This window comes from Chryseobacterium sp. PET-29 (assembly GCF_025736815.1).
Taxonomy (GTDB): domain Bacteria; phylum Bacteroidota; class Bacteroidia; order Flavobacteriales; family Weeksellaceae; genus Chryseobacterium; species Chryseobacterium nepalense.
In genome coordinates this window covers 3113582-3574954 of sequence record NZ_CP107053.1, presented here as the reverse complement: position 1 = coordinate 3574954, position 461373 = coordinate 3113582, and the positions used below count along the sequence as shown (strand labels likewise).

At 37.0% G+C, this 461373-nt stretch carries 423 protein-coding genes, 7 tRNA genes, 3 rRNA genes, 2 pseudogenes and 2 riboswitches (2 of these 437 only partly in view); of the genes and pseudogenes, 229 read left to right on the top strand and 206 right to left on the bottom strand.

Annotation, left to right across the window (positions count from 1 at the left end; translation table 11 throughout):
* Together ODE14_RS16210 and ODE14_RS16205 are read left to right on the top strand one after the other, a co-directional pair.
* A protein-coding gene (locus tag ODE14_RS16210) for a glycosyltransferase family 2 protein (protein ID WP_263602166.1) crosses the window boundary here: on the top strand, positions 1-990 show its 3' portion. It extends 51 nt beyond the left edge of the window; the window shows 990 of its 1041 coding nt (coding positions 52-1041); its start codon lies beyond the left edge, outside the window; it ends in the stop codon at positions 988-990.
* A gap of 26 nt (positions 991-1016) precedes the next feature.
* Positions 1017-1967, top strand: coding sequence for a hypothetical protein (locus ODE14_RS16205; RefSeq protein WP_263602165.1), 951 nt, complete (start codon positions 1017-1019; stop codon positions 1965-1967).
* Between the two features lie 8 nt (positions 1968-1975).
* Here the strand turns inward: ODE14_RS16205 and ODE14_RS16200 are convergent, their stop codons facing one another.
* On the bottom strand, positions 1976-4039 hold the full coding sequence (locus ODE14_RS16200) for a glycosyltransferase (protein WP_263602164.1): 2064 nt from the start codon (positions 4037-4039) through the stop codon (positions 1976-1978).
* A 55-nt stretch (positions 4040-4094) separates the two neighbouring features.
* On the opposite strand from ODE14_RS16200, the gene ODE14_RS16195 reads away from it, so the two are divergent.
* Positions 4095-4979: a hypothetical protein gene (locus tag ODE14_RS16195; protein WP_263602163.1), complete on the top strand. Its 885-nt coding sequence runs from the start codon at positions 4095-4097 to the stop codon at positions 4977-4979.
* Between the two features lie 46 nt (positions 4980-5025).
* On the opposite strand, the gene ODE14_RS16190 is transcribed toward ODE14_RS16195, so the two are convergent.
* Positions 5026-5370 (bottom strand): phosphomannose isomerase type II C-terminal cupin domain, encoded by a 345-nt coding sequence (locus ODE14_RS16190; RefSeq protein WP_248388643.1) that lies wholly within the window; start codon positions 5368-5370, stop codon positions 5026-5028.
* A gap of 122 nt (positions 5371-5492) precedes the next feature.
* Between ODE14_RS16190 and gltX the strand changes: the two genes are divergently transcribed.
* Positions 5493-7007 (top strand): glutamate--tRNA ligase, encoded by a 1515-nt coding sequence (gltX, locus tag ODE14_RS16185; RefSeq protein ID WP_263602162.1) that lies wholly within the window; start codon positions 5493-5495, stop codon positions 7005-7007.
* Positions 7008-7055: 48 nt separating this feature from the next.
* Positions 7056-8012, top strand: coding sequence for an acetyl-CoA carboxylase carboxyltransferase subunit alpha (locus tag ODE14_RS16180; RefSeq protein ID WP_248388647.1), 957 nt, complete (start codon positions 7056-7058; stop codon positions 8010-8012).
* 53 nt (positions 8013-8065) lie between these two features.
* On the opposite strand, the gene ODE14_RS16175 is transcribed toward ODE14_RS16180, so the two are convergent.
* On the bottom strand, positions 8066-8773 hold the full coding sequence (locus ODE14_RS16175; protein WP_263602161.1) for a DUF6759 domain-containing protein: 708 nt from the start codon (positions 8771-8773) through the stop codon (positions 8066-8068).
* 145 nt (positions 8774-8918) lie between these two features.
* Here ODE14_RS16175 and tsf point away from each other — a divergent pair, with 145 nt between their 5' ends.
* The 11 genes from tsf (at position 8919) to ODE14_RS16120 (ending at position 30066) form a co-directional block, all read left to right on the top strand.
* On the top strand, positions 8919-9743 hold the full coding sequence (gene tsf, locus ODE14_RS16170) for a translation elongation factor Ts (RefSeq protein WP_263602160.1): 825 nt from the start codon (positions 8919-8921) through the stop codon (positions 9741-9743).
* Positions 9744-9935: 192 nt separating this feature from the next.
* On the top strand, positions 9936-13304 hold the full coding sequence (locus ODE14_RS16165) for a T9SS type B sorting domain-containing protein (RefSeq protein ID WP_263602159.1): 3369 nt from the start codon (positions 9936-9938) through the stop codon (positions 13302-13304).
* A 75-nt stretch (positions 13305-13379) separates the two neighbouring features.
* Positions 13380-16520: a gliding motility-associated C-terminal domain-containing protein gene (locus ODE14_RS16160; RefSeq protein WP_263602158.1), complete on the top strand. Its 3141-nt coding sequence runs from the start codon at positions 13380-13382 to the stop codon at positions 16518-16520.
* A gap of 283 nt (positions 16521-16803) precedes the next feature.
* The gene (locus ODE14_RS16155; RefSeq protein ID WP_263602157.1) at positions 16804-19614 is read left to right on the top strand and encodes a T9SS type B sorting domain-containing protein; all 2811 of its coding nucleotides are present in this window, start codon (positions 16804-16806) and stop codon (positions 19612-19614) included.
* A gap of 171 nt (positions 19615-19785) precedes the next feature.
* On the top strand, positions 19786-22596 hold the full coding sequence (locus tag ODE14_RS16150; RefSeq protein ID WP_248388660.1) for a T9SS type B sorting domain-containing protein: 2811 nt from the start codon (positions 19786-19788) through the stop codon (positions 22594-22596).
* A 164-nt stretch (positions 22597-22760) separates the two neighbouring features.
* Complete coding sequence (locus ODE14_RS16145; protein WP_263602156.1) at positions 22761-26165, top strand: T9SS type B sorting domain-containing protein; 3405 nt, start codon at positions 22761-22763, stop codon at positions 26163-26165.
* A 163-nt stretch (positions 26166-26328) separates the two neighbouring features.
* Positions 26329-27117, top strand: coding sequence for a hypothetical protein (locus ODE14_RS16140; protein WP_248388664.1), 789 nt, complete (start codon positions 26329-26331; stop codon positions 27115-27117).
* Between the two features lie 158 nt (positions 27118-27275).
* Entirely contained in the window at positions 27276-28061 is a 786-nt protein-coding gene (locus ODE14_RS16135) for a DUF6759 domain-containing protein (protein WP_248388665.1), read from the top strand.
* 65 nt (positions 28062-28126) lie between these two features.
* On the top strand, positions 28127-28804 hold the full coding sequence (trmB, locus tag ODE14_RS16130; RefSeq protein ID WP_263602155.1) for a tRNA (guanosine(46)-N7)-methyltransferase TrmB: 678 nt from the start codon (positions 28127-28129) through the stop codon (positions 28802-28804).
* 137 nt (positions 28805-28941) lie between these two features.
* Positions 28942-29580 (top strand): DUF6759 domain-containing protein, encoded by a 639-nt coding sequence (locus ODE14_RS16125; protein ID WP_263602154.1) that lies wholly within the window; start codon positions 28942-28944, stop codon positions 29578-29580.
* A 33-nt stretch (positions 29581-29613) separates the two neighbouring features.
* On the top strand, positions 29614-30066 hold the full coding sequence (locus ODE14_RS16120) for a DUF6759 domain-containing protein (protein ID WP_263602153.1): 453 nt from the start codon (positions 29614-29616) through the stop codon (positions 30064-30066).
* A 79-nt stretch (positions 30067-30145) separates the two neighbouring features.
* Here the strand turns inward: ODE14_RS16120 and rpsB are convergent, their stop codons facing one another.
* From rpsB to rplM, 3 genes are all read right to left on the bottom strand, one after another.
* Entirely contained in the window at positions 30146-30907 is a 762-nt protein-coding gene (rpsB, locus tag ODE14_RS16115) for a 30S ribosomal protein S2 (protein WP_029295347.1), read from the bottom strand.
* 208 nt (positions 30908-31115) lie between these two features.
* On the bottom strand, positions 31116-31502 hold the full coding sequence (gene rpsI, locus ODE14_RS16110; protein ID WP_072883409.1) for a 30S ribosomal protein S9: 387 nt from the start codon (positions 31500-31502) through the stop codon (positions 31116-31118).
* Between the two features lie 5 nt (positions 31503-31507).
* Positions 31508-31963: a 50S ribosomal protein L13 gene (gene rplM, locus ODE14_RS16105; protein WP_027381190.1), complete on the bottom strand. Its 456-nt coding sequence runs from the start codon at positions 31961-31963 to the stop codon at positions 31508-31510.
* 214 nt (positions 31964-32177) lie between these two features.
* Between rplM and ODE14_RS16100 the strand changes: the two genes are divergently transcribed.
* A complete protein-coding gene (locus ODE14_RS16100; RefSeq protein ID WP_263602152.1) occupies positions 32178-33431 on the top strand; it encodes a PKD domain-containing protein in 1254 nt (417 codons plus the stop codon).
* 163 nt (positions 33432-33594) lie between these two features.
* Positions 33595-34695, top strand: a complete 1101-nt coding sequence (locus ODE14_RS16095; RefSeq protein WP_263602151.1) for a DUF3667 domain-containing protein — start codon at positions 33595-33597, stop codon at positions 34693-34695.
* Here the strand turns inward: ODE14_RS16095 and ODE14_RS16090 are convergent.
* Complete coding sequence (locus ODE14_RS16090; RefSeq protein WP_263602150.1) at positions 34692-35024, bottom strand: hypothetical protein; 333 nt, start codon at positions 35022-35024, stop codon at positions 34692-34694. The genes ODE14_RS16095 and ODE14_RS16090 overlap by 4 nt on opposite strands.
* Before the next feature lie 203 nt (positions 35025-35227).
* On the opposite strand from ODE14_RS16090, the gene ODE14_RS16085 reads away from it, so the two are divergent.
* The 4 genes from ODE14_RS16085 to ruvC all read left to right on the top strand — a co-directional run bounded on the left by ODE14_RS16085 (position 35228) and on the right by ruvC (position 40817).
* The gene (locus ODE14_RS16085) at positions 35228-38575 is read left to right on the top strand and encodes a methylmalonyl-CoA mutase family protein (RefSeq protein WP_263602149.1); all 3348 of its coding nucleotides are present in this window, start codon (positions 35228-35230) and stop codon (positions 38573-38575) included.
* Between the two features lie 364 nt (positions 38576-38939).
* A complete protein-coding gene (locus ODE14_RS16080; protein WP_263602148.1) occupies positions 38940-39650 on the top strand; it encodes a diphthine--ammonia ligase in 711 nt (236 codons plus the stop codon).
* Between the two features lie 29 nt (positions 39651-39679).
* Positions 39680-40207 (top strand): 2'-5' RNA ligase family protein, encoded by a 528-nt coding sequence (locus ODE14_RS16075; RefSeq protein ID WP_263602147.1) that lies wholly within the window; start codon positions 39680-39682, stop codon positions 40205-40207.
* Between the two features lie 55 nt (positions 40208-40262).
* The gene (ruvC, locus tag ODE14_RS16070; RefSeq protein WP_248388681.1) at positions 40263-40817 is read left to right on the top strand and encodes a crossover junction endodeoxyribonuclease RuvC; all 555 of its coding nucleotides are present in this window, start codon (positions 40263-40265) and stop codon (positions 40815-40817) included.
* A gap of 39 nt (positions 40818-40856) precedes the next feature.
* Here the strand turns inward: ruvC and ODE14_RS16065 are convergent, their stop codons facing one another.
* Positions 40857-41267: a hypothetical protein gene (locus tag ODE14_RS16065; RefSeq protein ID WP_263602146.1), complete on the bottom strand. Its 411-nt coding sequence runs from the start codon at positions 41265-41267 to the stop codon at positions 40857-40859.
* Between the two features lie 167 nt (positions 41268-41434).
* Between ODE14_RS16065 and ODE14_RS16060 the strand changes: the two genes are divergently transcribed.
* Together ODE14_RS16060 and ODE14_RS16055 are read left to right on the top strand one after the other, a co-directional pair.
* Positions 41435-42505, top strand: a complete 1071-nt coding sequence (locus ODE14_RS16060; protein ID WP_248388686.1) for a DUF4407 domain-containing protein — start codon at positions 41435-41437, stop codon at positions 42503-42505.
* Positions 42506-42594: 89 nt separating this feature from the next.
* Entirely contained in the window at positions 42595-42792 is a 198-nt protein-coding gene (locus ODE14_RS16055) for a KTSC domain-containing protein (RefSeq protein WP_263602145.1), read from the top strand.
* Between the two features lie 50 nt (positions 42793-42842).
* Here ODE14_RS16055 and ODE14_RS16050 read toward each other — a convergent pair whose 3' ends face one another.
* The 8 genes from ODE14_RS16050 to ODE14_RS16015 form a co-directional block, all read right to left on the bottom strand.
* Positions 42843-44717: a zinc-dependent metalloprotease gene (locus ODE14_RS16050; RefSeq protein ID WP_263602144.1), complete on the bottom strand. Its 1875-nt coding sequence runs from the start codon at positions 44715-44717 to the stop codon at positions 42843-42845.
* A 289-nt stretch (positions 44718-45006) separates the two neighbouring features.
* Positions 45007-46467, bottom strand: a complete 1461-nt coding sequence (gene guaB / locus ODE14_RS16045; protein WP_169232006.1) for an IMP dehydrogenase — start codon at positions 46465-46467, stop codon at positions 45007-45009.
* A gap of 160 nt (positions 46468-46627) precedes the next feature.
* Entirely contained in the window at positions 46628-47128 is a 501-nt protein-coding gene (locus ODE14_RS16040) for a DUF4252 domain-containing protein (protein WP_263602143.1), read from the bottom strand.
* A gap of 13 nt (positions 47129-47141) precedes the next feature.
* On the bottom strand, positions 47142-48404 hold the full coding sequence (locus ODE14_RS16035; RefSeq protein ID WP_263602142.1) for a DUF4252 domain-containing protein: 1263 nt from the start codon (positions 48402-48404) through the stop codon (positions 47142-47144).
* Positions 48405-48468: 64 nt separating this feature from the next.
* Positions 48469-49146: a hypothetical protein gene (locus ODE14_RS16030; protein WP_263602141.1), complete on the bottom strand. Its 678-nt coding sequence runs from the start codon at positions 49144-49146 to the stop codon at positions 48469-48471.
* Positions 49121-49630 carry an RNA polymerase sigma factor gene (locus ODE14_RS16025; RefSeq protein ID WP_248388698.1) on the bottom strand — a complete coding sequence of 170 codons (510 nt, stop codon included), beginning with the start codon at positions 49628-49630 and terminating at the stop codon, positions 49121-49123. Before ODE14_RS16025 ends, ODE14_RS16030 begins: the two co-directional genes overlap by 26 nt.
* 99 nt (positions 49631-49729) lie before the next feature.
* A complete protein-coding gene (locus ODE14_RS16020; protein ID WP_263602140.1) occupies positions 49730-50890 on the bottom strand; it encodes a GlmU family protein in 1161 nt (386 codons plus the stop codon).
* A gap of 156 nt (positions 50891-51046) precedes the next feature.
* Positions 51047-51298 carry a type B 50S ribosomal protein L31 gene (locus tag ODE14_RS16015; protein ID WP_002976190.1) on the bottom strand — a complete coding sequence of 84 codons (252 nt, stop codon included), beginning with the start codon at positions 51296-51298 and terminating at the stop codon, positions 51047-51049.
* Positions 51299-51525: 227 nt separating this feature from the next.
* Between ODE14_RS16015 and ODE14_RS16010 the strand changes: the two genes are divergently transcribed.
* From ODE14_RS16010 to ODE14_RS15980, 7 genes are all read left to right on the top strand, one after another.
* Positions 51526-52935 (top strand): hypothetical protein, encoded by a 1410-nt coding sequence (locus ODE14_RS16010; protein WP_263602139.1) that lies wholly within the window; start codon positions 51526-51528, stop codon positions 52933-52935.
* Between the two features lie 10 nt (positions 52936-52945).
* Positions 52946-53137 (top strand): hypothetical protein, encoded by a 192-nt coding sequence (locus ODE14_RS16005; protein WP_263602138.1) that lies wholly within the window; start codon positions 52946-52948, stop codon positions 53135-53137.
* Entirely contained in the window at positions 53138-53464 is a 327-nt protein-coding gene (locus tag ODE14_RS16000) for a nucleotide pyrophosphohydrolase (protein WP_248388707.1), read from the top strand. It begins immediately after the preceding gene.
* An 85-nt stretch (positions 53465-53549) separates the two neighbouring features.
* Positions 53550-54779, top strand: coding sequence for a 3-phosphoshikimate 1-carboxyvinyltransferase (locus tag ODE14_RS15995; RefSeq protein WP_263602137.1), 1230 nt, complete (start codon positions 53550-53552; stop codon positions 54777-54779).
* Complete coding sequence (locus ODE14_RS15990) at positions 54776-55573, top strand: SDR family oxidoreductase (RefSeq protein WP_263602136.1); 798 nt, start codon at positions 54776-54778, stop codon at positions 55571-55573. Before ODE14_RS15995 ends, ODE14_RS15990 begins: the two co-directional genes overlap by 4 nt.
* A gap of 10 nt (positions 55574-55583) precedes the next feature.
* Entirely contained in the window at positions 55584-57290 is a 1707-nt protein-coding gene (locus tag ODE14_RS15985) for a hypothetical protein (protein WP_263602135.1), read from the top strand.
* Between the two features lie 72 nt (positions 57291-57362).
* Positions 57363-59714, top strand: coding sequence for a phosphocholine-specific phospholipase C (locus ODE14_RS15980; protein ID WP_263602134.1), 2352 nt, complete (start codon positions 57363-57365; stop codon positions 59712-59714).
* 448 nt (positions 59715-60162) lie between these two features.
* Here ODE14_RS15980 and rrf read toward each other — a convergent pair.
* From rrf to ODE14_RS15890, 18 genes are all read right to left on the bottom strand, one after another.
* Positions 60163-60270, bottom strand: a 5S ribosomal RNA gene (rrf, locus tag ODE14_RS15975).
* A gap of 197 nt (positions 60271-60467) precedes the next feature.
* A 23S ribosomal RNA gene (locus ODE14_RS15970) occupies positions 60468-63232 on the bottom strand.
* Positions 63233-63390: 158 nt separating this feature from the next.
* Positions 63391-63464: transfer RNA gene (locus ODE14_RS15965), tRNA-Ala, on the bottom strand.
* Between the two features lie 81 nt (positions 63465-63545).
* Positions 63546-63619: transfer RNA gene (locus ODE14_RS15960), tRNA-Ile, on the bottom strand.
* A gap of 301 nt (positions 63620-63920) precedes the next feature.
* A 16S ribosomal RNA gene (locus ODE14_RS15955) occupies positions 63921-65437 on the bottom strand.
* Together the 16S, 23S and 5S rRNA genes with 2 tRNA genes alongside form the textbook arrangement of a ribosomal RNA operon.
* Before the next feature lie 1055 nt (positions 65438-66492).
* Positions 66493-67176: a hypothetical protein gene (locus ODE14_RS15950; RefSeq protein WP_263602133.1), complete on the bottom strand. Its 684-nt coding sequence runs from the start codon at positions 67174-67176 to the stop codon at positions 66493-66495.
* Positions 67177-67179: 3 nt separating this feature from the next.
* Positions 67180-68046, bottom strand: a complete 867-nt coding sequence (rfbD, locus tag ODE14_RS15945) for a dTDP-4-dehydrorhamnose reductase (protein WP_263602132.1) — start codon at positions 68044-68046, stop codon at positions 67180-67182.
* Entirely contained in the window at positions 68046-68531 is a 486-nt protein-coding gene (locus tag ODE14_RS15940) for an acyl-CoA thioesterase (RefSeq protein WP_248388723.1), read from the bottom strand. Before ODE14_RS15940 ends, rfbD begins: the two co-directional genes overlap by 1 nt.
* Before the next feature lie 69 nt (positions 68532-68600).
* A complete protein-coding gene (locus tag ODE14_RS15935; protein WP_072884267.1) occupies positions 68601-69104 on the bottom strand; it encodes an OmpH family outer membrane protein in 504 nt (167 codons plus the stop codon).
* 61 nt (positions 69105-69165) lie between these two features.
* Positions 69166-69711, bottom strand: coding sequence for an OmpH family outer membrane protein (locus tag ODE14_RS15930; RefSeq protein WP_072884471.1), 546 nt, complete (start codon positions 69709-69711; stop codon positions 69166-69168).
* An 8-nt stretch (positions 69712-69719) separates the two neighbouring features.
* Positions 69720-72257, bottom strand: coding sequence for an outer membrane protein assembly factor BamA (bamA, locus tag ODE14_RS15925; protein ID WP_248388725.1), 2538 nt, complete (start codon positions 72255-72257; stop codon positions 69720-69722).
* A 27-nt stretch (positions 72258-72284) separates the two neighbouring features.
* Complete coding sequence (locus ODE14_RS15920) at positions 72285-73034, bottom strand: isoprenyl transferase (RefSeq protein ID WP_248388727.1); 750 nt, start codon at positions 73032-73034, stop codon at positions 72285-72287.
* Position 73035: 1 nt separating this feature from the next.
* A complete protein-coding gene (locus ODE14_RS15915) occupies positions 73036-73929 on the bottom strand; it encodes a DUF6089 family protein (protein ID WP_248388729.1) in 894 nt (297 codons plus the stop codon).
* A gap of 213 nt (positions 73930-74142) precedes the next feature.
* Positions 74143-76638, bottom strand: a complete 2496-nt coding sequence (locus ODE14_RS15910) for an exopolysaccharide transport family protein (protein WP_263602131.1) — start codon at positions 76636-76638, stop codon at positions 74143-74145.
* Between the two features lie 4 nt (positions 76639-76642).
* Positions 76643-77512 (bottom strand): polysaccharide biosynthesis/export family protein, encoded by an 870-nt coding sequence (locus tag ODE14_RS15905; RefSeq protein ID WP_263602130.1) that lies wholly within the window; start codon positions 77510-77512, stop codon positions 76643-76645.
* Between the two features lie 26 nt (positions 77513-77538).
* Complete coding sequence (locus ODE14_RS15900; protein WP_263602129.1) at positions 77539-78666, bottom strand: glycosyltransferase family 4 protein; 1128 nt, start codon at positions 78664-78666, stop codon at positions 77539-77541.
* 91 nt (positions 78667-78757) lie between these two features.
* Positions 78758-79759: a glycosyltransferase family 2 protein gene (locus ODE14_RS15895; RefSeq protein WP_263602128.1), complete on the bottom strand. Its 1002-nt coding sequence runs from the start codon at positions 79757-79759 to the stop codon at positions 78758-78760.
* Positions 79760-79762: 3 nt separating this feature from the next.
* On the bottom strand, positions 79763-80833 hold the full coding sequence (locus ODE14_RS15890) for a formimidoylglutamase (RefSeq protein ID WP_248388739.1): 1071 nt from the start codon (positions 80831-80833) through the stop codon (positions 79763-79765).
* 157 nt (positions 80834-80990) lie between these two features.
* Here ODE14_RS15890 and ODE14_RS15885 point away from each other — a divergent pair, with 157 nt between their 5' ends.
* Positions 80991-81581, top strand: coding sequence for a hypothetical protein (locus tag ODE14_RS15885; protein ID WP_263602127.1), 591 nt, complete (start codon positions 80991-80993; stop codon positions 81579-81581).
* Between the two features lie 38 nt (positions 81582-81619).
* Here the strand turns inward: ODE14_RS15885 and ODE14_RS15880 are convergent, their stop codons facing one another.
* Positions 81620-82705, bottom strand: a complete 1086-nt coding sequence (locus ODE14_RS15880) for a glycoside hydrolase family protein (protein WP_263602126.1) — start codon at positions 82703-82705, stop codon at positions 81620-81622.
* Positions 82706-82854: 149 nt separating this feature from the next.
* Here ODE14_RS15880 and ODE14_RS15875 point away from each other — a divergent pair, with 149 nt between their 5' ends.
* Entirely contained in the window at positions 82855-83814 is a 960-nt protein-coding gene (locus ODE14_RS15875; protein ID WP_263602125.1) for a hypothetical protein, read from the top strand.
* A 69-nt stretch (positions 83815-83883) separates the two neighbouring features.
* On the opposite strand, the gene topA is transcribed toward ODE14_RS15875, so the two are convergent.
* The 5 genes from topA to ODE14_RS15850 form a co-directional block, all read right to left on the bottom strand.
* Positions 83884-86457, bottom strand: a complete 2574-nt coding sequence (gene topA / locus ODE14_RS15870) for a type I DNA topoisomerase (RefSeq protein ID WP_263602124.1) — start codon at positions 86455-86457, stop codon at positions 83884-83886.
* A 50-nt stretch (positions 86458-86507) separates the two neighbouring features.
* Entirely contained in the window at positions 86508-87656 is a 1149-nt protein-coding gene (locus ODE14_RS15865; RefSeq protein ID WP_263602123.1) for a hypothetical protein, read from the bottom strand.
* A 106-nt stretch (positions 87657-87762) separates the two neighbouring features.
* On the bottom strand, positions 87763-92457 hold the full coding sequence (locus ODE14_RS15860; RefSeq protein ID WP_263602122.1) for a T9SS type A sorting domain-containing protein: 4695 nt from the start codon (positions 92455-92457) through the stop codon (positions 87763-87765).
* Positions 92458-92537: 80 nt separating this feature from the next.
* Positions 92538-93677, bottom strand: coding sequence for an EpsG family protein (locus ODE14_RS15855; RefSeq protein ID WP_263602121.1), 1140 nt, complete (start codon positions 93675-93677; stop codon positions 92538-92540).
* Complete coding sequence (locus ODE14_RS15850) at positions 93674-94678, bottom strand: hypothetical protein (RefSeq protein WP_263602120.1); 1005 nt, start codon at positions 94676-94678, stop codon at positions 93674-93676. Before ODE14_RS15850 ends, ODE14_RS15855 begins: the two co-directional genes overlap by 4 nt.
* 174 nt (positions 94679-94852) lie before the next feature.
* Between ODE14_RS15850 and ODE14_RS15845 the strand changes: the two genes are divergently transcribed.
* The 23 genes from ODE14_RS15845 (at position 94853) to ODE14_RS15735 (ending at position 115497) form a co-directional block, all read left to right on the top strand.
* Complete coding sequence (locus ODE14_RS15845) at positions 94853-98503, top strand: MMPL family transporter (RefSeq protein WP_263602119.1); 3651 nt, start codon at positions 94853-94855, stop codon at positions 98501-98503.
* A gap of 43 nt (positions 98504-98546) precedes the next feature.
* On the top strand, positions 98547-99461 hold the full coding sequence (locus ODE14_RS15840) for a dialkylrecorsinol condensing enzyme DarA (RefSeq protein WP_263602118.1): 915 nt from the start codon (positions 98547-98549) through the stop codon (positions 99459-99461).
* 1 nt (position 99462) lies between these two features.
* On the top strand, positions 99463-100602 hold the full coding sequence (locus ODE14_RS15835; RefSeq protein WP_248388759.1) for a beta-ketoacyl-ACP synthase III: 1140 nt from the start codon (positions 99463-99465) through the stop codon (positions 100600-100602).
* On the top strand, positions 100603-101034 hold the full coding sequence (locus ODE14_RS15830; RefSeq protein WP_263602117.1) for a hypothetical protein: 432 nt from the start codon (positions 100603-100605) through the stop codon (positions 101032-101034).
* Positions 101035-101124: 90 nt separating this feature from the next.
* The gene (locus tag ODE14_RS15825; RefSeq protein ID WP_263602116.1) at positions 101125-101568 is read left to right on the top strand and encodes an ABC transporter permease; all 444 of its coding nucleotides are present in this window, start codon (positions 101125-101127) and stop codon (positions 101566-101568) included.
* Positions 101569-101573: 5 nt separating this feature from the next.
* Positions 101574-101978, top strand: coding sequence for a hypothetical protein (locus ODE14_RS15820; protein ID WP_248388766.1), 405 nt, complete (start codon positions 101574-101576; stop codon positions 101976-101978).
* A gap of 33 nt (positions 101979-102011) precedes the next feature.
* Complete coding sequence (locus ODE14_RS15815) at positions 102012-103007, top strand: BtrH N-terminal domain-containing protein (protein ID WP_263602115.1); 996 nt, start codon at positions 102012-102014, stop codon at positions 103005-103007.
* A gap of 1 nt (position 103008) precedes the next feature.
* Entirely contained in the window at positions 103009-103764 is a 756-nt protein-coding gene (locus ODE14_RS15810; protein ID WP_248388770.1) for an ABC transporter ATP-binding protein, read from the top strand.
* Positions 103751-105016, top strand: a complete 1266-nt coding sequence (locus tag ODE14_RS15805; protein WP_248388772.1) for an ABC transporter permease — start codon at positions 103751-103753, stop codon at positions 105014-105016. The genes ODE14_RS15810 and ODE14_RS15805 overlap by 14 nt, the downstream gene beginning before the upstream one ends.
* Positions 105006-105434: an acyl-CoA thioesterase gene (locus ODE14_RS15800; protein ID WP_248388775.1), complete on the top strand. Its 429-nt coding sequence runs from the start codon at positions 105006-105008 to the stop codon at positions 105432-105434. The genes ODE14_RS15805 and ODE14_RS15800 overlap by 11 nt, the downstream gene beginning before the upstream one ends.
* Entirely contained in the window at positions 105431-106594 is a 1164-nt protein-coding gene (locus tag ODE14_RS15795; RefSeq protein ID WP_263602114.1) for a beta-ketoacyl synthase N-terminal-like domain-containing protein, read from the top strand. The genes ODE14_RS15800 and ODE14_RS15795 overlap by 4 nt, the downstream gene beginning before the upstream one ends.
* Positions 106595-106627: 33 nt before the next feature.
* A complete protein-coding gene (locus ODE14_RS15790; protein ID WP_248388779.1) occupies positions 106628-106876 on the top strand; it encodes an addiction module family protein in 249 nt (82 codons plus the stop codon).
* Between the two features lie 300 nt (positions 106877-107176).
* Positions 107177-107716 (top strand): 3-oxoacyl-ACP synthase, encoded by a 540-nt coding sequence (locus ODE14_RS15785; RefSeq protein ID WP_263602113.1) that lies wholly within the window; start codon positions 107177-107179, stop codon positions 107714-107716.
* A gap of 93 nt (positions 107717-107809) precedes the next feature.
* Positions 107810-108067 (top strand): phosphopantetheine-binding protein, encoded by a 258-nt coding sequence (locus tag ODE14_RS15780; protein ID WP_066437770.1) that lies wholly within the window; start codon positions 107810-107812, stop codon positions 108065-108067.
* Positions 108068-108146: 79 nt separating this feature from the next.
* Entirely contained in the window at positions 108147-109346 is a 1200-nt protein-coding gene (locus tag ODE14_RS15775) for a beta-ketoacyl-[acyl-carrier-protein] synthase family protein (protein ID WP_263602112.1), read from the top strand.
* Positions 109343-110404: a beta-ketoacyl synthase N-terminal-like domain-containing protein gene (locus tag ODE14_RS15770; RefSeq protein ID WP_263602111.1), complete on the top strand. Its 1062-nt coding sequence runs from the start codon at positions 109343-109345 to the stop codon at positions 110402-110404. The genes ODE14_RS15775 and ODE14_RS15770 overlap by 4 nt, the downstream gene beginning before the upstream one ends.
* Positions 110405-110584: 180 nt before the next feature.
* A complete protein-coding gene (locus ODE14_RS15765) occupies positions 110585-111346 on the top strand; it encodes a polysaccharide deacetylase family protein (protein ID WP_263602110.1) in 762 nt (253 codons plus the stop codon).
* A gap of 141 nt (positions 111347-111487) precedes the next feature.
* Entirely contained in the window at positions 111488-112114 is a 627-nt protein-coding gene (locus ODE14_RS15760) for a LolA family protein (protein WP_263602109.1), read from the top strand.
* A gap of 13 nt (positions 112115-112127) precedes the next feature.
* Positions 112128-112715 (top strand): hypothetical protein, encoded by a 588-nt coding sequence (locus tag ODE14_RS15755; RefSeq protein ID WP_263602108.1) that lies wholly within the window; start codon positions 112128-112130, stop codon positions 112713-112715.
* 6 nt (positions 112716-112721) lie between these two features.
* Positions 112722-113333, top strand: a complete 612-nt coding sequence (locus ODE14_RS15750) for an outer membrane beta-barrel protein (RefSeq protein WP_248388795.1) — start codon at positions 112722-112724, stop codon at positions 113331-113333.
* Positions 113334-113466: 133 nt separating this feature from the next.
* Entirely contained in the window at positions 113467-113847 is a 381-nt protein-coding gene (locus tag ODE14_RS15745; protein ID WP_248388797.1) for a 3-hydroxyacyl-ACP dehydratase, read from the top strand.
* Entirely contained in the window at positions 113844-114320 is a 477-nt protein-coding gene (locus ODE14_RS15740) for a hypothetical protein (RefSeq protein WP_248388799.1), read from the top strand. The genes ODE14_RS15745 and ODE14_RS15740 overlap by 4 nt, the downstream gene beginning before the upstream one ends.
* Before the next feature lie 4 nt (positions 114321-114324).
* Entirely contained in the window at positions 114325-115497 is a 1173-nt protein-coding gene (locus ODE14_RS15735) for a DUF2062 domain-containing protein (protein WP_263602107.1), read from the top strand.
* 52 nt (positions 115498-115549) lie between these two features.
* Here ODE14_RS15735 and ODE14_RS15730 read toward each other — a convergent pair whose 3' ends face one another.
* The 9 genes from ODE14_RS15730 to ODE14_RS15690 all read right to left on the bottom strand — a co-directional run bounded on the left by ODE14_RS15730 (position 115550) and on the right by ODE14_RS15690 (position 127302).
* Positions 115550-117562, bottom strand: coding sequence for an FG-GAP-like repeat-containing protein (locus ODE14_RS15730; RefSeq protein WP_263602106.1), 2013 nt, complete (start codon positions 117560-117562; stop codon positions 115550-115552).
* A gap of 18 nt (positions 117563-117580) precedes the next feature.
* Positions 117581-118675 (bottom strand): hypothetical protein, encoded by a 1095-nt coding sequence (locus ODE14_RS15725; protein WP_263602105.1) that lies wholly within the window; start codon positions 118673-118675, stop codon positions 117581-117583.
* Between the two features lie 227 nt (positions 118676-118902).
* Complete coding sequence (locus ODE14_RS15720) at positions 118903-120558, bottom strand: C45 family autoproteolytic acyltransferase/hydolase (protein ID WP_263603849.1); 1656 nt, start codon at positions 120556-120558, stop codon at positions 118903-118905.
* 76 nt (positions 120559-120634) lie between these two features.
* On the bottom strand, positions 120635-122185 hold the full coding sequence (locus ODE14_RS15715) for a phytoene desaturase family protein (RefSeq protein ID WP_263602104.1): 1551 nt from the start codon (positions 122183-122185) through the stop codon (positions 120635-120637).
* 197 nt (positions 122186-122382) lie between these two features.
* Entirely contained in the window at positions 122383-123267 is an 885-nt protein-coding gene (locus ODE14_RS15710; protein ID WP_263602103.1) for a lipid A biosynthesis acyltransferase, read from the bottom strand.
* A 102-nt stretch (positions 123268-123369) separates the two neighbouring features.
* Positions 123370-123624: an acyl carrier protein gene (locus ODE14_RS15705; RefSeq protein ID WP_248388806.1), complete on the bottom strand. Its 255-nt coding sequence runs from the start codon at positions 123622-123624 to the stop codon at positions 123370-123372.
* Positions 123625-123628: 4 nt separating this feature from the next.
* On the bottom strand, positions 123629-124849 hold the full coding sequence (locus tag ODE14_RS15700) for a beta-ketoacyl-[acyl-carrier-protein] synthase family protein (protein WP_263602102.1): 1221 nt from the start codon (positions 124847-124849) through the stop codon (positions 123629-123631).
* Positions 124850-124984: 135 nt separating this feature from the next.
* Positions 124985-125716, bottom strand: coding sequence for a 3-oxoacyl-ACP reductase FabG (fabG, locus tag ODE14_RS15695; RefSeq protein WP_248388810.1), 732 nt, complete (start codon positions 125714-125716; stop codon positions 124985-124987).
* 65 nt (positions 125717-125781) lie between these two features.
* Positions 125782-127302 (bottom strand): HAL/PAL/TAL family ammonia-lyase, encoded by a 1521-nt coding sequence (locus tag ODE14_RS15690; RefSeq protein WP_263602101.1) that lies wholly within the window; start codon positions 127300-127302, stop codon positions 125782-125784.
* Positions 127303-127398: 96 nt separating this feature from the next.
* Between ODE14_RS15690 and ODE14_RS15685 the strand changes: the two genes are divergently transcribed.
* Positions 127399-128643, top strand: coding sequence for an NAD(P)/FAD-dependent oxidoreductase (locus tag ODE14_RS15685; RefSeq protein WP_263602100.1), 1245 nt, complete (start codon positions 127399-127401; stop codon positions 128641-128643).
* Positions 128644-128673: 30 nt separating this feature from the next.
* Here ODE14_RS15685 and ODE14_RS15680 read toward each other — a convergent pair whose 3' ends face one another.
* Positions 128674-129966, bottom strand: a complete 1293-nt coding sequence (locus tag ODE14_RS15680) for a phenylacetate--CoA ligase family protein (RefSeq protein ID WP_263602099.1) — start codon at positions 129964-129966, stop codon at positions 128674-128676.
* A 519-nt stretch (positions 129967-130485) separates the two neighbouring features.
* Here ODE14_RS15680 and ileS point away from each other — a divergent pair.
* The 7 genes from ileS to trpS all read left to right on the top strand — a co-directional run bounded on the left by ileS (position 130486) and on the right by trpS (position 137420).
* Positions 130486-133941, top strand: a complete 3456-nt coding sequence (ileS, locus tag ODE14_RS15675; RefSeq protein WP_263602098.1) for an isoleucine--tRNA ligase — start codon at positions 130486-130488, stop codon at positions 133939-133941.
* Between the two features lie 59 nt (positions 133942-134000).
* On the top strand, positions 134001-134381 hold the full coding sequence (locus ODE14_RS15670) for a TraR/DksA family transcriptional regulator (RefSeq protein ID WP_027378898.1): 381 nt from the start codon (positions 134001-134003) through the stop codon (positions 134379-134381).
* 81 nt (positions 134382-134462) lie between these two features.
* Positions 134463-134708 carry a DUF6576 domain-containing protein gene (locus ODE14_RS15665; RefSeq protein ID WP_263602097.1) on the top strand — a complete coding sequence of 82 codons (246 nt, stop codon included), beginning with the start codon at positions 134463-134465 and terminating at the stop codon, positions 134706-134708.
* A 14-nt stretch (positions 134709-134722) separates the two neighbouring features.
* Positions 134723-134914, top strand: coding sequence for a DUF2683 family protein (locus ODE14_RS15660; RefSeq protein WP_072884312.1), 192 nt, complete (start codon positions 134723-134725; stop codon positions 134912-134914).
* Positions 134914-135552 (top strand): lipoprotein signal peptidase, encoded by a 639-nt coding sequence (locus tag ODE14_RS15655; protein ID WP_248388822.1) that lies wholly within the window; start codon positions 134914-134916, stop codon positions 135550-135552. Before ODE14_RS15660 ends, ODE14_RS15655 begins: the two co-directional genes overlap by 1 nt.
* Before the next feature lie 15 nt (positions 135553-135567).
* Entirely contained in the window at positions 135568-136212 is a 645-nt protein-coding gene (locus ODE14_RS15650) for a vancomycin high temperature exclusion protein (protein ID WP_263602096.1), read from the top strand.
* A 239-nt stretch (positions 136213-136451) separates the two neighbouring features.
* Positions 136452-137420, top strand: a complete 969-nt coding sequence (gene trpS, locus ODE14_RS15645; protein WP_263602095.1) for a tryptophan--tRNA ligase — start codon at positions 136452-136454, stop codon at positions 137418-137420.
* Positions 137421-137498: 78 nt separating this feature from the next.
* On the opposite strand, the gene ODE14_RS15640 is transcribed toward trpS, so the two are convergent.
* The 5 genes from ODE14_RS15640 to ODE14_RS15620 all read right to left on the bottom strand — a co-directional run bounded on the left by ODE14_RS15640 (position 137499) and on the right by ODE14_RS15620 (position 142223).
* On the bottom strand, positions 137499-138194 hold the full coding sequence (locus tag ODE14_RS15640) for a YjjG family noncanonical pyrimidine nucleotidase (protein WP_263602094.1): 696 nt from the start codon (positions 138192-138194) through the stop codon (positions 137499-137501).
* Between the two features lie 201 nt (positions 138195-138395).
* The gene (locus ODE14_RS15635; protein ID WP_248388830.1) at positions 138396-138986 is read right to left on the bottom strand and encodes an RNA polymerase sigma factor; all 591 of its coding nucleotides are present in this window, start codon (positions 138984-138986) and stop codon (positions 138396-138398) included.
* A 195-nt stretch (positions 138987-139181) separates the two neighbouring features.
* Positions 139182-139673, bottom strand: a complete 492-nt coding sequence (locus ODE14_RS15630) for a hypothetical protein (RefSeq protein ID WP_263602093.1) — start codon at positions 139671-139673, stop codon at positions 139182-139184.
* An 85-nt stretch (positions 139674-139758) separates the two neighbouring features.
* On the bottom strand, positions 139759-141039 hold the full coding sequence (gene metK / locus ODE14_RS15625) for a methionine adenosyltransferase (RefSeq protein WP_248388834.1): 1281 nt from the start codon (positions 141037-141039) through the stop codon (positions 139759-139761).
* 233 nt (positions 141040-141272) lie between these two features.
* Positions 141273-142223: a LysR substrate-binding domain-containing protein gene (locus ODE14_RS15620; protein ID WP_263602092.1), complete on the bottom strand. Its 951-nt coding sequence runs from the start codon at positions 142221-142223 to the stop codon at positions 141273-141275.
* A gap of 131 nt (positions 142224-142354) precedes the next feature.
* Between ODE14_RS15620 and ODE14_RS15615 the strand changes: the two genes are divergently transcribed.
* From ODE14_RS15615 to ODE14_RS15595, 5 genes are all read left to right on the top strand, one after another.
* Entirely contained in the window at positions 142355-143842 is a 1488-nt protein-coding gene (locus ODE14_RS15615) for a catalase (protein WP_248388838.1), read from the top strand.
* 111 nt (positions 143843-143953) lie between these two features.
* On the top strand, positions 143954-144721 hold the full coding sequence (locus ODE14_RS15610) for an enoyl-CoA hydratase/isomerase family protein (RefSeq protein WP_263602091.1): 768 nt from the start codon (positions 143954-143956) through the stop codon (positions 144719-144721).
* Positions 144722-144765: 44 nt separating this feature from the next.
* Positions 144766-145188: a deoxycytidylate deaminase gene (locus ODE14_RS15605; RefSeq protein WP_248388842.1), complete on the top strand. Its 423-nt coding sequence runs from the start codon at positions 144766-144768 to the stop codon at positions 145186-145188.
* A 6-nt stretch (positions 145189-145194) separates the two neighbouring features.
* On the top strand, positions 145195-146109 hold the full coding sequence (gene xerD / locus ODE14_RS15600; RefSeq protein WP_248388844.1) for a site-specific tyrosine recombinase XerD: 915 nt from the start codon (positions 145195-145197) through the stop codon (positions 146107-146109).
* Entirely contained in the window at positions 146106-146621 is a 516-nt protein-coding gene (locus tag ODE14_RS15595; RefSeq protein WP_263602090.1) for an NUDIX hydrolase, read from the top strand. Before xerD ends, ODE14_RS15595 begins: the two co-directional genes overlap by 4 nt.
* Before the next feature lie 67 nt (positions 146622-146688).
* On the opposite strand, the gene ODE14_RS15590 is transcribed toward ODE14_RS15595, so the two are convergent.
* The 4 genes from ODE14_RS15590 to ODE14_RS15575 form a co-directional block, all read right to left on the bottom strand.
* A complete protein-coding gene (locus ODE14_RS15590) occupies positions 146689-147147 on the bottom strand; it encodes a heme-binding domain-containing protein (protein WP_263602089.1) in 459 nt (152 codons plus the stop codon).
* Between the two features lie 2 nt (positions 147148-147149).
* Positions 147150-148916 (bottom strand): Ig-like domain-containing domain, encoded by a 1767-nt coding sequence (locus ODE14_RS15585; protein WP_248388850.1) that lies wholly within the window; start codon positions 148914-148916, stop codon positions 147150-147152.
* Positions 148917-148941: 25 nt separating this feature from the next.
* Complete coding sequence (locus tag ODE14_RS15580; RefSeq protein WP_263603848.1) at positions 148942-150204, bottom strand: serine hydrolase domain-containing protein; 1263 nt, start codon at positions 150202-150204, stop codon at positions 148942-148944.
* Positions 150205-150321: 117 nt separating this feature from the next.
* Positions 150322-151272 carry a 2-hydroxyacid dehydrogenase gene (locus tag ODE14_RS15575; RefSeq protein ID WP_248388854.1) on the bottom strand — a complete coding sequence of 317 codons (951 nt, stop codon included), beginning with the start codon at positions 151270-151272 and terminating at the stop codon, positions 150322-150324.
* A 141-nt stretch (positions 151273-151413) separates the two neighbouring features.
* On the opposite strand from ODE14_RS15575, the gene ODE14_RS15570 reads away from it, so the two are divergent.
* Positions 151414-151785 carry a hypothetical protein gene (locus tag ODE14_RS15570; RefSeq protein ID WP_263602088.1) on the top strand — a complete coding sequence of 124 codons (372 nt, stop codon included), beginning with the start codon at positions 151414-151416 and terminating at the stop codon, positions 151783-151785.
* 139 nt (positions 151786-151924) lie between these two features.
* Here the strand turns inward: ODE14_RS15570 and ODE14_RS15565 are convergent, their stop codons facing one another.
* From ODE14_RS15565 to ODE14_RS15550, 4 genes are all read right to left on the bottom strand, one after another.
* The gene (locus ODE14_RS15565) at positions 151925-152449 is read right to left on the bottom strand and encodes an acyl-CoA thioesterase (protein WP_169231884.1); all 525 of its coding nucleotides are present in this window, start codon (positions 152447-152449) and stop codon (positions 151925-151927) included.
* The gene (locus tag ODE14_RS15560) at positions 152437-153213 is read right to left on the bottom strand and encodes a hypothetical protein (protein ID WP_263602087.1); all 777 of its coding nucleotides are present in this window, start codon (positions 153211-153213) and stop codon (positions 152437-152439) included. The genes ODE14_RS15565 and ODE14_RS15560 overlap by 13 nt, the downstream gene beginning before the upstream one ends.
* A gap of 481 nt (positions 153214-153694) precedes the next feature.
* Positions 153695-155800, bottom strand: a complete 2106-nt coding sequence (locus tag ODE14_RS15555; protein WP_263602086.1) for a TonB-dependent receptor — start codon at positions 155798-155800, stop codon at positions 153695-153697.
* Between the two features lie 109 nt (positions 155801-155909).
* A riboswitch (TPP riboswitch) is annotated at positions 155910-156001 on the bottom strand.
* Between the two features lie 101 nt (positions 156002-156102).
* Positions 156103-156900 (bottom strand): WG repeat-containing protein, encoded by a 798-nt coding sequence (locus ODE14_RS15550; RefSeq protein ID WP_263602085.1) that lies wholly within the window; start codon positions 156898-156900, stop codon positions 156103-156105.
* 102 nt (positions 156901-157002) lie between these two features.
* On the opposite strand from ODE14_RS15550, the gene ODE14_RS15545 reads away from it, so the two are divergent.
* On the top strand, positions 157003-159270 hold the full coding sequence (locus ODE14_RS15545; RefSeq protein WP_248388864.1) for an aconitate hydratase: 2268 nt from the start codon (positions 157003-157005) through the stop codon (positions 159268-159270).
* Positions 159271-159322: 52 nt separating this feature from the next.
* Here ODE14_RS15545 and ODE14_RS15540 read toward each other — a convergent pair whose 3' ends face one another.
* A complete protein-coding gene (locus ODE14_RS15540; protein WP_263602084.1) occupies positions 159323-160006 on the bottom strand; it encodes a LytR/AlgR family response regulator transcription factor in 684 nt (227 codons plus the stop codon).
* Entirely contained in the window at positions 159993-161009 is a 1017-nt protein-coding gene (locus tag ODE14_RS15535) for a sensor histidine kinase (RefSeq protein ID WP_263602083.1), read from the bottom strand. The genes ODE14_RS15540 and ODE14_RS15535 overlap by 14 nt, the downstream gene beginning before the upstream one ends.
* A 183-nt stretch (positions 161010-161192) precedes the next feature.
* On the opposite strand from ODE14_RS15535, the gene ODE14_RS15530 reads away from it, so the two are divergent.
* From ODE14_RS15530 to ODE14_RS15520, 3 genes are read left to right on the top strand one after another with little or no spacing between them, the layout of a single operon-like run.
* Entirely contained in the window at positions 161193-162032 is an 840-nt protein-coding gene (locus ODE14_RS15530; protein WP_263602082.1) for a DUF5694 domain-containing protein, read from the top strand.
* A 47-nt stretch (positions 162033-162079) separates the two neighbouring features.
* Positions 162080-162895, top strand: a complete 816-nt coding sequence (locus tag ODE14_RS15525) for a DUF5694 domain-containing protein (protein WP_263602081.1) — start codon at positions 162080-162082, stop codon at positions 162893-162895.
* A 58-nt stretch (positions 162896-162953) separates the two neighbouring features.
* Positions 162954-165188 (top strand): outer membrane beta-barrel family protein, encoded by a 2235-nt coding sequence (locus tag ODE14_RS15520; protein WP_263602080.1) that lies wholly within the window; start codon positions 162954-162956, stop codon positions 165186-165188.
* Between the two features lie 157 nt (positions 165189-165345).
* Here ODE14_RS15520 and ODE14_RS15515 read toward each other — a convergent pair whose 3' ends face one another.
* The 13 genes from ODE14_RS15515 to ODE14_RS15455 all read right to left on the bottom strand — a co-directional run bounded on the left by ODE14_RS15515 (position 165346) and on the right by ODE14_RS15455 (position 176192).
* Entirely contained in the window at positions 165346-166056 is a 711-nt protein-coding gene (locus ODE14_RS15515; RefSeq protein WP_263602079.1) for a HesA/MoeB/ThiF family protein, read from the bottom strand.
* Positions 166057-166175: 119 nt separating this feature from the next.
* Entirely contained in the window at positions 166176-167294 is a 1119-nt protein-coding gene (gene thiH, locus ODE14_RS15510; RefSeq protein ID WP_263602078.1) for a 2-iminoacetate synthase ThiH, read from the bottom strand.
* A gap of 12 nt (positions 167295-167306) precedes the next feature.
* Entirely contained in the window at positions 167307-168083 is a 777-nt protein-coding gene (locus ODE14_RS15505; protein WP_263602077.1) for a thiazole synthase, read from the bottom strand.
* The gene (locus tag ODE14_RS15500; protein WP_263602076.1) at positions 168080-168694 is read right to left on the bottom strand and encodes a thiamine phosphate synthase; all 615 of its coding nucleotides are present in this window, start codon (positions 168692-168694) and stop codon (positions 168080-168082) included. The genes ODE14_RS15505 and ODE14_RS15500 overlap by 4 nt, the downstream gene beginning before the upstream one ends.
* A 93-nt stretch (positions 168695-168787) precedes the next feature.
* Positions 168788-169531, bottom strand: coding sequence for a hydroxymethylpyrimidine/phosphomethylpyrimidine kinase (locus tag ODE14_RS15495; protein WP_263602075.1), 744 nt, complete (start codon positions 169529-169531; stop codon positions 168788-168790).
* Positions 169507-170091, bottom strand: a complete 585-nt coding sequence (locus ODE14_RS15490; RefSeq protein ID WP_263602074.1) for a thiamine phosphate synthase — start codon at positions 170089-170091, stop codon at positions 169507-169509. Before ODE14_RS15490 ends, ODE14_RS15495 begins: the two co-directional genes overlap by 25 nt.
* Positions 170088-171899: a phosphomethylpyrimidine synthase ThiC gene (thiC, locus tag ODE14_RS15485; protein ID WP_263602073.1), complete on the bottom strand. Its 1812-nt coding sequence runs from the start codon at positions 171897-171899 to the stop codon at positions 170088-170090. The genes ODE14_RS15490 and thiC overlap by 4 nt, the downstream gene beginning before the upstream one ends.
* 18 nt (positions 171900-171917) lie before the next feature.
* Positions 171918-172124 (bottom strand): sulfur carrier protein ThiS, encoded by a 207-nt coding sequence (gene thiS, locus ODE14_RS15480; RefSeq protein WP_248388891.1) that lies wholly within the window; start codon positions 172122-172124, stop codon positions 171918-171920.
* A 56-nt stretch (positions 172125-172180) separates the two neighbouring features.
* Positions 172181-172279, bottom strand: a riboswitch (TPP riboswitch).
* Positions 172280-172901: 622 nt separating this feature from the next.
* Positions 172902-173489, bottom strand: coding sequence for a glycoside hydrolase family 19 protein (locus ODE14_RS15475; protein ID WP_263602072.1), 588 nt, complete (start codon positions 173487-173489; stop codon positions 172902-172904).
* 107 nt (positions 173490-173596) lie between these two features.
* Positions 173597-174274, bottom strand: coding sequence for an RluA family pseudouridine synthase (locus tag ODE14_RS15470; protein WP_263602071.1), 678 nt, complete (start codon positions 174272-174274; stop codon positions 173597-173599).
* Between the two features lie 3 nt (positions 174275-174277).
* Positions 174278-174601 (bottom strand): hypothetical protein, encoded by a 324-nt coding sequence (locus tag ODE14_RS15465; protein WP_248388897.1) that lies wholly within the window; start codon positions 174599-174601, stop codon positions 174278-174280.
* Positions 174602-174603: 2 nt separating this feature from the next.
* Positions 174604-175419, bottom strand: a complete 816-nt coding sequence (panB, locus tag ODE14_RS15460) for a 3-methyl-2-oxobutanoate hydroxymethyltransferase (protein ID WP_248388899.1) — start codon at positions 175417-175419, stop codon at positions 174604-174606.
* A 59-nt stretch (positions 175420-175478) separates the two neighbouring features.
* Entirely contained in the window at positions 175479-176192 is a 714-nt protein-coding gene (locus ODE14_RS15455; protein ID WP_248388901.1) for a Crp/Fnr family transcriptional regulator, read from the bottom strand.
* Between the two features lie 89 nt (positions 176193-176281).
* Between ODE14_RS15455 and ODE14_RS15450 the strand changes: the two genes are divergently transcribed.
* The 9 genes from ODE14_RS15450 (at position 176282) to ODE14_RS15410 (ending at position 186369) form a co-directional block, all read left to right on the top strand.
* A complete protein-coding gene (locus tag ODE14_RS15450) occupies positions 176282-178660 on the top strand; it encodes a heavy metal translocating P-type ATPase (protein ID WP_263602070.1) in 2379 nt (792 codons plus the stop codon).
* A gap of 109 nt (positions 178661-178769) precedes the next feature.
* Entirely contained in the window at positions 178770-178994 is a 225-nt protein-coding gene (gene ccoS / locus ODE14_RS15445; RefSeq protein ID WP_248388905.1) for a cbb3-type cytochrome oxidase assembly protein CcoS, read from the top strand.
* A 5-nt stretch (positions 178995-178999) separates the two neighbouring features.
* Positions 179000-181258, top strand: coding sequence for a cytochrome-c oxidase, cbb3-type subunit I (gene ccoN, locus ODE14_RS15440; protein WP_248388907.1), 2259 nt, complete (start codon positions 179000-179002; stop codon positions 181256-181258).
* A gap of 21 nt (positions 181259-181279) precedes the next feature.
* Positions 181280-181483 (top strand): cbb3-type cytochrome oxidase subunit 3, encoded by a 204-nt coding sequence (locus ODE14_RS15435; RefSeq protein WP_248388909.1) that lies wholly within the window; start codon positions 181280-181282, stop codon positions 181481-181483.
* Between the two features lie 9 nt (positions 181484-181492).
* Complete coding sequence (locus ODE14_RS15430; protein ID WP_248388911.1) at positions 181493-182374, top strand: cbb3-type cytochrome c oxidase N-terminal domain-containing protein; 882 nt, start codon at positions 181493-181495, stop codon at positions 182372-182374.
* A 98-nt stretch (positions 182375-182472) separates the two neighbouring features.
* The gene (gene ccoG / locus ODE14_RS15425) at positions 182473-183927 is read left to right on the top strand and encodes a cytochrome c oxidase accessory protein CcoG (RefSeq protein ID WP_263602069.1); all 1455 of its coding nucleotides are present in this window, start codon (positions 182473-182475) and stop codon (positions 183925-183927) included.
* Between the two features lie 64 nt (positions 183928-183991).
* Positions 183992-184444, top strand: coding sequence for a FixH family protein (locus ODE14_RS15420; RefSeq protein WP_263602068.1), 453 nt, complete (start codon positions 183992-183994; stop codon positions 184442-184444).
* The gene (locus tag ODE14_RS15415; protein WP_248388917.1) at positions 184435-185202 is read left to right on the top strand and encodes a sulfite exporter TauE/SafE family protein; all 768 of its coding nucleotides are present in this window, start codon (positions 184435-184437) and stop codon (positions 185200-185202) included. Before ODE14_RS15420 ends, ODE14_RS15415 begins: the two co-directional genes overlap by 10 nt.
* 234 nt (positions 185203-185436) lie before the next feature.
* Positions 185437-186369, top strand: coding sequence for a T9SS type A sorting domain-containing protein (locus ODE14_RS15410; protein WP_263602067.1), 933 nt, complete (start codon positions 185437-185439; stop codon positions 186367-186369).
* A 62-nt stretch (positions 186370-186431) separates the two neighbouring features.
* On the opposite strand, the gene serS is transcribed toward ODE14_RS15410, so the two are convergent.
* The 10 genes from serS to ODE14_RS15360 form a co-directional block, all read right to left on the bottom strand.
* Entirely contained in the window at positions 186432-187712 is a 1281-nt protein-coding gene (gene serS, locus ODE14_RS15405; RefSeq protein WP_263602066.1) for a serine--tRNA ligase, read from the bottom strand.
* Between the two features lie 67 nt (positions 187713-187779).
* Positions 187780-188283 carry a hypothetical protein gene (locus ODE14_RS15400; protein WP_263602065.1) on the bottom strand — a complete coding sequence of 168 codons (504 nt, stop codon included), beginning with the start codon at positions 188281-188283 and terminating at the stop codon, positions 187780-187782.
* Positions 188284-188411: 128 nt separating this feature from the next.
* Positions 188412-189665, bottom strand: a complete 1254-nt coding sequence (locus tag ODE14_RS15395) for a lipopolysaccharide biosynthesis protein (protein ID WP_263602064.1) — start codon at positions 189663-189665, stop codon at positions 188412-188414.
* A gap of 1 nt (position 189666) precedes the next feature.
* A complete protein-coding gene (locus ODE14_RS15390; RefSeq protein ID WP_263602063.1) occupies positions 189667-190803 on the bottom strand; it encodes a glycosyltransferase in 1137 nt (378 codons plus the stop codon).
* Between the two features lie 103 nt (positions 190804-190906).
* Positions 190907-191395, bottom strand: a complete 489-nt coding sequence (locus ODE14_RS15385; RefSeq protein ID WP_263602062.1) for a hypothetical protein — start codon at positions 191393-191395, stop codon at positions 190907-190909.
* Positions 191396-191420: 25 nt separating this feature from the next.
* Entirely contained in the window at positions 191421-192560 is a 1140-nt protein-coding gene (locus ODE14_RS15380) for a hypothetical protein (RefSeq protein WP_263602061.1), read from the bottom strand.
* Positions 192561-192591: 31 nt separating this feature from the next.
* Positions 192592-193377 (bottom strand): (Fe-S)-binding protein, encoded by a 786-nt coding sequence (locus ODE14_RS15375; RefSeq protein WP_248388933.1) that lies wholly within the window; start codon positions 193375-193377, stop codon positions 192592-192594.
* 86 nt (positions 193378-193463) lie between these two features.
* Positions 193464-194801, bottom strand: a complete 1338-nt coding sequence (locus ODE14_RS15370) for a 4Fe-4S dicluster domain-containing protein (RefSeq protein ID WP_263602060.1) — start codon at positions 194799-194801, stop codon at positions 193464-193466.
* 11 nt (positions 194802-194812) lie between these two features.
* Positions 194813-195763 carry an MlaD family protein gene (locus ODE14_RS15365; protein ID WP_248388937.1) on the bottom strand — a complete coding sequence of 317 codons (951 nt, stop codon included), beginning with the start codon at positions 195761-195763 and terminating at the stop codon, positions 194813-194815.
* A gap of 122 nt (positions 195764-195885) precedes the next feature.
* Positions 195886-198033, bottom strand: coding sequence for a peptidylprolyl isomerase (locus ODE14_RS15360; protein WP_263602059.1), 2148 nt, complete (start codon positions 198031-198033; stop codon positions 195886-195888).
* Between the two features lie 260 nt (positions 198034-198293).
* Between ODE14_RS15360 and lon the strand changes: the two genes are divergently transcribed.
* The 3 genes from lon to ODE14_RS15345 all read left to right on the top strand — a co-directional run bounded on the left by lon (position 198294) and on the right by ODE14_RS15345 (position 202435).
* Complete coding sequence (lon, locus tag ODE14_RS15355) at positions 198294-200699, top strand: endopeptidase La (protein WP_248388942.1); 2406 nt, start codon at positions 198294-198296, stop codon at positions 200697-200699.
* Positions 200700-200859: 160 nt separating this feature from the next.
* Positions 200860-201972, top strand: a complete 1113-nt coding sequence (locus ODE14_RS15350; RefSeq protein ID WP_263602058.1) for an AI-2E family transporter — start codon at positions 200860-200862, stop codon at positions 201970-201972.
* Positions 201973-202057: 85 nt separating this feature from the next.
* Positions 202058-202435, top strand: a complete 378-nt coding sequence (locus tag ODE14_RS15345; protein WP_263602057.1) for a DoxX family protein — start codon at positions 202058-202060, stop codon at positions 202433-202435.
* Positions 202436-202547: 112 nt separating this feature from the next.
* On the opposite strand, the gene ODE14_RS15340 is transcribed toward ODE14_RS15345, so the two are convergent.
* Positions 202548-203906, bottom strand: a complete 1359-nt coding sequence (locus ODE14_RS15340; protein WP_263602056.1) for an acyl-CoA dehydrogenase family protein — start codon at positions 203904-203906, stop codon at positions 202548-202550.
* Between the two features lie 208 nt (positions 203907-204114).
* On the opposite strand from ODE14_RS15340, the gene ODE14_RS15335 reads away from it, so the two are divergent.
* Positions 204115-205023 (top strand): DUF4349 domain-containing protein, encoded by a 909-nt coding sequence (locus ODE14_RS15335; RefSeq protein WP_263602055.1) that lies wholly within the window; start codon positions 204115-204117, stop codon positions 205021-205023.
* An 81-nt stretch (positions 205024-205104) separates the two neighbouring features.
* Here the strand turns inward: ODE14_RS15335 and ODE14_RS15330 are convergent, their stop codons facing one another.
* On the bottom strand, positions 205105-206535 hold the full coding sequence (locus ODE14_RS15330) for a glycoside hydrolase family 125 protein (RefSeq protein WP_263602054.1): 1431 nt from the start codon (positions 206533-206535) through the stop codon (positions 205105-205107).
* A 175-nt stretch (positions 206536-206710) separates the two neighbouring features.
* Between ODE14_RS15330 and pgi the strand changes: the two genes are divergently transcribed.
* The 9 genes from pgi to ODE14_RS15285 all read left to right on the top strand — a co-directional run bounded on the left by pgi (position 206711) and on the right by ODE14_RS15285 (position 214114).
* Positions 206711-208351 (top strand): glucose-6-phosphate isomerase, encoded by a 1641-nt coding sequence (gene pgi / locus ODE14_RS15325; protein ID WP_263602053.1) that lies wholly within the window; start codon positions 206711-206713, stop codon positions 208349-208351.
* 42 nt (positions 208352-208393) lie between these two features.
* Positions 208394-208612, top strand: a complete 219-nt coding sequence (locus ODE14_RS15320; protein WP_263602052.1) for a DUF2683 family protein — start codon at positions 208394-208396, stop codon at positions 208610-208612.
* Positions 208602-208892 carry a type II toxin-antitoxin system RelE/ParE family toxin gene (locus ODE14_RS15315; RefSeq protein WP_263602051.1) on the top strand — a complete coding sequence of 97 codons (291 nt, stop codon included), beginning with the start codon at positions 208602-208604 and terminating at the stop codon, positions 208890-208892. The genes ODE14_RS15320 and ODE14_RS15315 overlap by 11 nt, the downstream gene beginning before the upstream one ends.
* A gap of 32 nt (positions 208893-208924) precedes the next feature.
* Positions 208925-209809, top strand: coding sequence for a bifunctional 5,10-methylenetetrahydrofolate dehydrogenase/5,10-methenyltetrahydrofolate cyclohydrolase (locus ODE14_RS15310; RefSeq protein ID WP_089856500.1), 885 nt, complete (start codon positions 208925-208927; stop codon positions 209807-209809).
* Positions 209810-209816: 7 nt separating this feature from the next.
* Positions 209817-210446, top strand: a complete 630-nt coding sequence (locus ODE14_RS15305; RefSeq protein ID WP_248388957.1) for a 7-carboxy-7-deazaguanine synthase QueE — start codon at positions 209817-209819, stop codon at positions 210444-210446.
* Between the two features lie 40 nt (positions 210447-210486).
* Positions 210487-211857, top strand: coding sequence for an exopolysaccharide biosynthesis polyprenyl glycosylphosphotransferase (locus tag ODE14_RS15300; protein WP_263602050.1), 1371 nt, complete (start codon positions 210487-210489; stop codon positions 211855-211857).
* Between the two features lie 93 nt (positions 211858-211950).
* Positions 211951-212703 (top strand): MlaE family ABC transporter permease, encoded by a 753-nt coding sequence (locus ODE14_RS15295; protein WP_248388959.1) that lies wholly within the window; start codon positions 211951-211953, stop codon positions 212701-212703.
* Positions 212704-213519: an ABC transporter ATP-binding protein gene (locus tag ODE14_RS15290; protein WP_248388960.1), complete on the top strand. Its 816-nt coding sequence runs from the start codon at positions 212704-212706 to the stop codon at positions 213517-213519. It abuts the gene before it with no gap.
* The gene (locus ODE14_RS15285) at positions 213503-214114 is read left to right on the top strand and encodes a porin family protein (protein WP_263602049.1); all 612 of its coding nucleotides are present in this window, start codon (positions 213503-213505) and stop codon (positions 214112-214114) included. The genes ODE14_RS15290 and ODE14_RS15285 overlap by 17 nt, the downstream gene beginning before the upstream one ends.
* A 36-nt stretch (positions 214115-214150) precedes the next feature.
* Here ODE14_RS15285 and ODE14_RS15280 read toward each other — a convergent pair whose 3' ends face one another.
* Positions 214151-214465: a hypothetical protein gene (locus ODE14_RS15280; RefSeq protein WP_072884382.1), complete on the bottom strand. Its 315-nt coding sequence runs from the start codon at positions 214463-214465 to the stop codon at positions 214151-214153.
* Between the two features lie 93 nt (positions 214466-214558).
* Complete coding sequence (locus ODE14_RS15275; RefSeq protein ID WP_248388962.1) at positions 214559-215365, bottom strand: M48 family metallopeptidase; 807 nt, start codon at positions 215363-215365, stop codon at positions 214559-214561.
* 107 nt (positions 215366-215472) lie between these two features.
* On the opposite strand from ODE14_RS15275, the gene ODE14_RS15270 reads away from it, so the two are divergent.
* Complete coding sequence (locus tag ODE14_RS15270; RefSeq protein WP_263602048.1) at positions 215473-216021, top strand: DUF4251 domain-containing protein; 549 nt, start codon at positions 215473-215475, stop codon at positions 216019-216021.
* Here ODE14_RS15270 and meaB read toward each other — a convergent pair.
* A complete protein-coding gene (gene meaB, locus ODE14_RS15265; RefSeq protein ID WP_263602047.1) occupies positions 216018-217007 on the bottom strand; it encodes a methylmalonyl Co-A mutase-associated GTPase MeaB in 990 nt (329 codons plus the stop codon). The two genes, ODE14_RS15270 and meaB, sit on opposite strands and share 4 nt — an antisense overlap.
* 387 nt (positions 217008-217394) lie before the next feature.
* Between meaB and ODE14_RS15260 the strand changes: the two genes are divergently transcribed.
* Positions 217395-217685, top strand: coding sequence for a c-type cytochrome (locus ODE14_RS15260; protein WP_263602046.1), 291 nt, complete (start codon positions 217395-217397; stop codon positions 217683-217685).
* Positions 217686-217704: 19 nt separating this feature from the next.
* Positions 217705-217992: a cytochrome C gene (locus ODE14_RS15255; protein ID WP_248388969.1), complete on the top strand. Its 288-nt coding sequence runs from the start codon at positions 217705-217707 to the stop codon at positions 217990-217992.
* Positions 217993-218037: 45 nt separating this feature from the next.
* Here the strand turns inward: ODE14_RS15255 and ODE14_RS15250 are convergent, their stop codons facing one another.
* The 3 genes from ODE14_RS15250 to ODE14_RS15240 all read right to left on the bottom strand — a co-directional run bounded on the left by ODE14_RS15250 (position 218038) and on the right by ODE14_RS15240 (position 220712).
* On the bottom strand, positions 218038-218547 hold the full coding sequence (locus ODE14_RS15250; protein WP_248388971.1) for a tetratricopeptide repeat protein: 510 nt from the start codon (positions 218545-218547) through the stop codon (positions 218038-218040).
* Complete coding sequence (gene prfH / locus ODE14_RS15245; protein WP_263602045.1) at positions 218534-219232, bottom strand: peptide chain release factor H; 699 nt, start codon at positions 219230-219232, stop codon at positions 218534-218536. The genes ODE14_RS15250 and prfH overlap by 14 nt, the downstream gene beginning before the upstream one ends.
* 88 nt (positions 219233-219320) lie before the next feature.
* Entirely contained in the window at positions 219321-220712 is a 1392-nt protein-coding gene (locus ODE14_RS15240; RefSeq protein WP_263602044.1) for an RtcB family protein, read from the bottom strand.
* A 673-nt stretch (positions 220713-221385) separates the two neighbouring features.
* Here ODE14_RS15240 and ODE14_RS15235 point away from each other — a divergent pair.
* Both ODE14_RS15235 and ODE14_RS15230 read left to right on the top strand, forming a co-directional pair.
* Positions 221386-222339 (top strand): fasciclin domain-containing protein, encoded by a 954-nt coding sequence (locus ODE14_RS15235; protein ID WP_263602043.1) that lies wholly within the window; start codon positions 221386-221388, stop codon positions 222337-222339.
* Between the two features lie 212 nt (positions 222340-222551).
* Entirely contained in the window at positions 222552-223505 is a 954-nt protein-coding gene (locus ODE14_RS15230; RefSeq protein WP_263602042.1) for a fasciclin domain-containing protein, read from the top strand.
* Positions 223506-223571: 66 nt separating this feature from the next.
* Here the strand turns inward: ODE14_RS15230 and ODE14_RS15225 are convergent, their stop codons facing one another.
* The 7 genes from ODE14_RS15225 to ODE14_RS15195 all read right to left on the bottom strand — a co-directional run bounded on the left by ODE14_RS15225 (position 223572) and on the right by ODE14_RS15195 (position 235518).
* A complete protein-coding gene (locus tag ODE14_RS15225) occupies positions 223572-224072 on the bottom strand; it encodes a hypothetical protein (RefSeq protein WP_263602041.1) in 501 nt (166 codons plus the stop codon).
* Between the two features lie 60 nt (positions 224073-224132).
* A complete protein-coding gene (gene scpA / locus ODE14_RS15220; RefSeq protein ID WP_263602040.1) occupies positions 224133-226250 on the bottom strand; it encodes a methylmalonyl-CoA mutase in 2118 nt (705 codons plus the stop codon).
* Between the two features lie 430 nt (positions 226251-226680).
* Positions 226681-228792 (bottom strand): prolyl oligopeptidase family serine peptidase, encoded by a 2112-nt coding sequence (locus tag ODE14_RS15215; protein WP_263602039.1) that lies wholly within the window; start codon positions 228790-228792, stop codon positions 226681-226683.
* Between the two features lie 124 nt (positions 228793-228916).
* Positions 228917-230002, bottom strand: a complete 1086-nt coding sequence (gene prfA, locus ODE14_RS15210; protein WP_089858019.1) for a peptide chain release factor 1 — start codon at positions 230000-230002, stop codon at positions 228917-228919.
* 137 nt (positions 230003-230139) lie between these two features.
* On the bottom strand, positions 230140-232980 hold the full coding sequence (locus tag ODE14_RS15205) for an alpha-amylase family glycosyl hydrolase (protein ID WP_263602038.1): 2841 nt from the start codon (positions 232978-232980) through the stop codon (positions 230140-230142).
* 442 nt (positions 232981-233422) lie between these two features.
* Entirely contained in the window at positions 233423-233719 is a 297-nt protein-coding gene (locus tag ODE14_RS15200) for a hypothetical protein (protein ID WP_177175296.1), read from the bottom strand.
* Between the two features lie 191 nt (positions 233720-233910).
* Entirely contained in the window at positions 233911-235518 is a 1608-nt protein-coding gene (locus ODE14_RS15195) for a fumarate hydratase (protein ID WP_263602037.1), read from the bottom strand.
* Between the two features lie 196 nt (positions 235519-235714).
* Between ODE14_RS15195 and fumC the strand changes: the two genes are divergently transcribed.
* Entirely contained in the window at positions 235715-237109 is a 1395-nt protein-coding gene (gene fumC, locus ODE14_RS15190; RefSeq protein WP_263602036.1) for a class II fumarate hydratase, read from the top strand.
* Between the two features lie 82 nt (positions 237110-237191).
* On the opposite strand, the gene ODE14_RS15185 is transcribed toward fumC, so the two are convergent.
* Genes ODE14_RS15185 through ODE14_RS15175 form a run of 3 tightly spaced genes read right to left on the bottom strand, consistent with a single transcriptional unit; the run spans position 237192 to position 239422 of the window.
* A complete protein-coding gene (locus tag ODE14_RS15185; RefSeq protein ID WP_263602035.1) occupies positions 237192-238229 on the bottom strand; it encodes a PorT family protein in 1038 nt (345 codons plus the stop codon).
* Between the two features lie 28 nt (positions 238230-238257).
* Positions 238258-238875 (bottom strand): hypothetical protein, encoded by a 618-nt coding sequence (locus ODE14_RS15180; RefSeq protein ID WP_263602034.1) that lies wholly within the window; start codon positions 238873-238875, stop codon positions 238258-238260.
* Positions 238862-239422, bottom strand: a complete 561-nt coding sequence (locus ODE14_RS15175) for an RNA polymerase sigma factor (protein ID WP_263602033.1) — start codon at positions 239420-239422, stop codon at positions 238862-238864. The genes ODE14_RS15180 and ODE14_RS15175 overlap by 14 nt, the downstream gene beginning before the upstream one ends.
* 177 nt (positions 239423-239599) lie before the next feature.
* On the opposite strand from ODE14_RS15175, the gene ODE14_RS15170 reads away from it, so the two are divergent.
* Entirely contained in the window at positions 239600-239791 is a 192-nt protein-coding gene (locus ODE14_RS15170) for a bacteriocin-like protein (RefSeq protein WP_248388999.1), read from the top strand.
* 75 nt (positions 239792-239866) lie between these two features.
* Here ODE14_RS15170 and ODE14_RS15165 read toward each other — a convergent pair whose 3' ends face one another.
* The 5 genes from ODE14_RS15165 to ODE14_RS15145 form a co-directional block, all read right to left on the bottom strand.
* The gene (locus ODE14_RS15165; RefSeq protein ID WP_263602032.1) at positions 239867-241087 is read right to left on the bottom strand and encodes an aminotransferase class V-fold PLP-dependent enzyme; all 1221 of its coding nucleotides are present in this window, start codon (positions 241085-241087) and stop codon (positions 239867-239869) included.
* Between the two features lie 159 nt (positions 241088-241246).
* Entirely contained in the window at positions 241247-241894 is a 648-nt protein-coding gene (locus ODE14_RS15160; protein WP_090000564.1) for a 50S ribosomal protein L25/general stress protein Ctc, read from the bottom strand.
* 55 nt (positions 241895-241949) lie between these two features.
* Entirely contained in the window at positions 241950-242888 is a 939-nt protein-coding gene (locus ODE14_RS15155) for a ribose-phosphate pyrophosphokinase (protein WP_248389003.1), read from the bottom strand.
* A gap of 85 nt (positions 242889-242973) precedes the next feature.
* Positions 242974-244539: a G-D-S-L family lipolytic protein gene (locus tag ODE14_RS15150; protein WP_263602031.1), complete on the bottom strand. Its 1566-nt coding sequence runs from the start codon at positions 244537-244539 to the stop codon at positions 242974-242976.
* Between the two features lie 9 nt (positions 244540-244548).
* The gene (locus ODE14_RS15145) at positions 244549-245784 is read right to left on the bottom strand and encodes an OmpP1/FadL family transporter (protein ID WP_248389006.1); all 1236 of its coding nucleotides are present in this window, start codon (positions 245782-245784) and stop codon (positions 244549-244551) included.
* A 274-nt stretch (positions 245785-246058) separates the two neighbouring features.
* On the opposite strand from ODE14_RS15145, the gene ODE14_RS15140 reads away from it, so the two are divergent.
* The 6 genes from ODE14_RS15140 (at position 246059) to ODE14_RS15115 (ending at position 254713) form a co-directional block, all read left to right on the top strand.
* The gene (locus tag ODE14_RS15140; protein ID WP_248389007.1) at positions 246059-247465 is read left to right on the top strand and encodes a stage 0 sporulation family protein; all 1407 of its coding nucleotides are present in this window, start codon (positions 246059-246061) and stop codon (positions 247463-247465) included.
* Positions 247458-247922: a gliding motility lipoprotein GldH gene (locus tag ODE14_RS15135; RefSeq protein ID WP_248389008.1), complete on the top strand. Its 465-nt coding sequence runs from the start codon at positions 247458-247460 to the stop codon at positions 247920-247922. The genes ODE14_RS15140 and ODE14_RS15135 overlap by 8 nt, the downstream gene beginning before the upstream one ends.
* A gap of 6 nt (positions 247923-247928) precedes the next feature.
* A complete protein-coding gene (locus ODE14_RS15130) occupies positions 247929-250307 on the top strand; it encodes a penicillin-binding protein 1A (protein WP_263602030.1) in 2379 nt (792 codons plus the stop codon).
* A gap of 75 nt (positions 250308-250382) precedes the next feature.
* Entirely contained in the window at positions 250383-251924 is a 1542-nt protein-coding gene (locus ODE14_RS15125; RefSeq protein WP_263602029.1) for a protein adenylyltransferase SelO, read from the top strand.
* A gap of 86 nt (positions 251925-252010) precedes the next feature.
* Positions 252011-253363 (top strand): T9SS type A sorting domain-containing protein, encoded by a 1353-nt coding sequence (locus ODE14_RS15120; protein ID WP_263602028.1) that lies wholly within the window; start codon positions 252011-252013, stop codon positions 253361-253363.
* A gap of 75 nt (positions 253364-253438) precedes the next feature.
* Positions 253439-254713 (top strand): DUF6080 domain-containing protein, encoded by a 1275-nt coding sequence (locus ODE14_RS15115; protein WP_263602027.1) that lies wholly within the window; start codon positions 253439-253441, stop codon positions 254711-254713.
* A 96-nt stretch (positions 254714-254809) separates the two neighbouring features.
* Here ODE14_RS15115 and ODE14_RS15110 read toward each other — a convergent pair whose 3' ends face one another.
* Positions 254810-255349, bottom strand: coding sequence for an SPOR domain-containing protein (locus ODE14_RS15110; RefSeq protein WP_263602026.1), 540 nt, complete (start codon positions 255347-255349; stop codon positions 254810-254812).
* Between the two features lie 184 nt (positions 255350-255533).
* Here ODE14_RS15110 and ODE14_RS15105 point away from each other — a divergent pair, with 184 nt between their 5' ends.
* From ODE14_RS15105 to ODE14_RS15045, 13 genes are all read left to right on the top strand, one after another.
* On the top strand, positions 255534-256901 hold the full coding sequence (locus ODE14_RS15105) for a c-type cytochrome (protein WP_263602025.1): 1368 nt from the start codon (positions 255534-255536) through the stop codon (positions 256899-256901).
* Between the two features lie 22 nt (positions 256902-256923).
* Positions 256924-259983 (top strand): TAT-variant-translocated molybdopterin oxidoreductase, encoded by a 3060-nt coding sequence (locus ODE14_RS15100; RefSeq protein WP_263602024.1) that lies wholly within the window; start codon positions 256924-256926, stop codon positions 259981-259983.
* Between the two features lie 25 nt (positions 259984-260008).
* A complete protein-coding gene (gene nrfD, locus ODE14_RS15095; RefSeq protein WP_090000552.1) occupies positions 260009-261406 on the top strand; it encodes an NrfD/PsrC family molybdoenzyme membrane anchor subunit in 1398 nt (465 codons plus the stop codon).
* Entirely contained in the window at positions 261393-261914 is a 522-nt protein-coding gene (locus tag ODE14_RS15090; protein ID WP_066435200.1) for a DUF3341 domain-containing protein, read from the top strand. The genes nrfD and ODE14_RS15090 overlap by 14 nt, the downstream gene beginning before the upstream one ends.
* Positions 261907-262644: a c-type cytochrome gene (locus ODE14_RS15085; RefSeq protein ID WP_248389020.1), complete on the top strand. Its 738-nt coding sequence runs from the start codon at positions 261907-261909 to the stop codon at positions 262642-262644. The genes ODE14_RS15090 and ODE14_RS15085 overlap by 8 nt, the downstream gene beginning before the upstream one ends.
* Before the next feature lie 8 nt (positions 262645-262652).
* Positions 262653-263984: a quinol:cytochrome C oxidoreductase gene (locus ODE14_RS15080; RefSeq protein WP_248389022.1), complete on the top strand. Its 1332-nt coding sequence runs from the start codon at positions 262653-262655 to the stop codon at positions 263982-263984.
* Positions 263985-264129: 145 nt separating this feature from the next.
* The gene (locus ODE14_RS15075) at positions 264130-265143 is read left to right on the top strand and encodes a hypothetical protein (protein WP_263602023.1); all 1014 of its coding nucleotides are present in this window, start codon (positions 264130-264132) and stop codon (positions 265141-265143) included.
* A gap of 50 nt (positions 265144-265193) precedes the next feature.
* Positions 265194-266387, top strand: a complete 1194-nt coding sequence (locus ODE14_RS15070; RefSeq protein ID WP_263602022.1) for a hypothetical protein — start codon at positions 265194-265196, stop codon at positions 266385-266387.
* A gap of 2 nt (positions 266388-266389) precedes the next feature.
* Positions 266390-266926 (top strand): adenine phosphoribosyltransferase, encoded by a 537-nt coding sequence (locus ODE14_RS15065; RefSeq protein WP_248389028.1) that lies wholly within the window; start codon positions 266390-266392, stop codon positions 266924-266926.
* Positions 266927-267153: 227 nt separating this feature from the next.
* Positions 267154-267861: a tetratricopeptide repeat protein gene (locus ODE14_RS15060; RefSeq protein WP_248389030.1), complete on the top strand. Its 708-nt coding sequence runs from the start codon at positions 267154-267156 to the stop codon at positions 267859-267861.
* Positions 267862-267864: 3 nt separating this feature from the next.
* Positions 267865-268383, top strand: coding sequence for a 6,7-dimethyl-8-ribityllumazine synthase (ribH, locus tag ODE14_RS15055; RefSeq protein ID WP_263602021.1), 519 nt, complete (start codon positions 267865-267867; stop codon positions 268381-268383).
* Between the two features lie 222 nt (positions 268384-268605).
* Complete coding sequence (locus ODE14_RS15050) at positions 268606-270690, top strand: LTA synthase family protein (protein ID WP_263602020.1); 2085 nt, start codon at positions 268606-268608, stop codon at positions 270688-270690.
* A 76-nt stretch (positions 270691-270766) separates the two neighbouring features.
* On the top strand, positions 270767-271618 hold the full coding sequence (locus tag ODE14_RS15045; RefSeq protein WP_263602019.1) for a neutral zinc metallopeptidase: 852 nt from the start codon (positions 270767-270769) through the stop codon (positions 271616-271618).
* A 53-nt stretch (positions 271619-271671) separates the two neighbouring features.
* On the opposite strand, the gene ODE14_RS15040 is transcribed toward ODE14_RS15045, so the two are convergent.
* Positions 271672-272508, bottom strand: coding sequence for a GLPGLI family protein (locus tag ODE14_RS15040; protein WP_248389036.1), 837 nt, complete (start codon positions 272506-272508; stop codon positions 271672-271674).
* Between the two features lie 144 nt (positions 272509-272652).
* On the opposite strand from ODE14_RS15040, the gene ODE14_RS15035 reads away from it, so the two are divergent.
* The 4 genes from ODE14_RS15035 to sufD all read left to right on the top strand — a co-directional run bounded on the left by ODE14_RS15035 (position 272653) and on the right by sufD (position 276898).
* Positions 272653-272982 (top strand): HesB/IscA family protein, encoded by a 330-nt coding sequence (locus ODE14_RS15035; protein WP_169231783.1) that lies wholly within the window; start codon positions 272653-272655, stop codon positions 272980-272982.
* Between the two features lie 84 nt (positions 272983-273066).
* Positions 273067-274515 (top strand): Fe-S cluster assembly protein SufB, encoded by a 1449-nt coding sequence (gene sufB / locus ODE14_RS15030; RefSeq protein ID WP_263602018.1) that lies wholly within the window; start codon positions 273067-273069, stop codon positions 274513-274515.
* 239 nt (positions 274516-274754) lie between these two features.
* Positions 274755-275498 carry a Fe-S cluster assembly ATPase SufC gene (sufC, locus tag ODE14_RS15025; RefSeq protein WP_248389038.1) on the top strand — a complete coding sequence of 248 codons (744 nt, stop codon included), beginning with the start codon at positions 274755-274757 and terminating at the stop codon, positions 275496-275498.
* A gap of 92 nt (positions 275499-275590) precedes the next feature.
* A complete protein-coding gene (sufD, locus tag ODE14_RS15020; RefSeq protein ID WP_263603847.1) occupies positions 275591-276898 on the top strand; it encodes a Fe-S cluster assembly protein SufD in 1308 nt (435 codons plus the stop codon).
* Between the two features lie 139 nt (positions 276899-277037).
* Here sufD and ODE14_RS15015 read toward each other — a convergent pair whose 3' ends face one another.
* Positions 277038-277964 (bottom strand): DUF3078 domain-containing protein, encoded by a 927-nt coding sequence (locus ODE14_RS15015; protein WP_263602017.1) that lies wholly within the window; start codon positions 277962-277964, stop codon positions 277038-277040.
* Positions 277965-278209: 245 nt separating this feature from the next.
* Here ODE14_RS15015 and ODE14_RS15010 point away from each other — a divergent pair, with 245 nt between their 5' ends.
* The 4 genes from ODE14_RS15010 to ODE14_RS14995 all read left to right on the top strand — a co-directional run bounded on the left by ODE14_RS15010 (position 278210) and on the right by ODE14_RS14995 (position 282233).
* A complete protein-coding gene (locus ODE14_RS15010) occupies positions 278210-278980 on the top strand; it encodes a rhomboid family intramembrane serine protease (protein WP_248389040.1) in 771 nt (256 codons plus the stop codon).
* Positions 278981-279047: 67 nt separating this feature from the next.
* Positions 279048-280157 (top strand): DNA-processing protein DprA, encoded by a 1110-nt coding sequence (gene dprA / locus ODE14_RS15005; protein WP_263602016.1) that lies wholly within the window; start codon positions 279048-279050, stop codon positions 280155-280157.
* A 190-nt stretch (positions 280158-280347) separates the two neighbouring features.
* Entirely contained in the window at positions 280348-281706 is a 1359-nt protein-coding gene (gene gdhA, locus ODE14_RS15000; protein WP_248389044.1) for an NADP-specific glutamate dehydrogenase, read from the top strand.
* A gap of 161 nt (positions 281707-281867) precedes the next feature.
* A complete protein-coding gene (locus ODE14_RS14995; RefSeq protein WP_248389046.1) occupies positions 281868-282233 on the top strand; it encodes an iron chaperone in 366 nt (121 codons plus the stop codon).
* A 29-nt stretch (positions 282234-282262) separates the two neighbouring features.
* Here ODE14_RS14995 and ODE14_RS14990 read toward each other — a convergent pair whose 3' ends face one another.
* The 4 genes from ODE14_RS14990 to ODE14_RS14975 all read right to left on the bottom strand — a co-directional run bounded on the left by ODE14_RS14990 (position 282263) and on the right by ODE14_RS14975 (position 284644).
* Positions 282263-282529, bottom strand: coding sequence for a hypothetical protein (locus tag ODE14_RS14990; RefSeq protein WP_263602015.1), 267 nt, complete (start codon positions 282527-282529; stop codon positions 282263-282265).
* A gap of 182 nt (positions 282530-282711) precedes the next feature.
* A complete protein-coding gene (locus tag ODE14_RS14985; RefSeq protein ID WP_263602014.1) occupies positions 282712-283059 on the bottom strand; it encodes a hypothetical protein in 348 nt (115 codons plus the stop codon).
* 125 nt (positions 283060-283184) lie between these two features.
* Positions 283185-283673: a YkgJ family cysteine cluster protein gene (locus tag ODE14_RS14980; protein ID WP_248389052.1), complete on the bottom strand. Its 489-nt coding sequence runs from the start codon at positions 283671-283673 to the stop codon at positions 283185-283187.
* A complete protein-coding gene (locus tag ODE14_RS14975) occupies positions 283670-284644 on the bottom strand; it encodes an ion channel (RefSeq protein WP_263602013.1) in 975 nt (324 codons plus the stop codon). The genes ODE14_RS14980 and ODE14_RS14975 overlap by 4 nt, the downstream gene beginning before the upstream one ends.
* Before the next feature lie 152 nt (positions 284645-284796).
* Between ODE14_RS14975 and ODE14_RS14970 the strand changes: the two genes are divergently transcribed.
* Positions 284797-285177 carry a group III truncated hemoglobin gene (locus tag ODE14_RS14970; RefSeq protein ID WP_263602012.1) on the top strand — a complete coding sequence of 127 codons (381 nt, stop codon included), beginning with the start codon at positions 284797-284799 and terminating at the stop codon, positions 285175-285177.
* 12 nt (positions 285178-285189) lie between these two features.
* On the opposite strand, the gene ODE14_RS14965 is transcribed toward ODE14_RS14970, so the two are convergent.
* The 14 genes from ODE14_RS14965 to ODE14_RS14900 form a co-directional block, all read right to left on the bottom strand.
* A complete protein-coding gene (locus ODE14_RS14965) occupies positions 285190-286260 on the bottom strand; it encodes a calcium:proton antiporter (RefSeq protein WP_263602011.1) in 1071 nt (356 codons plus the stop codon).
* A gap of 63 nt (positions 286261-286323) precedes the next feature.
* The gene (locus tag ODE14_RS14960) at positions 286324-286662 is read right to left on the bottom strand and encodes a DUF6122 family protein (protein WP_263602010.1); all 339 of its coding nucleotides are present in this window, start codon (positions 286660-286662) and stop codon (positions 286324-286326) included.
* Between the two features lie 8 nt (positions 286663-286670).
* On the bottom strand, positions 286671-287912 hold the full coding sequence (locus ODE14_RS14955) for a hypothetical protein (RefSeq protein ID WP_263602009.1): 1242 nt from the start codon (positions 287910-287912) through the stop codon (positions 286671-286673).
* Positions 287912-289972 carry a hypothetical protein gene (locus ODE14_RS14950; protein ID WP_263602008.1) on the bottom strand — a complete coding sequence of 687 codons (2061 nt, stop codon included), beginning with the start codon at positions 289970-289972 and terminating at the stop codon, positions 287912-287914. The genes ODE14_RS14955 and ODE14_RS14950 overlap by 1 nt, the downstream gene beginning before the upstream one ends.
* Positions 289973-289987: 15 nt before the next feature.
* Positions 289988-290656, bottom strand: coding sequence for a hypothetical protein (locus tag ODE14_RS14945; protein ID WP_263602007.1), 669 nt, complete (start codon positions 290654-290656; stop codon positions 289988-289990).
* A gap of 16 nt (positions 290657-290672) precedes the next feature.
* The gene (locus tag ODE14_RS14940) at positions 290673-291389 is read right to left on the bottom strand and encodes a DNA alkylation repair protein (protein ID WP_263602006.1); all 717 of its coding nucleotides are present in this window, start codon (positions 291387-291389) and stop codon (positions 290673-290675) included.
* Positions 291390-291391: 2 nt separating this feature from the next.
* Positions 291392-292039, bottom strand: a complete 648-nt coding sequence (locus tag ODE14_RS14935; protein WP_263602005.1) for a DUF4919 domain-containing protein — start codon at positions 292037-292039, stop codon at positions 291392-291394.
* A 37-nt stretch (positions 292040-292076) separates the two neighbouring features.
* Entirely contained in the window at positions 292077-293342 is a 1266-nt protein-coding gene (locus tag ODE14_RS14930; protein ID WP_263602004.1) for a cation:proton antiporter, read from the bottom strand.
* Between the two features lie 29 nt (positions 293343-293371).
* Positions 293372-294004 carry a DUF4919 domain-containing protein gene (locus ODE14_RS14925; RefSeq protein ID WP_263602003.1) on the bottom strand — a complete coding sequence of 211 codons (633 nt, stop codon included), beginning with the start codon at positions 294002-294004 and terminating at the stop codon, positions 293372-293374.
* The gene (gene hflX / locus ODE14_RS14920; RefSeq protein WP_248389069.1) at positions 294004-295230 is read right to left on the bottom strand and encodes a GTPase HflX; all 1227 of its coding nucleotides are present in this window, start codon (positions 295228-295230) and stop codon (positions 294004-294006) included. Before hflX ends, ODE14_RS14925 begins: the two co-directional genes overlap by 1 nt.
* Positions 295231-295545: 315 nt before the next feature.
* Positions 295546-297048, bottom strand: coding sequence for a hypothetical protein (locus ODE14_RS14915; RefSeq protein ID WP_263602002.1), 1503 nt, complete (start codon positions 297046-297048; stop codon positions 295546-295548).
* 28 nt (positions 297049-297076) lie between these two features.
* A complete protein-coding gene (locus tag ODE14_RS14910) occupies positions 297077-297712 on the bottom strand; it encodes a hypothetical protein (protein ID WP_263602001.1) in 636 nt (211 codons plus the stop codon).
* 387 nt (positions 297713-298099) lie between these two features.
* Positions 298100-299848 (bottom strand): metallophosphoesterase family protein, encoded by a 1749-nt coding sequence (locus tag ODE14_RS14905; protein ID WP_263602000.1) that lies wholly within the window; start codon positions 299846-299848, stop codon positions 298100-298102.
* A gap of 113 nt (positions 299849-299961) precedes the next feature.
* On the bottom strand, positions 299962-300789 hold the full coding sequence (locus ODE14_RS14900) for a hypothetical protein (protein WP_263601999.1): 828 nt from the start codon (positions 300787-300789) through the stop codon (positions 299962-299964).
* 393 nt (positions 300790-301182) lie between these two features.
* On the opposite strand from ODE14_RS14900, the gene ODE14_RS14895 reads away from it, so the two are divergent.
* The 12 genes from ODE14_RS14895 (at position 301183) to ODE14_RS14840 (ending at position 309812) form a co-directional block, all read left to right on the top strand.
* Positions 301183-301422 carry a hypothetical protein gene (locus ODE14_RS14895; RefSeq protein ID WP_263601998.1) on the top strand — a complete coding sequence of 80 codons (240 nt, stop codon included), beginning with the start codon at positions 301183-301185 and terminating at the stop codon, positions 301420-301422.
* Between the two features lie 78 nt (positions 301423-301500).
* Complete coding sequence (locus ODE14_RS14890) at positions 301501-303153, top strand: ATP-binding protein (RefSeq protein WP_263601997.1); 1653 nt, start codon at positions 301501-301503, stop codon at positions 303151-303153.
* Between the two features lie 3 nt (positions 303154-303156).
* Positions 303157-303819, top strand: a complete 663-nt coding sequence (locus ODE14_RS14885) for a DNA-binding response regulator (RefSeq protein WP_263601996.1) — start codon at positions 303157-303159, stop codon at positions 303817-303819.
* Positions 303820-303950: 131 nt separating this feature from the next.
* On the top strand, positions 303951-304283 hold the full coding sequence (locus tag ODE14_RS14880) for a YegP family protein (RefSeq protein ID WP_263601995.1): 333 nt from the start codon (positions 303951-303953) through the stop codon (positions 304281-304283).
* A gap of 10 nt (positions 304284-304293) precedes the next feature.
* Positions 304294-305364 (top strand): type I restriction endonuclease, encoded by a 1071-nt coding sequence (locus ODE14_RS14875; RefSeq protein ID WP_263601994.1) that lies wholly within the window; start codon positions 304294-304296, stop codon positions 305362-305364.
* A gap of 7 nt (positions 305365-305371) precedes the next feature.
* The gene (locus tag ODE14_RS14870) at positions 305372-305902 is read left to right on the top strand and encodes an SH3 domain-containing protein (RefSeq protein WP_263601993.1); all 531 of its coding nucleotides are present in this window, start codon (positions 305372-305374) and stop codon (positions 305900-305902) included.
* A 1-nt stretch (position 305903) separates the two neighbouring features.
* On the top strand, positions 305904-306530 hold the full coding sequence (locus ODE14_RS14865; RefSeq protein ID WP_263601992.1) for a PH domain-containing protein: 627 nt from the start codon (positions 305904-305906) through the stop codon (positions 306528-306530).
* 2 nt (positions 306531-306532) lie between these two features.
* Positions 306533-306748 (top strand): TM2 domain-containing protein, encoded by a 216-nt coding sequence (locus ODE14_RS14860; protein WP_263601991.1) that lies wholly within the window; start codon positions 306533-306535, stop codon positions 306746-306748.
* Positions 306749-306753: 5 nt separating this feature from the next.
* Positions 306754-307185, top strand: a complete 432-nt coding sequence (locus ODE14_RS14855) for a DUF6804 family protein (RefSeq protein WP_263601990.1) — start codon at positions 306754-306756, stop codon at positions 307183-307185.
* 25 nt (positions 307186-307210) lie between these two features.
* Positions 307211-307561, top strand: a complete 351-nt coding sequence (locus ODE14_RS14850) for a hypothetical protein (RefSeq protein ID WP_263601989.1) — start codon at positions 307211-307213, stop codon at positions 307559-307561.
* A gap of 6 nt (positions 307562-307567) precedes the next feature.
* On the top strand, positions 307568-308908 hold the full coding sequence (locus ODE14_RS14845; RefSeq protein ID WP_263601988.1) for a transmembrane and coiled-coil domain protein: 1341 nt from the start codon (positions 307568-307570) through the stop codon (positions 308906-308908).
* Between the two features lie 10 nt (positions 308909-308918).
* On the top strand, positions 308919-309812 hold the full coding sequence (locus ODE14_RS14840; protein WP_263601987.1) for a hypothetical protein: 894 nt from the start codon (positions 308919-308921) through the stop codon (positions 309810-309812).
* A 353-nt stretch (positions 309813-310165) separates the two neighbouring features.
* On the opposite strand, the gene ODE14_RS14835 is transcribed toward ODE14_RS14840, so the two are convergent.
* Positions 310166-310621, bottom strand: a complete 456-nt coding sequence (locus ODE14_RS14835) for an META domain-containing protein (protein ID WP_263601986.1) — start codon at positions 310619-310621, stop codon at positions 310166-310168.
* Between the two features lie 87 nt (positions 310622-310708).
* Between ODE14_RS14835 and ODE14_RS14830 the strand changes: the two genes are divergently transcribed.
* Together ODE14_RS14830 and ODE14_RS14825 are read left to right on the top strand one after the other, a co-directional pair.
* Positions 310709-312910, top strand: a complete 2202-nt coding sequence (locus ODE14_RS14830; protein WP_263601985.1) for a S46 family peptidase — start codon at positions 310709-310711, stop codon at positions 312908-312910.
* Positions 312911-313000: 90 nt separating this feature from the next.
* The gene (locus tag ODE14_RS14825) at positions 313001-313477 is read left to right on the top strand and encodes a YdeI/OmpD-associated family protein (protein WP_263601984.1); all 477 of its coding nucleotides are present in this window, start codon (positions 313001-313003) and stop codon (positions 313475-313477) included.
* Positions 313478-313517: 40 nt separating this feature from the next.
* Here ODE14_RS14825 and gwsS read toward each other — a convergent pair whose 3' ends face one another.
* The 11 genes from gwsS to ODE14_RS14770 all read right to left on the bottom strand — a co-directional run bounded on the left by gwsS (position 313518) and on the right by ODE14_RS14770 (position 322725).
* A complete protein-coding gene (gene gwsS / locus ODE14_RS14820; protein ID WP_263601983.1) occupies positions 313518-314621 on the bottom strand; it encodes a grasp-with-spasm system SPASM domain peptide maturase in 1104 nt (367 codons plus the stop codon).
* Positions 314608-314793 (bottom strand): hypothetical protein, encoded by a 186-nt coding sequence (locus ODE14_RS14815; protein ID WP_263601982.1) that lies wholly within the window; start codon positions 314791-314793, stop codon positions 314608-314610. Before ODE14_RS14815 ends, gwsS begins: the two co-directional genes overlap by 14 nt.
* Entirely contained in the window at positions 314777-315706 is a 930-nt protein-coding gene (locus ODE14_RS14810; RefSeq protein ID WP_263601981.1) for a hypothetical protein, read from the bottom strand. Before ODE14_RS14810 ends, ODE14_RS14815 begins: the two co-directional genes overlap by 17 nt.
* Entirely contained in the window at positions 315703-316749 is a 1047-nt protein-coding gene (locus ODE14_RS14805; protein WP_263601980.1) for a hypothetical protein, read from the bottom strand. The genes ODE14_RS14810 and ODE14_RS14805 overlap by 4 nt, the downstream gene beginning before the upstream one ends.
* 71 nt (positions 316750-316820) lie before the next feature.
* Positions 316821-316985: a hypothetical protein gene (locus ODE14_RS14800; protein ID WP_263601979.1), complete on the bottom strand. Its 165-nt coding sequence runs from the start codon at positions 316983-316985 to the stop codon at positions 316821-316823.
* A 51-nt stretch (positions 316986-317036) separates the two neighbouring features.
* Positions 317037-317216 carry a hypothetical protein gene (locus tag ODE14_RS14795; RefSeq protein ID WP_263601978.1) on the bottom strand — a complete coding sequence of 60 codons (180 nt, stop codon included), beginning with the start codon at positions 317214-317216 and terminating at the stop codon, positions 317037-317039.
* Between the two features lie 253 nt (positions 317217-317469).
* Positions 317470-319014, bottom strand: a complete 1545-nt coding sequence (locus ODE14_RS14790; RefSeq protein ID WP_263601977.1) for a YifB family Mg chelatase-like AAA ATPase — start codon at positions 319012-319014, stop codon at positions 317470-317472.
* A gap of 125 nt (positions 319015-319139) precedes the next feature.
* A complete protein-coding gene (locus ODE14_RS14785) occupies positions 319140-320111 on the bottom strand; it encodes a T9SS type A sorting domain-containing protein (protein ID WP_263601976.1) in 972 nt (323 codons plus the stop codon).
* 28 nt (positions 320112-320139) lie between these two features.
* Complete coding sequence (locus ODE14_RS14780; RefSeq protein ID WP_263601975.1) at positions 320140-321492, bottom strand: PorT family protein; 1353 nt, start codon at positions 321490-321492, stop codon at positions 320140-320142.
* Positions 321485-322051: an RNA polymerase sigma factor gene (locus tag ODE14_RS14775; RefSeq protein WP_263601974.1), complete on the bottom strand. Its 567-nt coding sequence runs from the start codon at positions 322049-322051 to the stop codon at positions 321485-321487. Before ODE14_RS14775 ends, ODE14_RS14780 begins: the two co-directional genes overlap by 8 nt.
* A gap of 98 nt (positions 322052-322149) precedes the next feature.
* Positions 322150-322725: a DUF4840 domain-containing protein gene (locus ODE14_RS14770; RefSeq protein WP_248389116.1), complete on the bottom strand. Its 576-nt coding sequence runs from the start codon at positions 322723-322725 to the stop codon at positions 322150-322152.
* A 219-nt stretch (positions 322726-322944) separates the two neighbouring features.
* Here ODE14_RS14770 and ODE14_RS14765 point away from each other — a divergent pair, with 219 nt between their 5' ends.
* The 5 genes from ODE14_RS14765 (at position 322945) to ODE14_RS14745 (ending at position 326207) form a co-directional block, all read left to right on the top strand.
* A complete protein-coding gene (locus ODE14_RS14765; RefSeq protein ID WP_263601973.1) occupies positions 322945-323292 on the top strand; it encodes a tRNA-binding protein in 348 nt (115 codons plus the stop codon).
* 12 nt (positions 323293-323304) lie between these two features.
* On the top strand, positions 323305-324009 hold the full coding sequence (locus ODE14_RS14760; protein ID WP_263601972.1) for a ribonuclease H-like domain-containing protein: 705 nt from the start codon (positions 323305-323307) through the stop codon (positions 324007-324009).
* A 3-nt stretch (positions 324010-324012) separates the two neighbouring features.
* On the top strand, positions 324013-324339 hold the full coding sequence (locus ODE14_RS14755; RefSeq protein WP_029296148.1) for an SUF system Fe-S cluster assembly protein: 327 nt from the start codon (positions 324013-324015) through the stop codon (positions 324337-324339).
* A gap of 165 nt (positions 324340-324504) precedes the next feature.
* Positions 324505-324894: a hypothetical protein gene (locus ODE14_RS14750; RefSeq protein WP_248389122.1), complete on the top strand. Its 390-nt coding sequence runs from the start codon at positions 324505-324507 to the stop codon at positions 324892-324894.
* A gap of 11 nt (positions 324895-324905) precedes the next feature.
* Positions 324906-326207 (top strand): C2 family cysteine protease, encoded by a 1302-nt coding sequence (locus ODE14_RS14745; RefSeq protein ID WP_263601971.1) that lies wholly within the window; start codon positions 324906-324908, stop codon positions 326205-326207.
* Positions 326208-326263: 56 nt separating this feature from the next.
* Here the strand turns inward: ODE14_RS14745 and ODE14_RS14740 are convergent, their stop codons facing one another.
* Both ODE14_RS14740 and ODE14_RS14735 read right to left on the bottom strand, forming a co-directional pair.
* On the bottom strand, positions 326264-327100 hold the full coding sequence (locus tag ODE14_RS14740) for a sulfurtransferase (protein ID WP_263601970.1): 837 nt from the start codon (positions 327098-327100) through the stop codon (positions 326264-326266).
* A 146-nt stretch (positions 327101-327246) separates the two neighbouring features.
* Entirely contained in the window at positions 327247-328095 is an 849-nt protein-coding gene (locus tag ODE14_RS14735) for a hydroxymethylglutaryl-CoA lyase (protein ID WP_263601969.1), read from the bottom strand.
* Between the two features lie 188 nt (positions 328096-328283).
* Between ODE14_RS14735 and pepT the strand changes: the two genes are divergently transcribed.
* Positions 328284-329531, top strand: coding sequence for a peptidase T (gene pepT / locus ODE14_RS14730; protein ID WP_263601968.1), 1248 nt, complete (start codon positions 328284-328286; stop codon positions 329529-329531).
* Positions 329532-329795: 264 nt separating this feature from the next.
* Here pepT and thiL read toward each other — a convergent pair whose 3' ends face one another.
* Both thiL and ODE14_RS14720 read right to left on the bottom strand, forming a co-directional pair.
* Positions 329796-330851, bottom strand: coding sequence for a thiamine-phosphate kinase (gene thiL / locus ODE14_RS14725; protein ID WP_263601967.1), 1056 nt, complete (start codon positions 330849-330851; stop codon positions 329796-329798).
* Between the two features lie 61 nt (positions 330852-330912).
* Positions 330913-331407, bottom strand: a complete 495-nt coding sequence (locus tag ODE14_RS14720) for an acyl-CoA thioesterase (RefSeq protein WP_263601966.1) — start codon at positions 331405-331407, stop codon at positions 330913-330915.
* A gap of 294 nt (positions 331408-331701) precedes the next feature.
* Here ODE14_RS14720 and ODE14_RS14715 point away from each other — a divergent pair, with 294 nt between their 5' ends.
* Genes ODE14_RS14715 through ODE14_RS14700 form a run of 4 tightly spaced genes read left to right on the top strand, consistent with a single transcriptional unit; the run spans position 331702 to position 334918 of the window.
* The gene (locus ODE14_RS14715; RefSeq protein WP_263601965.1) at positions 331702-332904 is read left to right on the top strand and encodes an NAD(P)/FAD-dependent oxidoreductase; all 1203 of its coding nucleotides are present in this window, start codon (positions 331702-331704) and stop codon (positions 332902-332904) included.
* Between the two features lie 10 nt (positions 332905-332914).
* A complete protein-coding gene (locus tag ODE14_RS14710) occupies positions 332915-333322 on the top strand; it encodes an energy transducer TonB (protein ID WP_248389137.1) in 408 nt (135 codons plus the stop codon).
* Between the two features lie 6 nt (positions 333323-333328).
* Positions 333329-333967, top strand: coding sequence for a DUF2306 domain-containing protein (locus tag ODE14_RS14705; RefSeq protein ID WP_263601964.1), 639 nt, complete (start codon positions 333329-333331; stop codon positions 333965-333967).
* Between the two features lie 33 nt (positions 333968-334000).
* Positions 334001-334918, top strand: a complete 918-nt coding sequence (locus tag ODE14_RS14700; protein WP_263601963.1) for a YARHG domain-containing protein — start codon at positions 334001-334003, stop codon at positions 334916-334918.
* Between the two features lie 6 nt (positions 334919-334924).
* On the opposite strand, the gene ODE14_RS14695 is transcribed toward ODE14_RS14700, so the two are convergent.
* Positions 334925-335299 carry a DUF2809 domain-containing protein gene (locus ODE14_RS14695; protein WP_263601962.1) on the bottom strand — a complete coding sequence of 125 codons (375 nt, stop codon included), beginning with the start codon at positions 335297-335299 and terminating at the stop codon, positions 334925-334927.
* A 258-nt stretch (positions 335300-335557) separates the two neighbouring features.
* Here ODE14_RS14695 and ODE14_RS14690 point away from each other — a divergent pair, with 258 nt between their 5' ends.
* The 3 genes from ODE14_RS14690 to ODE14_RS14680 are packed head-to-tail and all read left to right on the top strand — an operon-like array spanning position 335558 to position 336953.
* Positions 335558-335986 carry an energy transducer TonB gene (locus ODE14_RS14690; protein ID WP_248389144.1) on the top strand — a complete coding sequence of 143 codons (429 nt, stop codon included), beginning with the start codon at positions 335558-335560 and terminating at the stop codon, positions 335984-335986.
* Between the two features lie 38 nt (positions 335987-336024).
* On the top strand, positions 336025-336471 hold the full coding sequence (locus ODE14_RS14685) for an energy transducer TonB (protein ID WP_263601961.1): 447 nt from the start codon (positions 336025-336027) through the stop codon (positions 336469-336471).
* Positions 336472-336524: 53 nt separating this feature from the next.
* Complete coding sequence (locus ODE14_RS14680; RefSeq protein ID WP_263601960.1) at positions 336525-336953, top strand: energy transducer TonB; 429 nt, start codon at positions 336525-336527, stop codon at positions 336951-336953.
* A 5-nt stretch (positions 336954-336958) separates the two neighbouring features.
* Here the strand turns inward: ODE14_RS14680 and mutS are convergent, their stop codons facing one another.
* From mutS to ODE14_RS14665, 3 genes are all read right to left on the bottom strand, one after another.
* The gene (gene mutS, locus ODE14_RS14675) at positions 336959-339547 is read right to left on the bottom strand and encodes a DNA mismatch repair protein MutS (RefSeq protein ID WP_263601959.1); all 2589 of its coding nucleotides are present in this window, start codon (positions 339545-339547) and stop codon (positions 336959-336961) included.
* Positions 339548-339701: 154 nt separating this feature from the next.
* Positions 339702-340571 (bottom strand): cupin-like domain-containing protein, encoded by an 870-nt coding sequence (locus ODE14_RS14670; protein WP_263601958.1) that lies wholly within the window; start codon positions 340569-340571, stop codon positions 339702-339704.
* A 92-nt stretch (positions 340572-340663) separates the two neighbouring features.
* Positions 340664-340828, bottom strand: coding sequence for a hypothetical protein (locus tag ODE14_RS14665; RefSeq protein ID WP_263601957.1), 165 nt, complete (start codon positions 340826-340828; stop codon positions 340664-340666).
* Positions 340829-340915: 87 nt separating this feature from the next.
* Here ODE14_RS14665 and ODE14_RS14660 point away from each other — a divergent pair, with 87 nt between their 5' ends.
* The 9 genes from ODE14_RS14660 to ODE14_RS14620 all read left to right on the top strand — a co-directional run bounded on the left by ODE14_RS14660 (position 340916) and on the right by ODE14_RS14620 (position 348800).
* Entirely contained in the window at positions 340916-341836 is a 921-nt protein-coding gene (locus ODE14_RS14660) for a bestrophin family protein (protein ID WP_263601956.1), read from the top strand.
* Positions 341837-341873: 37 nt separating this feature from the next.
* Positions 341874-342404 carry an RNA methyltransferase gene (locus tag ODE14_RS14655; protein WP_263601955.1) on the top strand — a complete coding sequence of 177 codons (531 nt, stop codon included), beginning with the start codon at positions 341874-341876 and terminating at the stop codon, positions 342402-342404.
* 185 nt (positions 342405-342589) lie between these two features.
* Entirely contained in the window at positions 342590-343240 is a 651-nt protein-coding gene (locus tag ODE14_RS14650) for a CBS domain-containing protein (protein WP_248389152.1), read from the top strand.
* A 7-nt stretch (positions 343241-343247) separates the two neighbouring features.
* A complete protein-coding gene (locus ODE14_RS14645) occupies positions 343248-344114 on the top strand; it encodes an NAD kinase (RefSeq protein ID WP_248389154.1) in 867 nt (288 codons plus the stop codon).
* 70 nt (positions 344115-344184) lie between these two features.
* Positions 344185-345255 carry a class II fructose-bisphosphate aldolase gene (fbaA, locus tag ODE14_RS14640; RefSeq protein ID WP_263601954.1) on the top strand — a complete coding sequence of 357 codons (1071 nt, stop codon included), beginning with the start codon at positions 344185-344187 and terminating at the stop codon, positions 345253-345255.
* Positions 345256-345344: 89 nt separating this feature from the next.
* Positions 345345-346199, top strand: a complete 855-nt coding sequence (accD, locus tag ODE14_RS14635) for an acetyl-CoA carboxylase, carboxyltransferase subunit beta (protein ID WP_072885032.1) — start codon at positions 345345-345347, stop codon at positions 346197-346199.
* Between the two features lie 53 nt (positions 346200-346252).
* Positions 346253-346765: a DUF6973 domain-containing protein gene (locus ODE14_RS14630; protein ID WP_263601953.1), complete on the top strand. Its 513-nt coding sequence runs from the start codon at positions 346253-346255 to the stop codon at positions 346763-346765.
* A 157-nt stretch (positions 346766-346922) separates the two neighbouring features.
* Positions 346923-348326: a nucleoside recognition domain-containing protein gene (locus ODE14_RS14625; protein WP_263601952.1), complete on the top strand. Its 1404-nt coding sequence runs from the start codon at positions 346923-346925 to the stop codon at positions 348324-348326.
* A gap of 81 nt (positions 348327-348407) precedes the next feature.
* Positions 348408-348800 carry a hypothetical protein gene (locus tag ODE14_RS14620; protein ID WP_263601951.1) on the top strand — a complete coding sequence of 131 codons (393 nt, stop codon included), beginning with the start codon at positions 348408-348410 and terminating at the stop codon, positions 348798-348800.
* Positions 348801-348814: 14 nt separating this feature from the next.
* On the opposite strand, the gene ODE14_RS14615 is transcribed toward ODE14_RS14620, so the two are convergent.
* From ODE14_RS14615 to ODE14_RS14600, 4 genes are all read right to left on the bottom strand, one after another.
* Positions 348815-349696, bottom strand: coding sequence for a ferric siderophore ABC transporter substrate-binding protein (locus ODE14_RS14615; RefSeq protein WP_263601950.1), 882 nt, complete (start codon positions 349694-349696; stop codon positions 348815-348817).
* Between the two features lie 34 nt (positions 349697-349730).
* Positions 349731-350129 carry an ExbD/TolR family protein gene (locus ODE14_RS14610; RefSeq protein ID WP_263601949.1) on the bottom strand — a complete coding sequence of 133 codons (399 nt, stop codon included), beginning with the start codon at positions 350127-350129 and terminating at the stop codon, positions 349731-349733.
* A gap of 59 nt (positions 350130-350188) precedes the next feature.
* On the bottom strand, positions 350189-350893 hold the full coding sequence (locus ODE14_RS14605) for a MotA/TolQ/ExbB proton channel family protein (protein ID WP_248389167.1): 705 nt from the start codon (positions 350891-350893) through the stop codon (positions 350189-350191).
* A 178-nt stretch (positions 350894-351071) separates the two neighbouring features.
* Positions 351072-351533, bottom strand: a complete 462-nt coding sequence (locus tag ODE14_RS14600) for a hypothetical protein (protein WP_263601948.1) — start codon at positions 351531-351533, stop codon at positions 351072-351074.
* A 292-nt stretch (positions 351534-351825) separates the two neighbouring features.
* Between ODE14_RS14600 and ODE14_RS14595 the strand changes: the two genes are divergently transcribed.
* The 3 genes from ODE14_RS14595 to ODE14_RS14585 all read left to right on the top strand — a co-directional run bounded on the left by ODE14_RS14595 (position 351826) and on the right by ODE14_RS14585 (position 354609).
* Positions 351826-353622: a DUF885 domain-containing protein gene (locus tag ODE14_RS14595; RefSeq protein WP_263601947.1), complete on the top strand. Its 1797-nt coding sequence runs from the start codon at positions 351826-351828 to the stop codon at positions 353620-353622.
* A gap of 83 nt (positions 353623-353705) precedes the next feature.
* Complete coding sequence (locus ODE14_RS14590; protein ID WP_263601946.1) at positions 353706-354095, top strand: DUF1398 domain-containing protein; 390 nt, start codon at positions 353706-353708, stop codon at positions 354093-354095.
* Positions 354096-354162: 67 nt separating this feature from the next.
* Entirely contained in the window at positions 354163-354609 is a 447-nt protein-coding gene (locus tag ODE14_RS14585) for a DinB family protein (RefSeq protein WP_263601945.1), read from the top strand.
* 73 nt (positions 354610-354682) lie between these two features.
* Here ODE14_RS14585 and ODE14_RS14580 read toward each other — a convergent pair whose 3' ends face one another.
* Positions 354683-355303 (bottom strand): endonuclease III domain-containing protein, encoded by a 621-nt coding sequence (locus ODE14_RS14580; protein WP_248389172.1) that lies wholly within the window; start codon positions 355301-355303, stop codon positions 354683-354685.
* A 32-nt stretch (positions 355304-355335) separates the two neighbouring features.
* Between ODE14_RS14580 and bcp the strand changes: the two genes are divergently transcribed.
* Positions 355336-355785, top strand: coding sequence for a thioredoxin-dependent thiol peroxidase (bcp, locus tag ODE14_RS14575; RefSeq protein ID WP_263601944.1), 450 nt, complete (start codon positions 355336-355338; stop codon positions 355783-355785).
* Between the two features lie 123 nt (positions 355786-355908).
* On the opposite strand, the gene ODE14_RS14570 is transcribed toward bcp, so the two are convergent.
* From ODE14_RS14570 to ODE14_RS14550, 5 genes are read right to left on the bottom strand one after another with little or no spacing between them, the layout of a single operon-like run.
* Entirely contained in the window at positions 355909-356451 is a 543-nt protein-coding gene (locus ODE14_RS14570; RefSeq protein WP_263601943.1) for a GNAT family N-acetyltransferase, read from the bottom strand.
* Positions 356411-357085 carry a hypothetical protein gene (locus ODE14_RS14565; protein WP_263601942.1) on the bottom strand — a complete coding sequence of 225 codons (675 nt, stop codon included), beginning with the start codon at positions 357083-357085 and terminating at the stop codon, positions 356411-356413. The genes ODE14_RS14570 and ODE14_RS14565 overlap by 41 nt, the downstream gene beginning before the upstream one ends.
* A gap of 31 nt (positions 357086-357116) precedes the next feature.
* Positions 357117-358199: a mannose-1-phosphate guanylyltransferase gene (locus tag ODE14_RS14560; RefSeq protein WP_248389178.1), complete on the bottom strand. Its 1083-nt coding sequence runs from the start codon at positions 358197-358199 to the stop codon at positions 357117-357119.
* Positions 358200-358201: 2 nt separating this feature from the next.
* Positions 358202-358792, bottom strand: a complete 591-nt coding sequence (locus ODE14_RS14555; RefSeq protein WP_263601941.1) for a SprT-like domain-containing protein — start codon at positions 358790-358792, stop codon at positions 358202-358204.
* A gap of 1 nt (position 358793) precedes the next feature.
* Positions 358794-360140: a TolC family protein gene (locus ODE14_RS14550; RefSeq protein ID WP_263601940.1), complete on the bottom strand. Its 1347-nt coding sequence runs from the start codon at positions 360138-360140 to the stop codon at positions 358794-358796.
* Positions 360141-360239: 99 nt separating this feature from the next.
* Here ODE14_RS14550 and ODE14_RS14545 point away from each other — a divergent pair, with 99 nt between their 5' ends.
* The 3 genes from ODE14_RS14545 (at position 360240) to ODE14_RS14535 (ending at position 361711) form a co-directional block, all read left to right on the top strand.
* Entirely contained in the window at positions 360240-361484 is a 1245-nt protein-coding gene (locus ODE14_RS14545; RefSeq protein WP_263601939.1) for a bifunctional folylpolyglutamate synthase/dihydrofolate synthase, read from the top strand.
* A 44-nt stretch (positions 361485-361528) separates the two neighbouring features.
* Positions 361529-361603 (top strand) — tRNA-Val (locus tag ODE14_RS14540).
* A 33-nt stretch (positions 361604-361636) separates the two neighbouring features.
* A tRNA-Val gene (locus tag ODE14_RS14535) sits at positions 361637-361711 on the top strand.
* Between the two features lie 94 nt (positions 361712-361805).
* Here the strand turns inward: ODE14_RS14535 and ODE14_RS14530 are convergent.
* The 5 genes from ODE14_RS14530 to ODE14_RS14510 all read right to left on the bottom strand — a co-directional run bounded on the left by ODE14_RS14530 (position 361806) and on the right by ODE14_RS14510 (position 364979).
* A complete protein-coding gene (locus ODE14_RS14530) occupies positions 361806-361970 on the bottom strand; it encodes a hypothetical protein (RefSeq protein ID WP_248389194.1) in 165 nt (54 codons plus the stop codon).
* A gap of 70 nt (positions 361971-362040) precedes the next feature.
* A complete protein-coding gene (locus ODE14_RS14525; RefSeq protein WP_263601938.1) occupies positions 362041-363006 on the bottom strand; it encodes a glycosyltransferase family 9 protein in 966 nt (321 codons plus the stop codon).
* A gap of 2 nt (positions 363007-363008) precedes the next feature.
* Entirely contained in the window at positions 363009-363428 is a 420-nt protein-coding gene (locus ODE14_RS14520; protein WP_248389198.1) for a SufE family protein, read from the bottom strand.
* Between the two features lie 226 nt (positions 363429-363654).
* Complete coding sequence (locus ODE14_RS14515) at positions 363655-364755, bottom strand: glycosyltransferase (RefSeq protein WP_263601937.1); 1101 nt, start codon at positions 364753-364755, stop codon at positions 363655-363657.
* Entirely contained in the window at positions 364752-364979 is a 228-nt protein-coding gene (locus ODE14_RS14510) for a uroporphyrinogen decarboxylase (RefSeq protein ID WP_248389202.1), read from the bottom strand. The genes ODE14_RS14515 and ODE14_RS14510 overlap by 4 nt, the downstream gene beginning before the upstream one ends.
* Positions 364980-365131: 152 nt before the next feature.
* Here ODE14_RS14510 and ODE14_RS14505 point away from each other — a divergent pair, with 152 nt between their 5' ends.
* Positions 365132-367666: an ATP-dependent Clp protease ATP-binding subunit gene (locus tag ODE14_RS14505; RefSeq protein WP_248389203.1), complete on the top strand. Its 2535-nt coding sequence runs from the start codon at positions 365132-365134 to the stop codon at positions 367664-367666.
* Positions 367667-368186: 520 nt separating this feature from the next.
* Here the strand turns inward: ODE14_RS14505 and ODE14_RS14500 are convergent.
* A complete protein-coding gene (locus ODE14_RS14500; RefSeq protein ID WP_263601936.1) occupies positions 368187-368714 on the bottom strand; it encodes a hypothetical protein in 528 nt (175 codons plus the stop codon).
* Between the two features lie 115 nt (positions 368715-368829).
* Between ODE14_RS14500 and mnmA the strand changes: the two genes are divergently transcribed.
* Positions 368830-370017 carry a tRNA 2-thiouridine(34) synthase MnmA gene (gene mnmA / locus ODE14_RS14495; RefSeq protein WP_263601935.1) on the top strand — a complete coding sequence of 396 codons (1188 nt, stop codon included), beginning with the start codon at positions 368830-368832 and terminating at the stop codon, positions 370015-370017.
* Between the two features lie 69 nt (positions 370018-370086).
* Positions 370087-370281 carry a hypothetical protein gene (locus ODE14_RS14490; RefSeq protein WP_248389206.1) on the top strand — a complete coding sequence of 65 codons (195 nt, stop codon included), beginning with the start codon at positions 370087-370089 and terminating at the stop codon, positions 370279-370281.
* Between the two features lie 425 nt (positions 370282-370706).
* Here ODE14_RS14490 and ODE14_RS14485 read toward each other — a convergent pair whose 3' ends face one another.
* On the bottom strand, positions 370707-371471 hold the full coding sequence (locus ODE14_RS14485; protein WP_263601934.1) for a glycine-rich domain-containing protein: 765 nt from the start codon (positions 371469-371471) through the stop codon (positions 370707-370709).
* A gap of 111 nt (positions 371472-371582) precedes the next feature.
* On the opposite strand from ODE14_RS14485, the gene ODE14_RS14480 reads away from it, so the two are divergent.
* The gene (locus ODE14_RS14480; RefSeq protein ID WP_263601933.1) at positions 371583-372479 is read left to right on the top strand and encodes a hypothetical protein; all 897 of its coding nucleotides are present in this window, start codon (positions 371583-371585) and stop codon (positions 372477-372479) included.
* Positions 372480-372569: 90 nt separating this feature from the next.
* Here ODE14_RS14480 and ODE14_RS14475 read toward each other — a convergent pair whose 3' ends face one another.
* The 9 genes from ODE14_RS14475 to ODE14_RS14435 all read right to left on the bottom strand — a co-directional run bounded on the left by ODE14_RS14475 (position 372570) and on the right by ODE14_RS14435 (position 380539).
* Complete coding sequence (locus ODE14_RS14475; RefSeq protein WP_263601932.1) at positions 372570-373313, bottom strand: LytR/AlgR family response regulator transcription factor; 744 nt, start codon at positions 373311-373313, stop codon at positions 372570-372572.
* Positions 373314-373426: 113 nt separating this feature from the next.
* Positions 373427-374191 carry a GLPGLI family protein gene (locus tag ODE14_RS14470; RefSeq protein WP_263601931.1) on the bottom strand — a complete coding sequence of 255 codons (765 nt, stop codon included), beginning with the start codon at positions 374189-374191 and terminating at the stop codon, positions 373427-373429.
* A 66-nt stretch (positions 374192-374257) separates the two neighbouring features.
* Entirely contained in the window at positions 374258-374467 is a 210-nt protein-coding gene (locus ODE14_RS14465) for a hypothetical protein (protein ID WP_263601930.1), read from the bottom strand.
* 111 nt (positions 374468-374578) lie between these two features.
* Positions 374579-374872 (bottom strand): 2TM domain-containing protein, encoded by a 294-nt coding sequence (locus tag ODE14_RS14460; RefSeq protein ID WP_248389212.1) that lies wholly within the window; start codon positions 374870-374872, stop codon positions 374579-374581.
* A 388-nt stretch (positions 374873-375260) separates the two neighbouring features.
* The gene (locus ODE14_RS14455; protein ID WP_263601929.1) at positions 375261-375830 is read right to left on the bottom strand and encodes a methyltransferase family protein; all 570 of its coding nucleotides are present in this window, start codon (positions 375828-375830) and stop codon (positions 375261-375263) included.
* Between the two features lie 2 nt (positions 375831-375832).
* Positions 375833-376156, bottom strand: coding sequence for a 2TM domain-containing protein (locus ODE14_RS14450; RefSeq protein ID WP_263601928.1), 324 nt, complete (start codon positions 376154-376156; stop codon positions 375833-375835).
* A gap of 5 nt (positions 376157-376161) precedes the next feature.
* The gene (locus tag ODE14_RS14445) at positions 376162-377484 is read right to left on the bottom strand and encodes a 2TM domain-containing protein (RefSeq protein ID WP_263601927.1); all 1323 of its coding nucleotides are present in this window, start codon (positions 377482-377484) and stop codon (positions 376162-376164) included.
* Between the two features lie 115 nt (positions 377485-377599).
* Entirely contained in the window at positions 377600-378250 is a 651-nt protein-coding gene (locus ODE14_RS14440) for a hypothetical protein (RefSeq protein ID WP_263601926.1), read from the bottom strand.
* 48 nt (positions 378251-378298) lie between these two features.
* Complete coding sequence (locus ODE14_RS14435) at positions 378299-380539, bottom strand: TonB-dependent receptor (protein ID WP_263601925.1); 2241 nt, start codon at positions 380537-380539, stop codon at positions 378299-378301.
* Between the two features lie 225 nt (positions 380540-380764).
* Between ODE14_RS14435 and ODE14_RS14430 the strand changes: the two genes are divergently transcribed.
* Positions 380765-381268, top strand: coding sequence for a superoxide dismutase family protein (locus ODE14_RS14430; protein ID WP_248389224.1), 504 nt, complete (start codon positions 380765-380767; stop codon positions 381266-381268).
* A 92-nt stretch (positions 381269-381360) separates the two neighbouring features.
* On the opposite strand, the gene ODE14_RS14425 is transcribed toward ODE14_RS14430, so the two are convergent.
* Positions 381361-383490, bottom strand: a complete 2130-nt coding sequence (locus tag ODE14_RS14425) for a carboxy terminal-processing peptidase (protein ID WP_263601924.1) — start codon at positions 383488-383490, stop codon at positions 381361-381363.
* 146 nt (positions 383491-383636) lie between these two features.
* Between ODE14_RS14425 and surE the strand changes: the two genes are divergently transcribed.
* Positions 383637-384407, top strand: coding sequence for a 5'/3'-nucleotidase SurE (gene surE, locus ODE14_RS14420; RefSeq protein WP_263601923.1), 771 nt, complete (start codon positions 383637-383639; stop codon positions 384405-384407).
* 315 nt (positions 384408-384722) lie between these two features.
* On the opposite strand, the gene ODE14_RS14415 is transcribed toward surE, so the two are convergent.
* From ODE14_RS14415 to ODE14_RS14405, 3 genes are read right to left on the bottom strand one after another with little or no spacing between them, the layout of a single operon-like run.
* On the bottom strand, positions 384723-386126 hold the full coding sequence (locus tag ODE14_RS14415) for a radical SAM protein (protein ID WP_263601922.1): 1404 nt from the start codon (positions 386124-386126) through the stop codon (positions 384723-384725).
* A gap of 9 nt (positions 386127-386135) precedes the next feature.
* Positions 386136-386369: a hypothetical protein gene (locus ODE14_RS14410; protein ID WP_248389232.1), complete on the bottom strand. Its 234-nt coding sequence runs from the start codon at positions 386367-386369 to the stop codon at positions 386136-386138.
* A 9-nt stretch (positions 386370-386378) separates the two neighbouring features.
* A complete protein-coding gene (locus tag ODE14_RS14405; protein ID WP_248389234.1) occupies positions 386379-387125 on the bottom strand; it encodes a prolipoprotein diacylglyceryl transferase in 747 nt (248 codons plus the stop codon).
* Between the two features lie 399 nt (positions 387126-387524).
* Here ODE14_RS14405 and ODE14_RS14400 point away from each other — a divergent pair, with 399 nt between their 5' ends.
* Complete coding sequence (locus ODE14_RS14400; protein ID WP_248389238.1) at positions 387525-388565, top strand: GMP reductase; 1041 nt, start codon at positions 387525-387527, stop codon at positions 388563-388565.
* A gap of 3 nt (positions 388566-388568) precedes the next feature.
* Complete coding sequence (locus ODE14_RS14395; protein ID WP_263601921.1) at positions 388569-389303, top strand: DUF1835 domain-containing protein; 735 nt, start codon at positions 388569-388571, stop codon at positions 389301-389303.
* Between the two features lie 3 nt (positions 389304-389306).
* Here ODE14_RS14395 and ODE14_RS14390 read toward each other — a convergent pair whose 3' ends face one another.
* The 5 genes from ODE14_RS14390 to ODE14_RS14370 all read right to left on the bottom strand — a co-directional run bounded on the left by ODE14_RS14390 (position 389307) and on the right by ODE14_RS14370 (position 395192).
* Entirely contained in the window at positions 389307-390626 is a 1320-nt protein-coding gene (locus tag ODE14_RS14390; RefSeq protein WP_263601920.1) for a DUF6056 family protein, read from the bottom strand.
* Positions 390627-390630: 4 nt separating this feature from the next.
* Positions 390631-391374 (bottom strand): 3-oxoacyl-[acyl-carrier-protein] reductase, encoded by a 744-nt coding sequence (fabG, locus tag ODE14_RS14385; RefSeq protein WP_248389241.1) that lies wholly within the window; start codon positions 391372-391374, stop codon positions 390631-390633.
* A gap of 171 nt (positions 391375-391545) precedes the next feature.
* The gene (locus ODE14_RS14380; protein ID WP_263601919.1) at positions 391546-393021 is read right to left on the bottom strand and encodes a WG repeat-containing protein; all 1476 of its coding nucleotides are present in this window, start codon (positions 393019-393021) and stop codon (positions 391546-391548) included.
* Positions 393022-393696 carry a 16S rRNA (cytidine(1402)-2'-O)-methyltransferase gene (gene rsmI, locus ODE14_RS14375; RefSeq protein ID WP_263601918.1) on the bottom strand — a complete coding sequence of 225 codons (675 nt, stop codon included), beginning with the start codon at positions 393694-393696 and terminating at the stop codon, positions 393022-393024. It abuts the gene before it with no gap.
* A gap of 8 nt (positions 393697-393704) precedes the next feature.
* The gene (locus ODE14_RS14370; protein ID WP_263601917.1) at positions 393705-395192 is read right to left on the bottom strand and encodes a hypothetical protein; all 1488 of its coding nucleotides are present in this window, start codon (positions 395190-395192) and stop codon (positions 393705-393707) included.
* A gap of 62 nt (positions 395193-395254) precedes the next feature.
* On the opposite strand from ODE14_RS14370, the gene ODE14_RS14365 reads away from it, so the two are divergent.
* The 6 genes from ODE14_RS14365 (at position 395255) to ODE14_RS14340 (ending at position 404003) form a co-directional block, all read left to right on the top strand.
* Complete coding sequence (locus tag ODE14_RS14365) at positions 395255-395848, top strand: thymidine kinase (RefSeq protein WP_248389244.1); 594 nt, start codon at positions 395255-395257, stop codon at positions 395846-395848.
* A gap of 92 nt (positions 395849-395940) precedes the next feature.
* Positions 395941-398388, top strand: a complete 2448-nt coding sequence (locus ODE14_RS14360; RefSeq protein ID WP_263601916.1) for a bifunctional UDP-N-acetylmuramoyl-tripeptide:D-alanyl-D-alanine ligase/alanine racemase — start codon at positions 395941-395943, stop codon at positions 398386-398388.
* 3 nt (positions 398389-398391) lie between these two features.
* Positions 398392-400551, top strand: coding sequence for a patatin-like phospholipase family protein (locus tag ODE14_RS14355; RefSeq protein ID WP_263601915.1), 2160 nt, complete (start codon positions 398392-398394; stop codon positions 400549-400551).
* Positions 400552-400555: 4 nt separating this feature from the next.
* Entirely contained in the window at positions 400556-400966 is a 411-nt protein-coding gene (ybeY, locus tag ODE14_RS14350; RefSeq protein ID WP_263601914.1) for an rRNA maturation RNase YbeY, read from the top strand.
* Positions 400967-401204: 238 nt separating this feature from the next.
* Positions 401205-403067 (top strand): tRNA uridine-5-carboxymethylaminomethyl(34) synthesis enzyme MnmG, encoded by a 1863-nt coding sequence (mnmG, locus tag ODE14_RS14345; protein ID WP_263601913.1) that lies wholly within the window; start codon positions 401205-401207, stop codon positions 403065-403067.
* A gap of 114 nt (positions 403068-403181) precedes the next feature.
* A complete protein-coding gene (locus ODE14_RS14340) occupies positions 403182-404003 on the top strand; it encodes a class I SAM-dependent methyltransferase (protein ID WP_263601912.1) in 822 nt (273 codons plus the stop codon).
* Positions 404004-404222: 219 nt separating this feature from the next.
* Here ODE14_RS14340 and ODE14_RS14335 read toward each other — a convergent pair whose 3' ends face one another.
* Positions 404223-405413, bottom strand: a complete 1191-nt coding sequence (locus tag ODE14_RS14335) for a phosphoglycerate kinase (RefSeq protein WP_263601911.1) — start codon at positions 405411-405413, stop codon at positions 404223-404225.
* 639 nt (positions 405414-406052) lie between these two features.
* Between ODE14_RS14335 and rpiB the strand changes: the two genes are divergently transcribed.
* The 8 genes from rpiB to tsaB all read left to right on the top strand — a co-directional run bounded on the left by rpiB (position 406053) and on the right by tsaB (position 413250).
* The gene (rpiB, locus tag ODE14_RS14330) at positions 406053-406487 is read left to right on the top strand and encodes a ribose 5-phosphate isomerase B (protein ID WP_263601910.1); all 435 of its coding nucleotides are present in this window, start codon (positions 406053-406055) and stop codon (positions 406485-406487) included.
* Between the two features lie 362 nt (positions 406488-406849).
* Positions 406850-409003: a ribonuclease R gene (gene rnr / locus ODE14_RS14325; RefSeq protein ID WP_263601909.1), complete on the top strand. Its 2154-nt coding sequence runs from the start codon at positions 406850-406852 to the stop codon at positions 409001-409003.
* Between the two features lie 208 nt (positions 409004-409211).
* Positions 409212-409898 (top strand): LysE family translocator, encoded by a 687-nt coding sequence (locus ODE14_RS14320; protein WP_248389262.1) that lies wholly within the window; start codon positions 409212-409214, stop codon positions 409896-409898.
* Positions 409895-410830, top strand: a complete 936-nt coding sequence (locus ODE14_RS14315; protein ID WP_263601908.1) for a S66 peptidase family protein — start codon at positions 409895-409897, stop codon at positions 410828-410830. The genes ODE14_RS14320 and ODE14_RS14315 overlap by 4 nt, the downstream gene beginning before the upstream one ends.
* A gap of 72 nt (positions 410831-410902) precedes the next feature.
* Entirely contained in the window at positions 410903-411274 is a 372-nt protein-coding gene (locus tag ODE14_RS14310) for a YraN family protein (RefSeq protein ID WP_248389266.1), read from the top strand.
* 72 nt (positions 411275-411346) lie between these two features.
* Positions 411347-412096 carry an SDR family NAD(P)-dependent oxidoreductase gene (locus ODE14_RS14305; RefSeq protein WP_248389268.1) on the top strand — a complete coding sequence of 250 codons (750 nt, stop codon included), beginning with the start codon at positions 411347-411349 and terminating at the stop codon, positions 412094-412096.
* 235 nt (positions 412097-412331) lie between these two features.
* Positions 412332-412532: a hypothetical protein gene (locus tag ODE14_RS14300; RefSeq protein WP_263601907.1), complete on the top strand. Its 201-nt coding sequence runs from the start codon at positions 412332-412334 to the stop codon at positions 412530-412532.
* A gap of 34 nt (positions 412533-412566) precedes the next feature.
* Positions 412567-413250 carry a tRNA (adenosine(37)-N6)-threonylcarbamoyltransferase complex dimerization subunit type 1 TsaB gene (tsaB, locus tag ODE14_RS14295; protein ID WP_263601906.1) on the top strand — a complete coding sequence of 228 codons (684 nt, stop codon included), beginning with the start codon at positions 412567-412569 and terminating at the stop codon, positions 413248-413250.
* Between the two features lie 13 nt (positions 413251-413263).
* Here the strand turns inward: tsaB and ODE14_RS14290 are convergent, their stop codons facing one another.
* The 4 genes from ODE14_RS14290 to ODE14_RS14275 form a co-directional block, all read right to left on the bottom strand.
* Positions 413264-415873 (bottom strand): tetratricopeptide repeat protein, encoded by a 2610-nt coding sequence (locus ODE14_RS14290; RefSeq protein ID WP_263601905.1) that lies wholly within the window; start codon positions 415871-415873, stop codon positions 413264-413266.
* Between the two features lie 87 nt (positions 415874-415960).
* The gene (locus ODE14_RS14285; protein WP_263601904.1) at positions 415961-416515 is read right to left on the bottom strand and encodes a Maf family protein; all 555 of its coding nucleotides are present in this window, start codon (positions 416513-416515) and stop codon (positions 415961-415963) included.
* A 10-nt stretch (positions 416516-416525) separates the two neighbouring features.
* Entirely contained in the window at positions 416526-417044 is a 519-nt protein-coding gene (locus ODE14_RS14280; RefSeq protein WP_248389278.1) for a KdsC family phosphatase, read from the bottom strand.
* Entirely contained in the window at positions 417034-417783 is a 750-nt protein-coding gene (locus ODE14_RS14275) for a Rossmann-like and DUF2520 domain-containing protein (RefSeq protein ID WP_263601903.1), read from the bottom strand. The genes ODE14_RS14280 and ODE14_RS14275 overlap by 11 nt, the downstream gene beginning before the upstream one ends.
* Positions 417784-418116: 333 nt before the next feature.
* On the opposite strand from ODE14_RS14275, the gene ODE14_RS14270 reads away from it, so the two are divergent.
* From ODE14_RS14270 to lepA, 4 genes are all read left to right on the top strand, one after another.
* Positions 418117-418668 (top strand): RNA polymerase sigma factor, encoded by a 552-nt coding sequence (locus tag ODE14_RS14270; protein WP_248389282.1) that lies wholly within the window; start codon positions 418117-418119, stop codon positions 418666-418668.
* Between the two features lie 18 nt (positions 418669-418686).
* Positions 418687-419313, top strand: a complete 627-nt coding sequence (locus ODE14_RS14265; RefSeq protein ID WP_263601902.1) for a hypothetical protein — start codon at positions 418687-418689, stop codon at positions 419311-419313.
* Between the two features lie 8 nt (positions 419314-419321).
* Entirely contained in the window at positions 419322-419819 is a 498-nt protein-coding gene (locus ODE14_RS14260) for a hypothetical protein (protein ID WP_248389289.1), read from the top strand.
* A 464-nt stretch (positions 419820-420283) separates the two neighbouring features.
* Positions 420284-422080 (top strand): translation elongation factor 4, encoded by a 1797-nt coding sequence (gene lepA / locus ODE14_RS14255; RefSeq protein WP_169231635.1) that lies wholly within the window; start codon positions 420284-420286, stop codon positions 422078-422080.
* 41 nt (positions 422081-422121) lie between these two features.
* Here the strand turns inward: lepA and ODE14_RS14250 are convergent, their stop codons facing one another.
* Together ODE14_RS14250 and ODE14_RS14245 are read right to left on the bottom strand one after the other, a co-directional pair.
* A complete protein-coding gene (locus tag ODE14_RS14250; RefSeq protein WP_248389291.1) occupies positions 422122-422331 on the bottom strand; it encodes a hypothetical protein in 210 nt (69 codons plus the stop codon).
* A 139-nt stretch (positions 422332-422470) separates the two neighbouring features.
* Positions 422471-423112 (bottom strand): DUF1579 domain-containing protein, encoded by a 642-nt coding sequence (locus ODE14_RS14245; protein ID WP_248389293.1) that lies wholly within the window; start codon positions 423110-423112, stop codon positions 422471-422473.
* Positions 423113-423234: 122 nt separating this feature from the next.
* On the opposite strand from ODE14_RS14245, the gene ODE14_RS14240 reads away from it, so the two are divergent.
* The 3 genes from ODE14_RS14240 (at position 423235) to ODE14_RS14230 (ending at position 426089) form a co-directional block, all read left to right on the top strand.
* A complete protein-coding gene (locus ODE14_RS14240; RefSeq protein WP_248389295.1) occupies positions 423235-423930 on the top strand; it encodes an NUDIX hydrolase in 696 nt (231 codons plus the stop codon).
* Between the two features lie 125 nt (positions 423931-424055).
* Positions 424056-424466 carry a BrxA/BrxB family bacilliredoxin gene (locus ODE14_RS14235; RefSeq protein WP_248389297.1) on the top strand — a complete coding sequence of 137 codons (411 nt, stop codon included), beginning with the start codon at positions 424056-424058 and terminating at the stop codon, positions 424464-424466.
* A 105-nt stretch (positions 424467-424571) separates the two neighbouring features.
* Positions 424572-426089, top strand: coding sequence for a GH3 auxin-responsive promoter family protein (locus ODE14_RS14230; protein WP_263601901.1), 1518 nt, complete (start codon positions 424572-424574; stop codon positions 426087-426089).
* Between the two features lie 63 nt (positions 426090-426152).
* Here ODE14_RS14230 and ODE14_RS14225 read toward each other — a convergent pair whose 3' ends face one another.
* The 7 genes from ODE14_RS14225 to ODE14_RS14195 form a co-directional block, all read right to left on the bottom strand.
* A complete protein-coding gene (locus ODE14_RS14225) occupies positions 426153-426560 on the bottom strand; it encodes a hypothetical protein (protein WP_263601900.1) in 408 nt (135 codons plus the stop codon).
* Between the two features lie 34 nt (positions 426561-426594).
* Positions 426595-426933, bottom strand: coding sequence for a hypothetical protein (locus ODE14_RS14220; protein WP_263601899.1), 339 nt, complete (start codon positions 426931-426933; stop codon positions 426595-426597).
* 111 nt (positions 426934-427044) lie between these two features.
* Complete coding sequence (locus ODE14_RS14215) at positions 427045-428040, bottom strand: endonuclease/exonuclease/phosphatase family protein (protein WP_263601898.1); 996 nt, start codon at positions 428038-428040, stop codon at positions 427045-427047.
* Positions 428041-428046: 6 nt separating this feature from the next.
* Positions 428047-428775 (bottom strand): rhomboid family intramembrane serine protease, encoded by a 729-nt coding sequence (locus ODE14_RS14210; protein ID WP_263601897.1) that lies wholly within the window; start codon positions 428773-428775, stop codon positions 428047-428049.
* Positions 428776-428778: 3 nt separating this feature from the next.
* On the bottom strand, positions 428779-430566 hold the full coding sequence (gene mutL / locus ODE14_RS14205) for a DNA mismatch repair endonuclease MutL (RefSeq protein WP_263601896.1): 1788 nt from the start codon (positions 430564-430566) through the stop codon (positions 428779-428781).
* Positions 430567-430826: 260 nt separating this feature from the next.
* Positions 430827-431666, bottom strand: coding sequence for a YoaK family protein (locus ODE14_RS14200; RefSeq protein WP_263601895.1), 840 nt, complete (start codon positions 431664-431666; stop codon positions 430827-430829).
* A 23-nt stretch (positions 431667-431689) separates the two neighbouring features.
* A complete protein-coding gene (locus ODE14_RS14195) occupies positions 431690-432184 on the bottom strand; it encodes a hypothetical protein (protein WP_248389309.1) in 495 nt (164 codons plus the stop codon).
* 202 nt (positions 432185-432386) lie between these two features.
* Here ODE14_RS14195 and ODE14_RS14190 point away from each other — a divergent pair, with 202 nt between their 5' ends.
* From ODE14_RS14190 to ODE14_RS14170, 5 genes are all read left to right on the top strand, one after another.
* On the top strand, positions 432387-433295 hold the full coding sequence (locus tag ODE14_RS14190; RefSeq protein WP_248389311.1) for a GLPGLI family protein: 909 nt from the start codon (positions 432387-432389) through the stop codon (positions 433293-433295).
* A gap of 138 nt (positions 433296-433433) precedes the next feature.
* Positions 433434-433679, top strand: a complete 246-nt coding sequence (locus ODE14_RS14185; protein WP_066438285.1) for a FeoA family protein — start codon at positions 433434-433436, stop codon at positions 433677-433679.
* A complete protein-coding gene (gene feoB, locus ODE14_RS14180) occupies positions 433679-435712 on the top strand; it encodes a ferrous iron transport protein B (protein WP_263601894.1) in 2034 nt (677 codons plus the stop codon). The genes ODE14_RS14185 and feoB overlap by 1 nt, the downstream gene beginning before the upstream one ends.
* A gap of 234 nt (positions 435713-435946) precedes the next feature.
* The gene (glmM, locus tag ODE14_RS14175) at positions 435947-437329 is read left to right on the top strand and encodes a phosphoglucosamine mutase (RefSeq protein WP_263601893.1); all 1383 of its coding nucleotides are present in this window, start codon (positions 435947-435949) and stop codon (positions 437327-437329) included.
* Between the two features lie 123 nt (positions 437330-437452).
* A complete protein-coding gene (locus ODE14_RS14170; protein WP_248389319.1) occupies positions 437453-438841 on the top strand; it encodes a tetratricopeptide repeat protein in 1389 nt (462 codons plus the stop codon).
* A gap of 46 nt (positions 438842-438887) precedes the next feature.
* Here the strand turns inward: ODE14_RS14170 and ODE14_RS14165 are convergent, their stop codons facing one another.
* The 3 genes from ODE14_RS14165 to ODE14_RS14155 all read right to left on the bottom strand — a co-directional run bounded on the left by ODE14_RS14165 (position 438888) and on the right by ODE14_RS14155 (position 440859).
* Positions 438888-439778: a DMT family transporter gene (locus ODE14_RS14165; protein ID WP_248389321.1), complete on the bottom strand. Its 891-nt coding sequence runs from the start codon at positions 439776-439778 to the stop codon at positions 438888-438890.
* Positions 439768-440418: a leucyl/phenylalanyl-tRNA--protein transferase gene (gene aat / locus ODE14_RS14160; protein WP_263601892.1), complete on the bottom strand. Its 651-nt coding sequence runs from the start codon at positions 440416-440418 to the stop codon at positions 439768-439770. The genes ODE14_RS14165 and aat overlap by 11 nt, the downstream gene beginning before the upstream one ends.
* 63 nt (positions 440419-440481) lie before the next feature.
* On the bottom strand, positions 440482-440859 hold the full coding sequence (locus ODE14_RS14155; RefSeq protein ID WP_066438267.1) for a DUF3127 domain-containing protein: 378 nt from the start codon (positions 440857-440859) through the stop codon (positions 440482-440484).
* A gap of 179 nt (positions 440860-441038) precedes the next feature.
* Between ODE14_RS14155 and ODE14_RS14150 the strand changes: the two genes are divergently transcribed.
* The 3 genes from ODE14_RS14150 (at position 441039) to ODE14_RS14140 (ending at position 441291) form a co-directional block, all read left to right on the top strand.
* Positions 441039-441120, top strand: a tRNA-Leu gene (locus tag ODE14_RS14150).
* A 6-nt stretch (positions 441121-441126) separates the two neighbouring features.
* Positions 441127-441202 (top strand) — tRNA-Gly (locus tag ODE14_RS14145).
* Positions 441203-441207: 5 nt separating this feature from the next.
* Positions 441208-441291, top strand: a tRNA-Leu gene (locus tag ODE14_RS14140).
* A gap of 122 nt (positions 441292-441413) precedes the next feature.
* On the opposite strand, the gene ODE14_RS14135 is transcribed toward ODE14_RS14140, so the two are convergent.
* Positions 441414-442718, bottom strand: coding sequence for an HlyD family secretion protein (locus tag ODE14_RS14135; protein WP_263601891.1), 1305 nt, complete (start codon positions 442716-442718; stop codon positions 441414-441416).
* Positions 442719-442771: 53 nt separating this feature from the next.
* Positions 442772-443896 (bottom strand): annotated as a pseudogene (locus ODE14_RS14130) (peptidase domain-containing ABC transporter); the annotation flags it as partial.
* On the opposite strand from ODE14_RS14130, the gene ODE14_RS14125 reads away from it, so the two are divergent.
* The 18 genes and pseudogenes from ODE14_RS14125 to ODE14_RS14040 form a co-directional block, all read left to right on the top strand.
* Positions 443867-444841: a hypothetical protein gene (locus ODE14_RS14125; RefSeq protein WP_263601890.1), complete on the top strand. Its 975-nt coding sequence runs from the start codon at positions 443867-443869 to the stop codon at positions 444839-444841. The pseudogene ODE14_RS14130 and the gene ODE14_RS14125 sit on opposite strands and share 30 nt — an antisense overlap.
* 54 nt (positions 444842-444895) lie before the next feature.
* Positions 444896-445408 (top strand): type VI secretion system transmembrane protein TssO, encoded by a 513-nt coding sequence (locus ODE14_RS14120; protein ID WP_263601889.1) that lies wholly within the window; start codon positions 444896-444898, stop codon positions 445406-445408.
* Between the two features lie 30 nt (positions 445409-445438).
* Positions 445439-445984 (top strand): hypothetical protein, encoded by a 546-nt coding sequence (locus ODE14_RS14115; RefSeq protein ID WP_263601888.1) that lies wholly within the window; start codon positions 445439-445441, stop codon positions 445982-445984.
* 24 nt (positions 445985-446008) lie between these two features.
* On the top strand, positions 446009-446707 hold the full coding sequence (locus ODE14_RS14110) for a hypothetical protein (protein WP_263601887.1): 699 nt from the start codon (positions 446009-446011) through the stop codon (positions 446705-446707).
* Positions 446708-446721: 14 nt separating this feature from the next.
* Positions 446722-447150 (top strand): GPW/gp25 family protein, encoded by a 429-nt coding sequence (locus ODE14_RS14105; protein ID WP_263601886.1) that lies wholly within the window; start codon positions 446722-446724, stop codon positions 447148-447150.
* 17 nt (positions 447151-447167) lie between these two features.
* On the top strand, positions 447168-448985 hold the full coding sequence (locus ODE14_RS14100; RefSeq protein WP_263601885.1) for a hypothetical protein: 1818 nt from the start codon (positions 447168-447170) through the stop codon (positions 448983-448985).
* 62 nt (positions 448986-449047) lie between these two features.
* Positions 449048-449497 (top strand): hypothetical protein, encoded by a 450-nt coding sequence (locus tag ODE14_RS14095; RefSeq protein ID WP_263601884.1) that lies wholly within the window; start codon positions 449048-449050, stop codon positions 449495-449497.
* Positions 449498-449545: 48 nt separating this feature from the next.
* A complete protein-coding gene (locus ODE14_RS14090; RefSeq protein ID WP_263603846.1) occupies positions 449546-450886 on the top strand; it encodes a DUF5458 family protein in 1341 nt (446 codons plus the stop codon).
* Between the two features lie 412 nt (positions 450887-451298).
* On the top strand, positions 451299-451685 hold the full coding sequence (gene tssD, locus ODE14_RS14085) for a type VI secretion system tube protein TssD (protein WP_263601883.1): 387 nt from the start codon (positions 451299-451301) through the stop codon (positions 451683-451685).
* 181 nt (positions 451686-451866) lie between these two features.
* Positions 451867-452253, top strand: coding sequence for a type VI secretion system tube protein TssD (gene tssD, locus ODE14_RS14080; RefSeq protein WP_248389375.1), 387 nt, complete (start codon positions 451867-451869; stop codon positions 452251-452253).
* An 84-nt stretch (positions 452254-452337) separates the two neighbouring features.
* Positions 452338-452727, top strand: coding sequence for a type VI secretion system tube protein TssD (gene tssD / locus ODE14_RS14075; protein WP_263601882.1), 390 nt, complete (start codon positions 452338-452340; stop codon positions 452725-452727).
* 50 nt (positions 452728-452777) lie between these two features.
* On the top strand, positions 452778-454673 hold the full coding sequence (locus ODE14_RS14070; protein ID WP_263601881.1) for a type VI secretion system Vgr family protein: 1896 nt from the start codon (positions 452778-452780) through the stop codon (positions 454671-454673).
* An 11-nt stretch (positions 454674-454684) separates the two neighbouring features.
* Positions 454685-456016, top strand: coding sequence for a hypothetical protein (locus ODE14_RS14065; protein WP_263601880.1), 1332 nt, complete (start codon positions 454685-454687; stop codon positions 456014-456016).
* A gap of 444 nt (positions 456017-456460) precedes the next feature.
* A pseudogene (locus ODE14_RS14060) lies at positions 456461-456541 on the top strand (phage baseplate assembly protein V); the annotation flags it as partial.
* Positions 456542-456597: 56 nt separating this feature from the next.
* The gene (locus tag ODE14_RS14055) at positions 456598-457632 is read left to right on the top strand and encodes a LysM peptidoglycan-binding domain-containing protein (protein ID WP_263601879.1); all 1035 of its coding nucleotides are present in this window, start codon (positions 456598-456600) and stop codon (positions 457630-457632) included.
* Positions 457633-457670: 38 nt separating this feature from the next.
* Entirely contained in the window at positions 457671-458474 is an 804-nt protein-coding gene (locus ODE14_RS14050) for a DUF4280 and LysM peptidoglycan-binding domain-containing protein (protein ID WP_263601878.1), read from the top strand.
* A 12-nt stretch (positions 458475-458486) separates the two neighbouring features.
* A complete protein-coding gene (locus ODE14_RS14045; protein WP_263601877.1) occupies positions 458487-460775 on the top strand; it encodes a peptidoglycan-binding domain-containing protein in 2289 nt (762 codons plus the stop codon).
* A gap of 79 nt (positions 460776-460854) precedes the next feature.
* Positions 460855-461373, top strand: the 5' portion of a protein-coding gene (locus tag ODE14_RS14040; protein WP_263601876.1) for a hypothetical protein. It continues 300 nt past the right edge of the window; 519 of the gene's 819 nt are visible here — the first part of the coding sequence; it begins with the start codon at positions 460855-460857; its stop codon lies off the right edge, out of view.

Below are 461373 nucleotides of genomic sequence, written 5' to 3'. Positions count from 1 at the left end.
ATGCATGAAGTACTTTTAAGCATTCAGAATCAGACTTATAAAAACATTCAGTGCATTCTGATCAATGACGGAAGCACGGACAATACGCTGGAAATTATTAAAAATTTTCCTGATGAAAGATTTGAAATATATGATCAGCAGAATAAAGGGCTTTCTGATACAAGGAATTTCGGGCTGGAAAAAGCTAAAGGGGATTTTATTTTTTTCTGTGACAGTGACGATCTCCTTCCTCCAAAAGCTATCGAAACCCTCGTTTCGGTTTATACCGGTAAAGAAGATATTATCGTTGGAAAAACAGCAACCTATTCATGGGACAGAAAAGAAAACATCTCATCGTTGCCCCATCCATCCGAAAAGCAATTGATTGCCAATGAGCACTCTGAAGTTCTTATCAAAAATATGACCGAAGGTTTAAGCCCTATCGCACAGAACAAGCTATACAGAAAATCATTTATCCGGGAAAATCATCTGAAGTTTTTGAGCGGGATCTATCATGAAGATGAATTGTGGTTTTTCGAAACCATGTTCAGGGCAAAAAACATAACATTCATTCCTGAAATCACTTATCTGTATACCGTTGACAATGCGCAGTCGATCACCAAAAAGAAAAGCGATAAAAACCTCCTGGGCTATCTGAGTGTTATTAAGACCATTTATAATAATTACTATATTAAATATCCGAATAATAATATCAGTGCCTATTATATTGCTTATCTGAAAAAAATAATTATCGGAAACTTTAAAAATGATTCCAACTATTCCGATGCTGCAGTGCGGGAAATGGAAAAGACATTTAAGGAAGTAAATCCCGAGTTCAATGATGCAATTAACCTGAAAAACATTGAGAAATTTTATTTTAAATATCTGAATACAATCAGTTTAAAAGATCCTGACACGATAAAAAAAGAATATTTCAACAGTCCGGTCAACAGCCTTAGAAAACATTTCAGAATCATCATGTTCCGTCTTTTCAATTCAAATTTAAAATGATAAAAAAGGAAAAATTTCTTTTGATAATGCCTGATTATTCAGATTTTCCACAGCTTTTTGTTGATAATCTTAAAAAAGCAGGCTTTGAACCTTTTCTTATTACAGATAAGGTTTCGGAATTTAAATACAGAGGATTCGAAAGTATTAAAAACTTTTTTATCAAAAATATTTTCAGGGATAAGAGCTATAAGCAAAACCTCATCAATCGTCATTTTAAGGAAGAACTGGGTCACCAGCTTTCCGCAATAGAAGGAAAACTGGATTATATTCTGGTGATACGTCCTGATAATTTTCCGGTTTCATTCATAAAAAAACTGAAAGAAAGAACGTCGAAACTGATCGCCTACCAGTGGGACGGGATTGAAAAGTTTCCTGAAGTAAAAAAATATTTCAATTTATTTGATACTTTCTTCTGTTTTGAAGAAGTAAGAAACCAGCACAATATCAAGCAGATCACTAATTTTTACTTTGATCATCTTCCTCCGTTTTACAAACCATACAATACTGAAAATCCCAATCTTTATTTCGTTGGACTGTATTGGAAAAGCAGGGAAGAAAAAATCGACAGATTTATTGATGAGGTTTCCGGTTCTAACGTACATCTTTCAATATTCATTCAGTATTTTAAAGAACCTGAACGTAAAAACAGCAAAATCACTTACATTAAAGACAGGATCACTTTTGAGAAAAACCTGGAGCATGTGAAAAATTCAGACATTCTCCTGGATTTTGTTGATCCTTTACATAACGGGCTTTCCATAAGGTTTTTCGAAGGGCTTTATTATCAAAAAAAGGTAATTACCGATAATGTTATGGTAAAAAACTACGACTTTTATCATCCTGATAATATCTTTATCGTTGAAAACAACAATTATAAAAACATCGAGCTGTTTTTGAAAAAACCTTATCATAAACTCCCTGAGGAAATTGTGGAAAAGTATGGCTTTAGCAATTGGATCCGGGAAATTATAAAATAATCACAGCTTTATTTGAATCCTAAATATTCGAACATACTTTTAATATTTTGCTCCTGCTGTTTTACAGAAAATTTTTCGAGAGGCTGGGTGCTGTTTTGGTGAAGCGCATTCCAGAGTTTTTCATTGTGGTAAAGTTCCAGGATTTTATCTGCAAAATGTTCTGCATTATTTCCCGATACCAAAGCGGTCACTCCATCCACAAGACCCATTCCTTCTGCACCGATCTCCGTTGTTACTACGGGCAGGGAAAATTCCAGAGCCTGGCCTATTTTACCTTTAACACCAGCTCCGTACCTCAGCGGTGCTACAAAAATTCTTGAGTTTTCAAACCAGTAATCAACACTTTTCTGATATCCCAGAATACAGAAGCGGTCTGAATTATATTGTTGTTTTATTTCCTCAGGAAAATCCGGTCCGAGTATATTAATTTTAATTGAAGCATCTTTAGCCCAAACTAAAGGCATTATGTTTTCATATAAGAATTTTACGGCATCCATATTAGGCATATGGTAAAAACCGCCTATAAATAAAAGGCCTTCTCTTTGAGAATATGCTACTTCCTGAGTCTTCACCGGCTCATGAATATTACTTACAGTAAATATTTTCTCATTCTGAATACCCTGGCCGGAAACAATTCTCTTTTCCTCATCACTGATGGAAACGACAACATCTGCTGTCTTCATGGCAGCATATTCAGTTTCCCGAAAGAATTTCATTTCTTTTTTACGGTCTTTTGTGATGGCGATATATTCATTTTCCCTCTCCATTCTCAGATAATGAAGGTCTACCATATCATAAATTATTTTCTGTCCGGCAAGTTTTTCCTGAATCATTTTATACCAAAAGTCAAAACCCGTCGGTCTGAAGATCCATACAATATCTACAAATTGAAGCGCTTCCTGCACCTGATCTTTAACTTTTACTATTCTATCCTGTGCATTGACAAAATCTTTACAGACTTCAACACCGATGCCTCTGAAAAAATTCACATATACATCATCTTCGTCGTTAAGCTGTTTTACCGCTAAAATTATTCTGTGTTGATTTTTCTGAAGAATTTTTATGATTTCCAAAAATCTCCTGGAACCGGAATCTTTATCCGGCTTCGGAATAAGTTCTTCAAGAATCAGAACGTTTGGCTTTTTATAAAAAGCATTGAGATTATTGGTATTTCCTTTATCAAGAAATCTTGTATTGGTAAAATATTGATTCCATCTGCTCATAAAGATTTCCCTGTTCTTCTGAAGCAGCAGTTCTTTACCATTGTCTTTGCCTGTGTAAGATATATTTTCAAAATGAATAATTTCGGAACCCGGCTGATAATAAATATCCAGACCCTGCTCATACTTCAAACGCTGGCAAAGATCGGTTTCTTCATAATAAGCAGGCAGAAAAGCCTCATCCAGAAGATTAAGATTTCCGCTACCGTCTACTCTTTTAAACAATAAACTGCATCCGGAACAATAATCTACCTTTCTTAAAAAATTATATTTTGGAGTATCAATCGCCTCACATCTTCCCAGGTTTACAATTTCTGTATTTTCAAAAATAAGACAGCCTGCTTCCTGCAGCGTATTATCCGCGAAAATCATTTTAGAACCTACGGCTCCAACGTTATCTTTATTACTGAAAACATTCAGAAGGCTGGACAAATAATTTTCCTGAACTTCAACGTCGTTGTTCAGCAGGTAGACATATTCTCCTTTTGCCGCATGAATGCCCTTATTAACATTTCTGAGGAAACCAAGGTTTTCCGGGTTATCAATAACGGTTATTCCGTTAATCTTTTTTAAATATTCTAAAGTATGATCTGTACTTTTATCATTGATGATGATAATTTCCTTTTGAATATCACGGTCAAACTGATCGATGGTGTAAAGGCAGTTTAAGGTGTATCTTATCTGGTTGTAAACGGGGATAATAATGGAAACTTCAGGATTTTCGCATTTGGTAAAATTAAAAACATAGTTCTCAAAAAAATCTAAATCATAATGATTAATCTTAAGTTTTCTCTTATTCTTAATAAAATTACGATCCTTGATTTTATTTTTAAAAAATCTTTTAATTCCCATTTTTAATTTATTATTTTGTCCCGCCTTTTCCGGCTAACGAAAATAAGCATTTATTATGAGAGACAAAAAAAACATTATCAAAGCAGGCTATCTCCTATCTTATGATTACTCTTATATTTTTACTTCTGTAAAACAAATTTATGATCACGTAGACCGTATTGTTATCAGCTATGACGAAAACAATAAAACATGGGCAGGCAATGATATATATATTCCGGAAAGCTTTTTTTCAGAAATAAAAAGTCTCGATACGCAGCATAAAATCATATTGTACAAAGATAAATTCTACATTGAAGGTACTGCTCCGATGGATCTCGAAACAAGGCAAAGAAATATGATGGCCGAAAAAATGGGTAATGGCGGATGGCATATGCAAATTGACGGTGATGAATATGCTTATGACTTTAAAAAGCTCTCTCAATTTTTAAGAAAACACCAATATCTTTTAGCACATCCGGAAAAAAATCCTATCAATTTTCAGGTAGATTGGGTAACCTTATTCCGGCATGATGAAAGTGGTTTTTATATTATTGAACCATTTGAAGAAAAATGCTTTCTTATCACCAACTATCCAAAATACAATTATGCCAGAAGAACCAATACCGGACGAACATTGTCACTCGAATATCGTCTCATTCATCAGTCATGGGCAAGAGATGAAAATGAAATCCTTGAAAAAATAATGAACTGGGGACACAAAAATGATTTTGACACTATGAAATTTTTTGAATTCTGGAAAAGCATCCGTTCCGAAAACCATACTGAATTCATTGATTTCCATCCGCTTTCTCCTTCAGACTGGCATCAGCTTTCCTTTTTTCCTGCAGAAAATATTGATGATTTTATAAAAGCATTTGAAAAGAAGTTTCCGCAACCGGAACTTAAGCTTAACCTTTCAGCTACCAAGAAAATGAAACTTTGGCTGAAAAGTCTGTTTTAAAAAAGGCTGTCACAATTCCGGACAGCCGTTTTTTATTTACTAAAGATTAATTTCTGTCATATTCATCCTCAATCCTCACAATATCATCTTCCCCGAAATAAGTCCCGGTCTGCACTTCAATAAATACAACAGGCTTATCGGACAGATTCATCATTCTGTGCTTTGCACCAAGAGGGATGAAAATACTTTCTCCATATTTTAAACTGATCTCTTTATCATCCAGAACCACCGTAGCATCACCTTCGATAATGGTCCACTGCTCCTGTCTTTTATGATGGTACTGGTAAGAAAGCTTCTGCCCCGGATTCACTTCAATTCTTTTCAGTTTGTAATTCGGTTCATCTGCCAATACATAATATTTTCCCCAAGGTCTCTCCCCTATTTCTAACATAATTTAAGGCTTTTTTTATTATACAAAAGTAAATATTCGGATCAAAAAAGCAAGCAAACCATCTATTAAACATTCTTAAAACCGTATATTTTTAAGTAAATTTGCATAAAATTAAATTGAAAATGGAGAAAGTAAGAGTACGTTTTGCTCCAAGTCCTACGGGACCATTACATTTGGGGGGCGTAAGAACCGCATTATATGATTATCTTTTTGCTAAAAACCAGGGTGGTGAATTTGTATTGAGAATTGAAGATACCGACACCGCCAGATATGTTGAAGGTGCAGAAGAATATATCGAAGAAGCTTTGGAATGGTGCGGGATTATAGCCGATGAAAGCCCTAAAAAAGGAGGAAAATTTGCTCCGTACCGACAGTCTGAAAGAAGAGATATTTATGACCGGTATACGGAACAGATCCTGAAAACGGATTATGCCTATATCGCTTTCGACACTGCGGAAGAACTGGATGCCATCCGTGCAGAATACGAAACCAGAGGTGATGTCTTCTCTTATGACAACAGAACAAGAAACCAACTAAGAAACAGCCTGGCTCTTTCTGAAGAAGAAGTAAAGAGGCTGCTCGACGAAAATACACCGTATGTGGTAAGATTCAAAATGCCGGTAGACAGAACGCTGAACCTTGAAGACATTATCCGTGGAAAGTTCTCTGTTAATACCAATACTTTAGATGATAAAGTTCTGGTAAAAAATGACGGAATGCCAACCTATCATTTTGCCAACATCATCGATGACCACGAAATGGAAATTTCCCATGTGATTCGTGGTGAAGAATGGCTGCCATCTTTAGGTCTGCATACTTTATTATATGAAGCAATGGGTTGGGAAGCTCCACAGTTCGCACATCTTTCTTTGATATTAAAACCTGAAGGCAAGGGTAAACTGAGTAAAAGAGACGGCGATAAATTCGGATTTCCTGTATTTCCGTTAAATTTTACGGATCCTGTTACAGGGCATATTTCTAAAGGATACCGGGAAAGCGGATATCTTCCGGAAGCATTTATCAATATGGTAGCTCTTTTAGGATGGTCGCCTGCAGATGATAAAGAAATTTTATCCCTGGACGAAATGGCAAAAGAATTTGATTTAAATAAAGTTCATAAAGCCGGTGCGAGATTCAGCAAAGAAAAAGCAGAATGGTTCAACCATCAGTATATCCAGCAAAAATCTGATCAGGAATTGCTTGAAATTTTAAAAAAATCAGGTTTTAGCACAACGCTTTCAGATGAAAAATTACTTAAAATAATTTCCTTAATGAAAGAAAGGTTAACGTTTGTAGAAGATCTTACCCTTGATAACGAAAAAGGAAAATTTTTCTTTGAAGCACCTGTTTCTTATGATGAAAAAGCCTCAAAAAAAGCATGGAATGATCAAACTTCTGCTATTTTAGGGGAATTGGCTTCTCATTTGGAAAGCACGGAATTTAATGCTGAAAACCTGAAGCAGGCCATGCATGATTTCGCGGAAAACAAAGGTCTGGGAATGGGTAAAGTGATGATGCCTCTGCGTCTGTCTTTAGTAGGAGAACTAAAAGGTCCGGACGTTCCGGATATCATGGAACTTCTTGGAAAAGAGGAAACTATCTCCAGAATAAACAATGCAATTAATAATTTTAAATAGATTCATATAATTTTTCATAAATTTGAAAGATTTAATTTACTTCAAGAAATGGAATATTTAAGTTTCGAACTTCCTATAAAAGAGCTAATGGATCAACTTCAGACCTGTTCTTTAGTAGGAGAAGAAAGTGGTGTTGATGTAAAATTAGCATGTAGCCAAATCGAGGATAAGATTTTAGAAAAGAAAAAAGAAATCTACAGTAATCTTACGCCTTGGCAGAGAGTACAACTGTCCCGTCACCCGGATCGTCCTTACGCATTAGATTATATCAACGGAATGGCGGATAAAGGCAGCTTCCTTGAACTTCACGGAGACAGAAATTTCGCTGATGACCCGGCAATGGTAGGTGGCTTACTTACACTGGACGGACAGAAAGTGATGGTAATCGGTACTCAGAAAGGAAGAACTACAAAAGAAAGACAACACAGAAGGTTCGGAATGCCGAATCCTGAAGGATACAGAAAAGCGCTTCGACTGATGAAACTTGCTGAAAAGTTTCAGATTCCGGTGGTAACTTTGGTAGACACACCGGGAGCTTATCCCGGACTGGAAGCTGAAGAAAGAGGCCAGGGTGAAGCCATTGCAAGAAACATTTTTGAAATGGTTCAGCTTAAAACGCCGATCTTTACTTATATCATCGGCGAAGGTGCCAGTGGCGGAGCACTAGGAATTGGTGTAGGAAATAAAGTATACATGCTGGAAAACACCTGGTATACGGTAATTGCACCGGAAAGCTGTTCATCCATCCTTTGGAGAAACTGGGATCACAAGGAAGATGCAGCCAATGCTTTGAATCTTACCCCGAAAGATGCTTTAAGAGAAAAATTCATTGACGGTATTATTGAAGAACCTCTTGGAGGAGCACATTATGATCCGGCAGGCACTTTCCAGAATCTGAAGACTTCGATTTTACAGAACATCAAAGCCTTCTCAAAATTCACAGGACAGGAACTTGAAACCCAAAGACAGGATAAATTCATTGCCATGGGGCAATTTAAAGGATAACATAAAAAAGCCGGCTAAGAAATTTCTTAACCGGCTTTTTTTATGATATGCTTTTAATCTTCTCTGAGGTTCAACTCGATTTCAATATCTTTATTGATCTTTTTTAAGGATGAGTACTTTGCATCGCAAACCATTGTTGTAAGAATGTATTCTCCTTTTTCAACCAGCAGAAAATTCTGTCCGTTTGCGGGAACATCAAGATTATAATATTTTTTTCCGTTGATTTTTACGATAAGATTGCACTTCGATCTATTTTTGATATTGATGTATGCTTCTTTATCCATGGGATCATTATTAAACATATGGGTAAGCATTGCTGCCGTTTTTTTGTGCTGCTCACTTGCTCCCGATTTTTTACTGGTAGCTCCCGTAACACTGGCGTAATTCACAGTTCTTTCAGGCGTTGCCGCACCCGTATTAGCAGCTATGGCTTTCCCTTTGTTAAGATTATTGTTATCAATCACCATCTGTTTGATCTTATCTTCACTTAACGTTTTTATCGTTGGCTTAGCCTCCGGAGAATTATTTGCCATGACGATCTGCATAAGTTTTCTTTTGAAATAATCCGTTTTGGCGTGTCCGGGATTCTGCTTAAGGAATCCTGCAACAACTCTGGCTTCAGCAGTACTTTCTGCATCACTTTCAGTATAAATGATAACCGTTTCCTTTTCAACAATGGCTTTTGATTTTGCCTTTTTCTTTTTCTGTGAAAAACCAAGGGTAAATATGCATAAAAATATGAGGAGAAATATTTTTTTCATTAAAGAGACATTTAAAAATTTATTAAATAATATAAATAACGCAAAAAGTCATTTTTTAGTTTATCATTAAAATCATTATCTTTGCGCAGCTTTAAAAGTAAGCTAAAAATTAATACGAATCTTAAATAAAAAAAAAATAGATATTATGTCTTATACACCAGCTGCTGCAGACGTAGCAAAATTGAGAAACCAAACAGGTGCAGGTATGATGGACTGCAAAAAAGCTTTAGTAGAAGCTGAAGGAGATTTCGAAAAAGCAGTAGATATCCTTAGAAAAAAAGGACAGAAAGTAGCTGCAAACAGAGCAGACAGAGAATCTACTGAAGGGGCAGTGATCGCAAGAGTAAACGAAGACAACACGCTAGGTGCTGTTATTTCTTTAAACTGCGAAACTGACTTCGTTGGTAAAAACGAAGCTTTTATTGAACTGGCTTACGAACTTGCTGAAATGGCGATCTTTGCTGCTACAAAAGAAGAACTTTTGGCTACAGATTTCCACGGAATTACTGTTGCTGAAAAATTAGTTGAGCAGACAGGTGTAATCGGTGAAAAAATCGAAATCGGTGCATTCGAAAGAATTGAAGGGCCTTTCTTAGGAGCTTACATCCACGCTGGAAACAAAATCGCTGCTATCACTTCTCTTTCTGCTAATGTAGAAGGAGCTTCCGAAGCTGCTAAAGCTGTTTCTATGCAGGTAGCTGCTATGAACCCAATCGCTCTTGACGAAACTTCTGTTTCTCAGGCAACTATCGATAAGGAATTGGAAATCGAAAGAGAACTTCTTATTAAAGAAGGGAAACCGGAAAACATTATCGAAAACATCCTTAAAGGTAAAATGCAGAGATTTTACAAAGACAACACATTGGTACACCAGGCTTTCATTAAAGATGGAAGCATCACTGTTGCTGATTATGTAAAATCTGTAAATGCAGATCTTAAAGTATCAGGATTTGTAAGAGTAAGCTTATAATTCTATCCAGATTTAGAACATATAATCCCGGTGCTGGTCACCGGGATTTTTTATTTCCCAAATTATAAGATCTTTTGATACATTAAAAATATATTAAATATTCAGCAATCTTGCATTTTATACATCACACCCGTTAAATTTATATAAATAATTGATTTTTAATACTTACATTTGCATCCCTTATTGACAAAAATGAAAAAACTTCTACTAACTATTTGTACTTTTTTTTGTTTATTATGCAATGCGCAGCTTGATACGGACCACTGGTTTGCTCCTATGGCATCAAAAGTCGGAAACAGCGCACTGCAAGGTTACCTATATCTTTCTACAAACGAGACAACTCCCTTTAATGTTCAGATTTTCAATGACAATACATTATATACAACAGTACAGGTAAGCAAAGGTAACCCTGTGGAAGTAACAATTCCGGATTCTTTTCTCATCACCACTGATCAGCAGGATCTTTTCATCCCTAACTCTATGGGAATGTATGTGAAAGGACCTAAAAAGTTTTTTGCGAATTACAGATTTTCTCTTCAGAATCACGCAGAAATTATCACATCCAAAGGATTGGCTGGACTGGGAACTACTTTTTATGCAGGGATGGCTCCGAATAACAGTGATTCTCCGAATATAAGCGTGCCCATCATCAGTTCGACAATAGGTATTACAGCCACCGAAGACAATACAGCAGTAATCGTTTCCGGATATAATCCAAACGTTATTTTTTCCGATGGTTCTTCCACCCCCACAAAGACTTTCACGCTAAATAAGGGACAATCCTATATTATGGATGTACGTGCCGCAGACAGCCCGTTTAATCTTGACGGACTGATTGGTGCCAAAATAGTAGCCACAAAACCAATTTCCGTGACGAATGGAAATTTTAACGGAATGCATTATCCCGCGAACGGCCTTACCAATAATGACATCCTGATGGACCAGGCAGTGCCGGTAGACAGGCTTGGAAAAGATTTCGTAGTAGTAAAAGGCAACGGCTCCGGAAACTCACCAATGGAGTCAGCAATGGTAATTGCCACAGAAAACAACACCCAAATTACGGTTAATGGAGTCAATTTAGGGATCACTCTAAATGAAGGACAATATTATATGATCCCGAGCAGCAATTACATCAATCAGGGAAACGGAATATATAATATGGGAATTTCCACCAGTAAAAATGCTTATGTATATCAATTTTTGGCAGGAGTTTCCGGCGGAAACGAGTTTCCTACCGGAGGAATGAATTTTATTCCGCCTTTAAGCTGTTTCCTTCCCAATAAAATTGATGAGATCGGTTTTATTAATAAAATCGGAAACCAGGCATACAGCACAAGGCTCAACATCATTACCCAAACCGGCGCCAATGTCACTTTAAACGGAAACGCCATCAATGCGATATACGGTCCTGTTCCTGTGAACGGCAACCCAAATTGGGAAACCTATTCTATTCCAAGCGTTTCAGGAACCATTACGGTAAACTCCACTAAATCTGTTACAGCAGGAATTGCTGCCGGTAGTGGCGCCGTAGGATACGGTGGTTATTTTGCCGGATTTTCATCAGTGCCCGTTATTTCAAAAACCGGCGACTGCTACCTGGGAATTCTTTTGCAGGTGGACAACACCTATGATGCTTATCAATGGTACCTCAACGGAAATCCTATTCCGGGTGCAACCTCATATTCTATTAACCCTGAATTATACGGAGCAGGAACATACACCTGCCTCGTTACTAAAAATAACTGTGAGTCAAAATTAACTACCGGCTACAATTACACGCTGTGTCCACCCATTACGACAACAACCTATAATATCGGTTCATGCAATACCAAAGTTATTTCTCCTGCTTTTACAACATCGGCTCAGACGATAGTGCCTGCCAATACAAGTATTATTCTGGCACCAACTTCAGGAACAGCAACCGTAAATCCTGTAACAGGGCAAATCACCTATATACCTAATCCAGGTCTTACGGCAGACACCACAGATAGCTTTATTTACTATGCTGAAGGCAGCGGAAATCCTGCTGATTTTGAATATTTTAAAATTATTATCAATATAGATGTTTTACAAACGTCAAACGGATCATTAACATCGTGTACCGATTCAAACGGAAACGGAATATTTGATCTTACCTCAGTAAACGTTACTCCGGATTCCGGAACTACAGTTCAGTATTTTACCAATGCAGCATTAACCGGCACCCCGATAGCTAATCCTGCAAATTATAACAGCCCCGCAGGAACAGTTTATGCCAACGTTACCTCTCAGTACGGATGCACAAAGACTGCACAAATCACGTTAACAACTAATCCTTCACCTTCTGTAAATACTGGAAATTTCAATGCAACACTATGTGATGATAATTTTGACGGAATTGTGAATGTAAATTTTACAACAGTTACCTCCGCAATTGTAACCAATCCTGCTGTCGTTAACGTAAGATATTATCTTCAGCAGACAGATGCCAATGCAGGAAATACCAATAACCTGCCAGCCAACTGGAGTTATACTGCCAATACAACAGTATATGTTCGTGTAGATGCAGTTACAGGAAACTGCCCGCCTGCTTTCGGACAGATAAATTTTAAAATAGGCAACAGAATTACATTACTGGCTACTTCAGCAAACACAGACATCTGTGATAATGACATTAATGGCTCCGAAAGTGTAAATTTAAATGATTATAAAAACCTGTTTACCAATAATGCAGGTGTAACCCTAACATTCCACACTACGTTAGCCAATGCACAGGCCGGAACTAATTCTATATCTCCAGCACAGGTTATTACCGCATCTTCAACTATCTTTTATATAAGATTTACGAGCGCAACAGAGTGCCCAATCACAGGTGTTTTAACAATACTTTTAAAAGCTCCGAAAAAATCTGATGTTCTGAAAGATCAAATTGTCTGTGATGGAGAAAAAGTTATCTTAGATGCGGGTCCCGGCTTTACCTCTTACAAATGGAGTACAGGTGCAACAACACAAACCGTAAATGTGGGCACGGGAAGCTACTATGTAGATCTCGAATTCAACGGGTGTATATACCGTCAGACGGTAAATGTGACCACTTCAGCCTCTCCAACAATTACTAAAATTGAAGTATCAGGTTACAATGCAACAGTTTCCGTTTCCGGCGGAACACCTCCCTATCAATATTCTTTAAACGGAATTGATTATCAGACTTCTAATATATTTACAGGCTTATCAAGAGGCTTACACACCGCTTATGTTCTGGGTGCAGACCAATGCTCTCCCGTGATAAAAGAGTTTTTAGTTTTAAACCTGATCAATGCAATTACCCCAAATGGAGACGGGATTAATGATGTTATGAATTATTCAGATCTTAAAATTAAACAAAATGTTTCCATAGAAGTTGTAGACCGCTATGGAGCTCCTGTCTACAAGTCTTCTGATAAAAATTATATCTGGGATGGAAAGGTGAACGGGAGACCATTGTCTACGGGAACTTATTGGTACGTGCTGAAATGGACGGAGCCTGACACGAAATTACCGGTTTCCTATTCCGGATGGCTTTTAATTAAAAATCGTGAATAAAAACAACTTTTTAATGTTTTTTTAACAATATATTGAATAATAGTTTATTTTTGTAGAAATCATAATCCATACCATATGAAAAGATTTCTATTATCTTTCGTATTAATGCTTTTTGCAGTTAATACTTTTTTTGCACAGAGAGATACGGAACATTGGTTTGCACCGATGAAAAACAAAACAGGTTTAACCGGTGGTGCAAACAGCCAATCCATTTATTTCTCTACCGATTCCACGGTTCCTTTTGATGTGGATATTTACAATAACAACACCGTAATTGCTACCGTGAATATTGTTAAAGGAAGTCCTGTAATATACAATCTTCCTATAACCGCCGGAAACTCGAATATCGTTACATCACTCCAGGCTGATGCCTTCACACCGATCACTAAGGGCATTTACACAAAAGGCTCCAAACCTTATTATGCCAATTTTAGAATTTCGGTTCCAAGTCACGGCGAAGTTATAACCTCTAAAGGAAAAGCCGGAATCGGTAAAAAGTTTTATGCAGCAGCTGCACCGATCACGGATATCAGCGGAGGAGGTATTTACAACTTCACGACGGGAATCCTTGCAACAGAAAACAATACGGTTGTTACCGTTTCAGGATATTCTCCAAGTGTTGTATTTTCAAACGGCACTACGGGAGCTACCACTCCATCTATGTCTTTTACCCTTAATAAAGGACAATCTTATATTATCGAAGGAGTAGGAAACCAGTCCGGAAATGCCACCGGATTCATTGGGGCAAAAATTGAAGCCGACAAGCCTGTATCCGTAACCAATGGTAACTTTAACGGCCAGTTTGCATGGGGAGCTGTAGGGGGAAGTTCGGATATCATTATGGACCAATCCGTTCCGGTAGAACGATTAGGAAATGAATTTGTTTTGGTAAAGGGAAATGGTAACGTTTCCGCCCAGATGGAAGACGCCCTGATCATTGCTACTGAAAACAACACAGAAGTACGCATCAACGGCGGCCCGGTAGTAGCAACCCTTAATGAGGGACAATTTTACAGAGTAAACGGTCCCAATGCCGGAGCTCCCGCCAATAACGTTAATTATATCAATCAGGGTAACGAACATTATAACATGTACATTAAAACTTCTAAAAATGTATATGTTTACCAGCTTCTTGCAGGTTTAGCAACCAGTATTGCAACTTTAGGATATAATTATATTCCGCCTTTGAACTGCTTCTTACCGCGAAAGATTGATGAGATTGCTTTAATCAATGACCTGAATGGCGTTTCAAATGATATTAAATTAAATATACTTACAGAAGCTGGAGCTACTGTTACCTATACCGTCGGAGCAGGAGCTCCGGTTACACCAACTGCAGCACAGGGTCCATATCCTGTGCAGGGAACTTCAGCATGGGTATCCTACTCCATTGCAGGACTATCCGGTAATATTACGGTAAACTCTACAAAAGCAGTAACAGCAGGTATTGCAGGAGGAAGCGGAGTTGTTGGATATGGAGGATATTTTGCAGGATTTTCATCTGTTCCGGTAATTGCCAAACAAACCGGAGACTGTGTTCCGGGAATTGTTCTTGAAGTTGATGATAGTTTTGAGACCTATCAGTGGTTTTTAAATGATGTCGCAATTCCGGGTGCTACGCAAAATGTATATACTCCGACTCAGGCAGGAAATTATACGGTAAAAGTGACAATGGGAACTTGTCCTCCTGTAACCACTCCTATCTACAAGGTGTTCTCATGTGTAACCAATACGACAACCAGCCTCAATGTATGTGCTACTAAAGTAATTACACCTGCATTTTCATTCAACACAACACAGACTCCTGTGGCAAGCACTGTAACTATTCTTACTTATCCTGCACATGGAACAGCAACACTGAACCCTTCAACAGGGCAAATCACCTACATTCCGAATCCAGGCTATTTAGGTGCGGACACTATTGTTTATCAGTTCTGCGGTAACGCTACGGAGTTTATTGATTGTGAACATGTAACTTTAAATCTAAATGTTGTTCCTTTCATTTTAACCGATACCACCATTAAAGCATGCCAATATAACGGAAAAGGATTCTTTGATCTGACAACAGCTATTGTAACATTATACAATCCTGTCACCAAGAAATTCTACCCTACGCTGGCAGATCTTAATGCAGGAACCAACCTGATCACTAATCCAACCAATTATTTTTCGGCGGAAGGATTTGTATACGTACAGGTAACTACTAATGAAGGTTGTGTTGGAAATGCCAAAATAACACTAGCATTCTTCCCTTCGCCTGTAGTAACAGAAGCAACTTTAAGTGAGTGTTTCCTTGAAACTGATGAAGGTAAGGCAAAATTTGATCTTACTATTGCCAGCGTAACAACAGAAAGTCCGGTTACGAAAAAGTATTATCCTACATTTGTGGATGCAAGTAACGGAACCAACGAAATCCTGAACGCAGACACTTATATCTCCGGAAACGGGACTGCCTATGTGAGAGTTTACAATAGTAATCAGTGTTATTCTATTGCTAAGGTTAATCTGAAAGTTATTCCTCCGAAAAGATCTGCGATTCTTACTGATAAAATCATCTGTATCGACGGAAGAACCAATCTTGACGCCGGACCGGGATATGCTTCTTATGAATGGAATACCGGAGCAACCACACAGGTACTGGAAGGTGTTTCCGTAGGTGAATACTGGGTAATCCTTGAAGATAACGGATGCTTTGTAAAACAGATGGTATACGTGAAAAAAGCAGATACTCCGGTTATTAGTGAAATTGAAATATCAAATAATACGGTAACTGTTCATGTAACAGGAGGTAAAGGGCCTTATCAATATGCTGTAGATTCGCCAACCAACTGGCAGGATTCCAATGTATTCACCGGGCTTACAAGAGGACAGCACGTGTTCTATGTAAAAGATGCATACAACTGTACACCGGTTTCTGTTGAGATAACCGTACCAAACCTTATTAATGCAATTACCCCTAACGGCGATAATAAAAATGACTTTATCGATTATAGCGAACTTTCTTACAAAGACAATCTTTCATTTGTTGTTTACGACAGATATGGAAATAAGATATTCACAGGAGATAAATTCAATAATTACAAATGGGACGGGAAGCATTATGATAAAAAATTGATAACCGGAACATACTGGTATCATATTAATTGGAATGAACCTAATAAAGAAAAAACTCCAGTTAAATATACAGGTTGGATATTAGTGAAAAATATAGACTGATAAATACCAAATACATATATTTTGGCTGTCCTTGAGACAGCCTTTTTTATTTAAAATAACTGCTAATTAACACTGAACGACCTCATTTATTTCTAAAAAAATCTCGCAATATACAAAAATATTAATGACTTTGATGTAGTACTATTTATTATCAATCAAACGAAATAACGAATTTAACAATTATATGAATATTGTGGTATTAATTATATAGTTTTTTTCTATTTTTTATAAGGATTATATTAAAATAATGTTTTATTTTTGCATTAGTCTTAATTTACTTGTTATGAAAAAAAATTTATTTGCCTTTTTATTATTGCTCTTTGGCATTAATATTACCTTTGCTCAAAAAGATACTGAGCATTGGTTTGCACCGTATTTTGATAAAACAGGCTCGAGCTATAAACATGCATTATATTTCTCTACAGACTCCGTAGTTCCATTCGAAGTAAAGATTTATAGTCATAATGACATTATCGGCACAGTAACGATCAGCAAAGGGTCGCCACAGGTATTCAATTTACATTTTAGTAAAATAAGAGTCGTAGGAACATCCAATGCCGGAGTTCCTATTAATGTGGGACTTTACACAAAAGGCGACAAACCCTATTTTGTATCATTAAGAGTCGCTATAATTTCACATGGCGAAATCATTACCTCTAAGGGCAAGGCAGGGATTGGCACTAAATTCTATGCAGCAGCCGCTCCTCTTACAGCAACCGGTACCTTATATAATTTTACAACAGGGATCATGGCTACAGAGAACAACACGGTTGTTACCGTATCCGGGTACGATCCTAACGTACAATTTACAAACATCCCTACTCCCACACCCTCTACACTCACTGTTACATTAAATAAAGGACAATCTTATATTCTTACCGGGAATACCGATGTGCCCGCTAATAAAGAAGGATTTATCGGAGCGAAGATAGAATCAACCAAACCAGTATGTGTAACAAATGGAAATGCGAATGGTTTCTATGCCACGGGAACCGTCGACGGCTCTGATCTTATTATGGATCAATCCGTTCCTACAGAACGCCTCGGCAATGAATTTGCCATGGTAAAAAGTATTTCTACCAGCACTGCAAACATGGAAGGAGGAATTATAATTGGCACCGAAAATGGCACCGATATCTATCTGAATGATTCTACGACACCTGTTGCTACCATTAATGAAGGAGACTATTACAGGATTCTTGCCAATCAATATAAAAATCAGGGAGGAGGACATTTTAATCTGTATGTAAGAACGACAAAGAATGTGTATCTGTATCAGTTGGTGGGAGCAGGAGCAGCTAATAATACCGGCGGATATAATTATATACCACCGTTGAACTGTTTTCTTCCAAGAAAAATTGATGAAATTGGAAATATCAATCAGATGCCATATATTACATCTGCCATCAATCTGAAACTTAATATTTTGACAGAAGCAGGAGCTGCTGTTACTGTAAACGGTGTGACACCTACTGCCGCACAGGGACCTTATCCCCTTACCGGAAATTCTCAATGGGTCACCTACGCCATTCCAGGAATTACAGGAAACGTAACCGTTACCTCAACAAAAGCCGTAACTGCAGGAGTAAACGGGGGATATAGTACCGCAGGATATGGAGGATATTTTGCAGGCTTCTCTTCTATTCCGTTAATTACAAAAAAAACGGGAGACTGTATTCCCGGACTAATACTGGAAGTTGCGGACAGCTATGACACCTATCAGTGGTACCGAAACGGAGTTCCTGTTTCGGGAGCCAATTCCTACAGCTATACACCTACAGTTTCCGGAAACTATACCGTAAAAGTTACGATGGGCTCTTGTACTCCGGCAATAACACCGGTATATAAGGCGTATAAGTGCTTACAGCAAACAACAAAAAGCATGATCCTGTGTGAGGCCTTCCACACCATTATCCCTGAATTTACCAATTCTACACAGACTTATGTTCCCAATACGGTAATCATTATAACACCGCCTGTAAACGGAACGGCAGTGATTAATCCTAACGGAGCAATTATTTATACACCAAACCCAGGATTTTTAGGAAACGACACCATTGTTTATAAATTCTGCGGAAATGATCCGGAATTTCCAGATTGTGAACAGGTAACTCTGAACTTAACAGTTTCAGCAAGTCCAACGGCAAACGATGTTATTTTAAGATCATGTTCATTAATCTCCAATCCTTCGACGGCTTCATTCAACCTGGCGACGGCTCCTGTAACTTCAAGCCAGGGAGTTACAAAAAAATATTACCCATCTATTACCGATGCACAGAACGGAACGAATGAAATTCTTAATCCCGCTGCATACATTGCTCCAAACGGAGTTGTCTTTGTAAAAGTAAGTATAACGAGCTTATGTTTCAGAATTGCGAAAATAACGCTGGTTGTACTTCCTCCTGCGCATTCTGATATTCTGAAAGACAAAATTATTTGCATGGAAAAGACTACAACACTCGACGCAGGACCAGGATTTGACGGGTATCAATGGAGCACCGGAGCGACAACGCAATCGATCAATAATGTGACAGTCGGTACGTATTGGGTAGACCTGAAGACCGGAGAATGCGTCACAAGACAAAACGTAAAAGTATACCCGTCCGAACAGCCGGTTATCTCAAATATCGAAGTATCAACTAATACCGTCACCATACACGCCATCGGAGGAACGGAACCATACCAATACTCAACCGACAACATCAACTGGCAGGATTCTAATGTATTCACAAATATACCGAGGGGAGGTCTTGTTTTTTATGTAAAAGACGATTACGGATGCACGCCTATTTCCACAGAAGTTACCATTCCGAATTTAGTGAATGTCATCACGCCTAACGGAGATGGGATAAATGATATTCTTGATTATTCGGCACTGGCTTACAAACCGGATTTTAAATTCAGTATTTTTGACCGTTACGGAAGTAAGATCCATGAAGGAAATAAAACAAACAGCTACAAATGGGACGGAACCATGGTAGGCCGAAAAGTACCTACTGGAAGTTATTGGTTTGACATCAGCTGGAATGAACCTAATAAAGAAAAAACTCCGATAAAATATACAGGTTGGATACTTGTAAAAAACATTGATTAATATAAATGATTATAATTAAAAAAGGGACCGTCTTAAGACAGTCCTTTTTTATTTAAATACCAGCTGCTTTTTATTATAGCTTATAAAATTCATTTTGAAAGTGTTTTTCAATATAATATAATCAATTTTTAAAATATTCTGTTATTTTTGCAATAATCCTAATTCCTATCTATGAAAAGATTTCTATTATCTTTCGTATTAATGTTTTTTGGCATTAATACAATTTTTGCGCAAAGAGACACAGACCATTGGTTTGCCCCTTATTTTGATGTATCAAGTTCCACCTATAACCACGGGTTATATTTGTCAACAGATTCCACGACTCCATTTGAAGTTAAAATTTACAATAACAATGCTGTTATCGGGACTGTTACCATCAGTAAAGGTGCACCTCAGGTTTTTAATCTCAATACCAATACCATAAGAACCACCAGTATTTCTGCTGCAGGCGTTCCTAATAATATGGGAGTATATACAAAGGGAGACCGTCCGTATTTTGTTTCCCTGAGGGCTGCAGTAAGTTCGCATGGAGAAATCATTACCTCTAAAGGGAAGGCCGGAATCGGAACAAAATTTTATGCTGCCGCCACTCCTATTACAACTACCGGCTCGCAGTATAATTTTACCACAGGGATCATGGCAACAGAAGACAACACAACCGTTACCATATCCGGATATGATCCGAATGTACAGTTTGCCAACATTCCGACGCCTACACCACTTACACTCACCGTTACATTAAATAAAGGGCAGTCTTATATTCTTACCGGAAACGGCGGCGTAGTAGCCAACAGAGAAGGATTTATCGGAGCAAAAATAGAAGCAACAAAACCTATTTCCGTAACAAACGGAAATTCGAATGGCTTCTATGCAACAGGCAGCAATGATGGCTCCGATCTTATTATGGACCAGTCTGTTCCAACAGATCGTCTCGGCAATGAATTTGCGATGGTAAAAAGTATTTCTACCAGCCCAAACAATATGGAAGGCGGGATTATAATCGGTACCGAAAATGATACAGATATCTATTTGAATGATTCCACAACACCTGTTGCCACGATTGATGAAGGAGAATATTACAGGATTCTTGCCAATCAATATAAAGATCAGGGAGGAGGCCATTCTAACCTGTATGTAAGAACAACAAAAAATGTATACCTGTATCAGTTGGTGGGAGCAGGTTCTGCCAATAATACCGGAGGATATAATTATATTCCGCCGTTAAACTGTTTCCTGCCAAGAAAAATTGATGAAATCGGAAATATCAATCTGATGCCGGGTATTACTTCTGCCATCAATTTAAAACTTAATATTTTAACAGAAGCAGGAGCTGCCGTAACAGTGAATGGTGTAACTCCTACTGCCGCGCAGGGACCTTATTCCCTTACTGGAAACTCTCAATGGGTTACCTACGCCATTACCGGGATTACAGGAAACGTAACCGTTACCTCAACAAAAGCAGTAACTGCAGGAGTAAATGGAGGATACAGCACAGCAGGATATGGGGGCTATTTTGCAGGCTTCTCTTCCATTCCTTTAATTGCAAAACAAACGGGAGACTGTATTCCAGGGCTTGTACTTGAAGTTGATGACAGCTACGAAACATACCAGTGGTTTTTAAACGGAAACCCTATTCCAGGCGCTAACTCTAACAGCTATACACCAACAGTCGCCGGAAATTATACTGTAAGAATTACGGTAGGATCTTGTGCGCCTGCTACTACACCGATATATAAAGTATTTACCTGCCTTCAGGAAACTAATAAAAGCATTACTGTTTGTGAAGGATTCCAGGCTATTATTCCTGAATTCACAAGCTCGGCACAGACATATGTCGCCAGCACGGTAACGATTGTAACACCTCCGGCAAACGGAACAGCTGTTATTGATCCGAACGGAGTGATTATCTATACTCCGAATTTCGGATTTGCAGGTACAGATACCATTGTTTATAAATTCTGTGGCAATGATCCCGAATTTACAGACTGCGAGCAAGTTACTTTAACTTTAACGGTTTCTGAAAGTCCGACGGTAAACGATGCTACTTTAAGATCGTGCTTTATAGAATCAAATCCTGCAACAGCCTTATTCAACCTTACAACCGCTCCCGTAACAGGAACTACCGGGGTTGTAAAACAATACTATCCATCCCCTACCGATGCACAGAACGGAACCAATGAAATCCTCAATCCTGATAACTATATTGCGCCAAACGGTGTTGTTTTCATAAAAGTCAGCAATGTTAACGGATGTTTCAGAATCGCGAAAGTCACCTTGGTTGTACTTCCGCCTGTCTACTCAGCTGTACTTGAAGATAAAATCATTTGTATGGAAGATACGACAACATTAGATGCAGGAGCAGGCTTTGACGGATATCAATGGAGCAACGGAGCGACAACACAGTCAATCAATAATATGACAGTAGGTACCTATTGGGTAGATCTGAAGACCGGAGACTGCGTAACAAGACAACAGGTAAAAATATATCCTTCTGAACAGCCGGTTATTTCGAATATTGAAATTTCAAATAATACTGTTACTGTAAACACAATTGGTGGAACGGCACCTTACAGCTATTCATCAGACAATATCAACTGGCAGGATTCTAATGTATTTACAAATGTTCCGCGAGGTAATACCGTATTTTATGTAAAGGATGATTATGGCTGTGATCCCATTACAGTGGAAGTTACCGTTCCGAATTTAATTAACGTCATCACGCCTAACGGAGACGGGATAAATGATATTCTTGATTATTCGGCACTGGCTTACAAACCGAATTTTAAGTTTAATATTTTTGACCGTTACGGAAGTAAAATCCATGAAGGAAATAAAGCAAACAGCTATCAATGGGATGGTGCAATCGGAGGAAAAAAAGTATCAACAGGCAATTATTGGTTTGATATAAGCTGGAATGAACCTAATAGCAAGAATACGCCAATCAAGTATTCCGGATGGATTATGGTAAAAAACAGAGAATAGATATTTATCAATTACAATTCAATAAGAGACTGTCTTTCGAGATGGTCTCTTTTGTTTAATATATATGTATAACTAAAAAAACATGATCCTGAGCAGTTTATTTTGCTATTTTAAATAAAACAATTATATTTTATTATTAAATTTGTAATAAAAGCAACAACTTAATGAAAAAAGTTTTATCTATTTTATTTATATTTTATTTCTTAAGCTCTTTGTTTGGTCAATTGGACAGAGAGCACTGGTTTGCCCCTATGGTAGATAGAACTGCAAATCCTAATCCTTTCCAAAGGCTTTATCTTTCCACTAACCGCACCACACCTTTCCCCGTAAATATATATAATAACAATACAATAATTGCCACTGTAACAATCAGCAAAGGGAATCCCCAGAAAATTGACATTCCGAGGGATATGATTATTACGACACAACAGACCGACCTTTTTACAACAACTACAAAAGGTCTGTATGTAAAAGCAGAATTTCCTTTTTATGCCAATTTCAGATTTTCAGTCTATAACCATGCCGAAATTATAACCTCCAAGGGAATCCCTTCTACCGGAAAACTTTTTTATGCAGCGAATGCCCCGATTACGGTAAGTAACAATATCCTGAATTTCATGGCAAGCGTTCTGGCAACGGAAGATAATACAACCGTTACGGTTTCGGGGTATAAACCCGGCGTACAGTTTTCTAATGGTACAACCGGCGCCACCAATCCTGCAATAACTTTCACCCTAAATAAAGGGCAATCCTATATCATCGACGGAATAGGAAATATTCCCGGAAATTCTGACGGCTTTATTGGAGCTAAAATTGTTTCAAACAAACCGGTAAATGTTACAAATGGTAACTTCAACGGGCAGTATGCCGGAAATTTTGACACCAGCTCTGATATCCTTATGGATCAGGCTGTCCCCGTCGAAAGGCTCGGAAACGAATTTGCCTTGGTAAAGGGTAACGGAAGCCTTACTTCGAATATGGAAGGGGCTCTTGTAATTGCAACTGAAAATAATACTGAAGTACGCGTTAATGATGAAACAGCGCCAATTGCTACATTGAATACCGGACAGTATTTCATGATTCCCGGCTCAAAATATCAGCTGCAGGGGAACGGGCACTATAATCTGTACATCAGGACTTCGAAGAATGCCTATATCTACCAGGTTCTTGCAGGTGCAAGCAATGCAGGGAATGAAGTTGCAACAGGGGGATTCAACTTTATTCCCGCGCTCAACTGCTACTTACCTAAACAAATCAACGAGCTTGGTCTTATTGATGAAAACTTTGTGTTTTCAAATGGAAATCCAGCCGGAATTCTGAATGTTCCCACAAAGCTGAATCTTATCACGGAACGCGGTGCCGTAGTTACTGTAAATGGTGCTACGCCGCCTGCTACAACAGGCCCTTTTAATATGACGGGAACCAATAACTGGGTTACGTACGGAATTCCCAACACCACAGGAACTATAACAATTGTATCTTCCAAAGCGATTACGGCAGGAATTACCGCCGGGAGTGATGCCGTAGGGTACGGTGGTTTCTTTGCAGGATTCCCTACACAGCCGGTTATCCTAAAAACAGGAGGAGACTGTGCGCCCGGTATTGTTCTTACGGTGGACCCTGTTATTTATGATACGTACCAATGGTATAACAACGGAAATATAATCCCCGGCGCTACTGGCCCGTCAATATCTCCCACCCAATCGGGATACTATACCTGCTCCGTTACAATGGGAAGCTGTGCTCCGCTGATAACAGAACAATTCAAGGTATTAAACTGTACAAAACTTTCATCAGCAGCCTATGATCTTTGTACTTCCAAAACAATTACTCCCGCCTTTACAAGTTCATCCCAAGCACCTGTTGCTTCCACCGTATCTATCCTTACCGCACCAACGCTGGGAACAGCAACCGTAAACCCGACGACCGGAGTCATAACCTACACGGCAACAAATCCCGGAACCGCAGCAACAGATACTTTTACCTATACTTTCTGCGGAAATGACCCGGTATTCACCGACTGTGAAACCGTAACCGTTACAATGAATATTCAGTCCGTAATTGTAAATAATGCTACGATCACTGCCTGTAATAATGGCTCGGGACAGGGAATATTTAATTTAACATCTGCCAATGTCACCAGCAATTCGCCGGTAACAATTACATACTATCCATCACTGACGGATGCCCAAAATGAAACACCGGCAGCTCAGATAACAGCACCAACCAATTATACTGCTGCAAACGGAACCGTTATATATGCTGTAGTAAAAAATAATCTCGGATGTAAAAACATTGCGCAGATTACCCTTAATCTATATACTTATGCCACCATCATTAACAATTATACAGGAACATTCTGTGATGACAATCTTGATGGTGCGGTTGAGGTTATTTTATCCAACATCACTCCTATTGTTTTATCAAATCCTACCTATTTCCCATTAGTAAGATATTATGCAAATATAACAGATGCCAATATCGGAAATAATAATACCCTCCCGAATAACTGGTCTTACACAGCTCCAACAACGATTTACATAAGAGTAGACTCACCAGACGGATGCGCACCCGTAGTAAAACCCCTTAATTTTATTATCGGACCTAAAATCCCGTTGACAAATGCAACTCTATTGGAAACTATATGTGATGATAATCTGGATGGTTCCAAATTAATTGATTTATTGCCTTACATTAGCCAATTTACCCCAGATCCTGCAGTAACGCCTACTTTTTTTGCAACACAATTGAATGCACAGAATAATACTTCGCCGCTTGCAAATCCGGTTAATATTACCGGGGTACAAACCATCTATATACGTTTTGAAAAACCTGGGATATGTCCTAACATAGTCTCAATTACTATTAATCTAAAAACACCGAAGCATTCCGATATTTTAGTGAGTAAAGAGATTTGTCCGCAAACAAAAACCATCTTGGATGCCGGACCGGGCTTTACCAGTTATGTATGGAGTACCGGCGCTACAACACCTTCTATCAGCAATGTAGGACCGGGTAATTATTGGGTGGATCTTACTTTTGACGGCTGTACTTACAGACAGAATGTAACCGTAACAGAATCTGTTCTTCCGGTAATCGGCAGCATTGAGATAAATGGAAGCACCGTCACCATCGGTGTGAGCGGAGGAACTCCCCCTTATGAATATTCCTTAGACGGAATAAACTGGCAGAGCTCTAATGTTTTTACCAATGTACCGCGTGGAAATCAGATTGTCCATGTTCGTGATTCCAACCGATGCGATGACGTGATAAAATCCTTTGTCATGATTAATCTTATCAATACCATTACGCCAAACCTGGATGGTTATAATGACTCTATTGATTATTCAGCATTAATGGATAAAGAAAACATTGTATTCAGAATATTCGACCGGTATGGTGCTGAAATTTTCAGGGGAGACAAATCCAACAGATTCATTTGGGATGGCAAAATTCAGGGCGGAAGACCTATAAACACAGCAACTTACTGGTATCTGTTAAGCTGGACCGAATCTAAAGGCGCAACCACGGTAAAATACACAAGCTGGCTATTGGTCAAAAATTATTAATTTTAGAAGTAATAAAGAATACTTTTATTTGATTTTAGCTAAATAAGAATTATTTATAACATTTATTAACAGTTTCACATTAAAGTTTAATATAATTTTAACCAGTTTCACTACTAAAATAGGTATAAATTGATACAATTCTGCGTAATTTTGCTTCAGTTATATGAAGAATTTATTTACCTTATTGCTGTTGGTTTTTCTGGTAAAAATTAACGCCCAGTCGTTTTCAGGCGAAGTTTTTCTTAGAGACAACTCCGTTCTATATCTCAACCAGGTATATGTAACCAACCTTACTACTCAGAAAACCGTCCTCAGTAATTATAACGGGGATTTCATCATTTCAGCAAATGCAGGAGATGTTATTCGTTTTACATCCATTGTTACGGAAAGAAAAGACATCAGATTAACACCTCAAATGATTGCCCAGAAAAACCTGATCGAGTTACGAATTGCTTACTATGACATTCAGGAAGTGGTAATCAACAGATTCAAACCAACCGGTAATCTCAGATATGATGTAAATGCTTTAAGAAAAGAGGACAAAGCGCTTGCTATAAAGAAAGTAATCGGACTTCCGGAACCTAAAGGAGACGGTACGCCTCCACAGCTTCCGGTTGCCGGGCTGAGAGATGGCGGACTTACCTTCAGCCTGGAAAGTATATACGATATCCTTTCCGGAGAGCGAAAGAAAAAGCAACGCTATCTGGCATATGAAAGAATGAATAATTCTGTAACACAAATTAAAAATTACCTTGGGAAAGATTATTTTGTAAAGTTCAAGATTCCTGAAAATCTGATTGATAATTTCCTTCAGTTCGTCTATACTTCAGAAAATATCGAACCGTATATTATGGCCGGAAATTTTGAGGCTATAAAAATCCCTATTGAAAAATACCTGCCAATTTACCAGCGAAGACTCAGAAATTCGCATCTCCAGGAAATTGTAAAATAACATACAACATTCTAATGCATATTGTGATTCAGTATGCATTTTTTTGTGTTAGCCAGATTATTTTCTAATTTTATCACCTGTAAGTGCTATATATAAAATACAATTTTTTACGTTATATGGACTGACACTATATCAAATAATAATTTTAATATTAATGAATGAAAAAGATTTTTTTAATTTTCGCCGCTATTTTTTTTGTGAATTTTTCTGCTCAGAAGAAAGGAAAAGATTACAGTGAAATTTTAAAGAGCAAAAATATTTATGAAATCAATGCTTTTCTGCGAGATGCCCATCCTGATGATCCCAGAAGATCAGTACTCAAGCCGCGGGTCATGGAAATGATGAAAGATTACATTAAGAATGCAAAACCCGGAGATACTAAAGTAAAGCAAATGCAGGACTGGCTGGCAATGCTGAAAAGACGGCCTTCTACCAAAATATCTTTTGAAGAGATGAATGCCAATATAAAGAAAAAACAGATTGCAAAATACCAGAAAGAATTGCAGGTAGGCCAGGCTGCGGTTGTATATACTCCTAGCAATCCTCAAAATGTTTATATTGCGCCTTCCGTTACTTCTGCACCATCTGCCGCTGCAATCCCCGATACAGAAGCTTCGGAATTTAATATGCTGATGGGAGAAAATCCCGTGGAACATAAAAATAAAACCGTGAAAATCCTAAATTCACTTTTTGATAATGATCCTAATGCTAAAGAATGCATTGTTATGATTGAAAATAAATCCGACTGTAATATCATTGTAAGAATGGAAGGAGTAGGTATTACCAAATACAGGCTTCCGGTTCCTGCTCATGGAGACAATTCCATTGTTGTACAGAAAGGAGATTATCTTTTTACAAGTATCGTCTGCGGAGCGCAGTATGCATCACAAAAAACCATACAGAAGCCTTTAATGGTGGCTCTTGGAAGTTCTGCCAAGAAATAATTTCATGGGATTTAAAGAAAGCTTTTATAAATTTTGCTATTTTTGCAGGATTTTATAAATATTTCATGGGTAAGAATAAATTAGCAAGATTCGCGGAAAACAAAATATTACCGAATGTCGTTCAGCCGACAAGAGAAGAAGCGCTGAACGGCTTTAACCTTAAAGGAAAGTGGAGAACAGAATTTTTCAAGAATGAAAATCCCATTGTTCTTGAATTAGGCTGTGGTAAAGGAGAATATACCGTAGGACTGGCAAAAGCATTTCCTGAAAAAAACTTCATCGGTATTGATGTGAAAGGAGCAAGATTCTGGTTTGGTGCTAAAGAAGCATACGAAAACGGCATGCAGAATGTTGCATTTCTGAGAACTCAGATTGAACTTGTAGATTATTTTTTCGCTGAAAATGAAGTAGATGAAATATGGATTACGTTCCCGGATCCACAGATTAAATACAAGCGTACCAAGCACAGGCTTACCCACCCGGATTTTTTAAACAGATATAAAAAGTTCCTGAAGCCCGGTGGCATTATCCATTTAAAAACAGACTCCGAATTTCTTCACGGCTACACACTCGGCTTTTTGCAGGGGGCAGGATATGAAATCATTACGGCTCATCATGATATTTATGGAGCTCCCGAGTATGATCCTGGCACTCTACACCTTAGAGACATCAGAACCTATTATGAAGAGCTTTTTTCTGCTAAAGGAAAAACCATTACATATATTAAATTTAAAATTAATTAAAAGCAAAAGGATGATGAAAAGAATGACATACAAAACAATCGAAATCTAAAACTATAGCTGAATTTTTTTACGGTCTGCTTTAAGGATATATATTTTATATCCTTATATTTACTTGTATTTAAAACACAAAAACTGTTATGAAAAAAAATATTATTTACATTTTGCTATGTATCCTGCTATCCTGTAAGAGTACCCGTATCGCAAAACCTTCACAAAATATTTTAGAAAGTAACGATATCAAAGAAATTGAAAATTATCTGGCCATAACACATCCGGACGATCCTAAGAGAAGTGTTCTGAAACCCAAACTTATTGCACTGAAAAACGCTGAATGGACTAAAGGGAAAAAGGACGCCAAACCCATGGAAGCAAGGCCTGTTATCAGCGAAATACCGAGTGCTGCACTCAAGAATCCTAATTCTGAAGAAGCTGAAGAGTTTAAACGCCTTATTTCCGCCACTTCAAAAGAACATAAAGAAAAGACGGTAAAGCTGCTTGATGCAATGTTCAATGAAGACGTTAACAGCAAAGAAGTGATTCTGTTGTTTAAAAATCTATCAGATTGTAATCTAGTTCTGAAAATTCAGGGAAAAGATTTTTATAACTTGGCTGTTCCCGCAAAAGGTGAAAATTTTATTGTAATCAACAAAGGATTTTATACATTAAAAGGAAATGTGTGTGACGTAGTCTATTTCTCTCAAAAAGACCTGAACAAGAGTATATTTTTAACCATCAGTAACCCTGAACCTGCCGGAGGAAATAATAAAAAAAAGTAAAAGATTACCTTTGTACTTACAAACCTTATTTTTATGAAGAAGTACGTTTCAGTTTCAGCAGCAGTCATTTTACTGGTGAACAGTTGTGGAAGTAGCGGAAATACAAATTATCCAGTAAGAAAACCTGTTTTAAAGCCATCCGTTACCGGAAGCAGCACAACTTCTGCGGCACAGGTCGAACGAGAATATCAGGCTCTGATTAAAACATACAAATCTGAAACCTCGGAAGTACTCAATTATTTACTTAATGATTCCTCCAATGATTCCAGAACAGCTATTACCGTAGAAAATAACTCCCGCTGCAATATGGTTCTTACGATAAGCGGAAACAATTACTTTAAAAAAGTTCCTATAGCTGCAAATAAAATTGGAGCCGTAATGGTTCCTAAAAATCAGAATTACAATCTTTCAGGGATGATCTGTGATGCCGTTTACCAGAAAACAAAATTTATAACAGGCCCTTATGAAGTGAAGCTTTCAAACTAATAATGAAAACGTTAAGACTGAAAATAAAAACCGCTGAATTCTTTGAATTCAGCGGTTTTGTATGGTAAGAAAATCTTAATTATTCTCCGTCAAAGTCAGCATCTTTATCAGCAGATACCACTTCTCCTTCTTCTTTAGATTTTTCTTTATCAGCTTTTCTCTGAGACTGACCTTCTTTAATAGCTTCAGAAACTACGCTAAGGATCATGTCGATAGATTTAGAAGCATCATCGTTTCCTGGGATTACGAAGTCTACTTTTCTAGGATCAGAGTTGGTATCAACGATACCGAAAACTGGAATACCTAATTTTTTAGCTTCAGTTACAGCGATATGCTCTCTCAAGATATCAACTACAAATACAGCAGATGGAAGTCTCACCATGTCAGCGATAGAACCTAAGTTCTTCTCAAGGTTAGCTCTTTGTCTGTCTACCTGTAATCTTTCTTTTTTAGATAAAGTTTCGAACGTACCATCTTTTTTCATTTTGTCGATGGAGTTCATTTTTTTAACAGCCTTTCTGATCGTAACGAAGTTCGTTAACATACCTCCCGGCCATCTTTCTGTAATATAAGGCATATTAAGTTCAGAAGCGTGTTTTGCAACAACCTCTTTCGCTTGCTTTTTAGTAGCTACGAAAAGAACTTTTTTACCTGCAGAAGTTAATTTTTCCAAAGCGCTACATGCTTCATCCAATTTAACTGCTGTTTTATGTAAGTCTACAATGTGAATACCATTTTTCTCCATAAAAATGTATGGAGCCATATTTGGGTTCCACTTTCTGGTCATGTGACCAAAGTGTACGCCAGCCTCTAGAAGGTCTTTTACATTTGCTTTTGCCATGTTTTCTGTTTTTGTTAGTTTACTTTCCGTCTTTTAAACAATCAACAACTTCTTTAGATGGGAGAAGCGTTTGGATGCTAAACGTAACGGGCAAAGTTGCTGTTGGCTTATTGCTTGTGGCAACTGGCTTCCCAGCTTTGGGTTAAAAAATAATTTTTTAAAAATTTTTCTAAAGCTATCCGCCATAAGCCAATAGCCATACGCTTTTTTAACGTTTTGAGAATTGGAATCTCTTTCTTGCTTTTTTCTGACCTGGCTTCTTTCTTTCCACCATTCTTGCGTCTCTTGTAAGTAAACCAGCTGGTTTCAAAGCTAATCTGAACTCAGCATTGATTTCGCATAAAGCTCTTGAAATACCTAATCTGATAGCCTCTGCCTGTCCTGTATTTCCACCACCGAATACGTTTACGGTAACGTCGTACTGACCAACAGTTTCAGAAAGGATAAATGGTTGGTTTAATTTGTAAACCATTACATCTGTAGAGAAGTATTCTTTAGCATCTTTACCATTTACCGTAATGTTACCAGTTCCTGGCTTTACGTAAACTCTTGCTACAGAAGTTTTTCTTCTTCCGATTTTGTGAACTGTAGACATATTAATTATTTAAATTCGTTAACATTAATTGTTTTAGGCTGTTGAGCTTCATGCTTGTGCTCAGTTCCTTCATATAAGTAAAGGTTCTTAAGAATTGCAGCTCCAAGTCTGTTTTTAGGTAACATCCCTTTTACTGATTTTTCCAATACTTTTAAAGAATCTTTCTTTTGAAGTTCAGCCGCAGTCATAGACTTCTGTCCACCAGGATAACCTGTATGCCAGATATAAGTCTTGTCGTTCCACTTGTTTCCGGAAAGAGTTACTTTCCCAGCGTTCAAAACAATTACGTTATCACCACAATCTACGTGAGGTGTATAATTTGTTTTGTGCTTACCTCTCAAAATCTTTGCAACCGTAGAAGCTAGTCTTCCCAACGGCTGTCCTTCAGCGTCTACCACAACCCATTCTTTATTAGCAGTAGCTTTATTCGCTGAAACAGTTTTGTAACTTAATGTATTCACACGTTTTAGTTAAAGATTAAACATAATTTCCCCTAAAAGGGTGTGCAAAGGTACAAATTATTTTTTTATCCAAAAAACATATAACCAAATTACTTAACATTTAACCATAAATTATAGGCTTTTAATGAATTAGATTGTTAACTGTGGAAATTCTTAAAGTTATTTTTTTTTGAAATTAAATGAAACTTAATATATTTACAGAACAAATGATTACATGATGAAAAAATTATTATGCCTTTTTCTGTTTATTACTATACCCTATTGTGCCCAAATAAATAAAAATGTTTTTTTTATCGGCAACAGTTACACCGCCCAAAATAATTTACCCCAGCTCATTAGTGAAATTGCAGGAAGCACTGGTGATCATCTTAATTACCAAAGCTATACTCCGGGTGGATCTACTTTACAGGATCACGCCAATAACAATGCTGTTTTAAATACGATAAACCAGGGAAATTGGGACTACGTGGTATTACAGGAACAAAGTCAGATACCTGCATTTTCCACTTCATTTGTCCAGACAGAATTTTTCCCGTTTGCTACTCAGCTTGCCAATAATATAAAGAGCAGAAATGCCTGTGGCAATCCCATCTTCTATATGACATGGGGACGAAAAAACGGAGATACACCAAACTGTACCGCAATCCCTTACCTTTGCACTTACGAAGGCATGGATGATAAGATTTACGAGCGCTACATGCAGGCTGCGCTGGAAACCGAGAGCCTCGTATCACCGGTAGGCCGCGTTTGGAGATATATCCGCACGCAACATCCTACGCTAGAATTATATGAAGCCGACGGGTCTCATCCCAATTATCTCGGTTCTATGATTGCTGCGTACACTTTTTATACAACAATATTTAAAAAAGATCCTACTTTATCAACTTATGACGGTAATCTGTTGCAAACAGAGGCAAATATTGTAAGAAATGCTGTAAAGACTATTGTTTTTGACCATATGGATACCTGGTATATTAATCTCCATGATACAAACTCAAGGTTCGATTACCAGTTATTAAATTCAAATACAGTACAGTTTAATAACCAATCCGGCAACGCTACCATGTTTCAATGGGATTTTGGAGACGGCAACACTTCCAATATGGAAAACCCTTCCCATACATATGGAAATACCGGTGATTACAATGTAAAACTTACTACCGACGCATGTGGAAGACTGACTACAAAAACAGAAAAAATCAGCATTACTACGCTGGCCACCTTAGAAACTCAAAAATCCGTTCTTAAAATTTATCCTAATCCTGTAAAAGACATCCTGGTCATTAAAACATTTAAAAAAATATCGAGCCTGGAAATTAAAGATGCCAGTGGAAGAAAAATGAGCTGCAAAATATTATCAACCGGTGATGAATATAAAATTTTTGTACAGAATTTAAGCCAGGGAAACTATATTATTACTTATCAAGATGATGATCGGCTGTCGTCAGAAAAGTTCATCAAAGAATAATGATTATAATTTTTATTGAGATATAAAACAGAACACAACCGAATAAACTCCTTATTTATTTGATTTGTATTTATTAAATTTTATTTAAACATTTGCTTTAAAACTTATCAATATAAAAATAATATTACCGAAATATTTATATTTGCGATAAACATAATAAACTATGAGCCACGGAAAAATCCGGGAAGATAAAACCTGCCTGAACTGCGGACACATTGTTGAGGAAAGATTCTGCCCTCACTGCGGACAGGAAAATACGGAGACAAAACAACCGTTTCATTATCTTTTCACCCATTTTATTGAAGATTTTACGCATTACGACGGGCAGTTCTGGAAAACAATTAAGTACCTGCTGTTTCGTCCCGGAAAACTTACCAAAGAATATCTTGCCGGAAAAAGACAGGCCTATGTTGCCCCTGTAAAACTGTATATTTTTGTAAGTTTTATTACTTTTTTTGTGCCATCGCTATTTTCTTCTTCAGGTGAGCAACAGGAAGAAAAAAATGTATACAATATAAATACAATTCAAAGGCAAAAAGCAAATAAGGAAAGAATTGCAAAAATACTGGACAGCGTCAACAAAGAAAATAAAAACATGTTGATCCCACAGGGAGCAATTAATGATCTTAAAGTAACAGAAGTCAACGGAAATAATATTGAAACAGATGCTTTAGGAGAAACTAAAGACGGCAAATTAAGTATTTTGGGTGCTGCAAATATGAAGCAGTTTGATTCGTTATACGCAAAAGACACCAATAACCGATCTGTTTTTGATTTCATGAGGCCTTTTGCAAAAAAAGTCTTTCATTTACAGGAACAGGGACTTAATAAAGAACAGATTTTTGATAAGTTTAGTGAAACAGTTGTGCATACATTACCTAAAGCGCTATTTATTTATCTTCCTGTTTTTGCTTTTTTCCTATGGCTTTTCCATAATAAAAAGAAATGGTGGTTTTTTGATAATGGAATTTTTACACTTCATTATTTCTCCTTCTTACTGCTGGGCATCCTTATCCTCATTTCTTTATCTGAACTCTTATCCTTACTTCCGGATTATACCATTTTTAATGTGATTAGTTTTCTTGTATACACCATTACTATCGTTTATATGCTGATCTATTTTTTCATAGCCCATCACAGAGTTTACGAAAATTCCAGAAGTATAAGCGTGGTCAAAGGAATGTCTTTATTTATCATCAATTTCTTTGCGCTGCTGTGCATGCTCCTTATACTTGTATATACAAGCTTCCGAATGATGCATTAATCACGAAGCGTTTTATTGGCCCTAAAACTGGCAATCAGGTAATATGCCACAAAAACCGTAGAGAATTTCAATATGGAAGGAATCGCCAGCTCAAGATTAAAAATTAAAGTTCCAACAAGAACTAAAATTCCCATAGCTACAAAAGACAGTCCTAATTTTTGGGCTAAAGTAAAATCCGGTGTATCTAAATAATAAGCAATTCCCCATGCGAAACCAAAAGCAACAGCATAGTAAATATCAAGTCCGATGTTTTCCGAGCTGTAAAAAAAATAATTAATTAAAAAACTTAAAACCGTTCCTAATAAAAAATAAAGCAATGCCTTTTTCATACTATATATAATAATATGCAAAAGTAGAGAAATTAATCTGAGTTTCTAAAAACCCGCCTCCACAGACTAACAAATGTTTGGTATAAGGAAGTAAAAAAAACAGCACCATAACCTAAATATTTAAAAATCAAAATATTACCGTCAAACAAAAGGTTGTTATTTTATTATTATATTTGGAAATTCAGAAATTTTCTAGATTTTTTATGGAAACCCAAAAATATACTCCTAAAAACAAAATAAGAATTGTAACGGCTGCTTCATTATTTGACGGCCACGATGCTGCAATTAATATCATGCGCCGTGTCATTCAGGGAACAGGATGCGAAGTCATTCACCTTGGACATGACAAATCTGCAGAGGAAGTCGTAAATACGGCTATTCAGGAAGATGCCAATGCCATTGCGCTAACGTCTTATCAGGGCGGACACAACGAATATTTTAAATATATCTACGATCTTTTAAGAGAAAAAAACTCACCGCAGATTAAAATTTTCGGCGGCGGCGGCGGTGTTATCCTGCCTGAGGAAATTAAAGATTTAATGGATTACGGAATCGACAGGATTTATTCTCCGGATGACGGCCGCGAGCTTGGACTTCAGGGAATGATTGATGATCTGGTACAAAAATCCGACTTTGCCACCGGAAAAGAGGTTGATGTTCATGATTTAGATTCAATTCAATTTGAAAATCCTACGAGCATTGCAAAGGTGATCTCTGCCGTTGAAAACTTTTCAGAGGAAAAACCCGATCTTGTAAAAGCCATCGACGAGAAGTCAAAAGATCTCCACATTCCGATCATCGGGATTACAGGAACCGGTGGCGCCGGAAAATCTTCGTTAACAGATGAGTTAGTAAGACGTTTCTTACGTTCCAATACCGATAAAAAAATAGCGATTATCTCCATTGACCCTTCCAAAAAGAAAACCGGCGGGGCACTTTTGGGTGACAGAATCCGTATGAACGCGATCAACGATCCGAGAGTCTATATGCGTTCAATGGCAACGAGGGAAAACAATGTTTCCGTTTCCCCGTTTATCCAATCTGCCTTGAATGTATTAAAGCTGGCTCATCCAGATGTAATTATTCTCGAAACATCAGGAATCGGGCAATCCGGTTCGGAAGTATCTGATTTTGCAGATGTTTCCATGTATGTAATGACTCCTGAATATGGAGCGTCAACCCAGTTGGAAAAAATAGACATGCTTGATTATGCAGATCTGGTTGCTTTAAACAAATCCGATAAAAGAGGTGCTTTAGATGCGCTTCAGGCGGTTAGAAAACAATTTCAGAGAAACCATTTGCTTTGGGAACAGCCTTTGGATGAAATGCCGGTTTACGCAACAAAAGCGTCTCAGTTCAATGATCACGGAACGACAGAATTATACAACAGATTAGTTTCTAAAGTAAATGACAAATTTGCTGATTTAAACTTGCAGGGCTTTGTTGAACAGGAAATTACAGATGAAGTAACGATTATTCCTCCAAAAAGAGTTCGTTATCTATCTGAAATCGTTGAAAACAACAGGCAATACGACGCCAATGTTGAAAAACAGGCTGAACTAGCAAGAAAAATGTATCATATTGAAGGTGTTAAAAATTTCCTTTCAAATGAAACTTTAGACACTGAATATCAGAAAGCTGAAAAAGAGCTCCAACAGGAAAATATCGATTTCCTGAAAACCTGGGATGATACGAAAAAAGCTTTCCATGCAGAGTTTTATTCATATTATGTAAGAGGAAAAGAAATTAAAGTTGAAACCTCAACAGAATCTTTATCCCATTTAAGAATTCCGAAAATTGCTTTACCAAAGTACAACGACTGGGGTGATCTGATCAAATGGAAAGGCCAGGAAAATCTACCGGGAAGCTTTCCTTATACTGCGGGAATTTATCCTTTCAAAAGAACAGGAGAAGATCCCACGAGAATGTTCGCAGGAGAAGGAGGTCCTGAAAGAACCAACAGAAGATTCCATTATGTTTCTGCAGAAATGCCTGCAAAACGTTTGTCTACAGCTTTCGACTCGGTAACGCTTTATGGGCAAGATCCAGCTTTACCGCCGGACATTTACGGAAAAATCGGAAATGCGGGAGTTTCTATTGCGACTTTGGATGATGCCAAAAAACTATACTCAGGTTTTGATCTGGTGAATGCATTGACATCAGTTTCAATGACAATCAACGGACCGGCTCCGATGCTGTTGGCTTTCTTTATGAATGCAGCCATCGATCAGAATGTAGAAAAATATATTATTGAAAATAAGCTTGAGGCTAAGGTTGAGGAAGTTTTAAAAGCAAAATTTGACGATAAAGGTTTGGCAAGACCAAAATACAACGGAGAACTGCCACCTTCCAATAATGGCTTAGGACTGAAATTATTAGGAATCACCGGTGATGAAGTCATTCCTGCTGAAATTTATGCTGAAATTAAGGCTAAAACCATTGCAACTGTTCGTGGAACCGTTCAGGCAGATATCTTAAAAGAAGACCAGGCTCAGAATACGTGTATTTTCTCTACAGAGTTTGCATTGAGATTAATGGGTGACGTTCAGGAATACTTCATTAAAGAAAAAGTAAGAAACTTCTATTCGGTTTCCATTTCAGGGTATCACATTGCAGAAGCGGGAGCAAATCCGGTTTCTCAGCTGGCATTTACTTTGGCAAACGGTTTCACCTATGTGGAATATTATCTGTCGAGAGGAATGGATATCAACGATTTTGCACCGAACTTATCATTCTTCTTCTCCAACGGGATCGATCCTGAATATTCAGTAATCGGACGTGTCGCCAGAAGAATCTGGGCAAAAGCAATGAAATTAAAATATGGTGCCGACGAAAGAAGCCAAATGCTGAAATACCACATTCAGACTTCGGGACGTTCGCTGCACGCTCAGGAAATTGATTTTAACGATATCAGAACTACTTTACAGGCGTTGTATGCAATTTATGATAACTGTAATTCACTGCACACGAATGCTTATGATGAAGCAATTACTACTCCGACTGAGCAATCGGTAAGAAGAGCAATGGCGATTCAGCTGATTATCAACAAAGAATTAGGTTTAGCTAAAAATGAAAATCCGCTTCAGGGTTCATTTATTATTGAAGAATTAACGGATTTGGTGGAAGAAGCTGTTTATGCAGAATTTGACAGAATCACGGAAAGAGGAGGTGTTCTTGGCGCAATGGAAACCATGTATCAGCGTTCAAAAATCCAGGAGGAATCAATGCATTATGAGTGGCTGAAACATACCGGAGAATATCCGATTATCGGAGTAAATACGTTCTTAGGTAAAGACGGTTCGCCAACGGTGCGTCCGGGAGAAGTTATTCGTTCAACGGAGGAAGAAAAGCAGTTCCAGATCGAAATGCTTCATAATTTCCAAAAGTCTAATGACGAAAAGTCCGAAGAAGCCTTAAAAACTTTACAACACGCAGCAATCAATCAGCAAAATTTATTTGAAGTAATGATGGATGCCGTGAAGTACTGTTCTTTGGGACAAATTACCAATGCTTTGTTTGAAGTGGGCGGGAAGTACCGAAGAAATATGTAGTCCGTAGCCGGACAGGCAATTTTGACAACTAAACTTATTAATAATTATAAATTAAAACCTCAAGGAAATTCTTTGAGGTTTTGTATTTTTGAATTTCTTTATTTTTAACATCCTTAAAAAATTTTATGAAAAGGTTTTTCTCAATCACAATAATAATTTCTGCTTTAATATTTTTAAAAAGCTGTAACTCATATCCGATGGACAACACGCATAAAAGTAATATGACTAAAAATACTGAAGAATTACAGAAAAGGCAAGAAGCCGAAAAAAGTAAAATCGAACCTAACGAACTAAATAATTTCGGAAGACCAGATAATAAATAAAATTATTATTGATAGTCTTAATCCTGAAGTTCATATCAGCAATGAAACCCAAAGCCATCTTCAACTGGAGCAGCGGAAAAGATTCTGCTTTGGCTCTGTATAAGATTTTAAAAGAAGACCAATATGAAATCTCTTCTTTACTGACAAGCATTAATAAAGAATTCCAGAGAATCTCCATGCATGGTGTTCCTGTTTCTCTATTGGAAAAGCAGTCTGAAAGTTTGGGATTTCCGTTGATTAAAATGGAACTTCCGAAAGAGCCGACCATGGAAGAATACCGTGAAATGATGGCAAAAACCATGAACGAAATTAAATCCGTTGGTGTTACCCATTCGATTTTCGGAGATATTTTTCTGGAAGACCTAAAAAAATACCGGGAAGAACAATTGTCGGAAATCGGAATGAAAGCTGTTTTCCCGTTATGGAAAGAGAATACTGCGAACCTCATCCATGAATTCCTTGATTTAGGCTTTAAAACCATTGTAACCTGTGTCAATGAAATGTATCTTGATAAAAGTTTTGCTGGAAGAATCATTGATAAAGATTTCATAAAGGATTTACCTGAAAATGTAGATCCTTGTGGTGAAAACGGAGAATTCCACACCTTTACTTTTGATGGCCCGATTTTTAAAAATCCTATTTCATTTGATATCGGAGAAACAATAAAGAAAGGCTATCCAAAACCAAAAACTGATGAAAACACTCATAGCGGCGAATATGTTTTCTGGTTCTGCGACCTGATTTCAAAATAGTACTTTTTAAATATTATGCCTTTAGTTTAATGACAAAAAAGCTTTACTTTATTGCAATATTTCCACCTCAACAAATTATCGATGAGGTACAAATTTTCAAAAGAGATCTGGCCCTCCATTATGAAAACTCAAAAGCATTAAAAAACGAGGCCCATATTACCCTTTGCCCTCCTTTTTCAAGAGAAGCAGATTGGGAAGAAGATATCTTTAGGGCATTCTATGATATTGACACGCATATTGCTCCTTTCGAAATCTTGCTTAATGGTTTCGGAAGTTTTGCAAATCCTAAAAATCCGGTGATATACATACAACCGGAAGACAGTGAGCCATTACGGATACTCTACCAAAGAGTAAAATCAAAATTTAATTTTAATAATTATTCTTTCAATCCTCATATGACGGTAGCCTATAGAGATCTGACATGGGAAAATTATCTCAAGGCCTGGGAAGTTTACAACAAAAAAGCATATAAAACTAATTTCTTAGTTGATAAAATAATTTTACTTCGACATGATCAACAGTGGGTTCCGATAGCAGAAAAAAAGCTGATATTCTGACAGGATGTTTGATGATTTACAAGATAACATCATATAAAATCATATCTTTGAACCGATGATTGCAGAGAAAATAATTTTAGGAATTGACCCGGGAACTACCGTAATGGGTTTTGGTATTATTTCCGTAAAAAAAGGTAAAATGGAAATGATATCCATTCATGAATTGCTGCTCAAGAAATATCCCAACCACGAAACCAAACTAAAATATATTTTTGATAAAACATTGGCGCTTATTGATGAATTTCATCCGGATGAAGTCGCACTTGAAGCACCTTTTTACGGAAAAAATGTACAGAGTATGCTGAAATTGGGCCGCGCGCAGGGGGTTGCCATGGCAGCAAGCCTTCACCGGAATATTCCCATTACAGAATATTCACCGAAAAAAATAAAAATGGCGATCACAGGAAACGGAAATGCGAGTAAAGAGCAGGTTGCAGGAATGCTAAAAAGTTTACTGAATTTAAAAGAATTTCCCACAAAATATCTTGACGCTTCAGATGGCCTGGCCGTAGCCGTTTGCCATCATTTCAATTCCGGGACTATAACCGATACAAAATCTTACACCGGCTGGGAAAGTTTTCTTAAACAAAATCCCGATCGTTTAAAATAAAATTATCCCACAGCTCTTATCAATCTGTGGGATATTTTTTTATTTTGATTTGTATTCTGCAGGGGTAATTTTAAAATCTGCCGTCAGCTTTCCGTTTTTATCGTAATAAGTATATACCATGGTCACATCATTATCACGAAATTGCTTAATGTCCGGGGAAGCTTTTACAACGCGCAAAGCTCCTTCTTTAGCACTTGTTTTAAACATTTCGATCTGTTCCGGTGTTACACTTTCTTTTACATCATCCAGCAATGTATAATTATATCTGAAAATTTTTCCCGGTTGGGCAGAAACACTGTCAAGACGTACACCATCTGCTAAATTTTGCGGGGTTGTCTTGTTGATATTTTCTGCAACTTCTTTCAGGTCATCGTCAATGGCTTTTTCTTTACTGCATGAAGTAAAGACCATTGCAAGGCATACTGCTGAAAGATTGATTACATTTTTCATAATAGTTGTTTTGTGATTGATATCTAAAGATAAGAATTTTTTATGAATAAATTTAATCCACTGATTTGCAATAAAATAAACAACGAAACCGTTATACTTGGTAAAACATAATACTATCTTTTACATTGGTATAGTTTTTAGTAGTACATTTGTATAAATTTTCTGTTATGAAAAATAACCAACAAACTATAAATCAGGCGAATCATAAAATAAATTGGTTCCAGAAGTTTCTGATGGTCTGCTCCGGAGGAAACATTCATATTTTAAGAAAAACCCCCAGCGAATGGAACAAATTTGCCGGAATCGGCGGAATCGTTTTATTTACCGCTGTTTTCGCGACACTTTCTGCAGGATATGCCATGTATACTGTATTTGATAATATCTGGGCTTCTATTGGGTTCGGTGTTTTGTGGGGATTAATGATTTTCAATCTGGACCGGTACATTGTTTCTTCGATTAAAAAAACCGGAACCTGGTGGAATCAGGTTTTAATGGCTGTTCCGAGATTAATCTTAGCAACATTTCTGGGAATTATCATTTCAAAACCCCTGGAACTTAAAATTTTTGAAAAAGAAGTCAATAAACAGCTGAACACCATCATTCAAAGAAATAAAAAACAGCTTCAGGGCGAGATGAACGGTAGAATTCTTCAGCAAAGCGGACCTTTTGAAACTGAAAAAAAACAGATTACCGAAAAAATTGCCAGTTATCAAAAATCCTATGATTCTGCTTCTGTAGAACTGGAAAAAGAAATCCTCGGAAAACAGTCCGGGTTAACCAGCGGTAAAGAAGGGTTCGGGCCAAATGCCAAACGTAAACAGGAACTTAAGGAACAAAGACGCCAGGATCTGGAAAATTACCAGAAACAGGTTGCTCCCCGACTGGAATATCTTGATAAGGAAATCTCCAAAGTCTACACCAATCTTGAAACGGAAAGAAAATCTACAGAAACTTTTGAAGACAAATTCAATGGTTTTGCGGCAAGGCTTCAGGCTTTGGATGAATTGGGAAAAAATTCGGCCGTCATCGGACTCGCAGCCGCCTTTATCATGGGACTTTTTATCTGCCTTGAAATTTCCCCGGTTTTGGTTAAATTAATATCTCATGTTGGACCTTACGATTATCTATTGGAAAAAACTGAAAATGATTTCCGGCTTTATTCAAAAGAGAAAATTGAAAAAGGAAATGCATTAACGGATTTCAGAATTGATGATTTTAAAGACAAATTAAACCAATAAAAATATAACAATCATTGCCTTTCGGGTTCCGGGAGGCTTTTTTTGACCTTAACCGTTTCCAAAGGAACATTTTTTGTTCGGTATTTAGCATGCCTTCTTCAGTAATCAACAAATACCACTATTTTCCGGAGACTGAGGTTTTGAGAATAATCTACCAGTCCGGTGCCGTATATGATTACATTGATGTTCCCGCAGAAATTTTTGAACGATTTAAAACAGTACAGTCGAAAGGAAGGTTTTTAAATTACTTGATTAAGCCAAAATTTAAATATAAAAAAGTAAAATAAAATGCCTCTGCATTCAGCAGAGGCAATATATATGTTCTAATCAAACATAATTATTTAACAATCAGTTTAGAAGTCTTTGTATCCATTCCATTAGAAACCTGAACCACATATACTCCTTTTTCAAGATTGTGTTTTATCCTGTAAGTATCATTACTTTCTTTCATTAAAGATGGTGTTGCCACCAGTCTTCCTGACATATCAGAAATGGTAACTTTAAGATTTTTATCATTTTTAACTCTAACGAAAACATCACCTCCTTGTGTAATTGGATTAGGATAGATTACCCAATCATTACCTTCCGTTTTCACGTCATTTGTTGCTAAAGTATTAAGTAATCTAACTGTATAATCTTCAGCCTGTCCCCAGACTAATTGACCACATGGCGTAATATTCGAATTCTGGTAATCTACTATAACTCTCATTCTCAACGGAGTGTTTAGGACTGCTGTAGCCGGGGGAGTAAATGTTGTATTAGAAATACCAATAAGAGTAACCGGATCGGCAGAAATATTATCTTGCGAAGCTACCAATTCCGAAGCTTCAAAAGTACCATTATTGTTGTAATCAATCCATGTGCGCATTGAGTTCCCGGAATCAGTCACATTCACCTGAAGGTTTTGAAGCTGACCCACTTGCAAATCCGTAGATGTTGCTTTAAGACAACTTGAGGAAGTATAATCTTCGTAATAATTAGGAGCATATGTCCAAACGCCGGAAGAACCATTATTGATCGTTCCAAGCTTTACTAATGTCGGCCCTATCAGATAATTGTTTGTCGCTGCATTGGTTAAACCACTTGGCGAACAAGCTGCAACAGGAATTCCTATGGAAGATGCCGATGCAGGAACAGTTGCCCCGAGTGAAGTACTTAGCGCCACCCGAAATGCAAAAAAGTAAAGCGCGGATCTGTCGTGCTGTCCATCAGTAAATTTGAATGCCGTAGGATTTGTATAGTTCATCATATTATATTGAACACCTTGGTAATTGGTTCCTGTACAGTAATTCATATCACTATTTGTTGGAGCCGGAAAGTCATTTAATAAACTTCTTGACCATTCTGTGTCACAGATTCCGTCATCATCTACAGTACAGTCGTTAGAAGCCTGACTAGGACAAAAACTTGTAGAGGTCGTTCCTGCCGGCGGATTGGAATTTGCGCTTCCAAAAGTATGCAGTAGCCCCATACTGTGACCGAATTCATGAGCCAGTGTAATATCATCCTGTAAGGTGACTACAAATGATTTCATAAAAGATTCAAATGAGGAGTCAGGGTTTGTTGGTAGACCAGCCCAACCCATAATTCCATATTGCCCACCTCCATCAACTTTATTAATAATATAAATATTAAAATATGAAGATTCCGGCCAGTGGGGTGCAATTGCTTTAACCTGCGCTGTAGTAACACCCGTATTAGTAGCCTTTCTTACGCCATTTGTATCGTATCCGGTAATAGTGCCGCCATTGTATCGTATGATCCCGGTAGTTGCATTACAGCTAGGATCTCTTTTTGCCAGCACCAGTTTTATAGGCATTACAGCTGCATTGCCAAAATCAGCGGGAACTCCCTGTGACCACTGGTAGGTTCCTGCGTACATTTGGTTACAGTTATCCAGCCAAGCCTGGATCTGGGCATCCGTTTTGTTATAAGCAGAACCCAGAGCAGAACCGGTAGGAACGATTACATGAACAACTACAGGAATTTCATAAACTCCATTCACCGTTTTGAAAGCAGCCCCCTGCTTGCCTGATTTTTTTTGCTGACTGATGATCTGGTTGCGAATTTTACCGCGAATTATATCCCCAATTTCCTTATTTTCTTTGCTAAACTGCTTTTGAGTATCGTCAAAACCACATACCCATTGTCTTTGTTGAGCATATAAACTAACACTAAACCAACATAAGCCTAATAAAATTAATTTTTTCATCGCATATTATTTTCGTTGTAAATTTAATATTTTATTACGAATAAATAAATAAAAATGATTAAATTACTTACAATCATACAATAAAAACGAAATTAATTAACAAATATTAAATAATTATTTTTTTTCTCTCATATTGTATTTATTCTTGAAAATTCACTGTAAAAAGAAAGTTTTACCTAAAATAATTTATTAGTCATTTCATTGATTAAATTTTAATTTAACCTCATCACATAAAAAAACGAAAGCCATACACAGTTGCATGGCTTTCTAATATAATTTAAAATTATTTTTAAAGTGAATAATTCGGAGCTTCCTGAGTAATAATTACATCATGAGGATGCGATTCTTTCAATCCGCTTCCTGTGATCATTACCATTTTGGTTTCTGTTTGTAGTGCTTCAATATCTTTTGCACCGCAATATCCCATTCCTGCTCTTAAGCCTCCTGTTAACTGGAAAATAACGTCTTCCAGCTTCCCTTTGCTTGGAACTCTTCCTTCGATTCCTTCCGGAACGAATTTTTTAGCTTCACTCTGGAAATATCTTTCCTTTCCGCCTCTCTTCATAGCCGAAAGACTTCCCATTCCCTGATACGTTTTGAATTTTCTTCCCTGGAAGATAATTTCTTCACCCGGTGCTTCATCTGTTCCTGCCAGAAGGGATCCCAGCATTACAGCTCCTGCCCCGCTTGCGATTGCTTTTACGATATCTCCGGAAAGTTTGATTCCCCCATCCGCAATAACGGCAACATTCTTAGTCTTCGCGTATTCGTAAACGTTGTAAATAGCGGATAACTGAGGAACTCCGACACCTGCAACTACTCTCGTTGTACAGATAGAACCAGGACCTACTCCTACTTTAAGAACATTTGCTCCAGCTTTGATCAAATCCTCGGCTGCTTCAGCCGTTACAATATTTCCGCCAACGATATCAAGGTCCGGATACGCCTTTCTGATTTCCGAAATTTTATCCAGAACACCCTTAGAATGTCCGTGTGCAGAATCAATACCAATGATATCAACACCTGCTTTCACCAATGCTTCAATTCTTTCCAGCGTATCTTCTCCTACACCTACACCTGCTCCAACGATTAACCTGCCGTTCTGATCTTTATTCGCATTCGGATATTCGAGTTGATTATCAATATCTTTAATGGTGATTAAACCAACCAGTTTATTTTCAGCATCAACGATCGGAAGCTTTTCTACCCTGTTTTTAAGAAGGATTTCTTTAGCTTTTTCAAGATTGGTATTTTTATCGGAGGTGATCAGATTATTTTTTGTCATAATCTCCTCTACTTTCATATCAAGATTTTCCTGATATTTTACATCTCTGTTGGTGATAATTCCTATTAATGTGTTTTCGGCATCTACCACCGGAAGCCCGGAGATTTTATATTTCGCCATTGTATCTTTAGCCTGAGCCAACGTATGGTCTTTTGAAAGCGTAACAGGATCGGAAATCATTCCGTTTTCGGAACGTTTTACACGGTTTACCTGAGCGGCCTGTTCCGCAATCGTCATATTTTTATGAATAAAACCCAAACCGCCCACTCTTGCCAATGCAATTGCCAATTCAGCTTCGGTTACTGTATCCATTGCAGCAGAAACGATTGGAACATTCAGCGTAATTTTGTCGGTAAGTCTTGATTTTAATGAAACCTGATTAGGTAAAACTTCAGAATAAGAAGGGACTAGAAGCACGTCATCGAAAGTGATGGCTGTCTCTACAATTTTGTTATGAATAGACATCTTTACTTTCTTGCAAAATTAAGGTATTTTGATGAAATACGAAAATCGATTTTAATAGTTTAAATAAAACTTAATAATCAATAACTTAAATTAAAAAAACCATCTCCGATAAGAAATGGTTTGTACAAATGAAATTTAATATATGATTGAATATGAATGTCTACTTATCTTTTGCAGAAGCAATAAGTCTTGAAATATCATCTGCTGTAAAGTTTCCTTTAATATCAACAAAAACAAGTTCTTTATCTGAATTTACAGTGATCATCATATTTTTAATTGCGTCACCTTTTTGTTTCACCCGAATGTTGACATTGTCGCCATTATGTTTTATCATAGCCCATTCTTCATAATTATTATTATTCAGATAATTTGCGAAATCTCTCAGCATATTACGGTCTCCGTTTTCAACAGTTAATACTTTTATTTTCGAAACCTTTTTTACGAGCCTGATAAGATCTTCATCTTCTCCGTCTTCTCTTAATGCTTTTTTGATATAAGGCTTAGCCAAAAACAGCGGAACATTGATGCTTACAAATTTAGCTCCTTTGAATTCCTTTCCCGAATCTGAAAAATACGCAATATTCGGTTTTTCTGAAACGACACAGGACTGCATTACAAACATGACGGAAATAATCAGAAAAATGGTTTTAAATATTTTCATGGCTGGTATTTTTTTAGTTGATTTGTTTTAAGCTTCCTCCGGATGTTTTGCTGATATTGGCATCTACTCTTGGATTTCCTTTATATTTAATACTTCCTCCCGAAGATGCCGTTGCTTTTAAACGCTCCGCTACATTACCGGTAACAACGCCTCCCGATGTTGCTTCAGCCTCAAGTTCATTGAACTGAAATTTCTCCGAATTGCAAACCGCACCACTACTTACGTCTATTGAACCCGCATTTACTCTTCCGTTAAGATTGGCAACCGCTCCGCTGGATGCTTTAACAGCAATTTGTTTTGTATTGATGGTAGAATTGATAACAGCTCCGGAACTCAGCTCCATTTTTGTATTATCCGAATTAAAATCACCATTGATTACAGATCCTGATGAAAGATCAACTGAAACGGTCTTTTCATTTATTGTATTGATAGCATTGAATATTGCTCCCGAAGAAGTTTTAATATTATCTATCCTGGGCGAAGAAACATTTACGCTGATATTTTTGAATTTCAGATTCTTTTGTCCTTTGTTATCTACATACACTTTCAGGACACCGTTATCAACTTTTGTTACAATATACTGAAGCTTATCAGCATCTGCTATGACCTTTACAGAGGTAGGATTTTCCTGTTTAAAATTAACAATCACGCCCGTACTCACCTGCACGCCTGAGAAATCTCCCACATTTCTGGATTCTCCGTTCAGATAAGACGTTGTATTTTGGGAAACAAAACTGTTTTTGGTATTCGTTACGGGGTTTGTTTTGGTTTCGGTAGAATTGATGATTTTATTGATATCATCCATTGAAAGCCTTCCGTCCAGTTTTATGAGGATGCTTTCTTCACCTCCGCTGTCAATACTCAACAGCAGATCATCAAGAATTCCATTTTTCTCTTCAGCAGACAGAAATTTTATTTTTGCTCCGTTGCTGTTCATGGTCATGATCTCACTATAATTGAGATTGCTTAAATAAGATTTGATATCCCTGTTAATCTGCGACAGTTTTTGTCCGTTCACAGAACCTGCATTCTCAGGTTTTTCAGCTATGAAAACCTTCAATCCATTTATTTTTGATAATAAAGGTTTGATCTGATCGAGTTCGGCATCGCCCAAATTCAGATTGCTGAGCATTCCGAACATCGGTTTTGCGATTTTTATGGAAGTTACACCTTCCACTTCCTGATATTTATCAAAAAGCTGGTCCAGCTTATCCTGCCCGTACACATTAAAGAACTGTGAGAAGGCGAATGCGAATATGATGAATATTTTTTTCATGAGTCAATTTTATTTTTTTTGATTATTAGTGCCTGATCAGGAGCATAATCTTTTTAAGGGTTAATTAATAATCGTCGTCTACGACTGTTGGTTTTGCTAATTTTTCACTGACGTTATTTGCAAATATTTGGAATGAATACTTAGTCACATTAATGGCTTCTTCTACATTTTCAATTCTTTTACCGTTTACAATAACGTAAGAATCTTTATAGCCTGTAGAATCTTTTGCCGCTTTACGATAAGAGGAATTATCAACATACCTTGGCTTTCTTTCTTTTTTAAGCCTGCCTCTTTTCGGCAATATTTCATCTAAATAATCTTTTTCTGCTAAGGTATTTCCCTGAAATACCGAATCTTGTTTGATCCCGGCAACAGAATCCGATACATGGTTTACAGCAACCTGTGCCTGCTGCTCATTATTTTCTTCGATGAAATTATTTTTCTCTCTTTTAATCTGATTTTCAACCATCAGCGCCTGGTCTTGTACACTCTGATGAGTATTATAATTAAAAATAAATCCTATACTCAGCAACACTACAGTACTTGCTGCCATCCAGAACCATTTCGGAAAAGCCGGTTTATTTTTATTGTTGATCGGAATAACAGGAGCTTCACTATTGTCTTTTGCATGTTCTTTACCTTCTGCCTGTTTCAGGAAATCCTCAAAGTCCCACTCCATTTTTTCTTCCTTTAAATTTCGGAAGACTTCATCGTATTTATCTTGAAATTTGTCTTTGCTCATAGCTCATCAATTGTGAAATTTGTTCTTTTACTTTTTGTCTTGCTCTCATAAGATTTACTCTTACTGCGTTTTCTTCCATTTCCAGCATTTCTGCGATTTCCGAGACTTCATACTCTTCAACATCTTTCAAATGGATAACCATCTTTTGTTTTTCCGGAAGCTGATTAATGAAACCAATGATATGTTCCTTCAGATTATTCACTTCCATACTGTAAAGCTCCGATCTGTGAAGTTGCATATCTGCAAATCCGGTTTTTACATCGTGGTGCTTTAGCCTGTTCAGACATTCGTTTCGGACTGCCTTTAATGCATACGATTTTAAATTCCCGAACTGTTCCAGCTCATCTTTTTTCTGCCAGAATCTGATCATCAGATCCTGCACCACGTCTTCCGCCTCATCACTACTCATGACGAATCTCTTCGCAAAGCGATACATCTCATTTTTGAGAATGAATACCGTACTTCTAAAAGTTTCTTGGGTCATAAGTTTTGTTTCTATAGATAAGACAGTCAGATTTTACATTTTATTACATCTAAAAGAAAAAAACTTCAAAAAAATTTGAAGTTTCCTTTATTCATCATATTAATAATGATCAAAAATATGTTTTAAAATAGCCTTATCCTCATCTTTTAAGGCCACTTTTCTTCTTGCCATGGCACGTTCTGCAACTTCATAGGCTTTATCCAATTTAAATTTTTCATCATCTTTAAATCCGCCCCAAGAAAAATTTTCAACAAGGTTAGGCGGGAAGCCTTCTTTAAAAATATTGGATGCCACACCCACAACCGTTCCTGTATTGAGCTGTGTATTGATGGCAGTTTTAGAATGATCTCCCATAATCAGACCGGCAAACTGAAGCCCTGTATCTTCAAAAGCCTTTCTTCTGTAATTCCATAATCTTACATTTCCGTAATTATTCTTCATATTGGAAGAATTGGAATCTGCCCCGAAATTACACCATTCCCCGATTACCGAATTTCCGATAAAACCATCATGCCCTTTATTGGAATACCCGAAAATAATAATATTGCTGACCTCACCTCCCACTTTGGAATACGGACCGATGGTTGTAGCTCCGTAGATTTTTGCTCCTAAATTAAATTTGGATTCCTCACACAGTGCAATCGGCCCACGCAGATGACAACCTTCCATTACTTCAGCATTCTTTCCTATATAAATCTTTCCTGTTTTCGTATTAAGAGTTGAGAATTCAATCTGTGCCCCCTCTTCAATGAAAAGATCATTTTTATCTCCTAAAAATCCGTTGGTAGAAGAAAGTTCCTGCGAGGCTTTTCCTCGGGTTAATAATTCGAAATCAAAATCTATCGCTTTCTGATTATAGGTAAAAAGATCCGATGGCTTTTTAAAGAACACAAGTTCTTCTTTAATATCCGTCATTTTCTCAATCTGGTTGAGAGAGAAGCCGTCCATATTAATTTTAGCCGCAATTAATTCATCCTCATACACCAAAGCTTCTCCCTGTTTAAGGTCTTTGATTTGCTGGATGACATTTTCAGTCGGCAGGAAGTTCGTTACCAGAAAAAGACTTTCCTTCTTTTCAGGTTCAGGAAATTTTTTCTGTAAATAAGATTCCGTAAAAAAGGAGATCTCAGTGTTTTCTAAAATTTTCTGCCATCTTTCGGAAAACTTGAGAATTCCGCACCGCATTTCGGCAATGGGACGGGTAAAAGTAAGCGGAAGAAAATCTTCCCAGTATTGCGCATCTGAAAATACTAATTGCATTTTGATAGAAGTTAGGGGTTAGAACCTAGAAGTTAGGGTCGGAAGTTCTTAGATTTTATTATCTAAACTAACCGCCTAATTCTAGTTCCAACAAAATTACAATAAAAAAAGTCTCCCGAAAATCGAAAGACTTTAAAATATTGTAATGTCAAAAAATTACTTAGCGAATTTTTTGTATTTGTTCATGAACTTATCAACTCTACCTGCAGTGTCAACCAATTTCACTTTACCAGTGTAGAAAGGGTGAGAAGTTGAAGAGATTTCCATTTTGATCAAAGGATACTCTTGTCCTTCGTACTCGATCGTGTCTTTTGTTTCTGCTGTAGACTTGCAAAGAAATACTTCGTCGTTACTCATATCTTTGAAAACAACAAGTCTATAATTTTCTGGGTGGATTCCGTTTTTCATGTGTAAATTTCTTTTTTTGTTAATGTCACATGTAACCTTGCGGTTTCATAATACAATGTTAAAAATTAAAGTTTGCTTTCGAAATAGTAATGGATATTTCTCTGCTAATTTTAGGTTGCAAAAGTACAATATTTTTTTGAATTTGCAAATAAGCTGTCAATATTTTTTTCTTCATAAGAAATTTAAAGTATTTTCGTTACATTTGAAATTTATTAAACTTAATTTCGATGAAAATCAAATTACTACTGGCTTTTTCTTTCTGGATGCTTGTGATGACTGTATCTTGTAATAAAGATGATATCAGTTTTGATGCTCCTTCACAAAAGTTGAGCTTTTCAAAAGACACGGTTTTTTGTGATACCGTTTATCATCAGGTTCGTTCGGAAACATATGCCGTAAAGGTTTATAATAATGAAGATAAAGACATCCTGATCCCGAGAATACATCTGGAAAAAGGTGCATCATCTTTATATAAAATCAATGTAGACGGAAAACCGGGATATGATTTTAAAGATGTTGCCCTGAGAAAGAAAGACAGCCTTTATATTTTCGTGGAAATTGCTCCGGAAGCAACAGGTCCTGAAGCGATTGCGGAAGACAAAATTCTTTTTGAAAGTCCTGCGGGACAGCAAAATGTTGTGCTTTTCTCCGTAGTTCAGGATGCAGAATTTTTTATCAAAAGTTCATCCAACCCCAATATCTTAACGTCTGATGCTACTTGGACCAATAATAAAGCTAAAATAATTTATGGTGACCTTACAGTTGATCAGAATGTAATCCTGAATATTCAGCCGGGAACCAAAGTTTATTTCCATAAAAACAGCGGAATGAAAGTGCTCCAGGGTGCGACACTCAATATTAACGGGACACTTACCAACAATGTCACACTTCGCGGCGACAGAAATGACCCTGCCTATGATACCATTCCTAAAAACTGGAATTCAGTTAAAATGGAGCCCGGATCTACGTTAAACATGAATTATACAAGGCTTTTCGGAGGAACAAAAGGGTTGGAAATGAAGCAGGCCAATGCTACCATCAGCAATTCATTCATCCATACTTTCCAGGAATATGGAATTTATTCCATCGGATCAACAATTACGGCAAGAAACCTGGTAATGAACAACTGCGGAGAATCTGCAATAGGAATCTTCAGGGGCGGAACCTACAATTTAACACATTGTACCATTGTCAATTATTCTGATCTTCTGCAGTCTTATAACAGAAACGGAATATTTGCTACCAATGAATGGAAAAATGAATCGAACCAGACGGAGCAGGGTGCACTGATCCTGAATGTAAGAAACAGTATCGTGTACTCAGACCGGGACAATTCAGTATTTTTTGAGCAGACTCCCGGACAGCTGTTTAATTTTACTTTTGAAAACTGTCTGCTGAAATATTCCAGTCAGTCGGAAGCAGGGTTCCTGGATACTGCGCCAAGTGTTATTCAGCTGGTGAAAAACCAGGATCCGTTGTTTGTCAATTATTTTGCAGCCCAGATGAATTTAAGAGTTAAGCAGAACTCTCCGGCAATCGGGAAAGGAAGTACAACCGTTGCAGCAACAGTTCCTACGGATATTGCCGGATCCTCAAGAACCTCAAATCCTACTTTAGGCGCTTATCAATATCAATAAATTAAGATAAATGGATTTCAATATTGTAAAAACAGGAGCTTTCATTACATTAATTATTGTTTATGTTACGGTAAGAAAACTTTTTAAAAAGTTTGCCGACTTTACGGAATACATAGGCAATCCTTCCCAGTATGAAGAAGAAAACGAAACCTTAAGAACGAAAATCGTAGCTTTAGAAGAAAAGATTAATATTAAAAATTAAATGGAAATTACCAATCTGCAGCAACAAGTTGATGAATGGATCAAAACCATTGGTGTCCGTTATTTCAATGAACTTACCAATATGGCTATGTTGACAGAAGAAGTTGGCGAAGTGGCAAGAATTATCGCAAGAAGATATGGCGAACAAAGTGAAAAGGAGAGCGACAAAAGTAAAGATCTTGGCGAAGAACTGGCTGATGTGTTATTTGTAACATTATGTTTAGCCAATCAAACGGGTGTCAATCTGCAGGAAGCATTCGATAAAAAAATGAAAGTAAAAACGGAGCGGGATAAAGATAGACATCAGAATAACGGGAAATTAAAATAATGCAGGAAGACGGATGATAGAAGAAGGAAGTTTAATACAGTAAATGACTTTCTGCTTCCGGCCTCCAACTTCCCTACTGAAAATAATGAAGAAGCTAAAAAAATCAGAATTAAAAGAAAATCAGACTATACAAATCAGCGGTTCGAAAAGTATTTCGAATCGTTTGTTGATTTTAGAAAGTCTGTTTAAAAATATACAAATTGGAAACCTTTCAAATTCTCAAGACACCAGTCTTTTAAAAAAGGCCTTATCGGAAAATACAGACGTGGTAGACATTCATCACGCGGGAACAGCGATGCGTTTTCTTACCTCGTATTATTCTATCCAAAATGGGAAAATAACGATTTTGACAGGTTCCCAAAGGATGAAAGAAAGACCGATCAAAAATCTGGTGACGGCTCTAAAAAGTCTTGGCGTAGAAATCGAATATATGGAAAATGAGGGATTTCCGCCTTTGAAGATTAAAGGAAGAAAAATCACTCAGCCAAAAGTTGATGTTCCGGCAAATATCTCAAGCCAGTTCATCACTTCCCTATTGTTGATTGCAGGAAAACTTGAAAACGGTTTGGAAATAAACCTGGTTGGCGAAGTCACCTCGAGGTCTTATATTGAGATGACTTTGAATATTTTAACCCGATTCGGAATTAAAAACAGCTTCATCGGAAACACAATCAAAGTTGAGCCTTTCATCAATCATCAATCATCAATCATCAATTATGAAGTAGAAAGCGACTGGAGTTCCGCCTCATATTTCTATTCTTTTGCAGCTTTGGGAAGAAAGACCATTCATCTGAAAAGCTTTTATAAAGAATCCACCCAGGGAGATTCTGCCATTGCAAAGATTTATGAGAAGTTTTTCGGAATCAAAACGATTTTCAGCGATGCAGATCATACCATCACGCTAAAACCGGATTCCGGCTTTATTCTTCCTGAAAAGATTGTCTTAGATATGAACAACTGCCCGGATATTGCGCAAACCCTTTGTGTTACAGCAGCAGCTTTAAAAATCCCTTTCGAAATTTCAGGACTTGGAACATTAAGAGTAAAAGAAACCGACAGGCTTTTAGCACTGCATAATGAATTAAAAAAATTGGGCACGGAAACTGAATTTACAGATCTTTCGATTAAATCAATCAGCTTTAATGAGCCTGAAGATAACATTTCCATTAAGACTTATCAGGATCACAGGATGGCAATGGCTTTTGCTCCTTTCTGTCTTATTCAGGAATTAGAGATTGAAGACGAAGATGTAGTAGAAAAGTCTTATCCGAAGTTTTGGGAAGATTTACAAATTATTTTAACTGAAAACTCATGAATACAAAAACAATCATCATTACCGGAACCTCTTCAGGAATAGGATTCGTGCTGGCAGAATATTTCGGGAAGAAAGGTCATAAAGTGTACGGATTAAGCCGAAAGCATACCGAAAGCAGTTATTTTACATCTATTCCAACAGATGTTACAGATAATAATGCAGTACAAGATGCCATTGCCGAAGTATTGAAAACAGAAAACAGAATTGATGTTCTGATCAACAATGCCGGAATGGGAATGGTGGGTGCTGTGGAAGATTCTTCAAAAGAAGATATTTTAAAATTATTTAATCTCAATTTGGTGGGGGCTGTTCAGATGATGAGTGCCGTACTGCCGAAGATGAGGGAAAATAAATTCGGACAGATCATCAATGTTTCCAGTATCGGAAGCGAAATGGGATTGCCTTTCCGCGGGTTTTACTCTGCGTCAAAATCTGCTCTGGATAAAGTGACAGAAGCTATGCGTTATGAAGTGTATCCGTGGAATATCCATGTCTGCTCGTTGCATCTTGGGGATATTAAAACGAATATTGCTGAAAATCGGGTACGTACCAAAGTTTCGGAACCTTATAAGAGTGTTTTCGATAAAGTATATGCTTTGATGAACAGCCATGTAGGAGACGGAACAGAACCTCTGGAAGTCGCGGAGTATGTAGATTTGCTTTTACAGAAAAACAAATGGAAAGCTCACTATTACTTTGGAAAATTCGGGCAGAAAATAGGAGTTCCTTTAAAGTGGATTCTTCCTCAGGGAATTTATGAAAATTTAATGAAGAAATACAATAAACTGTCCTAAAAACAGTTAAATGATTGGATGCATTGTTATTCTGAATGGAATACAATGCAGTGAAGGGTTTTGTTTTTTATTAAGGTTCCTCATTCCGTTCCATTACATTCAGAATGACAAATTGAAATTAATTTTAAAAATATTTTTTATCCTTTTTTGCGTTTTTATTCAGGCGCAGAAGAAGCCTTATTTTCTTATTGATTCGGAAACAAAAGTAAAAAAAAAGGTGAAAGATTCTGCTTCTGCCGTGAAATTTCTAGATTCATTGGCTCAGAATAACTATTTTTTCACCCAGCTGAAAGAAGTCAGAAAAATGGGAGATACAACGGAAATTGTTTTTCATAAAGGGAAAAACTTCAATGAAACGTATGTGAAGCTCTCAGATTCTATTTCGGATAAAATAAAAGTTCAGAAAGATTTTTTCACTAAAAATTTAGATTCAACCAAAAAAAGCATCAACAAAAAGTATATTGATGACGGCTTTGCCTTCAGCAGGATAAAATCGAAATATAAAGGTCAGAAAAACGGATATCCGGTTGTAGAGCTTGACATCAATAAAAATGATAAAAGAACCATCGACGGTTTTGTAGTGAAAGGCTACACCAGTGTTCCGAAAAGGTTTATTAAAAATCTTGAAAAAGAATTTAAAGGCAAAACCTATGATGATAAAAATCTTCTGGCCATTAATAAATCTTTTCAGAGCCATCAGTTTGTCAGCCTTGAACGTCCTCCGCAGACTATGTTTACAAAAGATTCCACAAGTATTTACCTTTTCATGGAGAAGAAAAAAACCAACAGCTTCGACGGGGTAATAGGTTTCGGGAATGATAAAACAGATAAATTCACACTGAACGGAACCCTGAATGTAAATTTCAGGAACATATTCAACAGCTTTGAAACCATCAATCTTTATTGGCAGCGGAATCCGGATAAAGGGCAGACATTTGATCTCCAGACGGATGTTCCCTATCTCTTCAAATCGAATGTCGGATTGAATATGAAGGTCAATATTTTCCGTCAGGATTCTACTTTTGCCAATGTAAAAGCGCTTCCAGCGTTCTATTATCATCTGAATTCAAGAAACAAGATCGGTCTCCGGGGAACTTTTGAAAGCTCGAGTATTATTGATACGCTGTATGTTCAGGGGAAAGATTACAACAAAAAAGGAATCGGGATCTGGTTTGAAATGATAGAACCTACGGATATTGATCTTTTCCTTTACAAAACGAGAATTAATGCCGGATACGATTATCTGACGACGAGATATACCAAAGATGATATCACGTCTCCGCAAAATCAGTTTTACTTTTTCGGAGAACATAATTACCATATTAACGGGAACCATTTCCTCAACATCAAGGGCGAAGGCGCGATGATGGACTCCAGGATCGACTTTTCCGCCAACGAATTGTACCGTTTCGGAGGATGGAATTCCATGCGGGGATTCAATGAAAATTCCCTGGCCGCCGATTTTTATTATTACGGAAGTTTGGAGTACCGGTATCTCATCGGAAGCCAGGCCTTTTTTGATGTATTCGGGCAGTACGGACAGCTCAACAACAAATCCCTCAATGTGAAGCCCAAACTCTATAGTGTCGGGCTTGGATTCAATTTCTTCATTCCGATCGGGTTGATGAGTTTCCAGCTTTCCAACGGTAACGAATTCGGAAATCCTTTTAAGTTTAATGATATTAAGATCCACTGGGGGATTTTGAGCAGATTTTAATTTACTCATTAGAATTATTATTAAATTAAAACGAAACCTGTTAACTTGCGGTTTCTTTCTATTACGATCCATATGAAAAGAAGAGAATTTTTGGAAAAGTCTGGAATCTTGCTGGCCGGGCTGGGAACTTCAAGTGTTCTACATCCTGCCATTCTGAAGGCTTTGATGATAGAGCCAGCGGCACAGTCTACTTTTTATGATGCGGAACATATTGTCATTCTCATGCAGGAAAACCGTTCTTTTGATCACGCATTCGGTGCTTTAAAAGGTGTAAGAGGATTTTCTGATCGCAGAGCTTTCATAAAACAAGACGGCCATTCCGTATTTTTTCAGAAAAATAATTACGGAAAGTATGCAGCACCTTCCCGCCTGGATCTAAAGAATACCAAATCCACATGGATGAGCTCTCTTCCTCACTCCTGGAATAATCAGCAACATGCGCTTAACAAAGGAAAATACGATCGCTGGCTTCAGGCCAAAGCATCTGATAATAAAAACTATAAAGACATTCCCTTGACTTTGGGATACTATAACCGGGAGGACCTCCCTTTTTACTATCAGCTGGCGGACGCTTTCACAATCTTTGACCAGTATTTTTGCTCATCACTAACAGGAACTACCCCAAACAGGCTTTTCCATTGGTCGGGAACCTTACGTGAACAAAAAAACGGAAAAGTAAAGGCTAATGTTTATAATGAAAATATTGACTATGATAAAAACCATCAGGCCAAATGGAAAAGTTTTCCTGAAATACTGGAAGAGCAGAATATTTCCTGGAGAATTTATCAGAATGAAATCAGTCTTCCGAAAGGAATGTCCGGTGAGCAGGAAGCCTGGCTGAGTAATTTTACGGATAATCCTATCGAATGGTTTTCAACTTTTAATGTAAAATTTTCGAAGGGTTATTATGAGCATATTCCCAATATTATTGCCTATTTGAAAAAGGAAATTGAAAAACATCCCGATCAGAAAGACAGTTTGGAAAAAAGGATTGCCGAACTGGAGGAAGATAAAATAAAATACCACCCGGATCAATATTCAAGCCTCTCACAGAAGGAAAGGAATCTTCACGAAAAAGCATTCACCACCAACATAAATGATCCTGATTATTGGCATCTGGAAATAGGACATGATGAAAATGGCGAAAGACTTGTAATACCGAAAGGAGACGTTTTACATCAGTTTAGGAAAGATGTTGAAAATAATAAACTTCCACTGGTATCATGGCTCATTGCGCCTGAACGCTTTTCAGATCATCCTGGATCTCCTTGGTACGGCGCGTGGTATATTTCTGAAGTGATGAATATCCTTACAAGTGATCCTGAAATCTGGAAAAAGACAATTTTCATTATCAACTACGATGAAAATGATGGCTATTTTGATCATGTTCTGCCTTTTGCACCGCCTTTAAATCCCAGTCAGCCTGTAGACCTGAATGGAACAGAGGGTGTTGAATATGTAAGCAAAAAGCAGGAGTATATGGCTTCCCCTTTAATGAAAGATTACGAAAAAGTAGAAGGAACAGTTGGTCTCGGTTACAGGGTCCCTATGATCATCGCATCACCATGGACAAAAGGAGGATACGTAAATTCTGAAGTGTCGGATCATACTTCTGTGCTGATGTTTTTAGAAAACTTCATCCGAAAAAAATATAAAAAAGATGTTACTGTAAACAATATCAGCGATTGGAGGAGAGCCATATGCGGAGATCTTACATCAGCGTTTAATGCTGCCAATATTAAAATTCCTGAGATGAATTATCTGGATCAGAAGGAATACACTAAAACCATCAACTCCGCTAAAAATAAACCTGTTCCTGATTTGAAATGGTACCATGAGAATGAGCTTGAAGACAAAATTCTTAACATTCAGGAACGTGGAATCAAACCGTCTAATGCTCTTCCATATAATTATCTTGTCAATCTCGAGAATGGGAAAATTATCATGAAAAATCTAACCGACAGGGCTGTTCCGATTATTATTTATGACAGGACAAGATTTGAAGAAGATGATTTTTACTTTTCCTACACACTTTATGCTAAACAGGAATTATCTCATGTTACTTCTACCGAGACTTACGGCTACGAAGTTTTTGGACCTAATGGCTTTTACAGGAACTTTAAAGGGGATCAATTCCCCGATTTGGAAATTACCCTGGTCAATGATCCATCAAAGAATCAGGTTGAAATTATGATTAAGAAAAATAAAAAAGAAAGCATCAGCCCGTATATCACTATGGAAAATCTTTACGAAAAAAGAAAAACCAAAATTCCATTAATGAAAATACAAGAAAAAATAATTGTGAATCTAGATAAAACAAAAGGTTGGTACGATTTGCAAATAATTTCGGATCATAACAGTTGGTATTTTGCGGGCCGTCTGGAAAATGGTAAAACTTCTATTTCAGATCCGCACTGGAGCTGATGACAGAAATATCTTTTTCAGGAGCTATCTCTCGCTATCCGCTCTTACTCCTCGCTCCAGAGCTTTCCGGGCTTAAAGCCCTTCTTTCCATCCCGCTGTGGGGTAGCCGCTGCTATCGAGGCTAGGGCAGTTGCCTATCTTATATGAGTAATGAGTAATGAGCAATGAGTAATGAGTAATTGGTAATGAGTAATAAAGTCTGATAAAATTCATGACTGGTATTTTAAGTACGGCTTAAACCTTGATACCTGAATCTTAACTTAAACCTTAACAAGTCCTAAACTTTAAACTTTAAACTTTAAATTCTAAACGCTAAACATTAAACCCTGAACATCCACATCTTAATACTCACTTCTCACTTCTTACATTTTACTTCTTACTTCTCACTCTTTCCTTAGGATATAAAAACAAAAAAACCTCACACATTGCTGTATGAGGTTTGTAAAAAAACTGGCGGCGACCTACTCTCCCGCTTTCGCAGTACCATCGGCGCTGGTGGGCTTAACTTCTGTGTTCGGAATGGGAACAGGTGAGCCCCACCGCTAAAACCACCCTAAAGGTTGTATATAGGTGTAAGGTTTTTTTAGTTTAATGTTCAAAGTTTTTAACCTTGAATCTTAAACATTGAACCTTGAACCGTTTTTATCGGTAAATTTCATCACAAAGGCAAAACCAGTATTGCACTTATAAATACTTAAGCTAAGTTATGATAAGCATGATTGCTCATTACCTATTACTCATTACTTATGAATAGGCTATAAATCTACGGGTAATTAGTACTACTCGGCTATGCTGTTACCAACTTTACACCTGTAGCCTATCAACGTGGTCATCTCCCACGACCCTTAAAAGATGTCTCATCTTGAGGCGAGTTTCACACTTATATGCTTTCAGTGTTTATCTCTTCCAAACATAGCTACTCAGCGGTGCACCTGGCGGTACAACTGATACACCAGAGGTTTGTTCAATTCGGTCCTCTCGTACTAGAATCAAGCCCTCTCAAACATCTAACGCCCGCAATAGATAGAGACCGAACTGTCTCACGACGTTCTGAACCCAGCTCGCGTGCCACTTTAATGGGCGAACAGCCCAACCCTTGGGACCTTCTCCAGCCCCAGGATGTGACGAGCCGACATCGAGGTGCCGAACCTCCCCGTCGATGTGAGCTCTTGGGGGAGACTAGCCTGTTATCCCCGGAGTACCTTTTATCCTATGAGCGATGGCCCTTCCATACGGAACCACCGGATCACTATGTCCTGCTTTCGCACCTGATCGACTTGTTGGTCTCACAGTCAAGCACCCTTATGCCATTACACTCTACGCACGGTTACCAAGCGTGCTGAGGGTACCTTTGAAAGCCTCCGTTACTCTTTTGGAGGCGACCACCCCAGTCAAACTACCCACCACGCAATGTCCTTCTTTAAAGAAGTTAGGCTCCAAGTAAGTAAAGGGTGGTATTTCAACGTTGGCTCCACAAACACTAGCGTGCCTGCTTCAAAGCCTCCCACCTATCCTACACATTACTTACTCAAAGTCAATACGAAGTTATAGTAAAGGTTCACAGGGTCTTTTCGTCCCATTGCGGGTAATCGGCATCTTCACCGATACTACAATTTCACCGAGCTCGTGGCTGAGACAGTGCCCAGATCGTTACACCATTCGTGCAGGTCGGAACTTACCCGACAAGGAATTTCGCTACCTTAGGACCGTTATAGTTACGGCCGCCGTTTACTGGGGCTTCAGTCAAACGCTTCGCTTACGCTAACGCCCTTCCTTAACCTTCCAGCACCGGGCAGGTGTCAGACCCTATACAGCATCTTTCGATTTAGCAGAGTCCTGTGTTTTTGATAAACAGTCGCCTGGGCCTCTTCACTGCGGCCACCATTGCTGATGGCGTCTCTTCTTCCGAAGTTACGAGACTATTTTGCCTAGTTCCTTAGCCACGACTCACTCGAGCACCTTAGGATTCTCTCCTCGACCACCTGTGTCGGTTTTGGTACGGGTTGCTTCACTTCGGCTTTTCTTGGATCCGATTACACTACAGCAGCTTCGCCCGAAGGCTAGGCCTTGACACTTCCGTCCGTCTTTAGTAGCTACATCGAACCGTCCCCTTTTTAGTGTGAGCAAGTATGGGAATATTAACCCATTGTCCATCCACTACCCCTTTCGGGTTCGCGTTAGGTCCCGACTAACCCTCAGCTGATTAGCATGGCTGAGGAAACCTTAGTCTTTCGGTGAGGGGGTTTCTCGCCCCCTTTATCGTTACTTATGCCTACATTTTCTTTTCTGTCCGCTCCACAATACCTCACGATACTGCTTCGGCGCAAACAGAATGCTCTCCTACCAGATATAATAAATTATAAATCCATAGCTTCGGTAATATGTTTATGCCCGATTATTATCCATGCCGGACCGCTCGACTAGTGAGCTGTTACGCACTCTTTAAATGAATGGCTGCTTCCAAGCCAACATCCTAGCTGTCAATGCAGTCCAACCGCGTTGCTTCAACTTAACATATATTTGGGGACCTTAGCTGTTGGTCTGGGTTCTTTCCCTCTCGGACATGGACCTTAGCACCCATGCCCTCACTGCCGTAGAACATTTATTAGCATTCGGAGTTTGTCAGGAATTGGTAGGCGATGAAACCCCCGCATCCAATCAGTAGCTCTACCTCTAATAAACTTATATACGACAGTCGCACCTAAATGCATTTCGGAGAGTACGAGCTATCTCCCAGTTTGATTGGCCTTTCACCCCTACCCACAGGTCATCCGAAGACTTTTCAACGTCAACCGGTTCGGTCCTCCACTTTGTGTTACCAAAGCTTCAACCTGCCCATGGGTAGATCACAAGGTTTCGCGTCTAATCCTACTAACTATGCGCCCTATTCAGACTCGCTTTCGCTCCGGCTCCGGACCTTAAGTCCTTAACCTCGCTAGTAAAATTAACTCGTAGGCTCATTATGCAAAAGGCACGCCGTCACAGAATTAATCTGCTCCGACCGCTTGTAGGCGTACGGTTTCAGGTTCTATTTCACCCTTCTATTCGAAGTGCTTTTCACCTTTCCTTCACAGTACTTGTTCACTATCGGTCTTTCAGGAGTATTTAGCCTTGGAGGATGGTCCCCCCATATTCAGACAGGATTTCACGTGTCCCGCCCTACTCATTTATCATCTTAATATACCTTTCGAATACCGGGCTATCACCGTCTATGGCCGCACTTTCCAGTACGTTCTTCTAAATATATAAAGACTTTTGGGCTAATCCGCTTTCGCTCGCCACTACTTACGGAATCTCTTCGATTTCTTTTCCTCCGGGTACTTAGATGTTTCAGTTCTCCGGGTTTGCTCTCTAAATAAATTTAGAGTAATACATCTTCAATGTATTGGGTTGCCCCATTCGGACATCTCGGGATCAATTCGTGTGTGCCAATCCCCCGAGCTTTTCGCATGACTTACCACGTCCTTCTTCGCCTCTGAAAGCCTAGGCATCCGCCATACGCCCTTAACGATTTCTTTCCTATTTTTAGGTTACTCAAGCACTTATAAGTGCTCGGTTTTCTCTTTGTGATGTCTTTACCGTTAATGTCAATGATCTTAATGTCTTCTTTTCCGACTGATGAACAGATGTTGTTTTTGGCTCCATCCGTAACTTTTAAATCAATCTTCCAAAACTGTGGAGAATAAGGGAGTCGAACCCTTGACCTCCTGCGTGCAAGGCAGGCGCTCTAGCCAGCTGAGCTAATTCCCCTCTAGGTGTTCCGGGTTTTATGTTTTTTGTTCCGGGTTTTAAACCCTGAACTTTAAACTCTAAACCTTAAACTTTAATTAGTAGTCTCGGGCAGGCTCGAACTGCCGACCTCTACATTATCAGTGTAGCGCTCTAACCAGCTGAGCTACGAGACTCTGTTATGAGTAATAAGTGATCAGTAATAAGTAATATTTTCATACTGCATTACCTTCATTCATTTCTCAATCTCTTTCCCGTTACTAATTTCTAGTGGGTTTGTATTTTTAATATATTTATAAGTAATAAGTAATCGGTAATGAGTAATTTTTATATTCCCTGATTTTACACTTGGATCTTTTTACTTTTAACTTTTTACCTTCCTTATAAATCAACCAATAAAAAAACTAAAGCTTTACTTTGAAGTAAGTACATGTACCTTGCGGTACTAATTTTGTTTATCGTCTTTAAGACGCTCTAAAATGAGATGTTCCAGCCGCACCTTCCGGTACGGCTACCTTGTTACGACTTAGCCCTAGTTACCTGTTTTACCCTAGGCAGCTCCTTTTACGGTCACCGACTTCAGGTACCCCAGACTTCCATGGCTTGACGGGCGGTGTGTACAAGGCCCGGGAACGTATTCACCGCGCCATGGCTGATGCGCGATTACTAGCGATTCCAGCTTCATAGAGTCGAGTTGCAGACTCCAATCCGAACTGAGACCGGCTTTCGAGATTTGCATCACATCGCTGTGTAGCTGCCCTCTGTACCGGCCATTGTATTACGTGTGTGGCCCAAGGCGTAAGGGCCGTGATGATTTGACGTCATCCCCACCTTCCTCTCTACTTGCGTAGGCAGTCTTACTAGAGTCCTCAACTTAATGGTAGCAACTAGTAACAGGGGTTGCGCTCGTTGCAGGACTTAACCTAACACCTCACGGCACGAGCTGACGACAACCATGCGACACCTTGAAAATTGCCCGAAGGAAGGTCTATTTCTAAACCGATCAATTCCCATTTAAGCCTTGGTAAGGTTCCTCGCGTATCATCGAATTAAACCACATAATCCACCGCTTGTGCGGGCCCCCGTCAATTCCTTTGAGTTTCAAACTTGCGTTCGTACTCCCCAGGTGGCTAACTTATCACTTTCGCTTAGTCTCTGAATCCGAAAACCCAAAAACGAGTTAGCATCGTTTACAGCGTGGACTACCAGGGTATCTAATCCTGTTCGCTCCCCACGCTTTCGTCCATCAGCGTCAGTTAAGACATAGTGACCTGCCTTCGCAATTGGTGTTCTAAGTAATATCTATGCATTTCACCGCTACACTACTTATTCCAGCCACTTCTACCTTACTCAAGACCTGCAGTATCAATGGCAGTTTCACAGTTAAGCTGTGAGATTTCACCACTGACTTACAGATCCGCCTACGGACCCTTTAAACCCAATAAATCCGGATAACGCTTGCACCCTCCGTATTACCGCGGCTGCTGGCACGGAGTTAGCCGGTGCTTATTCGTACAGTACCTTCAGCTATTTACACGTAAATAGGTTTATCCCTGCACAAAAGAAGTTTACAACCCATAGGGCCGTCGTCCTTCACGCGGGATGGCTGGATCAGGCGCTAACCCATTGTCCAATATTCCTCACTGCTGCCTCCCGTAGGAGTCTGGTCCGTGTCTCAGTACCAGTGTGGGGGATCACCCTCTCAGGCCCCCTAAAGATCATCGACTTGGTGAGCCGTTACCTCACCAACTATCTAATCTTGCGCGTGCCCATCTTTATCCACCTCAGTTTTCAATATAAAGTGATGCCACTCTATATATTATGGGGTATTAATCTTCCTTTCGAAAGGCTATCCCCCTGATAAAGGCAGGTTGCACACGTGTTCCGCACCCGTACGCCGCTCTCAAGTCTCCGAAGAAACTCTACCGCTCAGCTTGCATGTGTTAGGCCTCCCGCTAGCGTTCATCCTGAGCCAGGATCAAACTCTCCATTGTATGTTTGTCTTGACTCACTCAAAGTTTTTTAACGCTTTAGTTTTTCCTTACTTGGTTGTTATATTGTATGTCAATGATCTTCATTTCTTTCGCTTCCTACAAACTACTTCTTCTGTCAGTTTTCGTTTCGTATTTGCGAGTGCAAAAGTAAAAAATATTTCTGAATTGACCAAATGTTTTTGAAGAAAATTTTAAAGTTTTTTTAGTAACCTTAAGCCTCCTTAAACAATCCCTCAACTCAACTCCTGCTCCCCGTTTTACCGGACTGCAAAGATACAAATCTTTTTTATTCCTACAAGATTTTTTTTAATTAAATTTTGTAAAAGTTTTTTTTCGTATCCCCTTTTCAGAGCTTCTATTTTTTAAACCCCGAAAGGCCTCTCCTGCGCTACCTACTTCCTTCCGTTTTCAGTGGGGCAAAGATAACAACACTTTACCCTATATTCCAAATCTATTTAACATAAAATTTAAGTTTACGCAATTTTTATCCTTAACTCTCTGGTTGTATGCATGAATAATTTTCAGGTGAGAAGGAAGTTGTGGTTATGAGTTATGAATTATGAGTTGTGGGTAATAGGCAAGGGGTGACAGGATGTCTTGTAAGGTCGTTACGGAGATCTGAATCATGAAGCCTTGAAATTGAAAGGATGAATGTAAATCCTAAACCTTAGACGAAGAAATTTAAACTCCGCATTCTCTACTTATTTCTTCCTTCTTCTCACTTCTCACTTCTTACATCTTACTTCCATCCCACCCTAGCCCGGATCGAGCGGCCTGTCTGAGCTCTTTCCTGTTGTATTGGTAGCGGCGGCAAAGCCGCCGCTACCAATACAACAGGAAAAGCGAGTAGCGAGAGCCGGATTAAGCTCCTGAAATAAAGGGAGGTTGGAGCGTGTGAAAGTGTGAAATTGTGTTTGTGTGAGAGCGTGTGTGAGTATGTTTTAAGCAAGCTTGTGAATGAATGAGGTATTTATCTAAATTCGGCAAGCTCGTCTGAAACGTAGGAAACAGTTTTTAATTCAAGAAGATTATTGAAAATAAAAAAAGCAAAGTTTTCACTCTGCTTTTTGTTTATTATAAATAAGACTAAGAAATTCGGCATAAGATTTTTCGAGTCCTATAATATCACCACTTTTTAAATTCAGGCCTCCGACTCCTGTTTCATCTGATTTTATTTTTGTTGCTGAAATCTGAAAAAACTGATTGATACTATTTTCTTTAGGCTGGAATTTTACGGCTGAGCCCAGAAGTTTTTTTGTTGAGATGGTATAAACTTCCCCCGGCGTGGTGTGGAATATTATATATGATCTTGGATGAATGTTATAATCAACTTTATTTACAGCAATCTTCTGATCTCTTTCCGAAGAGGCAAATACATATAAAAGTCCTGTCTGATTCAGTAATTTATCTTTCGGAAGATAATATAAAGCCAATCTGTAATTGGCAGGATTAACGCTTTGCCATGAGCCGTCAACATTTTCAAAAGGTTTTAAAGCGAAAGTATTGGCTCCGATTTCTTTTGCTTTTTTATAAATCAATGAAAAAATTTCGGCATCATTTTTCGAAAATCCCTGAACTTCGATTTCTCCGAGATATTCCGCATCTTTTTTTTCTTCATCAATTTTATATAAAAACCTATCTGTATTATCGTGCGTTTTTTCAACTTTTGTTAAAAACACATTTTGCGCAAAGAACAACTGAGCTGCAAGAACAAAGGTGGCAAACAGTATTTTTTTCATTCTTTATAGATTATTATGCAGAATATCCAGACATTCTTCGAGACTATTCTCCCAATGTTTGGGTTCAATTTTATAAACTTCTTCTATTTTATCGAGACACATGGTACTTCTTTTCGGTCTTTTAGCCGGAGTAGGATATTGTTCGGTGCTTAATGCATTGAGCTTAACTGATGATTTTGAAAGCTCAGCTATTTTCTGTGCAAATTCAAACCAGGTTGTCTCCGGATAGTTTGAAAAATGAAAAATCCCATAACTTTTTTGGGGTGTTTCAATAATATTCATAATAGCTTCAGCAAGATCGTTGGCATTAGTCGGCTGTCCGAACTGATCTGCCACAATTCCTAATTCTTCTTTTTGCGAAAAGAGGTGAAGCATGGTTTTTACGAAATTCTTATTGAATTCTGAATAGAGCCATGATGTTCTAAGAATTATTGTTTTAGGGTTTGCTTCTAAAGCCAGTTCTTCTCCTTTTAATTTTGATTCTCCGTAAACGCCTATAGGATTGGTAAAGTCGTCTTCTGAATAACAAAGATTTGTTTCTCCGTCAAAAACATAATCTGTAGATACATGAATAAATACAGTATTGTATTCTTTGCAGGCGTGTGCAAGATAAGCAACACCTTGTGCATTTACGGCAAAAGCTTTTTCCTTTTCCTTTTCAGCAAGGTCTACCGCTGTAAAAGCTGATGCATTGATACAGAACTCCGGTTTGTTATCGTAAAAAAAAGAATTCACCTGATCTTCGTCTGTGATATCCAATATCTGAGAATCTGTAAAAACAAACTCATAATCCAGCTCAAAATCAGGAGCGATTTTTCTGATACAATTTCCTAACTGTCCGTTTCCTCCTACTACCAATATTTTTTTCATTATGAATTTTTTGCGTTCTGTGATCTTAAAAATTTAACTCTTGACTGAAACTCTTTCTGCTCTAAATCTACATAAAATTTATTGAACGTTTCCTTAATCTCTTCTGGATGTACTTCAGATTTTCTTGTTTTAACATTAAAATAAATTACGGTAACCCATAATACTGCATGAATGGTTTTCTCGTCCAGGCTTTTCATAAGAATTTCAACCTTTGCCGTTCTGTCCTGAACTTCTATGGTTTTACTGCTGATGATCACTGAAGTATTATACCGTACTTCTTTAATGTAAGCAATTTCGTTCTGAATGGCAATCCAGGTACAGCCTGTAAGCTTGGTATATTCTTCATAGGTAAAACCATAGAATGTTTCCACATGATCTTCCCTGGCATTGAACATATAGTCCAGATATTTAACGTTATTTAAATGACCAATCGGATCACAATCACTAAACCTCACCTTTACCGTGGTTGATACTTCTTTTTCCATGCTGCAAAAATAGAAAAACCACCCCGATGAGAGATGGTTTTTTATAAATGTTTTTGAATATCTGATAAATTATTGAACGCCTAATTCTTTCTTTACGGCAGCCGTAGCGTCCGGACCTCCTTTGAATACAAAGGCAGAAGAGTTTGCATCCATGATATAATCGTATCCGTTTGCTTTAGCAACTTTGGAAACGGCATCATTCAGTTTTTTCTCGATTGGTTCATAAGCAGCATCCTGTTTTGCAACAAAATCTTTTTGAGCTTTATCGTTCATATCCTGAATTTCTTGTTGCATTTTTGCCAATTCAGCCTCTCTTGCTTTGTTTTCTTCAGCTGTTTTCTTAGGAGCTTCCTCAGAATATTGCTTTAACTTAGCCTGTCCTGCATCCGCCTTTTTCTTGATTTCAGCTTGTTTTGTATCTAAGAAGGCTTTAAGATCAGTATCTGCTTTTTTCTTTTCAGGCATTGCATTAAGAATACCTATAACGTCTAAAGTTGCAATTTTTTGAGCTTTTGCCATACCTACCGATACAACCATCATTACCGCTGCAAATAATACACTTAATTTTTTCATAATTGGTAAATAAATAATTTAATTTGTTTTTAGATCTGTAAATTTAATAAAAGTTAAACTTTTATTTTCGGGTTTTAGTTTTTTCTTTTTTATCGGTATCTTTTAATAAAATATCAAGTACTTTATCTGAGTAATCGAATCTTTTTTGCAGGAACAGTACATTATTACTTGTTTTATCAATCACTATTCCTATTCCGTTTTTCTCGGCCATTGTCTTGATTGCGCCCCAGATCTGATCCTGAAACGGCTGAACAAGATTAGTCCTTAGCTTTTTAATCTCTCCCGTAGCTCCAAAGCGTAAACTTGTAGTGGTTTTGATATTTTTTTCCAAATCCATTACTTCTTTTTCTCTCAACTTCAGCTGATCTCCAATTAAAAGTACTTTCTCACTTTCAAAAGCAGATCTCTTACGTTCGTATTCCGACTGCAGGTTCTGAAGTTCGGACTGCCATGTATCAATCTGGGCGTTAAGTCTTGCTTCCGCTTCCTTATACTGAGGCATTTTATTCAGAATATACTCTGTATCAACAACACCCACTTTCTGTGCATTGCTTAAACTGAAAAGCAAAAATAAGAAGAATGAGAAAACAATTCTAAAATTTTTCATATGATGAATTATAAAGATTGGTTCATCAGGAAGTGGGTCTTCCATCCGGAAGGATCTGTTCCTGAAACTGTTTTATCGAATCCATAAGCGAAGTCGAACCCAATCAAGCCGAATGCTCCCATATAAACTCTTACCCCTACCCCAACTGATCTTTTCAACTGGAATGGATTATAGCTTCCCCATGAATTCCAAACGTTACCTCCTTCTGCGAACGTGAGTGCATAAATTTTTGCAGTCTGGTTCAATGAAATCGGATATCTTAATTCTAACGTAAATCTGTTATAAATAGTACCTCCACCTGTAGGGGTAATATCTTCAGAAGTTCCTCCGTAGGTAGAAGCATTTTCATATCCTCTTAACGGAATTAATTCTCTACCATCAAAACGGCCTCCGAAAAGTCCTGTGCCTCCTACATAGAATCTTTCAAACGGCGGTGCACCAAGTTCTTTGTTATAACCGTCCATGAAGCCCATTTCAGCAGAAGATCTTAAGACCAGTTTCCCGGCAATTTCGTTATATACATCTGCTTTAAACTTCACTTTATAGAACTCCATCCATTTATATTTCTCTGTAGGACTAAGTGTAGAATAGTCTTTGTTACTGAACAATGAATATGGCGGTGTGAATTTCACCGAGAGGTCTAAATTAGACCCTACCGTAGGGAAAATGGGGTCAATACCGGCAGAGTTTCTACTTAGCCCGAGATTGATACTAAAGTTGTTCGCCGTACCATAATACTCTGTAGTTCCTCCGAAATCGAAAGGATAGTTCTTAAAATCGTATTTCTGAAACTGAATTCCTGTGTATAATGAGAAATAATCATCCGGCCACTTCAACAATCGGTTTAATCCAACTGAAGCGGAGAAAATATTCAGCTTCTGAGATGATCCGTAAACATCCGAGTATTTAACTCTTGAGTTATTGAGACTCACAGATAATGCAGTTGGCCTTGTTCCGAATAACCAAGGTTCTGTAAACCCGATACTGTAATTCTGGAAATATTGCCCTGCCTGTGCCTGAAGTGACAATGTTTGTCCGTCACCCTGTGGTACAGGTTTAAAATCTTTAAACTTGAGGAAGTTCTTCAAAGAGAAGTTGTTGAATGTCAACCCTAAAGTACCGATAAAGCTGTTACCACCGTAACCTGCCTGAAGCTGAACCTGGGAAGAACCTTTTTCAACAAGTTTCCAATTGATATCCACGGTGTTATCCTGTTGATTTGGCTGAATATCCTGACCTACCTGCTGCGGATCAAAAAACTGCATTCCGGCAAGATCAAAATATGTTCTTTTGATATCACTTTTAGCAAAAAGATTTCCCGGCTTGGTTCTTAAAGCTCTTAAGATCACATGATCATGGGTCGTTGTATTTCCTTCCCAGGTTACTCTGTTCCAAGTAGCTTTTTCCCCTTCGTTGATACGAATTTCAAGATTGATCTTATCTCCGTTTACCGATTTTTCAACAGGCATAACATTTGAGAAAAGGTAACCGTTGTTCATGTAGACCGACTTAATATCAGAATCATCTTCTTTACCTCCGTCTTCACCAACTTTTTTGTTGAATCCTACTGCATCGTAAATATCACCTTTTTTATATCCCAAGAGTCTCTGTAAATAATCCGTAGAATAAACGGTATTTCCGGTAAATGTAATATCGCCGATATAATACTGTTTCCCTTCGTTAAGCTTTACATTGATCTCGTAATTATTTCTTTTGTTTCTCCAAACAGAATCTGAAAGAACTTTCGCATCTCTGTAACCCAATGAATTGTAGTAACTGATGAGATTTTGCTTGTCTTCCTGATATTTTTCTTCAATGAATTTTGAAGATTTCAGAATACCTCCGATTCCGAATCTTTTCTGCTTGGTTTCTTTAAATGCTTTTTTTCTAAGTTTTCTATCAGAAACCGCTGTATTTCCTTCAAACTCGATATGATCGATTTTGATTCTTTTACCTTTATCTACATTGATTGTCCAGTCAACAAGATTAGGATCTCCCGCATTTACTTTGTCCTGAATGGTAATTTTTGCATCAGCGTATCCTTTTTTGATAAAATCTTTAGGAATATTAGTTTTAAGACTTGAAACCAAATTTTGGGTAATTTTGGTTCCCGGCTTCAGATTGTTGTCTTTAGCCATCTTTTCATTTTTGGATTTCCCGATACCTTTTCCTGTAAACTTCACCTCGCCCAGATCTTTAAGATCCTGAAGATAAAATTTAAGGATAATAGTTTCTCCTTCAATGCTCTGAACGTATACTTCAACTTCGGAAAAGGATTGTGTATCCCAAAGTTTTTTTACCGCGTTACTGATTTTCTGTCCCGGAATGTCTACCGTCTCACCTTTCGATAATCCTGTAAATCTAAGGATCTGAGCCGGTGTATATTTTTTAACCCCATCTACAACGATGTCTTTCAATGTGTATGTTCCTGTCTGGTTTCCTGCCTGTACAGAAGTATTTACCTGTGTGCTGTCCTGTGGCGTTACCTGTCCATAGAAATGTGCAGAAGCAACAAACATAATGATGGGTAATAGTCTAAACTTCATTTTATCGTAGTCTTTCTTTTCTTAATTTTACTGGATTTTTATTTGTTCCCCGGTCTTTCCGAACCTTCTTTCTTTGTTTTGATAATCAACAATACACTGAAAGAAAATATCTTTGGTAAAGTCCGGCCACAGAACATCTAAAAACTGCAGTTCTGCATAGGCGATCTGCCAAAGGAGGAAATTACTGATTCTGATTTCGCCACTGGTCCTTATCAGGAGATCAACAGGTGGAAAATCTTTGGTGTAGAGATAGCTTTCAAATAATTTTTCATCAATATCCGCCGCATGTATCTTTCCTTCTTTTACATCTTCACTTATGTTTTTTACGGCATTCAGTATTTCATTTTGTGAGCCATAGCTTATGGCGAGTACCAAATTACCTTTTGTGTTTTCTTTTGTAAGTTCCACCACACGGTTCAGCTGATCTTTTACGAGTGGAGGAAGCTTTTCTAAATTACCAATCACATGCATTCTTAAGCCTTTGCTGAAAATCTCCTCTGCTTCGAGCAATAAAGTCTCTACAAGTAAATTCATCAATGTATTTACTTCTTCTGCAGGGCGGTTCCAGTTTTCCGAAGAAAAGGTATAAAGCGTTAAGTACGGAATATGTATTTCATTACATGCATTAATGGCATTTCTTACTGCATTAATGGCATTTCTGTGGCCAAATGTTCTTTCTTCGCCACGGGATTTTGCCCATCTTCCATTACCATCCATGATAACCGCAACATGCTTTGGTAAATTATCAGGATCTATTTTATCTTTTATCAACGACATATTAATCACAATAACACGGAGGTCTTCCGAACGAATAAGTCAAACCTAAACTTACCGTATTCATCCAGTCTTTAGATTTTGTATCTCCAACATTTCTACCTCCCGTAAAAGCAGCTTCCCTCTCTTTAGACACCACATAATAGGCATCTGTCTGAAGAAGAGAACCTCCTGTAACAGGGCTTAAGATATCTCCGTTATAAGTAGAGATTACATCTTTAGTGAGGATTTTGCTGTAATCAAGCTGATCCGTCAGAGTATATCTGAATGTTGCTTCAGCAAAAATGGCCCAGTTATAATTAAATTTATATTTCAAACCTACTCCAAAAGGAATATGCATGGTAGTTTTTGTTCCCGTAGAGTACTGAGCTGTAGTGGTAAAATCAAGCTCATTAATTGGAGCCTGCGCAACACCATCAGCATCTCTCCTGAAATCGTTGATGAGTGTAGCTTTAGGCGCATCAAACATTAACGCTCCCACCCCACCGAAAATATACGGGCTTACCATACCTTTCTGTTCGTTATTTACTGGGAAGAAATTATATTCGAAAACAAGACTTGCCTCATACACATTGTTTTTCCCGAAAGAGTTTCTGTTTTGTCTGTACTCTTCTTTTGCAACTTTATCATTAAACTGAATCTGGTTGTATCCAAGATCTAATCTTACCGTTTGATGAGGATTAAAATTAAATCTATATAAAATCCCTCCATAAAACGGAACTCCCCAATCCGATGCTTTACTTAAATCCAATGGCTTTTGTAAAATATAATTCGTTCTCCCTATATCCCCAACTAGGTTACTCATACCTAGACGAACTCCCAGTTCGTTTCTTTGTGCTTTAACACTTACCACAGTTCCTAGGGCGGCAAGGAAGCTAAACAATAATTTTCTATTCATAAAAGAATATGGATTTATGGTTATTTTAAAATTTAATTTTTGCAAATATAAAACATTTTTATATTAATGATAATCTTAATGTTTAGTTAAAAATAAACAAAAAAACATAATTTGTTATAAAGTAAACGATAAAGTCGATAAATTATTCTTTTTTTATCAGATACTAAATTTCTGCTTCATGATAAACCCTCATTAAATGAGGGCTTAAAAGTATTATTTTTTATTGAATATTTCCCGTACTTTATTTCTAATTCTTATTAACAATGGTTCTTTGTAATTTTTATCTTCGTCAAAATAGCCATAACCATAGCCGTAGCCATAACCATAGCCGTAACCATAGCCATATCCCTGCTTCGTATTGTAGTCATTGTAAACGAGCCCGAGATTTCCTGTTTCTCCATTATGATACTTTTCAGTAATCATTTTGAGCATATATTTTTCGGTGTATTCGTGACGGACTACATAGATATTGGTATCAGAATATTTCATCAGTTCGTAAGAGTCTGCAACGAGACCCACCGGCGGTGAATCAATAATAATAAAGTCATAAAGATTTTTCAGGTCCTGAATAAATCGGATATTGCTTTCACCCATAAGCAATTCGGAAGGATTTGGAGGGATTGGTCCTGATGTAGCCACATCAAGATTGGGGATTTTTGTTTTATTAATGATCTGGCTCATTTCCACCTCCCCGGTAAGATAATTTGAAATCCCATATTTGTTATCAATTCTGAAATCCCCGAAAATTTTTGGTTTTCTGAGGTCCATTCCCAGAAGAATTGTTTTTTTATCGCTCAGCCCTAATACGGAAGCCAGATTGATGGAAACATATGTTTTCCCCTCACCACCGATGGATGATGTTACCAGAATTACTTTACTTCCGCGATCGCTTCCTGCTAAAAATCTCATATTGGCTCTGATGCCTCTGAATGCCTCTGAAACTGAAGATTTCGGCTGATCCAGAACGGTAAGCATTGTTTCATTGGTATTGTTACCGATAACACCGAGAAGGGGAATTCTTGTGGCATTAAGTAATTCTTTAATATTTCTGATTCTATTGTCGAGCAATTCTCCTATTAAGATAAACAGCATCGGAAGTATCAGAAGTCCGCCTATAATTCCTGCTTTAACGACTTTTATATTCGGTGCTATCGGCGCCTGCCCTATATTTTTGGCCGGGTCTATCACACTGATATCGGACTGATTGCCTACTATCTTTAACTGGGTTTCGTTTTGTCTGCTCAGGAGACTGTTATAGGTTGCCTCAATCATGTTATACCCTCTTTCCGCATCCAGATATTTTCTTTCCTTTTCGGGATAAGTGGTAAGATCTGAATTGGCTTGCATTACTTCTCGGTTTATTTTAGCTATTTCTTCAAGATAATCTGAGTAATAATTACCCAAAACCCCATTTGAATTAGCTCTGGCGTCATTTATGAGTTTATTGATCTCAATCATTGGCTCGGAATTCGGCTTATAAATGCGGGCCATTTCGCGTCTTTTAAGGTATAAATCTTTAAGCTCAGAAATTGTTGCAGAAAAAACACCATCCTGAAATCCTGCCGCAGTTGTACTGATCATTTTCTCCAGGTTTTGGGAAGCAAGGGAATTTTTCATATGACGCAATGAACTTATTTTACTTTCAAGATCTGCTTTTTTAGACTCTAGTTCCTTAATCTTATTAAGAGATTTTTCATCTCTGTCTTTAATATCATAAAGCTTTTCGGTTGTCTTCATATAATTGAGGACATAGGCGCTTGAATCCAGTTTTTTTCTTACATTATCAAGATTTTCCTGTAAATAAGCGTTGGTATTTTTATCAACAATCAGCTTATCGGCCTGTCTTTTTTTCTGAAGCTCGCTTACGGATTTATTAAGAAAATTTACGGTTCCATTAAGGTTATACCCTCTTTTTGTAATAATCATAATGGTCCCGATTTCCTTATCAAAATCAACTCCGATGGTAGAAACAATATCCTGTACTGCATTATTTACCGTACTTAGCTTAACAATGATATTCTGCAGGTCAATTTTCTGTATAATGGGATTTTTCACCAGCCTGAATCTCAGATTGGGAGCTGTGAACCATTCTCCGATTTCAATGGTCCTGTTATCAGGTCTGTCATACGGATCAACTGTAGTAAATCCTTCCGTTTCATAACTGTACAAATTCCGGGAATGTCCGTCTTCCGGCAGAACAACCTCAAATTTATTATTACTTTTGGGAACCAAAGTTATAGGGTAATCCATCTGCTGAAGATGTTTTTTATCCACCTCGAGCAGGATAGGCACATCGTCTTTGTCCAGATAGGTTGATTTGATAATACCTTTAGTAGAATAGTTTACATAAAGTTCCAATTCCTTTACCAGAAATTCATTGTGCGTTCTCGACAGCAGCATTTTTTTCAGATAAATACCATCCTGATTCCCTCCCTGCCCCCAAATAAAATTTATAGACTGGCTAGGAGTAAAGTAGCTGGATGTGTTATTTGATATACTTAATGATAGATTGGAAGCATAGATATTTTGCGCATAATATTTACTGTATACCCATGCCATACAGTACCCTATAAAGAGCATCAGTATAAACCAATACCAGTTTTTAATAATCCTGTTAAAAAAATGGGCAATGTCAAACAATCCGAATGAACCATATTTTCCTTCCTGAGAATCATCTTTCTCAATTTTTGTCTCTTTTTCCGGGATCATAATATTAAAGATTTTTAAGAAGAAGATAGATGGACAATGCCGTTGTGAAAACCGAAACTCCTGTTGTTAAGGTCTGGATAGGATCTTTCCCGAGGCCATTCAGGCTTTTCGCTCTTGTGTTAAGGTATATTTCGTCTCCGTTCTGAACATAATAATAGGGTGAATTCATAATATCTTCCCGGGTAAGATCAATTCTTGCAATCTTAATTCCTTCCGGAAGTTTTCGGTGGATAACGATATTCTTTTTATCGACATTTCTATTGAGTCCACCGTTCATTGCCAATGCTTCTGTAATATTAAGTGTATTTTTATGCGCTACTTTTTCACCGGTAAGACCTGTTGTTTCAATATCTCCCAGTATATAGTAGGTAATCCCGTCGGTATTCAGTCTTACTTCAGATTTTCCTTCCTGAAAGTTTTCATTAACTTTTGCCTGAATTTCGTCGGCTACATCTTCAATAGTTCTTCCTTCAGCTTTAATATAACCGATACCAAAGACGTTAATATCACCTTTTGAATCTACTTTTAATCCATTAAAATAAAAAACAGAATTACCTCCGCTGGCTCTCGAATTTCCCTGATTGAATCCTGAACCCACCCCTGAAGCTGATGACCCCTGTACTCCAACGGCTCCGGAAGTATTGAATGAGGAATAAAACTGGGCAGCATCACCTTTCGGAGTTGTAACAATATTAAGATTTAATATGTCATTTCTGGTAATTCTGTAAATGGGAATATTGTAGGGAATAAGCCCTTCCTCGTTAATAACCAGGCTTTCGTTCGGCTGCATATACCGGACATCCCTTGTCGTAATGCAGGAGACCATCAGGAAAGGCAGCATTATTAAAAATAAATACTTGTAATTCTTCATCATATTTTTGAAATTATTGTGAAACAGATCTAATTTCTAGTGTTTTTAATATTTCTCAGCGCATAAATGAAGTGAGGGATATATGCGCCCAAAAAACCTAAAAATATTATAATAAATAGCAAAAGATTAACATTGGTATGTCTCAGACAGTATGCTAAACCAACTACAAAAAGATAGTACAAAATGATATAACCGGACGATTTTCTGTGCGTAAGATTAAGCTTTAAAAGCCTGTGATGAATATGATTTTTATCCGCATCGAAAGGAGACTTTTTGTTAATTAATCTGATAATGATTACATTCAACGTATCTATAATAGGCAGAATCAGGATAGCCACCGCAACTACCGGAGCAGACTGGAGATGGTACCTTGGAACATCGGGAAGCTTTTTATCAATAAAAATATCAATAAAGGAGATTGAAGTAAATGCCAGCAGAAACCCCAGCAGCATTGATCCCGTATCTCCCATAAAAATTTTGCCGGTTCTGCAATTGGATAAATTATAGTATAGAAAAGCCAGCACAGAGCCGATAATGATAACCGATAAAACGACCAACGGATAATTGTATGAACCTAATCTGTAATAGCTGATTCCGAAAAGCGCACTGCAGACCAAAGAATATCCTCCTGCAAGACCGTCAATTCCATCAATAAGATTAAAGGCATTAATAAGAATAATAAAGGTAACGATACTGAAGATCACACTTACAAAATAATTGATTTCATAAATCCCGAAAATTCCGAAGAGATTTCTTATCCTGATATCCGAACCAATCACAACAAGAGATGAAACAATAACCTGTGCAACAAGTTTCTTGTAAGCCCTCATAATGACAATATCGTCCATTACGCCTACATAAAGCAGGATAACCAATGAGGCAAAGAGAAATTTATAAAGATCAAAAAGTTCATAGGCAAAAATAGGCGCACAGATTCCGATGGAATAAAATATGGCAACCCCTCCCAGATTTGCAATTTTTCGTAAATGAGAACTTCTAATTCCCGGCTCATCCATCAGATTCTTTTTTCTGGAAATCTTGATAATGGTAGGAATTGAAAAAAATGTGATTAAAAAAGAGAATAAAAAACCAAGTCCTATTTTAATGTAAAATATGGGAAGACCCGATTGAGCTAAAAATAATTCAAAATTTTTCATTTTTTTTCATTTAAAAGCACTGTTCTACTCTGTTGAGAATATCCGGAAAAGTTGTGTAAGCTTCCCCGAAACAGCACTTACATCTGTGTTTTTATATAAATTTTCTTATCAGTTTTTTCTGCCCTGCAAAAAATAAAAGATAAAATATGTTTTTTTTCAATGACAAAGATAATAGATAATTCTTACCAAAACGATTAAATTGCAATAAATTTTTAAGTTTTATATCCCTTTTATTCATAAAAAATTCAAGCTTTTCACACATTTTATAAAAAACCTCATCATTTTTTACAAAAGCAAGATATGCTATAAACGAATACACCCCTTCAAAAATCTGAAAGTTCTTAAGCTCGTTTACTTTATCCGAATATTTTGTTGTTTTAAAATACTCTTCCACCTCCTCTACTGCCCTTAAAATATCAAGCCCTTTTTCGGTGTGGGTTTTACTGATGGAATCGGTTCTTTCAAGATAATGGTAATGGAAATTTTGGGTCTGGGCTACCGTTGTACAATCCAGTAAAAGCTGGGGAATAAGCTGAATATCTTCAAAATGAACATTTTCTTTAAATCTTTTTTCATTAAAAAGACTTTTTTTAAACAGCTTATTGCAGGCAAAATAGCTGATATCGGAAAAAACGGAAAAATTATTTTCAAGATCAATTTTCTCCGGCATCTCAGGAATCTGAATCAGTTTTTGCCGGATGTTGCCGTGTTCATCTACTTTCAGGACATTGCAGATCACCATTTCTGCGCAATGCTTTTCGGCAAGCACGGTCATCTCTTCAAACATTACAGGGCTTACATAATCATCACTATCTACAAAGCCGATATAATCTCCGGTTGCTCTGTCGATTCCGAAGTTCCGGGCATCACTGAGGCCTCCGTTTTCTTTTTGAAAAGCTTTTATCCTGTCCGGATATCTTTGTGCATAATTCCGGATAATATCTTCAGAACAATCTGTACTTCCGTCATTTACTACCAGAATTTCCAGATTCTGATAACTCTGGGAAATTAAAGAATCAAGACATTTGGAAAGATATTTTTCAACATTGTAAACCGGAACAATAACAGAAACTTTTGAGGGAACATGTTTCATATATTAAATTTTCGTCAGTCGTGTGTTTAGCCAGCCTTTTTTAGCTTCATCAAAATCTTTACGGGAGCAGGGAACGCAGTTTTCTATATTTTCATCATCCCCGAAATACCAGAGATTGCTGAACGTATCCCGTTTGAAAGTATACTGGCGGTCATCAATCAGGACATAAAATATTTCATAATGCCTTTCTTTGGGATGAGATCTCTGAATATTGATCCCTTCAATGAGGTACCAGATCATTTGCGCAAGAAGCTGGTGGTTTAGTTGATTTTCCGAGTAAATATTATAATTAAAAATTCCCACGGATTTCAAATTTTCACTGAGCCCGATTTCTTTCATATACGCGCAGACCTCCCTTCTGTTTAGGCCGTTTACCTGAGGGTTCATGGAAAAAGGCTCACTGAAGCTTTCAATGGCATCACAATTTACGGTTACCAGGTCCGCTTTCCTGAAAAACGGCTCTGTTTTCTCGGTAGAATTCATCATTTCGGCAAGGCGGATGATGTCAAATTCCACTTCTTTGATGAGTCTCACAGAATCAATTTCGTTCAGATGTTTCTGATAGCCGAGATGATGATAATTGTTAATCGAAAAATTCTTTGCCCCGAAAATCTTGCTGAGGAACGTATATTCGTTAATCATTTCTCCCTGCTGAAGGGAAATAATATTGCTTATCTGGGTATAATTGATATTCTTTGTATGAAAATTAAGCGCTGAAAAAAGGGAAAACGAAAAATCATTGGAACCTCCGATAATTACCGGAATAGCCCTTTTATAATGACATGCCGAAAGGACTTCCTGTAAGATATAATGGGAATCCTGAACCGATTTTCCGGAAACAAGATCACCGAGATCTACCACCGGAATTTCAAAATCAAGCTGTGAAAGTTTGTAAAACTCTCTTCGGATCCCGGTAAAATCCTGTACTTCTGCCTCTCCCCCGGCACCCCTGTAATCCGAAACAAAAAGAAGGACAATGCTGTCTTCTTTGATATCCTTCGTAATTCTGTGGCCGATCTGCCAGCTTTCTGTTTTGAAATTTCTTGGCGAAATAATAAAATCTTCAAAATTCATGATCCCTTTTCAATATATATTGAGATCAAAAATATTAAAATAAAATTATTCCCCAAGCATAAAAACAACAGCAGTTGTTTAAGTTTCTAGTAAAACTGAATTTAGGTTATTAATACCAATTTATCTTTTATATTTGAATGCAAATTTTTCAAGCAACATGACATTTAGAATTAAGATTATTCTCATTTTTTTATTCTCTACCATTCATATATTTTCTCAAAACAGAAGAGCAGATAAGGAAATTGACAAATTGAATTGTAAAAAAAACAACACCCTAAATCCTGATGAGCTACTGAAAATATTTCCTTACGGTATTTCAGAAAAGGTAATTCTTGTTTCTTACCAAAACCATATCCCCGGGATAATAGGAGAAGAACTTCAAAAACAGCTGGACAAATTTGCAGGCCAGAAAATTGATTCTGCTGAGCTGAGTCAGTTTAAAGAAATTAAAATTTTAGAAACTTTGGAAATCGTTAAACTTGCTGATATTATTTATAATTACGGATACAAAAGTAAACCTACAATTTATGAGGCAACAAAATGTTATTTCCCACAAAACGCAATATTATTTATCGATAAAGAAGGAAAACTTTTCAGTTTTATAGAATTATGTTTTGGCTGCAGCCGATTTCGAACAAATATTGACAAAATAAATTTAGGTGATGAATGTTCCCAAAAATACGATATGATAAAAGAATTCTTTAAAGATAACAATATCTTATACGGAACCGTTGAAAATGCACTTTAATTCATGGTTCAGCTTTGTCTAAATTATCCAAGTAAAAATTACTTATTTTTTAAAATCTCAAAAACAAAAGTGGTAGAAGTCTCAAAATCTCCTCCTTGGGTAGCTCCAAACAAAAACCGCGGCGTTTCTCCGTCTTTATCCAGCAAAAGCATCGGTCTTTCCAGCCTGCCGAATCTTTTCAGGTGCGCCGGAGGATTGGCTTCTTTAGTATAATACTGCATATTCATGTAGGCCACCTCCGGTTTTGTCCAGCTGACTCCATCTTTTGTGGTAAGGTGCAGCCCAAATTCATGATTAAAAAAGCCCATGTCTCTGGCGATCATGTGAAATTTCCCATTTTGTTTCCAGACAAAAGCATCTTCAAGCTGAGCATTATTGGGTAATGATGAAAAATCAATCACAGGATTTTCTGAAATTTTCCTGTAGGGACCGAGCGGAGAATCGGCCTTTGCCAGACCGTATTTCCTGTTTCCCCTGACCGGGCCTTTCTGGGTTTCATACTCATGTGTGTTCCAGGATTTGTAGAAGAGCCAGTATTTTCCGTCGTTTCCTTTTACGAAAGCAGGATTCGTAGTACAGTGATCGTCCCAGGAACCTTCATTTCCGGGAAGCAGCAGCGGCTGGTCAGGCCTTGTCCACGGTCCGTCAATACTGTTTGAAGTCGCAAGCCCGATTCTTTTGGTATTGGTTTTTCCATTAGAATTTCCCATGAAAAATAACAAATATTGATTCCCTACTTTCTTAATTAAAGGATTATGACAGGTCGTTGCATCCCAAAAACCTTCCCCTCGCGGGGCCAGAATTACCTGTTTATGTTCGAATGTATCAAATGGAGAATTGGCTTCGGCGCGACAAATCTCAGATCCGTTGAGCCAGCCGCCCATTCCCTTTTCCTTTTTCCATCGGGAATAGAAGAGATGAACTTTTCCGTCTTCCCCCCAGATTGGCGAACTGCACCAAATGTAGTAGCCTTCCAAAGCGAGTGATCTTCCAATAGGTTTCAACCTGAAATAAGGCTTTTCTTTTGAGGACAGTAAGCCTGTAAAAGATGATCCCAACAATACGGCAGCCATTCCCAACGCTGAGGTCTGAAGAAATTCTTTGCGGGTGAAAGGTTTTTCCATTGCATTTATTTGAAAGCTAATTTAGATGAAACGGCTTTAAGTAGTGTCCTGCAGTTTCGGGTTGTAAAATTTACCGATGATCAATATAAAGTCTAACCATAATTGTTATATTTGATTGATTAATAACATGAATAAACTTTGTGATCAAGGTGACCAAACTACTCATTTTTACAATTATATTTCTAGCAGGAACAATAAAAACATTTGCAACAACTTGGGATGAGCCGTGGACAGACAAAGTAATCAAAGAATCAGATTACTTTGTTTTCGCTGATATCATTTCCTATGATAAAGAAAAGGGGATCAAGATTAAAATAATAAAACAGCTTGGCGGAGAAAAATTACCACTAGAAATTGAAATAACAAACTTTTATTTACTAGATATAACAAGTAGATCAGGAGGTCATGCACCAGAGTTTCCAAATTTTGAAGATATTAAACAAAGTTATTTTTTTATCAAAAAGAACTCACAAGATAAATTTTGTATTTCAACACCTACATCTGGTTTTGATTATGTTGAAGATGAGAATGTTCATGCAACTTATCGACATTCGTATCATCAAGCATCCATTCCAATTGATATTTATGAAATGACGATGACGGCAATTTTCAATAATTATCATCATTTGGACTACAACAGAGTACAAATAACCAATTTTATTAATCAAAATTTATCTAAAAAACCAGCAGGATTTGGTGACAATGAGATTAAAACATTTTTCCTTCAACACGTTGCAATGGAAACCATATTTCATCTGAAAATAGATGGATATTACAATCTGCTTCTACCATTTTTTAATGACAACACAAACTTTCATCATAGAGTTTCTGCATGTAGAGCTTTAGTTGCAAGTAATAACCAAAAAACTATAAAAACTTTAGTAAATAAAATTGCTGCCAACAAAGATGACGATTTTACAACAGTAATTTGTATATGGACTTTAAAAGAACTAAAGCCAAAAGAGATTAAAAAAGATTTACAAAAATTAATTTCAAAAGCTTCAACTAAAAAGAATGGATTTGGTGGCAATATTATGGATTCTCGAGTAGGAACAGATTTCCCAACAGTAAAAAGGGCTTTGGAGGAATTAATAAAGACGTTAGAATAATTCTATATTAAAAAGCAATCCCCTTTTAATAACTCAAAAGGGGATTAATATTTAAGTATAAAAACTATTTTATTTCTTCGCTGCCGGTTTTTTAGCTGCAGGCTTTTTTGCTGTTGCCGTTGTCTTTTTAGCAGCTGTCTTTTTCGCTGCCGGCTTTTTCTTCTCAGCAAAAGCTTTCGGATCCTGATCGGTGATCCATTTTTTAACCTCATCTAAAGAAATTTCCTTCAGCTCTTCAGCATCATATTTGGTATCATCTGCTTTTTTCGGAATCTTGAACATCCCTTTTCCGAATTTAATGAAAGGACCCCATCTTCCGTTTTCAATGGAAATCTTTTCTTTTTCCCATTGCTGAATGTACCGGTTGGCTTCTTTTTCCAGTTTAGCATCAATCAATTCGTTGATATCACTTTGGGAAAGATTTTCAAAATCATACCGCTTCGGAACATTCACGAAAATATCTTTATACTTGATAAACGGCCCGAATCTTCCGGAACCTTTCGTTACAGGCTCACCTTTGTATGTTGCAATCGGTGCGTCTGCGATTTTCTTTTCATTGATAATTTCTTCCGCACGCTTCTGGTCTACCGAAAGCGGATCTTCCCCTTTAGGAATGCTGATATAGGTTTCGCCCCATTTCACATACGCCCCGAATCTTCCGACTCCTACGGAAACCGGCTGCCCGTCTACTTCGCTGAGATCAAACGGAAGCTTAAATAATTCCAGAGCTTCTTCAAGGGTAATGGTGGCGATGTTCTGCCCTGCCATTAATGATGCGAAGATTGGTTTTTCTTCGTCCTCCGTTTCACCGATCTGGATCATCGCCCCGAATCTTCCGATTCTGGCATGAACATTTTTGCCGGTCTTCGGATCAATGCCAAGAAGCCTGTCGCCCGTAGCACGGTCTGCATTTTCTTCCACATCTTCGATTCTCGGATGGAATTTCGAGTAGAAATCCGTCATCATCTGCTTCCATTTCTGGTCGCCACTGGCAATTTCATCGAAACTTTCTTCTACCCTGGCCGTAAAACCGTAGTCGAGAATTTCTTTAAAATTGTCGGTCAGGAAGTCATTTACTACCTCACCGATGTCGGTAGGAACAAATTTATTTTTATCCCCTCCGAATTTTTCTTCAAGGACTTCTTTCTTTATTTTATCTTTTACCAAAGATATTTTTACCACTTCACGAATTTGTGGCTCGATTTCCCGTTTGTCCACATATTCACGATTCTGAATGGTCTGAATGGTTGGCGCATACGTGGAAGGACGTCCAATTCCCAGTTCTTCCAGCTTTCTTACCAGTCCTGCTTCGGTATATCTTGCGCTTGGCCTGGTAAATTTTTCGGTAGCGGTAATTTTCTTATACTCCAATACTTCACCGATATTTACTTTCGGAAGCAGTTTTTCGTTGTTTTCCTCATCATCTTCTTCAGTTTTCACAATGCCGTATGCTTTTAAGAAACCATCGAAAATAATCACTTCACCCTGTGCTTCAAAGTTCTGTGGTAATTTGGCATTCCCGATTTCAATAACGGTTTTCTCAATTTTAGCATTCGCCATCTGCGAAGCCAGTGTTCTTCGGTAAATCAACTGGTATAATCTGTTCAGCTGAACATCACTTACCGTTTTCACCCCGAAATCCGTAGGACGGATCGCCTCGTGAGCTTCCTGAGCGGATGATGATTTTGTGGTATAATTTCGTGGTGAAGAATATGCTGCTCCGTATTCTGAAGTAATCTGTTTTTTTGCTCCTTCAATTGCTTCCTGGGAAAGGTTTACGGAGTCGGTTCTCATATATGTAATAAAACCTTCTTCGTATAATCTCTGTGCAAGACGCATGGTAGTGGTTACATTATATCCTAATCGCGAAGAGGCTTCCTGCTGCAGTGTGGAAGTAGTAAAAGGCGCTGAAGCAGACCTTGTTCCGGGCTTTGTTTCCACATTTAAAACCTTAAACTCTGTAGTTCTTGCAAGTTCTATGAATTTTTCGGCATCCTGTTCTTTATCGAAATCCTTTTTCAGTTTTGCCGCAATCTCCTGATCGGCTGCATTAAGGAAAATCCCGTCCAGCTTGAAGCTTGCTTTCGGAACAAACTCACGGATTTCTTTTTCTCTTTCCACAATTAACCTTACGGCTACGGACTGCACTCTTCCTGCAGATAATCCGGGTTTTACTTTTTTCCAGAGTACGGGAGACATTTCAAAACCTACGATTCTGTCTAATACCCTTCGTGCCTGTTGAGCATTAACAAGGTTCTGATCAATATCTCTTGGGTTTTCGATTGCTTTTAGAATGGCATTTTTAGTAATCTCATGAAAAACGATTCTTTTTCTGTTTTCCGGTTTCAGCTTCAGCTCGTCGGCCAGATGCCATGCAATGGCCTCTCCTTCGCGGTCCTCATCGGATGCGAGCCAAACCATATCGGCTTTTTTCACGGCAGCTTTCAGATCGGTCACCAGTTTCTTTTTGTCTGCAGAAACTTCGTAATCCGGGCTGAAGGTTGACAAATCGATTCCCATTCCTTTTTTAGGAAGATCACGGATATGCCCAAAGCTGGATTTCACTTCAAAATCCTTCCCCAAATACTTCTGAATCGTTTTTGCTTTTGCCGGTGATTCGACGATTACTAAATTTTTCGACATTCTAAAAATTTTTGCAAAAGTAAAGTTTTTTTATTAGATAGGTTTTGGAATTACATTTTATTTAATAATTCCAGCGGTGCTATGAACACTCTATACAATATCCCTTCAAAAGTAAAGCCTTTTCCGGACATCTCAACCCTGTAGATCAGAGAGAAAATAATAATGAATAAAACAGTATAGAATTTTCTGTTAATAATAATTGGCTCAAATACGTATGCAGAATGTCCTGTCCTTAATAATAAAGCAAAAAGAACAATGATCATCATCATATGAATGTACATCCATCTTCCCCAGTCAATAGCCAGATAAAAAAGCGGAAGCGAAAATAAAAAAGCTATAATTAATAAAATAGATATTACCTTTCTGTCTTTTAGAAACTTTAAATAATAATAAATATGAAAAATACTAAAGCCTAAACTTATAAAATACAAAATGTATTCATTGATGTGCTCTTTAATATAATCTCTTTCATTAATATTCCAATAAAATATACCATAAATGGGATGAACTCCTCTTGCTGAGAGAATTTCCAGCGATTTTCCTTCATTAATATTTTTTCCGAAAAAGAATAAAAGAAGACATGGGATTCCGACGCAAAGAAAATATTTGACATACCTTTTAATCTGTAATCTTCCGGTTTTGAGATATAATGCAATAGCAAAATAAGGTATATAAAATAATACGGCTTCATGCAAAAGACTGGTTATGACAAGTGCACCGCATACAATATATTCCTTATATTTTGAAAGTTTACCCCGATCTAATACATACACAAACCAAGTAAATATCAGAAAGAGAATAAACTCTTTTTTTCCTACGTAAGTAACTGTATTGAGAAGTCCTACAAAACCTATGGATGATAACAAGAGAGATAAGTACAACAGGTCTGTAACTTTATAACGGATGAGTTTTGTGTAAAGCAAAAAAAAGCCAGAAATAATAGTAAACTGAAAAAAATACACAAGATAATTAAGCCGTAAACCCGTTATATCCTGCAATAAGAAAAAGAAACTTCCTGATAAACCTCTTCTTTTAAAACCTCCATCCTGATAATTAATGAGCCAGTCGGCAAGGATATATCCATCGTCTTTAAAATTGTAATAACAGGTAAACACAAGGCTATAAATTGCAGTAACTGCAATTAAAAAATAGATACATATTTTTATATTGAAGAATGCCAGGAATTTATTCGGTATCATAGTGTGTTTTTAAGTAATTAATCTATCATTTGTAACGAAATAATCTGATCTGGTTCAAAATTAAAAACCGGAAGATTCCTTCCGGTTAAATTATGAAATAAATTAACTATTCTTTAATAATTTTTATTACGTTTTCCGAGTTATTAATTCTAATTAAATATACTCCCGTTGTTAAAGAAGATAAGTCTGTTTTTTCATCTTCAAATTTCCCCGACTTAATAAGCTGGCCGGACATATTATAAATCTGATAATAATAATCTTTCTGATTATCTGATTTAATATATAAGAAATTTTTAACAGGGTTTGGAAATATTTGAGTTTTAGTATCTGAAACTTTTTCTTTGACAGCTGCTTTTGTTAAGATACCTGCCTGTTTACCCGAAACTATGCTATTAACAGAAAGTCTCGGAATAGGACCTTGCTCATTTCCATTATTGTCATATTTTATTTTTACACATCTGCAACTTGCTCCGAAATATGGATCATTTTTGTCATTGTAAGGAGTGAAATAATTTTTTTCAGGAATATTATTATTTATCTGAAATAAATATCCGATCTGTCTTCCTCTATAATTAGAATTCAGTGCTGCACTCCAGAAAAGACTATATGTACTATTAATAGAATTATAATTTGGAGTATCATTGGTTTCTACATTTCTGATTGCTCTAGTTCCGGTGAAAACAGGATAATTTCCTATTTGATAAATATTATTATAAAAATTAAATCCTGCATTCACACTGTTTGCCACTCTGATTCTGGTTCCTAAATAGTTATTTATTGTCTGATTAGTATCAACCCCTATTCCTAAACCTTTTTTATACCACGGTGAAACCCCATACCCTCCACTTGGTTCAGAATTTGTGTAATCCGGAATTCTCCAACCATCAGGACAGGGATCAAACGGAGATTTTTTTCCACCTCTGCCCCAACGGTCCGCAGCCAAATTAGGATCTGGCGACAACCAGTCTGAGCCGTTAGTATATCTTCCCGTACCGCTTGGAGCAGGATCATAAGAAGAAAGTGTACTGGGGATCATAAATTCCAGCGGGTTTTTAACGGCATAAGCAAGAATTTTAGCTATTTTATCACCGGGTTTATCTGTAGAAAGTACATTAGCAGCATTACTATAAGAATTATAAGCTTTTGTATAGTCAGAATAAAATGTTGTTTCATTCAGTTCATTATATGTTATTGTGCCATCAGCATTCACACTTCCTTTATAATACTTAACAGCATTATTATAATACGTAGGAAATTGAGAATTTGCCTGGTAAGCTGGCCGATAGGTAGGAAAAGGATCTTTTCTTCCCCACTGATAATGCAGACCACCAGACAGAATAATTTGTTCTGCCGCTCCAACCTGTGCTTCGGGGTTAAGGTTATCACCTGTTATTGTAGGAAATGTCTCTATTGCACCTAAATTCCTGTCCATAATTTCCGTTGACAATACTGCACTTCCATTTACATAATTAATGTAGTTTGGTGCTGCTGTTGTAGAAAGATCTGTTGTATAGGAGACGGAACTAATAGGAGTATTTGTCACCCAAATATGCCAACTCCAATATACCGGATTATTGATACTTCCGTTATGCAACGTAATAACCGCATTACCACTTTGATTGGGAGCAATTTTAATTTTAATATTAGTATTTGATATTGCTGATAATGAACCCGGACTTGAATTATTAATTGAGATATTACTGATCAAAGAAGGATTTGTAGACCATAGTACGTTTGTTCTCAAATTATTAAAATTCAAAGGATTTAAAACATCTGTATTATTTAGCAATTGGCTTTGTACAGAAAAAGCTTTACTCACAGGAATCTGAATAGTGGACTCTTCACTACTTTTAACAATAGTATACGTATTTGGATTATTCAGTCCTTCTAAGTACTCAGGAGTATCTTTAAAAAATTCTGTTGGAAAATCATATTTATTAACTTTAAATAAAGGATCCTTTATACATCTGCATCCATTGGCCGCTGATGTTTCTACTTTTCCCAAAGGATAATATTGAAATCTTCCTTTTATTGATGGAAGAGAAGCATCCGGAATATCGGGCTGGTCTTTGTCCGGAATCAGACGCAAACCTCTTGCAAGTACAGCAGGAACAGCTGCACTAAATCTTGCCATAGTAGCGGTCCACAAATACGTTTCATGCTGATCCGTATATTGTCCTTCGTGATAATTTAGATAACCTTTAACAAGAACCCCTGTACCGGGGAAAATTCCCATATTATTCCCACCGACATTACTAAAGTCCATTCCTACATTAGGATATACTTTTATCCCTTTCAAATAGCCAGGAGCGTTATTGTCATTAGGTTTAATGATGTGATATTTGTTGGCTTCAAAAGCATCAATACCCATATTACTTCTAATTCCAAAAGGGCTAAAGTCTACTCTTATATCATCGACATAATTACCATTACCAAGATTTGCTACTAACACAGATGGTATTCTCCACCCATTAGGACAAGGATCAAACACAGATTTATCTTTATAAGAATTAGCTCCATTGTCGGTATTATAGTTGGTTTTTACTATCCCTTTTGAGTTATCGGACCACAGATTTAGCTCTGTCATTCTGGGAGCTGAAAGTCCGGATGTCCCAAACCAGTTTACAGGAAGATCTGGATTATTATTATACAATGCTAACCCAGAATTGTCATCTTTATTTATATAGATAATACTTAATGGATTTTTAACGGACAGGCGAATATTATTCGTAACCTGAGCATTTGAAAGAGGTATATATTTTATAAGATCATCAATTTTTTTCGCATTATTTTGCCAGTTTTTAGCTTGCCTGTGTCTGATTCGTCCTACAGTTCCGGAAACTTCGTAAGCATCATTACCTTTAGTTATCAGCGGAGGAATTGGATCTTTTCTTCCCCATTGGTAAAGGAGCCCACCATTCCTAATCCAATCATCTCCAGTGAGAGAGCTTCCTATAGCACCAAGATTTCTATCCATCCATCCCCAATCAGAATCAGGAATTAATTCTACTGTACCATCACTTTTCTGTCTTTTAAGACCTTCAAAACTTTTATAAGAAGATCCGTTAGTAGGATCATCAGTGACCCATACATGCCATGACCAGAAAATTTCACCGTTGATCTTGTAAGCAATTACAGCATTTCCTTCTTTAGTCTTGTTAATAGGAACCTTTATTTTGGCATTCTCTCCGGAACCAATAATTTCAAGACTATAATTGTTTCCTGATTTAATCAAACCATGATTATCTTCCCAATACACTTCAGCCGTGGCTGTTCCTGCCGGAATAGGACTTCCTCCGATAATATTATTATTACTCCACATGGCATACGCCTTTTTAACGGGAATATACAATCCATTATTCTCCTGATTAGGAACAAAAATATAGCTGTTAGGAGCTTTAGTCCAGTCCGCAACAGAATAGTCTGAAACAGCTCCGTCATTCACCTTAAAACAAGCTTGAGCACATTCGGAAGTGTCATCATAAGCTGAAGTGAAGCCAAAAACACCTGAATATTTGATGAATTTTGAGATTTCTTTCTCTATATCCTGCATAGATCTTTTGCTTATATATGATGTAGAAATATCATTACGTAGTGCCCCTACTCCATATAAGGTCATTTCGGAAGTATTGGAAACAATTAGGCTTTCTGAACCCGGTCCCCTGCGAACACCTAAACCATTGGTATACCCGAAATAAGGAGCTCCATAATTACTTGTACTATCCGGTGTTAGATTTATGTAGGTCCCATCACTTTTGTAAATTCTCAACCCGGTTGAAATACTCGACACAATAACAACAGGCTGCTGATCAGGAATAAACTCAGCCAGATTTTTCCAGGTTCTATTATACATATTGAAATATCTGCTCTCTATAAAAGCAGGATTTTTCCAATTAAAATATCCCGGGCCATTAATCTCTTCAGGCCATTGGCTAAACTTAATAAAAAGCCCGTTAGCTGAGAATTTGCCTGCAAACATATAAACAGGATCATCATAACTATACAGATAAGGAATCGGATGTGTTGAACTTTCATTATAAATGAATTCGGGAGTAGATGCCAGTACATCCGTAGCTGTACCATTATTCAAAAGCTTTACTGCTTTACTGCCATTTACTTCGTTTATCAGGTCCGAAGGATAAGTTGTAGAAAATACTACATCATCCTTCTTATTATTCATCAAAACATTACTTAATTTATTCCAAAAATGGGCTGATGTAACCCTGTCTTTTACACCCAGAACCTTACCTGCATTATCCAAGATCAATGTTCCGTCTTTTTTGGGAGTCAAAAGCATTGTATATTCATTTTCATCAAGATCACATCCGGTTAATATGTAATCACTAAACTTATAATGACTAATACTTTTCTCCCATGCAATACTATTAAAATTGCTTAGGTTTGTATCGGAACTTAATTCTACCTTCACATTGTAAGAACTCTGAGATGAAGCAGGAAGTTCAAAACGTGCCGTAAGATTTTCATTATACTGATTGTAGGAATATAGTATCTTACACCATCCGGTGATCCAATTACCTTGTGAATCCTGATATTTGATTGATAATTTAACATGATCACTTGTAAAAGGTTTTGTAAGTTTTCCGGTCATTACGACCAGTCCTTTTTCATTTACATTCTGATTAATAATAATAAGAGGATCCAGATCGTAATTAAATAGAACTTTTGTAGCAGAGGGAGTCGAAGAATCAAAGTTTTCATAAAATAGAAATACCGGATTGTTCCGTGAAAAGGAATAAATAAAGATTAAACTGCATATTGCAGCCAAAATTTTTTTCTTCATAATAAGTGTTTAAGTACTAAAGATTATTACTTGATAGTAAATTGATATTTAAAAAAATTGTTATTGTTATTCATATTACATTACGGAAGAAGATAATTCTGATAAAGATCAATAGTAAAACGTCCTGCTTTTATATTGTTAAAAGCTGAAAAAACGATAAAATTAAAAACTACCAGTGCAATTATAAATGTATAAATCAAGCCTTTCGTTCTGGCGGATACTACATACATTGAATTAGGAATAATGATATAGGCAAAACCGATAAACGCACCTGCGAGTCTTGAGGAAAATATAGGGTTATTCCTGAAAATAAAATAAAAACATATTCCCAACACCACATAAATACTATGATATTCGTAATAAGGGAATCTGGCTTTCATCTTATCATCAAAAACAAACAGAAAGAATGTAAGGATAGCCATCATAATTTCCGGTATACCAACCGCACCGTTAATTCTTTCAACAGATTCATCCAGATAACCGTTAAAGCCTATGGAGAGTGTATTGTCTGCTGCAACATTGTTCAAAAACCCTCCAAAAGATCTGTAAATTTCGAAAGGAGATAAAAACACAGAGACAATAATGAGAAAAAGCATCACATATTTATTTAATGGAATTTTTACCAGCCAGTACATTGGAAGGAAAATATAGCAAACATTATGAATACCACCAGCTAAGTAAATACAAAGTAAGTAGGCCCAGAATTTCCGTTCCTTTATGTATCTTATTCCGAAATAAACAATGAATGACCCTAAATTTTGTCTGATCTGGCCGCTTTCTCCAATAAAAAAGCCGGGAATAAACATTAAAAGCATAAAGGTAAATGGATAGAAAGTATTATCATCCACATATTCTACCTTAAAAAAAACAGCCAGAATCGCAATAACCAGAGTAACCATGTAAAACGGAGCACCAAATATATTGAGCAATATTTTATTGATGAGTACATACAGCCATTCCAATTCTACAGGTTGCGGACCTTCCCTTCCGATAGCACTCATCAAAATTGAAATATAATCTTTGACATCAGAATAAATATAAATTCCTTTATAACTTCCGTAATCAGGCCCCACATTATTTCGGAGACCTGCTATCATAATAAGATAAACACCCAAAATCCACAGCCATTTTTTTTCAACCTTACCATTAAATACTTCCAAACAACTGAAAATAAGCATATAAATCATCGCAATGATAAAATATGGATGCAGCAAGCTCATGGTTTGATTATTTGTATTTTAAATTGATAGGAAACAAAAATGAGCCCCGTAAGAATGATAGGAACAAACAGCCTGACTTCCCAAAAAAGTCCCACTACAGTAATCATAAGAAGATACGGAAGAGAAAAGAATATATATTTCTTTACCAGAGATTTTCCTTCCTCATTGCATAATTGATAGCAGAAATAAACACTTATAACCGCAAACATCAAACCGCTCATGTTAAACAGACTGGTAAAGTTCTGGAACAAATAGATTCCCTCCACCAAAGACACTTCCTGATTAATAATCATCCGCAGAGCGATGTAAGGAATTGCAAAAGCTACAGCCAATATGAATATTTCGTTCATAAAAGAAAAATCTTTTTTCTTCAGCTTTTCAAAATTCACAAAAACGGCAGCAAAAAAAGAAATAATAAGACACGCAGTTTCCCTTACAAATGTTGAAACTGCTATAACAATGATTAACAGAACAAAATCTGCCCGTCTTTTTTTCTGTAAATATTTAAAGGTGAGAATACATCCCGACAGGTAAAAGAAAATGGCAATCGAATCGCAATTGGTAGGGACATACTGCGTAATTACGAGAAAGAAAACAGCCAGCAGATGAAGCACTCTTCTGACAATGAGCGGGGTAGGCATCCCGGAAGTGCTGACTCCAAAAATTGAATTTAAAATGACAGAAGACAGCAGAAAAAAGAAACTGTTAATAAGAAATGTACTGTGATAAAATAATGTTCCCTGTTTCAAAAGAAAATTCTTCATAAATGGAACGTATGTATTAACAGTAGAAGTAAGAAGTTCTGTGCCATGTACACTCAGATAGTTAGGAATTACTCTGTAAGCATATACTGAAGAGAACATAAATGCCGGTGCTTTTTCCATTGTTTTAAGCCGTGCATAAGAAGATTCAAATCCATAGTAGGACATGAAATACAGCAGGAACGGAAGAATTATTACGAATAAAAATCCGTTTATTTTTTCATCATTTGTTGTAAACATAATAAATTCTAAGCGATGCTTAGTTTTTTTTATATTATTAATAGGAACTTCTGCAAATGTATATTTTTTTTCATTACGATTAAATATTTTATTGATTTTCAGATAAACTTATTATGAAAACACTTTGAACTAATCCTGAAAAATTTAAATTTGCAAACTTGATTTTACCATGTGATGCATCGTTTTTTCATCTTTTTATATTATCTCATTTCTAAAAATAAGCTTCTGTCTGTATTATTTGCAGTAGGAATTGCTGTGATATGCGGTTTCTTTGCTTCAAAAATCAATTTTGAGGAAGATATTAACCAGATTATTCCTAAAAATGAAAAATCAGATCTTACCGCAAAAGTTCTTCAGCAGCTTAACTTTTCAGATAAAATTATTGTTATTATTGAAAACCGGTCCGGAGAGGATAATTTCCAGCTTTCCGAAACGGCAGATGCTTTTCTTCAGAAAACAGAACCTTTACAAAAGTACATCAGCTCTGTTCAGGGAAAAGTAAATGACAGTGAAATATCCGAAACCTTTGATTTTATCAACCAAAATCTTCCTTTATTCTTAGATGAAAACGATTACACGGAAATTGAGAGAAAGCTCAATAAAGACAGTATTGCAAAACAGGTAGAAAACAACTATATCTCCCTGGTTTCTCCCACAAGCCTGTTGACGAAGGAATTTATCAAGAAAGATCCGCTTGGCATTACTTTTTTAGGGATAAAAAAACTCAATGCTTTAAACATCAGCAAGGATTTTAAACTTGAAAACAGCTATATCGTTACCAAAGACGGAAAAAATCTTTTGCTTTTTATCGATCCTAAAAATAAAAGCAACGATACCAAAAACAATGAAGCATTCATTGATCATTTAAATGAAATAAAAGATAACCTGAATAAGCAGTTCAAAGGGAAAACGGAAATCAGCTATTTCGGCTCTCCGGTAATTGCGGTTGCCAATGCTCAGCAGATCAAAAAAGACATCCAGAACACGGTACTGATTTCCCTGACTATTTTATTGGTGGTACTGATCTATTATTTCCGGAATTTCTTTACCCCGTTTATTGTATTTCTCCCGACGGTTTTTTCGGTATTGCTGGCTTTACTGATCCTGTATTTTATAAAAGATAAAATTTCCGCTATTTCATTAAGTGTAGGTGCCATTCTGATCGGGATTACGATTGATTATGCCCTCCATATTCTTACCCATTACAAGCACAACAATAATATTGAAGAACTTTATAAAGAAATCACACAGCCCATCATATTAAGCAGTGCCACCACGGCAATTTCGTTTCTCTGCCTGGTTTTGGTACGTTCTGAGGCGTTGAAAGATCTGGGACTTTTTGCCGCCATTACGGTTATGCTATCCTCTGTTATGGCATTAATTATTGTTCCCCAGCTCTACCATCCCAAAAAACAAAAAGACGCAAATACCAATTTTATTGATAGAATCGGGTCTTATCCTTATGAGAAAAATAAACCTCTGATTATCGGCTGTTCGGTGATCATCATGGCCTGCCTGTTTGGATTCCGGCATGTAGGATTTAACGAAGATATCGGAGATTTAAATTATATTCCTAAAGATTTAAAAATAACGGAAGCTAAACTCCAAAAGCTTTCCGACATTACTTCAAAATCCATTTACACGATTTCTTATGGCAATTCTGCAGAAGAAGCACTCTCCAAAAATTCGGAGCTGGGCCGGTTTCTTGAAAAGGAAAAGCAGGAGGGAAAAATATTAAGCTATAATTCTTTGGGAAAAGTTGTGCTTTCCGAAAAAGATCAGCAGAAAAAAATTGAAGACTGGAAAAAATTCTGGACCTCTGATAAAAAAATACGCACCGTTTCCGTGCTCATTCAAAATGGGAATCAATATGGTTTTAATGAAGCTGCATTCAATCAGTTTAATGATAATTTAAATAAAGATTACACTCCGTTAAGCCTTAAAGAGTATGAACAGATAAAAGCACTGCAAGTCTCTGAATTCCTGAGTGAAGAAAACGGATTTTATACTGTATCGAATGTCGTAAAAGTAGATGAAAGCAAAAGAAACGCTTTTATTAAAGATGTTGAAAAAAAACATGACGTTCTTGCCATCGACCGGCAGCAGATGAATGAAAACTTTCTGGGACTGCTGAAACGCGATTTTAACACCCTGATCAATTATTCCCTTTTAGCCATTGTTTTAACGATCATTGTGTTTTTCAGAAATTTTGAACTCACGCTTCTCACCATGTTCCCGATTGTCCTTACCGGTATAGTCACGGCAGGGATGTTATATTTTCTCGGGTTAGAACTTAATATTTTCAGTACGGTGGTCTGTACATTGGTTTTCGGTGTAGGAGATGATTTCAGCATCTTCCTGACCCAAGCTATGCAAAAAGAGCATACGACCGGTAAAAATGAACTTCCTACATACAGAACCTCAATCATTCTGGCGGTTTTCACCACTATTTTGTCTATCGGTTCACTGATCTTCGCCAAACATCCTGCCCTTCATTCATTAGCTCTGGTGGCTTTAATAGGAATGTTTTCGGTAATTGTTATTACGTCAACCTTATATCCTTTCTGGTTCAGATTACTTATTACCAACAGGGCAAAAAAAGGACTCTCTCCTATTACATTAAGGCTTTTTATACATTCGGTACTGTCTTTCCTTTATTACGGATTGGGAGGATTGTTTTTCTCATTGTTTATCAGTCCGTTTACAAAGAATTCCAAGGGCGGAACTTTAAACTTTTTTAAATTTATTTCTGCGAAATTTTTAACTTCTGTCTTGTTTACCAATCCATGGGTAAAGAAAAAGATCATTAAAGCTACGGATGAAGATTTCAGCAAACCGGCCATCATTATTGCCAACCATACCTCATTCCTTGATATACTCGCAGTTGCAATGACTACACATAAGTTTGTTTTCCTTGTTAATGACTGGGTATATCAATCACCTGTTTTCGGAAAAATGGTGAGGGCATTAGGATGCTATCCTGTTTCCCAAGGTATAGAAAACGGTATTGATAAGTTAAAAGATAAAGTAGATCAGGGATATTCTCTGGCTGTATTCCCGGAAGCAGAACGTTCCTACACAAACGACATTAAAAGATTTCATAAAGGTGCATTTTATCTTGCTGAGCAATTCGGATTGGATATTGTACCGGTTTATATTCACGGAAATTCCGAGGTATTGCCGAAAGGAGATTTTATCATTTACGACGGATCCATTATCGTAAAAATTGGCGAAAGGATAAAAAAGGAAGATGAAAGCTTCGGGAAGAATTATTCTGAACGTACCAAAAAGATTAACGCTTACTTCAGAAAAGAATTTGCCATTCTGCGAAATGAACTCGAAGATGAGAATTATTTTAAGAAAAAACTGTTTTTAAGCTTTTTATATAAAGACAATGAAGTGGTGAGCGCCGTTAAAAAAGATTTTGAAAACAATAAATCAATCTACTTTGAACTCGGCAAGCATATTCCGAAGAACGCGAATATCCTTCACATCGCAGACGATTTCGGGCAGAAAGACATTCTGCTTACGCTTCAGCAGGCAGAAAGAAAAATATTCAGTTTCATAAAAGATGTTGAAAAAAGACAGATTGCCCAACAGAACTATCTGGTCAAAAGAAGAAAAATCAGCTACATCAATGATTTTGAAGAAATCACAAAAAACATTGACATCCTGTTGATTTCAGATGAAAACTTCAGCATCAATGCATTGGAAAAACTTCCTGAAACCATTATCTTTTGTAATGCAAAAAATAATATATTAGATAATGCTGAATATTCATTAAAATTCAGTTATGGATCATTAAAAATATTTACTTCACAATAATAAATATGAAAAGCATATTTTTGTAAACGGATAAAAAGAATTAATGAAAAAGAATATACTTGTTATATATTATACTCAGTCCGGCCAGCTGGAAGATATTGTAAAAAATATGGCTCAGCCATTTGAAGAGAAAAACCTTGAATATGAGGTAACCTACTATAATATACAACTGAAAAAAGATTTTCCTTTTCCGTGGTCAGGTGATGTATTTTTCAATACTTTTCCTGAATCTTATCTGCAGATACCCAGTGAAATTCTGCCGCCACCGGAAGAAGTTCTGAATAAAAAATTTGACCTGGTTATTTTCGGATACCAGGTCTGGTATTTAACCCCGTCCATTCCCATTATTTCTTTTCTGAAAAGTGGCTTTGCCGAAAACATTCTTAAAGATACTCCGGTTATTACTGTTTCAGGAACAAGAAATATGTGGATGTTTTCTCAGGAAAAGCTTAAAGTATACCTGAAACAAATGCAGGCTAAGCTTGTAGGAAATATTGCGTTGGTAGACAGACACGATAATTACACCAGTGTCCTTACCATCCTTCGCTGGATGACTACCGGAAAAAAGGAAAAATCCGGTATGCTTCCTGCAGCAGGAGTTTCAGATGAAGAGATTAACGGAGCCGGAAAATACGGCAGAATTATTGAAAAACATTTTTCCGCCAATACACTGGGAGCACTTCAGCCGGATCTTGTAAAAAACGGAGCCGTAGAAATCCGTGCCTTCCTGGTGAGAGTAGAAAAAGTAGGCAATAAAATTTTCAAAGTATGGTCCGGCCTCATCATGAGGAAAAAAGAAAAGCGACCTTTGCTGATCAAATTCTTTAAGGTATATTTGATGGCCGCAATATGGATTGTATCACCCATAGTTCTGGTATTACATTTGCTTACAACACCTATCTTTTGGTTTAAAAGAAAAAAACAAAGAGAATATTTACAAGGAATTAATATAAAATAGAATGAACGACGTATTTATTACAAAAGCTTCAACATACTTGCCGAATGAACCGGTTTCTAACGATGAAATGGAAACGTATCTTGGCTATATAAATGACAAACCGTCAAAAGCAAGAGCTTTAATTCTAAGAAACAACAAAATTACAACAAGGTATTACGCTTTAGACAAAGAAGGAAAACCTACCCACACCAATGCTCAGATTACCGCAAAAGCCGTAGAAGGTCTTTTCGATGAAAATTTTGGTAAACAGGATATCGAGTTGCTTTCTTGCGGAACCACTTCTGCAGATCAGATCCAGCCTTCTCATGCATCCATGGTTCACGGAGAGCTTAATCTCAATAAATCAATCGAGATTAACACCTCAACAGGCCTTTGTAATTCTGGGATGAATGCCTTTAATTACGGTTTTCTTTCCGTAAAAGCAGGGGTTAAGGAAAATGCCGTTTGTGTAGGCTCGGAAAGATTTTCAGCATGGATGACTGCCGATAAATTCAATCATGAAGCAGAAAATTTAAAACTGCTTGAAGAAAGACCTATTATTGCATTCAAAAGAGAATTTTTAAGATGGATGCTTTCCGACGGTGCAGGTGCGCTGCTTCTTGAAAATAAACCAAGACCCAACCAAACTTCCCTGAAAGTAGAATTCATTGATTTTTATTCTTACGCCCACGAGATTGAAGCATGTATGTATGCCGGATGCGAAAAACAGGAAGACGGAAGCCTGAAATCTTGGGCAGATTATTCTTCGGACGAATGGCTGAAACAATCCATCTTTGCTCTTAAGCAGGATACAAAAATTTTAGACCAGTATATTTTGGTGAAAGGTGCCGAAAGTTTAAGATCATCTTTCGATAAGCACAATCTTGACCCAAATACAATAGACCACGTACTGGCGCACATTTCGTCAGGATACTTTAAAGAAGGATTGAAAGAAGAATTTGCCAATGTAGGATTGGATTTTCCTTGGGAAAAATGGTTCTATAACCTTTCCGAAGTAGGAAATATTGGTGCCGGTTCTATTTTCATCGCTCTTGAAGAATTAATGAATTCAGGAAAATTGAAAAAAGGAGAAAAAGTACTTCTTTGCGTGCCGGAAAGTGGAAGATTTGCCTACTCTTGTGCCCTCTTAACTGTTTGCTAAATGGAAAACCGATTGCCTACATCCGATCAGAATTTTGTTGAAAGCCTGATTCCTCAGCGGTTTCCTTTTGTAATGGTAAACAGCATCGCAGAATATTCGGAAAGTCATATTGTTTCAGGATTTATTCCGACGGAAGAAAACATTTTTATTCAGAACGGAATTTTCCAGGCTTCAGGATTGCTGGAACATCAGGCACAAAGTGTAGCGCTTCATACCGGCTATAAATTCTATCTTTCGGGAAAAGAAGCGCCTACCGGATATATTGGCGCCGTTAAATCGTTTGAGGTAAACAAGCTTCCGGAAACGGGAGATGAGTTAGTATCCGAAGTTTTCATTATTAATGAAATGATGGGTGTAACTTTAGTAGATGTCATCACAAAAGTCAATGATGAGGTTGTTGCAAAATCTCAGATGAAGACTGTAGTCATGTAATATTTGAATTAAAAATTTCGTGATCTTGGCTAAGTAAAATCGAAAATTTGTGGTAGTCAAACGACTCGCGAACTTAAAATATATCATTTAATGGAAATCAAGGAAGAAAACATCATCAACATCCACAATTTTCTCCCGCATCGCGACCCGATGCTGATGGCAGACTACATCATGGAACTGACTAAAGAAAAAGTGGTAACTTCCTTTGAGATTCAGCAAAACAATATTTTTGTACACAATAACGAATTTGCTGAGGCCGGCCTTATTGAAAATCTTGCACAAACCTGTTCTTCAATTCTGGGACAAAGTTTTTTTGAGAATCCTGACACAGATACCAAAGTGATTGGCTTTATTACCTCCATCAAAAAAATAGAAGTGCATGCACTCCCAAAAGTAGGTGATACAATTATTTCCAGAGCCTCGCTCATTTCACAATTCGGGAATATATGCAATATCTTTTGCGAAACTTTTCATAATGACCAGCTTTTGATCAGAGCTGAAATCAATTTGTTTATTCAAGAAGTAAAAAGCTAAAGCCCATGAAAAAGCAAGACCTTCCGCAAGACGAAAGCAATCTTAAATCCGCAAACATGACTGAAGTTCTGTATGTTACGGATGAAAATGACAATTATACCACCGCCAACAGCATTGGCTGGGATGCCAAAAAAGCGGCGCTGGAAGAATCCATGGAACTCATCCATGAAAGAATTGAAGAAGCAAAGCAAAACGTAGCCAATAATATCGTAAGTCCTATTGTCTATTTCATGGAGCTCAATAAAATGGATCTTCAGGTGCTGGCAGCCTACGTAGGAATGTGGCAGTGGCGGGTAAAAAGACACGGAAAACCAAAAATATTTAAAACACTAAGCGACTCTGTACTGAAAAAATATGCTGATACATTCGGTATTACGGTAGACGAACTGAAAAATTTCAACGGAAAGTAAATTATCGTTGAAAAGTAATAAACCAAGCTAAGAATGAAAATTAATTTTGAACACCATCAGACTGCGCATTGCGAAAACGGTGTTGCTTCCAATTTATTATTAAACAAAGGGTTAAAACTAAGCGAGCCCATGATCTTCGGAATCGGTTCCGGATTATTTTTTGTTTACCTCCCTTTTTTAAAAGTAAATTTTGCGCCCGGTTTCAGCTACCGTCCGATGCCGGGAGCCATTTTCAGCAAAGCCGCAAAAAGACTGGGAATTAAAATTAAAAGGCTTAAATTTTCTAATCCGCAGGAAGCTCAGAAAGCCCTTGAAAAAAACCTTGAAAATAATATTCCTACCGGCCTTCAGGTAGGTGTTTTCAACCTTACCTATTTTCCGGAAGAGTATAAATTCCATTTCAATGCGCACAATCTTGTAGTGTACGGAAAAGAAGACGGGAAATTTCTTATCAGTGATCCCGTAATGGATTATGTAACCACCCTCAGCGAAGCCGAGCTGGAAAAGGTGAGATATGCCAAAGGAGCACTTCCTCCGAAAGGACACATGTACTACCCTACTTATATTCCGGAAAAGATCCATCTTGAAGAAGCGATTAAAAAAGGAATTAAAGATACCTGCAAAAATATGCTTGCTCCTGTTCCTATTGTCGGGGTAAAAGCGATAAGATGGGTCGCCAGAAGCATTCCGAAATGGGCTGAAAAAAAAGGTACAAAGACTACCAATCATTATTTGGGTCAGCTGATCCGCATGCAGGAGGAAATAGGAACCGGAGGAGGAGGCTTCAGGTTCATTTACGGAGCTTTCTTACAGGAAGCGGCTGTTATTCTCAAAAATGATGAATTAAAAGAACTGTCGAAAGAAATCACCATGATTGGTGACCTCTGGAGAGATTTTGCAGTGGATATTGCCCGGGTTTACAAAAACAGGAATTCAAAAAGCGATATCTATAACAACCTTTCAAAATCAATGCTTCACATTGCAGATCTGGAAGAAGCTTTCTATAAAAAATTAAGAAAAGCAATATAACGTGGAACATTTTATTGAAATAAAAAATCTTTACAAAAAATATAAGAATGCAGAAGACTTTTCTGTAAATGATATTTCGCTGAATATTGCCAAAAACGAGATCTACGGAATTCTCGGGCCCAACGGAGCCGGTAAAACCACGCTTATTTCCATACTTTCCGGATTGATTAAACCCACATCGGGACAATTTACCATTGACGGGCTTTCCCCCCAGAAAAACGGTTTTAAATTAAGGCAGATTATTGGTATTGTTCCTCAGGAATACGCTTTGTATCCAACTCTGACGGCAAGAGAAAACTTAATGTTCTTCGGAAGCTTGTATGGTTTAAGCCATAAAAATTTAAAAACTTCCATTGATGAATCTCTGGAAATCATGGGACTGTCAAAATTTGCCGATAAAAAAGTGGAACAATTTTCCGGAGGAATGAAACGCCGCTGCAACCTCATCGCAGGAACCCTTCACAACCCGAAAGTTTTATTTCTGGATGAACCGACCGTAGGCGTAGACGTACAGTCTAAAAAAGCAATTATTGATCATCTTTTAGATCTGAATAAAAAAGGAACCTGTATTATTTATACTTCACATCACCTTTCTGAAGCGGAAGAATTCTGTACCAAAATTGCCATTATCGATCACGGAAAAATCCACGCAGTTGGGACTCCCGAAGAACTGGTAAACAAAGTAGGCAACGCAGAAAACTTAGAAGATGTTTTTATTTCATTAACCGGAAAAGAATTACGAGATGTTGTTGTATAAACTGTGGCGAAGCTTTATTAAAGAAATCCTTCTCCTTAAAAGAGATATCGGAGGGATCGTCATCATTTTCGTGATGCCGTTACTGCTGATTATTACCATTACTCTAATTCAGGATTCGACCTTTAAAAATATGGAAGGTTCAAAAATCCCGATTATATTTATTGATAATGACCAATCTGAAATTTCAGAAAGCATAAAGAAGCAGCTTGAAAACAGTAAAACATTTGAGCTGCTGACCGATTTTAATGAAAAATCTGCTGAGACAGCCGTATTTGGGGGAGATTATCAGATGGCTATTGTTATCCCTAAAAATTTAACGAAAGACATCAACTCCAATATTGATTCTAAGGTTCAGTCTATTGTTAGCTCATTTGGATTAGAAACCGATTCTACGGCGATAAAACAGAATACTTCAAAAGCAAAAGATATCCGCCTTTATTTCGATCCCGCAACCAATATCAGCTTCAAAAACAATGTGATGAATGCCGTGAATAAAATGGTTTTTGAGATCGAAAACAAAAAGATTTATAAAGCGTTTCAGGATCAGCTGGGAACTACGGAAGATCTAAAAAATAACAGCCTGATTGCCTTTAAGGAGATCACTCCGAAAAAAGGAAATATGGATGTATTGCCGAATTCCGTTCAGCATAATGTTCCGGCCTGGGCTTTGTTTGCGATATTTTTCATTGTCGTTCCGCTTTCTATTAATTTAGTTAAAGAAAAAAGCCAGGGAACAAGCGTGAGGGCAAGAATCAGTCCGACACCGTATTTCATTCATATTTTAGGAAAAACATTTACATATCTTATTATCTGTGTTATTCAGTTTTTGCTGATGGTTGCGGTAGGAATTTATCTTTTCCCGTATATGGATCTTCCGCAGTTTGATGTGACCGGAAAGATGTTTCCGTTAATTATCGTTACCATTTTCGCCGGATTAGCGGCTATTGGATTTGGGGTTTTGCTGGGAACTGTTGCAGATACGCAGGAACAGTCAGCTCCGTTCGGGGCAACTTCAGTTGTGGTGCTGGCAGCAATCGGCGGAATTTGGGTTCCGGTTTTCCTGATGCCGGAATTTATGCAGACCATCGCCAAATTTTCGCCGATGAACTGGGGCTTAAATGCGTATTATGATATCATTTTAAGAAACAGCGGAATCGGTGGTATTGCAAAAGAAATCATATTTTTATTTTTATTTTATATCGCTATGGTTGCTATTTCATTATTTTACGAAAGAAAACAAAATGCAGTCTAAAGAAACTATATTAAGCTGTACCGAGGAAGTCCGTGTCCGCTTCAACGAAACAGATCCGCTTGGAATTGTTTGGCATGGGCATTATATTGTGTATTTTGAAGATGGAAGAGAAGCTTTCGGGAGACAACATGGTTTAACGTATCTCGATATTCAGAAGGCTGGTTATGTAACGCCAATCGTTAAAAGTACCTGCGAACATTTTCTCCCACTGAAATACGGGGAAACGTTCAAGATTGTAACGACTTTCGTTAATGCGGTATCAGCGAAATTAATATATCAATACGAGCTTTTTAACGAAAATAATCAATTGGTTTGTTCCGGAGAAACCATTCAGGTTTTCCTGGATTCCGATAATAATTTATGTTTGTACAATCCTGAGTTTTTTCAGAGCTGGAAAGATAAAATGGGATTACCATGAAAGAAATTTATATCACCGATTACAATTGTGTCACGCCATTAGGTTTTGATGTTTTTTCCAACTGGGATGCTCTTCTGGAAGGAAAATCCGGTGTCTCTCTGCATAAAATCGTAGAGAATCACGAACCTTTTTACGCTTCCAAAATTAATTCTGAAAAACTGGAAGAGGAATTTACAACAAATTTCAAATCCGTACAGAACAACAATTTTACAAGGCTGGAAAAAATGTTTTTGTTAAGCTTACAACCTTTGGTTGAAAGACATCAGATTACAGAAGAAACAGCTTTTATCTTATCAACTACCAAAGGAAACATCAGTTTATTAAAAAATAAAAATACTTTACCGGAAGGCGTTTTCCTTTCGGATTTAGCTCAAAAAATTGCCGATTTTTTCGGATTTAAAACCAAGCCAATTGTAGTTTCCAATGCTTGTGTTTCCGGAGTAATGGCACTCGCTGTTGCAAAAAACATGATCTTGTCCGGAAAATATAACGATGCTTTTGTTATTGCCGGAGACGAAATTTCAGAATTTGTCATCTCTGGCTTCAATTCTTTTCAGGCTATCGGAAGCGGGATATGCAAACCCTATGATAAAACCCGCGACGGCATCAATCTTGGTGAGGCAGCAGCAGCAGTTTACATAACAGGCTATCGTTTTGACGAAGGAAAAACCCTACAAAACGAAAAATTTAGTTTTAAAATTTTAGGAGATTCTGCTATTAATGATGCCAATCACATTTCCGGACCCTCCAGAACCGGTGATGGCTTATATACAAGCATTAAAAATGCGATGACGGAAGCACAGGTTACAGCAGAGCAAATTAATTTTATTTCCGCTCACGGAACTGCCACCATCTATAATGATGAGATGGAAGCTATCGCTTTCAACCGTGCGGAGTTACAAAATATTCCTTTGCATAGTTTAAAAGCGTATTATGGGCATTGCTTAGGTGCTTCCGGGCTACTGGAAACTATTATTTCGATGGAAAGTGCCTTACATAAAACATTGCTTCCATCTAAAAATTTTGAAGACCTCGGAACTTCCCAATCTTTGAATATTATTAAAGAAAATCAACCTGCAGAAATCAGATATATTCTGAAAACGGCTTCAGGTTTTGGCGGTTGTAATGCGGCGGTTGTTTTGGAAAAGTGTAAAGAATAATTTCGTAATTTTGATAGACTTAAAGGTTGAAAAATGGGCTCTACAATAGAAATCAGAAAAAGAATTCACGAATTCATCGACATTGCGGATGAAAGAATTTTAAGAATCATCAACAGCATTATTGATGCAGAAGAAGATTCAGAACTAAAATCTTCAGAATATCCACAAGTTCCGGATCATATTTATGACCGAATTGAAGAAGAGCGTGGAAAATATTTAAGTGGTGAACTTAAAACTTCTTCGTGGGAAGAAGTAAAAGAAAGACTGATGAAAAATTTATGATTTATCAAATTTCTTTATCTCCAAATGCCGAAGCTGATCTTCAAGAAGCTGCATTGTGGTACGAAAGTAAGCAGATTGGGCTTGGAATACAATTTAAAAAAAAGTTGAATCTTATTTTTTCAAAATTCAAAATAACCCATTGCACTTTCCTTTAAAAAAAGGAAACTTACGTGAGGCTTATATTCAAAAGTTTCCTTACGTCATCATTTATCAAATTATAGAAAATAAAATTATTGTTTTTGCTGTTTTCAACACCCATCAAAACCCAACAAAAAAGCCTTAAAATTCTAAAACGCATTCATGAAGAAAACAGATATTTGCACCATAAATAATTCAAAAATTACTTTCAACAACGAGGTTATTTTTGAAACTCAAACTGAAAATTTCTCAGATTTTTCCAAAGAAGCCTATAAAACTTTAGAAGTCAATTATGCGAAATTTCATAAGATGGATAATCTGAGTAAACTCGCATTTCTTGCCTCTGAAATAATTCTAAAAGAGGGAGATCACAGCAGAACCGCATTGGTTTTTGCTAACAGATCTTCAAGCCTTGATACCGACTTTAAATATCAGGAAAGCATCAATTTTCAGGAAAATTATTTCCCGAGCCCCGCGGTTTTTGTATATACATTACCCAATATTTGCGTAGGAGAAATCAGCATCAAGCATAAAATGCAGACCGAAAACGCCTTTTTTGTACTGAATGAATTTGATGAGCAATTTTTAAATAATTACTCGGAACAGATTTTGCAGTCAGGAAAAGCCGACAAGGTATTGTGCGGTTGGGTAGAGTTATATCACGAAAGTTATAATGCTTTTGTATATTTGCTCACGAACTAATGTAACAATATAACAGTATAACAATGTAACAATGACATTCAGTATAATCAATTGGTAAACTGATACATTGATACATTGGTAAATTTTAAAATTATGGAAAACTTAAGAGAAGAATTAAAACACAAAATCATTGAAGTTCTTAATTTAGAAGACGTTGCAGTAGAAGAAATTAAAGATACGGATCCGTTATTCGGTGGCGGTCTGGGTCTGGATTCTATTGATGCGTTGGAGCTGATTGTTCTTTTGGATAAAGAATATGGAATAAAATTGGCCGATCCTAAAAAAGGAAAGGAAATTTTTACATCCATTGACACTATGGCAAAATACATCGAGGAAAACAGAACAAAATAAATTAATATATCAATGTACCAATGTAACAGTCTAGCAATTGGTAAACTGTTACATTGATACATTGTTACATTTTGTAAAAATGAGTCAAAAAATTGCTATAACAGGAATGGGCATTATTTCTTCTATTGGAAACAATGTGGAGGAAAATCTGCAATCCTTGATGTCCGGAAAGCACGGAATTTCAGATATTGAACTCTTTGAAACACGCCATGCCGGAAGCATCAAAACAGGTGAAATCAAGCTTTCAAACGCAGAGCTTATAGAAAAGCTTCATCTTAAAGATGTAAAAAATGCTACCAGAACAGCCCTGTTAGGAATGATTGCCGCAAAAGAAGCGGTAGAAAATGCAGCAATTACAGACGTCAATGGATATAAAACAGGTCTCATTTCATCAACCAGCGTTGGCGGAATGGATATGACCGAAAAATATTTCTATTCCTATGAAGATCTTCCTGAACAGCAAAAATATATTGACTCTCATGATGCCGGAAATTCATCTTTGTTAATTGCGGACTATCTGGGTTTGAAAGGTATGGTCTCAACCATCAGTACAGCATGTTCGTCAGCAGCCAATGCGATTATGATGGGAGCCAAACTGATTAAGAACGGAGTGTTGGATCGTGTGATTGTCGGCGGGACAGATGCCCTTTCAAAATTTACTTTGAATGGCTTTAACACACTGATGATTCTTACAGATTCTTATAATACTCCTTTTGATCATGACAGAAAAGGTCTGAATCTTGGAGAAGCGGCCGCTTTTATAATTTTGGAATCCGAAGACGTGGTGAAAAAGGAACATAAAAAAGTGCTTGGTTATCTTTCGGGATATGGAAATGCCAATGATGCGCATCACCAGACTGCTTCTTCCGAAAACGGTCAGGGTGCCTATTTAGCGATGGAAAAAGCACTCAAAATTTCGGGGTTAGATAAAGAACAAATCGATTATATTAACGTTCACGGAACGGCAACTCCAAATAATGATTTATCAGAAGGTATTGCAATGATCAGAATTTTCGGAGAAAATAAAGTCCCGGATTTCAGTTCCACCAAAGCTTTCACGGGCCATACTCTGGCTGCAGCAGCAGGAATTGAAGCGGTTTATTCTTTGTTGGCCATTCAGAATAATATTATTTTCCCGAATCTGAATTTTAAAACTAAAATGGCAGAATTTGACCTGACTCCGGTTACTGAACTCAGAGAAAAAAACATCAACCACGTTCTCTCCAACTCGTTTGGTTTTGGCGGAAATTGTTCAACCTTAATTTTCTCAAAGTCATGAATCCGGTTTACATCAACAGTGCCGCCTGCATTTCTGTTCAGGACACTTTAAATGAAAATTTCTTAGAAAATTTAAAGCCGGAATATTCTACTCTGGTCTTAAAAGCCATCGAACCTGCCTACAAAGAATTCATTCCTCCGGCTATGATCAGAAGAATGTCTAAAACAGTAAAAATGAGTTCTGTTGCTTCGCATTATGCATTAAAAGAGGCCGGTATTGAAAATCCGGATGCGATCATTGTGGGAACCGGCATAGGATGTTCTCAGGATTCCGAGAAATTTTTGAAAAATGTGCTGGATAATAATGAAGAGTTTTTGACTCCCACTTATTTCATCCAGTCTACTCATAATACGGTGGCAGGACAGATCGCTTTAGGTCTTCAATGCCATGCATATAATTTCACGTATGTAAATACATCTTCGTCTCTGGAATTTTCTTTTTTGGATGCAAAACTACAGATTATCGACGGTGACGCGGAAAATGTACTCGTTGGTTCAACGGATGAACAGACCGAAAGAACAATGGAATTGTACAAATTAAACAAAACCATTAAAAAAGAAGAAGATTTACCTGTAGATTACCTGAACTCAGAAACGCACGGCGTTGTTTGGGGAGAAGGAGCAAGTTTTTTTGTCTTGGGAAAAGAAAAAGCAGTAAATTGTTATGCTCAACTGAAAGATATTCAGATTGTTAATATATTAGAATTAGGAGAAACTCAAGACTTTATTAAAGAATTTTTAAATAAAAATAATTTAGCAAACACTAATATTGACGCAGTAATTTTGGGTTTCAGCGGAGATTCAAAGTCTGATGTGTATTACAATAAAGTAACGGAACTATTTACAGGTTCTTCATTGCTGTATTACAAACATTTAAGCGGCGAATTCAATACGGCCAGTGGATTTTCTACCTTTATCGCTTGTCATATCCTTAAGAACCAGGAGATTCCCGAAGTGATGATGATTAATGATCTGAAAAAAGGTGAGATTAGGAACATTCTGCTTTATAATCATTTGGGAGGAAATGATCACAGCTTGGTTTTGTTGGGAAAAGTTTAGTTTGTTGAATTAATAAAATTAAAACCTACCAGGTTTTTGAAACCTGTTAAGTTTGGAAATATAAAGTTTGAAAAGGTTTCGTTCGCAAGAGCATTTCATTCCGTTTTGCTCCATTCACAATGACAACACGAATATATAAATCATGGATATTTTAAACCCTAAATTTATAAACAATAAAAGATGAAACATTATCCGTTTATCCTGTTCTATATTTTCTGCAATGTTTTTATTTATGCATTTCAGGGAACGTTTTGGGTATATCTGTTTTGTTTTCTGATGTTTTTTGCGGTTATTATCTGGGGATCTTTTGATGTCGGGCTGAATTATTTCGTAAGCAGTTTTAATCATAAAAGAACAAAAATCAGGGAAGTTGCATTGACTTTCGACGACGGGCCTACAGAATATACACCTCAATTTCTGGATCTGCTCAAGGAAAACAATATAAAAGCAACCTTCTTCTGCATCGGGAAACAGATTGAAAAATATCCCGAAACCTTCCAAAGAATTATTGCAGAAGGTCATACCGTTGGAAATCATACTTTTTCACATGCTGACAATACCGGTTTTTTATCAACTTCAAAAATGATCGAAGAGATCGAAAAATGTGACGAAATGATGTTGAAAACCGGCAATTTAAAAACCAGTTTATACCGTCCTCCGTTTGGTGTAACCAACCCGAACATTGCCAGAGCAATCAGAAAAACCCATAAGAAAAGCATTGGCTGGAATGTACGGTCATTAGATACGGTAATTCAGGATGAGAACAAAATTTCCCATAACATTACCAAAAAATTAAAAAAAGGAAGCATTATTCTTCTTCACGATACCTCAGAAAAAACGTATAAAGTTTTGGCAGATTTATTGGTATTTTTGAAGGATAAGAAATATTCAACTTTTACAATTGATAATATTTTAACCGCAAAAGAGACAAAAGATTTTTAACACCAGAGTACGCTTAAATGAAAAGAATAACACATAAGTTTTGAAAATTTTTGATTTTCATCTTTTGCAGACTTTAATTGTAATGTTAAATGGAAATAATAATCTTTTGTGCCTTCTGTGGTTACATTAAAACGTTAAAAAATGATTAAAAATATAGCTTTAGGAGCATTTCTATTGATTTCAGGTGTTTTTTTTTCACAGAATACGGCAATGTCCGGGGCTGAAGCCAAAGCATTTGTAGCGAAAGTTTCTTCGGAAACGAAAGGGATAAAAACGCTGCAGGCCGATTTTACGCAGACCAAGAAAATGGATTTCCTGGATAAAAATATCGTTACCTATGGAAGAATGTCCCTCAAAACTCCGAATATGCTTGCCTGGAAATACACAAAACCCTATCAGTACAGCATTGTTTTTAAGGATAATAAGATATTTATTAATGATCAGGGTAAGAAATCTTCTGTGGATGCCAAAAGCAAAACTTTCGAAAAAATCAATAAATTAATCGTAGGAAGTTCAAACGGACAGATGTTCAATGATCCAGAATTCTCAGTAAGTTATATGAAAAGTGCCAATTTCAACATTGCAAAATTTACCCCGAAATCTGCTCAGCTGCTGAAATATATTAAGCAAATTGAATTATATTTCCCTAAAAATGAATCAACGGTTTCTCAGGTCAATATGACGGAAGCTTCCGGAGACACTACCAATATTATTTTCAAAAATACAAAAGTCAATGCGCCGGTTGCTGCTTCGGAATTTAGCTTATAGCCTGATTTTCATTTTGTTTACAGCGTGTAAAACCTATACGCTTAATGATGCGAAACCTGTTACGTCTGTTAAAAAGGCTGTTGAAAATCTCTATTTTTCATCTACGGAAGATTATGTGTATAAATGCCAGATGGATATTTATAAAAACCATGTAAGCGGCATTCTGATCATAAAAAAAATTAGTGAAAACACTCATCGTGTTGTGTTAACCTCGGATTTTGGAAATAAATTGATTGACTTTGAAATTTCGAAGGAAGATTTTAAACTCAATTATGTGCTTCCCGATATGGATAAAAAAATCGTCATTAATTTTCTGAAGAACGATTTCAGGGAGCTTTTAAAACAAAATTATCCTGTTTCACAAAGTTTTGAAAACAAAACCGATTATATTTATCTTTCAAAAGCAGATAAGAAAGCATATTATCTATTCTTTGGCAAGGAGAACCGAATGCTGAAACAAATTGTTTATACGAAAAACAACAGGGAAAAGATCGATTTTACTTTTGACGCAAAAAAACATATCTTCGTGGATAGTTTGAATCTCCGCCATAAAGATTTCAAAATCAATATAAAATTATTCCAGATTACCGAAAACCAATGACCTTACATGAGAAAAATTTTATTTACCTGTCTGATTCTGATCTTCGGATTTTCATCAGCTCAGGTGACTTTCAGTACGGGCATAAGGACAGGCGTAAATTTCGCTACCCTTACTAAAAGAAACAATGAAAGCTTTTACATCCACGAAGACGACAAACCCGAAAAGGTGATCAATACAAACCTGAAAACAGTTACAGATTTTTATATCGGATTACAGGGAAACATTAGATTTACGGAGCGCTACGCTTTACAGCCTGAATTTAATTACTCAAGACAGGGTACAAATTTGCAATACACTTCAGAAAACGGAATTCTTCCGCGCAAAAGGCTTCACTATGATTTTGTAGGGTTGCAATTTACAAATAAAGTATATATAAAAAACTTTAATGTTTTTGCCGGCCCGTTTCTGGATCTTGCTGTCGGTAATAATAATGCCGGACTTGATCTTGGCTTCGCGGGAGGCTTGGGTTATGATCTTTCCAAAAATCTGGGCTTTGAAGTACGGATCAAAAAGGGATTTATATCCATGCTGGATCACGAAAATTCTTCTTTTCTTTTTGCCAATTCAAATACTGTTTTTCAGATTGGAGCTTATTATACGTTTCGCTTTAAAAAGTAAGTTTAAAAATCTGTTGGTAAAACAATTTCCTTTTCGTTTCAAAAAGATATATCTTCGCGAATAGTTTGAATTTTCTAAATAAAGATTTAAATTCAATATAAAATTATTCCAAATAACTGAAACAGAATAAATAATGCAGACAATTCTTACCGATTTTTACCAATTAGAATCCTACGAAAAAACAGAGAACGGAAGTTATATCGCCCATATTTTACTTAATAAAGATCATGAAATCTTTAAGGGCCATTTCCCGGGAAATCCCGTTACTCCAGGAGTTTGTATGATGCAGATTGTAAAAGAACTTTCTGAAGAATTAGCAGGACAAAAATTATTTCTGAAATCCGCTTCCAATGTAAAATTTATGGCGATCATTAATCCTTTTGAAACCCCTGAACTGAAATTACAGCTGGATATTAATGAATCTGAAGAAGAAGTTAAAGTAAAAAATACCACTTCTTTTGGCGAGACTATTGCATTAAAAATGTCAGTTAACTATAAAAAACTGGCAAAATGAAATTAATTTTTTCGTTCGTAACTGCAGTTATGCTTTTCTTTCAATCGGGAATTGAATCTTTGCGGGAAAGTTATGCTAAAGCAAATGCATCCAATGCGAATACCGAAGCATTTATCAATACTGCTGAAAAAAGCTCCGGGTCTGACGCCGTCATCCAGGGTTATAAAGCGGCAGCTAAAATAATGGAAGCCAAAATTACGAAGCACAACCGGAAAGCATTGGTAAAATCCGGTGCTACCAGTCTTGAAACTATTATCAAAAGCAATCCCAATAATATCGAACTTCGGGTCATCAGGATGAGTGTTCAGGAAAATATTCCGAAAATTGTGGGGTACAGAGGAAGCCTTAAAGATGATAAAGCTTTCATTCTGAATAATTACAGCAAGCAAAATTCAACATTAAAAAACTATATTAAAAAATTTGCGGCACAATCTAAAACAATGACGGAGGCCGAAAAAGCAAGTTTTAAATAAAACCATGACCCTCACTGAAGTCCAGAAAGCAATTTCCGAAAAGAATATCTGTGTTTTAGTTCCTACCTATAACAATGAAAAAACGCTGAGGAGAGTTATCGTCGGTATTTTACATTACACGAATAACATTATCATTGTTAATGACGGTTCTACAGATTCCACACCATTTATTTTACAGGATTATCCCGAAATCAGGATTATTCATCTGCCTGAAAATAAAGGAAAAGGGAATGCTTTGAAAACAGGTTTCAGAGTGGCGGAAAAGATAGGATACAGCTATGCGATTACTATTGATTCTGACGGACAACATTACCCGGATGACATTCCGGTTTTTGTAGAAGCTTTGCTAAAGGAAAGTCAGGATGTACTTCTGATAGGTAACAGAAATATGGCTCAGGACGGAATACCTAAAAAAAGCAGCTTCGGAAATCGTTTTTCTAATTTCTGGTTCTGGTTTGAAACAGGGATTAAGCTGGAAGATACACAATCGGGGTTCCGGTTGTATCCGCTGCATAAAATTCCCAGAAAATATTTTACCCCTAAATTTGAATTTGAAATTGAAATTATTGTACGGACAGCCTGGAGGCATGTTCCTGTAAAAAATGTTCCTGTAAAAGTATTATACGATCCTGCAGAAAGAGTGTCCCATTTCAGGCCTTTTAAAGATTTCACCCGAATCAGCATCCTTAATACGATTTTGGTAGCCATTACGCTGGTTTACATTATTCCTAGAAATTTCATTAATAATTTCAAAAAAAAAAGTTTTAAGAGATTTATAAAAGAAGATGTTCTGGAAAGCGATGGAAGTAACCGAACCAAAGCTTTTTCCGTTGCACTCGGTGTATTGATAGGTTTTTCTCCTTTTTGGGGCTTTCATACCCTGCTTACCATATCTTTGGCCGTACTTTTTAAACTGAATAAAGTCTTGGCTTTTGTGGCTTCAAATGTAAGTATACCGCCTTTTATCCCTTTTATTATTGCAGCTTCATTGTTTCTGGGTTCGCCATTTGTTGGGGGAAACAGCAATATTTTCAGCCAGGAGCTGAATTTTGATCTTGTGAAAAATAATCTGCTGCAGTATCTGATCGGCAGCGCGATATTATCGGTTTCCATGTCCGTCATTTCCGGGATTGCTGTTTTTCTCTTCCTGAATAAAGTAGATCCGGAAAACACTTAGTATTATTAAAACAAAACTGCAAAGCCTTTTGACCTTGCAGTTGTATTTCGTGTTATTTTATTGTTACTTTTTGTGAATAATTCTTACCCGATTTATCGGTTACCTGAAGCAGGTATGTTCCCGGTTTTAAATCTTTTACGGAAATCTGATCCCTTTCTACTTTAGTCTGCAGAACCATTCTCCCGCTCATCTCATATATTTTAGCATGTTCAGGAACAAAACCGGACTTGGTTTTAAACTGAATATTATCGTGTGCAGGATTAGGATATACCGTGAAAATTTCTTCTGCGGTCTGAATCTCTTTTGTACCTAAGAATGAACCTTCAATTACATTTAATGTTGTATTCGGGGTAACATTATTAATTGTATCTACCAATCCCGAAGGCCAGCGCACAATCACTTTTGTAATGGCAGTAGCCTGCCCGATCCCGAAATGAACATTCAGCGTGCTCATGTTCCCGAAACCTGTGCCACTTTGCACATCTCTGATCTGTTTACCCCAGGACCCGTAAATTTCTACTCTTGCGCCAATTCCGTTTCTATTGCTCTGAGTTCCTTTCAGGGTTACTTTAAGCCATTTATTGGTATTTCCGGCATTCATCATGATCGTGTTTCCGTTCTGAATATCCAGAAATCCGTCATTATTTAAATCTCCGATAGGACGGTCAAAGCTGCTGAGATTATAAGGGTTTGGATTTGGGGTAAATGTAAAATCACCATTTCCGAACATGATGTTATTTCCTGCTCCCAATACATCCAGGAATCCGTCGTTATCAAAATCATGAGCTACATATTCTCTGCTCAGTGCACTGTTGGTATCATATCCCGATCCTGCAGACTTATCAGTAAATGTTCCGTCTCCGTTGTTTTTCATTACCTTACTCAGTCCATTTGCCGTGGAATTAATTCCTACCACTGCATCCATCCATCCGTCATTATTAAAATCTCCCCACGCGGAAGACCATGTCTGAACGGGGTTTGCCATGTTGGCTGTTGCCGCCACATTGGTGAAAGTAGCATTGCCGTTATTTCGGTGAAGTTCATCGATGTTTCCTCCGGGCCCGGAACCTCCTCCGCTGCATTTTGCAATAAAGAGATCCATATCTCCGTCATTATCATAATCAATCCAGATAGAACCGTAGTTTCCTCCGGAAGGGAAATCTCCCAGTCCGCCCTGGCTATGATTCATATCCGTGCCGTCATTAATATAGTATCTGTTCGGAGCATTATCGTCACATACAAAAGCATCCAATTTCCCATCGTTGTTAATATCGATAAAATTTGTTCTCTGAACTAAGAATGATTGCTGTTTTCTGTCTGACGTATAAGCCGTTCCGGTGGCATTTGCCTTTAAAAAAGCAATTCCGCTTCCCGAACCATAAATCAGATCGTTAAATCCATTATTATCATAATCTCCGGCGGCTATACTCCATGAAGGTGTTATAACTGTGGTGGGAACGGTATACGTTACATTATTGAATGTTCCGCCCGGCTGCTGATAGGAAATGACAATCTGTGTAGCACTTACTACAGAAACAATATCATCAAGATAATCTCCGTTCATATCTACAATACAGTTATTAAAACTTCCTGCAACAGAAACAGTCTGAGGATTAAACACCAGGCGATCCGGCTGAACTATTACCTCGGATAATGTAACATTAAAGCCCAAGGAAGAATATTTATTATCAAAGACGATATAATATGTGGTTCCGGCAACTGCATTAAAGGTAACCTGGGAAAACTGTCCAATGTAATCATCATTGGCCGTAATACAATTAAGTGCGGTACAATTTCCTGAAAACACCATTAAACGGGTATCAGCGTTTTGCCCAGCAGACGAAGTGGTAATTTTAATCGTTTTATTTGCTGTAGCCGTATATTTATACCACAAGCCTTTTGTTCCGGCTGCACCTAAGGTACAAGCCGTTAAAGGAGGATCTCCCGTGACATCCGGCACGGTAACTGTTCCTAGATTTAGGGAAACTGCTGTTGCGCAGGTGAGCTGTGCAGACGCCCATGTACTGTTCAATAATAAAATAAGTAAGGGGAATATTTTTTTCATGGATAGAAGTTTTTATTATTAAGGACAAGTTTGATTTAAAGAAGAGATCCATTGATTCAGGAGTTGTACACCTTCATCATGAACGATAGTTCTTCCTAGCAGCGGCATCCTGTTATTTTCATTGACAGAATTCAATCTGAAATGCATTACCGATTTGGCAGGATTTCCTGGCGTAATAATTTTTTCCAGCGATGAGCCGAGAGGTTCATCAGCCATTACACAAACCCCCATCTTTGTTAAGTTGGCCGTCTGGGTGAAGCTTAAACGTATTGCTCTGTAATCACATCTTGCATTTTCCTGGTGACAATGGGCACAGTTGATATCAAGATAAGAACGCAGCCGGATATCCAGAGGTTTGCTTGTATCTTTATAATTCACTGTCGAGACAATATTGGATGGAAAACTTTGGAGATAGCCTTCATCAACAAACTTTTGAAGCTGGTTTTTAATACCATTAGGATAATTGTAAGTCCCATTTAAATTCTGTGGCTTCATCCCAATCGGAATTGGTTTATTGTCTAATTTGTGACACGCCAGGCATTCCGTTTCCGAAGGGATTCTGTAATCCGTAGTGATGATATCACCATTATCTTTTTTAAAAGTAATGTTTTTAGAACTTCCGCTTGCAAAGTTGGCTCCGGTAACCAGCTCGGCTTCAGTCTGAGCGTCATTCCAGAGATATTCTGCAAAAATCCAGCCTGTGGATTTTTTAATCATTAAGCGTGTTTCAAGAATTTTTGTTGTATTTCCGGGCTGTACGGTATTGTAGTAAAAATTTTTGATCAGTACGGTGCCCACAGGAAAATTCAGTATTTTATCATCCGCATCATAGTTTGCCTTTACATTACCCGGCATCCAGATGAATCTCTTTTTCAAAGCATAATCTGTAAAAAGCGAACTGGCGGGTTCATAAGGAATAACTTTGGTGTTAGGCTGCAGATTTTTCAGTTCCCCCGTAAAAAACATATAAGTTGAGAGTTTTGCGTACGGAACTGCGTCAATATTAAAATTAACAAAAGAACTTTCCGTTTCTACACTTTCAATTTTTTCGTCGTTTTTACAGGAAAAAAGGCCTAAAAAGCAAAATAAATACAGTAAGTAGATTTTTCTCATTCATTAACGATTTAACGAAAACGAATTTAATCATTTAAATCATACGAAATAAAATTATTAACAATAAAAACAATAATATTCTTAAAAACAGATAATTTATACTATACTTACAGCTATTTCTTTTGTTAAAATTTAATAAAAACAAATCATATCAAGAATCAGACTCAGAAATTTATTATTTAAAATATTCATCATAAAAACAATATTTTTTAAACAAAGAAAAATGTCTATTTACATCTTTTGAGTGCTTTCTTAAAATAATGTTCAATATGCTTTCTGTCCTCAAGAGTTGTGATTTCTTTGGTCAGTGCTTTTTCAAATTCTGTTTTTGCTTTGCTGTATTCTTTTTGCTTGTAATAATATTTTCCAGACTGATAATAAACCACCCAGAAATCCGGATTTAGTGATTGGTAATATGGCAGGAAATCTTCCGTTAACAATACATCTCCTTCAATTGCTTTCTGAACTTCTTCGTTCATCATTTTGTATTGTTTATAATCTTCAAATTCCCGGGAATCTATAAAAGGATCTTTTGCAATATTCAATTCAGACCTTGCGAAATCACCATTTTTCAATTTTTGATCCGAAAATAATTCATTAAGATCATAACATACAAATTCTCCCAGCTGATAAGGATTTGCCGAAACCCAAACCAACTTTTTCTGGGGCGAAAAAATCACAGCATGATGCGCCAGAAGCTGATTAATTGCCTTTTCGTTTCCGTAACCTATTTTTTTTCCTTTCAGTCCGGACTTGTCACGTAAGATTGCAGCCATTTTTTCAGGGGTAATCTTTTTATTTTTTTCTAAAAGTTCCTGCAGCTTTTCGTAGCGGTATTCGGAATGACTTTCTGCGATATGCTTCTGATTCCTTTTATCATTTTTATAAGCATCCGACTGAAAATGATTGGTGCAAAAAACCCGACTTGTATTCTCTACTTTATATACCCCGAAATTATCCGGAGAAACTTCGATGATTACAGCATTTTTATCATAAGCACTTCCAACCAGAATAGATTCCGAGACAAAAACTTTTCTCTTCCTTGCAATGGCTATGGCTTCATCAATATTTTTAGCATACTGAAGAATTTCTCTCGTTACCAGAGAAATCGGCGTTTTTGCTGTTAACGGAATTTTAGATTTTCCGGCATTGATGGTTACCGTAATTCCTTCTTTATTCATCCCGGAAACTACCCCTATCATACCCGGCCAACTTACAGATAAGTAAGGAATCCCATTTTCCGGCTCTACAATTTCAATAACTTTATTTTCCGCAAAATCATCACCCACATAAAAATCGAAATTTCTTCCGATCAGCAAATCTCCGTCTTCGGTATTTTCATTCCAGACGGCGAGAGAAGTACATCCAACCATCATAAGATCCTGCATGGCATGACCGATATCGTGAGCCCCGTGCAGATAAAGATTTCGCTGGTATTTAGGGGCGATAAAATCATATTCATCGGAAGAATACCGGGATAAACCATAGAGCTCTGCCTGAAAATCCTCCCGAACATTCAGATACATTTTCCGGTTATACCATTTCAAAAACCCACGCAAGAGACTTTGTTTAAATTTCGACGGAACAAAACCTTCTACTTTTGAAAAGAAAATCTTTTCCTGATTTTGCATGAGGCTCTTTGTAAGCGCTCCATTATTATACCCCAGCTGCAAAGGGTTTCCTGTAATATAAAGCTCCCAGATCTGCTGCTTGTTCTTCGTTAAATAATTTTTTTTAAAGCTGAAAGTGGAATCATTGACTCTTTTAACTTCCGGAATTTCAATAGAATACTGTTGGATATCAGGAATATGATTGATGGATTTTTGTATACCGCAAGATATTAGGATAAAAATAAGGCTGAGACTGAGAAATGATAAAACGATGCATCTTGAATAAAAATTTGTTTTTAATTTGGATGTTTTAATTCGTCTTTCTCCATTTGGAATGACTAATCGTAAATTAATGTTGTATTTCTTCTCCACTTTTACCTTCGTTAATAAATTGTTTTAATCTTTTATCAATCAATTCTTTACCAACAATTTCCGCACAGGTATTGAATGCCCCTATAGTACAACCTAAGATTCCGTGCATATTCACAGATTGCCCTGTGAGAAAAAGATTGTCGATTTTTGTTCTTGGCGAAACCATTGTTTTTAGAGGATTTTCCGAGTTTTTGCGATAACCGTACATATTTCCGTTGAAGCTGCCGATATAATCGCGGTAAGATAATGGTGAAGAGGTGTAGATTTTTTTTATATATTTTCTTAGATCAGGGATTTTCTTTTCTAAGGCATCAATCATTTTTTCTGCTTTATCAAGCTTGAATCTTTCATAGCCCGCTCCTCTTTCATGCTCATCTGCAACGGTATTGAATGTATTCTTCCACTCTTCTACTTCTTCAAAATCCATGTAGGAAATTGCCGTAAGACTTTCTGCAAAACCAGGATTATGTTTTGATTCCGTTGAAGAAAGCATGTAAGTTTCCGGCCAGGATTCTTTCTGATAACGGTATGCATTCCAGACCATTTCTTCATTAGAATAATGGTATATATTATAATTAAAATCAGGAATTGTGTGGGGTTTAAGTACAAGGTACACACTGAAGCATGAAGACACAGGTTTCCAGCTCATGATCCTGTTTAAAAAAGATTTTTTTAGCCTTTCTTCTCCAATTATATGAATTAAAGAGCGTATTTCTATATTTGAAATAAATTTTTTGGCAAAGTATTCTCTTCCCTGTTCCGTTTTTACACCGGCTATTTCATTATTTTCATTAAAAATAAACGCTGAAACCTCAGTATGTTTATGAACTTCAGCACCATGCTCACGAAGCTTGCGAATGAGCAACTTTGAAATCTGGCTGCCTCCATTTACACATTTGTAAGCGCTCTGAATATAGGAATTAACCGTAAGTGCATGAACATAAAACGGAATATGCTCAGAATCACCTGCATATAAAAAGTTCGAACCTAATAAAACGGACTGCAGCTTTTTATCAGAGGTTAAAGATTCAATAAATCTTTTGGTATTTAAGTGGAGAATTTCTTCGTTATACCGATTTTCCCCAACAAGATTGTATCTTGGAAACTGACTGCATATCCGCCGGACTTCCTCGCAATAGTTTTCTATGTTTTCTTTTTCTTCAGGAAAATATTTTGATAACTGTTTAACAAAATTTTCGCTGCCCTGTGCATGGGGATATTCTGTCTGATCGTCTCCGAAAGTTATTTTATCATATCCGTTTTCATCCATTTTCCTGAGCTCAAGAGCATCCATTATTCCCAGATAGGAAAAAAACTGATGCAGGTTCTGCCCTTCCGAGAGACCTCCTAAATAGTGAACTCCTGTATCGAAAATGAGTTTATCACGGGAAAAAGTCTGTAAATTACCTCCGTACTGATTATTCTTTTCCAGTATACAAACCTTCAGGCCTTCTTTCGCCAGAATAAGTGCCGAAACAAGGCCGCCCAATCCGCTGCCGATTACGAGTATGTCGTATGTTTTTTTCAAGGAGGAAAGTGTCTTTATGATTTGAATTTTAAACACAAAGCCTGCAAAGATTTTTCTTGATCACTTGCTGTTTTTAAATTCGCAAAGGCGTTAAACACTCAGCAAGACAAAAATGAACTTAGAACTTTATTTTAAATTTCTCAATCATTTAATGTTTGAGTTAAATATTAGTTTTTTCTGGAGTAAAAGTAGGAAAATTAATCAATATCGTCCCAAAAATCAAAATAATTGAACCATTGAAGCGGATATTTCCTGATCATGGATTCCAGGTTTTCGGTATAAGAATTGAGAAGTCCCTGTGCATCGCGCTTTTTTACATTCTCAGCAACTCTGGCGTACAAATGATAATGAAGATTTTTTTCTTTCATTACATAAACATACACCACGGGAACGCCAAGCCTTGAGGCAATAAGAAAAGGACCTGCAGGAAATTTTGCTGTTTTCCCAAGCAATTCGCCTTCTAAAAATTTTGACCCTTCGAAATAGCGGTCGCCGGTAAAGCAAATAAGTTCGTTTTTGGATAGCGCTTCATTAATCTCGAAAATATGAGACATATCTTCTTTTACATAAATGAATTTTACGGTACTTTTTTTAACCGATACACTTTCAAGATATTCTTTAATAACCGTAACCTCCTGATCTGTAGTCACCAGATTGATCTGACAATCAAAATCAATATCTGCAAAGAAATATTCTGCAATTTCAAAATTGCCGATATGGGCACTGATGAGAACACCGCCTTTCTTTTCGGCTAAAAGATTTCTCAGATTTTCAATTCCGTCGAATTCATAAGTATATTTTCCCCGTAATCCGGCTGAAATAGCCGTTTTGTCGATAAGAACCTTTCCGAAAGTAAAATAGTTTTTAAATAATGAAATTTTTGTTTTCCAGTATCCGTAATTCAGTCTTTTTCCGAAATAATACCTGTAATATCTGTTGCCGTTTTTTTCGAATAAAAAATAGTAGAAGGCAACAAAATAAAGCACAATATATGAACTTCTGATCCCGATATTTCTAATACACCAGACAAAAATTCTGTATCCCAGAATCGTCCCCTTAGATTTACCTTTCCACTTGTTCATAGTCGTCATTGAACCATGTACCAATGTAAAAATGTAACAGTGTAACAATTATTTAATCAAATATTGGTCAACTGTTATATTGATATATTGCTACATTATAAATTATTTATTTTTTTCTGCGATTTTGTTTTCGATAGTAGAATAGAAATCGTCAAAAGTCACGATGTTTTTAAAATCAGCTTCGCCCAATTTCACTCCGAAATTAGATTCTATTACGACCACCAGATCAATATAATCCAGGCTGTCTAGGCCTAATGTCTTTTTAAAGTTTGCATCATTGCTGATTTCATCGCCGTCTACTTCAAATTCATTGACTAAAAAGTCGTTGGCGGTCGCAACAATTTTTTCCCTTTCCATGTTTTTAATTAAATTTTTTAACAATTAATGCGGAATTGGTTCCCCCAAATCCGAAAGAATTCGACAAAAATACGTCAATTTTTTGACTTTTTGTTTCGGCAATCAAATTTATCCTTTTTGCTTCATCATCAGGATTTTCCAGATTGATATTCGGGGCAATGAAATCGTTCTGCATCATAAGAATGGAATAAATAACTTCGCTTGCACCTGCCATCCAGCATTCATGACCGGTCATGGATTTTGTTGAACTTACCGGAACTTCACCCCCGAAAATTTCATAAATTGCTTTGGCTTCATTAGCATCACCAATTGGTGTGGATGTTGCGTGAGCATTAATATAATCAATATCTTCCACCTGTAAACCAGACTGTTGCAAAGCCCTATTCATTGCTAAAGCAGGCCCGTCAACATTCGGCGTTGAAATATGTCCTCCGTTTGAAGAGAATCCATAACCCACAATTTCCGCAATGATATTCGCTCCTCTTTTTTGCGCAGACTCCAGGCTTTCAACAATTAAAGTAGCAGCTCCGCCACTGGGAATCAAGCCATCTCTTGCAGAATCAAAAGGCCTTGATGCTTTTGTAGGCTCATCTTCTCTCACTGAAAAAACACCCAATCCATCAAAACTCGCCATGGAATATTTGTTGGTTTCCTGCGCTCCTCCGCAAACAATCATATCCTGGAAGCCGTTTTTAATCATCATATAAGCCAGTCCGAGAGAATGGGAACCGCTTGCACATGCAGCACTGATCGTAAGGTTAATCCCTCTTAATTTAAAAATCGTGGAAAGATTCATGGTAACGGTGGAGTTCATCGACTTGAAAATAGCTCCAGAACCCATTAAAGTTGTATCTTTTTTCTCTCTTGCAATGTCGATAGATTCTACCACTGCCTGAGAAACACTGTCGTTTCCGTATAAAATCCCGACTTCATTATTGTCTAAAAAATCCTGGTCTACACCAGCCTGTTTTAAGGCATCTAAAGTTGCTGCATACGCATATTCGCTTTCCTCGCCCATGCTTACACGTTGCCTGCGGCTGAGAAGATTTTTAAGATCCGGTTTCGGAACAACGCCGGTTAATCCGGATCTGAAACCAAACTCCTTTCTTTCATCTACTAAAAAAATTCCGGATTTTCCCTGAAATAAAGATTCTTTCACCTCTTCCAAAGAAGTTCCGATGCAGGAATAAATCCCCATTCCGGTAATGACAACCCTATTTTCCATGTTAAAAAATGTAACAGTTTATCAATTTAACAGTGTAACAATTTCAAATTCGCAACCATAATACTTTCTGTCATTCTGAACGAAGTGAAGAATCTCATTATTGGTACATTGTTAAATTATTACATTGCTAAATTATTATGAGTAGATTCCTCCGTTGATGTTTATAACTTCACCTGTAATGTATGATGCTTTTTTAGACGCCAAAAATGCTACCAAATCTGCGACTTCTTCTGCTTCCCCGAATCTATTTGCAGGAATCATGCCTTTTAATTCATCTTCGTTAAACTCCTGGGTCATATCTGTTTTAATGAATCCCGGCGCAACCGCATTTACCGTAATATTTCTTTTTGCCACTTCCTGAGCCAGAGCTTTTGTAGCTCCTACCAAAGCTCCTTTTGCAGCAGAATAATTGGTTTGTCCCGCTGTTCCTTTCACTCCGGAAACAGAAACCATATTGATGATTCTTCCGTATTTATTACGTAATAATTTTTGAATAAAGAAATTCGTAACATTAAAGAACCCGTTTAAACTGGTGTTAATCACTGAGTTCCAGTCTTCACTCGGCATCCACATGAATAATCCGTCCCTTGTAATTCCGGCGTTATTTACAATCACTTCCACCACAGCACTGGAGTTCGCATCCTGCCATTCTGTTAAAACCACCTTTGTTTCCTCAGCATTTCCTACATCGAATTTCAGAATTTCCCCTGTTGCCCCCAATTCTTCAACTTTAGCCAAGGTTTCCCTTGCTGCCGTTTCGTTTGAAGTATAGTTAATCAAAATATGATAATTCTTTTCTTCTGCCAGTTTTATACAGATGGCCCTTCCGATTCCCCTTGAGCCTCCTGTGATGATTGCACATTTCATGTGTTTGCTTATATTAGTTTAATTTCTTTAAGTATACTTCTATGACAATTTATTTTGGATAAAAATTACATAGTTTTTAAATATTTTTTTACCTGTTCCAAATATGGATACATCACCATATCATCGGAGAATGCAGGAATAATTTTTCTTATATCATCATACAGTTCTTTAGTGGCAGATGAAATTTTATCCTGAAAACCAAGATATTCAATGGCCTGAACAATTGTAATTGCCTCAATAGTCAATACTTCAAATGCATTTTCAATCACTTTTCTGCAGATAACCGCAGCGTTGGTTCCCATGCTCACAATATCCTGATTATCATTATTATTCGGTATACTGTGAATATACATCGGGTTAGACAGCATCTGGCTTTCCGCCGTGGTTGAAGTTGCCGTAAACTGAACTCCCTGCATCCCGAAATTAAATCCTAATTTGCCCAAATTAACAAACGGAGGCAAGATTTCATTGATTTTAGAATTTAAAAGGTAATTTAATTGCCTTTCTGCAAGCATTGTTAGTTTGGCCACTACAATTTTCAGCTTATCCATTTCCAGGGAAACATAATCTCCGTGAAAATTTCCGCCGTGGTAAACATGCTGGTCTTCAACATTGATGATCGGATTATCATTAGCTGAATTAATCTCGTTTTCCAATACTTTTTCAGTGTATTCCAGAGTATCCAAAACAGGTCCTAAAATCTGCGGAACACATCGTAAAGAGTAATATTCCTGAACTTTTTCTTTGAAAACTTTTTCCTGTTCTTCAAAATGAGTGTATAAATGATCTGCTCTTTTCCTGATCAATTTGCTGTCAGACAAATGAGCCCGCATTTTTTCTGCAATTTTCTGCTGACCGGCATGAAGCTTTGTTCCGTTTAATACTTCCGATAAGTGATCATCATACGCCTGAACAATTTCATTAATCGCACAGGATAATTTAATAGAAATATCAGTTAACTGATTCGCTTTATGCGCATTAACAGCACCAATGCCGGACATCACGGAAGTTCCGTTCATTAATGCGAGTCCTTCACGGATTTCTACCTGAATCGGTTTCAAACCTTCAGATTGAAAAACTTCTTTTGTAGATTTTCTTTCACCTTTATGGAAGACTTCCCCTTCACCAATCAGCACTAAGGCTAAGTGTGCCAATTGTACGAGATCGCCGCTTGCACCTACTCCTCCGTGTTCAAAAATCAACGGTGTAACATCTCTGTTTATTAATTCTTTAAGCAAAATAACAACAGATTCATGAACCCCGGATTTCCCAAGAGATAATGTATTCAGTCTGGCCAGCATACAGGCTTTTGCTTCGTCCGCCGGAAGCGGATTTCCTATTCCTGAAGAATGGCTTCTGATGAGATTGTATTGAAGCTGATGTGTATCTTCATCACTGATCTTAAATTGTGCCATCGGTCCGAAACCCGTATTCACACCATATATCACTTTATTTTTTGAAAACTCCTTTAAAAACTGAAAACTTTCATTCACTCTGGTAAGAAGTGCTTTATCCAGTTCTATATTTTTATTCTCAACAATGATTTTCTTAAAGTCGCTCAGTTCTAAAAAGTTGTTTATTTTCATTTATTGATAGAATAATATGATAATTTTGTAGTTATTAATTAATTGTCATTAATTTGCGGCAAAGATAGAAGTTATTATTAAAATAAAAAATCAAAGATGAGCAAAGAATTTGTTGACGTTCTTGTAATCGGAGCCGGGCCTTCCGGATGCGTATCTTCTTCATATTTAAAGAAGAACAACGTCAACGTTAAAGTTGTTGAAAAGACAAAATTTCCAAGACTGGTAGTAGGAGAAAGCCTGATTCCACGGGTAATGGATCATTTTGAAGAGGCCGGATTATTTCCCGCGCTTGACAAAATGGGTTTTGAAAAGAAACTCGGCGCCCGGTTTCTGAGAGGAAAAGAAGTATGTATTTTTGATTTTAGCAATAAGTTCGGAGAAGGCTGGGACTGGACATGGCAGGTTCCGAGGGCAGATTTCGACAATGTTTTAGCTCAGGAAGTTATTAATAAAGGGATTGATCTGGAATTTGAAACGGAAGTGACCGGGATTGAATTCAACGGAACAGATTCTGTGACCACAGTAAAAAATAAAAATGGAGAAACAAAAGAAATCCACGCCAAATTTGTCATCGACTCCAGCGGTTACGGAAGAGTCCTTCCAAGACTTCTGGATTTGGAAAAACCTTCAAAACTTTCACCTCACTCCGCTATTTTTTCCCATGTAAAAGACATCAACAGAGAAGCAGGAACAGAAGGCACTTTAATTTCTTTTGATATTATCGAAACGGAAGTCTGGCTTTGGGTAATTCCTTTTTCCAACGGAAATACCAGCGTAGGAATTGTGGGTCCTACCGAATACATCGACCGACTTTCTAAAAACGGAGATACCACAGAAGCTCTGAGAAAAGCGATTTCTCTTTCAGATTATTATGTAAAACGTTTCGGAGATGTGGATTTTCTCTTTGAGCCAAAACATTTAAAAGACTATTCCTGCTCGGTAAAAAAACTGTATGGTGATGGTTTTGCATTAACGGGAAATGCTTCGGAATTTCTTGATCCGGTTTTCTCTTCAGGAATGGCTTTTGCCACAGAAAGCGGAATGACCGCCGCAAAATTAGCTTTAAGACAACTCAACGGCGAAAAAGTTGACTGGCAAAAGGAATTTGCAGACTATATTCTTTATGGTGTTGATGTTTTTACCACGTACGTAAAAGAATGGTACACCGGAAATCTTCAGGAATTGTTTTTCCACCAGCCGGAAAACCCCGATGTGAAAAGAAAAATCTGTGCAGTTCTTGCAGGTTATGTATGGGACAAAAAAAATACTTTTGTCCGAATACATGATACAGCGATCAAGAATCTCGCAGAATTCATTAAAAAAGAAAAGCAACAAGCATAAAAAACGGCCTGAGATTTCAGGCCGTTTTATTTATCTTAAATCGATAAACGTAATTGGCTTTCTGCTGTTCGGATTAAAAACTGTTTTAGATAAAATATCAAATTCAACAAGCTCAATTTTCGGACTTACTCTTAGTTTCGCCCGGAAATGATCTCTTACTTCACTTACAAAGCTTTCGGAATCACTGTCTGTGCTTATTTTAATGATAATTTCATCCAACCCGATTTCATTCGACTGAATAACAATCTGGTAACACAGAATACCATTGAAATCATTCAGAATATCATTCATCGCGGGCGGATACAATGTAGTGCCCTTATATTTGATCATCTGCTGCTTCCTGCCGATCACCGGACCGAGTCTCATTGTATTTCTTCCGCATTTACAAGGTTCATCATGCGCTTTTACAATATCTCCCGTTTTGAATCTTAATAACGGAATCGCTTCAACACCTAAAGTTGTAATGGTTAATTCCCCGCTTTCACCTTCTTTTACCGGATTCCCATCGTCGTCAAGAATCTCGGTAATGATTAGTTCCGGATGATGATGTCCGCCGATTTGTTCTTCACACTCCGTAAAAGCGGTGCTCATTTCTGTGGAAGCGTAGGTTGAGAATAATTTAATATCCCATTTTTCTTTAATTTTCCGGGATAAAATATTATCTGTAAAATCCTGATTTTTGATACTTTCTCCGATACAAACCGCACCGTAAACACTGGAGTTTTTATAATCAATTCCATGCTTTTCGGCATAATCGATCATTTTTAATAAAAATGAAGGAACAGTAATTAAATATTTCGGCCTGTATCTGAAAATAGAATCCCACTGAAGCTCAGGAATTCCCGGTCCCATTCTTACCACGCTCGCGCCCATTTTTCTGAGTCCTAAAAAATAAGCAAGCCCGGCCATGAATCTTTTATCAATGGTTGTAATCATCTGGACAACATCTCCTTTTTGAATTCCGGCACAGGCAAAAGAAATCGCTTCGTTATAAGCCAGTCTCTCAAGGTCGTTATCTGACAATCCGAAGGTTACAGGATCACCCAGTGTTCCTGAAGTTGTGCTGTAATCCACAATTTTATCTACAGTTATACAGAAAAAATCATCATTATGCTGCTGAATATCGTTTTTTGTAGTGGTGGGAATTTTCCGCAGGTCTTCCAAAGTCCGAATATCAGAAATGTTGATATTGTTTTCCCTGAATACTTTTTGATAAAAAGTTGATTTTTTTTCAAGATAAACCAAAAGCTCCTGAAGTTTTTGCTCCTGAAATTTTTTGATTTCCCTAATGTCTGATCTTTCGATGGATGGATAGAAGTCCAATAGATTTATTTTTAAAGGACAAATTTATTTAATTAATATTAATTTTCTCATGAAGATTTTATTGCTCATGGATTTCACGGATGATTGGACTTGTTAATTTGTTTTTTTTAAACGCAAAGACTAATTGTTTATTCCGTTAATCTTAGTAAGTAAAGGCAAATAAATTTGCTGCGCGAAGCTAATAAATAGATACCCTTCATCAATCAGCCCGCTGATGCATTCTTTATCCACTTAAGAATATACAGGTTTAAAATAAATCTTTGTTTGGTAATAAAAACCATGCAGATTTTGCAGGTGGTGCAGATTTTTTATTTGAGGAAAGTTTTTTTGAAACAACTTTTAGCAACAGGATAAATTCACTTATTCACGCTTGATCTTTCACCTTTCCTTATTCCTCTGCTTTACTTTTCTGAAACAGAACATTTTTCACTGTAAATATCAAAATAAAACATATATTATAAACCGGTAAATTTTAGTAAATTTGCCAACTTAATTAATCAACGATATTGATCTATTACAATGAGCCAATTTAAAGAATACAAAAACCTCAACCTTATTGACGTAGCCGAGAATGTAGCGGAATTCTGGAAACAGAATAAAACTTTCAATAAGAGTGTTGAGATTCGTGAGGGGCAACCTGAGTTTGTTTTTTATGAAGGTCCGCCTTCTGCAAACGGCATGCCCGGAATTCACCATGTTATGGCCAGAGCATTAAAGGATATTTTCTGTCGTTACCAGACCCAGAACGGAAAACAGGTTTTCCGTAAAGCGGGATGGGATACACACGGACTTCCGGTAGAGCTTGGTGTGGAAAAAGAATTAGGAATCACTAAAGAAGATATTGGCACTAAGATTTCAATTGAAGATTACAACAAAGCGTGTCGTGAAGCGGTAATGCGTTACACAGACGTTTGGAACAACCTTACCGAGAAAATCGGTTACTGGGTAGATCTTGATGATCCGTATATCACGTACAAATCAAAGTACATGGAGACGGTTTGGTGGCTATTGAAGCAATTGTACGATAAAGGATTATTGTACAAAGGCTACACCATTCAGCCGTATTCTCCGAAAGCGGGAACCGGACTTTCTTCCCACGAAGTAAATCAGCCGGGAGCTTACCGTGATGTTTCAGATACAACGGTGGTGGCACAGTTTAAAACATTACCTGAAACATTGCCTTCATTTTTACAAGGTTTTGGAGATGTGCATTTCTTAGCCTGGACGACAACTCCGTGGACGTTGCCTTCCAATACTGCGTTGACAGTAGGACCGAAAATCGATTATGTTTTGGTTAAAACTTTCAATCAATATACTTTTGAACCGGTAAATGTAGTTTTGGCTAAAGCTTTGGTTGGAAAACAGTTTGCAAAAAAATACAGTGAAGGTACAGAAGAAGATTTCGCAAATTACACTGCAGAAAGTAAAATTATTCCTTATCAGATTTTAGCCGAATTTAAAGGGGCTGATTTAGTTGGAATTAAATATGAGCAACTTTTAGATTACGCTAAACCTCACCAAAATCCGGAAAATGCTTTTAGGGTAATTTCAGGAAACTTTGTAACGACGGAAGACGGAACAGGTATCGTTCACACCGCGCCAACGTTTGGTGCTGATGATGCGAAAGTGGCTAAAGAAGCGACCCCTGAAGTTCCGCCAATGCTTGTTTTGGATAAAAACGGAAATCCTGTTCCGCTGGTGGATTTACAGGGAAGATTTTTACCGCAGGTAAACGACGAAATTTACGGTTTTGCGAATGAATATGTAAAAGGAGAATACCTGAGCGAAGCAGAAAAAGATGCGGAATTCAAAATTCAGAAGGAAAACCTCAAGTCCATTATTTCAGATTTGAAGACCTATCTTTCTGTAGATGAAAGAATTGCTTTAAAATTAAGAAAAGAAAACAAGGCTTTTAAAGTAGAAAAATATGTTCACTCGTATCCGCACAGCTGGAGAACAGATGAACCATTGTTATATTACCCACTGGATTCATGGTTTGTAAAAATGACTGCCGTGAAAGACAGACTGGTAGATTTAAACAAAGAAATCAACTGGAAGCCGAAATCAACGGGAGAAGGACGTTTCGCCAACTGGCTGGAAAATGTAAACGACTGGAATCTTTCCCGCTCAAGATATTGGGGAATTCCGTTGCCGATCTGGAGAACAGCTGATCTGAAGGAGGAGAAAATCATCGGATCTGTAGAAGAATTGTATAATGAAATTGAAAAATCAATTGAAGCAGGATTGATGAAAGAAAATCCGTTCAAAGGTTTTATCATCGGAAATATGTCCGAATCCAATTACGAACTTGTTGATCTTCACAAAAATGTGGTTGATAAGGTAATCCTCGTTTCAGATTCAGGACAAGCCATGAAACGCGAAAGCGATCTGATTGACGTTTGGTTCGATTCGGGAGCGATGCCGTACGCGCAGCTGCATTATCCTTTTGAAAATAAAGAATTAATTGATACCAATAAAGCTTTTCCGGCAGATTTCATTGCGGAAGGTGTTGACCAGACACGTGGTTGGTTCTACACGCTCCATGCGATCGGAACGGCAGTTTTTGATTCGGTAGCCTATAAAAACGTAATGAGTAACGGGCTTGTTTTGGATAAAAACGGTCAGAAAATGTCAAAACGCTTAGGCAACGCCGTAGATCCTTTTGAAACACTTGCGGTTTACGGTCCGGATGCTACCCGCTGGTACATGATCTCAAACGCCAATCCGTGGGAAAACCTGAAATTTGATATCGAAGGGATTGATGAAGTGAGAAGAAAGTTCTTCGGGACATTATACAACACCTATTCATTCTTTGCTTTATATGCAAATGTTGACGGGTTTAATTATTCTGAAAAAGAAGTTGAAAACAGACCTGAAATCGACCGATGGATTTTATCGGAATTGAATCTGCTCATCAAAGAAGTAAAAGCTTTCTACGAAGATTATGAACCTACAAGAGTGGCGAGGGCCATCAGTACGTTTGTAAATGATAACTTATCCAACTGGTACGTAAGATTGTGCAGAAGACGTTTCTGGAAGGGAGATTATTCTGAAGATAAAATCTCGGCTTACCAGACTTTATATACCTGTCTTGAAACAGTTGCCAAATTATCTGCGCCTATCGCACCGTTCTTTATGGATCAATTGTATCAGGATTTAAATAGAGTAACCGGAAAAGAAAGTGCAGAATCGATTCACTTAACAGACTTCCCGGTTGCGGACGAAAGTCTTATTGACCAGGATCTGGTTGAAAAAACCCATTTGGCACAAAACATTACAAGTATGGTTTTCTCTTTGAGAAAGAAAGAAAATGTAAAAGTTCGCCAGCCATTGCAAAAAGTATTAATTCCTGTTTTAGATTCTAAAACTGAGGAGCAGATTTCAGCGGTTTCAGAACTGATCAAACAGGAGGTAAATGTTAAGGAAATTCAGTTGATCAACGCGGAAGAAGCATCTCATCTTATTATAAAACAGATCAAACCGAACTTCAAAGCGTTGGGGCCTAAGTTAGGAAAAGACATGAAAGCAGTTGGAGGTGAGATTGCCAATTTCAATGCAGAACTGATTTCACAACTTGAAAAAGATGGAAAATTAGATATTCAGGGTTATGAAATTACATTGGAGGATGTAGAGATTTCCACAAAAGATATCCCGGGATGGACGGTAACTTCCGATGGGAAAACAACTGTGGCATTAGATTTGACGTTGACAGAAGAATTAAAATCTGAAGGGATCGCAAGAGAATTCATCAACAGGATTCAGAACCTGCGAAAAGATAAAGATTTCGATTTGACGGACAGAATTTTGATCTCTCTGGAAGACAACTCGCCTTTCATTGATGACATCAGGAAAAATGAAGAATATATTTCTTCCGAAGTCTTGTCAAATAAAATAGAAATTGTATCTTCACTTTCAAATTTTAACGAAATCGAAATAGATGAAGTTAATTTTAAGATAAATGTTGAAAAAATTTAACATATAGTTATTGTTTTTCAAATTCCATTTCATAATTTTATTAAAAAAGAGAAAGAACCATGTCAGACGAAAGAGTAAGATACAGTGATGCTGATTTACAAGAATTTAAAGCAATCATTAAGGAGAAAATAGAAAAAGCAGAAAATGATCTTAAATTGATCAGAGAAAGTTTCATTAACGACCAGAATAACGGTACGGATGATACCTCACCAACCTTTAAAGCCTTTGAAGAAGGTGCTGAAACTTTAAGTAAAGAACAGAACTCTATTTTAGCCGGAAGACAGGAAAAATTCGTTCGTGATCTTAAAAATGCTCTGATAAGAATTGAAAACAAAACTTACGGCGTTTGCAGGGTAACCGGAAAATTAATTCCTAAAGAAAGGCTTCTGGCTGTTCCTCATGCAACGCTAAGCATCGAAGCGAAAAATATGCAGAAATAACCGGAAGGTTAATATCATAAATTTGGGTTTATATTGTATTTTTGACAAATACTTTATAAACCTAATTTTTAGTATATATCCATGAGTGATTTATTCATTTTAATCATTATCATCGTTGTAATCCTGGCGTTTATTTACAGAGACCGGATCAGGAATCGGTTTTTTCCTGCAAAGCAAAAAAATTTAACGATCGATGACCGGTTTAATGCTGATAAACGCGAAAGGGAAAAAGAAATAGACAGGCTTTTAAGTAAAATGGGCAAAAACGGCATCAATGATCTTTCACCCAAAGAAAGAAAAAGGCTTGATGAGCTGTCCAAAAAATAATTTAAATTAAAAAAGTGGAATCCATTATTGTACATCCGAAAAATGCAATGGAACTCAGTGCGCTGAAAAGCGTCCTAAAAGACATGAACATTAAGTTCGAAAAATTCCATACCAAGAACATGCATCACAATCAGAAGACGATTAAAAAAATCGTTGATAAGAAGAACGAGAAAACAGGAAAACCTACAAAACCTAAAGGATTATAATGAAAAAGATCGTATTGGTAACCTTTCTTATCTTATTGATTGATCAGGCCTCAAAAATTTATGTAAAAACCCATTTTAACCTGGATGACAGTGTTTCCGTTCTGCCGGGGTTTAAGCTCACTTTTGTAGAAAACCCGGGGATGGCGTACGGCCTTCATTTCGGTGGCGTTATCGGAAAATATTTCCTTGTTTTGGTAAGGATTGTCCTGATTGGAGGAATGATTTATTTATTTAAAAAATGGTTACAGCGCGGCGAATCCAATTATCTTCTGATTCCGATGGCCATGATCTTTGCCGGAGCAATCGGTAACCTGATAGACGGCATGTTTTACGGACTGATTTTTGACAGCGGTACCGTATATGATGCAAGTATTGACCGATGGATCGGCTATGGCGGAATCTCAAAATTCTCCTCTTTCGGTGAAGGGTACTCTACCTTTATGAGAGGCTGTGTGGTGGATATGCTTCATTTCCCACTGGTAGACTGGAACGTTCCTGAAAGCTGGCCCCTGATCGGAGGAAAACATATAGAATTTTTTAAATATATCTTTAATGTAGCAGATTCTGCAATTACCGTGGGCGCAGCATTATTATTAATTTTCAGAAAAAAAGCCTTCCCGAACGGTTTGGAATTTTAAAGAATTTTTACACCGATGAAAAAATTGATTAAAAACTCACTTAAATTTTTCCTGCTTCTGTTCGTGGCGGGAATTATTTTTATGGCCTGGGCCAATTACAGCATTAAGGCAAGCAGTGACCCCTATATTTCTTATAAGACTAAAGATCTTCCAGCAGCAAAAACCGCTCTGCTTCTGGGTACAAGCAAAAGCTTAAATAACGGTTTTCCGAATGCTTATTTCTACAACCGCATTTATGCCGCGGTGGAATTGTATAAAACCGGAAAAATACGATACATTATCGTAAGCGGCGACAACAGTACGAAAGATTATAACGAACCTGAAGATATGCAGCTCGCTTTAATGGAGCACGGAATTCCTCAAGACAGAATTTTTCTTGATTTTGCAGGCTTCAGAACATTGGATTCAGTAATTAGAGCAAAAGAAATTTTTGGTCAGAATAAAATTATCATTGTCTCCCAGAAATTCCATAATGAAAGAGCCGTGTTTCTGGCCAGGCAAAACGGAATGGAAGCTTTCGGTTACAATGCATTAGATGTAAATCAATATGCCGGTTTTAAAACCAATATGAGAGAATATCTTGCTAAAGCAAAAGCGTATTGGGATCTAATTTTCGATGTTGAACCTAAGTTTGGTGGTGATAAAGTTTTGATTCCTTAATTTTTCCAGCGTGTATTTTTTTACGGAAAGTTTACATTAAAAGATAAATTCAAGTAGGTAAAGAATGAATCAACAAGTTGATTTGATGAAGCTTCCCGCAGCAAATATATGTGCCTTTGCTCTCTGATATTAAAAGTACAATCTTAAATCTTTGCGTTTAACAGAGCTTAAACTAACCTATATTTTAGAGAATTAATTTAAATTTGCAATTCATTAATTTTAAATATAAATTTTAAACAATGTCAAGAATTCTTACCGGCATTCAAGCCACCGGAACACCGCACCTGGGAAACCTGTTGGGTGCTATTATTCCTGCGATTGAACTATCGAAACAGGAAGGAAACGAATCTTTTTTATTCATCGCCAATCTTCATTCTTTAACCCAGATTAAAGATGCGGAAGTGCTAAAACAAAATACCTACGAAATTGCTGCGGCTTGGCTTGCTTGTGGGCTGGATACTGAAAAAACCTATTTTTACAGACAGAGTGACATCCCTGAAACCTGTGAACTTTCTTGGCATTTATCATGTTTTTTTCCGTATCAAAGACTAACGTTAGCACATTCCTTCAAAGATAAGGCAGACAGACTGCAGGACGTTAATGCAGGTTTATTCACCTATCCTATCCTGATGGCTGCAGACATTTTATTGTATGATGCCGAAATCGTTCCGGTTGGAAAAGATCAGCTGCAGCATTTGGAAATTGCAAGAGATGTTGCTTCAAGATTTAATAATCAAATGGGTGAAGTTTTTGTACTCCCGCAATCTGAGCTTCAGGAAAACACCAAGTATGTTCCCGGTATTGATGGTCATAAAATGTCTAAATCCAGAGGGAACATCATCAATATCTTCTTACCTGAAAAAGAACTGAAAAAACAGGTCATGAGTATTGAAACCGACTCCAAATCACTGGAAGAACCGAAAGATCCTGAAACCGATAAAGTGTTTGCAATATATCAGCTGATTGCAACTCCCGAACAGACTGAAGAATTGAAAGCGAAATATCTGGCCGGAAACTTCGGTTACGGTCATGCTAAAAAAGAACTTCTGGATCTCATCCTGACAAGATTCAAAAAGGAAAGAGAACTTTTCTCTTACTATATGAATAATCTTGAAGAACTGGAAGCAAAGCTTCAGGAAGGAGCCTCTAAAACGAGAGTAATTGCTACGGAAACCATTACAAGAGTGAGAAAAAGTTTAGGGCTTTAATGTTTTAAACCTTATGATAAAGTTTCAGCGGCACCAAAGGTCTGCCGAAACTTTTTAAACAAAATTGTTATAAAAAAGTTATAGAAACTCTTTAATCTGCAGTAAATGCTGTATTACCTTCAATCCTTCTTCCTGCCTGTTTTCCTTTAAAACATTAAAGAAAATCACATCCATTCCGAAATTTTGTGCTCCGACAACATCTGCGATCCAGTCGTCGCCGATCAGAATACTTTCCTCTTTTGATGCTTCCGAAAGCTTTAGAGAATATTCAAAAATCTCCGGTCTTGGCTTTCTTACGCCCACAGTATCTGCACTGGTGATTGTTTGAAAATATTGATCAATTCCGGATAAAATACATTTTCTTTCTGTAACTTCTTTAAAACCATTAGAAATAATATGTAAAGTGTAATTTTTAGCTTTAAGATAATCTAAAATATACGTGGCGCCTTCCACCAATTCATTGTGATTAAGGATTTTATCTAAAAAATGTTCTTCAAAATACATGGACAGCTGTTCATCGTCAACATTAAAATGTCTGAATGTATCATAAAAACGATGCTTCCTTAAATATTCTTTATCGATAATTCCGTCGCGAATATCTTCCCAAAGTTTCTCATTGATTTCATGATAAACGGAATGAAACTCTTCAAAGTCAATTCCGTAATTTAGGGCAATTTCCTCTTTTTCAAAAAGCTGTTTAATGGTAAGGTAAGCATTTCTGCGGTGATCCCACAACGTATTGTCGAGATCAAAAAAAATGTGCTGAATTTTCATACAGCACAAAATTAATTTTAATTTTTGGAAATCGGATAATTCTTGCTCTTGGTTTTTACAACCTCAAGATTCTTCGAAAAATTGAGTAAAAACTCAATTGTTTGCTTTTTTGGTTTCAAAGTTTTCACTTTTAAGGAATCATTTTTTCTCATAGGCGGTTAAATGTTTTTCCTTAAAACGAGAATTTTCCGAAATTATTATCTATCGTGTCAAGATAATATTATTTTCTTCCATGATTTTTCTCAGGTTAATTAATGCATACCTTACGCGTCCCAATGTGGTATTAATGCTCATATCGGTGTGATCTGCAATTTCCTTAAAACTTAACCCGTCAAAAAATCTCAGTTTTATTACTTGCTGCTGATTTTCAGGAAGAAACTGCAGCATCCTTAAAAGGTCTTCCTGAATCTGGTTGGTTACCAGCTGGTCTTCAATATTTTCAGAAGGTTCTCTCAACAGGTCGAAAATGGAATATTCTTCGGTTTCAAAAGTTGTTTCCGATACTTTAATATTCTTGGATTTTGCTCTGAAATGGTCAATAATAAGGTTATGAGCAATTCTTTTTGCCCAAAGAATGAATTTTCCTTCTTCGTTATAACGTCCTTCCTTAAGCATAACAATGATTTTCATGAACGTATCCTGAAAAACATCATTTGCCAGATCTTCATCATTAATTTTGTAAAAAATGAATGTAAACAGTTCTCTCTGATGGCGGTGGATAAGGGTCGACAACGCCTCTTCGTCTCCTTTTTGATAAAGGGAAATAAGTAAACTATCCGATTTTGATTTCATAACTTCTTCTCAATACTTTTTTGCTGAACAAAAACTTTCCAGATTTTTCATCTGGTTTCAGCTGTAAATACAAAACAATTCTTCAGAGTAAAGTATAATCAATAGGCGGATACAATTTTTAATGATGTAAATATAATAAATTTTTAATAACTGTTAACCTATTATTAAATTTTTGAAAGAAAAATTTAAAAAAAATCATTTAAACATGTCATGAATGAATACAGTAGGGATATTTAGTGAAAAATTAATATTCAGTCCTTTTAATTCTTTTCCGTTTATTCCGCTGTTTCCTATTGGAAAACCATACCCTCCGGTAAGATCCAGAATCCCGAACAGGGTAAAACCAACTTTCGGAGCAACATATTTGTTGGTACCTTCTGCGCCTATCAGAAAATAATATGAATGGTAAAAATCCACATTTTTCTGAAAATTCAATAAAACGTCAGTCGAAACCTTAGGCATTATTGCAAACTGCGAATTTACAGACCCCATCATGGCAGACGCACCAAGCCTGTAGATGACATCATCATTCTTCAGGAAAAGCAACTTGCCACCCACTTCGCCAAAACTTTGATTCTGATAAGTATATCCTACACTTACCATTTTATGTACGGTAAGCTGTGCTTTGGCAAAAGTGCCGAGAAAAAAAACGGTAAGGATTGTAATGACGAATCGTACTTTATTCATATTCTGTTCTATTTTATGTAAAATTAAAAAAAACTGCTTTACCTGAAAGATAAAGCAGCTATTCATTTGTTTATTATTGTGAAAATTAAATTCCGAAAGCGGATTTAATTTCGTCTACTTTGTCCAGTTTCTCCCATGTAAAGAACTCTAAACCAGTAAGTGTAAGCTCATTTTTTTGCCCTTTGTTGAAGGTCTTATCAGCCACATAATGTTCTTTACCCATGTGTCCGTAAGAAGCAGTTTCCTGATAAATAGGATTTCTAAGTTTCAGGTTCTGCTCAATCGCGTAAGGTCTAAGATCGAATATCTCAGAAACTTTTTTTGCGATAGCTCCGTCGTGAAGATCAACTTTCGCAGTTCCGTAGGTATTGATGTACAAACCACAAGGTTCTGCCACACCAATTGCATAAGACACCTGAACCAAAACTTCATCTGCAACTCCCGCAGCAACAAGATTTTTAGCGATATGTCTTGTCGCATACGCGGCACTTCTGTCAACTTTTGAAGGATCTTTCCCAGAGAAAGCACCACCTCCGTGAGCACCTTTACCTCCGTAGGTATCTACAATGATTTTTCTTCCTGTAAGACCTGTATCTCCGTGAGGACCACCGATTACAAATTTCCCGGTAGGATTGATATGGTATTTGATCTGATCATTAAATAACGCTTTGATTTCATCAGACTGCAAAGCCACCACTCTTGGGATCAGAATATTTTTAATGTCCTCTCTGATTTTGTTCAGCATTTCTTCTTCAGAGCCGAAATCATCATGTTGTGTAGAAACAACGATAGAATCGATTCTGATCGGTTTATGATCATCAGAATATTCAATCGTCACCTGGCTTTTTGCATCCGGGCGAAGATATTTAATTTCAGAATCTTCTCTTCTGATCGCTGAAAGCTCTTTAAGAATAGTATGCGCAAGGTCAAGAGCTAAAGGCATATAATTAGCTGTTTCGTTGGTTGCATACCCGAACATCATCCCCTGGTCGCCGGCTCCCTGTGCGTTGGCCTTTCCTTCAAAAGATTCATCTTCTACAGCTCTGTCAACACCTTGATTAATATCCGGAGACTGCTCGTGGATCGCAGAAATAACACCGCAGGAATCACCATTGAACATATATTCTCCTTTTGTATAGCCTATTCCGTTGATGACTTCTCTGGCAATCGTCTGCACATCAAGATATGCATCAGATTTTACCTCACCGGCAAGTACTACCTGTCCTGTTGTAACAAGGGTTTCACAAGCTACTTTGGAATTTTTATCGTATGCTAAAAAATGATCGATTAACGCATCAGAAATCTGATCGGCAATCTTATCCGGATGTCCTTCTGAAACGGATTCAGACGTAAATAAATAAGACATATTACTCTATTTGTTTTAGATTAAAATTAACGAAGAAAAATAAGAATAATTACCGGTACGACTAAAAAGAAATACTGTTTTAGCATTTTTTTATAGAGGTTGCAATCAGGACAAATTTTTCCTCGTTCGTAAACGTGCGCAAATTTAAGTACTATTTTTTTAATACTCAAATTTTTGCCCGTTTATTATAAATTTCATGAATAGCAGCAGCTTATCAACTTTAACAATAAAATTTATTGTGGTTTAATGCTTACGAATTCTTTCGGATTTTCGTGATAATTAAGCTTTTTCTCAAGTGATTCTCTTATAGAATGTGACAATTCGTCAATAATTTTTTGCTTGAAGGTAGGCTTATAATAAATAATGCTGATTTCCCTATACGGAAAAGGCTTTTTAAACCTGAAAACATTTTCTTTCTGCTGATCGGAAAGCTGACTTAACGCGAGTTCCGGTAAAATACTGATCCCTCCTACTTTATCTACCATGTGTACCAATGTCTGAATATTGGAAGCAAGAAAATCAAGATTCTTCGGCTTCAGGGTATTTTCTTTCAGATGGCAGATGTTTTCAAACTGATTTCTAAGACAGTTTCCTTCTTCAAGCAACCATACTTTTTCCACATTCAGTTCTTCCGGAACAACGTAAGAATTTTTCTTGTTAGCTTCCGTATCAGAACTGTAAATCATCAGTTCTTCATTAAACAGGAAATCCTGATAAAATTCGTCCGCAGAATCATATGGGGTAGAAATAATTCCGGCGTCAAGTTCACCCGCTTTAAGGGCCTTAATGATATTATCGGTTGTCATTTCCTTTACATTCATCTGGATCTTTGGATTGTCCTCCAGAAATTTGAAAATCTCTGTTGGAAGGATAAAAGAAGAAACCGTAGGAATAATTCCTATATTAATGGTACCTCCTAAAATATTATTTAAAAGGTTGGCCTTATTTTTAAGTTCATTGACAGATTCTATAATCACTTTTGCCTGATCAATGATCTGAAGCCCCACATCTGTGGTACGAATCGGGTGGGTAGTTCTGTCAAAAACCTTTACATCCAGTTCATCCTCAAATTTCTGTATCATTGCACTTAACGTAGGCTGCGTAATGAAGCATGCTTGAGCTGCTTTACCAAAATGTTTATACTTATCTACAGCGATAAGATACTCCAATTGCTGAATGTTCATCTGATTAATATTATCTATGACAAAGATAAAATGTTTTTGCCATTTGTAATTAAAAATTAAAGTAAATTTGATATTTTAATACGTCTATACAGGCAGCTAACAGTAAAAACCGCGAAACAAATCATAAGTATATGGATTCTAAAAAATTAACGTTAAACAATGGCGCTCCTTATTATGAGCATCAGGATTCGCAGACCGTAGGACCAAGAGGGCCTGTTTTGTTGCAGGATTTCGTTTTACAGGAAAATCTTGCCCATTTTGTGAGAGAGAGAATCCCCGAACGAATTGTTCATGCTAAAGGCACCGGCGCCTACGGAACTTTCACTGTAACACACGATATCAGCCAATATACAAAAGCAAAATTATTTTCAAAAGTAGGAAATTCATGCAGGATGTTTGCCCGTTTCTCTACCGTGGGTGGAGAAAAAGGAAGTGCAGACACGGCTAGAGACCCAAGAGGTTTTGCTCTAAAATTTTATACAGAGGATGGGAATTGGGATCTCGTAGGAAATAATACACCGGTATTCTTCATTAAAGATGCAAAAAAATTCCCGGACTTTATCCACACCCAGAAAAGAGTTCCGAAAACCAATCTTAAAAGTGCTACTATGATGTGGGATTTCTGGAGTCTTAATCCTGAATCGCTGCATCAGGTTCTTATTTTGATGTCCGACAGAGGAACGCCGTACGGATACCGTCATATGCACGGTTTCGGATCTCATACTTTTTCGATGATCAATGATAAAAACGAGAGGGTATGGGTAAAATTCCACATGAAAACAAAACAGGGAATCAAGAATTTCACGGATGCAGAAGCGATAAAAATGGCAGGCGAAAATCCTGATTTCGCCCAGGAGGATATGTGCAATGCCATTGAAGAAGGAAACTTCCCGAAATGGACCATGTATATTCAGGTAATGACAGAAGATCAGGCAAGAGACTTCAGATGGAACCCTTTTGATATAACTAAAGTATGGTTTCAGGGAGATTTCCCGTTAATTGAAGTGGGCGAAATGGAATTGAATGAAATTCCGGTAAATTATTTTGCTCACGTTGAGCAATCAACCTTTTCACCAAGTAACTTAATTAACGGAATCAGCTTTTCTCCGGATAAAATGCTTCAGGGAAGACTGTTCTCTTATCCTGATGCCCATCGATACAGAGTGGGCGTCAATGCCCATCATCTTGAAGTGAACAGATGTCCGTTTGCCGTAAATAATTATCAGCGCGACGGTTTTATGGCAGACTCCAGTCATTATCAGGACAAGCCAAATTATCATCCGAACAGCTTTGATGATATAAAACCTGATTCATCTTACAAAAATTATGAATACGAACTGGACAGTGCTCATGTAGCCAATTACAGCAGAAATGAAAACGACGATGATCATTACACTCAGCCGGGATTGCTCTACTCAAAAGCAATGAGTCCTGAAGACCGGCATAATCTTGTGAACAATATTGTGGGAAGCATGAAAGGCATCACAGGACCTAAAAGAGATGAAATCATCAACCGCCAGCTTTGCCATTTTTTCAGAGCGAATATCGAGCTGGGTATGAAAGTCGCCACACAGCTTAATGTTGTTATTGATGCCAATATGATGAATCATTCTAAATAATTGCCTTAAATAATAAAACAAATGCAATAAAAGGAAAAAAAGTCAATCTTTTTTCCTTTTTTTTATAAAAAATTTATAATTTGCACAGAATAATATTTTATCAGTTGAAAAATGGGTTACGAAAACATATTATTAGATAAACAAAATAACATATCTATAATTACCATAAACCGTCCTGAAAGTTTAAATGCACTAAATGCCAAAACAATCAGTGAACTGGGTTCAGCTTTGGAAGAATTAGATACTGATAGCAGCTGTAGGGCAATCATTCTTACAGGAAGCGGTGAAAAATCTTTCGTTGCAGGAGCTGACATTAAAGAATTCAGTGATTTCGGACAGGAGAAAGCAGAAGAACTTGCCAGAAACGGACAAAACTCATTATTCAATAAAATAGAAAATATGACCAAGCCTGTTATTGCAGCCGTAAACGGATTTGCTTTGGGGGGCGGTCTGGAGCTTGCTATGGCATGCCACATCAGATATGCATCGGAAAATGCCAAACTGGGATTACCTGAAGTAACGCTGGGATTGATTCCGGGTTATGGCGGAACTCAAAGGCTTCCGAAGCTTGTAGGAAAAGGTATTGCCAACGAAATGATCTTCTCTGCCAAAATGGTTCCTGCTCAGAGAGCAAAAGAAATCGGATTGGTAAATGAAGTATATCCTGTTGAAGAATTATTAACCAAAACACAGGAATTGGCCAACGTTATTGCTAACAATTCCCCAATGGCAATATCCAAAGCTATTCGTGCTGTAAACTTATCAGATACGGATAAAGGTTTTGAAACCGAAATTCAATATTTCGGAGAGCTTTTTGACTTAGATGATAAAAAAGAAGGAGTCTCTGCGTTTCTTGAAAAAAGAAAACCCAGCTTCTAAATTATCCTTGATTAAAATTATTTCGAAAAAAACGATGCTGATGTATGAATAAGTTTGATAAAGCTTATCTGAAGATGGCTCAGGAATGGGCAAAACTATCCTACTGTAAACGAAAGCAGGTAGGAGCTCTTATCGTAAAAGATAGGATGATTATTTCAGATGGTTACAATGGTACCCCATCAGGTTTTGAAAATTGCTGTGAGGACGAAGAAGGCAAAACGCATTGGTATGTGCTGCATGCAGAAGCCAATGCCATTTTAAAGCTGGCCGCTTCCACACAGTCTGCAAAAGGAGCCACGTTATATTTAACACTGTCTCCGTGTAAAGAATGCAGTAAACTTATTCTACAGGCCGGAATCAACAGGCTTGTATATATAAACGAGTATTCGGACGATGATGGAATATCATTTTTAAAAAACCATGGTATTGAAATAATACAGATTTCGGAATATGAATTAAAAAAATAACACAACATGATTTGGGATGAAAAAATTAAGGATTTTGAAATTTTTCTTCGTTTTGAAAGAAATTTTTCAGAAAATACTCTTGATGCGTATATCAGGGATATCAAAAAACTAAAAGAATACGCAGAAGAAGATTTAGAAAATGTGGGTCCAGATACGATTCAGTACGAAAACCTGCAGGAATACATTTTTAACCTTTCCAAAAAGAAATTCAGCGAACGTTCACAGGCAAGATGGATCTCGTCTATAAAAGCATTTTTCAAATATCTTGTTGAGGATGAATTTCGCAAAGACAATCCGGCCACTTTATTAGAAGGTCCAAAGCTAGGGCTTTATCTGCCTGATACCTTAACACTTCCGGACATTAACAAAATTATAGACGCCATTGAACTGGATTCTGATTTGGGAAAAAGAAACCAGTGCATTATTGAGGTGCTTTACGGATGCGGACTGCGGGTATCGGAGCTTATTGAGCTTAAAATTTCCAATATCAACTTCCACGAACACTACATTAAAGTGCTTGGAAAAGGCAATAAGACACGTTTTGTTCCGCTCGCGGACTATACTGCTACCTTACTTTTAAATTATATTTCGGAGATACGTTCTAAAATTAAAGTCAGCAAAAGATATGAAGATACTCTGTTTCTGAATAGCAGAGGAACTTCCATGTCGAGAGTAATCGTATTTTTAATCATAAAAGAACTTACGGACAAAGCTGGGGTGAGCAAGAAAATCTCACCGCACACCTTCAGGCATTCTTTTGCGACGCATTTGCTTCAAAACGGGGCAGATCTCCGTTATATCCAGGAAATGCTGGGCCATTCCAGCATCACCAGCACGGAAATTTATACCCATCTTAAAACCGAAGAACTCCGGGATGTTATTTTAAATTACCACCCGAGAAATATTAATGTTGCTCAATGAAAATATTGAAATATTGCCCAAGCTGTGGCAAAGGATCTCTGAACTGGGACGGTGAGAAAAAATGGAGCTGTCCCGAATGTAATTTTACGCTTTATAATAATGTAGCCGGAGCGGTAGCTGTGGTTATACGATTTGAAAATGAAATTTACCTTACCAGAAGGAACAGAGATCCGAAAAAAGGAAAGCTTGATCTTCCCGGAGGCTTTGTAGACCCGAGTGAAAGCGCAGAAGAAACCTGCAAAAGAGAGCTTTTTGAAGAACTGCAGCTTGATGTTGATATTTCAAATTTAAAGTATCTTACGAGCCTTCCGAATGTATATCAGTACAAAGAAATAGATTATAACACAATTGATCTTTTTTACGAATATCATGTTTCGGAAAAGTTTCAGGTGAAACTTGATATTTCTGAAATTTCGGATGCAGTGTGGATTCCGTTGGATAAATTAAATCCTGAAGACATTGCATTTGATTCGCAGAAAAAGTTTTTTGAAAACTACGCGCGAAAGGTTTAATACAACCTTATATATTCCACGGATTGACAGACTTTATTTCAAAGTTTTACAATCCGTGGATTTTTTTTTAATATGTTTTTGATTTCAGTATTTCTTCAAAATACTGAACAAGTAACATCCGTTCTGCTTCTGATAAATTGGCTTTTTTGTGATACACAATATAACCAGGCATAGGCATTGTTTTGTTTTCTATGGCCTGAACCGACCTCTCAAGCATGCTTTTTTTTAAGTCCTGATTATACGTTCCCCAAATGGAAAAGTTCAGATGCTCCCTGCCTTCGTTGATATGGCTTTTAACAGACCAGGAAATTGGTGCCACATAAGCATAGCCGGGATATATCGTTTCATCGGAATGGCAGTCGTAACAGGCTCCTTTAATCAGCTCATTGATTTTTTGAGGCGTTCTCTGTACATCCGCAAAATTTACCTTATGGTCAACCGGTCTGTTCACCTTATCCGTTGGAATAAACTGAATCAAAGCGAAGATTATCAAAACCCAAAAAAGTATTCTTTTAAATGTTTTCATTATTATCTGACAGGCGTAAGCGAACCCCTGTCCGTTTTTAATTCCGGTCTTACATTTGTTTTTGGCGTGGCTGGATTGGAAGGTGTTGGAGAAGCACTGTTGTTCGTCTTCTGAGTTCCGAACTTTGAGGTATCCAAAACCCTTGTATCTTTAAGATCCCATGTCTCATTGCTGTCCCATAAAGGTCTCACAATTACCGTTTTGTAATAAATATAAGAGTCTTCTGCAAAAATTCCGTTCTGAAAATCTGCCTCGTCCCAATATTTATTTTCATTGTTATCTACAAGGATACGTACAATATATTCTGCCGGTTTGAGAATATCAAATTTCACATCATTACCTTTGGTGTATTTCTGATAAAGGATTTTTTCAGAACTGTCCACCAGTTGAATCCAATAACTTGATGTAGGAGCATTTTCCAGTTTAAAGGTTAGGCTTCCGTAATTTTCCACTTTATCCGCTTCAAAATCAAACCGTTTCGACTGATAATTTTTAGCATAGAAAGAAGAAACCGTTTCTTTAGGTACGGTAAGCTGATATTTTTTACCAGAAACAAAATCTGCATTAACAATAATCTGATAGGGATTCGTTTCCGATATTTTTGCAGTGAAAGGAAGTGTATTGAGGCTGTCTCCAGCTGCTCTGAAAATCCATTTATCCGTATTAAGGTTTGTGATATAATAGTTTGAGCTAATTTTAAAATTTTCTTTAGGAGGAAGCATTCCGCCGCCGTTATCACTGTTTACATCCATTGCATTTTTTGTGTTATAACGATAGAAAAGAGAAGCGCTGTACAGTGTATCTTTTTTAGTTCCAGCATTATACCCTAACTTAAGGTTTTCAACGGTGGTTTGCCCGAGATTGCTTTTCACGGCATCAAACCAGATTCTTACAGAGTCTGATTTCGGAGCATGTGTTACCTTGTAATCTGTCAGTTTTTCGCTTTGAGACTGTACCCTTACGCTGTCCGGCCTTCCTTCAAAAGTCATTAAAACACCTCCCGGCACTTCTTTGGTTTCAATATATTTTACCGGTTTTTTAGACGGGTACAGCTTTACATTTAATCCTGAGATTGATTTTTCTACAACAACGGCCTCTTTCTGAAAGCCTACTTTTTCTTTTCCCTGATCATACATGGAATTACCGTTTTCATCTTCAAAAGCAATAATTCTGTATTTTCCCGGAGCAAGATAATTCAGCTCATAATAACCGTCATCATCAACTTTTGTGATGTAATAAGGCTTTTGTTTATAATCAATGGTATCCTTCACCTGGTAAAGGCCCACAACAAATTTGTTTTCACCCGCTTTTTTAAGTGACAAGGCATCTTTTACCTCTCCGCTGATATAAAGATCATCCAGTTTGTCACCCGTAGAGAAGGCAAAATTGAAATATCTTAGAATATTATTCTCGTTGTTATCCGAAATGGCATTTCCGAAATTAAAATTATATGTGGTATTGGCCTGCAGCGTATCTTTCCATTGGATAAGAACAAATTTATTGGCAATACTGGAAGGAATGATCCTGGTAATATTTTTAATCGGTGGCGATATGCTAAGATTCTTATTGATGTCTTTCAGCGAAACATATTCGTTGAAATCAAGACGAAGTTCCTTTATATCTCTCGGAACATTAATTCTTGTGCTGTCAATATTCGAACCTAAAAACTTTGGCGCCAATGTATCTTTCGGACCTCCTACCGGTGATCCTACTCTTGCACAGGACTGCAAAAGAAAGCCAATAACAAATAGTAAAAGAAATCTTTTCATGAAGATGTTTACGCAAAAATAAACATTATTCTCCATAAACTTCACCATGACCTTTTAATGTATCTTTATCGTCACTCATAACACTATGAAGTTTATCCTTCTGAGAAGGAAAATCTTCAAACAGACCCGATAAAGCAAGCGCCGTATAAACCTTCCCGGAATACCTGTTTCCAATCGCTACAATGGTTACTTTTGACTTCAGCAAATGGGCAAACACAGAGTTTGTGCCGTGCCACCATCCATTGTGATAAGTAAGTTTTTCGCCGTTGTCGAAAATTTTCATTCTGAAGCCCAGTCCGTAATTATTCATTCCGAGTTTTTCATTGCTGTATGGCGTGAAAACCTGTTCCATGAGTTCTGGCTTTAAAAAATCTTTCGAAAACATGGCTTTAGAAAAATTATACAGATCCCTCGGTGTGGTATACACATTTTTATCCCCGTAAATGAGATCCAGGCGATCCAGAGGATAAAGCTTTTTTCCTCCGTAAAAAAATGACTGTGATGCCGTGGGAATATCTTTTTCCTGAAAAATAAATGTATTTTTCATTTTAAGAGGATCAAAAACCATCTCTTTCATGGCTTGCGGAAAAGGAGTATTGGTTACCTTTTCAATCAGCAGCGCAAGCATGGCAAAATTAGTATTGCAGTACATGAATCCCGTATCTGTATCTCTAGCCAGATCCGGTTTGTACTTGATGATCATATTTAAAATATCCTGATTCGTAAGAAATGCTTTGGAAAGTTCGGCAGGAGCGGGCTGTATTTTAGTAATAAAATATTCATATTTCGGGAGTCCGCTTCTTTGATCAAGCAATGTTTTAACCGTAACATTCGGATAAGGGAATCCCGGGAAAAATTTTGTAAGATGATCATCAAGATTTATTTTACCGGCTTCTATCAGCTTAAGCATAGCCATTGCCGTAAGTGTTTTCGATACGGAGGCAACATGAAGCGGAGTATTCCTGTCAATAGGATTTTGATTTCCTTCTCTTGCAAAACCCCTGTAATTTTCATAGAGAATATCATCGCCTTTGGCAACCAGAATTCCACCGCTGAGATCACCTCTTTCCCATACTCTTTTATAATATTGATCAATGTATTTTGAAAGAGATGCTTTATCAGGAATCTGACTGTCTGCTGCAGTAAAAACTTTACTTAGATCTACGTTTCCGTAATTCGGGAGATTTGTTGTGCTTTCAATGGCAGCTTCCTGATTTTCAGCTTTGTTTTTACAGGAAAAAAGAACTATACAGGCAGTGATAATAAGTACAAGATTACGCATCCTCATGAATTTCAAAATGAGCGGCAATTTAATAAAACTGAAAATAATGAGTAAATATTGATTATATATTATGAATTATTTAACATAAAGATAATCACAAAAAATACTTCAAAAATTTACCAATTAATGAATCGACTGAAAATTACCTGAAAACTGAGCAAGGATTTTATCTACAATTACCTGGGCGAGTTTTTCTTTACTCTGGATAGTCCAGCCCGCAATATGGGGTGTTACGATTACTTTTTCGGATTCAAGCAGATACCGAAGATCTTCATTTTCGGTTTCCAGGTTTTCAAAAGACGACTTTTCATATTCCAGAACGTCAAGACAAGCCCCTTTTACCTTTCCTGATTTTATAGCTTCCACCAAGCTTTTGGTTTCCACATTTTTACCACGTGCAGTATTGATGAAATAAAAATCATTCTTCATTTCGGAAATAAATAATCCATCTACAAGATAATACGATTCTTCTGTTAAAGGAATATGCAGACTGAGCACCTCCGCTTTTTCTTTAAGCTCATCCAAGGAAACCTGAGTGGCATATTCATCAGAAAGTCCAGGTAGAATATCATGGAAAATCACTTTGCAGCCGAAACCGGAAAGTCTTTTGGCTGTTGCTTTACCCATATTTCCATATCCGATGAGGCCTACCGTTTTTCCCAGAAGCTCATCCCCCCTGTTTTCTTCCCTGAGCCAGATGCCGTTTTTTACTTCCCGGGATGCAATGAAAAGCCTGTTCATTAAGATCAGAAGCATTCCCACTACATGTTCCGCTACAGAATCACGGTTTCCTTCCGGGGAATTGATTAGCTGAATTCCCAATTTTTGTGCTACAGGAATATCAATATTTTCCATTCCTGCTCCTACTCTCGCAATGAATTTCAGATTTTCAGCATGCTCCAGAAAATTTTTGTCTAAAGGAATTCTGCTTCGGATAATGATTCCGTCATAGTCTTTAATTTTTCGACAAACCTCATCATAGGAAGAGGTAAAATCTTCTTCCAGAATAAAATTTTTGGCTAAAAGCTGTTCGGTAATCAGGGGATGGTTCTTATCTAAAAGGAGTATTTTCATATTTTTTCTAAACACTAATGACACTAATTGTTTTGCACAAATGACACAAACGAAATTACGTTGATAATTTTTATATTTGTTCTGCAAAGGTAGTTACAAAGATTCAGAAACAGCTTTTGTAATCGAATTTTTTAGTTTTCCATGAAATCACCTAAGGCCATTTTCAGCATTTCCGTATTGCTTCTTCTTATATATATTATTGTGCTGTCACAGCAATTTTCTTCTGTACAGGAAATTATTCCCGTTCACTATTCCGGAGACGGTGGAGACGGTTTTGGGAGTAAAAATTTTTTATGGCTTGAAGTAGGTCTTAATTTTCTGTTTTTATGTCTTTTAGCCTTACCCATATTCTTTCCTGAAAGAATGTTTGCTAAAACCGGAGATTACTTAGAATCCTCTATTGAAGCAGCAATAAAAAACCGACAACTATTTTTGTCGGTTCTATCTGTACTTGTTACAATAATTTTTTGTGGCCTTTCGCTGAAAGAAATTATTTGTTTAAGTTTTATTTAAAATCCGCACAGATTATTCAGATTTAGCAGATTAGATTACAGCTTCATCAATAAACTTGTTGATTAATTCTTTTCTTAAGTACAACCAAGATAATCACCAACTTGCGTCAAAAAAACTACAAATAATTTCTTAAATCAAATTATTTTGTTTCCTCCCCAAAAAGCTTTTTAAGCTCAATTGACTCAGAAGGTTTCATTCTTCCGGAAAGAATCAGGGAGAGTTCCTTTCTTCTGAGTGCGGCTGCGTATCTTTCTTTTTCAAGATCAGTTTCCGGTTCCATTTCAGGGATTGGGATGGGTCTGTTGAATTCATCAACCGCCACGAAAGTATAAATTCCTTTATTGGTCTGAATTTTTTTGTGATTAATAGGATCATCCAGCCATACATCTACATAAATTTCCATAGACGTGGAAAAAGCTCTGGAAACTTTAGATTCCATTACTACAATTCCACCTTCCGGAATCGGGTGATCAAATGAAACATGATTCACGGAAGCGGTCACTACCCTTCTTTCGCAGTGTCTTGTCGCTGAAATTGAGGCACATCGGTCCATTCTTGCCAATAGTTCGCCACCGAAAAGATTCCTCAATTGGTTCGTATCATTGGGGAGTACAATGTTCGTCATTACTGTCAGGGATTCTGACGCCTTCTTTATTTTTGCCATTTTTTCTTAGTGTTGTTTGTAGGAGCTGTATTGTTTACAGCCTTTTGTGTTGCCGGCTGAATATTCTGCTTTACCACAGCAGTGTCTTTTTTCAGAGAATCTGATGGGACTACCGGCGGAGCAGCTTGTTGTGATTTTACAGTATCTTTTTCAATCCTGTGGGTTCTGGTCTGTATGGAAGGATTGGTGTTTCCAAAAGATTTTTCACCAAAAAGAAGCTCCTGTTGTGTATAAGCTACATATAAAATTCCAGCAACAGGAATAATGATCAGGAAAATCCAAAGAATGGATTTGTTAAACCGGTAATCTTTTCCGGAGTTTTTCGACCCTGTTTTCGGAGGTTCATTGTTATGGATGTCTGAAATCTTAATTTCTTCCAAACCATAAAAATCCGGGTGATCGGACTGGAGTCTGTTTCCTTTGAAATGCGTTTCGCCTTCTTCAATGTAAATAGTACCAAGCCCCTGAATCTCGAGCATCTGATCTGCCTGCAGCTTCTTTTTCCAGAAATCGGTCTGGATCTGGAGATCTGTTTTGGAAGCTTCTACGGTCATCTGTTTGTGTCCCGCAATAAAAGCAGCCAGCTCCTCAGACTTTACTTTATAATCCGGGGTATAAACAATTTTACTGGCAGGAGGAAGGATGCTCCCATTTTCGGAATTGATAATGGCCTTGGAGTTTTCGAGCGAAAACACCCCAAAATCCGGGACCGTAACGGTACCGAATTGTTTCAAATATTCTAAAATGTAAGCTGAAATATTCATTTGGTGGCAAATTTATGACTTTTTCATGACTTTTTGTTATATAAGAATTGTTCGGTATCAAGTTTAAAAATATGCAGATCTGATTTTAGAAATCCTGTCCCTATTATTAAGCTTTGGCTAAAGACATTGGATTATTCCTTTTCCTGGAAGCGGAATAAAACCCGCTCTTATTCATGAATTTCGAAATTTATAGCAATCTGTCTTTTATTTGAGACCTCCCTTTGTTTTTTGGGAACATTTGTAAATAGGCAAACTGCTACCCTAGCCGCGATTGAAGCAATTGTCTGAGCTCATTTCTTTATTTTCCTGGGTCATGGCGGCTTCAGCTGCGACCCAGGAAAATAAAGAAATAGCGAGTGCGGAAAGCGGGAAAAAGCTCCTAAAATAAATAGTGGCAAGATTTAATAAAAAAGACTGCCGGAGCAGCCTTAAAAATCTAACTTTACTTTTTACTATAATTATTTCAATATAGCCTGATTGATTACTGAATTTTCCAGCTGATGCCAAACATAAAATTGGTTCCTGCCTGAGAAAAATAGTAAGGAGAGCCATCGTACACAGCGCCGTTGTTCACATATTTTTTATTGAAAATATTGTTTACTAAAAGCTTGAGGGCGATGTCATTATTATGAATTTTGAATTGGTATTGAGCATTAAAATCAGTCAGGAAATAATCGTTCAGCTGCAGATTACGATCTTCGGAATTATCCAGATACTGTTTTCCTACATATTGGTTGATTAAGGCAAACTGGAAATTTTTATTGGGGTTGAATTTCACTGCAAGATTGGCGATGACGTCCGGAGAAAAGGAAATCTGTGTGTTTCCGAGATCCTGAACACCATTTTCATTTTCTACTTTAAAATCTAAATTCCTGTTGTTGCTGAAACTTACATTTCCACTAAGTTCCCACTGTTTTGAAATTTTAGCCAATGCTCCGAGCTCAATTCCACTTCGGAAACTTTTTCCTGAATTGGTTCTGATAAAGGCCCCTACATTATTCAGCTCCCCATTCAGGACAAGCTGGTTCACATAATACATATAATATAAGTTGGCGGTGAATGATACAGGTCCAAACTGTCTTTCGAAACCGGCTTCAAAATCGTGAAGTTTTTCTGCTTTTACGTCATTGTTTGCCAAAAGGTCGTCACGGTTCGGTTCGCGGTGTGCGTGAGCGTAGGAAATAAAAATTTTTCCATTGCTAATTTTGTAATTGATTCCCGCTTTTGGATTGAAGAACAGCCAGTTTTTATCGAGATTAGCTCCTTCATCATCTCCGGAAGTGATGATTTTCGTATTGTAGTCTACATTTCTCAATTGCAAATCTCCAAAAAATTCAAAATCGTTTATCCTTACCAATGCTTTTGCAAAACCTGCCACTTCATTTTTTACGGAGCGGTTTCTGTAATATTCGTATTCATCAATCCGGGGAATGAAAACACCGGTTACATTTCCGAAGTGTCTTCCATAATATTGATTGGCGACTGCCCCAAAGTTGACATCAACAATTCCTAATTTTCCATAAAGCGTTGAAACAATCCCATAGAAATCATTATTAAGCCATTTTTTTCTGATAAAGTCCGAATATTCTTCACTTCCAACATCAGGTAAGTTATATCTGGCGAATGGATCACCCTGCTTATAATTTTCATAATATCCTTTTCCTTTGGTATAATGTAAGGTTGTTTCGAGATTCCATTTATCATTAAATTTCTGTTCCCAAAGCAACTGGTAATGATTTTGTCGGTAATTGTCGGTTTCGTTATCATAAAAGTCTACAATATTTTCCCAACTTGCATCATAAATTGCCCCGGAATAATTGAATTTGGGATCAGTTTCCCAGGTTTTCCGGTCGATTCCGTTCCAGGCTTGATAAGTTTTTTCCTTCCCTCCGAAAGCCATTAAGCGGATTCTGGTGTTTCCTTCTTCATATAAAGCGGTGAAATTATAGGAATTCAACTTTGAAAAAGCTCTGTCAATATATCCGTCTGAATTAATATGGGTATATCTTCCCATTATGGAAAGTCGGTTCCCCCAGAATTTTCCGGATCCGATTTCGGCAGAATATTTATAGGTGTTAAATGATCCGTAGCTGTCATCTGTTTTAACATAAAATTTTTCTTCCGGATCTTTTGAAAGTACATTGATGCTTGCCCCGAATGCGGCAGCTCCGTTGTTGGATGTTCCCACTCCTCGCTGAATCAGAATCTGTGAAGCAGAACTGGTAAGATCCGGAACGTTGACAAAGAACGTTCCCTGGCTTTCCGAGTCATTGTACGGAACACCATTCATCATCACATTAATTGCACTTCCGGAAACCCCTCGGATTCTAAAACCGGTATATCCTACCCCGTTTCCGGCATCTGATGTCGAAATAATGGAAGTCTGATTTTTTAATAGAATCGGAAGATCCTGCCCGAGATTCCTGCTGTCCAGATCTTTCTGAACATTAATGATCTCTTTTGCAACGGGAAGTCTTTTGGTAAAATTAACAGCTTCAATTTCCTTTATTTTTAAGGAATCGGTATTTTGTGCCTGGATAAAAGCAGCTGCGCCTACAGTTAGGCCTAAAAAAAATAATCCTTTCATTCTATAAATTTTAACATTTAATGAATAAAAGGGGCGGATTATCTTATAAATGATTAATGATAAAAGATGATTGATTTTTATTTTTTGCTAATAAATTATCAATAATCATATCAATTATTTACATGTTTCCCTAAACGGCATTACCCGTTCCAGGTTCATTGGGTATAATCTCAGCTTGTGACAGCACCCCTTTATTTCTGCCGCAAAATTACAAAATTATTATCAGATATACTTTAAAAAATTTAGCACCCCTCATTATTGAAAGAATTTTTCAAATGCACCCCATTTGATGAGGGTTAAAATCAGTAAGTATTATTATTTGAGTCGATGTAGTAATAATTTTTCCCATCTTTCGAAACATCAAACATTTTACCCAGTTTCCAGCTAAAATTGCGTTTAATATCGTCATACTCAAATGGAATAATTACCCTGTTGTGTACATCAATGACTCCAAACATATTGTTTTTTGAAGCAACAATCATCGGATTGGCTACATCATCGCCTTCAAGAATGAAGAGATATTCATATTGAGGATAGATTTGAAACTGCGTGTAATCCGCAGGATCTTTAAAAGTTGCTTTTTCTATGATTCCGTAAAAACCATTTAAAATATAAGCCTGATACAGCTGTTGAATATATTCCTTGTGAACACATTTTCCAAGATCTTCTTTCTTAAAACGATAGACTCTGTTTCCTTTTTTGTCTATTCTATATGAAATTTCGTCTTTTTCTACCGTTGCATAATCTGCGGTACCGAATTTCCGAAATTTTTCATTCGGGGAATTCAGGAGATTACAATCTTCATAAAAAAATACGGCAATATGATATTCGGGCTGGATGACAAACTTACCCTCCTGATTCACATACCCGAAATTCCCATTTTTTTTCTTCGGAATTAATAACGGAAGATCCTGATTGACAACCGGTAAACTTATATTTTTTTCAGAAGTCACTGCTTTCTTTTTTACAGCTATTTTTTTCGGAACCGATTTCTGAGAAAAAACGACTATCGAAATTAAAACACTTAGAACCTGAATTATTTTTTTTAAACCCATATTGACGGCAAAAATACAATGAAAAATAGAAATTATAAAATTCATATTTATAAAGAATCTAAATAATATAACTCCCATAAAATATTAAAATTTCGTAATTTTGGGAACATTTATAATTGTTTGATAATTTTAAAACGTTTTTGAGATATGACATTTGATATCGATATGATCAAAAAAGTGTATGAGCGCTACCCTGAAAGGATTGCAGCAGCAAGACAGATTGTGGGAAAACCTCTTACATTATCAGAAAAAATATTATACACTCACCTTTGGGAAGGAAATGCTACACAGGCGTATGAGAGAGGAAATTCTTATGTAGATTTTGCACCGGACAGAGTAGCAATGCAGGATGCAACTGCGCAGATGGCGCTTCTGCAGTTTATGCAGGCAGGAAAAGCGAAAGTAGCTGTTCCTTCAACGGCTCACGCAGATCACCTTATCCAGGCAAAGGTAGGTGCTGATAAAGATTTACAGGAAGGTATCAATAAAAACTCGGAAGTTTTCAATTTTTTGAGTTCTGTTTGCGATAAATACGGAATCGGTTTCTGGAAACCGGGAGCTGGAATCATTCACCAGGTAGTATTGGAAAACTATGCTTTCCCTGGCGGTATGATGATCGGTACCGATTCTCACACGGTAAATGCAGGAGGTCTAGGAATGGTTGCAATTGGTGTAGGTGGTGCTGATGCAGTAGACGTAATGGCTGGCATGGCATGGGAACTTAAAATGCCTAAACTGATCGGGGTAAAACTTACCGGAAAAATGTCCGGATGGACTTCCGCAAAAGATGTTATCCTTAAAGTAGCAGGAATCCTTACCGTAAAAGGTGGTACAGGATGTATCGTAGAATATTTCGGAGAAGGAGCAGAATCTCTTTCCGCAACAGGAAAAGGAACCATCTGTAACATGGGTGCTGAAATCGGTGCTACGACTTCCACTTTCGGATATGATGATTCCATGAGAAGATATCTTGCTTCTACAGGAAGACAGGATGTTGTGGATGCTGCAGATCAGATTGCAGAACATTTAACAGGTGATGCTGAGGTATATGCAAACCCAGAACAATATTTCGACCAATTAATAGAAATCAACCTTTCTGAGCTTACCCCTCACTTAAACGGACCTTTCACTCCGGATTTGGCAACACCGGTTTCCGAATTCAGAGCAAAAGCGGAAGCTAACGGATGGCCACTTGAAGTTGAATGGGCATTGATCGGATCTTGTACCAACTCTTCTTACGAAGATTTATCAAGAGCTGCTTCTATCGTGGAAGACGCCGTCGCAAAAGGTGTTAAGCCTAAAGCCATCTTAGGGATCAACCCAGGTTCGGAGCAGGTAAAATACACTGCTGAAAGAGACGGATTCTTAGACTCTTTCAGAAAATTCGAAAATGCAAGAATCTTTACCAACGCGTGTGGACCTTGTATCGGACAATGGGACAGAGAAGGTGCTGAAAAAGGAGAGAAAAACTCTATTATTCACTCTTTCAACAGAAACTTTGCGAAAAGAGCAGATGGTAACCCGAATACACACGCTTTCGTAGCTTCTCCTGAAATGGTAGCTGCAGTAGCAATCTCGGGAAGATTAGACTTTAACCCTATTACAGATACTTTAACAAACGAAGCTGGTGAGCAGATCAAATTAGACGAGCCAAAAGGTTCTGAATTACCTGCAAAAGGTTTTGCTGTAGAAGACGCAGGATATCAGGCTCCATCTGAAGACGGATCTCATGTTGTAGTAAACGTAAGCCCTACTTCAGACAGACTTCAGTTGTTAGAAGAGTTCCCGGCTTGGGACGGTAAAAATATTGAAGGTGCTAAAGTTTTGATCAAAGCATTCGGAAAATGTACGACTGACCACATTTCTATGGCTGGACCATGGTTGAAATACAGAGGTCACTTAGATAATATTTCCAACAACATGCTGATCGGAGCGGTAAACGCTTACAACATGGAAACCAACAAGGTGAAAAACCAGCTTACCGGTGAATACGGTGAAGTTCCAGCTGTACAAAGAGCTTACAAAGCTGCTGGAGTTCCATCAATCGTTGTAGGAGATCAGAACTACGGTGAAGGTTCTTCAAGAGAGCACGCCGCTATGGAACCAAGACACCTTGGCGTAAAAGCAGTATTGGTAAAATCATTCGCAAGGATCCACGAAACTAACCTTAAGAAACAAGGAATGCTTGGATTAACTTTTGCTGATGAAGCCGACTACGATAAAGTACAGGAAGATGATACGGTTAATTTCCTTGATCTTGAGCAATTTGCTCCGGGGAAACAACTTACTTTGGAGTTCGTTCATGCAGACGGAACTAAAGACATCATTATGGCAAACCATACGTACAACGATCAGCAGATCGAATGGTTTAAAGCCGGTTCTGCACTTAACCTGATTAAGCAACAAGAAAATTAATTGTTAGATTTAATTAATAATAGAAAAAGCAACTTCAATTGAAGTTGCTTTTTTATTTGATCCGGTTAAAAAAATTCGTCCTGTAACGCTCCCCTATCGGAATTTCATATTCCGGATCGATGATAATCTTTTTGGTTGTGCTATTTTTAATATGATTTAAATTAACAATAAAAGATTTGTGAATTCGCATGAAGGAGCTTTCAGGAAGCTGCTGTTCCATTGATTTCAAAGTGTCCAGAACAATAAACTCTTCTTCTGAAGTTTTTATATTAACATAATCCCGAATGCTTTCAACATATAAAATCTCTGCAAAATTGATTCTATGCTGTTTTCCTGAAGATTTTACAAAGAAATAGTCCTGTTCTTGTTTTCCCAACGAAAAACGTTCCTGCGCCTTTACGGCACTTTTGTGAAAACGTTCGAATGAAATCGGTTTTAAAAGATAATCTACAATATGATGTTCATAGCCTTCCAGAGCATATTCGGAATAAGCGGTTGTTAAAATATATTTCACCTTATCACCGAGGATTTTCATGAAATTAATACCGGACAGTTCAGGCATCTGGATATCCAGAAACACAAGATCAGTCTCATTAATCTGAATATATTCTAAAGCTTCAATAGGATTTTCAGAGGAAAACACAAGTTCGAGAAAAGGAATTCTCTGCACATAATTTTCCAGTAAAGAGATGGCAAGCGGCTCATCATCGACAATAATACATTTAACGGTTTTCATCTCTTAAATTAATTTTTAAATCTACCACAAATTCCTGTTTCGAGTCTTTAATGTTAAGCGTATATTTTTGAGGATATAAAATTTCCAGTCTTTTTCTCACATTTTCAATACCAATTCCTGATACCGAATCTTTCATCTTTTCCTTTTTATAATTTAAAAGATAAAAATGTAATATCTTATTCTCATCGGAAATTCTCATTTCAAAGCCTTTATTTCTAAAATCGCCATGCTTAAAAGCATTTTCAACAAACGGAACCAGGATCATCGGTGATATGCTAAGATTCGGATGAAGGATTTTCTTTTCAAACACTAGCAGTTCCGGGTTTTTAATTCTGAGTTTTTCCAAGGCCATGAGACTTTCAATGTAGCCAATTTCTTTTTCCAGAGCAATCCGGTCTTCGCCGAGATCTTTCGTACTGTACCGCAGCAGCCGGCTCAACTCTTCAATGGCGGGCAAAGCATTATCCGATTTCTGATATACAAGAGAATAGATGTTATTTAAAGAATTAAAGATGAAATGAGGATTGATCTGGGTTTTCAGCGCCTGTAATTCCGCATTTTTTTTGGCTTCAACAAGCTGGGATTTCTCTTCTTCCGCAATGATGGAATATTTGAAGAACCAGAACGTAGTGCTGATAAAGATCGTGGTGCTGCTGTAAAAAATATTATCGAAGAAATAAAAGCCGAAACCGGTATCTTCTGAATAATTCCTGATCCCGAAATAGGTGGGCAGAAACCATTCCTCTGCGAAATATCTCACCAATACAAAAGAACTTACGCTCAGGAAAAAGGCAATAAAGGATTTATAAATTTTATCGGCGTCAAAAAACCTGGGAACGACAATAAAATAGTTGACGTAAAAACAGATGATACTGGTAATAAAAAAGGTTATATTAAATACAGTAGCGTTGGAATGGAAGACAAAATAAGGAATCAGAACCGCTCCAATAATATAGATCGTCCAAAAGAAAATATGCAGATAAAGCAGTTTGCTGTTTTTCATACCGCAAAAATAGACTTTCTATGAAAATGTACACTGTTTCTTCGATAAACCGTCCCTTTTTCCCGATGAGTTCATTTTGCACCTGTTTTAGGATGGTTGGTCGAAATGGCATTTCGTCTTCAGGCCACAAACAATAATTTTGTCAGCAACAGTACAGACTATTATTAACCTAAATCCCTATTTATGAAAACAGTACTATATATATTTCTGGTTTGTTTATCAACCCTTATTACCGCCCAGAAAAAGCCTGGGGAATATTTTTCCGGTACCAAACCGCAGGTGCTCGTCGTAGGATCCTTCCATTTTGACTATCCGAATCTCGATGCCCACAAAACTGAAAAAGGGGACCAGATTGATGTACTGTCTCCAAAAACGGCAAAAGAAGTCACTGAGCTTGTGGACTATATTAAAAAGTTCAAACCAACAAAAATTGCGATCGAAGCATTTCCGAACTGGAATGCCAACCAGAAACTAAAAGAATACAAGGAAGGGAAGTATGCCAATAAAAGGGATGAGCGGTATCAGCTGGCCATGCGTATTGCAAAAGAGCTTAAGATTAACGAGCTGTATAGCATAGATGCAAATTCGGTGCTGGATGATCTGCAGGAAAAATTTGCCAAAACCGATTCCCTATATTTCAAGAATCTGAGTGCAGAATACGACTTTCAAAGCGATGATCCTGTTTCAAAACAGTACAATACTTTCTTTAAAACCTCGGAACCCAAAAACTTCAGATCATTGCTGGATCTTTTCAAATATACGAACGGGAAAGAATACCATCAGCATGAATACGGAGCATACCTGAGTGGCGATTTTAAGCTGAGAGAACATGATGGCGCAGATATGCTGGCATTGTACTGGTACGACAGAAACCTGAGAATGTTCAGAAATATTCAGAATATTCCACATCACCCGGAAGACAGATTGCTGGTAATTGTAGGCAATGGGCACGCCTCTGTTTTGAGACAGTTATTCACATCATCCCCTGATTTCGATTATACGGAATTCGATTCTTTGAAATAAAATTTAAGCAGCTTACCACACATTAGAGAATTTAGTCATTATTAACAATGAAAACAATACATTTTACCACGCTCTTCCTTGCCTTTGCAGCATATTTGCAGGCCCAAACGTTTCAGTTTAAAGACAAATTAGACGATGCAGTTGCTGTTTTAAACATCGCCACCTTTCACATGGGCAATACTTCTGATGCAAACACAACCAAATTTGATGAGCACAACGCAGAAAATAAAAAAAGAATCCATGAAATCGCCGCAGAGATTGCCGCATTCAGTCCGTCCATTATCGTGGTGGAAGATCTTCCCGAAAACAACACTGCTCTTAACGAAGAATACCTGGAATATCTTCAAAATCCGGAAAAACAATACCAAAACCCGGGAGAGATCGAGCTGTTGGCTTTCGAAATCGGAAGGCTGTCCGGAACCTCTAAAATTTTCGGTATAGATTATAAAGAAGGATACGACTACAGCCTCTACTATCATCTTAAGAACAAACGGGACGACGCCACCTATGAGCGATATGGCGCATTGGTGGATGCCGCTGAGAAAAAATACCCGGAGGATAAAATGACCTTCCGCGAACTGTTTAAACTCAACAATCATCCTCAAATGCTGAATATGCTGATTAACATTAATGCAGATTTGCTGACTTATGTCTCCACAAAAGACAGGAACGAAGGAGCCGACGAGGCTGCTAAAATGTATCACCGAAACCTTGTGATGTTTTCAAACTTCAATAAAATCAACATCAACAAGAATGATCGCATCGTACTGCTGATGGGAGGCACCCATACCGCATTTTTTATGGATTTCCTGAAGAGAAGCCCCAAATACAGACCCGAATCTGTTTTAAAGTATATAAAATAAAGCCTTAGCCTGTAACAAAAATAAATTTCATGCGTCTAACCTGATACGACAAGACATTATGAAAAAAACAATTATTGCCTTATCATTTCTGGGTACGGTGTTTACTTATGCCCAAGAAAAGACCAATAATCAGGTAAAAGAAAAACAAATTGAAGGAATTACGATCACCAAAACTAAAAAAGCCGTTGAGCAGAAAGCCGATCGTACGATTTTCGACTTCTCTGAACAACCGCAGCTGAATAACGGCAATGTCCTGGAAGGTATCAAAAAACTTCCCGGGCTTGTTTCCACCGATATTGCAGGAATGATGTATCAGGGAAAGGTACTGGACGTATACCTCAACGGAAGACCTTTAAATATTACTTCTAATGAGCTGAACTCTTTTCTGGAAGGCATGCCTGCCAATTCGGTAGACCGGATTGAAGTAATCACACAGCCAGGTGCAGAATTTCCGGCGACTTCCGGAGGGGCCATTATGAATATCATCACCAATAAAAATGCTAATAAATATTTAACGGCAACCTATTCCGGCAACTACTCTTTTACAAATTACGATAAATACAGAAGCAGAACGAGCAATTCCCTCAATCTAAATGCAAGAAATAAAATCTTCGGATGGCAATTAAATGTCGGCCAAAATTATCGTGAAAGTATGCTGAGCGGCAAGCAGGATAATCTTTTAACAAGCAATACCGACAGATTCGGAAGAGGATATTTTGCAAAATCGGGACTGACTTTTGACTTGGGGCAGGACCGGTTGCTTGTAAATTATGATATTTACCATAACAACAATGACAATTACACATTAAGTGACGGAGACGGACAGGAAGCCAAACCGATTCCGAACACAAATCCGCAACAATATACCTACAGAGATTTTAGTTTTGATGCGTCCGATGCTGCTCATACACTTACCACGAGACAGGAAGCAGTAGTTACTTACCAAAAGCGCTTCTCAGACAAGGCTCAAAAACTGGATTTTCAGTTTGGTTATACAAAATCCGACAGTAAGTTTGTTCAGGATAATATTTTCAGAGATAAAAAATATGCCGATACCGGTTTATGGGAACCAAGGATTTCTTTGGGTAATGTTCTGGATAATACCTCTGATATGAGAGTCGCTAATTTTAAAGCAGACTATTCTCAACCACTGAATCTTCTTGACGGTGGAAAAGTAAGCCTGGGCGGTTTATATGAGCATCAGGAATTCGACACGGAAAGCAAAGGAATCACCAACCTGGATTATACAAGACAAACAACTGCAACCTATCTGGAATTCCAGGCGAAACTCAAAAAATTTGATTTTATATTGGGAACCCGTGCAGAAAATTATGACATCTCCGGTATTACAAGATATAACGATCAAACCAATACCCTTATTGAAGCAGATCTTATTCCTTTTAATAAATTTAAATTATTTCCGAATGCCAGTGTTCAGTACAATCTGATGAACCAGGTCTATGTAGCGGCGAATTATAACAAAAAAATAAACCTGCCAAGTATTTCCGCACTGAACCCGAATAACGTAACATTCCAGGGCCCGAATACGCAGGTAACCGGTAATCCGAACCTTCAGCCTACTATTTTCGATAATTATGAACTGAAAATTTCGGCTTTCGATTATGCATTTATCGGTTACAGTGTGAGCTCTGCAAAAAATCAGGTAGCGCAGATTATCAGGAAAGACGGCAAGAACCTGTTTAATGAGCAGATTAATATTTCAGACATGAGAATTCATAACTTCAATGTCGGGTTGCCTGTTCCGTTTATGATCTTTAGTAAACCTCTGAGCGAAATTATGAAGTTTAATTTTAACCCTGATAAAATTAATTTCATGTACATTTATGCCGGATACCAGAAACATGACATTGATAATCTGAATAACAGAGGCTTCTGGATTTTCAATCTCATGACGCAGATTATTTTACCGAAAGAAATAAAGCTGACAGCAAATTATAGTTATTTAACTCCTAAAGCGGGATATTTCTACTTCACAGCAGAAAAGCCTTTCAACAATTCTTTTGACCTTACGTTAACGAAGAAATTCATGGACAACCGTCTGACTGTTTCTGTCTTCGCGAATGATATTTTCAACGGACAGGTAATGCAGGTACGTTCAAACCCGCCATCAGGAGAATCTGTATTTATAAGAAGTAAATATGATACGAGAAACTTCGGATTATCCATAAATTATAAGATTCCAACGAAAAACAAGCTGGCTAAAGAAGATGCCAATATCCTGAACCAGACGAAGAAAGAAGAAAATAGCGGCGTGATGCAGCAGGGACAATAAACTAAATATGAATGTTCATATCATATTAAAGTTTAAAAGGTATTTTATCAATTGGAGCGGACTAAAGTCCGCTTTTTCTATATTACTTCTTGACGGCTTTAGCCAAAACTTAAGAATAATATTTACCTGTACCACCGTGAAATATTGAAATTTTTGTTTAAAAATCAATAGTCTGAAAACGCCAGCGTAAGGTATCAATCAGAGTCAGTTGATTCAGCTGCAATGGCAGATCTGTAATGATCTTTAGTGTTAAATTTGCCATCATGCTTCCGACAATTCCGGGCAGAGCTCCTAAAACTCCCAGACTGTCGCAATCCGGAAAATCTTCATCAACAGGAGGCTCCGGGAAAATATCCCTTAAGTTTTTGCTTCCATTGTAGTTAAAAATTGCAACCTGTCCGGAAAACCCGAGAATACTTCCATAGACCAGAGGTTTTTGAAGTTTTACACAAATGTCATTAACCAAATATCTCGTTGTAAAATTATCGGAACCGTCAACAATGATATCAAATTCGGAAATCAGGTCTTCAGCATTTGTTTCATCAATTTTTTGTTCAATGCCAATATATTGAATCTGGTGATTTAAGGCTCTGACAAAATTTTCAGCACTTTTTACTTTAGAAATGCCAATCGTATTTTCATTGTGAACAATCTGTCGGTTTAAATTGTGAAGTTCTACCTTATCAAAATCTGTAACACCCAGAGTTCCGACTCCCGCAGCAGCCAGATACTGAATGACCGGACTGCCTAGACCACCAGCCCCAATCACCAAAACTTTAGAATTTAGTATTTTTCTTTGACCTTCCAGACCGATTTCTTCGATAAAGATCTGTCGGCTGTAGCGTGCAAAGATGTCTTCGCTTTTCATTAATAATTTATTGTTGATTTTTTTAACGCAGAGAACGCAAGTAACTTTAAAATTATTCTGAATATTTCGTTCACAAAGGCATTTCATTCAGCAAATGATAAATGCTGTTTTTTTAAGTTTTATATCCCGCTGTAAACCGAGTCCCAGTCTTTCATTACAGGATCGTAGCCTGATTTTTTAATCATATTTTTAATTTCATCCATACTTCTTTCATCGCTGGTCTCAAACTGTTCCAGAGATTCTTTGTCTACGGAATAGCCCCCCGGATTAGTTTTAGAAGCCGCACTCATTGTTGTTGCTCCTAATGAAATTATATGATTTCTAAATTTTTCATTCTCTCTTGTCGAAATTGAAATTTCCAGATCTTCATTCCAGATTCTGTATGCGCAGATCAGCTGAAGCAGATCTTTATCTTCCATGATAAAATTAGGTTCTATAATACCTTCGGCAGGCCTCAGTCTCGGAAATGAAACGGAATATTTGCTTTTCCAATAATTTTTCTGAAGATAATCTATATGCAGCGCATTAAAGAAACTATCGATTCTCCAGTCTTCCAATCCCAGTAAAACTCCCAATCCTATTTTGTGAATTCCGGCGCTTCCGATTCTGTCCGGTGTTTCCAAGCGAAAATCAAAATTTGATTTTTTTCCTTTCGGATGATATTCTTTATATACTTCCTGATGATAGGTTTCCTGATAAACCAAAACCGCGTTTACTCCTGCTTCATGCAGCTTTCGGTACTCTTCTTCCGATAAGGGCTGAACTTCAATCGAAATATTAGCAAAATGTGATTTCAAAAGCCGTACGGCATTCAGAAAATATTCAATACCGACTGTTTTATTGGCTTCACCGCTTACCAGCAAAACATGATTGACACTCATGGATTTCAAAACGGCGGCTTCCATCATCAGTTCCGTATCGGAAAGTGTTTTTCTCCTGATAGGATTATCCAAACTGAAACCGCAGTAAGTACAGATATTCTGACATTCATTGCTAAGATAAAGCGGTGCATACAGCTGAATGGTTTTACCAAATCGCTTCTGAGTAAGGCTTTGTGCCATTTTTGCCATTGTCTCTAACTTCTGAGAAGCAACAGGTGAAATAAAATTTAAAAAATCTTGTATGGTTTTATTTTTTTTCTGCAGGCTTTTTTCAACATCATTCAGCGTTACTTTTTCCAGCCTTTCTTTCACGTCATTCCATTGGTATTGATCGAAATTTTTTTTAAAACTTTTCATTTTACTTACATATTAGTCAAACAAAAAAGATGTTAACGGGCTTGAAGCTTCAGCATGCTGTGCTATTGCTCCTAATCCGGATTCAAAAGCTCTTCTTCCGGAAATTACTCCTTCTTTAAAAGCTAATGCCATTTGCACCGGATTTTGGGCAACGGCAATTGCGGTGTTCACCAAAACCGCATCAGCACCCATTTCCATGGCTTTTGCCGCATCGGAGGGTGCCCCAATTCCTGCATCTACTACCACAGGAACATTACTCTGGCTGATAATAATTTCTAAAAAATCAATTGTCTTAAGACCTTTATTGGTTCCTATTGGTGCTCCCAAAGGCATCACAACCGCAGTTCCGGCATCTTCAAGACGCTTGCATAAAACAGGATCAGCATGAATGTATGGCATTACGATAAATCCTAATTTTGCCAGTTCTTCCGTAGCATATAATGTTTCGATAGGATCCGGAAGCAGATATTTCGGATCTGGATGGATTTCGAGTTTTACCCAGTTGGTTTCCAGGGCTTCTCTTGCCAGCTGTGCTGCCAATACTGCTTCTTTAGCTGTTCTCGCTCCTGAAGTATTCGGTAAAAGATGAACTCCTGTCGGTTGGATGGCATTCAGCAGATCATCTTCTGAAGATTGAGAGTCTATACGCTTAAGTGCCATCGTTACCATTTCGCTTCCCGATGCAATGACAGAGTCTGTCATTTCGGAAACGTTCCCGAATTTTCCCGTTCCCAGAAACAATCTTGATTCAAAGGTTCTGTCTGCTATTATTAATTTTTGATTATTCATTGTAATGCTGTTTTAAATTTGGTAATGATAGAAGGCTGCTCCGTAATCTGTCCTGAAACAGCCACTCCGTAAATTCCGATTTGCTGTAATAATTCTATATCATTCAGTACCACACCGCCGATGGCAAAAATTTTAGGGATTTCAAGTGATTTGTCATGTAATTCCTGGACAATGTTCTGATATCCTCTGAATCCTAAAACCGGACTCAGCTGTTCTTTAGTTGTTGTAAATCTAAGAGGACCAAGTCCAATATAATCACACGATTCTACCATTCGCTGAAGAACGTTCTGAAATGTATTAGCTGTCCCTCCGATAATTTTATCTTCTCCTAAAATATGTCTCGCAGTTTCAACTGACATATCATTGAGTCCCACATGAACGCCGTCGGCATCAATATCTTTTGCGATCCGGACGTGATCATTAATGATACAAACAGCATGATGATCTGAGCATAATGTTTTTGAAATTTCACAGAGCTTAATAAAATCTCTTTCGGGAGCATTTTTCCAGCGTACCTGAATCCATTTTACATCATTATCAAGCGCTTTCCGGATATTCCTTTCCTGTTCTTCTATTGTGAAACCCTGAGAGATGTATTGTAATTTTTCCATTTATTTTTAACCGCAAAGGCGCTAAGTTTTTTTTTAATTGTTTTTAAATCGCAACTGCATTCATTCAGTAAAGGGGTAACATTTAATGTCCATTTAAGAATGAAAACCTAATAAAGCAGATGTGCTTGCCAGAAATTTCTCAATGTATAACTTTCCTTTCCGACAGGCCTGTTCCAGATTTTCTCCTAAAGCTAAATGACCTGTAATTGCAGAAGAGAGCACACAACCTGAACCGTGTTTGGGATAGTAGACACAATTTCTATCATGGGGTTCAATTGAAATTTCTTCACCGTTTTCGAGTAAAATATCTGTTCCTACATTGTCTTCGCGATGCCCTCCTTTCATTAATATTGCACATGAATTTCTCGGATTTTCAAAAAACCCATTTTCTTTTAAAACCTTATATTCATTGTAGTTGGGTGTGATTAGATCAAGTTGATGCAAAACATTTCCCAGTTGAGAAATAGTATTTAAATCAAAAAAAGAAAATTCAGAGGTGCTTTTCAAAACCGGATCCCAAACGATTTTAGCTTCAGTATTAATTAATTTGATTGTCTTAATAATTTCATTTAAAAATTCCGCGTCTTTTATCACCCCTATTTTTACGGCCTTCACATCATAGCTTTTCATTAAAACATGAATTGAGTTTAAAATATCTTCTAAAGGTTGCCACTGAATTCCAAAAAATTCAGATTCTGTTTGTAAAGTCATTGCCGTACAGACAGCCAATCCCTGGACTTTTAACTGTTCAAATGTTTTAACATCCGCCAGTAGACCTGCTCCACCACTTGGATCGAACCCGGCAATACTCATTACAAAAGGACGACCTGTCTGCATTTTTTAAATATTTCTATCGGTTGATTATTTTCCCAGATCGCTCCGAGCAAAGCCACTCCATCCAAGTTACTGTCTGAAATTATATGAATATTATCTTCATGAATTCCTCCCAGCGCAATTAGTTTTACATTTGAGTGATTTCTTTTTTTAATATCATTTAAAATTTCTGAATCTTTTCCATATCCTTTTTTAGAAATACTCGGAAAAACAGGACTGATAAAAGCATATTCCCAATTCTCACTTAGTTCGTTAAAAGTTTCAATATCATGAACAGATGTCGAAATCGTTTTATCTCTTAAAGATTTATATAACTCATTATGTCTGTCAATTTCTCTAAAATGATGCCTTGAAATATTATAACTTTCAGCCAAATCATAATGACTGTGCAAAACCAATCGGTGATGAAATTCAGAATTTATCTTTTGAATAAAATCCTTCATTTCTTCTAAATTCATGACCGGTTTTCTGATATGAAGCAGATCTAAACCTTCCTGAAATAATTCGTTGATGACTTCAGTTTCATTAGGAACTATTTTTTCAGGAGTGATAATGATGATCATATATAAATTTCTTTCCCTTTTTCGATGAATTCCTGGGATTTATCCAGCATTCCTTTTTCTGCAGATTCGCGGATTTCCTGGGTAATCTTCATGGAACAGAATTTTGGTCCGCACATCGAACAAAAATGTGCCACTTTTGCACCGTCTGCCGGAAGTGTTTCATCATGATATGATCTTGCCGTTTCCGGATCAAGAGAAAGGTTGAACTGATCTTCCCACCGGAATTCAAATCTGGCTTTACTCAACGCATTATCCCTGTATTGAGCACCGGGATGCCCCTTCGCCAAGTCTGCAGCGTGGGCCGCCAGCTTATAAGTAATCACTCCTACTTTCACATCTTCTTTATTCGGAAGTCCCAGATGTTCTTTCGGTGTTACATAACACAACATGGCACATCCGAACCAACCGATCATTGCCGCTCCGATTCCTGAAGTAATATGATCGTAACCGGGCGCAATATCCGTTGTCAATGGTCCTAGCGTGTAAAAAGGAGCTTCATCACATACTTCCAGCTGTTTTTCCATATTTTCTTTAATCATATGCATCGGAACGTGGCCGGGACCTTCGATCATGACCTGAACATTGTGCTTCCATGCGATTTTTGTTAATTCTCCTAAAGTTTCCAGTTCGGCAAACTGTGCTTCATCATTGGCATCAGCAATAGAGCCCGGACGAAGACCATCGCCTAAAGAAAAGGCAACATCATATTTTTTCATGATTTCGCAGATTTCCTCGAAATGGGTGTACAAAAAGTTTTCCTTGTGATGAAAAAGACACCATTTTGCCATAATCGAACCGCCTCTGGAGACAATTCCCGTAACGCGTTTTGCCGTTAAATGAATATATCTCAATAAAACACCCGCGTGAATTGTGAAGTAGGAAACGCCCTGTTCCGCCTGTTCGATCAGCGTATCTTTAAAAATTTCCCATGTTAGATCTTCTGCTATACCTTTTACCTTCTCCAGCGCCTGATAAATCGGAACGGTACCGATAGGAACCGGACTGTTTCTGATGATCCATTCTCTGGTTTCGTGAATGTTTTTTCCGGTAGACAAATCCATTATCGTATCTGCTCCCCAACGGCAGGCCCAGACTGCTTTTTCCACCTCTTCTTCAATACTTGATGAAACGGCACTGTTTCCGATGTTCGCATTAATTTTAACAAGAAAATTCCGTCCTATAATCATCGGTTCGCTTTCCGGGTGATTGATATTATTCGGAATAATGGCTCTTCCGGCTGCGATTTCGTCTCTTACAAATTCAGGTGTAATTTTATTTTTTGGCGTTTTTGCACCAAAGCTATTTCCCTGATGCTGAAAAGCCATTTCCTTTGTAACGGAATCCAGCTGCTCGATTCTCTGGTTTTCCCTGATGGCAATGTATTCCATTTCGGGAGTAACGATGCCCTGTTTTGCGTAATATAATTGGGTAACCTGTTTTCCTTCTTTTGCTACTTTGGGTTTGTGGTTATAAGAAAATCTCAATTCATCTAATTTTGAATCTGCAAGGCGGGCTTTTCCGTACTCTGAGGTAATTCCATCAAGAATGTCTACATCATTTCGGTCTAAAATCCATTGTTCACGGATTCTTGGCAGTCCTTTTTCGATGTTGATTTCAGAATTTTCATCGGTATAAGGTCCTGAGGTATCATATACTGTAACCGGAGGGTTATGTTCCAATGTTCCGTTGGATAGTTTTGTCGGACTTAATTCTATTTCGCGCATTGCTACATTGATCGGATGTATTTTTCCTTCAACATAGATTTTTTTAGAGTTTGGAAACGGCGAACGGGTGATGTTATGAGCCATAGTGATTGATATTGTAGGTTAACCGCCCTGCGTGGCAGTGATAATTAAAATTGAATCTTTATCGTTGAGGAATGTTTCCGGCCAGGATGACTGCGGAATAATGCGGTTATTAAGTGCTACGGCAATTCCTTTTCTTTTGTGGGGAATCTCTATAGCAAGTAATGCTTCCAGTGTTTGGGGAAGTATTTCAAAATTTCTTACAGTGTGGTTGATTATGAGTTCCATTCCTAAATTTTTTATATACTTTAGGAATGCCCATCATTGTACAATAGAATGTACAGCAAAGTCATTTCACTTTTCCCTACGCTAGTATGATCTAGAAATCAGGTTCAAAGGGTAAATTCTCAGCCTGCTATAAACAGACACCCCTAAAGTTGAAACGAAGGTAGACATTTTTTTGAAATGAGCAAAATTTTTTGTTGACGGAAGGATAGCTAAAATGATGAATGTTATTTTATTTTTCCGACTGATGACTGATTTTTTTATTTAATTCCCAAGCTTTTAAACGCAAAGTTTTCTTTATGGAATTCTATTTAAGATGCAAAGGCAATAAATTGCTGCGCGAAGCTTTAAAATATTCTTTTATGAACTGTTTTTTAATTTTTTATCTCGCAGATTTTGCGGATGATGCAGATGTTTTGGTTTTAACGCAAAGAGTTCCCATTTAGGGTTCTTATTTTAGTAAGCAAAGGCAAATGGATTTGCTTCGCGAAGCTTGATGAAATTTTATTGGTTTATGATTTTTTCTTTTTGATCTCCCACAAATTTCGTAAATGACACAGATTTAATTTTCGCTTCATTTTATTGATAATCAATTATTTTTATATTTCCCATTATTGAAATGAGTGCCCGCTACCTTAGCCGCGATTGATCGGTGTGTCTACTCGCTTTTTTTGGTTTCGGCGTGCTTTGCTGCCGAAACCAAAAAAAGCGAGTAGCGAAAGCGGGGAACAGCTCCTAAAAAATAAAGACTATCTTCAGTCTGAATATAGTCTGTTACAATTAAAGAAAATAAGTTAATCCTGCTTTATAACGGTTTAGTCTGTCGGGCAGACCGTTGTATCCTCCGTTAATAGCTTTGGTAATTTTTTTAAAAACAACAAGGTTGTTGCCCGTATCAATATTTTTGGTAATATCAATCTGATCTGCCAATGCATTGAGATTTCTGCTATTCCAGAACCATCCCGCACTTTCTGCCGCATTTTTAAGCTGGATAGCATTACATTTCGTAACATTTTTACCTCCTAAAAATGTGGGATTTGCCACAAAATCTGTTCCTAAAGCAAGTGAAACTGCTTTATAATTGGCTCTTCCGGTAATCTGGATAAGCCCTCTTCCTTTGAATCTTACCCCATCTCCTTTCTGAGTATTTCCTAGATCTTTTCTTCCCTCGTATGCGCTTCCGCTGGCAAGTTCTTCGGTGTAAAACAGTCCGCCGCTTTCGTGACCGACCTGTGCCAAAAAATTCAGCATTCGGGAAGGGGTATTGACGGAAAACTTATCGCATGTTGCTATAACATACGGTAAGAATTGCGAAGCGTAAGCAGATTTTGAGCAGGTTGCCTCTTTAAGTTGTCCAAGTGTAAGCATGATTATTGTTCTTTAAATTGATAGGTAAAACTATCTTAAAAAAACAAAAACCATTACAGGGATTCTACTATTTTCCGATAAGTATTTCTACGGAATTTAATTGATTGCTATTCTTCGCAGGCTCTCCAGACTGCGTCATTCTGCGGAACGGGAGCCGTGATTTCAATATTTTCTTTGGTAACGGGATGAATAAATTCCAGTTTTCGGGCGTGAAGGTTTATTCCTCCATCAGGATTGGAACGTGCTGCACCATATTTAAGATCTCCTTTAATAGGAGCCCCGATTTTTGAAAGCTGGGCCCTGATCTGGTGATGCCTTCCCGTTTCCAGGTCTATTTCCAGAAGAAAATAATTATCCAGATTTTTGATGATATGATAAGTAAGAATTGCTTCTTTTGCACCTTCAGTGGCTTTCGGGAAAACGATGGCTTTATTATTTTTTTCGTTTTTCTTTAAAAAATGAATCAGCCTCTGGGACTGCGGAATCATCTCTTTGGTAACAACAGCCCAGTATATTTTTTTAATTTCCCGGTTTTTTACCATTTGCGTGAGACGGGACAAAGCTTTGGAAGTTTTGGCATAAATCACCAGACCCGATGTGGGCCTGTCGATACGGTGAACCAGACCAAGAAATACATTCCCCGGTTTGTCATCTCTTTTTTTGATAAAATTTTTAATCAGTTCCAGTAAAGAATCATCTCCGGTTTTATCACCCTGTACCAGCTGCCCTACTTTTTTATTGATCACCAGAAGATGGTTGTCTTCATACACAATCTGTTCCTCCATTTTTTACTGACGATAATTGGGTCTGTTTGAAAATGAAAGTATAATTCCTCCGAGAAGACCTAATGTTTTAATTCCGGAAATTTTCCAGTCTACCGGGAAAAGCGCGCCCACCACACATAATCCTGCTGCTGCATACATGGCATACATAAAATTTTTTGTCGTCATCAACGGAGCCTGAAGAAAAAAGCTTATTCCGATAAGCACATAAAATACTCTCCGGGAAAGCAATATATTGATATCGGGAGAGAAAAGATCAAACCAGCCTACTACAAGACACAATAATGCTACAATAGAAAGTACTCCCTGGATTGTTTGTTGATTATTCATGATTAATAACTTTCACTTTCGTTAGGGAAATTCTGACTTTTCACATCTTTCACGTATTGCTCTACAGCACCTGTAATTTCGGTATAAAGATCAAGATATCTTCTTAAAAATTTAGGACTGAAACCTTTGTTCATTCCAACCATATCATGGTAGACCAAGACCTGCCCGTCGCAATGCGCTCCTGCTCCTATCCCAATGGTAGGAATAGAGATCGATTCCGTTACTTTTTTAGCTAAATCCGCAGGAATTTTTTCTAAAACCACTGCAAAGCATCCCAATTCCTCAAGCAATTGCGCATCCGCAATTAATTTTTCTGCTTCAGCTTCTTCTTTTGCTCTTACTTTATAGGTTCCGAATTTATAGATAGACTGAGGCGTTAAACCCAAATGCCCCATCACAGGAATACCTGCATTGATAATTTTTTTAATTGATTTTGAGATTTCTTTTCCCCCTTCAATTTTTACAGCATGTGCTCCTCCTTCTTTCATCATTCTCACTGCAGATTCCAGAGCTTTTTCCGGGTTGCTCTGATAGGTTCCGAAAGGCAGATCGGCAACCACCAATGCCCTGTCTGTACCTCTTACTACACTTTGAGAATGATAAATCATCTGATCCAGCGTAATGGGAAGTGTGGTTTCAAAGCCCGCCATGACATTGGCAGCAGAGTCGCCTATAAGAACCGCATCAATCCCTCCGGCATCCACCATTTTTGCTGTGGTATAATCGTATGCTGTAAGCATGGTTATTTTTTCCTTGTCAAATTTCATTTTGCGCAAGGTTTCCGTTGTAACTTTCTTAATTTCAGAATGAACAGACATATTGTATCTATTTAAAAGTTAAAAAGTCGGCCCTGAGCCGACTTCAATTTTGTATGATTTTATAAAACTACGTGACCGAGTTTCATTAATTTGTCGTGGTTGAGAATCTTGATATTTCTTCCGTCTACTTCAATGAGATTATCTCCTTTAAATTCGGAAATAAGACGGATGGCACTTTCGGTGGCCGTACCTATAATGTTGGCGATTTCTTCCCTTGTTAACGAAATTTTGATAAAACCTTCAGGATCTACACCTAATTTCTGTTCCAGAAGAAGCAAGATTTCCGCAAGTCTCTCCCTCACCGTTTTCTGTGCAAGGAAGGTAATCGTATTAGAAGACTCGCCCAATTCATAGGAAATCTTCTGAAGCATAACAAAAGATAATTGAGAATCTATTTCAAGAAGATACATAAAAACATCTGCAGGCAGAAAAGTAGCCTCAATATCAGTCATGGCTTCCGCTTTTGCCTGGAAGTTTTCTCCACAAAGCAAAGAACGATAACCGATGATATCACCTTCTTTAATAAATCTTAAGATCTGGTCTTTTCCGAATGCTCCCGATTTTGATAATTTCGCTGCTCCTTTTTCTAAAACAAACACTCCCTTGGGAGTTTCTCCGTCCTCAAAAATCGTATCATGTTTCTGGAAAGTAAACTTCTTTTTGGCGTTGAGATATTTTTCAAAATCAGCACTGGAAAGTCTCTCTTTAAATGATTTATCATTAAAAACTCTGGCGAACCTTTCTTCGATGGCAATCTGTTGTTCCTGCGACATTTTATATGACATTTATCACAAAAATAGAACTTTTTAACTCGATAAACAAAAAAAATTGTTATAATTTTGTAGTTCAATAATTTATGAAGGTGAGCGAGAACTGTTTTCATTGTGGCCAAGGTATCGAAAAAGAAAGAATTTTATTTGATGAAAAGACTTTCTGCTGTAACGGTTGTAAATCGGTCTATGAAATTCTAAATGCTAATAATTTAAACAATTTTTACGAGCTTAATAAAAGAGCAGGAATTCGCCCCGGTGATGAAAATTCCGGGCAGTTCGATTATCTAGACACCCCGGAAATCTTTGAAAAGGTGACTGATTTTTCTGAAGGAAACACCAGTCTCATCACTTTTAAAATCCCAGTAATCCACTGTTCTTCATGCATCTGGTTATTGGAAAGCCTTCATACATTAAACAAAAACATTAAATATTCGCAGGTTAATTTCACCAGAAAGACGCTGCAGGTTTCATTCAATCATAATGAATTAAAACTAAGCGAATTAGCTAATTTCCTCACCAATCTGGGCTATAAGCCGGTTATCAGTCTTGAAACTGCGGATAAAAATGTTGAACATCTTGACAAATCACTTCTGGTAAAATTTGCTATTGCTGCTTTTGCTTTCGGAAACGGAATGTTCCTTGCTTTTCCGGAATATATCGGCGGTGAAGATTACTGGATGGAGCATTACAAAGGACTTTTCCGCGCACTAATGTGTCTGCTGGCAATTCCGGTGGTAGTATATTCGGCTTCAGATTATTATAAATCTGCCTGGTACGGACTGAAAAATAAGATCGTAAATATTGATGTTCCTATCGTCCTGGGAATTATCGTACTCTTCGGACGGAGCCTCTATGAAGTGGCAACCGACTATGGTCCTGGATATTTTGACACCCTGTGCGGACTTTTATTCTTCATGCTTCTTGGTAAAATTTTCCAGAAACGAACGTACAGCGCACTTTCTTACGACCGGGATTATAAATCGTTTTATCCTATTGCCGTTACAAAAGTTGATTTTGACGGAAAGCAGGACAATATTCTGCTTTCGGAAATTAAAATCGGAGACCGTATTTTAGTAAGAAATCAGGAAATCATTCCGGTGGATGCCATCCTCATAAATGGCGACGGAAATATAGACAACAGTTTTATTACGGGTGAAAGCGCTACCATAAGCAAGCAACCTGGAGATAAAATTTTCGCAGGCGGAAAACAGATCGGTTCTTCTCTTGAACTCGAAGTGATCAAGAATGTTGACCAGAGTTACCTTACCCAGCTTTGGAACAAAGAAGCTTTCAAAAAACATGAAACCGGGCTTGACACCCTAACGAACAAGGTCAGTAAGTACTTCACTTTCATTATTTTAGGTATTGCCTTAATCTCCGGAATTTACTGGTATTTTATTGATCTTAATAAAATGTTCCAGGTAATTTCCGCCATTCTGATTATTGCCTGCCCTTGTGCCCTTGCCCTGTCCGCGCCTTTTACTTTCGGACATATCATGAGGATTTTAGGACGAAATAAATTTTATGTAAAAGACACGATCACCATCGAGAAAATTGCTAAACTCGATACGATTGTTTTTGATAAGACAGGAACCATCACCCACAGAAAAAAATCCAATATTACTTACGAGGGAGCAGAGATTCAAGAATTTGATTTACTGAATATAAAAACGCTTTTAAAGAACTCCAATCACCCCCTATCAAAATCGTTGTATGATTTTATTGAAGTAAATGACGACTATTATCAGGTAGAACATTTCAGAGAGATTTCAGGGAAAGGATACGAAGCGATGGTGAGAGGCAATCTCTATAAAATCGGCTCAGCCAGGTACAATAATCAGGAGTCAAAAAATCTGGAAACAGCAGTGTATATCAGCAAAAACAATGAGTTTATCGGTAAATTTATTTTTAAAAATGAATACCGCGAAAATCTAAAAAATCTCTTTAAAAAACTTGCCGGATACCATGTTTTCATTCTCAGTGGCGATAATGCTTCAGAAGAAAACCAACTTAAAGAATTGATTCCTGCATCCAAAGGAATGGCGTTTAACCAAAGTCCCGAAGACAAGCTGAATTACATCAAAAACCTTCAGGATCAAAACTTTAAAGTAGCGATGCTTGGAGACGGACTTAACGATGCCGGAGCATTAAAGCAAAGTAATGTGGGAATAGCGATTGCTGACGACACCAATAGCTTCACCCCTTCTTCCGATGTCATTATGGACGGTGAAAAAGTGGTACTTCTCGATAAATACCTGAATGTCTGCAAGGGTTCGATGACAATTGTGAAGATGACATTCATAATCAGTTTTCTTTACAATGTTGTCGGCTTAAGTTACGCAGTTACAGGACATATGCATCCTCTTTTCGCCGCTTTGATCATGCCGGCAAGCTCCATTACAGTTGTTTCATTCACTACTCTTTCAACCTGGATACTGGGCAGGAAATATTTCAAAAAAAACGCTTAAACGCCCTTATTTAGACTGGTTTTAAATTAGGCAAAAGCCGTATTTCGTGACGAATATCATTATTTTTCACTAAATTTGAACCCCGAAAATAGGTTAATTTTGTTGTCTAATGGATATTCTATATTTAATGATCCTATGCAGTGTTTCTTTGGCTGCAGTTTTCCTGGTCGTGTTTATAGTGTATGCCAGAAAAGGACAGTTTGAGGATGATGAATCCCCGGCTGTAAGAATTCTTTTCGACTCTGATGAAATCAGGGAAAAAGAAGAGCCTGGCAGCAATGAAAACGATGATGAAAAAGGAGAAAGTAAAAAAATTGAAGAAAAAAGTGAATAGTTGATATGGAAACACAAAAGTTTAGTTATGACAACAGTATTGTCCGGGCATTTCTTTATGCGACCGTCGTTTTCGGGATCATAGGGTTTTTGTTTGGGCTTACAGCTGCATTAATGCTTTTCTACCCTGAGCTTCCGGAGTTTTTATTCGGAACGGACGATACAACCATTAAAAGTTTAGGTGGTGGCATCGATGGGTTGATAAAAACGCATGGTGCTTTCGGATTCGGGAGAATCAGAATGCTGCACACGAGTACTGTTATTTTTGCATTCGTAATGAATGTTGTTTATGTAGGAGTATATTATTCCTTACAGCGATTACTGAAAACAAGAATGTACAGTGACACCCTGTCCTGGATCCACTTCTGGACATGGCAGATCATGATCCTTGTAACGTATGTTACGTTCTTCATGGGGATTAACACATCCAAAGAATATGCAGAACACGAATGGCCGATTGATATTTTAATTACCATCTCATGGGTGATTTTCGGGGCTAATATGTTCTTAACGATAGCTAAAAGACGAGTAAGACATTTATATGTTGCCATCTGGTTCTATGTTGGAACATGGATTGCCGTAGCGATGCTTCATATTTTCAACAACCTTGAGGTTCCTCTATCTTTCACAGGATGGAAATCTTATTCTGCATATGCAGGGGTAAAAGATGCTATCGTACAATGGTGGTACGGTCACAATGCGGTTGCATTCGTACTGACAACTCCTGTTTTAGGTTTAATGTATTATTTCTTACCTAAAGCAGCAGACAGACCGGTATTCTCGTATAAACTATCGATTATTCACTTCTGGTCACTAATCTTCGTTTATATCTGGGCTGGTCCTCACCACCTTCAATATACCGCTTTACCGGCTTGGGCTCAGGCAGTGGGAACAGGTTTCTCTATCATGCTTATTGCACCATCTTGGGGAGGTATGCTGAACGGATTACTAACTTTGAGAGGAGCCTGGGATAAAGTAAGAGAAAATCCTATTCTTAAATTCTTCGTTGTTGCGGTAACTTGTTATGGTATGGCAACGTTTGAAGGCCCATTATTGGCAACTAAAAACATTAACAAAATCGGTCACTTTACAGACTGGGTTATCGGTCACGTACACTTAGGTGCATTAGGATGGAATGGTTTCATGGCATTCGGTGTAATCTATTACCTGATCCCAATCTTATGGAGAACGAAATTATATTCAACAAGACTTGCCAACTGGCATTTCTGGCTGGGAACTTTAGGAATCATCTTCTATGCAGTACCAATGTATATCTCCGGATTTACTCAAGGATTAATGTGGAAGCAGTTCAACCCGGACGGAACCTTAGTATGGAAAAACTGGCTGGATACTGTAACGGCAATTATTCCTTATTTTAAAATGAGATTCGTAGGAGGATTATTTTATCTTTCAGGAGCTATTTTAATGGTGGTAAACTTAATTGCTACGGTAAGAAAAGGATCATTCCAGAAAGATGTACCTGCAGAAGCTCCGGCTTTAGCGAACATCAGCAAAAAGCGTAAAGAAGGAGAAGGAACTCACCTTTGGCTGGAAAGAACTCCTGTATTGATGGGTATCTTGTCTTTACTAACCATCTCTATCGGTAGTATGGTGGAAATTATTCCTACCCTATCGCTTAAGAAAAGTGTACCAACCATTTCAGCAGTGAAGCCATATTCTCCACTGGAGCTGGAAGGTAGAGATATTTATATCAGAGAAGGATGTAATGCATGTCACTCTCAGATGGTAAGACCATTCAGAGATGAGATTGTAAGATTCAACGGTAAAAACGGACAGTATTCCAAAGCGGGAGAATTCGTATATGACAGACCGTTCCTTTGGGGATCTAAAAGAACCGGACCGGATCTGCACAGAGAAGGTGGTAAAAACCCAAGTTCTTGGCACTATAAGCACATGTATAACCCAAGATCTACTTCAGCAGGTTCTATCATGCCTCGTTACCCTTGGCTAATTGCTACTGATCTTGACAGATCTAAAATGGTAGATAAAATGAAGCTGATGAAGAGTGCATTTGAAGTTCCTTACACCAAAGCTGAGATAGATTCCGCCAACTCATGGGCCAATAACCAGGCAACGAAGATTGTAAGAGATATTATGTCTGAAGCACCGGATCTTAAAGATGCCTATGCAAAGAGACCTAAAGGTGAATTGGAGAAAAAAGAGATTGTAGCTCTTATTTCTTACCTTCAGAGATTAGGAACGGATATCAAAACAACGGAAATCAAAACAGCAAGTAATAACTAACATTAAAAAAAAAGTTCCATCATGATACCTCAGAACTTTAAAGACATATTATCCAATACCGACAATGCTGGCTTTTACCAGACTTTGGCTCTGATTTTCTTTATGCTGTTCTTCGTAGCACTTGTAATATATGTTTTCAGCAGACCTAAAAAATATTACAAGGAAGAAGAAGAAGCTCCTCTGAGTGATGACCAGGATGATGATAATTTTAATTTAAAAAATTAACAACTTATTATGAAACAAAGAACACCGGTTTTTGTAAACATCTTAATAATAATCGGACTTTTAATAGTTTTTTATTATCTGTTTGTACAGAGCTATGAGTTTCTAGGCTCGCCTTACTTCTGGGGAACTGTTGTGATTGCAGGTATTCTGGCATACATACACAGCGCGATCGGAGATCTTATTGAAAACAATAAATTCAAAAAATTATCTCCTGAAGAAAAAGCAGCTTATTTAGCAGAGAAAAAAGTTCCTTATTTTATAAGGTTATATAATGCAGCATTTAAAAAACAATCTGCCGCCGAAGAGAAAGATATCCTTATCGATCACGGCTTCGACGGGATTATGGAATTGGACAACCAATTACCGAAATGGTGGGTAGGTTTGTTCTATTTTGGGACCGCTTTTTGTATTGTGTATGTTGCAGCATACTCTTTCACAGATTTTGCTCATCCATTGACAGAATATGAGAAAGAATATAAAGAACAGCTTGCAAGCATCAAGAAATACGAAGAAACTCAGCCGCCTGTAACAATTGAAACAGCTAAATATTCAGCAGATAATATTGCAGAGGGTAAAGAGCTCTTTAAAACGAACTGTGCATCTTGTCATAAAGAAGACGGTAGTGGCGGTATCGGTCCAAACCTTACGGATCAATATTGGATCAACCAGCCTGAGAAAACGTTATTTAAAAACGTATTCCATATGGACTGGAACGGATCTCCTACAAATCCTGCGATGAGAGCATTCGGTAAGAACGGGGAAGTTTCCGGTGCTGAAATTGAAAAGATTGCAGCATATGTATACCACATCAACCAGGAATTGCCTCCGGTGACACCAGCTCAGGGTGGTGCAGCACCTCAGGGAACTGAAGCACACTGGGAGAAAGAATAATTTTAACAAAAAAATTAGAAACATATGAAAAACATAATTTGTTATTACCTTAAAAATAGTAACGAATTATGTTTTTTCTTTTTTAAATACCAGTACATATGTCAGACATAGAAGAAATAGAAGTACGCGGCGGACAGGGCCAGGTTCTGGACCCTGAAACTTACAGAGATTCTATAGGCACCATGGATCAGTCCGGAAAAAGAAAATGGGTCTATCCCAGAAAGCCTAAAGGAAAGTATACCAATTACAGGTATCTTGTGAGCTGTATTTTATTATTTATTTATTTTTCGGTACCGTTTATTAAAATCAATGGTAATCCGATGATTTTATTTAATGTGATTGACCGGGAGTTTTTCATTTTCGGACAACCTTTCTATCCTCAGGATTTTTTCATCCTAACGTTGGGAGCTATTGCATCTCTTATTTTTATTATTGTATTTACGATTGCTTTCGGTAGAATTTTCTGCGGGTGGATATGTCCTCAGACAATTTTCCTTGAAATGATTTTCCGTAAAATAGAATATGCTATTGAAGGAGACAGAAATAAGCAGATGAAACTGGACAGACAGGAGTGGAACAGCGAAAAGATATGGAAAAGAGGTCTGAAGTGGACCATCTACATTATCATATCACTTGTCATTACCCACTTCATGTTTATGTATATCGTAGGATATGAAGAGGTTTTCAGGATTCTTTCGGAAGGACCATTTGCGCATCCAACCAATTTTATTGTAATGATTTTGCTTACTGCTGCATTTTACTTTGTATTTGCATGGTTCAGAGAGCAGGTTTGCACACTGGTTTGTCCTTACGGAAGGTTACAGGGTGTTTTGATCGATAAGGATACGGTAAATGTTTTCTACGATTTCAAAAGAGGGGAAAACAGAGCGAAATGGAGAAAAGGAGAAGACCGAAAAGCAGCCGGAAAAGGAGATTGTATCGATTGTCATCAGTGTGTGGTAGTTTGCCCTACCGGAATTGATATCAGGGACGGGCAACAGCTGGAATGCGTAAACTGTACGGCATGTATTGACGCCTGTGATGAAGTCATGGAAAAAGTAGGGCTCCCGAAAGGATTAATCAGGTACGCTACGGAGAATGAAATCGAAAACGAGACCAAATTTAAATTTACAGGAAGAATGAAGGGCTTTGCCTTAATTCTGGCATTACTAACCGGTTTCCTTGGATATCTTCTGTATAACCGTGGCGAGATGGAAGCAAAATTCATCAAGCCAGCCGGAAGTACATTTTTCTTAAGGGACGGAAAAATTACCAATACCTACAATTATACTTTCCTTAATAAAACCAATGACAAGAAGATTGTAACCATTAAAGTAGTTGAACCGAAACACGGAGAAGTTATTTACAGTGGTTCAAGTAAAATTACCGTTGATAGGGATAAGATTACCAAAGGAACCGTTAATATCAGCTTCCCGGAAAGTGAAATGAATCTTTCCAAGCAGAATATTACTATTGGTGTTTATGATATGAGCGGAAAACTGGTGGATTCTTACGAAACCTATTTTGAGGGACCTTTTAAACTACAATTCTAATATCAGAAACCTCAATATCATCATCTGACGGAATATTGAGGTTTTTAAAATATATTAATTTAAAATGAAAAAATTCACTTGGGGGCACGGTGTAGTCATCGCATTACTGGCATTCATGGCATTCATATTATCGATGTTATTCCTTTTCCCGAACGGCCAAAAAAATTCTGAAATGGTAACTGATAATTATTATGAGGAAGAACTGAAATATCAGGATGTTATTGATGCTAAAAAAAGAGCCGATGATCTGCAGGAAAAACCAGTCTACAGCCAGGATAAAAATGGGATTAAGATTACCTTTCCAACAAACTATAACAATTCCAATACAACGGTAAAATTTGTTTTGAACAGGACTGACGATCAGAATTTAGATATAAAAAAATCTGTGCAGCTTGATGCCAGCAAATCATTTATAATACCTGCTCAGGTATTAAAAATGGGAAATTATACATTACGATTAAACTGGACTAAAGATAAAACAGATTACAGAATAGATTATGATGTAATATGGAAATAGCACTTATTGTATCGGCTATAGGTTTAGGATTTGCTTCCGGTTTTCACTGTATCGGAATGTGCGGACCTATTGCCCTGTCAATGGGATTAACAAAAAAACAGGCGACCAATTATTATCTCCAGAATCTTACTTACCAGTTCGGAAGAATTTTTACCTATTCATTTTTAGGAGCAATTCTGGGCATTGTAGGCGAAGGCTTCGAAATGGCAGGAATCCAGAAATATCTTACGATTGCCGTGGGAATATTATTAATTATAATGGCTGTATTTTCTTTCGGAGGTAAAGATTTTGCTTCAAAAATTCCTTTCTTTTCTAAATTTTTATTCAAAGTAAAATCTAATTTGGGAAGGTTGCTACAAAAAGCAGATTACCGATCAAGATTTACAACAGGAATTCTTAATGGTTTCTTACCCTGCGGAATGGTTTACATGGCATTAACCGCAAGCCTTGCAAGTGGGGGAATATGGCAGGGCGCTTTATATATGGCTCTTTTTGGATTAGGAACCCTCCCGTTTATGTTTACGGTCGTTCTTTTAGGAAATCTTATGAACCAGGCTTTCCGGATAAAAATATTAAAGATGATTCCGGTGGTGATGATTATCTTAGGAGGTCTGTTTATTGTAAGAGGTCTTGAGCTCGGAATTCCTTATCTCTCTCCAAGAGCAGAAGCAATGACGATCTCAAAAGACAAACAGGGAGACTGTCATTTGCCGGGGGATCATAATACACACAATCACGATAATACGAATTGTCATTAGTAGTGAATAAAAGCTAAATTTAAAAGATTAAGCCCTTTGGAGCCTATCCAGAGGGCTTTTAATTATAACTCTGAAAGGACCAAATTAACCACTAATTATAAAGATCACGCATATAACAATTTATTTATAAAACAATTATATAAAAAATTTAAAAATATTACTAACATTATTTATTAAATGCGATTTTATTGCAAAATCAATTTTGTACCTTTATCGTAACTAAAAATTTAATATATGCTTATAAAACTACTTTTTACGAAATTTGAGCCATCAAAATGGCTAAATTCAAGAACAACAACAACGCTCGCATTCGCAGCAGGTTTATTTTTTACTTATTCGGGAGTAAAAGCCCAAACTTCGGTAACAGTTCCCGATTTAACGGTTGTAAGTACCTTTACAGGTCCTTTTGCCAATTCTACGAGAACATATCAAATGGTTATTGATGATACACAATTGACTACTTTATCGGGGAAGTACCTTTCATCAATATCGTTCAAAATACCGAGTACGGCAGCTTCATCATGGCCTGCTTCTAATATTACTTATCCTGATTATCAGATTTATCTTAGTGATGGTGTAAATCCTGCCAACGCACAGCTAAATTTTGCAGCAAACGTTGTAGGAACTCAGACACAGGTTCGGTCCGGAAGCCTTTCAATACCAGCCGGTTCAGTGGCAAATAACAATACATTCAGCTTTGATATTACTTTCACCACTCCTTATCTTTACACAGGTAGCAATCTGGTTATTGAAATACGGCATACCGGAAGCAACGGTACATCAACCTCAAACCAGGCGGTAGGAACAAGCGCAACAGGATATGGAAGCTTATTCACATCATGCTGGTCCAGCTCTACAAGTGTATTGCAGGGAAATTTTTCTTATGTGAAAATTAGTTCCGCAGGTACTTTAGGGGTAAAGTCTGTTGAGATCAATGGAGGAACATCAGTTTACCCTAACCCGGTAAAAGATCAGCTGTATGTAAAATCTGATAATGATATTATGGAATTGAATATTTTCAATTTAGTTGGACAAAAAGTCTATTCCCAGAAAAATTCAGTTAAGATCCCACAAATCAATGTATCCGGATTGGCAAAAGGAAATTATATTTTACAAACAATCGATAAAAACGGAAATTCAGCTTCAACAAAATTTATTAAGGAGTAAAAAAATAGGTAAATACTATTGAATAAAAAAACCACTGAATATCAGTGGTTTTTATTTTTTGATTAGTTTATCACATCAAATCTCGCATATTCTGCAATCTTTTTTGGAAGCTTAATTCCATCCTCTGTCTGATTGTTTTCCAGCAAAGCAGCCATAATTCTCGGTAACGCCATTGCAGATCCGTTTAAGGTATGTACAAGCTGGGACTTTCCGTCTGTTTTGTAACGGCATTTTAATCTGTTCGCCTGGAAGGTTTCAAAATTGGAAACCGAGCTCACCTCCAGCCATTTCTCCTGGGCAGCACTCCAGACTTCGAAGTCGTAGGTCATGGCAGAAGCAAAACCGGTGTCTCCGCCGCAAAGTCTTAACACTCTGTAAGGAAGTTCAAGATCACTCAGAATTTCTTTAATATGTTCTACCATTTCTTCTAAGACCGCATAAGAATTTTCTGGCTTTTCAATTCTTACAATTTCTACTTTTTCAAACTGATGAAGACGGTTCAGTCCTCTTACGTGAGCACCATAACTTCCCGCCTCTCTTCTGTAGCACTGAGAAAAAGCTGTATTCTTTACAGGTAAATCCTTTTCCTCGAATAATACATCCCTGTACAGATTGGTAACCGGTACTTCTGCTGTAGGAATTAAAAATAATGTTTCAGAGGTTGTATTATTAGCAATCTCATACATCTGTCCTTCTTTGTCCGGCAGCTGACCTGTTCCGTATCCGGAAGCTTCGTTTATCACGTGAGGAGGATTGACCTCCATATATCCTTTTTCTACGTTTTTATCAAGAAAATACTGAACCAGCGCTCTCTGCAAACGTGCTCCTTTTCCTAAGTAAACCGGAAAACCTGCACCGGCAATTTTCACCCCAAGCTCAAAATCAATTAGGTTGTATTTTTTTGCCAGTTCCCAGTGAGGGATCGCTCCTTCTCCAAGACCTTCAACATCGTGAGACTGGTAAATAACCTCGTTATCATCTGCAGAAGCACCACTCTTCACTTGTTCATGAGGAATATTCGGAAGCTGGTATAGAATATTGATCAATTCTTTTTCTCTGACATCTAATTGTAATTTCAATTCGGACGTAGACTCTTTGAGCTGTGCTGTTTTAGATTTTGCAGATTCGGCTTCTTCTCTTTTTCCCTCTTTCATCAAAAGTCCGATTTCCTTGGAAATTTTATTGCTTTCGGAAAGCTGGGAATCCAGTTCGAACTGAATTTTTCTTCTTTCGTCATCGGTAGCAATAGCCTGATCCACCAACTCAAGATTCCTGAATTGTCTTTTCTTAAGACCCTCTAAAACGCGCTCTTTGTTGTCGCGCAAAAAATTGACTTGTAACATTTTATTTAGATGTTAGTTATTAGAATGTTGAACATCAGAATGTCAACAGTTTTGCAAATGTATAAAATTATTTTACGATTGTAACAACATTCGGGGAACCGGGCTGTTTTGTAAATCTTAAGGTACCGTTATAATATACTTTCGAGACTTCGAATACGGACGGCGTCATTCTGTATTCAATTCTAAGTTTATCCTCAATAGTATCTAAAGCAGTATTATTAAACCTCTTGATCAAAGAAACTGTTATATCAGAACGATAGATTTTATTATCCGGATTTAAAGTATCAATCCCTATTCTTCTTGCGCCTGCAATATATTCAATAAAAAGTGTGGAATCTGCAGTTGCACGGAGGCTGCTGTTGACAGGAGCAAGATCTGCGGCACCATTGTCATCGTTCATTGAATACGTGAAATAAGAAGAATCTTTTTTATTTTTAAAAAGATCTCTCCCGGATGTATTTTTCATATAAATATTAAGGATCTGGTCGATATTCTGCAAATCATCATCCTCTGTCCTGCAACTTAGGAAAGCAAAAAAAATAACCAGAACTCCGAAAAAAATATTCTTCATGTACAGCAAAGATAAAAACTTATTTTCAATTTTTCCTCTGATTTTATTGGCTTTCAGGATTAATTAACAGTAACCTGTATTTAGATTATATTCAACTTTAAAAATGTTTAAATCTCTGATAAATTTAATCAATGAGTTTTCACAATTTTCTTTAGCAGAAGATGAATTTCTTTTCTGGACAATATGAAATCACGAATATGAAATTCGGTAATCTGATAAAACCTCCAGAAAAGAACTCCCGATGAAAGGCAATAGGAAGCAGAGTTTATAATACAGGCTCCTTTGATTCCCCATTTCGGAATGATAAAAAACGACGAGATAATGGTAAAGATGAGCCCCGCAAGAGATTTAACATTTAAAATTCTCAATTTATTAATTCCTGCGAAGTAATATCCGATAATATTGCTCACGGCTATCGCTAAAATACCGGGCGAAAGCAACAAAACAATTTCTTTTGTCTCCCCGAAATCTTTACCGAAAATCATGGCATACCAGTGCGCAGGAATCATCAGCATGATAGAAATAAACAGAAGGGTAATAAGGAAGCTGATGCGCAGGGATATTTTTGTTTTTTCGATTGCGCTATTAAAATCCGTATCATTTACCACATCTGCATAGAGAACTACGGAAAGACTTCTGCTTACAGTCCATACAGCTTCGGAGAAGGCAATTCCTACCGAGAAAACACCGACACTTATAATTCCCCTGAAATATTCAAGAAAATAAAATGAAAGCCTGTTATTGAGAAATTGTAGAAATGTACTCAACTGTATTTTCCAGCCATAATTAAACAATTGGAAACCAATATCCTTTGAGATCAATATTTTTTTAAAATCAGCCTTTTTTATTAACTGAATGGCAGTGATAAAAAACAGTAGCGTAAAGCAACTTATCTGGGCAATGAAATAGGCATTAACAGAGGTAATTTTGATACAATAAACAATTATGATGATGAATATGATGTGCACGAGTTGCTGTAAAACCGTATATAAGTTGAACATTTTGATATTCTGCTGGCCTACGAACAAATTTACATTCGCCGTAAGAAGTGAAGACATCACCGAAAGCCCGATAAGGTATCCGGAATATTCTGCAGCATGGCCGGAACTGAACAAAACAGGAATCAGAATTCCCGTAATAACAGCCCAAAGATAAGCAAAAGGCAGGATTTCTTCAGTTCTGAATTTTCTTGCAAAATAGCTCATACTGCTGCCCACAAAGATATTCGCAAAAAAACTGATGATGGTAAGGTCTGCAATGATAATCGATATCAACCCTTTTCCACTGCTTCCCCACATATTGGTGGAGTAAATTACCAGCCCGAAATTCAGGATCAGGATTAAAAACCGGGAAACAAAAGTTTTAAAAATAGTCTCCTTCATCTTATGCTAATGATTTTTTGATGAAGTTGACGAAATTATTTTTAATACCATTCCAGGCATACTTCGTTTCATATTCTTTTCTCGCATTCTGAGCATGCTCCGAATAAATTTTAGGGTTCTTGATATAATTCAGAATAATATCTGAAATTCTCTCAGAATTTTCAGGATCAACCAAAAACCCGAATTTTGACACATCAACATGCTGTCTTGTAGCTTTTAAATCCGTATAAATTACAGGTTTTCCGGAGGCTGCATAATAAAATATCTTAATCGGCAGACAATGATGATTTTCGTAATTCATGGTTCTCAGATCAAAACAGATATCTGCATCAGCATAAGCTTCCGTAAAGGTTTCAAAAGATGCCGGCTTTTCTATTCTGAGATTTTCAAAATGGTATTTTTTTACCAGTCCAGAAAAATATTTTTCGTCTTTTTCTTTTCTGGAACCGCCAATTAAAAGGATTGAGATCTTAAGGTCAGGTGCTTTTTTTTTCAGACTATCTGCCGCGGCAAAAAAATTACCGATTCCTTTTTCCTCAGAAAACTGTCCCGTGTAGCAGAGTGTTATTTTGTCCGAATCCAGGCTTTTAATATGTTGCCTAATATAAATATTATCCGGATAATAGGGTAACACTATTGATTTTTTAAACGGAAAGAAATACGCCAGAGGAAACTTCTTTGTGTTTTCTCCGAAAATATAATGGGTGCTGATCCATCCCGCATATAACTGAATAAGAAAAAACTTTATTGCATGAATAAGGTTGAATGGAAAAGAAAATCTTTCTACCATCCTCATGGATGGATACCATTCCGTGACATCATAGATAATACTTATATTTTTATTCTTTCTGATGCTTTTTGCTGCTATTACGGCTAAAGGTTCCGAGCAGATGACAGCGTCCGGCTGATACGCGATGCACATTTTTTCCAGAATCTTCTTCTTTTCAGAAACACTTCTTTCCAGGACGGCATAGGATTCTATTTCAATCCCTTCAACCGTGCCCTGAAATTCTGATGAAAGACTGCAGATTTTTACCTCATATCCTTGTTCTTTCAATGCTTTGGCCTGATGATAGAATATCCTGTCATCATCATGTCTGTGAGCGGTTGTTAAAAAAAGGAGTTTAGATACTTTCATCCGGGATAATTAATAGGATCTTTTATATTTAAATTTCACAAATATAACTAAAGCAAAAAAAGTGGAAGTTTTCCACTTTTTGTTTATTCAATTAATCGGGATTTTATTTAATAGATGCGGCCCAGCTTCTTTCAAAGGGCAGAAGAAAATTTCCTAAAAATTCGAGATAGGTATTTTTTGAAAAGTCAAAAACCTGTATGTCTTTAGAAATCTCTCCGCTTCTTATTTTCGTTTTAAAATCAATAAGTTTCAACGTTTTTACTTCACCATTTTCGATGAAGCTTGCTTTCATTCTGTCGAAAAGACCCAGATGGTATTCATCATCAATTTCTTTCATTATTTTTCCCAATGCATCGATGCTGCATCCTGAAGCCATTTCTTTCTCTTCGTCTACACAAATAACAATAAACTGATTCTTTTCAATCTTAAACGATGATGAGAGCGGTTTTCCGTGCGCAGCCCAAGTGGACAGAAAATCAAAAAGCTTTTCTGTAATTATTTTTGCCTCTTTTGTCTCAAAAGGCCTGGATGCGGGATATATGATAACTCTGTAATCGTTGGTCTCTACAATATTTGATTCTTCAATCTTCATGTCTGATACATTTTAAAATTCAAAATTACGCAATTTTCCTGAGTTTGAACCCATTATACTTTTTACTCAATACATATAGAAAAAGGATGATTAACAAAATAATATATCCGAAGAAAAACCTTAATCCTGATGAATGGGGGAAAAACAGGAATTTAATATAAATATTAATTAGAAAAAAGACAGCAAGTGTTCTGATCCATAAATCTTTAGAAAGATAAAACGTTAATATGAGAAGTCCTACGGACGTTATAGTAACTTTCTTAAAGTAAATAATTTTGGTGAAAATTATGGCAAGATAATCGTTAATGCTGAAATCCGGCGGTGATCCGGAAATAAATTCACGCCTGTAGATGAAGGTATCATAAAAAAGATGTTTCCAACCGGGATAACCATAAAAATTTGTGATCGATACATATAAAGTAAAAAGAATGATGCTTTGTAATATAAAAGCTATTTCTATTTTTTTATTGTTTAAATATCCATAAATACCTGCTACTGCCAGATAACTTAATGTAAAGGGTATATAATCAGGTCTGATAAAAGTAATGGCAAAAAGAACTGAAAACATAGTCCACTTTTTCCATTGTTTGATTATACCCATCATAAAGATCAACAGAAATTGTAAAACGAACATATCCGGTGTGGCTACTCTGGCCATAAAAGTCATGGGAGGCAATAGCATGATTGAAATAGTCAGTACTCCTGTGAGAATATAGTTTTCAGGGAAAATAATTCTTATAATATAAAATAAAAGTAATCCGGAAATAAAATAGGAAATTATACTTAAGAAAAGGACCGCATCCGGCGAAGAAAGACCTAATTGATAGAGAAAAAGAATTCCCAGATTATACCCTACTTTTATCTGATAATAAGGCAACTGTTCCATGAAGGCACGTGTATTATTAGCAAAAGCCTGTCGGGCATTATCGGCAGGCTTTTGTATTCCTAAAATATCCCTGAACTGGTCTTCAGGAGCTTTTTTTTGTATTTCGCTGTAGGTAAGTTTACGAATTGTATCCGGTGCATCCGGAAACTTCAGGGTATAGAGACTTCCTATATAGCCAGGCATATCCCAATCGTAAACCCTGTTTTTATAATTCCAGAAGCTCAGTACAGCAATAATGATGATTATGAAAAAAAAGGAAATTCGCCATCCTGTTTTCATGGAATGCTATTCGTTAAAATTGCTCAGAATTTTATAAATCTTCAGCTTCAGCCAACAGTTCTACAATATCTTTTACGGCAACTTCGTGATTTTTATTAAAATGTTTCACGCCATCTGTCATCATGGTATTGCAGAAAGGGCATCCGGTTGCAATGACTTTAGGTTCAAAAGACAAAGCCTCTTCCGTACGTTCAATATTAATATCTTTATTTCCTTTTTCCGGCTCTTTAAACATTTGAGCTCCTCCTGCACCACAACATAATCCGTTTGTTTTGCAGCGTTTCATTTCTACGAGTTCAGCATCCAGCTTTTCCAGCAAAGCTCTGGGCGCTTCGTATTCATCATTTGCCCGTCCCAGATAACATGGGTCATGGAAAGTAATCTTTTTTCCTCTGAAAGCCCCGCCTTCAATTTTCAGCCTTCCTTCTTCCATCAGGTTTCTGAGAAACTGCGTGTGATGAATAACTTCATAGTTTCCACCCAGGCTTGGATATTCGTTTTTAAGGGTATTAAAGCAATGCGGACAAGCCGTAACAATTTTTTTAACTTCATAAGCATTAAGAACTTCAATATTCGTTAAAGCCATCATCTGGAAGACGAATTCATTTCCGGCGCGTTTTGCCGGATCTCCGGTACAGCTTTCCTCCTGTCCTAAAACAGCGAATTCAACCCCGATTTTATTTAAAATTTTACAAAATGCTTTCGTTATTTTCTTGGCACGGTCGTCAAAACTCCCGGCACAGCCTACCCAGAACAGAACTTCGGGTGATTTACCTTCGGCAGCATATTCTGCCATTGTTTTTATATTGAAATCCATCTCTTTCAATTTGAAAAATGTGAGAATCTGAAAATTTGAAAATGCAATAACTCAGTCTCAAATTCTCAAATTATATAATTGATTAATTAATCTTTTGCCCAATTCAGACGGTCCGCCTGGTTGTATTGCCAAGGAGCAGCATTGTTTTCTACATTGGCCATCATAAGATTCAATTCCTGAGGAGCAGCAGACTGTTCCATTACCAGAAACCTTCTCATATCAAAAATAATGGAAAGCGGATCAAGCAACACCGGACATGCTTCTGTACAAGCATTACAAGTAGTACATGCCCAAAGTTCTTCTTTGGTAATGTAATCGTTCAACAGCTTTTTACCATCATCTTCAAACTTCCCGTTTTTATCTATGTTTCTCCCTACCTCTTCAAGACGGTCCCGGGTTTTCATTAAAATTAACCTTGGAGAAAGTTTTTTACCGGTAATATTTGCCGGACAAACAGCAGTACAACGGCCACATTCCGTACAGGAATACGCATTTAATAACTGTACCTGATTAAGGTCAAAAATATCTTCCGCCCCGAATTTCGAAGGAGCTTCTGCATCACCTCCGGCCGGAGCAGCATATGGGTCTGCATTCGGATCCATCATTAATTTGATTTCCTGAGTAACGGAATCCAGATTATTGAATTTTCCTTTCTTCTCCAGATTGGCATACCAAGTACTTGGAAAAGCTAAAATAATGTGTAAATGTTTTGAATAATAAAGATAATTCATAAAGAACAGGATGCCTACAAAGTGAAACCACCATGCAGCTCTTTCAATACCGAATAAGAATCCGTTATCAAAACTGAAAACTTCTAAAAAAGGCACAAAGGTAATCTGACTAATCGGAAATGATCCAAGACGAGCAAAATGATCGTACCCTCTTGCCTGAAGAATAGAGTCTGAAGCATTCATAGTAAAGAAAGCAACCATAAGAGCAAACTCAATGATAAGAATCCAGTTGGCATCTTCCTTAGGCCATCCGAAAAGTTCTTTCATAGTAAGCCTTTTTACTCCGTAAAAATTTCTTCTGATAAAGAATATTACAACCCCGATTATAACCAATAATGCCAGCACTTCCAATGTTGCTGTAAAATAGCTGTAGAAGGTATTTCCGAAGATTGCTGCCAAAAATCTATGCGTTCCGAAAATCCCGTCAACAACAATTTCTATAAGTTCAAAATTGATAATAATAAAACCGACATATACAAAAAGGTGCAGAATTCCTGCTACAGGGCGTTTTGTCATTTTGCTTTGCCCCATTGCCACCCTAACCATGGTTTCCCAGCGTTCACCCTTTCTGTCGCTACGGTTGATTTCACGTCCTAATCTGATATTTCTATAAATCTTTTGCAAGCTTTTTGCGAAGAGGCCAAAACCCACAATTAATAAAATCAGAAAAATAATATGAGCGATATATTGCATGGATTTATTTATTAGTCTTTACTATTTTTCCCGAATACTGAAAAATTAACATACCTCTTAGGATTTGCCTTCACATCTTCAATTAATGAATTCAGGTTGGTGGATGCAGAATTTAGATTATTGTACAATTCCTCATCTTTCATCAGTTTTCCTAAACTTCCCTGTCCGTTATTTATTCCGGCTACTACTTCATTAAGCTTTCCTACAGTAGCATCAAGATTAGCAATTGTAGCATTCAGTTTTTGTGTATCAATACTTTCTGCAAGATTACCGTATTTATCCAAGGTTACTTTACCGCTTTGCATGGTAAGGCTTGCGTCATCCAAAACTTTCTGGAGCTTAGGATCGTTATGCCCTACAAGACTGTTCACACTTCCTGCTGTGGTTTGCAGAGCAGCCACTGTTTTATTAAGATTGGCCAGCAACAATCTGATTTCTTCTCTATTTTGGGCATTTACCACCTGGTTTGCACTAGACATTAAAGAATCTACTCTATACAAAACGGTCTGCAGCTGATCTTTAACAGGGCCTACCTGAGAAGAAAGACTCCCTAAAGTTCCGAGCTTAAATGCTCCTTTTAAAGTATCTCCGTCTTTAGCCGTGGGACCTCCGTACATCAGGTTGATTCTCATTTCTTTTCCGGACATTAAGCCTGGCTCGAAAATCTCAAGTGTTGAGTTTTTTGAAAATTCAAAATTATTGTCAACCGTAATTTTCACCAGGAAATCAATTTTCCCGTCTTTGGAAGTATTGGGAATGATCTTATCCACCTGCCCTACTTTTAATCCGTTAATGGAAACCGGTGCAGACTGGGCGAGCCCTTCCACGTTATCATATTTTGCGTAAAATATATTATCGGTAGTAAAAAGGCTTCTGCCTTTCATAAATTGGAAAAGTATCACAAAGCCTACAATGGCTATCAATGCGATTATCCCAGCTTTTAATTCTTTACTGAACTTCACTTGCTAAATTTTTCTATGAGCAAATATAATACATTTAAATGAATGTTTTTCTTTATTGCTCCGCGTTAAACACAAAAGAAGCGGCAAAAACTTTGCCGCTTTTTATCTTTATGAAAATAATTTTATTGCTGTTGAGTGCCTAATTTATTCCAGATTTCAATTCTGTAGTCTTTGATATCAGCATTGTCCTGTAAGCTTTTCAGCCAAGCCTGCCCGAACATTCCTGAATTTCTCTGGGTAACAGATTCTGTGAATTGTTTAAGATCTCCAGGTTGCTTGTTTACCGTCTCATTCTTTTTCACCAAAACGTAAACACCTGTTCCGCCTTCAACCGGATTAGAAATTTTTCCTTTTGCTACTCCGAACGCCGCTCCTGCAACTTTAGGTTCCATAGAACCAGCTACTGAAGGATTTAAAAGATTAACCTGTGCAGACTGTTTTGTAGTTCCGAATTGCTTAGCAATCTGATCCAGGCTTCCAGCTTTTCCGATTTTCTCAGAAATCTGCTTTGCAGCAAGTTTATTTTTCACTACTACTTCAATCTGGTCTCTCACAGATTCAGGATCTGCAGAACCTTTTTCCTGCTTCCCGTTCAGGTATACTACGATTTTGTCTCCTGTTCCGTCCACGGTAAACAGCTCGGTATCACCTTTTTCTCTCTTTTTATCAAATGCCCATGCAAGGATTTCAGGATCTTTTTCTGTTCCTAAACCTTGAAGCTGACCATCAAATCTTTTTGCCTGCTTAGGATTTGAGAACTGATAGTTTGCTTTCTTAGCAATATTTACGAAATCGTTAAACGATTTTCCCTGAACCTGCTGAACGAATCTGCTGGCTTTTTTGTTTACATCTGCTTCGGTAGCATCAGAAGGCTTTACTGCTTTTACAAGATTGGCAACTTTATAGCTCATTGCACCCGGCTTTTTATCTTCGATATTGATGATATGATATCCGAACTGAGTTTCTACCACTCCTGTTGCTCCTTTAGGATTGTTAGCAAGGTAGGTAAGGAATTCCGGTACGAAAGGCGTTTCCGGAGTTGTCCATCCAAGACTTCCTCCCTGCGCTGCTGAATTCGGGTCGTTTGATAATTTCAAGAATTCTGTAAATTTCCCTGGATTAGCTTTTACAATTGCACCAATAGAATCCGCCAGTTTTTTAGCCTGTTCTTTGGATCTAGTAACACCCTCTCCCGCCGGGCTTCCTTTAAAAGCAATAAGAATATGTCTTGATAAAGTAGAGTCAGATGTCTTTTTGTCTAAAAGTTTAGACACTACATAGAAATTTTGTTCTTTATAAGGACCGAAAGTCTGTCCGATAGCAGCAGATGGAATCTGCGCCTGAATAGTCTGCGGCAACTGATTTGGTTTCAGATACTGAGGATTGTAAGGCATATCGGAATTGGCCATCACAAACATAGAATCATTCTTTGTATTCTGGAAATTTTCCGTACCGCCGCTTGCATCCGTTCCTGCAGAGAATAATTTGTTGATTTCTTTCTGCGTGGCGGCATCATCCGCTGCACTTGGCTGGGAAGGGAAATAAACCACTCCGATGTTTCTGCTTTCTTCAGCTTTGAACATTACAGGATGCTGCTTGATATAATTGGCAAGATCTTCAGTGGTAACTTTAATATTATTTTTCTGAAGATAAGTTGCATAATCAATCTTTACGAAATCGATATCAGCCAGCTGATCTCTCTGCTTCATTAAAGCTTCTGCTTCTTTTTTCCCGGTTGTGATTCCCTGGGAAATATTAGCAAAAACCTGTCTCGCCATCAATCTGTATTCAATAGATTTTCTGCTTTTCATCCACTGGTTGTATCCTTCCGGCGAACCAGCTTTCATATCTTCAATCTGTTTTTTAAGCTCCTGGGTTTTGAAGTTTCCTTTTTCGTCGAAAAACTGCTTCTGCTGAGCAAACATCTGATCATACTGAAGTTGATTCCAGAAATAATCTTCCGTCATTTCGAAGCCCATTTTCTCGAATTGTTGTTTGATGAGTTTAGACTGTACCAGCAACTGCCAAGCCTGCTCTTCAAGACCGGTCTTCGGCTGCCCCTGCTGATCTGCCTGCTGCTGCAGTACGAAAAGCTGGTCGTTAAACTCTTCACGGGTAATTTTCTCACCATTTACTTTTCCTAAAACATCAGGATTTTTACCGAAAACCTTTTCGATACTGTCTGGGTTTACAAGGAACGCCAAAAGCGCCAGTGCAATTACTCCCATCAAAAGCCAAGGTCTACTCCTAATTTGTCCTAAAATTGCCATTATATAAATTATAGTTTTTTATCAGGTTGCGAAAATACACATTTTTAAGAAATTACGGAAATCCTAGTTCTTTATTTTAATTTTTAAAATTTAATTTTTCTAAAAAAGGAAATTTTGACCGTATTTTTTAGCAAAAAACAAATGGCACAGGTCTTGTGTCATAAAAGGACATATTATATACAATATGACTTTTAGCACATATTGTAAAGTTTTACTTTAATGAATTAAAACGGCAATGACAATTTGTCATTCGATTTACTATGACAGAGTTTGAAGATATAAGTTTAGAAGAAATGATAAGTGACGGATTTGATATTGTAGCTGAAGAGATCAACCTTTCCGATCTTGCAGAAACAGAGAAAAATTCCGAACAAAAAATATTTCCGGTTCTTCCCGTAAGGAATATGGTGATGTTCCCGAATGTGGTTATCCCCATAACAGCCGGAAGAAAAACATCCATACAGCTTCTGGAGGAAGCACAAAAAAACGGCGATTTTATAGGAATTGTAAGCCAGAAAAATTCTGACTTAGAACAGCCATCGGAAAAAGATATTTTCCAGGTAGGTACACTTGCCAAAATCATTAAGATTATAAAGCTTCCTGAAGGCAATATTACGGCTATTACAAAAGGATTTCATCGGTTTAAGATTAAAAAAATCGTTGAAAAGCAACCTTATTTTAAGGCAGAGATATCAAAGCTAAAAGACGGAAAGCCAAAAAACAAGGAAGAATACGAAGCATTGCTGGAAAATGTGAAAGATCTTGCGTTAAAGATTATCGAACTTGATCCGAATATCCCTAATGCGGCCAATTTTGCCATTAAAAACATCAATAATAATGATGACCTGCTGAATTTCATCTGCACCAACGCCAACTTCCCTTCTACCGAAAAGCAAAAACTTCTTGAGGAGAAAAACCTTATGGAAAGGGCTAATAAGTGCTATGAAATGATGCATGAGGATTTCAGAAAACTGGAGCTGAGAAATCAGATTCATCAGAAAACTTCCAAAGATCTCGATAAACAGCAGCGGGAATATTTCCTGAATCAACAGATCAGAACCATCCAGGAGGAACTTGGTGGCGGCCCGGAAAGTGATGTTGAAGAACTAATCGCTAAAGCTAAAAAGAAAACCTGGAGCCAGGAAGTTGAAGAGCATTTTCAAAAAGAGATTAACCGTTTGCAGCGTCAGAATCCTAATTCTCCGGATTATAATGTTCAGAGAAATTACCTGGATTTCTTTACCGATCTTCCCTGGGAAACGTACACCAAAGATACTTTTGACATTGAGAGAGCGCAGAAAATTTTAGATAAAGCACATTTCGGACTGGAAGACATCAAAAAAAGGATCCTGGAACATATGGCTGTTTTAAAACTTAAAAACAACATGAAATCTCCTATTCTTCTTTTGGTGGGACCTCCGGGTGTGGGAAAAACATCTCTCGGAAAATCCGTTGCCGATGCCTTGGGAAGAAAATATGTACGGGTTTCTCTGGGCGGGCTGCATGATGAAAGTGAAATCCGTGGACACAGAAAAACATACATCGGAGCCATGGCAGGAAGAATTCTTCAGTCTATTAAAAAATCAGAAACTTCAAATCCTGTAATTGTTCTGGATGAGATTGATAAAGTAGGAAAAGGAATGCACGGTGATCCGAGTTCCGCACTCCTGGAAGTACTTGATCCTGAGCAGAATAAATCATTCTACGACAATTTCCTTGAAATGGGCTATGATTTGTCCAAAGTAATGTTTATTGCCACAGCAAATTCCCTATCAACGATTCAGACACCTTTGCTGGACAGAATGGAAATTATTCAGATTACAGGATATACTTTGGAAGAAAAAATCGAAATCGCCAAACGACATTTAATCAAGAAACAACAGGAAGAAAACGGCCTCGATTCCAAATCATTCAAACTTGGAAACAGTGAGCTTAAGCATATTATTGAAGCACATACTTCAGAGAGCGGGGTAAGAAGCCTTGAAAAAAGACTCGCAGCCATCGCAAGATGGGCAGCACTGCAAACAGCTTTGGTAAAAGAATATGACCCAAAAATCTCCATTGAAAAAATTGATGAAATCTTAGGCGTTCCGAGACCTAAAAGCCTGTCTGAACTTACCGACGTACCAGGCGTTGTTACCGGGCTTGCATGGACAAGCGTAGGCGGCGATATCCTTTTTATCGAAAGCATTACCAGCAACGGAAAAGGCTCGCTTACCATGACCGGAAATCTGGGAACGGTAATGAAAGAATCTGCAACCATCGCCCTGGAATATATTAAAGCCAAACATGATGACCTGGGAATTTCTCAGGACGATATTGAAAAGAAGAATATCCACGTTCACGTTCCGGAAGGAGCAACTCCTAAGGACGGTCCATCTGCAGGGATTGCCATGCTTACTTCGATGGTTTCTTCATTTAAAAATAAAAAAGTAAAACCTCATCTTGCCATGACCGGTGAGATTACGCTGAGAGGAAAAGTACTTCCGGTAGGCGGAATTAAAGAAAAGCTGCTTGCTGCAACAAGAGCGGGAATCAAAGAAGTTATTCTTTGTGAGGCCAACAGAAAAGATGTAGAAGAAATAAAAAAGGATTACCTAAAAAATCTGAAAGTTCATTATGTAAGCTGGATGAATGAAGTGCTGGAACTCGCCGTTGAAAAATAGATTACATTAATATTCTCATATAAACACATCTCACAAGGATGTGTTTTTTTTAATTTAAAAAACAGGCATGGAATTTTCTTATCCTACAGTCGTCAAATAAATTATTTTTAAGACGCTTCAATTCGGAGTGTTTTATTATTTTTATACAACAGAAAAAATTATGAATTTACTTCGGCTTCCTTTTCTCGTAAAGCTTGCGCTGGTTATTGTTTCCATAATAGGATTTGGATATCTTTTAGCTTTGGGCGAAAGCATTCTTGCTCCGTTTTTTTTAGCATTTCTTATGGCCATGATATTTTTGCCATTTGCTAATTTTCTGGAACAGAAATTAAAATTTCCAAGATCATTTTCTACCATATTTTCTGTAATGATTTTGCTGATTGTCATTACAAGTCTTATCTTTTTCTTTGGTTCCCAGATTTCCAGTTTCAGTAAAGACATTCCCCAGCTTACAGAGCAGGCAACACATGTTTTTCATGATCTCCAAAGATGGGTTTCCAGAACATTTAATGTGAAAATTGATGAGCAGTTTGCCTATCTGGACGAAGGCTTAAAGAAACTGTTATCTTCTACAGGCATTATTTTAGGGTTTACCCTGGGAATTTTTTCTACAGGATTAGGATTTTTAGCTTTCTTTATTTTATTTTTCATATTCATTTTAAATTACAGAAGAATTTTAAACAATTTCATTGTTAATGTTTTCACCGAAAAGCATAAAAGCAGTGTTCAGGAAGTCGTTTCGGAAGTTAGAATAATGACAAAAAGATATATTATCGGGCTTTGTCTTCAGGTGATTATTGTTTCGATCCTTACAACAACTGTCCTTACCATACTGGGAGTAAAATATGCTATTCTGCTTGGAGTTCTTACCGGTTTGCTTAATATAATTCCTTATATAGGCATTTTCATTTCGCTCCTTATTTCCTGTTTTATCGCTTTTGCAACCAGTACTCCGTCCACATGCATTTACGTTGCTATAGGATATATTATTGTTCATGCCATAGACGGAAACATTATTCTTCCTTTTGTAGTAGGATCAAAAGTAAAAATCAACGCCTTATTTTCTTTTATAGGCATTCTGGTTGGTGAACATCTGTGGGGAATTGCAGGCATGTTTTTATGTATTCCGGCCATTGCCATCATTAAAATTATCTTTGAAAGAGTTGAAGGACTTCAGCCGTGGGGAAAATTACTCGGTGAAGAAGAAAAACCGGATAAGAAAAAGAAAAAATATAAAATCTCTAAAAATATAACCCTAAAAGAGATGGATTAATTACAAAATAAAATATTTATTATAAATTTTACAACATATAGTTAATGGATTATAATTTTATTTAACTTTAAATAAAAATATTTCTATGAAAGCCGTAAAATTTATCCTGTCTCTTCTTTTCGGATTAATGTTTATTAATGCCGGATTAAACAAATTCTTCAATTACATGCCAATGGAAAACCCGACTCCGGAGCAAATGAAAGTTTTTAGTGCTTTTGGGGAAATTGCTTGGCTGATGCCATTGGTAGGTGCCGTTGAAGTCATCGGCGGACTGCTGTTTATCTTTCCAAAAACGAGAGCTTTAGGAGCTATTGTCATTTTACCCGTGATGGTAGGAATTGTCGCGCATGTGTTTACTTTAGACAAATCACCAAGTATGATGGCTACTGTTGGAGTAATGTTTCTTATCAACCTCTGGATGATTATAGACAACAGAGAAAAATACAAACATCTGGTGAGCTGATCAAAAAATGAATGACCAATTAAATTATGAATGGTCAATAGTGAATTTTGCTCCACAGGAAATTTAAAAAATTGACAATCAAAGCGAATTAACAATTGACCATTCACTTATATCATACAAATGCACTAAAGCCGGTAATTGATCTTCCCACAATCAAAGAATTGATTTCTTTGGTTCCTTCGTAAGAATAAATAGCTTCCGCATCTGCTACGAATCTAGCTACGTCGTATTCAAGGAGGATTCCGTTTCCGCCCATGACTTCTCTTGCTCTTGATACGATATCCCTCGTTCTCATGGTACAGAAAACTTTTGCGAGAGATGCGTGTTCATCTTTCAAAATTCCTTCATCCTGCATTTCGGAAAGTCTGAAAACCATTGTCTGCATTGCCGTAAGATTGGAAAGCATTTCCACTAAATGTCCCTGAATCATCTGGAAAGAAGCAATCGGTTTACCGAACTGTTCTCTTTTCTTGGTATAATCCAAAGCACTTTCATACGCTCCTCTGGCGCAACCGGTTGCCATCCAGGCCACTCCTGCCCTCGTCATCCGTAATACTTTCGCGGTATCTTTAAAAGAATTTGCATTTTGCAATCTGTTTTCTTCAGTAATCAGGCAATCTTTTAGGGTAATCAATCCATTTTGAACGATTCTCAAAGCCATTTTCCCCTTTATTTTCTCTACCGAATATCCGGGATTATCTTTTTCAACAATAAATCCTTTTACTTCGCCATCATCAAGATCTCTGGCCCAGATAATAATAACATCGGCAAAAGTTGCATTCCCGATCCACTTTTTCTGTCCGTTCAGAACCCAGCCTTCAGGCGTTTTCTTACAGGTTACCGTTAAGCCACCTGCTGCTCCGGAACCGACTTCAGGCTCCGTTAAGCCAAAAGCTCCTATTTTTTCGAATCTCTGCATTTGCGGAAGCCACTTTTGCTTTTGCTCTTCAGAACCGCAGATATAAATCGAACCCATGGAAAGACCGGACTGCACTCCGAAGAAAGTAGCAATAGAAGCATCTACTCTTGCCATTTCCATAGCCAGAACGCCTTCCATCAGGAAAGGCAATCCGGGACACCCATACCCTTCATAGGTAACGCCGCAAATATTCAGTTTCTGAAATTTCGGTATTAATTCATGTGGAAATTCGTCTCTCAGCCAGTAATGATTAACCAAAGGCCTTACTTCTTTTTCCATAAACGCTCTTACTTTAAGCTGAATTTCTCTTTGCTCCGGGCTCAACGTATGATAAATGTCGTAAAAGTCGCCATCGATGGGTGGAAGTTCTTTTTTCTTTTTATTGGGATCGAGCATTTTCATCATTCCGGAAAGCTGCTTATCGTCTAGCTTGGAGAAATTCTCCATCAACTTGGGAAGATTTACCTTTTGAGAAATTGTACTCAGCTGGTCAAAGTCTATGGATCTGAATAATTCTATTGCATTTCTGATTTTGGAAAAAGTATTTGACATAAATAATTCTTTGTGTGTTTGACTTGTAAAAGATAAGCAAAAATTAATCCGAAAATGAGGTACCTAAAACCTGTTTATTTTACAAATACCTGATTTTTAAAAACTTAATAAATAATTTCCTTTTACAAATTGTTTACCGCTGATTTCCAAATGTTACAAAAGATTCAGCCCGAACTTTGGAATAAGCAAAACATTAAAAATCAATATTATGAAAACAACGTACCTCAGATTATCATTGGCAGCCGCATTGTTATTAGGAATATATTCCTGTAAAAAAGGAGAAGTTGCATCAACAGATATGGAAGCGTATGCTACCGCTGACTCTTCGGCAGCAATGGTTTCGGATAGTGTTTCTTCCGTTGCCACCATGAGAGTAAAAGACAAGCAGTTTATTAAAACCGCTGATGTGAACATGGAAGTAAAAGACGTTTATGAGACAACGATCTCTATTGAAAAGTCTGTACAGGAACTTGGAGGATTTGTAACAAAAAGCAACCTGCAGAGTAATGTTGTTTCGGAAAATACATATAACACATCGAATGAAAATGCCGTATTGGTAAAAAAGTACCAGACAGAAAACAGGATGCAGCTGCGAGTTCCAACTGAAAAACTCGGTGAACTGCTCACTATGATCAACGATAAAAAACTATTCCTTAATTCAAGGCTCATTAACGCGGAAGATATAACATCAAGCATAAAATACGCCCAGCTTGAAAGCAAAAGAATTGAAAAAAACAGCAAAAACATCTCTGCATTAAAAGCTAATAAAGATAAAGTAGAGCTGGATAACGAAAATATGGCTGAAGGCAATCAACAACAATTAGCCAACATGGATGTGACTGACAACCTGAAATACAGCATGGTGGATATTTACATTAAAGAACCAAAAATCAGAGTTGCTGAGATTGCCATTACCAACACAGACAGTATTGATGATAAATATAACTTCGATTTTCTATACAGTACTAAATCAGCTTTTGTGGAAGGATATTATTTAATTCAGAAAATTGTTGTAGGATTAATTACAGTATGGCCAATTGTATTAATCGGAATTGCAGTTGTTTATTTTGCAAGAAAAAGGAAGTCTGCAAAAAAGCGGTCGGACGCTGAAGCATAAGCTATTCTAACCTACGGGTTATCTATATATATTTTAAATTTTACAATAAACCTTTGGTAAATCCTGAGGTTTTTATTTTCATTAAAACTTTCTTTTAAGAATTTCCGGTTTTGTTTTATAGAGATGAAGAATCAGTTCACCAAATAAAGTATTGGCCCATGCAAACCACGCCCTTGTAAAATCTTCAGGATGATCAACATCAAAAGACTCATGGATAAATCCTGTTCCAGCGTGTGTGGCCTTCAGCATTTTCAAACATGAAATAATTTCTTCATCGTTATCGGTGGTTAAAGCCTGCATGATCAGGCCTAAAGGCCAGATCTTATGTTCTCCGATGTGTGGCCCGCCGATTCCTTTGGCAAATTTTCCCTCACTAAACCATGGATTGGTCTTGCTCAAAGAAAACTTCCTGGTATTCTGATAAATTTTATCGTCTTTCGAAGCATATCCTAAATAAGGGATGGACAGTAAATTCGGGACATTGGCATCATCCATAAACAGAGCATTTCCAAAACCGTCGATTTCCAATGCATAAATCTTTCCCGCCTCAGGATGATTTAAAACAGCATATTTTTGAATCGCATCATCTACTTCTTTAGCCAAATCTTTAAACTGCCCTGAAGAATTCTCATCTTTTAAAATTTTAGAAAAGATTTCTGCCGTCTCTCTTAAAGAAACTACCGCAAACATATTGGAAGAAATCAAAAACGGGTAAAAAGTAGCATCATCCGAAGGTCTGAACATCGAATGAATAAGTCCAATTTTCATGGTTGGATTTCCGTACCCTCCTGCAAACTGCGTATCCAAAGGATTTCCATTGGATCGCTGGAATTTATAAGGTCCTTTTGAATCTTTTCTTTGCTGCTGTTTAAAAGTCTGCAAAATCAAAAGCATTGCTTTTTTCCAATCCGCATCAAATACTGAAGAATCACCAGTTGCTTTCCAGTAGTTATAAGACAATCTCATCACATAACATAAAGAATCGATTTCCCACTTCCTTTCGTGAATTCCTGGCTTCATTAGTGTAGAATCATCTTTCCATTCGCTTATTTTGGCTGCATCATCAAAAAAAGCATTGGCATAAGGATCAAGAAGAACACATTCTACCTGCTTATTAATAACACCTTTTAAGAGATTCTTCAGCTTTTCATCTTCATTGGCAAGGCCTAAATACGGATAAACCTGTGCAGAAGAATCCCGGAGCCACATGGCGTCAATATCTCCCGTAATTACATAAGTGTAAGGCTTATTATTTTTATAATAAAATTTTACTGTTGTGTCTAATGTATTAGGAAAACAATTTTCAAACATCCACGCCAGTTCTTTGTCAGCAATTGATTTTTTAACTGTCTTAATGGTTTTTTCAACCGCTTCAGACGTAAATTTTCGTTGGGAAATTTCGGGCCGTCTGGAAATATATTCTTTGTTAAAAATAAATTTTACAGGCAAGGGCAAAGCAAAAAAGCCAATTCCTAATGATGATTTTCTGATAAAATTACGTCTGTTGATCATTAGTAAAAAATTTGATCTAAAAATACTGATTTTGACAATAAGAACTTGCCGGCTGATTTTTAATCATCCATTGACATCATTGAACTAAATTCCGTAAATTTGCAAATCAATATTTTACATGAGGATTTGGTATTCACGATCCTGAATCCTAATCACAAAACCTAATTTCTAATATATGCTATCAAAAATAAATCCTACTCAAACCAATAGCTGGAAAGCATTAGACGAACAGTTTGCCAATAATGATTTTGATCTGAGAAGTCTTTTTCAAAGCAATCCGAACCGTTTTAATGAATTTTCAATCAAAAGACCGAATTTTTTGTTCGATTATTCGAAAAACCTCATCGATTCCGAAACGAAAAAGCTTCTTTTAAGTCTCGCAGAAGAATGTGAACTGAAAGATGCCATTTCCAAAATGTTTTCGGGAGACAAAATCAATGAGACGGAAGGAAGAGCAGTTCTGCATACAGCTTTGAGGGATTTTTCCGATAAAGAGATTTTAGTAGACGGAGAAAACATCAAACCTCAGATTAAAAAGGTTTTGGATCATATGAAATCTTTTTCCGAAAGTATTATTTCAGGAGCTCATAAAGGTTTTAGCGGAAAAGAAATTACAGATGTTGTGAACATTGGAATCGGCGGTTCGGATTTAGGGCCTGTGATGGTGGTTTCGGCTTTAAAACATTTTAAAACAAGGTTAAACGTTCATTTTGTTTCTAATGTAGACGGAAATCATATTGCAGAAGTTGTGAAAGACCTCAATCCTGAAACAACGCTGTTCATCATTGCTTCTAAAACATTTACTACCCAGGAAACAATGACGAATGCTCATTCTGCAAGAGACTGGTTCTTAAAAGCAGGAAAACAGGAAGATGTAGCGAAACACTTTGTGGCTTTATCTACTAACGTCCAAGCGGTTAAAGACTTTGGAATTGCGGAAGAGAATATCTTCGAATTCTGGGATTGGGTGGGCGGAAGATACTCACTATGGAGCGCCATCGGATTAAGTATCGTCTTGGCTGTAGGTTATGAAAACTTTGAACAGTTACTCAGAGGAGCTTACGATACAGACCAGCATTTCCAGACAGCAGATTTTGCTGAAAACATTCCAGTTTTAATGGGATTGATCGGAATCTGGTACCGTAATTTTTATGCAGCGACAACGGTTGCGATTCTTCCTTACTCACAATATTTAGACAGATTTCCGGCATATTTCCAGCAGGGAGATATGGAAAGCAACGGAAAATGTGTTGACAGAAACGGCGAGTTCGTAGAATATGAAACAGGACCCATCATTTGGGGAGAACCGGGAACAAACGGACAGCATGCTTTCTATCAATTAATTCACCAGGGAACAGAACTGATTCCTGCTGATTTTATTGCTTACGCTAAGAGTCCAAACAAAGTTTCCGATCATCAGGATAAATTACTCGCGAACTTTTTTGCGCAGACTGAAGCTCTTGCCTTCGGAAAAACAGAAGAAGAGGTAGAAGCGGAATTAAAGGCCTCAGGAAAATCTGATGAAGAAATTGATTTCTTATTAAATTATAAAGTTTTCCACGGAAATACACCTACCAACTCTATACTTTTCAATGAATTAACTCCTTTTTCATTAGGGCAACTAATCGCATTGTACGAGCATAAAATTTTCGTTCAGGGCGTAATCTGGAATATTTTCAGTTTCGACCAGTTCGGGGTGGAATTAGGGAAAGTTTTAGCGAATAAAATTCTTCCGGAACTTGAAAGTAATGAGACCGTTAGCGCTCATGATTCTTCAACCAATGGATTAATTAATTATTATAAAGCAAACAAATAAATTGTTGCTGATTTTCATTAATTTTGATTAAAAATAAAACAAATGAGTACCATTATCATACATCTTAAAAATAAAGAAGAAGAAACTTTAATGGAAAATCTTTTGAAAAAAATGAAAATCAGTTTTGAAAAAAACGAGGATGATTTTGAATTGACGGATGAAATGAAAAGAGTTATTGATGAATCTTTAAAACAAGACAGATCACAATCGGTAGATGCATTCGAATCGTTAAAGAGAATTTCCGAAAAGTATGGCATTTAAAATTTTAGTTTCTCCTATTGCAAACAATAATATTGATGATGCTATTAAATATTATAAACTGCAATCTCAATCTGCAGCTAAAAGTTTTAAGAAAAAATTATTAGATGCTTATAAATCTTTGCAGATAAATCCTTTTTTCGCAGTTAAATATAAAGATGTAAGGGCGATTCCTTTAAAGAAACTGCCTTATTTAATTTTATTTGATGTAGACGAAAAAGAAAAAATCGTAAATATCCTCTCCGTTTTCTGCACCCATCAGAATCCGGAAAAATATCCTTAAAAAATCTAATTATAAAAGTAATAAAAGTAAAAATGGCAGAAATTCTTGACGGACTAAAAATATCCAAAGAAATAAAACAGGAAATAAAGGCTGAAGTTGAAAAAATTGTTGCCGGGAAAAGACGTGCACCACATTTGGTGGCTATTCTTGTAGGAAACAATGGAGCGAGCAAAGCTTATGTCAATTCAAAAGTAAAAGACTGTGAAGAAGTTGGCTTTCAATCAAGCCTTATAAAATTTCCAAGCACTGTTTCAGAATCTGAGTTGCTGGAAAAAATTGATGAATTAAATAAATCCAAAGCGGTTGACGGATTCATCGTTCAGTTGCCATTACCGGATCAGATCGACCAGGAAAAAATCATTAATGCTATTGATCCAAGAAAAGATGTTGACGGTTTTCACCCTGAAAATTTCGGAAGAATGGCATTGGAAATGGATACTTTCCTGCCTGCTACGCCATTTGGTATTTTAACATTACTGGAAAGATACAATATTGAAACAAAAGGTAAAGATTGTGTTATTATCGGAAGAAGTAAAATCGTAGGAAGACCGATGAGTATCCTTATGGGAAGAAAAGATTTCCCGGGAAATTCTACGGTTACCTTAACACACTCTTATACAAAAGACATCGAAGAATATACTAAAAAAGCAGACATTGTTATTACCGCATTAGGTGATCCTCATTTCCTGAAAGGAGATATGATCAAAGAAGGAGCGGTGATTGTTGACGTAGGTATTACAAGAGTAGACGACGACTCTCCGAAAGGATATTATCTGGCTGGTGACGTAGACTTTGACAGCTGTGCAGCAAAAGCAAGCTGGATTACACCGGTTCCGGGAGGAGTTGGGCCTATGACAAGAGCGATGTTGATGAAAAATACAATCATTGCTTACAAAACTTCGGTCTACAACGATTAATTTTAAAATGGACTTAGTAGAAGATATATTATTAAAAGAAGGTAAAATGCTCCCTGTGATGGAGCATTTTTACACTCTTCAGGGAGAAGGAGCACATACCGGAAAAGCAGCCTATTTTATCAGGCTGGGTGGCTGCGATGTAGGGTGCCATTGGTGCGATGTAAAGGAAAGCTGGGATCCGAACCTGCATCCGCTGATGAATGCAAAAGAAATTGCAGAAACCGCAGCAAAACACTGTAAGACAATTGTTTTAACAGGTGGAGAGCCATTGATGTGGAACCTTGATATTTTAACATCAAGACTAAAAGAACTGGGCTGCTCTATTCATATTGAAACTTCAGGAGCTTATCCGTTGAGCGGGCAGATCGACTGGATCACATTATCTCCCAAGAAAACCGGCCTCCCAAAAGAGGAAATTTATCAAAAAGCACATGAGCTGAAAGTGATTGTATTTAATAATAATGACTTTAAATTCGCCCAGGAGCAGGCAGCAAAGGTTTCAGAGAGCTGTACACTATACCTCCAGAGCGAATGGAGCAAACGTGACGAAATGTACCCTAAAATTACAGATTTCATTCTCGAACATCCGGAGTGGAGAGCTTCCGTGCAGACCCATAAGTATCTGAATATTCCATAAAAATATGTAAATTAGCTTTCTTATCCGTTAAACCCGATAGATGCAGAGAATACGCTATTCCAGATATCTTAAATCCATCATTATCCTGCTTGACCTTGTGGTTATTGCATCTATTTTCATATTCTTTTTTTTAACAAGGAATCAGACTCTGAAATACAATGAGGAAACCTGGTATCAGAATGCCTTTTCTTTAGCATTGCTTTTTTTATTCTGGATTCTTTTAAGCGGAAGAACAGGAATTTACAATATTCCCAGAAACCTTACCTATACTCTGTTTCTGGAAAGAATCTTCATTCATTTTTTGTTATTTATTCTTGGGGTATTGCTGATTGGAAAAGTAAGCTACAATGTATTTTTTAATTCAGATATTTACTGGCTTTCCTTCTATCTCTTCTTTTTTATTTTTTTTGTAAGATCGATGATATTTTTCGGAATCAAATATGTCCGAAGCCTTGGGATCAACCACCGGAACGTGATGTTTATACATGAGAACAGCTCTACGGAAGTTTTAAAAAATATATTAAGAGACAGAAGGGATTACGGATATAAAATTTTTGAATATCCAAATGAGGAAATCAAAACCGATCAGCTGATTGAATTCTGGAAGGAAAACGGAATCCACACGCTGTTCATTCCTCTGGAAAATTCTTATACGCACAGTACGGAAAAAGAAATTTTCAAACTGGCAGAAGCGAATAAAGTACACATCTCATTGATTCCCAATATTACACAAAGTGATTTTTTCCTTTACAATATGGGATATATACAGACACAGCCCGTTCTTAATCAGGTAAAATATCCGCTGGAATATTATTCTAATTATTTGATGAAAAGAATTTTCGATATCATCTTTTCTTTAGTCATTTTGATTGGAGTATGTTCGTGGCTCTTCCCTATTGTTGCTGTTTTAATCAAATTAACATCAAAAGGACCTGTATTTTTTATTCAGGAGAGATATGGATTTCATGAAGAGGTTTTTAAATGCATCAAATTCCGTACAATGATCGTTAATGACGAATCGTCAACAAAAACAACTGAAGAAAATGATAAAAGGATTACTCCTTTCGGAAAGTTTCTGAGAAAAACCAGCCTTGACGAAATGCCTCAGTTTCTGAATGTCCTGAAAGGGGACATGTCCATCGTAGGACCAAGGCCTCATATGCTTGCGGTAGACAATTATTACAAACCAAAAATAGGACGCTACAGCCTGAGAAGCATGGTAACTCCCGGAATTACAGGTCTTGCTCAGGTAAACGGACTTCGCGGAGATGCCGGAGATGTGGAAGTGGAAATGAATAAAAGAGTTTTGGCAGATGCATTTTATGTAAGAAACTGGAGTTTCATGCTTGATCTGGTCATCATCTTAAAAACCATTTTGCTGGTGATTGGCGGAGATAAAAATGCAAAATAAAGATTTTGGTCTACATTATGATATATTGAATATTGATAGAGCCTGGTCTGCCCATTCTATAATTAATAAATAAAAAAAGTCTAATTTAGCAGAATGTTAAAAAAGTTTTTTACAGCAGTCGGAGAATACATTATCCTTCTCGGTAAATCTATACAGAAGCCACAGAAAATGAATGTTTTCTGGAAGCTGCTCATGAGAGAAATAAATGACTTAGGCGTTAATTCATTTGGTCTTGTCATCTTCACTTCTATATTTGTAGGAGCAGTTGTGGCCATTCAGATGTTTAATAATTTTGATGCTTCATCATTCCCTATTCCGCCATCATTTGTAGGATATGCTACAAAAGCCGTTTTGGTTCTGGAATTTTCTCCTACCATTATAAGTCTTATCCTTGCCGGTAAAGTAGGTTCTTACATTGCCTCCAGTATCGGAACCATGAGGGTTTCCGAACAGATTGACGCTTTGGATATTATGGGAGTAAATTCTCCTAATTTTCTTATTTTTCCTAAAATTGTAGCGTGTGTAATCTTTAATCCTCTACTTATTGCCATAAGTATTGTTTTTGGTATTGGCGGAGGTTATATAGCCGGGATTTTAACCGGAAACTGGACTACCAATGATTATATTGTAGGAATACAGATGTATATGCCGAATCTGTTTATTTATTATGCATTCACAAAAACAATTGTTTTTGCTTTTATCATAGCAACAGTACCTTCATATTTTGGATATAATGTAAAAGGAGGATCTTTGGAAGTAGGGAGAGCAAGTACACAGGCAGTAGTTTGGACAATGGTTTTCATTATCCTTTCGGAATTACTATTAACCCAATTAATATTAAGCTAAATGATTGAGGTAAAAGATCTTAAAAAAAGTTTTGATCAGGTTGAGGTACTTAAAGGGATTTCAACTACATTCGATAAAGGAAAGGTCAATCTGATCATTGGGCAGAGTGGATCCGGAAAAACGGTATTCCTTAAAAGTCTGCTTAATGTTTATCAGCCAACTTCCGGAGAAATTCTATTTGACGGTAAGGATATCAATGTGATGTCAAGAGAAGAAAAGCAGCATCTTCGCTCCGAGATCGGAACGGTTTTCCAGGGAAGTGCCTTGTTCGATTCTTTAACAGTGGAAGAAAATATTATGTTCCCGCTGGATATGTTTACCAATTTAACATTCAGGGAAAAGAAAAGACGGGTTTTCGAAGTTATCGGAAGAGTACATCTTGATAAAGCTAATAAAAAATTTCCTTCCGAAATTTCCGGGGGTATGCAGAAACGGGTAGCGATTGCAAGAGCAATTGTGAATAATCCCAAATATCTTTTCTGTGATGAACCGAATTCCGGTCTGGATCCTTACACCTCCAATGTAATCGATGATCTGCTGCTGGAAATTACCCAGGAATACAATACCACTACCATCATCAATACCCACGATATGAATTCTGTAATGACAATTGGCGAGAAAATTGTATACCTGAGATTAGGAATCAAGGAATGGGAAGGAAATAAAGATATCCTGATTACGGCGGGTAATAAAAATCTTATTGACTTTGTATATTCTTCGGAATTATTTAAAGAACTGAGAGAGTATCTGCTTGAGAACAATAAAACGATTGACAATACAATTACAAAAATAGAAGACAATGAAAAAGATTCTTAGTATAGCTTTAATAGGGTTTTCCCTATTTGCTTCTGCACAGATTTCTTTGGCAGGAAAGGCAAATTTAATTTTTCCTACAGGATCTCCGTCATGGCAGAATATCAAAGGAACGGTAAACCAGGCCATTGAAGGCGAAGGTAAAAACAATGCAGGTTTTAACGTGGGTCTTTCATTAAAAGTGGGATTGCCAACCTCGTTTTTCCTGATGCCGGAATTGTACTACACCAATTTTAAAAATGAATTTACTGCCGCCAATACAACTTTTGATATCAAGAGTAGCAGGCTGGATCTTCCTGTGCTTTTAGGATACAATATTTTAGGAAATACTCTTGGTGTTTTTGTAGGTCCTGTGGCGAGCTACAATTTGGCTAAAGAAGACACTTTTAATGACTTTAAAGAAAATGCCAGGGATAATTTTACCGTAGGATACCAATTTGGTGCTCAGGTTGAAATCTCTAAATTAATTCTGAATGCCAGATACGAAGGTGCTTTCAGTAAAGATTCCAGAAATTTTATCAACCGAGTTTCAGGTGAAGAGATAAGATATGACAACAGACCTAACCTGTTTATGGTAGGTGTAGGTTATAAGTTTTAAATTAACATCAATTTAGCATACCAAATCCTCAGTTCATCAGAGCTGAGGATTTTGATTTCTTAGGTCCAGCTCTGCTTCACGTCTTGCAATATCAGCAGCTCTTTTTTCAAGATCTTCTTTTTCCTGCTGCAGTTTTTTAAACTCTCTTCTTTTCTCCTCAGCTTTTATTGCACTTCCTTTGCTTACGTAGCCTACCATTCCGCCTATTATCAATCCGATTCCGATGCCTCCCAGAATTCCCATTATATGAGGCATCCCAAGATCATTTAATGTAAAATTGTTTGCTGTAAGATAAAAAAGAAGTATGGATAAAGCCAAAAGAATAAGTCCTGTAATTGTTAGATTTTTCATAGTGTTGTGCCTAAATGGTTTGAATTAAAAGGCCTTACCAAATTAATAAAAATTCAATAAGGCCTTACTCAAGATTAAAATTTCTTTTTGTATTTACATTTTTCCTCCTGCAGCTCTGTAATATTCCAGTGCTTTAGGTAAATTTTTATTAATATCTGAGATTCTGGTTTCAGGATTAGGGTGAGTAGATAAAAATTCCGGCTGTCTTGCTCCCTTTGAAGCCGCCTCCATTCTTTCCCAGAAAGGAATTGCCTCTCTTGGATCGTATCCTGCCATTCCCATGATGTAAAGTCCCATCTGATCTGCTTCAGACTCCTGATTTCTTCCGTATTTCAATAAAGCGACCTGTGATCCGATAGGATAAACCGCTTCAAAAACATTGGCCCACTGTGCATTGGAAATACTTCCTCCTAAGATTGCTCCACCGTATTGAGCAACCATTGCCTGAGAAATCCTTTCGTTTCCATGTCCGGCCAAGGCGTGTGACACTTCATGCCCCATTACCACAGCCAATCCGTTTTCATTTTTGGTAACGGGCAAAATTCCAGTGTAAACCGCTACTTTTCCGCCAGGCATACACCATGCATTAAGCTCATTACTCTGAATAAGATTAAATTCCCAATTATAATTGGCAAGATCTCCCGAACGACCGATGGACTGATAATATCTTTCTGCAGCAGATTTAATTCTCGATCCTACATTGACCACCTTTTTGGCATCTGCTGTTCCTGTTATAACTTTGGATTTTCCTAATGTTGATCTGTACTCCTGAGCAGACATGGTCAGGATTTCTGAATTATTTGCCAACTGTAAAGAAGACCTTCCCGTGATTGGATTGGTCGTACAAGCAGCAACAATAAGAGCCGAAGCCCCTATTCCTAATAAATTTGTAAATTTCATAGTTCGAGTGTTATTAGTTCAACCTTTACAATTTTTATTCCAAAATAAAATTTTAAGCTTATATATTTGCATACAATTTGCTGTTTGTATCCGTAAATATTTATATTATGAAAAAGTTTATCTCCATTATATGCATGCTTGCCTTTCTGCTGCTTTTCGAAAACTGTTCTTCACAGAGCAGCAATATGGATGTCCAGGCAGTAACGGCGCTTGTAAATTCCCAGGATTTTTCGTTTCATGCACAGAGAGCCAATCCTACCAATTATGATGTTATCAATATTGCGAACTCATTGCCTAATGCTCCCGCTACCAGAATTTTTGACCTGACCGGCAGCAATTACAGCATCGATATCAGACCTAACAGTTTGGAAGTTGCACTCCCTTATTTTGGAAGAGTTTTTAACCCTACCTATGGAAATACAACACAAAACAGTTACCGATTTACTTCAAAGGATTTTACCATTAATAAAAGTCAGAATAAAAAAGGAGCCTGGATTGTAAGAATTAAAACCAATGATGTGAAAGCTGTTGATGAAATTATTATTGAAGTTTCGAAATCCGGACAAGCTCTTACCTCTATAAGAAGCAACGACAGGCAGCCGATTTCGTATGACGGATATATTACAAAAAATGAAGAACAGAAAGTTCAGCCTTAAGATTTTTCTTTAGATAAAAATTTTTCCACAAATAATTTTGCTTCGGTACTTGGATTGGAAACCAGTGCAGAAGCATTTTTTTTATGCTGAAGATAAGCCTCTTCCAAAGTATTGTTTTTCTTCATCTCCGACAAAATATATTCCTGAACCCAATATTCGAAGCGCTTTTCAGCCTGCTGATTTCTTACTTCATCAAATCTTTTGGTTTTCTTTTTAAGGCTAATGAATTCATCAATTTTTTCAAAAACTTCATTAAGTCCTTCATTGCTTAAAGCAGAACCCAGTAAAACCGGAACTTTCCAGTCTTTTTCTTTGGGAGGAATAAAATCCAGTGCTCTTTTTAATTCGATCCTCGTATTTTTCGCTTTCCGCAGATTTTCTTCATCAACTTTATTGATAAAGATCACATCTACCATTTCCATGATTCCTCTTTTGATTCCCTGAAGTTCATCTCCGCCGCCGATTATTTTTAAAAACAGAAAAACATCTGTAATATCTGCGACCAAAACTTCAGACTGACCGACACCTACGGTTTCTATTAAAATATAATCGTAGCCCGCTGCTTCGCAGATCATCATGGTTTCAAAAGTGGTATTGGCAACACCTCCCAGAAATCCTGAGCTTGGAGAAGGCCTTATAAAAGCGTTTTCTTCTTTTGCCAGTTCTTCCATCCTTGTTTTATCACCCAGAATACTTCCTTTATTAATGGCTGAACTCGGATCAATAGCCAGAACCGCCACCTTCTTGCCATTGGCAATTGCAAGCCTGCCAAAATTTTCAATAAAGGTTGATTTTCCTGCGCCCGGAACTCCGGTTACGCCCACTCTGATGGAATTTCCCGTGAAAAGCATCACCTCTTTTAGTAATTCTTCAGCTTGTTGACGGTGTTCACCCTTTTTACTTTCTACTAAGGTAATGGCTTTTGCAATCAGGCGTTTGTTTCCTGACTGTATTCCTTCCAATAGTTCTTTTGTAGAAAATTTCATTGATCCAAAAATAGACAATTAAAAGCCAATGGTCAAGAGGATTGGTTTATTTAAATATTATTTCATTTAATTTATCATGACAAATTGTGGGGACTTTGCTTTTTTACCTGATGTTTTGCTGCTAAAGCATAGAAATGACGTGTTGATGTTTTAGTTTCTAATGAAAGGCCTATACCCTAGCCCAGATCGAACGGTATGTTTGAGCTTTTTTGTTATTTCGGGGTTGCGGCTTGCCGCCGCAACCCCCGAAATAACAAAAAGCGAGTAGTGAGAGCTGGAAAAAGCTCCTAAAAAAATGCTTTATTTGTATTACTTCTAAATTGAATCCCCGTTTAACTGATGAAAAAAGGAAATTCCTACATTTGTTTTATTCAAATAATTGACAACATGAAAAAAATCATTGCTGTAGCATCTTTTACAGCCGTTTTATTGGCTTCTTGTACACCAAAAGCAACAACAGCAGCCACTCCGGCAGCCGCTGTATCTACAGCCGAACAAATTGCACAGGGAAAAACCATTTTCGAAAACTCCTGCGGAAGATGCCATAAACTCCCGGATCCTGCATCTCACACTTCTGTGCAGTGGGTGGGAATCATGAATTCTATGGCGCCGAAAGCAAAACTGAACGATGAACAGCACCAGTGGGTGTACGATTACATCGTTTCTGCAAAAAAATAATCACTTCAAAAATATTATTATGAAAAAACTGATATTAAGCGCGATAGGATTTTCTGCATTGCTTGTATCGTGCGGACCCAAAAGCACTGCGGTAACAGGGCCTAAGTACACTTCATCCGAACAACTGGAGCAGGGAAAGACGATTTTTGAAAATTCCTGTAACAAATGCCACGCTCTTCCCAATCCGGAAAAGCACGACGACCAGGGATGGCTAAAGACACTGAGCAGAATGGCACCGAAAGCTAAACTGAACGACGAACAGCATCAAATGGTATATGATTATCTGATTTCCGTAAACAAGAAATAACCAGACGGAAAGTTCTACCAAGACTATTACAATACAAAAGGAGACTTATTTTGTCTCCTTTTTTGTTTTCTTTTTCTTCGGCATTTTGGATTTAATGAATTTCTTACGGTCTTTCACCACATCCAGACTGTATTTTGTAAAGCAGTACTTTGCGGTTTCATCTAAAAATTTCAGCGCATTTACACAACTGCCGCGTTTTTCGGAAAGTAAAGACCTGTAAAACCATAAGGTTGCTTTATCAATCCCCTTGATTTTCAAAGAATAATCAATCAGTTTTTCGGCTTCGTGATAGTCTTCGTTATCAATAAGGCAGCTGATGTAATATTGAGGAACATTCAGATTCGTAACATCACACTGCATAGCTTCTTCAAAGTACAGCTTTGCCTTTTCATAATCGGATAACATCTCACTGTAGATTCTTCCCATGAGACAAAGACTGTCTGCATCTTCAGGATCATAAGATAAAGCATAATTCAACGCTTCCAGACATTCCGGAAGATTGTAAGGATAATTATCCAGCGCTTCGAAGTAGTATTTATTTTTAGTTAAGGTCATTGTTGTAATTTTTTAATTCTTTTTTCAGTTGGTCTCTTTGCTTTTTGAAAGATTTTTCCTGATGGTTCTTTTTAAAATCCGTTCCGGAAAATGTCCGGATGGGATTTCCTCTCTGTACCTGCAAATGATTATTCCATGTATCCTGTAATCTTTTCTGAATCATGATAATATTCTGTTCCAATACTTTCTCTTTCAGTCTTGAAATGGAAATCTTCTTATTTTCCAGCTGAGAACGAGAATCCTGCACGAAAACACTGTGACCGGTCGGAAGGTATGTGGCCCGTACCGCCGTATTCACCTTATTTACATTTTGTCCACCACTTCCCTGGCTTCTGGCCGTCTGAAAACGAATATCCTTTTCGTTAAAACTTACTTTCCTTTCTTCTTCCAGTTCAAAGATTCCGATGAACCAGTTGGTTCTTTTATGTAGCTTCCTAAAAGTACTTTTCCCGGTCCAGCAAATACTTCCCAACCAGTTTTTTAAAAATTCGTTTACCATTTTTGATTTTAAAAGAATGGTTACGGATTTGAGGGTAAGGTTTTCGTCACCGTTTTCACGATGAATGATTTCATAGTCTATATGGTTATTTTTTGCGTCCTCAAGGAAAACCTTCAGCACTTTTGCCACTACCCACTGGCATTCCAAAGGTCCTTTTCCGGAGGTTATTTGTATTATTTTGTCCATTGTTATTTTTTTGTTAACCGTTGTTGTTGGTTGATGGTTATTAGGAAACAGATATCTATCAACTAACAGCCATCCACAAACAACCAAATTATTTATCCATCCTCACAATCCGAGGCTGAAAAGTTCCAAGAATATCGACGAGTTCCTGTTGTGCATTCATCACTTCATTGATGTCTTTATATGCCATTGGTGCTTCTTCAGCATTACCACCCATTAAAGTGACATTTTTAAGTTTTAATTCTTTTCTGATGTCATTCTGGGTAAAAAGATTTCTGCATTCTCCTCTTGAATATGCTCTTCCCGCTCCATGAGAAGCGGAGTTCAGCGAATCCGGATTTCCTTTTCCGCGCACGATAAATCCTTTTGCCGTCATAGAACCGGGAATCATTCCCAATTCATTTTCATTGGCCGGAGTTGCTCCCTTTCTGTGGACAATCACTTCTTTTCCGTTATGAATTTCTTTCCATGCGAAATTATGGTGATTTTCAATTTTTGCTTTTACCCTTCCTCCGACAGCTTTCACAAGTCTTCTGTGAATATCATCGTGACATGCTGAAGCATAGTCTCCTGCAAGATTCATTGCCGTCCAGTATTCTAATCCTAGATGGGTATTCAGATCCAGCCAGGCAAATTGCTGTGCTTCTTTGGGTAGCGGGCACTGCTCTGTTGCAACCCTGGAATAGTATTGAGCAATTTCTGCCCCTAATCCGCGCGATCCGCTGTGTGAAAGAATTCCCAGATACTTTCCCTTCGGAAGCCCGATCTGACTGTCTTCTTCTGTAATTTCCACCTCTCCGAATTCTACGAAATGATTCCCACCACCGGAAGTTCCCATTTGTTTAATGGCTTTTCCTTTCAGTCTTTTTAAAATCGGAATCATATCAAATGTATCGCTGTCGAAAATTTCATGATCGACATGAGATTTATGAGTTTCATACATCCCGAATTTTGTATGCTCCATAAGTACTTTCTCATACTTATCTCTTGCTCCGTCAAGATAGGAAACCGGAGTATCCAAAATACTCAGGCTCATTCTACAGCCGATATCCATCCCGACTCCGTAGGGAATCACTGCGTTTTCAACAGCAAGCACTCCTCCGATCGGTAGACCGTAACCGCTGTGCGCATCAGGCATTAAAGCTCCACTTACTGAGACCGGAAGTTTCAGAGCTGTATACAGCTGATTTTTTGCTTCATCTGAGATATTATTTCCGAAAATCTGAAAAGAAGCCCGGTTTGCATTGAGCATTCTTTTTTCTGTTTTTTTTGATGAAAGCAGGGCTTCCGCTATTTGTCCGAAGGTTAAATCTTTTTCGAATTGCTCCGGGTTTTGCAGAATTTCTTTTAAAAGAGATTTCACATGATGTATATTCTTCGTCGCAAAATTTCTTTTCATGACTTCCAAAGCAATGTTGATACTTTGATTGTTCGGATAGCCTATTTTTAATATGTCTTTTCCTTTAAGTTTTAAATTTCCCATTGTTTTTCTTTTAGACTTTAGATATGAGATATTAGAAATTAGATTTTAATACATCACATATATTCTTCCCGACTAAATATCAGCCATTCCTGACGCAAACTGAAACGTATGTGACCAAGGTTTAAATAATCTATCTTAATATTGAGATCATTCAATTCACTTCTCTATTTTCAGAATGACAAAGCGGATATTCCTAGCCCGGATTGCAGCGGCTACCCCACAGCGAACCTGAAAGGTGAGTGAGGAGTAATAGCGGAAAGCCGGAAATAGCTTCAAATAAAAATTCTCTGCTATTTGGGAAGTTGCTGAATTTTATAAATTGATTTCGGGAAACTGTTTAAGTTTGAATATTGGCACAAAAAACCCGAAATCTGTTCGACTTCGGGTTTTGGTATATCATTGTACTGTTGTTCTAAGAATGCACCAAGCCACGAAGCCTTACCACCATAAGCGGTAATCCAACTGTAGAATTCTGATTAGATCTGAACATTGCTTCGATTTTTAAGGATTAAACTTGATTTACAGATGCAAATATATAAAAAATTTTAAGCTGGAAAAAACTACTTATGTAAAAGTATAATTTAAGAGGGAAAAAAATATTTTAAAAAAAGTTTATTTCTATACCAACTTGTGCAAAAAAGTATATATTTGAACGATTCAAAAAAATTACATTATGAAAAAAATTATTAAAACAGCCTTATTTTTAGGCTTGGCGGCCTTTGGCCTGATCTCATGTCAGCATGACAATGACAACGACAACAACCCTCAAATGACTGTCTATCAGTTAATTTCAGCGGATAACGATTTGCGTACTCTTAAATCCGCGGTAGACAAAGCAGGATTATCTGCTACACTTAATCAGACTGGCCCCCTGACTTTGTTTGCACCTGGTAACACTGCATTTAATGCGTTTTTACAAGCAAATGGATATGCAAGTCTAAATGACGTTCCTCCGGCAGCTTTAAAAACTTTACTGATGAATCATGTTCTGGGTTCGGAACTGAAAGCGTCTCAAGTTTCTACAGGCTATGTTTCTACTTTAGCAATTGGTGCGGCTTCGGCTTCACGCCCTATCAGCATGTTTATTAATACCAGTAGTGGTGTAAAAATTAACGGAGGATCTTCTGTAGTGGCAGCAGATATTGATGCCAGTAACGGTGTTATACATAAAGTGAACGCTGTAATAGGTTTGCCAACTATTGTAACCCATGCCACGGCAAATCCGCAGTTTAGTTCTCTTGTTGTTGCACTGACAAGAAATGACATGCCGAACTTTGTGGGAATACTTAGCGGAACGGCAAATTCTCCGTTCACAGTATTTGCGCCAACCAATCAGGCATTCTCATCATTATTGACTGAAGTGAACCTTCCTAATCTTGCAGCAATCCCACAATCGCTCCTTGAAAATACTTTAAAATATCACGTTGTAACAGGAGCAAATGTTGCCTCAAACAATCTTACCAATAATATGATTGTACCTACTTTCCAGGGAAGTACATTCAAAATCACCACTACAGGAGGGGCAAAAATTACAGATAAAAACAACAGAGTATCTAATATTGTTGCCACTGATGTACAATGCAACAATGGAATAATTCATGTCATAAACAAAGTTCTTTTACCATAGAGACTATTATTAAGTAAGCATGCCGGAAAATCCGGTATGCTTTTTTATGATCGTGCTTTAAATATCTATTTCAGATGGGAAACATCTTTTTGTAAAGGAAAGAAGCCCTTTATAGCTATTCTAAATTAATATTTTTAATAAAATATTTTATTAAAAATAAAAAATAGGTATAATTTTTGCCTGTCTGTTTTTACACATTAACCTAAAGTATTATGAAAAATTTTTTAAAACCTCTACTCTTTTCGGGAATCGCTGTATTTTCAATATACTCGTGCGATGACAATGATGATGTAATGATGGACTCTGAAATGACTGTCTATCAAAGAATTTCTTCAGACACAGATCTCAGTAATCTGAAAGCTGCCGTAGATAAGGCAGGTCTATCATCAACCCTTGACCAATCCGGAACATTTACATTATTTGCACCTACCAATGCCGCTTTTGCAACATTTTTGCAGGCCAACGGATATGCAAGTTTAAATGACGTACCCACAGCAGCGCTGAAAACTTTACTGATGAATCACGTATTGGGTACTGAAGTAAAAAGTTCAGGAATATCAACCGGATATGTTTCCATGCTTGCCATTGGTCCGGCTTCCTCAACACGCCCGCTAAGCATGTTTATTAATACAAGCAGCGGCGTTAGAATCAATGGTGTTTCTTCAGTTGTTGCTACGGATATTGATGTAAATAATGGCGTAATCCACAAGGTAAATGCAGTTATCGGGTTACCGACAGTCGTGACACATGCCACTGCAAATCCACAATTCAGTTCCCTTGTTTCTGCACTTACAAGAAACGATATGCCAAATTTTGTAGGTATCCTCAGTGGTACAGCGAATTCGCCTTTCACGGTATTTGCTCCTACCAATACTGCTTTTTCATCATTATTAACGGAGCTGAATCTTGCAAATCTGGCAGCAATTCCACAAACTATACTTGAAAACACATTAAAGTACCACGTCGTAACAGGAGCTAACGTAGCATCAACAAACCTGACCAATAATATGACAGTGACTACTTTCCAAGGAGGGACATTCAAAATCAACACAACAAGTGGGGCGAAAATTACAGATAACAACAACAGGGTATCTAATATAATCGCCACTGATGTTCAATGCAGCAATGGAATTATTCATGCTATAGACAAAGTTTTATTACCCTAAACCATAACTATTAATTACAGTAAAGCCTGCCGGATTTCGGCAGGCTTTATATTTTAAACTTTATAATCAGTCTTTTGAACCCAGGCTGTCCATATCATCATCCATTCCTCTTACTTCATTCGAGTGATATACTCTTTCCGATCCCAGGAAATAAATATTATGTCTTGCCTTCGCAATAATTCCGTCATACTCCTGCTCAGTCATCCCTTCAGGAATATCTTTTTGATTGTCTGAAGGCTTTTTAAACACTTCAAGGGCTCCATTTCTGTTTAAAATGGATTTTGCTGAGGCCGCTTCTTCGGCATTATCTGCATAAACAACAATATTGTTTCGTCCAATGCTATGTTTACGATAAGCATCCAGCATCTCTGCATCGTGTGCAAAAGTATACTCAAAAAAGCCTTTCGTCTGTTCATCCTCCTGATAATGGTCGGTTGATAATCCGCTTTCTACGCTTGATTTTGAAACAACAATATTTGCTTCACTGAAACCGTTTTCTTTTAAATCTCTTTTAATTTCCTCTGTATCCACAGTCACCGGAAATACTGAAACTACTGTATAAGCCATAATGAAAATTTTCATTAAACTATACAAAAGCTGTGCAACTTATACTTTGCAATCGTTAATTTAATTTAAAAATTTCTTCAAAATATCCACCGCGCACTTTGGAAGATTGGTTCCGGGACCAAAGATAAAATCGGCTCCATTGGCATATAAGAATTCATAATCCTGTTGGGGAATTACACCACCAACAACGATCGTGATATCATCGGCACCTAGTTTTTTCAATTCTTCAACCACCTGTGGAACCAGTGTTTTGTGTCCGGCTGCCAGAGAAGAAACACCAAGAATGTGAATATCATTTTCCACAGCCTGTTTCGCAACTTCTTCAGGTGTTTGAAACAATGGCGCAACATCCACATCAAATCCCATATCCGCAAAAGCGGTAGCGACTACCTTCGCACCCCTGTCGTGTCCGTCCTGACCCATTTTTGCCACCATCAATCGGGGACGTCTACCTTCTTCCTCCTCAAATTTCTGAGTCAGCTGAAGTGCTTTTTCAAAGTATTCATTTTTTCCTGCATTCATGGCGTAAACTCCTGATATTGTTCTGATATTGGCTTTGTATCTTCCGAAACTTTCTTCCATCGCATCACTCATTTCTCCAAGCGTTACTCTTCTGCGTGCTGCTTCAACACACGATGCGAGAAGGTTTCCTTCTCCCGTTTTGGCTGATTCCCGGATTTCATTTAAAATCTGATCAACAGCTTCTGCATTTCTTTCTTCTTTTATTTTATTTAATCTTTCGATCTGCTTTCTGCGAACTTCCGTATTGTCGATATCTAATATTTCTATCTGATCTTGTTTTAAAGCAGATTTAAATGAATTAACACCAATAATGAATTCTTCACCACTGTCAATTTTTGCCTGTTTCTTTGCAGCCGCTTCTTCAATTCTCATTTTCGGGATTCCGGCTTCGATGGCTTTCGTCATTCCACCTTCCTGCTCTACCTCATCGATATATTTCATGGCTTCTTCGATCATCTGCTGGGTAAGGCTTTCCACCAAATTACTACCTCCCATAGGATCTACCACGTCGCAGATTCCACTTTCCTGCTGAAGAATAATCTGGGTGTTTCTTGCAATTTTCGCGGAGTAGTCCGTCGGAAGAGCAATAGCTTCGTCCAAAGCGTTCGTATGAAGAGACTGTGTACCTCCCAATGCTGAAGATAACGCTTCAATTGCTGTTCTGGTAATATTATTGAAAGGCTCCTGCTCGGTCAATGACCAACCTGAAGTTTGCGAGTGTGTTCTTAAGGCTAAAGATTTAGGATTTTGTGGATTGAACTGTTTTAAAAGAGTTGCCCAAATATATCTTGCGGCGCGCATTTTTGCGATTTCCATGAAGTGATTCATTCCGATAGCCCAGAAAAAGGATAACCTCGGAGCAAAATCATCAACATTCATTCCTGCTTTTATCCCTGTTCTTACATATTCCAATCCGTCAGCAAGGGTGTAAGCCATTTCCAGAACCGGTGTTGCCCCCGCTTCCTGCATGTGATATCCGGAAATTGAAATGGAATTGAATTTTGGAATATATTTCGAAGTATATTCAAAAATATCGGCAATAATTTTCATGGATGGTGCAGGTGGATAGATGTAGGTATTTCTTACCATGAATTCTTTCAAAATATCATTCTGAATGGTTCCCGACAGCAGTTCCTGTGAAACACCCTGCTCTTCTGCGGCAACAATATAAAAAGAAAGGATCGGCAAAACGGCCCCGTTCATCGTCATGGAAACAGAAATCTGATCTAATGGAATTTCGTTGAATAAAATTTTCATATCCTCAACAGAATCGATTGCCACTCCGGCTTTTCCTACATCACCAACCACTCTTGCATGATCCGAATCGTATCCTCTGTGAGTTGCCAAATCAAATGCAACGGAAAGTCCCTTTTGTCCTGCTGCTAAATTTCTTCTATAAAAAGCATTGGATTCTTCTGCCGTTGAAAAACCTGCATACTGACGGATCGTCCACGGCTTCTGGACGTACATGGTGGAGTAAGGCCCCCTTAAATAAGGTGCAATTCCAGGAGTCGTGTGAGTTAATTCTTTATCGTTAACATCTTCTGCCTTGTAGGAAGACTTTAGCTGTAGACCATCTTTTTCAAATGGATAAATTTCAGTCTGCCTTTCAGCAATCGTAAATTGAGGAGTTTTATTCCGAACTTCCCGTCTCATAATTTCAGATTTATTATAGCGCTAAAATTAAGCATTTTTGAGATAATACACCCGTCTTTAGTTTTCTGTTCCCGATTTAGGAAATGCAGACTCTCGAGAGTACATCAAAAACATTGAATCATAAATCAGAAAAGATCTTCGTCACTAGAGAAAAAGTCTTCGTTACGGCATTCAAAATATACTATACCGCCCAAACAATCTTTTATACTGCGTAAAAGATCTACTATACTGAACAAAGAATCTTCTATACTGGACAAAAAATGTTCTATAGCAGACAAACAACCTTTTATACCAGGAAAAAGACCTCTATACTGAACAAAGAATGGTCTATATCAGACAAAAAATATTCTATACCGGATAAAAGATTTTATTAATCCTGACATTGAAAAAGCCGGGCTAAAGCCCGGCCTCATTACATTTAATTAACTATTTATTTTCCTAATTTACGAATTCCCATTTCATATAACGCAAAGGAAATCAGGTCTGCATTTTCACCAATCACCTGATCCGTAGATCTTCCGGCACCGTGTCCTGCATTTTTTTCAATTCTCAATAAGATAGGATGATCACAGGCCTGCTTTTCCTGAAGCTCTGCCCCGAATTTAAAAGAATGTGCCGGAACTACCCTGTCATCATGATCACTGGTGATAATCATGGTAGAAGGATAGCAGGTTTCTGCTTTTACATTATGAACCGGAGAATACGATTTTAAATATTCAAACATTTCTTTGTTGTCCTCGGCTGTTCCGTAATCGTAAGACCAACCTGCACCGGCTGTAAATTTATTATATCTCAACATATCAAGTACGCCAACTCCCGGGAATGCTACTCTTGCCAGATCAGGACGCATCGTCATGGTAGCTCCTACGAGAAGTCCTCCGTTTGATCTGCCGGAAAGTGCCATGAATTGTTTTGAAGTATATCCTTTCTGTTGTAAGTATTCTCCTGCAGCAATGAAGTCATCAAACACATTTTTCTTATTCATTTTTGTTCCGGCGTCATGCCATTTTTTTCCGTATTCACCACCTCCCCGAATGTTCGGAACGGCATAAATCCCGCCATTTTCCATCCAGATGGCATTCACAACAGAGAAGGCAGGCTGCAAGCTGATGTTAAAACCTCCGTAAGAATACAGAATCGTAGGATTTTTACCATCCAGTTTTGTTCCTTTTTTGTAGTTGATCATCATTGGAACTTTTGTGCCGTCTTTTGATGTGTAAAATACCTGTTCCGAAACATAATCTTCCGGGTTAAATTTCACTTTCGGCTTTTGATATACTTCCGATTTTCCGGTATCAGCATTAAATTTATAGGTTGTTCCCGGAGTGATATAATTGGTGAATGAGTAATAAAGTTCCTTCTCTTTTTCTTTTCCTCCGAAACCTGAAACATTTCCTTTTCCGGGAAGTGTAATTTCACGGATTACCTTACCGTTTCTGTCATATTGTGTAACCTTATCAATAGCGTCGATCATGTAGGTTGCAAAGAAATACCCTCCACCGATTGTAATTCCCAGCACATTTTCCGTTTCAGGAATAACATCTTTCCATGTTTCCGGAGCCGGATTTTTAATGGTGGTTTTTACCAGACGCATATTCGGTGCATCTTTATCGGTAAAGATATACAGATTGTCTCCCTGGGTATCAACAATGCTTGCGTTAATATCAAAGCCTTTATTAATCTGCACAAAATCGCCTCCATTCTTAAGATCTTTTATGTACAATTCATTTCCATTAGTTGCATTGGCTGCTGAAATAATCAAATACCGCTGATCTTCGGAAACACCACCTCCAATATATCTTCTCGGAGTTTTATCTCCTCCGAAAATTAATTGGTCTTCAGATTGTTTTGTTCCTAATTTATGAAAATACACTTTATGCTTATCCGTCATACCGGAAAGTACGGTTCCTTCTTTGGGTTTATCGTAGCTTGAATAATAAAAGCCTTCATCACCCTGCCATGAAATCCCGCTGAACTTTACATCCACGATCGTTTCGTCGATTTGTTTTTTCGAAACAGCATCGATGATAATGATTTTATTCCAGTCGCTTCCTCCTTCTGAAATAGAATAGGCGGCAAGATTTCCTTTTTTGTTAAATGATAACTGGGAAAGTGACGTTGTCCCTTTATCCGAAAATTTATTCGGGTCTAAAAATACTTCTGTAGCCTTCGTTTTGTTATTTGTTCTATACAAAACAGATTGTGCCTGTAAGCCGTTATTTTTGTAATAATAAGTATACTCCCCTTCCTTGAATGGGGCCGAAATTTTCTCATAGTTCCAGATATCCGTCAGTTGTTTTCTAATTTCTTCCCTGAACGGGATTTTTGAAAGATAATCCTGGCTGTGTTTTACTTCTTCATCAACCCATTTTCTGGTGGCTTCGGAATCGTTTTCAAGATCTCTGAAAGGGTCTGCAACGGCAGTTCCGAAATAATTATCGGTTTGGTTTCCTTTTAATGCTTTAGGATACATCATTTTTTGTGAATACAATGTTGCCGAAAACAGGACTCCGGCGGTTAGTAATAGTGGTCTGAATTTCATATTAGCTATTTTCCCAAAAATAAGGAATCTATCTGAAATTCTTCACAGCAAAAAAGTTATCGATGATCTAAAATAAAAATCTCCGGAAAACCGGAGATTTAACAAAGATTTTATGATAAAGATTTTATAAATTTTCTTCTTCGCCTTTCATTTTTTCGGCATTTTCTGCCATGATTACGGCGTCAATCATTTCAGAGATATCTCCGTTCATGTAGGCATCCAGGTTGTACATGGATTTGTTGATTCTGTGATCCGTCACCCTTCCCTGCGGATAATTGTAGGTTTTGATCTTCGCCGAACGGTCTCCTGTGGAAACCATCGATTTACGCTGGGCAGCAATATCACCCTGTACTTTCTGAAGCTCTATATCGTATAGTTTAGTTCTCAGCATTTCCATCGCAAGCTCACGGTTGGCCAACTGGGAACGTGCCTGCTGACAAACTACTACCAATCCCGAAGGTTTGTGGGTAAGCTGCACTTTGGTTTCAACTTTGTTTACGTTCTGGCCTCCTGCTCCTCCGGATCTGGAAGTCTGCATTTCGATGTCCGCCGGATTCAGTTCAAAATCCACTTCTTCGGCTTCCGGAAGAACCGCAACCGTAATGGCAGAAGTATGAACCCTTCCCTGAGATTCCGTTTCGGGAACACGCTGTACACGGTGAACGCCGGATTCAAATTTCATGATTCCGTACACGCCTTCTCCTTCCACTTTCATGATGAGTTCCTTGTAGCCTTTTGCCGCTTCGTTCGAATCTGTCACCTCATGTCTCCATCCTTTTGTCTTGAAGTACATGGAATACATTCTGTAGATATCTTCCACAAAAATCGCTGCTTCATCTCCCCCTGTTCCTGCACGAAGTTCCACGATTACGTTTTTGTCATCTGCAGGATCCTTAGGAATTAACAATACTTTTAATTCTTCTTCCAGGCCGGGAATTTTTTCTAAAGCCTCGTTCTTTTCGATTTTTGCCAGTTCTACAAAATCTTTGTCGGATCCGTCTGCAATAATCTCGTCAGATTCTTCAATCGTATCCAAAGCACCTTTATATTGATCGTAAACTCTTACAATTTTCCCCAAATCACTATATTCTTTGTTCAGAGAAGAATATCTTTTCTGATCTGAAATAACATCAGGCTGAATAATAAGGTCTGCCACCTCATTATATCTTTGTTTTATAGCTTCTAATTTTGGAATTAAACTCTTAGACATAGTAAAAATTTAGTTGGCAAAGATACGGATTGATTTGTAGATGTGCTAATTTCGGAAAGAAATGACGGTTCTTATTTAAAGTCTTATCCATAAACTTATTTTCAACATAAAAAAAGACCGCTTGAAGCGGCCTAAGTTTATTGTATAATCATTTTCTGAATAGCAACTCCAGAATCTGATTTTAAATGAACCAGATAGGTACCCGGCGCATAATTAGCGTTTAATTCATATGTTCCGTCTTCATTTTTAAGTTTAAAGCTGTCAACTCTCTTACCACTCATATCGTAGATTAAAATTTCTCCGTTTTTGGCTTTGTGATACATTAATTTTGCCAAACCGTTTTTCACCGGATTATCTGCGATCTGCAATGACAGTTTATAGGCTGCGGTCTCATCAATTGTTGACAAATTTCCTACATAGTTTCCGAAAATTCTGAACTCTCCCGGCTGCAAAGTGATGGCTGCCGTGGTAGAGGTGATGTTTGAGATTGAATTATCCATAAGATTCTGCCACTGCCCTGTATAAGGGAAATATGGAACTACATTCTGTGCTGTTGTGTTGTAGTTTGCCAGTACGACAATATTTTTCACACCGTTGGTAAGGGTATTATCGTAAACATAGATTCTTGTAATCAATCCGTTCGGATCGTTGGTAAGATTATTAGATTCTACAGTATATGTCTTCGATCTGAAAACAGGATATGCATTTCTGATATCAATAATTTTAGCCCAGGTATCATATACAGCTTTTCTATTAACGTTGGTATCATATCCAAGTGTAAACGCAATTGGTTTTTCATCCGTTCTGCATCCAGGGTTAATAGAGCCGTCGCCACATCTGTTGATACTGAATTCGTAGCCCAGCTCGCCAAACTGCCATATCATTTTAGGCCCCGGAATAGTGAAGAAAGTAGCTCCGAACGTTTTCATTCTTTCTAAAGCGGTATTAAGATTTTTCACATCGTAGCTTCCGTTTACAGCTCCATAAGCCAGGTTCTTAAACATTAATCTTTCTTCATCATGACTTTCACCAAAACCTACCGCATGCATATTTGTAAAGCCATGAAGTGCATGATTCATTCTATCGTAACTGCTGTTTTCCTTATAGCCCATTGTATTTTGGTTGTAAGGATCAGTTTGTTTATTCCAAAGCATCACACCTTTTCCTTCCGCAACTCTGTAATTGGCCCATTGCTGCTCTTCGGCATCCGTTCCTAAGTGCTCAAAAATCATGTAAGAATTCGGATCTATTGCCCATTGTCTGTCTGCATAATATTTTAAAATATCTACTCTGTCCTGCTGGTAGGCATTGGTGCAGGTTTCATCATTTTCAGAGCAGTTTTGGGTAAATCCTTTGGTAAGATCCCATCGGAAACCATCAATTTTATATTCGGTAAGCCATTGTTGAAGGCATCTTTCAACGTAATATTTAGTTGAAGAACTTGAATGGTTAAAATCATTAAAAACATTATAAGAATGTTTCGGAACCGTATTGAAGTAAGGATTATTAGTGGCAACATCACCATATCCGTCACCATCCGGATCTACATTCCAAAGCCTAACCAATGGCGAACGGCCGGTAGCATGATTAAAGGCAACATCCAAAATTACGGCAATACCGTTCTGATGACAGATATCAACAAATTCTTTGAACTTTTCAGGGGTTCCGTACGCTTTATCTAATGCATAATGGAAAGAGGTATTATATCCCCAGGAGAGATTCCCTTCAAATTCCATGATAGGCATTAATTCAATCGCATTAATCTTTAAATTTTTTAAATAAGTAATCTTGTTAATTAATGACTGCCATGTTTTTTCCTGCGTGAAGTCCCTTAATAATAATTCATAAATCACAAGATTATCTTTAGCCGGTCGCTGGAAGTTGGTAACCTGCCAGTTATAAGGAGTCTGGCCAGTTTTAAACATGGAAACTTCAAAGCCCTGACCTGCAGGGAATGCCGGTAAATTCGGGTAAGTGGAAGAGGTAATCCACTGATCATCATAAGAAGATAAAATCTGTGGAGAATATGGATCTGCCACCTTTTTAAGATCGTTTGTTCTGTATTGGAATGTATAGAGCTGCTGTGGAGTAAGGCCACTCAGTTCAATCCAGTACAAGTCTGGGTTTGTTGTGTCTCTCTTCATTAAGTAAGTATCGTTTACCGTCCAGTTATTAAAACTTCCGATAACGTGTACAAAATTTTTAAAAGGAGCATATAACGCCAGTCCTACTTTTGTCTGATCGGTAGGATGATAGTTTATTCCCTGCTTAATCCAGCTCGGAATAGCCTCCGAAACAACATTTCGCGGAACCTGAAGAATAAATGTAGCATTTTTCGTATTTGAATTGGCATCCGTTGCGATCAATTCCATATTCGCATCTCCTGTTACCGTATAGCTGTACGAATAAGAAGTTGAAGGTGTTGAAGTAGAATGAACTACACTTCCATTGGCTTTTAGCTGGAATGTTGCATTGACATTGGTTGTGGCCGTAACATTTATAGAATTTCCTGAAGGAACAGACGTAAGACTGTTGGCGGCCGGATTGGTCATGCTTAAATTTAGAATTCCAACATTCACAAAGATATCCGGAGAAGTCTGGCTTGTACCTGTTTTATTTTTCAATAAAAACCCGAATCTTCCGATTCCCGTTCTGCCATAAAAAGTAGTGGGTGTAAACGTTAGAGAATACGTGTCTGTTGCTGAATTGTAATTCAGCCTGTTCAATTCATTAGAGTTTGTCCAGCTTCCATTCGTAGGGCAATCCTGGCTGTTCTGATAATTTGTGTCCAGAGACCAGGACCAGATATAAACGGCGTTGTTGGCAACTCCCCAAGCGGATTCATCTATCTGATTTCCAGGAACCGTCAAGGTAATAGCATCTGTCTCGTTAAAGGGGTTCGGGGTGATGGTATAGCTTATCTGCCCGAAGACCAGGGCCACCATAAGCAATAAAATACCAGAATAAAATTTCTTCATAATCGTTTCTTTAGTTACACGAAAGTAATTTCTTTTTTTGAAAACTAATTATTTATTATGAAAAAAATGATAAATTTTAACATATTACTATTTATGTTTTCCAGCAAAATAATTTTATAATTAAATACAATTGCCAAAAAATTCAATCTTTTACATTATCATAAATGTTTATTATAATCCGATAATAGTTATTTTAACTTTATTTTTTATGAAGACATATTTAATCTGATCTGATTTAAAGAAACTTCAGGAATTGATTTTCCTTAAAATAACTTAATTTTAAATAGACTGCTAATTATAAAAGGCCTCAAAAATCTCATCCGATGATTTCGAAAATTGGAATAAAAGAAAAACCACTTACCGAAATAAGTGGTTTTAGTATATGTTGTTTTGCTTTGATATTGCTTTCCCGGAATTCATGTGGGAAAACAATGACAATCAATTAATGATGTCCGTGGCTGTCGTGGCTGTGGTCATGAATAAAAGGACCATGACCTTTTGGCTCATTGTAGATTACCTCTACTCCTTCCTGCTCGTAAACCATTTTGCTTCTGATATCTTCAGGATCAAAAGGTTTCACTTTCCCGAAGTACTCTTTCAGACCTTCAGTTAACCATAAAGGAATTACAAATCCGAAGAACATAAAGATACACCAGAATCCCACAAGGAACATGATTATGAAAAATACAGTCCAGAGGAACTGGTAAAACGGCCAAAATGCTGATAAAATCGTTATCATTTTCTTAAAGATTTTAGGCAAAAATAGGACATTTTATTTTTTTACACAAAAGATAGCCGTCCTATTTTGTTATTTATTTTGATTTTAATTAAAAAGACTAAAAGATGATGGACAAATAGATGATGGATTATGGTTTTTAGTTTTATTTATCTGTTCTCTATCCGTCTTTTATCTATCTGTGTTTATATTTTCTAATGCGCCAGATCTGCAAAGAAGTCATTTCCTTTATCATCAGTAATGATGAAGGCCGGAAAATCTTTCACTTCAATTTTTCTTACCGCTTCCATTCCTAATTCCGGGAAATCCACTACCTCAACGGAAAGAATATTGTCTTTTGCCAAAATAGCAGCAGGCCCTCCGATAGAGCCCAGATAAAAACCTCCGTACTTTCCGCAGGCATTGGTAACGTCTTTACTTCTGTTTCCTTTGGCCAGCATAATCATGCTTCCGCCATGGCTCTGGAATTCATCCACATACACATCCATCCTTCCTGCTGTGGTAGGGCCGAAACTTCCCGAAGCCATTCCTTCCGGAGTTTTTGCGGGACCTGCGTAATAAATGGGATGATTTTTAAAATAATCAGGCATCGGTTTTCCGCTGTCGATAATTTCTTTGATTTTAGCGTGGGCGATATCTCTCGCAACGATTAAAGTTCCGTTTAATTTTAATCTTGTTTTAATCGGATATTTTGAAAGCTCTGCCAGAATTTCCGGCATCGGTTTGTTCAGATTAATCTCAACGGCTTCCTCAAGATGCGGCGGCGTATCAGGTAAGAATCTTTTCGGATTTTCTTCCAGCTGTTCCAGGAAAATACCTTCTTTTGTAATTCTACCTTTAATATTTCTGTCTGCTGAACAGGAAACTCCCATCCCGACAGGACATGAAGCAGCGTGACGGGGAAGTCTGATCACTCTCACGTCATGAGTAAGATATTTTCCGCCAAACTGAGCTCCAATCGCACTTTCCTGGCATATTTTCTGAACTTTTGCTTCCCATTCCAGATCTCTGAAAGCCTGTCCTGCTTCGTTACCTTCAGTAGGCAGATGATCATAATATTTTGCAGAAGCTTTTTTCACAGCCGCCAAATTCGCTTCCGCAGAAGTTCCCCCGATTACCAACGCCAGATGATAAGGCGGACATGCAGCCGTTCCCAGATCAGAAATTTTTTCTTCGATAAATTCTTCCAGGGATTTTTCGTTCAGTAAAGACTTTGTTTTTTGGTAAAGGAACGTTTTATTGGCAGAACCTCCTCCTTTTGTTAAGAATAAAAATTCGTAATAATCTCCTTTTTTAGCATAAATATCGATCTGCGCCGGAAGATTGGATCCCGAATTTTTCTCATCAAACATGGTTAAAGGTACTACCTGAGAATATCTTAAGTTTCTTTTCTGATAGGTATTGTAAATTCCTTTGCTTAAATATTCTCCGTCATCAACACCCGTGTATACATTTTCTCCTTTTTTACCCATCACAATTGCTGTTCCTGTATCCTGGCATGAAGGTAAGGCGCCTTCCGCTGCCACTGCTGCATTTTGCAATAGATTATAAGCAACAAATCTGTCATTATCAGTAGCTTCGGGATCGTCAATGATTCTTCTCAAGCTTTCCAAATGGGAAGAACGGAGCATGAAAGAGACATCTGCCATTGCTTCTTCGGCCAGCAATTCGAGGCCCTTCGGATCGATGGTTAAAATTTCCCGGTCTCCTAATTTTTCAACTTTTACATAGTCTGAGGTAAGCTTCTTGTACACCGTATCATCTTTCTGAATCGGATACGGATCCTGATATCTAAATTCCATTCTTCTTTTTCTTTGGATGCAAAAATAAAACTTCGCAAAAAAACATGAGTAAAATCAGAGGCTTAGATTGATATTTATAATGATTATAAATTGTGAGTGTTTTTATTTATATGTAATTTTATAGAATCAGGCCAAGATTAAATAGAGACTGAAATTTCTTAAGCCTTAACCTGAATATAATAAAACTTCAATCACAATGAATTACAGAATAGAAAAAGACACCATGGGTGAAGTGCAGGTACCTGCAGACAAGTTTTGGGGTGCACAAACCGAAAGATCCAGAAACAATTTCAAAATCGGCCCGGAAGGCTCGATGCCGCACGAAATCATTGAAGCATTTGCTTACCTTAAAAAAGCAGCCGCTTATACCAACGCTGATCTGGGCGTTCTTCCTGTAGAGAAAAGAGATATGATTGCAAAAGTATGTGATGAAATTCTTGATGGAAAACTGAATGACCAATTTCCTTTGGTTATCTGGCAAACCGGATCCGGAACACAGTCTAATATGAATGTGAATGAAGTGATCTCGAACAAGGCTCATGTAAACAATGGCGGAACTTTAGGCGAAAAATCGGAAATTCACCCGAATGATGACGTCAACAAATCCCAGTCCTCCAACGACACCTATCCTACGGCAATGCATATTGCAGCCTACCGTAAAGTGGTAGAAACTACTATTCCTGCTGTTGAAAAATTACGAGATACTTTAGCTGAAAAATCAGAAGCTTTCAAAGATATCGTTAAAATCGGCAGAACACATTTAATGGATGCAACACCATTAACTTTGGGACAGGAATTTTCCGGCTATGTTGCCCAGTTGAATTACGGTTTAAAAGCTTTAAAAAACACCCTTCCGCATCTTTCAGAATTGGCTTTGGGAGGAACGGCAGTAGGAACCGGACTGAATACTCCGAAAGGCTACGATGTAAAAGTGGCTGAATATATCGCGAAATTTACCAATCATCCTTTTGTAACTGCAGAAAATAAGTTTGAAGCTTTAGCAGCTCACGATGCAATTGTGGAGTCTCACGGCGCTTTAAAACAACTCGCCGTTTCATTATTTAAAATTGCACAGGATATCAGATTATTGGCTTCCGGACCACGCTCTGGAATTGGGGAAATCCACATTCCGGAAAATGAGCCGGGATCATCCATTATGCCGGGAAAAGTAAATCCTACGCAAAATGAAGCGATGACAATGGTTTGTGCACAGGTGTTAGGAAATGACACGACTATTTCTTTTGCCGGAACACAGGGAAATTATGAGCTGAATGTTTTCAAACCGGTAATGGCTTTCAACTTTTTACAGTCGGCCCAGCTAATTGCTGATGCATGTATTTCCTTTAACGATCATTGTGCGGTAGGAATAGAGCCGAATCATGAAAGAATTAAAGAGCTGGTAGACAAGTCGTTGATGCTTGTTACCGCTTTGAACACGCATATCGGTTATGAAAACGCAGCAAAAATCGCAAAAACAGCCCATAAAAACGGAACAACTCTTAAAGAAGAAGCTGTGAAGCTCGGACTTTTAACGTCCGAACAGTTTGATGAATGGGTGAAACCTGAAGATATGGTGGGAAGTTTAAAATAAAAAAATTAAATTTAAACAGTTAATATTGTAAGAAAAACGCCCGGAAATTTTCCAGGCGTTTTGTTATATGTGAATGTGTGCATTACCACCAGAGTGCAACTCCGAAAGTTAAAGCTTTATCGTTTTCAAAGGTTCCATTTTTAAAGAAATTTCCGAAATCTTTTTTAACAAAGATGCTGAAATCATCATAAGAAACTGTAAACTGCCCTCCGTAAATAAAAGGACTTACCCGATAGTCGCTTCTGTCTCTGTCGCTTATTCCGTCACCTTTGATAATATTATTGGTAGACATTTTTACTCCTCCGTAGATATTCGCGCCCACTTTAAATCCATGAGAATAATCTCTGTACTGGACATCCAGACCTGCATTTTTCAGCTTTGAAAAATTGTACTGCAATCCCAGCGGAACGACAATATAACCTGTTCTGAGCTTACTTTTACTCAATCCTTTCTCATAATTTGCCAGATATACATTGGAATTGGCATCTTTTGCCACAAACATATTGTTATCAATACTCAATGTTCTCCAGGAAAATCCGATTCCGGAAATTAATCCCCATGGACTTGTTCTGCTGAACTGGTAATTGAATTTAAGCCCAAATTCAAAATTTCCGGCATAACGCAGATTGTTATCCAAAATATTATCTGCCTTATCGTTTGTAAGATTCATAATAGAATAAGAGATATAAGGAGAAAGTTCTTTTGTTGGCCTGAATTTTTTCAACAACTTTTCCTTTAACTCCTCATTAGAAGTCACATCAGAATTAATGAGAGAATACCGTACCTGTTTTTGAATAACGGCATCCATATCAAATCCTAATTCTTCAATTCTCTGATCTATCTTCTCAGAATACTTACTGGCAATCAATGATTTTTGTTCATTGAATTCTGCTTTAGGAAGATTTTTAGACTGAAGCTCAGTTAACTCGACTTCCATCAGTTTTTTTTCCTCCTTAATGATCGTGTCAATCTTTTTTGCATATTCGTCCACCTTTTCTTTTACAATTGGACTTACTTCGGTGTCTTCTTTTGGCTGAAGACTGAATACCGGCTTTTTCTGAGCAAATATCGCTGTAGACAATAGGCATAGCCCTCCCATCATGATAAATTTCCTGATCATATTATAATAGTTTTATTGTTTAAATTGATTATTTTTCGTTCAGATCAATGCTTGCCACATTGCTTTTTCCCTTTGTTTTTTCAATAACATCTTTGTGTTCGACTGAAAAAAGCAGCGTTGAAGGATCAACATACCGTTTCTTTTTCACATGTATTTTAGCCGAATCTGATTGTGCAATCATTTTAGCCGATTCAACAGGTGTGATTTCTGCTATAACATGCGGCGAATTTTGTTGTATTGAAGGCAGTTCATCATGTATAACAGCCGGTGATTCCTTCAGAACTTTTTGATTATCTGCTGAAATTTTTTCTGCTGCAATTTTTTGTTCAGTATTTTTAACGATTAATTTCGTTGACTTCTTCGGAAGCTTATTCTGCGCAGGAAGCTGAACTTCAGTCTCACCGACCTTAGCAATATTTTCATACCTTTCAGTCATATGATTATCCTGATTAAAAAAGAGTACTATTCCCAAACTGAATGTTAAAACCACACAAGCTGCCACTAAAAACCAGTTGATTTTAGTTCTTGCAGATTCAACAGGTTTATGAGCCTGAATTTCAGACCATAAATCTCTGGAAGGCGTAACTTCCCTTTCGCTGATCTGTTTTTTAACCTGATATTCTATACTATTTTCAGACATTTTCATTTCTCAAGGCTTTTTGTTGTTGAAAGTAAATTTTCCTCATTTTCTCTTTTGCTCTGAATAATTGTGTTTTGCTTACGGCTGTTGAAATCTGCAGGAGATCGGCAATTTCCTGGTGCGAATAATCTTCAAAGACGTACAGGTTAAAAACCATCCTGTATGCATCCGGAAGCTGATCAAGAAGTTCCTGGGCATTAAAATCAAATATTATTTCCTCATCATACATTTCCTCCAGATAAGATTCGCTGATATCATCAAGATAAAAAACCGTTTTATTGCTTTTAATGAAATTCAGACATTCATTCACGACAATTCTTCTTGCCCATCCATCAAAGCTTCCCTCGGCGCGAAAACTTTCAATACTTTTAAAAATTTTGCAGAATGCTTTAATTACGCAGTCTTCGGCTTGGTAAAGATCATTAATATAACTTCGGCTTATACTCAGGTATTTTTTTACATTCTGATCATAAAAAATTTTCTGCGCAGCCGGATCCTGCTTTTTAAGCCGGACAAGAAAATCATCTTTTTTATTTCCGAACGAAATCCTCATAATTATTTGTTTCTATTAGTAAGACAAGAAAAAACCAAAAAGGTTACAGCCTTAAAAAATTTTTTTTAATAAATATATAATTCCTTACAGAAACAAGAATTTTTCTGTTTACTTTCATTCTATTATTATTTTTCATAACTTAGTGAAATAATTACAAAATCACTAAATAAAAATACTATGAAAAATCTAAGAAAACTCCAGAGAGAAAACTTAAAACAAGTAATGGGCGGTCATACCTGTCCTGGAAATACTTATCACATTATATACAACGGCTACCACGCTTGCTGTCTGCAGATTCCTACCGGAAACCCATGTACCTCAACAAGCTGTCTGGTTCCTATTGAAATGTGCGATTCCGGTCTTAATTAAAATTGCTGATAATTAAAACAGACCCGGGCGGAAAAATTTCCGCCCGGGTTTTTATTGTACAGGAAAATGCGAAAACTAGCTAAGCATTCTCTGCGCTTTTTTTACTCCCTCCACCAGAAGATCGATTTCATGAAATTCGTTGTACACGGCAAAACTGGCTCTTACCGTACCTGCAATATTGAAAAAATCCATGATAGGCTGCGTACAGTGGTGTCCCGTTCTTACGGCAATTCCTAATTTATCCAGAATCATTCCTACATCGGAAGAAATACCAACGCCTTCAAGATTAAAAGAAACCACACCTGTTCTATTGGCTTTTTCACCATAGATCTTTATGCCTTCCAATTCCAGCAATCTTCTTTGAGCATATTCCAGCAAGGCATTTTCATGCTTCTGAATATTTTCCTGCCCCACTTTCAGGATAAAGTCCACCGCTGCTCCCAATGCTATATTTCCACCAACATTCGGGGTTCCTGCTTCATATTTGAAAGGCAGTGGCGCATAGGTAGTTCCATCAAATGAACAAGTCGCAATCATCTCTCCTCCTCCATGAAATGGCGGAAGTTCTTCAAGAATATTTTGCTTCCCATACAGAATTCCTGTACCCATCGGGGCGTACATTTTATGTCCAGAAAAAACATAGAAATCACAGTCCATTTTCTGAACATCGATGGTAAAGTGCGGTGCAGACTGAGCACCGTCAATTACAATATAAGCATCGGTATTTTTTCTTGTTTTTGCAATGATTTCCTCGATAGGGTTTACAATTCCCAAAGCATTGGAAACATGATTTACAGAAACCACTTTGGTTTTTTCACTTAAAAAAGTGTCAAATACATCAAGCTGGAGAATACCTTGTTCGTCAATAGGAATAACTCTCAGTTTTGCACCTGTTCTTTCACAAAGCAGTTGCCAAGGAACAATATTGGAATGGTGTTCCAAATAAGAGATAATGATCTCATCATCCTTTTTAAGCTTTTGTGTTAAAATATATGAGATAAGGTTAAGGCCTTCCGTTGTTCCTTTGGTAAAAATTACCTCAAAATCATGTTTTGCATTAATAAAATTCTGAATTTTTCTTCTGGAACGTTCCATTTCTTCGGTTGCTAGCTGGCTCAGCGTATGAATCCCTCTGTGTACATTGGCATTAATCTCTTTATAATACCGCTCCCATGTTGTTAAAACGGAATCTGGTTTCTGTGATGTTGCTGCATTATCGAGATAAACCAATGGTTTACCGTTCACCTTCTGATCTAATATAGAAAACTGACTTCTGATTTCCTGAATGTCAAACATTTATTAAATTTTTAAATTAAAACGTTCTTATTTAGAACACTTCAAATTTACGGCTTTTTTTCTAAAGGTATTGTGTAGAAATATGATTATAGATGTAATCTAAAAAGAAAAAACCTGCCAATAAATTGACAGGTTCTATATTGTTCAGATAAGAAATTCTTATTCTGCTGCAGTTGTTTCTTCTGCTGCCGGAGCTGCTCCTTCTTCAGTTGCAACTTCTTCTTCATCTTCATCATCCATTGCTGCAGCACCACCTTTCATTGCATTTCTAGACATCTTAACAGCTACAACAACTGCATTGTCCGGGTGCATGAAAGAAAACCCTTCAGTTTTGATTCCACCGATGTAAAGCTTGTTACCAATTCTTAATGGAGTAACATCTACAACGATCTCATCTGGTAAGTTAGCAGGAATCGCTTTCACTTTCAGTTTTCTGAAAGACTGACGAAGAACACCACCAGCTACAACACCTTTAGAACGACCAGTGATTCTTACAGGAACCTCCATGATAACTGGCTTATCGTCAGCTAACTGATAGAAATCTGCGTGAAGAATTTTGTCAGTAATCGGGTGAAACTGAATATCCTGAAGAACAGCCGGAATTGTTTGACCATCAACCTCAATAGATACCGTGTGTGCTTCAGGAGTATATACTAAACCTTTGAATGCTTTCTCTTCTGCAGAGAAGTTCAATGGCTCACCACCTCCGTAAACAACACAAGGAACTAATTCAGCATCACGTAAAGCTTTTGTAGACTTTTTGCCCACGCTTTCTCTTTTTGTACCTTGAATTGTAATAGATTTCATTTATAAAAATTTAAAAAATTGTTTAAAATTAAATTCGCAAAATTCTAACTGTCAATTAAATAACAAACTTACTGCTAATTGATTGATGCTCATGAACCATCTTCATAACGTCTGCAAATAATGGGGCGCAAGATAGCACTTTTATTTTAGATGACAAATTATTTTTTACAGGAATCGAGTCAGTTACAATAACTTCCAATAGCTTTGAGTTTTCGATATTCTCATAAGCCTTTCCTGAAAGCACACCGTGAGTTGCCATGGCTCTTACGGTTTTCGCTCCTTTTTCCATCAGGATATCTGCAGCTTTGCAAAGTGTCCCTGCCGTATCAATCATATCATCGATAAGAATCACATTTTTACCTACTACATCCCCGATAAGAAACATCTCTTCTACAACGTTTGCTTTTTTTCTTTCCTTATAAGCAATAACTACATCTGCACCAAGGTGCCCTGCATAATTTTTCGCTCTTTTAGCTCCACCCATATCCGGAGAAGCAATCGTAAGGTTTTCAAGATTAAGGTCTCTGATATAATCTACGAAAATTGTAGATGCATATAAATGATCCACCGGTATTTCAAAGAATCCCTGGATCTGATCTGCGTGAAGATCCATCGTCATTACTCTGGTTGCTCCTGCAGCCGTTAAAAGGTTGGCTACAAGCTTTGCACCGATTGGCGCTCTCGGCTTGTCTTTTCTGTCTTGTCTGGCAAGTCCGAAATAAGGAAGCACTACCGTAATGCTTTTTGCAGAGGCTCTTTTTGCTGCGTCAATCATTAGAAGAAGTTCTAAAAGATTATCCGCCGGAGGGAATGTGGATCCGATCAGGAAAACTCTTCCTCCTCTTACAGACTCGTCCAGAACCGGTTCAAATTCTCCGTCGCTGAACTCCTGAAAGTTTATTTTTCCTAATTCTTTCCCATAATACTGGGCAATTTTCTCTGCCAAGTCCTTGCTCGTCCTTGTACAAAATAGATAACTTAACTGATGGGCCATTTTTACTTTTTAAAAGATTTTGCAAATTTAAAAAAAAACCACAAGAATCTATCCTGTGGTTTCTAAGTTTTTATTTAATTGAGAATTACGGAAAGGTAACCCCCGAATATTTATTGGCATCAACCTGCGGCAGATTGGATTTGTATTTCGCGTTGATCGATTTGATAAATTCATTCGCTACGATAGCATATCCTCTTCCGGTAAGGTGTACCCCATCGAGAGAGAAGGTACCTCCGCTAACAAATGTTGCGGTGTATTTCACCCCATTATAAGTGATCCCTGATTTTGAATTCAGTTCTACCATTTTCTTATTCATATCAACAAAAGCTAAACCATAGGAATCTGCCATTGATCTGATGGATGTATTATAAGCAGTTACCGCTGTAGAAATATTGTTTACTTCATCAGCTGTTAACGAATATTGATCACCAATTGGGAAACTTGCCCCATAGATGAATAAAGAACTCGGAGTAGCTGGCTGATTGGTCGTTGCATCTAAACCTAATAAGCTGCTGGATGTAAGAAGCATTAATTCTCCTTGCTTTGCCTGACGTGCTCTTCCGAAAGCATTACCTATAAATGCCGCCTGAGTAGGAGTATAGCCATTTGCTGCTAAAGCAGCCGTAAGCTGAGCCGAAAGATCAGCTAATTTATTATCGATAATAAGCACAGGATTATTTCCCGCTACGACAGGGTTAATTCTGCTTCCTTGCCCATATGCAGTAAGAACAGCCTTTAAAGGCCCATAAAGCTGTGTGTTTAAAGCCTGGGCTTTTGCTGCATCTAAAGGAATTGCATTATAAGGAACTCTTGTAAAAAAAGGAATATTGGTAACGTCAGGAATATTGGCGATTACTCCTTTTGTAACACCTCCTCCTTTAAGACCGTCCAAAACCGCTTTGATAGAACCCGCAACAATATTAGGATTCGAAATATCATTCGATCTGTATGTTGCAGGGCTTGCAGTGTCAGGCTGAACCGTTGCAGCCGTGTATGTGGTAACCCCTCCCACTGTCTGAGAGTTTGTACCTCCGTTTGTTGCATATGAAAGGACATCATTGTTTCCTATCCACAGAGAGAAGAAAGTAGGAGCCTGGGATATTGCATCAACTAAAACTGAAGTTGTGGCGGATGAAGCAAATCTCACAAAATAAGGATTTGCCGTTCCGGTTGCAAGACCTGCAAGACTTCCGTATCCAGGCGCTACGAGATGGAAAGATTTTGCTCCCGGCACACCCATGTTCTGGTAAGGTCTTCCTGAAGCGACATTGTCCAACGCTCCTCCGGGAGTACCGGCAACGGGAGTTAATGATCCATTAACGACTTTAAGAGTAAGTTTTCCAGGGAAACCCGGCAGGTTGTTGAAGCCCCCTGTATTATTAGGCATCAGTGGCTGTTTAAAATCACCGCCTCCTGCAAGCTTCATTTGCTGTGCAATAATGGAAGGGTAAGACTCATTTTGTCCTTCCGAATAGAGTGCACCATCTCTGTATCCTGATGTTAATGAATTTCCCAATGCAACATATCTGGAAAAATTGGCTTCACCACTGGTTACTACAACATCATTTACATCTTGATCAAAATCATCCTCGCAGCTCGTTGTAAATAAAAGTGCGGAAATCGCTAATGTAGAAATTATAATTTTTTTCATAGTCTTCAATTAAAAAGGATTGTAAGATAAACCTAAACCGAAATAGTAAGCCGTCGCTTTAGCCTGTCCGTAGAAACCAAGGGTTTTATTATTTACATTTCGTGACTGAGGCATTGCATAACCTCCTGCAATATCAACCCCGAACTGCTTTAGTTTAAATCCTACACCACCGGTCACAACATACGTGTTGAAAGATGGGGTCTCCGGAATAAAGTGGTCATCAGAGTAAGGCGATTCATCATAATAAGCACCAAGACGCCCGTAAATCATATTGCTGAATGCGTACTGAGTTCCCAAACGGAATGTTTTTGCATTCCTGAAATTTTTAGGAGCAACCACAACTGTTGGATCTGCATTTCCTGTAGCCAGAGGAGCGCTTGCAAAATCGAGGGTAAGCTGAGTATATCTGGACCATCCGTGATAATTAAAATCTGCAGAGATCAACCATTTCGGAGTTACTTTATACGTTAAACCGATGGTGTATTCCTCAACCAAAGGTAATGTTGCGGTAAATCCGTCTGTTCCCGAAGAATTTAAGCCTAACAAAGGATAGATTGATGTAGATGGGAATTTAAATGTCGCCGTACCATCTTTAGCTTTCATATCAACAGGAGAACGGTAAGCAATACTTACATCCACTTTAGGATCCGGTCTGAAATAAAAGCCGAAACTATATCCGTGCCCGCTTGCTTTACTATCAAGATTAAGCTGCCCTCCAAATTGAGTAACCGCTCTATCCCAGTTTACAGTACCTCTAGCATAAATATAGCTTGCTCCGAAAGCCAGCCAGTCATTAAATTTATAAGAAACCATAGGTTGGAAATAGTAACTTTTCAGTTCAAGTTTCTGAACCATTTCTTTTCCTTCCCAATCATTCGGCCATTCTATAGTACTTCCAAAAGGAGTTGTAAAGCTGAAACCAACAGTTAGTTTCTCAAGAGGCCTGTATGTTACGGCAGCGTAAATAGGCGTTCCTAAAGGATTATCAGTCTCTGTAGTCTGTAATGTATTCAGGTTTTGAAAAGTAACTCTGTTGCTTGCGCCAAATCCACCGGCTACAATACTTAATTTCGAGGGAATGAATGACATCCCTGCAGGATTGAAGAATGCCACACTCGCATCTTCAGCATGAGCACTGGTATGTGCCATTGCCAATTGTTTTACCCCTTGCAGAGAAACCCTGAAACCTCCTGCATAAGATAGAACACCTGCCAATAATGCAGTTGATACTAATATTTTTTTCATAGACTATTATTATATAACCCAAATATAAAATTATTTTACTTAGGTCTGTTAATAAATCATAAAATTTTAAACAATAAAACCAAATAAAACTATGTTTAAAATAATACTTTGCTTCGGTTTTATTCTAAATCTAAGATTATAAGAAGCTTAAACTAAACTAAATCACTACTTTTAGAGCTTTGTTTAAAACTAAACAGGTAAGTTTCTGAATATTTGATTATTTTAGACCTTATAAAGATAAAAATCATAAATTTGCAAATTAAACATATTATATATGAGTTGTGGATGTAAAACATCCGGCGATTCTGCACATTCTTGCGGACCCAAGAAGACCGCGAATGGCTGTGAAAATGTAGATACCTGTGGTAATAGTTATAAATTAAGTGTTTTTGACTGGCTTTCCAACATCAACAATCCCGCACCGAACAGATGTGATTTTGTTGAAGTTAGATTTAAAAATGACAGAAAATCGTTTTATAAAAATGTAAATAATATTCCATTACACATAGGTAGTGTTGTAACAGTAGAATCAAGTCCCGGACATGATGTAGGTGTGATAAGTCTCACCGGCGAACTGGTAAAGATTCAGATGAAAAAGAAGAAATTTTCTGAAGAATCTGTACAGAAAATATACAGGCTGGCCAACCAGAAAGATCTGGAAGTATGGCAGGAAGCACGAAAAAAAGAAGAAAACGTAAAAATAGAAGCGCGAAAAATCGCCCACAGGCTTGGTCTTGAAATGAAGATCACCGATGTGGAATATCAGGGTGACGCTTCAAAGGTTACGTTCTATTATACTGCTGATAATCGTGTAGATTTCAGACAGTTAATTAAAGATTACGCAGGAGCGTTCCGTACAAAGATCGATATGAAGCAGATCGGCTTCAGACAGGAAGCTGCAAAAGTGGGAGGAATAGGATCTTGTGGAAGAGAATTATGCTGCTCGACATGGCTTACGGATTTCAGATCTGTTAACACTAACGTTGCCCGATATCAGCAGCTGAGCATCAACCCTCAAAAGCTTGCAGGACAGTGTGGCAAACTTAAATGCTGTCTGAATTACGAGCTGGACAGCTATCTTGACGCATTGAGCAATTTCCCGTCTTCTTCAACAACACTTGATACAGAAAAAGGAAGAGCATTCTGCATAAAGATCGACGTTTTCAAAAAGAAAATGTGGTTTGCATACGTTGAGAATTCTATTGCCTGGTACGATTTTGATATTGATCTCGTTAAAAAACTGATTGCAAAAAATAAACGTGGCGAAAAAACACTTCCTCTGGAAGAACTGAAACAGCCTGAAACTTCGTTTGCAAGCATAGATCTGATTCAGGAAAATAATGTTGACCGTTTCGAGAAGAAAGGAAGAGGAAACAATAAAAACAGAAATCAGAACAGACCGAATAATAATCAGAACAACCAGAATCAGGGACAGAAAAAAAACAACAACAGACCTGAAAGACAGGAACGTCCTGAAAGATCCGACAGGCCTCAGAAGCAGGAAAGGCCACAAAATCAGAATCCGAACAATCAGCAGAAACAACAAAAAAACAACCCACAGCAAAAGCCCCAGTTGGAAAAAGTAGAAGCTGCAGCAGATTCTCAGGTTGACAAAAAACCAAACCCGAACAAGAAAAAATTTAAAAAGAAGTTTCCTCCAAAAAAAGACAATAATGCGTAAAATCTTAGGATTATTCTCGCTTATCCTTCTCTTCAGCTGTAATTCTTCTTCAAAAGAAGAAGTGATTATGAATTCTGTTGATAACAAGTGGAATAAGAAAAGCGAACAGAAATTTAATCTTGAAGTTTCGGATCCGCAAAATCCTAAAAATATTATATTTGTTGTAAGAAACAATAATGAATATCCTTACAGTAATATCAGGTTTATTGTAAACTTCACCGATATGCAGACCAAAAAAAAGCAGACTGATACGCTGAATTATGTTTTGGCAAAACCTAATGGAGAATGGTTGGGAACCGGCTTCGGTGATACAAAGGAAACTTTATTTCAGTATAAACTGAATTACAGATTTCCGACAAAAGGAAAATATCAGATTGGTCTCACTCAGGCTATGCGAAATGACATCCTTCCGGGAATCGAAGATATTGGAGTAAAAATAGAAACGGCTAAACCGTAATCATCAATGGAAGTAAACAAACAAATTACAGGAAATAAAGGGAAAACATTCCCTCTTCCTCCTAAGAAAAAAAATACCGGCTGGAAAAAGTGGGTGAAATTTATCTGGGTCGGACTTATTGCTGTAGTATTAGGAATATCAGGTATTTTTTTCGCCGTTTCCCAAGGTTTTCTCGGGGAAATGCCGGATGTAAAAGAACTTGAAAATCCGGATATTTATGTCGCCTCCGAGATCTATTCTTCGGATGGTGTTCTATTGGGAAAATTTGAAAAAGAAAAAACCCAGCCTATCATTTATAAAGATCTTCCTCCTTACCTGGTATATGCTCTTCAGGCCAAAGAGGATGAACGTTTTAAAGAACATTCGGGGATCGATTTACAATCTGTCGCCAGAGCTGTAGCTTATGGTGGAAAACGCGGAGGTGGTTCTACTATCACACAACAGCTTGCCAAACTGCTTTTTACCAATGGGGCTTCTCAGAATAAAATTGAAAGAGCGTTTCAGAAGCTTAAAGAATGGGTAGTTGCCGTAAGTCTTGAAAAGCGATATACAAAAGAAGAAATCGTTACTTTATATTTTAATAAGTTTGATTTCTTATATAATGCTAACGGTATTGAAATGGCATCCAAAATCTATTTCAATAAAAAAACATCAGAACTTACTTTACCGGAAGCCGCCATGTTTGTAGCAATGCTGGAAAATCCTGTAAAAAATAACCCGATGAGAAATCCTGAAAGAGCGAAAGCAAGAAGGGATGTCGTACTGGAACAGATGCTGAAGACGGGATATATAGATCAGGACACTTATAATAAAGCCATTGCAACTCCAATTGTTTTAGATTATCATCCGATCAAAAACATCAATGATGATTATTCCGCTTATTATAAGTTTTATTTAAAAAAGGAAATTGATGCTTATTTAAAGGATTACGAAAAAGAAAACGGCAAAAAGCTGAATCTTTATAAAGACGGATTAAAAATTTACGTCACCCTTGATTCCAAGATGCAGAAGTACGCCGAAGAGTCTATCAGAGAGCATTTAACAGATCTTCAGAAAAGATTTGATGCTGAACAGAGAGGCAGAAAAGACTGGCCGTTTTATTATCTTAACAGCAAGCAGATCAACGACCTGATGGTTCAGGCTATGAAAAGAACCGGACGTTACAAGCAGCTGAAAGCAGCCGGAGTTTCCGAAGATTCTATCATGATGGAATTCAAAAAGCCGATCAAAACATCACGTTTCACATGGGCCGGAGAAGAAGAGGTGGAAATGTCCCCTTGGGATTCTATCAGATGGCATAAGAAAGTAGCTCAGGCAGGATTAATGTCTATGGTTCCCGGAACCGGGGAAATAAAAGCCTGGGTAGGAGGAATCGACTGGCAGCACTTCCAGTACGACCACATCAAACAGGGGAAAAGACAGGTAGGATCTACTTTCAAACCTTTTGTTTATGCAACCGCCATTATGAAATTGGGAATGACTCCTTGTTCCGTGGTGTCTAATGCAAGTTTTAACAAAGGAACTTACCACGTACCGGGAAGAGGCGGAATGCTTACTTTGAAAGATGCTTTAGCACACTCTCAAAACCCTGTAGCACTGCGTCTGGCTGAAATGACAACGACACAAAGTGTAATTCAGACGGCGAGAGATCTTGGTGTAACAGAAGAGATTTCAACAAGTCTTCCGATGGCATTAGGTTCATCCGACATCACCATCTACGAAATGGTGGGAGCCTATAGTACTTTTGCTAACTATGGTAATTACAATAAACCGGAAATGATCTGGAGAATTGAAGATGCCAACGGAAGAGTAATTAAGGAAGTGAATGTTGAGCCAAAAGAAGTAATGAATCCGCTGTACGCTTATACTATGATCGAACTGATGAAAGGAGTAGCACAGTATGGTACAGCTTCAGGAGAATTGGGAAGAAAAGGAATTTCAAAAGATATAGAAATTGCAGGTAAAACCGGTACTACCCAGAATAATTCAGACGGTTGGTTTATGGGTATCGTTCCAAAGCTGGCAACAGGTGCGTGGGTTGGCTGGGAAGACAGAGCTACGCATTTCTATGGAACAGGTGAAGGCCAAGGGGCCAAAATGGCACTTCCGATCTGGGCCATTTTCATGAAGAAAGTATGGGCAGATAAAAGCCTTGGAGTTTCTCCGAGTGATAAGTTTGTAAAACCATCGGAATGGAAAGACGGCTGTTCAAATCTTAAAGGATTAAGCTCAGGTTATGGAGACGATGGCGGACTGCAGACGCTGGACGAAATCAAAAACCCGAAACCGGTAGAGCCATCCGGACCAAAAACACCGGGCAAAAAAGAAGAAAATGTTAATGACAATCTTAACAGCAGTGAAGATATAGACTTTAATAATAAATAAATTCTCTTTTAGAAATACACAAGACCTTTCAATATTTTGGAAGGTCTTTTCTTTTTTAATTAATACCTTTGAGATATGAAGATTGAAAACATACAACAACCCTTTATAAAAAAGTTTCCGGGAGATTTTTCCGGCAACACGATGCAGAGAAATACTCCGAAGGTTTTATTCTCAACCGTAAATCCGGCAGGTTTTGATCATCCTTCACTTATTGCTTTTAATGAAAACCTTTCCGAAGAAATCGGTTTGGGAAAATTCGAAGAAAAAGATTTGGATTTTTTAGTTGGGAATAGTCTTCCACAAGAAATGCAGACTTATTCTACTGCTTACGCCGGACATCAGTTTGGCAATTGGGCAGGACAGCTGGGAGATGGAAGAGCAATACTTGCCGGAGAGATTACCAACAATCTCGGGCAAAAACATGAGATCCAGTGGAAAGGCGCCGGAGCAACACCGTACTCCAGACATGCGGACGGAAGAGCGGTCCTGAGGTCTTCAGTGCGTGAATATCTGATGAGTGAAGCCATGCATCATCTCGGTGTTCCCACAACAAGAGCATTAAGTCTTGCTCTTACAGGGGAAGAAGTGGTAAGAGATATTATGTATAACGGAAATCCGCAAAACGAAAAAGGTGCTGTAATCATAAGAACAGCAGAAAGTTTCTTACGTTTCGGGCATTTCGAACTGATGTCTGCCCAACAGGAATATACAACATTGAAGGAGCTGGCTGATTTCACCATTGAAAATTACTTCACAGAAATACAATCGGAAGGCCAGCAGAAATACAAAGATTTTTTTGAAAACATCTGCAGAAGAACCGCTGATCTTATGGTTGAATGGTACCGTGTAGGATTTGTACATGGGGTAATGAATACAGATAACATGTCGGTTCTGGGACTTACCATAGATTATGGCCCTTATTCAATGATGGATGAATATAACTTGAATTTTACTCCGAATACAACCGACCTGCCCGGAAGAAGATATGCATTCGGAAAACAGGCACAGATCTCCCAATGGAATCTCTGGCAGCTGGCAAATGCACTTCATCCTTTAATTAAAGATGAAAAATTCCTTGAAGATATCCTGAATGATTACGGAAGCTATTTCTGGGAATCTCATGACCGGATGCTTTGCAGAAAATTCGGGTTTGATCAGCTGTTAACCAATGATGAAAAGTTTTTTAACAGCTGGCAGAGCCTTATGCAGGATCTTCAGTTAGATTATACGCTGTTTTTTAATGAACTTGAAAAATATGATGACCAAAAAGATTTAAGGCTTCAGTTTGAAAGTGTTTCCTATATATTTCTTAATGATGAAAAAATTTCAAGATTGGATGATTTTATGAAAGACTATAAGTCCAGATTAGAAAAAAATATTATTTCAAGAGAAAAATCTTTAGAAATTATGCACAAAACAAATCCTAAATTTATTTTAAGGAATTACCTTTTATATCAATGTATTGAAGAAATTAATGATGGAAAAGCGGAAATGCTCGGTAAATTGACCCACGCCCTGGAAAATCCTTATCATACCATCTACCCGGAATTTTCAGCGAAAAGGCCATCGGAATATGATGATGTTTCCGGATGTTCAACACTTTCCTGCAGTTCGTAAATTAAATAATATATAACAATAAAGGTTTTTAATAAATATTTTTGTAAAGATTATTTGTTTTTTTATTAGCTTTACAAAAAAATCTTATGAAAAGAATTTTACTATCTGCTTTTGCGCTTGTAATTAGCTCATCAGCTTTTTCACAGTATTGGTCGACACAAAACAGTGCTTTTGCAACCCCATCAAGGGGTATTGCCGGACTTGAAGTTTATAATGCGACAACTGTTTGGGCATTTGCTTATGACGGTGATCCTGTAGACCCGGCTAATCCTTCTAATGTTCAGGAATTTACCAAAACTTCTAATGGAGGTACCACTTGGACATCAGGGACAATCAATGTAGGAGATCCTACATTAACTATTACTAATATATCAGGAGTCAGTGGCACTACGGCTTGGGTTGGAGCTTTATTATCCACGTCAACAGATGGCTTAGGATCAGTTTACAAAACAGTGGATGGTGGTGTAACATGGACACCTCAAAAAGCTTTTTCAACCGCCGGAGAATCTTATTTAAATTTTGTTCATGCTTTTGATGCCAATAATGTTATTGCTGGTGGAGATCCGGAAGGCGGAGAATTCGAGCTTTACACCTCTTCAAACGGAGGTGGTACGTGGACTAGAGTTGCAGCTGCAAATCTTCCTAATCCTAGTAGTGGTGAGTATGGTTATAACGCAGGATATTATGCCGTTGGTAATAATATCTTCTTCTACACCAATAAAGGTCGTATTTTTAAATCTACAGACAAAGGTGTAACATGGAGTATTGCATTTAATGGCGCTACTTATAGTCTTTCAGACTTCGGGGGAGCTTCTATAAGCGGAGATATGGCATGGAGCGATGCCAGCAAGGGTCTGGTGATGAAAAAAACGTATCTGGGAACCACCCCTACAGCACTTGCCCTTTACAGAACAACTGATGGAGGAGCAACATGGTCAAGTGTAACATTTTCAGGTATTACTGCCGCTAATAAAATTAATGACATTACATATGTACCTGGTACAAATATATTAGTAGCAACAAGTTCTGCAGGTGGATCTTGGAAAAGTATAGATAATGGCTCAACATGGACTGTAATAGACTCTGCAGTACAACATTTAAGTGTGAGATGCTCTGATGCTAATACATGCTATTCCGGTGGATTTAATACTTCATCCTCGGTAGGAGGAATCTTTAAATCCTCTCAATCATTGGGAACCAAGGATTTAAATAATACAATCAGTAAATTATCTGTTTACCCTAACCCAACAAAAGGAGAAATCAATATCAAATCTGATAAGAAAATAAAATCATCTGAAATTTTAGATTTCACTGGAAAATCAGTATTAAAATCTTCATCAGCTAAGGCAGACATTTCTTCATTGCCTAAAGGAAATTATATTATGCAGGTAGAATTCACAGACGGAACTTCTATTTCTGAAAAAATAATTAAAGAATAATCAAACTATTTCAATAGATTTAAACTCACCTTATGGGTGAGTTTTTTATTTATTTTTGTAGAAAAAAATAAACTGGTGGCTCAATTCAAAACAAAATTCATCCAATTTCTGAAATTATTATTTCCATCTTCAGGAACTGAACTCCTTGTTCTGTTATTTTTCCTGGTTGTTTACGGATATTTAGGATCCTTCATCGCCATACATTACAAAATTATTTTTGACTCCAGAATTCCCTGGGATGCCTATTTCAGCTTCGATAATAAATCCATTGTAATGACCGGAGGAAGCTTCGAAAGACATCCTTTATCGTATTATTTCTTCAACTGGATCCGCGAGCTGGCGTTGCTTTTTTCTGATGGCAAAATGAATGGAGATTTTCGCTTTATCCTCGCGTGGTTCAGCAATATTGCAGTTAGTTTAAGTGTACTTCAGGTCTTCAAGTACCTGAAAAATATCATTAGGCTACCTCTAATCCTAAGTCTATTGCTCATTTTATTTTTCGGTGCGTTTTCAACGACAATCCTGCTGTCTTTCACCCCGGAAAATTTTACTTATACCCTATTTTTACTGACTTTATTTAATCACTATTCTGCAATAAAACTTAAAAAAGAGAAAAGAATACCCGCATTGGCGCTGGCATTTTCCGGAATTACAATCGGAGGATTAACCGTAACCAATATTGCCAAGGTATTCATTCCCGTTGCTTTTGAAAAAGGACTCTTTCACAGCTGGAGAAAGTTTGGAAATGCTATTTTAAGAGGAGCTTTTACTGTTATCTGCTTTATTTTATTGTACCTGAACCGGATTGATTTCAAATACCAGAACATATTCAGCAAGACCAATGAACAGTATGAAAAGTTCTCGAATGTAAATTCAACTCCGACCTGGGATATGATTCTTTCTTATTTTTTTGGCGGAAATATTTTATTTTCGGATTTTATTATCCGGGATAAACATAATATGATGGGATATCATTATAAAGGCATGATAATGACCGTATACTCGTCATGGATCCCTTACATTTTCATTGCCGTTTTATTGACTCTTATCTCCTGGAGTTATTGTAAAAATTTTAAAAATAAGCTGGTTCAGGTACTCATGATTTCATTTTTGTTTGATATTGTGATTCATTGCGTTATGAGATTTGGACTTCACACCTCATACATTTACGGAGGACATTTTGTTTTTGTTTATCCGTTATTGTTGGGATGGCTCTTTTACTCCTACAAAGAATCACCAAAAATGCTGTCTTTCTTAACCGTTGTTGTTAGTATTTTATTTGTTTATGCCTTAACAAATAATTATCTGAGAATGACAGAATTCTTCTGGTTTTTAAATAAATATTACTAAAAATTCATTATTCTATCCTATTATACTCTTGAAAACTGCATAAAAAAATAAAAGCTGAGAATAATCTCAGCTTTTTACGATATTTCAAAAATTAAATTATTTTGCTTCCGCACAGAAAATTCTATATTGTACGGCAATTGCCGATTTAAAATACTCTCTAACTTTAGACAGGTCAGAGGCAGCACTTTGTTTCGTAAAATAACTTCCCGCAAGAATTTTATAATTTGGTCTAAGTGATGCGTCGGTTTCAACTTTCAGATTGGGAAATCTTTTTCTGAAATACGCTTTCACTTCATTAGCTTCATCATTGCTTTTTACGGTGGTTATCTGGATCTTATACCCTAAAATCCTCGGATTTCTTCTGCATATTTCCGCATTGGTAAGTTCCCTATTCGGAACATAGATTTTTGTCGGTCTCAAAGATCCGGAATCATCATCAGCATCACTCGAAACAACCATACTGGTAGTTCTTGAACACTTGTCTTCAATACTTTCCAGCGCGGCATTTACCTTAGAATCCATTGTCATCACCAATTCCGTCCCGGCTAAGGTATCTTTTTTTACAATTTGTTGTGCTTCAAGAGTATAAAATCCTCCAAACAATACTATCGAAAATATTTTAATAAAATTTTTCATTTAAACTTGTTTCCGCAAATTTAGGTAAATTAAAAAATTATACCAAATGGAGTTATTTAGAATCAATACAAATTAAACGTAAATGATATTTTCCCCTTTCTATATACCGTTAAATTCCTGTTAAATATATTATTTTTGCCGAATTGATTGAATGTTCAATATTTACTAACATAAGATAATTTAAATGATTAGTTGGAGAAAGCATTATAGACAAACGTTGATCGCAATAGGCTTATTGTTATCAACCAGTGCTTCAATTTACGGGCAAGACGGCGATCCTAAAAACGGAGAAAAACTTTTCAAAGCGAATTGTACTGCATGTCACGCGTTAGACAAACAGGTCGTAGGACCTGCATTGAAAGGTGTGGTTGCAAGACTTGATACCGAACAGGGGCTTGGAAAAGACTGGCTTCACAAATGGATCAAGAACAACAAAGAGCTAAGAGCCTCTGGTGACAAATACGCCAATGAAGTTTTCGAAAAATTCAATAAGACTGAGATGCAGGTCTTTCCAAATCTTACCGATAAGGATATTGACGACATCTTAGCATACACAACTAATCCTCCGGCTCCGGAACCTGCAAAAACTGATGATGCTAAGAATACAGCAAATGCAGGATCTGCCAATGCGGCACCACAGAGCTCTACCACTACCAACGTGGTGATCATTTCACTTTTAGCGATTGCAGGTTTATTGGTTTGGATCCTACTGAAACTAAGACAATTAGTAAAACTGGGACAATCTGAAGACTTAGCAGGACTTAACGAAACAAGAGTAAAATCTTTCCGTGAAATTTACGAAAAATACCACTATATCGGTAAAGGACTTATTGCTATTCTGGCTTTACTGGCAGCATACGGAGTATGGAACTGGATCATGTGGATCGGTGTTTACAAAGGGTATAAACCTGAACAGCCTATCTATTTCTCTCACAAAATCCACGCAGGAGAACAGAAGATTGACTGTCAGCTATGTCACTCCAGTGCCAAGTACGGTAAAGTATCTGAAATTCCTTCTATGAACGTTTGTATGAACTGTCACAGAACAATTTCCGAGTACAATGCAGAACACTACATGGAACCAGGAAAAGACAAGGCATTCTACGACGGAGAAATCCAGAAAATTTATGCTGCTACAGGTTGGGATTCTGAAAAACAACAGTATACAGGAAAAACGCAGCCAGTTGAATGGACAAGAATCCACAACATGCCGGACTTCGTTTACTTCAACCACGCTCAGCACGTTGTAGCAGGTGAACAGGCAATTATTAATTCTTTCAACAAAAAGAATCCAAACAACAAAATTGATGTTGTATGTAAAGCCTGCCACGGTAAAATTGATACAATGAATGTTGTTCAGATGGCCAATGACTTCACAATGGGATGGTGTATTGAGTGCCACAGAACTACTGAGGTTGATATGAACAACGGTTATAATAAAGAATACTTCAAGAATCTACATGACAAGTTGAAAAAACAATACCCTAAAGATGGTGGTAAGATTACTGTAGATGCAATTGGAGGTCTTGAGTGTGGTAAATGTCATTATTAATAACTAAAAATTAGAAGTATAAATGGCTTCAAACAAAATACAATTTAGAAGTATTCACGAACTTAAAGATCCGGCTCTAAACAACAAGCTGGCTCAAAAAGAGTTCCAGGAAGAAATTCCGGTAGAAGATTTCCTTGGAGATGCTGAAAAAAACGGATCCAGTACTTCAAGAAGAGATTTCTTAAAACTATTAGGATTCTCTACTGCAGCGGTTACACTGGCTGCATGTGAAGCTCCGGTTATCAAAACAATTCCTTATGTGGTAAAGCCACATGAAATCATCCCGGGAATTCCAAACTATTACGCTTCAACATATTTCGATGGTTTTGACTTTGCGAGTGTTTTAGTAAAAACAAGAGAAGGAAGACCTATTAAAATTGAACCGAATCCTGTTGCAGGAGATCTTGGAAAAACAAGCGCAAGAGCACAGGCAAGCGTACTTTCTCTTTATGACAATGATAAAGTAAAGCAACCTAAATTTGAAGGTAAAGATGAAACTTTCGATAAGGTAGACAGCTACATTATCAAAGGACTGGAAGAAGCTAACGCTGCAGGAAAAAGAATTGTTTTATTATCGCATTCTTTTGCTTCCCCTACTTTCAAAAAATTATTCTCTGAATTTAAGGCTAAATATCCTACAGCAGAGTTAGTAACATATGATGCTTATCCTTATGCTGGTGCATTAGACGCAGCCCAGGAAGTTTTCGGAACAAGAGCATTACCGGTTTACGACCTTCGAGGAACAGAATTGATAGTTTCTTTCCAGGCAGATTTCTTAGGAGATTACAATGGCGGAGGATTAGAATCTTCTTACGCTGCTGCTAGAAAGCCGGGACCAAACATGTTGAGACACATTCAGGTGGAATCAAACATGTCACTGACTGGTGCTAACGCTGACGAAAGATTCAGATTAAAGCCTAGCCAGGTAAATAAAACTTTAGTTGAAGTTTACAATGCCATCGTTGGTGGAGGAACTTCAGATAAAACAGCTTCTGAAATTGCTAAAGAATTACAGACAAAAGGAAGCAAAGCAGTAGTTTTTGCCGACGGTTCCAAAGGTGCTCAGGTTTTAGCACACCTTATTAACCAGAAACTTGGTTCTACAGCTTTCACAGGTAAAGCAAACCTATTAAAAGAATTTGACAAAGCAAGATTCGAGGAATTCCTCGGATGGGTAAATGCAGGTCAGGTTGGTGTATTGATCGCCAATAATGTAGATCCTATTTACTCATACCACAAAGGAGAAGATTTCAAAAAATCTTTAACAAAGGTTCCTTACGTCATTGCTATTGCTGATAAGAAAAATGAAATGTACAAAGCAGCGAAAGCTGTAATTCCTGTAGCCAACTGGCTTGAGTCTTGGGGAGATATCGAACCGCAGACGGGAGTATATTCATTAATGCAGCCAACCATCCAGAAAATCTACAAATCAAGACAGATAGAAGAATCTTTATTGGTTTGGAAAAACGGAAAGAACAACGCGGCTAACAACTACTACGATTATTTAAAAGCAAATGCTTCTTCCGTACTAGGAGGAACTTCATTCAACAAAGCTTTATATAACGGATTTAATACTTCTGCAAATGCAACAACATTGTCGTATGCAGGAGGAAATGCTGCTCAGGCTGTAGCTGAATTAGGAGGCTTCAAAGCATCTGATTTAGAATTGGTATTATATACCAAAACAGCAATGGGAGACGGAACTCAGGCCAACAACCCTTGGCTTCAGGAATTACCGGACCCAATTACAAGAATGTCTTGGGATAATTACCTGACAATTTCTCCTAAAGATGCTGAAAGATTAGGTATAGAAAACGATCTTAATGCAAGAATGCAGCTGGACGGTTCTATTGTAAATCTTACGGTAAACGGAGTTACTATAAAAGATGTTCCTGTATTCATTCAGCCGGGACAGGCAGAAGGATCAGTAGGTCTTGCGCTTGGATATGGTAAGAAAAATTCAGGAGCAACAGCTGATACGGGAGTAAATGCATATCCTTTATTCGATGGATCTAACCTGGTGGTATCTAATGTTAAATTAGAAAAAACAGGTGAAGATCATGAATTCGCAGGGATCCAGCTTCAAAATACATTAATGGGACGTTACGAAATTGCTAAAGAAGTTCCTTTGGCAGATTTCTTAAACGTAGCATTTGATGATGAGCACAAAGGATGGAATAAGCCTTTGGAATATCACACCATCAGCGGAGCTCTTCCTGCAAGAAAGATTGACCTTTGGGATGCTTTCGATGATACGGACGGGCCTCACTTCAACATGTCTATCGACCTTAACTCCTGTACAGGTTGCGGATCTTGTATCATTGCCTGCCAGGCAGAGAACAACGTTCCTGTAGTAGGAAAAGAAGAGATCAGAATGTCCAGAGATATGTACTGGTTAAGAATTGACCGTTATTATTCTTCAAGACAGAAAGTAGAAGTATATGAGGGATTAAAAGAAGGAATGGCAGTTCCTGAATTATATGGTACTGCATTCGGCGACGGAGGGGCACTGAACCACCCTGCTGATAATCCTGATGTGATCTTCCAACCGGTAATGTGTCAGCATTGTAACCACGCACCTTGTGAAACGGTTTGTCCGGTAGCGGCTACATCTCACGGTTCTCAGGGACAAAACCACATGGCTTACAACAGATGTATTGGTACAAGATATTGTGCAAATAACTGTCCGTACAAAGTAAGACGTTTCAACTGGTTTACCTACAACCTGAATGACAAGTTCGATTTCAACATGAACAACGATCTTGGAAGAATGGTACTGAATCCTGATGTTGTTGTAAGAACAAGAGGGGTTATGGAGAAATGTTCAATGTGTATCCAAATGACTCAAACGACTATTCTTGAAGCTAAAAAAGAGAACAGAATCGTGAAAGACGGAGAATTCCAGACAGCTTGTTCAAAAGCATGTACAACAGGATCTATCCAGTTCGGAGACATGAATGACAAAGGATCTGAAGTCAGAAAATTATATGCTGACAACAGAAGATATTATTTACTTGAAGAGATCGGAACCAAGCCAAACGTGTTCTATCATACTAAAGTAAGAAACAGAGTAGAAAAATAAAGTTTAAATAATAAATAGGTAAAAAATGTCAGGACATTACGAAGCTCCGATAAGGGAACCTCTGATTATTGGTCACAAAACTTATCACGATATCACGGAAGATATTGCACGACCTATCGAAGAAAGAGCAGGTAAATTATGGTGGATCTCATTATATGCAGCCTTAGTTCTATTCATCTATGGATTTGGGTGTATCGCCTATACTATCGGAACAGGTATTGGAGCATGGGGACTTAACAGAACTATTAACTGGGGTTGGGATATTACTAACTTCGTATGGTGGGTTGGTATCGGTCACGCCGGAACCCTAATCTCAGCGGTATTATTATTATTTAGACAGCGTTGGAGAATGTCTGTAAACAGATCTGCGGAAGCGATGACGATCTTCGCAGTAGTACAGGCAGCAATCTTCCCGGTAATTCACATGGGTAGAGTTTGGGTAGGATATTGGGTATTCCCATTACCAAACCAGTTCGGTTCTCTGTGGGGGAACTTCAACTCTCCTCTACTTTGGGACGTATTTGCAATCTCTACCTATTTCTCGGTATCAACAGTATTCTGGTTTATGGGATTGATTCCTGACTTTGCAATGATCAGAGACAGAGCAAAAACACCTTGGACTAAAAAGATTTATACATTCCTTGCATTCGGATGGGGAGGTAAAGCAAAACACTGGCAAAGATTCGAAGAACTTTCTTTGGTTCTAGCAGGTTTGGCAACACCGCTTGTATTCTCAGTACACACTACCGTATCTTTTGACTTCGCCACGTCAGTAATTAAAGGATGGCACTCTACGATCTATCCTCCTTACTTCGTTGCCGGTGCGATCTTCTCAGGATTCGCGATGGTACAGACGTTATTATTGGTTGCAAGAAAAGTTTGTCACCTTGAAGATTATATCACTATGTATCATATCGAAATTATGAACATCGTAATTATTTTAACAGGTGGTATGGTAACCGTGGCCTATGCTACAGAATATTTCATCGGATGGTATTCAGGATCAAGATTTGAAGATTTCACTTATCTTTCTCCGGGTGCTGCTGTTGGACCTTACTGGTGGGCATTCTGGTCATTGATTATCTGTAACCTTGTTGTTCCTGCTTCATTCTGGTTCAAGAAATTGAGAACGAATATTATCTGGACATTCATTGTTGCATTAATCATCAACATCGGGATGTGGTTTGAGCGTTTTGACATCATCGTAATCAACCTTTCAAGAGACTACTTACCAGGATCTTGGACCATGTTTAAGCCAACGATCATTGATGTGGGTGTATATTTAGGAACAATCGGATTCTTCTCTGTATTATTCTTATTATATGCAAGAACATTCCCTGTAATTGCACAGGCCGAATTAAAATCGATTTTGAAAATCTCAGGTGAAACTTATAAAGCAAAAGAAGGAGATGAGCACCACTAAAATTGTATACGGACTTTATGCTGACGACGACGATTTAATGAACGGCGTTAAGGCATTCAACGATAAAGGAATCGCAATCAACGAAGTTTATACTCCGTTCCCGGTTCACGGGCTTGACAAAGCTTTAGGGTTAAAGAAAACAAGAATTTCTGATGCCGCTTTTCTTTACGCTCTTTATGGAGTAACGATTGGAGCTACTTTAACCTGGTATGTGATGAACCACGACTGGCCTCAGAATATCGGTGGTAAACCAGCTTTTGACTGGGGACACAATATGCCGGCATTCGTTGTACCAATGTTTGAGCTTATGGTATTTTGTGCCGCTCACATGATGTCATTAACTTTCCTGGTAAGAAACAAAATGTATCCCGGAGCGCCTGCACAAAACCCGGACCCGAGAACAACGGATGATAAATTTATGATGGAATTTGTAACTGATGATGTAGAATCTGTAAAACAGTTGCTTATTGAAACCGGAGTTGAAGAAATAACTGTTAAAGATGCTTAAAATGAAAAAGAATGTATTAAAAATTACAGCAGTTTTAGGTTTAACAACAGTTTTACTTAACTCTTGCGGGCCAAAAGAAAATACACCGTTAGTATATTTCCCGGACATGTATTTCCCGGTAGCTTACGATCCATTGATGAAAGCTCAGGATGCTTATTCAGATCATGAAAATGAAATTCCTGCTTTCGTAAAAAATAACGGGGCAACAGGCCTTTCTCCTGTAGAAGGATCTGTTCCTCAAAATAAAGATGGTGTTTTTGAAGAAGGATTGCTTCCGAAAACCGTTGATGAATATAATGCCGGTTATGATGCTTCAAAAACAATGACCAATTCTCCTTTAAATCCTGCAAACTCTGCAAAGGATCTGGAGAGAGGGAAAATATTATTTGAACATACCTGTGCAGCTTGTCATGGTGTAGGTGGAGACGGACAGGGACCTATCGTACAGTCCGGAGCTTTCTCCGGTGTACCAAACTACGCCGATAGGGAAATTACTGTAGGATCTGTTCATTATGTAATCACAAACGGTAGAAACGCAATGGGATCTTATGCAGGGCAATTAAACGCTGGAGACAGATGGAGAGTGGCCATGTATGTAATGAATGCCTTTAAAAAAGGAGCTGCAGCACCTGCCACTGCAACACCTGCAGCGGGAACGGCTACACCGGCGTCGACTACAGCAGCAGCACCGGCAACTACTGAAACAAAGACTACCGAAACTAAAAAATAAGAAAAGAAATGTATAGTTTTTCACCAAAATTAAAATCAACTTCTATAATCCTTCTTGTTGTAGGTTTAGTTCTTTTTGGTATTGGTTTCTTTTTAAACAAAGGAATCTCTGCCGAGAAAATAGAACACATGATGGAAGCTGTTAACGCTTCTGGTCATACTGCTCCTACACATTCTAGTGAAATGGTTGGTCCTCAGGATCACGCTGCTCATTTGGAGCATGCTACTCTTCAGGTACATAACCAGCCTTTAGCGGCAATACATTTTGTAGCTGTATTTTTCTTCGGAGTGAGCTGCTGCGTATTATTCTTTTATTCTATCCAGCATGCTGCACACGCAGGATGGCCAATTATCATTACAAGAGTAATGGAAGCTATTGCTTCTTATATTCCTTACGGTGGTGCTATTCTGATCATTTTAATGCTTTTAAACATTACACACCAAGGACACCTTTTTCATTGGATGGATCCTGAATTGACAGACCCGAACTCTGCTCATTTTGATGTGATCTTATTTGAAAAAAGAATCTTCCTAAATATTCCTTTCTATGCTGTTAGAACATTTATCTATGTTTTAGGTGCTTCGTTCTTCGCTTGGAAACTGAAAGCTCAGTCTAAAAAAGTAGACGAAACCAAATCAAAAGTAGATTACCAGATGTTGTACAGATGGGCGGTAGGATATATTGCATTCTTCGGATTTGCTTCTGCTGCTTGGGCTTGGGATTGGTTGATGTCTATTGACCCTCACTGGTACTCTACGATGTATATCTGGTATTCAATGGTGAGCTGCCTTTCAAGTGGTATTGCGGTAATCATTCTTTTAAGTGTTTATTTAAAGAAAAACGGGTTCCTGCCACAATTCAATGACAATCACTTACACGATTTAGGAGTATTCCTTTTCGCAACAAGTATGCTTTGGACGTATACCTGGTTTGCACAGTTTATGTTATATTGGTATGCGAACATTCCGGAAGAGGTTAATTATTTCTTCGGAAGATTCCAGCACTACTCTCCTACTTTCTTACCAATGCTGATCGTAAACTTCTTATTACCGCTATTGGTATTAGTAAGCAGCAGCATCAAAAGAAACTATAAAGTAGTTACAATAATGGCAATAGTGGTTATCTGCGGACACATTTTAGATTACTTCAACATGGTAATGCCAGGAACAGTAGGACCATACTGGAAAACTCCTGAAGTATTCATCCTGATCTTAGGAGCAATCCTGTTCGTAGTTGGATTATTTATGTTTACTGTGCTTTCTGCATTATCTAAACTTAAATTAATCCCTACAGGAAACCCTTATTTACATGAATCTGAAATTTATGAATATCCTTTCTAAGGAATTTATTACAAGATAAAATTGAAAGACTGATCGTAATGATCAGTCTTTTTTTTATTTTTAAAAAAATTACATTTCCATGCAACCTTTTTTAATTTTTATTGTCTTTTAAATATAAACAGTATTCAAATTAAATTTTAAAACCATGAAGAAAAGCTTTCTATTATTATTTTTAACATTAGCATTCAATTTTTTAAGTTCACAAACCATTACTTTTATTTCTGAAAAAACCAATAAGCCACTGCCTAAAGTTTCGGTATTCGGAAAAGACGGAAGTATTGTTGCTTATTCTGATATTGATGGAAAGATCGACAAAAATCTGATAAAGCCGGACCAGGAAAAATTTCAGCTGGTCTATGACAATTTCTCAATGGCCACATTATCATATGCTGATTTTGAAAAAGAAGTGATTAAGGTTGATGACAAAATCCGAAATATTGAACCGGTTGTCATAAAAAATAACAAACCTGCAAAATATATTTTTGTAAAAGGTAATTTTAATGCCTATGTCACCGTAAATAACAAACTCAATTGTTACGCAGACGGAATTGTTACCTATATTTTCGACAATAAAACAAAAAAAATGAAAGGCGCCACCGTGGAGCAATACCGAATCTACAGACTGGAAGATGCGGTCTTTGAGAAAAAGCAAACGGGCATGTGGGATTATCAGGCTTTGCTAAGACTTCCCGAAATGAAAGAAGTAGGAAATATACTGGAGTACAAAAAGAGAAATTCCGTGATTAAAGAACTTAAAGGCCAGCAGAAGGACGAGATTGAAATCACAGGCGAAGCATTACAGGAAAAAGAATTTGCATTTTTTGGATACCGCTTCTATGATGTTAAAAATATCATCAATGCTGCATATGAAAAAGACACTCAGAAAACGCTTAGGGATTTGTTGGAATTCAATGAAATTGGTTTCCTTAAACTTAAACACAAAAGTGAACCAGACTATAATCAACTTATTGTTTACAAAAATTTCTATCCAACGGAATTAGACTTCAGAGATGAAAATGTATCCGAAAAAAATAAGTTTGATTTAAAAAACAGCAGCTATACCACAACTTATTGGGAAAGCACGGATTTCCCGAATATGCAGTCCGTTTTTAGTTCATATTTCGGAGATAAATTAAAGGAAAAACAAAATATAAAATAAAAATCCTCTATTAATAAACGTTTTAGTAAATTTGTGACAAACGGAAAAAAATGAAAAAGTTGTCTTTTCTGCTAATTTTCAGTTTGTTGCTTTTTACAGCATGCAAAAAAGATTCAGTAGATGCCACCAACACGAAAACTTTACAGTCGAGTATCAATGATATGACGGCAAGTCTTCCAACCATTAAACAGATTAAGTTTAATGAAGCACTTTATATTTTAAAGACGTTCGGAGTGGAAGCCGATGGCGATGTTGCAGAACTAAAAGCATTAGGCCAGCTAATCAACGGCAAAAAAGTTCCTGAAATTATGGCAATGGCCGATCAGGTAGCACAGAAAAACGGCATCGAATGGGCCAGCAATGCCCCTCCTTCTTTAGGAGAAATGAATATTTTCGGTGACGATAAAGCAAAAGAAAGTGATCCTAATGATGTAAAAGCAAATGCTTTGAGCATCATCACAAGACCTACAGGCGACGACGGAACTGGGGCATCAACTGCCATCCAGATCGTTCCCAGACTTGTGGACAATGCCGGAAATCCGGTTTCCTTCACAGGTGCAGGATTGGAAGTAACTCTTGAAGTTTTCAGTAATGGGGTGAAACTTTCAACGGCAAAAAACCTAATGCAGGATAATAATTTTAAAGGATTTAATTTAAAATTTTCTTCCATTCCGGCAGCGAAAGTCGTTGATAATAAAATTGATATTACCGTATCGGTTAAGACGACGGCCAAAATATTCAAAATGACAAAAATAGGATTAGATGTAAATCCTTTATTATTAAAAGTTCCTGCTCCGGTGGTTGTAGATTCGATGGCTGTAAACCAGGATCCTGCAGTAATTGATCCGAACAATCCGGGCTCAACAGTTCCGTCAACGGATCCGAATGCAACGGCAACAACGCCGGCTACTCCAAAACAGCCCGCTGCAGATCCTAAAAACGTAGTATCCGGTTTCCTGAATAATGTAAGTTCGCAAAACTTAAAGGCGGCATACGGCGCTTCAAGCAATCCAAGCTGGGGAAGCTATGAATCGTTTTCCAACCCTACTTCAGGTTTCGGATCAGTGAAAACCGTGAGTGTGAAAAATATCACCACGAATCTTTCTAATACCAATGTGGCAAGTGTAAATGCAACCTACGACGTTACAGATAAAAACGGAAGAACAACTTCGTTGAAAGCAACTTTCGGATTAAAAAATGTAAATGGTGAATGGAAAATTTCCAGTTATAAAATCAATCCTTAAAAATGGCATCACAAGAACTCATCAGGAAACTGGAAGAAACGATAGAAAATGTACCAGATTTTCCGATTCCGGGAATTCAGTTTAAAGACATTTCACCAATTTTTTTAGATCCTAAATTGTATGAAGATGTCATTGCAGATCTCGTAGCTTTCAGCAAAGGGAAAGTGGATGCTGTTTGCGGAATCGAAAGCCGCGGTTATCTTTTCGGGATTGCCATTGCTGTTGCCCTGGAAGTTCCTTTTATTTTGATAAGAAAATCCGGAAAGCTTCCTCCGCCGGTTATTTCGGAAAAATACGACCTTGAATACGGAAGCGCTGTCATCGAAACACGTGAAGGACAAATAAAGCCGGGACAAAAAGTTCTTATTCATGATGATCTTCTTGCAACAGGAGGAACTACGGAAGCGGCAGCAAAGCTGGTAGAAAAGCAAGGAGCAATCGTATCCCAATTCAGCTTTCTGATTGGCCTGAAAGACCTTAAGGGAGAAGAAAAATTAGAGAAATTTAATGCAGAAGTTTATCATATTTTAAAATATTAGACTTAAAAAATCGTTGCTTCGGCAGGCTCAGTATGAATACTATGTATATTCACTTAACGTTAAATTATGCGTTGTCACACTGAGCTTTCCGAAGCATTTTTTATTAAATTCATGCTCAACAATTCATCATTCAGCTTATTTGTTTAAATAAAAATCAACAATACACACAAAGTATTTTGTAAATCATTCAGAAACAATTAAATTTGCATTTCAATTTTTAACAATTTATGGCAAAAATTACAAAGAATGCTCAAAACGAGCAAGAAGGTAAAGAAACAGTGGAGTTTTTTAAAGATCTTGACAGAGAAGCTTTAAACACCGAAAGATTTATTGAGAGATATTCAAAACCATTGGGTATTGCTTTCGGGGTGCTTGTTTTAGGCGTTCTGGGATTCTTCGCTTACAAACAATTTGTGGTGACTCCTAAAAACGCTGAAGCTGTAAAAAGTTTCCTTGCCGCTCAGAAAAATCTTACTGAAGGAAAAGATAAGGAGGCACTAGGTGGTAAATCTGCTGCAAACCCTGGTTTCCTGGGAACCTATAATGAATATTCCGCAACTGATATTGGTAAGCTTTCTGCGTATAACGCGGGACTTTTGAAATTCAAAGAAGGAAAATTCCAGGAAGCATATGATCTTCTGGACAAGTTTTCATCAGACAACAAAACTTTGATGGCGATGAAATACGGAGCAATGGCTGATGCACAGTCTGGCCTCAACAAAAATGACGATGCTTTGCAATTGCTGGATAAAGCAGCTTCTGCTTCAGACGATCCGTATACAATGTATTACTTCACAAGAAAGGCAGGTATTCTGGCTTTAGGTCTTAACAAAAAAGCTGAAGCTAAAAAATATTTTGCTACAATTGATGAAAAATATCAGGACTACGACAACGGAATGTCTGACTCTTATATTGAAATGACTAAATATTACTAAATAATGGCAACAGTTAATCTTTCTGATTATAAGCCACTTCATATAACCAATGCCGATGAATTTTCAATCGGCATTGTTTTTTCTGAGTGGAATGATTTTGTAACTTACAATCTTCGCGATGCGGCATTGGAAATCCTTCAGAAAGAAGGAGTACGGCCTGAAAATATTAAGCTTTTCCCCGTTCCCGGTGCTTTCGAACTGAATTATGCAAGCATGCAGCTTTGTAAAGAACGTAAATATGATGCAGTGATTGCCATTGGCTGTGTAATCCGCGGGGAAACTCCTCACTTTGACTATGTCTGTTCAGCAGTTGCCCAGGGAATCAAAGACTGTAATATACTTACCGATACCCCTACCATTTTCTGCGTTCTTACTGATGATACCAAAGAGCAATCTATCGCGAGAAGTGGCGGAGATCTTGGAAATAAAGGGGTTGAAGCAGCAGTTACTGCATTAAGGATGATTGATTTTAAAAAGAACTTATCCGGTAAAAAAGGAAATATCGGTTTCGGCCATTCATAATTAATTTAACTTCTTTTAATATGTAAGGATCGTGAAAACGGTCCTTTTCTTTTATCTAAATATCAAAAAACTCATTTAAATTATGATTTTGGCAGATATTACATTTTTAATTTTATTTTAAATAATTATAAATTTCACAATTATTTTCAAATTTTAAGATTTCATAATAAAGAATTACTCCCAATTGCTAAATTTGCAGGAATTAACATTTAATAAATACAGATGTTGTTTCAAAAAATTAAGCCGTTTCTTTATTTAGGCATATTCTATCTTGCAATCTCATTCATACTGAGAATTGTTTTTGTATTTCACCCTATTACCACAGCAGATTTCGGTTTTTTAGACCTATTGCAAATTATGATGGTCGGAATCCTGAATGATATATTGGTGTTCATCATAACATGTCCTTTTTTGGCCCTTTATTTTCTGTTTTTATCAGACTCGAAATATCAGAAACCTTACGGTTATATCATCCTCGGCCTGTTGTGTTTGCTATTTTTATATATACTTCTCATTCCGGATAATATTTTTAAGCAATACGGAGGATCAGTTGCTGAAATCGCGATGGCTTTTATCGGACTTAAAATCATTGTCTTCAGCCTAATGCTCTTCCTTCCCGAAAAGCGGGTAAAGATCAGAAATTCAATGTATTTCCTTACTATTTTCCTATACGTCCTGCTTATTATTTTTAATGCCGTGAGCGAATATTTTTTTTATAATGAGTTTGGATTACGATATAATTTTATTGCTGTAGACTATCTTATCTATACAAACGAAGTAATCGGAAATATCATGGAAAGCTACCCTGTTGTTCCTTTATTTCTGGCCATATTTGCACTGGCAGTTGTATTTACGGTTTATATTTATAAAAAAACTAAAACTGAACTTCTAAACCTTCCGAATATTAAACAGAAGATCATCTTATTAGGTTCTTTTTGCATTTTGGTAGCAATAAGTATTTTAGGATTAAGTTTTACCACAAAATTGAAATCTGATAATGTTTTTGAGGAAGAAATCCAGGCCAACGGATTGCCAAAATTTTATTGGGCTTTTACCCATAATGAACTGGATTATTTTCAGTTTTATCCTCAGATTAACCAGCAGATTGCAGAAAACACTTTTCTGAGCCAGTACGCACAGCCTGTTTTAAAAAGAAATATTCAACCCGGAAAACCGGAATTGAAGAAAAACGTCGTTTTGATTTCCATTGAAAGTTTATCGGCAGATTTTATGGCACATTATGGTAACACACAGAAAATAACCCCTTTCCTGGATAGTCTTGCAGATAAATCTCTGATGTTTACTAATCTTTACGCTACAGGAAACAGAACCGTTCGCGGACTTGAAGCGCTTACACTCTGTATCCCGCCTACTGCCGGTGAAAGCATCATTAAAAGAGAAAACAATAAAAATAAATTCACAACAGGAAGTGTTTTCAAATCAAAAGGTTATGATGTTAAATTCCTATATGGCGGCTATAGCTACTTTGATAATATGAAAGATTTTTATGAAGGAAATGGCTACACCATTGTTGACAGAAATAATTTTAAACCGGACGAGATTTCCTTTGCCAATGTCTGGGGCGTTGCAGATGAAGATATGGCTAAAAAAGCAATTCAGACCATGAATGCTGAAGCGAAATCCGGAAGACCGTTTTTTAATCACTGGATGACGGTTTCCAACCACCGTCCTTTTACTTATCCTAACGGTAAAATAGACATTCCTGGTGATGCGAAATCACGGGAAGGCGGCGTAAAATATACCGATTATTCTCTCAGAAAATTCTTTGAAATGGCTAAAAAACAAGACTGGTATGCCAATACGGTTTTTGTAATCATTGCAGACCATTGTGCTTCAAGCGCAGGAGATACAGAACTTCCGATGGATAAATACAAAATTCCTGCAATGATTTTTTCTGAAGGATTTATTCAGCCGCAAAAGTTTACACAGACCATGTCGCAGATTGATGTAATGCCTACGCTTCTAGGTCTGCTTAATTTTAATTATCAGACAAAATTTTTAGGGCAGGATGTATTTTCAAAAGAGTTTCAGCCGAAAGCGTATGTCGCTACTTATGAAGATTTAGGCCTTATTAAAGATAATTATTTAACCATCATTTCACCGGTAAAAAAGATTAAGCAATATGCTTTAACACAGCAAAAAAACAGCCTTACTCCGGAATTCAACCTGTATTATGATGAAAAATATGTGAAAGGAAACCTTCAGAATAAAAAACTTATTGAACAGACCATTTCTGCATATCAGTCAACTTCTTACTGGCTGAAAAAAAACCAGCTCAACCGGTAATTGGTAAAAATATTGCTCCATCCATAAAAAATACATTTTAAATCTTTAAATTTATATATCACAAAATAATACAACTATGAGATGGACTGACGACAGAGGCGGCAACGTGGAAGACAGGCGTGGACTAGGCGGCGGAGCCGTTGTGGGAGGCGGATTGGGAACTTTGATCATTGCTGCCATCATTTTTTTCCTGGGAGGAGACCCTTCTTCCATACTTTCTTCCGGAAGCGGTTCCGGGCAAGCAACAACCGAACAGCGGGAACTTTCGGCAGAAGAAAGAAAAATCGGGGAAATGGTAGATATGATGGGAAAATGGAATACCACTACCTGGGAGCAGGTGTTCAGTGAAAACGGAATGACCTACGAACCCCCGAAAATCGTACTTTTCGAAAGCACAACACAATCCGGATGCGGAACCGCTCAGGCTGCAATGGGTCCTTTTTATTGTCCGGCAGACCAGTCTGTATATATGGACATGACCTTTTTTAATGAACTTGAGCGACGATTCGGCGCCAAAGTAACCGAATTTACAGTTGCATATGTACTTGCCCATGAAGTTGGCCATCATGTTCAGACGCTTTTGGGAACAACCCAAAAAGTAGATCAGATGCGAAGAAGCGGGCAATACAGCGAAGCAGAAATGAACAGGGTTTCCGTTGCCACGGAATTGCAGGCGGATTTTTACGCCGGACTCTGGGCCAAAAGAACAGATGCTGAAAAACACATTCTGGAACCGGGAGACATTCAGTCTGCCATTGATGCCGCAGAAGCTGTTGGAGATGACAACATCCAGAAAAAATCTCAGGGATATGTAAACCAGGAAAGCTTTACACACGGTTCTTCCGCTCAGCGTAAAGAATGGTTCATGAAAGGATACAACACCGGAGATATCAGACAGGGGGATACTTTCAACCAGCTGTTGAGATAAATAAAATTAACCTAAAAAATTAAAAGCCCCGAAGATTTTCTTCGGGGCTTTGTTTATTGCAATTCGATTGGGTTACTGTTTTTCTTGGCTTCTTCTTTTACCCGTTCTTCCATTCTTTTTCTCATTTCCGCAGGATTTCCGCCGCCGCCACGGTTACCACCACCAACTCTCATTGGTGCACTAATTCCTCCGCCCTGACTCATAAAAGACATAGGATCTTCCATGAATTTTTTCTGCTGCTTTACATAATCGGATCTTTTTACTTTAATAGTATTCCCGAATTGATTTAATGTGGGAAAATCAGCAATTTTATAATTTTTCATCAGGTCGAAAGAATATTCGTCTTTATCATCTTCTACCTTTACAATAAGCCCGGGAAGTCCTCCGAATTTATATGGCCCGTCCTGATAAGGCAGATCCGTAGTAAACCAGGCCGTCCATTTTCTTCCTCCGAAATCAGTTTCCGCTTTCTGTACTTTATACTCGCCTATTTTTGTGGTTTCGGGAAATATTTTCCAGCTGATAGGTCTGTCTTCCTCATAGGTGTAAACATCTCTTCCTATTCTGTCCTTGAAAATCATCTTCTGACTTTTTTTATCTTTTTCTATAGAATAATTGATAATGGATCTCAGACTCTGCATCTGATCTCTGTTGAATCCTCTTGCTCCACCACTTTGCATGGCAGCCTGTATAACAGAATCTCTTTTGATCCTGTTTTCAGAATAAAACACTGATTTTTCCGGAGAAATATCAAGATATGCATTTTCTGTTTTAATATCATTTTTGTCAGATGCGTCCGGCTTCATGGTTACCTGATACACAAATCTGTTAGTCTGCGCTATAATAGTCTGCATAAACAATGACAAAACGATGATTCCTAATTTTTTCATTAAGGTAAATTTATAGTTTGGATTTTAAAATCTTTGCAAAGTTAAAGCCATCAATAATAAAAATTGATAAAATAAAATCGCTAATTTTTATATACTAATTATTGTTCGTATTTTTGCACTATTAAATCATTCTAAATAAATACAATGATAAAAGTATCAGATCAAGCAAAGGCAAAAGCAGTCCAACTGATGACAGAGGAAGGCTTTAACCCTGTTGAAGATTATATAAGAGTGGGGGTAAAAAGCGGAGGGTGTTCTGGTTTAGAATATGTTTTGAGGTTTGACAACCAAAAAACAGACACTGATCAAATTTTTGAAGATAATAATATTAAAATTGTAGTCGACAAAAAATCAATACTTTACCTTGCAGGAACTACTCTTGAATATTCAGGAGGTTTGAATGGAAAGGGGTTTGTTTTTAACAATCCTAATGCATCCAGAACATGCGGATGCGGAGAAAGTTTTTCTTTGTAGAAAAGAGAAGACATTAGATGCCGGATCTCAGACCACATACAGAGTCTGAAATCTAAAGTCTAACTTCTGAAATCTAAAAATATAATGAATAAATATACTGAAGACGATTTACGCGTCGATTTAGAAAATAAGAAATACGAATTCGGATGGGAAACTAAAATCGACTATGAAGATTTCCCTACCGGTTTGAATGAAGATATCATCCGTTCTATTTCTGCAAAGAAGGAAGAACCGGAATGGATGACGGAATGGCGTTTGGAGTCTTTCAGAATCTGGCTTAAAATGGTTGAGCCGGAATGGGCTAATATTAAATATGAAAAACCGGATTTCCAGGCTATTAAATATTACGCCGCTCCAAAGGTAAAACCCGAACTTGCAAGTCTTGATGAGGTAGATCCTGAACTGATCAAAACCTTTGAGAAGCTGGGAATTAATATAGAAGAACAGAAAAGACTTTCCGGTGTTGCGGTAGATATCGTAATGGACTCCATTTCTGTGAAAACCACTTTTCAGGATACACTGATGGAAAAAGGAATTATTTTCTGTTCCATCTCGGAAGCCATTAAAAACCACCCGGACCTGGTAAGAAAATACCTTGGAAAAGTAGTTCCGAGAGGTGATAATTTTTATGCCGCCCTGAATTCTGCCGTATTCTCTGACGGAAGTTTCTGCTATATTCCGAAAGGTGTAAGATGCCCAATGGAGCTTTCCACCTATTTCCGTATCAACCAGGCGGGAACAGGACAGTTTGAAAGAACATTGGTGATTGCAGATGAAGGCAGTTATGTTTCCTACCTGGAAGGATGTACCGCGCCATCAAGAGATGAAAACCAGCTTCACGCAGCTGTGGTTGAATTAATCGCTTTAGATAATGCCGAAATAAAATATTCAACGGTACAAAACTGGTATCCGGGAAATGAAGAAGGAAAAGGCGGAGTTTTCAATTTCGTAACCAAAAGAGGGCTTTGCGAAAGAAATGCAAAAATCTCCTGGACTCAGGTGGAAACAGGTTCTGCCGTAACATGGAAATATCCTTCATGTATTTTAAAAGGTGACGGATCCATCGGTGAGTTCTACTCTATTGCCGTAACCAATAATCACCAATATGCAGATACGGGAACAAAAATGATCCATATCGGGAAGAATACGAAGTCCACAATTATCTCTAAAGGTATTTCTGCAGGGAAGTCACAAAATTCATACAGAGGTCTTGTAAAAGTAATGCCTTCCGCAAAAGGAGCAAGAAATTTCTCTCAGTGTGATTCTTTATTGATGGGCAATGAATGTGGAGCACATACTTTCCCTTATATTGAAATCAAAGACCCTTCTGCACAGCTGGAGCATGAAGCAACGACTTCAAAAATCGGGGAAGACCAGATTTTCTACTGTAACCAGAGAGGAATCGACACAGAAAGAGCTATTGCTTTAATTGTGAACGGTTTCAGTAAAGAAGTTTTAAATAAACTTCCTATGGAATTTGCCATTGAAGCTCAGAAATTACTGGAAATTTCATTGGAAGGTTCTGTAGGATAGTATCCTTTGAACATTAAGGAATTAAGTTAAATTTACAGCAATAGCTTAATCAACTTAATCAAAATCAATTTTATTGATTTGCTTAAAAAATGATACATTAAGACTAATAAACTTTAATTCTTAATGTTTAAAATAAAAAGAAATAGTATTTCATTGATAAGCGTTAGCGCCTTTGTTTATCTTAGAAAAGCAAAGGAAGATTAAAAATCTTAGTCTAGCCTTGCGATAAATTTAAACGTATGTTAGAGATAAAAAACTTGCACGCCAAAATTGAAGACGGCGCAGAAATTTTAAAAGGAATTAATCTTGAGATAAAACCGGGTGAAGTTCACGCCATCATGGGACCGAACGGAGCCGGAAAATCCACCCTTTCTTCCGTAATCGCAGGGAAAGAAGATTATGAAGTTACGGACGGTGAAATTATTTTCGGGGGTGAAAACATCATTGAAGATGCTCCTGAAGAGAGAGCACACAAAGGGATTTTCCTTTCTTTTCAGTATCCGGTAGAAATTCCGGGAGTTTCTGTAACCAACTTTATTAAAGCTGCGATGAATGAAAACAGAAAAGCCAACGGATTAGGGGAAATGCCTGCCAAAGAAATGCTTTCGATGATTCGTGAGAAATCCGAAAAATTAGGCATTAAAAAAGATTTTCTTTCAAGATCATTAAACGAAGGATTTTCCGGAGGTGAAAAGAAAAGAAATGAAATTTTCCAGATGATGATGCTGGATCCGAAACTGGCGATCCTTGACGAAACAGATTCCGGATTGGACATCGATGCACTGAGAATTGTTGCAGACGGTGTAAATGCTTTCAAAAATGAAGGAAATGCAGTTCTTCTGATTACCCACTATCAGAGATTGCTTAATTATATTCAGCCTGATTTCGTTCATGTATTAGCCAACGGAAAAATCATCAAAACCGGTGATAAATCCCTTGCGCTGGAACTGGAAGAAAGAGGGTACGACTGGCTTTTAAATTAATTAAAGGATAAGAATTCAGAGATTCATCTCTTAGCTTACAAATCAGCCAAACAAAAAAACAAAAAATGGTGCAAACCACAGATATACCAGTAATGGCATTAAAAGAACAGATTACAGAAAACCATCATCAATTTTTGGAAAGCCTTCGTCACAGATTTCTGGATGAAAAAAGGAAAGAAGCTCTTCAAAGATTCGAAATGCAGGGTTTTCCTACAAGAAAAGACGAAGAATATAAATATACCAATCTAAAGGAGATTACGGAAAAAGCGTATAATTTTTTCCCGAAAGAAGGCCATAATATTACCAAAGAGCAGCTGGATAGTCTTCATCTGGGTGAAGAAAATTTTGACTGGATTACTTTCGTAAATGGTAAACTCCATAAAGAACTTTCAAAAGTTTCTATTGAAAATGTTGAGTTTCTTTCATTTAATTATGCCCTGAATGATGAGAAACACAGAGAGATTTTTGACACCTATTTTAATACAATTGCTTCAAAAGATTCTGCTTTTACCAATCTGAATGAGGCATATTGCAAGTATGGTTTTTTTCTGAAAGTTCCTAAAAATGTTGTGATCGAAAAACCGATTCATATTTTTTATATTTCTCAGAATCAGGAAGAAAACACCTTCTATAACACGAGAAATTTACTTATTGTAGAAGAAGGTGCCAAAGTGGAAATTATTGAAAGCCATCACAATTTTGACAATACTTATGTATTGACTAACTCTGTGACGGAAATTTTTACATACCCCAATGCAAAAGCAGACTGGCATAAGCTGCAGAATGATAATGACACTTCTTATCTGATTGACAATACATTTGCAAGACAGGAAAAAGACAGTTTAACAACCGTAAATACATTTTCTTTCGGAGGAAAACTGGTAAGAAACAACCTTGATTTTATTCATAATGGATCCAATATCAATTCATTTATGAACGGAATCACCATTATCGGTAAAGATCAGCTGGTGGATCATCACACAGCAGTTCACCATAATTTCCCGAATTGTGAAAGTTACCAGAACTACAAGGGTATTTTTGACGGAAAATCTCATGGGATCTTCAACGGAAAAGTATTTGTTGATAAAATTGCTCAGAAAACAAATGCGTATCAGCAGAACAATAATGTATTGCTGAGCGAAGGGGCAATTATTGATACAAAACCCCAGCTGGAGATTTTTGCAGATGATGTAAAATGTTCTCACGGTTGTACCGTAGGACAGCTAAATGAAGATGCTCTGTTCTACTTAAGAGCAAGAGGTATTTCTAAAAAAGAAGCTCAGGCACTTTTATTATATGCTTTCGCCAACGATGCAATGCAGAATATAGATATTGAGCCGTTAAAAGAAAAAATTTCTAAGCTTTTGGCCGAGAAACTGGAAGTTGATATAGAATTTTAGTAATATATAATTGATAATAGTAAGCACTTCATATTTTCATTGAAGTGCTTTTTTATTGCTTATATTTAATTGGCTAAGTCCCGACTGACGATTAAAAAAGCGGACTAAAGCCCGCTCCCTATGTTTGAATTTACATTATTTATTTTTTAATCCACCACCGGCTGTCTTTTCTGTCTGAACGTTTTACTCCATTATCCAGCGTATAGGCAAAACCTACCCCCAGCGTTTGTTTAAGCTGTGTTTTTTTGATCTGATTATGATCATACATCAAATCTACCGTAATATTTGAGGAAATGAATTTATTAACCTTTAAATTCAGGATCATTCCATACGCAAGAACGAGTCTTTCAGGGTGATCCAGATAATTGGAAAAAACAGAAGCGTTATTGGTAATATTCACATTTTCCATCAATTTAAATTTATAATACGCTGTTCCGAGAAAACCGTACTGTAGTAAAGAATTATCACCATCAGCTTTCAGTCCGTATGTTCCGGCAGTCTGAAGATCTTTATCAAAGACAAATGTCCATCTGGCGTTAGAAGGCCGCAACGTTACATTCACATTGTCATTGGGCCGGTACGTAATCCCCATCCCGACATTCAGATAGCCGGGAGCCATAAAATTGGAAATTTTCTTAGCTTCAGGATTGTTTCCGTCTTCATGTCCTACCGTAAACTGAGAGATGACACCTGTTCCCACCGAAAGATACCAGCTTTTTGAAACTTTTCTACCGTAATTAGTAGAAACATTAATCACATCCTGGGTTTTTCTTATCCCAATTCCCTGAGTATCATTTTGCCCATAATTTAAGAGAATAATATTTTCCCACAAATCGTTATCTTTTTCATAGGTAATATTATAATCTGCTCCCAGAAGCCAGCCTACGTTATTGGCCCCGCCTCCAACCCAATTGGAGAATGCTGCCTGATTGATCATTAAAGATTGCTTGCCAAGGACTGACCAGTGTTTGATAGTATCTGTCTTAACAGAAGCAGTGTCCAGGATGACCTGCGCATTGATAAAAATGCCTACAGAAAAGGAGAGAATTAATAAAAACTTCTTCATGAGTTCAGGATTTCATTGTATAAATTGCTAAACAAAAATATTAAATATAAATTTCATAAAGTAAAAGCACGCAATTAAATCTCATTTTCAAGATATTAAAAACTAAATTTAGTGACAATACGATTGAAATAAAATAAAATAGAAGCAAAAAATTACTTTTTGGCTTAAATAAAAGATCAGCGTAAAAATTCATCGCCAAATTTTCCGAAATTTATCATTGGCTTTTCATTTGACATAATCACTGCATGCTAAAAAACAATGTAATTTCTAAAAAAGCTATTATAAACCCGTTGCTGATGCTTTCAGCCATGTGGCTGGGATATTTTCTTCAGCTTCAAGGCTTTTTTGAAAGTTGTTTCGGTGCCATTATTCCTTTATTGCCGGAAGGTCTGCTGGGAATCATAACCTCTCCCCTGCTGCACGGAAACTTGGATCATATTGTAGGCAATTCCATACCTATTGCGATCCTGATGTTTCTTCTGTATCAGTTTTATCCGATAGTGGCCAATAAAGTATTTATAATCGGTTGGCTTGCTACAGGTCTTTTGGTATGGCTGTTGCCGCCTATCGATATTATAACCGGCGATTATCTTTATACCTGTACCATCGGAGCCAGCGGCGTAGTGTATGTTCTTGCTTTTTTTCTTTTTTTCAGCGGTATTTTTAAATGGAATATGAAGCTGCTTACCATCTCACTGCTTGTTGTGTTGTATTATGGAAGTCTGATATGGGGTATGTTGCCCGAAGAATTGTTCTATAACCTTCAGGAACCAAGCAAAATTGCGTGGCAGGCACACATTGCGGGTGCTGTTGTGGGCGTAATCCTTGCTTTCACGTTTAAAAAAGTAGGTGACAAAAAGAAAAAATATATTTGGGAATTCCCGAATTATTACAGTGAAAAAGATGATAAATTGTGGCAGGAGTATAAAGAAAATCATCCTGAGGATTTTCTGGAATTGCCCTATAAAGAAAAAGATGACATCTGGAAACATCTTGATGAGTTGAGAAGAAAATAAACCAGCCGAAGAAATTATCACTTTCAAGATTTAAGCTAAATTCAATACATTTGCCAAAACAACACAAATGTATTCTGAAGAACATCTCTATTCTATTGCCCTCCGCGAATGTAATTTAATTGGTGATATTAATTTCCATAAACTTGTGCGCACTTTCGGAAGTGCAAAAAAAGCATGGCTGAACGCCAAGAAAGAGTACAAAAAACTTGACGGCTTTGGCTACCGTATGGTTGCTGACATCGGAAATCCCGAACACCTGAAGTTTGCAGAGAATGAACTCGCATTTTGTGAAAAGAACAATATTATTATTAATCTCAGGCATTTTGGTGACCTTCCGGAATTGCTCAATGAGTGCAACGATGCTCCGGCCATTCTTTACCAAAAAGGAAACTTTGATGACACAAACCAACGGATCAGCATGGTCGGAACCCGAAATATGACGTCATACGGACAACAATTTCTTACCGATTTTTTTGAAGAAACACATTCCTGCAATTATATTTCCGTGAGCGGACTTGCTTTGGGTATTGACAAAGAAATTCATGAGCAGTCTCTTCAAAAAGAAATTCCTACCGCTGCAGTTTTAGCACATGGATTTCATATGATTTATCCTTCAAAAAACAGAAAACTGTCCGAAAAAATTTTGGAAGAAGGTGGTGCATTATTCACAGAATTCAACTCTTCCCGGAAACCGGACCGCGAAAATTTTATCCAGCGGAATAGGATTGTTGCCGGTTTATCCCCTTCAACAATCGTTGTTGAGACTGCTTTTGGTGGCGGATCAGTAAGTACTGCGACATTCGCCAACCAATACAACCGCGAAGTCTTCGCCTTACCAGGAAAAATTACAGATAAACAAAGCCAGGGTTGCAATCAGCTGATTTATCACAACAAGGCAGCATGCATTTCTACCATTAAAGATCTTATTGATGATTTAGGTCTTAAAAAGCCTAAAGTAAAAATGGATGAATTATTTTCACGCAGTGAAATCAGTATTCAATTGACTGAATACCAACAATTAATATTTAATCTTATATCAGAACATCCATCGATCTCTTTAGATGAAATTATTGAGAAAACAGATCTTGCATCTCATAAAATTTTACCCGTAATTCTGGATTTGGAGCTTTTGGGGAAAGTAAAATCACTTTCGGGGAGACAATTTATTACAATATGAGATTTAACCATTTCTTAATATTGCATTATTTTAAACATAACATTTAATTTTTAATAAAATTAACGGTTAAATTATCAACTTAATAATATTAACTATTTATATTATTAAACTTTCAGCAATCATTCATTAAGGTGTTGTGAATCTTGAAAAAAAAATTAAATTTGTTGGCAATAATATTCAACCCTAATATATGGAACAATATAATATTGACCAGAAAATCCAAGAGTTTATAGCAAAAATTGAGGCCAAAAACCCTAACGAGCCAGAATTTTTACAAGCCGTAAAAGAAGTTGCTGTTACAGTAATTCCGTTTATTATGACTAAAAAGGAATATACGGGCATGAAACTTCTTGAAAGAATGGCGGAGGCTGAAAGAATTATCATTTTCAGAGTTCCGTGGGTTGACGACAAAGGTGAAATCCAGGTAAACAGAGGATTCAGAATTCAGATGAACTCTGCTATCGGACCATATAAAGGCGGAATCCGTTTCCATCCTACCGTGAATCTTTCGGTTCTGAAATTCTTAGCTTTCGAGCAGGTGTTCAAAAACTCACTTACAACGCTTCCGATGGGAGGTGGGAAAGGAGGTTCAGACTTTGATCCTCAAGGAAAATCTGATATGGAAGTAATGCGTTTCTGCCAGGCTTTCATGACAGAACTTTGTAAACATGTCGGACCGGAAACCGACGTTCCTGCGGGAGACATCGGGGTAGGTGCAAGAGAAATCGGGTACTTGTTCGGGCAGTATAAAAAAATCAGAAATGAGTTTACAGGAGTACTTACCGGTAAAGGTCTTGCCTATGGAGGTTCTTTGATCCGTCCTGAAGCTACGGGATATGGCGTGGTGTATTTTGCAGAGCAGATGCTCAAGACTATCGGGCAAACATTTAAAGACAAAATCGTAACGGTTTCAGGTTTTGGAAATGTAGCATGGGGAGTAATCAAAAAAGTATCTGAACTTGGAGGAAAAGTAGTAACGATCTCCGGACCGGACGGTTATGTTTATGATAAAGACGGAATCGACGGAGAAAAAATCGATTATTTATTAGAATTAAGATCTTCAGGAAACAACAGAGCTGAAGATTATGCTAAAAAATATCCTTCTGCACAATTTTTTGCAGGAAAGCGTCCTTGGGAAGTAAAATGTGATGTTGCTATTCCTTCTGCAACCCAAAATGAGCTTGATCTTGAAGATGCTAAACTTCTTGTTGAAAACGGATGCGTTTGTGTAACTGAAGCGGCCAATATGCCGTCAACTTTAGATGCAATTAATTATTTCCTTGATAATAAAGTGCTATTCTCTCCGGGGAAAGCTTCCAATGCCGGTGGTGTAGCAACTTCCGGATTAGAAATGACACAAAACTCTATCCGTCTCAACTGGACTTCTGAAGAAGTTGATGCAAGACTGAAAGAGATCATGATCGGAATCCACAAAGCCTGCAGAGACTACGGTAAAGAAGAAGACGGCTATGTAAACTATGTGAAAGGTGCCAATATCGCCGGCTTCGTGAAAGTTGCAGAAGCAATGCTAGCTCAGGGAGTCGTATAAAATACTAAGGTTGGGAATTTCCCGACCTTTTTTCATACAACCTGTTCCCGGGAATATAAATGGGATAAAAGTAAAAAGTGAAAGGAGAAAGCGTTGATCATTCAACGCTTTTTTTAATTTATGTTTCGACAGGAAATTAAGTAAAATTATTACCTTTAAGTATGAAAAACACTTTTGAAAATATCGACGAATACATTCTCTTATTCCCTGAAATAGAGAACAAATTAAAAGAATTACGAAAAATTATTCGTGATCAGGATTCTGAAATTGAAGAATATATTGGTTACCAGATGCCCGCATTCAGATACAGAAACAAACCTTTGGTTTATTTTGCAGGCTATAAAAAACATATTGGTTTTTATCCCGGAGCGGAAGGAATTAAAAAATTCCAGCCGGAATTTACTATAAAAAAATACAAATTTTCAAAAGGTGCTGTTCAGTTTCCTCTAAGTGAAAAAATTCCTGAAGATCTTATTTGCAGCATTGTACAATTCAGGATGCAGGAGATCAGAAATAAAAAATCCTGAAAAATTTCAGGATTTCTTTATTGCATTATCTACTTATTTTTCTTTTTCATTTTTTTGTCGCCAGTAGTCGCGTCTCGGTTTTTCCAGTTGGCCGTGTCGGTTTTAGATTTATCCCAATTGTTGTTGGAATTATTAGTCCCGTTATTCATTGTACCGGTAGTTCCGTTATTCATGTCCTTGTGTCTGGCAGTATCTGTTTTCATACTATCCGTTGCTGTCTTCTGTGGAGTGGTTTGTGCAGATACTGCGATCGTTCCAAACATTGCTAAGGCTGTTGCTAAAATTAAATTTTTCATAATATAAATGATTTAAAGTGGTGTATAATGTTAAGTACAATAATCGTACAATGTGGTAGACGTAAAAAAAGTTTTAACTTGATTTATAATAATTTAAGACAAATTACATTATAAACAGGTTGAATAAAAATCCTGAAATATAAATTCCAGGATTCCATTTCTACTTTACTAAATTTAAATACTTACTTCGACTTTTTCTTTTTAGATTTCTTTTCTTCTTTAGTCGCTTCATCATTAGGCTTGGTAGCATCCGTATTCGGATCTGCACTTACACTGGCTGAAGCATCAGTCGCAGTGGTTGCTGCTGCTGCATCTGTTGTTGAAGCTGGGTTGGTATTCTGAGTTTGAGTGCTGGCTGCTGAGTTGGCACCCCAGTCTGATGCAGCCTGTGTTCCCTGTTGAGTTTGAGTTGTCGTTTGGTTATTAGGATTTTGGGTTTGAGACGGGTTCTGTTGTGTGGTGTCCGTCTGAGCTGATACTGCGATTACTCCGACTAATGTAAACGCTGCTGTTAAAACTAACTTCTTCATAATAATTAATATTTTATTTATTAAATGGTTGTTTAACTTAAACGTCATCATTTTACCTAATATTATCCCGGAAGTCTTTATTTAACGTACTTTATAATTATTTAAGAATGATTTTGGATTATATGCTATTTTGCCAAATTTTTCATAATTCGTTCCACAAACTCGTATGCAGCAGGGCAAATCAGTGTATTTTTCATGGTAATATTGTTGATCTGATAAATTTTTTTACGGTCTGTATGTGGATATTCCCTGCAGGCCTTTGGCCGCACCTCATAGATAGAGCAGGTATTATCACTGTTTAAAAAGAAGCAGGGAAGATGCTGCAGGACTTTATCGTTATCTTCATCTATGCGGAGATATTTAGCTTCAAAATCAGCAGGTTTCATGCGAAGATGCTTTGCTATTCTTTCGATATCTTTTTCCGTATAAAGAGGGCCTGTGGTTTTGCAGCAATTGGCGCACTGAAGACAATCTATACTTTCAAAAACTTCATCATGTGTTTCCTGGACTACATAATCAAGGTTTTTTGGCGGTTTCTTTTTGATTCCGTCGAGAAACTTTTTATGCTCTTTTTGCTTTTGTAAAGCCTGCTTTTTGTATAAGTCTAAATTCATTTATTCTTTTCCTCCTTAAAATCCGGAAGATCCGTTTGTTGATAATGGCTGATTTTATCCAAATCCAGTACCGTTGAGAGATTTTCCTGATCCGGATAATACATTGGGACAAATTTGGCTCCGTACACAATTTCTTCCGAAACATAAGACGTGCGCTGTACTACCGTATTGGAAAATACTTCATCAAATGCACGCACATGAACGATGATTTCAATATCTGTTTTTTTAAAATCCTCGTCAGAAAACCCGAAGAACGGAGAATCCTCATCAATCACATGAACGATTGTCCAGTTCAGCGCCAGCGTATTAATCCTGTTGAGCCTTGTTTTCAGCGTATAAAAATTACTTTTCTTTACACTGTTTTCTATTACTTCAATAGCTGCTGAAACCGTAACGTCAGCATCCGTTAAAGAATTATTTTTATAGGGAGCAAGCCTGAACATCAGCGCTGTTTTGTCCATAAAAGGAGCAATCAGGGCTATATCTGAAAACTTCAGATATGCTCTCGGCCTTGAAAATCTTCCGTAAAAAAGTCCCGTTGCAATGGCAAAGGTAAGCAATCCGAGGAAAGCTTCAAAGGTTGCAACAAGACTCGCCATGAAGCCTACCGGTGCAATTCTTCCGTATCCCACAGTGGTAAAGGTCTGGGAGCTAAAGAAAAAAACGTCGATAAATTCATTTACCGCATCACTTTTATCGATTCCGGTAAGATGTTCTACCCCGATAAGATAATAAATTAAAGCAAAAAATAAATTCACCAGAATATACGCAACAACAAGGTAAGAAAGGAAATTAAAGGTTGACAGCTCCAGCATGGTGTGGTACCAGCTGAACCGGTTGAAAATATTCACGCCTTTCCTTCTGACGTTCGGAAGACCGTCTTTATTGATAAATCTTCCCGATGCATTATCCCCGAAACCACTGTTATCCGTGTTTTTCTGACGAATTTTTTGCCTGAATTCTCTTGCCATGTATGATCATTTTGTTTTTAATTTCATCCAGTCAGCAGAATGCTTATCACTTTCTTTATCTGAACTAACATGCAAAGATAGAATATTGTTTTCATGAAATTTATCAACCTTATTATTAAATTTCAGAATGAATTTTACCTTACTTTTGAATTATGAAAAAGTTAGAATCACGGGAAGATATAGAACATCTTGTCAATTCTTTTTATGCGAAAGTCACTAAGGATGATACGATAGGTTTATTTTTCACCGATATCGCTAAAGTAGACTGGGACAAGCATTTGCCCAAAATGTATTCTTTCTGGGAATCAATATTATTCGGGCAGATGACGTACAAAGGAAATCCTATGGGAGCACATTTTCCTATTAATGAAATACGGGCAATGGAACAAAAACATTTTGAACGCTGGCTTCAGCTTTGGCAAACAACTATTGAAGAAAACTTTGCAGGAGAAAATGCAGATATGGCCCTGTATAAAGCCGAAAATATCGCCAAATTAATGGCGTTCAAAATGGATCTTGCGAGAAGATTGTAAACTCTTACAGACCTAAGGAACAATTACCGTAAAAATATATGCCGCAAGGTTTACCAGCAGTACCGTTCCGTAAAGAATATTCGTCTTGCCGCGGCTTAACGAAAGCATAACGATAAATACTGATAATGAAAGTAAAATAATATCTTTTTTGTCCAGTCCTAAAACCAAAGGAATATCATACATAATACAAACAACGGAAACTGCCGGTATGGTAAGTCCTATACTTGCCAGAGCAGAACCTAAAGCCAAATTAAGACTCGACTGGATCTGATTGCTTCTTGCCGCACGGATAGCAGCAAGACCTTCCGGCAACAAAACAACTGCAGCAATAATAACCCCAACAAGAGATTTTGGAGCCCCTAAACTCTGAACCATATTTTCAATGGTAGAAGAAAGCCCTTTCGCCATTAATACAACTATAGCCAAACAAATCACCAGAAAAATAAAGCTGGATAGTGTTTTCTGAAAAGAAGGAATATAATTTTCTTCTGGATGTTCTTCGGGAACAATAAAGTAATTTCGGTGCCTTACGGTCTGTACCATTAGGAAAATCCCGTAAATGACAAGACAGGCGATTGAAACGAATATCAACTGTGCCTGATTATAAAAAGGTCCGTTAACACTTGAAGTAAAATTCGGAAGAACAAGCGTGAGAATAAGAATTGACACAATGCTTACCAGGTAGGTTGTTGCTGATGTCCTGGCAAAAAACTGTTCATAATATTTTACTCCACCCACCAGTATACAGATACCCAAAATTCCGTTGAGAATAAGCATTACAGCGGCAAATACAGTATCCCGGGCCAGGGTAATGGCCTGATCACCGCCGGCAACCATAAGAGAAATAATAAGTGCTACTTCAAGTATCGTAATACATAGTGCGAGTATAATCGTTCCGAAAGGCTCTCCTACTTTATGGGCCACAACTTCTGCATGGTGAACAGCAGAAATAACGCTTCCCGTTAATAGAATACCGGCAATTACATCAAAAACAATTCCGGTGCCCATAAGGCCGGAAAAATAATATCCAACGGCAAGGATGGGAAAAATGTAAGTATAATGTAAAAGTTCTTTTATTTTCATAGCGTCTACAAAATACAAAAAATCTATGGCTTTTGAAATATTAAAAGAAAATATTAATGTTATTTAATGATTCCAGCAATAAAAATCCTGAAGGTCTGTCAGCATATGAAACAATAAACCAATTGCAACAATTCTGATATTTCCTTTGAAGAACAGCATCAAAAAATACACCGCAATGGCATAATAAGAATGTAAAAAATGAAATCCAACACTTGCACGATCCGGATCGAAAACAGGATCTGCAAAAAGATGATCCAGATCGACGAGCATGGTGGCCAGAAGAATAAGATAGGTCTTCTTCCACGTTTTGCGGTAAAAAATCAAAGCAATGAATACCGGAAACACAAAATGCAGAAAGTAATGCACAAAAGTCCTGACCAAAGCAATATCTGAATTTCCCATTTGTAACATTAATTGTTCTGCCATCTCAGCATCAAGGGCAGATCTTCTTTTTTAAATTGTAATCTTACATAATATTCCTGTCCTTTATTTCCGTAAAAAATAGAGCTGAGATCCGAAATTATATTTCTTTCTTTTCGGTTTAATGATTTCAGCTTCGAAAACAGTAATGTATTATTTCTGATAAAAATATAATTTGCATTGAGCCTGTGAGCAGTATTAAACTTATTTTTTGTTGAAGATATTTCAAGACCGTCAGGCTTTTTCTCAATGATATTCGGCTGAAACGGAATGGCTGTAAACTGATTCTGCGCATTAACCCACTTTTTATTCTGAAAATGTTGTAATGCTTTTTCAGGCATGGGAGTTTTTAATGAAATAACATAATCAGGCTGTATGATTTTCTGAATGGTTTTCTTTTCAGTTTCATTAAAATCATCGTCGTAAGTATACGTGATGACGGTATCATTTACCTGCTTCAGGACAGCTGTTGCTTTCAATGAACTGATCTGCACAGAATCTGAAATACTTCTATTAAATACTGAAGTAATACTTTCAATATTATCCTTATTTAACTCTGCATCAATAAAGTAGTTATTTTCTTCAATTTTAGAAATAACTGATGAAAAATCTTCTTTTTGTCCGTTACTGATTTCAATATTATCCGAATTTAGATGTACAGGAAAATTCCTTATTTTATTGTTAGAAATAAATGAAATACTTCCCAGCGATCCATCAATAAACTGATCTGAGCTGAAATTTGTTCTTTGTGAAAATTCCTGAAATAGTGGTTTTATATTTTCAAAAGCAGAATCGGAAGTTCCGGCAATACAATAAGTGCCTTCTATTTTGATAAAAAAATAACCTTTCCGAAACAAATCATTCCCTTTTTGTGAAAAACCATTTTGCTTTAAATAAGTAAGAAATGTTGATTTGTCTTTAAGCTCCAGAATACAATACCAATCTGAAAAGCCTGTTTTTTCCAGGTGGAAGATCTGTAAAAAATCGGGAATCTTCACTCCCGAATCTTTTACCGACATTCCTTTTTTGTCTTTTGTTTTTGATCGGAACCACTCCGATGGATGTCCCAGAAAACTTAACAGATACTGCCTCGTTGCCTTTTTAACATCAAGTAAAACAACAGCATCTGCATTACGAGGAATATATTTTAATTCTTTATCGGTACGATAAAGGATAAAGTATCCGCAAACGAGCAGAATCAGCAATACAAAAGCTGCTAACTTTGTTTTCATTACAGAACAGGCTGTTTTTTATCAGCTTCATGCTGTTTGTACAGTTCATCAAAAAGATCGAAGAAGTACATCAGGCTGTTTTCCGAAGATCCTTTAATTGAATAATCGATTTCCGTCCGGATCGTATTTCCTTTAGATTCCGATTTAAAATAAATATCGCCCACATTCTTTCTCACCGTATCCAGCATTTTTCTTTCGGAGCCGCTCTTGAATTCCTTTTCCAGACCGGTCAACAGCTTCTGAACATCCAATCTCCCAGAAGCCGGATATTTTGTGGAATCTTTCATCCAGTTTTTGGATTTTTTTCCTTGATTTTCAATATTTAATCCGTTTTCAGAGGTCATAACATATACAATTCCGTCTTTAACAGTAAAGAAAAGTTCATCCATATATCCGGAATTTTTATCTTCTTTGAAAGAATACAGGTTCCCTTTTTTAGAAAAGTTTTTTGAAGTGTTTTTATTGGCAGCAAGCAGGTTGAAAATACGATTCCAATATCCTTCATTTTCAGTAGCAAAAGCGAAAATAAAATCCGGAACTACAACTTCTTTCGTTTTCTTTATTTCTTTTTCATTATAGTCATTATCATATTCATAATCAGTATACTCTACCGTTTTGGATTTTAGTTCATTAAGTACAAAAATTCCGTTTCCGGGTGCAATTTTGGAAATTGCCTCTTCATCCAGCACGATTTTAACTGTTTCCATAATCAGTTCGGTTTCTTTCTGATATTTGGAATCCCCCGCATTTTTCATCAGCGCATATATCATGTCGAAATATTTGCTTCCATCTACGTTAATTGCATAATAACCAATACTTTTATCATTGATAAGGCGGGCAAGCTTCTTATTTTTACTCCCTTTATAGATTTCTGAAACACTTTTCTGAACCTCAGGATTTTTGTGCTGATAATTATTAACCAACCTTACCTGATCTTTATCAAAATAAAGATTATACGACGAATTGGAGTTATAAGCAGAGTTGATAAGACTGCCGAATTCGTACATCTTCATCATTCTGCCATAAATGCCATTATTAACGAGGCTTCCGTAGTCTGTATAAACAAAAACATCCGATGCGGCATCCCGGGAAGCCGTCATTTCAGAAGGAACATCCAGCTCGAGATCAGAGTTGAAATACTGATCGAAAGATTCTTCCACAAGCTTTCTGTGCATTTTGAATTTTTCCGCTTTCAGGGAGTCCCTTTCTTTTTTAAAATCTTCGTATTCAGGAATTTCCAGGTCTTCCATATCCTCTTCCGGTCCAGGCAAAGGCTCCACTTCTACAATGGGCTCCTCATATTTTTTATCCGTTGACCCCTTCTTTTCTTCAGGGTATTTGTGATGTTTTTCCAGGTATTTGACATCTTTCTGTATCTTTTCTATTTCAGCCGTATTTTCTTTGATGCTTTCTTTTAAATATTTAATATCATCTTTCAGATATTGTATTTCTTCCTTATAATCGAAAGGCTTTTCCGGTGTATCTGCATAGACACGATCTACAGCTACACTGTCTACAACAGCGGCAGCTACACTATCTATAACTGCTGCAGCACTATCTGCAACAGCTGTTTCATCCCATTTATCTTTATAAGGCTTATCGTAGCTTATCATCTTAAGAACAGCACGGCTGCCATTCCAGGCTACAAAAATATCGTCATCCAGGCTTACATAAGAATAATTCTGTTTACGGGAATTTTCCAGTCCTTTTTTCTTAATGGAATTGACGAACTCCTGAAACTTTTCTTTGTTGTCAATGATAAAATGTGCTGTGTAAGCCTTTACAGAATCATTGAAAGAAGCATAATGATATTGCGGGGCGTCATATTTAATTCCTGTTTTGGAATAATCGGTCCATGAAAGTTTTGCTTTATTTTTTTTGGTTACCTCCTGCAGGATGGGGTTAAATTTTGCCCAGTTGATTTTTTTATCCAATTGTTTTCCATTGATTTCCATATAGAAAAGCACGTCTGCAGGCAATTTCATGTGCTGCTGTGCAAAAGCAATTGAAAAACAAAACAATAAAAGAGTCACCTGTGTTTTTTGTAGTATAGAATTCATGGTGTTTAATTATAGTTATTGAAAGAGAATTGTATTTTGCAATGGTTTTTTCTGAAGAATAAGATCGGTAATATTGGCTTCCATCTTCACCGCCTTTCGGTTAGGAGAAAGTGAATACGCCGTATTCGACTGAGATTTTACGGCATTTTCAAACTGCAGTACGGAAATATAGCGTGCATCATTGAAAATCTCCCGGTCTGCCTTGCTCATTTTATCATAATCACTTTTGAAAGTGTTTACTTTATTCCTGACAAATATTTTCTTAGTAAGATTTTGATTATAGATCTGCGTAGGAATCATTTTACCGATAATATTTCTGGCTTTCAGCTGTTCCAGGCCTGCATTAATATTTTCAATCTTACTGAAATTACAGCTTAATTTTATGATGTAATTATCAAAATCCATGGACGTTTTTACATTGGAAATTCCAGGCGTTGATTTAAAAATTTTAGCAGCTTCGTTGACTTTCGCTTCAATTTCAGGCCTCTTCGGAACTTTTCTTCCGTTAATCGTTTCCATTTTTGAGATGGAAGCCAGTCTTGTTTTGCTTTTACTTGCATTCAGGATCAATGTATATTCGCCACTTCCGTCTGCTTTTACATTTACTTTGTCTAAAATATCAAAGCAGCTTGTGAGGATTAGCAAAGGCAAAGTCACAATGAGTATCTTTAAAATATTTTTCATTGATTGGTTTATTTATTTAAATTCTTCCTTTCAGATAATCTTGCCGAAGTGGCTCATCCAACTTCTCAATGGCATATCTAAGGCAGGTTCTTGGCATCTGCTGATAATATTTATTTAAATACAGGATCAGCTCCTGCTTATTTTTCTGTCCCATTTCTCTAAGCATCCATCCGTTTGCCTTATGCATCAGATCGTGTGTATGGCTTAAATTCTGTGTGACAAATTCTTTCGTAAGGTCGAAAAAACCTTTTTTAATATAATACAATGTTCCTACAACTGCCATTCTTTTGTGCCACATTTCCTGAGAACCGGAAAGCGTTCTTAAAATGTCTTCTTTCTGATATTCAAAACAATATCTGCCCAGGATTTTATAACAGCTTGAATCCACAAGATCCCAGTTATTAATGTATTGCAGATGGTTCAGATAAAATGCTATAATTTCATTTTTTGTGTTTTCATCTCTTGATTTTTCAAATTTTAAAACCAGTATCAGCAAGGCCGTAAGACGGTGTTCATGATAACCGGAGGAAAGCAGTTTGCTAAGATCCGTGAAAGAGATCTGAGTATAGTATTCTTTAGCAACGGACCGCTGATCCGGAACGGTTACTCCCAAAAACAAATCTCCTTCACCATACTCCCCTTTCCCTGTTTTAAAAAATTTCGGGAAAAATTCTGCTTTTTCAGGAATCGCAAGATCATTTAAGGCTTCCAGAATCTGATGATAAGTTTCCATTATTAAAAATTAAGACATCCCACACATTTAACAACTAAGCTGGCTCCTCTGTTAGAATATTCTGTCATCATTGAACTTTTATCTGTTTTCAGATCCTTTTGTTTAAAATCTCTTCCCATCATAATAATGGGTTTGGCAAAGGTCATCATATCCCCTAATGTAATAACACAGATTGGCGAATTTTCGTTTTGCCCGGTACCGCTTTCATCAATTATTTTAATAATTGTATTATTTTGCAGTATACACAGTTCTTCTTTTGCCTTTTCTCCGGCGGCATGATAAATATTTACCATAGAAGCCAGGATTTCTCTATTCAATGGATTCTTATAGTAGGCTGCTTCAGCAGCTGGAAGTACTTTTTGAGCTTTTCCATTTGACAATCCTTTTCTCGAAGCAATTTTCCAGCTCTCATCGTAATCTTTATTATAATCTGCCATACTGTATTCTGCCTCTACAAAACGGCTTCCATAATACATTTGATTCCTTTCTTCCTGAGTCAGTTTCGAAGGATCTTGTTTAAAAATTTCTAAATATTTATAAAAATTTTCCTGTGGATTTTCAACTGCCTTTTTTTTAATTTCCTCAACATTAATTTGAGCAAAGCTAAATTTGAACGTTAATAAAATTAATATTATAATAATTTTTTTCATCTTCTTTATTGAATAACAATTATCTAGCTCTGGTTATTTAAGTAATACTTTTAAGCTCTTCCTCTTCTTTGGCAATTTTGTTCGGATTTGCAACTTTACCAATAGTAAGTCCCTGAACAACAATAGAAAAAACGACCACACAATATGTAATACTTAAAACAGCAGTACTGTAATCATTCTTCGGAATGGAAAGTGCCAAAGCGATGGAAACTCCACCCCTGATTCCTCCCCACACCAAAACTTTTACGGTTTGCGGACTAAAAGTTCTTTTCATAAATTTTGTCGGTCCATAAATGGAAACGAGTCTTGCTATTAATACAACAACAATAGCTGCAATTCCCGGAATCATAAAATGACTTAAATCTTTGATTACCAATAGTTCAAATCCTATAAAAAGGAACAACACAGCGTTCAGGATTTCATCAATTAATTCCCAAAATTTGATTAGATAATCCTGGGTAATGGATTTCATTTTAAATTTAACATTAAAATTACCCATAAATAATCCCGCAGCAACCATTGTTAAAGGTCCTGAAATATGCATCTGCCGGGCGATGAGATATCCACCCATCACGACAGAAAGAGTTACCAGTACGGAAATAATATAATCATCCACTTCACGCATAAGTCGGGAAGTTACCCATCCCAGTATCACACCCAGCAATAATCCGCCTCCGGCTTCTTTAAGTAAAAGCAGCCCGATACTTTCTACACCAAGATCTACTTCATTCCCGATGGCCAGCTGCAGAACGACCGTAAAAACGACAACAGCCATACCATCATTAAATAAAGATTCTCCTGCTACTTTCGTTTCGAGAGATTTTGACACATTGGCTTGTTTCAGGATACTCAAAACCGCTACAGGATCGGTGGGTGAAATAAGCGCTCCAAAAAGCAGGCAGTAAATGAACGGAAGCTCTATCCCCAGAAACGGAAGAATATAGAACATCCCAAAGCCTACTACAAATGTAGATATAACCACGCCTAATGTCGAAAATATAAGCACAGGGCGCAGCTGTTCTTTAAGATCGTCTATGTTGATATGGATTCCCCCTGCAAAAAGAAGGAAATTCAACATGGCTCCCATGAGCACTTCTGTAAAATCGATGCTGCTCATCAGATTATGAAGATGCCCGAAAGTTCTGGGCAGCACAGTTTCCCCGAAAGAAACCAAAAATATGGAGACTACAATAGCGATTACCATAATTCCGATAGTACTCGGAAGTTTAAGGAACCTGTAATTAAGGTATGCAAAAATAGATGCTAAAACGATTAAAGCTGAAAATGAATAATATAACTCCACTAAGCTGTTATTTTAATTTAAATTTTTTGTTAGAAATCAATATAAAGGACCTTTATGTAAACGGCATTGTCGCCCTTACTCCAGATGTCGAACATTCCACCTTTTCCTGGTTTTGAGACCCTCGTATAATCCTGGCCGAGATTCAGAATATTTAGCAGGATATATTCATCCCCCACTGAATTGACCAGATATGCCGTTTTTTCAGATTTCCCGTTACCGGAACTTCTGATTGCATCCGTAAGCGTACGAAACTGACTGAGATGATGCATAAAATTGTTTCCGTCTTTTTTAGAATCATACGCCCTCAATAAGATCAGGAGAACATCAAGATTGGTAGGATCTCTTTCATAAAGGACTTTTCCCTTTTTTATACATTCATCAAAATCTCCGTTTTTAAAGGCTTCCGCAAGAGCTTTAAAATCTTCTTCTGTAGTGGAAACAAGATTACTTCCGAAATTTCTTCCGTAATACAGGTGCTGCGATTCTATCGTATCGAGAGATTTAGGATAGGCTTTATACTTGAAAATCAGCTTCTCATAATTGTATGTAGACTTTTCATTTTTAAGATCTTTCCCGATCGTTTTCAGATCAATTGCTGTTTTCTGTCCAAAGCTGAAAACCGAAAACAGCAGGCATAATAGCAAAAGGTGATGTTTTATCATTATTCAGGATTATTTTCTTCCTCGTCGTTATCAAAATATTCGAAAAGGAAATCATTGTATGGAAACCTAGATATATGGATTTTCATGACCTCATCATAGATCATCTTTTTCATTTCAGGGAAATTCTCTTTTGTAAGCGCCGAAATAAATACGGTAGGATATTTTGATTTTGCCATCCATGTGTTTTTCCATTCTTCCAGGGAAATATTTTTTCTTGTGGAAGGAGTAAGGTCGTCCTCATCTTTTTTCTCATAGCTAAAATCATCGATCTTGTTAAAAATCATGATCATCGGTTTTTGATGTGCATTGATTTCCATTAAAATCTGATTCACGGAATCAATATGATCTTCAAAGCTTTCATGAGAAATATCTACCACATGAATCAGAAGATCTGCTTCACGCACTTCATCCAGCGTTGATTTGAACGATTCAACAAGTTGTGTCGGAAGTTTCCTGATAAACCCTACGGTATCGGTAAGCAAAAACGGAAGATTCCCGATTACAACTTTCCTTACGGTAGTATCCAGTGTGGCAAATAATTTATTTTCAGCAAAAACCTCGGATTTTGAAAGCGCATTCATCAAAGTTGATTTTCCTACGTTGGTATATCCTACCAATGCTACGCGCACTACCTTTCCCCTGTTATTTCTTTGGGTTGCCATCTGCTTATCGATGGTTTTCAGCTTATCTTTTAACAAGGAAATTCTGTCCCGGATAATCCGTCTGTCGGTTTCAATCTCTGTTTCTCCCGGACCTCTCATCCCAATTCCCCCTTTCTGACGTTCAAGGTGGGTCCACATCCTGGTTAATCGTGGCAAAAGGTATTGGTATTGTGCTAACTCTACCTGAGTTCTTGCGTATGATGTGGTCGCTCGTTGGGCAAAAATATCAAGAATCAGATTGGTTCTGTCCAAGATTTTTACTTCCATCTCCCTTTCCAGGTTTTTAAGCTGTGATGGAGAAAGTTCATCATCAAAGATGACGGTTCCTATTTCATGTTCTTTTACATAATCTCTGATTTCCTGAGCTTTGCCGCTTCCTATAAATGTTTTGGAATCCGGCTGCGTTAATTTTTGGGTAAAGCGTCTGTCTACAGTAGCTCCTGCGGTATACGCCAAAAACTCCAGCTCATCCATGTATTCCTGAAGTTTATCCTCATCCTGATGCTGCGTAACAACACCTACCAATACGGCTTTCTCGTAATTGTGTTCTTTCTTTTCTAGCATTAAATTCTGTCTGTATTTGTGAGATTTACAAGATACCATTTTTAGTTAAAAAAACCAAGATGAATTTTCGTGGTATTTATTGCTGATTCGTATAATTTAATTCAATTATAATAATAAGAGCAGGCTGTTTTTGGACAGCCTGCTCAATTGTCACCTGAAAGTGTGTTAAATACTTAGAGTTTTAGATTTCTGCAAACCAGATGATCAGAATTATCAAGGTTACGTTAATAATTTAAATATTCTTAGAAATTGATTAAATAATTAACAATCCGCTTAATTTAAAGCTTTAACCATGAATTTTATGCCATTTTACTCTTATTCTAATTTTTCAATAAATATGGTAATGCTTGAAGTGACAGCAGGGAAATCTCCGGAAGCCGAAAACGAAGGATATCCTACAAACGAAACTCTGTAGATTTCATTACGGCCAAAAAGACTTATGTAATTGACCGCAGAATCTCTGTTTCCTGGATTGAAATTATCTGAAAAGTTTGTCCAGACATCAGCTTTAGCATCTCTTAATGCAAAAGAAGCAGAATCATTGTCTCCTGTTCCTGCTTTTTGCATCCAGACAGAAGCCCGGTCACTAAAACCATTAATTCGGAATTGTGGGGTTGCTACCGAGCCCGTTCCATTATACCTTACAGAAATATTCCCAATTGTTGTAATAGAAGTGGTAGGTGTACTTGCATTAATCGGTACGGTTTTACGTACATAAATTAGATTCGAAAAGTTACTATTTTGCCCTATAGAAACGCTACAGTTTGTTCCGAGAAAAGAGATAGGAACAGGAATGCTTGTTGGTGAAGTAAAATTGGGAACCCCGGACACAGAATATGAAATAGTTCCGTTTCCATAATTTAAGCTTCCGGGATTTAATGTGAAAGTAAGTCCATTTTGTGTAAAAGAAGGCACAGCAGTATATGACCCACCATTCCCTCCTGAATAAGGCACCGTTAATGTTCCGCTATAAGCTACACCTGAAACAAAAGTTAATGGAAATATACTTGCTCCGCTACAGTTTAGTGCAGCAACGGAAGGAGCTACTGTAGTATCATTATTTAAGGATCTCCATTCTGTACCGTTCCAGAATACAAATCCCTTATAAGTAAGTGAACCCTCACCGGTATTGTAAACCATTAATCCAATGGCCGGAGAAGGAATCGTAACCTGATCATTAACGCTTGTAAGGGCCACTCTCGGAACAAGTATTCCTTTATTGGAAGCTGTGAGATCCAGCAACGCACTGTTGTTGGGCGTATCGGTTCCTATTCCTACCGATCCGTTATCTTTGGCAACAAAATCTGTTCCCGCGGCTCTGGCCGTTCCGTCAGCATTGGATGCCAGTTTTACGCTGTTGGTAGCAGTATCGTTTACCCATGCGTCATTGGTTGTATCTGTACCTGCATTTCCCATAGGCCTCCATTGTCCTCCTTTTATGTTCTTATTTATAGCACCATTAGGGTTGTAAAAATAATAAAAGCCTGGGGAAACAGTAGTAGATGTAGAGGGGCGGTTACCCATTGTAAGCGTTGTACCAGTAGAACGATTATAAACAATCATTCCGTCAAAATAAGTACGAAAGGTAACTCCGTTGGCCTGCGAAAGATCAAACTCAAAATTAATAAGATCCACACTGGGAATTACAATTCCCTTGTGTTTATTATTATTTTCTCCTGCCTGCGCACTGTAATTAGTGCTTGCGTCCAGAATTACATTTGAATTAGTAATGCTCGGTACCGGAATACTGTTGGTAAGAATCTGTGATTTTATAGCAATCGTAAGAAAAGCCGTCGTGAATATAACTATTTTTTTCATTCTTTTGTTTTTTAATAATGTAATTAATTTAATAAGAACCTCTTAACCAGCCGTTGTCACTCCAGATAAATACTGCTCCACGGGTATTTGGTAGCGTATAGTTTGTCTGCACAAGATCATCATCTGTATATTTTATTAAAATATTACTTCCGCAATTATTTTGTATATAAAGAATCTTTCCTCTGTCTGCTGCAGTAAGAGGTGAAAGATTAAATTCAGTTGTTGGTGGCGGCGAGGTAGTAAGCGAAAGAGTGTTTATAGATTTTGTAAGGTCTGAAGGAATAAGAGTGGTATAAGAAGATCCTACTCTTTTTATAAGACTACTGCTTGCTATGTTGGATGCATCTACCCCTATTTTTTGCCAGACGCTGCCATCAAAATAATAATATCCTTGCGAAGAGATATTTGCTGTTTTGGCACTTGGCGTGGTAACTGCCGCAGTAGCATAAATAATAGCACCTGTCTGTGCTGCTTTATACTGGCCATCTCCCGCCTGGATCTGGTCTCCCGTTAACCGTGGGGCAATAATTCCCTGCGGGCTGCTCCCATCGGTAGCTTTTGCCGTAATATCCAAGGTTGCCTGGGGAGAAGTATTATTAATACCTACCTGTGCACAAATTGAAAGGCTGAATAAAAAACCAGCCAAAATCATAATTTTTTTCATGTCTTGTTGTGTTTATAAAAAGGTTTTTAATTAATATTAAAGTATAAATGATAATTTTAACACAAAGGGAAGAACCAAATCCATGTTTATAGATCGAGCATGATCAATATCTTAAGAATTATTTGAAACTTATCTTTTTATACTGATGTATAAATTATGTTATCAATAATGGATCTCTGAAGTTTAACGATTGTGAAGAGAAATTTATTTTCATACAGTGCAAACATGCACGTACGAGCAATCGAACAGGAAGCTGTAACGTTTTCATCATAAGTGTTTTAATTGTTTTTAAAATTGCCTGTTAAGACTTTGTGCAAATATAATAAAATTATAACGGCATACAATAATTCTAACACAAAGTGATTTTTTTATTTTCAAATTCCCTTATTACAAGCGGATTACAGCATTCTTTTTAAGATTGATTTCAAAATGATCTGCAGGATCTCCGCTGGAAAGAAGTGACATAATTTTAAAAATTTTTTTAAAATTTATAAGCAGGGGATTTTGGCCTTTATATATTGAAAATATTTTTTCAAGAATCTTATATTGCTGAAGCCTCTCCCGGGACATATCTTTTTTTGCAAGTTCATCTGCTGATTGAAATTTATATAAATCCAGAAGAAGATCTTCCGTTTTCCATTTTCTGAACGCTTCCGTATCGATCTCACTTTTCTTTAAGTCTTCATTATTTTGTATTAACAGAAGAATATCCTTACCGCTAAAATTTCTCGTCCTTTCTATAAAGTCCTTCGGCCAATCGTCCGGAATCATTCTCAATCGCACAAGTTCCTTAAGATGAAAGAGCATAAAATCGTGGTAAGACACAGATTTCAGGATATCTTTATTCCAGATTGTTCTATCTGCCGATTCCTGCAAAGTATTGTATTCTTTTTCATACAGCGGAAATAGCTCATTAAAGCGCGGAACATCATTTAAAACTTCTGTATGAATTTCCATTAAACCAGGAGAATGTATGGTAAGTATTTTATAAGCAGGAATGTAAGCCGCCAGTGACGGAACCTGAATGTTTACCAGAATTTTACCGTTAATAGTCCGTATTCCCGTGTCATTGATATGCATATGACCTGCAAAATGAATTTGCAGACCTGCTTCTGCAAATACTTTCGCCACCTCTTCATCAGGCACCCTTTCCATCTGCCATTTTTTTTCACCTAACAGGCTCTTTATTTCCTGAGTTGCGCCATCATTGAAATCAATCATGGGATAATGGGTAAATGCAATGACGGTTTTACCATTTTTTTTCGCCTCGGCCATTGTTCTTTTGACCCAGTCAATCAGATGCTTTTTGTGAGTGAGTACATTATTATAACCGATACTTGCGCCTTTGTAATTTTCCGGATCTTTCGAACTCCCGTTTAAATTCCGGGGAATATATGTATTTCCATCAATGGCCATCAGCCAGACTCCTTTTAACGGCTCTGTAACATAACTGAGATCAGGAACGGAAAAATTTTGTGCAACGTTGTACATCCTTTTGGTATAAGCTGCATTTTGCAAGGCTTTTTCGTAGGAATAGTCTTTGGAAGAATATGGTGTAAATGGTGTGCTCCAGAACAAGTCCTGTTTTTTAGGGTAAAACCCGAAATCTTTGAGCTCATCCAGAATTTCCAGGTAGCCTGATTCTGCAATATCCCGGGTGATGATTTTATGATCTGTTTTTCCGATATTTTCTTTGCTATAAATACCAAGTTGATTACCATTCTCCCCCAGAAAATCATCTTTTCTTCCTTCCTGCCGGAACGGACCCACCGGATCGTGGTTGCCTGTTGTAAGGTAAAACTCGATCCCGAATTTTTCATGATATTCGTCCAGAATTTTATGCAGCCCGCGTAGATTATAAGCCTGTCCGTCGTCCGAAAAATCACCGGGCATGGCTACAATTTTAATTCCTTTTTTGGCAATATCATCTAAAGCTTTCAGGAATGCAAAATAGTTTTCGTTAAAAATCCGCGTAGAATGCAGCTGTGCATCCATGGTCCTGAGAATCGTTGGCTTACCGGTTTTCGGATTGACGATTCCTTTAAAATCGTTATCGGAAAAGCTTCCGTACAGATCCTGAAAATGAATATCCGAGAGAAAGGCAATCTGCACCGGCTTCTGCTGCGCCGAAAACATTGAAAAAATAAATATTAAAAACGAGAAAATTCCTTTATGCATCTTAAAAAAGACGAAGGTAAAGGAATACTTCAGGAAGGAGTTTAATGGAGTTTTAAATAATTGTGAAGAAATTATTCGCCTCCATACGTTTCTATGATATATTCAGTTGCTTCTTTTAAGGTCTTACCGTTTTCCGGATTTCTCCCAAAGCTTGTAAAAAACTCTACTTCATTGTTGCTTTTATCGTACCAGACTTTGTGTAAAGCATTATCTACTGTGAGTGTGTCGGGTCTGTTAATTTTTTTGAGATATAAAAAATCTTCTTTATCCATTGGAATCACTTCAACCTGTGGACCTAAACTACCACTGTCAGTGGCAATATATCTTTCACCATCCCAATACATATATTTTTTGTCCTGATCTGATTTTCCCAGGAATGATAATGAAAAGGAACTTTCAGAACTTTGAGAATTACTTTTAGTGTTGGGAAAAACGACCCCTCCGGTAACAAATATTAATAAAAGAGTCATCTCTAAAATCCCTAATCCATTTTTCTTAATGAATTCCGGAATTTTAAAATGCTGTTCATTGGTGATGTTGATGATAATTTTCGAAAGTTTTTCCGTTAGAGATTCTTCATCATGGTCAACGCTTATTTTCACCGTGGTTTTGTTGGCATCCTCTTCCTTTTTCACAAATGTTCTTGAGAATTCCGCGAAATTTTTGTGCCCGATATATTGGCTTAATTTATCCAAGGTATCCGGATCCGGATTAGTCTCATTTTTTATACCTGTAACAAAAGAGTCATAATATCTGCTAAAAGTTTTCTCATCAAGGAAAAGTTTGAAAGTTTCTAAATGTACCTTTAAATACATAGCCAAACCATTTTTTGAAGTTTTATCAGATTCTCTTTTGGCTTGTTCAAATACTTCAGTAAATAAGAGTTTTTTCTTGGACATAATTAGTTTTTTAAGGGTACTACAAAATAGCTGATTTTTTATCATGTCGCATTACGGGATTCCGTAACGATTTTAATTCTCCACATGTCCATCGATGTCCATGTTTTGTCTAACACCTGCGTCTGTGTTTGCCGCATCTTTGCTACAGAAATCAGTTGATAAACACAACATTAAACAAAAATAAGAAAAATAGATTTTCAAAACTGATTTCAAAATTTACCAGATAAAACGGAAGAAAACTCCGGGTTGGGAAGCAGATGTTTCTCTTCCGTTTTTGAAGGTTCACTTCCCAAAAAATTTAAGAAGCGCTTCGAAATTTTTACGTGTAACACTGTCTGCGATCAGTTTCGCAGAAAAGAACACGAATGCTTTAACAATTAAATTTTTTGACACATGTTACAATTCATATTAATGCTATTAGGTTTAGCATTCGGACACCATAATGCCCATACAGCAAAATGCAACGACGATAATAACGAACAACCAATCACGCAATATTCTCCCACTGATGGAACAGACCCAGGTACAGGAACTGATCCGGGAACGGGAGGCGATGGAACAGGAGGACCGGGTAACGGCGGAAGTACAGGAGGGAATACAGGACAAACTCCTCCACCTCTTGTAAAACCATAATTAAATATGGTACGGAGCAGATTGTTTTAATCTGCTCTTTTTTATTACTTTGCAAAATAAAACTATAACCAGACAACCATGAAAAACTATTTTTTATTCATCCTTTTGATTCTGCTGTTTTCCTGTAATAAGGAAACATCAAACATTCAGAATAATGATATTGCCATTAGTTATTATAAAAAAGCTAAATCGTTAAGCGGAGATTCTGCTTACTACTATTATAACTTAGCAAAGAATGCCTATTTAGATATCAAAGATTCTTCAGGAGTAGGAAGATCATTAGTCAATATGGCGATTATTCAGGCTGATAATGGTGATTATTACGGAAGTATTGAAACTTCTCTTGAGGGTAATCGATTCCTTAAAAATGTTAATGATAGTATAACTAGATGGTCTTTAGCCGCAAATTATAATAATCTGGGAATCAACTCTTCATATCTTTATGAATTTGATAACTCAATTAAATTTTATAAACTAGCATTAAAATATGTGAATTATCCTAAAAACAAATACGTATATCATAATAATTTAGGAGACGTATTAGTAACAATAAAGGATTATAAGCAAGCAATAAATAATTTTAAAATCGCCCTCCAAACAAAGGATAAATCAGATTATGCAAGAGCTTTAAATAATCTGGCAAAAGCAAGATATAGTGAGAACCCAAACTACAATCCCTTGCCCGAACTTTATACAGCTTTAAAAATAAGGGAAGAAAATGATGATATTTTGGGACAAAATTCAAGTTACGCCACATTGTCTAATTATTTCTTAGATAAGAATAATAAAGAAAAGGCTTTAGATTATGCTAAAAAAATGCTTGCCGTTTCAAGGCAAAAAAACAGTAAAGAGGATCAGGCACAAGCACTTCAAAAAATAGTTTATCTTGATAAAGAAAATTATCTAAAATATTTCAAAGAATTTCAGATACTCAATGATAGTCTGCAGATTTCAAAAAGCAGAGCCAAAAATCAATTTGCGGTTGTACGCTATGATGTTGAACAAAAAAATGCTGAAAATCAAAGGTTAAAAGCTAATTCAGCAGAAAAAGACAATTATATCCTGCGTCAATATTTTATTTTAACCATTCTGGTCTTTTTAATTATTTTCATAATCATTCTATACAGAAAAAGACAGATTCGTTTAAAACAAGAAAAAGAACTCGAAATCAAAAACACGCAGCTCAAAATGTCTAAAAAAGTTCATGACGTAGTGGCGAACGGGCTGTATCACATGATGGTAGACGTACAGAATAATCCGGAAATGGATAAAACCAGAATCCTTAACAATATTGAAAAAATGTATGAAGAGTCCAGAGACATCTCTCATGAAACAATCATTGAGGAAGATTTCTCGTCACGTTTTGTTAAAATGATTTCGTCTTATTCTTCTCCGGACCAAAAGGTTTTGACGGTTGGATATAATGAAAATATCTGGGAAAATGTCTCTTACCATATTCAATTGGAGCTTTATTATATTTTGCGTGAAGTTCTTGTGAACATGAAAAAGCACAGCAACGCAAAACTGGCATCTCTGAAATTTGAAAAAGATAATACCCATTTAAAAATAAAATATACAGATAACGGTGTTGGAATTGATCATCTGAATCAGCATAAAGGCGCAGGAATTCATAATACGGAAAACCGTATTGAATCCATCGGCGGAGATATTACTTTTGAAAAAAATCCTGCAGGCGGACTAATAATTCAAATAACTATTCCAATACACTAAATTATGTTTAAAAAAGCACTAATAGCCGAAGACCATGAGGTCAGAAATTCCGGGATTATAAATACTCTCGCGGAATTAAACATTAAAAATTCTGATTTCGTAAGTTATTGTGATGATGCATTAAAACTCATTCAGACCGCATTTGCGGAGAATAATCCTTATGATCTTTTCATCACCGATCTGTCTTTCGATAAAGATCATATTCATCAAAAAATAAAATCCGGACAGGAATTAATTCATGAGGCACGGAAGATTCAGCCCAATTTAAAAGTTATCGCTTTTTCTATAGAAAAAAAACCTAAGATCATCGACGATCTTTATAAAATCTATCAAATCAACGGTTTTGTGGCCAAAGCAAGAAATGATGGGAAAGATCTTAAAAATACCATCAAAAAAGTTTTTAACGGGGAAACGGTGATTCCGCAGGAGATTTTAAACTCTATCCGCAATACGTCTCTTGAATTTAAAGATTACGATATCACCTTGCTTGAACTTCTTTCCAAAGGCTGGAAGCAAAGCGAGATTGAGGAACACTTTAAGAAAAACAACATCACTCCGGACAGCAGAAGCGCTATCGAAAAAAAATTAAATGACCTTCGAGATAGTCTTGGCGCCAAAAACAATATTGAACTGATTGTCATGTGTAAGGATATCGGCATCTTGTAAATTACAGTCAAAAAAGCAGTTTAAAAAAACCTTTCGGTTAATCCGGAAGGTTTTTTTTTACCATTTACGGAAAACCGTAAGGATTTCGGATCTAATGCTCATAATTTTGGATTATTAATTAAAAATTAATTATGGGAAAATTTATTATCACTCAGAGAATCAACAAAGAGTATCAGTTTAACCTAAAAGCCGGAAACGGTGAAATTATTTTGACTAGCGAAGGCTACGTTCAGAAAGCATCCTGCCAGAAAGGAATCGAATCGGTAAAAGTAAATTCTCAGGATGATTCCAAATATGACCGAAGAGTGGCCGTGAACGGAAAAGATTATTTTGTTCTGAAAGCAAGGAATGGCGAGATTATCGGAAAAAGCCAGCTGTATTCCTCGAAATCAGGAATGGAAAACGGAATTGCTTCTGTAAAATTCAATGCTCCCACCGCAGCTATTGTAGATGAAACCCTTTAATACTAATTCTATGGATCTTAAAATTAAACTTGAACAGCTTCATCAGAAAGTGATCGGTCTGAAAGATCAGATCGGAACTGAAGAAGCTACAAAAAATGCTTTCGTCATGCCTTTCATACAGATATTAGGGTATGATATTTTTAATCCGACAGAAGTTATGCCCGAACACGTGTGCGATATCGGAACCAAAAAAGGAGAAAAAGTTGATTACGTAATCCGCAACAATGATGAGCCGATTTTCATTATAGAATGCAAACACTGGAAAGAAAGCGCCGACGCTCACAATTCTCAACTGCACAGGTATTATCACGTTTCCAAAACAAGATTTGGTGTATTGACCAACGGAATTGTTTACAACTTCTATACGGATCTTGAAAAACCCAATATCATGGATGAAAAGCCTTTTTTCACGATTAATATTGAAGATCTGAAAGACAGCTCCATCAAAATCCTGGAGAAGTTTACCAAAAAAGATTATAACCTGGAAAGTATTCTGGATTCTGCCGAAGCTTTAAAATACATCAAAGCCATCAGGAAAGAATTTGAAAAAGAAATTGAAAATCCTACCGATGAAATGGTAAAACTCTTGGTCGGTCGTTTTTTCGAAAAACCATTAACCGCCAACAGAATGGTTTCTTTTAAGGAATATGCAAAAAAAGCACTGGCGACATCAATTAATGAATCCATCAGTTTCCGTTTGAAATCGGCATTGAGCATTAATGAGCAGATTGAGAAAAAAGAAGAAGAGGTAAAAACTTCCCAGCCGATTGACAGCAATAACGATTCTAAAATTGTAACCACAGAAGAAGAGCTGGAAGGCTTTCAGATTGTAAAAGCAATCTTAAGAGAAAAAATTCCTTCTTCGCGCATTGCGTACAGAGATACCCTCTCCTATTTCGGGATTTTACTGGATGACAACAACCGAAAGCCACTGTGCAGGCTACATTTCAACACAACAAACAAATATCTGGAAACATTCCATAACGGAAAGGAAGCAGGAGAAAAGATTTTGCTGAATACTCTTGATGAGATTTATAACTACAGAAATCAGTTACATCAAACTTTGGAAAATTATAATTAATAGAACCATGAAAAAACTAATACCCTTCATCATACTCACATTCAGTTTATTTCTATTGCATTGCTGTGTAAAAGCGAATGACAGCATAGGACACGACGGAAGATGCACAGGTTCGGTCAATTGTACAGCCTGTACAAACTGCTCAAGATGTGGACATTGCGGAAGTGGCGGGACCTGCGGCATCTGCAGCGGAAGCTCTTCAGGCAGAAATACATCTTCCGGAACTCACAAAAAAAGTAAGCCTAAAAAACACAAAACTTCAAGCTACCATACCTCCTCAAAAAATAATTCAGATAAGGTTCCAAAAGTTGAACTGAATGTCAATGTCAATTCCAACAACAGATATCTCGCAGGAACTGGAGTTGTCAACATCTATGAAAAAGCGTCATCAAAATCTAAAATAGTAGCCACCGTTACTAAAAATGCCAAACTGATTCAGCTGTCAAAACAAGGACAATGGTACAAAGTTCAGGTGAAACCGAGTGGAAAGAAAGGGTTTGTTTATTATAAAGATGTAAAATTATCAAAAACAAAATAACATGAATTTAAAGAATTTTTTAAATGAAGAGCAGGATCCTCAAGCTGTTGAAAAGCTTTTAGGAAGAATAAAAAGCCTGCTCACCTCACAGGAAAGCGTAGAATATATTGCGGTTCAGAAAAAGCCGGTTATCAATTTATCACCTGACTGTATTGCACTTACCAACAGAAGAATTATTTTCTGCAGACCAAAAAACTTCGGCTTATCTATGGATTTCCAGGATTATAATTGGGTAGATGTTGCAGATTGCCATATCAAAGAAGGCATAATAGGCTCAACATTTATTATGAAAACGGTAAGCAGCCATGTCAATATGATGGATTACCTTCCTAAAAATCAGGCAAGAAGGTTGTATCAGTTTGCACAGGAGGTGGAGGAAAGAATGCGTGGTGTAAGAAGAGAAAAAAATCTTGAAACACTGAGAGCCTCTGCCGGAGGAGTTACTGTAAACAATGCAACGCCCATTATTGCACAGCCTCAACAGTTCCAGCACGAGCAAAAACCATTACTCATTGAGAATGAAGATCCTTTTGCGGTTCTTCAAAAGCTGAAAGGATTAGTGGAAAGCGGGATTATTTCTCCCGAAGAGTTTGAAGTAAAAAAGAACAAAATCTTATCAAGAGTTTAAGTATGAAATCAAAATCTACCACCGTATTACTTGCTTTTTTCCTTGGAGGATTAGGCATTCACAGATTTTACCTGGGACAGAATGGTATGGGAATACTTTATCTGGTGTTTTGCTGGACTTTTATTCCTGCAGTAATTTCACTGATTGATTTCTTCTCTTTCCTTTTTATGTCTGAACATCGTTTTAATTATAAATATAATCTGCACACAGGATTTTAAAAATTATGAAACCATTTCTCACTTTCTGTGCGTTATGTTGTTTCATCGGTATTTTCAGGCTTCCCATAGAGTATTATACTTTCCTCAGAATTCTCGTTTTTGTTGCCGCGTTACTCGTTCTATACGTAACCTTACACGCTAAGCAACATTATTTCAGCATCATTTTTCTTGTTGTCCTTATCGTTTTCAACCCCATTTTTCCCATTTATCTGTTCCGGAAAAGCTTGTGGATTCCTATCGATACGGTTACGGGAATATTATTTCTGCTGATCACTTTCGTGGATAAACTGAAACTGAAAATTGAAGACACCAATACCGAAGAAACCACCGCTCACCCTACCAACTTCAGGGTTCCTTCGCGGGACCGAATTATTAATCCCAAACAACCAAAAGAAGAACAACCTCATGGAAAACAGTCAGATAACGGAAAATCTTAAGGCCCATTTTTTAAGATTGTATCAAATGGCAATATGTGATGATGATTTCAGTGCTCTGGAACTGAAAATGCTGTACCGATGTGCCGAAGAAAGAGGTATCTCTTCCAAAAACCTGGATGAAATTCTTTTAAATCCTATTAATTTAAAATCAATTGTTCCTCAGACAATCGAGGAAAAAGTAGATTATCTGTATGACCTTACGGTAATGATCTGGGCAGACGGAATCGTTTCTCCCAATGAATATTCTGCGATGCAGAAATATGTCCTGATGTTCGGATTTCTGGAAGAAAATGTAACGGCTATTGTAGATTATCTCATCGAAGCCGTAAAAATAGGAAAGAACAAAAGTGAAATTTTATATGAACTAAAAAACTAACCCGCCATGGATACCGCCAGCATAAAAAACTTATTTAAACTAAAATCTGTTCCGATCGAAAAACAGGAGGAGCAGCTGCCTAAAAACGAAATCAGTACAACCGAAGATTCTTCTGAAGAAAGCCGAAAAAGAACGTATCACGAATCAGGATACAGAGACAGTTCGCGCACCAGCGGAAACCACTCTACCTTGTCCATCTGCCTGGATGCCGTTTATTCCAAATTCCAGAACGAAGAGAAAGAAATGGTTGAAAAACAGCAGAAGCTGAAAGAATCTTACATCAACGAACAGAAAAACAGGGAAACGGAAATCAAGGCTCTAACGGTTTCTCAGGAAACTAAAGAAGAACAGCTGAAAACCAAAAACAAAGAAATCGAAAATCATCAGAATAGTATTGACAATTTAAAAGCGGAGATTCTGGATCTCCCCAGAAATCCGGAAAAGTATAATGTAAAAGCTACAAAGGGAGCTTCCGCAAAATTCTGGATCGGATTGATTCTTTTAATCCCCATTACGTTATACTTAGCGACCTTTTATATTTCAACTTCTTATTCGGCTTTCTTTAAAAGCTTTGATGCAAGAAGCACCGTCATACAGAGTGTTCTGGATGCCAATGCATGGATGAAGGCCTGGAATGACGGATTTATCGAAGTATCTTTCGTCACACTGATCCCGTTTGTATTTCTCGGTTTAGGTTTTCTGATTCATATGTTTGGTGAAAATAAAACGAAAGTCAATTATGTGAAATTAGGGTTGCTATTCCTGGTAACTTTTGTTTTCGATTCTATTTTAGCGTATGAGATCGAATCAAAATTATATGAATTGAATAAAACTTTCGATTCTCCTCCGTTTGATCTTAAGATTGCTTTTACAAAGATTCAATTTTGGGGAATTATTTTCGCGGGATTCATTGTTTATATTATCTGGGGACTGGTTTTCGACTTTGTCATGAAAGAGCATCGTGAAAAAGACAGGATAAGAAGCGAACAGGAAATCAGGCAGAAAAAAATTCTTTCTCTTTCAGAAAAAATCAATGCTTTAAAAAAGGAAACCGAAGAGATTACGGCAAACATCGGAAGCATTAAAGAACTCATTATCAAAACACGCGGCAGAATTGAGGAGCTTCAGAATATCATAGACAGTGTTATTATTCCTACTAAAGATTACAAGCGGTATGCTTCTGAATACGTTCAGGGTTGGATCACGTTTATCGGAGAAAAAATTGCAGTTTCCAAAACAGAAAAACAGACCATGATCGAAAACTGTATTGCGACGTATGAAACCAATCTCGAAAGGGTCGGAGCCAATTCAGATACTCAGAATTTAGTGTATTTATCAGCTTTATAAAATCAATCGTATGAAAAAAATATTATATCTGTTAATGATTATCTCCCTAATGTCATGCTGCAAGGACGGTAATAAAGATGATGAAACTAAAAAGGATTCAGTAAAATTAATACAGGATCCTAACAACATCAATGTCAGTATTCTGATCGACTTATCAGACCGGATTGATCCTGACACCAATCCAAATCCCACAATGCCGTATTTCCAAAGAGATGTGGAATACATAAAAACCATTGAAAAAGGATTTTTAAATCATATCAAATCAAAGAAAATCATCACGTATGACGATCAGATGCAGGTGTTTTTTAATCCGGAACCTTCAGATCCGAAAATCAATGACTTTACGAAAGAACTGAAAGTTTCATTCGATAAGGATACTCCAAAAAGCTATTTTGATGAGGTTAATAAAAAATATTCGGAATTGCCATTACATATTTATCAGTCTGCTATAAAAGACGGAAATTATGTAGGCTCAGATATTTGGGAGTTTTTCAGAAATAAAGTCAAAGATTACTGCATAAAAAATGACAGGAGGAATATTCTTTTTATTCTGACTGACGGTTATATGTATCATGAAGACTCTAAATTTTCACAGGATAAGAAAACCTCCTACTTAACTTCAAAACTAATAAAATCTAATCATCTTACAACCACCGACTTTAAAACTGTTATAGAAAAAAACAAGTTCGGATTTGTAAAAGCCAACGATAAACTAAATAACCTTGAAGTGATTGTTTTAGGAATTAATCCGGAAAAAGGAAATCCTTTTGAAGAGGCCGTTATCAAAGAATACTGGGAAAACTGGTTCAAGGAAATGAAAATCAAAAACTATCAGATTAAATCCGCCGATCTCCCTTCTAATCTGGAACCGATTATCTTAAAGGTAATTTCCGGGAAAAGCTAAAAACACAATTACTATATCACCTAAACCATTTAAAGAATTAGAATGACAACCTTGGTGGTAAAGATGTTTTCATTTAAATGGTTTTTATTTTAAAATGTCAGTTTAGACTTAAACTGACTTTTGATTTAATTTAAACTGATAGATTAAACTCAAAAAGATTTGTGTTTTAGTTTAAACCGGGAGTTTAGACTTAAACAAACTTCTGATTTAATTTAAACTGACAGATTAGACTAAAACAGATTCATGTGAGAGCTTAATCTGCTAGATTAAATTAAATCAGATTCCTTTGAGCGTATGATTTGAATACTTAAAGCTTAAATAAAAAGCGAAGAAAATATTTCTCCGCTTTTATTTTAATCCCAGTCGGCGGCAATAAATTCCATTTGATTTCCGTCATCATCAGAAAGTGTAAGAACATGTCCTTTTACAGAGTAATTTGTCATATTCCTGAACGCTTTAGAGAAATCCGTTTCCAGTTTCATATCCTGGCAGGCTTTCAGAGTAGACCCGATCTCTGATATTTTTACACCGCCGTCATTCTTAAACTCAGAAGTAAAGAACATACTGTTGCAGCCCATGAATGCTGTTCCTTTAATTTTTCCTTTCTCCTGCTTTTCCGTGAGGTTAATTTTTGCATTTTTTGCGATCAGATCAGATTTGGAATAAGCCCCGAAAGTGATAAGCATCCATTCCCTGTGAACCGGCGAATGAAGGTCGGTGTTTTGTGATGTATTGCTGTTTACAGCATGACAATTCAGTAATATTCCTGAAAATAAAACACACAAAACCGAAATGAATATTGTTTTCATAGGCGTTTGAAATCCAATTTCATACCATTCCGGGTCCAGAATACGGTAAAAATTAGTAAATTAGCGACACAAAAATTATTTTATAAAATGAAAAGAATACTTCTACTATTCACTTTCCTTTTAAGTTTTGCGCAAATGAGGGCAGACGAAGGGATGTGGTTGTTAATGCTTGTTAAAAGACTCAATGGTGTCGATATGCAGAAAGAAGGGCTGCATCTTACACCGGAAGAAATTTATTCCGTGAATAATTCCAGCTTAAAAGATGCCATCGTAAGCTTCGGAGGATTCTGTACGGGAGAAATTGTTTCCGGACAGGGCCTTATCTTCACCAATCACCATTGTGGTTACGGCGCGGTAGCAGCAGCTTCTACTCCGGAAAAAGATTATTTAAAGAACGGATTCTGGGCGATGAAACAGAAAGACGAATTCAATGCTAAAGATCTTTATGTGAGATTTTTAGTAAGAATGGATGATGCTACGCAAAGAATCAATTCAAAACTCAACAACAACATGTCCGCTGCAGAAAGAAAAGCAGTGATCGATGCTGAAACCAAAGCGATCCAGTCTGAAAATTCTGAAAACGGAAAATATACAGTAGTCGTAAGAGATTTCTTCAACGGAAACGAATTTTACTATTTCGTGTACCAGGATTATAAAGATATCAGATTGGTAGGTGCACCGCCTTCCGCATTAGGAAAATTCGGGGGTGATACTGATAACTGGGAATGGCCGAGACACACTGCAGATTTCACGGTATTCAGAGTGTATGCAGATGCTGCCGGAAACCCTGCAGAATATTCTCCAAGCAACGTTCCTTTAAAACCTAAATATTTCCTTCCTGTTTCCCTTAAAGGAGTAAAACCGGGAGACTTCTCCATGATCTTAGGATACCCGGGAAGAACAAACCGTTACCTGACTTCTTACGGAATCCAGCAGATGGTAGGAAAAGATTATCCGGCATGGGTAGAAGCGTCTAAGCTAGCGATGGACGTGATGAAGAAATACATGGATAAAGATAAAGGAACTCAGCTGAATTATGCTTCTCAATATGCTTCTGTAGCCAACTACTGGAAAAACAGACAGGGAACTATCGATGCCGTAATCAAAAACGGAACGATCACCGACAAGCAAAAGGTAGAAGAAAGATTTAAAACATGGGCGCTGCAACCGGAAAATATTGCCGAGTACGAAACCGTTTTAGAAGATATCGGTATTTATTACAAGCAGACTTCAGACAGAAACGTTGAGAGAATGTATATGTCTCAGCTTTCAAGAAATGCGAAATATTTCTCATTGGCATTACAGGTAGGAAGCGTGCTTAAAGCGTATGCAGACCAGGACATGAAAGGAAGGCTTGCGATGAAGCCAAAAGTAGATGCTGCTTTAAAATCAGCTTATGAAAATATCAACACCAAGCTTGAAGGTGAAATGCTGAACTCTATGGTTAATCTTTACCAGACCAGAGTAAACAAAGATGTAGCATCTGAAACCATCATGGGTCTTGATGCGAATAACCTTTCCAATATTGCCTATTCTTCAATCTTCGCCAACAAAACATCCGCAACCAACTTCGTGCTGAATCCGGATAAATTAAAACTGGATGCAGATCCGCTTTGGAAAATTGCGAACGGATTGGTTGCAGACCAGAGAGCTTCTGCAGAAAGATTCGTGAAGATTGATGATAATTTTGCTAAAAACAACAGATTATTCTTAGCAGGATTGATGAAGGCTATGCCTGAAAAGAAATTCTACCCGGATGCGAATTCTACGATGAGACTTACATACGGAACAGTAGATACATTACCTATCAGAACTGACAGAAACTATTTCGGTATTACAGATAACTATTATACTGACATGACCGGTCTTGTAGGAAAATACAAGAAAGGTGATGAAGAATTTGACCTTCCACAGAGAGTGATCGACCTTTACAACCTTAAAGATTTCGGTCAGTATGCCGATGCTAAAGGATACATGCCGGTTAACTTTCTTTCCAACAACGATATTACAGGAGGTAACTCAGGCTCACCGGTAATTGACGGAGACGGAAACCTTATCGGTATCGCATTCGACGGAAACAGTGAAGCATTAAGCGGAGACATCGTTTTTGAACCGGAATGGCAGAAAACTATCAACGTAGACGTTCGTTTCGTTCTTTGGACGATTGACAAATATGCCGGCGCAAGAAGATTAATCGACGAACTGCAATTGGTAAGAGACGAAAACACGCCTGCAGATACCAAAACAAAAATGCCTAAAGCAACACCTGCTAAAGGAAAAAGAAAATAATCTTTATTGATATAATTTTAAAACCGCGAAAGTTTCTTTTGCGGTTTTTTGTTTTTTAATGAATAAATTAGCTCTAAAATTTTATTCCTGATGAAACCTCAGCCTATCCAATTCAACGCTGTTATTAAGCAACACGGCACCATGAATGCCGCTTTTGTGGAATTTCCTTTTTCCACCGAGAAACTGTTTAACAAAAAAGGGCAGGTGAAAATCAAAGCCCTCTTCGATGACAAAGTAGAATACCGCGGAAGCCTTGCCAAAATGAAATCCGACAACCACATGCTGGGCCTCACCCAGGAAATAAGGAAACAACTTGGAAAGAATTTCGGTGATGAAATTTCTGTCAGCCTCACTGAAGATAAAGAAGAAAGAACCGTGGAAATAGCCGATGATATTCTTACCGTCTTTAATGAAAATCCCGAAGCAAAAGCTCTTTTCGATAAGATGAGCTATACGCACCGTAAAGAATACATCCGCTGGATCAATGAAGCTAAAAAGCCTGAAACCCGCGAAAAAAGAAAAGTCAAAATGATACAGATGATTTTGGAGGGGAAGAAGGGAGTTTAGGTTAATTAAAATCTTTTTTGCTAATTCTGGATTTAGACATTCAACTCTTATTTGCTTTTATGATATTTTTTATTCCATAATGTTTAATAGCCTTCTGTTTTAATGGATTTGTACTCCATTCTTCCCATTCTCCAATATAAGGATTATATCCACATTTTAAAGGTTTAGATATATCTAGTCCTTCACTATTAACATTAGATCGCTCAGTATAAGCTCTGCAATCAGTACAGATGTAACGGAACTCACAATCTTTACAGACTTCAATACTATCCTTAGTTAAATTCCAATACTTTTTAAATCCAGCTCGATTAAGAGCCTGTCGTAATGTTGTATCATTAATATTACCAAAATTTTCAATCATTGAAGGACAATTTTTTATATTGCCATCTTTATCAATAGCTATTTTTTTATGGAGACAGGAATTGTGATTAAGAAATTCCGTAAATGATTTTATATTAATAACAAAATAGTCTCTATTAACGATTCCACATGAATAAATGTCTATTTTCTCCTTGGTAAATATAATATAACCCATACCATTGGTTTTTTTTGAGGAAATCAACTCATTTTTAAGACTATTAAATATTATAATATATGAAATCCGATTTTCTTGTTCTGCAAGATTTAATAATAATTTTTCATTTAATTTTCCACTATACTCAATAACTATTCCAATAGATGAAATTATTAACTTATTACTGCTGATATAGTTCAGTAGTAACATTAATGTATCTATATTCTTATTATTGAATCTTATTTCTATGTTTTTACAATTTAAATCATCAAGTTGTTTAAAAAGCTCAAAAACGTCATACTTTTTCTCATCATCATATTCTATCACAGCATTTGATAATATAAAGGGTTCATAAAAACGAAGATCAATTTCAGGAAATAAGTCTGGTGTTGATGTAAGAAAGCCAAGATTAAGATCTTTCAAGAAATTGAAATATTGAACAATATCTTCAGAGTTGTAGATTTTAAATAAATCATCTAAGGACTTATTTTTGTGAGTAGTTAAAATTTCAAACAATTCTAAAGGTATTAATACAAAATCATTTTGTTGGAGATCACAAATCAAACAAGCTGAAAAACCTTTAACAGGAATACAATTGGCAAAAAGCTTGAAGGTATTATTCAAATTCATTGAAGTTAATAATTTTTGTTATTGGCTTATAAAAATTATTTGGTATAACTCTTCTTGATTGAAGCTTTTCGACTTGAATTGTTTGTTCTTTACTATTTTCTTTACTATTTTCCAAAACTTTTGTTTCGCGTATGTAAGGTGACAAAGAAAGATTTTTAAATTGGTTTTTCATTTTTAATTAAATCTAATGCTATATCTTTTTCTATATTATAATTACAATAAAATGATACCCAGTGAAACTGACCTTGACTATTATTCTCTAAAAAATAAAAAGTATTATTTGAATCAACCATCAGGTCAGCTGAACCTGTATTGATATTTTTAATTCTAAAAAATGTTTTAATTTTCTCTTCAATAAGCTGAGGCAAATCGAAAGGAACATATCTTTTAGGCTTGTCATCTGTTGTTATTCTGAAATCAATCTCATTAATATCATGTGGAAATATTGCCATTGAATATAATCTATCCTTATATACAAAAACTCTTAGTTCGTAGACTTTTTCAATATATCGTTGGAATAATCCTGCATTGAAATATTCATTTAAAAAATCAATTTCTTTAGATTCAATAAGTAAGGTTTCTCTGCCATAAACTGTGTAATTTTTCTCTTTGACCAACAGAGGATTCTTAATACTTTTTGTTATAACTTTTCCTCCATTCTTATAAATAAAATCAAGTAGGTTAGATTTCTTATTGGTTATTAAAGTATCTGGAATGTTAAGACCTACTTCTTTAGCATAATAAAGATCTAAAACCTTGTTATGTTGTTCCTCATCATTAAATTCACCTACATAGTTGCCAGTATTTTTTGCTATCTTTTCGTAAGCTTTCAATATCAGATTATCGTCAGTTTTTAGTTCATCCTTATAGTTAAAAGTATTCAGATTAGTAGGTAAAATATTTAATTTAGCTCTTCTATGAAATGCATTTTCAAATACACCACTAGTAGATAAATTATTAATTTCAAACGTAAAATCATGGAAAGTTTCTACATTTTTTCTTTCTGCTTCATAATCTAAAGATAGAATCCATTCAATAATTAGATCCGAAGTAATGTCTAATTCTTCTGTAATTATTTTTATCATAAAGATTTAACTTTTGAAAGAATACATTCACGAAACGTCTTTTCATCTATCAGATAATCCTTGGGAATATCTATATCATATATTATTTTATCATAATAAAGCGGCGGAAGTCCAACTTTCTCCCTAATCAAATCTACATTTTTAATATTTTCGATAGGATAAATATCGTATTGTGCTTCAGTACCATATTTTTGTTTTCCTGTTTTTGATATATTGTAATCGTCTTCAAATGATGCAAAAAAATCTCTTTCCAAATTTCCCTTTTCAATTTCAGAATTAATATATGGCTTAAAAAAATTCCAGACAAAATTACTTTCATTATATGTTCCTCTATGATGCCAGAGCAGTATCCAACCATTTTCAAAATATCCGTATCTTTTTGTGATATCAATATATTTTTGAATATTTAACGAATCTGTATTTTCCATTAATTTAAACTTCAGATTTTCAAGGTTTTTATCTTTAAAGTTTACATATCTCCCATAATTCTCAATACCTAAAGAATCTTTTTTATTAACAGCATTAATATAATTAAATAACATTTCCCCTCCCTCCTCATCACTGACTCCTAGATAATAATTAGCCAGCGACCTAACATATTGGTCTTTTGTGACAAGTTGCTCTACTTCCAGATAAGCAGATATATTTTTTAGCTGAGAATAATATTCTTTTAATAGGTTATCATATGAAGCGTTAATTTTCTTAATTAATTTTGAATTTTTATAGGGAGTTAATTTTGGATAAGTATTTATCAGTTCTAATGGTACTTTATATTTAGTAATTGATTCTCTTAAGTATGATTCTGCAATTTTTACTTTATTGAGTTTAAATGCTACGGAAGCTGCAGCTAGCAATTCATAAGAAGTTTGTGCGGGAGCATATTTAAATGCTTTTGTAAAGTATTTTAATGATTGATTGTAATCTTTGTCATACAGGCTAACTTGCGCAGCATACACAAGATAATTCCTCTTATCTCTGTTATTTTGAGGATAATAGCATAGACTAATAAAAAGGAAAAAGAGAAAAAATATTTTTTTTATCATTTGTTACTGTAAAATAAAAACTACACTTCATTATAGAAATGTAGTCGCTTAATTTTATAGATTAATTTAATTTATTCGCAAATGGTATTTGAACAAGAGACGAATTTATCATCTTTATCGAATTTTCCATTATTATTGTTATCATAATAGCCATCTGTTGTGATTGTTGTACATCCATTCGATGTTTCTTTTTTTGTTGATGTCTGAACATATCCATTCCCGCAGATAGATGACATTTTTGTTTTATTCAAAATTTTAATTTGTTTTTTCATTTTGCATATTTTTAATTAACCACAGCTTATTTCACTACAAGACGATTTAACCTCACCTTTATCCCATTTTCCATTTCCATTAGTATCATTGTAACCATCAATTGTAGTCTGTACACAAGTATTCCCATCAGGAGTTTGAATATTTCGCGTACTTGATGAAGTCTGAACCCAGCCGCCTCCAATTAGTTTTGACATTTTTGACTTTTCAACTTTTTTGTTTTTCAATTTTTCCATATTTGAATTTTTAAATATTTGTCGATATCGATGTCCACAAAATTAATAATATAAATAAGTTATATAATAATTTTAACAAAATTTAACTTTCACTATATTTTAAAAAAAAGCTAATTAATATAATATAAAACAAATAAATTTGTGTTTACTTCAAAAATAAATCAATAAAAAAAACAATTTAATAAACATATCACATTACAACTATATTTAATAATTAGTGAGTATACCCATTCCAAAACTCCCGATCCAAACTCCTGTACTGTATCGCCTCCGAAATATGATATGAAAGAATATTTTCTGAGCCTTCCAGATCTGCTATGGTTCGGGCTACCTTAAGGATGCGGTCATAGGCTCTTGCCGAAAGATTCAGCTTTTCCATAGCGGTTTTGATGAGACTGAAAGATGATTCATCCAATTCGCAGTATTGTTCAATCTCTTTCGGTCCGATTTGCGCGTTGTAACTTATTTTCAGGTCTTTATAGCGTTCTCTTTGAATTTCGCGGGCCATGAGAACACGTTTTCTAATATCTTCGCTTTTCTCGCCTTTTCTTCGTTCCGCTAATTGTTCAAACTCCACTTTCTGCACTTCGATATGAATATCAATCCTGTCCAGAAGAGGTCCGGAAAGCTTATTCATATACCGTTGCATTTCGTAGACGGTGGAAGTATTATTAGGGTCATCAGGAAAAAATCCGCTGGGGCTGGGATTCATGGAGGCGACCAACATAAAGCTTGCGGGATAATTCACCGTAAATCTGGCTCTTGAGATTGTTACTTCACGGTCTTCCAGAGGCTGCCGCATTACTTCGAGTACGGTTCTTTTAAATTCCGGCATTTCATCCAGAAACAATACTCCGTTGTGTGCCAGCGAGATTTCTCCGGGTTGCGGATAGCCTCCCCCGCCAACAAGTGCCACATCTGAAATCGTGTGATGCGGTGCACGAAACGGACGAACCGTCATCAGCGAAGTTTCCGTGCCCATTTTACCCGCGACAGAATGGATCTTTGTGGTTTCCAATGCTTCCTTTAAACTAAGCGGAGGCAAAATACTGGGAACCCTTTTTGCAAGCATTGTTTTTCCGCTTCCGGGAGGCCCGATCAAAATGATATTATGTCCGCCCGCTGCTGCAACTTCCATCGCTCTTTTCGCAGTCTCCTGCCCTTTCACTTCTGAAAAATCAAAAGGAAAATCATTAATTTTTTCCTGAAATTCTTTTCTGGTATCGATTTCAATTTTCTCCAGCGGTTTTCCTTCATTAAAGAAATCAATCACCTCTTTTATATTTTCGGCGGCAAAAACATTGAGATTGTTCACAATCGCAGCTTCTCGGGTATTTTGTTTTGGAAGAATAATTCCTTTAAATCCTTCTTCTCTCGCCTGTATGGCAATCGGCAAAACACCCTTTACCGGCTGTAAAGTTCCGTCGAGAGAAAGCTCTCCCATAATGATATAGTCTTGGATATTTTCGGCAAGAATCTGGTCGGAGGCCGCAAGAATTCCGATGGCAATGCTAAGATCGTATGCGGCACCTTCTTTACGAAGATCAGCGGGCGCCATATTAATGGTTATTTTCTTTCCGGGAATTTTATAACCTACGTTTTTCAACGCAGCGGAAATTCTGTAACTGCTTTCTTTAATAGCACTGTCGGGAAGACCTACGAGGTGATAGCCTACTCCTCCGGTATCAACATTAACTTCAATCGTAATGGTTTGCGCCGAGACGCCGTGTATTGCACTTCCATAAATTTTGATCAGCATCGTCTGTGTTTTGATGCAAAAATAAAATATTTTTTCTAATCGGTGAGCGCAATATTTTAAGTATAAAAGAAAAGCCTGGGATCAACTCCGGGCCTTTCAATCAATTCAATCCAAAATATCTCTTTTTATTTCTTGATGAACTTATTCTTGTATATTTTACCTTCCGCAGATTTAGATACGATAAAATACGTTCCCGGAACCATTGCACTTACATCAATAGCCTCAGAAAACTGGTGATTTTTCTTTTGCAGGACAAGTTTTCCGGACATATCAATGATGGAAACTTCAGGGTATTTTTTATCAGATTCTTTTCCGATATAAATAACCTGTGATGCAGGATTCGGATAAACGCTGAGGTTATTTTCTTTAGGTTTGGTTTCTCCCGTCCCGAGATTGGAGCAGAAGCTAAAGTTTCCGAAATTTAAGGTAATAAAAGCAAAATCGCTTAGCATTTCGCACTGATCAGGACAATATTCCGTACAGGCATAAAAACCGAAAGTTCCTGAATTGGTTGCCGTATACGAATCTCCTGTTTCCCCAGCAATAATACAAGGGTCCGTTGGTAAAGGAGGGTTACTTCCGGGAAGGCATTTAAACCATGTGTGTGTTCCGTAAAGCTGCGGAAAGCCGTCATTAAGCTGTACTGATGCGCCATCACAAACATTATATACACCGGGAGCTGTTTCTTCAAAAGTTCCGGGCTGGAAATCTGCCATCATAAATGGAAGCGCGTACGCATAGCCGTCTGCAAGAACCGCAGCGCTTTCTGCAGTACAGTCATTCTGTGTTACCTCAACCTTGAAGTAGTACAGCATATCATCATTCCCGTTGATGGTTAAAGTCTGGGATGTGGCACCGGGAATTGCTACCCAGGGATTATTATTGGGTGTTTGCCAATCCCACTGCTGTCTGTACCATTGGTACGTTCCATATGTTTGCGTGGTAGAAAGGGTTTCCGTCTCCGTATTGCAGAAAACTATTTTTTCCGGAAACAGAGTGCCCAGTCTTGGACTGGTAATTTCAGGGGTACATTGTTGTGCTTTCAGCTGTAAAAAACTTAAAAATAAAAAACTTAAAAAAATTAGTTTTGTTTTCATATACAATTATTTTTGTGATTTAAATATGTTAATCCAATAATATCCTTACTCCGAATTTTACATTAAAATTCAGCGGTTTTTCTTTATAAATCGTTTTTAATGAACTGTTATCTTTAAAATGATAACCAACTCCGGGCTCTGCATAAATACCTATATATTTTACCACCTTAAACTGAACTCCTACAGCCGAATTCACAGAAACCTGAACCGGTTTTTCACGAATATCTTCTTTGATCTCCTGCTTTACAGCGCCATCTACAATATATTTCGTCTTGATATCGCCGGAAACTGCTTTTTCAACAGTACCTCCTCCTGTGAGATAGCCTATAAAAGCGCCTTTCTGAATAACATTATAGTTTACCTGAACCGGAATTCCCACGTAGTGAATATTCTGCTCACTGCTGATAAAATCCGACTGACTTCCGGAGGTTAGCTCCGCGGAAAGCCTGGTATAATTAACACCGGTCCCGATGCTCCACTTTCTTCCTAAATTTTTGTAAACAGAAACACCAAAAGTAAGCGGTGTTTTATGCCTGATGGTGGCATCAACTTTTTTATCCTGATTAGCCAGAAGAATGGACATCAGCGGATCTTCACCAGATCCCAGACTCCACATTTCAGGAAGAGAAGGTGTGGCTCCGGTGAGTGAGGCATAACCCGGGAACTGATCGGTAGAATTTGAAGAGGCGTTTCCTGTTCCCAAACCCAGCATCCAGTTTCTTTTTGCTTTGTTGAATGCCAGCTTTTTCGCTTCAGATTCTTCCTTCTTTTTTCTTTCTTCTTTTGTCATCAAAGGATAGGTCTCTTCAACAAACGGGTTTTCCGTAGTAGCTCCTTTATTTTCTTTCTGAGTTAATTTATTTTCAGAAAATATTTCATTTTGAAGATCAATTTCTGATTTGTCAACCAGATTAATTCCCGATGAAAAATTTATCTCCGTTAAAGAATTTTTAATATACTCCTGTCCTGAATTCTTCTTTTGCTTTCCTTTTTGTTCAGGGCTAAAAAACTGGTTTCCAAAGTCTTTTTCGGAATAATTTGCTATTGGATTAGATATTGGTTTTTCCTGAAAATTATCTTCTACAGTATATGGTTTTTTAATTTCAGGTTGATGTTTTTTTCCGGTAAAATCAAATAGCCCGCCCAGAATCAAGAATATAATAACTGTCGCAGCAACACCGACAATACGATACATTAGCGGCCGGTTAAATTCAATAACAGCCTTCTGCGCTTTGAGATCATTCGGAACGGAACCGGGAATGCCGTTGTTCTCGTCCTCCACAAATAATTCTTCCCTGATATTTTTCCACAATCCATCAGGAACATCTTCTGTGTGATCTTCCATTTTCCTGCGCAGATCATTTAACCATTCATTACTCATATTGCGCTGTTTTAGACATTTTATATTCTTTTATTTTCCGGGCAAGCATTGATTTGGCCCTGTGCAACTGCGATGCTGAGGAATTTTCGGCAATCCCCAGTATCTCTGCGATTTCTTTATGACTTTTTTCTTCAAAAACAAAAAGGTTAAACACGGTCCTGTATCCATCAGGAAGCGTCCGGATCATTTCCATAATTTCCTGCTGTGAAATTTCGTCCAGATCAGGTTCTTCTTCTATTTCAACATCCGGAATATCAGTTTCATCAGCTACGATTTTAAAATCTGAATTTTGTTTAATGTGCTGTAAAGATTCATTGACTGTAATTCTGCTGGCCCAGGCTTTCAGAGAACCATTTCCTCGGTATTCAAAAGAATCTATTGAGCGAAACATTCTGATAAAGCTGTTCTGTAAAACATCATTCACATGGTCCCTGTCAATAATATATCTCGAACACACATAGGCAAGACTACCTGAATAAGCCTCAAAAAGCTCTTTCCAGGCCGCTTCTTCTTTTTGCAAAAGGCGGCTAACCAAAATTTGTTCGTTGTTTTCTTTCATTGACTATATGATATCACTCCGATGCTGTCAGTCATTTAACATAATACAAAGATAGGCGGCCTCAAACTGAAGCCGGCCTATCTGCAAAAAACTACTATTTAATTCTTTATACTGATTGGAACTTCATATTTTATAATCTGATAAGGAGTGACCTCTGTCTCTCCGACAGTTATTTTTTCCGCTTCCCAGGCAAATCTCAGGGAAGTATCATATCCTACATAAAAACCTTTCTGTTTTGCAGACATCTTTACTGAAATATTTTTTGTGACACCTTCTACAGGAATCTGAAAAGCCATAACCTGAGGCTCTAAAGCAAGTTCTACCACATTTTGCTCGGTATTCAGCTTAGATTTGAATTTTATTTTATATTCCACTTTTCCTAAGTGTGCTAAAACAGTGTCCGCCTTTGCCGGATCTGTTATGATCGTTTTTACCACTTCCCTCGCAGGAAAATCTTTGAAAGTGATCAGGCTGTCTTTAGCATTGAAATCAGTAATCTTTTCATTTATTTTTCCTCCCTGGAAGGTTACCAGTCTGGCCTTATAATTTCCGTCAACATCACTCAGCTTTACAGGAATTGGCGTGTACTGGTCTTCAAGGCACGATATCAATGACATTCCGGATACAGCAATAGCAGCAAGCATCAGGAAATGAAGTACTTTTTTTATCTTCATTATATTAAATTTTGGCATTAAACACTATCATTGAGTACTCATTCTATAAATACTGGTTTCAGGTAAATCTTGCACGGAAATCATATAATTTTTCTTAAAAATTCGTAACCAATTGATTATTAGATGTAAAATTTATTGATCAAGATTATTTAAGTTTTATTATTTTAATACTTTTGTTAAACCTGCAAAAGGAAAGAGAATAGAATAATAAATCACATTATGACAGTAAAACCTGAAATCTCCTGGACAGATTTTGAAAAAATTGATATCAGATGCGGAACCGTAGTTTCAGCCAATGACTTTGAGAAAGCCAGAAATCCTTCCTATCAACTGGAAATAGACTTTGGAGATCTGGGAATTAAAAAATCATCTGCACAGATTACATCATTATACAGTAAAGAAGAATTGATTGGTCTGCAGGTTCTGGCCGTTGTTAATTTTCCTAAAAAACAGATTGCCAATTTCTTCAGCGAATGCCTGGTTTTAGGGGTTTATGGTGAAGATAAAAAAGAGGTCACTTTACTAACTCCTTCCCTGCCCGTGAAAAACGGAATGCAGGTAGGATAAAATAAAAAACAAATGATACAGCACATTCCTTTAGAAAGAATTTTATTTATTGATATTGAAACCGTTCCGGGCTCCGGATCGTGGGAGGAGCTTCCTGAAACCGAGCAGATGCTTTGGGATAAAAAAACGAAATTCCAGAGAAAAGATGAAATTTCCGCACAGGATTTTTATTCGGAAAAAGCAGGTATTATGGCTGAATTCGGAAAAATTATCTGTATTACGATCGGGATGCTTGAAAAGAATGATACTTTAAAAATTAAAAGCTTTGCCGGGCATGACGAAAAAAAGATATTACTGGAATTCGGAGAAATTTTTAATAGTCAGCGGCTTCGTGAAGTAATTCTGTGTGCACACAATGGAAAAGAATTTGATTTTCCCTGGATTGCCAGAAGGTTCCTGATTAATGGAATGATGCCTCCGATACCATTTCAGATGTTTGGAAAAAAACCCTGGGAAATTCCTCACCTTGACACCATGGAACTTTGGAAATTCGGGGACTACAAGAGTTTTGTTTCCCTGGAATTACTGGCTCATGTTTTTAAAGTTCCCACTCCGAAAGATGATATCGACGGCTCAATGGTTTCATCAATCTACTACATAGAGAAAGACTTGCAAAGAATAGTAGACTATTGTGAAAAAGATGTCTTAACTTTGGCAAATATTTTTCGGCGCATGCGTCAGGAAGAATTATTGAAAAGGTACATCAATTTAGATTAAAAAATGAAATTTACAGACGATCAGATTGCTGACATTGGTGAAGAGATCATCAACGTCTTAAAAACCGTATATGACCCTGAAATTCCGGTAGATATCTATGAATTAGGACTGGTTTATGATGTTCAGATTTCCGATGATGCGGATGTTAAGATCATCATGACCCTTACGACTCCCAATTGCCCGGTTGCAGAAACACTTCCTCAGGAAGTAAAAGATAAAGTAGCAGAAGTGGAAAATGTAAAAAGTGTTGACCTGGAACTTACATTCGAACCAAGCTGGAATAAGGACATGATGAGTGAGGAAGCCAAATTTGAGCTGGGAATGCTTTAATTGCTTTACTAAAATATTTTTAAATTTAATATTATTTTTAAATAACAGCTGTTTCATTTTTGAGACAGCTTTTTTTGTTTCCGTTTTTTCCCCATACATATTTCGTAAAAACACTAATATACACAATATCAAACCCGTATAACTTTGGCTTCAGAAATCAACAGTATGAAAGCCAATACAATCATCGTATCATTTAACAACGGAAGTGTTCCTCCGCAGTATGCATACCGATACCAGATTATTTTCTTTGAAGAGAATGGAAATGCAGAGTTCAAACTTTTTAAAGGCGATGAAAAGGATGAAAAAATGATTGTATCTGAACAAAAGAAATTTGATACGGAAATTTTTCTTCAGCTTCTTTATTTAGTAAATAATCTAGAGAATTCTCAAAAAAACCCGGCCATGGTGGGAGGAAGTGAAAGAATAATTAATGTTAATTCAAAAAAGATTACAATCGCTCCCGATGATGATCTCGGAGTTTCTTTATTCAACCGCTTTCTAAAACTGTACAGTACTGATTTTCAAAACCAAATTAATTTTAACCTTAATCTTTAAAACCAATTATCATGGACCAAGCACCTAAAGAAATGTTTGTAGGAGTAATTAATCCTTATGCATTAACCGAAGCTATTACAGGAAGAAAATTCGACTGGAAAGACGCAAAATCGTATCAGATCCTTGAAGAGACTCTGGAAACCAACTATTCAGAACTTTTTGACATCAAATTTAATTCACCTTTGTATGCCGGACTGGAACTTACTAAAGACAACACCGTACGTGCTCTGAAATCTGAGGAAGTTAAAGTAAGAGCCACCGATAAACTGGAATCTGTAAACCTTTCAAACATTAAAACCCTGAATGATCTTTCCACAACAGGAATAAAAGATCTGAATACCATTTCCGTAAAAAATGCGAGACTGGACAAAGGCGATGTAAAAATGGTACTGAATATCCCTAAGCTCAACAGTACGATCAACAACAGGCTGATTACGCCTTCCATAAAAAACATTATTTACGGACAGGTAATTGCAAACGGATGGACGCCTGCAGGAACATCCTGGAGTGACAGAGGAAATTTCTTCAATGATGTTACGGAATACAATGACCCGATTCAGGGAGCAATAGGCAACTGCTATTTCATTGCGGCAATTTCTGCGATCGCATGGGCAGCTCCTTACACTATTGAGCACAAAGTAAGAGCCACCGGAACAGGAGAAACTGACCGCACCAATGCGATTCAGTTTTTCACAAAAGGTGGAGGAAAAGATGCCGCAACAAGGCTCGTGGAAGTAACTGATAATACCATCATTAACACGTCCAACAATCCGGTATACTGCAGAAGCAATGATGCAGGAGAAATTTGGCCCGCCGTTTATGAAAAAGCATTTGCAAAATGGATTACGAATGCAAATGATGATAAACCGGATATTTCCCAAACCGCCTATGGAGATCCCGCAAAAGCTGTTGCACAGCTTACCAATAAAACGCCGTATTACTATTACACCTCATCAAGAACAGGGCTTGATCTTTTCGGAATTGTGAGAGAAAACTCAATGAGCTATAAAACCTTTAATCCCATGGTTGCATGGACATACGGATCTGGGAAAGATTATACAGGATCAAATATTGTAGGAAACCATGCCTATACTGTTTTGGGATGGTCTACATTCAATAACAAAAATTATATTATCCTGAGAAATCCATGGGGAGTTACCGAACCAAACGGTTTAAATTCTTACCAAGGTCTGATCAGCTTTTTTGACGGAAGTTTCTGGAGACCCATCAACATGATTGGAAACGACGGTGTTTTCGCATTGGAAATCAACTCTTTTCAATATTACTTTGCCGCCTTGGGAGTTGCAAAATAAAACTGATACTTTTAATTAACCAACTTAAGCTTTCACAGATCTATCTGTGAAAGTTTTTATATTTCTTTTGCTATTTTCTTTCCTTCCCTTCTGCTCCACTCGCTCCAGGAACCTACGTATAGAGACGGGATTTCAAAACCGGCATGATGCAAAGCCAAAATCGTATGACAAGCCGTCACCCCGGAACCGCAGTGAATGATTAGATTTTCAGGTTTACCCTCCAATAATTTTAAATACTTTTCCTTTAAAATTTCAGGAGCAAGAAAATTGCCGTTTTCATCAAGATTTTCAGAGAACGGAATATTGATGGCTCCCGGAATATGTCCGGCTACAAGATCTATCGGCTCAGACTCTCCTCTGTAACGATATGCATCACGAACATCTATCACCGCTGAATTACCGTTTATCAATTCATTTTCAACCTCTTCCAGCGTGGACATCGAAAGAAGCCAATTTTCTCTTTTGATAATTTCAGCTTTTTCAAAAGTTTCTTCACCGAAAGAAAACTCAACATTTTGTTTTTCAGCATTTTGAAAACCTCCATCTAAAACCTGAACATTTTCAAACCCGAAAGCTTTCAACATCCACCAAGCTCTTGCGGCAGCATTAGCACCATTTTTATCATCGTAAATGATGATATGGGATTTTTCTGAAATCCCCAGTTCTGAAAGTGTTTCTGCAAATTTTTCAATTCCAGGAAGCGGATGTCTTCCTCCGAATGCGGCATTTTCACCAATTTCTGCAAGATCCTTATCCAGATCAATAAATCTTGCTCCTTTAAGATGTTTTTCAAGGTAATTATGATATACATCTTTTCCTACTCGTGCATCAAGAATAACAAGATTTTCTGTCGGAAGATTTTTTAATTCGGATGGTAAGATGATGGGTGACATATTATTAAGTTATTTAAATTAAGTTTAGGCTAAGCCAATTGGTTATGAATAGTAAAGCGGGCCAAAGCCCGCCCCTTATTAATTTTTGATTATTAGAAATCCTTCAACAAGCATGATCATCCCGCAAATGATATAATATTTGTTATTTAAAAATGGAAAATATCTTTTGCTTTATTATAGGCACTTTCAAAATTCAGAAGGTTAAGCTTATGCTTTGCTTTTTCCACGCTCATAAAGTTGATTACCTGTTCAGTCGGCATATTTCCCACCAGATCATCTTTTGCCATCGGACAACCCCCGATTCCTTTAATAGCACTATCGAACCTTCTGCAACCCTGATCATATGCCGCCTTTAATTTAGAATAAGAATCTTCATAACGATTATGAAAATGTCCGCCGAAATTGATCTCAGGATATTTTGCAGGAATCTTTTCAAACAAAAGAGTGATAGTTTCCGGTGTTGCAACACCTGTAGTATCAGAAAGCAAGATATCTTTAATTCCTATTTCTGAAAAGCGCTGAGCCCAGAAATCCACATCTTCCCATTTCCACATTTCCCCATAAGGATTTCCGAAAGCCATTGAAAAATAAATGTTCAGCTGCCGGTTTTCACTTTTTACCAGTTCCAGCATTCTGATAATTTCGTTGAAAGCTTCTTCCTGGCTTTTATTGGTATTCCTGTGCTGAAAAGTTTCAGAAATAGAAAACGGGAATCCGATGATGTCTACGGATGGATGTTTAAGAGCTTTTTCTGCACCACGATAATTCCCGATAATGGCAGAAACTTTTGTATTGGATCTGGATTTATCAATATTCTCGGCAACCTCAGCAGAGTCGGCCATTTGAGGAATTGCTTTAGGAGAAACGAAGCTCAGGCAATCCAACACATCAAAACCAACATCCATCAAGGAGTTGATATAATCTATTTTTTTATCTGTGGGGATGAATTCTCCCCAACCCTGCATTGCATCGCGCGGACATTCAGTAAGGAACATTTTATACTTTTAGATTTTCTCAAATATAATAAAACTAAACTATTTAGTTTCTTTACAAACAAATCTACCATTATTTTGATTCTCAAATATTTATATATCATTTATAATTTCGATTGTTTATATCCGCTTACAATTAAGCCATTCTGAAACTCAAATTCGTTAACTTTGCCCACAAATTTATACTAATAATGAGCGCAATAGAATTCAACCCTTTATGGAAAGAAAAGTTACTGAACCGTTTTCTTACTTATGTAAAAATATATTCAACCAGCGATGCTGAAAGTGAGACTACCCCTTCTACGGAAAGACAATGGGATATCGCCAACTATATTGCTGAAGAGCTGAAAACAATTGGTCTTGAAGAAGTATCTATCGATGAAAATGGTTATATCATGGGTTATATTCCTTCAAATCTTGAAAATAATAACCAACCCACTATAGGATTTATTTCGCATTATGACACTTCTCCGGATTTCAGCGGAGAAAATGTAAAGCCTCAGGTTTGGGAAAATTACGACGGAAGTGATCTTGTTTTAAATCAGACAACAGGATTTACCTTATCCCCTTCAAAATTTGAAAGCCTGAAAAAATATGTTGGTCAGACCCTGATCACAACAGACGGAAATACATTATTGGGAGCAGATGATAAAGCCGGCTGTGCGGAAATTGTAACCGCTGCGGAATATCTGGTTGCGCATCCTGAAATCAAGCATGGAAGAATTGCGGTAGGATTTACGCCTGATGAAGAAATTGGAAGAGGAGCGCATAAATTTGATGTGGCGAAATTCGGGGCAGAATTCGCTTATACGATGGATGGCGGAGAAGTTGGCGAACTGGAATATGAAAATTTCAATGCAGCGGGAGCGGTGGTAAAGATCCACGGTTTGAGCGTTCACCCTGGATATGCTTATGGTAAAATGGTGAATGCCGCTTTACTGGCTGCCGAATTTGCCCAAATGCTTCCGGCAAACGAAACGCCTGCAACCACAAAAGGTTTTGACGGCTTTTATCATTTAATGGATCTGAATGCTGATATTTCTGAAGCTAAATTACAGTACATCATCCGTGATCACGATGCCGATAAATTTGAGGCAAGAAAGAAAGTCATGGAAGAAAAAGTTGCAGAATTTAATCAAAAACACGTCGAGGGCACTGCCGAAATTGAAATTAAAGAGCAATACAGAAATATGAAGCAGCAGTTTGATGGTAAAATGTACATCATCGACCGTGCAGCTGCAGCCATGAGAGAAGCCGGAATTGAGCCTAAAATCAAAGCCATCCGAGGTGGCACAGACGGTGCACAGCTATCTTATATGGGACTTCCTTGTCCGAATATTTTTGCGGGAGGAATCAATTTCCACGGACCGTATGAATATGTGGCTCTGGAAAGTATGCAGAAGGCAATGGAAGTAATCCTGAATATCGTGAAAGCGTAAAATATCAGAATACTTAACTAGAATCAACTTTGTCAAAGTTTCGAACTTTGACAAAGCTGATTTATAAAGGCTTTAAAGCTGATGTTTAACCTGTTTCAGCTAAAAACCAAATAATAGATCAGGCCCCACACAACAGCAAAAAATAAAGTAACCCTGAAGGTATCCTTTAAATTCTGAGGCTGTTTTTTAATAAAGTGTTTATATAGGGTTACTATTAAAAATGTAATAATAATTAAAGTCGGGAGAACCGTAAAAGTTAGCATGCTAGTTTGAATTTAAAAAAGCATCCCAACCCTGCGCCGTCAAAGCAACCAGTTGGTTTGATCCTCTTGCCACCATAAAATTTCCATCTTCTTTTTCAACGGCATGCCCGATGATCGTAAAATCCGGGTGATTTTTAATTTTATCAAAATCATTCGGTGAAATCGTGAATAATAATTCATAATCTTCCCCTCCGCTTAATGCAGTTACCACGGGATTTAGATTAAATTCATCTGCTGTAGAAATCGTTAGGCTGTCCATCGGAATTTTCTCTTCGTACAATCTGAATCCTACTCCGGACTGATCCGAAAGATGAAGTACTTCCGAAGCCAGTCCGTCCGAAATATCGATCATCGAAGTCGGTTTAATATCCAGCTGTTCCAAAATTCCTTTTACATCGGTTCTTGCTTCCGGTTTCAGCTGTCTTTCAAGAATATAATCGTAGCCTTCCATTTCAGGCTGCATATTAGGATCAGCCAGGAAAACCGCATGTTCTCTTTCAAGGATCTGAAGTCCCATATAAGCACCTCCCAAATCACCGGTTACCACCAGCAGATCATTTGGTTTGGCTCCGTTTCTTTTAACAATATTTTCATCATTTTCCATTCCGATTGCCGTAATGCTCATGACAAGACCCGCGTTGGAACTCGTTGTATCTCCGCCAATTAAATCGATTTTGTATCTTGAGCAGGCTGCCTGAATTCCGGAATAAATTTCCTCTAATGCTTCCACCGGAAACCGATTGGAAATGGCAAGCGAAACAAGAATCTGAGTTGGAATCGCATTCATTGCTGCAATATCACTCAGGTTTACGACAACTGCTTTATAGCCCAGATGTTTCAACGGGACGTATCCCAAATTAAAATGTACTCCTTCAGCCAGCACATCTGTCGTAAGAACTACTTTTTTATTTTCAGGATTAATGACTGCAGCATCATCTCCTACTCCAAGTTCAGAAGAACTGTTAGATAAAGAAAATTGCTCTGTCAAATGCTTTATCAGACCAAACTCTCCTAATTTGGAGATGGGGGTCAATTCCTGTGATTTATCTTCAAACATATTTTTAATATAAGTAATGAATAATTAGTAATGAGTAATTTTACACTTGAAACTCAAAACTTTAACCCGTAAATTCTGACGGATCAATATTATGCGGATGGAAAGGGAATTTTTTAAAGTCCTCTTTCGAAAGCACCACTGTTTCGGGAGTTTTATATTTGTTCATCGCTTCCACTACATCATCCGGCGGAGTGGTCATTTTTCTGAGCATCATATCGATCCAGACTCCTGTAGCCTCGGAAGTGGCACAATGCACACCGTCCGGCGTATAAAACTTATGAAGAAATCTGTAGATAGAAGAGTCTTCTGAACATCCATCAATTTCAACACTTACAATTACCGTCTGATCGGCATAAATTTCTTTAAAAAACGAATACCGCTCATGCAGGATCACCGGCCCGATTCCCCATCTGCTCAATTGGGTAACACCCATTTTCTCTTTTGTCATGAATGCCATTCTCGCCTGTGCGCAATATTGCACATAAGATGAATTGGCTAAATGTTTGTTAGCATCAAGATCGCTCCAGCGTACTTCAAATTTATGGTAAAATATCATTTAAACTTTATTTTAAATATGAATTTAATTTTATCACAAAAGCCTTTTTACAGATACATTAAATTTTTAAATTCCTGTATGCGTATATTTAGATATGGAAAGGAAAATCAAGATTTTCAAATTACTTTGCACTTTTCCATCATCAAAAGACAACTTAAACTTTTGTGACTTTTGTGGTTGATAATTTTCACTCTAAAAAATGAAAAATTATATTCTTCAAAATTACTCAAATAAGATGGTTTATAAAAATTGTAGTTTTGCAAAAATAATCCTGAGCATAGGATTACAAAGAATATGAAACACATCATCATTATCGGCGGTGGTGCTGCAGGATTTTTCTGCGCTGCCAACCTTGACGCAACGAAGTATAAGATCACTATTCTCGAACAGAATTCAGATGTTCTCCAAAAGGTAAAAATTTCAGGAGGAGGCCGGTGTAATGTTACCCATGCCTGTTTCGATCCCAGAGAGCTGATTCAGTTTTATCCGCGCGGAAATAAAGAACTCCTCAGCGTTTTTACCCGTTTTCAGCCGGGAGATACGATGGAATGGTTTGAAAACCGAAAAGTTCCATTAAAGATTGAAGGCGATAATCGTGTTTTCCCGGAAAGCAATTCTTCGCAGACGATCATTAATGCGATGCTGGAAGAAATTCGTAGCAAAAATGTTGAAGTTAAGACCAAATGCTCGGTTAAACAAATTGAAAAACAGGAAGGGAAATATCTTATACAAACGAGTCTGGGTGATTTTGAGGCTGATTATATTATTTATTCCACAGGAAGTTCTCCAAAGTCTTTAAAAATAATTGAAAGTTTAGGACACAACATTATTGATCTGGTTCCTTCCCTTTTTACGTTTAATATAAAGGATAATTTGCTTAAAGATCTGGCAGGAACAAGCTTTGAAATGGCAGAAACCTCTATCCCGAAATTAAAAACGGAAGAAAGCGGACCATTGCTGATCACCCATTGGGGGCTTTCAGGACCGGCAATTCTTAAAATTTCTGCATGGGAGGCCGTGAATCTTGCAAAAATGAAATACAATTTTGAAGTTGAAGTTAATTTTATTTCAAAATCACTTGATAGTGCAGAGGAAATATTTCAGCAATTCAAACAATCCAATCCTAAAAAGACGATCGGACAATCTAAAATTTTTGATATAACGAATCGTTTCTGGCAAAGAATTCTGGAAGTATCAAACATTGATCTTAATAAACAGGTGGCCAATATTTCAAAAAAAGAAATGGACAGAATTATTGAAAATCTCTGTAAAAAGAAATTTCAGGTTACCGGGAAATCAACATTTAAAGATGAATTTGTAACGGCCGGAGGTGTTGATTTAAAAGAGATTAACTTTAAAAATATGTCTTCTAAAATTTTACCTAATTTTTATATTGCCGGAGAGGTTCTGAATATTGATGCCGTAACCGGAGGTTTTAATTTTCAGGCATGCTGGAGTGAAGCCTGGCTGATTGCGCAGGATTTGAATAATTTATAATTAATATACTATGAAAAAAATAATTGCGTGCGTTGCCTTATTAACTTTTACGACAATATATGCACAAGAAATCTCTCATCCCAGAGAACCTATTGGAAAAGAAATCGTTATTAATGAATTCAATAAACCTGCTGAATATCAAGGAAGTGTTAATGGGTTTCGAAATGAGTTTATGAAATTGTTCAGAGGAGAGAAAATACATGCACAAGGAAAAGTACAATCTGAAGCCTTACTTACAATTTCTGAAGAGGGGAATGTTACAGATATTAAGATTGTAGGAGATAATCCTTCCATGAATAAAGAGATGGAACGCGTAATAAAAATTATGTCCAAAAATAAATGGACTCCTGCACTGTTTGACGGAAAACCTATAAAATCTAAGTTTAGATTACCTATAAATATGATTGTGGAAAATTAATATGTAATGCTTTCAGTCAAAAAAAACCTTTCCATCACACTTAAAATCCTTTTAATCATTGGATTCGGATATTTCTTTTGGCTGATGCTGAAAATCACGCTGGAATATATTCCGGTGAGAAAAGAGGTTAGTTTTTTGATGATTAAACAAACGGAAGTAACAGAACGTCCGGACTATTTATATTTATTTTATGCCCATGTGTACACCAGTATTTTTGTATTGCTTAGCGGGTTTTTAGCAATTCTCAGAAAAGATTTCGGAATAAAAAACTTGCATAAAAATATCGGAAAAACATACATTTTCCTAATTCTCGTCTTTGCAGCGCCGTCAGGAATTTATATGGGAATATTTGCCAATGGCGGAATCTATTCTAAAATTTCATTTGTTATTTTGGGCTGTTTATGGTGGTTATCAACTTTCAAAGCGTATCAATTAGCCCGGCAGAAAAATTTTAAAGAACATCAGCAATGGATGTGGCGGAGCTTTGCCCTTACACTTTCTGCAGTTACACTAAGAATGTGGAAAGTAATTATAGTATATTTATTGCATCCGAATCCGATGGATGTATATCAGATTATTGCATGGCTGGGCTGGATTCCGAACCTTTTATTCATTGAATATTTAATTGCTAAAAAATATATCTGAATTAATCGACACCAAAATAAACAACAACTGCATATGAAAAATTTAAAATTATTTTTGACAGTTTCCCTGATGATAGGTTTAACAGGCTGTAAAAAAGAAACAGAAAACTCTAATGGAAAGAAAAACAGCATAACCGTAAAGAAAGACTCTCTTGCTGTGCCTGAAATTCATAAAGAATATTATGGGATTTACATGGGAGATTTTGCAGGAAAAGAAATCATTACTCCTGAAATCGGGGAAGATTACGAAGGTGATGTTTATAAAAGAATAGCCCTGAAAATCAACAGAATCACAAAAGACAGTGTATACGGACAAAGTATTGTAGACGGAAACCAGCGCCCTTTCCGTGGAGTCTTTAATGAAGCTGCAGCATCTTTCATCCTTGATGAACCGGGAAATGACAAGACCGACGGAAGGTTTGAAGTGAAACTCAGCAATGACAGCCTTACCGGAACCTGGAACGCATTTAATAAAACCGCCGTAAAAGCGCCGTCGAAAAGGGTAAAGCTGATAAAAAAAGAATTTGTCTATAATCCAAACTTTATGCTAAGTCCGGACAACGACCTCATCGACTGGGAAAACCCAAAAAGTTTTGTCGAAAAATATACCGATGAGGAAACAGGAAAAACGGAAACCTACACTGCCTCCAAAAACAGAATTGCTTCTGATGCTGTTTTTAAGATCAATGCTTCTAAACAGAAATTGACTGAAAAAGACCTTAAAAACCTTCGTAAGCTGGATATGGAAATTATCAAAAATTCCGTATTTGCACGCCACGGTTATTCCTTCAAAAAAGCAACATACCGTAATTTCTTTGAACAGACCGACTGGTACATTCCGGTCTCTGATAACGTAGACAACGATCTTTCATCCCTGGAAAAAGAAAATGTAGCCTTACTCAACCGTTTCATCAAATATGCGGAGGATAAGTACGACAGTTTCGGAAGGTAACTCCTCTTATTTTTTAGGAACTAAAAGAAGCAACAGCAGGCATCCCGCAGCATAACATGCGATATCAATCCACGAAAAAGAATTTCCAACGATAACATACATGATGCTTCCGGGCGGTAATCCCATTTTTTCGGCAATATGGAAATATTGCGTCCATTCTACCAGACAGGAAAACAGGAAAATCCCCAGAATAAGGATGTGATTGTTTTTAATGATCAGGAAAGATTTAACAAGCGTAAAGAGCAGCATTACGACTATAACATCCCCAAGATAAGCCCTTACGAAGAATATATTACTGAATACTGTGGCAATCAATATTTCAATAACGAAAATGATTATGCTGATAAGGAAATAGGTAAGACTAAATGTTAATCTGATCATCCGGGTTTTTATTTGATGCAATGATATTGAATTTTTCATTATTTATAGGCTTATTTCGATTGCCGTTTTAAAATTCATTATTTATTTATCTAAAACTTGATGAAACCTATTTTCTTTAAGATTTGGAAAAAGTTTCGGCGCCCTGCGGGCGCCGAAACTTTTTCCAAATCAACTAAAAATTAACATTTCTTTATTCCGCCTAACAATTTCTTCGGTGTTATTTTTGCTGTCCTGAAACAATCAAATATATTTTATAAAATGAAGAAGATCATATTATTTTCAGCATTTTTTTTCAGCACTTTTCTATTTTCACAGTCGGAATACGGCTCCGTCTCACAACTTCCTGACTATGAAATTTTAAAAAAGAAAATGAAGCTTGAAGATGTTGTTACCAAAGCAGATACCGCACCTGAATTTCCCGGAGGGATAGAAAATTTCAAAAGGCAGTTTGCAGAAAAAATGGATATTATCAATGTAAAATCCAAAAATATTGACACAAGAGTGTATTTCATTGTTGAAAAAAACGGATATGTGCGATTTGTAACGGCAACAGGAAGTGATAAAAAACATTCGGATGCGGCAGAATTGGCCGTGAGAAGATTATTTATAAAATGGAAGCCCGCAACAGTGAATGGCGAACCGGTTCGGTATCTTTATACATTCCCCCTGACATTGAAGAAATCTTAAAACTAAATTTAAATATTTATATTTGGTGAAATTTAATCATGAAAAGACTTTTAATCTGTCTGTCTGTACTGTTTTACCATGTCTACTTTTCACAGGTGGCTTCCGGCGGTGAGCCTACAACATCTTTCTCTATTCCGGAAGAGATTGCAAAGAAATTTAATTATGAAAAGCGGAATAATGAAAACAACTCCGTAATTGCTCCCGAATTTCCCGGTGGAATCAATGAGTTCCGAAAAGAATTTGCCAATAATTTTGACACATCTGCTCTCGAAAAGATAAAAGGACAGGTTTCAACAATCGTTTACTTTTCCATAGAAACGGATGGAACAATTTCACAGATTTTAGCTCAGGGTGACAATTCTGATTTTAATGAAGAAGCAGAAAAGACCGTCAGAAGTCTTAAGAAATCCTGGGTTCCCGCGAAAAAAGATGATGTTCCCGTGCGGTATATTTTTCAGTTGCCAATAAAAATGCAGTTTGAATAATACGAAGAATTACATTAAATCAATAGTATTAAATCTTTATCAAAACTTTACCCGTGAAAATAATACAAATTTTCTTTTTATTTTTCTGTATTTTCATTTCTGCCCAGGAAGAACCCCTGCTAACCGCTGAACTTAATGAACTTTTGATGGTGGAGAGAAATGGCAGAGCAAAAATCGAAATAGAAAAACCTGCTGTCTTCCCATCAGGAACAACTGCATTGAATAATAGGATTATTAAAAATTTCAGAACGCGAAAAATAATCAGTAATGCAGAAATAGAAACCTGCCAAATTAGTTTTATTATCGATAAAGAAGGTTCGATGGTCGATGTAAAAGCTTCCGGCTCCAATGAAAGTTTTAACAGAGAAGCAGAGAGGGCCATTTTAAAAATTAAAGATAAATGGATTCCTGGTGAATTGAATGGTGAAAAAGCTCGCTATAAATTTCGTATTCCTTTAACAATCACTTTCGATAAAAATTAAATAAATTACCCTCCAATCATTTTTTTAATGGAATTCAGTTTCATTAAAGCTTCTATTGGTGTTAAAGTATTGATATCAATCTTTGTAAGTTCCTCACGGATATTTTCCAGAACAGGATCATCCAATTGAAAAAAAGAAAGCTGCATATTTTCTTCCGTTACCCTTTTGATGCTTTCCGAAGAGCTGCCCTGAGTGCGGCTGGCTTCAAGTGTTTTCAGGATTTCATTAGCTCTGTTGACTACTTTTGCAGGCATTCCCGCCAGTTTAGCCACATGAATCCCGAAGCTGTGCTCGCTTCCACCCGGAATCAGTTTTCTTAAAAAAATGATATTGCCTTTATTCTCCTGAATGGAAACGTGGAAATTTTTCACACGCTCAAAGTTCACCGTCATTTCATTCAGCTCATGATAATGCGTTGCAAATAACGTTTTTGCCTGCGTAGGATGCTGATGAAGATATTCGGCAATGGCCCAGGCGATGGAAACACCATCATAGGTGGAAGTTCCGCGCCCGATTTCATCTAAAAGGATCAGACTGCGTTCTGAAATATTATTCAAAATATTAGCCGCCTCATTCATCTCTACCATAAAGGTTGATTCCCCTGCAGAAATATTATCTGTAGCGCCGACTCTGGTGAAAATTTTATCCAGAATCCCTATTTCAGCATATTTTGCAGGAACAAAACTTCCGATCTGTGCCATCAGGCAAACAATTGCCGTCTGACGGAGAATAGCCGATTTACCGGCCATATTTGGCCCTGTAACCATGATAATCTGTTGGGAATCTTTATCCAGATAAATATCATTCGGAATATATTTTTCTCCTAAAGGAAGTGCATTTTCAATAATCGGGTGCCGTGCTTCTTTTAGATCAATCGCAAAAGTTTCATTTAAAACAGGCTTTGTATAACTTTCAGAAACAGCAAGTTCGGACAATCCAACCGCCACATCAAGTTGCGCAATAATATGTGAGTTTTCCTGAATCTGATCCATATAAATAATCGTGTCTCCGCACACTTTTCTGTAAAGTTCATTTTCCAGAACCCCTATTTTTTCTTCCGCACCCAGAATCTGGTTTTCGTATTCTTTGAGTTCTTCGGTAATATACCTTTCTGCATTCACCAGCGTCTGCTTTCTGAGCCAGTCTGCCGGAACTTTATCTTTATGCGTATTTCTTACCTCAATATAATATCCGAAAACATTATTAAAATCAATCTTAAGACTGGAAATTCCGGTTCTTTCAATTTCACGCTGACACATTTCATCAAGGAAACCGCGGCCTTTCGACTGCAATCCTCTTAGTCTGTCCAGCTCTTCAGAGATTCCGTCTTTAATCACATTTCCTTTCGCCAGGTTCACGGGCAGTTCGTCATTCAGGTGATTCTGAAGGCATTTGATTAGTTCTTCCTGGTCATACAGCGGATCAAGCCACGCCAACACATCGGCGTGAGGATGAAGCAAACCTTTAATCTTATGAATATTAATAAGGCTTTGGCGAAGATATCCCAGTTCTTTTGGTGAAATTTTTTCCGCTGCCAGTTTTCCCATTAGCCGGTCAAGATCCGATATGGATTTCAAAAGCTGGGAAATTTCATATTTCAAATGATCATTTTCATTTAAAAAGTCAATTAAGGAAAGCCTTCTGTTGATCTCATTAACGGACTTCAGGGGTAAAATAATCCTTCTTCTCAAGAGCCTTCCACCCATCGGTGTAGAAGTTCTGTCGATAATATCGAGTAAAGATTTTCCCTGCGCATTGCTTGGATAAACAATTTCGAGATTTCTAAGTGTGAAATTATCCATCATCAGAAAATCTTCCTGTGGAATAATCTGAATCTTGGTAATGTGAGATAATAAATTGTGGTGTGTATCTTCAACCAGATAAGCAAAAATAGCCCCTGCTGCGGTAATGGCCAGCTGCTGGTTTTCAATTCCGAATCCTTTTAACGAATTGGTTTTAAAGTGATTCGTAAGTTTTTCATAGGCAAAATTATATTGATAAGCCCAGTCTTCCAGCTTAAAAGCACTCCTGTTCTTAAGCTGCTCCGGAATCTGAACACTTCTCTGATAAATAATTTCACTCGGATCGAATGTATGAACAATATGAAGCAGCTTTTCCAGATTTCCTTCACTTACCAGAAATTCGCCGGTAGAAATATCCACCAGCGCAATTCCGAATTTTTCTTTTTCTTTATGAAGGGAAAGCAAAAAGTTATTCTTCTTTGAATTAAGTACCTGATCATTGAATGTCACCCCCGGTGTAACCAATTCCGTGACCCCTCTTTTTACAATTCCTTTCACCATTTTCGGGTCTTCCAGCTGATCACAGATGGCGACTCTCATCCCGGCTCTTACCAGTTTCGGAAGGTAAGAATCTACAGAATGATGCGGAAATCCAGCCAGTTCGATATGTCCTTCTCCATTGGCTCTTTTGGTAAGAACAATTCCTAAAATCTGAGATGTTTTAATGGCATCTTGGCCAAACGTTTCATAAAAGTCTCCTACTCTGAATAGTAAAAGTGCATCAGGATATTTTGCCTTGATGGTATTATACTGTGTCATTAACGGAGTTTCTTTCTTCGCTGCCTTTGCCATTAAAATTCTGTCTTAAAATTGGTCGGTAAAAATAGGAAATAAAATATTAGCAGTAAAGTGCTTTATGATTTCGCACAGATCGCACAGATCACATAAATAATTTAATTTTTTTGCGTTAAAGAATATAAAATTCTGTGAAAATCCGCGGGAAAAATTAAACGTTATGCTTGGCCAAAGCCCTGGAGCTCTTCTCATAAGCCCATTTCTGCTTGTAATTCACCCATTTTGCTTTAAAAAGTTTTCTCATAAGCTTGTCTGTATACCTCATGATAAATACATGATACAGCATATTGGCAAAGACAGCTGGCTTGTTGGGCAATGCACGAAGCGACATGGAAAATCCGGGTTCGAGATACCTGTTGAAATGCCAGAAACCTCCGGGAATAAAAAGCGCATCGCCGTGTTCCATAAAAATCTCATAACCCCGTGCATGTTTCAATGCCGGAAACTTTTCATAATCAGGATTTTCGTAATCTAAATCATATACCGTGTGCACCGACATCGGAACTTTGTATAAAAAAGCCGATTGTTTTTGATCAAACAGAAGAATTCTTTTTTTTCCTTCAAAGTGAATATGCAGAAAATCACCCAGGTCCACATCATAATGCATCAGTACATGCGCTTCACTGCCTCCGAAAAACAGCGTTGGAAGCCTTTTGAAAAACTTTATCCCCAAATCAGGATAGGTGAAATTTTTAAGCAGTTCCGGAAGACGGTCGGTAATGATATAAAAGAAAATACGCAGATCAGAAGGCTTCGTTCTGATCGTATCAATATAATCCTCCATTTTCATATGGGTAACCGGTGCGTCGGAGCTTTTGGATGCATCGGCGGGTTTGTTATCATAAAGCGGAACATCCTGCCCGCCGGCTTTTTCGCGGATAAAATCAAAATTCCATTTATCAAAAGCTTCCCATCGGCTTGCAAAATTCTTGATGAGCAATGGTTTATGCTTTTTAAAATAGTTGTTCTGAAAATCTTCTTTGCTAATATCAGTGACAATATCTACGTTTCCGAGGATCATTTGGTGTGGTGTTTTTAATTTCGAAATAAAAGTAAGGTTTTTTTGAATTTTGTAAAAATTTTAACCGATATCAGACCTTATTTTCCTCAGTTTTATTTTAGTAACCAAATTAAAATGGAAATTATTCCTCCGAGAAACAAAATGGCGCACCCCTGAGGCGAGCTGTTTTTTCTTCTTTTTCTTCCAAAGGTGCTTACATAGTGTCCGCTTACCCATTTTCCGTCTCTTCTGAAATGCCCTTTTCGATAATATCCCATAGTAATTTGTTTTTACAAAGAAAAAATGAATCACAAGATAAAATTTATGGTTTTCCGTAAAACAAAAGTAAAAGTGAAATTTTATATTTGTACGGACTAACCAATTTTATGAGAGTTTACAATACCAAACATTTCCTGAAAATCCTTTTCAGCCTACATAAAAGCGATACCCTGAAAATTCTTTTCCCGACCATGATTCTGGTAGGATTGTATTCCTGGGGAATTGAATATCTTGAAGTAGAATACCTTCACCTTTCTTCCAAATCGCCCATCAGCAATGTGAGCATGATCCATTCCCTTTTGGGTTTTGTGCTTTCTTTATTGCTGGTTTTCAGAACCAACACGGCATACGACCGATGGTGGGAAGGAAGAAAACTCTGGGGAAAACTGGTAAATGATTCAAGAAATTTCGCGATTAAGATCAACACGATTCTTGCCGACGACAGGAAAAATGCCGAACAGATTGCACGGTATCTGAAATTTTTCCCGCACTTTTTGGCTAAGCATCTTTCAAAAGAATCTACAAGACTTGCGCTGGACGAAGATTATTCCGAAATTGAAGAATATATCAAACATCACGGTCCCAGTGAAATTGTGATCCTGCTGACGCACAAGCTTCATCAGCTTAAAAAAGAAGGCAAAATAACTGATGTGGAAATGCTCTATCTTGATACGCAACTTTCAGGCTTCCTGGATGTGTGTGGTGGCTGTGAACGTATTAAAAACACCCCGATTCCCTATTCTTACTCCTCTTTCGTTAAAAAATTTATCATTTTATATGTATTAGCTTTGCCCGTGGCGTATGTGATCTCTATCGGTCTTTTCATGATTCCGCTTACGGTTTTTGTCTATTATGTTTTAATGAGCCTTGAGATGATTGCCGAAGAAATTGAAGACCCGTTCAATAATGACGAAAATGATATTCCGATGGAAACGATCGCGCAGAATATTGAAAGAAGTGTTCATCAGATTATGTATTCTGGAAATAACAAATCTGGAAGCATTTAAAAATCGTACATATTTATAACCATTAACAAAAAATACATTGGCACAGAAATTAAAACTGGAAGAGCTGAACAGAATTGATGTGGAAACCTTTAAGACGACAGAAAAGATTCCGTTAATTGTTGTTCTGGACAATATCAGAAGTATGCATAATGTGGGGGCCACTTTCAGGACAGCAGACGCTTTTCTGATTCAAAAGATCATCCTTTGCGGAATTACTCCTCAGCCGCCGCACCGTGAAATTCACAAAGCAGCATTGGGAGCAACAGAAAGTGTTGACTGGAAATATGAAAATGATATAATCACCGTTATTAATGAGTTAAAATCAGAAGGATTTGAAGTAATCGGGATTGAACAGACAACAGACAGTAAAATGATTACGGATTTTACCATTGATTCGTTTAAAAAATACGCAGTGATCCTGGGAAATGAGGTGGAAGGAATCAGCGATGAAGCATTGGCTCATATTGATTTATTTATTGAAATTCCTCAGCTGGGAACCAAGCATTCACTCAATGTGAGTGTTTGCGGCGGAATTGTAATGTGGGAGTTTGCAAAAGCCCTGAAATGAAAAAACTGCATATGCCTAAAAGACAGTGCAGTTTGAAATAAATCTAATAAAAAGTAAAAATGAAAGGCGACAAAGATACCCAATTTTTTGTCACAAACAAATTTTAAAATCATTTTTTTATTTTTTAGAGAAAAAAAGTTTGACATTCGGAAAAAGTTTCGTTTAATTTTTTATAAATTAGCACAATGTTTATCAAGGAATATATCTCAAAAGACTTTCCATGCTTTAGCCTGACTGACTCCATAGAATCAGCAAGAGATACGCTGGAAGCGTTTGGATATTCTCATATTTTCATCAAAAAATCCCATCATTTTTACGGTGCTCTTGCAGAAGACTTTCTTTATGAAGAAGAAGGTACCCTAAAAGATCTTGAACATCAGATCGAGCGATTCGCCATTCTTGAAGATAACAATATTATGGACAGCATCAGGTTATTTTATACCTTCAATGCCAACATCATTCCTGTTATCAACAAAAATGAGAAATACCTGGGTTATATAAGCTGTGAAGATATCTTTCAGGACTTATCGAAATATCCGCTGTTTTCAGAATCGGGAGCCATTCTCACCATTGAGACTTCTTCCAGAAAATATTCAATGACGGAGATTGCCAATATTGTAGAAAGCAACAATTCCAAATTTTACGGAGCTTTTATCAGCAATATGTCTGAAGATGTAATCCAGGTGACCATCAAAATAAGCAATGAAAATCTGAGCTCCATTGATGAAACATTCGACCGGTATGATTACCGGATTGTGCAAAAGTATTATTCTGATGAAAAATCAGATCTGCTTCAGGACAGATTCGGGTTTTTCCAAAAATTTATAGAAATATAAAAAACCAATGAAGGCAGCCATATATTCCCAGAAAAAAGATTTAGATACCTTTTTATATTTAAGCAAATTTATTTCCGAGCTTGAAAACAGAGGCGTAAAATCTGTTTTGTATGATGAAATGGCTGAAGCTCTTCAGTTCTCAAAAATTTTTGAAACCTTTAACTGCAAACAGGATCTTCTGGATAAAGAAGTGGATCTTTTCTTCACTTTTGGCGGGGACGGAACTATCGTTAATTCCCTAACCTTTATTGAAGATCTGGAAATTCCGATTGTGGGAGTAAATACCGGAAGACTGGGATTTCTCGCGAGCTTTACCAAGGAAGAAGCGTTCAATGCACTGGATTCCATTTTAAAAGGAGATGTAAAAACCAGCCGACGCTCTGTTATTGAAGTGACATCTCCGGAAATAGAAGACTTTTTTCCATATGCGCTGAACGATGTTACTGTTTCCCGAAAAGAGACTACCTCCATGATTACGGTAGACTCTTATATCAACAATGAATTTCTTAATGTATTTTGGGGTGACGGCGTTATTGTCTCCACTCCTACCGGTTCTACCGCATATTCTTTAAGCAGCGGCGGACCCATCATTTCTCCGAATAACGAAAACTTTGTCATCACACCCATCGCTCCGCATAATCTCAATGTGAGACCATTGGTGGTGAATGATAAGGTAGAAATTAAATTCAAAGTGGAAAGCCGCGTACCACAGTATTCGCTTTCATTAGACTCTCGTCTGATACATATCGAAACGGATAAAGAAATCATCATTAAAAAAGCCGATTTCCAGATTCTTCTCGTACAGCCGAATAATCTCAGCTTCTACGAAACGATCCGCCAGAAGCTGCTTTGGGGAAGAGATAAAAGAAATTAAGAATTAAGCAAAAATGATTACCTTTACAGGAATTTTACAAACCCTAATAATTTATATTAAAAAGTAAAACATGAGCAGAATTTTCCCGGCAGGAGTTGCCACAGGTCAATTAGTTACTGATATTTTTCAGCATGCTAAAGAAAACAAATTTGCATTACCGGCAGTAAACGTAATTGGTTCAAGCAACGTAAATGCGGTTATGGAAACTGCAGCGAAACTAAACTCCCCTGTAATTATTCAGTTCTCTAACGGAGGTGCTGCTTACAATGCAGGAAAAGGATTAAGCAATGACGGACAGAAAGCGGCAGTTTTAGGAGCGATCGCCGGAGCAAAACATATTCATACTCTAGCAGAAGCTTACGGAGCGACTGTAATACTTCATACTGACCATTGTGCAAAAAAATTATTGCCTTGGATCGACGGTTTAATGGATGCTAACGAAGAATTCTTCAAGCAGACAGGAAAATCACTTTATTCTTCTCACATGCTGGATCTTTCCGAGGAATCTTTAGAAGAGAATCTTGAAACTTCTGCTAAATATTTTGAAAGAATGGCGAAAATGCAAATGACGCTTGAGGTGGAAATCGGGGTAACAGGAGGTGAAGAAGATGGTGTTGACAATTCTGACGTTGACAATTCAAAATTATATACGCAGCCTGAAGATGTAGCTTATACTTATGAAAAATTAAAAGCTATTTCAGAAAACTTTACGATTGCGGCGGCTTTCGGGAATGTACACGGGGTTTACAAGCCAGGAAACGTAGTTCTTACTCCTAAAATTCTGGATAACTCCCAGAAATATGTTCAGGAAAAATTCGGAACTGCTGAAAAACCAATCAATTTCGTATTCCACGGAGGTTCAGGATCTACTTTGGAAGAAATCAGAGAAGCAATTGACTATGGAGTAATTAAAATGAATATTGATACGGATCTGCAGTTTGCTTACACAGAAGGCATCAGAGATTACATGGTTAACAATATTGATTATCTGAAAGCTCAGATCGGAAATCCTGAAGGAGAAGAAAAACCGAACAAGAAATTCTATGACCCAAGAGTTTGGGTAAGAAAAGGAGAAGAAACATTCGCTAAGAGACTTGTTCAGGCATTTGAAGATTTAAATAACGTAAATACGCTTAAATAAAATTATTAATGATAAGTGATGATTAATAGTTGATCTCAATTAACCGTTTTCATCATTTATCATTTATCTTTCATCAATATATAAACAATATGGCATTCGAGTGGTTTAAGAGAAAAGCACAAAATATTACGACCTCTACTGATCAGAAAAAAGACGTTCCTAAAGGTCTTTGGCATCAGACACCGTCAGGAAAAATCGTAGAACATGACGAGTTGAGAAGAAACAATTACGTTTCTCCTGAAGATGGATTTCATGTAAGAATAGGAAGTGCAGAATTCTTTGACATTCTTTTTGACGAAGGTAAATTCACGGAACTGGACGCCAATGTAGAAAGCATTGATATTCTGAATTTTAAAGATACAAAACCATATGCAGACCGACTGAAAGAAGTTAAAGCTAAAACGAAGCTTACCGACTCCATCAGAAACGCTGTAGGAACCGTAAAAGGAACTGAAATGGTGGTTTCATGTATGGATTTTGCTTTCATTGGTGGTTCTTTAGGATCAGTTATGGGAGAAAAAATCAGAAGAGCCGTAGACTATTGTATCCAGAAAAAACTTCCGTATATGATTATCTGCCAATCCGGCGGAGCCAGGATGCAGGAGGCAACGTACTCTCTGATGCAGCTGGCGAAAGTTCAGGCTAAGCTGGCTCAGCTTTCTGAAGCAGGACTTTTATACATCGCTTATCTTTGTGACCCTACTTTTGGAGGAATTACGGCTTCATTCGCAATGACTGCAGATATCATCATGGCAGAACCAGGCGCACTGATCGGTTTTGCAGGGCCAAGAGTTATCCGTGAAACTATCGGAAGAGACTTGCCGGAAGGCTTCCAGACTTCGGAATTCCTTCAGGAAAAAGGATTCGTTGATTTCATCGTGAAAAGGACCGAAATTAAGGATACCGTTTCTAAAACCGTAAATCTGTTAACTGTAAAAGCTTAATTTTTAACGAAATACAACAATCTCTCTCTGATTCGGAGAGAGATTTTTTATTGATGAGAACGTTCAGTATATTTTTCAATACAATCAGGAGCATGAGCCTTAAAAAGATCATGCGTCTTTTGTCGCTTGTTCTTCCTCATCCTCTTTTCTCCTTATTAAGTTTTCATGCGACACTTCAGGCCTATTCCATTGCGCAGAAAAAATTCCCGAAAACAGCTTCTACCAATGGAATTGGAAACGCTTTCAGACATGCTTTATGGTGCTGCTTTATTATGATGTACTGCTGTAAAATTTCATCTCCTGAAAAAGCACTAGCCTTCTGCAAAAGAATGACAGACCTTCATGAAGAACTGTTTCCCAATAAACCTCTGGAAACGAAAATGGACCTTCACAATAATAAATTCGGGATGGATTATTTCATGGAACTTCTTCCCGGAATCCACCGCCAGTTTTTTGAAAAAAGCTTTTTTATAGACGGCCTCGAAAAGAAAATGAAAGAAGCCAAAGTCCTGAAGAACCTGAATGATGATTTTGATGGGTTCTTGGTGTATCTGGATGAAAAATAAGTAAATGTGAATGGTAAATTAGCCATGCAAGTGAATTTTAAATAAGATTAAAAATTGACAAGCGAAGCGGATTGACCGGAAGGAATTGACTATTGACACACATCCCTTTGTCATCTGAAGTTTTTTTGATAAGTTTAACCCATATTAATTCAATCGGATGGTTCTCAGCAGAATTTGGTCGGCTTTTATTATTATTGCCATTGCCATTGCCAGTGTAAAATACATTTCATCAAGCCATTATAAAACCATATTTAATGATATGGTGGTAGGTAAAAGCGGCGACACGGTACAGATTGCAACACAGAAAATGAACACGCTTTCTCCGTTGGTAAAAGACAGTCTGACCCAAAAACCGGATTTTGCAGATAGCCGGATCCATTATAAGACAGATTCTTTACAACAGGATGTGAAAGTATATCGTATTCAGGAAGCAGACGGTGTGATCGGAACCTCCGAAACCGCCGTGAAAATTTGTCTCGGACTCATCGGTATTATGACCTTATTTATGGGTTTTATGAGTATTGCTGAAAAAGCCGGCGGCATCAATCTTCTGAGCCGTTTGATACAGCCCTTCTTTTCAAAGCTTTTCCCCGAAATACCCAAAAACCATCCTGCTTTCGGACATATGCTCATGAACTTTAGCGCCAATCTTCTCGGACTTGATAATGCAGCAACACCTTTCGGTTTAAAAGCCATGGAAAGTTTACAAAGCTTAAACCCCAATAAGGATACCGCGAGCAATTCACAGATCATGTTTTTGTGCCTCCACGCAGGTGGGATGACCTTAATTCCGGTGTCAATTATTGCAATCCGCGCTTCAATGGGCTCAAAAACCCCGACGGATATTTTCCTTCCCTGTATGATTGCGACTTTTGCAGCAACGCTGGCCGCAATGATCATAGTATCTTTGTATCAGAAGATCAATCTCTTAAGACCGGTTGTGATTGCTTACGTTGGAGGAATTTCAGCGATTATAGCATTATTGGTTTTGTATCTGGTACAGCTTAGTAAGGATCAACTGGATGACTTCAGTAAAGTATTGAGCAATGGCTTAATTCTTTTTATCTTTCTTGGAATTGTTCTTGGCGCAGTCTATAAAAAAATTAATGTTTTTGATGCTTTTATCGAAGGCGCAAAAGAAGGTTTTAACACCTGTGTGAAAATTATCCCATATTTGGTGGGTATGCTGATCGCCATCTCTTTGTTGAGAACTTCAGGCGTTTTTGATGTCATTATTGATGGAATGAAGTGGGTAGCTTACCATGCGAATCTTGATGCGAGATTTGTCGACGGGCTTCCGACAGCATTGATCAAGCCGCTTTCAGGTTCCGGAGCGAGAGGAATGATGGTGGACACGATGGCAACTTTCGGAGCCGACAGTTTCCAGGGTAAATTGGCCGCAGTGCTTCAGGGAAGCTCAGATACGACGTTTTATGTGATTGCCGTATATTTCGGGGCCGTTGCTGTGAAAAACACGAGATACACGGTCATTGCAATGCTTTTGGCCGATCTGGTGGGAATTATTACTTCTATTGCACTGGCATATTTATTTTTTGCTTAAAAAACTCAAGGTTCAATGTTTAAGTTTTAAACATTGAAGCATCATATGATAACCTTTAATGCTAAACTTTAAACCACAATTATGATTACAGATAAAGAATTTACATTAAGATTAATACGTCAGCTGAGCCAGGCATTGGAAAAACTCATTCTGGATAAACCGGAAGAAAGTTTAATGCAGAAAGATCTGGATTTCGATTCGTTAATGAGGGATATTTTTAAGATGAACTTTTCTGAAGTATCTTCAAAAACGAAAGAAGAACTGATCGAAATGATCAACGAAAGACAAGAAAGAGATCACAAGGATTATTATGAAATGCTGGGTAATCTCTTTTATTTTAAAGGAAAAACAGAAAGCAATAATGATTTTCTGGATAAAGCCAGAACGTTCTACGAGCGCTATCTTCAGACCAGCGGTATTTTTGCACTTCCGGTTATCAACAGAATTTCAGAAATAAAAAAAGCACTTGACTAAAGTGCTTTTGTATGTTAAAAAGTGATTTTATAGGTTCCGGTGGAAGAAACACTGGCTCTCTCAGCTTTTACATATTTCTTTACCCAAGAAATAGCATTTGAGGTGATGCATGGATCGGATGTTCCACCTGATCTTCTTGCAGACACTACATTTCCTGCTTTATCAACCGTATAAGATATGGTGATTGTTCCGCTTGCAGTACAGCTGTTGGCAGGTTGCGCTCCCCCTCTTCCCATTGTTCCCGGTATGAAGCCCACCAGCTTTCTGTCGATTCCCACTCTACTGTCTCCGTTTCCGTCTCCGCCCAAAGGATCTCCTGCATTTCCGATGCCGGCTCCATCTCCCTGGCTTCCGGCTTTAGTTCCTCTTCCTCTGATGAGATTTCCGATGGCTGCAGTTCCTTTTCCGTCACCGTTTCCTGTTTTTGAATTGGAAGTTACCGCTCCTGATTTTTTAGTGTTTTTAGCAGCACTTGTGCTTGCAGCAGATTTTTTAGTTTCCGCTTTGGATTCTTCTTTTTTAGGTACCGTTATTTTTGAATTATTTCCAGTAATGATTTTTTCTTTTGCTTCAGATTTTTGGGTTTCAGGCTGAGGCTCAGGTTTTAAAACGGTTTTGGTTTCCGGAACAGCGGCTTCTGCAGGATCAGTAACATTTTCTGTTGCTGCAGCCAGGCTTCCCGGCTGATCGGCAGGTTCTTCTGCACCGCTCACATTTCGGTTGTCTCCGAAATTCACCAGCATGGTGGTTACAATTTCAGGCTGCTCATCCAGCTCTGGTTTCAGCTTATATAAAAAAACAAACAGCAGGATCGCAGACCAGATCAGGATAGAAAGCAACGCACTTTTTACCCGGTCTCTATTTTGTTCATTTTTATCTATAATATGGCTTCTCATTTTAAAAAGATCATTTCCGAAAGTTTCGGAATTGTTATTTATCTTTAACTGTCGCAATGGCAATATTGAATTTGTATTTCTCAGCAATTTCCATTGCAAAAACAACATCTTTGTGCATAGTATTTTCATCAGCCCGGATCGTAAAAGATTTATTGGTCTGATTAGTCAGCTTATTCACGATTGTCTGTTCAAGCTGTGCTTTTTCTACAGGGCTGTCGTCTACAAAATAAGATCCGTCCGGCTTGATGCTTACGGTTAAAGGATTTGGTATATTATCTTCAACAGCTCCCGTTTTAGGTAACTTTACATCAATGGCACTTTGATTGGCCGCGGATGATGTTACCATAAAGAAGATCAGCATCAACAGGATAACATCGGTCATCGCTGCGAGACTGAACTCAGGATTTGCTTTATTTCTTCTCTGAATTTTCATCTGTTTATTTTTACTAATTTTTAAAGATCAGACGGAACCTTGCGGTTTCATATGAAGATTTATAAAGGTTTGTTGATAAGATCTAAAAATTCTCCGGACATGTTCTGTGCTTTCAATACAAACTTATCAATTCTTGTTAATAATAAATTGTAGAAAAAGTTCGCAGGAATTGCTACTGCAAGACCAACAGCCGTTTGTCCTAGTGCCGTATAGATACCTTCTGACAACGTTTTAGGTGAAAAAGACCCGCTTGCATGCGAAAGGTTAAAGAAAGCAATGATCATCCCGATTACCGTTCCCAAAAGTCCCAGCATCGGAGCAATACTTGGTACTACCGCCAAAAGATTAAGGTTTTTTTCCATATTGGCAACCTCAACCTGTGCCTGGGATTCCATCGCACTTACGATATCGGAAACCGGTCTTCCCAATCTTGAAATTCCTTTTTCCAGAATACGGCCTTCAGGAGAGTTTTGTCTTTTACAATAATCCAGGGCAGATTCCATTTTTCCTTCCTTGATAAAGTCTTCAATATTATCCATGAAGTTGGCATCCGTTTTAGAGGTAAGCCTTTTAATAAAGAAAAAACGTTCAAAGAACAGATATACGGAAAATACACCGAGCAGGAGTACGGTCACCATTACTATTTTGGCGAAGGCACCTCCGTGAAACATGATTTTCCAAAATGAAAATTCTAAATCTTCCGCCGCTACCGTAGGTGTAGCAACCTGTGCAAACAAAATCTGAGTAAGTTCCGTTATCAGCATTAATCTGTATTTTTATAAGAGTTGTAACGACAAATGTACTGGAATATTATGAAATGGTATCTTAAAAAATGCTTAAAACACATTAAAATTTGTTATTTTCAACAACAGCAAGTTTCTTTTCAAAAAAATCTGAAAAGAAAACTGTATAAAATTTCGGAGAAGAAGAGAACGTTAAATGTTAATCTTCGTCTACTTCAATATCATCCTGGCTAAATTCGCATTTCAGCCTGAAAGGAATCGGAGCATTGGAGCCTGTGTAAAAATCATCAATGGTTCCTTTCCACACAACCTGAAGCTCGCCTTTTTCATTTTTATCAAACAGCAGCTCATTATCGTAGATAAAAGCTTCCTCATCATCAAAAAGATCTACTTCTGTAAAAGTGTCTTCATCAGAATCATTAATCATAATTGTTTTCCCTTCTATTTCCGCAGATTCAATAGGGAAATCAAAAACCTCAAGTGAAAGCTGAGGAAAGTTGTACTGCAGAGAATCATCCTCCACATGATCCAGACCGTCATCCGTGATGATCTCAACCTCTAAAAAATGCTGCTGGTTGCTGTAAACCGCTTTACAATAAGTGTTTCTGATATTGTACTTTAGCGTTTCGTCCGGATGGTAAATTTTTAAAATCCCTTTCATTTTTTCTTAAAAAAGAGCTGTAATAATATGATTGTTAAACGTTTTCAACAAAGATAAAAAATAGATTGAACGTGAAAAATTTTTTGAAAATTATTTTTTAAAATCATTATTTATGAAAAGTGTTGAATAATGTCATGAATGCATTATGCAAACACTAATCTTAATCATCCGGATAATTATGCTTCACCAATTAAAGTCTGTTTTAAACGGACTCTCCCATTCATGCAGAAAATCTTTTACTGCTTTTCTACTTTAAATATTTACATTTGTTTTTTATAAAGAATTCCGAAGAATGAAACATATCATATCGAAAAGCATTGTAGGTTTGAGCCTGGTGCTGAGCCTCGCTTCCTGCAAAAAATCTGATTCCCCTTTAACCAAAGTCACGCCCTCTAATATCGATTCTATTGCTTCCAATTATTATGAGCAGTACCTGAAACTTTATCCGCTTGACGCCACTGCGCAGGGTGACTTACGATATAACGACCAGCTTCCGATCACCATTGATAAAGATTTTATTTCGGGGGAAGTGGCTTTTTATCGCTCCGTACAGAAACAGCTCGAAAACGTAGACTACAAAAACCTTTCCGATGAAGATAAAGTGGTTTATGATGTATTGAACTTCACACTGAAAGATAAAATCCAGGCGTACGATTATCATCCGGAATATATTCCTTTTACCCAGTTTGGCGGACTGCCGCTTAACTTTCCGCTTTACGGAAGCGGAGAAGGAAGCCAGCCTTTTAAAACAGAAAAAGATTACAACGACTGGCTCAAAAGAATGGAAAAGTTTCCGGACTGGATGAACGCTGCAACGGATAATTTCCGGGAAGGGATCAGCAATAAGATGGTTTTACCTAAGAAACTGGTAATCAAAATGATTCCGCAGATGAGAGCCGAAGAAATCATAACTGCGGATTGGGAAAAGAATATTTTCTATGGGCCGGTAAGAAATTTCCCAAAAGATTTTACCAAAGAACAGAAAGATAAATTTTCAAAATTGTATAAAGATGCCATTACACAAAAGATCATTCCGGCTTATACAAAAATGGGAGACTTCTTAGAAAAAGAATATTTACCAAAAGCAAGAGATACAGACGGTTATAACAGTCTTCCTAACGGAAAAGAAATTTATCAGTATTACGCAAAAAGCTGGACTACAACAGATAAAACCCCTGAAGAAATCAATAAAATAGGACTTCAGCAGGTGGCCATGCTTCGTGCCGAAATGGAAAAAGTAAAGCAGCAGGTAGGCTTTAGCGGAACGCTTGAGGAGTTCATCAGCTATGTAAAAACAGACCCAAAAGCGATGCCTTACAAAACATCAAAAGAAGTGCTGGATGCTTTTAATGGAATTTTAACGAAAATCACGCCTAAACTGAAAACGATGTTTTCCGTAACTCCAAAGACGAAGTTTGAGATCAGGCAGACGGAAAAATTCAGGGAAGCCAGTGCGAGTGCGGAATATATCCAGGGAACTCCGGATGGAAAAAGACCGGGGATTTTCTATGTCCCGCTTCCGGATCCGTCCAAATTCAATGTGACTTCAGGAATGGAATCTCTGTTTTTGCATGAGGCGATACCAGGACATCATTATCAGGTTTCTTTACAGCAGGAAAACACCAAGCTTCCGAAATTCATGAGATTCGGGTGGTTCGGTGCGTATGGTGAAGGATGGGCGCATTACTGTGAAACTTTAGGTCCGGAATTCGGATTGTATACGGATCCTTATCAGAAAATGGGCTATCTGAGTGATCAAATGCTGAGAGCTGTAAGGCTTGTGGTTGATACGGGCCTTCATACCGGAAGAATGACAAGAGAAGAAGCCATCAAATATTTTCTGAGCAATATTTCTTATGATGAAGCCGGCGCAACGGCTGAAGTAGAACGATATATGGCAATGCCCGGACAGGCTTTAGGTTATAAAATTGGTTCTTTGAGGATTCGTGAGTTAAGGGAAAAATATCAGAAAGAACTGGGCAGCAAATTCAGCCTGGCCAAGTTTCATGATGAAATTCTGAATCAGGGCTGTCTTCCTTTGGATGTCCTGAACCGGAAGATGGAATTGTGGGCGAAAAAGCAGAAATAATTAATTTTTATCACAAAAGAACAAATATTTAGATTCTTTTATCCCTTTTGCGGTAAAATCAAGCTTAATAAAAATACAAATAAATGTTTACTGTAGAACAAATTGAACATGCGCACAGCAAAGTACAGTCGGGTGCCGATTTTCCGAATTACATCAAAGAAATAAAAGAATTCGGTGTACAGTCTTTCGAAACCTGGGTAAAAGACAGTCATACGGAATATTTTGGAGAGAACGGCTACACCACAAAATCCCGGCCTCAATATGATGAACTAGCCATTGAAAACAAAGTTGATAAAGAATTATTTATCAACCAATTAAAAAGTCATCAGCGTGGTGAAACAGATTATATGAAATTCTGCGAAGACTGTGCCCGGACAGGAATTGAGAAGTGGATTGTGGATCTTAATCAATTTACCTGCATCTATTATGATAAAGCAGGTAATACAATTCTTACGGAAGAAATTCCTCATTAAAAAACTAAAATTGATTCCCCGGTTACTAAGTTTTTCCAAGGATATTTCAGAACAAAAATCAAATAAAATGATACAAAGTCTACAATCCCTTTTCGCAAGAGATTTAAATAAATTAAAAACAGAAATCGAATCTTATCAAAACCAAGAAAACATCTGGAAAACCGATAATAACATTTCTAATTCAGCCGGGAACCTTAGTCTCCATCTGGTAGGAAACCTTAATCACTATATTGGAGCCACACTTGGAAATTCTGGCTATATAAGAAACAGGGACCTTGAATTTTCATTAAAAAATATACCAAGGACAGAATTGATTCAGCAGATTGAAAGAACTATTAAAACTGTAGACCTTACGCTTGAAAATTTATCTGCGGAAGAACTTCAGAAAGCATATCCTTCCGAACCTTTGGGCTATGCCATGACAACAGAGTATTTCCTGATTCACCTGTTCGGGCATTTAAGCTATCATCTTGGGCAGATAAATTATCATCGAAGATTGCTTGATGTGAAGTAATTTAATCTTTTTAAACCATCCGGCTAAATTTTTCGTGAAAATTTAACTACCATTGCCTCATTATTGCATGCCATTATTTTTCAAATAGCATTTTCGTAATAAAATCTTTCTCTCCTTTTCCTCTTGCCGGAGAATATTCTCTTCCATAGAAAATAATCTGGAGATGAAGTTTATTCCACACGCTTTCCGGCCATATGGCTTTTGCATCTTTTTCTGTTTCTACAACGTTTTTTCCGGAGGTCAGTTTCCATTGCGTCATTAAACGATGAATATGGGTATCTACCGGAAAAGCAGGAAACCCGAAACCCTGGCTCATCACTACTGAAGCCGTTTTGTGGCCTACTCCCGGAAGTGCTTCGAGTTCTTCATAAGTTTGCGGTACTACTCCATGATGTCTTTCCAAAAGCAGTTCTGCCATTCTTTTAAGATTCTTTGCCTTCGTATTGGATAACCCGATTTCTTTGATCAGTTCCTTAATTTCTTCCACCTCCAGCTTTGCCATTTTTTGGGGAGTTCCTGCAATCCTGAACAGTTCCGGAGTAACCTGGTTTACTTTTTTATCGGTAGTCTGTGCCGAAAGTGCCACCGCAACCATCAACGTGTAAGGGTCGGTATGATCCAACGGAATTGGTACTTGAGGATACAATTTTTCCAATTCTCTCTGAACAAGCTCCGCTCTTTGCTTTTTTGTCATGTAACCATTAAATTTGAACAAAAATAAACATTATGCTTAAAGTCGGCGAAAAATTACCTCAATTTGAAGGAATAAATCAGGATGGAGAAACCGTACGTTCTGAACAATTAATCGGAAAGAAACTGGTTATTTTCTTTTATCCCCAGGCTAATACGCCAACCTGCACGGTAGAAGCCTGTAACCTGAGTGATAATTACTCAAAACTGGAAAAGGCTGGTTTTCAACTGTTGGGAATCAGCGGAGACTCGGTAAAAAAACAGAAAAACTTTCACAATAAGTTTGCTTTTCCTTATGATCTCATCGCTGATGAGAGCCACGAAATTCTTGAAAAATTCGGAGTTTGGCAGGAAAAAACAACTTTCGGGAAAACGTATATGGGAATTGTGAGAACGACCTTTATTTTTGATGAAAAAGGAATCTGTGAAAGAGTTATTGAAAAAGTAACATCAAAGACTGCTGCGGAGCAGATTCTGGAAGGATAATTAATCTATAAATTTATGCTGAAAGCATCTGATCCCGATCTTTCAAATTCATCCTATTTTTAATACTATACTTGGATGCTTTCAGCATGACAATCGTGATGATTCAGGAGAAAGAACTATAAATTACTCTGTTTCGTAGTACATCAGTTCTTCAGGATCGTTTGGAATTTTTACAAAACGCTGAAATTTCAATCCCAGCTTTTCAATTAATTTTTGGGAAGAAGCATTATCTTTTGTAGTAATTGCTGAAAGTTTCTTTAAGCCAAAATCATTCATCCCAACCGATTTTATTTTTAAAGCTGCTTCGTAAGCATATCCTTTTCCTTCAAATTCTTCGAGGAGGGAAAAACCGATATCCATAACATCCAGCCCATCTCTTTCAAATATTCCCACGCCTCCGATTTTTTGATTTCCTTCTTTGGTTAAAATTAAATAATTCCCAAAACCCAGTTTTTCAAATTGAGGAAGGAATTTCCGTTCAATATAATTTTCCGCATCAGCAACCGTCCTGATATAGCGGTCACCGATATACTTGATAAACTTGGGACTGTTATAAAGTGTAAGGATAAATTCGGCATCTTCCGCAGCCATAGGACGCAGGATCAGCCGTTCGGTTTCGTAAAACTTATCTCCGTTTTGTAGATTTGTTTGATTTTTTAGGCTCATCTTTCGGCTCATCTTTTTTTTCAATTTTCAGCAACCTGGGATTATTGGTGCATTTTTTATTATACAGCTCAATATAAGATCCGTTGTCTTTTACGTTTAAAATCCCAACTCCGGATTTCGGAATCGTTAAGGTAAAATACTTTTTCTGATAAGGACATTCCTTTGATGTCAGTTTTCCTAAATCCAGATAATAGTTGGCTGAATCCTGGTAATAATTGGCCGCCAGATCTCTGAATTCTTCATCAATAATATATCCTTCCGTTGCGGCAAAAACTGCTGCATCCTGAATATTATCTACCTTACCGACAAATTTTCTGAGTGCTGTAAGATCGGTAATATATTCCGGGGTACCCTTTGATAAATCCACGATATAGTAAAATGCGTCTTCATCAGCAATTCCTATATTGAATCCTGAAGATTGAGATTCAAAATCTTTTTTTACTCCTGACTGCTTTATGATATTGTCTTTTCCATAGCTTTTATGAATCAACATCCACGTATCATTTTTTGCATCAGGAATTATACTCTGCAAAATTGATGAAACTCCGGGAAACTGTTTTTTCTCCTGAGCAGAAAGTACTGTTCCGAATAAAAAGCAAATGAACGCAGTAAGTCTGTATGTAAACTTTATCATATTGAAAGAACGAAGATCAATCCGAATTATTTTACATGAATTTATCTCCCTTTTTAAGGTTTTTCAGATCCAGTACATAATCTTTAATCAGCTGATCATGTTCTTTGGGACATATAAGCAGAACTTTATCCGTATCTACGATAATAAAATCTTTCAGAGAATCAACAATAACCGCTTTGTTGCTGTTTTTTATATTGATAATATTTCCCTCCGAATTGTAGGCTAAAATATGTTTTTGCTTGGTAGCATTTTGGTTTTCGTCTTTTTCCGTATTTTCAAATACGGACGTCCATGTTCCCAGATCACTCCATCCCAGGTCTGCCGGAATTACATAAACATTTTTCGCTTTTTCCAGAATCCCGTTATCAATTGAGATTTTCTGTACTTTAGGATAAATCAGTTCAATACAGCTTTGCTCACCTTCAGCATTATATTCGCATGCCATGAAGTGCTGGGTCATTTCAGGAAGATATTTTTCGAAAGCATGTTGAATACTTTTAACATTCCATATAAAAATTCCGGCGTTCCAGAGGAAATCTCCACTTTCAAGAAAACTTTTTGCGATTTCTAGAATTGGTTTCTCCGTAAAGGTTTTTACTTTGTAATAATCAGAATCTTGTTTATCCACAAACTGGATGTATCCGTATCCGGTATCCGGTCTTGTAGGGGTAATCCCGAGCGTAACAAGGTAATCATTTTTGGCAGCGAGATCCAGAGCAACTTCCGCTTTCTGCAGAAAAGTTTCTTCTTTTAAAATAAGGTGATCTGCCGGCAGAACAATCATGGTAGCGTCAGGATCAATTTCAGCAATTTTGTTGGCCATATAAAGATTGCACGGCGCAGTATTTTTCAGTAAAGGCTCTCCAACAATATTTTCCTGAGGAATTTCCGGCAGCTGCTGATGGGAAAGCTCCACATATTCTTTATTGGTGATCACAAATATATTTTCATCAGGAATAATCTTGCTGATCCTGTCATACGTCTGTTGGATCATTGTGCGTCCCACGCCTAAAATATCCTGAAACTGTTTCGGAAACTTCTGCGTACTTAACGGCCAGAATCTACTGCCGATTCCTCCCGCCATAATCACGCAATATCTATTTGATTTTGACATTATTAAGTGCATTTTTCTACCCTTGCCAAAGGCTTGAAAGAATACTTCCTTCCCGTAGCCAGGTTCTTACAAAGATAGTTTTTTTTAATAAGACCTTCCAATAAATACTTCTCATTTCGGTAAATAAAGAAATCGCCTTTTTGGAGATTTTCAATAAATACAAGCGCATCATCCTGTTTTTCAATATGGAAATACTTAACGAGGTCCGGGCTCGCCATGAAGTTCGCTTTTGGAGATTGGGAAAATTTCATAATGATCGGTTTCAGATTCTCATCATAGACATTCATACTCTGCAACAGCATTTGTCTGAAGGTTTCCTTCCATTCATTTCCATGTGGAGAAATTCTCCTGCCATATTTTTCGAAAGCAATAAGGTGGGCAAGCTCATGAGTAAGCACGAAGAAAAAAAGCTCCGGAACCAGAGTCGAATTAATCGTAATTTCATGGGAATTGTCTGGAAGTTTGCGGTAATCTCCCAGCTTGGAATTCCTGTTTCTTGTAATTTTTATATGAATATAGTAATCTGCAAACCAGATTTTTAAATATTGTAATGTATTTTGGGGTAAATATTTTTCTAAAGATTGAATAGACATTTTACAAACTTAGTGGAATTCCTGCATAGAAATTCAACAATTTAAGACTGAAAAGATAATTATATTTAGCCTGAGCCACAGATCCCTGCGCATTGGCATAATTGTTTCTAGCAATATTGACATCGTAGATCGTAGATCTTCCTGCCGCATAGCTTTTATCCGCAAAATCAAGGGCCAGTTTCGTGCTTTTCTCGGCCTGAACTGCTGATAAATAAATTTCATAATTCGCATCCACGTCAAACTGAGCTTTTTGAACATTTTCACGAACAATCTGCTTTTGCTGCTGTAAAGTAGTCTTTGCAATACTTTCCTGGAGCTTCGACTGTTCAACCTGAAGTTTTGTAATTCCTTTGTTAAAAATCGGGATGTTTACCGAAACCCCGATATTCTGTCCGAAATTATCTTTATACTGATTGAAAAAAGTAGGCTCTACAACAGGATTTCCAAACAGATCGTAGCCTGTGACCCTTGTATTTAAAAGATTATTATAAAAACTTCCGATACCCGCACTTGCCGTTACAGTAGGCCAGAAAGCGGTTCTGGTAACTTCAGTCTGTGCTTCTGCCGACCTGATCCTGCTTTCTGCAGCTTTCACCTGGGGCTGAGTTTCATACGCTGTTGTTAAAACCTCATCTACAGCTATTAGTTGCGGCGCCAGCTGATCCGGCACATTCACGTCTTCCACATCAAAATCTTTATAATCCTGAAGCTGCAGGAGCTGGGCCAATGCAAAAAGACTTCTTCCCACATTTATTTCAGCCGTTTTCAGATTCTGCTTTTCTCTGGCAAGTCCTGCTTCCGCCTCCGCCAGAACCGTTTGAGCCGTCGTTCCGACTTCCGTAGTAATTTTTGATCTGTCGTACTGCTTTTGGGCGTTTTCAACCGCAGCCTGGGAAATTTTAACGATTTCCTTATTCAGCAGAGTTGTGAGATATTGCTGTGCAATCTGTAATGAAATATCATTTTTGATGGTCTCAATGTCGTATTGACTTGCTTCTACGTCAAATTCGGTTTTTCTGATAGTTTTTTCAAGCCTTCCGTTGTTATAGACAAGGATATCTGCTCCAAGATTGGCATTATTGCTAAACCTGTCATTCCGGATACTTCCCGTTCCCAAAGAAGCCTGCCCGAAACTCACACTGTTTCCCACATTGGTGGACACCGAAGGAAGATAATTTTTTCTGGCAATTTTCAGGTTGAGATCCTGCATTTGTTTCGAATATTCATTTTGGATTACCTGAAGATTGTGTTTGGTTGCATAATCAACACATTCCCGCAAAGACCACTTTTTCTGGGCGCTGACAGCCAGGCAAGATAATCCCAAAATAATAGTCAAAACTTTTTTCATAATTCCGATTTTTCCTTATTAGACGACCCAAAAATAAAAAAGTTACAGTTTCGCAAAATTATTGTTTTATTTTAATCAAACTTTTGAGAATTTTGCATCATGACAACCGCACAATACCAGGAAGCCGTAGAATGGCTGTTCGTACAGGCTCCGAATTATCAGATTGATGGACAAAAGGCATATAAACCCGGATTAGACAATATCAGGAAGCTATGTGATTTCTTCGGAAATCCTCAGGAAAAAATCAAATGTGTTCACATCGGAGGAACCAACGGCAAAGGATCTACAAGTAATATGCTGGCTTCCGTTCTTCAGGAATCGGGTTACAAAACTGGTTTATATAATTCACCGCATCTTATTGATTTTACCGAACGTATTAAAGTAAATGGTAAGAATTGCGATAAAGAATTTGTCTATCAATTTATTCAAAAACTGAAAAATCTTCCGGAAAATATACAGCCTTCTTTTTTTGAGTTCACCACCATTATGGCTTTTGAATATTTTTATCAGCAGCAGGTTGACGTAGCCATTATTGAGGTAGGCTTAGGCGGAAGGCTTGATTCTACCAATATTATCCTGCCGCTGGTTTCGGCCATTACCAATGTTCAGCTGGATCATCAGAATATTTTAGGAGAGACTATCGAAGAAATTGCGGAAGAGAAAGCAGGAATTGTAAAACCACATATCCCGATCATTTTTGGAGATGAAAATGAAACGGTGAAAAACATCATTAAAAACAAGGCTGATAAAGAAAACGCACCTTTTATTGATGCTACTTTGATAAAAACAGCTTTGAAGTCTGACTTAAAGGGAAATTATCAGGAAAAAAATATCCGGGTTGTTTTGGCATTAATTGAAGAATTACAAAAACTTGGCTTCATTATTTCCGGGCAGAATATTGAAGAAGGACTTTTGCGTGTTCATCAGAATACAGGCTTTATCGGCCGGTGGTTTGAGTTCTCACAAAATCCGCTTACTATTTGTGATACGGCACATAATCAGGCTGGCCTGGAATACGTTTTTTCCCAGCTGAATTCTATTAATAAGCATAAGCATATTGTTTTAGGATTTGTCAATGACAAAAAGATAGATGATGTCATGAGGATCTTGCCCGAAAATGCGGCATTTTATTTTGCGAAGCCTTCTATTCAAAGAGGCAGAGCACCTCAGGAATATGAGAATTTATTGGTGGAAGCAAAAATTTTCTATAAAATTTTCAATTCCGTACAGGAGGCTTATCTGTCTGCAAAAGAGAACTGTAGAAATGAGGAAATGATTTTTATTGGCGGAAGTAATTTTGTTGTGGGAGAATTTTTAGAAAAAAATTTGGAGATTTCCGAATAAGTCGTATATTTGCACCACTCTAATCGAGGAAACAACGATAAAGAGGGTTCTTAGCTCAGTTGGTTCAGAGCATCTGGTTTACACCCAGAGGGTCGGGGGTTCGAATCCCTCAGGACCCACAGAAAAGGAAACGAAACCTTTCAAAAAAATTCGGGTTCTTAGCTCAGTTGGTTCAGAGCATCTGGTTTACACCCAGAGGGTCGGGGGTTCGAATCCCTCAGGACCCACAGAAATCTCTCTTTTTCAAGGGAGATTTTTTTGTTTGTATCTTTTAAAATCAGCTAAAAAAACGCTCAGAAACTCTGAACGCTTGTTTGTAATTTACTTATTGTGCCCAGGAGCATAATTTCTTGCAGATTTTGCACCGGTTACTTTTTTCACTTGTCCCGGTGGCAATCCATTATTTCCATTAGACCTAACAGCAACACATGAAGTAACGAACATCGCGACAGTAAAAGCTAAAGCCGTCTTTTTTAGTACTTTCATAACTCTTCTTTTTAAACAAATATTAAAATACTGTGCCAATGAAATTTAGAATAATTATTTAAAAAGATTATTAAATTTTATCAACAATCTTCTGTATATTAAGTTCTCCCAGGCAAGCCCAGTCACCACGGAAGCATTCTTTATCACCAAAAACAGAGCATGGCCTGCACGTAAGATCCTTTACCTGTACCACATCCTCCTCACTTTGTCCAAAGCCTAAAAATCCGGCGTAAGGATGCGTTTGGCCCCAAACAGAAACACATCGTGTTCCCACAAGGCTGGCAAGATGCATATTTGCGGAGTCCATAGAGATCATCATTTGTAATTGTGAGATTGTATCCAGTTCTTCTGTGAGACTCAGTTTACCTGCAAGGTTTCGGGTATTGGGAATTTCTTTTTCCCATTTTTCGAGTATTTCGGTTTCAGCTTTTCCACCACCGAAAAAATAAACGGTATTTTTTAGAGATAAGATTCTCGCGAGCTCATATGACTTTTCAAGAGGAAGCATTTTTCCTTTATGCTGAGCAAAAGGCGCGAAACCAATCCCCGATTTATTGAAACTCGTAGGTCTTAGCTGATGAGAAAGTGTCACCTGAAAGCCCATTTCACGAAAAACATCGGCATACCGTTCCACTGTTTTCTTAAGCTGAACTTTATTCAGGTTCCAGATGTCCGTTAAATGTTCTTTTTCTTCTTTTCCTTTATTGATTTTAAAAACCCTAAATCCTTTCGTACTATAAATTTTATCCAGAATTTTCGTTCGGATTACATCATGAAGATTGGCAATAAGGTCCGGATGAAATTCTTTGATAAGCTCATTAGCGAGCCTGTTGAGTCCAAAAAAACCCTTGTAGTCATCAAGATTGACCCCTTTAAATATAACATTCGGGATCTCTTCGAATAAGGCTTCAAAATTACTTCGTGAAACCATGACAATTTCCACTTCCGGATTTTGTTCCAGGAATTCCCGGAATACAGGTGCTGTCATCGCAACGTCACCAAAAGCAGAAAAACGATATGCTAAAATCCTTGTCACAATTACGATTTCAATTGGTAGGCAACAGCGTAAAACTTAATCTGTTTGGTCATCGCCATTAATCCGTTGGCTCTGGAAGGTGATAAAAATTCCTGTAATCCTATTTCTGAAATGAAATCAAAGTCGGAATCTAAAATTTCCTGTGTAGAATGCCCGCTGTATATACTTACTAGAAGAGATACGATCCCTTTTGGCAAAATCCCGTCGGAATCCGCATTGAAAAACAATCTGCCGTCTCTGAACTCTGCATCGATCCAGACTTTACTCTGGCAGCCCTTGATCAGGTTTTCATCTGTTTTCTTATCGTCAGAAAGCCCCTTCAATTCTTTACCCAGATCTATGATGTATTCATATTTCTGCTCCCAGTCGTCAAGAAAAGCAAATTCATCGATTATTTCCTGCTGTTTTTCCTTAATGGTCATTTTGATTGATTTCTTTCTGCAAAGATAACCAATTTAAAAAGATTATTTTATTACCCTCCTCATAAGAACTGAATGGAATTCTAAGTTTATTTTATTAAGCTTTTTCCCGCTTTCTGCTGTATCTTTTAATTTTCGGGCTCCGCTTCGCGGAGCCCGAAAATTAAAAGGATGTCGCGACAATCGGGGCTAGGATCGCAGACACTCCTTTAAATATTAAAAAATCAGATTAATACAAAGACGCTTTTTTTACTACCTCCAGCAATTTTACTTCTTCATTTTCCCAGCACAAAATATGAGCTGCTTTTTCAAGTTGCGGCAAATAATTTCTGCGTCCTTTATTCAATACGGTCTGAATTGCATGAGCAATATTTTCAGGGTTATGATCTTTTATAATTTCACCAATATCGTATTGATTCCTGATGTTCTGCATTTCAGGAAGATCAGACAATATTAAAGGAACACGTGCCTGGATACAGTCCAAAACCTTATTCGGAAGCGAATAATAATAGCTTTGGCCGCCATTTTCTTCAATGCTCATTCCGCAATCTGCTGTAAGTGTAACATTCCGTAGCTTTTCCGGTGAAAGTTTTCCCAAGAACAGAACTTTATCCTGAAGACTTTCGTTTATGACCAGTTGTTGATATTCTTTCTTTCTGGGACCGTCGCCTGCAATCTTAAAAATTACATGATCGAGATGATGCATGGCCAAAATAGCTTTATCTATTCCGCGAAACGGATTGATCACCCCCTGATATAAAATTATTTTAGGATTGTTTTCAGGGATTTCAATACTGAAATTAAGCTTTCGGGGTGCATTCTGTACAACAGCTGCCTGAATTCCGTATCGTTCCTTAAACCATTCTGCATAGCCGGAGCTTGCTGTAATCATAAAACGAAGGTTTGGAAGTATGCTCTTCTCTACATATCGCCACAATTTTTGTGACATTTTGCCTTGAATTGCCGGCATTTCGGAAAAAATTTCATGACTGTCAAAAATAAGCGGAATCTGTTTTTTTTTAGCAATTAAATAATTGGGCAGCAAAGCATCAAGATCATTGGCATAAAGAATCGTTTCCTTATCTGCTCTTTTCCTTAATTCATTATACAATTTCCAGTTGAATTCAAAATAAGCCGTTTTTAAACTTTTCGAAATCAGCTGTATTCGCGAAACAGGATAAGGACGTGACAATTTTTCACTTCCGCCCCATGTATTGCCAATCAATTCAATAGCATAGCTGTTATCGTGCATGGTTTTACAAACCTTCTCGATACGCTGGTCTGTATTAAGATTACTAAAGGCAGAAATAATAATTTTTTTTCTGTTCATCTTTTGTTTTTATCAGACAGAAGATAATAAATCTGTATAAAACAAATTAGTCCGTTGGGAATAATTACCGGCCAGAGCATCCCGTTGAAAATACCATAAATCACAAAACAGATACACCCTATCATATTGACAATCCTGATTTTTCTTACATCTTTCAGAATAAAGCTCAGTACAATAAACAGAGATGCAGAATAGCCGATATAGGCAGCGGTTTCGGGATTCATAGGAGAATTTTAGAGGATCACAAACTTAATCATTTTCAGGAAGATAATAAAATTTTTTCTGCCATAAAGTCATTTATTGGTTTTTGGTAAAATATTTGTAATTTAGATAATGAATAAATGGCAATGCTGCTTTTATTCTAATGAGATATATTATGGATTATAAGTTTTCACAAGGTTTGAGCCAGGTGTTCAAACAAAGCAAAAGCGAAGCTAAAAGGCTGAAAAGTGAATTTCTTAATACAGAACATCTACTTTTAGGTATTATAAAAACGGAAAACTCTGCAAAAGAAATCCTTCAAAACCTTAATGCGGATTTAACACAGATCAGAAGAAAAATTGAAACTTTAAATACAGCAAGTCTTAATCCTATATCTGAGGAAGTTACTAATATTTCTTTCACTAAAATGGCAGACCATGCCGTTAAACGTGCAGAACTTGAATGCAGACAGTATAAAAGCAATGAGATTAATACCGTTCATTTGCTTTTGGGCATTCTTTACAAATATGAGGACCCTACTTCAAATATTTTAGGAGCTTACGACATTGATTATGAAGGAGTTTCAAAGGAATATCAGACCATGCTGAAAAATTCCGGACAGGCGCCGCAAATGAGTGCATATGATGATGATGATGAAAGAGAGGATTTTGAACAGATGAGGAAGCCTACAGGAAATTTAGGCTCTGCAAAAAGCAAAACCCCTACTCTGGATAATTTCGGCAGAGACCTCACCTCTTTGGCAAGGGACGGGAAACTGGACCCCGTTATCGGCCGTGAAAAAGAGATCGAAAGAGTTTCCCAGATTTTATCCCGCAGAAAGAAAAACAATCCGCTCCTTATCGGAGAGCCGGGAGTTGGTAAATCTGCGATTGCGGAAGGTTTGGCATTAAGAATTCAACAGAAAAAGGTTTCCAGAGTTCTTTTCAATAAAAGAGTGATTACACTGGATCTGGCAAGTTTGGTTGCCGGAACGAAGTATCGTGGTCAGTTTGAGGAAAGGATGAAAGCAATCATGACCGAGCTGGAAAAAAACAGAGATGTCATTTTATTTATTGATGAGCTTCACACCATCGTTGGTGCGGGAAGTTCAACAGGAAGTTTAGATGCGTCCAATATGTTTAAACCGGCTTTGGCGAGAGGTGAGATTCAATGCATCGGGGCTACTACTCTGGATGAATACCGTCAGTATATTGAAAAAGACGGTGCTTTGGAGAGAAGATTTCAGAAAGTAATGGTAGAACCTACTTCTATTGATGAGACGGTACAGATTCTTAATCAGATTAAAGATAAGTATGAAGAGCATCACAATGTTGTTTATACAGATGAAGCTATTTTAGCATGCGTTAATTTAACTTCAAGATATATTACAGACCGTTTCTTACCGGATAAAGCAATTGATGCTATGGATGAAGCTGGTTCCCGTGTTTATATTAAAAATATGAAGGTTCCTACCGAAATCATTGATTTCGAAAAGAAAATCGAAGATATTAAGGAACTAAAACAGAAAGCAGTAAAAGCACAGGATTATCTTGAAGCGAGAAAACTGAAAGATGAAGAAGAAAGACTTCAGATGGAACTTAACTCCGCTCAGGATAAGTGGGACAAAGATGTGAAGGAGAAAAAAGAAACCGTAACGGAAGAAAATGTAGCAGAAGTAGTTTCCATGATGAGTGGTGTTCCTGTAACGAAAGTAGGCAAAAACGAGCTTGATAAGCTTGCCGGAATGGATGGAAACCTGAACGGAAAAGTAATCGGTCAGGAAGACGCTGTGAAAAAGGTTGTTAAAGCAATCCAGAGAAACAGAGCGGGTCTTAAAGATCCTAACCGTCCGATTGGTACCTTTATTTTCTTAGGAACAACAGGTGTCGGTAAAACCGAGCTGGCTAAAGTAATGGCAAGAGAACTCTTCGATTCTGATGAAGCACTGATCAGAATTGACATGAGTGAATACATGGAAAAATTCGCGGTTTCAAGATTAGTTGGTGCGCCTCCGGGATACGTAGGATACGAAGAAGGTGGACAATTAACAGAAGCTGTAAGAAGAAAACCTTATGCTGTGGTGCTTCTGGATGAGATCGAAAAAGCTCACCCGGATGTATTCAATATCTTGCTGCAGATTTTAGATGAAGGTCACGTTACCGACAGTTTAGGTAGAAAAATAGATTTTAGAAATACCATTATCATCCTGACTTCAAACATTGGGACAAGAGATCTTAAAGATTTCGGTGACGGTGTAGGATTCGGTACTTCTGCCAAAAAATCAAGTTCGGATACAAGAGCAAGAAGCACTATCGAAAATGCCCTTAAAAAAGCATTTGCTCCTGAATTCCTGAATAGAATTGATGACATTATTATCTTTAATTCTCTTGAACAGACCGATATTAAGAAAATCATTGATCTTGAACTTGGTAAATTATACAGCCGTCTTGAGAAATTAGGATATAAAGTAGAATTAACTGAGGAAGCGAAAGATTTTATTTCTGAAAAAGGTTGGGATAAAGACTTCGGCGCAAGACCATTGAAACGTGCAATCCAGAAATATATTGAAGATTTATTAGCTGAAATGTTGGTAAACAAGCAATTGAACGAAGGAGAAACGGTTGTTCTTGACGTCAATGAGGCAAAAGACGGATTAACGGGAAAGACTTCAAAACCAAAAAAATCGGCGGAAAAGTCTTCTCAATCTTAAATAAATAATTTAATTATAATGAAAAGCATCGGAAATTTTTTCTGATGCTTTTTTTATTTTTAATAGCCGCTAATTATTATTTCCCACATATTTAAATTTATAAGAATTGAAAATTTAATCCTGAAATTTAATCTGAGAAATCTGTGCTATCAGCGTGAGATGAAATATAATCTCATGCAGATTTTGGAAACGTCGCTGATTGCCGTCTGAATTTTCTGATGCTTTATTTTACTGCATTATTTTTTAACGCAAAGACTGTTTAATTGATACTTTATAAAGGAACAAAGTTTAAATCAACAAGATGATTTTGACGAAGTTATATTCACCTTCGCGAAGCAAAATTTATTTGCCTTTACTAACTAAAAATTAATAATCATAAATTACATCTTTGCGTTAAATTAAAAAGCTTTAATAATTTAATCTGCGAATCTTTGCAATTCGTGGGAGAACAAATATTTTCTAACGCAGATTTTGCTGATCTGAATGCAATGATATTATACCGCATCTTTCAGAATACATATTAAAGCCCGACTACGAAACCAATATTCGGAACCAAACCGCTTGAGAAAATGCTGGAATTTTCTTTCCACAAAACATTATACATCAGCCCAAGCTGCAAATAAGAATTATTACCGATTCTTTGCATATAACCACCTCCCAGATACAGTGCATCTTCATCTGCATTGGCTTTAAAATCGTAAAATTTATCTTTATAATTGATGAAATAATGCTGATAATTAGCACTTATAAAAAAAGTTCTTGCAATATAATAATTCATGAACGGACCGATTCCAAACATCGTAGAGCTGTACGCGTTGGATTTCTGCCACGATATACTTCCTAAAACTCCACCTTCCAAATCATCAGTAAGCCTGTATCCTACTCTCGGAGCTGCTGAAAGGTTAAAATAATTATTGCTTCCGAAACCAAACCCGATACCGCCTCCGAACGTCCAGCGGTTATTATTTTCCGGTGAGGCCCCAACGGCTATCTGACAGAATACGGATCCTGAAATAAACATAAAGAAAGGAATAATGAACTTTTTCATAGTATATTGTTTTTGTCGATGTTTAAAATTATAACTTTTTTACGAATCTTTTTAATTGTATTTTTGCAGCGTCAAACTAAGAGCTCCCGTTAAGAGTTTCGTAAAATTGAATATAATGAAAGTAGTAGTAGGCCTCTCCGGAGGTGTAGATTCGAGTGTTACAGCCTATTTGCTGCAACAACAGGGCCATGAAGTGGTAGCCTTATTTATGAGAAACTGGAATGATGCTTCGGTAACGCTGGAAGATGAATGTCCGTGGATCGAAGACAGTAATGATGCATTGATGGTAGCCCAGAAATTGGGAATTCCTTTCCAGGTAATTGATATGAGCGAGCTGTATAAGGAAAGAATTGTAGATTACATGTTCGATGAATATCAGAAAGGAAGAACCCCGAATCCTGATGTATTGTGTAACCGCGAAGTAAAATTCGATGTCTTTCTGAAAACGGCAATGTCGTTGGGAGCGGATAAAGTAGCAACGGGGCATTATGCCAGAGTAGATTCTACTATCGATGAAAATGGAAAAGAAATTTTCCATCTTTTAGCCGGAAAAGACAACAATAAAGATCAGTCTTATTTTCTATGCCAGCTTAGCCAGGATCAGCTTTCTAAAGCGTTATTCCCAATTGGGGAACTTACAAAACCGCAGGTGAGGGAAATTGCAAAAGAAATCGGATTGGTAACTGCTGATAAAAAAGATTCTCAGGGATTATGTTTTATCGGAAAGGTAAGCCTTCCTCAATTTCTGCAGCAGCAACTGGTTCCTAAAGAAGGAGAAATCGTGGAAATTTTCAAAGATTCTCCACTTTTTACCCAGGAAACGCCGAAATTTTCTTCAAAACAGGAAGAGCTTGAATTTTTAAGCCAAAAAATCAATTATAAAAGATCTGATGGAAAGGTAATCGGAAAACATCAGGGCGCCCAGTTTTTCACGATTGGACAAAGCAAAGGCCTGGGAATCGGCGGTCATAAGGAAAGCTGTTTTATCATCTCCAGAGATATGGAAAACAATATTCTTTTTGTAGGAGAGGGGCATCAATTTCCCGGATTGCTTAAAAAAGCTTTGAAAATCGATAATTCCGAATTGCACTGGGTTCGTGAAGACCTGAAGCTGAAAAGCGGAGAATCGATGGAAGTGATGGCCCGATTTCGGTACAGACAGCCTTTGCAAAAAGCAACCTTGTATCAGTTTGACAATGCTTTTTATATTGAATTTGAAGAATTACAATCCGCAATTGCCGAAGGACAGTTTGCTGCTTGGTATGACGGAGAAGAATTGCTGGGAAGCGGTGTAATTTCATAAGAAATAAATTTCTGTAACATATTTTGAGTTGTTATACTTACTCTGTAAATAACAATAAAAAATATCATTATGAAAACCATTTTAGAAAACAATTATTCTTACGCTCAACAATTAATTATTGCTTTAGTATCTTCTTTTTTTGGATATCACCTTTATCAGGAGATTGTTAATCCGGAAAAGTCACAACTTACATTGAGCATTATGCTTGTTGCCGTTACCTGTTTCGTGATAGACCAATACGGACGGAAAAGTCAAAATAAATAGAATTAATAAAATATGATAAAACCCGGAGCGTGTTGTTTCGGGTTTGTTTTTTTGGATTAATACCAGAATTTAATTTACATGTTTAGATAAGATCTTCTAATAATCATTAATACAATTAATTCAAGAATTAAAATGATGATTAAAAATCCGACAGGTTTTCCCAATATCATTCCAATAAAGAGTTTAATGATTCCCAATAAAATAATCAAGCCTGAACTATAAAACGTTGTTTGTGAGATACTCCTATTTAAAATAAATACCGCCGTATAAAACAGGAAGATAAGGATGAGATAAAATTTTAAAAAATCCGGACCTTTCAAAATAAATGGATTTGAGGTATGATTTACTATCAGCAACCAAAAAAAGCTTATCGCGAAAGGAATGGTATGAATGAATAATCTTTTCATTATTGTGGAATTAAATAATTAATCTCCGCCGCCACAGCCTCCGCAACCTCCCCCACAACTGCTCCCACAGGAACTGCTGCAACCGGAAGAACTTCCTCCGTCTCCGTGAGAACTGTCGCTTCCGCAGGTATAGAAAAATGTTCCGTCACCTCCCTGGTCATTGTCTTTATTTGACTGATTGTTATTATTACTGAACGTTTTTATAATCAAAATCACAATTACGAAAAAGAAAATCAATGTAAAAAATATTCCCAATCCTCCACTGCTATTTTCTGTGCATGAGAAAATTATAAACATACTGCCCAATAAAAGAGCAATTTTACCGAAGTATGATTTATTTTGTTTGTTTGAAGGTTTTAAATCCTGTTTCCAGATCTCTTCCGGCGGTTCCTGCTCAAAGATTTCACGATAGCTTTTTAATGTTTCTTCAAACCAGCTTTTGTGCTTTTCATTTTCCGCTGGTCCTCCTTGTGACGGATGATGATGCAATTTCTTTTGGAGAATATCCGGGCAGAATTCTTCCCAGTAATTTCGAGTGTAAACTAAATGCAGATGCCATACTTTATCGACAATTTCACTGGGTGAAGCACCATCAGGCAATGTACAGCAGAGATAAACGAACTTCTTGTATTCTTCGATAGCTTTTTCGGTAAAAGAACTTGTCCAGTTTTCTTCTTTCGCCAGTTTTTTTGAAAAGGGAAAAGCAGCATTAGGATGGTCTAATGAAAAATTCTGAAGTCTTTTCCAAAGCGGATCATTCTGTAAGATGAGTTTTGTTTCCATTGTTTATATTTTGTTTCTACTCAAATATCGAAGGAAAAATAAATATAAAAGTCTTATGATGGTATTATTAGGTTTTAAAATAATCTTATATTAGTCTTATATTTTAAACAAATGAAAAAAGAAGATTTGCTGCATTTAGAAAAACTGATGAACTTCTTGGCGATGCAATTTCTCAAAAAAAGCAGTTGGGAAGATGTTTCCAAAACAGAATGGTCTTATATTGTTGCTGAATTGAATGACCTGATCAATACTGAAAATCAGGAAAAAGGCATAAAGAAACAGCCTGATCTTCTGGGCTCTAATTATTTGTATGAACATGTGATCATTAACAAATTAAAAAAATTTAATCAGGATAAAAATGCTGTCATCAGCAAACCCAATCTTGCCAAGTTAAGCCAGATTGTAAAAGTATTGGGATATTCCAATTATATTGATTTTATTAATTCGAATACAGAATCATTTAATTTCAATGATCTTCGGATTGATATGAATAATGTAAAACCGAATACAGATTTGCTCGATAAGCTTGTCGGCTGCTGGTACTCCTACAACAGGAATCTTCCGGATAATCCTTTACAGGCCCGTGAAGAGCGCATCTGGAGATCGGCAACAGAGATCTATAAATCCGAAACTTCGGGTGAATATTTCATTGAAAGAAGCGGCGGCGACCATCATAAGTATTTTGGCAAAGTGACGGCTTATTCCGATTATGTTTTCATCATCATGAATAGCAATACGTTTATTCGCCAGCGTCATTTTATCTCAAGGATAAAAGACATCAAGGAAAAGCTTAAAAATCCAGAATACAAGCTCCATGAATTGCATTTTATAAGTACATGTATTAGTTTTAACCAGGAGCCGATTGCCCTGTTTGAGATTTTCCAGAAAGCAGACCGGAAAACGTTTATCACAGATTCCATCAGCTTTCCCATAGACAGTGAAGAAATACCGCCAACCATTGTAAAACAACTTGAAGATACGGAATCTAACCGTATTGATTACAAGTAGTTGTGGGTTTTTAGTTTAAAGTTCAAGGTTTAAAGTTTTGATATATATATAAGAGAAAGTCTATCATCTTTTCTCTATTATCTTTATGAATCAACTTACCAGCCAGTCTTTAAAATCTTTAACGCGGTCGCGGCTTACCGTAATTTCTTCTTTAGGCTGAAACTCCAGTTCAACTTTATAATTGGGCGAAGTATGGATATTTTTTATGTAATCCGAATTGATGATAAACTGGCGATTTACCCTGAAAAACTTCTTATCATCCAGAATATCTTCCAGCTCATCCAATGTAAAATCCGAAGGAAAAGCACGCTCCTGAGTCTGCAGATACACAATTTTATTTTCGCTGTAAAAACAACTGACTTCATGTGTCTGTACGATTTTAAGATTATACCCGATCTTCACCAGAATTCTGGACAGCGTCGTTTTATCTTTTTTAATTAATTGCTTTATTTCCTGAGAATTAACCAAATGATCCGAAGGAATAAACGATTTGAATTTATCAATAGCAGCTCCGAGGTCCTCGTCCAGAACTGGTTTTAAAAGATAGTCGATACTGTTGAGTTTAAATGCTTTCAGTGTGTACTGATCGAAAGCGGTGGTATAAATAATAAAACCTTTGGTGGGAATTTTTTCGAAAATATCGAATGACAAACCGTCTCCCAGAACAATATCCGAAAAGATCAGCTGTGGATGCTCATTTTCAGTAAACCATGAAACTCCTTCTTCTACGGATTCTATTTTGGCAACCAGTTCAATTTCAGGAAATTCGCCAAGCATTCTTTCCAATTTCCTTGAAGCCGGTTTTTCGTCTTCGATAATGACTGTTCTTATCATTTTTGAGTTCCTGATTTAGTTTTAGCATTTAAAAATAATCAAAAGTTATCAGTTTTTAAAACTGAATGGGGTCTTTTGTTTTTTTATTTAGAACTGATGTCTTTAATAATAATTTATTCAATATCCAGCTGGGGTGACTCTTTTATTCTTTTCTGATTAGATTTTTCCATTCTCCTTTTCTCATTTGGATCATCGAAAATCATCCCACTAAGATCTGAAAGAGCATTATATTTTATCTCTTTAGTTTTATTCTTAGGAAATTCCTTATAACTATTATCTTTTGGAAGTTGAACATATTTTATTTTCTTCTTAAATTGACTGAGAGTGAAAAGATATTCTGCTTTTTCGTCGTACATATTTACAATCATTCCAGGAAGACCACCAAATTTATATGGCCCAAAATTTAACGGAATATCTTCTGTATACCAAGCAATCCATTTTCTCCCATAAGCATATGTGAAAGCCTTTCTTGTCTTATATCCTGAATAAATTTTAGTTTCTTTTAAAATAGTCCATTTAATGTTAATTGGCTCCATATATTTAATTTTCGCATCAACAACCTTTTCATATACTGTAAAAGAGTTATTTTTTCTCAACACTTCTTCTCCTAAGGCAGTCTGATAAGAAATTCCTGTCATAAAATCTCCGCTTTTTACTTTTCCGTTAGCCTTTAACGAATCTAAAACGTACTGATTAGTACTTTTATAATAGCTTGTATTTTGTTTTGTATTTATAAAGAGTAAAAACTGTTCAGTATTCTTTTTCTTATAAATTGGATATTCTACATCATAAGTAATAAATAGGTCTGTTTTAATATTTTGTGCGTTTAATACTTCAAAAAGTGCAAACAATAACAAAAACGAAAATAACTTTCTCATTGATGAATGGTGCTAAAAAAGCAGAAAGATAAATCATTCTGCTCTTAAATTAATATTAATTTTAAACTAACGAGTGATTGTAATATGTTGTGGTATAGTACTGCAAAGATCGTAATTAATTGCGGCTACATATTGCTGCATCTGAGCATCTGATACATTATCCGAAGTTTGAAGAGTTGTTTTTTTACCACAAGTTGTAGTTACAGTCCAATAAGTTGTAGCAAATGCAGCAATGGAACAAAATAGCATTCCAGTTACAACTAATTTCTTTTTCATATTTGTTGTTTTTAAAATTTAGGATGTAAATGTAAAATAATTTTAATTCCCTACAAAAAGAATTATATTATGTTAAAAAATGACTATTTTTCTTTATTGATAAAATTTATATTAAAGTGTTTTGGTATTTTTTCTTTCCTCTTCCATCAATTCTCTGATCTTTTTTTCTTCCCAGTCTTTGCTTATCCCGAAGGTATTGGCTGCATGTGCTGCAATTCCTATTCCCCAGCCTAACATTGGCCATAAAAACCATAAATATTCCGGTGAAGTGATAAGGTTTAATACGGCTAAAAAAGAAATGACAAGGCAGTATGAAGTAAGATTTCCGTAAAATCCTTTTAGTTCTTTTACTCTTCTTGATGCTTTTTGGTACGCAAGCTCTTCTTTATTGATGAAAGTTTCCATAATTTTTATTTTTTAAGATTAATTGTTTCTTTTTGTTGAGAAAAATGTATGACGGAAACAATCCTCGAATCAATTTTATATGACCGAACCGTAGAATATGTATTCTGAATTGTAAAAATCCCGACTCAACGGTGAATCGGGATGTATCGTTTTCTTTGGATCTAAAGCTTTGAAATTTTAAATATATTTCTCTCGCTGATTTTGCAGATAAAGATGTTTGACTATTCTAAATAGGAGTTTAAATAATACACCGTTGCATTTTGAATTATTGCTTTTCGAAAATAGTGAAACGGCTTTTGTTTAGCTTTATTATCAGTATTTTTTTATCATTCTTTGGATAACTTTGCGGTTTTTATCAAATCTAAAAATTGCAACACAATAATTAAATTTAATAAATAAACGGAATCAGTTTTTTTGTTTTTCTTCGGTATTCCAGATATTCTTTCCCGAACTGCTCAATCAAAGTTCTTTCTTCAACCGTAATTCTGTAACTGAAAGCAATAAACGGAATTAAAAAAGCTAAAATCAACGAGAACCAATTGTTAAGATACAATCCCAGGCCGAGTGAAGTCAGCAGCGAAAAAGCGTATGACGGATGCCTTATATATTTGTAGAAACCTTCCTTTTTAATTTTGTGATCTTCACGTATCGTTACATCAACGGTAAAATATTTACCCAATGATCTGATGATGATAAACCTAAGAATAATTCCCACCCATACAAGAGCAACTCCGATGTAATAAATCCGGTCTTCATCAGAAATCGGTAGTTTTGTAAGATATGAAACACTGACGGATGATGCAATGGATAACGGAATAGCCAGCCACAGAATATTCAGCGTTGAGCGGTCTTTATCTTTTTTGTCATTGTCTCCGGATTTTAGAATATTCTTGTATAGAATTTCACTTAAAAACCATACTCCCATGGAAACAGCAAACAAGATCTGTAGTATTTTCATGATTATTTATTGTATTTATTCTGTGCAGCTTTTTCTTCTTCCATCAGTTTTTTAATTTTCTTTTCTTCCCAGTTTCTGCCTAAAATAGCTCCCGGAACAAAAACATTGATTGCATAGCCGATAAGCCCGATTCCCCAGAAGATCGGAAGCGAAAAGTATTTCAGGTGCCAGATGGTTTCTCCGGGTTTTAATTCTTTGTAATTCATTACCAGGATAAAAATATTTACCGCGAAATAAACGAATGCAAAAACATAAAAGTTTTTAATTTTTTTAACACGTCTTTCCGCCTCTTTGTATCTTATGTCATCTTTGCTGATAGGATTCATACTATTTAATATTTATGATTATTTTGTTTTTCTAAAATTTCCCTGATTTTTTTTTCTTCCCAGCCTTTCCCAATCGCAAATACACTTGCTCCGTGGGCAACAAGACCAATTCCCCATCCCAGCATTGGCCAGTAGAACCAGAGCTCGCGAGGCGAGGTAATCAGGTTAAGAATGATTAAAAAAGGAATGACAATACAATAAGAGATCAGGTTTCCATAAAAGCTTTTAAGCTCTTTTACTCTTTTTTGAGCTCTTTCGTAAGCTTTGTCTTCATCATTTATTTTTTCACTGACAACGTTTGGTTTTGCAGACAGCACCGGAAGTTTCACTTTAAAATAATCTTCGGATTTTTCGATAAAAACGTTTTTCTTCGTAAGAAGAGAATACCGCTGTACAATGTTTGAAAGCCCTATTCCGGAACTTTCCTTGATCTGTTCTCTTACCTTAAGGTTATTTTCGATACACAACGTATCATTTTCAGAGTAAATTTTGATGATAAGCGGCTTTGATGATGTTGCAAAATTGTGCTTGATACAGTTTTCCAGCAACAGCTGAAGCGACAACGGAACGACAAACCTTCTGTAATCTTCTTTTTTAACATCAAAAACGAAATCCACGCTGTCTTCAAATCTTGTTTTCAGTAGTTCACAATAGGTTTTAGCAAATTCCAGCTCATCTTCCACGGTTACCAATTCTTTATCTTTCTGTTCAAGTACATACCTGTAAATCTTTGACATTGAAGCGGTAAACTTCTGTGCCTGCCTGGGATTTTCATCAATAAGCGAACTTAAAACATTGAGCGAATTAAATAAAAAATGCGGGTCCAGCTGGTTTTTAAGACTTTCAAACTGAGCATTGGCAGATTTTGCAATGAGTTTTTGCTCCACCACTTCTTTTTTGGAATTTTTTTTAAGTTCTTCCATGAAGCCTTTTGCGTGAAGGAAAGCTGAAATCAGCAAGGCAATATTAATGGTAAACCAATTGATATAGTTGTATTTACCTGTAAAATATTCTTCTGTAGTTGCACTTTTCTGGAAGACCACAAAATTCATGTAGTTGCAGAAATACACCAAAATGATATTTGCCAATAAGATGGAAATAATACTGATGACCGCCCTTTTGGTAGTTGCTTCAGACCAGGGAAATTTTTTGTTAAGAAAATCATTAATCAGCCAGTTTCCTGCGCCCAGAACAAAAGAGTACATAGATGATATGGCAATGGTCAGCATAAAATTCTCCAGATTTTTCTCATCCGTAAAAACGAAAAAGAAAAACATGGATGTTGCCAGTGATACCCAGCATAAAGTGATAAAGTTCTTGCGTTTCATAATCAGTTTCCCTGCATCAAAATTGGTGTCTTAAAAATATTAAAATTTATTTTCGTTAAGCATCTTTTACACTGCGAACATTATAAAGCCTCCTCCGGAGAGAAGGCTATGGAAATTATTTCGCCGCTCCGCTTAGAAAATATTCTGCTTCGGCTTTTCCCCAGTTCGGGTCCAAAGCTGTTTTAGGTTTAAAAGCATTGAATTTTTCCAGTGCTGTTTTAAACTGCTCAATACCTTTTTCTTTGCTTCCTCCATATTGTTCAGGAGTAAAATAGGTGTCTTCGGCTTTAATGAGGGCTACTCTCGGGTTATTTGGGTCCAGAGTTTCTGCTTTCTTAAGCTCTTCCATGGCTTTCATTCCGTCTGTCATGTATCGTTCTGCGGGATTTTCCATCATTTTCAGGGAATAAGCCATTTTTCTCAGCAGATGTATTTCAGAATTGTCCTTCCCGGCAATTGCTTCTGCCTGATCCAGATATTTGTCGGCAATGTCCGCATTGATGGAAAGCTCGGACATTTTACCGGACTGCATCTGCATTCTGCCTTTCTGAAGATAAGCCAATGCAGCATAATAGGAAGGCAGCCACTGGTTTGTTTCCTTTTTCCCGATCCTGTCGAAATCATTAGCCAGAGCCTGGAATTCATCGGTTGATCTGGTGGTTTGCAGTTTTGCAATTTTTTCAGACATTATTTTTTCATAATCTGACTGAGCAAAAGCTGTTAAACTCATCATACTTAAAGCGAAAGTTAAAAAATATTTTCTCATTTTTAAATTTTTTTAAAGTTAATAGTAATGTATTTAATGTAATTTTTATTATAAATTATTGTTGATGGCATCCTGTGTCTTATCAACCCCGAAACTGATGAAAGCTCCTATAAAAACGAAAGTATTTACTGGTGGGACTACCGCAGAACTTCTGTTTCCGTCCATTGAGAAATTATAACCGTAAACATTTTTTGAGCCTAATATATTTGATACACTTAAGACAAGCACCGTAAATGCTTTAGCATCTTTCTTCCCTAAATTCGGCAGATAATTAACACTGAAATTCAATGCACTGTAATCTTTAAGCCGACCTTCATGCCTTACAAAATATTCCTGTTCGCCATTTACATTTTGTGTCGCAATATCATAATACGGACGGCCTTTGGCATAGGTGTAAGAAAGATTAAACCCTGTTTTCCATTTCGGAACAAATCTTTTGGCCACAGCTGAAAGGGTGTGTTCAGAAGCAAAATTAGGTTTCAGACTTACCGGATAATTCATAAAATCTCTTTTTGAATCCAGATAAGAATAGCTGATCCAGTAATCGATGTTTTCAAAAGTCTTTTTATCTCTCCAGAATAGTTCAAGCCCTTTTGCAAAACCATAACCATTGTTGTTGTCAGCCGTCTGAATATATTGATTCTGTCCGTCAATATAACTCAGGTTTTTTACTTTGATCAGGTCATCATACTTTTTATAAAAAGCTTCCAGCCTAAGACTTCTTCCTTCTGTTGTTCTCTGCACCTGAAAAATATAATGCTGCGCTTTCTGAAAATCCAGATTAGCTGGTCCGTTGATGTATCTGCTTTCCGGATTCTGATAAAAAATACCATAAGCGAAAGAAGTAGTCCAGTCTTTTGCAAAGCGGTAGGCTAAAGCCACACGAGGCGCAATATTGCTTTGTTCAAGATACGAAGAGTATTCTGCCCTAACTCCTATTTTAGCTGATAAGTGATTGCTGAATCCAAGATCTGTTTCCACAAATGCGGAAGAAATCAGGTCTTTGTAATTTTTCTGAACAAAATCGTTAAAGCTGAGTTTTTCACTGGTTGCATTGAGCTCAAAACCTCCGCGCAACGCACTTATTTTATTTACTTTTCTTTCTAAAACGGTTTTAAAATTAATATAATTTCCGTCAGTCAACAGTTTTGTATTCCCGTTTTCAACATTATTTTTCTCGGTTGAAAAATCAAGATCAGACCGGTTGAAGGAATAAGAAGTTCCCGCATTCAGCAAATATTTCCCGAATTTCTGTTTGAATGATAAATTATGATAGGTATTTTTTCCTTTCAGTTTTACCAGAGACCAATCATAATCTTCCGGCTTCAGGCTTTGGGTTTTTACTCCCATCCTGTTGGAATCGTATATTCCGTAATATTTGAAGAAACCTCCTGATTTTGTTTTAATTCTGAAATTAAAATCACCGTTGAAACTTTCCGGAGCTTCTGAAAAATCAGTATTAAAATTAAAAACATCCTGCATCAGCTTTAAGTTGGAATATCCTACGCTTGCTCCGAACGATGAGTTTTTATTATCGGTAAGTCTTTGGAATCCTGCATTTAAAAATATGGGTGAAAATCCGAAATCATAAGAGCTCTGATCCGGAAGATCAACACTTTCCAGCATGAGCGCACCGGAAAGCGCCTGTCCGTACAAAGCAGAATATCCACCGCTTGAGAACACATTTCCTTTAAAAAGTGAAGTATTGAAGCGGTCTCTACCCGCAATTCCCGGAACTGAATTCGAAAAATAATTGTTGATAAGACTTCCGTCCATAAAAATTCTGGACTCCGTTCCCGTGCCTCCACGGATAAAAAGACCTTCTGTTTCACCCACTTTCTGAACTCCAGGCAGATAGTTTAATGCTGAAGAAATCTGTCCGTCTGCTCCGGCCGTTGTGTATATATCGATGGGCGTCAAAAGCGCTGTTGCTCTTTTTTTATCACTGGCCTCAATAGAACCTGCGGATACAACAACGGCATCAATTTCATTGATCTGTTCCTTTAGCTCAGCATTCACGGAAACTTCCTGATTTTCAATGACAATTGACTTTTCAACTTCAATGTATTTGGGATGCGAAAACACTAATATCTGATTTCCTTTTTCTGAAGTTTCAAAAGAAAAGTTTCCGTTGGAATCACTTGTTGCTCCGTCATAGGTGTTTTTTAAGCTTACATTTACCTCAGCCACTCCTTTGTTTTTGTAGGTTATCCTTCCAGATATTTTTGTCTGAGCCATACTTATGGCAAAAGACAAAAGAGTAACAAGAAATAATAGTTTTGTTTTCATAGCTTTTATTTTCGATTCAAAAGTAAGATGAATTTTCACCTGATATAAATTTTTCTTACCGAATGGTAGAATTTGAATTCTGAACCGTTGGTTTTGGTTTAAAGGCCGGAAAAGACTTTAGAAAAAGAATCTTTTACTGCTATTTTCAAAAAGATCCTGAATTCGTAAGGTGTATCCGTAAATGTTTTTTAAATTTAACCTAAAATCACTTTAAATCATTTAAAAATGAAAGCTAAAACATTATCATTATTGGCAGCGGGTGCTCTGTTTGTAGTTTCGTGCGGAACGACAAACACGTACCAAATCATGTCTAAAAGCAACACACAAACCGGCGGAACGGCAAAATTTACCCAAAAGGGCGATGAAGTTGTTATGAAGCTGGATGTAACCAATCTTACTCCGGGAATTCATGCGGTACACATCCACGAAAAAGGTGACTGCTCTGCAGCAGACGGAACTTCTACAGGAGGGCACTGGAATCCGGCCAAGGACGATCACGGAAAATGGGGAGCCGAACATTTCCATATGGGAGATATCGGAAACCTTACTGCCGATCAGAACGGAAACGCCATGCTGACTTTCAAAACCGACAAATGGTGTCTGGGATGTACAGATGAATCTAAAAACATAATCGGAAAAGGAATGATTATTCATGCTTCCGCAGACGATTTTCATACGCAGCCTACGGGAAATGCAGGCGGAAGAGTGGGATGTATAGAGATTAAATAAAGCCTTAATTCAATAAAAAAACCGTTGCCTTCGAGAACCTCAGGCAACGGTTTTTTTGTGCTATTTTGTTACCGGCTTCGCCGATTCAAATTTTAAGATTTTACATTCATATCTGCGATGATGTTCATCGCTTCCTGAAGATAAAGGTCTTTTTTCAGATTTTTGATCCAGATTTCAGATTTCTTTTTGAAAGCTTCATCCTTTTTCTCTCTTTCTATTTCATTAGGATACATCAAAAACTGAAGTCCGTTTTCAAATTTAGTTAGAGACTTGAATTTTTCAATCTGAGCTTTTCTTTGTTTCGTAACCTCATTGAACTTATCAATATTCAAAGTAATAGATTCTTCCTTGTCCAGTTGTTCTCTCCATTGTGCGGATTCAAGCAGTAATTGGTATTTGGCATTTTTCGCCATTCTGTCTGCACTTGCTTTTTCCAAAGCCTGAATATTGAAATAATTAAGTTTCTGGAAGTTGGTGGAAGGTATTTTATCCCAAGCTAAAGCATAATCATCATATCGCTCTCCTATTTCAGCATAGGTAAAGAAATCTTTCATTTGTATATCGGAAACAATCCCTTTTCTCTGGGTAGATTCGCCGGTAATTCTATAGAACTTCTGAATAGTAAGCTTTAAAGATCCGAAATCATCTTCTGTATTTAAGAATCTGTTAAGATCCACAAAAGTCTGTACCGTTCCCTTTCCGAATGACTGTGGAGATCCGATAATCATTGCTCTTCCGTAATCCTGCATTACTCCGGCAAGAATTTCCGAAGCTGAAGCGGAAAGCTCATTCTGCATAATCACCAACGGACCCGTCCAGATTGGCGCTTCCTGTTTGTTTTTAAGGGTCTGGATTTTTCCGTTTCCGTCTTTTACCTGAACATAAGGTCCTGCATCCATGAAAAGTCCCATAATATCCCCTACTTCGGTAAGAGATCCTCCTCCATTATTTCTAAGGTCGAGAACAATCCCTTCAATATTCTGCTGTTTTAGCTTAATGATCTCATTTTTAATATCATCAGAAGCATTTCTTCCATTTGGATTTTCAAAATCTGCGTTGAAGCTTGGTAAATTAATGAACCCATATTTTTTTCCGTTCGGAGAATTGATGACAATACTTCTTGCGAAGGTATCTTCTATTGCAACTTCTTCCCGGATCATCGTTACATCTTTAATCGTTCCGTCTTTTTTCTGAACAGTTAACGTTACCGGTGTTCCTTTTTCCCCTCTGATCAATCGTACCGCTTCATCGGAAAGCATTCCGACAACGTTTACCGCATCTTCCTTCGGTTTAGACTTTACCTTTAAAATTTTATCCCCTTCTGAAAGCTGTTTGGACTTCCAGGCCGGTGCTCCTATAGTTAAAGCACCCAGATACAGATTCCCTTTTTTCTCCTGGATGATTGCCCCGATTCCGATTACTTTTCCTGTAAAATTGGTATCGAAGTCTTCTTTATCTTTCGGTGAGTAGTAATTGGTATGCGGATCGAAAACCTCGGTATAAGCATTCATATAAACGGTAAACCAATCCATTTTCTTTCTCTTTTTAAATCTCGTAAAGGTTTCTTTTACAAGATCTTTCACCTCATCCGTTGCTTTTTTAATCTTCTGATCCGGTGCTATAGGCTCGTACTTGATCGTATCTTTCAGCTTATATTTCTGAACAGAATCTTTCTTTTCCTTCTGCGCTTCCTCTTTGCTGTTCATGGATTCAATTTCCTGAAGAATATTGTATTTAATGAATTTTTTCCACTCATTATACATTTCCTCTTTGTTCGCAGGAGCTTTTTTAATTTTCGGTTCAAGGATCAGTGATTCGTCTTCATGAAGGTTGATCGGTTTACTGAAAATATCCTGTGTCATTTTATCGATTTCATCAGCACGCTGGTATAATCTGTCGACTGTAAGTTTATAAAACGTAAGATCTCCCAGATTAATATAATCATCAAGTTTGGTTTCGTGCTTTGCGAATTCATCCATATCCGATTGCAGGAAATATCTTTTGCCCGGATCTACCAATTCGAAGTAATGCTTGTAAACATCTTTGGAATACGCATCGTTAATTGGTTTTGGGCTGTAATGCAAATAAGAAAGTGTATTTTTTACGCTCACCATTATCGTCTGCATCTTTTCATCATCATTTTTAGGCGAGTTGAAACAAAACATTAGACTTGTTAATGGAATTAGGAGTAAAAATTTATTTAGCTTAAAATTTTTCCACATAAATCTGTAATGTATTTTATTAATTTTTTAAAAAAGTATTTTAATAAGTAGTAATTTTTAATTAACTGTTACAAATTATCAAATTTAATACCTTCTTTACAAATATCAGATAGTTTTAAGTATTTTTGTTAAAATTTAATTTTAATATGGAAAAACCACTTATTCTGGTTACTAATGACGACGGGATTACAGCACCTGGTATCAGAAATCTTGTAAGTTTTATGAACGAAATCGGAGAAGTAGTTGTTGTAGCACCGAACTCTCCACAAAGCGGTAAAGGTCACGCCATTACCATCAATTCTACCCTCAGCTACGAAGAAGTTCACCTGGAAGGTCCGCAAAAAGATTTTTCCTGCAGCGGAACTCCTGTAGACTGTGTCAAGATGGCACTTGATAAGATATTGCCGAGAAGACCGGATATTGTAGTTTCTGGGATCAATCACGGTGCCAATTCTTCTATTAATGTTATTTACTCCGGGACGATGTCTGCGGCGGTAGAAGCAGGTGTAGAAAATCTTCCGGCGATCGGTTTTTCACTACTTGATTTCAGCTGGGAAGCAGATTTTACACAAGCAAAAGAATACATTCAGAATATTGTTAAAAGAACCCTGGAAAACCCAATGCCTAAAGGTGTTGTTTTAAATGTAAATATTCCGAAGCTTTTAAAAGAAGAAATAAAAGGCGTAAAAGTCTGCAAACAGGCTCATGCCAAATGGGAAGAAAGCTTTGATGAAAGAGTAAATCCCCACGGTAAAAAATACTACTGGCTTACCGGATATTTCAATAATATGGATGAATCTGAAGATGCGGACGAAACAGCTCTTGCGAACGGATACATTTCCATTGTTCCGGTAAAATTCGACCTTACGGCGTATGAGTATATGAATACACTGAGTGAAGTAATGAAGTTTGATTAAATCTAAATATTGAGGCGTAAATTTGTTTTACGCCTTATTTTTTGTCCTTTTGTCTTGAAATCGAAGATTCGACGTCGTCAAACAAAAGAACGAAAAGTTTAAGACTTGGGAACTTTTGCTAAAAATTAATTCTATTCTCTAAAAATTCTAAAACTCGCGCGAATTTAAGATTTGTTCTTCGGTTCAAATAGTTATCTCGCGTCAAACATTAGAATTTTTGACGTTCACAGAATTAATTTTTTTAACGTTCCATTTCCCTATGTCATATTAATTCATAAATAGCTGTGAAAATTTGTACAAATCTGTGAAGAAAAATTAAAATAAAACTCTATCCTCCCTCCTCAATTCTTCCAGATACTTAACCTTATCATCGCGATAAAATAGATTCATGGTTTCAAAAGGAATTAATTTCAGGTCTTTGTTGACAATATGCACGCAGGATTTCTTTACAGCCCGGACATCAAAATCGTGAGCATCCATAAAATTCATGATGATAATTCTGAAAAGATTATCATAATCGAGATTAGGAGCAGAAACATCGGGAAGACAGCATAATAACTGATTCACTTTAGGTTTTACTTTATCCACAGAAATTCCGGTGCTGAAAATATCCAGCAGCTGCATCTGAAGGCCGGTATCCTGCTCGTAGACGATTGTGTTTTTCGTTTCATTGTTCAGGAGATCAGCAGGATTGATGTATCGTGTTAAAGGAATAATTTCGCCTTCCAGTTTCAGAATATAGCCCATTGCCAAAGCATCCGGATTACACGGAACGGGAATAATATCATCAGAATTCAGAAGTGGAAACTGGTTTAAAATTTCCTGCCTTACTTCGGTCAAGGTAATTTTTTCATGTGCTGAATCATCACGGTTTCTTCCGGCAATTTCTACGGGCTGAAAGGTAATTCCGCGAACGCATTTTTGTTTTAAGGCAAAATCAATAATTTTTCCGATCTCATCAATATTCTTCCCTTTCTGAAGTACAATAACAAGTGTTGTGGAAAGATTTAAGGCATTTAATTTTTCCAAAGCTTTCATCCGGACATTGGTAAGATCTTTTCCCCTGAAATCTTCCAGAACTTCCGGTTTAAAAGAATCAAACTGAAGATAAATTTCAAATTCCGGAGCGTAGGTAGCCAGTTTTTCTGCAAATCCCGGATCATTGGCAATTCGTACACCATTGGTATTCAGCATTAAATGCTTAATCGGTTTTGATTTGGCAATATCCATGATTTTAAAAAATTCAGGATGAATGGTTGGCTCGCCTCCGCTGATCTGGACAACATCCGGCTCTCCTTCATTTTTAACAATGATATCGAACATCGCTTCAATTTCTTCCAGACTTCTGTGGCTTCCGTAATGGGGCGAAGACATCGCATAACAGGTCGGACAGGTGAGATTGCAACGGTCGGTGACTTCCACAATAGACAGGCAGCTATGTTGCTCATGATCAACACATAAACCACAATCATAAGGACACCCGTATTCTACATCTGTTCCAAAATGAACCGGCGTTTCCGAAGCTTTATTGTAATTTCTGATATTTTTATAATACTGAACATCAGAAGCAATTTTTGTTTTGAAAAATCCGTGATCGGGACATCTTTTGGTCATGAAAACCGCTTCATCTTCAATAATGATCTTTGCGCCTACTCTTTTCAGGCATTCCGGGCAAAGACTGATGGTATAGTCGTAATAGGTATAGTTTCTTACTGGCATAATTTATTTTTACATTCCTCCACAGACGAAGCCACTGATCAGCCCGCCAACAAGCATTGATATTAAAACTGTTTTCCAGAACTGTTTACTCGTAAATTTTCTTTTATTATCCCATTCGTAAATGATCTGTACAAAAGCTGCTACAAAGACTGAAACAACCAAAAGTACAACTAAAATGATTGCTATTATGAATATAACTAAGCCAGTGAGATCTCCAACTTCAAGTAATGTTAATAATTTCATGAGTAATATTTAACGTGAATTTACAATTTTCGCTGATTTAAGCTTAAAGAAATAATAAAAAATTATAGCAATACACACCAACTGTATTGTTCCAAGTCCTGCAATGATATCTACTTTAGGCTTGATAAAATCCAGCATAAATCTGAAGCTGAAGTAACAAATCATAAATAACTGAAAGATAAATCCTGACGGAAATTTATTTTTTTTCTTAATTATTTTTAAAACAATCCACAAAACAATAAGGAAAACAATTTCATATAGAGCAACAGGATGTCTCAGATACTGATCTCCCAGATGCATTCCAAAAAAAGAATCTGTAGGAATACCATATGTTTCTTCATGAATTCCTGTAAGAAAGCAGCCTATTCTTCCGATAATCATTGCTAGAATTAATGGAAAGACAATCAGATCTCCTGTGCTTTCTTTATGGCCGATAATTTTTTTTGCCCATTCTACTCCAATTAATCCAAAAGCCAGTCCGCCAACAATCGTATTATTTGTCCAAAATCTTTTGAAGCTAAAATTTTCAAAAAGAGTGTATGGATTTTCTAAATTTCCAATTAGTTTGGAACCTATTAAGGCTCCCGCTGTAGCTCCTATTAAAACAGCTGCAGAAGTATTGAAAGACATCTTTTCAGCGGACTTTCTTTTTAAATAAAAATAATAGCGCATACCGATGAAAATTCCTGCCGCTTCAAAAAGCGGATGTGCAAGGATTGCTTTATCAAAAATGTTGAAGGTTACAGGAAAATCCATGGCTTCAAATGTATTGCTTTTTAAAATATATACAGGAATTCTTCTTAATTTTCATACCAAATTCATTTCCTGATGCTGATAATTCATCCTTTCGGCATGGTAAACGAGCCTTTTTGCATGGAAATTGAGCCTATTAGGTTCGTCAGTGAACCTTTTTGCTTCGTCATCCACCCTTTTTGCATGGTTAACCACCCTTTTAGGCTCATCAATGACCCAACTTACATTGATATTCAAGCTTTTTGCTTCGTTCACGATCCTTTTTAGGTGATTAATCCTATTTCTGCTTGCAAATGTTATTTCAGAATGTGGATTTATAAGGAATTTCTATTAATCTGAGCTAATTTAAAATTTAAAATCAATCTTTTTCCTTATTTTTATTTAAATATAATTTTCCAAATTATGAGAATAGAATATGATATAAAACTGGGTTTTAAGGATGTGATGTTTCGCCCGAAACGTTCCACGTTAAAATCCCGTTCGGAAGTTGACCTGGAAAGAGAATTTATCTTCAGACACACCCGAAAAAAATGGAGCGGTGTTCCTGTAATTGCCGCCAACATGGATACAGTAGGAACATTTGAGATGGCCGTGGAGCTTGCCAAGGATAAAATCATTACCGCAATTCACAAACATTATACACCCGAAGAATGGACTTCTTTTCTGGATTCGCAGCCGGACAGTATTCATCAATATATTGCATTAAGCACCGGAACCGGTAAATCTGATGAAGAAAAAATTCGCACGATCCTTGAAAAGCATCCAAAAATCGAGTTTCTCTGTATTGATGTGGCCAATGGTTATTCGGAGCATTTTGTTGAATTTGTGAAGAATGCAAGGGCCAATTTTCCCGATAAAATCATCATTGCCGGTAATGTGGTTACCGGAGAAATGGTGGAAGAACTTCTTCTGGTAGGTGCCGACATCATTAAAGTGGGAATAGGCCCCGGATCTGTATGTACAACCAGAGTAAAGACCGGCGTGGGATATCCCCAGCTTTCAGCGATAATTGAATGTGCCGATGCAGCGCATGGATTAAAGGGACACATTATTGCAGACGGCGGCTGTAAAGTTCCCGGAGATGTGGCTAAAGCTTTTGGTGGAGGAGCCGATTTTGTGATGTTGGGCGGAATGTTTGCAGGACATGATGAAAGTGGCGGTGAAATCGTTGAAGAAAATGGGAAAAAATTCCGTCTCTTTTATGGGATGAGTTCGAAAACAGCGATGGATAAACATTCCGGAGGTGTTGCGGAATACAGAGCATCGGAAGGAAAAACGGTTAAAGTTCCTTACAAAGGTCCGGTTTCAGAGACCGTAAAAGATATTCTGGGCGGCGTCCGTTCTACCTGTACTTATGTAGGAGCATCCACATTGAAAGAGCTGTCTAAAAGAACTACTTTTATCAGAGTTCAGGAGCAGGAAAACCAGGTATTCAAAGATTAGATCTTGAGAGCTACATTTAATATTATCAACGGAGATTATCTCGCCGGAAGATTGAATCAAACAATAATTTCGGGCGAGATAATTATCTGTAGAGAAGCCTTGGTTACAGGACCTTTACAGGCTGATCATCCGGATGAATTCTGGAAAATGCGGGCAGAATTTATTTCCGAAAATTATTCTGATAAAAAAGAGAATTATTATCATAAAGTCGTCTCCGAATTTGAAAAGATGAAAAATATTCCGGACCATTCTGAAGTGAATCTCTGGTTTGAAGATGATCTTTTTTGCCAGGTGAATCTGTGGTTTTGCCTGACCTTACTTCCCAAAGACAGAAATATAAAAATTTACAGAGTTTTTCCAAAAAATTTATTAGAAAACAAGTGGGAAGGATTTTCGGATTCAAATGATATGGATTTGCAGGAGGCCTGGAAATCGAAAATTTTATTTGATCAGAAAGACATCGATCTGGGATGCGATTTGTGGAAAGCATATCAAAGTAACGATCGCAATACATTAAAGCAACTTTCTCTTCATCCATCAGACTGTTTTCGTTTTTTGAAAGAGTTGATCCGTGTTTATCAGAATGTTAATCCTGAAACTTTTGTCAGAGATTTAATGGAAAGCGAAACGATGAATTTCAATGCTGTTTTTGAAAAATTTCGAAATGAACTGGGAATTTTCGGGTATGGAGATCTTCAGGTAAAACAGTTTTATGATAAAATTCTCGGAGAAAAATAAATATTATTTCGTCCTGATGTATTTTTTGTTAAAATATCTCTCCAGCTGCATGCTTACATAATCTCTGGTTTCGCTTACAGAAGACATTTCATCAAAATATAATACAACAGGCACTGTTTTTATTTTATCTACAACAACAGAATCTGATGGTGTTGTTTTTAAAATATGAACTCTTTCGCTTATTTCCCTGTCATAGGCTTTTAAATCTGTGTACAATATCTCTTTAGCGATGGTATTGATATTAAAACTGATATTAAAATTCTTATATTTCTCAGGAAAAAAGTTGGTTTGCGGCAGTAACATAATAATCATACTAAAAATCCAGAATTTTTTGATCTTCCCAAACCTCATATATAGTATCACCGATGAACTTAGCAGCCAGAAAAAGATAATATTTTCGAACTGTCTTCCGATACTGTTCATGATAAATCCTAAGAACAGTAATGGTAAAAAAGAGATCATCCAAATGATTATAAGTTTTTTGAAATCATACCGGTCTGTTATTTCGGCCAGTTCTTTTTCAAAAATTTTAATAAATAATGGAATTACAATAGCTGTTTTGATAACAATATAAGTTGTATCCGCGCCGAAATAGATGATTCTTTTAAACCATTTCACGTAAAAAACATCCTGAGATTCAGTCATTCTCTGAAAATTTCCCGGGGCAAGAAATGAAATTAAAATGCCTGATAAACCAACCATTAACATTATTCTTGCTCTGGCTGACTTATTTTGAGTATTCCAATATATTATCATCCCGAATACAATCAGTGCAAGAATTTCATTGGAGCCCATTAAAATGAAAATGAGTAACAGAACCAGGCCGTACCACATTTTTTTATTTGTATCGTTATATTTCCTGCAGAAAAACACCAAAAGTCCCGATATAATAACCGGCAAAAAATATACATTGGATCCGGTAAACCAAAAGAAATGCTCTGAAATGTTCGTTAAAATAACAGTATAAAATAAAAATAAAGCGACCCCTTTACCAAGTGCCTGCAGCCAGGAATACTTAAAAAACTCTTTAAAATTAAGTGCTGAAACAGCTATGAAAGAAAAGATGAGAAAAACAGGATAAATTTTAGGCAAAATATTTTCCGGATCTTTGGAAAGTGGGATCAGCATATTGTAACCATATCCGAAATAGCGCCCTCCCCAATTCAGATAGAATTCCTGCATATTTCCAATAAATCCTAATTTTCCGGTAGTATATGCATAAATATAATCATCGGTCTGATATACATTAAAATAAGAAATATATACCAAACCGATGATCAATATAATGGAAAAAAATGCAGTAACAGAATATACTGACTTCATTTTTTTACGTTAATAAACCGCCGTCTACGTTCAGAGTCTGACCCGTGATGTACGATGCCATTTCACTTCCTAAAAACACGCAGGCATTGGCAATATCTTTTGTCTGACCTAATTTTTTCATAGGAATAGCTTCGTTCCATTTGTCTTTTGCCTTATCATCAAGCGCATCTGTCATTTCAGTCTGGATAAAGCCCGGAGCAATAGCATTGCAACGGATATTTCTGGAACCTAATTCAAGCGCTACAGATTTTGTAAACCCGATAACACCGGCTTTTGAGGCCGCATAATTCGCCTGTCCCGCGTTCCCGCTAATTCCAACTACGGAAGTCATATTGATAATAGAACCTTCTTTTGCCTTCATCATAGGCTTGATTACGGCTTTTGTAAGATTAAATACAGAATCAAGATTTACATTGATTACTTTATCCCAGTCTTCTTTTGACATTCTCAACAACAGATTATCTTTTGTGATACCGGCATTGTTGATCAGGATATCAATTTTCCCGAATTCTTTCAGAACTTCGTCTACCAATGTTTGAGCAGCATCAAAATCCGATGCATCAGACTGATATCCCTTAATTTGAGTTACAGAACTTAAAGTGGCTTCTAATTCCTTAGCTTTGTCTACAGATCCGGCATAAGTAAAAGCGATCTTTGCTCCCTGCTGGGCATACATTTCAGCGATTCCTTTTCCGATTCCTCTTGTAGCTCCCGTTATTAGCGCTACTTTTCCTTCTAATAGTTTCATATATGACAATTATTTTCTTTAACCAATTAGCCTTTTGAAGGTTGGCTAATATATACATTATTTAATTTTATCCGAATAAAACAGTGCGCAAAGATATTACAAAATGTTATTCATTGCATTTTAAATCGCGATTTTAATGAAATTTATTCTCTGTTTTTTATCATAATATGATTATTCTATAAAATTCTTTTCATTCTGTTCTGTAAAATAAATAAATTGAAAATCCTTTCCTTTCATCAATTTTATCCCTTTTTTATCCTGAACATATTTATCAAAAACCACTTCTGCCAAAGGTTCATTTTTATGGTTGGAAATTCCGAATTTATTGCCTTTTCTTATCACAAATTCATTGGCACCCGAAAAAGTAATGATATCATCATAGACAAAAGGAATAATTTCTTTGCCGTTTTCATTGAGAACTCCGTAGAAATTATCGGCATTTTTCCCTATGATCATGGGATACATTTCCAAAGGTTTAATCTCTTTCAAACCTTTCAATTCTATGTATTCTCCGTCTTTTGGTGAAAATTTGTAGTAATTATTATCTTTATTTAAAATAATGGTATTCGGAAATATTTTTTCAATTTCATAATTTTCCTTGAGGATATTTTTTAAATTTTTATCTACAATTGTTTCTTCATCGTTCTTTCTTAGATAAATATATTTTTCTCCGGCGATGGTAAGTCCTTCCACCCGGTCATATTCTTTAGGAAAAACAACTTCTCCGGATAAGCGAACCACTGCAGCCTTAGGATTGTTCTGATCCTGAGATGTTTTAAACAAACCGTTAAAAAGAGGGTTTACATATTGATAATCAAGATCATAAACCTTTCCTTCCTTCTTTGAAAAAATACTTACTTTATCATCTTTGGTAAGATAGATATATTCTCTTCCTACGAAAGCCTGATCATAGATTTCATCCGCAATAACTTTTTCCGTGTCATTAATAATTCCGTACCGGTTTTTTGCGGCATCAAGCGTTACAAGGAACGGAAATGCATTGATATTGTCTACGTTATGATCTGAAATTTTAGTTAGCGTTTTCCCGTTATTATCAATAATTTCACCGGATTTTTCACCTGTAGAAATATAAGTACGTCCTTTATAAAATCTAAGATCGGTAGTAAATGCTCTGTCTGAAACCTGTTTGCCGTCAAAATCGTAAATAAACCAACTTCCGTTTATCTTAACAAAAAATCTGTTTTCGCTGCCGAATTCTATTTTCTCCGAAAAAGGGATAATCTGTTTTCCGTTGAAGTCATAAACACATTCTTTTCCTTGTTTTGTACAGATCAGGCGGTCTTTATTTTCCCATGTCCTGAACCTGAAGTTTTCAAGAGGAATAAGTTCACTTCCTTTTTCATCAATAAGAGCTGTTTTTCCTGTGGAATTCCCTGATTTAACCTTAAGGATAAACCTGTCTTTCCAAAGCCTTGATATTTCGCTTTTAAAAGGATAACTAAAAGTAATATTTCCTAAAGAATCTACGATTCCGGATGTTCCGGTTTTGGCATCGCTGATCATTCCGTAACCTTTCGTGTAGGAACGCACTTCTTTGCCCAGCTTTTTTGTTAAGAGTATCTGTTTATACTGATCCGTCTGTCCGAGGCAAACCGACGAAAACAGCACGAAAATTAGTTTTTTCAATTAAATGGAATTATTTACGATGAGAACGATCTCACCTTTTAAGGTTTTGCTTTTAGAAAATTCAATAAGTTCAATAATTGTTCCGCGTTTGGTTTCTTCAAATTTTTTTGAGATTTCCCTGCTCAGGCTTACTTTCGTGTTTTCTCCGAAAAATTCTTTGATCTGTTCCAGCGTAGTATTGATTTTATGGGGACTTTCATAGAGAACAATCGTCTTTTTTTCTTCTGCCAGCTGCTTCAGTTTGGTCTGCCTGCCTTTTTTCTGCGGGAGAAATCCTGCGAAAAGAAATTCGTTATTGGGAAGTCCGGAAACTACTAAAGCCGGAACAAAGGCTGTGGCTCCCGGAAGACAGATCATATCAATATGATGATCTGCGCCTGCTTTTGCCAGTAAATAACCGGGATCCGAAATTCCGGGAGTTCCTGCATCGGTGATAATGGCAATATTCTGACCGCTTTTCAGATCAGCGATCACTTTATCCGTTGCCTGATGTTCATTATGAAGATGATACGATTTTAAAGGTTTGGAAATCTCGAAATGCTTCAGAAGAATTCCGGAAGTTCTGGTGTCTTCACATAGTATATAATCTACTTCTTTTAAAACACTTACTGCTCTGTAAGTCATATCCTCAAGGTTCCCGATCGGTGTGGGAACAAAATATAGAATTCCGCTCAAAATTTACGTTATAAAAATTTGTTTTCTACCAAGATCCAGAGTCTTTGTGCATACTCATCTACCTTGCTCCATTTTTTGGCATAATAAAGGTCGCTCAGGTATTCCTTTGCATCTTCTAATGTTCTGAAACTGTTCAGATTATTTACTACCTCATTCAATTCAGACTGGCTTCCCCCGAAAAGTGTTTTTGTAAAAGCAATACGATCATTTAAATCCAGTTTGAATTCCGGTTTTTTCTTTTCCGCCTCCATAAAATCCGTTGGAATATTTGTTTTTAAAATACTTCCCGTATCTTCTTTTTTCTCAATAGGTGCTGTCTGTTCCAAAGGCATTGTTCTTTCCAGATGATCATCATCAAAAAGCGTCTGTACAGCTTTTAAGCCTTTAATATGAGCCAGCTTTATTTTTTTCTCCTGCTGATATGCTTCTAAATTTTCAAAACTTTCATCGGAGGCCGGTTTATCGTTTTCTTTTTCAGGAACAGGCCTGTCAATCTCAACAATTTTTCGGCGGTCATTAATTTCTGCCAAAATAGTCTCCTGTTTTTCCTCAAGAGCCGCTTCATGCCTGATTTCCGTTACAATACTTTCTACATTTGAAGTATCCGCAGCCATTTCTCCGTGTTCGATCATGGCTTCAGAAACCGTAAAATGTTCCTCATTTTCTTCGATCAGCAGGTCTTCCTCAATAGGTTCCGTATCAAAAATACTTGGAATGGTTTTTGTAATTTCCTGCTTTTCTTCATTTTTAACATCCTTATCAAAATTATTCCGGATATTTTCTTCTTCATCAAAATCATTAAAATTTCCCTGATCATCCGAAATTTCATTTTCAAATTCATCAATTTCATTCAGCTGATTATTAAAAACGGCTTCTTCTTCTGTATGTTCTCTGCTGAACATGTCTTCATCAATATCATCATCATTTTCAGGTTCAGCATTTGCCAAAATTCTTTCTTCATCGATAAAATTCAATGTCCTGTCTGTATTGTCAGGAATTTCGTGTTCATCGGTTTCTTCCAGTTGCTTATTGAAAATATCTTTATCTTCTTGTACATCTGCTGATATAACATTTTCAGAATCAGTATTTTCTTCAACAAAGTTAACCAGTGTCTCATGAAGCTCTTCTTCAACAATTTCATTCAGCTGATTATTGAAAATGGCTTCTTCTTCCATAACAGGAAATTCTTTATTTTCGCCGATTTCATTCAGTTGGTTATTAAAAATAGCTTCTTCCTCTTCCACTTCATAATTGCTTTCAATGAAAGGTTGAGATGAAAAGTTTTCACTGTTTTTTTCTGTTGAAGAAAAATTTTCTTTTTCAAAATACTCCAGATTTTTTTCAAGCAACTTGAGAAACGAAATCCGGTTAGCAAGTTCATCTACAAGATCCTGCCGGGAAATTAATTCGTCTACATTGCTTATTTTATCCAGAATAGCGATCATATTCTTGGATTCAAAAAAAATCTTTTCCTTTAAATCTTGGATGTTTTGCATATAAGAATCTTGTTAAAAAATTGCTTACTTTTGATGTTAAAAATATACGGCTAATTTAACAAATGTTTTTAGAAAATACAATTAATCATTCCAAACAAAGTGGTTGGATGGAAGTTATTTGTGGCTCAATGTTTTCCGGAAAAACCGAAGAGTTGATCAGGAGGCTGAGAAGGGCAGAAATGGCGGGGCAGAATGTGGAGATTTTTAAACCGAAACTGGATACAAGGTATTCTGAAGAAGACGTTATTTCTCATAATCAAAATAAAATACGAAGTACACCGGTAGAAAATCCCAATGAAATTATTTTGCTGGCCTCCAACTGTGATGTAGTGGGAATTGATGAAGCACAGTTTTTTGATGAAGGCATTGTAGATGTAGCCAATCAACTGGCAGACAGTGGAATCCGAGTAGTAATTGCCGGTCTTGATATGGACTTTTTAGGAAGACCATTCGGGCCGATGCCAAATCTTATGGCCACTGCCGAATATGTGACCAAAGTACACGCGATCTGTAAAAGGACCGGAAATCTTGCCAATTATTCTATGAGAATATCCAGTGGCAATAACCTTGTGGAACTTGGTGAAACGGAAAGCTATGAAGCGGTAAGCCGCCGGGTTTTTATTGACGAAGTGCTTTTGAAGAAGAAAAAACAGTAAATTAGGCCAAAAAGAAGCCGGAAACATAAGCAATTATTTGATAAGGCCTTTGCTTATTTGTTTCCTGCTTACAATCAGCAGAACAGGCACCAATGAATTATACAGTACATCAGATTGCAGAAATCACCAATGCACAGGTTATTGGTGACGAAAAACTTTTGATAAAAAATATAGCTTTCGACAGCAGGATTATTTATTCCACCAAAAATACAGCTTTTATTGCGATCAATACGAAGAAGAATTCGGGAGAAAAGTTTATTGAGGCTGCCATTGACAGGGGTATAGACATAATTATTTCAGACCACCATGATCCGCAGTATGAAAATATTACCTGGATTATTACCGATGATTCTGTTGCATTTCTCCAAAAACTTGCACAATATCATTTTGAAAATGCTCATATAAAATCTGTTGGAATTACGGGAAGCAATGGTAAAACTATTTTAAAAGAATGGCTGTATCAATGCCTGTGGAATGAATTCAAAACGGTAAAAAGTCCTAAAAGTTTTAATTCTCAGATTGGCCTTCCTTTATCTTTGCTTCAGATTAATGAGTCCCATGCGCTGGGAATTTTTGAGGTAGGGATCTCGAAACCTGATGAAATGGAAAAGCAGGAAAGTATATTCCATCCTCAGATCGGGTTGCTGACGCATATCGGTACTGCGCACCTCGCCAACTTCAAATCTGAGGAACAACTGATTGATGAAAAAATCAAATTGTTCAAAAATTCGGAAGTTATTATTTACAATGGTGATAATTTATTGGTTGACAGTAAAATAAAAGAACTTTATTCAACAAAAAAATTAATTACTTACGGCTTTAAGGAAAGCAATAATGTACATTTCAAAAATAATTTTTCAAGAGGAAAGGATGTCGTTGTTCATTATTTTAGTGAACAAATAAGCTTTCCTGTTAATCAACGGGACGAGGCAACGTTAATCAATGCTCTGGCACTCTTAACTGTTTTAAAAGAATTAGGGATCAGCAACGATAAGATCATAGAAAAAATCAATGCGCTGAAAGCTGTAGAAATGAGGCTTGAAGCTATTGAAGGAATTAAAAACAATATTGTTATCAATGATTCTTTTAATCTGGATCTGGATTCCTTAAAAACAGCCCTGCAATTTTTAAATGAATATAATAAACCAAAAAAATCCCTGGTCTTAACGGAAATCGTTGGAGTGAATTCAAATTCAAAAGAACTGTACGAAGAAGTATCCGAACTGGTAAATGAGCAGAAATTCGATTCTGTTTTCCTTATTGGTCATGAAATATCTAAATACAGTGAATTATTTAAATCTAAAACTTCTACTTACATTAACACTCAGGAATTAATTGATAGTAAACACCTTACGGAAATAGAAAATCAGATTATTCTTCTAAAAGGTGCGAGAAAATTTGAGATTGAAAAGCTTAAAGATATTCTTGAACTCAGAAAACATGATACCGTTCTTGAAATTAATCTGAATGCAATTCTTCATAACATCAATTATCATAAATCTTTACTGAAGCCTTCCACTAAAATGATGGCAATGGTGAAAGCCAATGCCTACGGCCTCGGAAGCTATGAAATTTCAGAATTCCTGCAGCATCATCATATCGATTACTTAGGAGTGGCTTTTGTAGATGAGGGCGTTGAGCTTCGTAAAAAAGGAATTACTGTACCGATTGTTGTCATGAATCCTGAACAACACAGTTACGAAACTGTGATTGCCTACAACCTGGAGCCGGAAATATACAGCTTCAGGGTACTGGAACAGTTTTATGAATCGGTACAGAAATCAGGATACGATAAAAAATATCCAATCCATATTAAACTTGAAACAGGAATGCATCGTCTTGGTTTTAAGGATTTTGAGCTGGATGAATTAAGCAGCACTTTAGCTCGAAAGAATGTAAAAGTAAAAAGCATATTCAGCCATTTATCATCATCTGATCTTTCTTCAGAAAAAGAATTTACTTTGCATCAGCTTGATACATTTGAAAAAAACTCAAGTTATCTGATAAAACACCTAGGCTACACTCCTACCCGTCACATCCTGAATTCTTCAGGAATAACCAATTATACAGATTATCAATATGATATGGTAAGAATTGGCATCGGAATGTTAGGAGAATCACCAAATAGTGAAATAAATAAACAGCTTCGGTCTGTGGTAAGTTTTAAAACCGTAATCTCACAAATATCGTATGTAGGAAACGGAGAATCCGTGGGTTACAGCAGAAAATTTAAAACAGATCATCCCACAAAAATAGCCACAATACCAGTTGGTTATGCCGACGGTATTCCAAGACTGATAGGAAATCAGGTGGGGAATGTGGGAATCCATAAAATATTGGCTCCTATTGTCGGAAATATCTGCATGGATATGATGATGATTAATGTAGATCATATTCCTGATGTAAAAGAAGGCGACACAGTAACGGTATTCAATGCAAAACCAACCCTGAAAGAATTCGCAGATTACTGCAAAACAATAACCTATGAAGTATTAACCTCCATTTCGCCACGTGTGAAAAGGATTTATGTAAAAGATTAACTTATGAGAAAGCTCCTGATTCTTTTATTAGTATTCCAATTATTTTTGATCCGGTCTCAGGTGAGAAAAGATCTGGTGATTCCTAAAAATCCAAGAATAGGATTATCGCTTGCAGGAGGAGGAGCTAAAGGATTTTCTCATGTGGGAGTACTTAAAGTCCTGGATTCGTTAGGCGTAAAGGTTGATTACATTGCCGGAACCAGTATGGGAGCAATTGTAGGCGGTTTATATGCTTCAGGATATTCCGGGAAAGAAATAGAAAAAATTGTGATGGATACGGATTTCTATTCATTAATCATGGATCCTAAAGCCACAAGACAGGAAACTACTTTTTTCAATAAATCAGTTGATAAATATCTGCTCACCATTCCTCTGAAAAACGGGAAAATTACCCTTCCCTCCTCCATTAGTACCGGCCAGAAAAATGTTTATCTTTTAAAAGAGCTTTTTAAAAATGTTTCCAATATTGATGATTTTTCAAAGTTGCCAATTCCTTTTATGTGTGTAGCTACTAATCTTGAAAGTGGAAACATGCAGATTTTTGAAAAAGGAGATCTGGTACAGTCTATCATGGCCAGCTCAGCATTTCCTTCGTTGATGGATCCCGTAAAAATTGGAGACAGCATTTACATCGACGGCGCGATGACGGTAAATTATCCTTCAAAACCGCTAAAAGATAAAGGCATTGATATAGTAATCGGAGTAGATCTCAACCAGGATTTATCCAAAAGAGAAGATCTTGGGAATATCATTTCCATACTGAATCAGGTCATTGATTTCGGAATTAAAAAAGATACCAGAAGACAATATAAATTCACAGATATCAATATTAAACCAAACCTTACCGGAATGACTGCTACCAGTTATGATGAAAAGAAAAAAATTCTTGACAGCGGTTACGCGGAAGGACTGAAATATTCCAAAATTCTGGATGAATTGCCAAAACGTCCGTTTGACCGTCTCAGACAGCACATAAATCCCATATATTCCAATGTCTATAAAATAGATAGCGTTGCCATAGAAGGAGGTCGAATTTACGGGAAAAACTATGTTCTCGGGAAGATGGGACTTCGCCTTCCGTCCCTTCAGACTTACGGAAGCATTAATAAAAAAATAGATAAGCTGGTCGCTACGAATAATTATAAATTTATTAATTACGATATCATCTCTGAAAATGATGTCAACTACCTGAAATTATATGTCACTGAGGACAATTCACGCCACTTTCTTAAATTCGGACTGCATTACGACGAAATTTTCAAAACCGGGCTTCTTGTTAACTATTCTGCGAAACGTCTTTTATTCAGAAATTCAAACCTCTCGCTGGATGTTATTGTAGGCGATAAACCAAGATATTATCTGAATTATTTTATTGACAACGGATATATTCCGGGATTCGGGATCTATTCGTCAGGAATGAGTTTTGATCTGAAGGACATCAACAATTATGAAGTAGATCAATGGATGTGGTTGCGTAATGAAGCGTATATTCAATCTATCTGGAGAGATAAATTTGCAGTGGGCGCAGGAATCAGCCATGATTATTTTGAAGCGGAAGCCAATGGAACCAATAAACGTTATAACCGTTTTCTGAATCCTTATATATTTCTGAAAAGTGATACCCAGAATGACAAAGACTTCCCTACCCGCGGTATTTACATTAATGCAGAAGGTAAAGTAATCGATCTGATGAAATCGGAAGTTGAAAAAAGACTGGTCCAGATAAAAGCCGACATCAGAATCAATATCCCGCTATCCAAACAATTTGCTTATCGCCTTAATCTTTATGGCGGAATTACATTAGGGGAAAATCTGCCTCAATTTTATCAGTACAGACTTGGTGGAATCTTTGAGCAGAATATCGTTAATTTCAGAAGCTTTCCTGGATTTTATTTCGGGCAGCTTAATAGCAATAATGTGATTTTGATTTGTAATGATCTTCAATTTAAATTCAATAAGAACTATTTCATCAGCGGAAACTTCTCCTTTGCAAATCTCTCGGATGATATAAGCTTTGAAGATGCAGTAAAACTAAATTACAGCTCTTTAGGAGTTACTGCTGGTTACAAATCTCCATTCGGACAGATTAAAATAAACTTCAGTCACTCTCTCAAAAATAATCAAAAAGGCATATTCAGTGTAATTTTAGGACACTGGTTTTAATACGATGATACAATTCTTTTACGAAAACTTACCCGAAACAGTTGATACCAACTATAAGAAATGGCTGGAAGAAATCATTCTTTCAGAAAAGAAGAAACTTGGCGAAATCAATTATATATTCTGTAACGACGAATATCTACTCAAGGTAAACCAGGATTATCTGCAACATGATTACTATACCGACATCATTACTTTCGACTATGTAAAAGGAAGAACGATAAGCGGGGAGATTTTCGTATCTTTGCAGCGCATTTCAGATAATGCTTCTACTCTGTCAAAAGATTACGAAGAAGAACTGAGAAGGGTTTTAGCACATGGTATTCTTCACCTTTCAGGATATAAAGATAAATCGGAAGAAGAAGAACAGCTGATGCGAAGCAAAGAAGATTTTTATTTAGCAAAATACAGCAATTGAAAACTGAATAGCAATCAGATAAACAACATATTTGGATGCTATTTTTTCAGGAGCCTAATCCCGCTCTCCGCACTCGCTATTTTCTTTTTTTTTAAAAAGAAAATGAGCTCAGACAAATGCTGCGATTGGGGCTAAAAAGACGTATTACAGGCGATTTTAAGCCGTAATTACACTTAATGTTTCACGTGAAACATTTATAAAAAAAATTAAAATTTGAAGCTTAAAACAAGCGAAAAAGATGATTTCAGAAATATATGATGTAATTGTAGTAGGTGCAGGTCATGCAGGATGTGAAGCAGCCGCTGCAGCCGCCAATCTCGGATCGAAAACATTGCTTATTACAATGAATATGCAGACGATCGGACAAATGAGCTGCAACCCCGCAATGGGCGGTATCGCCAAAGGACAAATCGTTCGTGAGATTGACGCAATGGGAGGTTACTCCGGAATTGTAGCGGATAAATCTGCCATACAGTTTAAAATGCTTAATCTTTCGAAAGGTCCTGCCATGTGGTCTCCCAGAACACAAAACGACAGAATGCTATTTGCAGAGGAATGGCGTTTAGCCTTAGAGAATACACCGAATCTGGATTTCTTTCAGGATATGGTGAAACAGCTTATCGTGGAGAATAATAAAGTAACAGGTGTAGTTACTTCATTGGGAATTGAAATCAAAGCTCATTCTGTTGTTCTTACCAATGGTACTTTTCTCAATGGATTGATACATGTTGGAGACAAACAACTGGGAGGAGGAAGAATGGGCGAACCAAGAGCTTTCGGTATTACGGAACAGCTTGTTTCTTTAGGTTTTGAAGCCGGAAGAATGAAAACCGGTACTCCACCCCGTGTAGATGGAAGAAGCTTGGATTATTCTAAAATGGAAGAACAGAAAGGAGACGAAAACCCTCAAAAATTCAGCTATTTAGATACTCCTAAATTAACCAAACAATTAAGCTGTCATATTGTTTATACCAACGAAACAGTACATAATATTTTACGTGAAGGATTCGACAGAAGTCCAATGTTCAACGGTACCATTCAGAGTTTGGGACCAAGATACTGTCCGAGTATCGAAGATAAAATCAACCGTTTTGCAGAAAGAAACAGACACCAGCTGTTCGTAGAACCGGAAGGTTGGAAAACAGTAGAAATTTATGTTAACGGATTTAGTTCTTCCCTTCCGGAAGATGTACAAATTAAAGCAATGAAACATATTCCGGGCTTTGAAAATGTAAAAGTTTTCCGTCCCGGCTATGCTATTGAGTATGACTACTTCCCTCCTACCCAATTAAAGCATACCTTAGAAACAAAGTTGATCGACAATCTGTATTTTGCAGGTCAGATCAACGGAACAACCGGCTATGAAGAAGCTGCAGGACAAGGCCTTATTGCTGGGATCAATGCCCACAATAAAGTACACGAAAAAGAAGAATTCATTCTTAACAGAGATGAAGCATATATTGGTGTTTTAATTGATGATTTAATTACAAAAGGTACGGAAGAACCATACAGAATGTTTACTTCAAGGGCTGAATACAGACTATTGCTGAGACAGGATAATGCAGACATCAGATTAACACAAAAAGCATTTGAATTAGGATTAGCGAAAGAAGAACGTTTAAAAAGAGTTGAAGAGAAAGTTGCTCAAAGCCAAGAACTTGAAAACTTCCTTAGAGAAACTTCTTTAAAACCGGGAATGATTAATCCTATCCTGGAAACTATTGAAAGCAGCCCGGTAGATCAGGCATACAGAGCAGCCCAAATTCTTACAAGACCCAATATGACTCTGGAAAAGCTTGAAAATATTGAAGCCATCAGAGAAAATGCATCGAAATATGATGATGAAGTAAGAGAACAAGCTGAAATTAACATTAAGTATAAAGGCTATATTGAAAAGGAAAAAGAAAATGTAGCCAAACTAAACAGACTGGAAAACATTAAAATTCCAGAAGATTTTGATTACACTAAAATATCAAGTCTTTCTGCTGAAGCCAAACAAAAAATGTCTAATGTACGACCAAAAACGATTGCTCAGGCAGGAAGAATCAGTGGTGTTTCACCGGCTGATATAAACGTTTTACTGGTCTATTTAGGACGTTAATTGATAAATGTTTCACGTGAAACATAAATAATTTTACAGCATAAATTAAGGTGTTTTAAAAACCTTCTAACAAGATTCAAACACCTTAATTTTATTTATAAAGATCGCATTACAATGAAAATTAAAGATCATTTTCTTTCTCAGGAAATATTTGAAATCAAGGAAACAGAAACTAAGGGTGTTTATAAGACCTCCCCTATTCCATCTAACATTTCAAAATATTATGAAAGTGAAGATTATATTTCCCATCATCAGGATTCCGGCAGTCTGAAAGAAAAGCTATACAAATTTTTACAATCATTCAACTTACAATATAAAAAAACAATATTGCTTGACAGAATTCCTAAAAATTCAAAAGTTTTGGATTACGGATGCGGTGCCGGCGAATTTGTAAAATATATAGAAAATGATTTTGAGGCGTTCGGATTTGAACCTGATTCCGATGCAAGAAAAGCAGCAGCAGGAAAATTATCTAAAGCTGTAATTTTAGATGATATTAATTTTATTGATGATCACAGTCTGGATGCCATTACCCTTTGGCATGTTTTCGAGCACATCGAAAGTCAGGATGAAATGCTGGAAATATTTAACAGAAAATTGAAGGAAAAAGGAATCCTAATTATTGCCGTTCCCAACCCTACTTCCTATGATGCAAAACATTATAAAGAATATTGGGCCGCCTATGATGTACCACGTCACATTTATCATTTTACAAAAAAGGGGATGGAAAATCTCATCTCAAAAAAACCGAACTGGAAATTGAGGAAGATTAAGCCTTTAGTTCTTGATTCCTATTATATCTCCATGTTAAGCGAAAAATATCAAAAATCTTCTATTTTTTGGCTAAAAGCAGCAATCTACGGAACGATTTCGAACATAAAAGCCCTTTTTTCAAACGAATTTTCGAGTTTGATATACATAATCGAAAAAAAGTAGAAAATGGAAATTTAGCCTATTTCTGAAGGTCATTTTTTCAACATATTGCTGAAAATTTGTTAGTAAATATGAAATTTAGAAAATATTTAGCCTTTTTTAATTTTCAGTAAAAGTCTCTGAGAGTTGCTTAAAAATTTTTACTCAGCCTTTTATTTAAGAATATACAAAATAAAAAACCCAGCAGGTTTGCTGGATTTTTTATTTATGAAGAAAAATTTCTTATTGATTAATTGCAGCCACTCCGGGAAGCTCCAAACCTTCAAGACTTTCAAGCATTGCACCACCACCGGTAGAAACATAGCTTACTTTCTCACCATATCCGAATTGCTTTACAAATGCAACACTGTCTCCTCCCCCAACTAATGAGAAAGCTCCCTGTCTTGTCGCTTCAGCAATACTGTCTCCTAAAGCAACAGTTCCTGCAGCAAAATTCGACATTTCAAAAACACCGATCGGTCCGTTCCATAAAATTGTTCTTGAATCCAGCAGTACATCATTAAACTGATCTCTCGATTTTGGTCCCGCATCAAGACCCATCCATCCTTCAGGGATAGAATATATATCTGCTTCTTTTCTTTCGGCATCATTGCTGAAACTTTCTGCAATAATGGTATCAGATGGCAGATAAACTTTCACTTTATGTTCTTTGGCTTTACCTAAAATTTCCAACGCCAATGGTAGTTTATCTTCTTCTACAAGAGAATTCCCTATCTTACCACCAAGTGCTTTAATAAATGTAAATGCCATACCGCCACCAATAATCAGATTATCTACCGCCGGCAACATGTTTTCAATAATTGTAATTTTAGTAGAAACTTTAGATCCTCCAAGTATCGCAGTTACAGGACGTTCGCCGGATTTTAGGACTTTATCAATCGCCTGAAGTTCTTTAGCCATCAATAAACCGAAAAATTTAGTTGAAGGGAAAAATTTAGCAATTACAGCTGTAGAAGCGTGTGCCCTGTGTGCGGTTCCAAAAGCATCATTCACGTACGCATCACCCAGTTTTGAAAGACTTTTCGCAAAAGCCTCATCTCCTTTTTCTTCCTCTTTATGAAAACGTAAATTTTCCAGTAAAAGAATTTCACCGGCATTAAGATTTTGTGCTGCCTGTTCAGCTTTCTCTCCTACACATTCATCAACAAATTTTACCTTATGGCCTAAAACATGAGATACTTCTTCTACAATATGCTTTAGTGAAAATTCATCTTTCACCTCTCCTTTTGGTCTTCCAAGGTGTGCCATAAGAATCACAGCTCCACCGTCCTGCAGGATCTTATCCACTGTAGGTTTTACGGCTACTATACGGGTATTATCTGTAACTTTCAGCTGGTCATCCTGAGGAACGTTGAAATCTACCCTTACCAGTGCTTTCTTACCGTTAAAATTGAAATCATTGATTGTTTTCATATGTACATGTATATTATTTCTTCGGTCTTAGGCAGCCGACTGTCCCTGCAGCATTGTATAAACCTGCGGCCAGACGGCTCCATCAATATCGTTGAGTTTTTCTTTTCACAAATGTAAGATTTTAAAATTTTTGAATCGCGGCAACCTTTGAAAAGTTTTCAGAAAAGTTTTTCGCAAACCCAACATTCAGCTATCAACAATTTTTTTCTCTTTAAAAAAAAGAATACGCTATTGTTGTTGAGTGATGTGAATTTAGGGGATAAGTTTTCACGATAAATTTCATAACAGGTAATTTTATATTCAATTCACATTTTATTTACATTATAAAAGGTTGTAAATCTGATTTTTCACTTCGTTACTAACAATTATTGATAACTTTTCCCCAATTTGCTTTATGGATAAATGATTTATGGAAAAAGTCAACAATTCCTGCCAGAAAGTTTTTTGAAAATTTTAACATTTTTTTTGGTCATACTTTCCATTACAAATTTTTTCAATGTTACAAAACATTTATTTTGCCGGAGTTATCCACAGTTATTCACAATGCTTTTCACAATTTACTCCCGAAAGACTAACAAAGATTGTTATAATTCTTACCTTTGCTATGAAATAAAATCTAAAAAGGCTAAATAAACAGTTATGAAAAGAAAAATTGCCATTGCCGCAGACCATGCGGGCTTCGAATATAAAGAAATTGTTAAAAACTATTTATCAGAAAACTTTGAAGTTCAGGATTTTGGAACGTTTTCCACAGACAGTGTGGATTATCCGGACTTTGTGCATCCCGCAACAACTTCGGTTGAAAATGGCGAAAATGAGCTTGGAATTTTATTCTGCGGAAGCGGAAACGGAGTTCAGATCACAGCCAACAAACATCAGAAAATCCGTTGCGCTCTTTGCTGGATGCCGGAGATCGCTTCATTGGCAAGACAGCATAATGATGCGAATATGATTTCCATTCCTGCAAGATTCATTTCTAAAGAATTAACAATAGAAATCGTAGATAAATTTCTCTCAACGGACTTCGAAGGCGGAAGACATCAAAACAGAGTTGATAAAATAGCATTCTGCTAAACGATAAAGGCTTGTAAATCAAATTACAAGCCTTATTTGTTTTTAATTTTGTATATTTGCAGCGTCCGGCAGGATTTACCATCCTGTCATTTCCATTGAACCTGTATTATATTTAAAGATATTTAATAAAAGGTTTTCCCTACTCTTCTCCATTTTTGTATTAAATTTATGCAAAACTAAAAGTTCCATCAATGATAGAAATGGAAAGAAAATTGATGTTGCTGTAGATGAGTTCAGACATGTCTCATGATACAGTTTATTATTTAATGAATATTCCATGACAGTTCTAACTATTCTTAATAAGGAATGCTTACAGAACGAAATATGATATTCATTAGAACATATTAAAAAATAATTTTAGAATGCCAAAAAAAAGAAAATATATAAGTCAGAAAAATGATCATAAACTGCAGGAAATCGGGAGACTGATTCTGCGTTTTATGAATGAAAATTCAACGAAAGTCTATAATTACAAGCAGATTGCAGAAGGAATAGACTATAAAAATCCGAGACAGCGCGAGCTAGTCATCCAGGCGTTGCATAAACTGCAGGCTACGGAAAGAATTAAAGAAGCCGAAAAAGGAAAATATATCGTTAATCTTAATATCAAAGGAACACTGACGGGAGTTATCGACTTTAACCAGTCCGGAAATGCCTATGTTAATGTTGAAGGTCTGGAAGATGACATCTTCATTCATTCCAAAAATGTGAAAGATGCCCTGCAAGGCGACAAAGTTTTAATTGTAACCTACACTTATAAAGGTAAAAAGCTGGAAGGTTCCGTTCTGGAAGTTCTTGAGAGAGGTAGAACAGAATTTGTAGGAACGCTTCAAGTAGTTGCTCATAAAGATTTCGGATTTGTGGTTTGTGATAAAAAGACCATCAATACTGATATTTTTATTCCGAAAGGAAAATTTGGAGGTGCTAATGATGGCGATAAGGTTGTCGTAAAAATGACTGAGTGGAAACCCGGCGATAAAAATCCGGAAGGAGAAATTATCCAGGTACTGGGAGCTCCGGGTGAGCATGAAACAGAAATTCACTCTATTCTTGCTGAATACGGGCTGCCATACCAGTTTCCTGAAGAAGTAGAAAGAGATGCCGACAAAATAGACAGAAGTATTAATGAAGCTGAAGTGGCAAAACGCTGGGATATGCGTGGGATTACAACTTTTACCATCGACCCTAAAGATGCCAAAGATTTTGATGATGCGCTTTCCATCAGAAAACTGGAAAACGGAAATTGGGAAATCGGGGTTCATATTGCTGATGTATCACATTATGTGGTTCCCGGAACAATTCTGGATGATGAAGCGTATCAGAGAGCAACCTCCGTTTACCTGGTAGACCGCGTTGTACCAATGCTTCCGGAAGTGCTGAGTAATGATGTTTGTTCTCTTCGTCCGAATGAAGACAAATTTACTTTTTCAGCGGTTTTCGAATTAGATGATGATGCAAATATCAAAAAGCAATGGTTCGGAAGAACGGTGATCCATTCTGACAGAAGATTCACGTATGAGGAAGCTCAGGAAAGAATCGAAACAAAGCAAGGTGATCTGCAGGAAGAAATTAATGTGCTGGATAAGCTGGCAAAAATCATGCGTGCAGAACGAATCAGGAAAGGAGCAATTACCTTCGACAGAAGCGAAGTACGGTTCAATCTTGATGAAAATAACGAACCGGTTGGTGTATATTTTAAAATCAGTAAAGATTCAAATCACCTGATTGAAGAGTTTATGCTGCTTGCCAATAAAAAAGTTTCGGAATTTATTTCCCTGAACAAAAAAGGAGATATTACCCAAAATACTTTTATATACAGGGTTCACGACGATCCGGATCCTGCAAAACTGGAATCGTTGAGAGATTTTGTATCCACTTTCGGATATAAAATGGATCTGGCCAACAGTAAGAAAGTAGCCGAATCTTTGAATAGATTATTGCATGATGTAAAAGGTAAAGGCGAAGAAAATATGATTGAAACCCTTGCCATGAGAAGCATGAGCAAAGCGGTCTATTCTACAGAACCTATTGGTCACTACGGACTTGGTTTCGATTTTTACACACACTTTACCTCGCCTATCCGTCGTTATCCGGATCTTATTGCCCATCGTTTACTTCAGCATTATCTGGACGGAGGAAAATCCCCAAACAAAGCCGAGCTCGAAGAAAAAGCAAAACACTGCAGTTCCATGGAACGCTTAGCGGCAGATGCGGAAAGGGATTCCATTAAATTCATGCAGGTGAAATTTATGGAAAAACATCTGGGAGAAACTTTTACAGGCGTAATTTCAGGAGTAGCGGAATTTGGTTTTTGGGTGGAAATTCCTGAAAACGGTGCGGAAGGCTTAATTAAACTGAGAGATCTTGTGGATGATTCTTACTCATATGATGCCAAAACGCACGCCGTGTATGGTATGAGACATGGAAAGCGTTATCAGCTGGGAGATCAGGTACAAATCAAAGTAGTGAAAGCAAACCTTATCCAGAAACAGCTTGATTTTAAGATTGTAGAGTAATAAATATTTAAAATTTTAATAATAATTTCCGTTTTACATTAAAGTGAAACGGATTTTTTGTTTTTATAGTTAAAAATAATAATAATTTGAATGAAATTATTTTAAATAATACTTTTCTTAAATCCATAGTTATTGAATAATTAAATCATAAAGTTTACATTTGTATAAATGGAATGGAAATTCAGATTTTCATTTAAAAAATTACTTGATGTTTGAACTTATATTATCTGCCATCGTATTAGGATTCATGCTGAGCCTGGTTTTTATAGGACCTATTTTTTTCCTTCTAATAGAAACCAGCTTTTCCAGAGGACCAAAACACGCATTAGCTTTGGATATCGGAGTAATCTCTGCAGATCTTCTCTGTATTCTCGCAGCCTACTATGCAAGTGCCGATATTGTAACTTTAATTGATAAGCATCCGGGTTTTTACAGAATCACAGCCATTCTCATCTTTGTCTATGGTGTGGTAATGATGGTGACGAGGACCAAAATGCATATTCCTGGAGAAGAGAAATTCATCAGTCAGAATTATTTTAAAACCTTTATGAATGGTTTTTTCTTTAATCTCCTTAATGTGGGGGTCATTCTTTTCTGGCTGGTAACGGTAATCTCAGTAAGAAATCAGTATCCCGATACCGGCAATTTTATTCTATACATCGGTGTCGTGATTGCTACCTATTTATGTATTGATCTGGCTAAAATTTTTCTCGCCAAACAGTTTCATGATAAGCTCACACAGAAACTTGCCAACAGAATAAGAAGAATTGTAGGCGGAATTCTCATTATCTTCAGTTTCTTTATTTTTTTACAAAGCTTTAAAAAATTCAATCAGTTCGATAAAAGGCTGGAAGAAGCCGAAAAAACCGAAGTAAAATATCACAGAGAAAAATGAAAAAAATAACTTTCCCGAAACCATTAAAAAAAGGCGATAAAATAGCCATAATATCGCCCGCAGGCGCAGTAGAACCGTCCCAGCTTGAAAAAAGCATAGAAATGATCCGAAATAAAGGTTATGAACCTGTTTTTGGAGAATATCTCTACAATAGCTTTTCGAAAGGCTACAATTATGCAGGAACGGAAAAACAAAGAATTGATGATATCAACTGGGCTTTTAATGACAGTGAAATAGCAGCTATTTGGGCATCAAGAGGAGGTTATGGCTGTCAGCATCTGCTCGAGAGCATTCACCTTAAAAACTTTTCCGAAAATCCGAAATGGTATATTGGATATTCCGATAATACTGTTATTCAAAGCTATTTATTGAAAAAAGGATTTGCATCTATTCATGGACAGACGGTAAAAACCTCAAGCTTTGGGGTAACAGATGAAAGCTACAGATTGATTTTTGATATTTTAGAGGGGAAAATGCCTCATTATGTCTTAGAATCTCATCATTTTAATAAAATGGGTTCCTGTGAGGGTCAATTGATTGGAGGTAATTTAGCACTGGTTTACGCGCTTTTGGGAACCGATTATTCATTTAAGTTTAAAAACAGAATCCTTTTTATTGAAGATATTGGTGAAAACTTTTATGCTTTAGACAGAATGATGATGAGTCTGGAACTGGGCGGCGTATTCAAAAAAATCAAAGGATTGATTATTGGTGGGATGACCAATATGGGAAATGAAAAAGAAAATACAGCGTACAATGACAGTTTTGATGAATTTGCTTATCAGCTCATTTCTGAAAGAGTTTCAAAGTATGATTTTCCTGTAGTTTTCGCATTTCCAAATGGTCATATTAAAGACAACAGACCTTTAATTATTGGAGGAAATGTGAACTTAAAGGTTGAGGATCATGTTAAGATTGAGTTTGAAAAATAGAATAATTTATAATATATTTTAATATTTACTCTAAAACGCAAGACACTAAAACTCTCAAACCTTCCACACAAAATGGCACAACACAATGATTTTGGAAAAAAAGCAGAAGATCTCGCTGCTGACTTTTTATTAAAAAACGGCTATAAAATCCTTGCGAGAAACTTCCGGTATCAGAAAGCAGAAATCGATATTATTGCAGCAAAAGATAACCTGATTATTATTTGCGAAGTCAAAGCGCGGTCTACCGATGTTTTTAATCTCCCTCAGGAATCGGTGAATAAGAAAAAAATTAAGCTGCTGGTTTCTGCTGCGGATTATTATTTACAGGAATTTAATGTGTTGAACGAAGTACGCTTTGATATAATTTCTGTTCTTCCCGATGAAAAACAAAACCTGACCATTGAACATATTCAGGATGCATTTGAAGCATTCGATGCCAACTAACTAATTTAAAAATGTATCAATGATTGTTATATTGGAAAATTGTTACATTGGTATATTTGAAATTTATTTTTTATGAAAACAATATTAATCACCGGAGCAACTTCCGGAATAGGAAAATCTACAGCAGAACTTCTCGCAAAACAAGGCAACAGGATCATCATCTGTGGCAGAAGATCTGAAGTTCTTGAATCGCTGAAAAAGGAACTTTCACAATTCACTGAAATTTTTAGTTTAAGGTTTGATGTACGAAATTTGGAAGAAGTGGAAACAGCCATTAATTCCCTTCCTGAAGAATGGAAAGATATTGATGTTCTAATCAACAATGCCGGAAATGCACACGGACTGGATCCGCTTTCAGCAGGAAAAACCGATGATTGGGACTCTATGATTGATGGAAATGTGAAAGGACTTTTATATGTTTCCAAAATGATTATTCCGGGAATGAAAGAAAGAAATTCGGGACATATTGTGAATATCAGTTCAGTTGCAGCGAGACAAACGTATGCCAATGGCGTTGTATATTGTGCCACCAAAAAAGCCGTTGATGTTATTTCGGAAGGAATGAGAATTGAGCTTACGGAATTCGGAATTAAAATTACAAACATCCAGCCGGGAGCTGTAGAAACAGATTTTTCAGTGGTAAGATTCAAAGGAGATGAGGAAAGGGCAGCTACTGTTTATGCAGGTTATGAGCCACTGAAAGCCGAAGATATCGCAGATTCTATAGCTTATTGTATCAATGCTCCGAAACATGTCTGTATTTCGGATATGACCATCTACCCTACTGCTCAGGCAGAGCCGAGAACGATTTACAGAAAATAATGAAAATAGCTTTCTCTTTATTTCTGATTGTTTTTAGCTGTTTTTGGAATGCTCAAACAGTACAAATTTCATTAGAACCAAAATTGGCGGAAAATATTCACCGGTTGGATCAACTGATGGAAAATAATGATGAAAAAGTTTTGACTCTTCTCTGTCCGGATGTTTCTTTTGGCCATTCAAACGGGTGGGTGCAGAATTTTGAAGATTTAAAAAGGATTTTAATTCGAAAAAAGTAATGTACAGCAATATTGAACAGATTGAAATATACGAGGCTAAAAAGTACAACGACGTTTATTCTGTAAGAAGGAAAATAAAAGTTTCCGGAATGTATAAAAACCAGGATTTTGAAATGATGCTCGGTTTACTGGAAATCTGGAAAAAAGAGAAATCATTCTGGAAACTGTGGAGCCGACAAAGTATAGAAATAAAGCCATAAATTTGCACCAGCAAAGTGTATTTAAATTATAAAAATGAAAATCCTATATCTCGAAACTTCCTCAAAAAACTGTTCAGTAGCTATTTCAGATAATGAAAAACTACTTTGCCTTACCGAAGAAGTTTCTGAAAACTATAAACAGTCTGAAAGCCTCCATACTTTTGTAGAATGGGCTTTGGAAGGTGCAGAAATTTCACTTAAAGACATTGAAGCGGTTTCCCTGGGAAGAGGCCCGGGATCTTACACAGGACTAAGAATTGGCGCATCATCGGCAAAGGGATTTTGCTATGGACTGAAAATACCTCTTATCGCCGTCAATTCAATGGAAAGTATGATAGAGCCTTTTTTAGACAAAAATTATGATTTTATCATTCCATTGGTCGATGCAAGAAGAATGGAGGTTTATACGGCCGTTTATGACGGGAAAACAGGACAGGAAACCTCTGTAACCGAAGCTAAAATTTTGGATGAAACTTCTTTTCAGGAATTGAAAGATAAAAAAATATTATTCGTAGGAGACGGTGCAAAAAAAGCAAAAGGAATTTTACAGCTTCAGAATGCTGATTTTAATGAAGAGGTCTACCCTTCTGCTCAGTATCTTATTAGGAAAACCATCGAAAAAATAGAAAAGAAAGAGTTTGAGGATGTAGCCTATTTCGAACCTTTTTATCTGAAAGATTTTCATGGCGTTAAGAAAAAAAATAAAAGCGAAGAGTAATCTTCGCTTTTTTTTATTGAGGTCTCGCAGGAACAGTATTTGTAGGCTGCAGCTGCTGATTGTTGTTCTGTATTTTAGATGATTTATTGCTGTTGTTGTTCATTGGCTGGCTCTGCTGGGAATTGTTCAGTAAATTATTTCCCGGCTGTTGGGGAACTCCTGTTGCATTATTCTGCTGACTGGGCTGCTGTGGATTGCCATTAGTCATATTCCCGGGATTCTGAGAGATCATATTTCCTTTATTATCCGTTGCCTGGAAACTGAGATCACTTTTAAGATACGTAAGCATTTCTTTGGCTTTCTCACCTTCAGGCGTCTTACCGTAATTTAAAGCAATCTGCTCCAGTTGAAGAATCATAACCTCTTTACCACTCGATTTTCCGGAATTAAAGGCATTCAGCAGATAAAGTTTTGGAACCAGCGCATCCTTTGGATATTCCTGGATGGTCTTGTCAATAAGATCTTTACTTTCAGCAAACTTTTCAGATTCATATAATGCATAGGCCTGTTTATACTGTCCTTCAACATCTGCTGAAGATTTCACAAAAGTACTGTTCTTCGGATTTCTCGCAAATTCAGCGTATGAAGTATAAGGATAATCTCTTAATAATATTTGTTTTGCTTTTTCGGCAGCCTGTGGATTTTTCTCATAATTCATTGCAAAAATTTCATACAAAGCCTGCAGCATTACTTTTTCCTCTGGTTTTACATCAACAAGATCATACAAGGTTTTTGTTGCTAAAGGGGTATTGGTGAAGTAATTCTGATACATGACACCCAAACCTAACGAAGCCGTATCCCTGTCCTTCTTCAGCTGGTCCAGCTTGGCTATATCGGTAGGAATCTGCTCGATATAAAAGGCAGGTTCAAAACGTCTTGGGTTCGGTGCAGCAGTTGTTCCCAATGCATCGTTTTTCATATCCTCAATGGTTGCCATTTTCTTTGAAAAACGCCAGTTGTCTATCAGTGCACGCTCTCCCCAGGTTTGTTTAAAGGTTTGCGTTCCCTTGGAAACCGTTCCTGTATTGCCGAAATAAAAGCCTTTTGAAGCGACTCCGAAATCCTCAAAAGAGTTTGAACTGTTTGCGAAAATCGACGTTGAATTATAATCTCCTGTATCAAAGCCTTTACTTCTCTCCGCACGTCTTCTTTCCAGTTCTTCTTTTTCTTCCTTTACCTTGATTTTTGCGATGTATTTGGTAAAAAAGTCCGTTTTCTGTTCCGGTGACATTTTAGCAAGGTTCAGAATACTGTCGTTTTTCTTGATCAGGTAATAGTTTTTGGAGATCTTTTTAATATAAACAGACTGGTCTGCAAGAAGAATTTTAGAAGGCTCATAAGTCATGACCGCTAAAGCTGAATCATAATATGCGCCAGCACCAATATAATCATTTTTGTCAAGGTACCCCTTCCCTATTTCGTAATACGCAAGACCACGGATCTGTCCGTCGGAAACCTTTTCTCTCAGTGATTTTCTGAAATATTCCTGGGCTTCTTCTTTTTTTCCGGCTTTGTTGGCCATTAATCCAAGTGCGTAATAAAATTCATTTTTTCTTGATCCGTACGTTCCTTTCTTACTGATGTCCTCCAGGTATTTTCTTGCCCCGCTGTAATCCCCGTTTCCATTAAAGGTTTTAGCGATCTCGATTTGGGATTTTACTTCAAATTCAAAATCATTGGCATATTTATAGGCAGCCATAAAGCTTTCTCTGGCTTTTTCGTTCTGGTTAAGACTTTCCAACACCTGTCCTCTCAGGTAAGCGATCCTACTCTTAAGTTTCCGGTTGCTGTTCAGTTCGAAGGCATCATCAAGCTCTTTTACTGCTTCCTGTTTTTTTCCGGCATCCAATAGTGATTCAGAATAATAGATACTTAATAATTTTTCGTATTCTCTACTGATTTTTTCACTTTTCAGCTTGGCGAAAGTTTCGTGGGCTTTATGGTAATTTTTAATCTGGTCGTAAGCGAGACCCTGGTAAATTCTTGCCAGAGGAATTCTCTTATCGTCCTTCATGTGGGTGAAAACATAATTTAAGGCATCAAGAGCATCCAGCGATTTCCCTCTGTAAATTCTTGCCTGTGCCAGAATCATGTATGCATCAAAAATCTGCTTATTCTGTTCTTCACCATGTTTAATTACAGAATATTTGTTGATTGCCTTTAAGGCTTTGGCTTCTGCAATTTCGAGTGTCGTTGCGCCTTTTTGTTCGGGTTGGTTAGGGTCACCGGAACTATTTCCCATGGTACCTGCTGAATTATTTCCCGGCATTCCTGGTGGCATTCCCGGAGGGCCCCCTCCTCTTTTGCTGTTATTTCCAGAAGGTCGGTTTACTTCAGCCATTTTCATGGAATTTTCTGCAAATGCAGAAGACTGTCCAAGGTCACTTCCCAAAGGCTGATCTTCATAGGTAAGAATAGGAATATAAGGCGCATAGAAATTGTCTTTATGGGCCTTATCTCTGGTTTCAAACTCATTATTTAAGGCGTCTTTAGCGTTAAATAACGTATTGTAGTATGTTGAAAATCCTTTCATGAACTTTGAACGCTGCTCTGGCTTCTTGGTTTTTGTAGCGCAGGAAGCAACAATACAAAGTGTTAAAAGGAATAAAATATTTTTTTTCATTATTTCAATATAACTCGCTAATCCGCTTTTTATTATAAAGCGGTTTGATAATTCTGTAAAAATAATAAAATTTTATGTGGGAACTTGCTATATTTCTTTCAAAATTTTGTAAACCAAATGGGTAGGAAGTCCCATGATGGTATAAAAACTGCCGTTTAACCTTTTTATTTTTGCCATCCCGAGCCATTCCTGGATTCCATAGCTTCCTGCTTTGTCGAAAGGCTGATACTGGCGGATATAATATTCTATTTCATTGTCCGTAAGATCATCAAATTCTACCTCCGCCACATCAGTTTTTGTAACGGTTTTTTCAGGGGTTTTAATGGTAATTCCGGTATAAACCTGATGGATCTTGCCGGAAAGGAGTTTTAGCATTTTCGTGGCATCTTCCTCATCTTGTGGTTTTCCCAGAAACTGATTGTCCATGGCAACCACAGTATCAGCGGTCAGGAGAACTTCTCCTTCTTCCAGAGAACGAAATGCATTGGCTTTAAGTTCAGAGAGATAAGCTGCAGAATCTTCAACCAGAATATCTTCCGGAACAATCTCTTCACAGTCAATTTTCACCACCTCAAAAGTAAAACCGAGATTGGACAGTAATTCTTTTCTTCTTGGAGATTGTGACGCCAGTAATAATTTCATTTAATATATTTTAGACAGATTGTGTATTGTCATCATGCCATTTTCCCTGGGCTTTCATCACCTGTTCGATAACGTCGCGTACGGCGCCGCTTCCTCCTTTTACCGGTGAAATATAGCCTGCAATTCCTTTGATCTCAGGAACGGCATTTTCGGGGCATGCTGCAATGGCAGAATTTTTCATGATATGAAGATCCGGGATATCGTCTCCCATCGTCAGAATTTCTTCATTTTTAAGATGATGTTTCTTTTTAAAATCTTCAAAATCAGCCATCTTATTATGGGATTTAGCATAATAATCTTCAATGCCGAGATAGTTGATTCTGTGTTTTACCATTTCGTCATTCCCTCCAGTAATAACTCCAATTACATAGTTGTTTTTCAATGCTTTAACGACAGCGTAACCGTCCAGAACATTCATTACCCGGGACATATTTCCTCCGGGAAGCAGATATACGCTTCCGTCTGTGAAAACACCATCTACATCGAATACAAATGCTTTAATATTTTTTAATTTTTCTTTATAGCTCATACATTTTCTTGATAGAATGATTCATGGTTTTGTAGATCTCAAGGCTTTCTCCCTGCAACAGCTGCTGGTGGAGCTCAAGAATTCTTCTGTCATTTCTTACCGCCGGACCCGTTTGCGCAGATTTAGGATCGATTTCATGAATTTTCTGCACGGTTTCATCAATCAGCGGCAGAAAATAATCGAACGGAATTTCCTGCAAGTCTGAAATTTCTTTAGCTCTTGCAAAAAGGTGATTCACAAAATTACAGGCAAAGACAGCGGTCAGATGAATATATTTTCTTTTTTCATGGGTACTTTCCATAACATTTTCTGAAATCTTAAAAGCCATCGTGAAAAGTGTCTGGAGGTCATTTTCGTTTTCAGCCTCAACAAAAAATGGAATTTTTGAATAATCCAGTGCTTTGGATTTTGAAAAGGTCTGTAAAGGATAAAAACTTGCTTTACGGTAATCTCCTGCCAGAATTTCTTTAGGCAACGATCCTGAAGTATGTGCCACAAGACAGTCTTTCCGCACAATCATTTTCGAAACATCTTCTACAGACCGGTCACTTACGCAGATGATATAAAGATCTGCTTCCTGAAGGTGTTCCGTAGAGAAATGTATGTTGAGCTCTCCGGAGATTTTACGCAGCTCTTCTTCGTTCCTGCCGAAAATCTGGGCTAAAGGAATGTTGTTGAGGACAAAAGCTTTCGCCAGGTGATAGGCCACATTTCCGGAACCGATAATTACAATTTGCATCTAACAAAGATATGATTTAGATGGAAGATGGGAGAGAGAAGACAGAAGTTTTTTGATTGCTGTTTTAAAATTCTTTCAAGATATTTTCAACGGTGTAATATCAATTGAAATTAAAATGATTAAGTTTTAATTTATTCTGACCGTTTAGACTGAAACAATTTATTGATATACAATTTAACATAACATTAAAAAGGAAAATGCATCAGCACAAATACAATATTCATGAGATTCATGCAAATAAATATTTATAAATAATGAGTATATTGGACTAAAAATTGAATACTTAATTTAACTTTCAGTTATTTTTGTAATCCAAAACAATGAAAGCATCTTATGAAGATTAAGGACGCGGAAATTATTTCGTTGATGCAACATCCACGAACTCAGGAAAAAGGAGTTCGCGCTTTGATGGATGCTTATCAAAGCAGATTGTATTGGCACATAAGAAGAATTATTGTGGACGGAGATCTTGCTCAGGACACTTTGCAGGAGACTTTTATTAAAGCTTATCAGAATTTTCATCAGTTTAAAAATGACAGCCAATTGTATACATGGTTGTACAGAATTGCAACCAATGAGGCGTTGCAGCAGATCAATAAACTGAAAAAAATGCAGAAAACTGATGAAGATCCGGAATATCACATGCAGAATCTTGTTGCAGATAATGCAGGCGAAGACGCTGAAGAAATACAGATTTTGTTACAGAAAGCCATACAAAGCCTGCCTGAAAAGCAGAAACTGGTATTTATGATGCGGTATTATGATGATTTGCCTTACGAAGAAATATCTAAAATCGTAGATATGTCCGTAGGAACTCTGAAAACAAATTATCATTATGCCAAACAAAAAATTGAAGAATATATTAAAGAAAATTACGAGAGATAATTTTTGAGACAACTGACAATGAAAGAGTTCGACATAGAAAAATTAGAACGTAAAAATATTTACACAGTACCTGAAAATTTATTTGAAAATATTCAGGGGAAAGTATTAAGCGGGCTGAATGATTTTGATCTGGAAAAGCTGGAACGTAAAAATATTTATACCGTTTCTGAAAATATGTATGATGATGTTCAGAATCATGTAATAAATAAAGTGATCTCCCGCAAACAGGCACCTGTTTTCAGACTTAACTGGGCCTATGCCGTTGTTGCATCTTTGGCATTGATTTTTGGAGCGACTTTTGTTTTCACTTCTGATAATGAAGCTACAAAAGCAAACGGAGATGAAAATGTCACTTATGCTGTTAATGAGCCCAAAACGGAAAGCGAAATCGCTTATGAAACCCTGCAATCTGATTTAACTTCTGTTGAAAACAATGATCAAAAAGTAGTAGCCCAGAATGATAATAAATCTATTGCAAAGAAAGAAACCGGGAAACAGCAAAAAACCGAAGCTCAGCCTGTAAAATCAGCTTCCAAGAAGCAGGAAACTCAGATGAACGAATATCTTGATTCATTCACAAGTTCTGAAATTTCGGAACTGGCAAGTAATTCAACGCAGGACGTTTATTTGGATTTGTATAATTAAAAAGAAAGATGAAAAAGATATTATTTACGCTTTTAATAATCTGTGGATTTGGTCTTAATGCCCAAAGAACGGATTATGACTGGAAAAAAATGGACCCCAAACAGAGGAAAGAGGTCATTAACAGTCTTTCTCCTGAAGAAAGAAAAGCACTTCTGACTAAATTCAGAAATAATATGGTGATGGATAATCTGGATATAGATCCCGGTGATAAAGATGAATTCACAGATATTTACAACGAATATCTCGAAAGCCAGAAACAGATCAAAAACCAGTTTAATTCTGATTTTAATCCTGATAATTTATCTGATGAAGAGGCTAAAGCCAAGCTTCAGCAAAGTTTTGAAGTAGGGCAGAAGCTTTTGGATAACAGGAAAAAATACGCTGATAAAATGCAGCAGGTAATTCCTTGCCAAAAAGTCTTGAAGCTTTTTCAGACAGAGGGTATGATGAGGGAAAAGGTAAATGAAAGAAAACCTCGCGGAAATAACGCTACAAGACAAAGATAAAACCATAATAGTTTATTTTTTTAATGTTGGACGACTCTTGCAATTTATTGTGGGAGTCGTTTAATTTAAAGTTATTCTTAGTTTTGCGGAAATTTATACCATGAAACATATACTTTTCTTTCTATTCTTCTGTACAATCTTATCTGCACAGAAAATCGAAATAATAGAGCTTTCCAAATCAATCAGTGATAAAAATAATTCTGTTAAAACATTTACAGTAATTGACCAAAGGCCAGACATGCATATAGGCAATGGCAGAAACTGAGAAGGCATTGGATCCTCTTACAGGACATTACCTCTTACCCGAAGACTTTGGTAAAGCTAAATAACATAAGAATGTTTATTTAATTCAGTCTTAAATAAGTTAAACAGGTTATATTAGTTAAAGTAAATAATACACACTAAAAATTAGAGCAAGGAATTATCCTGCATTTTATTATCTTTGCAAATTACAAGATTCTTAAATGAAAAACATACGAAATTTTTGCATAATCGCTCATATTGATCACGGTAAAAGTACCTTGGCAGACCGTCTTTTGGAGTATACCAACACGGTGACCCAAAGAGAATTGCAGTCTCAGACCCTGGATGATATGGATTTGGAGAAAGAACGTGGGATCACCATCAAATCTCACGCAATCCAGATGGATTATGAATACAAAGGAGAAAAATATATTTTAAACCTTATTGATACACCGGGACACGTAGATTTCTCTTATGAGGTTTCCCGTTCCATTGCTGCCTGTGAAGGGGCGCTTTTGATTGTAGATGCAGCACAAAGTATTCAGGCACAAACTATTAGTAACTTATATTTAGCTTTGGAAAATGATTTAACCATCATCCCGATTCTGAATAAAATCGATCTTCCTTCGGCAAATCCGGAAGAAGTAACCGATGAAATCATGAACCTTATCGGCTGTGAATATGAAGATGTATTAAGAGTTTCAGGTAAAACAGGAGAAGGAGTTCATCATTTGCTTGAGCAAATTGTTGAAAGAATTCCGGCTCCGGTAGGAAATCCCGACGGCCCGCTTCAGGCGCTGATTTTTGACTCGGTTTACAACCCTTTCAGAGGGATTGAGGCTTATTTTAAAGTGGTGAACGGAAGTATTTCTAAAAATGAAAAGGTTAAATTTTTCGCAACAGGAAAAGAATACGGAGCGGATGAAGTGGGAACTCTGAAGCTGAAGCAGGTTCCGAAGAAAACAATCCAGTGTGGAGATGTAGGCTATTTGATTTCGGGGATAAAAGATGCCCGAGAAGTAAAAGTAGGAGATACCATCACTTCATTTGAAAATCCTGCAGATGGACCGATTGAAGGATTTGAGGAAGTAAAGCCAATGGTTTTCGCCGGAATTTATCCTATTGATTCTGAAGATTTTGAAGAACTCAGATTCTCTCTTGAAAAGTTGAGACTGAATGATGCTTCCCTTGTTTTTGAACCGGAAAGTTCAGCAGCATTAGGATTTGGTTTCCGATGCGGATTTTTAGGAATGCTTCACATGGAAATTGTTCAGGAAAGGCTTGACCGTGAGTTTAATATGAACGTGATTACAACGGTTCCCAACGTATCTTATTTTGGATATTCCAAAAGAGAACCGGAAGTTCCAATTTTGATCAACAACCCATCAGAAATGATGGATCCTACGATTATGGACAGGGTAGAAGAGCCTTTCATTAAAGCGTCCATCATTACAAAATCAGATTTTGTAGGTGCGGTAATGACTCTGTGTATCGAAAAAAGAGGTGAAATCGTTAACCAGAGCTATCTGACTTCAGAAAGAGTAGAATTGGTTTTCAATATGCCTTTGGCAGAAGTGGTTTTCGACTTTTATGACCGCTTAAAATCAATTTCTAAAGGCTATGCTTCATTCGACTACCATCCGATCGGATTCAGGGCTTCCAAGCTTGTGAAAATGGACATCCTGATCAATGGAGACATGGTAGATGCTTTGTCTTCCCTGATTCACGATTCCAATGCCTATCACATCGGTAAAAAAATGTGTGAAAAGCTTCGTGAACTGATCCCAAGACAGCAGTTTGATATTGCCGTTCAGGCCGCACTGGGAACAAAAGTTATTGCAAGGGAAACCATTAAAGCGTTAAGAAAAGACGTTACCGCAAAATGTTACGGAGGAGATATTTCCAGAAAGAGAAAACTTTTGGAGAAGCAGAAAGAAGGGAAAAAGAAAATGAAACAGATTGGTAGAGTAGAAGTACCGCAATCAGCGTTCATGGCCGTTCTTAAACTGAATGATTAATATAAAAAAGACCGATACTCCAACTATCGGTCTTTTTATTTTCAGAGATTTCTCTGCTTTTCTATAAGATTCCCCTGAATCACCAAAGCTCCCAATCCCAGGATTATTTCAGCAATCCCTAAAATTCTCACAAGATTAGGACCGCAAACGAGACATTCCGGTTCGGGAAAAGGCTTTTTTCCTGCAACAATGATGAGAACGCCGCCAATAATAATGATGAGTACAATAAATACTCTTAATACTGATTTCATAATGGTGTAAATTAGTTTCTAATGCCTACTTTTTCAGGATTTCGGCGTTACCTTTTGTGTATACCAAAATTGAATATAATATTCAGGAAATCAATACGTAAAATCACTATTTTGTTACCGGAAATCTACTGATGATTTATTATTTTTTTCGGGTGTAGTTTATTTCCATGGTCTTAAACTCTTTTCCTGTTTTAGCATCAGGACCATACATTTCCATTTTTTGGGTGTTATCGTCTACAAATGTGTAAATTTCCCTTACATTACAGTCTTTACCAGGTCTTGATGGATCCGTCATTTTTCCTTTAAATTCTATAGATTTTGTAGAGGCATTCCATATGCCTTCCATATTCATAATTCCGGTTCCCATATTGTCGATCCATGAGCTTACAAATTTTTTCTTTGAATTGTCATAGCCTACGATACTGATTCCTTCAAAAGGCATTCCCATCATATCACCTTTATGCGTGCTCATCTGGTAACGTCCGTCAAAAACCATTTTATTGGTTGCTTCAGATTTGCTCATCATAGGCTGGCTTCCGTTTTCCATCCACATTTTAGTTTCACCTACCCAGTTTCCGTCTGATTTGGCAAGCATTTTTTGCATTTCTCCCGGAGTTGCATAATCCATCCAGGCTTTTGTAGCCGTTGCAGAATCTACAGGTTTCCATTCTTCATTTGCTGTAGAATCCGTTGCATCGGATGAAGTTTTTACATCCATTTTCACTTTATCGCATCCGATAAATACGGAAGCTGCAAAAGCAGCAAGTAATAATTTTTTCATAATTAATTCGTTTTAAGTTGTTTATAAATGTAATAAAAAATAAGGATCAAATAAATTTTATTTTAATGTGATACTATTTCTCTAAATTGTAATTTTGTGTATTCACAACACAAATCAGCATAATGAATACTCCAAAAAAGTTACAGGATATAAAAGTAGCAGTAGATGCTGTTGTTTTCGGATACTTTGATAAAAAGGATCTTCAGATTCTCCTTATTAAAAGAAATATTGAACCTTTTAAAGGAAGTTGGGCGCTTCCCGGAGGACTGGTTCTTGATGATGAAAGCCTGGATGATGCCGTGAAAAGAGAATTGTATGAGGAAGCCGGTATAAAGCCGGATTTTCTGGAGCAGCTCTATACTTTCGGAAACGTGGGACGCGATCCGAGAAACAGAGTGGTTTCCGTAACATATCTGGGGTTGGTAAATCCTTCTTATCACAACCTTTCTGCTGATTCCGATGCAGATGATGCCCAGTGGTTCAGTGTCAATGAACTTCCCGAGCTCGCTTTTGATCATCAGATCATTATTGATACGGCATTAAAAAGACTTCGTACCAAAATCCAGTATCAGCCGATAGGATTTAATTTATTGAATGAAGAATTTCCATTTTCAGACCTTGAAAATTTATATAAAACTATTGTAGGACAGGAAATTGACCGCCGGAATTTCCGGAAAAAAATCATGAGCTACGGACTTTTAAATGAAACCGAAAACGTTAAAAAGCAAGGCAGCGGCAGACCCGGAAGACTTTTTACTTTTAATCAAAAAAAATACAAAGAGCTGGAAGAACAGGGATTTTATTTTGAAATTAAATAATACTAATGGCTTAGAATGTAAAATTTTATTAAAACCATTTCATTTACTAAAGAGACTGATAGTTTTTATATATTGAACAAAACTAAAGAATTGCTTAAATTTGTACCTGAATTAAAAACAAAAATATGTATCCAACAGATTTAGTAATGCCTATGAAGGCTGAACTTACAGATAAAGGTTTCGAAGACCTGACCACTCCGTCACAAGTAGAAGAAGCATTAAAACAAAGCGGAACAACCCTTTTGGTAATCAATTCCGTTTGTGGATGTGCAGCAGGAGCGGCAAGACCCGGAGTCGTTTATTCTTTAACAGGAGATAAAAAACCGGATCATCTTACAACCGTTTTTGCCGGTTTCGATACAGAAGCAGTGGTGGAAGCAAGAAAACACCTTGCCCCTTTTCCGCCGAGTTCGCCTTGTGTAGCTCTTTTCAAGGATGGTGAGCTGGTTCACATGCTGGAAAGACACCATATTGAAGGAAACCCTGCAGGAGCAATTGCAGCCAACCTTCAGGCAGCCTACGATGAATACTGCTAATAAAAAATTATATTTAATAGAAACCGTTACTGATGAAGTAACGGTTTTTTATTTTAACATAATAAAATATTCCCTGAAAATACAAATATTGTTATATTTGTTGGAATGGCAACAAAAGCACTTTTCAATACTGTGGTCAATTGGTTTATTCGTCAGAGAATAGACCAGATTCAGAATTTTATAGATCATCCTATTGAAACACAAAAAGGGGTGTTATTTTCCCAACTGTTTCACGCAGAAGATACGGAGTATGGCAAAAAGTATGGCTTTAATTCTGTTTCCAGCTATCAGGATTTTAAAAACAAGGTCCCGATCGTAACTTATGAGGAGATTGAACCCTATATTGAAAAAGCAAGACAGGGACAGAAAGATGTTACCTGGCCCGGATATATTAAGCATTTTGCCAAATCTTCCGGGACTACCAATGCCAAAAGTAAATTTATTCCTATTTCCGCAGAAAGCCTGGAATATTGTCACATGAAAGCAGGAAAGGATATGGTTTCCATTTATGCCAATAATCATCCTGAAAATCAGCTGTTCAATTATAAAAACCTGCGTCTCGGGGGAAGCTCGGAACTGTATGCGGATTTTAATACCAAATTCGGCGATCTTTCCGCGATCCTTATTGATAATTTGCCATTCTGGGTAGAAATAACAACAACACCCAGCAAAAAGGTTTCGCTGATGGGAGAGTGGGAGAGCAAGCTTAAAGCCATAATCTCTGAAGTTAAAAATGAAGATGTAGGCAGCATTCTGGGGGTTCCTAGTTGGATGATGGTGCTTCTTCAACGTGTTATAAATGAAGCCGGAATCAACAATATTTCTGAATTGTGGCCGAATCTGGAAGTTTTCTTTCATGGCGGGATCAGCTTTAAACCATACCGGGAGCAATACACACAGATTATCGGGAAAAATATCAATTATTACGAAATTTATAATGCTTCCGAAGGGTTTTTCGGAATTCAGGACCGGTCAAACAGTGATGAGATGCTGCTGATGCTGGATTACGGGATTTTCTATGAGTTTATTCCGATGGAGCAGTTTCATCTTTCCAATCCTAAAGTAGTAAGCCTGGAAGACGTTGAAATAGGTAAGAATTATGCGATGGTTATCACCACGAATGGTGGCCTTTGGAGATACCTTATCGGCGATACGGTGGTATTTACTTCCATCAGTCCGTTCAGGATAAAAATTACGGGAAGAACGAAGCATTACATCAATGCTTTTGGTGAAGAACTGATGATCACAAACGTAGAATCTGCCCTTACCAAAGCGTGTGAGGAGACCAATGCTTCCATTTCAGATTTTACAGGTGCTCCTGTGTTCATGAAAGAAAATGAAGGTGGTGCGCACGAATGGATTTTTGAATTTTGCCGGGTGCCGGACGATCTGGAACGTTTTATTGATGTCTTTGATAATCATTTAAAAGCGATTAATTCTGATTATGAGGCGAAACGTTATAACAATATGACTCTTAAAAGACCTATCGTACACATCGCAAAACCTAATCTTTTCTATTGCTGGCTGGAATCAAAGGGTAAGCTGGGAGGGCAGAATAAAGTGCCGAGATTAAGCAATGACAGAGAATATATTGATCCTTTGCTTGAACTTAATAATAAATAAAATTAACATAAACCCACAGTCTAGACTGCGGGTTTTATTATCTAAATGTATAACAGTTGTTATTTATCTGCTTAAATCTTCCTTGATCTTTTTTGCACCGTCTTCTACTTTTCCGGCACCTTTTGCAGCAGCATCTTTTACATCCTTACCTACTTTATCAGTTTCGGTTTTGATATCCTGTCCTGCTTTCTGAAGGTTCGCTTTGGCTTTATCCGCTGTAGCATCAATTTTATTTTTGGCATCTTCTGCAGCATGGTCTATCTTTTCTCCTGCAGCATTGATTCTGGATTCCGTTTTTTCCTTTACGCCATTAATCTTTGCTGTATCAACGCCCAATCCGCTTTCAGAAACAGTGGTGGTTGTAGTAACACTTCCGTCCGGATTTTCTACCGTTTCGGTTTTTGATGTTGATTTGGTGCATGATATCATCAATGCTGCAATCATTAATCCTGATAAAAAGTTTTTTTTCATATGTATTGATAAATTTTTAGTTGAAATTCAAATGTTATTCCTTTTTTACATCGCTTTCGGACGTTTCTGAGGCTTTTTGTTTTTTCTCTTCTTCTGCTTTTTTCTTATTTTCTTTTTCCAGTTCTTCTTTAATTTTTTTCTCCTGTTCCTGAAGTTTAAGAGCTTCTTTCAAAGAGTCTTGGTATTTCCTGGAAGACATTCTGATCTGTTCTGCAACATCAACCGATATGGCTCCGGTTGAAAAAGAATCAACAGCAACTGTATCATAGTCTGCCTTCGGGCTGTCTGCAGGATAAAGATCCTGAGGTTCTTTTTTTGAGCATGAAACGGCTGAAATTAATAAAAAGAAAAGTATACAAAACAAATTTTTCATAAGAACTAATTTAACAGAATTTCTGCAATTAAAAGCACAGCTTGCAGGACAATTTATCATAAGTTTCAGTTCAACTGACAATGATTTAATAATTAAATAACTTATTATGTTTTATTTTTCGGATTTAAATGTTGCAATAACAGGAAAATGGTCGGAAAGCTTTACGGAACGGTCTACTTTATAACTCAGTGGCTTTACCGATGGCGAAGAGAAAATATAGTCAATTCTTATCGGGAATTTGTAATCGTGGAAACTTGTAGCGCTTCCCCTTCCTGCTTCTACAAAGGCATCTTGTAAGCCTTCAAGTAAATGATAATATTCGTAAGAATTGGGAACCGAGTTGAAATCTCCTGCCAGAATTACAGGATAGGGAGATTCATCAATGCTTTTTCTGACTGCGCTGATCTGTTCCTGATGCATTTTGAAGGTAGGAATAAGTCTTTTCACGACATCTTTTAGTTTCTGTTCATCTTCTTCGCTATTGCCATTAAGCTTTACCATACTTTTTTGAAATTTAAATGGCTGCAAGTACACATTGATAAAACGGTATATTTTTCCTTTTATTTCAATGTCGGTTTGGGACGCATACGCATTATTATATTCATAATCACTTTCAATAAGCTGCTTCTGCTCTATAAATCTGTGTTTTGAAAAAACAGTAATGATGTGACCTTGTGAACCTTCTTTCATTCCATTAAATTGATATTTTTTATTAATACCATATTCCTGAAGCAGAACAATATCCGGTTTGTGACTGTTAATATAGGACTCTATATTCCCTTTTCCGTAGAAACCGCCTTTGGCATTCAACGAAATAATTTTCAGGTCCGGAATCTCATTTTTCTGAGGCATGTAATTGATCCACCGGATTACCGGTTTGAAAAACAGCAGTCCGAAAAGTAAAAAAACGAATGCTCTCTTTTTCCAGCTTATAATCCAAAAAAGAGTGAGCAAAAGATATACCATCATGAATACAGGAAAACCTAAAGAAAGCAGATTGAACCACGGAAATGTTTTTGGTGGTACGTATGCATTCAGAAGTGTTCCGACAAGCAGGAAAGATATTCCTACATGTATGATGAAAAATATAAGACGAATGATTTTCACGAATTTTTAATTGAATCGATATAGATGTTTTCTCCAGATTTTTGCAAGAATCCATCCTACTAATGCTCCGCCTACGTGGGCGAAATGAGCTATTCCTCCTACATTACCTGAAATTCCGAGCCATACAGAGCCTATAACAATAATTGGCAGTAAATATTTAACTTTCATAGGAATCGGAATAAACATGATCCCGATTTTTGCATCAGGGTAAAGTGTTGCAAACGCTGCCACAACCCCGAAAATCGCTCCGGAAGCTCCTACCATTGGTGACGTTAATGCAATATAAAGATTATAAGCATCTTCATTATTTGTATAAGGTGTGGGATTAAAATTAAATTTACTGAGGTCTGCTTTAATAAAAATCTCCGAAACATTGATATTGGCATCTGTAAGAGCAGAAGTAAGTTGCTGAACCTCATAAAAGTTCCATAAATTAAAAAGGAAAAAAGCACCTAAACCACTCAAAAAGTATAAAATCAAATATTTTTTCTCTCCTAAAACTTGTTCCAGCACAGGTCCGAAACTCCATAATGTAAGCATGTTGAAAATAATATGAGCATATCCTCCATGCATAAACATATGCGTAATAATCTGCCATGATCTGAAATTGGGTGAAAAAGGATAAAATGCAGATAGGGAAACGTAAAATTGAGGGAATATAAAACCAACCAAAATAAATACAATTACATTGATGATGATGATATTTCTCGTGATAGGAGGGATACTATTAAACATACTTTAAAATTTATTTTTAAAATCATTGAACGGAACTTCAAAAAAGCATCTTTTTCCATTGGGTAAAAATTCCGGGAAACCTAATGCCGTAAAATCTCTGATCAGCTGTTCCGCATCTTTCTTGTAGATATAATCAAATCTTGACTTCGACTGCATTTTGTTCCACTGATTCTGGTAAAACTGCAGGAATTCTTCTTCTGTCTTATATTCCAGAATGTCAAAAAGATTCTCCAGGAATTTCATGACCTGGGTTTCTTTCAAACCTTCCGGTACGGCATCAATCCTTAGAACGCTTTCATGGGCGATGCTCATTTCAAATCCTAATTCAGGAAGAAATTTTTTGATTGATTTATATTTGTTCTTTTCAATCTCATTCATGTGATACTCAAGAGAAAAGAGCAGGGAGTGGCTGTTCGTAGTTCCTTTTTTTACAGGTTTTGTGTTTTCGGAAACCACAAGCCTGTGCATTCTTCCAAGATCTAGCATCAGGGTTTTATCTCCTTTATTGAAGAGCCAGTAGCCATTTGGGAGTCGCATCAGATCTTCATCAAAATCTTCATCTTCAAAAAGGTTTATTTTTGAAGGTTCGGCTGAAATATTCTGGTGGTACATCTCGGCAAGATTCTGAATTTCTGCCTGTTTTACTCCTCTTTCTTCCAGAAACGGATTATAATCTTTGTCTACAATAATTTCAGGCATTTTGATAAACCCGCTTCCACCTCCGTTGCTTTTGCTTGGAAATGTTTTCTGCATGATTTCATCCAGGTGCGGATCTTTTTCGAAATCAAGGCTTGGTGCAACATTGTAAATTCCCAATGATCTTTTAATGGTAGAGCGCAACAATGCAAAGATCAGATGCTCATCTTCAAATTTTACTTCCGTTTTCTGAGGATGTATATTGACATCAATCTTTTCAGGATCTAATTCTAAAAAAAGAAAAAACGTAGGAATATATCCCGGCAGCAGCAATCCTTCAAAAGCTTCCTGCACCGCTTTATTGAAATACGGACTTTTAAAATATCTTCCGTTTACAAAAAGAAACTGTTCTCCTCTCGTTTTCTTGGCTCCATCAGGTTTAGCTACAAACCCGTGAAGTTTACACCAGATGATATCTTCTTTAATAGGAATAAGCTGGGGCTGCAGTTTTCTTCCGAAAATATCCACAATACGCTGCATCTGGCTTCCTTTTCTTAATCTGAAAACCGCTTCATCGTCATGAAAAAGGGAAAACTCAAGATTTTCATGCGCCAGGGCAACACGTTGAAATTCATCAATAACATGTCTGAATTCGATATTATTATTTTTAAGGAATTTTCTTCTGGCCGGAACGTTATAGAAAAGATTTTTTACTAAAAAATTGGAGCCGTCTGCCGTCTGAACAGGATCCTGAAACTGAAACACTCCGCCTTCTATATAGATATTGGTTCCTATGGTTGCATCTTTCTGCTTGGTTCTCAGTTCTACCTGGGAGACCGCTGCAATAGAAGCAAGTGCTTCGCCACGGAATCCTTTTGTGGCAATTTTAAAAATATCTTCCGTTCCTCTGATTTTGGAAGTGGCGTGTCTCTCAAAAGCCATCCTTGCATCCGTCTCAGACATTCCTTTTCCGTCATCTACCACCTGAATCAGATTTTTTCCGGCATCTCTTACAATCAGTTCAATCTTCGTGGCTTCGGCATCAATTGCATTTTCCAAAAGTTCTTTTACAATGGATGCAGGTCTCTGCACCACCTCTCCTGCCGCAATTTGGTTGGCTACATGATCCGGTAAAAGCTGAATAATATCTGACATAAAAAAAGTAAATCAACTTACAAAAATAGGCATTCAGAATAAGAATTAAAACAATAACCCCCTGAATTAAAAATTAATTATCAACATATCAACATTCCTGCGACGTTTTTATTTCAGCTAAAACGATCTTCCGTAAGCATTTTCTAAAAAACACAATCCCCCAATTGTATTACACAATTAGAGGATTGATTCACAGCTAGTTTACACAAAATTAATACTGATATGTATTGTCTTTAAATAAGAAATCTTTATAAGAACATTTATTCTTCGAAAATAAGTTTTCTCTTTTTCTCTCCTTTTTGTTTGATTCCGGAACCTCCATGGATCTTATCATACAGAAAAGCTAAAAAGTTAGGTTTTCTATATATTTTGCTGTATCTATATTGCGTGTTATAATGTCTCAGATGAATTTTATAGGCATCATATCCAATTACAACCAGCAAGCAAAGACTGATCACATAAAAAACCCTGAACTCAAGATAATAATAGGTAAGTCCGGAAAATACCGCTCCCAAAACATACGCAAGCATAATACTCATTAACAATTTGGCTCTTGCTACCAACTCTCCGTTTTTCCTGAATTTTTTCTGGGTAAACATAGAAAACAGAATTCCAAGGTCGGTGGTAGTACCGGTAAGGTGGGTTGTTTTCACGGAGAAGTTGGAAATACTTGCCGTTAAACCATTCTGTAGTCCTGTAGCAAAAAGCATTAATGCGACCAGATATTCTGTTTCCTCAAGGGTTTTACGATAATAAAACTGTCCATAGATTCCTACAAAAAGGAGGCATACTATTTCAAGCACCAAAGGCATGGCATGCGCGAAATATTTACTCTTCCTGTTGAAGTTGATGACCATAAAATTGGATACAAACCCTCCGAAGAAGAAAAGAAAAATCCAGCCTCCCACTACGGCAACCTGCGACCAGTTGGCCTTACTGATTTCTGCTGCGAGGATAGCATAGTGCCCTGTTACGTTTGACGTAAACGAGAGAAATATCAACAGGGAAGCAATATTTATAGTACCCGCCGTAAAGGCAGTCAGCGTTCCCAGTCTTATGTTGTCTCCCAACGTCCTGCTGTTACTATAATTCCTTAACATTTTTAAAATTTTATAAGTCTGATTTAAACTTCCACAAAGATTTCTGCCAGTCTTCCTTTTTCAGGCATGTGTTTTTTAACTTCTAATGAAATTTCGTAGCTTTTAAGGTCTTTGCATTTTTTGATATAAGGAATTACATCAAATTTTCCGTTTCCTTTACTTTTAATAGACGAAGCGTAATAAGCCTCCTCGATATTTTCAGCTTTTACATAATTGTTAAAGGTTCTCTGGAAGCTTCCCGTGAAAATATCACACACAATTTTATTAATGAGGTGAGGATATTTATTTTTGATAATGGTATACGCTTCACAGAATTCCTGAGGCCTTAATTTATTGAAAATCGTACTTTTTGTATTAAAAAGAAGATCTCTGATAGAATCTCCCGTATCGTATCCTGAAACCAAAAGAATAGTATACTGATTTTGGTCTTCAGCAGCATCTTTCTCCCGCATCACTTTCTTAAGGATGTTCAAAGATTCAAGAGAATAATCTGTAGCTATTAAAATCGTTCTGATCATATTTTTAAGATTTAGGTCGTGTTTATCTTTTTGATGTTACAAAACTAAAATGACCAGATTAGAAGTTCTTTGGAATGGAATTAAAATGTCATTAAAGAGATTAAAATCAGATTAGAATATGCATTTAAAAAAAAGAAATACAAAAAAGTGTAACAAAAAGAGGAGGTTGCCAACTAATACCATATAAAACATCAGAAAAACAATGAAAAAGCTATTTTCAATATTTTTTATCGCGCTTTTTGCTTTTGTAAGTGCTCAGGACAAAGATTCTAAAGAAACGGCGAACCGTTTTTTTTATGAGCTTACCTTTAAACCGAAGAAGGATTCTGCAAAACTGGATAAAGTACTTACTGTACTTGATATTGCTAAAGACCGTTCTGTTTACAGAGATTATACCGTAATAGGACAGGATTCTATTATCAAAGTTCAAGTGGAGGCCATGCAAAAGTCAGGAGTATTCAAAGACCTGTCAAAAACGATCAGGATGCCAAAATTTTCAGAGAAGATTGTAAAATATTATCCGGATATGAAAGTGCAGTATGTTGAAAGAATAGCAAGCGGGTTTTCACCAATGGCTATTGCATACAACGAAACCATCAAGTTTGACTGGAAAATTTCTAATGAAAAAGAGAAAATAGGACCCTATAATGCTCAAAAGGCAACAGTAGATTTCGGAGGAAGAAAGTGGACAGCATGGTTCAGTACGGAACTTCCTTTTCAGGATGGACCTTTTAAATTTTCAGGATTACCGGGTCTCATTGTAAAGATCGAAGACGAAGGTAAAAATTATTCTTGGATCCTGCAGGGAAATAAAAAAGTTCAGAATTGGGAAGAACTTTCTTATTCAGAAAAAATTTCCAATATGTCTCTGAAAGTAACAGATATGCCGAGAGAGAAATTTGAAAAGACATTCAGTGATTTCAAGAAAGATCCTTTTGCTACTGCAAGACCAATGATGACTCAGGAAATTATGTCTAAAACAATACCTGGAATGGACGGAACGATTGGAGATATGATGAAAAAACAGGAGAAAATGTACAAAGATTTCTTCAATTCCAACGATAACCCAATAGAACTTACTTATTCCTCAGCAGATAAAAAGAAAAAATAAGCATTCATATTTAACTAATTATATTGAATCAACCCAAGTGCATTTTTGCATTTGGGTTGATTTCTTTCATATCAATTTGTTATTTAGATTAAATTTAAATAGCGTATATTTGCATACAAAATTTTGGCTTTGAAAGAGATGGGTTTACATAAATTAAGTGGATTTCCCAAAAACAGAATGGGAAAGATTTTAGGGTATGATAACGACAGCCTTAAAATGCCTAACAAAATTATCGAAATGGGGCTTCTTCCGGAAACCTCGTTCAGGATTCTGTATCAGGCCCCTTTCAAAGGACCGATGTATGTAGAATTCGGGGAAGAAAAAAGCCGGATTGCGCTTCGTGAAGAAGAGGGCAGATATATTATTGTTGAAGAATTGAATTGATGCAGGGAAATCATACAAAACAAATACTGTTAGTCGGAAATCCTAATGTAGGAAAATCCACGGTTTTCAATGCGCTTTGCAACAAAAAGCAGAAAACAGGGAACTATGCAGGAGTTACGGTAGCCAGCCATTCCGGATTTTATACCTATAAAAATGAAGTGGTAGAGGTAGTGGATCTGCCGGGATCCTACAGTATTTATCCAAGCTCGGAAGATGAAGCGATCTTCTCGAAGTTTGTGATGGAAAATCAAAAAGATTATGCGGGGGTAATCTATATTCTTGAGGCATTAAGCCTAAAAAGAGGGCTGCTTCTGTTTCAGCAGATCCAGGACCTCGGAATTCCGATGATTCTGGTGGTAAACCAGATCGATCAGGCCGAAAGAAGAGGAATTTCTATTGATATTGACGCATTTTCAGAATCGATAGGTATTACAATTATTCGTACCAATGCAAAAGAACAGATTGGTATTGAAGAACTGAAAGAAGCTGTTTTCCAGAATAATTTTCTGAAAACTTCTGCTCAATCATTTGAAATACCGTCAGAACATAGAGATTTTATCCATAAAGTTGCTTCATACAAAGGTATAGATAACGAATATAAAACCTGGCTTACATTATCACTCGGAACGGATTTGGGAAAAATTAATTCTGTTGTTGAGCAAATAAATGAGCCCGATTCGAAAAGTCTTGTTCCTAAAAGATTACAGGTACAGGAAACGGTCAGACGTTACCAGAATATTGACGGTATTTTATCAAATGTTATTTCTAAAAAACCTCAGTTTAAAGAATTATTAACCGAGAAATTAGATAAGGTACTGGTTCATAAATTCTGGGGATATGTTGTTTTCATGATGATTCTGCTGGTCATTTTCCAAAGCGTATTTTTCCTTGCGGAATATCCGATGAACTGGATCGATGAATTTTTTGCATGGCTTTCCGCTTTTACGGGAGAGCACCTTCCGGAAGGACCTTTAAATTCACTTATTTCTAATGGAATTGTTCCTGGAATCGGGGGGATTGTCATCTTCGCACCGCAGATCGGAATTTTGTTATACTTTCTTTACCTTCTTGAAGATTCAGGATATATGGCAAGAGTGGTCTTCCTTATGGACAGGCTTCTTCGTCCTTTCGGACTGAACGGGAAAAGTATTGTTCCGCTGGTTTCCGGGACAGCCTGTGCAATTCCTGCGGTAATTTCAACAAGAAATATAGAAAACCTTAAAGAAAGGTTATTAACAATTCTGGTAACGCCTTTCATGACGTGTTCTGCAAGGCTTCCTGTTTACAGCATCATTATCGGGCTTATTATCTCGGACGGAACGTTTTTAGGAATAAAATATAAAGCGCTGGTATTGATGGGAATGTACCTTCTGGGTTTTGTGGTTGCTTTGTTTTCAGCCGCCGTTCTTAACAGGTTTATTAAAAATAAAGGTAAAACGTATCTGGTAATGGATTTGCCAACGTACAAAAAGCCGCTTTTCGGATATGATTTTAAAATGGTTCTGGGGAAAGTGTGGGACTTTATTACAGGAGCTGGGAAAATTATTTTCATCGTAAGCATTATCATTTGGTTTTTAAGCTATTTCGGACCCAAACAAAAACCGGATCAATTTGTGGCGACCAACGTTGAGCTTGATCATTCTTACTTAGCCAAAATGGGTAAAGGTATAGAGCCGGTAATTGCACCTCTCGGATACGACTGGAAAATGGGTGTCGGAATCCTGACAAGTTTTGTCGCAAGGGAAGTTTTTGTAGGAACAATGTCTACATTATACAGCCTTGAAGATGATGCGCCGGAGGTAAAAGTAATTGATAAAATGAGAAGAGATGTAAAACCGAACGGCGAAAAAGTGTTTAGCTTTGCAACAGGGGTTTCAGTACTTCTCTTTTACGCATTTGCAATGCAGTGTATTTCTACACTCGCAGTAGTCTACAGAGAAACCAAAAGCTGGAAATGGACAGCTTTACAGGTGATCATGATGACAGGATTGGCATATTTTGTGTCCATGTTTGCATATCAAATCTTAAAATAATGGATTCTTCCTTGCTTTTACAATATATTGTTGTTCTTCTTGTGGTAGCATTTGCCTGCTACTCTTTGTTCAGAATACTTAGAAAGAATTTTGCGCCGAAAAAGTTCAGCTCCAAGCGAACAAACTGTGATAAGGATTGCGGTTGTTCATAACTTTCTGATGGGGTGTGACAAATAATATTTAATTTTGCTTATAATTAAATTATTTAAAAATTAAAACTATAAAACACCCATAATGTCACTAATAAAAAGTATTTCAGGAATCCGTGGAACGATCGGAGGAAAAGTAAATGATAACCTTACACCGCTTGATGTGGTGAAATTTGCTTCCGCATTCGGAACCTGGCTTCAGAATAACAACAATAAAAAAGACCTTACCCTCGTTATTGGTAGAGATGCAAGGATTTCCGGGCAGATGGTGTCCTCTCTCGTTACCGCTACATTACAAGGGTTGGGAATTAACGTAATCGATCTGGGGCTTTCCACTACGCCAACCGTGGAAATTATGGTCCCTGAACTGAAAGCCGACGGAGGAATTATTCTAACGGCTTCTCATAACCCAAAACAATGGAATGCCCTGAAATTACTCAATAATAAAGGTGAATTCATCAGCGGAGAAAACGGAGCCGAAGTTTTAGCCCTTGCAGAAAGTGAAGATTTCAACTATGCGGAAGTTGATGATCTTGGAAAATATGAAACAAGAGATGATGCTTTTGATATTCATATTCAGCAAATTTTAGATCTTCCGATGGTTGATGTAGAAGCTATTAAAGCTAAAAAGTTCAAGGTAGTATTGGATGCTGTAAATTCAACTGGAGGAATTGCCATTCCAATGCTGTTGGATAAACTTGGTTGCGAAACAGTAAAATTATACTGTGAACCAACCGGCCATTTCCCGCACAATCCGGAACCATTGAAAGAGCATTTAGGAGACATCTGTGAACTGGTAAAAAAAGAAGGAGCAGATTTCGGAATTGTAGTAGATCCTGATGTGGACAGATTAGCTTTAATCGACGAAAAAGGTGAAATGTTCGGGGAAGAATACACGTTGGTTGCCGTTGCAGATTATCTGCTGAAAAACAAAAACGGTGTAGCTATTTCAAACCTTTCATCAAGCCGTGCATTAAGAGATGTTGCAAAAAGTCACAACTCAGACTATTTTGCAAGTGCAGTTGGAGAAGTGAATGTAGTTACATTAATGAAGGAGAAAAATGCTGTTATCGGCGGTGAAGGAAACGGAGGAATTATCTATCCGGATCTTCATTACGGTAGAGATTCTCTAGTAGGAGTTGCTTTATTTTTAACGCATCTTGCCAAAGAAAACAAAACGGTTTCTGAACTAAGAGCAGGGTACCCGAGCTATTTCATGGGTAAAAAGAAAATAGAGCTTACCCCGGAAATAAATGTAGATGATATTTTAACCAAAATGGAAAAAGAATATCAAAATGAAGAGGTCTCCACCATCGATGGAGTAAAAATAGATTTTGAAAATAACTGGGTTCACCTGAGAAAATCAAATACGGAACCTATTATCAGAATCTATACCGAGGCTAAATCGCAGGAAGAAGCCGACCGGTTAGGTGATGAAATGATAGCTAAAATCAATAGCTTGATTTAATAAAAGTTAACAACCTTTTCATCATTTTAATCGTATTTATTATTAAATTTAAAACTAAGATTTTCAGAAGCGAGTATTAGTATATCTCATATCTCTGGTCTTAAATCTTAAAACTGTTTTATATTGGAAGAATATTTTGGAAATGAACTTGTAAAAAAGTTCGAGGAAATGATGGAAAATAATGATGAATTCTACTTTGATACAGAAGAGCTGGAAGACATTATTGTTTATTACCTGGAGCTGGGAGACTTTAATTATGCAGATACTGCAGTAAATTATGGACTCAAGCTTCACCCAAATTCCTTAGACATCAAGATCAAAAAGCTTGAAATTCTTTTGGAATGGGAAGATTATAATACGGCTAAAGAGCTGATCGATGAGCTGAAAGGTTCTTCTATGGAAAACACAGACTTTTTGGTCTGCTATGCAAAGTATTATTCGAATTTAGGAAATCCAAGAAAATCCATTGATATCTGTAAAAAAGCATTAGAACTGAAAGAAGAAGAAAACTTCCTTCACAATTTTATTGCTGATGAATATGTAAATCTTGGAGATCCTTTTAACGCCCTTAAACATTACAGAAAAGCACTTAAAGAAGATCCTACAGACGATTATGCACTGGAAAACTGTATGGTCTGCTTTTCCGATCTGAATAAGAGTGATGAGGCAATTGCATTCCTGAATGAATATCTTGATGAATATGCCTATTCGGAAATTGCCTGGTTTGAATATGGACAATTTTACTTTAACCGGAAAAATTACGACGAAGCCATTAAAGGCTACGATTATTTACTGGCCATCAACTCAAGCTCGGTAGGAGTGTATGCCAACAAGGCAGCCTGTTATGAAGCTTTAGGAGATTATAAAAAGGCGATATCCGTTTACGAAGAAATGCTTGAACTGGAGTACACAAAAGCATTTACCTTTTATAAAATCGGACTTTGTTATAAAGCCTTAAAACAACCGATTGTGGCTTTAAACGCTTTCCAGAAGTCATTACGGGAAGATCCGCAATTTTATCTTGCGATGATGGAACAATCCTATATCTACGAAGAAATGGGCGGGATGAGCGAAGCCTTACATTTTGCAAGAGAGGCGACGCACTTAAATGAAAACAATCTTGATTATCAAAAAAGACTGGCATTTTTATTTATTGATGCAGGGAAATTTGAGGAAAGTCTTACCTGCCTGAAAAAGCTGGTAGATACAGAGCCGTCAAGGTTTTATAATTGGTACGCTTATTCTGAAGTGCTGATGCTGTTAGGCGAATATGAAGAAGCCATCTTGGTTTTAAATAATGCCGTAAAAACACATCACAGAGCAGAATTATATTACCAGCTTAGCAATTGTTATTTCAACCTGAAAGACCAGGAAAAAGGCAAAGAAGTACTGCTTCAGGCTTTGGATCTTGATCCGTCTCTGGTTTCGGATATGCAGAAAAAATATCCTTTCATTAAAGATGAGGTGAAAAAAGCAAAAGCCAGAGTGAAAAAGAAAAATTCCGAAGGTTAATTAAAACTCACTTACGATAAAAATAAATCCCGCAATTTCGCGGGATTTATTTGTTTATAACATTAGGTTTACTTCTCAGAAAGATAAGTCCGGCAATAATAACTCCAGCTCCTGCAAACTGTAGCGAAGTAAGCTTTTCGCCGTCCAGAATGCCCCAGATGATCGCGACAATAGGCATCAGCAAAGTGACTGTTGAAGCAAACAAGGGAGAGGAAACTTTCAGGAGGCGGTAATTCATCATCATCGCCAGTCCGGTTCCGAAAATCGACAGTAAGCTTACAAACATCAATCCTGTAAGATGATCTTTATCTAAGCTAAAGGTTGAAAAAAATCCGGTAAAGGTAAGAGCGATCACAGAAGGTAAAAACAACACAAACGTAAAAACGAAGGCAGATAATACTGTCGAAGAAATTTCCATTAATTTTGACTTTACGGTAGTTGTGCTTACTGCATAGCACAAAGTAGCCAGTAAGAGCAATAAAATAGGAATAAGCTTAAAAGTTCCGCTTTCCGCATCCCCTCCGAAAGCAAGGATACAAACGCCGGTAAAACTTATGAATGTTCCCGTAATCTGTCGCCTCGTAGTACCAAAGTTCCATACCAGCGCACCCACTATTATTACAAAAATCGGCATCATAGAATTCACAATTCCGGCAATACTGCTGCTGACTTCTGTTTCGGCGATAGGAAACAGAAACATCGGAATAAAATTTCCTGTAAAAGCTGCCAGCAAAAGCCACTTCAGATGTTTTTTGGGGAAAAGTTTGTATTTTGAGATCGCAATCGGCATCAGAATGATTCCGGCAATCAATACCCTTAAAGCACCCACCTGATAAGGACTGAAATGTTCCAGGGATTTTTTAATCAAAATAAAAGACGATCCCCAGATCATGCTCAGGAGAATCAGAAGAACCCATTTTTCTCTATCAGTATTCATTGTTTTTATGTAAAATTTTCAGGAATTCCCGCTTGGGAATCATTTTTGCGCCAAGACTTTCCAGGTGATCGGTATGGGATTGGCAGTCGATGAGCTCCAGCTTGTTTCTATATTTTTGAGCAAAATGGATAAATCCCGCTTTCGATGCATTGCTTACTTTGGAAAACATACTTTCTCCACAGAAAATATTTCCGATCTGAAGACCGTAAAATCCTCCCACCAGCTCTTCATTTTGCCAGACTTCCAGACTTTTTGCCAATCCATAATCATGAAGCTTGATGAAAGACTCCATCAGTTCATCCGAAAGCCAGGTTCCAGATTGCCCTTTACGGCTGATATCCCTGCAGTTTTTGATGACTTCTCGGAAGTTTGTATTTTCTGTGAAGGTAAAGACGTTTCGATCCAGTATTTTTTTCATGGATTTTGAAACCTTTATTTCCTCGGGAAAAAGTACAAATCTTGGGTCCGGACACCACCAGAGAATCTCTTCCCCCGGATTAAACCAGGGAAATATGCCCAATTGATAAGCAAACCATATTCTTTCTACCGAGAGGTCTCCGCCAAAAGCAATGATCCCTTCGTGGCCGTCGTACAGCTCCGGATCAGGAAAAGAAATCTCGTTTTCGTCTAGTCGAATCATTTTCGGGAAAAAAAATCCCACTTAAGAAAGCAGGATTTGTATTTCAATCGTATTTTTTAATTATTAGAAAGGCAAATCATCATCATCGTCTCCGGCGAAAGGATTTTCGTTGGAAACTGAAGATGCAGATTGTGAAGGAGCTGCCTGTGTAGGTTCTGAAGCATTATCAGAAACTTTCTCCACTCTCCATCCTGTAATGGAATTGAAGTATTTTGTTTCGCCCTGCGGAGAAACCCATTCTCTTCCTCTGATGTTGATTCCTACTTTTACATTTTCACCTTCTTTCAGGTTATCCAATAAACTGATCTTATCAGACAAAAATTCTATGTTTATCGGCTGTGGATATTGCTCCTGGGTTAAAATAACCATTTCTCTTTTTTGGAAACCGCTCGCAAAAGTCTGAGCATCAAAAAGTTTCTTTACCGTTCCTTGTAATTCCATATCATATTAATTAACGATGTAAAAGTAATAAAATGAAATGTAATAAAGGGGGTCGGGGATAAAAAATGTAAAAATTTTAATTTTTTCTTCTGAAAAGTTTGGAGGTAAAAGAATTTATCCTATCTTTGCACCACTGAAAACGAGAGAAGATCATTAAAAATCAGTAAAACAAAAAACACGCGGATGTGGTGTAATTGGTAGCCACGCCAGACTTAGGATCTGGTGCCGAGAGGCGTGGGGGTTCGAGTCCCTTCATCCGCACAGTTTGCGAAAATAGCTCAGCTGGTAGAGCACAACCTTGCCAAGGTTGGGGTCGCGGGTTCGAATCCCGTTTTTCGCTCCACGCCTGCCCTGGTGGTGGAACTGGTAGACACGCAGGACTTAAAATCCTGTGCCTCTTTTGGCGTGCGGGTTCAAGTCCCGCCTGGGGTACTAGCTGAAAGATTCAGCATACAGCTCTCTTTTTTAAGAGAGCTTTTTTTATGCCTGAAAGTGAAGCTTACCTAACGGAATAATATTCCGGTCATCTTAACCTTTACAAACAAACATCCTATTTACCTTTGATATCCCAATAATTTTCTGATTTGGTAGAAGAACCTTTCGATGAGCCTGAGGTCTTGTGTTACGATTTCGGCATTTCCTTTTAATTCTTTATCGAAGGGAAGCGTTTTATTGTAGGAAGTTTTCAGACCTTTAGGGAGTGCTACATCTACATAGTAGTTTCCTTCTTTGTCTGGAGAGAGGGAGATGTTCTGGACTTTTCCTTCCACGATGCCATATTCCTGGTATCGGTAATTATCGAGCTTGATGAGCACTTTCTCCCCGGTAATGATTTTCCCTGAATTCGTTGCAGGAACAGACATTCTTCCCACCAGTTTTTCTCTTTTGTCCGGGAGGATGGATAAAATTGCGTCTCCCGCCTTTACAAACTGGTTTTCCCCGAAGAACTGCTGAAAGCTGGCCTCACCATCGGTATTGGAGATGATCAGGTAATTTTGTTCCCACTGTTTGAGGGATTTCCTGAGCTGCTCAAAAAGCTGTAATGTCTGTGAAGAATAGGTAATTTTGTCTTTTTCGGTATTGATTACCGTTCCGCTTTTTGTTTTATTGACATTAGAGATTCCTTCTTCGATCTGGGACAAGGAAATATTGATGTTTTCCAGGTTCTGCTGCGCCTGGAGGAATTTAATTTTCTCATTTTCCAGTTCTACGGCAGCAATAACCCCCTGGTTAAACAATTCCTGTGAGCGCTGGTAATTTTTTCTGGTGATTTCATACTTTGCCTGTTCGAGGCTTTTCTGTTGTTTAAGGGTTGCGATTCTTACTCTGTATTCGGATAGGCTCTGGTTGGCGGCAATATTTTCAGGGGCATAAGGCTGTAACCTTGTAAACAAAGCTTCATCCTGAAACGCCTTTGCAAAACTGTTGTAATCGCCCTGCAGTTCCCCGAGTTTAAAATGGGAAGTTTCGCTGAGTGGAAATCGGGCCAGCTGATCCGGTGTAATAGAGTCTACCAGCTTTTTCAGCTGTAGGATGTCTTTATAATTGGCCGTTGACTGCATCACCATCAGGACTTCATTTTTTTTAACATGCTGATGGTCTTTGATGAATATTTTTTCGATTTTCGAATTGGTACGTGCCTCGAGCTTTTCGGGCGGATTCTGTGAGGTAACCACGATAGGGGCGGGAATAAATTCCGGATAGCGTATGATATAGCTCATGATGAGAATCATCACCAGGATTAAAAAAATAATGGTGTTTCCCCAGCGGATCATCCAGTGAGGCGGCTGGGTAAGGATATCCTGAACGCTTTCAGAACGGAGTTCTATATTGTCTAAAATGTCTTTCTTCGTTTCCAAAATATGTTGTATTGTAAAACTTTGTCAAAGCTTGAGAACTTTAACAAAGTCCATTAATTTCCAAGTTCCAATTGATTTTTTACCAGACGGTAATATTCTCCTTTTAAAGCCACGAGCTGAGCATGGTTTCCTTCTTCCACCACTTTTCCTTTGTCTAAAACAATGATTTTATCGGCATGTTTTACAGTGGAAAGCCTGTGGGCAATTACCACGGCCGTTTTACCTTTAAAAAACTGCTCTAGGTTTTCCATAATTACCTTTTCATTATTGGCGTCCAGTGCGGAGGTGGCTTCATCGAAGAAAATATATTCCGGGGATTTGTATACGGCCCTTGCGATGAAAAGCCTTTGCTTTTGTCCGCCGCTTACTCCCAGGCCTTCATTTCCGATCTTGGTGTTGTAGCTTAAAGGAAGTTCTTCGATAAAATCTTTAATATGGGCTATTTCTACTGCTTTACGCAGTTTTTTCTTATCAGGATAATCTTCACCCACCGCAATATTGTTGGCAATGGTATCATTAAAAATATAGCCCTCCTGCATCACCACTCCGCAATGATCCCTCCAGAAACGGGGAGAAATATTCTTAAGCTTGGTGTTACCCAGCCTTATTTCCCCTTCATTGGGTTCATAAAACTTCATCAGGAGCTTGAGCAGGGTTGTTTTCCCGCTTCCGCTGGCCCCAACAATGGCGGTAGTTTTCTGATAAGGAATATTTAAATTTAAATTTTCAAAAACATGCACTTCTGAACCGATATAGCGGAAAGAGAGATTTTCAACTTCAATATCCTTTTGGGGAAGATCATGGGTATATTGCTCGTCCGGATTTTCCTCATCGTCTTTATCATGAATTTCGCCCAGTCTTTCGAGTGAAATTTTGGCATCCTGGGATTGTTTGATAAAATCGATAAGCTGCAGCAAAGGGCTGTTGAGCTGTCCGATGATGTACTGCACGGAGAGCATCATTCCCAGCGTTAAATTTCCGCTTAACACCAGTTTTGCAGAAAGAAAGCTTACCAGGATATCCTTCATCTGGTTGATGAAATTCCCTCCCACGGACTGCCACTGCTCCAGGGATAGAGATTTGATCCGGATTTTAAAAAGCTTTACCTGGAGAAACTCCCAGTCCCAGCGTTTTTGTTTTTCGGCATTGTGCATTTTAATTTCCTGCATGCCGTTGATAAAGAGTGCCACGCCATAACACCTAATGGCTCAAGAATAGAAATTGGGGGAGGTGATTACGAAAACCTCGCTTTATCCATTCCCTATCCCGAAGCAGTCCGTGAGCTGAAAGAAAATGAAAATGCGGTCTTACTGGCTTGTATTTCAGTGAATCCATTCAAAAGAACGCCTTACGGCGAGCCGGATCCAGAGGAAAATCCGCCAAGATATCCTTATACTCATCCCGAATATTCACTTAATTTAATCTCAGAAGACGAACTAAAAAGAAACATAGGTTTTGGAAGTAATTATCTGACCATAGGAAAGATTCTGGTAAACGCAGGAGAATCTAAAATTGATGAAAATTATATTCCTCCTTCCGTCACTATTGCCGGACATCACAGGCTTCAGGATCTACATACTGAAATTGATCGGTTTTATGGACAGATTGAACTGTATTCTACGCAGATTTCCCAAAAAATATATGCAAAAAAACAGTCAAACAGCCTGGCGGTGATGATGGAGCTTATGTCTGATAAAACTTTAAATTATTTAGGCATTGAAATCAACCGCTTCAGATGGATGGTGCCGCATTCTGCTCCGGTCAACATGTTGCTTTCGGTTGTGATTCTGGCAAGAATTCTTAAAAACTTTATTGATGCCCGCTCCGGACCAGGAAAAGAAGAGCTGCTGAATTATTTTGCGGAATGGTGCAACGTTAGCCAGGGAGATTTTGAAATCATATTTTCGGATGTTATTAATCTTGATTATAACCATAATCAGATGGACAGAATGATTGTAAAGATTACCCGTTTTATGAAAACACTTGAAAATCTTTTCTCCATTTTAAGCAGACTTGATTACATCGGGAAAAAACGTGACGGAAGCATTTTCGTATCGGAAAGTACCGATGAAAAGGATACAATTATCCATGCCAAAAGAAGCCGTACTTTCCTGGCAGAATAATTATAAGACGATAACTGAAGCTAAAAATTATATTTCTAAAATTAAATATCATTCATGGAAGTTTTAAATAAAAATCAGCGGAGAGCCGCTTATTGGTTTTTTATATTGTTTTTCCTGCTTACATCCACACTTATTGTAGTAGCTGTTTTTTTCAATACTTATTTTCCGTTTAAAGAAAACAGCCTTCTCAAAGCTGAAAACATACGAATGAAAAAAGAAATGGAAACACAGAATAAATTTTCATTTCAGCTGGAAAAAGTAAAAGTGGCTGTAGATTCTATGGGAATGCCGGGACAGAATGATTTTTTTAATGAAAAGTTGGCGCTTTCCATTCTTGCGGACATGTATAAACAACTCCCGAAAGATACCCTGAAAAACAAGAATATGTACAACAATACCATCATGACCTACAAAGACCTGATTGATGCTAAGAAACAAATCAAACAGCTTTCAGGCAATCAGGAACTGATGGACAGTTTAAGCACAATAAACAAAGCACTGAAAGAAGAATATGATAAAATGAAAACCGATCTTGATGTCTGCAGACAGCTTTATCAGGTTCAGTGATAAAAGAGTTGTATTAAATAAATAATCGAAATGTTAAGATTCTGTATAATTTTTTGTGGTATATTCTTTTTTGAGCATAAGCTTTATGCTCAGAATAAGCCATTTGATTCTGCACAATTTGCTCATTTCGATTGTGGAATTATCCAGACTAAGCAAAAGCTGGATCACCGTTTTTTTGCAAGTGCTCCGGCAATAAGGCTGAGAATAGATAATGAAGAGCAAATGTACGCTTCATTTCAGCTGGGAAAAAGGAAAAATAAAATATATCTCTATCTGAAGCTGCTTGGAGAAGATATCTGCATTAATAATGATAAAAATGTTGACGTTTATTTTAAAACAGGCGAAGTTATTGTCCTGAAAAATGAATTTCCGATCAACTGTGAGTCGCTTTTCGCAAAACAGTTAAGTAAAAAAGAACTTAAAAAATTTAAAGAAAATGAAATAACACAATTACAAATTTACACGTATAAAAAAAATTATGAGATATATCTGAACGAAGTACATAGACAGGATATTCTCCATTACATTAATTGCCTTTCAGCATATAATATTAGAAAAGGTGAAATCCATAAATAAGAGAGTAAAATAAAATCGTATAAAATGAGTCCGCTGCCTGAATTAAATCTGAATTTAGGAATGTCAAAAGATCCTGATTTTCCTTTTAATGAAAAGGGAAAAGAAGAAATAATCATAAGAACGGATTCTGCACTCAGGAAATATACGATTAGTCTTACGATATCCGATCAGGAGGCGGGGACTATAATTTTGCAGATTAATGGAAATGAAATTGAAGTTCCCACGTATAAACTAATTGTGACCGATGACAAGACAGAAGAAATACGATCTTATCAGGTAACAAGAGATATATTGAGATTTGTTAAAACCAAAAATAAAAAAAGTTGGTTGTCATTCTTCGGATTTAAAAAGTTTGATAAAGCGTCTTATCTCTACGAAAATATTCCGTTTGAGCCGAAACAGGACAGCATTGAAACATTCGATATTTCAGCATACAGAAAATTATCTCACGACATGCTGTTTTACCAGCTGGAAAGAAGCGGGGGTAAGATGGTAATTTATGCAGGAGATATCAGCAATTTTATAAAACCGGAACATGTTGAAAAATATTTTATTGTTGTAGATAATGACCAGGGAAAGAGCTTTATCGGAGATATTCTTTACCGTGAAAAATTTCTGAAACTTACTCCCAAAGTAGAACTCAGGATTATCAAAAGAAAGCAGGTTCCGATGAATTTCGAATACAATAATAAAGGAAGTATTAAAAAAATTATTTATCTGTAAAATTTAACACGGCAATGAAAGACATTTACTACAACATACCAATTGATTTTGAAAGACTTACCAGCAAAAAAGAGGTCGATAAAATTTCTTTGGAAACATCACTGCGGCAACATCTCTTTCTGCTGGCAACCACGGCATTGGGAGAATGTAAATTTGATGAAACCTATGGCTCGGAAATATGGGAAATAGATTTTGATCTCCTGAAGAGCGACAACAGCCTCAAAGAATTAATTTCTGAGACTCTGAAGAAATCAATTATAAAACATGAGAAAAGGCTGGAACTTGAAAATGTTGAGGTTTATGTAAGTGACCATAATCTTGGAAATTCAGTAAAAAGAAGAATGAAAAAAAGAGTGTCATTTGCCATTAAAGGGCTCATTGCAGAGACTGACCGTTCATTTGTGTTCAGTAGTTGTTTTTTTGTGGGACCACTTTCATATTAATACGGAATTAAATATACATGAATCAGGAAAGAATTAAAGACAGGATATTAAGAAAGGCTTCAAAGTTGTGGGGATACAGTGAGTTGGAGTCGGAAAGTTCCTTCGATCCCGTTGTAAGCTTGTTGTTATCTGCCTGTGCCGCAGAACTTGAAAAACTGGGCTCTGAGCTTGAAAATTCCCGTTCCAGAATTATAGAAAGGGTTTTGGAAGTAATGTTCCCCGAACAGGTTTCCGGTGTAGTACCGGCACGAACCCTGCTTCAGGTGAACCCTCTGGAAAACAATACCTTTATTTCATACTATAGTAGTTTTAAAACTACAATTCGAAAACAGAATATTTACAATCCATCCGAAAGTACTGTTAAAGACTTGTATTTCAGTCCTTCGATAGAAACAAAATTGTTTGCTGCAAAAGTAAAATATCTTGCTTATGATAATGTAATGATGCACATTGAAGACTTTTTTTCTGATGAAATTATCGGAAAGGCAGAAGAACATATTTCCTCAGGTGAATTATGGCTGGGAATACACTCCCATCTGAGGGAAGATCTTGAGGACTTGGTGCTTTTTATTGATAGTAGTAATAGCTTCCAGAAAGAGATCTTTTACTATTATCTGAAGCAGGTAAAAGTTTTTTTTGGAAATAGAGAGTATCATTTAAATGAAGGTTATAATATAGAAAATGACAGCCTGAATCCAGAACAGATTATTACTAAAAATTATTCCGACTTGGAATATATTTATAATGAAATCAACCGGTTTTATAAACCATATTTCTTTACGCTGAAAGCGAGGTTGTCTTTTTCTGAGAAACCGGAAAAAGAGGAACTGTTTTTTAAACACTTTCCGGAAAATGGGATAGCAGATGAACAAGCTATTTTTTGGCTTAAGTTTAAATTTTCGGAAGCAATTGTTCCTGAGATTTTACAAAATGTTCGTTTTGCATTAAACTGTGTTCCTTTTATTAATATAAGGAATCAAAACATCAGCCGTAGAATAAAAGGCAGGCTGAATATCATTCCAATCGATGATGCAGAGCAATTTCTGGAACTTGATGATGTGTCGGACGAGTATGGAAAAAGATTAGATATTAAAAATTATGAATCTGAAAATGAAGAACCAATAGCTTTTTTGAGGCGGGGAGGTGTTTCCCGTTTCGACCGCAGGAGCGCGTCGGAATTACTACAGTATTTATTAGAACTGATCAAAGACGAAACGGCTGCGTTTGCAAGTATAGGTTCCAATTCCGTCAATGATATTCTCAGGCAGATTAATCAGAATATGGCATCACTTCATCAGCTTGCAAAAGAAAAAAACTTTGTTCAGGCCAACAGTCCTTACCTGATTATTTCTTCGGGAGATCCGGAAACAGATGTACAGTGCAAAATCTCTTACTGGTCTACCGCTGCACAGGATGGGAATGATGTAAAGCAGATGACCCGGCTCACAGCAGTAGGTCCGGAAAACGGATTGTTTGAAAATTCTGCCTTGGCTATCCGTACTTCAGTGGGCGGGAAAAAGAAGCTTTCTCCGCAGGAGAAAATATTAGAATATAGAAATGCTTTACTGACAAGGGGTCGCATTGTTACAGTAGCAGATATCAGGGCTTTTGCAATGAATCATTTCAGGCAGCTTATCAAAGACGTTGAAGTTCGGAAAGGTACACAGAAAGAAGTTTCATTGAAAGGAGGTTTCAGCAGAACTATTGACGTCTTTCTTGTCCGAAATAAAGAAAATATCCGTAAAGAAGAATGGGAATATCTGTGCGATAGTTTTTTGCTGAACCTAAAAAATGCATCCGCAAACATTTATCCTTACCGCTTATTTGAAAAATAGGTGAGAATCATTACAACTTAATATAAAATTAAAGATATCGAATAATTTAAACACAATATAGTATGTTATCAAACAAAGGAATCGGTGGTAATGAAGTACCATTTGATGCAAATGAAGCGATTGTGGAAATCCCTCAAAACAGAACCCTTTTCGCACAGAAACTTACAGCAGAAGACCCGGTAAAACCGGAGCTCGTGGAAGGACTAACTACGGTAGAAAAAGTCTTTGAACATTTTAAACCCGAAATTAAAGTTGATTTTGAAAATGCAGAAGGTGCTACCCAAATGGAATCTCTGCAATTCAGCAATCTTGGAGACTTCGGAATCAAAGGAATTACCGCACAAAGTAATTTTCTCAATGTACTGGAAACGGAAAAAGACCAATACCAGAAAATTGTGAAGCAGCTGAAAACAAACAAAATCCTGAAAGCGGCCCTTGAAGATCCCGATGCAAAGAAAGCATTGCACGATACGCTGCTGTTGCTCATCAAAGAACTTGAAGAAAATAAATAATCTTAAAAACACAAAACGATGTCACAAAAACAACAAGAACTGCAACCAATGGAAGCTCCCGTACTGGAGCAGAAAATAGCAGGACATGCTTCTGCGGATAAGCTATTGGAAAAGTTGGCACGCTACGGAGGATTCGACTTGCTGGAAACCTCTATTGAAAATATTCAGAATATAAATCCAGATCGTAAAGCGAGAAGAAAAATTTTTCTTACCGAAAAAAGTAAAGAAAAAGAAAGAGAGATACTTAAAAAGACATTGGAGCTCTGGACTATTATAATCGGAAAGAATAATTCTGTTGCCGATATGGTGTCCCACTGTGATGCTCAAAGAAAGTCTGCAGAAGAACTGTTGGCAAAAAATCTTTTCAGGGCAGTGGAAGCAACCCGGGAACTGGAAGCCAACTATAGAACAATCGCCTTATTCTATAAAAATACCGAGTCTGAAAAAGTAAGAAATATTACAGTAGTAAATGCTACGCTGGAACAGTTGAAGGACCTAGACAATACCCGTTTTATTGATACAATCCATGCGGAGCTTTCTGATAATTATGATAGGCTTGACCTCAGGAACAACTATGGTATTCTGGTAATTCCGGGATATTTGGGGTCCAATATCGTTGTAGAAAAATGGGCGAAGATTGCTCATGAAAATAAGGTGATGCTCATAACGGATTTTGAACATCTTGATGAGCCGGATGATGTGATGGAAATGTTTGATCAGGCTTATCTTACCGGTGGTGAAATCTACCGCTCAAATATTTTAATGACCTGCAACTGGCTGGTAGGAAGAGGCCGTTTTGAAGAAATTAGTGAGCAGGAAGATTTATTTGTGCCTCCGTCAGGAGCTTTGGCCGGAAAGGTATATAAAACATTAATGTCGCAGGTAACTGCAGGCAAAAAATTCGGAGGGATTAATGAAGTGGATGGAGTAAAGTTTGACCTAAAAAAAAGTGAAATCGCCAACCTTGAAAATATGGGATTGATCCCTATGGTTAATGAATATGGGAAAGTAATGGCATTCTCCGGAAAAACACTTTTCAACGGAGATAATCTTGGGTTACAAACCTATTCCGTAGTCAGGGTATTTGATTATGTAACTAAAGTCCTGATGGATTTTCTTAACAGGAGGGCTTTTGAGAATTTTACTGCTGTAACCAGAAAAGAAATCATGAATCAGATTGTACGCTTTTTAGATGCTATTACAGGTCCCGGTAAGCTTATAGAAAACTTCGAAATCAGAAAATTCGAACAGGATCCGGTACAAAAAGACCGAATTCACTTGGATATTCATATGAAGCCTTATTTCCCGGCAAAAAATTTCCTTATTAAGATGGATGGTCATAAAGGAGATGATGGTAATGAATGGAATACGGAATATGAGCAAAAATAAACGGAAATAGCACCGTGACATGGTGCAGCAGGAGTGAATAAGTAAGGGTGTGAGCAATTCCTCCTGTCTTTTTCGTAATTTGTGTTTTTTTGGCACAGGAGCATTTTTGCTTCTGTGCTTTTCTATTGTAGATAATTTAAAATTGTTTTATCCTAAAAACACTTTATATTTTACAGATTGATGCGGATAATTGATTATTTATAAAAATATGTTATTTTATTAATTATTTTTATCTTTTTAAGCATGTTGTTATTAACATAATAAAAAATACTGCAATATTTTATAAATATTTTTTGGTTTTATTAAAATTAATTTTACTTTTGAACAGTATTTTGCGCCGATAAGTCAAGCTGAAGAACGCACGAATATATTCCATTATTGGTAATATTATCATTTAAACTTAAAATATATTATGTCATTTAAAACCATTTTAGAATACGCCGGAACAAAGCGTAATGTTTTATCAGTAGAATTCGGCATGTTACAGGAAACCGACAAAACGGGGAGGCCATCTTCGGTAGCCCGGGGAGGGAAAATCCATTTAACCGTAGAAGGAACCGGTGCAACTGATCTTTTTGAATGGATGACCAATTCTTTTGAAAGAAAAGATGGTAGTGTTAAATTCATTAAAAGAGATAGTGATGCTACATTGAAAGAGCTTAAATTCAAGGAAGCTTATATTGTGAAATACACTGAAAATTTTGATGCCTCAGGAGAGAATCCGCTTACTGAAGCTTTCGTACTTTCAGCAAAAGAAATTGAATTGGGTAATGCCAAACATGTAAATGAATGGGTTTAACCTTCTTTACATTCAAAATGAATTATTTCAAACTAAAAATATAGCTTCTGTATTTCTTATAAAAGAGATTTTCAATCAGAAAATACCTGCGGAATCCTTAAACAGGTATTCCCTTCAATGATCTTTTAAAAAACCAGAGCTTACTTATCAAACAAAAACACTTAACCGAAAAAAAATTATTATGTCATTTAAAGCAATATTAGAAGTAGCCGGAAAAAAGTACAATATACTGAATGTAAATTATGGATTATTCCAGGAAACTGATGCTACAGGACGTCCGTCTACCATTACAAGAGGAGGAAAAGTTGATGTTACTGTAGAAGGAACAGGGTCTACGGAACTTTTTGAATGGATGACCAATTCTTTCGAAAGAAAAGATGGAAAAATAGTATTCTTCAAAAGAGACAGTGAAGCCACACTCAAAGAGCTTAAATTCACAGAAGCTTATCTCGTAAAGCATAAAGAAAAATTTGATTCGGTTGGAGAAAACCCGCTCACCGAGTCATTTACAATCTCCGCCCGGAAAATAGAAATGGGAAGTGGTGCCTATGAAAATGAATGGGTATAATGGTTTGTCAGAATGGGTAACAATATTATCCGTTTTTTCAAAAAAATAATACGCTAATTACATTTCCATTGAAAATAAAGAATCATGTCATTTTTATCAAAATTAGAACTCGACGGTAATATATATACTATTCTCGAATGCCAATACAGTTTTACACAGCCAGTAGATAGTACAGGAAAGCCAAAAGGAATTCCTAAAGGTGGTGAAATCATGATCCGTATCGAAAGTACAGGCAATCCGGAACTTTTGAACTGGATGCTGGATCATCAGCAGGTAAAAAACGGGAAAATCATTTTCTACCGGCGGGATGCAATGAGCAAACTACAGGAATTGGTTTTTGAAAAAGCATACTGCATTGAATTTTCTGAACACTTCAATGCCGGCAACGAAGAACCATTACAGATAGAAATGCATCTCATTGCAAAAAAGTTTAATATAAATGGTGCTATTCACGAAAAAATGTGGCGCGACTAAAGCAATGAATTCTGGTGCGTAAAGTATACGCCATCAACCAAAATACAAATATGGAAAATACAGATTTTGATAATAGCTTGGTCTTCAGTACCTCACGTTCCTTTAAAGAATGGCTTCAGGATCCTTCCAATCCGATAGCCTATTGCCTGCTTACCCTTGACGGTAAAGAATTTCTGGCCAGAAACAGCTATTCGGTGGAACTTCACCAGAAAACAGCAGATCATGATCGTTTTATTATCACAGTCCCGGATGATGCATTAGATAGCTTTGAAGGATATGTCATGGAAAAGTCTAAAAGCCTTCTTGGAAAAAATGTAGGGATCGCCTACTGGCGTTTCGGGAAAATCAGACAGTCTTTTTCAGGAATTATCACCGGAATTAAAAATATGAAAGATGAAGGGGGAGGATATGGAAACCTTATCATTACGGGCAGTTCACCGGGAATCTTACTGGAAAGCGGAAAAGATTGTCAAAGTTTTGAAGATAGGACACTGGAAGAAATTATCATGCAGATTGCAGAGGATTATCCTCAGGAAGTTAAAATAAAAGTTGATCTTCCCAATACCAAACACGCCTTGCCATATACCGTACAATATGCGGAGTCAGATTATAATTTCATCCGAAGACTTGCCAGAAGGTACGGTGAATTTTTCTATTACAATGGAGAGGAATTAATTTTCGGAACATCTACACAGCCTCTTATTGACCTTGCCGAAAATGTTGATCTTATCAGTGTTGAATTCGATCTGAAAATAGATGCTCAGGATTTTAGCTATACGGCCTATGATATTTATACGGGATCAAAGATGAAAAAAGACAGCAACAGTCTGAAATCTGAATTCAAGGAGAATATTTTTCAAACAATCGCTGTAAATACATCCGGAAAGATATTTCAAAAAAAATCGAAAATGTTTTTCAGTCATACAGGAATTGGTGAGAATTCGGAAAAAGAGCTTGAAGAGGCAATTTTGCGGGAAAAAGAACGAAGGGAAAATCTGGTGCTTGTAAAAGGAAAGAGCAGAGATCCGGAACTGAAAATTGGAGGAAGAGCAAGGCTGGCTGATATCAACGGAAAAGCGATGGAAACCTACCGAATCATAGATATTAAACATATTCATGAAGGTGGTGATGATTATTATAATGAATTTGTGGGGATCCCGGATTTGTTTAATGCCGCGCCTTATATAGATACGGACGCTGTACCAAGAAGTAGTGAACAGCCTGCGAGAGTTTTAGACAACAATGACCCAATGGGGATGGGTAGGATTCGCGTACAGTTCCCATGGCAGGAAGACAAAAACCAGAAGACCCCATGGATCAGAATGATACAGCCTCACTCAGGATCCGGAAAAGGATTTCATTTTATTCCCGAAACCGGCGAGGAAGTGCTCGTTGGTTTTGAGGGCGGAAATGCGGAAAAGCCTTTCGTGATGGGAACGCATTATAATGGTAGTGAAATCAGCTCTTATCATACTCCAGGAAATGATAAAAAAGTTATTCATACCCGAAGCGGAACCAAGATTATTTTAAATGATGCTGAAGGAAGCGTTTTTATAGAAGACCCGAGTGGAAATACTTATTTGATGGATGGGCAGGGAAATATTAATGTGAATGCACCGAATGACATGAACTTTACGGCAGGAAAAAACCTGAACATTAATGTTGGAGAAAATATGACAACGAATATTGGAATGAACCAAAATAATACAGTGGGAATGAACATTGTGGAAATGGCGGGTTTGAACATTTTCCAGAATGCAACATTAGATTATAGCCTAAACGCAGCTAATATTACAAAAATAGCAAGCGAAACCTATAGCTATGAAGCTAATGATATTTACAAAAACGCAATGGAAAATATAGATGTTGCAGCAGGTAAGGATTATATACAGAACAGTGAAAAAATGGTACATAACCTTGCCGGAGAAAATGTGCATAACACATAAATACCAAACTTATGGCTGAACAAAAAAAAGGACAGATTTTGATTCTTGCCAAGAATATTCGAGGAAAGGCATCTGGTGAAATTTTGGAAGAAGGCAAGCTTATTAGAAATATTGCTTGTGGAAAATTTTATCAAACGGGTAAGAAAGGAGGGGTAAGTAATGATGTAAATAGACCAAGAAAAATAGCTTTAAAAGTTATTAAAGTAGAAGGTCCTTTTGATGAAAATGATAGACTCGTTGATTCTATCGAAAAAGAAAAATGGTATACTTATAAGGCGAAATTTAATAGAATTCCAGAAAAGAAGGAGTTAAAAGCTTTGAAATGGGCTACCGAATATAATGAAGATGGTAAAAGACTATTAGGCAATGTTTCAAATAAAGAAAAAACTGAAATTATACATAAAGTTTTGCTATCTAATAATAACTTGAGGCTTAAAATTTTTGCTTTTTTTCAAACTCCTTTGGCGCATACTAAAGCAGAAATTATTCAGGGAGAAGTATTACTTATAGTAGGAACGGAACAACATTCTCAAACATATGGTAACAAACTAATGTTTCCTGCACAGGCTGTACGAGAAATAAGAGAAAATTATAAAAATCATAAACACTCAAATATTGTTATTTTTAAGAATGCATTTACAAATATGCAGTTGAGCATTATTAAAAGAGATGCAAAAAAGTGGAATGTAAATTTATATATGAAACAAATTAATTCGGTTACTGAATTAGTAGACTATATTAACAGGGGAGACGCAACTGTAAATAGAAGCAGAATCAAAATTTCTACGATTAAAATTTTTTCACATGGTTTACCGAGTATATTAGATTTTGGATTGGATGGAGATAATGAAGAGAATCAACGTTTTACAGTAGAACATGTTACTAAACTAAAAAAAGAATCTTTCACAAGTAATCCAGAAATATATTCTTATGCGTGTAGAACTGGAAATAGTGATGGAAGAGTAGTAACTTTAAATCCGTCTTATAAATATGATTCTGAATCAATAAAACTAGTAAAACCTGAAAATAGCCTTGCTCAAAAATTAAGTGAAAATTTAGGTGCAAAAGTTTTTGCTTATTTAAGAAGGAGTAATTATACACCAACTTGGCTTGATGGGGGTAAAAAAGAATATAAATCTAAATATATAACAATCGAAGATGAGAATGTTAGCAATCCTCTTAACCCTAAAGATTGGTTTAGAAAAGGATGGGATGAAGCGCTTTGGAATTCCGATGGGGCTTTTTTGCCTCCAAAATCAGGAGACTCTCCGGGAGGATTATTACAAGGTGGAATATTTATATTTGAAAAGAATAAAGAACCAAAACAAAATAGTAAGATATGAAATATTCTAAAAAACTATTTTTTTTTCTATTAATATTAGGGTTAGCTTACTTTACAACATACTTTTCAATGTATGAATATTCAAAAGAAAGATCATCTTCTTGCTTTGATTGTTCATATCAAGGAGATATTTTCATTTCTTCACTTTTTTCATCTATAATACTTATGATGATTTTTATATTACTAAAAAGGCTTATAAAAAAAGAAATAGTAGTATTCTTTTTTATAATAACTTATCTTATAATAATCTCTTTTAACAATTATAATATTTTTGTTGATAGAGTTTCTTCATGGACCAGTTTTTCATTAAAGGGTGAGCTTATTGGGGTTTTCTCCAATTCTTATCTGTATTTAATTGTTAGTTCATCAATAGTATTAGTTATTACAAAATTTCTTAAACTTTAAATTTCTTAACATGGATTTAATTTAATATAATGACGAAGATTTTCATTTTATTCCCGAAACCGGCGAGGAAGTGCTCGTTGATTTTGAGGGCGGAAATGTAGAAAAGCCTTTTGTGAAGGGAACGTCTTAACGTGAGCGAAACCTCCGACTAAAGTAAATTATTTAACAACATCAATAATGGAGATTAGCATTCTCAACTATTACGTCAGGAAAGGAGATACATTAGAATCTGTTGCCCGGGAAACAGGCGTCTCTGCCGAAGTATTGAAACGATATCATAATACCTACTGCAGCCTTGATGAGCTTATCGGACATGATCTTGACAATGTGCGTAAAATACTCATTCCTCCGCCTGAAAAGATCAGAGAACTGAGAGAAAATAACTGTATTGTTTCAAAACGGGAAATACGTCCTTCGCGTTATCTGTTCAAAAATTTCTATGCAGACAATTACAAAGTAAGTGAGCATTTTGAAAAACCGGGAACAGAAGATTTAATAATAAGTTACGTCGTTTCAATAAATGTTCATAAGGTTGAAAATAAGGGGTTTATAATCAAAACGAAAAGTTCTGAGTTTAAAAAAAATAATGAAGTTCCCGAAGATAAAATAAGCATGCTTTCAATATCCTGTATGAAAGCTCTTTATCCTGTCGCTTTTACTGTTCCTGCTCAGGGATCTATTTCCGGATTTTATGATTATAAAAAAATGATAAAAACATTCAGGAAGAAGTTGCAGGACCCTGAAAATTTTTTTGTAGGTGAGATTTCTCAGGCTTATATTACTCAATTCAGGAATTATCTTGACAATGAAAAACTCCTGCTTGAAAAATTTCGCTCTACATTGCTTTATCAGTTCCTGTTCCCAAAAATGGAATGGTTTCATAAAAACCAATCTTGGGAAGAAAAATTATACATCATTCAAAATTCATTTCCTGTAACATGTTTGATGGAAGCTGAATACCATGATGAATCAGATGGTCATATTCTGACAATACTCCGCGGAAATATAAAAGACGGCTGCACCTTACAGGAATTGCTGGGAGGAAGGAAATTTCCCGAACATTCTGAAGAGCCGGTTTCCGGGGAGATAATTTGTGAATATGAAAAGGAAAAGCATACAATGCAGCTTTTAAAAGCAAAAATCAAAATTATTTTGAAAAATAAGGATAAAATATACAGCACTCATAAATTAATTCTTCAGAGAAAAAATTAATTTATTAAATTTAATCAATCATAAAAACACAACATCCGATGAAAAAATATCTTATCCAGAAAGGAGATTCCCTTTTATCCGTTGCAGAACGATTTTCTGTAAAAGATGCACAAACGCTTCGGAGTTTTCACAATACGCATTGTCCTCTGGAAGACTTATTGGGCTATAAACTGGTTCCCGGAAAGGTGCTTTTGATTCCTGAGGATGCACAATATCTCAAAGAAGATGAAAAAACTTCCGATATATTAAACGGCTATAGTGATAAGATACTGTCCGAGGATAAAAAACAGGACTCACAGCAAAAAGAAGAAACCTCAAAAAAGCAAGAAAGCCAAAACAGCATAGGCCGTTCCGAATTGCACGACGGAAAATACTTTGTTGTACAGAAAGGAAGGTGTCAGTGCAATCAGGGTTTTAAATATCCGAAATTCAAAGTAATCAGCCATCAAAAACTTTATTGGAATGACGCACACGGACAGCCAGACTATCTTGCCGTAACCGAAGACGATACTCAATTTGATCCTGTTGCGCAGCCTTTTGGACAATGCAAACTGAAGCCCTCATCCGGAGGGTATCTTCCATGTGTTTATGCACCGGCAGGGAAATGGACAAAAACCTATGAAAATGTAAAAGTAATGGACAGAAGCTGCGTCACAGAAATCTCCGAGCTGATGTGTACCTCCGGAGGAAAAATTACCATTCTAGAACATGGTCAGCAAAGTGAACCCGGGAAAAGCCAGGTTGCAAAAGCCGATGCTCAAGAACAGAATGTATACAATCTTATTATGGATTTTCAGGGATTTCAGGAGGAGTTTGGGAGTAATTATGGAATGGCGTGGTAATTTAAAAACAGGATGATGAATAAAAAAGGCGTTTCGGCAGTTTCAGGAAACACATCTCCTATAGTGGGAGAAAAATACACCTATCATATTGCCGATTGGTATCCCGATACATTGGCTTTGGAAAGAGATCCCTCTCAGGTTACCTGGGAACTTTTCATAAAAAGGAGCGATGGGAAATTTGGTACCACGCATATTAAGAAAAAGGGAATCGGTGATTTCACATTTGGTGAAAAAGCGTTAGGACATACTTTCCGTTTAGAAGCTTATCTTTATAAACCTGAGGGAGGAGGATTGATCATCACGCCAAGGCGGGACAAAATACCGCGAATAAGTAAAGTAGAACTGTTTTATGTGGATGATTCCAGAGGCGATACATTCAGCTTTATGGAGAAATTGCGGGCAAGAGCTTATACAGTGAATCTATTTGATGAAGAAGTTGTTTTTACCCTTTGGGAGGATGATGCAAAGGGAGGCGGACATAACAAAAGCAATGCGCCCATTGCCACTCAAAAAACAAAAGTAGACCACAACGGCATTGCTGCTACTGAATTTCTCCTGTCGAAAGCTTTAATGCAAAAAGCCATGCAGGGCGAAACAGATCCCCAACAACTAGAATTTTATATAACAGTAGAATACTATTCCCATAGAAAACATGCCTCGGATAATGTGGAAATCAACAATCCTTTTCTAAAGGATTCAAAACCACAATCTAAAAAACCGCCAATATCTTCCGTTTCCAAAGCAAAAGGCTCACCGGCAGAACAAAAACCGAAATCTAAAAAAGAGGAAAGAGGGATTTTGGAAAATATTGATGATCAATTTCGGGAACTTTGGGATTGGAGCGAAAATAAAGGAACGATAAAAAAAGACCAGCGGCCAACCATTCGGAAACCGGAGGGAAGAAGCCCGGTGGTGGTGAGTGAGGCTAAGCAGCCAACTGTTACAAATTGCGGAGAAAAGCACTGTATAAAAAGAGGAGATAAAAGCGAACTTATCAGGGAAATTAATATACGTCTCGCCGGGTTCGGAGGTAATATTCCGACAGATGAATTTACTGATAGGACAGAGAAAATGATAAAGCAGTTCCAACGAGATTATATGAAAGTACCCGAGACGGGAAAAGTGTGTGGAAATGTTTTGAGAGCTATTGATGAGTTTCAAAATAAATATATTGTCGATTTTGATGATAGTAAGTGCAAATGCAAAAAGTGTAATGGATTTGGAAATGGTAAATTCTCTGAGGATAGACAAAACTCAAAAATTGCTGAACTTAAACGAAATTACGAATATCCAGGTGTTCATAGAAGTTTAATTTGGGCTTTACGGGCAGCGATGTTTTATACTACAGTAATTGAAAAAAACTTAAAATATTCTATTAAATGTATTTTTTCAGGATATAGATGCTGGGAAGATAATGCTATTCACAATAGAAGGTCGACTAATCATATGGGAAAAGCATTAGATATTCATTTTAATAAGAATGGAAAAAGAACTCAAGTTCCAAAAGATATTGAAGAAGTAAGACAAAAAATATTTGTAAAATATTTAGGAAATCAAGTAAGATGGTCAGAAAAAAACAAGTTTTCCTTAGAGCCGGGAATTGCTTCATATAGAGGAGAATATACTGCAAGTACATGGATACATTATGATGTTAGACAGTTTGAATTACAATACCTAACGGATAATTTTTTTGTAACGAACATTAATCAAGTCAACGGAGAAAGTATTGTTAGAATCGCGAATAGAACTAATTCTAACACATGCGGCTGTATGGGAGGAGGAGAGGTGAAACAAATTAATTCTCCTGCAGTAGTTTATAAAAAACAAAATCATGGTTTTACAGTTGAAGATGCAGAAGTAGCATTAAGGATTATAAATGACCGTTATGGAAAGGAAATGGCTCAAATGATAGAAAAAATTTACAGATGGGAAACGGGACATTTTACCTCAGGGCAATACATAAATTGCGGATCTCCTGGGATGGAAGCGTTCGGAGAAGCCCCAAGCTACGGATGGAACAGTGATATTTATACTAAATATCCTGAATATATTCCTGTTGGACTATGGGAAAGATATGAAAATAAAGGAAAAAGTGGACAAGGAGGTAATAATCAAGTTACGGATAGAGTTAAAAAGTATATAGTCTTTCCATCTGTAGAGGCAGGGATGTCTTACATCGCAGAATTTATTTTGAGATATAAAGGAAATGTAGGAAGATGGCACTCTAAAGACACTACAGTTCAACAAAATTACATTAAAGATATTAATACAACAATACCTAGAATTTCTAATAATTTTTAAAATGATAAATAAAAAAATATTAATTATTTTCTTAATAACATTGTTTACTAATACTATAAGTTGTAAACAAAATTCAGATATGAGCTTATCTATTTCAAAAAAAGAGAAAAAAAATATAGTTACACAAAAGTTAACTTGTCAAGAAATAGTTGAAAAAATAATAAAATCAAGTAATCTATATTTGAAAATTTACAAAAATTATTTTATTGATATAGATAAAATTGAGAATGATAGTATTTCAATTCATGTTTATTTTGAAAATAACCTTTCTGATAACCCTAAAGAGAAACAAATTGTTGAAAGTACAATTGCTTGGTTATTATTAATTCCCAATAAAAAAAAATTATATAATGTAACTGTAGATCCGGAAAATCCAGTAGAATTAAGTTTTGATAAAAGCATTTTGACTTATAATGACATTTTTCAAGCATGTAAAATATCAAAAGAGAACATTTATAGCAGAAATAATTTGAAATACAAAACCACTGTTTTACCATTTGATTTTGAAAATTTTTATGCTAGTTGTATTTATCCTTCTGATGAAAAAAAGTGTAATGAAGATTATCCTAAATATGAATACAATAAAAACAGTGAACTA

Bases quoted from the DNA above. Each gene is read 5' to 3' on its own strand.
- ODE14_RS14230 (WP_263601901.1), top strand. From the start codon at position 424,572: ATGGCAACAAAAGCACTTTTCAATACTGTGGTCAATTGGTTTATTCGT.
- mutL (WP_263601896.1), bottom strand. From the start codon at position 430,566: ATGTCAGATATTATTCAGCTTTTACCGGATCATGTAGCCAACCAAATT.
- fbaA (WP_263601954.1), top strand. From the start codon at position 344,185: ATGAGCAGAATTTTCCCGGCAGGAGTTGCCACAGGTCAATTAGTTACT.
- guaB (WP_169232006.1), bottom strand. From the start codon at position 46,467: ATGTCTATTCATAACAAAATTGTAGAGACAGCCATCACTTTCGATGAC.
- ODE14_RS14805 (WP_263601980.1), bottom strand. From the start codon at position 316,749: ATGATAAAAAAAATATTTTTTCTCTTTTTCCTTTTTATTAGTCTATGC.
- tsf (WP_263602160.1), top strand. From the start codon at position 8,919: ATGTCTTATACACCAGCTGCTGCAGACGTAGCAAAATTGAGAAACCAA.
- ODE14_RS14610 (WP_263601949.1), bottom strand. From the start codon at position 350,129: ATGAAAATTCAGAGAAGAAATAAAGCAAATCCTGAGTTCAGTCTCGCA.
- ODE14_RS16175 (WP_263602161.1), bottom strand. From the start codon at position 8,773: ATGAAAAAAATATTTCTCCTCATATTTTTATGCATATTTACCCTTGGT.
- ODE14_RS14465 (WP_263601930.1), bottom strand. From the start codon at position 374,467: ATGAAAAAGAAATTAGTTGTAACTGGAATGCTATTTTGTTCCATTGCT.
- ODE14_RS15330 (WP_263602054.1), bottom strand. From the start codon at position 206,535: ATGATCAACAGACGTAATTTTATCAGAAAATCATCATTAGGAATTGGC.
- ODE14_RS15555 (WP_263602086.1), bottom strand. From the start codon at position 155,800: ATGAAAGGATTATTTTTTTTAGGCCTAACTGTAGGCGCAGCTGCTTTT.
- ODE14_RS15930 (WP_072884471.1), bottom strand. From the start codon at position 69,711: ATGAAAAATTTTAGAATTGTTTTCTCATTCTTCTTATTTTTGCTTTTC.
- ODE14_RS15500 (WP_263602076.1), bottom strand. From the start codon at position 168,694: ATGGAAAAATTACAATACATCTCTCAGGGTTTCACAATAGAAGAACAG.
- ODE14_RS15255 (WP_248388969.1), top strand. From the start codon at position 217,705: ATGAAAAAACTGATATTAAGCGCGATAGGATTTTCTGCATTGCTTGTA.
- ODE14_RS16180 (WP_248388647.1), top strand. From the start codon at position 7,056: ATGGAATATTTAAGTTTCGAACTTCCTATAAAAGAGCTAATGGATCAA.
- ODE14_RS14565 (WP_263601942.1), bottom strand. From the start codon at position 357,085: ATGATAAAGTTTACATACAGACTTACTGCGTTCATTTGCTTTTTATTC.
- hflX (WP_248389069.1), bottom strand. From the start codon at position 295,230: ATGCTAGAAAAGAAAGAACACAATTACGAGAAAGCCGTATTGGTAGGT.
- ODE14_RS15820 (WP_248388766.1), top strand. From the start codon at position 101,574: ATGAAAAAGCAAGACCTTCCGCAAGACGAAAGCAATCTTAAATCCGCA.
- ODE14_RS14250 (WP_248389291.1), bottom strand. From the start codon at position 422,331: ATGAAATCAGTATTAAGAGTATTTATTGTACTCATCATTATTATTGGC.
- ODE14_RS14410 (WP_248389232.1), bottom strand. From the start codon at position 386,369: ATGAAATTATTAACATTACTTGAAGTTGGAGATCTCACTGGCTTAGTT.
- ODE14_RS14895 (WP_263601998.1), top strand. From the start codon at position 301,183: ATGTTACAATTCATATTAATGCTATTAGGTTTAGCATTCGGACACCAT.
- ODE14_RS14965 (WP_263602011.1), bottom strand. From the start codon at position 286,260: ATGAAAATAAAAGAACTTTTACATTATACTTACATTTTTCCCATCCTT.
- ODE14_RS14190 (WP_248389311.1), top strand. From the start codon at position 432,387: ATGAAAAAGCTATTTTCAATATTTTTTATCGCGCTTTTTGCTTTTGTA.
- ODE14_RS15760 (WP_263602109.1), top strand. From the start codon at position 111,488: ATGATTAAAAATATAGCTTTAGGAGCATTTCTATTGATTTCAGGTGTT.
- ODE14_RS15495 (WP_263602075.1), bottom strand. From the start codon at position 169,531: ATGCAGACAGGTCGTCCTTTTGTAATGAGTATTGCCGGGTTCGATCCA.
- ODE14_RS15430 (WP_248388911.1), top strand. From the start codon at position 181,493: ATGAAACAAAGAACACCGGTTTTTGTAAACATCTTAATAATAATCGGA.
- ODE14_RS15250 (WP_248388971.1), bottom strand. From the start codon at position 218,547: ATGACCTTAACTAAAAATAAATACTACTTCGAAGCGCTGGATAATTAT.
- ODE14_RS16020 (WP_263602140.1), bottom strand. From the start codon at position 50,890: ATGCAATTAGTATTTTCAGATGCGCAATACTGGGAAGATTTTCTTCCG.
- ODE14_RS14095 (WP_263601884.1), top strand. From the start codon at position 449,048: ATGTTATCAAACAAAGGAATCGGTGGTAATGAAGTACCATTTGATGCA.
- ODE14_RS14925 (WP_263602003.1), bottom strand. From the start codon at position 294,004: ATGATAAAACATCACCTTTTGCTATTATGCCTGCTGTTTTCGGTTTTC.
- ODE14_RS15620 (WP_263602092.1), bottom strand. From the start codon at position 142,223: ATGAACATTCAGCAATTGGAGTATCTTATCGCTGTAGATAAGTATAAA.
- thiH (WP_263602078.1), bottom strand. From the start codon at position 167,294: ATGAAAAGTTTTAAAAAAAATTTCGATCAATACCAATGGAATGACGTG.
- ODE14_RS14870 (WP_263601993.1), top strand. From the start codon at position 305,372: ATGAAAAAACTAATACCCTTCATCATACTCACATTCAGTTTATTTCTA.
- ODE14_RS15295 (WP_248388959.1), top strand. From the start codon at position 211,951: ATGTTAAAAAAGTTTTTTACAGCAGTCGGAGAATACATTATCCTTCTC.
- ODE14_RS14340 (WP_263601912.1), top strand. From the start codon at position 403,182: ATGAAAATTAAAGATCATTTTCTTTCTCAGGAAATATTTGAAATCAAG.
- ODE14_RS14970 (WP_263602012.1), top strand. From the start codon at position 284,797: ATGAAAAAGTTAGAATCACGGGAAGATATAGAACATCTTGTCAATTCT.
- sufC (WP_248389038.1), top strand. From the start codon at position 274,755: ATGTTAGAGATAAAAAACTTGCACGCCAAAATTGAAGACGGCGCAGAA.
- ODE14_RS14430 (WP_248389224.1), top strand. From the start codon at position 380,765: ATGAAAGCTAAAACATTATCATTATTGGCAGCGGGTGCTCTGTTTGTA.
- ODE14_RS14335 (WP_263601911.1), bottom strand. From the start codon at position 405,413: ATGAAAACAATCAATGATTTCAATTTTAACGGTAAGAAAGCACTGGTA.
- ODE14_RS15280 (WP_072884382.1), bottom strand. From the start codon at position 214,465: ATGAAAAATCTAACAATTACAGGACTTATTCTTTTGGCTTTATCCATA.
- ODE14_RS14605 (WP_248389167.1), bottom strand. From the start codon at position 350,893: ATGCTGATAACGGAACTTACTCAGATTTTGTTTGCACAGGTTGCTACA.
- ODE14_RS16040 (WP_263602143.1), bottom strand. From the start codon at position 47,128: ATGAAAATATTTAAAACCATTTTTCTGATTATTTCCGTCATGTTTGTA.
- ODE14_RS14700 (WP_263601963.1), top strand. From the start codon at position 334,001: ATGAAAAATTTAAAATTATTTTTGACAGTTTCCCTGATGATAGGTTTA.
- ODE14_RS16060 (WP_248388686.1), top strand. From the start codon at position 41,435: ATGAAAAATAACCAACAAACTATAAATCAGGCGAATCATAAAATAAAT.
- ODE14_RS15635 (WP_248388830.1), bottom strand. From the start codon at position 138,986: ATGAAATCAAAATCGGATAGTTTACTTATTTCCCTTTATCAAAAAGGA.
- ODE14_RS14440 (WP_263601926.1), bottom strand. From the start codon at position 378,250: ATGAGAAAATATTTTTTAACTTTCGCTTTAAGTATGATGAGTTTAACA.
- ODE14_RS14110 (WP_263601887.1), top strand. From the start codon at position 446,009: ATGAGTCCGCTGCCTGAATTAAATCTGAATTTAGGAATGTCAAAAGAT.
- mnmA (WP_263601935.1), top strand. From the start codon at position 368,830: ATGAAAGTAGTAGTAGGCCTCTCCGGAGGTGTAGATTCGAGTGTTACA.
- ODE14_RS15845 (WP_263602119.1), top strand. From the start codon at position 94,853: ATGCATCGTTTTTTCATCTTTTTATATTATCTCATTTCTAAAAATAAG.
- ODE14_RS15050 (WP_263602020.1), top strand. From the start codon at position 268,606: ATGTTGTTTCAAAAAATTAAGCCGTTTCTTTATTTAGGCATATTCTAT.
- ODE14_RS15525 (WP_263602081.1), top strand. From the start codon at position 162,080: ATGAAAACAATACATTTTACCACGCTCTTCCTTGCCTTTGCAGCATAT.
- xerD (WP_248388844.1), top strand. From the start codon at position 145,195: ATGATTTGGGATGAAAAAATTAAGGATTTTGAAATTTTTCTTCGTTTT.
- ruvC (WP_248388681.1), top strand. From the start codon at position 40,263: ATGATTGCAGAGAAAATAATTTTAGGAATTGACCCGGGAACTACCGTA.
- ODE14_RS14300 (WP_263601907.1), top strand. From the start codon at position 412,332: ATGTACAGCAATATTGAACAGATTGAAATATACGAGGCTAAAAAGTAC.
- ODE14_RS14265 (WP_263601902.1), top strand. From the start codon at position 418,687: ATGAAAGAGTTCGACATAGAAAAATTAGAACGTAAAAATATTTACACA.
- ODE14_RS15015 (WP_263602017.1), bottom strand. From the start codon at position 277,964: ATGAAGAAGTTTTTATTAATTCTCTCCTTTTCTGTAGGCATTTTTATC.
- ODE14_RS15085 (WP_248389020.1), top strand. From the start codon at position 261,907: ATGCTTAAAATGAAAAAGAATGTATTAAAAATTACAGCAGTTTTAGGT.
- ODE14_RS14830 (WP_263601985.1), top strand. From the start codon at position 310,709: ATGAAAAGAATACTTCTACTATTCACTTTCCTTTTAAGTTTTGCGCAA.
- ODE14_RS15910 (WP_263602131.1), bottom strand. From the start codon at position 76,638: ATGATCCCGGAAAAAGAGACAAAAATTGAGAAAGATGATTCTCAGGAA.
- ODE14_RS14860 (WP_263601991.1), top strand. From the start codon at position 306,533: ATGAAATCAAAATCTACCACCGTATTACTTGCTTTTTTCCTTGGAGGA.
- dprA (WP_263602016.1), top strand. From the start codon at position 279,048: ATGTATTCTGAAGAACATCTCTATTCTATTGCCCTCCGCGAATGTAAT.
- ODE14_RS15835 (WP_248388759.1), top strand. From the start codon at position 99,463: ATGAACGACGTATTTATTACAAAAGCTTCAACATACTTGCCGAATGAA.
- ODE14_RS15610 (WP_263602091.1), top strand. From the start codon at position 143,954: ATGGGTTACGAAAACATATTATTAGATAAACAAAATAACATATCTATA.
- ODE14_RS14400 (WP_248389238.1), top strand. From the start codon at position 387,525: ATGAGAATAGAATATGATATAAAACTGGGTTTTAAGGATGTGATGTTT.
- ODE14_RS14200 (WP_263601895.1), bottom strand. From the start codon at position 431,666: ATGTTAAGGAATTATAGTAACAGCAGGACGTTGGGAGACAACATAAGA.
- ODE14_RS15360 (WP_263602059.1), bottom strand. From the start codon at position 198,033: ATGGCAATTTTAGGACAAATTAGGAGTAGACCTTGGCTTTTGATGGGA.
- ODE14_RS15290 (WP_248388960.1), top strand. From the start codon at position 212,704: ATGATTGAGGTAAAAGATCTTAAAAAAAGTTTTGATCAGGTTGAGGTA.
- ODE14_RS15795 (WP_263602114.1), top strand. From the start codon at position 105,431: ATGAAAGAAATTTATATCACCGATTACAATTGTGTCACGCCATTAGGT.
- ODE14_RS15545 (WP_248388864.1), top strand. From the start codon at position 157,003: ATGACATTTGATATCGATATGATCAAAAAAGTGTATGAGCGCTACCCT.
- ODE14_RS14570 (WP_263601943.1), bottom strand. From the start codon at position 356,451: ATGAGCCTAAAAAATCAAACAAATCTACAAAACGGAGATAAGTTTTAC.
- ODE14_RS15710 (WP_263602103.1), bottom strand. From the start codon at position 123,267: ATGAACAAGTGGAAAGGTAAATCTAAGGGGACGATTCTGGGATACAGA.
- fabG (WP_248388810.1), bottom strand. From the start codon at position 125,716: ATGAAATGTGCAATCATCACAGGAGGCTCAAGGGGAATCGGAAGGGCC.
- ODE14_RS16025 (WP_248388698.1), bottom strand. From the start codon at position 49,630: ATGACCCAAGAAACTTTTAGAAGTACGGTATTCATTCTCAAAAATGAG.
- ODE14_RS15140 (WP_248389007.1), top strand. From the start codon at position 246,059: ATGAGTTGTGGATGTAAAACATCCGGCGATTCTGCACATTCTTGCGGA.
- ODE14_RS14545 (WP_263601939.1), top strand. From the start codon at position 360,240: ATGACAACCGCACAATACCAGGAAGCCGTAGAATGGCTGTTCGTACAG.
- lepA (WP_169231635.1), top strand. From the start codon at position 420,284: ATGAAAAACATACGAAATTTTTGCATAATCGCTCATATTGATCACGGT.
- ODE14_RS16190 (WP_248388643.1), bottom strand. From the start codon at position 5,370: ATGTTAGAAATAGGGGAGAGACCTTGGGGAAAATATTATGTATTGGCA.
- ODE14_RS14120 (WP_263601889.1), top strand. From the start codon at position 444,896: ATGGAAGTTTTAAATAAAAATCAGCGGAGAGCCGCTTATTGGTTTTTT.
- ODE14_RS14935 (WP_263602005.1), bottom strand. From the start codon at position 292,039: ATGAAAAAAATTATTATAATATTAATTTTATTAACGTTCAAATTTAGC.
- ODE14_RS14285 (WP_263601904.1), bottom strand. From the start codon at position 416,515: ATGAAATTATTACTGGCGTCACAATCTCCAAGAAGAAAAGAATTACTG.
- ODE14_RS15090 (WP_066435200.1), top strand. From the start codon at position 261,393: ATGAGCACCACTAAAATTGTATACGGACTTTATGCTGACGACGACGAT.
- ODE14_RS15490 (WP_263602074.1), bottom strand. From the start codon at position 170,091: ATGATCATCATTATCACTCCTGAAAAAATAGTTCCTAATGAAACTGAA.
- ODE14_RS15920 (WP_248388727.1), bottom strand. From the start codon at position 73,034: ATGTCGTTGATAAAAGATAAAATAGATCCTGATAATTTACCAAAGCAT.
- ODE14_RS15560 (WP_263602087.1), bottom strand. From the start codon at position 153,213: ATGAATATTTCAGCTTACATTTTAGAATATTTGAAACAATTCGGTACC.
- tssD (WP_248389375.1), top strand. From the start codon at position 451,867: ATGTCATTTAAAGCAATATTAGAAGTAGCCGGAAAAAAGTACAATATA.
- ODE14_RS14760 (WP_263601972.1), top strand. From the start codon at position 323,305: ATGATACAGCACATTCCTTTAGAAAGAATTTTATTTATTGATATTGAA.
- ODE14_RS14915 (WP_263602002.1), bottom strand. From the start codon at position 297,048: ATGAAAAAAATAGTTATATTCACGACGGCTTTTCTTACGATTGCTATA.
- ODE14_RS15150 (WP_263602031.1), bottom strand. From the start codon at position 244,539: ATGAAAAAAATTATAATTTCTACATTAGCGATTTCCGCACTTTTATTT.
- ODE14_RS16150 (WP_248388660.1), top strand. From the start codon at position 19,786: ATGAAAAGATTTCTATTATCTTTCGTATTAATGTTTTTTGGCATTAAT.
- ODE14_RS15730 (WP_263602106.1), bottom strand. From the start codon at position 117,562: ATGAAAAAAATATTCCCCTTACTTATTTTATTATTGAACAGTACATGG.
- ODE14_RS15880 (WP_263602126.1), bottom strand. From the start codon at position 82,705: ATGGAAAAACCTTTCACCCGCAAAGAATTTCTTCAGACCTCAGCGTTG.
- ODE14_RS14880 (WP_263601995.1), top strand. From the start codon at position 303,951: ATGGGAAAATTTATTATCACTCAGAGAATCAACAAAGAGTATCAGTTT.
- ODE14_RS14490 (WP_248389206.1), top strand. From the start codon at position 370,087: ATGAAAACCATTTTAGAAAACAATTATTCTTACGCTCAACAATTAATT.
- ODE14_RS14710 (WP_248389137.1), top strand. From the start codon at position 332,915: ATGAAAAAAATAATTGCGTGCGTTGCCTTATTAACTTTTACGACAATA.
- ODE14_RS15850 (WP_263602120.1), bottom strand. From the start codon at position 94,678: ATGTTTACAACAAATGATGAAAAAATAAACGGATTTTTATTCGTAATA.
- ODE14_RS16075 (WP_263602147.1), top strand. From the start codon at position 39,680: ATGACAAAAAAGCTTTACTTTATTGCAATATTTCCACCTCAACAAATT.
- ribH (WP_263602021.1), top strand. From the start codon at position 267,865: ATGGCAACAGTTAATCTTTCTGATTATAAGCCACTTCATATAACCAAT.
- ODE14_RS14065 (WP_263601880.1), top strand. From the start codon at position 454,685: ATGGCTGAACAAAAAAAAGGACAGATTTTGATTCTTGCCAAGAATATT.
- ODE14_RS14665 (WP_263601957.1), bottom strand. From the start codon at position 340,828: ATGGGATATTATCGAAAAGGGCATTTCAGAAGAGACGGAAAATGGGTA.
- ODE14_RS14115 (WP_263601888.1), top strand. From the start codon at position 445,439: ATGTTAAGATTCTGTATAATTTTTTGTGGTATATTCTTTTTTGAGCAT.
- ODE14_RS15380 (WP_263602061.1), bottom strand. From the start codon at position 192,560: ATGAAAACAGGATGGCGAATTTCCTTTTTTTTCATAATCATCATTATT.
- ODE14_RS14070 (WP_263601881.1), top strand. From the start codon at position 452,778: ATGGAAAATACAGATTTTGATAATAGCTTGGTCTTCAGTACCTCACGT.
- ODE14_RS14050 (WP_263601878.1), top strand. From the start codon at position 457,671: ATGAAAAAATATCTTATCCAGAAAGGAGATTCCCTTTTATCCGTTGCA.
- ODE14_RS15305 (WP_248388957.1), top strand. From the start codon at position 209,817: ATGGACTTAGTAGAAGATATATTATTAAAAGAAGGTAAAATGCTCCCT.
- ODE14_RS15160 (WP_090000564.1), bottom strand. From the start codon at position 241,894: ATGAAATCTATTACAATTCAAGGTACAAAAAGAGAAAGCGTGGGCAAA.
- ODE14_RS15285 (WP_263602049.1), top strand. From the start codon at position 213,503: ATGAAAAAGATTCTTAGTATAGCTTTAATAGGGTTTTCCCTATTTGCT.
- ODE14_RS14745 (WP_263601971.1), top strand. From the start codon at position 324,906: ATGGACCAAGCACCTAAAGAAATGTTTGTAGGAGTAATTAATCCTTAT.
- ODE14_RS14580 (WP_248389172.1), bottom strand. From the start codon at position 355,303: ATGACAAAAAAGCAAAGAGCGGAGCTTGTTCAGAGAGAATTGGAAAAA.
- ODE14_RS15235 (WP_263602043.1), top strand. From the start codon at position 221,386: ATGAAAAAAATTATTAAAACAGCCTTATTTTTAGGCTTGGCGGCCTTT.
- ODE14_RS16090 (WP_263602150.1), bottom strand. From the start codon at position 35,024: ATGAAAAAGGCATTGCTTTATTTTTTATTAGGAACGGTTTTAAGTTTT.
- aat (WP_263601892.1), bottom strand. From the start codon at position 440,418: ATGATTCGACTAGACGAAAACGAGATTTCTTTTCCTGATCCGGAGCTG.
- ODE14_RS16080 (WP_263602148.1), top strand. From the start codon at position 38,940: ATGAAACCCAAAGCCATCTTCAACTGGAGCAGCGGAAAAGATTCTGCT.
- ODE14_RS14875 (WP_263601994.1), top strand. From the start codon at position 304,294: ATGGATCTTAAAATTAAACTTGAACAGCTTCATCAGAAAGTGATCGGT.
- rnr (WP_263601909.1), top strand. From the start codon at position 406,850: ATGCCAAAAAAAAGAAAATATATAAGTCAGAAAAATGATCATAAACTG.
- ODE14_RS15890 (WP_248388739.1), bottom strand. From the start codon at position 80,833: ATGAATTTTGAAGATTTTATTATTTCGCCAAGAAATTTCAAAACAGAA.
- ODE14_RS14470 (WP_263601931.1), bottom strand. From the start codon at position 374,191: ATGAGAAAGTTATTTTCGTTTTTGTTATTGTTTGCACTTTTTGAAGTA.
- ccoS (WP_248388905.1), top strand. From the start codon at position 178,770: ATGGATATTCTATATTTAATGATCCTATGCAGTGTTTCTTTGGCTGCA.
- ODE14_RS15065 (WP_248389028.1), top strand. From the start codon at position 266,390: ATGGCATCACAAGAACTCATCAGGAAACTGGAAGAAACGATAGAAAAT.
- feoB (WP_263601894.1), top strand. From the start codon at position 433,679: ATGCAGGGAAATCATACAAAACAAATACTGTTAGTCGGAAATCCTAAT.
- ODE14_RS14850 (WP_263601989.1), top strand. From the start codon at position 307,211: ATGGCAATATGTGATGATGATTTCAGTGCTCTGGAACTGAAAATGCTG.
- nrfD (WP_090000552.1), top strand. From the start codon at position 260,009: ATGTCAGGACATTACGAAGCTCCGATAAGGGAACCTCTGATTATTGGT.
- ODE14_RS15785 (WP_263602113.1), top strand. From the start codon at position 107,177: ATGAAGAAAACAGATATTTGCACCATAAATAATTCAAAAATTACTTTC.
- ODE14_RS14475 (WP_263601932.1), bottom strand. From the start codon at position 373,313: ATGATAAGAACAGTCATTATCGAAGACGAAAAACCGGCTTCAAGGAAA.
- ODE14_RS15455 (WP_248388901.1), bottom strand. From the start codon at position 176,192: ATGTCGCAGGAACAACAGATTGCCATCGAAGAAAGGTTCGCCAGAGTT.
- ODE14_RS16005 (WP_263602138.1), top strand. From the start codon at position 52,946: ATGGATTTCAATATTGTAAAAACAGGAGCTTTCATTACATTAATTATT.
- ODE14_RS14755 (WP_029296148.1), top strand. From the start codon at position 324,013: ATGAAATTTACAGACGATCAGATTGCTGACATTGGTGAAGAGATCATC.
- ODE14_RS15475 (WP_263602072.1), bottom strand. From the start codon at position 173,489: ATGCTTACACTTGGACAACTTAAAGAGGCAACCTGCTCAAAATCTGCT.
- ODE14_RS14885 (WP_263601996.1), top strand. From the start codon at position 303,157: ATGTTTAAAAAAGCACTAATAGCCGAAGACCATGAGGTCAGAAATTCC.
- ODE14_RS15060 (WP_248389030.1), top strand. From the start codon at position 267,154: ATGGCAAAAATTACAAAGAATGCTCAAAACGAGCAAGAAGGTAAAGAA.
- ODE14_RS14650 (WP_248389152.1), top strand. From the start codon at position 342,590: ATGTTTATCAAGGAATATATCTCAAAAGACTTTCCATGCTTTAGCCTG.
- rpsI (WP_072883409.1), bottom strand. From the start codon at position 31,502: ATGTCTACAGTTCACAAAATCGGAAGAAGAAAAACTTCTGTAGCAAGA.
- prfA (WP_089858019.1), bottom strand. From the start codon at position 230,002: ATGTCTAAGAGTTTAATTCCAAAATTAGAAGCTATAAAACAAAGATAT.
- ODE14_RS14450 (WP_263601928.1), bottom strand. From the start codon at position 376,156: ATGAATCCTATCAGCAAAGATGACATAAGATACAAAGAGGCGGAAAGA.
- ODE14_RS14900 (WP_263601999.1), bottom strand. From the start codon at position 300,789: ATGTCCAAGAAAAAACTCTTATTTACTGAAGTATTTGAACAAGCCAAA.
- ODE14_RS15860 (WP_263602122.1), bottom strand. From the start codon at position 92,457: ATGAAGAAAAAAATTTTGGCTGCAATATGCAGTTTAATCTTTATTTAT.
- ODE14_RS15340 (WP_263602056.1), bottom strand. From the start codon at position 203,906: ATGTCAAATACTTTTTCCAAAATCAGAAATGCAATAGAATTATTCAGA.
- ODE14_RS15270 (WP_263602048.1), top strand. From the start codon at position 215,473: ATGAAAAAGTTTATCTCCATTATATGCATGCTTGCCTTTCTGCTGCTT.
- ODE14_RS14825 (WP_263601984.1), top strand. From the start codon at position 313,001: ATGAAACCTCAGCCTATCCAATTCAACGCTGTTATTAAGCAACACGGC.
- ODE14_RS15580 (WP_263603848.1), bottom strand. From the start codon at position 150,204: ATGAGGATGCGTAATCTTGTACTTATTATCACTGCCTGTATAGTTCTT.
- tssD (WP_263601883.1), top strand. From the start codon at position 451,299: ATGTCATTTAAAACCATTTTAGAATACGCCGGAACAAAGCGTAATGTT.
- ODE14_RS14220 (WP_263601899.1), bottom strand. From the start codon at position 426,933: ATGAAAAATTTGTTTTGTATACTTTTCTTTTTATTAATTTCAGCCGTT.
- ODE14_RS15515 (WP_263602079.1), bottom strand. From the start codon at position 166,056: ATGAAAAGCGAAGACATCTTTGCACGCTACAGCCGACAGATCTTTATC.
- ODE14_RS15985 (WP_263602135.1), top strand. From the start codon at position 55,584: ATGATTGGATGCATTGTTATTCTGAATGGAATACAATGCAGTGAAGGG.
- ODE14_RS15505 (WP_263602077.1), bottom strand. From the start codon at position 168,083: ATGAATAATCAAAAATTAATAATAGCAGACAGAACCTTTGAATCAAGA.
- meaB (WP_263602047.1), bottom strand. From the start codon at position 217,007: ATGAAATTTTCTACAAAAGAACTATTGGAAGGAATACAGTCAGGAAAC.
- ODE14_RS15400 (WP_263602065.1), bottom strand. From the start codon at position 188,283: ATGAAGAATATTTTTTTCGGAGTTCTGGTTATTTTTTTTGCTTTCCTA.
- ODE14_RS14185 (WP_066438285.1), top strand. From the start codon at position 433,434: ATGGGTTTACATAAATTAAGTGGATTTCCCAAAAACAGAATGGGAAAG.
- ODE14_RS15215 (WP_263602039.1), bottom strand. From the start codon at position 228,792: ATGAAATTCAGACCACTATTACTAACCGCCGGAGTCCTGTTTTCGGCA.
- ODE14_RS14975 (WP_263602013.1), bottom strand. From the start codon at position 284,644: ATGGCAAGAGAATTCAGGCAAAAAATTCGTCAGAAAAACACGGATAAC.
- mnmG (WP_263601913.1), top strand. From the start codon at position 401,205: ATGATTTCAGAAATATATGATGTAATTGTAGTAGGTGCAGGTCATGCA.
- ODE14_RS14485 (WP_263601934.1), bottom strand. From the start codon at position 371,471: ATGGAAACAAAACTCATCTTACAGAATGATCCGCTTTGGAAAAGACTT.
- ODE14_RS15465 (WP_248388897.1), bottom strand. From the start codon at position 174,601: ATGAATAATCAACAAACAATCCAGGGAGTACTTTCTATTGTAGCATTA.
- ODE14_RS15685 (WP_263602100.1), top strand. From the start codon at position 127,399: ATGAGCAAAGAATTTGTTGACGTTCTTGTAATCGGAGCCGGGCCTTCC.
- mutS (WP_263601959.1), bottom strand. From the start codon at position 339,547: ATGGCAAAGGCAGCGAAGAAAGAAACTCCGTTAATGACACAGTATAAT.
- ODE14_RS15205 (WP_263602038.1), bottom strand. From the start codon at position 232,980: ATGAAGAAATTTTATTCTGGTATTTTATTGCTTATGGTGGCCCTGGTC.
- ODE14_RS15040 (WP_248389036.1), bottom strand. From the start codon at position 272,508: ATGAAAAAATTAGGAATCATCGTTTTGTCATTGTTTATGCAGACTATT.
- ODE14_RS14225 (WP_263601900.1), bottom strand. From the start codon at position 426,560: ATGAAAAAAAACTTTTTATCAGGATTAATGATTGCAGCATTGATGATA.
- ODE14_RS14090 (WP_263603846.1), top strand. From the start codon at position 449,546: ATGGAAGCTCCCGTACTGGAGCAGAAAATAGCAGGACATGCTTCTGCG.
- ODE14_RS14670 (WP_263601958.1), bottom strand. From the start codon at position 340,571: ATGATCCTCGGAAACGTAGATATTGTCACTGATATTAGCAAAGAAGAT.
- ODE14_RS15815 (WP_263602115.1), top strand. From the start codon at position 102,012: ATGAAAATTAATTTTGAACACCATCAGACTGCGCATTGCGAAAACGGT.
- ODE14_RS15175 (WP_263602033.1), bottom strand. From the start codon at position 239,422: ATGAGGATTTCGTTCGGAAATAAAAAAGATGATTTTCTTGTCCGGCTT.
- ODE14_RS15740 (WP_248388799.1), top strand. From the start codon at position 113,844: ATGAAATTAATTTTTTCGTTCGTAACTGCAGTTATGCTTTTCTTTCAA.
- ODE14_RS14415 (WP_263601922.1), bottom strand. From the start codon at position 386,126: ATGCCAGTAAGAAACTATACCTATTACGACTATACCATCAGTCTTTGC.
- ODE14_RS15830 (WP_263602117.1), top strand. From the start codon at position 100,603: ATGGAAAACCGATTGCCTACATCCGATCAGAATTTTGTTGAAAGCCTG.
- ODE14_RS14560 (WP_248389178.1), bottom strand. From the start codon at position 358,199: ATGTCAAAATCAAATAGATATTGCGTGATTATGGCGGGAGGAATCGGC.
- ODE14_RS15105 (WP_263602025.1), top strand. From the start codon at position 255,534: ATGATTAGTTGGAGAAAGCATTATAGACAAACGTTGATCGCAATAGGC.
- ODE14_RS15520 (WP_263602080.1), top strand. From the start codon at position 162,954: ATGAAAAAAACAATTATTGCCTTATCATTTCTGGGTACGGTGTTTACT.
- ODE14_RS15840 (WP_263602118.1), top strand. From the start codon at position 98,547: ATGAAAAAGAATATACTTGTTATATATTATACTCAGTCCGGCCAGCTG.
- ODE14_RS15070 (WP_263602022.1), top strand. From the start codon at position 265,194: ATGAAAAAGTTGTCTTTTCTGCTAATTTTCAGTTTGTTGCTTTTTACA.
- ODE14_RS14715 (WP_263601965.1), top strand. From the start codon at position 331,702: ATGAAACACATCATCATTATCGGCGGTGGTGCTGCAGGATTTTTCTGC.
- tssD (WP_263601882.1), top strand. From the start codon at position 452,338: ATGTCATTTTTATCAAAATTAGAACTCGACGGTAATATATATACTATT.
- ODE14_RS16125 (WP_263602154.1), top strand. From the start codon at position 28,942: ATGAAAAAAAATATTATTTACATTTTGCTATGTATCCTGCTATCCTGT.
- ODE14_RS15420 (WP_263602068.1), top strand. From the start codon at position 183,992: ATGAAAAAATTCACTTGGGGGCACGGTGTAGTCATCGCATTACTGGCA.
- ODE14_RS15770 (WP_263602111.1), top strand. From the start codon at position 109,343: ATGAATCCGGTTTACATCAACAGTGCCGCCTGCATTTCTGTTCAGGAC.
- ODE14_RS15310 (WP_089856500.1), top strand. From the start codon at position 208,925: ATGGCAGAAATTCTTGACGGACTAAAAATATCCAAAGAAATAAAACAG.
- ODE14_RS16165 (WP_263602159.1), top strand. From the start codon at position 9,936: ATGAAAAAACTTCTACTAACTATTTGTACTTTTTTTTGTTTATTATGC.
- ODE14_RS15120 (WP_263602028.1), top strand. From the start codon at position 252,011: ATGAAAAGAATTTTACTATCTGCTTTTGCGCTTGTAATTAGCTCATCA.
- bamA (WP_248388725.1), bottom strand. From the start codon at position 72,257: ATGAAGTTTAGACTATTACCCATCATTATGTTTGTTGCTTCTGCACAT.
- ccoG (WP_263602069.1), top strand. From the start codon at position 182,473: ATGTCAGACATAGAAGAAATAGAAGTACGCGGCGGACAGGGCCAGGTT.
- ODE14_RS14405 (WP_248389234.1), bottom strand. From the start codon at position 387,125: ATGGATTTTCCTGTAACCTTCAACATTTTTGATAAAGCAATCCTTGCA.
- ODE14_RS15350 (WP_263602058.1), top strand. From the start codon at position 200,860: ATGAATTTACTTCGGCTTCCTTTTCTCGTAAAGCTTGCGCTGGTTATT.
- ODE14_RS14940 (WP_263602006.1), bottom strand. From the start codon at position 291,389: ATGGAAACTTATCATCAGATTCTGGAAGCCTTAAATGATCTTGCGATT.
- scpA (WP_263602040.1), bottom strand. From the start codon at position 226,250: ATGAGACGGGAAGTTCGGAATAAAACTCCTCAATTTACGATTGCTGAA.
- ODE14_RS15225 (WP_263602041.1), bottom strand. From the start codon at position 224,072: ATGGCTTATACAGTAGTTTCAGTATTTCCGGTGACTGTGGATACAGAG.
- ODE14_RS14555 (WP_263601941.1), bottom strand. From the start codon at position 358,792: ATGTCTATTCAATCTTTAGAAAAATATTTACCCCAAAATACATTACAA.
- gwsS (WP_263601983.1), bottom strand. From the start codon at position 314,621: ATGAATTTGAATAATACCTTCAAGCTTTTTGCCAATTGTATTCCTGTT.
- ODE14_RS15735 (WP_263602107.1), top strand. From the start codon at position 114,325: ATGACCCTCACTGAAGTCCAGAAAGCAATTTCCGAAAAGAATATCTGT.
- ODE14_RS14785 (WP_263601976.1), bottom strand. From the start codon at position 320,111: ATGAAAACAAAACTAATTTTTTTAAGTTTTTTATTTTTAAGTTTTTTA.
- ODE14_RS16065 (WP_263602146.1), bottom strand. From the start codon at position 41,267: ATGAAAAATGTAATCAATCTTTCAGCAGTATGCCTTGCAATGGTCTTT.
- ODE14_RS15940 (WP_248388723.1), bottom strand. From the start codon at position 68,531: ATGGAAAAAGAAGTATCAACCACGGTAAAGGTGAGGTTTAGTGATTGT.
- ODE14_RS14515 (WP_263601937.1), bottom strand. From the start codon at position 364,755: ATGAACAGAAAAAAAATTATTATTTCTGCCTTTAGTAATCTTAATACA.
- ODE14_RS15655 (WP_248388822.1), top strand. From the start codon at position 134,914: ATGAAAAAGATCGTATTGGTAACCTTTCTTATCTTATTGATTGATCAG.
- ODE14_RS16100 (WP_263602152.1), top strand. From the start codon at position 32,178: ATGATGAAAAAATTATTATGCCTTTTTCTGTTTATTACTATACCCTAT.
- thiC (WP_263602073.1), bottom strand. From the start codon at position 171,899: ATGGCTCATAACATCACCCGTTCGCCGTTTCCAAACTCTAAAAAAATC.
- ODE14_RS15195 (WP_263602037.1), bottom strand. From the start codon at position 235,518: ATGGAATTTAGATATCAGGATCCGTATCCGATTCAGAAAGATGATACG.
- ODE14_RS15010 (WP_248389040.1), top strand. From the start codon at position 278,210: ATGCTAAAAAACAATGTAATTTCTAAAAAAGCTATTATAAACCCGTTG.
- ODE14_RS14590 (WP_263601946.1), top strand. From the start codon at position 353,706: ATGTTTACTGTAGAACAAATTGAACATGCGCACAGCAAAGTACAGTCG.
- ODE14_RS14100 (WP_263601885.1), top strand. From the start codon at position 447,168: ATGAATCAGGAAAGAATTAAAGACAGGATATTAAGAAAGGCTTCAAAG.
- glmM (WP_263601893.1), top strand. From the start codon at position 435,947: ATGTCACTAATAAAAAGTATTTCAGGAATCCGTGGAACGATCGGAGGA.
- thiL (WP_263601967.1), bottom strand. From the start codon at position 330,851: ATGTTTGAAGATAAATCACAGGAATTGACCCCCATCTCCAAATTAGGA.
- ODE14_RS15670 (WP_027378898.1), top strand. From the start codon at position 134,001: ATGTCAGACGAAAGAGTAAGATACAGTGATGCTGATTTACAAGAATTT.
- ODE14_RS14435 (WP_263601925.1), bottom strand. From the start codon at position 380,539: ATGAAAACAAAACTATTATTTCTTGTTACTCTTTTGTCTTTTGCCATA.
- ODE14_RS14620 (WP_263601951.1), top strand. From the start codon at position 348,408: ATGATTACAGATAAAGAATTTACATTAAGATTAATACGTCAGCTGAGC.
- ODE14_RS14370 (WP_263601917.1), bottom strand. From the start codon at position 395,192: ATGCAAAACATCCAAGATTTAAAGGAAAAGATTTTTTTTGAATCCAAG.
- ODE14_RS15595 (WP_263602090.1), top strand. From the start codon at position 146,106: ATGAAAATATTGAAATATTGCCCAAGCTGTGGCAAAGGATCTCTGAAC.
- ODE14_RS14530 (WP_248389194.1), bottom strand. From the start codon at position 361,970: ATGAAAGTACTAAAAAAGACGGCTTTAGCTTTTACTGTCGCGATGTTC.
- ODE14_RS14045 (WP_263601877.1), top strand. From the start codon at position 458,487: ATGATGAATAAAAAAGGCGTTTCGGCAGTTTCAGGAAACACATCTCCT.
- ODE14_RS14585 (WP_263601945.1), top strand. From the start codon at position 354,163: ATGATACAAAGTCTACAATCCCTTTTCGCAAGAGATTTAAATAAATTA.
- ODE14_RS15995 (WP_263602137.1), top strand. From the start codon at position 53,550: ATGAAGAAGCTAAAAAAATCAGAATTAAAAGAAAATCAGACTATACAA.
- ODE14_RS15700 (WP_263602102.1), bottom strand. From the start codon at position 124,849: ATGGAAAATAGGGTTGTCATTACCGGAATGGGGATTTATTCCTGCATC.
- ODE14_RS14685 (WP_263601961.1), top strand. From the start codon at position 336,025: ATGAAAAGACTTTTAATCTGTCTGTCTGTACTGTTTTACCATGTCTAC.
- ODE14_RS14595 (WP_263601947.1), top strand. From the start codon at position 351,826: ATGAAACATATCATATCGAAAAGCATTGTAGGTTTGAGCCTGGTGCTG.
- ODE14_RS14980 (WP_248389052.1), bottom strand. From the start codon at position 283,673: ATGAATTTAGACTTATACAAAAAGCAGGCTTTACAAAAGCAAAAAGAG.
- ODE14_RS15075 (WP_263602023.1), top strand. From the start codon at position 264,130: ATGAAGAAAAGCTTTCTATTATTATTTTTAACATTAGCATTCAATTTT.
- ODE14_RS16140 (WP_248388664.1), top strand. From the start codon at position 26,329: ATGAAGAATTTATTTACCTTATTGCTGTTGGTTTTTCTGGTAAAAATT.
- ODE14_RS15180 (WP_263602034.1), bottom strand. From the start codon at position 238,875: ATGAAAATGTCTGAAAATAGTATAGAATATCAGGTTAAAAAACAGATC.
- ODE14_RS15375 (WP_248388933.1), bottom strand. From the start codon at position 193,377: ATGGATTTCAATATAAAAACAATGGCAGAATATGCTGCCGAAGGTAAA.
- ODE14_RS15805 (WP_248388772.1), top strand. From the start codon at position 103,751: ATGTTGTTGTATAAACTGTGGCGAAGCTTTATTAAAGAAATCCTTCTC.
- ODE14_RS15130 (WP_263602030.1), top strand. From the start codon at position 247,929: ATGGAAGTAAACAAACAAATTACAGGAAATAAAGGGAAAACATTCCCT.
- ODE14_RS16200 (WP_263602164.1), bottom strand. From the start codon at position 4,039: ATGGGAATTAAAAGATTTTTTAAAAATAAAATCAAGGATCGTAATTTT.
- ODE14_RS15530 (WP_263602082.1), top strand. From the start codon at position 161,193: ATGAAAACAGTACTATATATATTTCTGGTTTGTTTATCAACCCTTATT.
- ODE14_RS14995 (WP_248389046.1), top strand. From the start codon at position 281,868: ATGAAAAACACTTTTGAAAATATCGACGAATACATTCTCTTATTCCCT.
- ODE14_RS14765 (WP_263601973.1), top strand. From the start codon at position 322,945: ATGACAGTAAAACCTGAAATCTCCTGGACAGATTTTGAAAAAATTGAT.
- ODE14_RS14990 (WP_263602015.1), bottom strand. From the start codon at position 282,529: ATGAAAAATTTAATTTTAGCAACAGCCTTAGCAATGTTTGGAACGATC.
- ODE14_RS15990 (WP_263602136.1), top strand. From the start codon at position 54,776: ATGAATACAAAAACAATCATCATTACCGGAACCTCTTCAGGAATAGGA.
- ODE14_RS14615 (WP_263601950.1), bottom strand. From the start codon at position 349,696: ATGAGAAGCCATATTATAGATAAAAATGAACAAAATAGAGACCGGGTA.
- ODE14_RS14790 (WP_263601977.1), bottom strand. From the start codon at position 319,014: ATGCTGATCAAAATTTATGGAAGTGCAATACACGGCGTCTCGGCGCAA.
- ODE14_RS15335 (WP_263602055.1), top strand. From the start codon at position 204,115: ATGAAAACAACGTACCTCAGATTATCATTGGCAGCCGCATTGTTATTA.
- ODE14_RS14235 (WP_248389297.1), top strand. From the start codon at position 424,056: ATGTATCCAACAGATTTAGTAATGCCTATGAAGGCTGAACTTACAGAT.
- ODE14_RS14800 (WP_263601979.1), bottom strand. From the start codon at position 316,985: ATGTCATCTATCTGCGGGAATGGATATGTTCAGACATCAACAAAAAAA.
- ODE14_RS14165 (WP_248389321.1), bottom strand. From the start codon at position 439,778: ATGAATACTGATAGAGAAAAATGGGTTCTTCTGATTCTCCTGAGCATG.
- ODE14_RS15590 (WP_263602089.1), bottom strand. From the start codon at position 147,147: ATGAAAACATTTAAAAGAATACTTTTTTGGGTTTTGATAATCTTCGCT.
- ODE14_RS14315 (WP_263601908.1), top strand. From the start codon at position 409,895: ATGAAAAAAATAACTTTCCCGAAACCATTAAAAAAAGGCGATAAAATA.
- ODE14_RS15100 (WP_263602024.1), top strand. From the start codon at position 256,924: ATGGCTTCAAACAAAATACAATTTAGAAGTATTCACGAACTTAAAGAT.
- ODE14_RS14705 (WP_263601964.1), top strand. From the start codon at position 333,329: ATGCTTTCAGTCAAAAAAAACCTTTCCATCACACTTAAAATCCTTTTA.
- rfbD (WP_263602132.1), bottom strand. From the start codon at position 68,046: ATGAAAAAAATATTGGTAGTAGGAGGAAACGGACAGTTAGGAAATTGT.
- ODE14_RS14360 (WP_263601916.1), top strand. From the start codon at position 395,941: ATGAATTATACAGTACATCAGATTGCAGAAATCACCAATGCACAGGTT.
- ODE14_RS14905 (WP_263602000.1), bottom strand. From the start codon at position 299,848: ATGTTTTCGGCGCAGCAGAAGCCGGTGCAGATTGCCTTTCTCTCGGAT.
- ODE14_RS16030 (WP_263602141.1), bottom strand. From the start codon at position 49,146: ATGAGCAAAGACAAATTTCAAGATAAATACGATGAAGTCTTCCGAAAT.
- ODE14_RS15690 (WP_263602101.1), bottom strand. From the start codon at position 127,302: ATGAAAATAAACAACTTTTTAGAACTGAGCGACTTTAAGAAAATCATT.
- topA (WP_263602124.1), bottom strand. From the start codon at position 86,457: ATGTCGAAAAATTTAGTAATCGTCGAATCACCGGCAAAAGCAAAAACG.
- prfH (WP_263602045.1), bottom strand. From the start codon at position 219,232: ATGGACAAAATAATACAAATAACCTCCGGAAAAGGACCTTTGGAATGC.
- ODE14_RS14720 (WP_263601966.1), bottom strand. From the start codon at position 331,407: ATGATATTTTACCATAAATTTGAAGTACGCTGGAGCGATCTTGATGCT.
- ODE14_RS15535 (WP_263602083.1), bottom strand. From the start codon at position 161,009: ATGAAAAACAGCAAACTGCTTTATCTGCATATTTTCTTTTGGACGATC.
- ODE14_RS14695 (WP_263601962.1), bottom strand. From the start codon at position 335,299: ATGATCAGATTAACATTTAGTCTTACCTATTTCCTTATCAGCATAATC.
- ODE14_RS14365 (WP_248389244.1), top strand. From the start codon at position 395,255: ATGTTTTTAGAAAATACAATTAATCATTCCAAACAAAGTGGTTGGATG.
- ODE14_RS14740 (WP_263601970.1), bottom strand. From the start codon at position 327,100: ATGTCACCCATCATCTTACCATCCGAATTAAAAAATCTTCCGACAGAA.
- ODE14_RS14910 (WP_263602001.1), bottom strand. From the start codon at position 297,712: ATGAAAAAAATTATGATTTTGGCTGGTTTTTTATTCAGCCTTTCAATT.
- panB (WP_248388899.1), bottom strand. From the start codon at position 175,419: ATGTCTGTTCATTCTGAAATTAAGAAAGTTACAACGGAAACCTTGCGC.
- ODE14_RS15900 (WP_263602129.1), bottom strand. From the start codon at position 78,666: ATGAAAAATTTTGAATTATTTTTAGCTCAATCGGGTCTTCCCATATTT.
- ODE14_RS14795 (WP_263601978.1), bottom strand. From the start codon at position 317,216: ATGTCAAAACTAATTGGAGGCGGCTGGGTTCAGACTTCATCAAGTACG.
- ODE14_RS15615 (WP_248388838.1), top strand. From the start codon at position 142,355: ATGGATTCTAAAAAATTAACGTTAAACAATGGCGCTCCTTATTATGAG.
- ODE14_RS15320 (WP_263602052.1), top strand. From the start codon at position 208,394: ATGAGTACCATTATCATACATCTTAAAAATAAAGAAGAAGAAACTTTA.
- ODE14_RS14645 (WP_248389154.1), top strand. From the start codon at position 343,248: ATGAAGGCAGCCATATATTCCCAGAAAAAAGATTTAGATACCTTTTTA.
- ODE14_RS14195 (WP_248389309.1), bottom strand. From the start codon at position 432,184: ATGATCAGAACGATTTTAATAGCTACAGATTATTCTCTTGAATCTTTG.
- ODE14_RS14445 (WP_263601927.1), bottom strand. From the start codon at position 377,484: ATGAAACGCAAGAACTTTATCACTTTATGCTGGGTATCACTGGCAACA.
- ODE14_RS15125 (WP_263602029.1), top strand. From the start codon at position 250,383: ATGAAGATTGAAAACATACAACAACCCTTTATAAAAAAGTTTCCGGGA.
- ODE14_RS14280 (WP_248389278.1), bottom strand. From the start codon at position 417,044: ATGAGCTATAAAGAAAAATTAAAAAATATTAAAGCATTTGTATTCGAT.
- ODE14_RS14245 (WP_248389293.1), bottom strand. From the start codon at position 423,112: ATGAAAAAATTATTACTTGCTGCTTTTGCAGCTTCCGTATTTATCGGA.
- ODE14_RS14290 (WP_263601905.1), bottom strand. From the start codon at position 415,873: ATGAAAAAAAATATTTTATTCCTTTTAACACTTTGTATTGTTGCTTCC.
- ODE14_RS15200 (WP_177175296.1), bottom strand. From the start codon at position 233,719: ATGATAACGATTTTATCAGCATTTTGGCCGTTTTACCAGTTCCTCTGG.
- ODE14_RS14550 (WP_263601940.1), bottom strand. From the start codon at position 360,140: ATGAAAAAAGTTTTGACTATTATTTTGGGATTATCTTGCCTGGCTGTC.
- ODE14_RS15980 (WP_263602134.1), top strand. From the start codon at position 57,363: ATGAAAAGAAGAGAATTTTTGGAAAAGTCTGGAATCTTGCTGGCCGGG.
- ODE14_RS14865 (WP_263601992.1), top strand. From the start codon at position 305,904: ATGAATTTAAAGAATTTTTTAAATGAAGAGCAGGATCCTCAAGCTGTT.
- ODE14_RS15170 (WP_248388999.1), top strand. From the start codon at position 239,600: ATGAAAAATCTAAGAAAACTCCAGAGAGAAAACTTAAAACAAGTAATG.
- ODE14_RS14320 (WP_248389262.1), top strand. From the start codon at position 409,212: ATGTTTGAACTTATATTATCTGCCATCGTATTAGGATTCATGCTGAGC.
- ODE14_RS14945 (WP_263602007.1), bottom strand. From the start codon at position 290,656: ATGAAAAATATTTTAAAGATACTCATTGTGACTTTGCCTTTGCTAATC.
- ODE14_RS15765 (WP_263602110.1), top strand. From the start codon at position 110,585: ATGAAACATTATCCGTTTATCCTGTTCTATATTTTCTGCAATGTTTTT.
- ODE14_RS15385 (WP_263602062.1), bottom strand. From the start codon at position 191,395: ATGAAGATTGAAGAATCAAATATTGTAGAGACCAACGATTACAGAGTT.
- ODE14_RS15315 (WP_263602051.1), top strand. From the start codon at position 208,602: ATGGCATTTAAAATTTTAGTTTCTCCTATTGCAAACAATAATATTGAT.
- ODE14_RS14270 (WP_248389282.1), top strand. From the start codon at position 418,117: ATGAAGATTAAGGACGCGGAAATTATTTCGTTGATGCAACATCCACGA.
- ODE14_RS14780 (WP_263601975.1), bottom strand. From the start codon at position 321,492: ATGAGTAATGAATGGTTAAATGATCTGCGCAGGAAAATGGAAGATCAC.
- sufD (WP_263603847.1), top strand. From the start codon at position 275,591: ATGGCATTAAAAGAACAGATTACAGAAAACCATCATCAATTTTTGGAA.
- ileS (WP_263602098.1), top strand. From the start codon at position 130,486: ATGAGCCAATTTAAAGAATACAAAAACCTCAACCTTATTGACGTAGCC.
- ODE14_RS14480 (WP_263601933.1), top strand. From the start codon at position 371,583: ATGAAAAAAGAAGATTTGCTGCATTTAGAAAAACTGATGAACTTCTTG.
- ODE14_RS15575 (WP_248388854.1), bottom strand. From the start codon at position 151,272: ATGAAAATACTCCTTTTAGATAAGAACCATCCCCTGATTACCGAACAG.
- ODE14_RS15935 (WP_072884267.1), bottom strand. From the start codon at position 69,104: ATGAAAAAATTAAGTGTATTATTTGCAGCGGTAATGATGGTTGTATCG.
- ODE14_RS16015 (WP_002976190.1), bottom strand. From the start codon at position 51,298: ATGAAAAACGGAATCCACCCAGAAAATTATAGACTTGTTGTTTTCAAA.
- ODE14_RS15855 (WP_263602121.1), bottom strand. From the start codon at position 93,677: ATGAGCTTGCTGCATCCATATTTTATCATTGCGATGATTTATATGCTT.
- bcp (WP_263601944.1), top strand. From the start codon at position 355,336: ATGCTTAAAGTCGGCGAAAAATTACCTCAATTTGAAGGAATAAATCAG.
- ODE14_RS16010 (WP_263602139.1), top strand. From the start codon at position 51,526: ATGAAAATCAAATTACTACTGGCTTTTTCTTTCTGGATGCTTGTGATG.
- ODE14_RS14500 (WP_263601936.1), bottom strand. From the start codon at position 368,714: ATGAAAAAGTTCATTATTCCTTTCTTTATGTTTATTTCAGGATCCGTA.
- ODE14_RS15565 (WP_169231884.1), bottom strand. From the start codon at position 152,449: ATGGCAAAAATAAAGAAGGCGTCAGAATCCCTGACAGTAATGACGAAC.
- ODE14_RS14735 (WP_263601969.1), bottom strand. From the start codon at position 328,095: ATGTTCCTTACTGAATGTCCGCGCGATGCAATGCAGGGTTGGGGAGAA.
- ODE14_RS15790 (WP_248388779.1), top strand. From the start codon at position 106,628: ATGGGCTCTACAATAGAAATCAGAAAAAGAATTCACGAATTCATCGAC.
- rpsB (WP_029295347.1), bottom strand. From the start codon at position 30,907: ATGGCAAAAGCAAATGTAAAAGACCTTCTAGAGGCTGGCGTACACTTT.
- ODE14_RS16155 (WP_263602157.1), top strand. From the start codon at position 16,804: ATGAAAAAAAATTTATTTGCCTTTTTATTATTGCTCTTTGGCATTAAT.
- ODE14_RS15905 (WP_263602130.1), bottom strand. From the start codon at position 77,512: ATGATGAAGAATTACAAGTATTTATTTTTAATAATGCTGCCTTTCCTG.
- ODE14_RS15145 (WP_248389006.1), bottom strand. From the start codon at position 245,784: ATGAAAAAAATATTAGTATCAACTGCATTATTGGCAGGTGTTCTATCT.
- ODE14_RS15650 (WP_263602096.1), top strand. From the start codon at position 135,568: ATGAAAAAATTGATTAAAAACTCACTTAAATTTTTCCTGCTTCTGTTC.
- ODE14_RS15260 (WP_263602046.1), top strand. From the start codon at position 217,395: ATGAAAAAAATCATTGCTGTAGCATCTTTTACAGCCGTTTTATTGGCT.
- ODE14_RS15585 (WP_248388850.1), bottom strand. From the start codon at position 148,916: ATGAAAAGATTTCTTTTACTATTTGTTATTGGCTTTCTTTTGCAGTCC.
- ODE14_RS15470 (WP_263602071.1), bottom strand. From the start codon at position 174,274: ATGGAGGAACAGATTGTGTATGAAGACAACCATCTTCTGGTGATCAAT.
- ODE14_RS15240 (WP_263602044.1), bottom strand. From the start codon at position 220,712: ATGGGAAATTTAAAACTTAAAGGAAAAGACATATTAAAAATAGGCTAT.
- ODE14_RS15865 (WP_263602123.1), bottom strand. From the start codon at position 87,656: ATGATACCGAATAAATTCCTGGCATTCTTCAATATAAAAATATGTATC.
- ODE14_RS14510 (WP_248389202.1), bottom strand. From the start codon at position 364,979: ATGAATCCCGAAACCGCTGCCTATATCGGCTATTCTGCATCTCTGTTT.
- ODE14_RS14955 (WP_263602009.1), bottom strand. From the start codon at position 287,912: ATGAAAACAAAGTTAGCAGCTTTTGTATTGCTGATTCTGCTCGTTTGC.
- ODE14_RS15045 (WP_263602019.1), top strand. From the start codon at position 270,767: ATGAGATGGACTGACGACAGAGGCGGCAACGTGGAAGACAGGCGTGGA.
- ODE14_RS14520 (WP_248389198.1), bottom strand. From the start codon at position 363,428: ATGACCATTAAGGAAAAACAGCAGGAAATAATCGATGAATTTGCTTTT.
- fabG (WP_248389241.1), bottom strand. From the start codon at position 391,374: ATGAAACTATTAGAAGGAAAAGTAGCGCTAATAACGGGAGCTACAAGA.
- pgi (WP_263602053.1), top strand. From the start codon at position 206,711: ATGCTATCAAAAATAAATCCTACTCAAACCAATAGCTGGAAAGCATTA.
- ODE14_RS14240 (WP_248389295.1), top strand. From the start codon at position 423,235: ATGAATACTCCAAAAAAGTTACAGGATATAAAAGTAGCAGTAGATGCT.
- ODE14_RS16205 (WP_263602165.1), top strand. From the start codon at position 1,017: ATGCCTGATTATTCAGATTTTCCACAGCTTTTTGTTGATAATCTTAAA.
- ODE14_RS14275 (WP_263601903.1), bottom strand. From the start codon at position 417,783: ATGCAAATTGTAATTATCGGTTCCGGAAATGTGGCCTATCACCTGGCG.
- pepT (WP_263601968.1), top strand. From the start codon at position 328,284: ATGAGCGCAATAGAATTCAACCCTTTATGGAAAGAAAAGTTACTGAAC.
- ODE14_RS15155 (WP_248389003.1), bottom strand. From the start codon at position 242,888: ATGGCCCATCAGTTAAGTTATCTATTTTGTACAAGGACGAGCAAGGAC.
- ODE14_RS15750 (WP_248388795.1), top strand. From the start codon at position 112,722: ATGAGAAAAATTTTATTTACCTGTCTGATTCTGATCTTCGGATTTTCA.
- ODE14_RS14950 (WP_263602008.1), bottom strand. From the start codon at position 289,972: ATGAATTCTATACTACAAAAAACACAGGTGACTCTTTTATTGTTTTGT.
- ODE14_RS15080 (WP_248389022.1), top strand. From the start codon at position 262,653: ATGTATAGTTTTTCACCAAAATTAAAATCAACTTCTATAATCCTTCTT.
- ODE14_RS15165 (WP_263602032.1), bottom strand. From the start codon at position 241,087: ATGTTTGACATTCAGGAAATCAGAAGTCAGTTTTCTATATTAGATCAG.
- ODE14_RS14455 (WP_263601929.1), bottom strand. From the start codon at position 375,830: ATGAAAATACTACAGATCTTGTTTGCTGTTTCCATGGGAGTATGGTTT.
- ODE14_RS14305 (WP_248389268.1), top strand. From the start codon at position 411,347: ATGAAAACAATATTAATCACCGGAGCAACTTCCGGAATAGGAAAATCT.
- ODE14_RS14310 (WP_248389266.1), top strand. From the start codon at position 410,903: ATGGCACAACACAATGATTTTGGAAAAAAAGCAGAAGATCTCGCTGCT.
- ODE14_RS14855 (WP_263601990.1), top strand. From the start codon at position 306,754: ATGAAACCATTTCTCACTTTCTGTGCGTTATGTTGTTTCATCGGTATT.
- ODE14_RS14890 (WP_263601997.1), top strand. From the start codon at position 301,501: ATGAAAAACTATTTTTTATTCATCCTTTTGATTCTGCTGTTTTCCTGT.
- ODE14_RS15540 (WP_263602084.1), bottom strand. From the start codon at position 160,006: ATGAAAACCGTTAAATGTATTATTGTCGATGATGAGCCGCTTGCCATC.
- ODE14_RS14600 (WP_263601948.1), bottom strand. From the start codon at position 351,533: ATGAAAGGGATTTTAAAAATTTACCATCCGGACGAAACGCTAAAGTAC.
- ODE14_RS15410 (WP_263602067.1), top strand. From the start codon at position 185,437: ATGCTTATAAAACTACTTTTTACGAAATTTGAGCCATCAAAATGGCTA.
- ODE14_RS14260 (WP_248389289.1), top strand. From the start codon at position 419,322: ATGAAAAAGATATTATTTACGCTTTTAATAATCTGTGGATTTGGTCTT.
- ODE14_RS15300 (WP_263602050.1), top strand. From the start codon at position 210,487: ATGCAGAGAATACGCTATTCCAGATATCTTAAATCCATCATTATCCTG.
- ODE14_RS14055 (WP_263601879.1), top strand. From the start codon at position 456,598: ATGGAGATTAGCATTCTCAACTATTACGTCAGGAAAGGAGATACATTA.
- ODE14_RS15780 (WP_066437770.1), top strand. From the start codon at position 107,810: ATGGAAAACTTAAGAGAAGAATTAAAACACAAAATCATTGAAGTTCTT.
- ODE14_RS16135 (WP_248388665.1), top strand. From the start codon at position 27,276: ATGAAAAAGATTTTTTTAATTTTCGCCGCTATTTTTTTTGTGAATTTT.
- surE (WP_263601923.1), top strand. From the start codon at position 383,637: ATGGAAAAACCACTTATTCTGGTTACTAATGACGACGGGATTACAGCA.
- ODE14_RS15370 (WP_263602060.1), bottom strand. From the start codon at position 194,801: ATGCAATATATCGCTCATATTATTTTTCTGATTTTATTAATTGTGGGT.
- ODE14_RS15775 (WP_263602112.1), top strand. From the start codon at position 108,147: ATGAGTCAAAAAATTGCTATAACAGGAATGGGCATTATTTCTTCTATT.
- ODE14_RS15950 (WP_263602133.1), bottom strand. From the start codon at position 67,176: ATGAAAAAAATACTGTTTGCCACCTTTGTTCTTGCAGCTCAGTTGTTC.
- ODE14_RS15895 (WP_263602128.1), bottom strand. From the start codon at position 79,759: ATGAAACATGTTCCCTCAAAAGTTTCTGTTATTGTTCCGGTTTACAAT.
- ODE14_RS14960 (WP_263602010.1), bottom strand. From the start codon at position 286,662: ATGGGAAATTCAGATATTGCTTTGGTCAGGACTTTTGTGCATTACTTT.
- ODE14_RS15110 (WP_263602026.1), bottom strand. From the start codon at position 255,349: ATGAAAAATTTTATTAAAATATTTTCGATAGTATTGTTTGGAGGATTT.
- ODE14_RS14845 (WP_263601988.1), top strand. From the start codon at position 307,568: ATGGATACCGCCAGCATAAAAAACTTATTTAAACTAAAATCTGTTCCG.
- ODE14_RS15395 (WP_263602064.1), bottom strand. From the start codon at position 189,665: ATGAAGGAGACTATTTTTAAAACTTTTGTTTCCCGGTTTTTAATCCTG.
- ODE14_RS15630 (WP_263602093.1), bottom strand. From the start codon at position 139,673: ATGAATAAAGTACGATTCGTCATTACAATCCTTACCGTTTTTTTTCTC.
- trpS (WP_263602095.1), top strand. From the start codon at position 136,452: ATGTCAAGAATTCTTACCGGCATTCAAGCCACCGGAACACCGCACCTG.
- ODE14_RS14840 (WP_263601987.1), top strand. From the start codon at position 308,919: ATGAAAAAAATATTATATCTGTTAATGATTATCTCCCTAATGTCATGC.
- ODE14_RS15035 (WP_169231783.1), top strand. From the start codon at position 272,653: ATGATAAAAGTATCAGATCAAGCAAAGGCAAAAGCAGTCCAACTGATG.
- ODE14_RS15745 (WP_248388797.1), top strand. From the start codon at position 113,467: ATGCAGACAATTCTTACCGATTTTTACCAATTAGAATCCTACGAAAAA.
- ODE14_RS15915 (WP_248388729.1), bottom strand. From the start codon at position 73,929: ATGAATAGAAAATTATTGTTTAGCTTCCTTGCCGCCCTAGGAACTGTG.
- ODE14_RS16145 (WP_263602156.1), top strand. From the start codon at position 22,761: ATGAAAAAAGTTTTATCTATTTTATTTATATTTTATTTCTTAAGCTCT.
- ODE14_RS14210 (WP_263601897.1), bottom strand. From the start codon at position 428,775: ATGTTTAATAGTATCCCTCCTATCACGAGAAATATCATCATCATCAAT.
- ODE14_RS14770 (WP_248389116.1), bottom strand. From the start codon at position 322,725: ATGAAGATAAAAAAAGTACTTCATTTCCTGATGCTTGCTGCTATTGCT.
- ODE14_RS16055 (WP_263602145.1), top strand. From the start codon at position 42,595: ATGCCTTCTTCAGTAATCAACAAATACCACTATTTTCCGGAGACTGAG.
- tsaB (WP_263601906.1), top strand. From the start codon at position 412,567: ATGAAAATCCTATATCTCGAAACTTCCTCAAAAAACTGTTCAGTAGCT.
- ODE14_RS15800 (WP_248388775.1), top strand. From the start codon at position 105,006: ATGCAGTCTAAAGAAACTATATTAAGCTGTACCGAGGAAGTCCGTGTC.
- ODE14_RS15725 (WP_263602105.1), bottom strand. From the start codon at position 118,675: ATGAGAAAAATCTACTTACTGTATTTATTTTGCTTTTTAGGCCTTTTT.
- ccoN (WP_248388907.1), top strand. From the start codon at position 179,000: ATGGAAACACAAAAGTTTAGTTATGACAACAGTATTGTCCGGGCATTT.
- ODE14_RS14835 (WP_263601986.1), bottom strand. From the start codon at position 310,621: ATGAAAACAATATTCATTTCGGTTTTGTGTGTTTTATTTTCAGGAATA.
- ODE14_RS15185 (WP_263602035.1), bottom strand. From the start codon at position 238,229: ATGATCAGGAAATTTATCATGATGGGAGGGCTATGCCTATTGTCTACA.
- rpiB (WP_263601910.1), top strand. From the start codon at position 406,053: ATGAAAAGAAAAATTGCCATTGCCGCAGACCATGCGGGCTTCGAATAT.
- ODE14_RS14425 (WP_263601924.1), bottom strand. From the start codon at position 383,490: ATGTGGAAAAATTTTAAGCTAAATAAATTTTTACTCCTAATTCCATTA.
- ODE14_RS15135 (WP_248389008.1), top strand. From the start codon at position 247,458: ATGCGTAAAATCTTAGGATTATTCTCGCTTATCCTTCTCTTCAGCTGT.
- ODE14_RS15665 (WP_263602097.1), top strand. From the start codon at position 134,463: ATGAGTGATTTATTCATTTTAATCATTATCATCGTTGTAATCCTGGCG.
- ODE14_RS15390 (WP_263602063.1), bottom strand. From the start codon at position 190,803: ATGAAAGTATCTAAACTCCTTTTTTTAACAACCGCTCACAGACATGAT.
- accD (WP_072885032.1), top strand. From the start codon at position 345,345: ATGGCATTCGAGTGGTTTAAGAGAAAAGCACAAAATATTACGACCTCT.
- sufB (WP_263602018.1), top strand. From the start codon at position 273,067: ATGAATAAATATACTGAAGACGATTTACGCGTCGATTTAGAAAATAAG.
- ODE14_RS14985 (WP_263602014.1), bottom strand. From the start codon at position 283,059: ATGAAGAAGTTAGTTTTAACAGCAGCGTTTACATTAGTCGGAGTAATC.
- ODE14_RS14750 (WP_248389122.1), top strand. From the start codon at position 324,505: ATGAAAGCCAATACAATCATCGTATCATTTAACAACGGAAGTGTTCCT.
- ODE14_RS15550 (WP_263602085.1), bottom strand. From the start codon at position 156,900: ATGAATTTTATAATTTCTATTTTTCATTGTATTTTTGCCGTCAATATG.
- ODE14_RS14355 (WP_263601915.1), top strand. From the start codon at position 398,392: ATGAGAAAGCTCCTGATTCTTTTATTAGTATTCCAATTATTTTTGATC.
- lon (WP_248388942.1), top strand. From the start codon at position 198,294: ATGACAGAGTTTGAAGATATAAGTTTAGAAGAAATGATAAGTGACGGA.
- ODE14_RS15885 (WP_263602127.1), top strand. From the start codon at position 80,991: ATGACATTTAGAATTAAGATTATTCTCATTTTTTTATTCTCTACCATT.
- ODE14_RS14775 (WP_263601974.1), bottom strand. From the start codon at position 322,051: ATGAAAGAAAACAACGAACAAATTTTGGTTAGCCGCCTTTTGCAAAAA.
- ODE14_RS14815 (WP_263601982.1), bottom strand. From the start codon at position 314,793: ATGAAAAACCAATTTAAAAATCTTTCTTTGTCACCTTACATACGCGAA.
- ODE14_RS15275 (WP_248388962.1), bottom strand. From the start codon at position 215,365: ATGAAATTTACAAATTTATTAGGAATAGGGGCTTCGGCTCTTATTGTT.
- ODE14_RS14505 (WP_248389203.1), top strand. From the start codon at position 365,132: ATGGATTATAAGTTTTCACAAGGTTTGAGCCAGGTGTTCAAACAAAGC.
- ODE14_RS14390 (WP_263601920.1), bottom strand. From the start codon at position 390,626: ATGAAGTCAGTATATTCTGTTACTGCATTTTTTTCCATTATATTGATC.
- ODE14_RS14105 (WP_263601886.1), top strand. From the start codon at position 446,722: ATGAAAGACATTTACTACAACATACCAATTGATTTTGAAAGACTTACC.
- ODE14_RS16095 (WP_263602151.1), top strand. From the start codon at position 33,595: ATGAGCCACGGAAAAATCCGGGAAGATAAAACCTGCCTGAACTGCGGA.
- ODE14_RS15435 (WP_248388909.1), top strand. From the start codon at position 181,280: ATGATACCTCAGAACTTTAAAGACATATTATCCAATACCGACAATGCT.
- ODE14_RS14625 (WP_263601952.1), top strand. From the start codon at position 346,923: ATGGTTCTCAGCAGAATTTGGTCGGCTTTTATTATTATTGCCATTGCC.
- ODE14_RS16035 (WP_263602142.1), bottom strand. From the start codon at position 48,404: ATGAAAAAAATATTCATCATATTCGCATTCGCCTTCTCACAGTTCTTT.
- serS (WP_263602066.1), bottom strand. From the start codon at position 187,712: ATGTTACAAGTCAATTTTTTGCGCGACAACAAAGAGCGCGTTTTAGAG.
- ODE14_RS16050 (WP_263602144.1), bottom strand. From the start codon at position 44,717: ATGAAAAAATTAATTTTATTAGGCTTATGTTGGTTTAGTGTTAGTTTA.
- ODE14_RS16120 (WP_263602153.1), top strand. From the start codon at position 29,614: ATGAAGAAGTACGTTTCAGTTTCAGCAGCAGTCATTTTACTGGTGAAC.
- ODE14_RS15415 (WP_248388917.1), top strand. From the start codon at position 184,435: ATGGAAATAGCACTTATTGTATCGGCTATAGGTTTAGGATTTGCTTCC.
- ODE14_RS15230 (WP_263602042.1), top strand. From the start codon at position 222,552: ATGAAAAATTTTTTAAAACCTCTACTCTTTTCGGGAATCGCTGTATTT.
- ODE14_RS16195 (WP_263602163.1), top strand. From the start codon at position 4,095: ATGAGAGACAAAAAAAACATTATCAAAGCAGGCTATCTCCTATCTTAT.
- ODE14_RS16160 (WP_263602158.1), top strand. From the start codon at position 13,380: ATGAAAAGATTTCTATTATCTTTCGTATTAATGCTTTTTGCAGTTAAT.
- ODE14_RS14690 (WP_248389144.1), top strand. From the start codon at position 335,558: ATGAAGAAGATCATATTATTTTCAGCATTTTTTTTCAGCACTTTTCTA.
- ODE14_RS16000 (WP_248388707.1), top strand. From the start codon at position 53,138: ATGGAAATTACCAATCTGCAGCAACAAGTTGATGAATGGATCAAAACC.
- trmB (WP_263602155.1), top strand. From the start codon at position 28,127: ATGGGTAAGAATAAATTAGCAAGATTCGCGGAAAACAAAATATTACCG.
- gltX (WP_263602162.1), top strand. From the start codon at position 5,493: ATGGAGAAAGTAAGAGTACGTTTTGCTCCAAGTCCTACGGGACCATTA.
- ODE14_RS14810 (WP_263601981.1), bottom strand. From the start codon at position 315,706: ATGATAAAAATAATTACAGAAGAATTAGACATTACTTCGGATCTAATT.
- ODE14_RS15605 (WP_248388842.1), top strand. From the start codon at position 144,766: ATGAATAAGTTTGATAAAGCTTATCTGAAGATGGCTCAGGAATGGGCA.
- fumC (WP_263602036.1), top strand. From the start codon at position 235,715: ATGAATTACAGAATAGAAAAAGACACCATGGGTGAAGTGCAGGTACCT.
- ODE14_RS16085 (WP_263602149.1), top strand. From the start codon at position 35,228: ATGGAAACCCAAAAATATACTCCTAAAAACAAAATAAGAATTGTAACG.
- metK (WP_248388834.1), bottom strand. From the start codon at position 141,039: ATGTCTTATTTATTTACGTCTGAATCCGTTTCAGAAGGACATCCGGAT.
- ODE14_RS14630 (WP_263601953.1), top strand. From the start codon at position 346,253: ATGAGAACGTTCAGTATATTTTTCAATACAATCAGGAGCATGAGCCTT.
- ODE14_RS14155 (WP_066438267.1), bottom strand. From the start codon at position 440,859: ATGGAATTACAAGGAACGGTAAAGAAACTTTTTGATGCTCAGACTTTT.
- ybeY (WP_263601914.1), top strand. From the start codon at position 400,556: ATGATACAATTCTTTTACGAAAACTTACCCGAAACAGTTGATACCAAC.
- ODE14_RS15345 (WP_263602057.1), top strand. From the start codon at position 202,058: ATGAAAGCCGTAAAATTTATCCTGTCTCTTCTTTTCGGATTAATGTTT.
- thiS (WP_248388891.1), bottom strand. From the start codon at position 172,124: ATGGAACTCATAATCAACCACACTGTAAGAAATTTTGAAATACTTCCC.
- ODE14_RS15640 (WP_263602094.1), bottom strand. From the start codon at position 138,194: ATGAAAATTCAGCACATTTTTTTTGATCTCGACAATACGTTGTGGGAT.
- ODE14_RS15570 (WP_263602088.1), top strand. From the start codon at position 151,414: ATGAAATCACCTAAGGCCATTTTCAGCATTTCCGTATTGCTTCTTCTT.
- ODE14_RS15705 (WP_248388806.1), bottom strand. From the start codon at position 123,624: ATGGAAAGGGAAAAAATTGTTGCGACCGCCAACGACTTTTTAGTCAAT.
- ODE14_RS15825 (WP_263602116.1), top strand. From the start codon at position 101,125: ATGGAAATCAAGGAAGAAAACATCATCAACATCCACAATTTTCTCCCG.
- ODE14_RS14460 (WP_248389212.1), bottom strand. From the start codon at position 374,872: ATGGAAACTTTCATCAATAAAGAAGAGCTTGCGTACCAAAAAGCATCA.
- gdhA (WP_248389044.1), top strand. From the start codon at position 280,348: ATGGAACAATATAATATTGACCAGAAAATCCAAGAGTTTATAGCAAAA.